Origin of the sequence: Paenibacillus sp. FSL H8-0048, assembly GCF_038002825.1 — a bacterium.
Lineage (GTDB): Bacteria > Bacillota > Bacilli > Paenibacillales > Paenibacillaceae > Paenibacillus_AQ.
In genome coordinates this window covers 4,436,703-4,898,075 of record NZ_JBBODF010000001.1, presented here as the reverse complement: position 1 = coordinate 4,898,075, position 461,373 = coordinate 4,436,703, and the positions used below count along the sequence as shown (strand labels likewise).

The window sequence follows — 461,373 nt, the reverse complement described above, 5'->3', positions numbered from 1 at the left end:
GATGGGCCATTGTTCGCCTTAGGGACACGCATGCCAGCAGCACAAAAAGACCCCCGCCTCCACATCACATGGATTCAGGGATCTTATTTGCGGATTACACTCTCTTACCGGTGCCTGCCTGCTCTCCTGGCCCGGAGGAACGCGAGCTGCTTCAGCATGTCCTGATCGTATAAGCTGCCCGCGATTTCCGGTTGCCCGGTATGTAGATGGGTAATCTCCTGCACTGCTGCCGGTCTTGCGGCGGCAGGAAGAAGAGTGGAGGTGCCGTCCCTGTGAATGATCAGGCTATGGCCGGGCGAGGGGTGCGGCCCGCGCACATACTCGTCAAGATAGCCATATACCCTACGCTGCATCACAGGATCTTTGCTCATCTGCTGCAGAATATTAGGAGCGATTACAAGCTCCCGCTGATCCCTCCGCTCTCCTGCATCCGCCTTCTTCCCCTTGCTGCCTTCTTTGGCTACCGCCATAATGCGGACTGACAGGCCGTACCTTGCCTTGATTCTGCGTGCCTGATCTTCAATTGCCGCTCCCACAGCCGCCATCATCTCCGGGAAGCTGAGCGAAGAGCGCCCGGCGGAAGCGTGCTCCGCCTGTTGCGGTGAGCGGGTCAGCGAAGCGGCGTTGATTCGTGATATGGGAATATACATCGAACGTTCCTCTTCTCGCGCGTAAAGTTCAGGACAACTCTTTATCGGCAAAAAGAGGAAAATTACTTATAAAGGGCTATTCCCTAGCCAATGCGCCCGCAGCCGCATCCTCGCCGCCGAGCCGCCCGGAGGTGAAGGAGTAACCCAGTCCAACGCCGTTGCCTACATAGGTATCATTGAATAACACCCCTTCAGACTCTACACCCACGGCATACAGCCCTTTGACCGGCAGACGCTTATCATTCAGCACCTGGAACTTGGTATTGACCAGCAGACCGCCTACTGAACAGAGGTTGTTAATCTCGGCTATAACGGCGTAATATGGTCCGCTGCTACCCATCGGAACCAGATATTCCTTCGCCTTGCCGAACTCCGTATCGGTGCCTGTCTTCGCTGCTTCCTCATAGAGCTTGAAATCAGCGGTGAACACTTCAGGGTCCATCCCTGCATTCTTCGCCAGCTCTTCCAGCGTATTGCCCTTGAAGCCGTCGCCGCTGGCTACCATGGATTCGAAGACTTTATCCGCATCCTTCCAAGGCTGGTCCAGTGTGAACTTGTCTTTATAGGAGGCATAGAATTCCGGCGGCATACCCGGCAGCTTAGGCGCCTGAAGCCCCTTCATTCCCTTCGTCTTAAGCGCATCCAGCTGCGCCTGCGAGACAATAACCAGATGATATGCTCCGTTAAAAGCACTGGTATTCGCTGCCGCAACCGCTGTAAGCGTCGCCGCCTCATCTCTGAATCTCGCGCCCGAAGGGCCGACATTCATCAGGGTCGGCAGGTAAGACAGCATCATCGGATAGCTCGCTTCAAACGGCTCGTACTCCGTCTTCAGCTTGTCTGTAGCTCTCGCCAGCGTCTGGTGCAGCATCTGCCCGCCGAAGTTGTCCGGCACCTTCGCGCCGATCTCCCAGGACATCTTGAGCCCTTCGCCGATGTTCTGCCCAAGCCCGCCGTTCACGCCTTCGAAGCCAAAAGCTTCCTTAACCATCTCTTTGTTTCCGGCATATCCTCCGGTAGCCATCACAACGCTCGCTCCTGCAATCTCCAGGGTTGTTCCGTCAGACTTCTTGGCCACGACTCCGGTAACCTCTCCATTAGCGCCAGTCATCAGCTTCTGGGCGATGGCCTCCGTGATCACCTGTCCGCCGCCCTTCTCTACGGATGCTGCAAGCATCTTGCGCAGCAGCTCCTGGCGGGTCTCAAAAGGGGGCAGCATATGGAGCTGTTCCCCGGCGAAGTTCAGGAAGGTCGTGGTGTAACCCTTGCCGGTCAGCCAGTCATAGGTCTCGCCCGACTTCGTGACGTACTGGCGGATTGCCGCAGCATCCACGCGCCAGTGATTGTTCACGATCCAGTCAGCAATCTCCTTCTCGACTTCTACTTTCAGCCCGCTGCTTAGCGCGGCAGAGGAGTTGTAGAATTTGCCCGCCCAAGACAGGTTGCTCGCGCCGCCGATCGTCGCTGTTTTCTCGATCAGAATGACCTTCGCGCCCTTATCCGCCGCTGATACCGCTGCTGATACACCCGAAGCACCTGCTCCCACAACGACAACATCTGCCGACAGCTGCTCGGTCTTGCCTTCTCCCGATTTCACTACAGCCTTCGTTTTAAAAGCCTCCACATTGCCGCCCGCCTGCTTAAGCGCATCCTCCACAGCGGTCAGAATCGCCTTGCTGGACTCGGACGCCCCGCTAACAGCATCAATATTCAGGGTCTGGCCGGATAGAATCTCCTCCTTGACCTTGTTGATCGCCTCTACTCCGATTCCGGCGGTTTCATTCTGGCTGACCACATTGATTCCGGTAATGACCGACTTATCGTCAAGAGTGACCTCAACCTGAATCTTGCCGTCCTTGCCTTCAGCCTCTGCTTTATAGGTTCCCGCTTTGAAGCCTGCCGGTACAGCACTTGTATCCGCTGGCTGTGACGCCTGCGGTGAAGCGGACGGCTGCTCTGAAGCTGCCGGTGCGGCGGAATTGTTACCGCTGCAGCCGCTTAGGAGCGACAGGACCAATACCAGACATACAGTGAATAGAAAAACCTGTTTTGTTGCTTGCTTACGCATCCATTTCTCCCCCTGTGCGGTTAATGCAGCCCCTTTTCTCTCTCTAATAGGACTGCTGACTACCGCACAAAGTGTAAACCTTGGTACTGTACCAAGGTCAATGAACATTATGTGAAATTTTTCTCAAAGTGGAGCAGATGCTATTCCGTTTCTACCGGAATATTAATCTCCAGATACGTTTTGCTGCCGTTACCCGTGCGCTCGGTGAACAGAATTTTACCGCTGATGTCCCCGCTAATCTTATAATTCTGCGCCTGCACGTAGTCCAGCATGAACCCGAAGGCATCCCGCTCCAGGTAATCCTCCTGGCCGCTGACAATGACAGCAGAGATGCAGACCGCAGGCTCCAAATACTCCACGCCATCATTCAAGCAGACCCCGAGCTTCACCTGATCCTCCGCAAGCAGGCCAAGTCCCCAGCTATACTCCAGCTGCCCTAATCCACAGACACATTCGCTTGCCTTATTCCCAACCCGGAAGGAGTAGAAGGTGAACGGCAGCAGCTCCATCCACGCCTGGACGGTGTCTTTAAGCTCCTCCTTTTGCAGCAAATGATTCTTGTTCGTCTGCTGAATCCGGTACATGCCCGGCACCTGCTTCATCTTGCATGTATATAGGGATGCGCTGACCTGCGCCAGCTCCGCCTGAATCTCCTGAATCTTGCCGAGCAGCAGTGTGCTGCGCCGGATCTCCTCCTCCAGCTGCATACCCGCAGCGGCAATTGACCCCATCACTTGCTCACACGGCGCGTCCTTAATCAGCCCGGCTACATCCTGAAGCGGAATCTGCATGCTCCGGTACCATCTGCTCGTCAATAGATTCCGTGCATCCAGATCGTTGAAATACCTGTAGTTATTATGATGATCCTTCATCGGCCGGACAATATCATGTTTCTCATATAAGCGCAGTGTATCTGCCGTCACTCCAAGAATAGACGCAAATTCACCGATCGAATACTTCATCAGCAGCCCCCCAGCTTACTTGATCGCATACGCTCATGCCTATGGTTCATGTCGTTAATGATAGAGGGTTTGGCCGGGAGACATTGTGGATTATGTCACACCGCCTTCCGCCGGAGGACCGGGAAGAGCTTTTCCTGTCGCAGGTGGAGGCGGCATGGTCTATACTTGAAGGATACGGAAGAAACTGACGAACGGAGGCGGCTGCCATGTCCGCACAGTTAATAGACAAAGTCGCCGGACTGCCCTTGACGCCTGGCGTATACCTGATGAAGGACGGCCTGGGTCATGTGATTTATGTCGGCAAGGCGAAGCAGCTGAGGAAGCGGGTCCAGTCTTATTTTTATAATAATAAGGGGCATTCGCCCAAGGTGAAGCAGCTGGTTAAGCATATCCGCGATCTGGACTACCGGCTGACCGATACAGAGCTGGAGGCCTTCATGCTGGAATGCCAGCTGATCAAAGAGATCAAGCCGATGTATAACCGCAAAATGAAGAATCCGCTCGCCTACAGCTATATTTCCATCGTGGACAAGGCGCCTTACCGGCAGATTGAGATAGGCTACGAGCCAAGTACAGAGGCGGGCAGCCTCGTGTATGGCCCTTATACCAGCCGGAGTACTGTGGAGAGAGCGGTGCTGGGCATCAAGGAATCACAGCGCATTCTATGCAGCAGTCCCCATGCCCGCAGCTCCCGCTGCCTGAACCATTCGCTGGGCTTATGTATCGGCATGTGCGGAGGCGGGGAGGCAGCTGTGGCGCAGTATGAAGCCGTCATAGACGAGATGATCTGCTTGCTGGAAGGCAAGGGCAGCGGAATTGTAGCCGGACTGGAAGCCCGGATGGAGGACGCTGCGCTGCGGTTCGACTTCGAGACCGCCGCCAAATTCCGCGATTATCTGGGGGCCGTCCATTCGCTGCTGCAGAAGGAGCAGGTGATTGAATTTACCGGAGCGAACAAGAATATTATCGTGCTGGAGCCGGTGGACGAACAGTCCCATAAGCTGATCCTGATTAAGGGCAGCGTGATTCTCTACCGTACTCTGCTGGCAAGAGACGCGCTGAACGAAGGGCAGCTTACCGGGATGATCGCGGCATCCGCCCGGGAGGTCTTCCGCAGCAGCAGCCAGACCGCCGCTACGGAAGAGATAAGCCGCCACAAGATCGATGAGGCACAGATCGTCTACAGCTACCTCAAGAGCAGCTCCAGCCATTATCTGCTCGTCCCGCTGGAGTGGCTGGAGGATGAGGGTGTGACGGGGTTAGAGGAAGGGATAGCGGAACTGGTTCAGTCATCTGTCTTGGATATGTAGCAGTCAGTTTTGCCCCCTTAATACACCGCCTGCGGCGCAAACGGCCCGGTGCCTTTTAACGTATAGTCGTAGAATTCAAGAATCAGCCTGTTCATGGTCTCAATACAGTAATACTTATTGATATCCGCCTGCCCGCGCTGCAGCATATTCGCAAGGATGGGGGAGAACAGCGGCAGATCGGTCAGGCTCAAGTGCTTGGCTCCCTGAAAATGAACGGTATACGCGCCCTTGAAGTTCGGATTCGCTTTGTTATTCGCTGCGTAAGCCGAGTTCTTCCCGAGCTGTCTCCACACATCGTCGGTGTATATGTTCAGCAGCGGTATGCGGTAGGGCTCATTTTTGGCAGCCAGATCATTGATCTTCCGGTCATATACCAGTTCTGTGAAGAACGGGGCATCCAGATTCACGGCAGCATCCACATCGCTGCGCTCCCGGCCAAGCGCGACGCTTGCCGCACCACCCATGGAGTGGCCGATTACACCAATGTGCTCCGTATCAATCCGTTGGTACACGGGGTCCTGGTCACTTGCCGCTTTGTCCAGAATCGTGTCGATTACCAGATTCATATCTCCGGTGCGCAGCTTCATCCATTTACGCGTAAGACCGTATAGCTCTTCTACGTTGTACACTCCGTCCTTATTGGAATCGTTGACCTCCCCCATATACGCTGCATTAATCATAGTGATCTTACCGTCCACACCCTGTGTATAAAAAGAATGGTAAGGATGATCGAGGGATACCACGACATACCCGTGGCTGGCCAGCTCCGTGAAGGTTGAAGCGTTGCTCTCCCTGATCCCGAAGGCTCCATGAGAAAAGATGATCAGCGGATACTTGCCCTCCGCATTACCCGGATACCAGAATTTCACATTCACCCTCCGGCGCTCCCCCGTATCTGTAAACTCCTCCACCCGGGTAGGGTCTGTATAGGTGTAGACAGCCGTTCTGACTTCATATTTCCCGGTCACTTCAGGTGCACGGTACTGCGGGAATAGAACAGGCGGGATAAAATCCAAGTCTTTGTTTCAGTACGGGCACATACTGTCTTGAAATGACTACACGCTCCCCATTATCAAGCAATGCTGTGAACCTGCCGCTGAGGGACGGACGCACGCTCTCGATCTTGGCGATATTCAGAATCGTGGATTTGGAGGCGCGAAAACAGTTCTTGTCCCGGCACAGCTCCTCCAGCTCATACAGCTTCTGCTTTACTTCATATACCTGGTTCTCGCTGTAGACGAATACCTTACCGTCCACGGCTTCGAAGTAATAGACATCACTGAGCTTGATGCGGCTGACCCGCTCTTCCTGTACCCCCAGGAGGACCAGAGTCTCTGCCTTAAGCTTATGTACAATCTGACTGATCTCTTCAGTTGCTTCATAGCATCTGATGATGATTTCCTCTTGCTGCTCCCTGCTGATATGTTCGATGGAAATTCGGATAGGATCACCTGCGATAATTCAGATTTGGATATCTGTTGCCTAATTAGTGTACATGATACGGGAACCGCTCCCATACGACAAATATAACTTACATACAGGTACGCCAAAAGACTGTCCTCCGGTTGGACCGGTCGGACAGTCTCATATGCGATGCAGAGTTTCCAGGAATGTAATGCCCCAATCCTTACTCTAGCGTATTCTCCTGCCTGTTATGATAACGCCCTCTAGGCACGACCAGCGGGGAACCGGAGACCGGATCAGGAATGACCATACTATCCAGTCCGAAGATCTCTTTGACCCGCCCGCTTGTGATGACCTCTGCTGGCGGGCCCTCGGCAACCAGCCTGCCGGAATGCAGCGCAAAGATGTGGTCGGCATACCGGGCGGACAGGTTGATATCATGCAGCACCATGACGATGGTGGTTCCGTGCTTGCGGTTCAGATCGGTGAGCAGGTCCAGGATCTCCACCTGATAGGTGATATCCAGGAAGGTCGTCGGCTCATCCAGGAACAGGATATCGGTCTGCTGGGCCAGGGCCATCGCAATCCAGACCCGCTGCTGCTGGCCGCCGGACAGCTCATCGATATTACGGTTAGCGAATTCGGTGATATTCATAATCTCCATCGCTTCGGCCACGGCCTCGTAATCCTTCCGGGACCAGCCCCCAAGCAAGGACTGGTGCGGGAACCTGCCGCGCCCCACCAGATCGGCAACCGATATCCCTTCCGGGACAATCGGGGATTGCGGCAGCAGCCCGATGACCCGGGCCAATGCTTTGGCCGGAATCTGCGAGATCGGCTTGCCGTCCAGCGTCACCTGGCCTGCTGTATGCTTGATCAGCCTGGCCATGGTTTTGAGCAGGGTGGACTTTCCGCAGCCGTTGGAGCCGATAATCACGCTGATCTGATGATCCGGGATCACCAGGTCTATCCCGTGAATAATCGTCTTATTCTCATAGCCCGCTATCAACTGCTCAGCTCCAAACACATGTGCCTTGTTCATTATAATTCTCCCTTTCGATTCATGCGGATTAACAGGAAGATCAGATAAGGCGCTCCGAGTAATCCGGTAATGATGCCTACAGGGAATCTGTACTCAAAAGCAAATTGTCCAATCAGATCGGACGCCAGGACCAGATTCACGCCGACCAGACCTGCGGGGATGATGCTGGAGGCACCTGTACCCACCAGTCTTTTGGCAATCGGCCCTGACAGGAAAGAGACAAACGCAATCGGTCCGGTAGTAGCCGTAGCCATCGCCACCATGCAGACAGAGCTGACAATCAGTGCAATTCGGGTCCGGTCTGTGCGGACTCCAAGCGAGGTAGCCGACTGCTCCCCCAGCTCCAGAATACTCAGATGCTTGCCCAGCAGGATAATGATTGGCGAACAGATCAGCACGATGATTATCAGCGGCGGAAGCTCGCGCAGCTGTGAGCCGTTGAGACTGCCGGTCAGCCAGCGGACTGCTGAAGGGATGTCCTTCTCGGAGCCGATCAGCAGCAGATAGGAGATCACGGCGTCCAGCATCGCCTGAAGGCCGATCCCAATCAGAATTAACCGCCCGATGGAGAAGGTTCTTCCCCTGGAGAGCACGTAGATCAGCAGCACGGTAGCAAGGCCTGCGATTACCGAAGCAACAGAGACTACAGCTCCACTGGCTTGCAGGATCACGATGCAGTATACCGCCGCCGCACTTGATCCGGAGGTAATGCCAATGACATTCGGGTTCGCCAGCGGATTGCGCAGCATCGTCTGGAAGGTGTACCCGGCCATGCCGAAGGCGAATCCGGCAAACAGGCCCGCCAGCATCCGCGGCAGCCGGATAATATTCACGGCGAAGGAAACACCCTTCAGCTCTTCGCCGGAGAGTGCGCGGAAGACCTCGGCAACCGGATAGATGGTATTCCCGAGCAGAAGCATCGCGCAGCACAGTACACAGGCAAGTACGGCAAGCAGGCTGGTAACGATCAGACCCCTGCGGTGTCTCCGGCGTCTGCCCGCCATAATGAATTCAATCGTTTCATTTCTCATAAGGACCGCACTTTCGATTTCATCGCTAATAGAATCAGGATTGGTGCCCCTACAAAGGCTGTAACCACACCGACCTCAAGCTCTCCGGGGCTGCCAATCAGCCGCCCGCCTACATCGGAGACCGTAAGGATAATAGCCCCGGTGACCGCTGACATCGGAATCACGAACCGCAGATCCGAGCCGAGGATCAGGCGGATCACGTGAGTGGACAAGAGGCCGATAAACCCGATAGGTCCGGCCAATGCTGTCACTGCTCCGCATAATAATACTCCGGCCAGTGCGGCGATAAGCCGCAGTGTTCCTGTGCGGACCCCGAGGCCGGTCGCCACATCATCGCCCAGGGCCAGCGCATTCAGGGCCGGAGCTGTAAGGAAGGCAATCAGCATGCCGATCAGCAGGAACGGAAGGAAGGTTGTAATCCCGCTCCAGGTCCCCGCACCCACGCTGCCCACCTGCCAGAACCGGAACTGGTCCATGACGTAAGCGCGCGGAATCATGATGGCGGTAACCAGAGAGGACAGAGCCGCGCTGATCGCAGCACCCGCCAGAACGAGCTTAATGGGCGTGGCTCCGCCACGCCCCATCGAGCCGATTCCGAATACGAATACCGCTGTAATTGCAGCTCCGGCTAAGGCTAACCATATATATTGGCCCGCAGTGCTTATGTTCAGGAAGGCAATTCCGCAGACCACGAACAAAGAGGCCCCTGTATTCACCCCGAGGATGCTGGGATCGGCAATCGGGTTACGGGTCACCGACTGCATCAAGGCTCCCGATACACCGAGCGCCCCGCCGCACATCAGGCTGAACACCGTCCGGGAGATCCGCTTGCGCACCACGTTTGCCCCATAGCTGTCCACCTCTGGACGGAATAGCCCGTCCATCAGCTCATTCCAGCCTACATGACGGGCTCCCAGTACCAGTGAGGCAATGATGCACAGGACCAGCAGGACCATGCAGCTCACCAGCACCAGGATGAAATTCTTCGGCATATGCAATTTTAGCTTGTTGTCGTCCGAGACCGGTGAACTCATCATTTTACTTTATCAATAGCTCCCCCAATTAAGGCAAGGTATTCATCAATCGTATACGCAATGGACAGCGGGTTCGGTGTTCCGGCAGCAACCAGCGGAGTATCACTGTCGATAAAAGCTACCGATCCCCGTTCAATGGCCGGGATTTTACCGATTAGTGAATCTGCCTGGAGCGTCTTCAGCAATTCGTCATTGCCATAACCTACGATCAGATCTGCATCATACAGGGCTTCCACATTCTCGGAGCTCAGGCTGAGCGAGTAGCTGGTAGGGTCTGTAATCTGTTTGGTAATGCTCTCGGGATACGTCATGCCCAGCTCATACAGGAATGCGACCCGGGAGTCCACAGGTGTATAAATATGCAGTTTCGATAAGTCCTCAGCGGAGAAATTGACCCAGACTACTTTTTTGCCGGCAATCTGCGGGTATTTGCTCAGCTTGTCCTTAACCAGGGCTTCAGTGTCCTTGATGAGCTGCTCGCCTTCAGGCTTCATGCCCATGCCTTCTGCGTTCAGCAGCACCTGCTCACGCCATGTCGTAGCCCAAGCAGCTGTCGGGTAAGCCACCACTGGAGCGATCTTGCTCAGGGTCTCATAGTCTTCCTTCGTTAGGCCCGAGTAAGCGGCCAGAATAACATCCGGGTTAGCATCAGAGATCGCCTCGAAATCAAGACCATCGGTATCCTGGAACACATTCGGATCGGTTACATTCAGCTCCTTGAGCTTATCTGCGGTCCAAGGCAGCAGCCCGCTGCCATCCTGCACGCCAAAGTTCGCAGCCGAGAAGCCTACAGGGACAACGCCCAGAGCCAGAGCCACATCATGGTTAGCCCATTGCACGGTAACTACGCGCTCCGGCTTGCTCTTAATTACAGCTTCACCAAGCGCATGCTTGATGGTAATCGGATAGGTCACAGCATCCTGCGCCGCCGGTGCTTCTGTGCTTGCCGCTTCGCTGGTTGCAGCTGCTGCCGGTGCCGGTGAAGGTGAAGCAGCAGAATTCGACTGGTTGGAGGAGCAGCCTGCCAGCACTAGAGTTAGCGCTAATGGAATGAATAATGTCTTGAACGAGAATTTCTTGGTACTGTACATGTGTGGACCCTTCCTTATCTGAATAGGTTTTTTATGCGATAATGAGAATCATTATCGATAAATATATACGTGTCTGGACAGGTTGTCAATGTAGAATATGGATTTCGCGCGCAACAAAAGCCCGCAAGCGGCACCTGTTACAGTGAGCCGCTTGCGGGTTTGATCTACTTTTGGCCTCGGTTTAACCCTGGCCTAATATAGAGGATTAACCTCTGCACCTTAAATTACATAGTCTTAGTCAGGGTAATGGACTGATCGGTGTTGCCCCATTGTACGTTCCAGCCCAGCAATTCGGTGATGAAACGAAGAGGAACTACGGTTCTGTTGTCGCCGTTCACGAAGACTTTGGCGCCGACGGATTGTCTCATGCCGTTGAGTTCCATGAAGTCTTTGTTCATCCAGAATACAAGGGTGTCGTTGCCTGCTTTGATCGTAACCTGCTGAGCCTGCTTATCCCATTTCACCTCTGCGCCGATGCCTTCACTCAGGTAGCGAAGCGGGATGTAGGTCATTCCGCTCCAGATAAACGGCTTAGTATCCATTTGAGTGACTTGTCCGTTAATGTTCAGGACCTCGCTGCCTACCTTCATCCAGACTTTCACCATAGAAGCAGGATCTGCTGGTGTTGCAGGTGCGGGTGCTGCTGCTGCATCCTGGAACTTGTCGTTGAACTGCGTAACAATCGCATTGCCCAGCGCTTGGCCTACGCCGAACATTGTCTTGTAGCCCTCGCGGTTCGTCTTGTAAGAAGCGTCATAGCTGCCCGCTGCATACTGCGTAAGCACCTGCTGTACCTGATTCTCGTGAGTGGTCAGTGCAGATTGCCCCGCTGACTTCGGCAGGTTGCCTGCTGTAGCCGAATCAAGGAAGGCTGCGAATTCAGTGGTGAAGCTGGCAATACGCGCTTCAACTGCCGCTTTTGCCGCTGCATCATTGTTCTTCACTGCCGCTGTGAAATCAGCCTGGGCATTCACATGATTCGTGACCCAGATTTTCTCGAAGGCCGCTGCCCCGTCTGCACCATAGATAGATGCAATGGCTGCCTTGAAGTCTGCCGTATTCATAGCTTCGGCTGCAATCAGCGCATTGGAAGCGGCTCTTCCGTCATATTGCTCCTGCATTTGCAGGACGGACAAGGCGAAGTGTTCACCCGCTAACTGGTTGAGTGCCGATCTCAGATCAGCAGCCTTGGTATCTGCCTTGGTATGCTCGAATTTGGCAGGCATTTGCGTGGTAATCGCACTGGACAAGGCCTTGCTGATGCCAAACATCTCTGCATACCCCTTACGGTAAGCTTCATACGCGCCCTTGTAATCACCGGCTGCATAATCCTCGAACACTTCCTGGACATGGTTCTCATGACTGCGGATAACCTGCTTCGCGGACGCGGCCGGAAGCTTGCCCTCTGTGGCCGTGCCGAGGAAATTCCCGAATTCGTCTACAAATCCGCTTACTTTATCTTCTGCAGCTTTGACGGCTGCGGCGTCCTTGCTCTTCGTCGCCTTCACCAGATCGTCGGTATACTTGTTATGTGCACGGAAAATCCGTTCAAATTCAGCTGCGCCAGCATCACCGTACAATGAAGCAATGGCGGGCTGCATATCGAGTGCGTTCTGATCAAGCGCCTGGTAAGCCGCTGCCGCATCCTTGGTACCGTCATAGGCCTTCGTCATTGCAGTTACGGCAAGGGTGAAATGCTCGGAGAGCAGATAATCCAGGCCCGCTCTCAGCTCGGCTGCCGGTGTATTCACCGAAGCCTTCATCATCGCGGCTGCCGGGGCTGCCTCCGCACCTGCCAGTGCAGGTATCATCAGGGTCAAGCTTAACATCGGGACGACTAATTTCTTCATCTTCATCTCACTTCACTCCTTAGGTTGGGGTAATATGTGGTGTTCACGTTGCCTGTTTGTCTGTACATACACTGAAACGCAGCGAATTCAGGTTTGGATCACCATCCCGGCCAAAAAAATAAAAACCACCCCCAACAGTCGAGAAATCAGAATTTCTATACACAAAAAAGCCGCCCGCCGGTGTCAAATACCGGAACGGGCAGCCTCTTATAATAAGATAACCTATCAGCAGAATGCAGGTTACGCCAGCAACGCGCTTACCCCTTCACTCAGCGGGGTAAGCGGACGGTTCAGCAGCTTCGCAAGGTCGCCGCTCTCGATATTCAGCGCGCCATCACGGATGGCTGCCTGGATGGCAACCACGATCGGCAGTGCCGCTTCCGGCACGCCTGCTTCGCCCATTACCTTCGCATAGGTGGCATCATCCACCTGCTGCACGGCAACCTCCTGGCCCAGAACCTCGCCGACCACTGCTGCCAGCTCTGCCTGGGTAAGCGGAGTGCCGGACAATTCGTAGATGACACTCTCACGGCTCTCTCCAGCCAGAACAGCCGCTGCCGCTTCAGCATAATCGCCGCGTGTAGCCCAGCCTACCTTGCCGTCTTCGGCTGAGGTCAGCCAAGGAGCGCCGGCCTTCACGGCCTGAATGGAGCCGGCTTCATTCTCCAGGTACCAGTTATTGCGCAGGAAGGCATAGGGAATGCCGGATTCGCGGATGAACTCTTCTGTGGCACGGTGTACCGGGGCCAGGAACAGGGAGCTGTTCTCGGCATCGCCTACACTGGTGTAGACGATGAAGCCTACACCTGCACGGACAGCGGCGTCTACAGCCGCCTTATGCTGGCGGATGCGGGTGTCGTTGTCGCCGTCAGCCGAGACGATCAGCAGGCGCTCCACTCCGGCAAAAGCGGTATCCAGCGTCTCCGGCTGATCGAAATCACCATGACGGACATCGACGCCGCGCGCCTTCAGGGCTTCTGCATTCTCCGGGTTTCTGACACTGGCTACAATATTCTCAGCGGGTACGGTCTTCAGCAGAGTCTCTGCTACAATGGAACCAAACTTACCTGTTGCTCCTGTTAATGCGATTGTCATCTTAATTCCTCCAATTAGGTTCTTGTATTTCAATCTCAGCTCTAAGCTCTCGTTGACATCGGTAATCATCACTCATGTAACCATTGTAGTTACAAGTAGGTCGGATGTCAAATAGATTGTGCAAGATTCACCCAACCGTCTTGAAATAGCGGTAGATCTGCTCCAGCTTCTTGCTATGCTTCCCTTTCTTGCTCTCCATATTACCGAACTCGAAGAACTTCACCTTACGGATGCCCACGTAGTTGAACAGGGCTTTGCGCATCAGTATCTTATGCGAGTTCCCCAGCCACAGCAGCGGGTAGTGGGTCGGCCCCTTCATGCTGGAAATGCAGACCACGCTTTTCCCCTTGAGCAGCCCCTCCGGCAGCAGGCCGCCCTTATCCCGGTAGGCGAAGCCCGATGCGAACATCCGGTCGATGTAGCCCATCAGCATCGCTGGCGGGCGTCCCCACCAGATCGGATAGACCAGAACGATCTGATCGGCCCACAGCAGCTGCTCCCTGTACTCTGCCAGCTCCGGTTCACGGTACATATCCCGTCGACGCCGGTTCTCATTGAACACCAGGACCGGATCGAATCCGGCCGCATACAGATCAAGCACCTTGACCTCCGTAATCTTGGCATTCTCCTTGCTGCCGCGCAGCACTTCCTCCAGGAAGGCGTAGCTCAGGCTCTTATGGTTCGGATGGGTGTAGATCACAAGTGTATTCATCAGTGGCATTCCCCTTTAGTTGTCATTTGATAACCAAAACATAGCACAGCCGTAAATTACTTGTCAAATGATAATTGTTTTTTGATAATTAATCTGGTATCGTGACCTCTGAGGTGATCTTATGGACAACAACCATCTTTTTCAGAAATTTATAGCCTTCACTGCCGCCGTCCATCAAATAACGAACGATATCTCCAAGGACGTGAACTCAGACGGCTTAACGCCGCTGCAATATAAGATTGTGGAATACATCGCCGTCAGCCAGCCTGTTACGCTCAGCGAGATCAGCGACTGCATGAACATGTCGATGCCCAATACGAGCCGGGAGCTGAAGAAGCTTAGCGAAAAAGGGCTATGTACCCGCATCACTGACCCCGCTGACCGCCGCAGACAGGGAATTACGCTCTCCGCCGCAGGCGAGGCGCTCATGAATGAGGCCTTCGGACAGATCGCTGTCCGGTTCGAGCAGCGCATTGCGGCGCTGAGCGCTGAGGAACGCAAAGAGACCGAGCGGGCGCTCGATCTCTTGCAGCAGAAGGTATTTTATTTGAGCTGAGGGTAAGGGCTGCCCTGCATTCTATGAGCGGTTATTTCACAGCAACGCCCTTCGCCGCAACCTCGGCAGGCGCAGGAGCCTCCTTCCGCTTGATGAACAAGGACAGGATCAGCGCAGCCACCGCGGCGCCTGTGGTGACCATAGAAGCCACATTCATTCCGTGAATTAAGCTATGGACATCGCCTGTCTGCTTCAGACCGCCGCCGCTGTAGGTCATTATAGTAACAAGCAGGGCCGTCCCAATGGAACCGGCGACAGTACGCAGTGTAGTGTTAACGGGGATGCCGTGGCGGATCAGGTCAGGCGGCAGAGAATTCATTCCGCTGGTGATGACGGGCAGCAGGGTCAGGCTGACGCCAGCCATCCGCAGAGAGTAGCCGACCATCAGGAACATATAGGACGTGTGCTCCGTCAGATTGGAGAACAACAGTGCAGAGATGACCGTCAGGCTGATTCCGGTAATGACCATCGTTCTGGCACCTATTTTATCGAATATTCTTCCCGCTATCGGGGACATGATACAAATCAGAATCGCACCCGGCAGCAGCATCAGACCTGACTTCAGCGCAGTATAGCCAAGCATGGTCTGCATATACAGCGGCAGCAGGAGCTGCGCGCTCAGCATGATAATCATCAGGATCATACTGATTACCGTAGCCAGGGTAAAAGAGGGGCTGGTGAACACCCGCAGCTCCAGCAGAGGATTCTCCATCTTCAGTTGCCGCCACACGAACAGGCAGAGCGCGATGAACCCGAACGAGAGGGAAATTAGCACCTCGGTGCTTCCCCATCCTTGACTGCCGGAGACACTGAATCCGTACAGCACACCGCCGAAGCCGAGCGAGGATAACGTCATGGAGAGCGCGTCGGCCTTACTTTTCACCTGTGGCGTCACGTTCTTCACCAGAAACACTCCCAGGAGCGTAAGCAGCAGCGAGCAAGGAGCCAGAATATAGAACAACAAGCGCCAGGAATGATCCTCCACAAGCCAGCCGTTCAGCACAGGCCCAATCGCCGGAGCGAAGTTAATCGCCAGCCCGATCAGCCCCATCGTGAACCCGCGCCGGGCAACCGGGATCAGAATGAACGTCAGGGTCTGCACCAGAGGGAGCATAATGCCCACTCCGACCGCCTGGATGATCCGTCCCGTAAGCAACAGACCGAAGCCGGGGGAAACCGCACACAGAAGCGTCCCCGCGCTCAGCATCCCCATCGCAAAGACGAATACCTGCTTCGTCGTGAAGCGCTGAATAAGATAAGCTGTGATCGGAACAACAATACCGGTAACCAGTGCAAAAGCAGTCGTTAACCACTGCACGGTACTCGCAGACAACTGGAACTCACCCATAATGTTCGGCAGTGCCGTATTCAGCGAGGATTGATTCAATAGCCCTGCCATTGTCCCGATAATTAGAATAGCCATGATTAAATTGGTTCCCTTTGGTGTCTTCTCCATCTCTGCTCCTCCTCTATCTCTACTTTTAAAACTAACTAGTTGTTTATATTTGTCTTAAAAAAAACCGCCCTTACAATAAAGACGGCTCCATGACGCCATGGATAATAAATTGCACGATCTGACTGGTGGCCTGCTCTCTATTCTGCGGGGAATCCAGATTGCCGAACACGTGCTCGAACCTTGAAGACGACTGCAGTGTCATAGCAATCATGTTCATGGCCAGCATCGGAAAGAGCGCGGGGTCCAGATCCCGGCGGAGGATTCCGTTCCTCTGGGCGGCCAATGCAACCTTATACATCTGAGGATCATCGTCAAGACGGTAGCTGATCTGATTCAAGGTCTTCCAGCCTTCCGCAGCCTCCCAGAACAGGATTCTCAGGTAAGTCCGGTGCTCCAGCAGGAAGGAGACCGTCTGACGGGTCCAGTAATCCACGAAATTTTTGAATGCGGACGGGTCCTTGAGTTGCTGCTCATCCTTCAGCAATTCGCTGATGAACGAGCCGGTGATCTGTTCACTAACCTGGTCCGCCCGCTTGACCACTTCCGTGTACAACCCTAATTTGTCGCCATAATATTGGTAGATCAGGCTTTTGTTATACCCGGAAGCCTTCGCAATGGCATCAATCCGTGCCGCTGAGAAGCCGTACTCGGCAAAGATCTCCTCGGCTGCATCCAGGATAACGCCCCGGGTCCGGGCGGCATCGTAGATTTTGGCGCTGCGTTTATTCCCAGTTGTGGTTATGGTTGTTACCCCCTATTCTTATTTATAACTAACTGGTTAGATTGTAATCTCCATCCTAGCGGATGTCAAGCTCAGTTCTTACAGCCTTGTCTGCGAAACGTTGCCAACAATTGGCACAAAACCAATTCACACCAATCGCGTCTAACTGGAGAGAGTTAAATCTATCCATAAGGTGATGAATCCATGACAACCAGAACAACTATGCTGCTGTCTCTGCTAGGACTGGCCCTGACCGCTACGGCGGGCGGTAATGCCCATGCAGATGCAGCACCCTCACCCCAGCCCATCTCCATTTACCTGGACGGGCAGCAGCTTCAGCCGGAGACACGGCCGCTAAATATCGGCGGGACTGTACTGGTTCCTATGCGCGGACTGTTTGAAGCCCAGGGAGCTGAGCTCTCCTGGAACAATGCAAGCAAGACCGTAACCGCCGTCAAAAGCGGCACTGCACTTACCTATACCTTAGGCTCGTCCACAGCTCTGCTGAACGGGAAGACAACCCAACTGGCTGTACCGGGACAACTGACGCAAGGCTACAGTATGATTCCCCTGCGCTTCGTCAGTGAAGCCCTGGGCAGCCAGGTGAGCTGGGAGCCGGCTTCGGGCTCCGTCCTTATCTCCTCGGCGTCCGCCTATGAGACCTCGGTCACCTGGGGAGTCAACCTGCGCAGCACCCCGGATGCCGGGAGCAGCGCCTCTAGCCTGGGCCTGCTGCCCGCCGGCAGCAAGGTCCATGTCATCCGTGAGGTTGACGCCCTCTGGCTGGAGGTGCAGACCGCAGATCATAGGAGAGGATATATCTCATCCAAGCCGAAATTTACGGATTACAGAAGCCCTTCCCTGCTGCAGAAGCAAGGGGAAGCCCTGATCGCCTCAGGTAAGAAATACCTGAATACCCCTTATGAATTCGGCGCTTCTCCTGACCAGACGAATACGTTCGACTGTTCTTCTTTTGTGAAGCGTGTATTTGGGGATACGCTGGGGATTGAGCTTCCCCGCGTCTCTTACGATCAGGCACAGGAAGGCCGGAAGGTTAGCCTGGACGAGCTGCGCACCGGAGATCTGCTGTTCTTCACGGCCAGGGGCCTCGATATCGGACATGTAGCCATCTACGCCGGCAATAACCGGATACTGCATACCTACTCCAAGGAGCAGGGTGTACATATGGAGGATTTCAGCAGCAAGTGGAAGCAGCGGTTTGTTACCGCACGGCGGATTCTATAGCGGGGAGAGCAAGCGGAAATTCAGCGGTCCCCTGTAACAATTGGATTTTCTACACTTGCTGCTAAGCAAATGCTCGGTTCAGGAGTAACAGTTGGAAAAAAGGCACTTAATCTGACCAAACACAGCCGATTCCATAAGATTCGGTGAATTAGGTGTACTTTCTCCAACTGCTTCTTCATATGACTCCATTCCGCCAGAAATAAGTGCCTTCTTTCCATCTCTTCCGATCCTGCTTCATGCTATGCCTTGCGCACAAACTCCGATTTCAGCTTCATCGCGCCGAACCCGTCGATTTTGCAATCGATATCATGGTCACCGTCCACCAGCCGGATATTCTTCACCTTGGTGCCGATCTTGAGCACGGACGAGCTGCCTTTGACCTTAAGATCCTTGACCACCGTTACGGTGTCCCCGTCAGCCAGGACATTGCCATTCGCATCCTTCACTACCTTCTCATCCTCGCCGCTTGCGCCCGCTGCATCCAAAGACCACTCATGTGCACACTCCGGGCAGACCAGAAGCGCTCCATCCTCATAGGTATACACAGAGCCACACTTCGGGCAATTCGGTAATTCATTCATTGATTAATAATCTCCATTTCTGCTTCATGCACGTTGTATTGGGATAAGTCTGCTTTATTTTAGCATATTCCTGCGCATGGTAGTTGATAAGATCATGTAATTATATTACTATCTAATTAGATATATAATTAATTATAAGCAGGTGAATATATGATTTGGTTAGAACCCGTACCGGACCCGTTAGTGCCGGAGAGTCTGGATATTCAGGCCTCCATCCTGAACTCTCAGCCTGAATTCAACCAGATGGTCGTGCATAAGACGTATCTGGAACCTCTGGAGCTGGAGGAGGAGAACCGCAACAACCTCGCCATGGGAGAGAAAATGCTATACATCAGAAGCCATGACCGGATTGCCGGTCTGATTACCTACCTGCCTGACTATAGCGCGGATCATTATCCGTGGATCGGCCTGCTGGTGATTCACCGGCAATACAGCCGGCAGGGGATCGGGAAAACCGCCGTACATGAGCTGGAGCAAATGTTCAGGAATCATGGCCTCAGCGCCGTCAGACTAGCCGTTCAGCTGGAGAATAAGGCTGGGGAGGCCTTCTGGACCAGGAACGGATTCGCCCCGGTCAGAAGAGCGACCGATAACCACAATAACGAAGTGGATGTTTACGAGAAGCAGTTTAGATGAATGGCCGGTGTGGTAAGAATTAGGATGTAGATTATTCCATTTCATTGGATATGCGGGAGGGGTATGAGCGTGAATGAGGGCAAAAATGAAGCTGAACTGGACAGACAACTGCCGGCAGGGGAGCAAGCTGGGGCTGAAGGGCTGGCCGCTGAGGCAGTAGACGCGATCGAGAACCTGTCCGGTGTCCATCCCGGATATCGCCGCGCCCATGCGTCGGGTGTCTGCTGCCGCGGCTTCTTCCGGCCGAGCGGGCTGGGGATGGAATTCACGGAGGCGGAACACCTTCAGGAGCAGCAGGTGAATGCCATTATCCGCTTCTCGGGCAGCTCCACCGATCCGGCACTGGCGGATCTGCTCTCTCCTGCCAAGGGAATGGCTGTCCAGTTCATCCTGCCGGATGGCGAGGTTACGAATCTGGTTGGAGTGACCGTGCCTGTCTTTTTTGCGCGGACCCCGGAGTCCTTCATCGACATTGTACATATGGCCCACCGGCTGCGGACCGGGACACTCGGACCGATTGAGCTGATGAAGGAGATTGTCAGCCACTTCAGCGAGAGCAAGGAGGCCCTGCTCGCGGTGCGGCGGCTGATGCCGCCTGCCAGCTACGCGGAATGTCATTACTACTGCATACATGCTTATGTGCTGGTCAATGCAGAGGGCAGGCAGCAGCCAGTCCGGTTCGAGTGGGTTCCCGAGTCGGGTGTGCGCACACTGACGCTGGAAGAGGCTGCGCAGCAGCCGGACCGCTATCTGGAGGAGGAGCTGGAGCTGCGCCTGAAGGACGAACCGGCCATCTTCCAGCTTGTCGCTGTTCTGGGCGAGGAAGGCGATGCGACAGATGATCCGACCCGGGCCTGGCCGGAGAACCGCCGGAGAATCGATCTTGGCCGGCTGCATATTTCCGAGATCTATCCTGATCCGAAATATCTGCTTATGGACCCAACGGTCATCACCACCGGGATGCTGCTCTCGGATGACCCGATTCTGAGGTTCCGCAGCGCAGCCTACGCCGAATCTTATGGACGGCGGATCGAAGGAAGATAGCCGCAGCAGGCAGCGGCAGCTATGCACCGGCCCAGCGCCAAAGGGAAATGCGCCCTTTGGCGCTTTTGATTCAAACGCTATACTTAGTTGGTTAATGGATATTAATCCGGTTACAAGAGAGAGGAGTGCAGTATGCAGCAGGCCATGGTCATCATGAACCCGTCGTCCGGCAAGGCAGAGGCGCGGGATTATATCAGAGCAGCGGAAGAGGTGCTGCAAGATGCAGGATATCAGGTTACCGTCCAGGAGACCGCAGGGGAAGGAGATGCAACCGCCTTCTGCCTCCAGGCCTGCGCCGAGTGCTATGATCTGGTGGTTGCCATCGGAGGAGACGGGACCCTTCACGAGACGATGAACGGCCTCACAGATCAGCAGCACCGCCCCACACTTGGCATTGTGCCAATGGGCACCGTCAATGATTTCGCCCGTGCGCTGCAGATTCCGCTTGTTCCTGAGGAGGCAATTCGCAATCTGGCTTCGCCACGGACCCGAAGAGTCGATATGGGCCGGCTGAATGAGCGGCTGTTCGTCAATGTGGTGGCCGCAGGCTCGCTGGCAGGCTCCCTCTCCTCGGTCAGCTCCGAAGACAAGAACCGGCTCGGGTTCCTTGCCTATCTAAGAGAGGGCATTAAGGAACTGGCCAACAAGACTGCACACACCCTGACGATTACTCACGACGGGGAGACCTGGGAGGGCTCCTCCCCGCTGTTCATCGCGGCCCTGACCAATTCCGTAGGCGGCTTCGAGAAGCTTGCTCCTGCTGCCGCTGTAGATGACGGCCTGCTCCATTGCTTCATCGTTAAGGACCTGCACCTGCTGAATTCCGTTACCGTAAGCATCTCTCTGCTGCTCGGCAATCTGCGCAATCATAAGGATGTCATCTACTTCACAGCCAAGGAGGTCTCCATCCGCTCCACCGAGCCGGTTCAGACGAATGTGGACGGCGAGCAAGGTCCGCCGCTGCCAATCCGCTTAAGCACCATTCCGCGCCACATTCAGGTCGTGGTGCCGGAGGACTGATCAGCCCGGACAACTCAGGCGTTCCAGGCTATAGATTACTGGCATCCGCCAAAAGCCTCTTCTTCAGTTGATTCCCTGCAGCTCTGTGAAGTCCTCATCCAGTGTCCATTCGAGACGTCTGACCCATTCACGCTGCACTTCCTTCGGGGCTATCTGCAGGCGGTGCAGGATATTCCATACCCTGTACAGACTCGCCGCCTTCATCTGTTGCGGCGTGAAGGACAGCGGGTTAACAGACAGATAGCCCTGCAGGAAGGCCGTATTAAGCAGCATGGATTGCACGGGATAATGGTGCTTCGTGAACCAGCAGACCCAGGCTACATCGTTCAGCGGGCTACCCCATTCCGCCCATTCCCAGTCCAGCACATGCAGCAGATCATCGGGTTCACAGAGCAAATTATGTACTCCGTAATCGCCATGGGTCAGGACCCAAGGAAGCTCCCCGGCCTCCGCAGCGGACAGAAAGTGAAGCGACTGCCTGCCAAGAGCGGCGGGGACGAATTCCAGCTTCTGAATCACTTGACTCAGTGCAGACCTGTTGCTGAGCCGGATCTCTGTCTCTTGCGGCTGATAAGGGCGGGAATGAATCTGGGCAGCCAGCAGTTGCCCCATTCTGCTGTAGATCCGCTCGGCTCTTGACCAGTCCCTGGCATCCAGAACGGATTGGGCGTTCCTGCCCTGCATGCAGTCCATAATGATGATGCGCATTCCGTCCATCTCTGCCACCTCATGCACCACCGGGGTATCACAGCTTCCCTGTACCAGCCGCATGACCTCAACCTCATTGAGCGTATCTTCGTTGGACATATTTGTTATTTTGGCTACAAGGGGCGGCTCCGCCCCTGCCATCAGATAGGTGAGATTCGTATACCCCCCTGTCAGCCGTTCCAGCCGGCAGGCATACCTTGCTTCCAGACCTCTGATGATGTTCTCAATCATGATATGAATCCCTCTCTTTTCCCTTCAGTAGACCCTATGCCAAGCGGAAACGACTTTGCCATCCTTTTAGGGACGGCACCGTTTCAGCGAGAAATAGAAGGATAAGTTATCGTATGCAACATATAAATCCTTATATTTCAAGAATATCACATGCTCCAGTTCATTACAGATTAAGCTATTCTGCACAAGCAGATCCAGGCTGCAGCCCGCATTATATGTATGACAAAGAGACCGGCAAGAGAATCCCGTCCAGTCTGCTTGAGCCATGCCTCATAGCGGTTCCCCTGCACAGCCCAGTAACTGCCCTGAACGGGCTTATGCCTGTGGCCCGGCCGGGATGTACAGCTTGCGGATCAACACCATTTGGCCGATATGATAGGCATTATGAGTTGCCGCATTACTGATGATCTCCCACCATGCAGCCGGTACCGGGAACCCGTTCACCTTCCCTTCCAGCCCTTCCTCAGACAGCAGGCTCTGCCAGTTCAAGAGCGTCTGCAGCAGCCTTCCGCGCAGCTCACTGAACACAGTATCTGGCGGAAGCCGGAAGCTGAGGTTATTATCCTTAACCGGAGGCACAGCATCCACATGCCCATCGCGGTACCGTGTCTGCCAGGCTTCATTCCAGTACAGCAAATGCTGGCTAAGCTCAGCAATGCTGCTGACTCCTTCACCAGGCTTCCAGAACGCTTCCTCCTCGGACACGTTCTCTACAGCCTGCATATAGGGCAGATGCCAGCTGGGATCGTTGGCCCCGGCCAGCAATTGATTGGCAAGCACATCCTTTGCGTGAACCATTGCTTCACTCTCCTTTTCACTGAAATATCACACTCCCGGCGGAATAAGCCAGGTAAGCTTCTTGTATAAACAAAGTCACCCTGCGTGTGAAGGACTGTATACTGTTTTTCACATACATTCGGTACGTGTGCCTGCTTGTGAGCATAATGTATGCTGTTTTTCGCATACATTCGGTACGTGTGCCTGCTTGTGAGCACAATGTATGCTGTTTTTCACATACATTCGGTCCGTATGTCGCTGTACCAGCCAATTGCTATTCGGTTACACCTATACAACAACAAAGTCCCCCTCCCCTACCGGGAACGAGACTTCTCTAACTGCTGTCTATCTGCCGGAAGGCTGATAATCGCTCAGCTTGCCGTAATAGACCAGATGCAGCCGGTCGCTCTGCCGGAAGTCATCCGGGGTAACAAGCGCAGGCAGCTTATTCCACAGCTTAATGCCCGAGCGCTCCAGAATCTCGGCAACGAACTGCGAACAGAAATACGAGTTGCTGAACTCCACCGGCTCCTTCAGTGCAATGCCGATGACGCCGAGGATATTGTAAAGATACTTCTGGCGGCTGCGGATGAAGACCTGGAGCACCCGCTTCATTTTCTCAATCTCCCGGTCCGTAACCTGAAGCTCGTAGATGACACAAGTCGTCTCCGGGTATTTGCTGTAGGTGCCTGTGCGGATATCCTCCTTCACGAACCCGCCGTTCAGCGGATTGGCCGGATGCTTCCTTCCGAAGCTATATAGCTCGGACAGCTCCCTGTTAAACGAGATGGAGGCATGATTATACGGCGCTTTGGTATAACCCTGAATGAGCTTCGTGAACAGCGTTCCCGTATTGGTGAGCATGATGTACACCGATGGATCTGCTGACATTTACAATATTTCCCCTTATCAAGTCAGTTGTTTTACTTCATAATAAGCTGGACGCTCTGTCTATTTTAGCATAAAATTCCTATATTGAAATGATACCCGAGACAAGTTGGTGATTGTAATGAACCGTTCTATATTCACACTAGTTCTGATCTTTGCAGCTCTATCGGTGATCCATGTGCTGTATCTTGTGGTGAGCAAATTACAGAAGGACAAGGATTATACCGGAATCGGCTTCCGCATCCGAACCTGGTGGGGCATGCTGTTCATTTTCTGCCTGGCTACCCTGTCCAATTCGGTCGTGTCCCTGCTGTCCCTGATGGTCCTGAGCTTCTTCGCCCTTAAGGAATACTTCTCCATGATCCGCACCCGAAAAGCAGACCGCAGGCTGTTCCTCTGGGCATACCTGTCCATTCCGCTGCAGTTCTACTGGATCTACATTGAGTGGTACGGGATGTTCATTATTTTCATTCCTGTCTATGTGTTCCTGCTGCTGCCGCTTCCCCGGCTGATTAACAAGGGAACGCTCGGCTTCCTGCGCGGTGTCAGCGCGGTGCAGTGGGGACTGATGCTGATGGTCTTCGGACTTAGCCATCTGGCCTATTTCCAGTTCGCCACGCCGGAATACGGTGCAGGGCTGGTTCTCTTCCTGGTGGTGCTGACCCAGCTCAATGATGCCGTGCATTATCTGGCCTCGCTCTACATCGGCAAGCACCGGATCGTCCCGACCGCGAATCCCCATCTGACCTGGGAAGGCTTCGCCTGCGCGTTCGTGGTGACTACAGCAATCTCGTACCTGAGCTATTCTCATCTTACACCGCTGAATCCGGCCTTCGGCTATCTCTCCGGCATGCTGATCAGCCTCAGCGGCTTCTTCGGCAGTCTGACCGTCTCTGTACTCAAGCGGGATCTGCTGATCGGAGATGACGACAAATTCGCAGCGCTGCAAAAAAGCTACCTGAGCCGCGTAGACAGTCTCGCCTATACCGCACCGGTATTCTTCCATGTCATCCGCTACTATTTCGACTTCATGTAGCCGCTGATCACAACCCTTAATGTGCAAAAGAAGAGACTATCCGCTAATGGATAGTCTCTTCTGTGCTGTCCCGCTTAATTCGTGCTTGTATCTGCTCCCTCTGGAGCTGTAGTACCCGCATCTGCCGGCTTCGTAGTGCCCGCATCTGCCGGCTTCGTAGTACCTGCATCTGCCGGCTTCGTAGTACCAGCGTCCGCAGGCGGCGTGCCTCCTGCTCCGCCAGGTCCGCCTCCGGCTCTGTTGCCTCTGCCGCCGCCGAAGCCGCCGCCTCCCGGCCCGCCCATACTGCTGCCGCCTGTGGTTACACCCGATGCATTCACCCAGGTCACCGTACCGGTGATGTCAAAAGCAACGAATTTGCTCCCCCCGCTGTACGTCCCGCCGGTATACAATCCGTCTGTGGCTGTTCCGGTAGAGCTTCCGCCGGTGTAGACGGTATAAGAGCCGTCCGTAAGCTCTGGAGCGCTGACCACTACGGTCTGGAAGCTCTTCGCCGGAGCGAAGGTCAGAATGGCCTTGCCGTCAGCGTCTTCCAGATGAACCATCGTTCCAGCCTGCTGAGTTGCTGCGAATTCCACGCTGACCGAATACTGGCCGGAGTCCTCACCAGGCGCCTGTGCCATTCCTGATGCACCTGCGGCTACCAGGAATCCGCCTGTGATGTTGAAGGCTCCGTCATAATCAAGCGCGCCGTTACCGGAGTTCTCAGGACCATTCACAATGACGGTGCCGCCGGTCATAGTCACTGAGCCGTTGGAGTCCAGGCCATCGCCTGCGGCATCTACGGTCAGGGTGCCGCCGCTGATGGTCAGCAGGTTGCTGCCGGTGCTGTTGAACGAATCCTGAGCCTGCGTTCCTGCTGCCGCATTGGTATCGTTGCCTCCAGCCACATTGACGCCATCGTCTGTGGCGGTCACATGAATCTCACCGCCGGATATGGTGATGTCCGCCCCTTCTATCCCTTCATAGCTCCGCGTAATATTGACGGTGCCGCCCGATATGGAGACCAATGCATCGGCGTGAATTCCGTCATCGCCTGTAGCGATCTGGAATTCCCCATCTGTCACGCTGATGTTTCCGTTACTGTGCAGCGCATCATCTGCGGCATCGACTGTAAAGCTTCCGCCGTTCACCGTCAGGTCGCTGCCTGCCTTAATTCCTTTGGCGCTGACAGATTCCGTCTCTGTCGCCGCCGCGTTGTCTGACTCTGCTGCCGCTGCAGTGTCAGACTGCACAGCCGTGGCCGTCTTGCCGGCAGTCCCGGCAGCATCCATCGCAGGCGGCGTATCTCCAGCTTCTCCCGGAGCAGGGAAGCTGCCGTCCTCCGGCCGCTGGCCGAAGCCGCCGCCGCCCATTCCCGGCCCGCCCTGATCGCCGGTCTTCACTTCGGCATTCACATAGCCGCCGCCAGTCACCAGCGAATAGGTGCCGCCGTCGATGACAGCAGCGGTCTCCGCTTGAAGCCCGTCATTACCGGCCGTAATATCAAAGGTCCCGGCAGCAATAACGATGAAGCCCTTAGCAGCATCCTTATCATTGGTTGATTTGATGCCGTCACCTTCTGCATGGATTGTAATATTACCGTCCTGAATGGCAATCATGTCCTTACCGACAATACCGTCATCCGCTGCCTTCACTTCTAGGGTGCCGGACATGATTTTCAGATCATCCTTGCCGGTGATGCCGTCGTTATAGTTGCCGGTAACCGTCAGCTTGCCGGTGCCGTTGATGGTCAGGTCCGCTTTGCTGAAGAGCGCAGCGCTTGGCCCGTCCTCAGCTCCGTCTGCGAACACATACGCAGTTCCATCTGTCACACTGTTATCCGTGCCTTCCTGCAAGGTGATCACCACTTTACCGGCTTCCTTGATGTAGACCGGAGCATTATCGGTGTCTGTCAGGTGTGCGCCATTCAGCACCAGCCTTACGGTCCCTTTGGCCTGCTCATCTACAACAATCTGTCCGTCATTTAGTGTGCCGCTGAGCACATAAGTGCCTGCCTCCGTGATAGTGACCACACCGCCTTGCGCCTTGGCCCCTGCACCATCAACGGCAGCCGTTGTTCCTGACAGGGCAATCGCGGTTGAATCCGCTGCCGTCCAGGCGGTTGCCGTATCCTCTGCATCCCAAGTGACGAGATCTGCAGCCTTCGCGCTTGCCAGCTGCACGGCAGCAGAGGTAATGTTCGCCGCAGCTGTAATAGCTGTACCGGTACTATTGCTTGTATCTGCTGGCGTAGCGGCCTTAGTGCTGCATGCCGACATGACTGCGGCGCATAAGAGCACCATTCCAATTCTGCTCACTGTATTATATTTTTTCATTATGCTCATTCCTTTCGTATTCACACTTTAATAATCATTCATCGTTGGAGCCATCGTCAGTGAGAGATCCAGGTTCCCGTTACGTGTGCGGATGGCGTCCAGCAGCTCCTTCTGGCTCGTATGCTCATCAATCGTTACTGCATAGACCAGCTCATACAGGCTGCCCAGCTCCGTAGTTCTGATCTTCTTCAGCTCGTAGGCCACATTGAAGGTGTTGAAAACCTCCGCGAAGGCTTCCTCATAACCAAGATTCTCAGGAATCGTTACCTTCAGTGTCTTATGCATCGACTGCTTGCGCCCGAAGCCCATACGGTTAAGCAGGACCATCAACACGCAGAGAATCAGGGTGAAAAATACTGCATACCCGAATGCTCCTACGCCGCAAGCCAGCCCGGAGGCCATAGTGAACAGGACAAAGGTGATGTCCTTCGGATCACCGGGGGCGCTGCGGAACCGGATGATCGAGAAGGCGCCCGCCAGGCTGAAGGCCCGGGCCACATTGCTGCCGATAAGCAGGATGATGATCGCTACAATAACCGGCAGCAGAACCATAGTCAGCGTGAAGCTCTGTGAATATCCGGCAGGGCTCGTCTTCATGTAGGTGAAGCTGATCAGCCCGCCGAGGATAATGGCAATGACGATGGTTAAGGCAGCATTCATGAATGTTAGTTCTGAAGTAGACTCAGCTACGGAAAATATCGAATCAAGCATAGCGGACACGCTCTCTTTCTGATTGGCTGTTTCGCAGCATTTTTTTGTATTCGTTGCCGTACTTGGAGAAGCTGGTGCGGTACATCTGATGCTCCGACAGCATCTTGGCCAGCCAGACCGGAATGGTCTTCTCCGCCTTCACTTCCATCAGCCATTGTCCCGGCTCCAGCAGCTCCTCACCATACACGCCATGCTCCATCTTCAGATCATACCGGCGGCAGCGGATATTGGTGTCGAAGGTGATGCGGAGATCGCGGTTATTTTTGCAGAACATAGCCTTACGGTCATAGGACAAATACAGCTTCGGCTGCAGATCATAGCGGGTCAGCATGTACTTGATCTCTTCAATCACCTGCTTGTTCATATAGCTCTCGAATACAGGCTCCCTGCCGCTCTCGATGAAGGCATAGGCTTCCTCCAGCTTCAGCGGAGTTCTTCTTTTGTTAACCAGGCCCAGCACCTTCTTCTTGATCTCCAGATAGACTCTGGTGTCGCCTTCAGGAATGCCGTAGGCTCTGATGCGCAGCTTCTCCTTGTACTTCGGCTTCGCCAGACTGCTGCGGATCAGGGAATTCTGCGGGGTGTCATAATACAGATTGGTGATGGAATAATATTCGTGCTGCTTGTTGTATGCATCAGGCTCCATATATTCCAGCAGTTCGTGATAGAGCTTCAGATAGGATTCGTGGTCGAACAGATACTTGTTCTCGTAACGGTTGAAGACCTCAATAGCCATGGTGATCAGTTCCTTTCAGGGGAGTAATGGTTGCCGCTTGCTTATGGATGTATCTTAGCCCCCGAACCTTTAACGAATCTTAACGGGTTAAGGTTGATTAAAGGTCCCCTTGATATAATGGCATCAGCAGCAAATCCATTACTTAAGAAGAGGATGAGCCATCCCATGAGAATATTAATCGTAGAAGACGAGATCCATCTGGCGGAGGCCTTAACCCAAATCCTCAAAAAGCACCATTATTCGGTAGACGCAGTCCACGACGGCCGTTCCGGTCTTGATTATGCGCAGAGCGGGATCTATGACCTGCTGCTGCTGGATATTATGATGCCGGAGCTGGATGGAATCAGCGTGCTGAAGGAGTTGCGCAAGGACGGCTTCTCCACACCGGTTATCATGCTTACCGCTAAAGGAGAGATCAACGACATGGTGACCGGACTCGATTATGGAGCTGACGATTATATCGCCAAGCCATTCGCTTCAGAGGAGCTGCTGGCCCGTATCCGGGCTGCTCTGCGGCGTAAGGGCGAGGTGATTCCAGACGATGCCTTGAAATTCGGGGATCTGGAGCTGAATACGGCTAATCCGAAGCTGACGGTGAAGGGCAAGGAGATGAAGCTGAATCTGAAGGAAACGGAGCTGCTGGAGCTGCTGATCCTAAGGAAGCAGGCGGTCACCTCGAAGGAGCAGATCATTGAGAAGCTGTGGGGGTTCGATTCTGATGCGGAGCATAACAACGTGGAGGTCTATATTTCTTTTTTGCGTAAAAAGCTGACCTTCCTGAGCTCGGAGGTGCGCATCAGCACGATTAGGGGCGTAGGGTACGTGCTGGAGGCGAGTGTCTGATGTTCAATAAACTCCGGACCCGGTTCCTGATTGTCAATCTGGTCACCATCTCCATTATCATGCTGGCGGCCTTCGCCGCCATCTACATCTTCACGTACCGCAATGTGCAGGCTGACATCTATATGGCACTCCACCGGATTGCGGACATGCAAGAACGGGGTCCTGGCGACGGACAAGGCCCGCGCGGTTCTGGCGGCGGTGGCGGGGCAATGCCCACAGGCCAGGGGCCGATCGACCCTTACCAGCCGGAGCGTTCCGTCTCCTTCAAGGTGCAGACTGATGCCAGCGGCACGCTGACCGGCAAGGAATCGAAGTTCACCATGGACGATGAGCTCTATACCGCCGCGCTGAAGGAAGCGCTCAGCCAGGGCAAGGACACCGGCCGGTTCACACTGGACGGCAGCCGCTGGATCTTCATGGTGAAGCCTGCAAGCAGCGGACAACAGTTCGTCTTCATGGATATCACCGCCCAGCAGCAGATCCTGACGAACCTGATCTATACCTTCGCGGCTGTCGGCCTGCTGACGCTGGTCATCCTGTACTTCACCAGCCGCTACTTTGCGGGGCGCTCGATTGCGCCGGTAAGGGAAGCTTTTGACAAGCAGAAGCAGTTCATTGCCGACGCCTCCCATGAGCTGAAGACACCGCTGACGATCATTAACACCAATGCGGATGTACTGCTGGCGAACAGTGAGGATACAATCCGCAATCAGGCCAAATGGCTGCAGTACATCAAGTCCGAGACGGAGCGTATGACGCGGCTGACAGGTGATCTGCTGTATCTGACGGAGATGGATGACTCCCGGACCGGGAAGCTCCACAGCAGGTTCAACATGAGCGAAGCGGTAGAAAATATTATTCTGACCATGGAGGCGGTCATCTTCGAGAAGAATCTCTCCTTCGACTATGACATCCAGCCGGATCTTACCGTGCCGGGCAACAGCGAGCAGATCAAGCAGGTAGTGATGATTCTGCTGGATAACGCAGTGAAATATACGAATCCCAAGGGCTCTGTACACATCTCGCTCTATAAGGTGAACACCGGTGTGCTCCTCTCCGTCGCAAATACCGGGGAAGGTATTGCGGCGGAGCATCTGGCACGGATCTTTGACCGCTTTTACCGTACGGATACCTCCAGAGCGCGCAAGCAGGGCGGCTACGGCCTGGGTCTGGCTATCGCGAGGTCGATTGTGGACCAGCATAAAGGGAAGATCTATGCAAAGAGCGTGGCCGGAGAGTCCGTAACATTCTATATGCAGTTGCCTTGAGGGAGCTGCAGCAGCTCCAGGCTCTTGCAGGCCGAGACTGAACGAAAATAAGGGTGCCCCCGTCAGCTATGTGCTATAGCTGGCTGGGGCACCCCCTTCCATATTGTAGCCTCAGTTAATTTCCAGATAATCAAGGTAAGCGTCCCAAGTCCCGTCATCGGCGGTAACCACCAGCTCAATCACCTGATTGCCGGTTCCATGGCTGACGTTACTGATCGTATAGACCGCAGGGCTGCTTCCGCCATAGTAGAAGGTCCCCTTCGTCACCCCGCCGATTTTGAGATCCACCCTGGCCATATTGGCGTTATTGGAGGCTCCGCGCAGGGAGAAATTATGGGTGCCGCTGGTGAAATTCTGGGTGTACTTCACAGAATCATTATTCGCGTACAAGGCAACTCCGGAGAAGGGTGTGCTGATATTAGCAGTATATTGGCCCGCCTTAGTCATACTCTCCGCCTCTACCTTCGTTGCAGCGGGGCCAGGACCATTGCCGCCGCCATCAGGCGCAACCGCCCTGCCGGTGGACGGCGAGATCATGCCTGAACACAGGTTACGGTTCTTGAGATTCTGTGCAATCTGCGGTACCGCCTGGAGTGTGGTCTGGTATTGGTCATGCATCAGGATGACATCCCCATTCTTCATCGTGCCTACGGCGGACACAATCTGGCCGGTGCTGGCTCCGTTCCAGTCCTGGGAATCCACGTTCCAGAGCACTTCGGTAAGGCCGTTCTGGGCCTCAATGGATTTGAGAGTCGCGTTGGTAGCCCCGTACGGCGGACGGAACAGCTTCGGAGCAGTGCCGGTAATGGACTGCAGCGTCTGCTGGGTATTTGTAATCTCCGATGTGATCTGGGAGGTGCCCACCTGGGTCAGATTCGCATGTGACCAGGAATGGTTGCCAATCCACATCCCTGCGTTCTTCTGGGCCAGGACGAGCGAAGGATTATTCTGCGCATTCTGCCCGACATTGAAGAACGTGGCGCGCAGACCATTCTGCTGCAGAGCATTCAGCAGGTTCGTCGTGTTGCTTGGATTCGGCCCGTCATCATACGTTAGAGCTACATAGCCGGCCGAGCAATCGGCGGCGAACACCTTCTCCCCGCCCACCGCCAGCGACCCCACAAATAAAGACACCACCAGCGACCCGATAGCTGCCCATTGTATAGCTTTCATTCTAAACATTCTCCTAATTCCCCTCTCGGCTTGAATAGTTTGCTGACTGTAACCGTTAAGCAGTAAAATCTTAAGGATGAAGCCTTTTAGGCTGTAACTGTATGTATACGCTCCGTTGAAGTCAATCGCTTACATTAGTAATTATAGCAATAATTCCCTTTTTAAGCTAGATGTGATTCTTGTAGCTTCCCTGTTTTATTCAATAATTTTCCATAATTTAGACTCGTCCGGGATGAATAGGTTTTCATTTTACCCGTATGATATAAAGTTCGACTTTATCAAGAACCCTATACGAGGAGGAAGATGAATGACCTTTGGTTTCAGGACACTGGGAAAAATGCTTTTGGCTCTAACACTGCTTGCAGGTACCGCTGCTATTGCCGGACAGCCGGTGAAGGCTGAGGGGGCAGCGAAGCTTTTTTATCACACCTCGGGCAGCCGGATTGTAGATTCGCAGGGGGACCCGGCCGTGTTCAACGGACTGAACTGGTTTGGCTTCGAGACGCCGAACTATTCCCCGCACGGATTATGGTCGCGTTCCATGGATGATGTGCTAGATCAGGTCCGCGCAGAAGGGTACAACCTGATTCGCCTGCCGTTCAGCAGTCAAATGTTCGATCCGGCTTCCCAGGCCAACAGCATCGATTATGCCAAAAACCCGGATCTGGCCGGTCTGACTCCGATCGAAATTATGGATACCTTAATCGAAAAAGCCGGCCAGCGCGGCATTCAAATCTTTCTGGACCGGCACCGTCCCGATTCCGGCGGGCAGTCAACGCTCTGGTATACCGCCGCATATCCTGAATCCCGCTGGATCAGTGACTGGGTGATGCTGGCTGCACGGTATGCGAATAATCCTACGGTAATCGGTGCCGACCTGCATAATGAGCCTCATGGCCCGGCAAGCTGGGGGACCGGTGATCTCAGCACAGACTGGCGGCTCGCGGCCCAGCGGGCAGGGAATGCCATCCTTGCGGTGAATCCGCATTGGCTGATCATCGTTGAAGGTATAGAGCAGAACGTGCAGGGTAACACCAGTAAGTACTGGTGGGGGGGTAACCTCACCGGGGTGCGGAATTATCCGGTAACGCTTACCGTGCCGAATCAAGTGGTGTATTCTCCGCATGATTACGGTCCCGGGGTAGCGGAGCAGCCGTGGTTCAGCGATCCTGCTTTTCCGGCGAACCTGCCTGCGATATGGGATCAGACCTGGGGCTATATCAGCAAAGAGAACATCGCCCCTCTAATCATGGGTGAATTCGGAGGCCGCAGCGTGGACACCCTCTCGGTGGAAGGGAAGTGGCAAAATAAACTAGTCGATTACATCGGTACGAATAACCTCTACTGGACCTACTGGACACTGAACCCCAACAGTGGGGATACCGGCGGTCTGCTGCAGGATGACTGGGCAACCTGGAACCGGCCGAAGCAGCTCATGCTGAACCGGATCATGAAGACGGTCACCTTCCCTCCTATTGAACAGCCTGGAGGCCCAGGAACAGGACCTGTAACCGCCACTCCGCTCTACCGCAGTGATGAGACCGGCAACAATGTGGGCTCCATCCGGGCAAGTCTCCAGCTGAAGAGCACTTCCACCGTCCCCGTCCCGCTCAGCCAATTCACGATCCGTTACTGGTTCACCCAGGACGGCAGCTCTGCGCACACCATGGAGATTGACTACGCCGTCGTCGGCAAAAACAATATCCAGACCACCATCGTTCCGCTCACAGTACCGGTCCCGAACGCCGACGCTTACGCGGAAATCTCCTTCAAGGATGGAGCAGGGACCCTGGCTGCTTCCGGCTCAACCGGAGAGATCCAGTTCCGCATTCACAAGGATAACTATGCGAATTACAGCCAGGCTAACGATTACTCCTTCCGGCCGCTGCTGACCAGCTTCACCGCCAATGATCGGATTACTGTGTACCATAATGGCACGCTCATCTACGGCATAGAGCCATAAAACAAAAACGCACGGGTACAGAGAGATTCGCCCTCTGCCCGTGCGTTTTTGTGATTGTGGGCCCAGGCTACTCTGCCTGTTCCTCCAGCCTCGCCCGCATCTGCGCATAGGCCTCCGGGGTGCCGACATCCTCTATCGTGCCCTCCGTATAGTAGGCCCGCATCTCCTGACGGGAATGCAGCCATTCGGGAAAATAACTCGGCGCATCCGGGTTGCCCCCTTCAGCCAGATAACGGGAGAACAGCGGCAGCGTAGACCGTTTGTAGATGTACAGCGCGAATACGCCAATGTTGGAGCGGGGCGCCTGCGGCTTTTCCTCCAGGGATAAGACCCGATTCTGCGCATCCAGCTCCGCCACACCGATACTGCGCAGCTCTTCTGGATCATCCACCGTCCGCACCAGAATACAGTCGGTATCCACCTTGTGAAAATAGTCCAAATACCCAGCGAGGCCGAAGCCCAGCACATTATCGCCTGCCAGCACCAGCAGATCCTCCTGCGGCTGCACCCGCTCCAGCACAAACTGGATATCGCCAATCGCGCCTAACCGCCCCTCGGGAGAAGAAGTGCCATCGTTCAGGATACGAACCGGCTTGCTCCCCCGGTACTGCCCGGCCCACTGTTCAAAAGCATGGAAAAACCGCTCATTCGTCACCACAAGAATCTCCGAAATCTCCTCCAGCACCTCCAGCCGCGCGGCCAGCAGATCCAGAATCGTCCGGCTTCCCTGCACCGGCAGCAGCGGCTTCGGGGTGTCTAATGTTAAGGGATACAGACGGGTAGCATACCCCGCAGCCAAGATTAATGCGATCATTCGCTTATCGCTCCTCTATCCGGTTCGGCAAACAGGGATTGGGAGAGCATAGCCATCGTCTGTTTGTATACAGCATGGGCGGCTTCGGCATCGCCAAGGAATCCGCCCATATACAGATGAATTACACCGTGCAGTGAGGACCATATGACGGCGACAAGAGCCCCGGTCTCTTCCTTGTCCGAAATAAGCCCCTGCTGCTGGGCGGTAATGATTAGAACCTGTAGTCGGCGTATGGCGGTCAACGTTCCCTGCATACTCTCCGCATCCGGCTTGAACTCGGCAAAAGCCCCTCCGAACATCAGCTTGTAGTAGCTGCTGTAATCCTGTCCGAACTGCCAGAAGGCTTCGCCCAGCTCCAGCAGATGCTGCCGGAGGTCAGCAGACGGCGGCACCTCATCAAACCGCCGGGCCAGCAGTTTGCAGCCCTCCAGATAGAGCTGCTGGGCCAGGCCCTCTTTATTGACAAACAGACTGTAGATAATCTTCGTGGAACAGCCCATTCTTTGCGATACTCTGCGTACAGTAACGGCCTCCGGCCCCTCTTCCTGCAGAATATCTGCGGCTGCATCTACCACTAGCTTACGGAGATTTTCTGTATTTTGCAGGCGGGCTTCCTGATAGGTCTTCAGTGTCCGGCCCGTGGGTGGTGCCGGCTTATCTTCGTTATGAATAGGAATCACCTTCATTCGGTTATCAATGTTATTGACCAGCAACAGGGTTGCCGGGTTCTAACAGGAATTCTAAACATTCGCACCTGGGATGTCAATTGAACCCTTACGCGATAAAATCAGGTTGACACACGTGTGATGTTTTAGTTACTATGATTCACATAGGTAACGTTGTTACCAAAACAAAACATCGGTGCAGAAGGAGTAGTCAAAATGAATATTAAAGGGAAATGGTCTTTAATCACCGGAGCCTCTTCGGGAATCGGTGAACAGTTTGCCAGACAATTAGCCAAGGAGGGCAGTCATCTGGTGCTTGTAGCCCGATCCAAAGGCAAACTGGATGCACTCGCAGCCGAATTGACCCGAAGCCATGGAATTCAGTGCCAGGTGATTCCCCAGGACCTATCGCTCGAAGACGCTGCCGGTGAGCTGTACCAGCAATGCCAGCAGCTTGGCCTGAATATCGAGCTGCTGGTGAACAATGCAGGTTTTGCCACCCATGGCCTGTTCGAGCAGATCTCCGGCAGGCGCCAGCATGAAGAGGTCATGCTCAACGTAGCCGCTGTAGTCGATATGACGCACCTCTTCCTTCCCGGAATGCTCCACAGAGGAGCAGGTGCTGTGATCAATGTCTCGTCTACCGCAGGCTTTCAGCCGCTGCCTTATATGGCCGTCTATGGGGCGACCAAAGCTTTTGTCTTGTCCTTCACCGATGCCCTCTACTGGGAGAATCGGGATCGTGGCGTACAATTCTTCGCCCTGTGCCCAGGCTCGACAGAGACCAATTTCTTCAACGTAGTAGGTACGGAGGATGCCTCTGTCGGCGGCGCAAAGGACTCGCCGGAGCGGGTAGTGGCCCTTACACTGCGTGCCATGGCCAGAGGGAAACAGTACGTTGTTCCCGGATTCCGCAATTACCTGGGTGCCCAGATTACCCGATTCATGACCCGCAGACAGAGTCTGCAGCTGGTTGGGGGTATGCTTCGCCCTGCCTCGAAAGAGCACTAATGGACAGCCGTCATAACCCTGAAGGAACATTGTATGGTGTCACCGCTGCCCTAAATCAAGTATCTCACTGCAACTTTTAAGCAAACAAAAAGCAGCTCATCCGGGCAGGAGGGCTGCTCTTGTGGTTGGAATTACCGCTACGCGCGCGGACGATATGCTACGCCGTCGATCTGGACCTTAAGTCCATCCGGGCCTCCCACATGCGCGAACTCGGTGGAGATCGTTTTGCGGGCAGGGTACTTGCCTTGGAATCTGCGCTTGAATACCTCTTCCATAACTGGAATCTCCCATACATCCCGCAGCAGAATGTCCACTTTCACCACATCTGTAAGTGTAAGTCCCACCCGTCCGAGACGATCACTCATGTCATTCAGCGCACCTTCCACCTGCTCTTCCACCGTTCCGCCCACATTGCCTACACAGAAGCTCAGGAAAACAAAATCCCCCGCCTCTACAAAACCGGAGTACGCATACTCCTCATTCACATCATGTCTGGTGATCCCGCCCATACTGGTTCTTGTCCCCTTATCGCCTGAGATATGATCAGTATAGCGGAATAAACCGAACATTTGTTTGTATTATTTTTTGCAGGGATAGTTCATGAAAAAATCCGAATCTGGACTCCCGCATCCGGAGGTTCATGAAGCCCCAAAACAACCTGCGCCAGACAATCTGCCAGCACCTCATCATACCGTCGGCTCTCTTCTGCCGTCACTTTTCCACGCAATGCTTCAAATGACGCCAGACAACGCTTGAAGTTGCTATCGTGTCTGGACTGGTGGGCCAGTCTTAAAGCTTGCATCATCCAGTCCATCGCCTCCGGGAGTCTGCCTCCCCGCTTGTGATATAGAGCCAAATGATAGCAATAATTCAAATAATAAGAGAGATTCCCTGCATCTTCATAGTCCCCAAACCCGGCACTCTGCTCCGCGAACGTATGCAGCAGATCATCCACATCTAACCCGTAATCCACCGCAGCCTGCAAAATTGTCCCTAACCCCGGCAACAGCTCCTCCGGATGATCCTGCAAGAAACAGCGATATTCCTCCAGAAGTCCATTCTGCCCTGAGAGAATATCCACCATATACAAGTTAGCACGTGCCAAGCCTCTGAACTCCTCGGCAATCGTCTCCCCTTCTACCCCCAAATCCTCCATCCAGCCAAGCTCAGCATAGCGGTATATCATCTCTCTAGCCTCGTCATACTTCTGCTGCTTCTGATAAGCGATGCCCCGCATTAGATGACTGAACCCGAAATAATAGACAAGCGGACGCTGCATGTCCATAAGCGGTACCGGAAGCCCTTTAGCCTTGTGATACTGCCGCTCCTCATAGATGCACTGCGCATAGCTGTGGAGAATACCTGCCGTATTCAGCACCTTATTCCAATCCTCTAAGCGATTTGCCATTTCCAGCATTTCAACGATAATGTCGGGATTGAGTAATTTCAGAATAGAAGGGCGCATGATGGTGCCTCCTTTTTCTTTATCAAATAGTTGAAAAGTAGTACAATAAATTAAATATACTACTATAAAGTAGTATTATCAATTACTTTTACCGCCTTTACGACCCTGCTATTTAAGCACGTACTCTCCTAACCTTTAGGAGAGGTGATTTTCTATGACAGACTTACGAAACACGGTCGGGGACCGAATGCGCGCAATAAGGAAGGCCCAAGGATTAACACAACAGCAATTAGCCGAGCTATCTAACTTGGATGATGCGTACATAGGAGCAGTTGAGCGCGGAGAGCGGAATTTTTCTATAGATACCTTGGAGAAGATCGTAAACGCATTACAAGTTCAACCCGGCGAGTTATTTCTCCATTCTCAGGGTCTTAACGAAACTGAAGCTGCACAGCGGAAAGCCCTTGATGAATATGCGGTTATTGTCAGCGGATTGAGCGTGAAGCAAATAAGCACTTTGCAGAGGATTGTTAGCGAGGTGAAAGGAGCTTTTGAGACATAAGTATTCTGAGGTGATCCAATGAATTTACCAGAAAGTGTAGGAACTCGGATACGCGAGCTTAGAAAAGCAAAAGGATGGACCCAGGAACAGCTGGCGGAAGCTGCGTCACTTCACTACAGCTATATAGGTGGGGTTGAACGCGGAGACCGCAATATTTCTTTGGAGACTCTGGAGAAAATAATAGCTGCTTTCCAAATCCCTGCTGAAGAAATTTTCCGTTTCGAGGATCATACCGACCGCCGCAAGGCGTTAGATGAACATATGACTTTGATAAGTAGCAGGAGTACAAACGAGATAGAAGCTCTTACCAAGATCAATCGGGAAGTGCTGGCTACACTGGATATTCAACCTGAAAAAAGTAACGGGGTACTTTGGAGATGCGCACGGACCATTGTTTAATGCTTGAGTTTTGGTGACGGCACCCTTACATATGAAATCTAACTTAGCTAGAATCTGATTGGAAAGGCGAATAGTATTATCTCTGAGCGCTTTGCTAGAACCTCAAGATAATAAAAACAAAACCATGACTCAATGAGCATGGTTTTGTTGAAGAAGCTTCACTTTCTTTTTCGTCTGCTAAAAAAAATGCTGATATTATGAAGCAGAATAGCGATGCTTATCGCTACCAAAAAATAATAGTTGTCATTTTTATCCGCCAAAAGCAGTGCGGCTGCCAATAAGGTAAAGGTAGTTATAAGACTAAGTGAAACACTTTGAGGACTGCGATCTTTTTTATAAGCTGAGTAAATGCTATAGTAAGCAAGCCAAGCGATACCCATTCCTATAAGTATATTTAGTATCATAGTAGATCAAACCCAACTAATAGATTTTATAGTTTAACCATATAAGTATAAGCTTTCTGCATATCATTCTTGGCAGTATTAAATGAATTAATAGTTATACCTGCAAGAACTGCCACAGGCGCACCAGCAGCAACCCATCCCCATCCAGTCCAAAGAAGTATAGCCCCCGTCCATCCTGATGCAACAGCTTCAGCGTACATTACATATTGAGCCTGTCTAAAGTCTGCGTAAGAATGGCTAAACAAATCCACTGCGTTTTTAGTAGTTGGAAACCAAGTGTTGCTTGGCTTAATACCACTCTTGTACACATGAGCGCCTTCTGGTTCTCCATGTGAGTTATTGTTCCCAATCCAATTATAATTCATTGACTGGTAGCCAGTAAATACATAAGAGGATAAATCGTTTGTACTGTAGTAATGACTAAGCCATGTTATGCCCCCAGTATCTTGTAATGGTGTGATAAGTGGGTTAGTGACGGCATTTAAATCTCCGATATTCAATTCTTCGTCATTGACTAAAATCTTATGATTTAAGTTATCATAAAATATTTCCGATGTAGTTGAGTCATCTTGGAAAATTGTCTAATAACTCTCTACGTTCTCATATTCAGGTAATAGTGTAAAATCTCTTGTCGTTGTAACTGTTGTAGTTAAACCTTCAGTTGCCTCAATTATCTTTACCGTATGTGTTTTAGCTACTGACCCAATTAAATCCCCCTCTTTTGAATAAATGTCGCTAGTTTCCGTAATTACTTCAGTTGTTGGTTTGGTTTCTGCTGCATACACAGAAGGATTAACACCAACGAAGGCAATTGCCAATGACAATCCTAAACTCGCTAAAATTTTCATCTTCTTCAATTCTCAAATCTCCCCTCCAAATAATTTATAATTACAGATATAAGTATGGATGATAACATTTTTGGTTTCATGAGTATTAAATACTAAATTTTATCAATTAAGCGATTTAAATGGTAAGGTGCTTTCGATTCAATTTTGTGTTTTTCTTTACATAGTTCGACTTTTAACAACAAAAATAGAGTTACATAGAGTAACCCTTGAATTTTATTCTACTTATTTTGTATATAAAGACCCACATTTATTAGCCTTCTACAAATTCATAAGCCAAGCGTCTCAGTAACGGTGAATTTGAAAATGATCGAGGTGCCACCAACTACAACTATCCCCCTTCACTTTCCCCACATGCCACAATACTGGGCTGGCACGTAATCAGATAACCTCTCCAATTAGCACCCTTATAAAAATACGGGACTACCCATATACAGGCAGCCCCGTCTGATTCGGCCTAATCCAGCTCCGCGCGCGAGAACAGATCGCGGATGAGCTCATCGTCCTCACAGGCCCGCTTGAAGGCAATGGCGAACTTGACCAGCGCCTCGCCGTCAGAGGAATAGGCGCAGAACATATCCGCTTCCGGGTCAAACCGGATGATCTGGGCCAGCTCAGGCATCCGCTCCTCCAGGAAGACCGCTGCCAGAGAGGCCCAATCGTATCCGCCCCCTTCGAAGCCCTCGTCTTCCCGCGCGGCGAATACTTCTGTCTTATAGCTTCCCGCGTTCAGAATCACGGACTTGCCGCCGTTATCCTGCTCCACGATAATAAAAGGCTTCAGATCTGCTGCTCCCACCGCTTCCTCCTCCTTCAGCTTCTTCAATAATTGTTCCTTCGCCTCATCCTTTAACCGGAGCGTCCCGTTCGTGTTCACGATCATGCCTTGGCGGACCCGGTCGTCCAGCCAGTCCGAGATGAAGCCCGGGGCATATCCGCCTGTGCTGAATTCACCGCCGAACGCGATCATTTTGGAATACACCTCAAGATATTGGTCACGGTTCGTATTCGGATAGGCGCTGGTGTAGAGCCAGAATTGCAGATCATACATCAGAGTGGAGCGTTCATCTGCATGAAGACTGAAATGCCCCTTCTCCTCAACGATGGCGGTGCAGATCCTGCGGATAATGCCCTCTATATCGTCTACTTCCGTAACCTTGCCGCACAGCTCCTGCAGCAGCGGAGAGAACTGCGCAGAGGCCACCTTCTTCAGGTCCGCCTGCTTGTCCTCTTCAGAGGTATCGAACACCTCATCGTTCACCAGCCCGCGGATGAAGGTCTCGAAGTCGGGGGCCAGGAATGTTATCTCGTAATTGCCCTCCTGATCCACATGAATCACCTCAGGCTCCCCCTCCGGCCCGCAGTGGCGGTAATCCAGCATAATGACATCATGTCCGGCAGAAGGACAGTCGCCGAAGACCACGCCAATATCGGGATAACCCCACTCCTCAATCATGAAGCGGCTGCCCAGGTCTCCGCAGAGGGAGTAGCTTTTGTCACGGCCGATTCCGGCTATCCCTGAGATCGCAACATGATCCTCCGCCCAGCACGTAGATTCACTCACCGGAAAACAGGTATTGCGCGGAATCCCCCCGTTATGCCGCTTCATCATGGCGATATAAGAGGCCGGCAGCTTATAGCCAAGCTCTTCCTCGACTGAAGCAATCAGCTCGTCACTGGGCAGCGGAGAGACATACTCCTTCAAGGCATAGTCGCTGTCCTCCCAGAAATCCGCACAGAAATCAAGGAAAGAACCCAGATCCCTGCTTCCGCTCTCTCTTAGCAATTTAGCATTATGTATCGCTTCGGCGCGTCTGGCCTGCTCTCTCGCCTCACGCTGCGCACCCTCCCTGCTATACTCCAGCATCGCCTGAATATCTCCGTCTCCTTGCTGCAATTCATCCGCCCGCGCAAACGCCTGAACGGCCTGCTCATACTGCTTCAGATGATAATAGGAATATCCTATGCGAAAATGCCACAGCGGATCGTCCGCGCCCTCCTCCGCCACACTAAGCAGCAGCTCCAGCGCTTCCCCGTATTGGTCCAGGTTATTGTAGGCCCGGCCTAACCGGCTGGTTAACTCATACCCTCTCTCGTCTACCGGAATCTCCAGAATGCGGTCCACGATCTGCTGGTGTTTATCCTCATCATGCCAACGCTTGAATTGTGCAAGCAATGCTTCATCCATCTCTGTAGCCTCCCTGTTTAGACACTGCAAAGCAAGCCCGTCCCCAAATCCCGCAGGCGCGCTTGCTGTCAGTTCATTTCCTACTACCCATTCACCGGAAATTCAGGAAATTAAACAGGCCCCTGGATCATCCCCTGATCCCTAACGGTGCGGAGTGCTTCTCCGGACTCATACTTCGGGCGGCCGATCAGCTTCGCACAATACAGCTCAGGCACCTGCAAAGGTCAATGTCACGGTTGTCCCCTGCACCGGCGTGCTGTCAATGGCGATGGAGCCGCCATACCGTTCCATGATCGCTCTGGCAATAGCCAGGCCCAGACCCGAGCCTCCCTGCGAGCGGCTCCGCGAATGCTCTGTACGGTAGAAGCGTTCGAAGATATGCGGTAGCTGCTCCGCGCAGATCCCGATTCCGGTATCGGCTGCGGTCAGCACCACCCTGCCATCTTCCAAGCGGGAATGCCTGATCACCACCGTTCCGCCTTCCGGCGTATACTTCAATGCATTCTCGATGATGTTGCGGAGTACCTGATAGCAGGCGCTGCCCGGTATCCTTACCAGTACCTCCTGTCCGCTGGAGCCGCTGTCATAATCAAGCTCTACGCCGGGATTAACATGAACCGTCTGCGGCAGCAGCTCGCTTAGCGTGATCTTCAGACTGCAGACGCCCTCCCCGTCCTCCGGCACGAATGCCTCTGCCTCCGCTTCGGCAAGCAGCAGGAGCTGGGAGATCAGCGCCTTCATCCGCCGGGTCTCATCCATCATGAAGGCCAGCGATTCATCCAGCACCTCCGGCGACTGCTTGCCCCAGCGCTGAATCATATGAGTATGGCCCTCAATAATAGCCAGCGGTGTCTTAAGCTCATGCGAGGCATCCGCGATGAAGCGGCGCTGCTGATCGAAGGAGACCTCCAGCTTATGCAGGAATCCGTTGAAGGTCTCCCCCAGCTGCTGGAGTTCATCCTGAGCGGCGGGAACCTGTACACGCCGTGATAAGCTGTTCGTTCCGATGCTGCGGACTTCGCCGATCATACTGCGGATGGGCTTCAGCGCCGAACGGGAGACCAGGCCCCCGGCGATTACCGCCATTCCTGCAGCCAGCAGCAGGCCCAGCAGCAGCAGCCGGCCTACCTCCTTCTGGGCGGTGGCACTGCGCGACTGTCCGCTGTCTGTAAGCTGAAGCCGGACAAGGCCATACACCGGCAGCGATATCTCCTTCTCCGCCTGATATACATCCGAGCCGGGTTCTGGCTCCCCTTCCCCCGCTTCGGCAAGCACGCGCCCGCGGGCATCCAGCATCTGCAGCACCTGCCCCTTCTCCAGCTCAGGAGCGAACATGGAGAAATCCGGCTTCAAAAAAGCTGCCGCACCGCCCCCCCGGCCCAGTCCGGGCTGAAGCAGGGACGGCAGAAATTCCACTTCGCCGACCCGAAGCTCGAACTGCTTCAGCTTGGCATCCAGCACCCGTGTTTCCTGGCTGTCTGTCCAGTGCTTGAAGGTAATATAGACAAATCCGCTGACCACTGCCGCAACAGCCAGCGCCGTCAGCGCAATCGAAGCACTGACCTTACGGGAGAATGTCCATGGCTTCATTCCCTCACCTCAATCTCTCAGGATATAGCCGCTGCCACGGACGGTATGGATCAGCTTCTCCCCGAAGCCCTCATCCACCTTCATACGCACATACCTTATGTACACATCTACCACATTCGTCTCACCTTCATACGAATAGCCCCATACCAGATTGAGCAGTGCCTCACGGTTCATCAGCCGGTTCTTATGGACCAGCAGACAGTGCAGCAGGTCGAATTCACGCTGCGAGCATTCAATCTCGCGTCCGGCCCGGCTGACCCGGTGGGCGGCCGTATCCAGCATCAGATCCTTAGCGCACAGCACCTCATCCCCTGGTTCAGCCGCATGCAGCCTTCGCTGCAATGAACGCATGCGGGCCAGCAGCTCTTCGATAGCGAACGGCTTCGGCACATAATCGTCAGCCCCGGTATCCAGTCCCCTTACCCGGTCACTGACCGTGTCTCTGGCCGTGAGCATAATAATCGGAGTCTGCTTGACCGCACGTACCCGCTTGCAGACTTCGATTCCGCTGATGCCCGGCAGATTCAAATCCAGCAGAATCATATCATAATGCTCGCCCAGCGCCTTCTCGGCACCTGTAATTCCATCCCCTGCAACCGTGATATCGTAACCCTCATAGAGCAGCTCCAGCTCCAGCAGGCGGATCATGGCCGCCTCATCCTCAATGATCAATACGCGTTCCTTCAACCCTTGTCCACCTCTTTACAAGATCAGTTCTGCATCAGCGATAACCCTGCCATAGCTTTAGCGTGAATCTGATAGGTACCTGCGCCAATCCGTCCATGTGCCTTGTGATTCTTCACAGTCAGCGGGAAGTCCGTTTCAATCTCGTCAAAACCTGACTCCGCATCCACCTCGACTCCCGCTCCTCCCGGCCAGGCCAGCTCCAGGTCTCCTACCGCCGTAGTCACTGTCCAATTGCCCCCGATTTTCCGGCTCTCCACCTCAATATTCCCCGCCACGGTAGACGCACGGACCGCAGCCAGCGCATCCTTCACCGTGAGATTCCCGTTGACCGCCTTCACTGCCAGATCTCCCGAGATCTGCGAAGCCTGCACATTGCCATTGGTCAGCTTAACCTCAACGCTGCTCTTCGCTTCCGAGACCTGAACGTCACCGTTGACCGTATGCAGAACAAGCTCCTCCGGGATGCCGGTAGCGGTGATATTGCCATTCACTGACGATAATTTGATTTTACCTGTACTAGAAACTTTTGACAAAGAAAGATTGCCGTTCTCCGTCCTTGCCTGCAGCTCCGCCTTCATGCCCTGCGGCAGGGTTACCGTCAGCTCCAGGCTCGGCGACTGGTGGTTGCCATAGAATTCGCTGTACGTCTCAATCTCCAGATTAGCTCCTGTGCCCGCCTTCATCCCGGACTTGTTAGCGATTTCCTTTGCCACTTCTGCCGTCGCCTGATGGACAACCACCGTCATCTGGATCTCAAGCTCCTTGACATTGCCCTGCTTGATCTCAATATTACCGTTGGTATTCTTAATAGAGACACTGTCCGTCCCGGCAGGCAGCGGGATGTAAGTAGTACCTTTGTCAAAAGAATACCCGGCATCCCCGGAAAATGAGCCCGCCCCCTCTGCCTGCCACGATTCAATAACCTCAGCAGCAGTAGAGGTCGCCCCGGAAATAGATTCTGGTAGGGACACAGACGCACCCGAGACGGATTCGGTGACCCTATCAGGAGCTGCAGAGACTGTGGCGCCCGCAGGCGCAGAGACGAAACCTTCCTCGCTCAACTGCCTAGCTTCGGCCGCCCCGCCAATCCCCTTGCCTATGTATAAGAATACCGCCGCCAGAGCGACACCCGTAAGCAGCCTTTTCCAAGTAACCTTCATCTTCCCATCTCCTCCATCCTTGTGATTACTCTTAGGTTATACCGGATTAGATGAGAAAGACTTTGCAGGAAGATTAGAGTTTGATGAGAAAAAAAACAGCCGGGAATTCATCCTCCCGGCTGTTCAGCTTCAATTCTATTCCATTCCGTACGCCTGAACGCGGCATTTCCTTGCCCGCTACCCCTGCTTAATCGGCGCTGTGAGAATCATCTTCCCGCGCGGGGTAACACCTGCGCCATCCGGCTCCAGTGTAACGGCTATGGTATCATAGGCCTTCGGGTCAAAAGAATAATATAGTGCCCCGTTTCCGCCCTGTGAGATGAATGTGCCCGCATTGACCGGCGAATCCCCTTTGATTAGCCATACCTGATAGACCTCGGTGCCGGTAAGCTCCGGCAGATCCTCTGCCTGAAGCACAAGGTGGGTGCCGGTAGGGTCCGCGACAATCGTTGCTGTACCCTTGGCGTTAACCCCTTCTCCAGCCGGACTAAGCGCTACCGCCTCATTCACCTTAAGCCCCTGGAGCGGTCCGGTGCCGGAGGCCAGCTGCTCCTTCAGCTCGGACACATTCCCGCGCAGCTGGCCGGTGTAGACGACCAGGAGCAGCACAGCCACAGCCAGTCCAAGGCTCAGGTACCCCCAGAAGCGGGTTCTCTTGGGCTCCGGGATGCTTAATTGGGGCAAGCCCTGCTCTGCCGGAGGAGTCCCCGCTGGCTCATGCTCCGCCGCCCGCTCTGCATCAGGCTGGATATTCAGCAGGCGGGTCTCCGGCCGGGCAGCCGGTGCAGCCGCATTCCCGGACTCCAGCACCCGTGACAAAATGCGCTCCTTCATGCCGGAGGGCGGGTCTGCCGGCTCAGAGGCAAGCGGAAGATGGTCCAGTACCTGCCGGTATTCCTCCACCAGCTCCCTGCATTCCGCGCATTCTGCCGCATGGGCAGCGAATTGCTGCATTTCCTCCGCCGTCAGTGCGCCCAGCGTATATAATTCAGCCAACTCACAGAGTTCCTCATTGTGTTCACTCATGTGCATGATCCCTCCTTCCCCAGTGCCGTAACGATTTGTGAAGCTGCTTCATCGCCAGCCGGACTCTTCCCTTGACCGTTCCCAGCGGGATAGCCGCAAGCTGCGCTACCTCCTGCTGAGTGTAGCCCTGGTAATAGATCATATCCATTACCTGCTGCTGGTCGCGGCTTAATCCCAGCAGCGCCTCTCTGATCTGTTCCCCTGCCATCTGCAGCTCAACGAGATCCTCGGTCAGCACACCATGGTCCTGAACCTGCTCCAGATTCCCGGTATCGGCGGATTGCCGCGGCAGCCTGGCGTCCCGCTTACGGAGGTAATCGATCGCCAGATTGCGGGTCACCGCGAACATCCAGGTGAGCAGCTTGCCTTTGCCGAAGTCAATCTGCCCCGCATTCTTCCACAGTCGCAGGAACAGCTCCTGCATAACCTCCTCGGCAGCCATCGAATCCTTCACGATCTGGTAAGCAAAGCTATAAATGACCCGTTCATACCGGTCATAGAGCAGTTCGAGGGCATTCGAGTCTTTCTGTGCAATAAGCAGAATTAACTGCTTATCGTCAGCTGTGTCATTCAATTGCCATCCCCCATTCAACAGAAAATATAGTAGTGCCAGTGGTTCCATGCTGAAAAACCTGCGTCCACTGAGTATAACCGCTTTGCACAACCGTCTCAACCTGCCGGGCTGACGGCTGATGGCATCCGGCTGCAGTTATTGAAGCCCTGCCCGCTTCCATATATGATAGCTATATCATATCCGCAAAGGGAGGATTATTTCTTGGCCGTACTGATTAATGAACAGATTAAGGCAGCCGAGGTCGAGCTGACCGGGCTGAAGGGCGAGAAGCTTGGCACCGTATCCAGAAGCGAGGCTCTGTCCATGGCCAGAGCCGCAGGGGCCGACCTGGTCTGCACCTCGCTGATGAGCAGCCCGCCGCCCTGCAGCCTGGTCGCCAAGGGCAAGGCGGCAGCGCAAGCGGCCCGCAAGGGCGATACCAGCCGTCCGCAACAAGGCGGCGGAAGCAGCTGGGAGAAGGTGAAGGAGCTGCGCTTCACTGCCCATATCGAAGAGCATGACTACGACACGAAGCTGCGTCAGGCGGACAAGCATCTGCGCTCCGGCAAGCCGGTGCAGCTTGTCGTGAAGTCCTCCGGCGCCAAGGAAGCCGCCGCTGCGAAGGCAGTGCTGGAGCGGCTCGTGGCCGATCTTAAGGAGGCCGGAACCAAGGCCTCCGGGCTGCAGACCAGCGGCAAGGGCGCACAGGTTAGAGTTAATCCGCGTACGTAAGTTTTCTTATAAACGAACACTTACGCCTGAATGATGTGCGGGTTCAGAACTGGCTGGACTCTACTTCTGTTGCACTTTGTACATTAGCCGACCCCGAAATTGGCCTAAAAATTGATTCTATTGCACTCTGTACAGCAGAATCTGGACAAATAAGGGCTTTCGGGCAGAATTCAAGAAAACCATTGTATAAAATACAACAGATGATTATTTAGCTTAGCTAAGCCCGAATTCTATTGCAGAAAATACAATCAGTCTAAAAAACTGCTCCAATGCCGCATGAGACAGCGATAGGGAGTCCTGCTCATACACAACAGGTGCCATCCTATAAGGACGGCACCTGTTACTAAAATACGGCTTAGCAAGCCGTAATCTCTAATCTTCCGGTCTTCTTCCACGCTTCTTCCAATTATACATTCCGCGCATATCCCTCGTCAGTTCATCGCCTGCCCGCTCAGCATATGGTCATTTCCTGCCTTTAAGCCGCTCCACAAACCGCTCCTTCGTCAGCACATGCAGCAGCTCCCCGTTGCAGTCCTCATAATCGCCGGTTAATCCGGCCAGCTCCTGCTCCACCCGGAAGCCCAGCTTCCGGAGCACCCCAAGCGACGCGGTATTGCGCCGATCTGCCTTGGCGTATAGCTGCTCCAGTCCGATCACATCGAAGGCGTAGCCCGCCAGCGCCGCAGCGGCTTCGGTAGCATATCCCCGGCCCCAGTGTTCACGCCCGATCAGATAATACAGCTCCGCATCCGGTGGTCTGAACTCCAGCACACCAGCCCCGCACCAGCCGATCAGCTGGCCGGTCGCCTTATCGCAGATGGCGAACGAATACTTGAACGGCAGCTCAAACGGCGTATGATAGCTGAACATCAGCCAGCGGAACATGCCCTCATACTCATGCCTCGGCATGACCTCCATATGCATGAAGGCCAGCACCTCCGGGTTCTGCATGAGCTCGAACGAAGCCATCAGATCACTTTCCATATAGGGACGGATGATTAACCGCTCTGTTTCGAGCTTCATCCTGGACAATGCCAGATTCATAATACACATAACCTCACCTTCGAGTTCTATCTGCCACCCAGCATAGTTCAGCCGGAGGATAGTCCACAAGGTAAAAGATAGTTTAATCCGTTTGCCCCCTGCCGTTATTCCACAGCGCACGGAAGGACGGGCAGTCGCGGATCAGGGAATCGAAATCGCCTGCCCCCGCCAGCCTGCCCTGCTCCATGACCAGAATCTGGTCCACACCGCTGATGAAATTCAGCCGGTGCGCGATAATAATGACCGTCTTATGCCTGAACTCCGCGAACACCGTCTCCATCAGGCTGCGCTCCGTAATATTATCCAGGGCCGATACCGGCTCATCGAGGATGATCAGATTCCGTTTTTGCAGGATTGCCCGGGCAAAAGCCAGCCGCTGACGCTCCCCGCCCGACAGCTTCAGCCCCCGCTCCCCAACCCGCGTCTCCAGCTTCTCCGGCAGCTCCAGCACCTTCTCCTTCAGGTGAACCTTATCCAGTACCGCGTACAGCTCTTCATCCGGCACCTGCTGCCCGAACACCATGTTGCCCCGGATGGTGGTGTCGAAGATCGGACTGTCCTGCGACAGATAAGAGATGTGATCATAGTAGCTGTCCAGACTCAGCTCGTCGATATCCGTGCCGTCGACCAGCAGCTCACCGCCGCTTTTTTTGAGCAGGCCCGTAATCAGCTTAATAACCGTTGACTTGCCGCTGCCGCTTAAGCCGACCAGAGCCACTGAGGTTCCGGGCGCAACCGTGAAGGACAGCCGGTCCAGCACCTGCACCTCTCCATAGCTGAACGTTACATCCTTGAATTCGATGCTGCCCTGTAGCTGCGCAAGCGTCTTGCCCCGCTCCAGATTCGGGTCCTCCGGGGCATTCAGGAAGTCCTCGAACCGCTGATAGGTGACCCTGTTCAGCTTATAGCCGACGAATAATACGTTGAAGATGGCGATCGGCGTATAGATTTTCTCAATGAACATGAACAGCGCGACCATGACCCCGATTGAAGCCTGCCCGGAGACGACATTCTTCACACCGTACAGCAGAACAACCACCTTAATGACCGTAATGAACAATTCGAACAAGGCGAAGAAGGATTCATGAATCATCTGCAGCTTCGCGCTCTGTCTGATAATCTGCTGTGCCGCCTTGTTCAGTCTGCCGATCTCCTGCGCATACTTCTTGTTGGTACGGAAGACGACCAGCTCCATGAAGCCTCGGACCCCGTACCGGGACATGGCCTCCTGCTGCATAAGCACCGATTCCTTGATCCGGTAGAGAACTTTGAGCAGAACATTCGTTAACCCGAAGATAACCACGTACCCGCCCGCAATCACCAGCATGATTCTGAGGTCATAGTAGCTGATGAACAGCAGACTGAAGAGAATGGTGGGCAGCAGCTCATGCAGCGTCTTCAGGATAAAAGAAAACAGGATACTGTTCCCGGCCGCCGCGCCGTTCTCGATCACCTTGATCATCTGGCCTGTGCCCATGTTCTGGTAGGCGGAATAATCCATTCTGGAGATTTTGGACAAGGCCATAATCTTCAGTCTTTCTGTGATGCTGCCCGATAGATAAGCGCTGGGATATTCATCCGCATAATTCAGCAGGACGTTCAGGCCGAGCAGTATCCCGTAGACGACTACTCCGTAGAGGGTTTCACGGAAGCCCGTGCACGCCACCGCCTGATCCAGAATCCGCTGAAAGACCACAATGCCCAGGCTGCTTAAGAGCTGAATAGCGAAGCCGAGACCTATATACAGTGCGGCCCACCCTCTGAGGTGGACAAGACATTTTTTTAACATGATCACAATCTCCAATCCTATTCATAAGAGTATGGCAAAAAGCCGGGAACTCTCCCCGCCACCCCGCGCCAAAGACTCCTGCCTCAGCAGTATAGTCTTCAAGCGGAATAACGCAGTGTCCCGGCTCACAAAGAATGACCCTCCAGGCACCGTTCAAGAATCCAGTTAATTGACCAAGAGGACAGACCTCCCCCTTGGTGGCTGGTACGCGTTCTACCCAGCCCGATAACTAGTTCCTTGCAACGGTACGGAATGGCATCCATTTCACCTCTTAGATAAGATTGACTCTCATTGTATGCTTCGGCCAGACCGGCCGTCAAGCCCTAGTGCTTAGTCTCTTTTGCCGCATCCGGTTCTGCATCAGGACTGGTATCCGAGCCGGAATCCGCTTCGGAAGCTTCGTCTGCATCCTCGCTATCCTCGTCTGCAGCGGCCAGCGCCGCCTTCTCACTGCGGCTCCATTCCAGGAATTCGATGGTATCCTGATCTTCAGGGTCCAGCTTGTTCGCCTTCTTGAACGCCTTGATCGCCTGGTCGTACTCATCCAGATAATAGTGGGCGTAGCCGACACGGAAATGCCACAGCGGGTCTTTTTTACCCTGATCTGCCGCCTTGTTGAACCATTTAAGCGCTTCCCGGTAGCGGCCCAGATTGTTGAGCGCCCGGCCCAGATGTACTGCCAGCTCTTCATCGATCAGCGGTGTCGGCACCTCTTTGATGCGGGATACGATTTCTTCATATTCGTCCGCCTCATGCCAAGCGTTCAATTGCGCGATTAATTCTTCTCTCATTACCCATAGCCTCCCGGTTAATAGTTCCAACTTCTCTTAGAGATACTTTATCATTTTCACACCAAGTTTCCCACTGTTGCCATGCGCTAGGCCGGGATGATGATCCGGAAGACAGTTCCCTTGCCCTTCTCGCTGGTGACCTCAATACGGCCCTTGAGCTTGTTAATCGTGTTATACGCCATGACCATTCCGAGCCCCGTTCCGTCCGCCTTGGTGGAGTAATACGGCTTGCCCAGGCGCGAGATCTCATCCTTCGTCATTCCGACACCGGTGTCGCTGATGGTAATAATAATACTCTGCCCGCTTGCGAAGACACTAATGGACAGGACGGCATCCTCCACCCCCTCCATCGCTTCAATCGCATTCTTGTACAGATTAATCAGACATTGCTGCATCTCATTACTGTCATAATGGGTGCTGAGCGGGTTGTTGAAGCTGAACTCAACCGCAACCTTGTGGATCGTGGCATACGGCAGGATCACATTCTTGGTGTATTCACATTCTGCCATCAGGTTGGAGTAGACCCGGCTCGCCGACTGCGGCTTGGCAAAAGACAGATAATCGCTGATAATTTTCTCCGCCCGGTTCAGCTCCAGCAGTGACAGCTCAACATACCCCTTCTCTTGCGGGGTGAGGTTCTTGGAGAGATTAAGCAGCTGCAGGAAGCCGCTGGTCACGGTTAACGGATTGCGCATCTCATGGGAGACACTGGCCGCCAGCTCACTGACCACATTCAGCCGCTCCGACTGCATAATCCGCTCACGGTTCCTGAGATTCGCCAGGATCTGCTCCAGCATGATCATTAGGATCGCCATAACCACCACATGCGTAGTTAAGGCATAGAAGGCAAGCGTCCAGAACTGGGTATCCAGCTTATCCATGATCTGGCTCAGGCTGATCAGATAACAGCCCATAGTCAGCACCACAATGGAGGTAGCCCACAAGATCCGTCCCTTGGGCTTAGACCGGAGAAATCTGGCGCTTATGGAGGGCACCAGAATGAAGACTGCTGTCGAAAAAAGTAAGGATTGGACGGTTCCCTCACCGCCTATGTAGAAACGGTACACATTCAGAATCACATATAAGGGCAGGGTATGTTTGTACCCTCCATACAAGGCAGCAATCACAAACGGAACATACCGCAAGTCAAAGATGAACCCGGTCTCCAGCCGGATCGGCTTGGCGATGCACAGGATCATGGTGGCGGCGATGAGCAGTACAAGAATCTTATGATTGTAGGCGTGGGGCCTGTTCTCGAAGAAAATCAGAAATATCAGCACCGGAAACAGCATAAACAAAAAATTGAGCAGCAGCGTCTCAAACAAGGCTAACTTCCTTTCGGTTCTAATGCTGGTGTCAGGAGATACGTTTGTATTCTGAGCACTATACTTAGAACATTACGCTAACCTGATATTAGAAGTAAAGGAATTATTGTATGCGTTTTTTTCTGCCGGAATTCAAGGATACCCGCGAGAAGTGTCGAATACGTATGCTTTGAAGGCATGATGCACAGCATTGCATAACTACAGCTACCGAAGGAGCGGGTATCCATGGCTTTTACCATTAATAACCTAAAGGACAATTCCAACGTTATCATCAAAGAACAGCTTGGCGGCTTCAGCATCATCGAATACAAAGAGGATCTCAGCACCACTACCCGGTATGAAGCAGAGACCAACTTCTTCATGAGCAAGAGTAATATGCGCAACAAACAGCTGATGATTGAGCTGAATAACAATGAGGTGATGCTGAGTGCCGGGGCCATGCAATATATGATCGGCAATATCGAGATGACCTCCGGCATCAAAGGCGTAGGCGGACTGATGCGCAATATGCTGTCCGGGGCGGCCACCGGAACCAGTGCAGTCAAGCCGCTCTACAAGGGAACCGGAACGATTCTGCTGGAGACCACCTACAAATACCTCTGGCTGATCGATGTGGACAACGACCATATCGTGATCGATGACGGCATGTTCCTGGCTTGTGAGACTACGCTCGACATCTCCGTTGCGGCACGCAAGAACATCTCCTCTGCCGTCCTCGGCGGTGAAGGACTGTTCAACCTGAGCGCACGCGGCAAAGGGATTCTTGCCCTCGAAGCTCCCATTCCTTCTGAGGAAGCTGTCGTGGTTGAGCTGCAGAATGATGTATTGAAGGTGGACGGTAACTTCGCTCTCATGTGGTCCAACTCTCTGGACTTCACGGTTGAGAAGTCAGGCAAGACCCGTCTGGGCTCCGCCGCCTCCGGCGAAGGCCTGGTCAACGTGTACCGGGGAACCGGCATGGTCTGGCTCGCCCCGCTCATGAATTACAGAAACAGCCTGCTACAGGGCGGGTCTACTGCTTAATTCCGAAGCGTGGCTCCCGGGTGCTTGATTTCATACCCTATGACATTGAACGAAATGTCTTAGGGTATTTTTCTGCTCTTACGTCTAAGTGCAGAACTTTTCGTGAATAACTAGAGGAAAACAGCAACTATTCTCGAATATCTATCTTAAGCAATTGTGAATGGTGGTGAGTTCATGGACGAGCAGATTTTGATGGAGGCGATGCGAGTTCTAGAGAAACATAATGGTTTTGCCCGAACGAGAGATTTCTTAGAAGCAGGGATATCCCCTTATTACGTAAAAAAACTGGAATCCATCGGTGAAATTGAACGGGTAAAGCAAGGAGTTTATCGGCTTGCGAGCGCGGGAAACGAACCATTAAATGAAATGCTTGAAGTGTCACGACTGGTTCCCAAAGGAGTCATTTGCCTCCTCTCCGCCCTATCCTATTATGAACTGACCACATATCATCCTTGGGAATATCAAATTGCTATTCATCGTGGCGAAAAAAAACCGCGGCTTCCAGACTATCCGCCCATTAAAGTTATGTTCTTTGCGGAAGCTCAGTTTAAAGTAGGAATAGACGATGTTTGTATAGAGGGGGCCACCGTTAAAATCTACAACCGGGAGAAAACAATTTGTGATATTGTACGATACCGTGAAAAGATGGGGATAGATTTGATGAAAGAGGGTTTAAGAAACTATCTTAAATCTCCTTATAAAAATATAACGAAATTAGTTTCCTATGCTGACCAGTTGCGGATAAGGACCGTTTTGCAAAAATATCTCGAGGTGTTGATCTGATGAGTGATATTAAAAATATTCCTGCCTCTGTTGCCGAACGTTTAAAAAATATTGCTAAGACCTCTGGAAAAGCATTCGATACCTTGCTGCTCCTGTACCTTCAAGAGCGCTTCTTATACCGCTTGTCTATATCGGATTATCGGGATAAATTCATCTTAAAGGGCGGGCTGTTTCTATTCTCGCAGACTCAGCTCAAAGCGCGTCCAACAAAAGACGTTGATTTTCTGGCCAGACAGATTGCAAATGAGCTTGAAATTTTAAGAGAGTCGTTTGTGATAATTTGTTCGATTGATGTTCCTGCAGATGGAGTTGAGTTTCAGCTGGACAACATGACAACGGAGAGAATTAAAGAGGATGCCGATTATGAGGGGGTAAGAATCAAGATAACGGCACTTCTGGGGAGAATGAGAAAGAGCCTGCAATTTGATATCGGATTTGGCGATATTGTAGTTCCTAAGCCGCAACTTATTGATTACCCGGTTCTGCTTAATATGGAAGCCCCGCAGGTACAAGCCTACTCGAAGGAATCCGTCATATCTGAAAAGTTTGAAGCCATGATTACATTATCCGTCATGAACAGCCGAATGAAGGATTTTTATGATATTTATACGCTTCTGAGCACCAATAATTTTGATGGGCGTGTACTGTATGAGGCCGTGTATGAAACCTTTCAGCGCCGGAAGACAATATTGGAAAAGGATCATCCTTTGTTTCAGACTACATTTGCTGATGATGACATCCGTTTAAGACAATGGTTGGCATTTATGAATCGCCTTGGTATAGAGGGACCGCTCACATTTCAAGATTTGATGAAATGTCTTGTTGATTTTCTGGAGCCAATATATCAATCATTGATTCATGGCGATGAGTTTTTTGGACAATGGAATTATAACCAAAGGGTTTGGCTTAACCGGCACTAAAATAAATTAGATCCCTTCAGCAATTGAAAGGGATCTTTTGGCAAGGATATAGATGTGAATCCAATCGATTCTAAGACTTCTGCTTACCCGCAAGCTGCTCCTGGGCCAGGCGCACCATCTCACGGACCATGGAGCCTCCGATGCGGCCGCCAATTTGTCCCGCCGATTCGGTGGTCAGCTTGCCGTTATTTCCGGCTTGCAGCGGCATACCCAGCTCCTTCGCCACCTCGTATTTCACATCGTCCGGGTGATTCGGATCTACGTGATATCCTTCCTGCCGCATAACCTCCGCTTTGAACGTCTGCATTCCCTGGGCGGACCCTGGTACCGCATATTTTCTGCTTCTTCTTGCCATTTACGGACACGCTCCCTTGCTGTCTTTCCTATAAGTTGCCCAGGAGCGCGGGTCTTCATTCCCTGCCGCCCTCTAAGACTGCATCCCATCCTCAATCCGCTGCATGAATTCTTCCACCGCACTGTATCCGAGCTGCTTGAGATACCAGTTGTTCGCAGCCGCTTCAATCAGACCGGCTACATCACGGCCCGGCTGAAGCTGGACCTCGATATGCGGGATCTGCACCCCGAGATATTCGGTGAACTGGGGCACCAGCTCCAGCTCGTTGTTGAGCGAATTCTCCTGCCAGGGGGCAAGCTCAATATCGAGTACGATCCGCGTCTCATCCTGGAACGCCCGCCGCCCGTACTGCCGCACGACGTTGATCAGGCCGATGCTGCGCAGCGCCAGGAATTCACGCGTGGTCTCATTATGGGTCCCGAGGAGAGTCGCCGGACCCAGCTTCTTCAGCACCACAATATCATCCGCCACGAAGCGGTGGCCCCTGCGGATCAGCGTATGCGCCGTCTCGCTTTTACCAATCCCTGACTTGCCGCGCAGCAGAATGCCGATCCCCGACACGTTGACGCATACCCCATGAATCGACAGCTCCGGCGCCAGCGTCTTCACCAGGAAGCTGTCCAGCTTGGCGATGAACTCGGTGGTCACCTCCGGCGTCCGCAGCAGCGGAATGCCCTCCTGATCGCAGAACAGCGTCAGATAAGGAATCTCCTGCTGGCCGCTGGTCACGATGAAGCACGGCGGATGATATTTGACGATATTGCCGATATGCAGCATCCGCTCCTCTACACTCAGCGTTAACAGGTAGTTAATCTCTTTACGTCCAAGGACCTGCACCCGCTCCATCGGAAAAAAATCAAAATAACCGACAAACTCCAGACCCGGTCTGTGCGTCCTTGGACGGGTGATATTCCGGTCCATCCAGCCCGCTCCGGCGAGCACCTCCAGATGGAATTTCTCTACAAGACTCTGCACGCTAATAGACTTCATTTGGTCCCCTCCCAATCCAATATTTTCCGATAGATTTATCTAAAAATCTTGTAATCTGCACACGCTAATTATATATTAAAAACAATATATAAGACCTAAGACCCACAAAAATCAATAAATACTATTAAAATCAAGAAGGTGTAACATATTGGCTTTAGCCTCTTGGATTGACCTGATTATGTGCTTCCTTCTGTTCCTGCTGCTCATCTATATTGTGGCTACGGTCACGATTACCAAGCTGCACAAGGTCTATTTAGGGTTCCATTTCGCCATGCTGATCTGGCCCTACTGCCAGTTTGCCATCAGGACCGTCGATGATCCTCTCTATCAGCTCTTTTATGTGAAGCTTGCCTTCGTGGATGCTTCCCTGCTGGGCCTGGGCTGGATCTTCTTCACGATTCTGCTCGCCGGACAATCCCAATTCCTTACTAAAAGAATGGTGTCCGTGCTGGTAATCCCTGCAGTACTGACATCCCTTGGAGTGGTGCTCAATCCTTATGGATGGTTCGTCCGTCCGGTGAACGGCGGATATGTAGAGCGGACCTACGGACCTATTTTCTGGATCAGCATGACCTTTCTTGTCCTTGATGCGCTCATATCCATGTATGTCATATACGTGGCTCTGACCTCTAACCAAGCCGCGCGGATCAAGAATCAGGTTATGTACATGCTCAAAGGCATTACGGCGCTATGCGTCTTCCTTATGATCGACGTGCTTCTCAATGTCCTTCTGGATGACTATCTGCCGGTAATTCCGGGCTTCACTTCGCTGGGTATAGTGGTGTCGGCTACGTTCTTTGTGATTACGATCCACCAGGACAAAGTATTCGATATCGTAACTATCGCCCATCAGGATATTATCAATACCATGGAATACGGGATTCTCGTGCTGGATGACCAGGAGCAGGTGGTAGAGATTAATCATGCCCTGCATCCCTATATCCCGCTTGTGACGGGTGCGGCGTTCAACATGAGCAGCTATCTGCCGGATGGTCCTGCCGAGAAGATTGAACACTTCCTGCAGAAATACCATGAGTACCCGCTGGAGACGGCCGAGCTGGAAATACTGCATCCCGTTATCCAAATGGTTGTCAGTATTCATGCAGCACCGATCATAGTAAGCGGCAGCCGGGTCGGGCGGATTGTCACCTTCCAGAATGTTACCGAGATCCGGCGGCTCATCGATGAGACGAACCAGCAGAACGCCATCCTGAAGGAACGCAACGACTCACTGGTGAAGGTACAGGAGGAGCTGTTCCAGACGAACGGCAAGCTGAGGAAGCTGGCGATCACGGACAGCCTGACCGGCTGCTACAACCGGCATTATCTGATGCAGCAATTGGAGCAGGAGGCGCTTCGGGTCAGCGGTACCCGGACACCTTCGACTATTATACTGATCGACATCGATTTTTTCAAAAAAATCAACGATCAGCACGGCCATCTCGCCGGAGATGTGGTCCTGTGCAGCACGGTGGAGCTGCTGCAGCGCAGCCTGCGGCCCTCCGATATCCTGGCCCGCTACGGCGGAGAGAAATTCATCATCTATTTGCCGGATTCGGATGGAGCCGAGGCCCGGCGTCTGGCCGAGCAGCTCAAATCCGAGGTTGAACATAACACGATCTATATCGATTATATCGATGAGCCCGTGTCGATCACCATCAGCATGGGGCTGCTCAGCATCGCCGAATTCAAGATCCCGCCTGCCATGGATGCGACCACCTACTTGAACGACCTATTCAAGTCTGCTGATAAAGCCCTCTACGCCGCCAAGCATCAGGGCCGGAATCAGATTGTCGCGGCGGAGGTTTAATTATAATCAATCTTTCTCTATACATCTGTGTTTCTCCCCTAGGATAATGAATAGCAGTTGGAGCCATTCATAAAGGGGACGCTGCCAGATGAACCATGATCATCTTATCCGTGAGATTAACCAATCCTACCCGTTACGTATTGAGCAGATCAAGCTTCACCGCGATATGATTGGCTCGGTTTATTTGGCAGAAGGCGGGAATAAGCGTTATGTGCTCAAAATATACCGCAGCTTCAAAACGGCCGATGCCATGCAGTCTCTTCGAATTCTTGACTACTTGCACGCTCATTCCTTTCCGGCTGTAACGGTCCTCCGGACTTCTAGACACAAGAACCACATTCTTCTTGAAGCTCAGGAGGGCTGGCTTACCGCTGTGCTCTACGACTATGCAGAAGGTGACAATCCTGATGGAATTGCCGAAGCGAAGCTTATCGGTTACCAGACAGCCGAGCTTCATAAGCTAATGCAGAATTACCCTGAAGAACAACTGATTAAGCGTACAAAAAATGAATATATTGATGATTATCTCTCTATTATGAGCGAACTGGACTGTGATTCAAACTCCGTGGCTGCTCTTGAACAATATGGAAATCAATTGTGGGGCCGTATGTCCAAGCTTCCACATGGCTTTTGTCACGGCGACCTTCATACAGGCAACATGATTAAGAACCGCCATGGGCAGTATATCTTTATGGATTTTGATGATGCCTCCGGCGACTATCCCGGCATGGACGTGGCCTACATGTCTGACGCTACTCATTTCAATCGATATCACGACTCCATGTATGATGCTACCCAGCGTTTATTTGAACGCTTCTATACCGGGTATTGTAAGGTGCGCACCCTGAGTGACAATGAGATCCGCGCGATTGTCGACTTCATTGCGGTAAGGCATTATCAGATTATCTCCCGCATTGTCCGCTGCCAGGGGCTACAGTCTGTAACGAAAGAATTCTGCGATGAGCAGTATGGATGGCTTATGAGATGGCAGGAGATTTGTATGAGAAAACGGCACTAGCCCTAAGCGGCCAGTGCTTTTTTTATAATTTATTTTTTTATTTTTACTGGAACCTTTTTGACTACGCCGCCGTCTATGATCACAAATAAACTACAAACTACTCACGAGGTGACTGGACATGAAGAAGACATTCAAGATGATCACCCTATCCGCAGCAGCCGCTCTGGCGCTCAGCTTCACAGGGCAACAATTCGCCTCGGCCGCAGGCTTCAAGGATATCCATAACGTGCAGGATAAAGACAAGATTATCGCGCTTCAGAACAGCGGCCTGATTAAAGGCATCAGCGCAGATCTGTTCGGCCCGAACCTCAGCATCACAGCAGCCCAGGGGGTGCAGATGATCGTCAGTGCCCTTGATCTGAATCTGGATACGATTCGGTTCGTGAAGGAGCCGCATGCCACAGACTATTTCAAGAATGCCAATGACTCTGCCTGGTATGCGCAGGCGCTGATTATTGCCGGTGTGCACGGCTTGGACCTGCCTGCCGATCTGAAGCCTGGTGAGAAGCTGACCCGCGAAGCTTTCACCTACCAGCTCATTCATGCGATGGAGAACACGAACCGCCTGCCGATGATTAAGCCAGTGGTGGTAGAGTACGCCGATCAGGATCAGGTGAAGGTAGAATACTCCGGTGCCCTGCAGCGTGCGCTGAATTACGGTGTCCTGAAGCTGGATAACAGCGGCAAGCTTAACCCGAAACAGGAGATCACCCGTGCGGAAGCGGCAGTAGCCATCAGCAATGCACTCGCTTATCTGAAAGCCCATCCGGCGCCGGTGGTGACGGACGAGGTGCTTACAGCAGCACAAGCTGTACAGGTGATAAAAGAGGTTGTCGGACCTGAGGCCAACCTGCAGATCAAGATTGATCCGGCGGCCAGCATGTCCCGTGAAGAATTCACTTATCTGCTGATCCATACTCTGCAGACCAGCGGGCAACTGCCGATGATTAACGTCATTCCGGTAGAGGTGAAGGACGGCGATCAGATCAATATCCTGAACTCGGGTGCCATCCAGGCCGCCATTGCCTTCGGCTTCGTGGAGCTGGATGCTGCAGGTAACTTCAATCCCAAAGTAGGGATTACCCGCCCTGAAGCTGCTTCTATTGCCGGGAATGCGGCGAACTATCTCAAGGCACATCCCGCGCCCGCTGCTATAGGTAAGACAATCACTGCCACCGAGGCCGTACAGTTCATCAAGGATGCTGCCGGACCTGAGGCGAATCTTCAGATCAAAATTGATCCGAACATGAGCGTAACCCGTGAATCGTTCACCTATCTGCTAATTAACACGCTCCAGACCAGCGGCCAACTGCCGATGATCAAGCTGATCCCGGTGGAGATCAAGGATAATGACAAGATCAATATCCTGAACTCGGGAGCCATTCAGACCGCGCTTGCCCTCAAGATCGTGAAGCTGGATCAAGATGGAAGCTTCCGTCCGCAGGACGGTGTCACCAGCGCTGACGCAGCGGCAATGGTCAGCCAGGTGAAGGCGATCCTGAGCGGAAAATCTGCGAAGTAAGCAACCTTCCCTTCATACTTGCCCCTTCTGCCGAAAAGGCGGGAGGGGCTTTGCTGTATTTTACAGCATCAGCACCATCAGATCCTCATCCAGGTACTCGCTGCCAAGCTTCATCGCCTTCGGCTCTGTGCCGTAGCGCACGAATCCCAGAGATTCGTAGAGTCTTTTGGCCGGAACGTTATGGGAGGTTACCGTCAGCATCAGCAGCTCCAGTCCCGGCGCGGCCTTCGCCCGTGCTATCAGCTCAAGCATCAGCGCACGGCCCGTGCCATGTTTACGGGCTCCTGGATCTACATATACTGCATAGACATGAGCTTTGTGCTGAATCTTGGGCCTGCTCTCCCGGAACAAGGTAGCCATTCCCGCCAGCCTTTGCTCCCCATCCAAGAAGGCACCCAGGGTGAAATGCTCATCCGAGGAGTCCAGCTTAATCCGGGTAGTCTCGATAGACAACTTCGCTTCCGCTTTATAGGAGCTTAGAAAAGCTTCCGGGTGCTGCTGCAGCGACTGCAAACGAAGCGCCCGGTATACTTCGGCATCAGACGGGGTTAACGTTCTTATATATATCACTCTTCTTGCCCCCTTACATTCCAATTTTACGATTTGTAGTAAATTGACAAATATCAAAAAGTCCGGTATATTTAAGTTCGTAAAATTATATTTTGCACAATTTAAATGATAGGCTTAATTCGACTCACATCACTTGAAAAGAGGGACTCTTTATGATGACTGTAAGTTCAATTCTTGTTGCCTTAGTAGCACTAGAGCATGTCTACATACTAGTACTGGAGATGTTTCTATGGACCACCCCGAGAGCACAGAAGGCGTTCGGATTGACCCCTGCGTTCTCCCGGGAGACGAAGTCGCTTGCTGCCAACCAGGGCTTGTATAACGGCTTCCTGGCAGCCGGTCTAATCTGGGGCCTGCTGCATCCGAGCGCAGACTTCGGTTACCAGTTGCAGCTGTTCTTCCTGATCTGCGTGGCGGTTGCGGCCATCTACGGCGGACTCACCTCCAAGAGATCCATCCTGCTGATGCAGGGCCTACCAGCCTTCCTGGCGCTGGCGGCTACAATTATCGCACATCTGTAAGATTTGCGGGCTTATCCAGGCAGCTTCCACACTTACCCTCACAGCTTCTGCGCGAACTGATTCAACTGCTCAGACATCGCCCGAATCTCCTCAATGAAGCTGGACATCTCTTGCGTTGAAGCTGCCTGCTCTTGTCCCACTGAGGCAATCTGACCGATGGATTGGCCGATTCCCTTCATCGCTGTCTGGATCTCCCGCAGGGTGTCCCGTATCCGCTGCGCGGATTGCTCGGTCTCCTGTGAGAACTTGCGGATTTCTCTGGCGACAATATCGAAGCCCCGGCCCTTCTCTCCGGCATGGGCAGCCTCAATGGCCGCATTAATTCCAAGCAGATGCGTCTGGTCGGCAACCTTCCTCAGAACAGCCAGCACTTCATCGCTTTTTTGGACACTTGCAGCAGTGGTCTCAGACTGGACCAGCAGCTTCTGAGAGAAGCCGGCCAGCTGGTTAGACCCGCCCGCTACCTGCATGATCCGCGCATTAGCCTGATTCAGGGACAGTGCCATCCGGTCGGCAATTTCCCGCAGCTCGGTCTGTCTGCGCACCTGAATACAGACCGCCCCGCAGACACGTTCATCCTCTCCATGTACCGGAAGGACCGTACCCACAAATTCGTATCCATAATACTCTTTGGGAACGTTGGCCCTTGAGTATTCATCATTTGCCAGTGCGTGATACAGAGGTTCGTCCGCGTGAATAATCTGCCCGGCGCGAATCCCCAGATCAATGGAATCCCCAGGGTAATAGGCGAGAAACTTCTCGGTATCACAGACGGCAATCGAGATATCGTATGGAAAAGCAGCTTTCAGAACGGGCGCGAGATTTATTATATCTTCAAGGGAGCGTACGATGTTTTTCATAGGTGAGGGTCTCCTTTTATTCAGTTAGCTTCAGGGTACAGCGAAATTAAGAGTTAAGTTCGACATGTTGCGACAAACCTCCTTTATTCAAAAATGAATAATTAAAATTTGATCATTGTGATCGCTTTTTCGATTACATTTTGCCCGTGAGCCCTCGACGTGATCAATGTAGCAAAATAGCCGGAGCCCTCAGTTACTACTGACAGGCTTCGGCTTATTGGCGTTCTTCTATTACGCTACACTTGATCCTATGAAATCCTTCAACCGGTTCAGCTGCAGCAAGTGATGGCGGTAGTGCATTTCAATCAGCAGATACCATTCTGCCGCAGACAAGGGGCCGAACCGGGGATGGGGGGCGGTGCTGTGCTCAGGTGCCTGCGCAAGCTTCGGCAGGGTCTCGCGCATACGCTCCATCACTGTGTTCAGGCCTTGGATCAGCTGCTCCTTGCTCTCCGGCTGCACCGGCGTATACTGCGGGGACGGCGGAACATGAACGCGTACAGGCGGGAAGCTGCCCCCGGCAAAAACCGCTTTACCATCCGGAGTCATCTCTGCTTCCTTCCCCGCTGCTTCCCCGTTCCCGGCCAGACAGAGATCGATATTACGGAGCTGCATGTACAGCGCCGATTGTATCAAGTGCTGGACCATCTGCCCAAGGGACCACTCTCCCTCAGCCGGTTGCCGCAGCAGCTCTTCCATACTGAAGGTATCTAATTCCATAAGATAGTGATTCGCAGTCTTTTCAAATTGCTGCAAGGCTTCTGTAGGGTTCATATTCATAATATTCAGGCAACTCCTTTATTCTTAAGGTCTGACCTGAATATACACAAACGCTACTGACAACGTTATGTCAGTAGCGTTCCAGCATTCCCGCCGCTTCCTCCCGCACAAGCTTACGCAAGGCTTCCGGCTCCAGGACAACCGCCCCCGCTCCCCAGCCAAGCACCCATTGCAGCAGGTCCCCGGGCTGGCGCACACGGAAGGTCATAAGCCTGCCGTCTTCCTGGTCCTCCACTGCCTCCAGATAAAAGTTATTCGATTCAGCAGCCTTGTCAGCGATCTCGGGATGCACCAAAATGCACACGCGCACATGGCGGTCATCCTCCGGCTGGTACTCGTGCAGATCGAAACCCACAGGCACTTCGAACCGGTCATCCAGAAGGGTAAGTCCGCTCATTCTGGATAACCGGAAATGACGGATCTCCTCCCGCAGCCAACACCAGGCGACCAGGGTCCAGGCGCCTCTGTTCAGAACAAGTCCATATGGCGAGGCGATTCGGACACTCCGGTGACTTCCGTCAGCTTCCTGTCTGCCCTTCGTATACCCGAAGCTGATCTTTCGCTGCTCCAGAATCGCACGGCGGATCTGCCCGATATAATCCTTCTCCTGTCCTTGCAGTCTGTCTTTAGAGGTATTCAGCAGCAGGACGCTCTGACGGATGCGGGAGGCATTCTCCCGGACATCGACCGGCAGAACCGCTTCAATCTTCCTGCCGGCTGCGGAGGCCCGGTCCCCGTATTCCGTATCGAACCGCTGCTCCACGAAATCCGTTCCGATCAGCAGAGTCACAGCCTCCTCCGCGGTGAAGCTGACCGGGGGCAGGAAATACCCCTTTACCAGCGAATATCCCTGACCTGTAGCTCCTACCACCGGCACTCCGGCTTCACTAAGCGCCTGTATATCGCGGTAGATGGTTCTTACGCTAGTCTCGAAGACAGACGCCAGATCCTCTGCCCGTACGACCCCTTTGCGCTGCAGCTCCAGTACGATGGCTAACATGCGGTCTGTCTTGTTCATACGGCGGCTGCACCCTCTTCATCCTGAAATCAGTTTATGTATTGATTATACTGATTTCCTGTTCACTTTTCTCCTTACGGCTTCTGATGGAGTACAGAACGAACAGCAGGATGAACCAGAGCGGAGTGAACAGCAGCGCCGGACGGGTCTCATCGGCAAAGAGCATGATCACAAGAATGGCGGCGAACAGCGTCAGGACAGCATAGTTAATCACCGGGGTGAATGGCGCTTTGAATTTGGAAGCGGCATGTAAGTCCGGGCGGTTCCTTTTATACTTGATATGGCAGACCAGCACAACGCCCCAGACCCAGATGAAGCAAATGGCACTGATCGTAGTCACGATGCCGAAGGCCTGGCCCGGAATGAGCTTGCTGAGCAGTGCTCCGGCAGAGATCACCAGGGTGGAGAGGAATAAGGAATTCGCGGGCACATGATTCCGGTTCAGCTTGCCCAGCTGCGGGGAAGCCTGATTCCGTCTGCTCAGATTGTAGAGAATCCGGCTGGTCGAGAACATCCCGCTGTTGCAGGCGGAGGCCGCCGAGGTTAAGACTACGAAATTGATAATCCCCGCAGCAATCGGAATCCCGACTAGACTGAAGGTGCGCACGAACGGACTTTCAGACGCGCTAAGCTGGGTCCAGGGATTAATGCACAGCAGCACGAAGAGCGCGCCTACATAGAAGAACAGAATCCGCAGCGGAATTTTGTTGATCGCGGACGGGATGTTTTTCTCCGGATTCGCCGTCTCTGCTGCCGATACCCCCACCAGCTCCACGCCAACATAAGCGAACACTACCATCTGGAAGGAGAACAGAAAGCCCTTCACCCCGTTCGGGAACACGCCCCCGTGCTCCCAGAGATTGCGGACCGACACGGAGCCTGCATCCGTCTTGAACTGGGTCACCAGCAGGACAATGCCCAGGCCGATCAGAGCCAGTATCGTAACTACCTTGATCAGGGCAAACCAGAATTCCAGCTCCCCGAAGCTCTTGACCGTCAGCAGATTCAGCCCGAGCAGAATGATCAGGCAGATGACGGCCGGTACCCACTGCGGAATATCGAACCAGTACTGCACATAGACGCCCACCGCAATCACATCGGCCATCGCCGTCATAATCCAGCAGAACCAGTAGGTCCAGCCTGTAATGAACGCCGCGCGCGGCCCCAGGTAATCCTCAGCAATATCCGTAAAAGATTGATACCCCGCCTTCGAGAGCAGCAGTTCCCCGAGCGCCCGCATCACAAAAAACACGGCAATCCCCACGATCAGATACGTGAGCATGATGGAGGGCCCGGCCTGCTGAATGGCTTTGCCCGATCCCAGGAATAACCCTGTGCCAATCGTTCCCCCGATAGCGATAAGCTGGACGTGACGGTTTGCAAGCTCTCTTTTTAATTCTGTCTGTGCCATTCCTGTTTCCCCCTTAATGTATACAACATTGTACGTAACGCAAAAAAGGAGACTGGATATCATCCAATCTCCCGGTGCATAAAAAGTTCCAAATAAGCTTCTGCAGCAGCGGCTGATCCGCATAGCAAAAACAAATCCGGTACTCTTCTGTCCTTCTGCCTGAGATTGTGAACCCTTCGGCGCTGCGGAACTCCGCAGTCTCTCCAGAAGCTGCTCCAGCTATAGTGTGATCCATAGCCTTCATAGCTCTTGTACTGTATTAAATTGGTGCTGCGTTAATGCATTCCGATATTCTAACATATTACTTGCAATGTGAGCAATCCTCTGTGAAAAAAGTCTCAATGCTTAGCAGGAGTTTTGCACAATGAGGTCATTTTTGAATAAACAGAGTCATTTGCAAGAAAGAATTCCGTTCATCTGCTCTACTATAATAAATTCATCCAGAACAAGTAGAGTGAGGTTAGAACTTATGGCAAATCCCGCACCACAAGCTATGAACACCAAGTCAGCGACACCGCCCCAGGGCCGTTTCGGCCGTCTGCTGCACAATATCGTGCGATACCGGGTGCTGCTGCTGATGCTGCTGCCCACGTCGATTATCTTTTTCATCAACTGCTATATTCCGATGTTCGGATTATTCATTGCCTTCAAGAATATCAACTACATTGACGGCATTATGGGCAGTCCTTGGGCCGGGCTTGACAACTTCCGGTTCCTCTTCGCCACCTCTGACGCCCTGCGGGTGACCATCAACACCGTGGGTTACAATGTAGTCTTCATTATCTCAGGCCTTATTCTCTCCGTCTCGCTGGCGATTGCAATCAATGAGGTGCGTAACAAGCTGGCTTCGAAGTTCTTCCAGACGGTGATGATTATGCCGAACTTTCTGTCCATGGTTGTAGTCAGCTTCATCGTATACGCCTTCCTGCACCCGGAGTATGGCTTCCTGGTCAAGCATATTCTGCCGATGTTCGGCTACTCCTCGGTGAATGCTTATATGCATCCTGAAGCTTGGCCTTACATCCTGTGGATCACCAAGATGTGGCATTCGATCGGTATCGGCAGTGTCATCTATCTGGCGGCCATCACCGGCATCAGCGAAGAGCTGTACGAAGCTGCGGTGATGGACGGGGCCAGCAAATGGCAGCAGATCACCAAGATCACCCTGCCGCTGCTTACGCCGATCATGGTCATTCTCACCATTCTTAACATGGGCGGCATCTTCCGCTCTGACTTCGGGCTGTTCTACCATGTGACTCTGGACTCCGGTGCGCTGCGCTCAACTACGGACGTCATCGACACCTATGTCTACCGGGGCCTGATCCAGCTCAATGACCTGGGGATGTCCTCTGCGGCGAACTTCTATCAATCGGTCGTCGGATTCTTCCTGGTCATCGGCGCGAACGCTCTGGCCCGTAAGCTGAACCGCGATACGGCTCTTTTCTAGAAACGGAGGATTCTAATGACTACTGCATCCCGAAGCAACCCTTATACCAAAGGCTCCACCACCGCCCAGATTATTCTGAATGTGTTCTTCATCGCCTTCAGCCTGGCGTGTATCCTGCCGATTGTGCTCATTGTCGCTATCTCCTTAACGAACGAGAAGGCCTTGACGCTGCAGGGATACAAGTTCTGGCCCGATCATATCGATGCTTCCGCGTACCAATATTTGTTCAAGCATTCGGAGACACTGGTTAAGGCGTATGGCGTCAGCCTGACCGTTACCCTTATCGGAACTGTTCTGGCCGTGCTGCTGATTGCGCTGTATGCGTATCCGCTCTACCGGAAGGATTTTCCTTTTAAAAAGACATTCAACTTCTACCTGCTGATCACCATGCTGTTCTCGGGAGGGCTTGTCCCCTTCTATCTGCTATACGTGAACTATCTCGATCTGAAGGACTCGCTGGTTGCGCTGATTCTGCCCGGCTTGTCCAATGCCTTCTATATCTTCATCACCCGTACCTTCTTCCAGCAGACCATCCCGGAGGAGATGATTGAATCCGGTAAGCTCGACGGAGCTTCGGAATGGCGGATCTTCTTCCAGTTGGTGCTGCCGATCTCCCTGCCTGTGCTGGCGACCATCGGACTGTTCACTACGCTGATGTACTGGAATGACTGGTTCAACTCCATGCTGTTCATTAATGACACCAATAAGTTCTCCCTGCAGTACGTTATGATTCAGATGATCCGCCAGGCCGAGTTCTTCAAAACCCAGCTTGCCGGCACCGGTGTCGCCCTGATGGTACAGGAATCCGTTCCAACCGAAAGTCTGCGGATGGCCATGGTCGTGCTGTCGATTGGTCCGATTCTGTTCATCTATCCGTTCTTCCAGAAGTACTTCACCAAGGGCCTCACGATTGGGGCTATCAAAGGTTAATGGGTCTAGCTCTGGCATAAATGCCGGTTAGAATATATGATCTAATTATCATTGAGGAGGTTCATACAAATGAGAACAACCAGAAGCTCGGGCGCGGTGCTTGCTGCCCTAACCGCCGTGATACTGGGCATTACCGGATGCGGCGGGGGCAATTCAGGTGCATCCGCACCCTCCAAGGCAGAATCGACAGCAGCAGCTACAACAGCAGGCACGGAAGGCAGCACGAATCCTGACACCTCAACGTTCCGCAAGCTGAAAGTGTACACGGTCGGAAATTTCCCGCAAAATGATACCAAGGCGGTTGTAGACGAGATCAACAAGTATCTCAAAGAAAAAATCAACGCCGAGATTGACTTCCAGGGACTCCCTTGGTCCTCCTGGGCCGAGAAGATGGCACTGGCCTATCAATCCGGTGAACAGGTCGATTTGACCTTTGCCCCGAACTGGGCGGATTTCGCCAATAACGTAGCCAAAGGCGCATTCCTGCCGCTGGATGATCTGTTAGCCAAATATGGACAAGGCATCAAGGACACCCTGGACCCCCGCTTCTTTGACGGCGGCAAGGTGGACGGCAAAATCTACGCCATTCCGACCAATAAGGAAATCGGCGAGAGCCATACCATTATGTTCCGCAAGGATCTGGTGGATAAATACGGATTCGATGTGAACTCGATTGAGACGCTGGAGGATCTGGAGCCATGGCTGCAGACGATCAAGGAGAAGGAACCGGCCATCGCGCCAATCTGGCTCTCCGGCAGCGGCTCGGACACCCTGGGCTACTTCGACAAGACCAGAGAGAGCATGAAGGAGAACTTCCGCTATGAGCTGGTGGCAGGCGCTCCTGCCGGAATCGTCCTGGATACCAAGACCGATAAGATGGTGATCAGCTCGATGGAATCTGACACGGCGATCTACCGTATGAAGCTCTACGGCGACTGGTTCGCCAAAGGCTACATCAATAAAGATGCGGCAACGACCAAAACCAGTACTGAAGACGCTTTCAAGGCCGGCAAGACCTGGATGAAATTCGGTTCAGACAAACCGGACTCCGACAAGGAAGATTCCATTGCCACCGGCATTGAACTGGTGAAGCTGAAGGGGAATGAACCCGAGATCAGCACCGCCAGCGTCAGCAACTCCATGATGGCCATCGGACGCACCTCAATTGATCCAGAGCGGACAATGATGCTGCTGAACCTGCTGCATACCGACCCGGTTCTGGTCAATCTGATTGACTTCGGCGTAGAGGGACGGCAGTATGTCAAGGTAGAAGGCAAGGACAACTTCATCAAGCTGCCTGACGGCATTGCTACCCGTGCCGATACCGGCTGGGCACCGGGAATTGAATGGATGTTCGGCAACCAGACCATAACCTATCTGTGGGAAGGTGAAAGTGCCGATAAATGGGAGAAGTTCAAGGCTTATAACGAGAGTGCCCATAAGGTGAAGTCCTTCGGCTTCAACTTCAATACCGACGCTGTCAAAACACAGGTCTCTGTGGTCAGCAATATTATCAAGGAATTCCGTCCGCTGCTGGAAACGGGCAGCCTGGGAGTAGACAAGGTGCTGACGGAATACAATAATAAGCTAAAGGCTAACGGCATTGAAGAGATCCGCGCCGAGGTTCAGAAGCAATACGATGCGTGGAAGGCTAAACAACCAAAATAAACAAGTGGAAACGACTATGCCGTCCTTATTTAAGGACGGCACCCGTTTTAGCGAAAAATATAAGGATATGTTGTCGTGTGGAACATACAAATTCTTATATTTTAAGCAAAGGGGAAGGACGGCAGCCGTCCTTCCCCTTTCCTGCCGCTCAGCGTGTAAATGTACCTAAGGATAAGGGGGATGACTGTGAAACTATCATTGCGATTCAAAGTGAGTGCCCTTGTCCTGCTGCTGGTCACGCCGCTGTTCCTTTTCCTCTCCTACACCAATCTCTATTCCACCAACATTGTCCGGGAGAAGGTTGCGAAGTCTGCTTCAGACACGTTGACCCTGCACTTAGGTACACTCGATGAGCTGCTGGAGCAGACCAGCCATTATCTGCTGCGTACCGCCAATGAAAATATGCTGCTGGAGCTCTATTCGGACAGCGGTCCCGACAGCGTCAATTATTACCTGTCCATCCGTAAGCTGATGGACCAGTGGTACAGCGATGTCAGCTACTACACCATTATCCGCAGTGTCTTCGTCTACCATCAGGACCGGGACGAGTTATTCCTCAGCAGCCAGAGAGAATATTACCAGGAGAAGGAGGTCATTGCCTCCGGGCTGTCCTCGCGCCTGAAGTCGCCTAATCTCCAGGGCTCCCTGAAGTGGGAGACTGTGACCCTCGGCGACGAGCCGGTGTTATTCAAGGTGCTGCCGGACAAGAGCGGACGGCTTCTCATGGGGGTACTGGTCAGTATCGATTCTCTGGCCCAGCCGCTGACCCAGCTGGAGTCTACCGGAGGCAGCGGGCAGGTGGGCATGATCGACAATGACGGTAAATTGCTCTGGGGCCAGTTCGCCAGTGAAGATCTTGCGCTCATTCGCACCCAGCTCGGCCGCCCTGACCGTCCGGTGGATGCAGCGATCCGGCTGAGCAACGGCAATTCTTATCTGCTGATTGACAAGCCTTCGCAGTATTCCAATCTGAATGTCTTCTTCCTGCTTGACGAGAAATCGATTCTGGACGAGCTGCCGATCTTCCAGCGGATCATCAAGGTTATTCCCTTCGCCATTATCCTCGTGATGGTTATCCTGCTGGCTCTGCTCAGCAGGCTGGTGTTCAAGCCTATCCAGCAATTGACCAGCGGGATGCGTATCCTTGGTAAGGGACAGCTGGAATACCGGCTGAAGGATGGCAACAGCAGGGAGTTCCAGATCATTACCATGCAATTCAACCAGATGGCCGAGCAGATCGGCAATCTCAAGATTGATGTGTATGAGGAGCAGATGAAGGTGCAGCAGGCCGAGCTGAAGCATCTTCAGGCGCAGATCAATCCCCATTTTTTCATGAATTCCCTGAATATCGTCTTTCATCTGGTAGAGCTGAAGCAATATGCGCTGATCAAAAAGATGATCGGACATCTGGTCTCCCACTTCCGCTTCATTATGAATACCAATGACGCCTGGATTCCGCTGCGCGGCGAGCTGGGTCATATTCAGAATTATATCGAGATTCAGATGGTTATGTATCCGAACAAGCTGTCTTATGAGGTGCAGCTTCCGCAAGAGCTTGAGTCTACACTGATTCCGCCGCTGCTGATCCAGCCCTTCGTTGAGAATGCCATCAAGCATGGCTTCGTCAACAATTCGAAGCCCTTCAACGTTGGCATAACTGTCCGTGAAGAAGCCGGGGAGAGCGGCAACTCCTGCATTGCCATTCAGATCCGCGATTCCGGGCCGGGCTTCTCCGCGGCTCAGCTCGACATGCTCAATCAAGGCGTGTATGAGCGCAAGCCGACAGACCGCCATCTGGGAATATGGAACGTATACAGACGCATGCTGATGTTCTATAACAACCGGGCACGGCTTACCTTCCATAACGCTCCAGACGGAGGCGCGGTTGTGGAGATCAGACTACCCGTTCAAAAGGAGCTGTGACGTTCAATGTACAGAGTACTAATCGTTGACGACCAATACTTCGCCTTGCTGGGCCTCCAGCAGGGGGTGGATTGGAGCGCGCTTAGCGTGTCGGATGTCTGTCTGGCGGAGAACGTGGATCAGGCGATTGCTATTCTTGAGCAGCAGCCCGTAGATCTGCTGATCTGCGATATCGAAATGCCCGGCAGAAGCGGCCTGGAGCTGCTGGCCTGGGTGAAGCAATCTGCCCCCGGCACGCTGACGATTATGCTGACCTGCCATGCCGATTTCGAGTATGCCCAGCGCGCGATTTATCACGGCGCCTTCCATTATCTGCTCAAGCCGGTAGACTATGAGGAATTGATGAAGATCTCCCGTGAGGCGCTATTCGAGATCAGCAGGCAGAAGGAGCAGCAGCAGTTCGAGACCCTGATCCAGGAGTACCGGAGACAATGGGAGCATCAGCTTCCCCTGCTGGTAGAACGGTTCTGGCAGGATATTCTCAGCCAGCGGGCGGCGCCCGTGCTGGAATCGCTCACCCTTCCGGCGAACACCTACAATCTGGATCTGCAGCCCGGGGACCGCTACTTCCTCGCTCTGCTGGGACTGGAGCAGTGGAAGGAGAATCTTAGCGCACGGGATGAGACGATTATGGAATATGCGCTGCGCAACATGGCCGATGAGCTGCTGCTAAGCGGGCTGGAAGGCACTGTGCTGCAGGATCAGCTCGGCCATAATCTGGCGGTCATCTACGTGCGGGGCGATATGAACGCCGCCCGGCATACGCTGGAGCAGAATGGCCGCACCTTCCTGGATACCTGCGGGCGGCTGCTGCATTGCTCCCTGTCAATCTACATCAGCGCAGGTGTCCCTCTGTCCGGTATCATGAGCGCATACACGGATGTCACGGAGCGGGAACAACGCAACCTGAACCGCTCGCGTCAGGTGTTCGGACCGGAGGATCAGATGTATGGCCGGGATCAGCCGCTTGCGCCCGTGCCTCAGGCAGCACCCATGCATATCTTCGGAGAATGGGCGACCCTTCTGGAGCTTGGCGAGCTGGAGGAGCTGGAGCGCCGAGTGACCCTGTGGTTCTCGAGCATTGAGGCCGGCCGCTGGACAAGTGAGCTGCACCGTCAGCTTATCCACGGCATCCTGTTCATTGTACACACCGTTCTCGCCAAAAAAGGCTTATCCGCACACGCCTCAGCCGAGCTGAAGCCCTTGATGGATAAGGAGAATTATCCGAAGCAGTCCGCTTCGCTCCAGCATTGGGCGGTGGAATGCCTGCGAGCCGTAATGCGCTTACTGCAGACCAGCAATAATGTATCCTCGGCCACGGTCACCAAGATCCGGCAGTATATCCGCTCCCGCCTGAGCGAAGAGATCACCCGGGATGAACTCGCGGCCTATGTCTACCTGAACCCGGCCTACTTGTCCCGGCTGTTCAAGAAGGAGACCGGGCTGTCAATCTCGGATGTGATCATACAGGAGCGGCTGCAGAAGGCCAAGCAACTGCTGGAGGAGACCGAGCTGAAGATCACCGACATCGCAGAGCAGGTCGGATACACCAGCCTCGGCAGCTTCTCCAACCTGTTCAAGCGGATCGTCGGCACCACGCCGCAGCAATACCGTGCGCGGAATAGGAAGTGAGCGGGGCGGGCGGGACGTTAGGGGCACCAGGAGCACCAGGCATACCAGAAGCACCAGCCATATGAACCACTGCGCTAGCGCATTCAGCAGACTGAACGCTGCGGCTGCGCATTGTGATCGGTTTTTCGATTACATTGGAGCCGATTGCCCAGCAGCGACGCATTGTGATCGGTTTTTCGATTACATTGGAGCCGATTGCCTCGCGGCTGCGCATTGTGATCGGTTTTCCGATTACATTGGAGCCGATTGCCCAGCAGCGGCGCATTGTGTTCGGTTTTTCGATTACATTCGAGCCGATTGCCCAGCAGCGACGCATTGTGATCGGTTTTTCGATTACATTGGAGCCGATTGCCTCGCGGCTGCGCATTGTGATCGGTTTTCCGATTACATTGGAGCCGATTGCCTCGCGGCTGCGCATTGTGATCAGTTTTCCGATTACATTGGAGCCGATTGCCCAGCAGCGACGCATTGTGATCGGTTTTTCGATTACATTTGGTCCGCGCGACCAAATCCGCCGCAATGTGTTCGGTTTTTCGCATACATTGGGACGTGTAACCTCGCAGCGGCTAATTGTATTCGGTTTTCCGCATACATCTTTCACACGCTTCCCGGCAGGATTGGCAGATATCTTTTGCATACTGCCGCCGCGCCACCATACCTGCCAAACAAAAAGAGCGAGAGGGCTATACGCCCCTTCGCTCTTCTTAACATGCTTTACTCTAACAAGTAACTCTTATTACTTAATAATCACGTATTCCAGTCCTACCAGCTTGGCGTAGGTAACGATCTGATCAGTAGTGAGGTTCAGCGATACAACGGTATGGTGGCCGCCGCCGTTCTCGATCCAGGCTCTAACGCCGTCCTGGAAGTTAGGCTTTACCTGCCACAGTACGCGAGCTACCGGCAGATTCGGAGCCGGAACGGTTGGCTCGAAGGCGGTAACTTCGTTAATCAGCAGCTTGTAGTGGGTGCCGAAGTCGGCCATCGATACCACGACGCCTTCGCCTGCCTTGCCGTCGAAGACGAGACGGGCCGGATCTTCACGGTCGCCGATGCCCAGCGGGGACACGATGATCTTCGGCTGGTTGCTGGCCAGGCTCGGATCAACCTCCAGCATGTGGGACTGGAGAATCGCTTCCTGTCCGGCTGCCATTTCATAAGTGTAATCTTCCATGAATCCGGTGTTCAGGTTGTGGCTCATCACCTTCATCAGGCGGTCCAGAGCCGCAGTCTTCCAGTCCCCTTCTCCAGCGAAGCCGTAGCCTTGGGCCATCAGGCGCTGAACAGCCAGACCCGGAAGCTGCTTCATGCCGTGCAGATCCTCGAAGTTGGAGGTGAAGGCATTGTAGCCGCCTGCATCCAAGAAGCGCTTAAGGGCAATTTCATAGCTCGCCTGCACCTTCACGCTGGCTTCCCAATCTTCCTTGCTGTACGTGCCGTAATCAACGGCATACAGCTTGGTATATTCTGCGAACAGGGCATCGATCTCTTCCTGCTTCACTTCATTCACATAAGCCACCAGATCGCCGATGCCGAAGTAGTCCACGGTCCAGCCGAACTGGATCTGGGCTTCTACCTTGTCGCCTTCGGTCACGCCAACGTTACGCATGTTGTCGCCGAAGCGGGCAACCTTGATGTTGAAGCCTTCGTTATAAGCTACGGCAACGTCCATCCATTCTGCAATCTGCTTCTGGACTTCCGGGCGTTCCCAGTATCCTACAACGACCTTATTCTGCTTCTTCAGACGGGCATTGATGAAGCCATACTCACGGTCGCCATGGGCAGCCTGGTTCAGGTTCATGAAGTCCATGTCAATGGTCGCCCAAGGAATGCTCTCATTGTACTGGGTTGCCAGATGCAGCAGCGGCTTCTGCAGCAGTTTCGTGCCGCGAATCCACATTTTGGCCGGGGAGAAGGTGTGCATCCAGGTGATTACACCGGCAACCTCGTCACGGTAGTTCACTTCTTTCATGATGGAAGTGATTTTGTCTGCGCTAACGGCCAGATCCTGCAATACCAGCGGATAAGGAAGCACTCCGCTATTGTTGAGCGCATCGGTCATTTCCTGGGCATGAGCCTTCACTTCACCCAGCGCTTCATCTCCGTACAGGTGCTGCGATCCTACGACGAACCAGAATTGCTTGTCACTTACTGTCGACATATCATTCATCCTCTTCTCTATTAGTTTGGTGAAAATTAGTTTGGTAAAAGTCAGTTACTTCTGCCCGTAATACGCGTCCTTGCCGTGCTTGCGCAGATAATGCTTGTCCAGAATCCGTTGCGGCAGCTCCTCGGCGAAGGTGTTCAGCTGGCGGGCGAAGTGGTTCATCTTGGACACTTCCTCCAGCACCACACTGTTCATCACAGCGGCGTGGGCATCCTTGCCCCACGTGAACGGCGCATGGCCCTTCAGCAGAACGCCGGGAATCGCCATGACATCCAGCCCCCGCTGTTCAAAGGTCTCAATGATCACATGCCCGGTCTCTGCTTCATACCCGCGGTCAATCTCTTCCTGGGTCAGGAACCGTGTACACGGTACAGAACCGTAGAAGGTGTCTGCATGTGTCGTCCCCATAACCGGAACATCCAGTCCGGCCTGAGCCCAGATGGTTGCCCACGTAGAATGGGTATGCACGATACCGCCGATCTCGGCATAATGCTTGTAGAGTACAGCATGAGTAGCTGTATCTGAAGAAGGCCGCATCTCTCCTTCCACCACATTGCCGTCAAAGTCCACAACGACCATATCACTCGGCTTCATTTTGTCATAGCTGACACCGCTCGGCTTGATGACGAACAGGCCGCTCGCCCGGTCCACCGCGCTCACATTGCCCCAGGTGTATTTGACCAGCCCGTGCTTAGGCAGCTCCAGATTCGCCTCGCATACCTCTTCCTTCAGTTGCTCCAGCATGTGTTAATTCCCCCCATTCTCTACAAGATGATCTACAGCGGCCTGCTCAATCGCCAGACCCGCCGTGTAGCGTTCCATGAACAATTCAAAGCCCTTCACATCCGCCGTAACCGGATGAATGGTCTCGCCTTCGATATCCTTGAAGACCTTCTGGTCGAGGAAATCATCCAGACGCTCCTGCTGCGCTCTGTTCTTCATATAAGAAGCCAGAATCGCCATCCCCCACGCGCCGCCTTCTCCGGCTGTTGACATCACAGAGACCGGAACATTCATCGCAGCAGCTACGATTCTCTGTCCGACAACAGGCGTCTTGAACAAGCCGCCATGCGCCAGAATGCTGTCGATGGACACCTGCTCCTTCAAGGTCAGAATATCCATACCGATCTTAAGCGCGCCAAAAGCAGAGAATAAATGCGTCCGCATAAAGTTGCCCAGCGTGAACCGGCTCTCCGGCGAACGGACGAACAGCGGCCGTCCCTTCTCCAGCCCGGTGATGTTCTCACCCGAGAAATATCCGTAGCTGAGCAAGCCGCCGCCATCGGCGTCTGCCTCCAGCGCTTTATTGAACAGAACACTGAACAGCTGCGCCGGATCAGCCTTGAAGCCCAACGCCTCCGAGAATTCCCGGAACAAGCCGACCCAGGCGTTGATATCGCTGGAGCAGTTGTTGGCATGTACCATTCCCACCGGACTGCCATCAGGGGTGGTCACCATGTCAATCTCAGGGTATACCGCCGTAAGGTCCTTCTCCAGTACGATCATGGCGAATACGGAGGTGCCTACAGAGATGTTACCAGTCCGTTTGCGGACACTATTCGTAGCGACCATTCCTGTTCCGGCATCGCCTTCCGGCGGACAGAGCGGAATGCCTGCCAGCAAGTCCCCGGACTCATCCAGCAGTCTAGCACCGGCTTCTGTTAACACACCTGCCTGCTCGCCTGCAGCGTAGACCTTGGGCAGAAGATCACTCAGCTTCCAAGGGTAATTCTTGGCGGCAATCAGCTCATCGAACTGGCTGACCATGGCCGGATGGTAATTCTGCGAAGCTTCATCTATAGGGAAGACCCCGGAGGCATCGCCAATCCCGATCGCCTTGCTGCCGGTCAGCAGCCAATGGATGTATCCGCCCAGCGTCGTTACGAACGTTGCCTGCGGAACATGCTCTTCCCCGTTCAGAATAGCCTGATACAGGTGGGCAATGGTCCAGCGCTCCGGAATATTGAACTGGAACAGCTCTGTTAATTCCTTGGCTGCCGCACCGGTTGTAGCATTACGCCAGGTCCGGAACGGAACCAGCAGCTCGCCCGCGCTGTCAAAGGCCATATATCCATGCATCATTGCTGAGAATCCGATCGAACCGACAGTAGTAACCGTAACCCCGTATTTCTGTGCAACCTCCTGCTTCATCTCGCGGTAAGCCGCTTGCAGGCCCTTCATAATATCCGTCAAAGGATACGTCCAATATCCGCCTTCCAGCAGGTTCTCCCACTCGTAGCTTCCGGATGCAACCGTCTCGAATCCATCATTAATCAGGACGGCCTTGATACGTGTGGACCCAAATTCGATACCCAGTGATGTCTCTCCCTTAAGTATCGCTTGCTTGATGTTCTGATCCATGCCCACGTTACTCCTCTCTGAACCAAACTGTGTTACTTACCAATCTAAAGAATGCGCTTCCTTTATGAACAGGTTTAGTATATTTTTTGTTCGTACATTTGTCAACAATAGATATAAGATATACCTACAAATTTACCGGAAAAACACCCCTATTTTATGCAAATCATTAGATATAGTAGACACCGGAGGATATTAAGCTTATATTCAAGCTATAATATGTACGTACAACTACAGAATATTTCTTGTTTTATATAAGAACAACTATGAAAGAAGTGACCCCTGTGCGAACCAAATACCAGATCATATTCGATGAACTCAAAAGCAATATCCTGTCCGGCACCTACAGTGTGGGCGAACAAATCCCTACAGAATCTGCGCTGCAGGAGATGTACGGCGTCAGCCGCCAGACCGTGCGGAAGGCCATTCTGGAGCTGTCCAACGAGGGATTCCTGCGGAGCGAAAAGGGCTCCGGCACCTATGTCAGCCACCAGTTCCGGTCCAAATCCGGGAATGGCGCGGGCAAACGGACCATCGGGGTAATCACCACGTACCTCTCCGATTATATTTTCCCCTCCATTATCCGGGGGATTGAAGGCAGGCTCAACGAGGACAACTATTCCCTGCTGCTCGCCAGCACCAATAATGATGTGGCCCAGGAGAAGAAGGCGCTGGAGATGATGCTGTCCTTCGGAGTAGACGGGCTGATTATTGAGCCTACGAAGAGCAACCTGTACAATCCGAATATCGCCTACTACCTGTCGTTCAAGGAGCAGGATGTCCCGTTCATCATGATTAACGCTTATTATGAGGAGCTGGAGGTGCCGTTCTTCTGTCTGGATGATGTACAGTCGAGCTATCTGGCGACCCGGGAGCTGATCTCGAAGGGGCATACCCAGATTGGAATTATTGCCAAAATGGACGATCTTCAGGGCAAGTACCGTATGAAGGGCTATATCAAAGCACTCGGCGAAGCCAAGCTGCGCTTCCACCCGGAGCAGGTGCTCTCCTTCGATACGGAATCGAAGCAGGCGCTGTCGGCCAATCTGGAGCAATTCCTGACAGATAACAGAGAGGCGCTGACCGCTATCGTCTGCTATAACGATGAAGTGGGGCTGGAAGTGGTCAAGGTGTGCCGCGAGCTTGGGATCTCGATCCCGGAGGATCTGTCGATTATCGGCCAGGACAACTCCTATATCGCCAAGAACGCAGGCATCAAGCTGACGACCTTAACCCACCCGCAGGAGCAGATGGGCCGGGATGCGGCCGAATGGGTCATTAAGAAGCTTCAAGGTAAAAAAGATCTGAAAAGCAGCACCTACTATCTGCCTGAACTGATAGAGGGAGAGACGGTGCGGGTGCTTGCGCCAGCGGAATAGGGTAGTCCGTCCGGAAATAAATACACAGACAAACAGCCCTGACCGCTTCATGACCGTTACAGGCCGTGAAGCGGCAGGGCTGTTCTTAATTCATCCGGCTGAACCGGGGGATAGGCTTAGTCCAGCAGCGTAGAGATGCTTATGCTTTCAATCTTAGCGCCCTTGACATGGAACAGGATATAATCCACATAGTTGCTTGGTGCGAACCGGTAGTCATCCTCTTCCTCAGGTGCCCCGTCTCCGGTCAGCTTGCCTTCGGGATAGGCTTTTTTGAGTGTATCCAGGCTGTCTCCGACCTTGATATTACGGACCGTAGTGTACTTCGGATCAGTAATCTTAATGCTGAAGATGTAGAACTGCTTGCCATCACCCGAATCAATTGTCTTAATCTCAAGGCCCGGGAAGGTATACGTGTTCTCTGTTCTGCCGATCAGGGTATCCATATTCTTACCGTCATCCAAGGAATATGTGTGCGATTTCTTCGCCGTTGCCTTGCCCAGCATACTCTCCAGCTTAGCATCATCCACAATGTCGGAGAGGGCGATGGTGTGATCCTTATGGACAAAAGCCAGCTCCTTCAGAATCACATTTCCTTCCTTCTCAATGGTTCCTTCCTTGATCGCCTCGGAGCTGGCCGCTGTAGCCGCAGGGGTTGGCTCAGCTGTAGCAGCTTCAGTTGCCGCAGGCTCAGCAGCAGGGGTAGCCGAAGCTTCCGGTGCCGGTGTGGACACCGCTTCAGCTGTAGGTTCTGCCGAAGGAGTGGCCGCCGGAGCAGCCGAATTGGACTGGCATCCGGCCAGAAGTGTCATTAACAATACTGCGGACAGCAGCAGCGCTGCCGGTTTTTTAAATGTTCCCATAAGTAATCCCTCCATGAATGTACGCGTTTGGCGCGTTGTTTGTTTGGTATGAGGTTAGTATACGAAAACCATTTATTAGTGTAATAACAGAGTTGTATCATTCTTGTAACGCCTGTTCACAGGAGCGGAAGATGGATGGAGACGGTGGTTCCAGTTCCGAGCTGGCTCTCTATGCTGAGGTGCCCGCCGAACTTCTCGGCGATCTCCTTACAGATGGATAACCCCAGCCCTGTTCCGCCTGCCGCGCTGGCATTCCGTGCCCGGTAGAAGCGTTCCTGGACGCGGGTAAGTTCATCTGCGCTGATTCCGATGCCCTGATCGCTGATCTGCACGACAGCTTCCTGCCCCCGGACCGAAGCTTCAATGCTTACCCGGGTACGGGGACCGGAGTATTTAATGGCATTGTCCAGCACATTAGCGATGGCATGGGACATCAATACCCGGTTGACATAGACGAAGACGGGCGGTCCCTGCCGGATCGTAAGCTCTATCCCCTTACTGTCCGCCTTGGCCCTCAATCCGGCGGCTACCCCTTCGGCCAGCTGTGCCAGGTCTGTCTTCTCGGCATCGATACCATCCTGCCCTGCCTTATCGAAGCGCGACAGCATGAGCAGCTCATTGACCAGCCGGGTCAGGCGGTCCGATTCATTCACCAGATGGAAGTAGATCCGCTGCAGCTCCTCATTCTCGTCCTCACCTTCGTACAAATATTGTGAGAACCCCTTGATCGCAGCGAGCGGCGTCTTCAGCTCATGGGATACGTTCGAGACAAACTGCTTCTGATACTGGATATAGTCACTGAGCTGAATGCCCATCCGGTTCAGGCCCGCAGCCAGCATGCCCAGCTCATCCTTCCTGTTCAGGCGCACCTCCCGGAACTGCTGGTTGGAGAAGCTCTCTGTCGCGCCAAGCAGATATTTGATCGGCTTCGTCGTATTGCGGGCGATGAACAGGCTGGAGAGCGTAATCAGAATAATGAACCCTCCTGCACCGGCGAACAGGATATAGCGGATCTGGTCCATCATTGTATAGAAATAAGAGACATCCTCCACGAACTCGTACACATAGCTGTTCTGATAATATTTGTCTTGAATCGGAACCGCGAAGTACAGCAGGTGATCCTCGGAGACCGTATAGGCATAATTGCCCTTAAGGGCGTTCTGGATATTCCCGGCAAAAATAACGGGGGTCTTGTTATTAATCACAATCCCGTCAACAGCGAGTCCCAGCAGCTTCTGGCTGCTGTCATAGATGCGCACCTCCTTGACGGAGGCTTTTAACGTCTCCAGCGCGCTTCTCGCCACTGCCTCCATCTGCCCGGCATCCACCTCTTGTTCGTGCCTGGAGAGTACCTCCCTGAAGGACATCTCGCCCAGATCCGCCTTCTCCATCATTTGCTTCTCAATCGTTACGAAGCTGAAATAGTCAATTGCCTTATTCACCGAAAGAATGATAACGGCAAAGGACAGCACCGAGAACAGCAAATACATTAGCACCAGCCGGGTCGCGTATTTCAGGCGGAGCCACCTCCCAGCTGATACCCGAATCCATATACGGTACGGATGTATTTCGGATTCTCCGCGTCATCCTCCAGCTTCTTCCGCAGACGCATAATGGTCATATCCACGCTGCGGGTGTCCCCCATGAAATCATAGCCCCAGACGAGCTCCAGCAGCTCATCCCGGGTATAGATTTTGTCCGGGCGTTTCAGCAGCGTCTCCAGAATCCGGAATTCCTTGGCCGTCAGAGCCACCGGAACGCCGCTCTTCTGCACCACCCGGGTCTCCAGATCGAAGGTCAGCTCCTCATGAGTGATCCGGGTATCTTCACCATCTGCGGGCAGACCGCTGTTCTGGGCTCTCCGGAGCACCACCTTAATCCGTGCCAGCAGCTCCCGGTTATCGAACGGCTTGGTCATGTAATCCTCGGCCCCCAGCTCAAGCCCCAGCACCTTATCTATAATCTCATTCTTGGCCGACAGCATAATGACGGGAACCGCCTGCCGTTTGGTGATCTCCTTACACAGGTCATAGCCGGAGCAATCGGGCAGCATCAGATCCAGCACCACCAGATCCGGCTGAAAAGCATCCAGGGCCGTAAGCCCCTCACTTCCGTTCTCTGCCGTCCGCACCTCATAATTCTCTCTGCGGAGCACAAGCTCGATCAGATCTCTAAGGGCCGCTTCGTCATCGATTACGAGAATTTTGTTCATCCGATCCCTCCTCCTATACCTAATATTAACACCGTGGGAGAACGTTAGACTCTCTGTCACCGTTCTAACCCCCGCTTACGACCCATTACGTTCGGTTCTCAGTCCTGTTAGAGCTTGGCAACAAGTGGAAACGGCTTTGCTGTCCTTTTGAAGGACGGTACCGTTTCAGCGAGAAATAGAAGGATAAAGTATAGCGTGAAACATATACATTATCCTATTTAAATAAACCTTCGGCAGATGGTTCACCTTATCCCTATTTCAACATACCTTGAATAAACCAACTAGAAAGGGGACAAATCAATGTATCTGCTCTGGGTAATCATCGTAGGGGGACTAATCGGCTGGCTAAGCGGCAATCTGATCGGACGTGATGTTCCGGGAGGCGTACTCGGCAATGTAATCGCCGGGTTCATCGGCTCCTGGCTGGGTTCCGAGCTGCTTGGTCCAAGGGGCCCTGTAGTAGGTGGCTTCCACATTGTTCCGGCCATTATCGGCTCCATCGTTGCGCTATTGATCTTCTTTGCCCTGGCCCGCGGCGGCGCCTTCCGTCGCCGTTAATTCTTCCCGCCGGCCGCTGTAAAGTCAACACAGAGCCCCTCCTGTTCACCCCAGGCAGGGGGCTCTGCTATGTCATCCTTACAGAATCCTTAGAATCTGCCTTTAGAGTAGAGGGATAGAAAGGATGATATACTATGCAGGATCATATTCTGGAAATACAGGATCTATGTAAAAGCTTCAAGCGCCAGACAGCCGTCAACAACGTATCGTTAACTGTTGCACGCAATTCCGTCTACGGGCTGCTTGGTCCGAACGGTGCAGGCAAATCGACCCTGCTCAAAATGATTACCGGGATGCTGCATCCCGATTCAGGCACGATCCGCTTCCAGGGGCATGAATGGACCCGGCAGGACTTAACCCGGATAGGCGTATTGATTGAAGCACCGCCGCTGTATGAGAATCTGACCGCCAGAGAGAACCTGAAGGTGCGCACACTGGCGCTCGGACTGCCGCAGTCGCGCATTGATGAGGTGCTTGCCGTTGTCGATCTGACCGCAACCGGCAAGAAGCGGGCCGGACAATTCTCCATGGGCATGAAGCAGCGGCTCGGCATCGCTATTGCCCTCTTGAACCAGCCGGAGCTGCTGATTCTGGACGAGCCGACGAACGGGCTGGACCCGATCGGGATTCAGGAGCTGCGGGAGCTGATCCGCTCCTTCCCGGAGCAGGGAATCACCGTCATCCTGTCGAGCCACCTGCTCTCCGAGGTGGAGCAGACCGCCGACCATATCGGCATTATCGCAGGCGGCGTGCTGGGCTATCAGGGAGCGGTCTCCCCGGATCAGGATCTGGAGGCGCTGTTCATGCAGGTCGCCGCAGCCCACCGGAGGGAGGGTGCAGCCCATGCTTAATATCGTTAGGGCGGAACACCTGAAATGGCGGCGTACCTTCATTCCCAAGCTGGTCTGGCTTGCCCCGTCAATTGCGCTTCTGCTCTGTGTGGCGCTTATGGGTGGAATCGATGTCCAGAACGGCTCCTACAACTGGTGGTACACCCTGTTCCTTCCCGGAGCGCTGAGCCTGGTCTGTTCGCTGGCGCTGCAGAAGGATGCGAAGCTGAAATACCGCGGACTGCTGGCCTTACCCTTTACACCGGGTACGCTCTGGACCAGCAAAATCCTTGCCTGCACCGGTTGGCTGCTCACTACTCTAGCTGTATTCCTGATCGGCATTACCGCCGGGGGCCTGCTGTTCGGGCAGACGATTCCACTGATGAGCAGCCTGGCAGGCAGCGCCCTGATCTTCCTTACCTTCCTGTGGCAGATTCCGTTGTGCCTGTTCCTGGCGGCCCGCTTCGGGTTATTCGCAGCGGTCCTGCTGAATATGGCCGGTACTATTGTGGGTGTAGTTCAATTCGACAGGGGCGGCTTATGGGATTACATTCCTTATACGATTACCGCCAGGCTCATGTGTCCGGTGCTGTCCATCCTGCCGAACGGCCTGCCGGTCCCTGCGGACAGCCCGCTGCGCAGCACGGATATGATTCTTCCGGGTACCCTGGTCTCTCTCGGCTGGTTCGCCATTCTGTTCCTGCTGACCACCGTATGGTTCCGTAGACAGGAGGCGAAGTAGCATGAATGCACTTCCCGGTCTGCTCAGAGCCGATCTGCTCAAAATGCGGCGCACCCCGTTTCTCCTGATCCATCTGCTGACCCCGCTGATCGGTGCCGGTCTGTTCATGGCCTATTACTCCATCTCTGCTGCCAGTGAAGCGGGCAAGGTGATGGGGTTCATGCAGGCAGTCGCTTGTGCGTTTCCTACCCTCATCGGGCTGGTCTGTGCGATGGCGGCGGAGCAGGAGGCTAGCACCGGAGGATTCCAGGGAATGCTTGCTCTGCCTGCGGCAAGAAGCACTACCTATACAAGCAAGCTGCTGCTCCTGCTGGGCTTCAGCCTGGGGGCTATCCTGCTGATCTTCGTCCTCTTCAGCGTGGGCTTTGCCGGAATGCTGGGGCAGGACCGGCACGGCATACTCTTTTATCTCACCGGGTCCGTGATCCTGTTCGCAAGCAATATTCTGCTCTATCTGCTTCATTTCGCGCTCAGCCTGCGCTTCGGCCGGGGCGTCTCTATCGGCATAGGAATCACTGGAAGCCTGCTCGCTGCCCTGATGCTGACTGGTCTTGGCGATATCCTGTGGCCGTATATCCCCTTCGCCTGGGGGGGCCGCTTCCTCTCCCTGCTGGAGTTTCAGCATTCGGGAGGGTTGCCGTCTTTTGCCGACACGGGATTGGCCACCGGCGTATCCATCTGCATAGGAGCAACGATAGCTGCGGGCCTCCTAAGTATGTTATGGTTCTACAAGTGGGAGGGCCGTTCTGCGGATAACTAGCCTACTAATCTGTAAATGAGGGAATCCATAACTATGGCCAAAATACTTGTGGTAGACGACGAACCCGCCATCCTGTCCCTGATAGCCAACGCGCTCAGTACCGACCGCCATCTGGTAACCACCTTCTCGGATTCCACGCTGGTGCGCGGGACTGACCTCGGTGCATATGACCTGATTCTGCTGGATGTGATGATGCCCGGCGTGGATGGCTTTACCCTGTGCCGGGAGATCCGCACGGCGGTGGATTGTCCCATTCTTTTCTTGACGGCGAAGACGCTGGAAAGTGACCTGATGTTCGGACTGGGGCTGGGGGCGGATGACTATATTATGAAGCCTTTCGGCATAGGTGCGCTGCGGGCGCGGATCAACGCTCATCTGCGGCGGGAGAGCCGGGAGAAGCGCAACATTCTGTACATGGACCCTGTGCGCTTCAACCTCTCCGGTAAAGAGCTGTACGCCCGGGAGGACAAGGTGCCGCTGACCAAAAGTGAATATGAAATCTGCGAGTTTCTGGCCCGCCACCGCGGTCAGGTCTTCTCCAAGGAGAATATCTATGAAGGGGTCTTCGGATACGACGGGGAGAGTGACAGCAGTGCCATTACGGAGCATATCAAGAACATCCGCGGCAAGCTGGGCCGGTACGGGCTTGAAGCCATTGAAACCATCTGGGGGATCGGATATAAATGGAAGCTGTAAAACAACGCAAAACCGTGCGGCTGCGCACTTTTTTCCTGCACTACCTGCTGCTGTTGAGTCTCGGTACCGTTCTGCTGCTGGGCGTATTGCTTGGCGCATTCACACTGGCGTTCGCCCGGGGAGCGCTGCTGCCTGCCAACTATGACGAGAAGGAGATCGCCCAGTTCAAGCAACAGCTGGCTGCTAGTGGAACAAATGCGGCTCCCCGGGTCCCAGACCGGCTGGAGTACACCGTATTCACCTTAGAAGGGAAGCCGCTGGCCGGCAATCTGAATGCTAAAGAGGCGAAGCAAGCCTGGAAAATTGTCCGGGAGGGGAACAACAGAAGCGCCTACTATTACACCACCGCCGAGCATGGACAGGAGCTGTGGATCTTCCGCTATGTTCTGACACCGCAGTATGCTTCTCCCCTGCTGCGCAGCGCGCTGCCGAATCCCCAGCTCCTGGGGCCCTTGCTCTTCGTGCTCGGGTTCCTGCTGATGGCCGCCCTGCTCGCGGCCCGGTTCGGCCGGAAGCTCTCGGAGCGGATGGCCGGACTGCAGGAAGCGACCGAGAACATCCGGCGCGAGAATCTGGAGTTCACCGTCCAGCCCAGCGGCATCCAGGAGATTGACGAGGTCCTAGGCTCACTGGACCGGATGAAGGATGCCCTGCAGACTTCACTGGAGAATCAGTGGGAGCTGGAACGCTCCCGCAGGGAGCAGATCTCCGCGCTGGCCCACGATATTAAGACGCCGCTGACCATTATCCGGGGCAATGCCGAGCTGCTGCAGGAGATTGTAGAGACGGAGCCGCAGCGTGAATACAGCGGCTATATCCGCCGCAGCGCCGAAGACATCGAAGCCTTCGTGCAGGAGGTCATTGACTTGTCCAGCCTGCAGGCGGGCTCATCCCGCCAGCTGGCGCGGGTCCCGGCGGCAGAGATCGTGGCTGAGCTGGAGCTGCAGATGAAGGCCCTGGCTGCGGGCAGGGATCTCAAGACCTCTGTCCGGCAGGAGAAGCTGCCGGAATTCCTGTACATCCACAAGGAGCTGCTGCTGCGGGGAATCATGAACCTGATATTCAATGCGGCCGAGTACACCCCGCCCGGGGGAAGTATCGCTCTGCTTGTCCAGGGCGAGGCGGCGGCGGTTCAGTTCACGGTTACCGATACCGGCAGCGGCTTCTCGGCGGCCGACCTCCGGGAGGCGACTAACCAGTTCTACCGGGGCGATCCCAGCCGCAGCTCCGGAGATCATCACGGAATGGGGCTCTACATTGCGCGCTCTGTGGCTGAACAGCACGGAGGCACCCTGAGCCTCAGCAACGCCGCCCCCGGAGGGGGCGGGAAGGTCACGATGCGCATTGCATTGCCCGGGCAGCAGCGCAGTCCGGGGATGGAGTAAATCGAATATCAAGGGATTGCCGGTCCAGCCGCAAGGCTGGGGGCCATCCCCTTTTGAATTTGCGCTTAGGCGGCGTCTATTTCCAGCTTTCTTTTCAGCTCCGGGTAGATCCGGCCATACAGCTTCCGCCGAAGTGCCGAATGGTACAAGGCCAGCACCAGTGTCACTACGATCAGCGCGGCGGGTACGATATACAGCACCGGATGATCCACGAAATAGCCGAACACATCATAACCCCGGTTAATATACCTGCCGTAGATTGCAGCGATGGCAACCACCAGCAGCACCGGCAGGGCGAACAGACCGGACAGGATGTTGACCTTCTTCATCTTTTTGTAGGTGGATTGGAACGCGCTTTCACCCTGGGCTTCTTCGAGCAGCATGACCTGCTTATCGAAGGAGTCGCTTTTGCGCACCGGCATCTTGGATTGTGTAATGTAGTTGTGCAGCACATCGAGTTCGTGGCTGAATTCCATTGTTCTTACTATTGCTCTTCCTGCGTTCATGGATGGTTTCCTCCTGTAGTTTATCAGTATGGGATTAGTTCTATCTCCAATATTGGACTTAAGCTTCGCCCCAGTTCCGCTGATATAAGCGGCGGGAGGGGGTGTGTTCCGTATGCTCTGTGTACAGGCTGGTCGCAGTTATACGCGCAGCCATCTTATCCAGGAAGACCGCCTTCGGCAGCTCCTGGCCGACAATCACCTCGTAGACCTGCTGCAGCTCCGCCAGGGTGAATTGCTCAGGCATTAAGAGCAGCGCGATTCCTGTTCTTTCCGTCTCCTGGCGCAGCCGTTCAATGGCATAGGCAATGATCTTGGCGTGATCAAAAGCGAGTCCGTCATTGGACAAGACGGCATATTGCACCGATCTGGCCGCCGGAGTAGCCGTCACCGTCTGTTCGATCACCGCGGTTAGCGCTTGGCCTGCGGCTTCCAGCCGAAGCTCATAGGTACGGGTGCGGATGCAGCCCGGCTCCAGCAGCTCTTTATGCTCCTGCCGGAGCTGGTAGCTTACTTTGAACCAGGCCGCAGCCTCGGCATCATCTCCGGCCTCTAACTGGATATGGCGGCTGTCGACTAGCGCCATATAGCTGCTGCTGATCACCCACGTACGGGGATCGCGCCCGGGGTCAGAGAAGGTGCGAAGCTGCTCCAGATATACACCGGTGACGCCGGTCTCCTCCTCCAGTTCGCGTGCGGCCGCCTGATCCGTGGTCTCGTCCGGCTGGGCGAAGCCGCCCGGCAGCGCCCACTTGCCCAGGCAAGGGTGCCCGCCTCTGCGGATCAGCAGGAGGCGCAGCTCCTTCGCCCCAGCCTCAGATTCCTGGTCCGCCGCTGTATCTGTAACGGTGAAGATCACCATATCCGCCGCCACGGAAGGCCGCTCATAGTCGCCGGCCCGGTACTGATCCAGGAATTCACGCTCTGTAAGTCCGTTACCATCTCTCAATTCCACTCTCTCCGCCTCCTTCTGTCACTGGCTCAATGCTCCAGCTCTCCGAAATAATTCCCGTACGGCTTGAACGCGGCAAGCACCCGGTCCACCTTGGCCATCCGCTCTTCGAGGGTGCCCCGCAGCGGAATATAGGGAATCCGCCGCTCCTTCAGGTCCCCGATAATCTGCTGGTGGAATACATGCCGCTTCTGGTCCCCGCTGCGGTCCCAGGTATCGTCATACGGAATGTCATCCTCGCACAGGAAGAACAGGTCGTAGCGCTGCGCATTCTCCAGGGCCAGCCGGGTTAGCAGTTCGGGAGCCTTCCCGTGGTAATCCAGCGCATACATATACGTGGTGATCGCATTCGTATCGACGAATAAATACCTATTGGCCTCAAGCAGCACCTGCTCCTCCCGCTCCAGATGCCCCACCGCAATCTCGTCAAAAGCCTCCAGCCCAATCCGCCGGTCCACCTGATGGTCCGTCCAGTAATCCCGCCCGTATTCGCTGGCGAAGGACGTGCCGTACTTCCGGGCAAGTGCTTCGGTAATCGTCGACTTACCGGTAGACATCGCCCCTACAAACACGACCTTCGTAATCAAATCACGGTACACACTCCCGCTTACGTAATCACGGTATTTGTAGGGGTCGGAACGGACCATCGTGGCCGATACCGGCACCTGCACCCTCGCTTCATCCACCCGCCGGTCAATAGCGCCCAGTGCCAGACTCATATGCTCTCCATAGAATTCACTCGAATAAAAATGCGTCACCCGCTCGCCCTTCAGCAGCCCGAGAATATACTGCTCCTCCCGGATCTCATGCTCCCTGTCATCGGAGTATCCGTCAGGGCCATCCCAGGCTTCTATTACCCGGACGGCAGGATAGAGCTTGCGAATCCAGTTGGCCCTAACCTGCAGCGGCACCGGAGAGACGGTCGTCTCATAGATCACCACAATCAGCTCGTCAACCTCCCGCAGCGCCGTCTCGAACATGAACTGATGCCCTTTATGTAGCGGAGCGAACTTCCCGAGTGTTAATCCAAGTGTCTTCATGACAGCGCCTCCTTAGCCCCTTTATTCCAGTTGTAGTAGCCGTAGACTGCATTAATCAGATAGGCGCTCCACATGACAATCATCAGCAGACCCTCCCCGCTGCCTTCCAGCGTCCGGATCACCCAGAGCAGCACGGTGAACATATTCAGCACAATATAGACCAGCCACTGCTCCTTGAAACGCCGTACCATCAGGATCGTTGCCACCACCGATAACACGGTAGTCAGGGCATCGATATAAGGTGAATTCTGCGCGGGAATGAACGATAAGCCAAAGCCCAGCAGCAGTGCCCCCGCCACACAGACTGCAATGGTGAGCAGAATGCCCCTCGACTCCATTTGGCGCATGGACAGCTTGCCGCCCTGCATGTTTCTTTTCCACATATAAAAGCCTACAATATTCATGGGCACAAAGAATAGCAGATTCAGCATAACCTCGCCAAATAATCCGTTGATATAGGCCAGATAAGCATAACCAAAAGTATTATACATCCCGAATCCATAGCTTGCCAGCTTCCCCTTCGCCGTCAGCACTACACATAGTACCCCGGTGATGAAGACCGTGAACCCGAAGAGCGAATCCTTGGAGATCACCGTAAAAACAACCGCAATCAGCGTAAATATCACCAGCCAGGCGAGTTCAAACCCGCTCCAGTTGCCGAGTGCCTTCTTCATGCTCATCCCTCCGATTCCTCTGCATCCCCTCAAAACTGATTACTTATTAACTAATTGATAATTACATTTTGTTAATATCAAGATAACAGATTTTATGGCGGGATGCAAGCATTACATTCCACAATTCTGGAAATGGAGCTTACACTCTCCTTATCGACAGGCTCAATGGCTGTACGCTACAATATGAAGAATCTTTGCACAGCAGAATTCAGAACCGCTAAGGGAGGACAATCATGAAGATCAGACAATTGAAGCTGAGAACCAATCACTTGGAGGATATGAAGACATTTTACAGTGAAGTTCTTCAGATGCCAGTAATTGAAGAGAGCGATACATCGTTTGCGGTGAGTGCGGGCGAGAGCGTAATCTCTTTTGAAAATAATTCCCAGCACGTATTCTATCACTATGCCTTCTATGTAGATGAGCTGCATTTCGGCAGAGTCCTGGATACCATCCAGGCTCATGTCCCCCTATTGCAGGATGAAGAGGGGCAGACCGAATTCTTTTCCGGGCTCTGGCAACGCAAGCAGCTCTATTTCCGGGACCCGCAAGGCAACATTCTGGAAATTCTGCCCTCCGGTGAGAGGTCTGCGCTTGAGAACGGCTGGCTGCGGGTGCAGGAAATTGGGCTGCCAGCCGAACATATAGATGAACTGCGCTTCCAGATACACATGATTAAGGACGAAATGGCAAGAGCCTCAGAGACTATAGCGTTCTATGGCGATTCGTATGGCGTATTTGTGCTCGTCCAGGAAGGCCGGGCCTGGTTCCCTACAGAGGAGGCCGCCATCGCTTCGCCCGTGGAAGTTGTTATAGAGCATGACCAACCGCTGGAAACTTTGCATTACAGTTATACTGGTGCTTGCAGGCGCAGGCTCCATCATCGGCTACAATTCCTCCGAGGCGAAATACAAACTATTCCGCGAGCATAGCAGACAGTTTGAGGCCGTGAAGTCGGAGACCCTGCTGCTGATGGACAGCCTGGATGAACGGAGCGATATCGGGAATACGTTCATCTATTCCAATAATGGGAATGCCGCTGCCTCCCAGCTCCATGATAGTATGAATACCGGCCTGCAAGACAAGATCCGGCAGATCGCTGCATGGTCCGGGGACAGCCTGGACTTCGTGCGCTACAGCAAGCAGGACGGGAAGCCGCTCCTCCGGTTCGTATTCGGCTGGGAAAGGGAGCATGGCCCGACCTATCATATTGTGTATTGCGCAAGTCAGAGCATGGTTCAGCAGACCTATGCAGCAGAGCCGGTGAAGTATAAGCTGACTCCGCTGGCCGACGGCTGGTATGGAATTAAGATTGAGTAGGTACAAAACCACCCTAACGGGTGAAGAATACTGGCGCCTTCTCTCACCGGCCGCTTGTAAGGAGAACATTGTTGCACATTTTGCAGGATTTCTTTATAAAAGATACTGGCTGAATTACAATGTTGCATGATTTGCACAAATTTCAGTGGTTAGAGCGAGTTCGCGCTGGATTTGTTGTATTTCGTGCAGGATTTCAGCTTAGAGAGCTTCAATAGGGAGGCATTGTTGCATTTTTTGCAGGATTCCTCTATAAATATTACTCGTATTCGGTTTAATAAAAGAAGGGGTGTCCCACGCCATGTATGGCTGAGACACCCCTTTCTTTTGAACAAACAGGTTGCCCGCTCTGCTCACACCACATATTCGGCCATAATCTGCTCGATGTGGTACGGAGTGACTCCCTGGTCCACCGAGAACACGGTATCCGCCTCTTGCGGTGACGCGGCCAGATCGCCCCGGGCCTTGGCATGAAGCGTGAACAGATCATACAGATCAGGCTTCTTCAAGGAGGTCATTGCTTTCCCGATAATCACCATCCCCTTCTGGTTCGCCTCCACATTATTCGGATAGAACGGGTCTCTGGTCAGAGACAGGTCGGTCCAGATGACGGTGCGCTCCACCAGATCGAGTATGACAGGAATGGCGAGTTGAGTATCCGCTGTGACATCAATCTTGTTCGATACCGTGGCTGGCTCATAAATTTCACCGGACCCCGGCTTCTTCCGCATCATCCACCCCGCGAAGCACTCTGGCAGATTGCAGTACGGCTGGCCTGTAAAAGAATGGAGGGTAGCCACCACATACCTTCCGCCATACTCAACAATAGAAGGAATATGCAGGTCAATGAACTCACTGGCCCCGTAAGGTGCCGTTACAATATCCCCGCTATGGACTGCACGATATTGTGCCGAGCGCAGATTCGTATAAGAGATATGCTCTATATACTTCCAGTTCTGATCGTACATCACCGCAGACAGATCAATATCAACACGGCCTGTAGGGGTACCGTCCATCTTCCCTTCCTTCCACCAGCAGAAGAAACGGACCGTGTTTCCTTCTTCCATCGGAATCCGGCTTCCCCGTACCAGCGTATGCAGCGCTTTGCTGGCCGACCGCTGGGAGAACGGCACCAGATAGTCCTTCAGGCGCTCATCCACATATACCTTTCCCAAAGACGGCTGGGCCGCAAACCGAGCCACCAGCGTCTGCTCGCACAGGTCCACCATATCCCGGCAGTCTTCTTCACTGATCTCCGGCAGGGTGTTCGGGGTAGCCCAGGCTTTGGCGACATTTCCCTTAGGGAAAAACACTCTCAGCTCCGGCAGCTCCCGCTGGTGCGCAAAGTAGTTCTTCACCTGCAGCAGCACCGGGGTGGATACCTGGTCTGCCACTTCTCTGAAGGCCATCACCACGTACTCCGGCTCGCGGGTCATCCGCAGCAGCTTCGCCAAGCGGCGTGCGAATTCGCCCGGGCGCTTCGCCAGCAGGTCCAGTGCCGTCCAGAGCTGCTGGTACTGAAGGGCAAGCTCTACACTTCCGTTATAGGTGGTGAAGGGCTTTTTATTACGCAGCACGGCAAAAGCTTCCTCACAGCGCACATACCGCTGCTTGTATTCCGAAGGGTGCAGGATTTCGCCGAGGCGAATCCAGCGCTCCCGGTACCGCAGCATATCCTCGGTGATTGTCTGGCACCGTTCCAGGAGCCCCAGCAGCAGCCGGCGCTCAAGCCGCTTGAACTTGCGGAAGCGGGTAGGTGCGGCCAGGCTGACATCGCCTTCCGACCAAGCCACCGCCAACCGCAATACATCGGTGGCTGTCTTGAAATAAGGGCTGATCCGGCCCACATCGGCCTTCTCATGCTTAAGCAGCGAAGCGGCTACGAATCCGGCATTCTCCTTGAACGGAATCTCGGGCGGCAGCAGCTCATCCAGCTCTGCTGCGGGTGTATTTGCAATAACGGCATCGATATCCTTCTGATCCTCTGCCGAGATCGAGCCCCTGGCCTCCATCAGCTGGCGGATTAGGGTCCGGAACTCTGTGATGCTCCCCAGGTCAATGACCTTCAGCGTTACCTGCTCCTGAAGCGGTTCTTTCTGTACAGGCTTATCGTATGGCACTTCCCAGGTATAGTAATGGAACATTGCATTGAAATACAGCTCCGCCTCATCCTCCTGCATGACCTGCTCCGGGAAGCCCGGATACATCGGAGCATAATTCACATGTGCCCCAACCATCCGCTTCACATCTGCAATCATTAGATGGTACAGCTGCTCGAAGGCCTCGCGGGACAGCCTCTGGACCGCCCGGAACAAGGCAGGCGACAACGTGTACCCCAGCCCCTGGAGATTGCGGAGGGCTGCGGCCAAGTACCCCTTTGGGAGCTGCTTCGTATCAACAGTGTCAGCGGAATATTTCACCATCATTTTGCCTGCTCTGCGCAGGTAGATTCTATTCATCATCATATTCATAGTACAGTGTCCAGGAGAGCCGTATCCCTACACGGTTTAAGGTTTCCATTGGGTAGAAGGAAGGAATACAATAGCCTCGACGCCTCCTCTCAAGATAAGCATCCTTCAGGAGAGCTGCGGCCCTAATTCATCCAATTTGAGTAGAAGGAAGGACCGCAATAGCCTGAAGATCTCCCGGCGATATTGCAGCCGTTTGATGTTTCCATCTTCGCACACGATCCAGCGGGCCAACAGGGCGAAAGTATTACGACAGAGGGAAATTTTAACTTATGGTATGTCTCGCCTCTTATCGCACCCTGTATTTTAGTTTCTCTTGAGGGTATGTTATCATTCATAGAGTAAGTTAAATTTTAAATGATTAGGAGGGATACCTGATGAAAAAGAGATCGATTCGATATCTGTCTGCCGGAATCGGGTATTCGACTGCTGTTTTCTTTTAGAATTTATGCGGACGGGACAAGTCTGTCTATTTTCTAACAAAAACAGCCCATTTAAAAGGAGACTTACCATCATGAATTTAAATAATAAGGTCGTCCAAAGATATAACCCTGAAAATATAGCAAAACCGGTTGGAAGCTACAGCCATGTGACCAAGATCAGCCGGGATGCTGAAATGTACGTCTTTTCCGGTCAAATCGGAATCGATCAGAACAATAATATCCCCGCAGATTTCAACCAGCAGGTTACGAATACGATGAGCAATATTGTGGACATCCTGTCCTCACAGCAGCTAACCCCGGACCATGTCATCAAAATCAACATCTGGGCCACGGAGGAAATCGATTGGGATCATTTCTATTCCATCTGGAATAATGTATTCGGCCCCACGCCTCCCTCCATGACGGTTGCCTATATCCAAGGATTAGGGCTCCCTGAAATCAAAATCGAGCTGGATGTGTGGGCCGCAGGATAGAGGATAGTGTAATTTAAAACATCCAAAACAAGCCCTAGATTATATTCTAGAGGCTTGTTTTGGGGTATCAGAACCATTCCCTGCTTCATTTGCTTTGCTCAAAAGCTTCTTAAAAGTAAAACATGTCTTCAAACTTGTTATCCAGTGCAATACATAAAATCAAAGCCAATTTTGCGGTGGGATGTATGCTGTTTCCCACATACATTTGGTCCGTGTGCCTGTATGCGAGCACAATGTATGCTGTTTTTCGCATACATTTGGGCCATGCACCTGCGTGTGGGCAGAATGTATGCTGTTTTCCACATACATTTGGGCCATGCACCTGCGTGTGGGCAGAATGTATGCTGTTTTCCACATACATTTGGGCCATGCACCTGCGTGTGGGCAGAATGTATGCTGTTTTCCACATACATTCAGCAACAAAGTCACTGTTTGAATTATTCAAAGAACTCTTATTCACAAATTTACATGCACTTGTCCACAGTAGGAGAAAACTAGAGTTTCCTATACAATATGAAAAGCAGGCCGCCTTCCCTATCACTCCCCTCCTACTTCTTCGCCGCAGGCCGCTCATACACCACAGCATAACTCTCGCTGCCCAGCAGCATCCGCTTGCCCTGGAACTCGTCATAGATGTTCACCCGTACCGTGGCGCCGGTGAGCGCCTTGTATGCCCGATTGTTCAGCGTAAAGGAGACAGTGTCCTGCAATCCTGCACTTGTCAGTTCCTCGCCCAGAGGCAGAACCTTCTCCGAAGGCTGGCCGAACGGATCGATCAGCTCGGCCACCAGCTTATGCTCATTCGTCCCGGCTACGTACAGCCCGCTGCGGGTTAACCGGTAGCTAAGCTTCGCCTCGATAGACTCGCGGTCCTCCGACAGGGTTGCGGTGGACTGGGTCACCGACATGACGAAGGGGAACAGCTCCAGCTTCTGAAGAGACGGCTGCGGTGCAGGATTCGTAGCGTTAAGAGCCAGACCTGCGGTATCAATATAAGCGGTCGGCACTGCCCCGGGTGCTGTCAGCTTGCCTGCGGCGATCCCTTCCCCGAGATAGAGGGTCAGCTCTGAAGCATTAATCTCCGGCGGAAGCTTACTCCAGACGGTGACGAGACTTTTCTCTAGAGGATTTAGGGCCGCCTCCGGCTGGCTGATTACCGCTTCGAAATACTGCTGATCCGCAGTTCTGTAATAACCCACCAGCTGTGACGGCTGGGTCTTGCGTAACTCCTCGTTGGTCAGTATCAGCTCTGTATAGATCAGCTTGGAATCTGTCCCCGGATAGATCCGGGTCTGTCTCTCCAGCACCTCTGCCTTCTTGCCGGTCAGTCCTATATGGAGAGGCTCACCGGCAGCAGCCGTTCTCAGGGTATTGTCCACTTGGCTGGTGAACAGGGTCAGGAAATTCGCTTTGGCCTCTCCCGAAGTATACTGAAGAATGATCTTCAGCTTCGTGAGATTATAGGAATAGGGAAGATTGCCTGCGATATACAATACGGCTGTCTCCCCGGGAACCAGATGAGTATCGGAGCCATTGATTACAAGCTGCGCGCTGCCGCTGATGTCCTTATCCCCCGCTTTCAGCAGCGCTGTAAGCGCCGGGAGCTGCACCGTGGACGCACCAGTATTGCGTAGGCTCACCTTAGTCACCACCTGATCCTGGTCCGACCACGGCAGACGTTCCACCGCTTCGAGCTTAACCACGAAGGTCCCCAGAGGGTTCTGCACAGGGTACTCTGTAGCCAGCAGATGATCCGGCTGCAAGGAATATGGAATCTGGAAAATCGCTGCCGGGAAGGCAATCCGGTCCGCTTCAGCCGGTTCAGTCATCTGCAGCCGGAGCACGCCCTGCTTGAGCTTCAGGGGCAGCTCGGCGCTGAGTTCTACGGTCTGCTCCTCCAGCGGCTTCAAGATAAGGCCCGCCAGGGCTGTATTGCTGACCGGGTAGCTGTACCCCTCGGCTGTGATGAGACTGAACGGGTACGCCGGCAGCGTCACTGCCTGATTGCCAGTGTTCCGTACACGGAATTTCAGGCTCCACTTCGCCAAATTGTCCTCCGAATACACCGCCGCACTGGCTAACTGGGTCTCAATCAGGCTGTTATTGACCTTGAGCCGTTTCATAGCGTTCACAGGTACATTAAAGTTAGGTGATTCCGCCGCAGGCAGCTTATATTCGGCAACCGGCAGCTTCATTTGCAGCGCATCGTCCTCCTGAACGAATTGCAGGGACATATTGTCCAGCTTCGTATAAGAAGGAAGGTCTGCCAGGTAATAGAGGATTCTTTTCTCCTTGGGCTGGATAGGGGTGTCAGCCTTGTCCGCCTTCAGCTCGAACATCGGGCCTCCCGGCGATACAAGGTATCCCTTCAGGCCCGTATCCTTAAGCACCTTGGCTCCCGAGTTGGTGAAGCTGACTCCAACCCTGGCATATACCTTGCCGTCCACCTTATAGATATGCATGCTTTCTGCCTTGCCGGTCACCGGCAGCCCTCCCAGAGTCAGCTTCTTGCTCTGGCCCTTGGGAGTCACTGTAGAGTAGGAGCCGGGAATCGTGAACATTCCCAGCTTCTTCTGGTAATTCGCCTGGCTGAAATCCCAGCCGAATAAGGCGATGCGGACTCCGTTAATTTTGGCAGCTTTTCCTGCATTGACGTAGTACGTCACCGGTTGACTGCTGTTAGCCGGAATAGACTTGACCGCAGCACTGCCTGTTACCGGCTTGCCTTGAATCACAGCACCGCTTGAAGTGGTGACCTTGGAGAAATAATCGATCAGGCTTACATTGCTGCCCGTTCCGTTGTAGTAATTCAAGGTGTACGTGAGTATATTCCCGCTCTCCTGAGGCTGAAGTGCTGCGTTCAGGAGCTTCACACTCACGCCGCTTTTCAAGGAGACCGCCCCCAGTTCCTCGAGAGTAGGTAAGGCGGTGGCCGCCGCTGTTCCCGCTGAAGATTTAGCGGCAGCCGTATAGGCTCCGAAGGCGATGGACTGGCTGAGAACCACCAGGCTTAGCATGGCAGCAGCATATTTTCGCTTGGAATGATACATGATTCTGATTCTCTCCTCCCTTAACTTCGCTTACGCTTGCGGCAGCCGCATCTCGAATCTTGTCCATATCTCGTTACTCTCCACAGACAGAGTTCCCTCATGCTGCTCTACGATGTTCCGCGCAATGAACAGACCCAGACCCGTGCCGCCATCCTGATGAGTCCGCGCCCGGTCCCCGGAATAATACATCTCGAAGATATGCGCCTGCTCCTCCGGCGGAATGGGATTCCCGTAATTGATCACCTCAACCGCTACTGCACCTGAATCAGGACGGCTGTTAATATCCACATATACGCCTTCCTGCCCATAGCGGGCGGCATTGGTCAGCAGATTCCCTAAGACCCGTACCAGCAGATCCCCATCCCCATAGACGTTTAGGCCGGGGCTAATCTTCAGCCGGGAGGTCAGGCCATTCCGCTCAAATACCGGATATAGCTCCTCGTTCAATTGCCGGAGCAGCTCACCGATATCCAGGTGCGTCTTCACCATAGGCAGCGTGCCATAGTTCATCTTGGTGATTTCGAACAGTCCGTCAATCAGCTTCTCCAGCCGCTGGGACTTGGTGAAGGCAATGGTGGCGTAGTGTCTGATCGTCTCCATCGGCAGCTTCTCCTCCTTAAGGATCAGATCCAGATAGCCAAGCACAGAGGTGAGCGGCGTACGCAGATCATGGGCCAGATTGACAACCAGCTGGTCCTTGCTGCTCTCAGCGAAATCCCCCCGTTGCACCGCTGCCAGCAGCTTAGCCCCTGCCGCATTCAGATCCTCTGCAATCGCGCTGAACTCATCCCTTGAGGCAATCTTCACCTGATTCTGAAACTCCCCGTTAGCCAGATGATGAATCCCGCTGGAGATCTCGTTAAGATAACGGATATAAGGCTTGGTGAACTTGAAAAAGAAGATCAGCATCAGCGGAATGAACAGCATCAGCGATACGTTGAAGTCCCCGAGCTTGTAGATGAACCGGCGCACTTCCGCCTCCGGGTCCTCCCACTTCACCCCGGAATAGTAGAGCTGAAGCAGCTTGAAGATCCCATAGGTCAGACCGGCTGAGAGCAGCATGCTTACCCCCAGGAACTGGACTAATCTGGCCCGGAAGCCCCGGGCCCGCTTAGTCATTGAACGTGTACCCGACACCCCAGATGGTCCGGATGAAGCGGTCCTTATTCTGATCCTCGCCCAGCTTCCTGCGCAGCGTACGGATATGCACCATCACGGTATTGCCGGATTCATAGTACGCTTCGCCCCATACCTGCTGAAAAATACTCTCCGCGCTAAACACCTGCTTGGAGTGGCTGGCCAGCAGATAGAGGATATCGAATTCCTTGGGCGTGAGGTCAATGGCCTTCCCGTATAGCGTAACTGTATGCCGGTCAGGGGATATCATAAGCCCGCCCGACTCCAGCACCGGGGCCTGCTGGGCAGCCGGAGGCTGGCTGAACTGCCGGGAACGCCGCAGCTGGGAATTGACACGGGCCAGCAGCTCCATAGGGTTGAAGGGCTTAATCATATAATCATCCGCTCCCATCACAAGGCCGGTAATCTTATCGAAATCTGAAGTCTTGGCGCTTAAAAAGATAATTGGCAGGTTATGCTTCACCCGGACCTGGCGGGTAACCTCGTACCCGTCCAGCTCCGGCATCATAATATCCAGGATCGCCAGATCAATGGACTGTGACTGAATGGCCTGCACCGCGGCCCGGCCGTCAGGCACCTGGATACAGTGATACCCTTCCTTCTGAAGGTGCAGGGCAATCAGGTCGGCAATCTCCATTTCGTCCTCTGCGATTAGAATCGTGGTTCGCTTCATACCGGGACCTCCCAGGCTTTGATCTATTCGTTAAGGTACGTAGTCGCCTTGTTCTGAATCAGCTTGGCCACATCCTCAGCCGTCTTCTGTCCGCTGAAGAACGCGTTTGCTTCCTCGCCGATGATGCTCAGAATCTTCACATCCATCATGGCGAAGTTATCCGCTGTATCCATCATGTCTTGGAACACCTTGAATTGTCCCTCTGGAACACTGGCAAGCTTGCCGTCCGGGAGCTTATACGTTCCGCTCTTCACCTGCTGCTGAAGCTCACTGAACTGCTTGTCATTAAGCGATCTGAGCAGGGAAAAGCCTTCTCTGCTCTGCAGAGACTGAACTTCATCAGAGAGCAGGAATTCCATGAACGTCCAGGCTTGTTCGGCAACCGGCGATTTGGCCTGTATCGCAAACGTATAGTTCGGAATAATTCTCATGGCACCGGAGTTTCCGCTATGCGGCTTATACAGCAGCTTCGGATTGGCGAAATAGGTATACGGAACGTTGATGAAATCCGCCGGGTTGTGTATAACGGCAGAATAGAACAATTGATTCTCGGTCTCCACCGGCTCAGTGGTCATCAATTTCTCCTGATACATCTCGTTAATCTCCCGCATCATAAAGATGAAGGCAGGTGAATCAAACTTGGCCTTGCGCGCAGCTACGTCTACGAACTGGTTATAGCCGTCGAATACCATCTCCTGAAGCAGCATATCCGGCGGATTATTCGGAAGCGCGTATCGGTGTGCGGACCCCTCCTGCTGCTCCGATGCAATCAGCGATTTGGAGATTTTCTTCCAATCCTGCCAGGTCCAGCTCTTATCGTTGATCTCCGCTTGCTTAAGTACATCCCCGTCTCCAAGGAATGCTCTCAGGCTGAACCCGGACGGAATGATATAGGTGCCCCCGTTCACCTTCAGCGCATTCAGCACATTCATTTGCAGGTCCTCCTTCTTCAGCGTCTTCGACTGCTTGAGGTAATCATCCATATCAAGGAATAGCTTCTTGCTCACGTAATCACTGGCGGGCAGGCTGCCCGTTTCATAAATATCGGCTCCTTTGCCTGAGAGCAGTGCCGTACCGGCGGTTTTCTGATACTTCTCATAATCCGGACCCTCCATCTTCTCGCTGATCCCCTTATACGCCTGAATCTGCAAGTCTATATCCGGATAAGCCTGTTCAAACTTCTGCTCTACCGCACGGTAGAACTCACTATCCTGCTGAACCGATAACGTAAGAACCGTCTTTCCTCCTGCGTTTGGAGCTTCTGCACTGTTCCCTGAACTACATGCTGACATCATCGTTGTAAAAGCAAGGCTCATCCCCAGCCAGCCCATTTTGTTAATCCTCTTCATCTTTCACTACCTCCAATAATTGTTCGTATAGTAGACCGTACTCCTACGGCTATTGCAGACGTACGCGGTTCCCGTCCTGCAAGGGCTCACTGCTCTCCAGAATAATCTTCTCATCCCCATACAGGTTATCCGCCATAATCATGCTGTCCGGGCCGTTCGTGATACTGGAGCGGATCTGAACCTCACGGGCGACAAACGTATTGCCTAGTGCCCCCCGCTGCTCCTCGATGGTATAAACGAAACTGCGCCCGCCCGTCTGATGGATGGCCTTAGTCGGTACCACCACTCCCTCCTGAAGGGACGGCTTCTTCATCTGGAACTGAACCTGCTCTCCCCCCTGAAGCGAACCGTCATTCATTACAATGAAGACCGTCTTCTGTGCGATGTCCTCCGCCCTGCTGGTATCCTCACTGGCCGGACTTCCGGCACGCGCCTCAGCGCTCTTGATCTCTGCAATCTGTCCCGGCAATATCCGGGCCGATGGCCCCTCAGCAGAATGAACCTCTACTTCAAGCTTCTCCCCCAAGGTAATTCCCAGGCTGGATAATAGCCCCGCGTCCGCTGTGAAATCGAATTGGAATCCCTCACGGCTGCTCGACAGCACCAGATCCGGCTCGCCTGATGACATTATCCCCGGGAGGGCATTCAGCCGGGTTACAATCCCGTCGAAGGGTGCCTTAAGCTGCTGCTCCGCAGTTAACCGGTCTCTCATCCCGGCAATTTTACGCGCCTGCCTGGCCTGGTCCTGCTTGCCTGCTTCAATCTCGCGCCGGGCCTTGCGAATCTGGAGCTCATCCCCTTCCGCATACGTCTGAATGAATTGATCCTGCAGGGTCTGCTGCCCGAGCTTTTGCTGATCCAGCAGCGCGATTTCATCCTGCAGCCCGGCTTCGGCAGACTGGCTGTCATAGAGAATCAGCCTCTGTCCCTTCTTCACCCGCTCCCCCTCCTGCACAAGCACCTCCCGGGGCTTCCAGCCGCTGCCATTCTGGAGCTTCACTTCATTTACGGGCCGCAGTATTCCGCTGCCCTCCAGTGTGAATTCAAGGCTCTTGCTCTGCGGCGTGACCGTCGTCACCTTAGGCAAGGTCAACGACTGCAGCGTATTGCTGAAGAAGGTGAAGAAGAGTAACACGCCCAGCAGCAGCAGGAAGGCTATTTTAATGTTTTTTTTGCGCCTGCGGTCTGCGGGCACTCCTGTAATCTCCATTTCCCCGTTCTCCTCCTATTTCTCATAAGTCCCTCATATGCAAGCCCTAGCCCTTGATCCCGGATAACTGAATGCCCTCAATGAAATACGTCTCCGCATACAGGAAGAGCAGCACCATCGGAGCCATGTAGATGACAGAAGCAGCAAACGCCAGCCCCTTCTCACTGCTGACATTCGATAAGTAGACGGACAAGGGCTGACGCAGCGGATTATCCAGGAAGATCAGCGGCTGCTCCACCATATTCCAGTAATCGACGAATAAGAGAATCGTAAGCGCGGCCAGACCCGGCTGAACCATGGGAACAATAAGGGTAGCAAAAATCCGTAAATGTCCGGCTCCATCCATCTTGGCCGCTTCGATATAGGCATACGGAATTTCCAGCATGAACTGCCTGAGCATGAACACACCGAAGGCCGCAAAAATACCAGGCAGGATAATGGCACCCGGGCTATTCAGCAGCCCCAAGCGGTCGGCCATGATGTAGTTGGGCACCAGAGTTACCTGAAAGGGCATCAGCATCGTCAGGACATAGACCAGAAACAGGAGCTCCCGGCCCCGGAATCTCAGCTTGGAGAATGCGTACGCAGCCAGGGCAGCAATAAGCGTCTGTCCGGCAATGATCGGCACCACCAGGAACACCGAGTTCCAGAACATCGATAGGTACATTGGGCTCTCCAGCAGCACCTTGCCGTACTGCTCCAGGGAGACCTGATCCGGCAACCATTTGAGGTTCGCGAACGGATCGCTCCTGCCCTCTATGACCGTGTTCATTTGTCCGACGGGACCGTAATTGATCTCAATCTCGCGGCTGCTCATGAACGAATTGATAAGCGTGACCCCAATCGGGAACAGCGTCAGCAGGGCAACCACACCCATAATGAAGGTTAATATTAGCTTGGGTAAGACCTTATCCACTGGCATACCTCTCCACCTCTATTCCATATTTCGACGGTACCGGCGCTCCATGGCGAACAGCCCGAGAACAAGGATAAGAATGCCGCCAACCATCAGGGCAGATGCCGCTGTCATCTTCGGGAGATCCAGGGACAGGAACATATTGTTCATAAAATGCTGCAGCATATAGATGCTGTCATGCGGATACGGTCCGGCCAGCAGATACGTCTCCCGGAATACCTTGAAGGAGTTAATGACCGACATCATGACGACAAAAAACATCGTAGAGGTTAAGTAGACCAGCGTAATGCTCCGGAACTGCCTGAGACGGCCGGCCCCTTCAATCTGGGCGGTTTCATAGTAATCCTTCGGGATCTGCTGCAGTCCGGCCAGGAACAGGATCACGTTGTACCCGATGTTTTTCCACACATACATCATCATAATGACATTCCGCGCGGCCTCCGTCTTCATCCAGTCCACCCGGGCCAGACCGAAGCTGCCCAGCCACGCATTCAGCGCCCCGTTCCAGTCGAACAGGATCTGCCAGACCAGGATGATGGACGCGACAGGCACGACCAGCGGGAGAACATAAGCAGTTCTTAGCCATTTCTGAAAATACAGCTTCTTATGGAGCAGCAGCGCGAGTCCCAGCGACAGCACAATCAGCAGCGGAACACTCACCATACTAAAGTAGAAGGTGTTAGAGGCTGCCTTGCGGAAGGAGTCGCCCGCGATCAGCTCCCGGTACTGCTGCAGGCCCACATACTGCCCGTCCACCGCACGGTCCATGAAGGAATAGAACACGCCCATGCCAAACGGAATCAGATAAAACAAGGCAAACCCGATGAGACTGGGTGCCAGAAATAACCAAGCCGCCGATGAATCCTTACGGGCCCAATTCTTCAAGTTGCTCCCTCCTTGTATTCAAGAATAGGCGCAACTATTTAAGAAGAAGTCGGGTAAAGATTAAAACTTTCTTAAATTCATCACATCACAAAAAAGCCGCGGACGGATGTATGATCCATTCGCAGCTATATTCGTGTAGCAAAAACTCACTACTTCACCGGCTGTATCTCCATGATCTTATCCCTAAACCGGTACGTCACACTAACATTCTCAATAATGGCTGTATCGTCGTAGGCCAGGGAGCCCTCGAACGCTAATGTATCGCTATTGCTCCACACCAGATGGTCCGCATAGCTGTAATTCTCATGATCACTGCGCGTCCAAGTATCCAGCTTACGCTGCGCGCCATGTCTGATTCTCGCCGACTCTACCAGCTCCGGGCTGATCGTCCCCTTCTCCACATTCAGAATTTGCACGAATTCGCTTTTATTGGAGCTCGTAACCACCGCAAGGAGCTTCCGGTCCGGGGACGGGAGGATTTCCTTAATGTACATGGAAGGGGCCGCGAAGCTGAAATACGGTTCCAGCACATCATCTTGTATACGCCAGAGTACATTCTGGGTACCGTAATCCGAATAATTGTTGAATAAGGCAAATACGATGCTCCCGTCAGCCATTTTGTGGAGATACGGACTCTGGTAGCTTTTCGACAGGATATCTGTGGCAAAAGCAGCCGACTCCGCGATCTTCGCGGAATCACTGGTCAAGAAGGGCCGCAGCTTCTGCAGCGCCAGCTCCCGCGCCTTGGGATCGTTGAAGCTCTCCACCAGCCGGTTCACCGCAATATATACCTTGTCATCGTTGCCGCTGGTTAACGCCTTCAGGAATTTGCCGGCCTCATACTGCGCACGGGGGGCCAGCTCCATATCCTCCGCTGTCAGATAACGGATATAAGGCTCCTCCGTTTTATTTCTGGTGTATTCTGTGGCAAGCAGTACGGTAGAAGTCGAGCTGTATACGACTAGACAGGCGACTACGGCGATTTTGGAGAACCTGTGGCCCCTGCTCCTGCCTCTTACTCCGCTGTCTTCAGCTGCTGCAATCAGCTCCTCGTCAATCAGTCCGATCTCCTTATATAAGTCCTCCCGCTTCATAGGTGAACGCCCCCCTGGTCTAAATGAACTCTAAGCTTGTTCCGGGTCCTGAATAGGCTCGACTTCACCTTACTGCTGCTCATACCGAACCTGCCGGCGATGGATTCTATCGAATCCGCATACCAATACCGCCTGATGAATATATTTCGCGTCTCCTCCTCCAGCCCATACAGGAATTCATTGATCAACTGGGCCGTTTCGCCTGCGGCATGCTCCGTTTCTACCGTCTCCGCCGCAGGCAGGCAGTCCTCCAGCTCCTCCAGAATCACCTCGAACTGGCGGCTCCGCTTCTTGGCTGTGTTATACCCATGCTTGTCGAGCGCAATATTGCGGGTGATTCGCCCCAAGAATACCGGTAGCCTCCTGGGCAGGTGAGGCGGAATAGCGTTCCACGCAGCCAGGTATGTATCGTTCTCGCACTCTTCGGTATCGGGATGGTTCGCGACAATGTTCCTGGCGATCGCCCGGCAGTAAGCACCGTATTTGTTCCGGGTCTCCGTGATGGCCTGCTGCGAGCGCTGTAAGTATAGCTGGACTATCCCCTCATCTTCCATCTGCTGTCCTCCTATACGTCCTCTTATGTATATAGTAGAGAATGCTTAGCATCCGTTGCATCCCTCTCACCAAAAATGCGATTAGCCCCCGGTTCATCACCGTTACGCTAATCGCATCCTGATTCCAACCTTAGATTAAAGCGTCGAAATGGCCCTCCGCATCCACCGTCGCCGTCCGGGGATCGGTCTGGCCGATACCCTTCAGACCGCCCTTCCACTCCATCCGCCAGGGCGGAGCCTGAACATTCTGGGCGGCGGCGCTCACATCCGTAACCGCGCTGCTTCCGGCTTTGTGCGCGAGCTGAACCTCAAGGAGACGGATCTGCCGCTGGAGCTGCTCCCGGCGGTAGGACGTCGCCTGCCCGCCCTGCGCCGCATTCACCCGGTCCAGCTCCATCATCAGCCGGTTCCGCTGCTTCTCCAGAGAACTGACATCGCTCTGTGTGCCGCCGTAGGCCATGATGACCTGTACCGGACTGACTCCTGATACACTCTGTCCTAGCATGATCCATCCCTCCAGTCCCCGGCTCCCGCCTCAAATCCAGATATTTGGAAGCTTCTATTCCTATCTATTACCCTGCTGCTCCCGGTATGACAACATTAAGATGCACTGCCGGACCCCCTTATTCTGAGAATCCACGAAAACAATTTACATAATACCCCATTTATGGTATCCTCAATGTGGATGCGCTTACATAATATGTCGGGAGAGGAGGAGGCGGCTCCGTTTCTGTAGAGGGAAGGCAACTCAGCTTAACCAATCGAATTAAGGAGGAGATATGAAATGAAGAAAATAATGACCCGAATTGCAAGTCTCGCTCTGGCGACAGCCCTGCTGTTGCCTGCAATGTCGTATGCATCACCTGTGACAGAGGAGCAGAATCTGAGTCTCTCTGCGGATGCCGCTGCGGCTGTAACCAGCACCATCACTCCCGCTCCTCAAGGCTATGCATCATACCGCAATAATATTCCGCACGGCAACGTACAGCAGATTTCTTATTATTCGACTACCGTAGGCAAGTCAAGAAACGCGATGGTATATACCCCTCCGGGCTATACCCCTTCCAAGACCTACAATGTTCTCTACCTGCTGCACGGCATCGGCGGGGATCAGAACGAATGGCTGAACGGGATGAATCCGCGTAATATCCTGGACAACCTGTACTCTGAGAACAAGCTTGAGCCGATGATCGTGGTGTTCCCGAACGGCCGCGCGATGGCGGATGACCGCCCGATCGGCGATATTTATGCACCGGATAAGGTAGCCGCCTTCGAGCGGTTTGAATTCGATTTGATCAATGACCTCATTCCTTACGTTGACTCTCACTTCCCTGTATACAAAAACAAGCAAAACCGTGCCCTGGCCGGCTTATCCATGGGCGGCGGACAGACGCTGAACTTCGGCCTGAAGCATCTGGACAAGTTCTCCTGGATCGGCGCGTTCTCCTCTGCTCCGAATACGAAGTCAGCCTCACAGCTGATTACTAATCCGGCGCAGACTGCCAGCCAGCTGAAGCTGCTCTGGATCTCCTGCGGCGCTTCGGACGGCCTGCTCTATGTCAGCCAGAATTTCCATAACAGCCTGACCAGCATGAACGTTCCACATCTGTGGTATCTGGATGTAGGCGGACATGAAGGCAAGGTCTGGAGCAGCGGACTGTATCAGTTCTCGCAGCGGATCTTCAAGTAATCCTGATCATAGCCTGCCCTCCCCTGATCCGCTAAGGTAGGGGGAGGGCAGCATTTCAAGATGAGCCCGGCCATACTACAAGGAGGGCAATACGATGGATGCGATAATCGATTATTATGATTCCTATGATGAGGAGGGAAGGCTGTTCAGGGATAACGGGCATCAGATCGAATGGATCACAACGATGTCTTACTTTAAGATGCTGTTTAAGGCGGAAGCCTACATTCTTGACGGCTGTGCAGGAACGGGGAATTACTCCTTTCAGCTTGCAGAATTGGGGCATAAGGTAGTTGCTGGAGATATTGTTCCTCATAATGTAGACATCATCAGAGAGAAGCAGCGCATACGCCCGCTATTGGCTGATATGTATACAGGAAGCATCACAGATTTATCCCGTTTTAACAGCGAAGCCTTTGATGTTGTTTTGAACATGGGAGCCTTTTATCATATCGGCAATGAAGACCGGCAGCTTGCCATGACCGAATGCCTGCGCGTACTGAAGCCGGGCGGATTACTCGCGGTCTCCTATATTAACAATGCCGCCGTTTCGGTATTGAGCATAAGTGATGGACTCAGGAACATGGAAGATGTACTTACCTGGCATACCAGCCAGACGAAGGATGGTCTATTCCTACATATGTCACCTCAGGAAATGGAACACATGGCGTCAGCCTATCATACAGAGATCGTTGCCCATCTTGGAACAGACGGGATCGGCTATCTTCTAGCTAATCATATCAATGGGGCGCGGCCAGAAGATTTCGAACACTGGCTTCAGTTTCATCTGCGGACCTGTGAGGATAAGAGTCTGCTCGGGTATAGTTTGCACGCACTGGTGATTATGCGAAAAGTGTAAACACAGACTCCCCTAACTGATGAATTACGTTCTGCTACGCAACCACACATTTATACATCCGGCCCACTTGCCCACGCAACGCCGAATGTGATCGGTTTTTCGATTACATTCGGCAGACGCACTCCCCATAACATAAAACAAAGCTGCACGCTCATCGCATGCAGCCCTCTCCAAGCCTCTTACAGCGCATCGACACGTAACACCTCTCTGCCGGAATCTTCTTGATGAAATGCCCGATACTCTCCTATTTCGGTTTCTACTCTACCCAAGCTCCGTATAAATCTGGAACGTCACTCCGAACTTGTCCGTCAGATCGCCGAAGCCGGGGCTGAACGGCTCCTCCCGAAACGGCATATTGACTTTACCGCCCTCCTGAAGTGCATCAAAAATTCTCCGCGACTCCTCCACACTATCCGTAGTCACGCAGATGGTTACCCGCTTCCCGCTCTCAACCGGCATACCGCCGGGAGTATCCGAGAACATCAGCTCCGTGCCGCCCACCTGTACCTTGGCATGGGCCACCAGGCTCCGTACCTCATCCGGGAACGTGTCCGGGAGGTCCGGCATATCACCATACGTCAGGATGGAGAGAACTTCAGCACCCATAGTCTGTGCATAGAACTGAATAGCCTCCTGCGTGCGTCCCTCCAGGGTGATGTAGGGAGTAAGTTTGACTGTCATTGATTGTTCCTCCTTAAATTCGGAATGGTGTCGCTTATGCGATTCATTAGTATAGACGTTCCGGCCGCGGCAGAATCATCGGTGCTCCGGCAATCCGAAGCGAATAAATAATTCAGCATCTATAAAATGATGAACATGCGCGATCTTCCCCCCGCTCAGCTCAAGCACATGAATCGCCCACGGGACCAGCAATCCGTCTTCTCCTGAGGGAACATACTGGGCAACGGCAGGCCGGTTCCCGTTCACCCGGACCGGTATCAACCGCGAGCCCACACAGTGACTGCGTGTGATCTGGTAGAAGGCCGCGAGATCCGCGCCGCCTTGCACCCACATCGTAAATGGCGGCATCGACAGGCTGCCGTTCTCCTGGAATAAGGCGAGTAGCGCCGCAATATTGTATTGTTCAAAAGCCTCCACGTACCGGGTAATCAGTCCTTCGTCCACTTCATCATCGTCAGCCTGCAAGGCCTCGGACCGGAGCTGTGCCTTCGCCATGGTTGCCCGTGCCCGCTGCATTGCGCTGTTCACTGCAGCCACGGTCATCTCCAGTGCCCCGGCGGTCTCGGCTGCCGACCACCGGAAGACCTCCTGCAGAATCAGCACGGCACGCTGGCGGGGTGGCAGCAGCTGAAGCAGTGCAATGAAGGACAGCCGCAAGGTCTCTCTGCTGACTAGGATATTACCAGGATCATCCACATGGCCCGGAGCGGGCCAGATCCAGGAATGCTGCGGCAGACTCTCCTTAGGCTCTGCAACCACAGCAGCCGGTTCTGAGAGATCCATCGGCAGCGCCCTTCGTTTGGCGCTTCTCAGCCGGTCCAGACAGACATTGGTGGCAATCCGGTACATCCAGGCCCTCCGAGAAGCCTGCTGCCTCATCTTCTCCTGGTTCTTCCAGGCCCGGATCATGGTATCCTGGACAGCATCCTCCGCCTCGAAGATGGAGCCCATCATCCGGTAACAATACCCGGTTAGCTCGGAGCGCATGTCCTCCAGCCCGTTCAGGGTCTCGGCGGTCTCATAGGTCTCATAATTATGATTCATTTCAGACAGCCTCTCCTTCATGATCCGTCCAGCTCTCCCTCCATGAACTGTATGAGGTAGTGTTCAGGCTGCATAACAAATTCCGGGAAGCTGCACAGATCCGCATATGTCTGATGCTCCAGATCATAACAGCCGAGCCGCCCCTTCTTCTGCGGATTCCAGACCAGCACCAGAGCGGAATAATTGTCGATATCGGCAGACAGGCGCAGCAGCTTGCGCCGGCCAGCCTTCATCTCTATCGTGTCAGTGAAGGTGAAGAAGTCGATGTACCCGATCTCATACTCATTGGGGGCAAGCGTCAGGCGCAGCTCGTCCCCGGTAAGGAATTGGACCAGTTCATCCGGCAGTTTATATTTGGCCAGCTCCGCTTTCTTGTTCGCTACATTATGGGCATCCGGCGGTTCCAGTGATTTCAGGTATTCCGCCATGGCGGTATGCTTGCTGCTGACCGCAATCGTATACGGCCGCTCACCGTCCTTCTCCGTAATCAATATGTCCGCACCGCGCTCAACCAGGAAGCGGACCATGTTCATATTCCCCATCCGGGCAGCCACCGTCAGCGGTGTCGCCCCGTAAGGATAGACCATATCCGGCTTGTTATAGTTAATATCTACTCCTTGTTCCAGCAGATAGGTAAGCGTCTTCAGATCATGGTCCGAGACGGCTTGCCGCAGCACGGCACCAGCATGTTGCCGGATGTCCAGACCCAGCTCATGGATCAGCGGGATATTCTTCTTGTTGCCGTAGTACGCCTGTGAATAGGCACCTGATCCTGTCCGGCTGAGCAGGTCCAGCTTCGCGCCCTGTGCAGCAAGGTAGCGGACGATATCCTCCTTGCCATAACGAATCGCCCGCAGGAAGGCCGGATTCTGGCGGACATTCAGCTTCGCGCCATGCTCCACCAGTAGCTTCACCACCCCGGTCTGCTGCGTAATAATCGCCAGGTCTAGCGGACTGATCGTGGTACGCTTGCTAAGCTCCAGCTCCGCTTCGATATCCCAGCCCGCAGCAATCGCGGCCTGCAAGGCCGGAACATCCCCCTGATAGATCTGCAGCGCCCGCTCCGGCAGTACCTCGAATTTCCCTATGTCCTTCAGGACAATCATCCGCACTCCTCCTTATTCTTCACTCCTATGAATACAATTCGCATCCCTTCGACAGAAGCCACGCTTTCGTCTTGGCGAATACCTGCCCGGCTGTCTGTTCATAGAAAATGGCTACCTCCTGCCCACCCGCCAGATTCAAGCGGATATAGCCCCCCAGCTCCCGATAGAACAGGTAGCAGACGTAAGGATTCGCAATGAAGAGATCCGGCGGATGGTCCGCCCGGTACAGGTCCGCCAGCTCTGTAAGCGTCAGCTGGCCCGCTCCCGGCGGCATCCGCAGGAAGATATGCTCGCGGGTTCCCGTCCAAGGCTCATAATAGACACTCTCCTCCTGGCTACGCCCATACATCCGGCGGTAGATGCCGTCCAGAATCAGGGCATAGCCAACGGCCTCTTCCTCTTCCCCGGCCGGCAGCGGAATCGCTTGAATCTGCTCCGCATGACGTGGCAGCCACAGCAGCCCGTTCACCCCCGGATGGACTGCCAGGAAATCACCGTCCACGGTGGTCCCGATAGCTGTACACTCCCCGATCTGCTGTTCCGTTATAGGACTGTCTTGATCATGCTCCCATAACCCGTATCCGGCAAAAGGCCGCAGCACCTCCGGGTCAGGAGCCTGCACATTCATCCAGCCCCGATACGTCCCTTCGCCGTACTGCTGCAAGAACTGGAGGTACGCTGGCGGATACAGAACGGTGTTCTCTGCTTCGAGCTGCTGCCTGTGATGCTCTGACAACCTCTTGGGCTCAGATACAATATACATTCGTCATTCCCCCGGCTTCCTGCGTGAGTTATTCATCAATAATCTTATTCTGCTGCTTCCGCCAGCCAGGCCTGCATCGCCGGAAATTCTGCCCGGTTCAGCCGCAGGGCAATGTCCGTATTCCCCTCATCCGGCGGCATCACTTCGGCAAGCACGCATACGTCCTCACGCGGCTGATTGAGTGCGAACAGCCCCTCAGCATCCAGTAGCCGCATCGCCAGCTCCATGGCCTCCAGCCGCAGCCCGAACTCATGATTCCCTGCGTCAGCCTCCAACACTGCAATGGACGGACGCGCCTGGAAGGACTGCTTGACCTCATCGAAATGCTCATCCCCGAAGCAGCAATAAGGCGAATCGGCATAAGACCATTTGATTAGCCCGGCGATTTCTGCTGCTGGTATGCTGCTGCCTTCTGCCTGTCTGGCCGCCTCCTGCTCCAGGGCTTCCCGCGACCAGGCGGAGAGGCTTGGCGCGTGTCCCTCGCCCGTTGTATATAACGTACAGTAATAGTAACGCTCCCCATTCGCAAAAAGCTCGCGGAACGCCCTCCGGGCCGCCTCCGCAATCTCCGCCGCCAACCGTTCTATTTCCTGCGCTGTATTCATGGCTGTCCTCCCTCTAACTGGCTGCTCCACTAAGGAATTCTAGGAGAACGCTCATCAATCAGCTGCTCCAGGAATCCGGCGAATGTCGGGGCGTATTCCTCGATCAGATCATTCATCAGGTCATAACGCATGACCGGAAATTCTCCCTGTTCATCGGGGGAAGAGGTGTCGAAGTAATACAGCTCATCGCTATCCGGCACGAACAGATCCATGCGATGCGGAAACCGGGCTACCCACCAATCCTCCGCCAGGTTCAGCCTGTGGATATACAGCAGATCCCAGTCGGTATACTCCCTATCCTCAGGAGCAACCAGCGTCAGAATTTGCCCGTCCCCCAGGCTCCCACCCCCATAACGGGTCAGCCACCAGCGGTAAGACGGCGGCAGCTTGAAGCCTAATTCCTCCTCAGCTTCGGCAATCCAGCTCTCCTCGGCCTCATGACCCGGAAACCACCGGATCGGGGAAGGCTTGCTTAATAACTCGGTCAGACGCTCATACATACGTTGTCTCCTCTCTTCCTGATAAGGGATGATTATAGGTTGTCAGGATGAACAGCAGCTGGCGCATCGTCATTCATGCGCAGCAGGATATACTCAATCTCCTCCAGCGGCAGCTTCAAGGTCCGGCTAACCTCATGGAGTCCCATCTCGCGGGAGAGGAGGAGGCGTGCCTGGTGGATTTTCCCTTCCAGCCAGTTATTGGCCAGCATCCAGCATTTCACCCGTTCCAGCAGCTCAGCTTGGGCAGTCTTACCGGCATGCTTGGTATACTTGGCAAGGGATTCTGCCAGATAGCTGTACAGGTGAATGCCCAAGGCCTCGCGCTGCTCATTCTTGGACATGCGCTGGTACAACTCGTAGCTTAGGCTGAGATCCAGATAGAGGGTATGATCCCCGCTGTCAAAACGTCTGAACGTTCTCCGCCCATAGCTATCAGGCAATACCCGGAACACCACAAAGATAGCATAGGGAAACTCGCATGTATTTGCCAGTTCCTCTAACGGCATCAATTCATCTCTAAGTACACCCACACAGGTTCCATGGGTATCCAGCGTAAAACCCAGTTGCATATTAGCACCCCTCCCCCCGCGCTTAAGACATGCTTGAATTATTTCCCCCTTCTATAGGCGTCTGCCAGTTGGACCAGATACCAGACGGCCGCACCGGTCAGGGCCGCGAACAGCAGATTAATACAGCCGAATACAAGAAATAACTTGGCTTTGCCCGGCCCGATCCGCACAGCAGCAATAAGCTGGAGAATCGCAGGGAGCAGGAACATCAGCCAGGAGACGGTGATCAGCTTTTCGGTCTTGAAGCTCCACCATACCGCACTGCATGATAGAGCCAGCACGCCCCAGGTACACGCCAACTTCAGCGCCATCTGTTCCCCTCCCTTTCATGGATAATCCAATAGATCAGCTAGGCCCTGGCTGCCTATGGATCACGAGTCCGTATTGTCTGACCATCCAGGAGTTGCTTAAATCTTCAGCCGCCGCACGGCTTATGCGTGCAGAGGGCTTCTGTTCCTCCATCGCCTCCGGGTCTTGCGCGGAGAAGCGGAGAGGCTTGGTCATTTTTTGAATAGAGCCGGTAATTAGAAATCCCCTCATTTCTCGCAAAAAAACCAAAGCTCTCCGTATCCGGCAGAACCGGCATCGAATAGATGAAGAAGGGGCGCACCCCGCTCTCTTTTCCCGCAGCTGTATAATATTGATAGAAGGCGCGATACGACTCCACCACCTGATTCTGATCATGCTCTGTATGGGTATAATTGGTTAAATAATACCGCATCTGCGTGGGCTCCAGAAGCTCTACAACTCTCTTAAGCTCCCCGGGTGTGATGAAGAAGCGCAGCTTGTAGAATCCGCTGTTTTTTAGCATCTTCTTCTACCATTCATACGTAACAAAGCGCGCTCTGAGCGTCTCTTCATACGGTAACCATTCCGCATCGCACCATAGAGACATTCCAGTAATTTCAGACAGGCGCTCCACCGCTTGCTCCGGGCCCGTAAGGCTGATGAATGCGCCGAAGCTCTCATCTTCAGTCTGCATCCCGAGCACCCGCTGGATATATTCGTCTGCTATACGCTCTTCCCGCAGCTGTTCAATTTCCTCCCGGGTCCACGGCTCACAGAAGATTCGTTCGGCCTGGATCTCCCCCTGCTCAAAGAACGACAGCTCGAAGATCTCCTCATTCATATATGCCACCGTCATCACCGGCTCCTGTAGCAGCCCGGACAACGTTCTGCCTGCCTTTTTCACCGTACCCCATACGAAATAATCGTGAAGCACGCTGATCCAGCCCTCATTACTTTGGCTTACATAGATAACGGCCTTACGCTCCGGTGTGTCAGGATAACCCAGTACTTTGCCATGCTTCCCGGTCAGCTCCTGTAAGGCTTGAAGCGTCTTCTCCAGGTCACCTGACTTGATATGCAGATTTGCAAACGATCTTCCCACGGATGGATGGCCTCCTTTAATGGCTTGTCTATAGTGACTTGACATACTAACATATAAACTAGATTTCATTTATTTTACCAAATTAATGCAAGGAGGAGCTACCTTGAACAAGAAATTCCTCTTGGCCAGATGGCAGGACGACCAGCTCTCTGAAGTGAACCGCTGTCTAGCTGCGATTTCAGGTAAACATAATCTCCATCAAAAGGACCGTTCCTTTCCCATCTCCCCTTATGGACAGACGCAAACAGGACTCAAGGATTACCGGGGAGTTACTCTGACCGAGAGCATACAGTACCTCACTCTACAGGATATTGATTTCTCTTACTCACGTTTCGAGGATGCGGCAACCTTGAACACCTCAACGCTCACCCGTTGTTGGCTGGATGGTGTAAGACTGGACAACAGATTCGTGACCCATACCTTCAATCACTGTTCCTTCCGGGGAGCGAAGCTGAATGGTGCCAGAATGAGCAAGACGTTCCAGGATTGTGATTTCACAGACTGCAACTTAAGCAAAGTGATCGCAAATGATGTGTCCTTCACCCGCTGCCGCTTTGATGGCGCTAACTTCCGCAGTGCCTTATTGTTGTATTGCCGGTTCGAGGAATGCAGCTTTGAGGGGGCGCTGTTTCAAAACGGGTCGGTCGCCGGAAGCCGCTTTGCGGGAGACGCCCGCTTACTCCCTGAGTGGGGAAATACGATACTGGATCATGTTAAATTTGAGGATTGACCACCCCGTCTCCTTTTCTATCATTGGAATGGTCACTTTTGTCATTTTATCTTCTCTTTAATAATGTCTATCATACTTCTCCCAGTAGCTATAATAGCCTCCTCTGCCGGGCGCGGGTTCCATCCCAGAAGACGTTTGGCCTTCTGATTACTCGTTGACATATCCTGGCCCAGAAGAGTAGCTATCATTCTTAGCTTGGGATTGAACAGCGCCGCGGCGCGGACAAGCAGATTGGGCATTTCCCTCGTAGGCACTTGTTCTGCGTCCTGCCCCAGGTGCTTCCGCAGAATCCGGGCTACCTCCAGCGTAGAGAGATTCTCGGCGCTGGAAGCGATGAACCGTTCCCCGCTGGCTTCGGGACGCACCATAGCCAGAATATGCAGTGCGGCTACGTCCCGGACATCCACATAATCGGAATAGATCTTGGGGACCGACTTCAGCTTGCCCTCCAGCATGTTGCGGACAATCTCATTAGAGTGAGAGTAATCCTTGCCCAGAATGGGTCCCATCACACCGACGGGATTGACTGCAGACAGCTCCAGCCCTCTGCCTTCATGGCGGATGAACTCCCAGGCTGCCTGTTCAGCGAGGGTCTTGGATTTTTGATAGGGATGGATGTTCGCGTCTGTATTGGACCAGTCCTCTTCAGTATAAGAGCCTGCATGCTGCTTATGTCCCACTCCAATGGCTCCGAAGGCAGAGGTTAGGACCACACGTTTGACCCCGGCCTCGCGCGCTGCTCTTAGCACCCGCAGAACCCCCTCACGCGCCGGCTGAATCATTTCATTCTCGTCTTTATATATCCGATTAGGCGTTGGAGAAGCTACATGAATCACATAATCCGCCTCCTTCACCGCCTGATTCCAGTTCTTATCCGAAGTCAGATCAGCCTCTATAAACGACAAGTCCTCTATATTAGCCCCGCCGCCCGCCAACACCATGGCCTTCACTTCATCCTGTCTGCCCATAGACCGCAGAGTAGCCCGAACACGATAATCCTTCTCCAGTAATTGCACAATAATATGCACAGCGATGAATCCTGAGCCTCCGGTCACCAGCACTACAGGCTTGTTATGCTCTCCCATAATCAATATCTCCTCCGGTAGACGTTACACTTGTAACGTGTTTTACCCTATAATAAGGCTGGACCTTATCGCTATCAAGCCGTTAACAGGCATGTGTGACAGAATGGAGGAACTGTAATGGCAGCCACCGATCATGCACAATTGATCAAAAAAGACACCCGGGAATGGATCACGATTGCCCTGCTGGAGCTGCTGCGGACGAAAAAAATGTCAGAGGTGACCATCTCGGAGCTTGTCAAAAAAGCCGGGGTCAGCCGGATGGCCTTCTACCGGAATTATGACAGCCTTGAGCAGGTCGTGACCGGATACTATGAGCCTAAGTTTGCCGATATCTTCTATAAAATCGCCCACAAACCGAATCACGAGCAAAAGATAACGGATCTGACCCGCTTTTTCCAAACCTTCTCCGCTGATTTCCGCCTGGCGATTGAAGGCAATTTCACAGGGCTGCTGTATCAGATCTTCAAGCACCATATTGCACAGTTCTACGATGAGCTGATTCCGTTTCCAGACTGGAACGGGGCAAGGCGAGAGTATTGGATTCATTTCATGAGCGCCGGCGTATTTGAGATCTGGATCATGTGGATCAGGAATGGCCAGCAAGAGACCCTGGAGGAGATATCCGCGCTTATCCGGCTTTTTCACAAATAATTATCATCCATTCTAGCCATAATAATGCAGATTCGCGCATCCCATACAAAGGAGCAGTTGAATGTGAAAAAGCTATGGTTAACGGTGTTTACTCTTGGGCTCGTCTTCAGTCTGGCCCAAGCTGCGGTTCCGGTACAGGCGCTCGCGGCCGCAAAGAAGGAAGCTGCCTGCATAAGCCCGCAAGTGGTGCAGCTGAGAAGCGAGATGCAGCAGGTGTGGATTGACCACACCATTTGGACGCACAACTATATTGTCAGCGCCCTCTACAATAACCCGGACCAGAAGGATGTCCTGGAGCGGCTGCTCAGGAATCAGGAGGACATCGGCAATGTCTTGGGGCGTTATTACGGGGAGGCGAACGGCAGCAAGCTGGCCGGACTGCTGAAGGAGCATATTCAGATCGCCGGACAGATTGTCGCGGCCGCCCAGAAGGGCAATGCGGGAGAGGTACAGAAGCTCCAGGCCGACTGGCACCGGAACGCCGATAAGATTGCCCGCTTCCTGAGCGGATTGAACCCGAACTGGCCCGTGAAACAGGTGCAGGATATGCTGTACGAGCATTTGCAGCTCGTGACGGACATCGTGCTTGATATCCTCAAGGCAGACTATCCCGCTTCCATTGCTGCAACCGACAAGAATGAGGTCCATATGATACATTTTGCCGACCTGTTGACTGAGGGGATTGTGAAGCAGTTCCCGGAGAAATTTTAGGGAAGCAAATAGGCTTTTCACCATCTCGCAAAGGAGGGTGAAAAGCCTTTTTATTGCGGTCAAAAGATCTTTTTCAGCAAACTGATCCTTTCTTAAAGTGTGAAGCCAAAGGAACACTTATATAATAATCATTTAAGTTTTCTTCACTCATTGCTCGACCACGACCCGGTTATCCGAAGATTCTGTAAAGGAAGGAGCCGGCAAATCACGCTCATAGCTTTGCTCGTGCCCTCTGAGCTTCTTAGCCCGGTACTGCAATCTCCAGCCAATGCGATAAATTTCAGTCTTATAGCGGTTGTATTCACTCTGTTCCAAAGTGGTTCTCTCCCTCCGAATTTATATTACATATGTAAGTAGGGAAATTTCGAGAGGAAAACAACAACCAAATAAGAACATTTGTTCCTATATATTATACCATTTTTTTATATTTAGTGAAATGGTTGTGAAACAAGAAGGTCAGTTTCCCTATCCTAAAAGCATAAATTGAGGAAGGAATGAATACATGAAGATTGAAGATGTGGTACCTTTGATAACCAATGTAGGTTTTCCGGTCACACTCTGCTTTATTTTGATTCGTTATGTGCTGGATACCATAGGGGAGAAGTTAGAAAAATTGGATACTTCGTTGCATTTACTCACTCAAGCAATTCAGTCCTTGGAGGAACAAGAAAAAACAGGGGATATCAAAGCGGTACGTAAATAGGCGCATTGGTTCAACAGACTTAGGGAGCTGCGTTAGCCGCAACTCCCCTAAGAAAAAACCATTTTTTAATTATTATTTATATTCACAGACACAGTGCTGTAAATGCTTGATTTTAAATTTATACCACTGCTAGATTTATGGAGAAGTTAGTAATTGTTCGAGCATATCCGAAAATGACTTATAGTCGAGCTTACTTACTATAGAATAATTTTGAATCGTTTCTTTCTTACTTTTATCATAAACGTAAACATATTTTTCATTAAGGAATGCGACACGGAAGAGGAGCTTTTGATTTTCTTTTGAATAGATAAACACATCATACTCAGAGGCAGCATCTACTTTATCAAAATTAGATGTTTTCTTTAATTTGAGATTAGACATTGGTTGAAACACTTTTCGAATCTGATTTTGATCAATGACAGTTACATCTTTACTTGGGACCGAATCTGTTTTAAGAGGTATTCGGATAATTTGAAGAGTAACGTTTGTATCATCAATCTTATTGAGTACCGCTTTATCCATAGTTGTAGATAAGCTCATAAAAAAATAAATCCCATAAATAATAATTCCAATAATTACAATTCCCGCTATTATCCAGTTTGACTTACGCTCCTTCATTACAATTCACTTCCTTTCCTGGTATTAATATACTGCTCCACAATCGCCACTTTCCAATTATATACTAATTCAATGAAAAATAGATGCTTTAAATTCATTTCTAGGCTCAATATAGAAGTTACGATAATACGGGACAAAGAGAACCTGATACAATAAGTATCAGGTTCTCTTTGTTAAATAATCTTATACTATTTCCCAACCACTGCCTGAATGTGCTCTCTCGATAACCCCTTTTCCAGAAACAAAACGAATAATTGTACCATTTTGTAAAGAGAATTCAAGGAATGGGAAACGAATTTGAAAAAGGTCGTACCTAGTCAACGGCTGCAAAGTCCGGGCCATTTCAGTCATTGCGGATACCCCATTCTGAATAACTTTCCCTGTATCATTCCCTACTCCACCAAACAAGCTTGCTACAAGACTTGCCACTCCAACAGCAACTCCGGCAGGCGTACTATATAAGTTGAATCAAAGTTTTTAGCAAACCTCGGCAAGGAAAAACGAACCATTTGTCGAATAAGAAACAGATCTATAAAAACGGACAAGTGGGGAACGTCATGGATAAGCATACCGAACTGGAAAAACTAACAGAGGCTATGAAGCAAGCTAAAGAGCGACGCATGTATGAGCGTTACCAAGCGATCTATTTGCATTTGAAGGGCACATCCATGACGGCGATCGCTGGCATTCTAAATCGAAACCGAATGACGGTGAGCAGCTACATCCACACATACGAAAACGGTGGATTGGCAGCCTTGCAACTGAAGTACTCATCAGGTGCACCTACTCGGCTGACGAAGGAACAGCAGGATCAGTTGAAACAGACGATCGCCTATTCGGTTCCGCATGAGGTTGGCTTTGCGGCTAAACACAACTGGACGCTTGAGCTCATTGCCGCTTATGTGGAACGAGAATGGAGTCACCGCTATTCGCTCCGAGGGATCTCCAAGGTCATGGAACGATTAGGGCTCAGCTACACGAAACCAACCTACACGCTTGCGGCAGCAGATCCAGAAAAGCAACGCCAGTTTGCTGAAACGACCTTTCCTGACTTGAAAAAAAGGTACTGAACGATGAAATCGATCACTTGCTATTTGAAGATGAATCAATGATCCGGGATTATCAAGCGATTCAGAAAACCTGGTTTCTTCGCGGAAAACAGCGAATCATTCCAACCACAGGTAAGCATCGCGGAGTCAAGCTACTCGCCACGGTTGACTATGTGACGGGACAAATCGTTTGGCAAGAAGACGAACACTATACCGCTGAAACGTTTCTTACCTTTCTCCAGAAAATCCTCTTGGCTTATCCAACGGGAAAACTGGTTCTCGTGTTAGATAATGCTCGAATTCATCATGCTAAGCTGCTTCAACCGTTTCTGAAAGAACAAAACAAACGGCTAACGCTTGTGTTTCTGCCACCCTACAGCCCGCAGTTCAATATTGTAGAAGGTCTCTGGAAATGGCTCAAATCCAGTGTAATCAATAACGTCTTCTATTCCAGCGTTTCCGAAATCCGTCTGCGCGTCGGGCAGTTTATGGATGAAATTATGGAAAACCCAGGTGCAATCATTGACCGCCTATGCGTTCGACTTTGATTGCTAGATTCTTTCGTTCAATTTATATAGTAACAAAAATAAGTCCAAGAATTGTAGCTGAAAATCCACCAAGCGCACCGCTCAAGGATACTGTATCAGCCGAGGAATCACCTCAATGCCCATAAACATAGGAGTAGTTTTGTGCGTCACGCATTTGTTGTAGTTGAGAAAGACTAACCGTTACAGAAGCTGCATATTCACGACTTGTTGCCATAAAGAATCTACCTCCAGATTAATATTTTTTTGAGAATCCAAGGCGCCTTGTTTTGTTTCTCACTTATAGGGATATTTTTTATAAAGTTTAACAACTCTTAATCTTTACTTTTTAAGTCTAGAACTCTCTGGAGTCACGCCCAAGCCTCAACGAATTCTTAAAAAACACAGATCCAATAGATCCACGATGCGTGTTCCGTAACACACACAACAAAAAGGCTTTTCTACTCCCCTCAGAAGAGGGAACGCGAAAAGCCTGTTTCTGTGTTTAATGTCTGCGCGCTTCAATAAATCTTCCCCAGCAGTTCGGTAACTTCCTCCAGGGTAAGGCCGAAGGACTTGTAATACTGAATGTCGCTCCCCATCTGCTTCAGGACCATCTCGTTACGAATCCGCAGCATCTCCTCCGGCGTGAATTCGGCGACAAAGCAGCCTTTGCCGGTTACCGTGTTGATCAGCCCGCTCCGCTCCAGCTCCTCCCAGGCCTTCTTCACCGTGATGACACTGACACCAAGTTCCAGCGCGGCCTGGCGGATCGGCGGCAGACAGTAGCCGCTCTCCAGCTCCCCCTGGAGAATCTGCGCGCTGATCTGTTCGTGCAGCTGCTGATAGATCGGCTTCTCGGAGGTGCTGGATATCGTTACATTCATAGAATCTCCACTTTCAGGAATCTCTTCACCGCAATCCGGTAGGCCAGCAGGTTACAGGCAATGAAGATCAGGACGCCGCCGGCCAGAATGGAGAGCTGCAGCCCTGTCCGGTCCAGCCCGGAGCCGTAGAACAGGCTATGCAGCCAAGCATTCTGGATACCAGCCCACTGGACCGCAGCAGCGAACAGGACGGCTGCAACGGTCGATGCCGTGGTCGCTAGACCATACTTATAAGCTGACTTATAGTATATCGGAATGAAGATGAGATTGAAAAGCGCCATCATAATGAAGCACATACCCCAGAAGCCCATATGCGGCGCAAAGAAGAAATATTGCATCTTCGGGTATAGCTGAAATGTAAATATACTGGCAATCATGGCGACCAGCAGATGCATCAGCTCCAGAATGACAAGTACAGTGACTCTGGACTTCACAATATCGCTCTTGGTCACAGGCAGTATGGTGCTGAACATCAGATCATTCTGGCTTTTGAAGCCGCCGAACATGTTCGGTACCGTGATGAAGCAGAAGTACAGCGGGACCAGGAAATAGAGCCAGCCGGGAATCAGCATAAGGCCGCCCATCAGGAAGGGCAAGACGAAGAACCAGGGATTAACGCCTAACTTCAAATCCTTCAGCACCAGATTATACATATACACCCTCCTTTTTGGCAAAGTAGATCATGATGTCATCCAGAGTCGGGATGGCCGTGTTAAGTGTCCAAGCGGAATCAATATCCCGGGTATGGATCAATCCGGTGAAGCCGAAGGAGTTGGTTTTGTAAGAAATCAGGCGGTCCTTCACCCTGCTCAGGTCAGCCTCGCTCCCGCTAATCAGGCGGTAGGATTCCTTGAACTCATTTTTCTCGCTACTTGCCACAATCTGCCCTTGTTCAATGAAGGTGATGTAGTCGGCACAGCGTTCCAGGTCGGAGGTAATATGGGTGGAGAACAGAATGCTAAGCTCCCCGCTGACAATAAGCTCCTGGAAAATATCGAGCAGATCATCCCGGGAGACCGGATCGAGTCCGCTGGTCGGCTCATCCAGAATGAGCAGCTTGGCGCCATGCGACAGAGCGAGAGTCAGGCTGTATTTGACCTTCATCCCGGTAGAGAGCTCGGCAATTTTCTTGTTCTCATCCAGCTTGAACCGCTTCAGATACTTGTAATACGTGTCATCATTCCAGTTCTTATAGAACTTCTTCGTGATTCCCGTCAGCGTCTTTATCCGGCTGCGGGTGTAGAAGTTAATATCGCCGAAGGCGCAGCCGATGTCCTGCTTCAGTTCCATCTCATGCTCCGCAATATTCTTACCCAGAATATGGATCTCGCCGCTGTCCATCTGAATCATATTTAAAATGGATTTGATCGTCGTTGTTTTGCCGGCGCCGTTCACGCCGATGAAGCCCATAATATATCCCTGCTCCAGTTGAAAAGATACGTCTTTGAGCTGAAAATTCGAATATCTCTTATTTAAGTGTCTAACATCCAAAGCCAGCATAACTAACCCCCTCAACAAATTGTGTATTCCGTGTATACACAATGTATCATGGAGATTTCACAAAGTCAACGGTTCAGTGAAGATTAGGCTGCCGCCTCCGCAGGCTTCTCCTTCGGCTTGCGCCGGAAGAACGGCTTGCCCTTGGACCAGTTAATGAACGGCTGCTCGATGAGATAATACGAGAGCGTCGCCGCCGCGTAAGAGATGGCTACAACGGTAAGACTGATGCCCAGCCAGCGCCACACATCCCTGACTCCGGCAAAGTGGTAATCCTGGAGCCCGTACTTCTCGATTAAGGTAATGAACAGATAGTGCCATATGTACAGGCCAAATGACACTTTGGCCGTATACCGGAAAAAGCGGTTATCCAGCACACGTCCGGCGTATCGGCTGAACGGTGCCGAGAACAGCACGATTCCGAACAATATGGCATAGACCGGGAACATATACGGCTGCTGCTGGAGACTGAAGTCGAATTCACCTGCGTGGCGCATCCGCCAGATCAGGAGACCGGCAAGGCCCAGAGCAAGTACTGCGGCAGCATCGAACACGCCGAGCTTGCTGAGCCGTTCCACTCTGGCACGGCGCTGCAGCAAAGCATTCGTTATCCCCGCCGCCAGAATTCCAATGGTGAAATGGCCGAAGAATCCGACAGGATTATATCTCGGCATCCAGAATTTCGCGCCGCCAACCTGGCCGTAGTCCCAGCCCCGGCCCTGCTCGCCCGGCGTGAGCCACTGATGAATGAGCGCATTGGCGGCCAGCACCAGACCGAAGACGGCGACCCAGAACAGGACCGCCTTACCGAAGGAATGCCGCTTGCCGAGCATGAATAACACTGCCATGAAGAGTGGCATCAGCAGATAGCAGATGACCTCGAAGCTGATGGACCAGAGCGGTCCGTTCAAGTCGGAGGGGAAGAACGTGGTGTAGTGGAAGCCCGAGGTGAAGGTGAAGGCTGCTGCAATCCGCCGCCCCAAGTACTCCATCGGAATGTCCAGCCTCCAGGTCAGGAGCAGACACACCAGCAGTGACACGTAGAAGCCTGGCATGATTCTCGCGGCACGGCGCAGAGTGTACGTCCGCAGGCTCGGATACGGCCCGTTACCGAGATACGCACTCCAGAAGGGGAACGACAGCAGGAAACCGCTTAACAGAAAAAACAGACTGACCCCGCTGTTCCCCAGAAGCAGCACGGATTGCAGCTCCTGGAGCCAGGGTTTTTGTGCGGGCATGGTCAGCTTTTGCGACAAGTGATGCAGGATGACTGACAGGCAGGCGATCGCACGAACGCCATCCGCTCCTGTCAGCCGGGTATTGCCCAGACGAATCGTTGACATCAGCTCAAATTCCTCTTTTCATGAGTGAATTCCTGAATATATCGCGCAGACCGGTCTCAGGTACTCTATCTTTCCATATATCAAGGCCAAATCCTTCAACGATTCAAGGCGTCAACGCATAAAATTTTTCAAACCGTGTTTTCTATTCTATTATTGTGAATTATTTGTATTATTGGAGGTTTTAATATAAACAACCGCCGACATTGAGCATAACCGCCTTCGTAAGATAAATGTAGTATAATACACGATAGGTGACGGCATATGTCACCGTTTCATACCCACATCCAGAAAGAGGGAAGCGGATGGACAAGGTCGAACGGCTGATTACCATCATCATGATTCTGCTCAAAAAAGACATTGTGCCCAGCAGTGAATTCGCCCAATTATTCGGCGTGTCCAAACGGACGATTCTCCGCGATATGGAGACGCTCAGTCTGGCGCACATTCCTATATACACTACTCCCGGCGTGCAGGGCGGCTACGGCATTATGGAAGAATACAAGATGGACAAGCGGCTGCTGAGCAGCTCTGACCTGGAGAATATACTGGCTGCACTCGGCGGGCTGGGGCAGATTCTGATCAGCGGGGATGTAGCCATGACGCTCCGCAAAATAGAAGCGATGGTAAGTCCCACCGCTCCTAAAGGGTCCGTTCAGCTCTCCTTCTATGATTGGGCGGGCCGCGCTGAGCTTGCCGGAGCCTTGAAGCTCTGTCAGGAAGCCATCGCCGGGCGCAGGCTGCTGACTTTCGGCTACACCGACAGAGCAGGCACCCCGACGGTACGGACGGTGGAGCCTTACCAGCTTCATTTCAGCGAATCGAGCTGGTATCTGAAGGGCTTTTGCCTGGAGCGGATGGGGCCCCGGATGTTCAAGCTCTCCCGGATGGAGCAGCTTGAGCGGAGTGAACAGACCTTCAGCCCCAGAGCAGACATGCTGGAGTGGACGCGGAAGGCAGAAGTTTCGCCGGAGTTAACCGAAGGCATACCGTGAAGAATTCCGTAAGTATCTGCTGGAAATGATGAGCCGGTATACGTAGAAATTACTGCGCGAAGAGAGCGTGCTCTTAATTCAGCTCCTTCAGGAAGTCCTCAATCTGATTCATATAGCCCGGCACGGTGATGTGCCGCGGGGCGAACAGACTGATCATGAGCGCCCGGAAGCTGGAATCCGCCGTCTTCTTGCTCAGCATGGAATGCTCTGCCTCCGGGAAGACAGCGACGCTCAGCAGCCCCGGCAGGATCATCTTGCGGTACACCTGCTCCGTCTCCTGCCAGTCGACATGAATATCCTGCTGGCCCAGCAGCAAGAGTACCGGCGAGCGGAACTGCTTAAGATCCTGCTCGGCATCCGACAGGTAATTCTTGCTGACAAAGGTCCACCGCTCCCTCGTCATCGGGTCATCCTCCTTCACCGCAGCCAGATAGTCTTCATAGCTCGCCTTCCGTGCCAAAAGCTGCTGAACCTCGTTGTTAGCCGCCTCTTCCGCTGCGATCTCGGCTTCCGATTCCCCTTGCTTCAGCATCTGCTGCCGGGTATGATAGGCACCCTGGCGCAGCCAGTTAATGGCCGGGGAGACCAGAATGCTGAAGGCAAGCGGTTCCTTGTCCGCCAGCTTGGGAATCACCCAGCCGGCCTGACTGGCGCCCCACACCCCGATCCGGTCCGGGTCAATGCCCGGCTGCTTCCGGGCCCAGGCAATCGCTGCACGCGCCTCCTCCACCCGGTCGTCGATGCTCTGGTCCAGCCAATGGCCTGCGGAACCGCCGATTCCCCTTTTATCCAGGGACAAGGAGGCATAACCCAGGCTGGCTAACCGCTCCCATAGCGGTTTGTAGCCGTCATCATGCGAGGCATTAATCGGCCCGTCCCCATGGATGAAGAGGACCAGTCCCAGCTTGCCGGAAGACACGGAAGACCCCTTGGGCAACACCAGCTTACCCGTCAGCTCGCCCTCGGGAGACGCAATCCGGATGGCCTGTTCCATCATCTCAAAGCGGTTCTGCTGCACAATGTACACCCCTGCCCCGCCTACCAGCAAAAGCACTGCCACACATAAATAAATCCAAATTTCCCTGGTTCTCATCATTGCTTTCTCAGTCCCCCTTTTTGAACCAGCACCATGTATTCCCATGCCCGCTCGCCCAATAATATGTCCAGGAGCTGCCTGTTCTGACGGGCACTTGTCTGGAAGGACATCCGCTCATAGAGCTGTCTGGCCCGCGGATTGCTAGCTGCAACATGCAGGCTGAGGCGGTCCAGGCCCGGATCGGCAGCCACAACCTCACCGGCCCAGCCAATCAGCATCCGGCCTACCCCCTTGCTGTGGTGGGCCGGACGGACCGCAAGATCGGTAATATAGCACTCGCCGGCCTCGGGGGAATGTTCAAGTACAGCCAGACCGGTCAGCATTCGGACCATGCCCCTTCTGCACAGCAGACTGGATATAGCGGGTAACGGGGGCAGCCGCTTGCCCCTTACCTCCTGGTTCGCCGCAGACTTATACTTTATCCCAATGCTGCCAACCACCTCGCCTTGCTGCAGGGCCACGCTTCTGGGGGAGAACGGTCCAGCCGGAGCATATTCGAGCAGCGCCTCCAGACCTTCAGCCAGCACAGCCTCATTCAGATGCAGCCGTCTGTGGAATTTGATCCGGAACGCCTGGGCCAGCAGCTGGCTTACCGGCCGGTTATACTCCGGCCGCATCGGCTCTATCGTAATCGGGGCTGCGCTCATAAGGAAACCGTTCCTTGCGCAGGTGCTCCCGGCTGAATCAGCGCCTTCAGCTCATAATGCAGCTTACCCGGAGCGAACAGCGACAGATACGACCGTTCAATCACCACCAGGGGTCCAACCAGCTTGATGGCTTGTGCAACCGCATAGGTCAAGAAATGATTACACTGTTCTTCAAGCTCCTCCTCCTGAATCACACATTGGCAGATCAGATACTCCCCGCCCGGAAGCGTCAGGTCGCCTGGGGCCAGCACCTCCAGATATAAGGTCACGGTATCCTGCTCATCTGCCACATAATAAATATCCGATTCGAACAGATCCGGTATCCCTGCCGCCTGCTCCGCCAACAGCGCCGCACTGAGCTGACTGTGCGCATCCAGCTTCATCATCTCGGTGAGATAGACCTCAGACTGCTGCACCCGCTGGAAGAGCTCCGCCTGCGAGCTGTAGCTCTGCTCCTCCTCCAGCATCTTGCGGATGAACTGCCGCAGCTCCCGAAGACGCGCCAGCTCCTGTTCAATCCCTTCGAGAGAGTGCTCCAGCAGCCCGCGATGCTGCTCCGGACTATAGCTCATACATTCGTTAATCGACTGAACAGGCACCTCAAGCTTGCGGAGCAGCAGGATATGCGCGAGCTGATACACTTGATCCATACTGTACATTCTGTACTGATTCTCACCGGTATACGCAGGTTGCAGAACACCCTTCTCTTCAAAATACCGGATTTGGTGGACCGACACATTCATGAGCTTGGCCAGTTCACTAATCGTTATTTCATTTCTCATCCTAATCACTCCCCGGACTGCGGCTTGGAATATCTCTACGATACACCCTAGGTCTGACCTAAGGTCAAGGGGAGGACTCGAGCTCCCGGGCCAGATGGATAAAAGCTTCAATAGCCGGAGAGAGCCACTTCTCCTCATGCCAGAACATCTGAGTTGCAAAAGATACTGCGGTCAAATCCCATGGCAGGGAGATCAGCTCCCCCCGCTTCAATTCTTCGCTTACGGCCATTTCAGGCAGGATGGCGATGCCCATCCCCAGCTTCGCGCATTGTTTGATAGCTTCTGCGCTGTGAAACTCAAGCTCCGTAATGCCCGCCATCCCCTTCTGCGACAGGCTGCGCTCGAAGAAGGTACGGTAGGAGCAGCCCTGCTCCGTCAGCAGAAAGGTCTCCCCGTGGAAATCCTGGATTGTAAGCACATGACGCGACGCCAGCGGATGATTGGGGGCGGCCAGGAGGCAGAAGCGTTCCTCCCTTATTTTTTCTCCGCAAAATCCGCTCTCGCCCTTCACTTCATCCAGCATGAAGATGACATCGACATCCCCGTCCCGCAGGCTCTGCCTGAGGCTCGGACTCACCAGCGGCAGGAAGATCAGCCGGACTCCGGGATGAAACTGGCGGAACCGGTGCAGCACAGCGGGAAGCCTATAGGTGCATAACGTCTCATCTGCGCTGATTACAATGGTGCCGGTCAGCTCACCAGGCTGCTTGAGGGCGTGCTGCGCCTCCTCCACCATACACAGGATGTTGTCTGCATAACGCAGGAACGTTTTGCCGGTATCGGTTAACGTCACATTTTTACCGAGCCGGTCCACCAGCTTCACTCCCAATTCTTCCTCCAGGGCCTTCATCTGCATTGTAACCGTTGAGGGAACATAGTTCTGCGCTTCGGCGGCGCGGGCGAAATTAAGCGTGGAAGCCAGCGTATAGAAGGTTTTAAGTTGGCGTAATTCCATTCAATGTCACTCCTTCATTCAAAAAAAATGAACGTTTCATTCAGAAACGTTTCTTTGACTTAACCTTAGCAGCATCGTAGAGTGATGACAAGAACGGCGGCCGATTCCGTGATGAATGTACAAGGAGTGGAAGAAATTGCATAACCGATTGACGATCTATATTCTGGCACTTGCCGTTTTTCTGATCGGGACGATTGAATACATTATTACAGGTGTGATTGAGATGATTGCCGCAGATCTTGGCGTATCCACCTCCGAAGTGGGGCTGCTGGTGACCGTATTTGCGTTGTCCGCAGCCATTATTGCACCGGTGCTCATTGCATTGACCATTAATATGGACCGCAAAAAGCTGCTGCTGACCGCCCTCGGCGTATTCATTGCCAGCAATGGTCTGATGCTGCTGAAGCTGCCTTATGAAGCTATGCTGGGGATACGGATTATTCAAGGGGCAAGCGGGGGCATAGCGACTGTAGTCGCCATGGCTGTAGCTACACGGCTCGTGGAGAAGGAGCGCAGAGGCAATGCGATTGGCATTATTCTGATGGGACTGAGCAGCTCGCTGGTTCTGGGTGTTCCTGCCGGTACCTTTTTCAGCGAATACTTTGGGTGGAGGGCTCTATTCATCATCGTCGGGGGGCTTAGCCTTGTTCCGCTGTTCATCATCTCAGCCAAGGTCCCTGCCATAAAAGAAAAAGAAGCCGTCACCCTGAGGATGCAGCTGTCTGTGCTTAAGGATTCCAGAATTGTTACCGCTCTGGCGATCAGCTTATTGTATGTAGGGGGTTACGCTACACTCTTCACTTATATTACCCCCTACCTTCAGGCCGCATCCTCCCTGTCCGTCACCGAAATCAGCGGGGTGCTCTTCCTCGCGGGGGTATGCAGCTTCATGGGCTCCAAGTTAGGCGGGCAATTGGCTGATTCCAAGGGATCGAAGTTCACCATAATGACAGGACTTCTGTTACAGGCAACCACGCTCCTCCTGTTCTCACTAACGGGCGTTCCTGTGATCATCCTCCTCCTGATCCTGATGCTCTTCATGCTGGGCACCTGGAGTATCTCCCCTGCGCAGCAGCTTCTGCTGGTCACCCTGGTTCCCAAGAACCCGGATATGGCCCTGAGCGTAAATACTTCCTTCATCCAGTTCGGATTCGCGCTGGGATCGGGCTTAGGGGGCTATGTGATCAGCCGTACCTCTGTGCTCCACCTGAACTGGTCGGGCCTCGCCGCTGTAGCGGTGGCTCTGATTCTGGCCATCCGGCTGTTCAAGACTCAGAAGGCTTGATCGCACTTGAAGTACTCAGCCGGGGAGATGACACAGCAAGACAAAGGGGCTGTCCCAAAAGTAAATATTCTATAGGTGGAAACAAAACCTGCAACTTTTTCAAAGCTTACCAAGTAAAAAAAGGAGCGATTCTCCGTTATTGGAGGACCGCTTCTTTGCGTTTCTGGTCGTTCGCTGCTTGCTTCAGCAGGTTGTGGGCGAGCGAAAGCCAACCGACCTCCAGCGTCACTTTTTCCAAGCCGCGAAGCAGAAAGCGCCGGAAGCCCCGGTTATTCTTTAATTGTCCAAATACACTTTCCGGCTCCGTCATTCGACGTACGGCCAATAGATAGCCTTCCTCGCTTCGGAGGATTTCTTTCGCCTGTTTCTGGTATCTAAGCCGCTCCAAACTGACTGCGATTTCCCGGTTTCCGCTTCCCTTCGTGCAGTTTTCTTTTAGCGGACAACCTCCGCAGCTTTGACTTTGGTAGTGACGCTTCTTAATTTCGTATCCACTCTCTGTGGTTTCCTTGCTTTCTCGTTGGAAATACAGCGGGTGTCCAGCTAAACACGTCCAACGATCCTCGGATCCGTCGTAGGTCCAGTTCTCGATTTTTCCGACGTCGGCTTTCCAGGCTTTGCTCTTTTCTTTGTGGTAGGTGCTGTATTTCACGACGGCCTGTATCTCGCTCTTTTCCAGATAGGCGTAGTTTTCTTCACTTCCATAGCCGGCATCTGCAATGATCGTCTTTGGAAGTTTCCCGAGGAATTGCTTTGTTTTTTCCAGATGTGGTTCTAAACAGCGGGTGTCACCCGGTCTTTGATGGAGACTGTAGGCCAAAATAAACTGGTTTTCGGTCCCGATCTGTAGATTATAACCTGGCTTCAGTTGGCCATTTCGCATGTGATCTTCTTTCATCCGCATAAACGTTGCCTCTGGATCGGTCTTGCTGAAACTGTTACGGTCCCCAAGCAGCTTTTGATATTGTTCGTACTTCTGCAGTCGAGGGAGCAAATCCTTACGCAACTTCCGAACCGTCTTTTTTAGGGGCGTGTCTTTCGGTTTTTCGGCAAGCTGAGCTTCAAGCTTTTGTACGGCTTGTTCGAGTTTCTCACTGTCCATTTCTGAACCCGTGCGGAGTTCAGCCAGATCTTTGCCCTGGTTCTTTTGTTCTTCCTGCTCTTCCGCTACGTCAATGTCAGCGAATAGGGCCTGTACCTTATCTTGCAGTTTCGCTTTGTGTTTGCTGACCGCTTTGCTCCAGACAAAGGTGTAGCGATTGGCATTCGCCTCAATCTTAGTGCCGTCCACAAAATAATGCTCCAGAGACACGTATTTTTCGTTAGCCAGAAACTGAAGCACGGCGGTAAATACCGTTTCGAGGACATTTCTCATCCGCTGGGAACGGAAGCGATTCAGCGTGCGGAAGTCGGGTCGCTGCCGTCCGGCCAGCCACATGAAGGGAATGTTCTCCCGGACCGCTTTGGCGATTTGGCGAGACGAATAGATTCGCTGAGTGTATGCGTAGATGATGACTTTGGTAAGCATTTTAGGATGGTAGCTGTCACGGCCGCCGCCGGGATAGGCCGCGTCAAAAATGGCGTTGTCCAGCCGGTTGACGGCAGCATTCACGACGCGAACGAGGTGATTTTTCGGGATATCTTCTTCCAGATCCATTGGCAAGCAAAGTTGGTCCATGGTATATTGAATGTACAAAGAAACCTCTCCTTTGAAATGGTTGTGTGGTAACTCCATTTTAACAAAAGAGAGGTTTCTTTGTGTGATTTTAGAAAGATTTGAAGAACCTTTTCCCGCTTAAACAGCGGAGAGGACGGAACGATTGTGGAAAAGCGGCAGCGGTCGCCTTGGTCTCCGGATTTTCACCGTTAAGGGGAATGAAAAAAATCTGGAGAGCACAGCGATTGGAACAACGGTCCGTTCGCGCAGCGTTCACCCAAGTGCTCACGTTGATCCTACTACAAAATAAAGAGCTGTCCCAAGCAGCCACTTCATGGCTTTTGGGACAGCCCCTTTGCATGTATATAAGAGCTGGCAGGCTGGTGGTCAGCTGCACGCCCTCTATTGCTATTGCTACAGATGGTTGACTGCGGCTGGCGGCTCATGTCCATCTGTTCCATTCGTCAGGCCCAGCGTGTGCGCTGCGGAAGCATGAATGTCGTTCAATAGCTGCGGGTTAGCGGACAAGGACATGCCGTAGGCAGGAATCATCTGCCTGATCTTCGGCTCCCACGCCTTGATCTGCTGCGGGAAGCACTTGGTGATGACCTCCAGCATGACAGAGACAGCCGTTGACGCCCCTGGCGAGGCTCCCAGCAATGCGGCGATGGAGCCGTCCGCGCTGCTGATGACTTCCGTTCCGAATTGAAGCATGCCTTTGCCGGCTGCTGTATCCTTAATAATCTGTACCCGCTGGCCCGCCACCACCAGCTCCCAGTCCTCGCTTTTCGCATCCGGGATGAATTCCCGCAGCGCTTCCATGCGCTGTTCTTTGGATAGCATGACCTGCCCGATCAGATACTTGGTCAATGACAGGTTCTTCGCTCCTGCTGCAAGCATCGTAACCAGATTATCCGGCTTGACCGAGGTAATCAGATCGAACATGGAGCCGTATTTCAGGAACTTAGGCGAGAAGCCGGCAAACGGCCCGAAGAACAGGGATTCCTGCTTATCGATCACCCGGGTATCCAGATGCGGAACAGACATCGGAGGCGCACCCACCGCAGCCTTACCGTACACCTTGGCATGATGCTGAGCCACAATCTCCGGCTTCTTGCAGACCATGAACAGTCCGCTTACCGGGAATCCGCCAATCTTTTTGCCTTCCGGGATACCGGATTTCTGTAGCAGGTGCAGGCTTCCTCCCCCGCCGCCGATGAAGACGAACTTGGCGTTATGACGCTCTGTTACGCCGCTGGCGAGATTCTTCACCTTCAGCTCCCAGGAGCCGTCCTGTGCGCGCTTCAGATCATCCACCTGATGATTATATCTAATATCGGTGTTATTGCTCTGCAAGTGGTTGAACAGCATACGGGTCAGGGCGCCAAAGTTGACATCCGTTCCCGAATCGATTTTGGTGGCCGCTATCGGCTGGTCCAGCTTCCGGTTCTTCATCATCAGCGGAATCCATTCCATCAGCCGCCTTGGGTCATCGGAGAATTCCATGCCTTGAAATAGCGGGCTATTTGAAAGCGCTTCAAATCGTTTTTGTAAAAATGCAACGTCCTTCTGTCCTTCCACAAAGCTCATATGCGGCACAGGAACAATGAAATCCTGCGGATTGTGTATTCGTTTCTGGCTTACCAGATAGGACCAGAATTGCTTGGAGAACTGAAATTCCTCGTTCACCTTAATCGCCTTGCTGATGTCGATCGATCCGTCCGGCTGCTCTGTAGTATAGTTAAGCTCGCAGAGTGAGGAATGCCCCGTTCCCGCATTGTTCCATTCCCCTGAGCTTTCCTCCCCGGCACCCGCACGCCGCTCAAACACGGTTATTTGCCAATCCGGTACTAATTCCTTTAACAGTGAACCAAGTGTTGCACTCATGATTCCAGCACCAATTAAAATAACGTCTGTTTTTGTTTGTTGGTTGCTCATATTATACCGTCCTTCTACCCTACGATTTGCAGGAAGGATGCAGGCACTCCTGCTTAGGCGCCATAGCAAGCCAGCGCGGACCAAGTCACACACCGTTTGGATCAATCCTGATCCTAGTTTATCACTAATGAAACTAAATTTTAAGATTTATCTTAATTTTTATAAACTTTTTAATTAATAATCACGGGCCGCATCGAACCAGCCCTGCGCCACTTCCTCTGTTATAGGCTGCCCGATCTGGTGCTCTGACTGGCTGAGCTGCCATACAGCTTCGCCCAGGTCTTCCCTCTCGGTAGTCTCGATGCCCTTCAGTGAATTGAAGCGCAGGGTGAAGGCGGTAATGGCTGCTTCCGCCTCTTCTAGATTGCGGGCCTCCGCCATAGCTGCTTGCGCAGTATCATAGGCTTCGTTCGCCAGCTTGGCCAGACGCTTCGGCCAGGCCGCGAACGGGCGGCCGTATTCGCTCTGCCACCACTCCGGCTTCCTGAGCTGGCTTATGGAGGCATAATCATCCCAAGGGCGGACCTTGGCGCGCGCCTTCATCTGCTGCCGCAGACGTTTGCCTATGGCCTCCTCGACATTGTAGGCGATGAACCGGTCCAGCAGCGGCCATGTATCCAGGGGAGGCAGGCCTTCCAGCTCCGGCATGAAACGGAGCTCCAGGCTGGTCAGCCCGGTAAGGCGGACTAGTGCGTCAAGATCACAGAAGCTGCCCCACAGGCTGAGCGACTCCAGGTTCGGGAATTGCTCCAGACCGTCCAGCGAGATGGGCTGGCCTAAGGGCGGGCTATTCAGCGCCAGGTGAGTCACACCCTGCAGCTCCCCCAGATCCGGCAGCCGGTACGGCGCATCGCTCTTGCGCCGGCTCGTATTCGGTACTAAGGCCAGAGTAGTGGGCAGATGACCGAAAGCTGAGAAGCGGGTCAGATCGCCGGACAAGCTCAGGTTGTACAGCTTCTCCGGCAGGACCAGGCTCAGCTGTCCATTTGCCAGAGGGCCCAGTTTGATGCCCAGGGTATAGATATTCGCCCGGCTACCGTCCAGCGAAGCAGCCTCCGGCAGCACCGGGGTCCAGCTTATATTCTCAATAGGCCGCCGTTCCGCCCATTCCAGGAACCCCGCATCACCGCCGGTATAGCTTATATAACGCGGCCATGGCGAGCCGGCCGGGGTGGCGAAGGGCTCGAAGACGGACCAGTTGATGCGCTCATCCGCAGCGACCAGCACCTCTGCCGGCGGCTTCGACTCCCGGGGGCCGATTGATAAGCTGCCCATACCGGGCTTGCGTTCAAGCGTGTGGCTGCCGGGCCCCGTCAGATCAAGGACATACCGTCCGGGTTCTGTAATCGGAGCCGGGGGAAGAGCTTGGTTATCTGTGGACATTTGCTTCATCCTTTCTACTCGAACCTACCTGTATTCTTAATACTACTAATATTCTCTATACTACCTTTGTTTGCTATTCTAACTCAACCATACGACATCGTGGGGTTCACAGCAAATTTGCCGGCCTCTATCCTTGCTTACATGTGGTCCACAAGCCCCCCTCGCGGCCCATTGTAATCGGTTTTTCGATTACATTTCCATTCGCGCCCCCCTCGCGGCGCATTGTGGTCGGTTTTCCGATTACATTTGCTCCACACGCCTCCACCGAGCGCATTGTAATCGGTTTTTCGATTACATTTCCGTCCGCGCCCCTCTCGCGACGCATTGTAATCGGTTTTTCGATTACATTTCCATTCGCGCCTCCCTCGCGGCGCATTGTGGTCGGTTTTCCGATTACATTTGCTCCACACGCCTCCACCGAGCGCATTGTAATCGGTTTTTCGATTACATTTCCGTCCGCGCCCCCCTCGCGGCGCATTGTGGTTCGTTTTTCGATTACATCCGCCCCAGCAAATCCCCCGCCCCGCACATTGTGTTCCGTTTTTCGCATACATTCGCCCATGCCGCAACGCGAACAAGCCCGGGCCGTTACCGGCCCAAGCGTTCATTCTCTATTCAGTTTGGAGTGCAGCTATCACACACTCTGCCCTTCATTCGTCCCTGGCTTGTACATACTCGCTGCTTCAACCGGATTCTCCTTGGCTGTCAGATGCTGCGGAGTGATCCGGCATACCTGCACCGGCCCGCCGTACACAGCCGAACGGTATTTATCGACATGCTGCTTGGACAACGGCCGATCATAGTAACCGGGCACATATTTGTTCATCATCTCCTGCAATACCTGCGTAGCCTCATCCAGATCCGTCACCGGCTCAGCCTGCCCGAAGACCATCACGCTCATATAGGCGGTATCCGTCTTGGCGGGCACGGGATTCGTAATCGTTCCATACTCCTCACATACTGTGAAGCATACCTCTGAATTCTCACTCATTACCTGATTGCGTCTTCCATCCCCGGCCCCGTGAAAATACAGTTTTCCGTCCATCCATACATAATTCAGCGGCACAACATAGGGACGATCTCCATCCGCTAATCCCAGAAACCCAATTCTCGCCTGCATTAAAAACTGCTCAATCCTCGCCTCATCCTTACATTCCCTGACCTTGTAACGAACCGGATTCATATCAAACCCTCTCCTCCCCGCGTCCTCCGCGTATACGTTATTCGGTAGTATATCAGCTATTGGACTGTGCTAAAATATCCAAAGAGGACGGTTCCGAGCAATCCATAATGAAGATATGGAACCGAAGCTACGACTAGGAGGGATGCCTTATGATGTTCGTCAACCGCAACGATACAAGCCCGATCTGGCAACAACTGCTGAATCAGGCCATTCATAATATTACACAAGGTATCTGGGCGCCGGGCGAGCTGCTGCTCCCTTCCCGTGAACTCGCCGAGCAGCTTGGAGTCTCCCGCTCCACGGTACAGCTCGTCTACGAGGAGCTACTGAGCAGAGGGTATACCGTAACCTCCCGGCGGGGCGGAACACGGGTCAGCCATTTGAAACCGTTCACTGAAGCGGTACAGGAGGAGCCGATGCCGGATGGACCTGTTCCCCCTTCAATTCCCTTGCTTAACTCAGCGGTAGATCAGCTGCAGGATTGGTTCGGAGGCCAGCAGCCTCAGAAGGTAGAGATTGATTTCACCCCCCACGAGCCTTACGTGGATAGAACCTTCCAGAACCACTGGCGGCAATCGCTGCTTCACGCCTCCGCCGCAATGGACGTAGCCGATTGGTCCTATGGCAATCCCTATGGTCTGCTGCCGCTTAGGGAACAGATTCAACGTTACTTGCTGCTTGAGCGGGGCATACGCATTGAGACCGATCAGATTCTGTTGACCTCAGGCGCCCAGCATAGCCTTGACCTGATTGCCCAATCCCTGCTTACGGAGGGGGATACCGTCTCTGTGGAAGATCCCGGCTTCCCTGCGGCCTGGATGGCGATGAATTACCGGCGGATGCAAGTAGCCCCTGTCCCGGTAGACGGGCATGGTCTTGTGGTTGACCAGATCCATCCGGAATCCAGACTGGTGTTCGTTACCCCATCGCACCAGTGCGCTATAGGCTCCGTGATGTCAGAGCCGCGCAGGCAGCAAATGCTGCATCAGGCTGTGCAGGAGCAGCTATGGATTATAGAAGACGGCTATGACAGTGAATTCCGCTACCGCGGCGACCCGCTGCCCACGCTCTATAGCCAAGCGCCGAATAATACCCTGTATCTGATGAGCTTCTCCAAAATGATCGCCCCGGCCATCCGCATCTCGGCGATTGTCGGCCCGGCCCGGGCCATTGCCCAGTTGGCGCGTGTACAGGAGCTAACCTACCGCCACCTTCCGGTGATGGACCAGCTCACCTTGACCCATTTCATCCAGAAGGGGCATTTCATGCGCCATATGCGCAGAGTCCGCAATGTCTACCGCCGCAGACATGAGGCCATCACCAAAGCGATAACCGCAAGCGGTCTTGGCGAGCGGTTCACCCTGAGCGGAGCAGAGACGGGGCTGCATGTATTCCTTGAGGCGGAGCCAGACTACAATGAGGAAGCCATGACCCGGTTAGCGCTGGAGCAGGGGATTCGGGTATACCCGCTTGCCCATTACTGTCTTCAGAGCCGCAGGAAGGGATGGGTGCTGGGATTCGCCAAGGTGGATGAGACCTTGATCGGGCAGGGGATTCACCGGCTGGCCCGGCTGCTCTTATAAGCGTGCTAAGTTAGGGCTTGTCCTAGCTGAACAGTGAAGTAATGCCCAGTCCAGCGAACAGAAGCAGTCCGATTCCAAGCAAAATGCCGCCTATCAGCGAATACCGTACCTCCCGCTGGAACGATGCTGTGCCGGGTCCCCCCGGTGCCGGCCGACCCGGCTGGGCCATACTCTCCAGACGGGTACGCCGGCCTGTGCGCCGCCGCTGATAACCAATAATCAGTAACACTACCCCGAGCAGACTTAAGAAGCTGCCGGGGTAGACGAATGCCATCCACAGGTTGCCCATAGTACACCTCCCTGTTCGTGATCTTGTTGTATACTTAACCAAGTCACGGTACGCCAAACAGGGAGATGCAGCCAGGCTAGAAGCAGGTGAACGAGCTGACCCGGTTCAAATCAACGCCGTAGTATCCCCAGAAGAAGCCGTTCCATCTGAAGCCTGCGACCGAACTTCTGCCCACGAATACCGGGTAGAACCAGAACTGCTCACCATTATTCAGCCAGATATAGGTGTTGCGGAACAGGCAGCCTCTGATGCCTCCGGGGTCAACCGCATAAGCCGTGACCGCCGGTGCTTGCGGTACGAATTGCGGCGGTGGCGCAGTCGGTGCAGCTACTCCTCCCGGTGCACCTCCTGGCGTCCCCGGAAATCCTCCGGGCCCTCCGCCCGGAATCCCCGGCAAACCTGGTATCCCCGGAGTCCCCGGCCCTCCCGGCAAGCCTGGTCCACCCGGAAATCCCGGTATCCCCGGAAATCCTCCGCCGCCTCCCGGCACTGGTATAAATCCCATATCTATCGCTCCTCTCTCGCTTCATTAGGCATAATCATCATATGCATTCGCGGAGAAGATGCCTGGGCGGATGCCCAGCTGCTATGGGCTTTTAACTGCCTCCTGCTTAGCCGAGGGTAATCGGCACTACAGCTGCAGCTCCATTTTGACGCGGCCATAATAATCCGATAACCCGAACTCCTTGAGCGGAATATACCCCTGCCCTGTAAGGACGTCCTTCTCCCCATGAATCATCAGACTATATCGTAAGGGCGAAACTCATCAATGAACTCCTCCAGCCAATCTTCCGTATAGTCCAGCGCACCGCTGGTGCTTCAGCTGTGTCAGCAGGGACAATTCATGGCCTTCGGTTTATGATACATTTCGCTCTCCCCTAGCTTGCTGCTCCAGCCGGACAACGGTCTCCTCGAACGTTTTGACCGGGCTGTAGCCCAGCTCGTTTTTTATTTTGCCGCAATTATACGCTGTTCTTATAGGGTCTCCGCCCGGTATAATGAACTTCTTGTTCAGGGCATGCCCGATACGCATCGTAAAATCTTTTTCCGGATAATTTCCGTCAATTGCGTTATAGCACTGATTCACAGCCGCAGGCTGCGTCGCTGCCAGTACACACATCTCAGCCAGGTTGTCTGCATGCACCCAAGGCGTCAAGTCCTCCGGATGAATCCAGTCCACTTCCCCGGAATCAGCAAGCTTAGCGACCAGTCTGTCGCCCCAGTGCGAGTTGGATTCGGAGCAGATCACTCCAGGACGCAGGATCACACTTGGCAGTCCGTCAGCCATTGCAGCCTGTACAATCCGTTCCGATTCACACTTGGTTGAAATGTAGACCTCCCCGTGGCCGAAGGCAAGACTGCTGGCCTCATCCAGCTCCACCTCTCCATCAAAATGACCATAGACCGATACCGTAGAAATATGCACGAAGCGCTCCACTCCCGCAGATACAGCACCGTGCGCCAGACTCTGGACTCCCTGAATATTGGACGCCTCGGCAATCGCCCGGTCCTCCCCCAGATACGCCGCAGCGTGAATGATAACGTTCACATTTCGAAGCGCGTTCTTGATGGCGGCTCTATCAGTCAAGTCTCCGATGACGGGTGTAATGCCTAGCTTTTCACATAGCGCGATCTGATCTGTACTTCGGATAAGTCCCTTGACCCCCGCTCCCTCGCTAACACATCTTCTGGCAATTTTATCTCCTGCCGTGCCCGTAACGCCTGTAACGAGAACGACTTTATCTCGAAGTCTCATGGAGAACCTCCTTTTAGTAAATACTATCTTTTATCGTCTTCTTATCTATTTTGCCTACGGATGCCCTGGCAAGTGAGTGAGTAATCACTAAGCGGGTAGTCAGCTTATATTCGGCTATCGTTTGGCCGCTCTCATTAACCGGGGCAACTTCTCAGCCGAAATAATCCTCCGGCAAATGCAGCGCCCGCAAGCAAGCGGCGAACTTTTCCCTGAAATTAGGGTTCCTTTTGTATTCGGGCCAGACCGCCTTATAGTAAGGCAGCAGCTTCTCGTGCGGAATAACATCCCAATATGAAATGGTGCTGCGCACCACCTCTGTACCACCACTGCGGAACATTTGTTCAATAATCTCCCAATTCTCCTGCTTGTTCCGGCAATCTCTCACGGCATAGACCGCAGCCGTCTGCATATCCAGGCTGGCATGGCACAGGAAGGGTGCGAAGTCACTGAAGCTCACAGCATCGCAGTCTTTGAGGATATAACCTGCATAACGCAGGGTTTCTGCGTCGTCAACGTGCTCAAGCCTCTGCCGGATCAGCGGAATAAATTCGGTCCGGTCCTGATTCTTGCCGTGAGTATTCAGAATGGTTAAGGCGTGCAGCGCTCCCTCCGCGTCATCCGACTGCAACAGCTTCAGCAGATAGGGCCTGCCCGCCGCAAAGGTTGTTTTGCAGAGCAGCGAGATGGCTGTCTTGGAATCCCGGGGGCTTTGCTCAGCCACATTGTTAAGGAATTCCAGGGTGGTCGGGGCGATTCGCTTGAACTTGAACATGGCCTCTAACGCCTTGACCTGCAGCTTCCCGTCAGGGGTGGTCCGATATAGCTGAATGAGCGTATTCTCGTCACCCGGCAGCCGGCTGCCAAACCATGGGTTGTGATAATCCAGAATAATCTCATCCAGCCAACGCTCGTACCAGTCCAGGAAGTTATCTTCATAGACAAAGAAGAACGGGTGGTCGGGATAAAACTCCGAAGTATACACAATCCTTCCCCGATGCTTCCCTTCCAGCACCAGATACATCTCATAATCGCAGCCCTGGGTGCCGATACACAGCATTCCGCCAAGCGCCTTGTTTCTGGCCTTCTCGTATTCTTCATCCGGGATGTCCCGCTCGCCCGTCAGCGGCTCCGTCAGGAGATTCCATTCCTCTGCGGTCATCTCCGGATGAAGCACCGCCCGCCCCTGGAGTGCCGGAAGCTCGGTATAGGAGGTTGCCTGTCCAAGCGTATAGATCCCGTAATACGGTCCCGCCCCGCCGTTCCCGATCTCTGTCAGGAACCCGGCAAAAGGCTCAGGAAGCTTAATCCCGTATCGGGCCTCCCAATCCGCCAGCTTGCCTGCTGTAAGCTTTTTTTTCAGCTTATATTGATGCGAAGAGGCACCGAATTCCGCAAACTCCGCATCCTTGCGACGGGCTTGTCCCAGCTTCACCTTGATCCGCTCAAGCTGCGCTGTCTGCTGCTCTAACTCCATGATGATCCCTCCTGTAAATTCTAAGAATATCACATAATGATCAGGTCAATTATCTTCCATCATATCACACCCAGCATATATCCCAGGCTCCTCGTTTACTCCCACAACAAATAAGCCCGCCGTCACGATGAAGTGACAGGCGGGCTTATACCCAGGCAACACTTACTGGACAGCGTTAGACAGCTCTGTGAAAATGACCCCCAGAGCAAATGCGCCCGCATCCGGGTAGCCGATGCTGCGCTCGCCTACCGTCCCGGCCCGGCCCATCCGCGCAACGATGGATTTCGTACGTTCCGCCCCAGTGACAGCCGCTTCGGCCGCCTTGGCGAAAGCCTCCTTCAAGGACAGCTTCTGCTCCGCACTGCTCTTCCAGGCTTCGGCACAAGGAATCAGCGCATCGATCAGCGTCTTATCTCCCACGACTGCCCCCCGTCCGAAGGAGCGTTCACCTGTCGCCTGGATGCCCTGAACCGCTGCTTCCAGCATTCCGGCCATCTCCAGTGTATTCAGCGAGGTCCGGCCTGTGGCATATTTGCCTGCTGAGCGGAAGGCCGAGCCCCAGATTGGACCGGAAGCTCCGCCGCAATGCTCCATAATAATCAGCGAGCAGGCCTGAAGGAAGCTGCCGATATCCGAAGCGTGATGCTGCACAAGCTCCTGCCATTCCCGCTTCAATTGCTTGAAGCCCTTGGCGACACTCATCCCGAAATCTCCATCACCGGCATGGGCATCCAGCTCACAGAAGGGAGCCTCATTCACGATAATAATCTCGCTCATCTTATCCACCAGATAGATGATGTTCGTAAGCTGCAGCCGTTCATCACGGAGGACAGCGAAGCCCGGATCAGTCTCTGCCGTCAGGCTCACCTCCGCCTGAGACTCCTGCTGCGGAAGAGGGCTGACGTATTGCACCGGCCCAAGCTCACCCGTTAACCGCAGCGCCGGAGTATCGCAAGGCTCAGCAAGCCATCTGCGCAGCTCATCATCCAGCTTCATCAGGCTGATAGAAGCGCCCGCCATATCTATGCTGGTCATATAGTTGCCGACAAGCGATTGGCGGATGATGATTTCCCGTTCGCCCAGGCTACGGATTACGGAGTGATTGAGCAGGTACAGCTCCTGCAGAGGCGTTGCGCCGAAGCCGTTGACCAGCACCACTACCTCTCCGCCGTCCGGCTGATCCAGGTGCAGACTGGACAGCAAGGCAGAGATCATCCGTTCCGCAAGCTCATCGGCGCTGAGCAGCTTTTCTCTGCGGATACCCGGCTCCCCATGGATGCCGACCCCATACTCCATCTCATCCTCCTGAAGCTGGAAGGTAGGCGTGCCCTTGGCTGGAACTGTGCATGAGGTAAAAGCAAAACCAAGACTGCGCACATGCTCTGCCGCATGCTGCGCGGCCTGCTTCACCTCTGAGAGCGGCAGTCCGGCCTCGGCTGCCGCACCGGCAACCTTATGCACCAGAATCGTGCCTGCAACCCCTCTGCGCCCCACCGTATACAGGCTGTCTTCTACTGCAATATCATCATCAACCTTGACATAGTCCACAGCGAGGCCGTCCTCAGCCGCCAGATAAGCCGCATTCTGGAAGTTCATCATATCGCCGCTGTAATTCTTGATAATCAGCAGCGCGCCCTTATGGCCGGTATGGTTGCGGATCGCCTGATAGACCTGAATCTGTGAGGGGGAAGCGAAGACATCCCCGCAGACTGCGGCATCCAGCATTCCCGGTCCGACCAGCCCGGCATGGGCCGGCTCATGGCCGCTGCCTCCGCCGCTGATCAGCGTTACCTTGTCAGGATTCGGCGCAGACCTGGAGATAATTTTGTATTTGCTGTCGAAGGTCAGCTGCGGATAAGCCATCACCAGTCCGCTGCACATCTCACGGACGAGGTTAGCCGGATCGTTGATTATCTTTTTCATACGCGCTGCTCCTTGCTCTTCTTGAAGGCTTCGCCCAACTTGTCAGCAACAGCTATGGCAGCGGCGACCGCTTCAGCGGTAACCGGGAACGGCATCGAATGAATCGACTCCTCCGGGATACACGCCTTGCGGGCCACTTCCATCAGCTCGTCATGGGAGATGGATGCGACACCAATATCGGCCAGGCATACGGGAAGGCCCACAGCGTGGCAGAAGGACAACACCTGATTGATCTCAGCCTGCTGCGCATTCTCCAGAACGAGCTGGGCAATCGTGCTGAAGGCCACCTTCTCGCCATGGTAATAATGATGGGTGCCTTCAAGCGCCGTCAGACCGTTATGGATAGCATGTGCGGCAGCCAGGCCGCTGCTCTCGAACCCGAGTCCCGACAGCAGGATGTTCGTCTCAATAATATTCTCCAGTGCCGGTGTCACCACGTTCTGATCGCAAGCCAGCTTGGCCTTGGCGCCATCCTCCAGCAGTGTATCGTAGCATAAGCGGGCAAGGGCCAGCGCGGCTTTGGTGCCTTTGGCCTCCGTAATCACGCCTGCATGCACTCCGCAAGGAAGCCCCGCATTGACATTGGAATAGGAAGCCGCAGTAGCTCTGGCCTCGAAGTAGGTGGAGAGGGCATCGCCCATCCCGGATACCAGGAAGCGGGTAGGCGCCTGCGCAATAACAGTTGTATCAATCAGCACCACCGAAGGGCTGGCTTTGAAGTAAGCATAATCCTCGAAAGCGCCTTCAGAAGTGTAAATAACAGCGGAATGACTGGTGGGTGCATCAGTAGCCGCAATGGTAGGAACGATAATCAGCGCCTCGCCTTCTGCCACACATTTAGCCGTGTCGATGGCCTTGCCGCCGCCAAGACCGATAGTGCAAGCACACTTGTGCTCACGGGCCAGCTCCTGTAGTCTGGAAATCTCCTGCCGGGAGCATTCGCCCTGGAAATCCCCCTTCACAAGGGTAATGCCGAATTGACGGCTGGTGGCATCAAGCTTGGCCTGCACACGCTTCACATCATCCGGGTGCGCAATCAGCAGAGCCGATGTACCGAAAGTACTGACGAAGTATCCCAATTGAAGCAGCTCATCCTCACCTTGTGTGTACTTAGCCGGGCTGATAAAGGTTCTTCTCATTCTTTCATTCCTCCTCGGGTCGTATGTCCTCATTATAGACAAGTGGATAGAGGCGCGCATGGGACAAAGCAAACGAATTAATATGCTGCAAAATAGTATTATTATGTTGTCAGCATCTGAATTATAATTATCTTGTTCTCATTGTCACTGTAGATGGAAAGGGTGAGCCGGATGCAATCCAAATTCGACTTGAAGTATATCATTGATATGGACGAATGGGGCAAGCTTCAGGAATCGTTGTCCCTTGTGACACTCATGGCTATCATTATGGTCGATTATAAAGGCGTGCCGGTTACCGCACATAGCCGCTGTCAGGCCTTCTGCCAGACCGTGCGCAGCGACAAGGAATTCTCAGCCTATTGTCAAAAATGTGACGCGCGCGGAGGTCTGGAGGCTGTGCGGCTGAGCCGGCCCTATATCTACCGCTGCCACTTCGATATTCTCGACATTGCTATACCTATCATTGTCGATAATCAGTACATCGGTGCGCTGATGGCCGGACAGATCCGGCTGGCCGAGGGAAGCGGCCCGAATCTGGAGCAGATTGTATCCCGTCCGCAGCAGGACGCCATGACGGAGGAACGGGCACGCAAGTATGAGCTGCTGCCCGTCATGACCTATGAGGAGGTTGTGGCTACCGCCGACATGCTCTATCATTTGTGCAACTATGTGGTCAAGGAATCGATCCTGAAGCATGAGCTGCTGGAGCGAAGCAGGCAAGTTGAGGCCATGAACCCCCAGGAGTCTAAGCTCCAGCTTGAGCTGCCGCCTTTGCCCGTAGAGCCGCCCTCGGCTCCTAAGACTCCGGCCTCTTTGGGAAGCGCATACAAGACGGAATGCATAAGTCCTACGCTACAGCCTGCCTTGGACTATATGCTTAGCCACCGGGAAGAGAATTTCTCGCTGAAATCGCTGGCACAGCTATGCCATATCAGCCCCAGCTACTTCAGCCGCCTGTTCACCAGGGAGATGGGCGAGCATTTCTCCCTATATGTCGCCCGTATGAAGATCGGGCGGGCGAAGGAGCTGCTGGCAACAACGGATTGGTCAGTCAACGAGATCAGCAATCACTTGAATTTTTGCGATGCCGGTTATTTCATTAAGATCTTCAAGAGATACGAGTCGGCAACTCCCCTGTCCTACCGTGCTTCTCTCCTAACAAATCGAATATAATAGATGTACACTATTCGAGCAGGAGGCTATCTTATGAAGCTGAACGAACAAGGTGTGCTCATCATAGAAGAGGATGATATCCACGACATGTACTTTTTTCTGGCCCATGACGGGTTGACATTCAAGGATTCTTTCGAGATTGGGCTGGAAAAGCATAAGATTGAGCTGTACCCCGGCAGCGTATCTGCTATTGTTCCCCCGCAGGCCATGCCCGAGGACTATGGCTACCCGGAAGAAGACCTTCCCCGTATAGTGGAAGGAATTTATTCAGCCGTCCGGGAGTATGATCCGGGCTTTGGGGTGTGGTAACATCCCTGCTGCCCGGCTATAGCATCAAGGAATAACCAGGCCGTTCTTGAAGGCCAGCTTCACATCATTCTCACGGTAATAGGCGGAATAGTTCCAGGCTTCTCCCTCACTTAGCTTCTGGTAGGTCTGATGAATATTCCGGCGCCAAGGCGACGGCCGACTGTTGAAGTAATGGGCGAAGAAACGCTGCGCCTGCTCCCCTGTGCCGAAGCACAGCAGGTAGGCCAGCGGACTGGATTCAGCATCGCAGATGCCGGGGAATCCTGCTCCGCAAGCGGCAAGCTGCTCAAGTGCACGGGGACGGTCTGCGAACAGCGCGAACAGCGGCAGCACACGTTCCCCGATCATCTGACCGATCTCGCGCAGGGAGGAGTCCAGCTGTGAGCCTGCAATCTGGAAGACAATGGCGCTTGACGATTTCTGCAGCCTGCACAGTGAGCCGAACAGAACGGTATCGTCCCCTCTGCCAGCCTGCCCGGCAGTCCATTTTTTGAGCTGCTTGCTGGTAATCCGCAGGTTCAACGTCATCCGCACATCGGTGCGGGTATTGTAAGATTCCGGGTGGAAGGATAACTCGAACACGGTGTCCTTGTCAGCCGCTGTTTTTTTCCATACTGTACCCGCCTTATTGGATTTGAAGCCCTCTGCCTGGAGGAACTGCTGTCCGGTCTGCTGGCAGGCCTGAAGGAATTGCACTTTGGGATCGAGCTTACGGTGGGACGGGTCCTCAGACCAAACTTCCCACTGGGCATAACGTTCGTCCAGCAAGGGCTGCAGGCGGTCATAATTCTCCCAGGTGTTCTCCACATGATAGATGCTTGGGTATTGGTTGAAGACCTCACAATAATCATTAAGATAGCTTTCATACTGAGCAGCGAACGCCGATTGATCGTCATAATAATCGGCGGCGAAGGCATTGCCGCGCTCGTCCAGATCCTCATCCCAGAACTTCCCGTCACAATACTCCACCAGGTATTCCAGCCCCGTGAGCTCACGCTGCTTCAGCCGCTTCAGCGCCTCCGCCGACTCCTCAAGGTGAAATTCGCCCGCCATCCCGTGGCCTAAGGCCCAGGCCAGAAACATGCCGATGTGAATTCCGCCATTCTCTTCCGGCAGATCCGCCGGATAATCTCCCCCGGAATGCCAATCGATCCGGTCATAAGCCATATGAGTCTCCTTTCGGCCAGCAGCTCTAGCTCCCGGCTTCCCTTCTTAATAAGTATTGGTACACCTCATCATTCAGCAGATCCCACTCTACTTTGCTTTCTGGAATCTGAGCAAGCGGGGTGGTCAGCAGGGGATGGTCTACTGTAGCGGCGGTTAGTCCCTGATTCTGTCTTATTTTTTGGATGAGCCGGACCTCATAAGGGATGTAATTCAGACATAGAATTTCTGCGAATTTATGGGGAAGATCCAGGGAGCTGTAGATATGGTAATCGCAGATTTCACCCATTAGGCTACGCAGCAGCTCTTCATCCGTGGTAGACCAATAATCGAGAAATCTCCGGTACACATGCTGCTCCGGCAGCATCGGATACAGCTCCTGATTGATCTGCTCCGTGACGAATAAGTCATGTAACAACGCCATGAACAAATGATGCGTCTCCTTGTGGGCATAGCGCTGCGTATCTTGTTCAAATATCATCTGGAAATAATCTCTGGCCAATTGTGCCAGCTCCTTCATATCCCATAGCAAGGCTAATCCTATGATACAGCCTATCGTTCTTGAAGAGACCTCTTTATACTTGAACAGTCTCCGCAGAATATACTCCTCCCAATACAGAAACCGGGTAACATACTTCCACCCTTCCGTGTCCCCGTTCAGAATCAGATTTTTGGGATAATCTCCGCCATGTACACCAATTCCAAGCGTTAGGTTTCTGGCAATGGTTTCTTTGTATCCGTCTTTGATGTCGTTCTGGATGCTATCTTTAATTAACGTGTACCATTCTTTGAGTTCTTCTTCAGATACGGTTTTCTTCTGGAGGGTACGAATCTCTTTGTTGAATGCATTCATTATTTTGCGGTGCTCCATCTGCTCACTCCCTGTAAGAGATCGTTAATCCAAGCGGCCCTTTCGGGTGCCGGATTTGTCATCAAGGATAGAATTCAGTACAATGATCAGCATCGGAAGGTACTACCCTAGATTATGATATACAGAAGGTGACACCGCAATGGAAAGTGGAGATTTGAGGATTTTTCAGGCTGTGGCCCGTGAGGGTACGATTACGAAGGCTGCGCAAGCCTTGAACTATGTACAGTCGAATGTGACCAGCCGGATTCAGTTCCTGGAGGCCGAGCTGAAGGTCCCGCTATTTCACCGGTCTAACCGTGGGATGACATTAACGCCTGCGGGCGAGAACCTGCTGGAATACGCGAATGCCATACTCATGCTTATGGACGAGGCTGTACAATCAACACAATACTCCGAGCACCCGGCCGGCCCGTTGCGGATTGGCTCCATTGAGACGACCGCGGTTACTCATCTGACGACGTTGATCGCCGATTACCACTCCCGCTACCCCGATGTTCATCTGTCGCTCATCACGGGTGAGACGCATGACCTTCTGCACAAGGTGCTTGATCACAAGCTGGATGGTGCCTTCGTCTATGGACCCATAGACCAGCCGGATATCGGGCATGTTGCGGCTTACGAGGAGGAGCTGGTGCTCATTGCTGAACCGGGGACTAGTGAGTTGCATGAGTTGCTGCACAAGCCCATGCTGTTCTTCGACGTTGGCTGCACGCACCGGGTTAAAGCGGAGCGCTTCCTGCGTGAGAGCGGGCTGCATTCAGTTCAGATCCGGGAGTTCGGCACACTGGAAATGATTCTAAACGGGGTGTCCGCCGGAATCGGCGTCTCCCTGCTGCCGAAGTCCTCGATCCGCAAGGCAGAAGAGGCCGGACGAATCACTTCCCACCGCCTCCCCGAAGAATACCAGAAGCTGGAGGTATGGTTGATCTACCACAGCAACGCCGTACTCTCCAGCGCAATGTCTCGGTTTGTGGAGATGGTGGGCAGGTATAGATAATGATAAAAGGAGTATTTTCCTTGAACGATACACCCAGCACACTTAAACAAATTATCGGAAAAACCGTTAAAGCGATACGACTCAAACAAGGCCTGAGCCAAGAGGACCTTGCTCACGAATGCAACGTAGATCGCTCCTATATCTCTATGATCGAGGTCGGCCGCAACGAGCCGTCCATCACCAAAATATTTGAGCTTTGCAGAAGTTTAAAAGTCGCCCCCTCCGATCTTATTAAAATGGTTGAAATAGAATATAACCGAGGCCGGGAGCAGGATTAAAAGAACACAATCCAACTGAGGATAGAGATGGCCCGCAACCACGACCGCTAACAAGTGGAAAAATGCTGCTTAATTCTTCAACATCTGACGCTAACGGGAAATTAAGTGGAAAACCAGCATCTGCTGCCACCGGTTTTGGCACTTCTAGTGAGAATTTGAACATTTAGGTGTTATTTTTTCAACTATTTCTGGAGTATCAGCCATTCGTTCGTTAGCAAGTGTACAAAATCCATCTATTCCCCTTATGCATTCCGATTGCCTACACTCCACCCTCATCCAATGAAAAAGATCAGAACCTAATCTTTCAGGTTCTGATCTTTTCCATCTTTCCGTCATATAGTGCCGATCCGGGAGTCAGCCCTTCATCCTTGCTTCGAATTCGCCATCAGCCAGGCCAGGAATTCCCCGAACGAATCGGCTACCTGCTCAACCTCTTCAAATTCAGGCTCACATCCATGAACAATAGCCCCGCTATCCGTTGCAATGGCATAGAAGGAATAACCATCCTCCACAGACATTACAATCGGCAAGTGATGATCCCACCAGGCCGTGATCTCTGACTGCCAAGTTGAATCACCCGCTGCGGCCTCCAAACTTAGCAGTTCAAATTCGTTCCACCGGAATTCGCTTCCCGCACTATGATTGAACTCAGCCTCACCAATAAACCAGGTTTGCTCATCCGGTGCAACGCACACCTCAACTACTTTTAGAAATTCTAAATACTCTTCGGGTAGTCCTTTATATCGGGAAGTAATGCCGCTATCTAAATGTAGCTGAGAACCGGACTTCCTCCTTATCTCCCAGCCCTGCTCCTCTGCCCAAGTCATAAATTCAACAACATGAGCTTTTCCTTTTCCATTATTCATGTCCAAATGTTACACCTGCCCATCCGATTAAGAAATGGAAACTCCTAGATTAATATACCATTTCCGCAGCTCTGCTTACATCAGCAGGTCATTCCGTTACCTTAATCTGCTCCGTCGCATTCTTTCCCTTCCATCTATTACCATTAGCCAAATGGTATTCTCTTTCTACCGACCCGTCTGTTTTGGTATAGCTGATAGCAAATACCTGTCCTTCTTCAATCAGCATCGGATATTCATCATACGGAAGAACACTACCCAGCAGCGGCAGCTTGCTGGCATCTTGATAAGCCCCCTCCAATCGCCAAAACTCCCGGAAGGCGTAATCCTTAAATCCGCTCAAATCACTCTTTCCAAAATAAGATGCCTCATACTTTTTGCCCTGCATGGTGATTTCATCCACTCTGAGCGGTTCAATATCCTTCACCATCCAGCTCAAATCCTCCGTATGCAGGTTGCCACCATAGTACTTATGTAATTGATTCGCCATACAGGGGACCGATTTGGTAGAAAGCTCCATTTCATTGACTCCGGTATGCGCTGCGCCGTAAATGCCCATGATGCTCTCGCTGCCCAGCTTTTCAAATTCGCGGATGAAATTCTCGGTCATCTTGTTCTCCCGATATACCTCATCGTGACTACTGTAATACCTCTCGCCCTGCTGGATCGCTTCGGTAGTCAAGGTATACATCTCTGATCCGGTGAGGTTGTTGTCCTCAAGATAAGACATGAACCGCTTACCGGTTATGTCCCATTGATGCCCAACATCTGTTCCGTGGAAAATAGTATCCGGGCATCCGCTTTTTATTTTCCGAAAATAAGTCTTCGTATAGGGCACGTGACCCGGAGTCCCCTCCCAATCCTGATAAAGCTCCTCCAGAATGTCGTCATTGTCCGACTGCATCCACAGGTTCAAGTATTCGGCAGCGTAATAGGACTGCTCCACGAATAGGTGTCTCATCCCCTTGTTGTGGTAATAATCGGACCAAGCCTCATATTCCTTGTCCATAATCTTGGCAATCCCATGAGATTCGCCATACAGATAAATCTGGCCGGTCGCTTTGGTCGTTAGCGGGGTGGCTGCAGGCGTTGCCTGGGCAAGTCGGGCAGGAAGTGCCGATGGCCTGGCTGGTTGTGCAGACGGATTTGCTTCCTCGCCCCCTAAGGAGTATCCGCTGCAGGCTGTCAAACTGCTGATTAGAAGGATAGCCATTAGGACAAGCAGCAGAGGGCGGTTACACCTTAATCCAGATTCAACCCTAAACATGAATTTTTTCACATTGTTCATTCATAACAACGCATCCACCTTTCACAATAATTTCTAAATATTGAATAATCTTAATATCGTTTCATCATAAAATACACCTTTCACTTTCCGCTACAGCAAAACGCACAAGCCCTTTGGCTTGTGCGCTCTTGTGCTTTGCTTTTTGCAGGCTCATTTGTACCTTCATTTGCCCTGCGATGCTCTGTACTTCTGCCGCTCCTCCTCATTCTTATCCGCAAAACGGTCATTATGCGAGGAGACCCCGGCCATCTTGGACCCGGTGGGATCGATATATAATTTGGCGCTGTTGACGGCAAGCACCGCGTCATTGAAGGCACCGGCGATCAGCCTTACCTTCCCGGCATGGGTTACAATATCACCTGCGCCGAAGATGCCTGGCATGCTCGTGTGCATGACGGGGCTCACCGAGATGCCGAACTCTTCATGCTCCAGCCCCCATTCGAGGATGGCCCCGCCGAAGTTCCGCTCGAACCCGTGATTCACCAGTACCTCATCCACCTCGAGCTGAACCGTTTCTTGGGAATCCGCATGCTGCAGCGTCACCGATCCGATTCTGCCTTCATGACCGTGCAGCCGGGCTACCGTATAAGGAACATATACAGTAGCCAGAGACTTCATCTCGGTTACCGAGGATTCGAAGGCGCTGAAGTCATCTCTCCGGTGAACGACATATACCTCTTTGGCAAGGGGAGCCATAGCCACCGCCCAATCGACGGCTGAATCGCCCCCGCCGGAGATCAGCACCCTCTTATCCTTGAACTTATTGATGCTCGTCACGGTATAGTGAAGGTTACTCAGCTCAAAGCGGTCAGCGCCTTCCACCGCAAGCTTTTGAATGCTGGTAATCCCGCGCCCCGTAGCCAGAATGATGGTTCTGGTATAATGCTTCTCTCCTGAATCCGCTGTGAGTATGAATATACCGTCATCACGCTTCTCCATCTGGACGATTTCCTGCCCATATACGATGCTTGGATCAAAAGTGGCGGCTTGCCGGATCAACGAGTGGATAATCTCCTCGCACCGGACAGGTCCGATCCCTCCAACATCCCATACCAGCTTCTCAGGATAGGTGCGCATGAATCCGCCCAGCTCCTGCTTGGCTTCGATGATTTTCGTCTTCATCTCCCGCATTCCGCTATAGAAGGCTGCGTACATCCCCGCAGGACCGCCCCCGATAATAATGACGTCATAGATAACCTGTTCCATTAGGGCACCAACTTGTCTGCCAGATAATCCAGGAGCAGCGGCGTGCCGATCAGTCCTTCACCCACTACAAAATCCGCTGTCTCCAAGCGGTACACATGCCCTTTTTTCACAGCCTCCATACCCTTCCAGATTGGAGAATTCTCCAAGTCCTTCATAGACTGCTCACTGCTGTAATTCTGCATCATGCGTTGTTCCACGAAGATATGATCCGCTTTTAGCTTGGGAAAAATCTCCATAGACATCGGCGTGAACCAATCTTTATAGTCTTTTAACTGCTCTGGAATATGTAGTCCCAGCTCGTTATACAAAATGCCGCTTCCGGGGCTTCCAGCTTCCTGGCCCAACACCCGATATTGATTTTGCTCCACACGCAAGACGAGAATGGTCTGATCCCCTAAAGCCTGCTGCAATTTCTCTTTGGTGTTTTTTATCTTGTCATTATATTTACTTAGGGCCAGCTCAGCCTCCTTCTCTTTATGGAACAGCTTGCCGAGGGCGGCAACACTCTCTCTGACAGTACCGCCGGCCTCCACAGCCACCGTAGGGGCAATTTGGCTCAAGGCTTCATACCTTTTGGTATCAATTGTACCATTATCGACAATAATCAGATCCGGTGCTGCGGCAAGAATAAGTTCAAGATTCTCTTCATATTGCTGAACCTCAATCATTGTCACCTTATTGTCATTGAATAACTTCGGCCGATACTCGGGTTCAATCTCCTGTACAAGTGTAACCATATCAGGGATCACGCCGAGCTCGATCAGATTCTCGGCATAATTCGAGTTAAGAATCAGCATGTTCTTCGGCTTCACAGGAATCGTAATGTCACCGAAGGCACTACTGACGACTCGTGTGGCAGACTCACTTGGGCCTTCTGTAGCCTTCGCCGTGCTGCTGCTTTCCGCTGTGGTGGTTGAACAAGCGACTAAAGTCAGCATTACTAGCATAGACAGTATATAGAGCATAGGTTTTCTCATTACATCATAGCCTCTCTTCTCTGATAATGATTATCACTATCAAATTATAAGGAATAATAAATGAACCTACTATAGCCTAAAATGTCGTAAACATTGGATTATTGTGTCTCAGGAGCCCCGCTGTCCAGCATAGCCTGTTCCATCTGCTGCAGGATTACCCTTTTGCCATACGCGCTGCAGTTATTAATCCATAGCCCGGTATCCACATAGATCACCCGGTTATTCTTCACCGCGTCTAAGGCAGCCCATTGCTCACTGGCCTGTAGCTTAGACAGGCTTAAATCTGCATTGTAGTACTCCATAATACGCTTCTCAATGAATAGATACGTAGGATTGGCCTCCGCTAATTGCTGCAATGAGCATGGATTGAAGCTGTTCTCGTGGGCACGGATAATCTCAGGCATGGTTAACCCCAGCTCCTTGTACAGCAGGGTAGCTGCATCGCTGGAAGCTTCACCAATATAACGGTAGCCGAGCTCTTCAACACGAAGGTACAGAACGGTGGAGCCTTCCGGGAGCTGCCTTTGCAGCTTGTTTCGCAGGAGATCGGCCTGCACAGTAAGCCCGGCAATGAGCTGTGCTGCCTGGGCCTCCCGGTTGAACAAGGTGCCGAAATAGCTGATCCGTGCATTCAGATCGTCCGGCAGCCTCGTTAGGATGGGAGCTATGGCCCGGAAATATTGTTTCAACTCTTCTGATAAATGCTCACCGATAATCAGATCGGGCTCTTGCTCTGCAATGAGGTCCGGCAGAGTGATATACTGCGGCATGGCCAGTAAGGTCACGCCGTGCATATGGAACATGGGTTGTTGATAGTCCGGGGTTAAAGCACTGACAATTACAACAGATTGGGGGATTACCCCTAAGGCTATTGCTATTTCTGCATGTGCCGCGGAGAGAAAGCATATCCGGCTGTCTGCAACCGATGATTTGAACTGCATGGGCGGAAGCCCGGCTACCTGTCTAAACTGCCGGCTGAAATAATGCGCATCCTCAAAGCCTGTCTTCCTCGCCACCTGTCTGGAGGAGTCGCCCGTAAGCAGCAGCCACTCCTGAGCACGATACATCCGGTAACGGATCAGATACTCCACCGGCGTCTTATGATAGAGCTGGGTGAATTTCCTGGAGTAATAGGATGGGCTGTATCCGGCGATTGCCGCCAGTTCATCTCTTGTGATCATTTGATGATAATTCTGCTGCATGTAAATCACCGTGCGCGCCAATCTTTGCTCAAGTGTGCTTTCAGCGGTTGGCTGTTCATGCTGCAATTCTTTTAACAAATGGTATAGAATGTATTGCTTCATGGTGATGCCAAGCGGCCCGGTGCTCCTGGTGAGGGATGAACGGATCTCTGCAACCACCGCTTCAGGCACACTCTGAACATAATAGCCAGCCGCCCGGTCTACTTGCCAGTGGTAAGGAGATTGCATTTCTGTGTCATAAGTATTGAAGCTAATCAAATAGCCCGAGAAATCAAAATGATTGGCAGAGGCCAGCCGGATGACCGAACCCTTCTCAAGAGCAATTAACTGGCCGAAAAGAAGCTGCTCTTCATGCCCGTTGATCGATAGCGTGGCTTGGCCATCACTTACCAACAGGAGGGCAGCCTGATCCAGACGTATTGTGGAGGGGACCGGTAACAAATCTGCTACATCTATAATTTCTGTGCAATGGGCAAGCCAGCCTGGATTAGCGTCATACATAGATATACTCCTTAGGTTCATTATTGATATATAGTAAAGCACCCGCCCTATGAAAGCAGCAGGCGCTTGAAGCAATTTATGACTTCCGCACAGGCCGGACATACTTGAAGTACCGCTCCGGGTTGAAATAGAAGTAGATGATCCGGCCGGGGGCAGGGTCGAAGCAATAGCCAGTGCCTGTATAGTCAAAAGCGGCCATCGCCTGCTCCATCCGTTTCTCGACACTGCGGTTCTCCTGCTCGTAATCAAACGGCCCGTGCTCGAACACAATGTACTCGGCCTCTGGAATATCCGCCATCAGCATCTGCGCGGGGACCTCGCCATCATAATCATAGGGGAGACGTACCCCATAGCACTCTGTACGCGGAAATCCCCAATCGCAGAGCCTGCCGTCCGGGTCATTCATATAGGCCATGATCTGGCCGTTGCCGCTGTTCGTATCGCTTCCGCCGTCATCATCCAGCTTCCCCTTGATACTGTCCAGCAAGCCGCTGATGGTCTCGCAGTCCTGCCCTGGAATCAGGCTCTGCTTCTGCCAGAAATCCCAATACCCGTTGCTCTCGTAGTTCTTAATGTGCAGGAATTTGTGCGCGGGAATGGTTACGAAATAGATTTTAACCTCTTCTGTAGATTTTACCATGCCAACCTCTCCTAGTCCGAAAAAGTAGCGGTCAAACGGGTTGATTTTGGTCCGAAGGACGACAGGATACGGGTGTCTCCGGTACTCGCTTGGGGCCACACCATAGGTCATCTTGAACGCACGCGTAAAAGCTTCATGGGAGGAGAATCCATAGTCGAGCGCAATATCTAGAATGCTTTTTCCGCTATCCCGTACCTCCTTCAGTGCAAAAGCCAGCTTCCGGTGGCGAAGGTACTCCCTAAGCTGCATCCCGGATATCTCTTTGAATTTCCTCGTCGTATGAAACTCCGAATAGCCCAGCTTGTCAGCGAGAGATTGCAGCGTTATGGCCTCACTGTTATGCTGCTTGATGCTGTGGTCCATATCATCGACAATGGTCTGGATCTGCCTGTGCCACTCGTACACCGTCCGCTCACCCCCTCGTTCCAACCGCTCTATAGTCATTCTAGAATACTGGAAAAAGCATTTCTTGATTCTACTTGCGGCATGGGATCAGCTTCATCTCTGTAAGATTGTCCAGATTGATCTCGATCCTCAGCTCATCATGCTCATTCACCGCGATTAATGTCCGGTCTTCGATGCTTAATTGCTTGATCGGATTCGTGGCATCCGAGAAAAAAGCCCAAACTAAAACACCACCTGTATCGGTGCAGGCAATGAAGCCCTCATTTCCCATTTGCCCGTCCCCGCCGTAGATTGTTCCGCCCTCATACTTCAGGCTCGTCCAAGCATCCACGATGGTCCAAGGATCATTATTATACTTCACAATACTCTCAATTGTTGTGTCACACAGGGGGTGGCAGCTCATTGTATGCTCATGGGTATTCGGGTCGTAGCAGGTCTCGATATTCAGAATCGTAATGCTGCCATCTGCGTAAGCCATACAATTAATCCCAGGAAGCTCATGCTCCTCCGTCCAGTGCTTCAGAATTAAGTTACTCATGGCCTTATCCTTTCATTTCGCTGGTTTCCTGTCCATATATCATTTCTGTTAACCGCCCCGTTTTCCCTTCAAAAGAGTAAAGGCCATCCTTCGCAGGACGGCCTTAGTATGTGTCTGAATTAACCCTTCGCTTGCACGGCTATGGGGTAATAAAGATCGAGCTGGAACGCTTCGTTAACAAACATCTCCCCGTTGAACAGGAAGTGCTCCTCCAGCCATTGACCCGGACCCGGCTGATATTTACTGCTCTGCACCCATTCATTTAAGCGGTTCCAGGCTTCGGGGATATCGAGACCGTATAAGCTGGAGACGGCATAGAGACCGCCGCTCACCTGCTTGATCCGTACCTCGCCCGAGGGTTCGGTGTCCTCACCGACCGTAGCCCACATCTCATAACCATGCTCATTCTGCGCGCCGGGCTGATTAAAGCCAAAATAACGGGTAGCTGGAAGCTGGTCTAACCCTTTTTTCTTCACCCATGCATACAGCACATTCCACGCCTCATCCTCCGGCTGATTCCCTGCAGTAGTCTGATAGTACGCCACCTTCACCGGCTTCAATTCAATAAACCGGACCTGATGATCCTCCAGCTTCACTAATTGATGTTCCATTCTTCCTGATTCCTCCGTCTCTATATTCAATTCTCCTTCACGAAACATGGCAGCAACGTCCAGATTAATCCGCTTCGACTGCTCCAATAACAGACCGATGGCATTGCCTTTGGCGACCCCCTGTTCCTGCAATAATGCCACATACCGTTCGAGCAGCTCCCTGAGTACCAGCATATTGCTGATCTCCCGCTGAACCTCCCCCAGTTTATTGCAGAAAACACCGACCGCCCTTGACAGTTCAGATGCTAACAGCACCGCTGAAATGTCCTTCACGGAGAAGCTTAACTGCTTCAGCAGCAGAATCAGTTCAAGCCTCCTGAGCATCTCCTGGCTGTACAGGCGTTTTGCACTGTTAGGTTCCCTGATGCTGGCGATCAGTCCAATCTCCTCGTAGTACCTAAGCGTGCGGCTGGAGATACCGTACCGGACCGACACCTCTCCGATTTTACTCAGCTGAGTGGTAATCATGAATTCTCCTTTCCTATGGCTATGAAGTACTTCATGGCTCTATCCTACAAGTTTACGTGCACGTCAAGTCAATACCTATATTGTAAGGAATTTCTATAAAAGAAACCTGAAGGAATAGTTTCCCGTAGTAAATATGAATTAACCGACATGGGATGTGATTGATTTGACTGGATTTTTGGGTGCTGTAATCATAGCTATTGGATTGGTTATAGCCATTTGGCCTAAGATAGCGTGGTATCTACGGCTGGGCTGGAGGTTCAAAAATGCGGAGCCCAGCGGGCTGGCCTTAGGGGCGGAACGGGTAACAGGGGTGGTCCTGGTAATCGCCGGTTTCATCCTGATGGTATCCAGCTGCTCCTCAGGAAACGCAGAGCGCCGCTGGTCCGAGCAGTTCAAAGAGAAGCTGAACTCGGGGCAGGTACAGGAAATCAGCATCGGCATGATTAACCCCACCTTATTAAGCGAAGAAGAAACGGATAGAATGATCCAAATGATACAGGAGGCTGAGCTTAGACCTTTTGATGCAGGGAATTCATTCGGAGCGAGCAACACAGGGACCATAACCTTTAAAGACCAGACCCGTGTAGACATGGTGATTCTGGGCCCGTCCGGGGGAATCGAGCTGCATCCTGGTGATGCACAGAGCGAATATGAGATTATGAGTGAATCACTGAAGTCGTGGCTGAAGAGTTACGGGAACTAGGTATGGTTTTATACACCAAGAAGCTGGAGGCTCACAAGAGGTCTTCCAGCTTTTTATTTTCTATTTGGTTTCTGCTTCAAGGGTCTCCAGCATCTGCTGCAGGGTCACATGCTCAAATTCCATCTCGCCGATCCGGGGATCGTATCTCCGTCTATGAGCTGCTTATACCTCGCATCCTCAGGGAAGCGGGCGTAATCCGCCCGGAACTGGGCAATCAGAACGTTGGCCCCGGTCCCTGAGCCCTCTATGCCCGACCCCAGCCCTGTCAAAAGATACCTGATCCAGTTCATTCTCTCCCGCTCCATATCCGCATACGAAGGTAAACGGAACACAAGCTCAGCCGCCTTGTTCCGCATCAGCACATCCCAATATCTCCCCAGCACGAATGCCGGATGTGGATCTAACGCCAGTATGGTCCGTTCAATCCCTATTGAAATGTGCTGATCCGCTTCCCGGTCCTGCTGTACCGGTCTGGCCAGCAGATGCAGATGCTGGCGTTCATCGTCTGTCAGCCGCAGGGCTCTGGCTATGTTATTACCTGCCTGCAAACCGTTCCACCGCCTCCTCCGTCACCGGCTGAAAGAGGTTCACCAGGTTGCCGTCGGGATCACGGAACAGCAGCGAACGGTTCCCCCACGGCATCGTCGTCGGCTCCTGTACCCAGTCCCCGACAAGTGGCTTAAGGCGCGCATATTCCGCATCGACATCATCGACGCGGAACTCCATAATGACCGTGCGGTTACTGGCCGCTGCTACAGAATCAGCACCGAATAGCTGCGCTGTCTTGGAGTGGCCGATGGCCAGGGTACATGCGGGCATAACGAATTCGGCAAATACCGGTGCGGGCCGCTGTGCTGTCACCCCTGTCACTTGCTGGTAGAAGTCGACCAGACGATCAATGTCGTCAGTAATGATACGTATCGAAGCGAAATTCATCAGCGTTCATCCTCTCTTGAATGTTTACATGTCCAATGATAAAAAAACGCTACTGACAACGTTATGTCAGTAGCGTTTATTTATTAGGCGGCGCGTTTATAGAACCCTGTGCTGTATGCTGTTTTTCACATACATTCGGTCCGTGTGCCGCGTATCTCCTATCCCTCTACCCTCAGCCTATCCTCAGCGCAATATTCCCGAGCTGCTCCGCGCGCTCCAGCCGCTGAAGAGCAAGCGGAGTCTCCGCTAAGGAATACACGCTATCCATGATAGGGTGTAGCTGATGCTGTTCCATGAACTCAAGCATCGCGGTGAATTCTTCATGGCTGCCCATGGAAGTTCCAAGCACCTGAAGCTGCGGGAAGAATATTGCTCTGGCGGGAATGGTGAGATCATCGCCTGAGCTTGCACCGAACATGACGATTTTACCGCCCGGCTTAATGACCTCGAAGTATTGCCCGAATATCGCTGGGCCCACGCTATCTAAGATCAGATCTACAGGCTGATGCTGAAGCTTCTCCCGCCAACGGCTATTACTGTCTATAACCTGCGTAACCGGTAATTGCAGGGCCTCTGCACGCTTCGCTTCACTTCTGGACGTAACTGTGACCTGCGCTCCAGCTGCTGCCGCCATTAGAGCAGCAAACGTAGCCACTCCGCCTCCAATGCCCGGAATCAGCACATGGTCGCCCCGCTTCAGATTCCCTCTGGTAAATAACGCCCGGTACGCAGTGAGTGCCGCTAAAGGTAACACACCAGCCTCTTCCCAAGACAGGTACGCCGGCTTAGGCACAACATTCTGCTCCGGCACAATGACATATTCAGCAAAAGTCCCGTCTGCAGGGTACCCCAATATGTCAGGCACCACAGGCACCTCATCCGCCCGATCCCAGCCAAGACATGGATTAATGATGACCTCCATCCCCTGAGCCAGGCCGTTTACCCCTTCCCCCGTCTCTTCGATAACGCCAGCTCCGTCTGAACCCAGCACGCAAGGATGAACCGGACCCGGCGTACCTTCTGTAGCAGAAGCAGCAGCTATAATGAACAAATCCCGGTGATTGAGTCCGGCTGTCTTTAGCCTAACCTTGACCTGCCCCTGTTCAGGACGCTTGTCAGGATGCTCCGTATATTGCAGACCTTGCGGTCCAAGTGTAATTGCCTTCATCTTCATATCCTCCTGTTACGCTGTAGTGGCTTCATACAAAGTGTAGGCTGTTACAGCGGTCAGGTAAAATGATTAGAAGAGAAGGTGAGTATCATTAATAATGATATTGCTCTTCTGCGGGGTGAGCTGGAAGCTAACCAGCAACGCAAAAAGCACCCAAGCGGGTGCCTTTTCTTTTTCGGGCGAACTCATTATCCTTAGACTATAAGCTCTGCCCGTTGGAGGCGATAACCTCCTTGTACCAGTCGAAGCTCTTCTTCTTGATTCTGCGCAGTGTGCCGTTCCCCTCATTATCCTTGTCGACATAGATGTACCCGTACCGCTTCTTCATCTCACCTGTTGAGGCACTTACAATATCAATCGGCCCCCAGCTCAGGAAGCCCAGCAGTTCGACGCCGTCTTCCACCGCTTTGCCCGCTTCAATTATATGGTCCCGCAGGTAGGAGATCCGGTAATCATCATGGATGCTCTGGTCTTCTTCAACTGTGTCTACAGCGCCGAATCCGTTCTCGACAATGAACAGCGGCTTCTGATACCGGTCGTAGAGCTGGTTCAGCGTGAATCTCAGACCCGTGGGATCAATCTGCCAGCCCCACTCGGACGCTTTCAGATAAGGATTCTTGACCCCCATTGCCAGGTTGCCCGATACCATCTCCAGCCCAGTCGGATTAGCACTGGCACACCGGCTCTTGTAATAGCTGAAGCTGATGTAATCGACAGTATGCTGCTTCAGCAGCTGTTCATCCTCTGCCGTCAGATCCAGCTTGATGTCATACTCCTTGAACCACCGTTTCACGTAAGTAGGGTAGTAGCCTCTAGCCATAACATCGGTGAAAAAGTAGACCTGTCTGTCCATCTCCATGGCTGTGAGAATATCATCCGGGTGACAGGTATGCGGGTAGTACGGCCCTGCGGCAATCATACAGCCCATCTGCGAGCCCGGAATAATCTCGTGGCAGGCCTTCGCCGCCAGCGCGCTGGCTACATGCTGGTAATGCGCCATCTGGTAGATAATCTGCTTCTTGTTCTCACCTTCCTCGATGACCGTTCCTCCGCCGACGAAGGGAATATGGAGCAGCACATTAATCTCGTTGAAGGCAATCCAGTATTTCACCTTGTCCTTGTAACGTTTGAATACGGCAATCGCATATCGCTCAAAGAACTCAATCAGCTTGCGGTTTCTCCACCCACCGTAATTGTTAACAAGTCCGAGCGGCATCTCATAATGGGATAGCGTCACAACCGGTTCAATATTATATTTTCGCATACAATCGAATAACTGATCATAAAACTGCAGGCCCGCTTCGTTAGGAGTCTCTTCGTCCCCGTTCGGGAATATTCTCGTCCAGGCAATGGAGGTACGCAGCGCCTTGAAGCCCATTTCAGCAAATAAAGCAATGTCCTCTTCGTATCTGTGGTAAAAATCTATAGCCTCATGGTAAGGGTTCTTCTTATCCGGATGCTCATAGGGCGGGTTAAAGATCCCGTTGGCCAGAATATCAGCAATCGATAACCCTTTACCGTTCTCCTGATAAGCGCCTTCCACCTGATTAGCCGCAATCGCGCCCCCCCATAAGAAGCCTTCCGGGAATTGCATATCTGTCTGTTTCATTCTATCTTCTTCCCTTCTATTGGTTTAGACATTAAGTTTCAGCAAAATATCCTTTTCTTTCACAGTGGACGGGCTGACCGCAGTAATGTCTGTGTAGTCACCCGTATTAGAGATAATTACCGGAGTGATGATATCGAAGCCCTCTTGAATAATGCTGTCCCTATCGAATTCAAGAATCAGATCGCCGACATTTACCCGGTCCCCTTGATTTACATGGAGCGTGAAGTGTTTGCCGCCCAGCTTGACCGTATCAATCCCGACATGAATCAGAACCTCTGCCCCGTCGTCACTGGTAAGGAGAACAGCATGTTTCTTTTTGAAGGCCACCGACACCACACCGTTAATTGGAGAGACCACTCGGCCCTCACTAGGCAGGATAGCAATCCCTTTCCCCATCGTCTCCTGCGAAAAGGCAGGGTCGCTGACTTCGTTTAAGCTTTTAACTTCGCCGGCAATGGGCGCATAGATTTGTTCATTTTGCAGCTTTTTAGCAGATACAGGTTCATTAACAGACGGCTCGGGAAGGTCCGCACCGTTCTCTTCTACTGGCGCCTCTGTAACATCCTTGAAGCCCAGAACATAAGCGACAACAGCTGCCACGACAAAGCTGACACACACTGCCAGAATCATCAGCGAAAATTTATGTCCGATATACAGCGGCAAGGACGGCAAGCCGACTTTCCCCAGGGCATAGGCTGCCACCTGGAAGATACTTAAGATGAAGGCACCTGCCGCACTGCCGATGAGCCCGGCAATAAACGGCTTTTTCAGCTTGAGGTTCACACCATAAATTGCGGGTTCAGAGATTCCCATCAGCGCACTGATCGTTGAGGCTCCAGACAAGGATTTCATACTGCTGTTCTTGGTTCTCAGGAATACGGCAAATACAGCACCGGCCTGCGCGATATTAGCAACGGTCATAATTGGCATAATGTAGTCGAAGCCGTTCTGGGCAATCGCCTGGAAGACAAGCGGAATGAGGCCGTAGTGTAGTCCGGTGATTACCATTAGCGAGAAGGTGGCTCCAAGCAGCGTTCCGGCGATTACACCGAAGTGCTCATAGAAGTACATGTAGCCATCGGCAATGGCATTACCCGCATAAATTCCTACCGGGCCAATCACGATTAAGGCGATAGGTGCCACAATTAACAGGATCAGCATCGGCTCCAGGATGGTCTTCAGTACATTCGGTACAATTTTGCGGACAAAACGTTCTACATAAGACATGATCCATACGGTTGCAATAATAGGAATAACAGAGGATGAGTAGGACACCAGCTTGACCGGCAATCCCAAGAAGCTCATAGACGTTATACCGTCAGCCATAAATTTGGCAAAGTTAGGATGGAGCAGCACGCCCCCGATCACAACCGCCAGATACGGATTAACATTGAATTTCTTCGCAGAGCTGAAGGCGAGCAGCATCGGCAGGAAATAGAATACAGCATCTGAAATAATATTCAGAATTTTGTAGAGATCCGTACTCGCCGCTGTGGCATTGAACATGACGATTATAGCCAGCAGCGCCTTGATCATCCCTGCTCCCGCTATGGCCGGAACAAGAGGGTTAAATATCCCTGGCAGTATATCTGCAAAAAACTTGCCGACCGAAGCCTTAATGCCGAGCTTCTTCCCTTTATTGTTACCTTGTTGTTCAGTGTTCTCCTTGGCAGAGCCAGCATTATTTTTGGCAATCTTGCTTAACTCCCCATACACCTTGGATACATCGTTCCCGATAATCACCTGAAATTGCCCGCCGTTAATGTTAACATCCATCACTCCAGGCAGTTCCTTCAGCTTTATTCGGTCTGCAGCCCCATTATCCCGCAGATTGAAGCGAAGTCTGGTCATACAATGGGTATAATCCTGTATGTTGTCTTCCCCGCCTACTAATTTTAGTATTTCTTTCGCCAGCTTTTGTTGATCCATGGTACAGCTCACTCCTCTTCATTTATAAGAAAAATATAAGAAAAACCTAAACCGGTGAAAGAATACCCCTAGCAAAATATAGGGATAGTCCTTTCCCAGTTTAGGTTTTGCCTGCTCCGCAGTAGCAACCCCAAACAAGGGTTATTTTAGATGTACAACTCTTTCAATATGAATCGTTAAATACATGACTTCTTCATTGGTCAGTGTACAATTGTATGTTTTACGGATATAATCCTGAATCTTCCGTCCACACAAGAAGGACTCCTTATACTGCTGCTTGACCATCTCATATAACTCACTGTCGGTATTCTCAATATGTGTGTCATTTAATATTCTTCGGGCGAAGAATTTGAGATGGGTGACGAACCTGTAATACGTTAGCGACTCTTCGTCGTAATCGATTTTGAAGTGATACTTCACGATATTGAGAATTTCATGCACAATCTTGGTGATTTTCACTACATTCGGGATCTCTTCATTCATATGCGCATTTACCAGATGGAGCGCAATATGAGCGGCCTCGTCTTCCGGGAACCGGATTCCCAGCTCCTCATGAATCAGTAACAGCGCTTTCTCACCAATCTCGAATTCATCCTTGTAGAATTTCTTGACCTCCCACAGCAATACATTCTTGATATGGTGTCCCTGCTTGGAGCGTTCGATCGCCGAATGGATGTGGTCGGTCAGGCTAACATAGATGCTGTCATGCAGCCTCTTCCCCAGATTCATTTTGGCGAGATTAATAATACGCTCCGAAATCTCCATATGCGCAAGCGGGATCTCGGATAGAAGCGTCTTCATTTGGTCGGATATACTCTCATTATCCATGAAGACCTTCTCAATTTTGTCTTCCTCAATGAGGTCGCCCGGCTTCTTCTTGAACGCAATCCCCCTGCCTATTACCACCACTTCTTTGTTCTGGTCATTCATAGTAATGATGGCATTATTATTCAACACTTTTGCAATTCTCATAATAACCACCTTTATCGCAAAATAAAAAAAGGCAACACCACAAACTTCACCATATATAAATATAGCTCTGTTAATGGTATTGCCTACATACGTAGTAACAATCCGTTGTCTATTTAATTATGGACCGATTATATCATGGATCAATAGGTTCAACAAGACTTTCTTGCAACCCTTTTCATGGAAAAGATTGCACTCCGCTGTTGCCTTTCAGCCGCCGGCGGTCAATGAAACCCCATCCCCCGTGTATGGTACCACCACAGGATACGGATGACCTCGTCTCCAATCTGAACCTCCTCCAGCTCCTCACTTTCCTCCATCAGCTTCCCCCGCAGGGGTGCAGGGAGGGGCCGGTAGGCCGGCGTAGGCCGGCTCTCATTCATTAGTCTGGGTATCGGAGAATCTGGGGCAGCCTCCAGATGGTAGGCGATAAGCTCGCACAGGTAGGCAAAAATTCGCTCCAGCGTCTCACCGCCTAAATCCCCGGGCATAGCCATTACCCATTCTGTACCCACCGCTTGTCTACTGAACAGGTGAGCCGCAGATAACCCGACTGTCGCGAATCTGGCCACCCCCTTCTCCTCTGCCGCCGGAAAAAAATAAATCTCGATCTGCACTCTCTCGGGCTTCATAAGGGTGATCCAGTATTCCGGTATTTTCCACACTCTGGTATATGCATCTAAGATGACCGTCTTTCGGATATCGAAGGAAAGCTCATTAGCTTTGCTGAATTCATTGGCTATGGCAAACACCCCCCCGTTGACTTGGCACTACACGATGGACTCCAGCCTTGCTACAGATAACCTCCCGTCTTCCATCCGGTACACCTTATCGCAATATTCAAGCATACGTTCATCGTGTGTAACCATAATCGCCGCCTTACGGCGTGTTCTCACCTCATGAGCAATCAGGGAGACCACTTCATGCGCACGCTTGGTGTCCAGGCTTGCCGTAGGCTCATCCGCCAGGATGATACCGGGATTGTTGATGAGCGCACGGGCAATTGCTGTCCGCTGCTTCTCACCGCCTGACAGCTCCTCCGGGAAGCTGTTCAGCTTCGAGCCCAGGCCCAGCTCTTCCAGCAGTTTAATGGCGAACGCTTTATCCTCTTTGTTCACCTTCCCTGACATCTTTTTTACGATGAGCAATTGGTCCAGCACACTTAGATAAGGAACCAGATTCGAAGATTGCATAATGAATCCGACTTCTTGCAGCCTTAGATCCGCCAGTTCCTGTGCCGTAAGCTTAGCAATAGCATGTCCATTCAGCTCAGCCTCCCCTTCTGAAGCCTTCAGCAGTGCTCCGGCAATAGACAAGAATGTGCTTTTCCCTGAACCCGACGGTCCGACGACAGCAACGAACTCACCAGGCTCCACGGATATAGACACATGATCGAGTGCTGCGATCCGGTTGCTTCCTTCGGCATAATATTTGGTGACTTCACTCATGTGTAATCCCTTAGTCATTGTCATTATTCAGCCCTCCCGAGCGCCTTGAGCGGATCAATCTTAGTAATCTTTCGAACCGATACCAGCGAACTTAACATATCGATAACCAGCAGAATCACAGAATACGTCACGACAAGAGTAGTCTCCAGCTTGAACGGCATCCCCTTCGGCATAATGGCTGCTGTTCCATAAGTAAGACTCCGGCTACAATGCTGGTCAGCGATAGCACCAATACTTGCGATACAATCGCTTTGCTTAAGAATCTGTTACTGGCACCTATAGCTTTCATAATGCCGAATTGATTGGTTTTCTGCATCGTCATTACGTAAAAGAATACCCCAAGCACGAAGGCGGCGATTGCAAGCAGAAAAGCCAGCATCATTAGAATCGTTCCGTTCTCTTCTTTGTACCCTGGCATTCCCTGTACTGCTGCCGACCGGGTAACCGTGTCTATACTCGCGAGCTTGCTGTTCACGACGCCCGGATCGATATCCTTGCCTTGCAGCATAATCGCATTAACAGGCCCGGCAACGCCTTTATCGGAACCAGGAGCTGCGAAGGCAATCTTCCGCCATTCGGCCATTGGAGTGAATACGGAGGCCACGTGGTTATAAGTCTGATTCTCCACGAATCCTATAATCGTTAGTGACTCAGTCGTGCCGTCTATTTGAAAAGTATCACCTATGCCATAGCCCTCATCCTTCATGGTTGAATTCACTATGACACCCGTATGGTTCTCAGCAGATAGGCGTTCCCCTTCCACGACAGACGGTTCCAGGAAGCTTCCCGGGTTAATTCCTATAATCGCGATATCCAGCTTGTCTTCATTCTTGGTGCTGTTTGCCTTCATCGCTGTTGCCATGCTAGTTCCCATAGGGGCAGCGCCACTCACGTTAGGCAGCAGCTCGACTTCCGCCAATAGTTGATCAGACAGCAGCGATTTGCTCATTGAAGACTGTGATCCTTCCTCGAAAATGACATAGTCTGCCTTCATCGTCTTAAAGGTTGACGCAGCCAGCGTAGATAGACCATTCCCTAAGCCTGATAAGATAAATACCAGCCAGGCCAGGAGCACAAAAATAATGATGATCATTAAAAATTTCATTTTGCTATGCAGCAGTTCTTTTACAGCTAGAAACATTCCCTTCCAACTCCTTATTTATATTATCGACACATGTGTCAATTTTAACCTGCCAATATAACCGACATCTGACACATTAAATTAAACACCATATTCGACACTTGTGTCAAATTGGATTCAACGCGGCAGTCAGCTCTTGGCCCCTCCGATCCACATTTGAAACAGCAGCTTACCCCAAGCGGGAGTAGGGATATTCAGCATATTAGGCGTATCAATCAGGTTAAAGAACACACCAATAAGTACAGGAAGTGGGATATCCTGCCTCAGGTCTTGATTCTGCTGGGCGCGTTCGAATAAGCGGGATAGTTGAATTTTGAGTGTCTGATGTCCTGCCTCAATATATTCAAGATCTCTCGCCGCTGCTGAAGAATTGGCCGTATTGATCTTATTCGCATTGCCCAGAAGCTGATGTAACGCAGACTCCTCCACGTAAATGAGCAGCAGCTGTTCAAGGGCATCCATCGGGTCAGCCTCATCAATGGCTAATGCCTTGTCTACTACTGCTGCCATTACGCGCTTCATACAAGCCGCCACAATCTCTTCCTTATTCGCATAATACTGATAGATAGTGCTTCTGGCCCCTGACAGATGCTGTGAAAGCAGCTTGAGATGAAACCCGTCATATCCATGCTCAAGCACCAATTGTTTGGTTGTGTCCAGCAGCTCTGTCTCTGTAAAAGACTGTTTTCTTCCCATTGCATCTCTTCCGTCCTGTCCTTGGTGATAGATATCATTAGTTTAGCATGGTTAGTGAACATTTCCCAACGGCCGCCGCGGATCAATAATGGAATGCTCGATCTCTTCGATGTAGGAATCAAAGGCCTCCACGCCTTCATTTAAAATTAATTCAGCCTCCTGCGCCGTGACTGGTAGCGCCCATAGGATCTGGGCCCTCTCGCTCCCGACCTGAATCTCCTCCAGCTCTTCACTTTCCCCCCTCAGCTCATCCAGCAGAAAAGCAGTGGTTGTCCAGTTAGCCGGGGCAAGCGGACTCTCCTCCATCACTCTAGGTATCCGCGAATCACCTGCGCTCTCTATATGATGGGCGATAAGGTCACAGAGATAGGTAAATATCCGGTCCACAGCCTCCCCGCCTAAGTCAGAGGCCAGAGCCATCACCCACTCTGTACCCACAGCTTGTCCATTCGGGCGGCGAGTTGCGGCTAACCCGACTGTTGCGAACCTCGCCACCATAGTCTCGTCCGTAGCCGGAAAATAGTAAACCTCAACATGGACGGCTGTAGCGGGCTTGCTTAAGATAATCCGGTATTCCGGCATCTTCCACTCCCGGATATAAGCCCCTAAGATTACTGTTCTGCGGATATCGAAGGAGAGCTCCCTCTCTTTGCTTGATTCCATATAGATAGCAATCACCTTCCCTCTTTTTGATTAAGCTATAGCTACTAAAGTAAGGATCTGTTTCACAAAGTTATCCGTGACTACCCTGTCCGGACGGGACTTCAGGAACACCGTGAGTCCTATTAACGAAATGACCAGTGTCTGCGCCAGATTCTTGGCGTTAATCCCGGGATCAAGCTCCCCTGACTGCATGCCCCGTTCAATCGTTTCCTGGAAGATCACCGAGAGGTACATCTGATGTTCTCTGGTCAGAATCTCAAACTTTTCATCATGGGGAGCCAGCTCCACCATTGAATTAATGCAGAAGCACCCCGTGCTCGGGCTTTTCTCATATTCTTTGGACACCACATCTTCAAAAAAGCTACGGAATGCCTCTTTCACCGAAGAATGCTTGTGCAGACTGCCCCGGACATAGGCTGCATGGGAGCTCGTATATTTTCGCAAGGCAGCTTCAAACAATCCTTTCTTATCTCCAAAGGCAGAGTATAGGCTTGGACGCTGAATGCCCATTCTTGCGGTTAGGTCGCTTAAGGAGGCCGCTTCGAACCCTTTTTCCCAAAACACATGCATCGCTTCCTCAAGCGCCTTATCCTGATCAAATTCGCGCGGCCGGGCCATAGCACTCCCTCATTTCATATCGAATGGTATATTACAATTGTATTTGGCGAAGATTCTCCTGTCAATCAGACCTTTCTATATATCTTCCACCCCCGTTCCCTATTGACAGTTAATTTTCCTTAGCGTTATATTTAGCAAGAATCATTACATACCTATCGGTATATTATTATCGGTATGAAGGAGGCGTTAGGTTTGGCGGGTTTTGTGAAAGAACCGAAATTTAATGACTTAGCAGCAGAACCAATACCTGTATCTTTAATGAACCGCAAGGTTGCGATGTTATTTGCCATAACCTGCGGACTGGCGGTCGCCAACATCTATTACGCCCAGCCTCTGCTGGACGCAATCTCTAGTGAATTCGGGATTACCCATTCTTCCGTCGGCATCGTGATTACAGTGACTCAGATTTGTTACGCCATTGGACTACTGCTGCTGGTGCCGCTGGGCGATCTGCTGGGTCGGCGCTGGCTGATTACCAGGCAGATGCTGGTCTCCGTGCTGGCATTGGTTGTCGTGGGTACTTCCCCTACCAGCATGGTGTTATTCATAGGCATTGCTACGGTCGGACTGCTTGCGGTAGTGACACAGACGCTTGTTGCGTTCGCAGCCACCCTGGCTGCCCCGGCTGAACGCGGACGAACGGTGGGTGTGGTGACCAGCGGAATTGTCATTGGGATTCTGCTGGCGCGGACGTTCGCCGGCGTGTTAACGGATCTGGCCGGTTGGCGTTCAGTCTACCTTGTCTCGGCGGGACTCACGTTAATCATGGCAGGTGTATTGTTCAGGGTGCTGCCGCAATCTGAGCCCCGGAGAGAATCCTTATCCTACCCGCAGCTTCTCCGTTCGCTGTTCATGCTGTTCGCAGAGGAACGGCTGCTGCGAATCCGTGCTGTGCTATGCCTGCTGATTTTCGCCGCCTTCAGTATCTTGTGGACTTCCCTGGTGCTGCCTCTCAGCGCTCCTCCGCTGTCCCTGTCACATACTGCGATTGGAGCGTTTGGACTCGCCGGAGTCACCGGGGCATTAGCAGCAGCACGGGCAGGCCGTCTGGCCGATCAGGGGCTGGGGCAAAAGACTACCGGCGTAGCATTGATTCTGTTACTCATCTCCTGGCTGCCGATCAGTTATACTCCTCATTCGCTGCTCGCGTTAGTCATCGGGATTATCCTTCTTGACCTGGCCGTGCAAGCCGTACACGTCACCAACCAGAGCATGATCCTTAATCTGCGCCCGGAAGCCCGCAGCCGAATTACTGCCGGTTACATGGTCTTCTATTCCATTGGTAGCGCCACCGGATCAATCGCATCTACCAGTATGTATGCTTACTGGGGCTGGAATGGAGTGTGCCTGCTCGGTGCAACGTTTAGTGCTGTGGCTATGATCTTCTGGGCGTTGACCCGCCGCGTAAAATGATGGATACAACGGTGTTACGTCCACCGGGCCGCTGCCCAAACACCTAGCCGACCAAGCCTGTAATTGTATATCTGTCTGGTATGAAATATCATACAATTAGGCAGATGGATGATTAGAAGGGCAGATGAGCAAGAATGAGCGAATTCCTGAAATTAATGAAGGATGCAAGGTTCAGAAGAACCATGCGGATGATTTTCAAGTTCGCCTGGGATTTCTGGTGGCTGGGCAAGCTGAAGTACTTGATGTCACGGCGGCGCTTTGCAGCCAAGCAACAGGCCTTATACCGCAAGCAGGCAGCATACTTCACGACAACCGCTATGGACATGGGCGGGCTAATTATCAAGCTTGGGCAGCATGTTAGTGCGCAGGTGGATATGCTGCCGAAGGAAGTTATTGAAGAATTGTCCAAGCTGCAGGATTCTGTAGAATTCGTAGATTTCTCCGAGATCCGGCAGAAGGTAGAGCGTGAACTCGGGGTATCCATCAGCAAGATGTATGCTGAGTTCAGTACGACTCCTATTGCAGCGGCTTCCTTCGGACAGGTCCACCGGGCAACCTTACGGACAGGTGAGCAAGTCGCCGTGAAGGTGATGCGTCCCGGGGTTGAAGACATTATCGCGATTGATTGGAAATCCATTCAGGTCGCAATTTCGTTATTGAAGCGCCAGAAGATGATTACAGACTTCATGGATCTTGATGCCGTATATGATGAGTTTCATGACACGATTATGGAAGAACTCGACTATCAGCAAGAAGGGCGCAATGCCGAAGAGTTCAAGCAGCAGCTAGCCCACCGGAAGGATGTCGTGATTCCGCACATTCATTGGTCCTGTACTACCCCGCAGGTGCTGACCATGGAGTTTATGGAAGGTGTCAAAATTAATGATTTCGCCAAGCTGGAGGCTTGGGGGGTAGACCGGACAAGACTTGCGACGTCGCTGATTGAAATGTTCGTGGAACAGATTTTATTGAATGGCTTGTTTCACGCTGACCCCCACCCGGGCAATGTGCTCGTGCAGCCTGACGGCACCATCGCCTTGATCGATTTTGGAATGGTCGGGCGGATTCCGAAGGATATGAAGACCCAGATGGTTGCCCTTCTGCTGGCCGTATATCTGAAAGACGCCCACGGCGCCATCGATGCCCTGAACAAGTTGAGATTTTTAAGACGGAATGTAGATCTGGAGGTCTTCTCCAGGAATCTTACCTTATTATTCGAACAAATCAACGGGGATACGTTCGATCTGAGTTTTGTGACCTCAGGCGACAATGTGGAGGAATTGCGCAATTTCCTCTACTCCCAGCCTTTTCAATTACCTGCCAATACCACATTCCTGGGCAAAGCCATAGGCACCGTGTACGGGCTCTGTACCGGACTGGACCCTGAGCTTGATCTGGTCGGGACGGTTAAGCCTTATGTGGAACAGGTGGTGCGGAGGGATCTGCGGGGAAGTGTCATCTCCAAGGTTGTAGAGGATGGCAAAAATATGCTCAAAGACATCCTTCCAACGACCAAGAAGTTCATGTCGGCCATCGATAAAATGGATACCGGCGGCTTAAGGGTTAAGCTGGCCAGCTCCCTCGAGCAAAAATTAATCGAGACGCAGAACAAAAATACACAGCGGTTAATCGCCACCATCATTGGCGCGGTATTACTTCTGGCCGGGGTCAACCTGTGGAATGAAGTGAAGCCCATCGTCTCTTATGTATTCGGCACCTTGGGCCTGCTCGTTATGCTCAGCCAGCTCCGGACGAGACAAGGCCGCCGGGATGAAAGACATGCAAGGCAAATCAACGCAATGCGTGAACGTAGCCGATTGGAGAAGCCGAAATCAAAATCGCGTGGATAACGAAATGTGGATAACATTAAGGCTGCGTACGAAACTAAACTGTACAAGTGGAAACGATACCGTCCTTTTAAAGGACGGTACCGTTTCAGCGAGAAATAGAAGGAAAATTCATCATGTGAAACATATAAATTCTATATTTTAAATAAAGCTCCTGCAAGTTTTGGATCATAATGCCCCCGTTAGTTGAGCAACAAACTCTCGAAATGTATTATCAATGAATCCAACGGATTCCCGATTTTCACATTTAACTCTTGCTCAACTTTAACGGCTGATTCCACCATAGATAATTGAGCAACAGAAATTTTCTTGTTTTTTTCTGAGGCATGTATCCCCTTTAGATACTTTGATAATTCTTCAACGTATTGCTCATTTTTACCTTGCATGATTAGCTCAAATGTATTCTCTATGACACGTGCCTCAATATGAATTGGCTTATCCTGTATAGAAGCAAATTCATTAAGCCTTCTCATTGTCCCCTCGACAGTTGCTGGATTAGTGAATAATAGAACTTGTGGTTCTGTAATATTGCAGACAGAACTAAAGAAAGGCTCATCGATTTTTATTATAGGAATAGATGTATTAAGCCGGTTTTCTTCAAGAAGAGCTATGTAATTAGTACATGTGATAAGAATAACCTCAACATTTGCTTGTGATATCCATTCTATTTGTTCGATGACTTTATTTTTGGCTTGTCCTTCATCGAAATTATTATCTGATGTAATTCTACTCATCAAACCAGGATCCACAAAATGAACCAATTCCAACTCATCAGAGGTAAGAGCATTTTGAATATACTGGATATTTGAATAGTGGGCGTGTAAACAAGCAATCTTTTTCTTCATGATTTTATCTCCTTAAACCCGTATTTTGAGCAGTCCCGATCCTTAATGATATCATGTTTCCCCACAAAACTGCCCGTTTTCGATACCCTCTCATTTCAATGCCTTCCATCTTTATTTCTACCGGGTAACTCACTCTAGTTGCCAACGCAAAAAACACCTCCAAGGATCTCTCTATCTTACGACAGAGTTCATTCTCTTGAAGGTGTTGATATTCTTTTCTTTTTCACTCTGGAATATAAGGAAGATCCAGCACCTTCGGAACATTGATTACATGCTGCTCTGTATATGTGCGTATGCCTTCAGCGCCATATTCACGGCCGATGCCGGACTGCTTGAAGCCGCCGAACGGGAACCGGACATCGAGCCCCTGCACCGCAGCGGTATTGATCATGGTTGTTCCCGCTTCGAGCTGACGTGCAACGGAGATGGCGTCCGCTTCCCGTCCCCACACCGAGCTCGTCAATCCATAGATGCTCTCATTATGCAGACGAATCACCTGCTCTACATCGTCGAATGGCAGAATCGGAACGGTAGGACCGAACTGCTCCTCCACGACAATCGGATCTTGATAATCGCAATTCAGAACAAGCGTTGGTTGTAGGTAGTACCCTTGTTCAAACTGTTGCTGATCCAGAATCTGACCGAGCGGAATGACCTTGGCCCCGCGCTTCTGCGCATCCTCAATCAGACCCTGCACGTAATTCTTCTGCTTCAGGTTATTCACCGGACCTACTGTCGTATGGGCATCGAAGGGATCACCAATGCGAATCCAGCGGTTGGCCGCCTCGATGTATTTCTCAACAAAAGCATCATAGATAGAGCGGTGGACATATACACGCTTGGCGATCATACAAATCTGGCCTGTAGTCAGGAAGTTGGAGATGACAATCCGGCGCATCGCCCGCTCATCCTGAACATCGAAGCTATCCAGGAAGATCGCCGCATCATTGCCGCCCAGCTCCAGCGTCATGTCCTTAATCGTATCCGCCGCCGCTTTGATGATGTGCTTGGCGGTTGCAGTTCCGCCTGTGAAGGCGATTTTGGCGATAAGAGGATTACTGGTTAGTTCAACGCCCACATCGGCAGCCCCATGAACGACATTGATGACACCTGCCGGGAACTCACCCGCGATCAGCTCTGCCACCTTCGCGGCCGCCAGCGGTGCAAATGGACTCGGTTTCAGCACAATCGTATTACCTGCAAGTAAGGCTGGGGCGATTTTTATCGTAGATAACGCAATCGGATAATTCCATGGACTGATCGCTGCCACCACCCCCATTGGATCATAGGACAGGATAGTTGTACCATGGTCATGCTCCTGGATCTCTTCCTGCAGAACAGATGCAGCTTCATTGCAAGCGAACTCCATCCACATTAACGAGACATAAATCTCACCATGGGCATCATACAGGGGCTTGCCATGCTCTCTGGACAGCAGGTGGACAATTTCGTTCTCAGCGGCTCTAATCTTCTCTATTGCCTTACGCATCCGGGTAATACGATCCTCAATAGAGGTCTTCTTCCATGTTGTAAAAGCTTCCGCCGCCGCTTCAATCGCCTCCACCGCTTGCTCCTTCGTAGTGACAGGGAAATAGCCTACGATTTCAGCCGGGTTAGCCGGATTCTCTTTGACTGACTGCGAGAGGGACGGCACATGGTGACCGTTAATGAAGGCTTCCACGATAACGGCATCTTGTTCAGCCTTCCAGACTTCGTCTGCAATCTCCTTCACATAACGAAGCTTACGCCATTGCTGTTCTTCCGTTAGGATATTGCCTTCTTCTGTAGAGGAGAATCCGCATTGCGGGCTCAAGCACAGCTGGTCAAGGGGCACATAGGTTGCTGCTTCGGCAATCCGGGCTTTAATGTGCTCTTTATCTTCCAGTTCGCCAGTTTTGGAGGTGAGCAGACCCAGTACGATTTTCAAATCCGGCCGGTTCACATATTTCAAGGGCTCGAAGCTGCCTGAACGCTCATCGTCAAATTCCAGGAATAAGCCATCTACGTCCAAGCCGCCAAAAATGACCTCAGAAGCGTAATCATAACCGCCGGTTGAGAAGTAGTTGGATTTATAGTTCCCCCGGCAAATGTGCATTGTTACCACTAGGTCTGCCGGTTTATGGGCCAAGGTTTCGTTAATCATGCGCTGCATCGTTAACAGCTCTTCCGCCGGTTCCAGACCCTTTGCCCGCAGCTTATCGTGACCCGCTTCTGAGAACAGGTCTGCCCAGGCGGTATCATCCAGTTGCAGGTACCGGCATCCAGCATCATAGAAGGCTTGAATGGCTTTTTGATACGCTGCAATCGTATCCTGAAGGAATTGCTCCCGGTCGCTATAACTATTGGCCCCCGGCTCCAGCCGGTAGATCAGCATGTTGGGACTTGGAATGGTTTGTTTCGCTACGGCGTCACCTGCATGCTTCTTGACGAATTCAAAATGCTCCACAAAGGGATGATTCGAGAAATCAACCTTACCCACCACACGGATGCCACCCTTGCGGGTCTGCATATTATGGAACTTAGGTCCGTCGATTTCCTCATACAGTTCAACGCCGTCCAGACCGCCCAGGAAATCAAAATGCCACCAGCTTCTGCGGAATTCCCCATCCGTCACGGCGAACACACCATTCTCCTTCTGCTGTTCAATAATCCGGATAATCTCTTGATCTTCCACCGCTCTTAAAGCTTCATATGTGATGTCGCCTGCTTTATATTGTTCACGCGCCTGGCTTAAGTTCGCAGGACGCAGGAAGCTGCCTACATGATCATTACGGAAGGGTATCATCGCTACATCTCCTTACAACTTTTTAGTGTACTGAGTATAGCATGAAGGCAAGAAATCCAGGTTATATGAAAAAAGCATGATTGGTCATAGCTTTTCGCGATAGCAGAAGGGGACCCCTCATGATTTCTGAACAGGAATGAAAATCCGGGGATGCAGCGTGATATCGCTTTTTCCAATGGGGCCAGTGTCACGTAAAATAGTCTTCAGATTCATTAGGAATAAGAAAGGGAGATCTGTATGAATAGCGTGGACAAAATCAGTTTTTCACTCTTTTTCGGGGAAGAGCCCGAGGCAGCTTGTTACGGGTATATAGAGCGGAATCGGGACGGCCATATGATTGCGCTCTATAACAGTTATGGTGAGGAGATCGACATGAATGGCGGACATAAATTCACCAGGGTACAATCGCTTGGCAAATTTGATGATGAAGACCGCGATAATTTCTACTCCCTACTAGAAGGCGATGGTGTAGGATAACCCGCGCATCAGACAGATGAAGATTTGGTAATGAATATTCTCTGGAGGTGGAACCGTATTCCGGTATCCCGCCTTTTCTTTGGTAGCCGTATTAATCGTAGTGCAATCAGAGTCATATAATACTAAACTCCGAGAACTACGAATTAATTGAGCTCCTCAGCCAGGAGTGAGAATATGAAAGTATCGGTAAACAAGGTGCCAAAAGAGTATGCTCTTAACAAACCTTCCTTTTTAAAATTACATTTTTCCAATAGATTTATTGATGCATGATTCTCAGGCATTACCATTGCTTGAATACGATGCAATCCTAAATTTCTAAACCCAAAAGGAATTATGGCGCCTAATGATTCTAACATAAAGCCCTTTTTCCAATGTTCTTGTGACAGGTTATAACTGATATTGGCCATTGACCCTCTTACAAAGTTACTCAATATACACGTGCCAATAATCTTGTCAGTCCCCTTTTCAGCTATTCCCCAAACAATCATTTCTTTTCTCTTAAACGCATTACTAAAGCGAACAAAGGTGTTAGCAACTGTCTTTACATCCTTTGGACAATCATATCCCCAAAACATTGTTACTTCATTGTTAGAGAAATAATTAAAGTAAGCTTCTGCATCCTCGGATTGAAGTTGGCGCAATAATAAACGTTCTGTTTCGATAAGAGGAAATTCTTGAAAGGATTCATTAAAACTCATTTTTTATCCCCACTCTCCATATGTATTTGTCTAAGCAACAGAAATAAGGGAAGACCCATTGAAGGACCTACCAGTAGCGTACCTGCAATCGGCAGCCATAGATACTTCATTCTCTTTCTGGTGCCTTCTAACCAAATGAATCCCAGAAGGACAATCACGGTAACTAAAACATCCATCCATGCAAAAGCTCCGATACGCGTACTGGTTATGGCTTCCCATAGGAGAGGCACATCGAGACCATTGTGCGTGATCCAAGGGATGAATTGCGAATAGGGCAAGACGAGCCCCAAAATAGATAATACTCCGTAAAAGTACTTCACTTATACTAACTCCTTCAGCACATTTTTAGCTACACGTAGCATACGCTCTGCTGCGACTCTGCCACCTCCTTAGCAAAGTGTTTTATTATTTTGTACGTGTTAATATATTATAAATAATAGAAAATAATTGAAAACAGTACAAGATGTTTAATTAGAATAGGCCTCTGGAGGATGGAAATGAAAGTAATCAATACATTCGTGGTTATTGTTGTTATAATGGCTGTTGCGATTCCGGCATATCTATGGAACGAAGCAAAAAGCTCTATCACGCACAAAAGTCAATATGAGCATAATTGGCAACTACAATTGCCTTCCACATTCAAAGAACTTGATCAATATACTAATCAAGGGGGATTTCGTGGCGATGGAGTGCGTTATACTATTTTTAGAACGAAAGAAAAACAACTGTCTTCAATAGTACAGCCATACGGCGGAAGAAAGAGGATTGAACAATATTCCGGGGATAATCTTCATGATAATGATAGAGATATTCAAAAATATGTGGAAAACACATTACAGCCTTTAGATGTTCCTGAAGATAAAACGCCAGATTTCAATGGAGTTTACTCGTGGCAAGACTTCAATTACGAATCTGACCGATTAGTTGTTCTGTATTATCCGAATAAGAACATTTGTTATTTTGTGGAGGATATGAGGTAAATCGTAAACCACCGTGGACTTCACCGGTTCTGTGCTCCCCACTCACATAGCTGCTCCAATACAGGCAGCAGAGTCTGCCCTTTCGGTGTCAGCGAATACTCCACTTTGGGCGGAATCTGCGGATACTCCACGCGCTTCACCAGCCCGTCAGCCTCTAATTCCTTAAGCTGCGCGCTGAGAACCTTGTACGTCACCGCTCCGAGCTGTCTCTGCATTTCGTTGAATCGGATCGACGGCTTGGCGGATAGCAGATACAGAATCGCCATCTTCCACTTCCCGCCGATCACCGACATCGTATAACCAAACGGCGTGTCTTGGATTACCGTTTCCTTGCCCTTCAGATCAGAAATACCCATGTTCACGCTATCCTTTCGGATAGTAGCCCACTTGTTTGTGCGTACTATCCCTTTATTTCTGCTCAGTCTATAATAGCTTTACTTTGAAGTAAAGGGGCTAAAGCAATGACCACCATTCGAACGTACAACCATACCCTCTGGGATCACGGAATCTCGCAGGGGTACCTTGTCGACAACACGCTGTATATCTCGGGACAGTTCTCCCATGATGCGGAGGGCAACTTCGTCGGAGCAGGCGATATTCAGGCACAAATGACGCAGACACTGAAGAATCTGGATACCGTGTTACAAGAGTTCGGAGCGACCAAGGATAATCTGGCTTACGTGGAGCTGTATCTGACGAATGCGCAGGAGCACGGGGAAACCGCGATCGAACTGTTCAAAAAGTATGTCGGAGAGCATCGGCCGGCAGGAAGCATGATCGGGGTGACTTACCTGGCATTTCCGGAACAGTGGGTAGAGGTGCGGGCTGTGGCGCACTTATGAATCCGTGCGGCTGGATAGCCTGGAAATAACCTATTCATATAAAACAGGGAGAATCAGAACCGTCAAAGGCCTGACTCTCCCTGTTTTCCACCAATGACATCGACCCTAGCTCCTCAAAGCTTCTATGGCAGCAGCCCCATATACATAAGCTCGGACGGATTCGCCGGGTTGTGGCCCAAGCCGACCCGGTCTCCGGCGCGCGGAATTTGAATTTTCGATACGAGCGTTTCTAATGTCTTCTGATACGTGCTCCCATCGTTCTCTGTCACGTTCAACACGAGGACGAGGATCGGATCGAAGTTAATGAGCTTTCCTGTATCCGTCACGGATAAGACGACAACGGTTGCGCTAAGCGGCACGGTGCCGCTTGCTGCCAATTGCGCCCGCTTCGCGGTATCCAGGCCTTGGTTAATGAGATTCCTGTGTTCTTTGGAGACCATAGTTTTCATAACCAGCCCCGACATCCCTTTGTTCATGGCCTGTGTTGCCTTCTCCAGACGATCCTGCGGTTCCTTCTTTTTGCCGAATAATCCCCACATATGCTTCACGCCTCTCTTCGTTTGATTTGTCGTTGTATCTTAACTGTATACGATTGCCATTAACCCGGACAATAGTATCGGCGACTTACAAACAAGTGAGCGGTAACGCGGGTTTTCCTTCCGATTCAAGCTTCTTTTTTTCCCAAATGGGGCTTTCTTGCAAAACTAAGGGCCTTAGACGTTATTCAATGCTCCACCGGCTCTAAAATTTTGTATTTAAACCTGACGGGAGGGCCCTCCCCCGCCATTATTCCTTAATAGATAGACCAGCTTCCGGTAGTACATGGACGATTCCTTATAGCGGCGGCCCTCCTCACACACGACTGCCAATGCTTCGTACAGCTGCTCAAGACGCATCTCGTGATGATTGGATTCGAAATAAGGCAAGCATTCCAGCGCAAGGCTTTGGAATCTCTCCGTGTCTCCTTGGGACAACGCCAGCTGGCTTTCATAGAAGGTTAGCGCCATCTCCTGATCCGTATTGGTTTGGGAAATTCGCAGCCTCTCAATTCCGTGACTAAGCAATCCCCAATTTTTCTGGGCAAAAGCGGCTTCACACCGGTAAATGATCGTAACTGGCTCAAGCTTCTTCCGGGTCTCCTCCGGCTCATTGGCGATTATTGCCTCGAAACGGACGATTTCATCCAGCGCTCTATCCAGCTCCCCAGTCATCGTGAGCATAACAATCCGGTTGTTCATAATGGTCGTGATTACATCGCCTGGCTGCTGCAAATAGACGAGGTTGGCTTCGGCCATCGACAGAGAACGCAATGCTTCCTGCACAAGGCCCATTGCAAAACAATAGCCGCTGTATGCCACATACAGGCCGGATAAACGGTGAAATAGCCGATCATCCACGATTTGCTGCATGGTTTGCTCGAATACCTGTTTTGCCTGCTCGAACTGCTTCAGCAGAATGCATGATTCCATTCTGATGTTCTGCGCCATGAGCCATACTTCCGTCCCCGGTTCTACCAGCCCGATTAAGCGGTTCACATCATCCAGCACGTTGTAAAACAGGTTTTTGGAACGGAAATACTGGATTTTGTACAGCAGGAGCGCTTTTTTTAAGGGTAATGGCAGCTCGACTTCGTCAGGCTTTCCGTACTTCTCCAAATAATGATTCAGGTAGGATTGATGCAAGTAGTCGTAAGCGGTCTGATCGTTGATCTGCTGATAGTAAACAGCTTTCATAAGGGCAGTCGTTAACTCTACGACGAGTGCATCATCCCGGTCGTCCAGAGCATCCACGTAGCTTTCGGACACGGCCCCCTCGGACATCGTCTGGAAAATGTGCTCCGCCCGCTTCAGCGTCTGCTCATCCGAAGTAGCTGCGGCGGTTAAATAACTGACGGGGACGCCTAGACGGCCCGCAATATGCTCCGCCAAATCGTCAGCCAACGGATACCTGCCTGCCAATATATTGGCAAAATGAGCCTGTGTAACAAGTCCCTCCACGAGGTCTTTCCTCGATATTTGCTTCTTCTTGCACAGAAGCTCGATACGTTCCTTGAGCATAAGACACCCCTCTGCCTTCTTGAACCTATATATCACTCCATTCTATCAAATGATCCTTCCCCCTGCCTGATGCGGCCAACGTTCCGGTTCATCAGATGCCGGACCACCCTGGTGTAGACGATTTTCTTGATCGGGCTGAGCCCTTGCGGATGAGCCTTGAAGAAGGCATCGGGGCTGTCGTAAATGCCGAAATCCTGAACGATGCCTTCTTTTTGCACGTAGGTGTCATTCTCGTTCCAATAGATATCCGGCTTTTGAAAATTATCAGTCGCAACGCCATACCCGCAAAAGGAACCCGTACACTGCTCAAATTTTTGCTGAAGCTTGGTTAAATAAGGAACGTCCAGTATAAATCCCTCAATATTCAACCACTTCTCTTCATATAGCACTTCAACCCAGCTATGAATGATCTCCCGGGGGGACAACCAGTAATACCACCCTTTCATGGCCCCCTTTTGCAGCTTCTTATCAATAGCAAATCCATGCATACGGCATGGTACGCCCACTGCCCTTAGCAACGCCATAAACAGCACACCCTTTGTATTACACTGGCCGTAGCCATCCTGCAATACGTCCGAGGCCGGAATATCGTCCGCCCGGTTGTAGCCAAATCGGATTTCGTCACGAACGTAGTTATAGATGCCGAGAATCTGTTCCTTCCTGGACATCGAATCCCACCGGCGGCTGTGAACAATTTGCTGGATCAACAGGTGAGAATGGTTCAGCAATTCCGATTCCTTCAAGTATGCACTCATGGAACACACCTCCTGCACCCATTGTAAGTTTAATGCAGGCTGGAAACTTTTAAAAAGACGCTATCTTTACGGATATCCTTCGCCGTCATGCCCAGCAACTGCCTGCTGGTAGCAGCTAAGTGGGACGGACTGTCAAAGCCTGCAGCCATCGCCGCATCCGTAATGCTGAGCCCCGCAAAAATCAAATAGACGGCCTTCTGCAGCTTGTGCAGCACCATGTACCCACTAAGCGACATACCTGTATTCTCTTTGAAGAGATGCGACAATCTGCTGTTGGACAAGCCTAACTGCCGGGCGTATTGGCTGACAGAGTGTTCGGAGTCGGTGCAATCTTTGATGAGCTGAATAAACTCTCTGATTCTCGGATCAGCAATAGCGGTGTTCACCTGCTCTACGCCCATTAGCATCAGGAGTTGCCCCAGAAAAGAACGATAGCTGTCCGGGTCCTTAACGCCAGCATATTTCTCTTGCACAAATTCGCGAATGCTGTTCATCATTCCTTGCGGAAATACATAAAATTGCTGCCCCTCCAGAATCCGCTTGAAGCTTGCCGCCAGCTCAGAGGTGCTGTCGATCAGAAGGAGCATCAGCGGGTGTCCTGCCTCTTTTAAGCGATGAACGGCGTTCGAATTGATAATGATACCTGGACAACGCAAGCCTTGCCCCGCCACCTCAATGTCAAATTCGCCCGTTAATGAGATCGTCACCTGTAAAAAAGAATGCCGGTGCTCTTCCGCATCAATTGAATCGGACACCACCATCAAATGATGCTCCGCTCCATATAAATTCATCATGTTTGAATCACTCCATTCGTGAACCAGGGCCATAACCCTTTTAAAGCTACCTTAACCCATTACTGAATACCCATGAATAAAATTCTTCCTTTTCAGGCTTAATATATTCATACTCTAGTGAAATCGTAGCACTATCTATAAGTTCAATCGCCTCTTGCATGACTTGTTTTGGTGTTTTTTCTTTAACATCAATCTCATATTCATTAATCAGTAACCGTCTTGACGGAATCGTTAAATACATTTTTTCAAGTAATTCAGTATCTACTAAACCTCCACTCTCACGATTAATCATTTGCTTTAGGTTCTGCTGGTAATCACTACAAATAAGCTTTAAAGTTATGTAGTTGAATCCTTTAAATACTTCTGGAATATCTCTTGTCCTGAGGTCATCAAAATCTAATCCGATAATATTCCCATACCCCAGCTTATTGAAATTCTTCAGAAGAACGACTGTATTTGACCATAGAGTTTCTTCTTCCAATTCTCCAGTAATCTCATAATTCCCATCAAGAGTAAGAAATTCAGGAATCATATTTTGTTCTATATACACACTCCTGTAATGTTGAAAAAGCTGTTTTGCTAATGTTGTTTTCCCTACACCACTTGGACCTATGATAAATATAAAATCTCTCATTTTGATTTATCCACCTTCTATATTTAGATTTCAGTTATTCGAGTTTTTCTTGCCGTTTGGGTATTAAAAGTTAAGGAAAATCCAGCTCCAATCTACAATGACGCTGTATGCAAAGCTTTTCTCTTCCCACAATCATAGCAAGAATCAGGTAAAAATTCTCCTACCTGATCAATCTGAACCGGTAGACCAAGTTCACTAAATATAATCGCTGTCAATTTGAAGGTATTTACAGCGGATAACCTTATAGTGTTAAAATATCGGTATGAAGTATTGAGGGTGAAGTTAGGCATGACTGAGTACAAAAATAACATCTTCTTCGGGAGGGCGATGTCGATGAGGGATGCTTCGGAGGGTCAGCAAAAACACGGGCAGCAAGAGCACAGTGTGATGCTGCCATTGTTCTCCACCACGGACAAGAACGGACGGATGACTACGCTTCAGCCTGGACATCGTATAGGACGGGGGGGCTCCATTGCTGCCGTGGTTGCTCGCATCCGCTGTACTATGGGCACTAACAGGCTCCGTGCCGTTCGGCGCTCTGCTCGGCCTGGCACCGACACCGGCGATCAGCATTTTCCTCGGTCATCCGGTCACTGTGATCGTCGCCGTGGTGCTGCTCTTCATCTCGATCAATGCGACCAGCAGTTTGTATTCAAGTGCGATTCAGCAGTTTGGACAGACCAGGATAGCTGGTCTGTTCGGGACGCTAGGAGTCACAGGAGGACTCACCGTAATCGCGGGAGCCCTCCTGCTCTGGACGCTAGCCAGCAATCCGTCGAGCCCCTTCAATCTCGAGGCAATAGCAACGTCGCCGACGATCCCCAAAGAGCTCGGCGCCGTCGTCGGAGCTGCCTTCGCCCTCTGGACCGCCATCACACTCCTGCGGTTGCCCGGCTCTATCTCCCACGCCCGGCGGCGTCAGGCGGACATCGAGCGACTCCGCACGGAGGGTTCGTCGTACACCGGAACGCTGACCGCCGTGAATTTTACTAACAGTTGGCTCTTTCATTTCCCAATATTCACGGTTGAGGTAAATTATATCGTTGACGGTGCTCCACGTGTTGTCTCAGCACACATGCGCACCAGCGCCGACCGCGTTCCTGTCGTCGGGTCGCGAATGAACGTGCTGACCGATGAACGCGGAACCACCCACGTGGAGCTGGACGAGAGTGGAGCAGTGTTCGAGCCGGACGCGAGTAAGTATGTCCCGTCGGATGGTTGATTTTACGGCCCAACTTTTTCTATGTCTAACCCCTTCCCGCCAACGGGACGGAGCCGAACCTGTTCCGCGCCTGCGATTAAAGGACGTGCGCGTTGAATGACGGCCAGCACTTCTTCGTTCTTGAGAGAGCCGGCATGAGCCTCTGCATCGCTCCACAGCTCAGTGACCCAGATCGTATCGGGGTCATCTGCGGATTCATTGATAATATAGAGCTCACAGCCCGCCATATCCTTCAAGCTACGCGAAGCTTCCAGCAATATTAGAATAAGTTCATCCCGTTTCCCGGGGCTGGCTGTCAATTTTCCGTACATCGCAAATTTGTTCATATCCACTCTTCATCCCTTCTGATCCTCTGATTTTATTTGCATCGCTTCGTAGTGTTTATACATTTCGAGGCTGACCTCAGCCATTCGGTTGATTAGCATTTGCGGCTCAAGTATCTTGAGAGACTTCCCATACGGAAGAAGAAAGTATGGTACATAGGTTTGCAGCGACAGTTCTCCCAGCTTAAAAAGAGCTTCGCCGGGCTGCCTGCGTTCGATCAGCGCATGACCAAACAGCCAATGCTTGCACAGTTCGTTAAGCGCGTGTTCGTGTCCCTGAAGCCTTACGATGACCAGCGTCTCGGCTTCGAGCGAATCCGGAAGTAAAGAATGCAAGAGGAAATCCCTCGCCGAAAAGGCAGCCGGACGTTCGAAGCGGGTATCCGCCGCCGCCAAACGGACGATGCGATCCACCCGGAAGCTTCGGATCTCTTGCCGCAACCGGCAAAACCCTGTTACGTACCATATCCCTTTCCAATGCACGATGCCGTAGGGGTCGAGGACCCGCTGGCTTGGCGTAAGCTCCGGTCCTTTGGCATAGTCCATGTTCAGCGACTCCCCTCGGGCTGCGGCCTCCTCTAACCGTTTCAGCAATTCAAGCTCTCTCGCGTCCGTTGGTGTCTGGATAACGGCAAGCCCGCTGCTATGTCTGTTAATCCGCTCAAGCTGCTCTTCATTCGTGTATCGCTTCAGCTTATCGACCGCCCGGGAGAGCGCATCCGTGAACGGATAGCCCGCTTCCCGTGCGAAGACGGATGCATGTACGAGCGCCTTCTGCTCTTCGGCATCGAAGAGCAGCGGAGAATCGACGAATTCACCGAGAAGCCGGTAACCGCCATTCGGACCGGCATCGGCAATAATCGGGGCGCCGCTCGCGCACAGTGAATCAATGCACCGGTATACGGTGCGGACATGAATCTCCAAATCGTCCGCAAGCTGCTGCGCCGTCACCCGCTTCCCCGAACGAAGCAACCATAGTATGGACAGCATATTATCCGCTTTTGACAAACGTTTCTTCACTCCCTAGACCGTTTGTTTCATTGTAAAGGAACTTAGATTAAAGGTGTTATCCCTTTCTCGACCCAAGTATCGTAAGTCGGACCGTAAACATCAGGCACTCGAAGTCCGGCTTGACGCATGAGCACGGTCATCTGTCCGCGATGATGCGCTTGGTGCATGATCGTATAACGAAGGGAACCTCCGTTCAGCCAAGCTTCCTCTTGAATCATGACCGACTCGCGCAAGGATTCGTCATTCCACTGCGTTTGAACCGCATTCAGCAGATTCTTGCTGATCCGCCGATACTCCGAAGCTATAAATGCAGCAGAATCCGGAGCTTCTTCGCCGCCAGAGGGAGCTTCGAACGCGAGCCCCAAAGCTGTCATGAAGTGCAGCGACCGAACCAGATGCCAGGCGATTTGTCCAAGCATCCGCCGGCCTTCGATAACCTCCTGTCCAAGAGAATCATCCGTAAGTGCATCCATTACGGCAGCAGTTAATTCCGCCTCGTTAGTCCATTCCGCAGCAAAGTCTTCAATCTTTGTAAACATCTTTTGTTCCTCCAATTCATTATTGGCTAACACACGACAAGCATACAAAAAAAACACTGACAGTTACGGTCAGTGTTTTGGACTCAACCTAAAAAATTTATTTGTTTGCTAAAGTTACGGAAAATCCAGCTCCTCATCGATGACACGGAATATCTCCCCACTCCGCACCGGATACCGGGCATCCAGCTCTTCCCACTGCCGTTTCGGTAAAATCAAAAATTCGTGTGTATCCGAAAAATATGAGGCCTCAAACAGCCGGATTTCATATTTGTCCCGAATCAGCTCCTGAAAGCCGCGAATCGTGATGTAGCGGTCTTGTCCGGTAAAGGTAAGCGCAATCGAATGCACTTGTCCATTGTAGGTAATATCCAGTCCTTTGTCCGTAGACGTCACCTCAACCGTTTCATCTGGGAGCCGTTTACCGAACAACCGGATGATCTCCTCGTCCTCCTCCCTCCAATCTACAATGACGCTGTACGCAATAGAAAATTGCTCAAGCTGTTGCTCATCTCCTTCAAATAGCAATGTCAGCTCACTGTCGCTTGGCATGCTCATCCCGGTATCCTCCTTGTGTTGACTCAAATAATATACTATATAAATAGAGAATAACCTTGTTGATCAGGCCCAAACCAAATGCTCTACAACTTGGTAGAATTTTATTTTTGCATAATCGATTTCTGATACTCCATAGGATGAAAAAAATAACTTGACCCATTGCTCGCCGAAGTTTCTGATAATGCTCTTCTCAGCTACTGCCAAATCATAATAACGGTCCGCAATCCCGCAATCCCGCAATTCCCCAGATCAATAAATCCACTTATAGAATTATTAGCAATGATGATGTTCGGCAAGCTGTAATCACCGTGTGTGAATACTAAATCTTCTTTGAGTTCCCGAGAATAATTGTTGACTTCAAGCAGCAACTTTTCAACATTATCCTCACCAAATTTTCTGTGCAGCTCCGTCGAATCAAATTTAATCCCTCTACTCAACTTGTACTGAATAGTGCTCATCAGCTGTTCAAATGAATGATCAAATGGACAATCTTCAATTGAAACTTCATGAATTCTCCGAAGACCTTGTGCCAATAAAGAGATTATCTCTTCTGTATTTGAAGAATACTGCTTATCGGAAGCTTGAACGCCGGGCAATTCAAGTGTTAATAAATACTCATAATTCCCGATCATACCGAAATCAATAACCTCCGGAACAGGTAACTTATTGTATAACCACAATAACCTTTGGGCTTGTCTTTCTAAAGATTCAGCATGGCCTGCTTCCTGGATTTTCAAATATTTATTTACTCCACTTTTACCCTGAATATAATAAGTCTTCGCTGTATTCACCCAAATCAATGAAGCCTCGTCATCTCCAACCAACTCAAGGAATTCAAAGGGTACTGTATCTTTTTCTCCAAAACTCATAATTTTCACCTCTATGACTCAATCAATATCTAATGTCCGGGAATGTAAAAGAGCATCTCTATCATAACCTGACATCGTGATTGTCTGGTACCCTTTTTCGTTCAAAACAGGAACTGTAGAGTTTCCGGTCGTCTCATCGGTTGTTTTGAACAAGCATACTGTTAAAGAGCCAGCGAAAGTTCCATTTGAAATACTGGGGCAGATGCCAATCCTCATACCCATTTAATGCACCTTGCTCCAGCCAGTAAGTCTCTGATTGTCCGCTTTTTACAGCGCCTGCAACATAAGCGATCATTTTCTCTAAAAAGCGTATGACATCTGTGATTCGATCTGAATTAGAGATATCTCCGTGCCCCGGAACAAAAGTATCGATCTTGAGATCTTGTTGCATCCGTTTAAGGATACGTATCCAGGCGTACGGATTACCGTAAGGGATGACCGGAATGGTCTTAGCCGACACCAAATCACCTGCAATCAAAGTTCGCTCCTCTGGAACATACACCACGGCATCACTTAATGAATGACCGCCTCCGTAAGACAACACTTCGATGGTTCGCTTTGTTCCCCGAATCACGAGTTTGTCGTCAAAGGTTATCGCGGGGACCACCCTGCGAAGGGAAGGGATCGTATCATACAGCGCATGCTGCACGGAAAGATCATAGTCGATTTCAGTGAGCATATGAGGATCTCTTTCCTGTGAACGCATGTTATTTAGGCTAGTTATTAACTTGCGAATGTTTTGTTGCATGGCATCAATATTCACTTCACCCATATCAGCAAGCAAATCTCTTGTCCACACAGTAGATATCAATTCGCTGTTCATAAATTCCTGATTGCCGTTGACATGATCTCCATGGAAATGTGTATTCACTACGTATTTGACCGGTTTGTTCGTTAATTGTTCAGCAGTATGACGTAACAAAGCAGCAGAATTCGGCAGATTAGTGGTATCCACTACCACGGTTAAATCCCCAAGATCAATAATGGCTGCATTCCCCAGAGAGCCGCTGCCGGGAACCGAAATAGCCCCCCAGACCCCCTCCGATGCTTGCTGAATCGTGAAATACTCGTTGTTCATTGTGACACCCCTTTAGTGTTTGTTCCTGTATTCGAATGAGTAACGTTAACTTACAAGTTAGAGTCAACTGGAAGTCAAGAGTTTATTCAGTACAAGGCTGGGGCGAATGTACACATTGGCTTTGAGCTAGCTAAAAGCTGTATAATATCTTTCAATATCAGCTTTCATAAAGGAGGAACAGAAATCCGATGCTCACCATCAGTCAAGTGTCAGAACAAACAGGACTAACTCCTTATACAATCCGTTATTATGAAAAAATCGGGGTGCTACATGAACCCATGCGCAGTAATGGAGGGGCTCGTGTCTACCAAGAAAGCGAGGTTTCCTACATTCAATGTCTAAATAAACTTAAAAAATTGGGTTTATCGCTTGAGGAGATTACAGAATTTACTCGTGAGGGCTGTGTCATGGATAAAATTCAACAAGGGGAGAAACCTTCTACTTATAGTCCAACTTTAAAAAAGCGGATTGAAATCCTTGAGCAGCATCTGATGGTGCTGGAATCCAAGCGGCAAGAAATTGATTACATGATTTCTCTCGCCGCAGAGAAACTTACCCTATACCAAGGACTTACGAAGGAATAAACACAGCTACAAACATATGAGCTTCATCCTGGTTTAAAAAGAGGGTGAGTCATATATTCTCTTGCTTTAATGCATCAATAATATTCTCCTTTTTTATTTTAGCTCCGGAATAAACTACCGCAGAGCTGACAATGACAAATACACACACAATGACATACAGAATGCTTATCCAGGGCAGGGTGAACCCATAGCTGAATTTGTTCGCAAATGCTTTATAGATCAGAACCATCACGGCGAAACTGACAGGAAGCCCATACAAGAGCGACTTGACCCCATAAAAAACACTCTCATAGTTCAGCATTTTTGCAAACCCCTTTGGCGTCGCGCCTACGGATTTCAGCATGGCAAATTCCCGTTTGCGAAGAGCCAGCCCTGTTGAGATCGTATTAAAGATGTTCGCAACGGAAATCGCAGAGATTAATACGATATAACCGTAAGAAAAGACGTTCATCAGCAGAATCCGTTGTTCTTCTTTTACTCTGGATTGATATACATTGTAGACATTCAGATTGGTCTCATTCATCGCTTCAATTTCCTGCTGCGTTTTCACCGGGTCCGTGCTTTTCAAATGGAGGTACATCGGAGCGTTAGCCAGCTCCTCGCCGTCTGCCAGCCGCTTCATGACGCGTTCCGACACGATCATATTTAACCCGCCTACGCCTACCGGGCTCATCCCCATCGGTGCCTTATCCGTCAATGCAGCAATTATCACTTGATTTGTCTTCGTTTCTTCCCCGCTCGCTTTAAAAAAACTAGTTAGCTCGATAGGTTGTCCGATATTCGCATATATGGACTTCGTCTGAATATATTTCCCCGTATCTATATCCTTGTAATGAATCCTATCCATCACGATTGCGGCAGGATGATCCAGATCCGTAAGCTGTTCGTAATCTGCGCCTACCGCTCTGGCATAGGCTTGCAGGCTCGAATCATTCAGTGCATAGAGCTTAATGTCGTAAGGGTATTTCCCGTCTTGCAGCATACTCTTATCCTGCTTAACCTTCTCCTGCAACTCGTCGGCGATGCTTGCTGCATCGACCCAAGCGTTCCTGACTAACTCATGACTCACGTTGTATTCCGTGATGCCATCCAGAGATACAAGCGATTGTATCAAGCGGTCATCTAGTTTTTCGCCATTACTGGACGACACTTCAATATCGTAATCGATGCCTTCCAGCGACAATGCCAGAGATTGTGTCAGGCCAGTCGTAAAAAACGATATCGTCAAAAACAAAACGATGCTGATGACAAGCGAAAAAAGAATAACATGATATCTTCGTTTGTTCCTTTTTAAGTTTTTCAGCCCGATTTCCGCTTCGATTCCGAAGAGCTTACGAATGATCTCGGGCGTCTTCACGGCTTTGGCCGTAAGCATTACGTCCGTGGTTTGGCGAATCGCATCCATGGGAGATACCCTGGATGCTTTAACCGCCGGGAGATACACCGAAACGAAAATCGTCAGCATCGAAACAAGACAAGTCATCAAGAGCAATAACGGCGTGACGATCAGCCTCAGCTTTTCACTGGTCCATAATGCCCCTTCAATCATTGTGTTCAGGAACGAAAAGGTGATTCCGATTCCGGCAAGACCGCATAAGATGCCAATGGGAACGCTGATCAAACCAATGACGATCCCTTCAAAAAATACTGAATTTCGCTTCTGCCTTTTCGTCGCCCCCACGCTCGCCAGCATCCCTAAATAGCGGGAACGTTCCGAGACGGATATCGCAAAGGCGTTATAGATGAGTCCAACCGAACCAATGATAATGATCCCAATAATGATTGCCGATAATGAGAACATCATGCCGGAGGAGGCTCCGCTGCTGGACAAGCCATAATAATGAAGCAAATCATTATTATATTGGACAGTGTTAATTTGGTTTTTCTCAGCCAGCTTCTCCGCATGTGCGAACAAGAACGGACTGACCTGCTGCAAGACCACCGACGCATCAACCCGGTCGTCCCCCCCGATGATTTGATCATCGACATAGCTAATGATCGTATACGCCGGGGCCCAAGCCGTTTCCGACACCGGACGTTTAATGAAACCTACCACCGTATAATCCCTAATTACGCTATGCTGTAATGTCTCGGTCAATGTGCCGTCTTTCCTGCGAAGCGGTGCCGTCTGATCCAGGGGATGATCGCCCCCTTGTTCGAATCGGTCGCCGACGCGAAGCGTTAGACGGTCGCCGATTTCGTACTTCACTTTGCCATTTGTTGCAACAGACTCGGAGATTACAACCTCCTTATCCGTGTGCGGAAGACGTCCTTTGCTTATTTCAATCTGAAATTGTGTGAACCCTTGCACATCATATTCCTTAACGAACAAGTACGGCTTATTGGGATTTTGTCCTCCTTCTAACGGGGCATACCCAAGGTCTCTTGTGATGGCAACCGTTTTGGTTGCATCATCGCCTTTTATCGCCGCAAGCTGTTTCTTGGTTATATCCTGATACTGAACATGCCACTCCCCTGTATCTGAGACCGTTTGTCTGATCATTAAATCCGCAAAGGAAAAAATAAGCGTAATGACAGCGGTCATCATGGATACCGAAATAATTACGCCAAAAATAGTCATAAGTGTTCTTCTCTTGTTCTGCTTCAGATGCCGGATGGTTAATGTATTGACAATATTCATCGCCTGATCACCTCGTTTTTGGCAATCCTCCCATCTTCAATCGAAATGATTCTGTCGGCTTGCAGGGCGATCCGTTCATCATGCGTGATTACGATCAGTGTCTGATGATAGGTCTTATTCAGCATTTTCAATAAAACGATGATCTCGCTGCTATTCCTGCTGTCCAGATTTCCGGTGGGTTCGTCGGCCAGCATGATCGCAGGATTGCCGATGATCGCCCTGCCAATCGAGACACGCTGCTGCTGTCCACCGGATAGCTGATTCGGCAGATGGTTTAACCGATGCTGCAAACTCAGCGTATTCACAAGATCAGCCAATTGCTTTTGATCTACCTTTTGTTGATCCAGCAAGAGCGGCAACGTAATATTCTCTTCCACCGTCAGGACGGGAATCAGATTGAAGAACTGGTAGATCAGCCCGATTTGTCTGCGTCTGAAGATGGCCAGCTGCGTTTCGTCCAAGGTATACATATCCGTATCCTGAACATACACTTTCCCGCCAGTCGGCCGATCTACACCGCCCAGCATATGAAGGAGTGTCGATTTCCCCGATCCGGAAGGTCCGATAATTGCGACGAATTCACCTTTTTGGACCGAAAAGGAAACATTATCCAGCGCCTTCACCGCCGATTCACCCGTGCCGTATATTTTGGACAAATTTTCAATGGTTAAAATCTCCATTTCCATCCCTCCTTCCCCAGATGCTCAATTCCAGGAATAGACCATCTCTCTATATCCAACATCCCACAGGGTTTCATTCCCCTCAATGGTTATCTTAAGCTCATTAGCCCCGGTGAGATAAAAGATCCTATTATCCGGCTCATGGAGCTGATCTTTTGCAGATACAGACAGGAGCTCATTCCCGTCAACGGTAACCTTAAGGCTGCCCTGAAAATCCTTATGATCAGGAATTCCATAATTCAAGTTAAGATACAGATCGCCCTTATTGCTTAGCGAATAGGTATAGGTTTCCATATTTTTACCTTCGATGCCATACACATTATACTCGGGTGTCACGTCTTGACCGCCAATCTTAAGGCTGCCCTTTTGGGTTCCCGTTATTCGATTTCCGGTACTATCTTCCCATTCGTTTATCGCTACAAAAGGAGCCAACTCTTTGGTGAACACTTGACCAACTACTCCGAAGACCCCCCACACGCCGAGCATTAATACAGCACTGGCAATTCCCGTAACAGTGATATTTCTCCAGTAGTTTTTTGTACGGAAGCCAATCTTGTAGCCCCCGAATCCAATAGCAGCGCCCACTGCGTTCGTTATGACGTCGTTCGTGTCAAAGCTGCCGAGGAATGTTAGGGCCTGGATGGTCTCCAGCACAAGAATGGACAGAATAAACCCTGTCATGAAGCGAACAAAGCTGGTGCGGTATAACAACGGAAACAGTATGCCAAAAGGTATGAAGGCTGCAATGTTCCCAATACCTACCAAGTCCATCACGGTCGGATGTAGAAGATCGGACAGACCCGGCACTCTAAAAAAATCGTCCGGCAAAAAAATAAAGGTGTACTGACTGGATTGATCTACAGTATCCGCTCTGCCGAAAGCAAAAAACATAAAAAAAAGAATAATCAGGGTGTAGCCTATCGTGATCATAAAAGTAATCTTGCGCTGCTGCTTCATTTGCATGGTTGTACCTCCATCGTTCATCTGATAAATATCATTTTATCTGTCTAAAATGACTTTACAGTGACGATGGAGGTGACAGTTCAGTCACTTACGGAGTGCTGTTAAATCACATGCTTATAAAATTTGATCCGAAACTCTGTACCCTTCCCGCTGTCGCTCGTTACATCAATCACGCCGTTCTGGCTTGCAATGATGCTGTGAGCCATCGCAAGCCCTATACCGATGCTTCCTTCATTAGCATTCTTTCCTTTATAAAAACGTTTGAATATATAAGGCAAATCCTCTTTCGGAATGCCCTCTCCGTTGTCAGCAATAACGATTTCCGTAAATAGCACATTGCCGGAAAAGGTGATGGTAATCGCACCGCCCTCAGGGGTATGCTCCACTCCATTCTTCAAAATATTGATAACCGCTTCAGCAGTCCAATGGAAATCGCCGTCAAAAGAGACGTTGTCATCCCCTGTGATGGAAACGGTCTGTCCCTTAATATCCATCGGAATCATAACCGGCTCCAGTGCCTTTTGGATTAGGGTTTTTATGTGTATTCGATCTTTTTTGAACGGGATCGTTCCCGCATCCATTTTCGCCAGCTTTAATAAGGATGAAACAAGCCAATCGATCCGTTCAAGCTGAATGCGGATATGATGGGTGAACTCCGTTCTTTTGAGTGGAGGCAGATCAGGGGCGCTTAACAGATCTGCCATGACTGTCATAGAGGTGATCGGTGTTTTGAGTTGATGTGAAATATCGGAGATGGCATCGGTCAGTTGAAGCTTATCCTGCTGCAATAGCGAACGATGCTCGGAGAGCATGCGTGTCACCTTGTAAATATCATTCTTTAAGATGCTAAGCTCACCTTCTTGATTATCGCGGGGGTCAAGGGAGGCCTGCCCGCTGCTAATCTCCCGCAAATAGACGGACAGCTTCTCTAGCTCGTAATACCTCCGTTTTGTGAATAATACAGCTGTGCCGGTAAGCAGCACGGATACAATAATAACCAGGGCAGCGGCGGCAGACGAAATGAAAGCAGCAATGACGATCGCCAATAAGCTGATCGAACCCATGACGAGTAATAATAGTAGATTTTCCCGATTACGCAGCATCTAATCACCAACCTTATAGCCTAAACCGCGTACCGTTTTGATCAGAGCCGGCTGCTCCGGGTGATCCTCCAGCTTTTCCCTTAGCCTTTTGATATAGACCGTTAACGTGTTGTCATTCACGAAGTCGCCGGCCACGTCCCAGATTTGCTCCAAGAGCTGATTCCTGGTGAGGACCTGTCCAACGTGGTTGCCAAAGATCAGCAATAAGCGGTATTCCAAGGCGGTTAGCGAAATTTCGGCACCGTTTTTATATACTTTGCCTTCCAGCGTATGGATGCGCACATTGTCAATGTCGATGACCGCTCCGGGTTGGGACAGCTTCTGGTATCTCCGCAAGACGGATTTGATCCTGGAGAGAAGCTCGCGGACCCGAAATGGCTTGGTAATGTAATCATCGGCTCCCATATCGAGTCCCATCACGACATTGACCTCGTCATCAATCACCGTTAAGAAAATGACCGGAATATCCCGCCGTTCCTTCACCATCTTGCATAATTCGTAGCCTGTTCCGTCTGGAAGCTGTAAATCGAACAGGCACAAAGTGAACTGATCGATGTCTTCGGCGAGCACCTTTCGGGCTGAAGCGGCATTATGGCAGAGAACAGCCCGATAACCCTCTTGCTGCAGGGAATATTCCAGTCCCGACGCGATCGTCTTATCATCTTCAACTAATAATATTTTCATCTGGAGGTCATCCTTTACACAATCTCTTTATTGAAATGTCCTCTCGTATCCGTTTCCGGATTAAAGACAGCATGATGCATGGAGCCATTTAATTTGCCTGAGGCGATACGAATGACCTCTACAACCTGCTCTTTAGATTCAACGGTGAAGTTTAACCGGAGCGCCTCGATTCCTTTGAGGTCTGGCAGCTCATCCAGCAGATTAAGCGTCTTCCCATTAAGGATAGTCGCTGTACAATCCTCATGGGATAGGATAGGGAACGTTCCTTGCTCATCTTTTAACTCATAGCTCTTCGTTCTGCATACTTTGCATTGATTCATTTTTCTCATCGGACAATATTTGGTGAACATCAACGGAGCTCTGCCATACACAATCATTTCCAGCGCAGGAGAACCGTCATTTTCTTCAACATAAGCATTCATTAAATCTTCAATCTGGCTCTTATTCATTTCATAAGATAAAGTGACCCGCTTGGCACCTAATTTATATAGTTCATAGCAGCTAGTAGCATTAATAACATTTAGAGAATAGTCCGTAACGAACGGATTGGTTCCTCTGTAGTGATGAATTCCGCCATATCCTCCGATCAGCAGCTGCCCTTCTTGTTCCTGATAATCATTCTGGTTTCTTCTAACCACATTGTCAAAATAAATTTCCGTAATTCCACAGCTCACGCAAGCATCATACTGTTCCTTAGTCGTTACAAAAGCCGTGAGGTATGGTTGTACAGGGGCAAAGCTTATTTTTTCTTTGGCTTCTACAGCCTTGGTTCTTTTCTGCTGGCTGTTAAGCTTTAAATCATATAAGCCCAGGACAATCTCTCTTCTTGCTGCATTTAACAGTTTAGCTGGAATAAACGCATTGCCTTCCTCATAATCGACCTGATTGAGTTCGAATATCGTATCGTTTAATCTGGAGAATTGCTTGATAACCTGGTCTTTGGTGGTTGGATTAGTAATGGCTTCGCCTAGTATTTCCTCACTTTCATAGGAATAATTAAAGCCTAAGCCCTCCGCCTCTATGAACAGCTTTGAATCTGGATATGCATATACTCTAAGATCCAGGTCAAACCGCTTAAATTCTTTTTCCAGTGAGGCTTCTAATTCTTTATTGTAGAAATAATCCTTCGTTTTATAGACCACATCTCCCGCAGACATCTTTTCTTTGACTTTGATATAGCAGACACCATCTGCTGTGTTGATTAAGTCGCCGTCTTTGTTGTATAGCTTGGCAACCGTCAAATTAACATCTTCATTGTTATGGCTTATCCGAATGGTATCGTTTTGATTTAAAGTACGTGTAAGTGTGATTTCATACCTGTCCTTCTCAATCCTGCTAATGGTTCCAATCTCATAACCAAAGTGATTAGGTCTTGTAATGTTTGTAATATTTCTCCGGTCTTCGTGAAACAAATAGCCCTTGGTAAAGGTCCGATTGAATGTTTTTTTCAGATTTTCTTTGTCTGCTTCGGTGATTTTATGATCTAAGGCCATACGATATTTGGATACCACATTAGCCACATACGTAGGCACTTTCATCCGGCCTTCTATTTTCAGAGAATCGATTTCTTTTAGATCATGAATGTAATCGATGGTGTTCAAGTCCTTAGTGGATAAAATATAGCTATTGCCTAAAGATGTACCTGTTGTCTGATCCATCAGATCGTATTCCTTACGGCAGGAACCCACACATCTTCCGCGATTTGCGCACCGAAAGCCGCTTAATCCTGACATTAGACAGTTTCCCGAATACGATACACATAAAGCACCGTGAACGAAAATCTCTAAAGGGATGTCCGCTACTCTTTTGATCTCTTTGACTGTTTCAATCTTAACCTCACGGGATAGAACCACTCTTTTCGCACCAAGCTCTTTGAATAATAAAGTTCCGTCTAGATCGTCTATTCCCATCTGAGTGGAACAATGTGCTTCCATATCATGAAAGTTTTTAACGATATAATCGAAAGCCGTCAGGTCCTGGACGATAATGCCATCCACACCGATTTCATTTAATCCGCGGATCTGCTCTTTCATCTCTTCCACTTCGTTTTCGAACACGATGGTATTCATGGCAACATAGATTTTAACATCCCTCAGGTGTGCATACGTAACAGCCTCTTTTAACGTTTCCAAGTCAAAATTAGATGAGTATGCGCGTGCACCAAATTTTTGCATGCCTAAGTATACTGCATCACAACCATTGGAGATTGCAGCTTTCAAAGCTTCCATATTGCCTGCCGGCGCTAATAATTCAGTCATAAATGATCCTTACCTCCTGCTTCTTTAACACTATAGCCCTAATCCCTGTAGTACAGACACAACAACTACTCAAACTTAGCACCATTGATCATAAAATAAGAACTACACCTTAAGCTACGGCAAAAAGCACAAGCGAGTGGCTTGTGCATGATTCTTGCGGGCTTATTTATTGAGCTGCCTGGTTAAGGGCGCTTAAGAATGTCTCAACGGGTTGTGCGCCAGAAACTGCATATTTTCTGTCAATGACAAAGAAAGGGGCTCCTGTTATTCCTAACTGTTTGGCTGTAGCTTCATCTGAACGCACTTCGTTGGCATATTTGGATGAATCCTGGAGAACGGACATTGATTCTTCCCTGTTCATTCCAACGGATTCTGCAATATCTGCTAATGTAGCATAATCGCTAATCAGCTTGCCTTCCGTGTAATAGGAATAGAACAGCTTCTCGGATAATTCCTTGTCTTTACCAACCGATTTGGCATATTGGGTAAGACGATGAGCATCAAACGTATTGGTGGGCTTCATTTCGTCTAATTTATACACCAGATCCATCTTCGCCGCTTGTTGTCCAAGCTTAGCATTTGTTTCTTTTGCTTGCTCTATACTCATACCATGCTTCTCCGAAAGGACTTGATGTATATTTTTTCCTGAGTACAAGGATGCTTGCGGATTAAGCTCAAAGCTTCTATATTCAATCACCACTTCATTCTGATGAGCGAATTGCTCCAGTGCAGATTCTAACCGCCGTTTACCAATATAACAGAATGGACAAGCATAATCCGACCATATCTCGATTTTCATTTCGAAGCCTCCTTTTTTTGAGCTTATTTGTTATAGACGATAGGCATTTTTCTAATCAATTGGTTGTCGCGGGTGGCAGCGTACATGATTTTAGCAACATTTTCTCTGGAAACCGATAATTTTGCCGGTTTATCACCAAATGAATAGTCATAAGATTGTCCTTTGTATTTAATATTGGGGTTAATAATTCGGACAACTGTCCAATCCAGGTTCGATGGTTTAATGATTCCTTCCATTTTCTTCATCTCTGCATAACCGTTTGGAAGGAAAACTTTGGCCATTACACCTGGAAGTATCGTCGAAAGGTTTTTCTTATCGTCACCCGATTGCAAAGCCGGCGTCGCAAGTGTAATTAACCTTGTTTTGTTATGTTTCTTCGTAGCCCTAATCATCAGTTCGTGTCCCTCCGCAATCGGCGTCCCTTTAAGCTTTCGTGACATATCGGATGCCGGGCCTAGTGTGCTGATTACGACATCTGATTTAGCAACAGCCTCTTCAATGGTTGAAGCATTCGAAAGCTCCCCTTGTACAAAGCTCAAATTGGGATGTTTGAGGCTAATTTTGTGGGGGTTTCTAACATATGCCGTAACGAAATCTCCGTGATCTAGAGCTAATCGTGTCAGCAGTTGTCCGATTGCACCACTTGCACCAAAAATGGTGATATTCATATTCACACGCGATCCTCAGTTATAAATTCTTCTACTCTGTCTCTCTTGGTATACATGTCGTACCAAATATCAGCGATTTTGTCTTGAACTCCTGAGTTCGGCTGCATCCAGATTCCGATCGAAAGGTGACCCGCATACACACCTTTGTCCGCTAATTCGCTGTTCAAATTAAAGATATAATTACGAAGCCCTGATACTGCAATTCCAACATTGCCCATCATCGGTACCGGGTGGATTGCAGCGCCTCCAGTAGTAAATAATAAGGCACCGCTTTGCTTAGCCAGCATTTCCGGCAGCACTTGCCGAACACTCGATAGCGCACCTAAAACATTAAATTGAAATTGGTATAACGCATTTTCTTCGGTTACCTCTAATGTTGGCGCTACGGTATTGAAGCTCGGCGTTGGACTGTATTCAAGAACATCAATAAATCCGTATTTCTCTTTAATTGCGGCGAAGGCGCCCTCGATTTCTTCTTTATTTAATATATCCGCTTGAAATGGAGCGGCTTCAATTCCCAATTGTTCTAATTCACTAATCAGCTGGTTCAGCTTATCTCCATTTCGGGCAATAAGAGCTACGCGAAAGCCGTTTTGTCCGAATTTCTTCGCAATGGACATTCCTAAACCTGCTCCTGCTCCAACAATAGCTATAGTTTTCATTTCATATCTCCCTTTCAATTTAAATTAATGGTCAATAAGATAAATAATGGTCAATGTGTTGTATATTTATCTTGTGTTTATTATGATTAATATAAGGTCAGCATTCAATATTTAATATTTCTGATTTTGAGAGATAACATGCAATTTCAGCTCAAATGTCGTATATCTAACAAAAAATTTAAGGGAATGAGTCCTAATGAATAAAAAAACTGATTTGCGTATCATTCGCTCCAAACATTCGATCAAAAAAGCGTTTATAGAGCTTCTTACGGAAAAGGGATACGAAGGAATTACGATTCAAGATATTGCCGATAAAGCGATGATTAACCGGAATACCTTTTACCTTCATTATCAGAACAAACCCGATTTGTTAAATGCATCTATGGACGAATTAATCGAAGAACTAAAGAGTACACTCAAGCAATGCTCAAGCAGCAAAACTCCGTTAAGCGGTTCTATGCTTGAACAACTAATGCAAACCATCCTGGAGAAAATCCAGGACAATATCCCTTTTTACAAAGCCTTGTTAGTGGATGAGAATAGAATTTATGGTTTTCAGTCAAAAATGGAGGAAATTATAAAAAATACAGTGGAGGATGGCTTGGATGATGCCCCATTGAAGATTTCAAAGGAATTATTACTCCAATATACTGCATCTACTTTTATGGGCATTGTGGTGTGGTGGGTTAAACATGATTTTCCCTATACTCCAAAGGAGCTCGCATCTCAATTTGGTAAAATTCTGACTCAAGGACATTTCAAAGCCGCAGGTATTCCAATCAATGATTAAGTGAAAAAATTTGATGTCGGTATATAAAAAATGGCCTTCGGTTGGAAGACCATCTCCTAGATTAAGTTATTGTTTGTTCGATAGTACGTTATCAAGAAATTGATCAGCGTCGCTATTAAACTTCCAATTCACACCGAATTTATCAATTAGCGTTCCAAAGCACGAAGACCACGGATAATTGGTTAACGGCATGGTGACTTGCCCACCAAGGGACAAACCATTAAAGTATTGCTCCAGTTTTTGCTTATCCTCGATGACTAGACTGATCAGAATATTATTCCCTTTCACCAGCTCGCCCGTCACCGCCTTCATGGAAGGCAAAATGTCGGACATCATAATTTTCCCGCCTGCGAATTCGATGGAAGACTCCATGATCATATTTAACTCATTTTCTGGCATTGGGTAGTTTGGATCTTGCGGGATATCCCCAAATCTTACTTTTTTGACTTCAGTTGCGCTTAAAGCCTCCGAATAAAATTCAATCACTTGTTCTGTATTTCCATCAAAGTTTAAATATGCAATAGCTGACATAAAACATAACCTCCCTCTTGTTATAAACGTAGTATAGTTCATAAGAGGTGACAGCAGTATGTCACCGTTTCATGCTAAAGTCAACTAGACTATAATCGTTAGGTAAAGGAGTGAAGATTAAATGATAAAATCATTTTTAATGTTGGGTCAATCTAATATGGCAGGCCGTGGATTCTTGTATGAAGTCGACCCTATATATAATGACAAAATAAAAATGCTGCGTAATGGACAGTGGCAGATGATGACAGAGCCGATTAATTATGACCGTCCGGTTTCCGGTGTAAGCCTGGCGGCATCTTTCGCCGATGCCTGGTCAAATGCCCATTCGGATGACGAAATTGGTTTGATTCCTTGTGCAGAAGGTGGCAGCTCTTTGAAGGACTGGCATCCCGAGGGCATCCTTTTTCAGCATGCTTTGTCCGAAGCCCGCTTCGCCTTGCGGTCCAGTCAGATCTGCGGAATTCTGTGGCACCAGGGTGAGAGCGACAGTTATCAATCGCTGCATAAAACGTATTACGACAAATTAACCTATATCATCGAGACCCTAAGAAACGAATTGAATCTTCATGAGGTGCCGCTCATCATTGGCGGACTTGGTGATTTCCTTGGGAAGACGGGTTTTGGACAGCAAGCGACAGAGTATAGACAGGTCAATGAACAATTGCAGCGCTTCGCTGACGAACAGGCAAATTGTTATTTTGTAACGGCAGCAGAGTTGACCGCGAATCCTGATGGCATTCATATAAACGCAGTCTCGCAACGCAAATTCGGCTACCGCTATTTCGAAGCTTTTTCGAACAAGTGTCATGTCCTAGATCCCCTTCCGGGGGAAGGGCAATCGCTGAAAATGGAGCGCAACTATTCGAAAACAGAACAGATCTACCTTCATAGCATGGATTTGGCTTTGGGTAAAATCACTTACGCGGAATTCGAGGCGCAGATGGTGAAGGTTATGCAGCCTTGATCCCGTTAGCTTAACGGGTCTACTGATCAGTTGACTTGAAGTATGCTCCAAGTTATAGAATCAGTTGTGTTAAGAAAGCCAACTCATTCTAATGTGAAAAGAGGGGTCCATATGGAACGTGTAAAGACAGTCTTAATTACAGGGGCAAACAAAGGCATTGGTTACGAAACGGCAAGACAATTGGGAGCCATGGGCTTTACGATCCTGCTTGGTGCGCGAGACGGCGAGAAAGGAAGAGAAGCGGCAGCAAGCTTAAACAAAGCGGGTGTGAGTGCCCGACATCTTCCGCTGGATGTAACCAACCAACAGACGCTTGATGCTGCGTTCAAGAGCATTAAAGAGGAGTTTGGATCGCTGAACGTTCTGATTAATAATGCTGGAATATCCAAGGACGGGGGCGTCTCCCCCAGTCAACTGGAGATGTCTGTATTGAAGGAAACCTTTGAGACCAACTTCTTCGGCATGTTTGCAGTGACGAGAACCTTGCTTCCCTTATTAAGAGAACGGCCAAACGGCAGAATCGTCAACCTTTCGAGTGGCCTGGGTTCACTAACTATAAATAACGACCCCAAATCGGAATGGTCCCGTTTTAATTTACTGGCCTATAATAGCTCCAAAACAGCCGTTAATGCTTTAACCGTTATGCTCGCCAAAGAATTCAAGGATACTTCCCTTAAGATCAATGCTGCTGATCCTGGTTATACGGCCACCGATCTCAATCGTCATACCGGTTATCGATCGGTCCAGCAAGCCTCAGAAATTGTAGTACGCCTTGCGACACTTCCCGAGGATGGGCCGACAGGAGGCTTCTTTGACGACAATGGCGAAGTTCCATGGTAACCAAAGAATAAGGAGATGATCGCGATTAACTCCATCGAACAAGCTGCGCACGTAACAAGTTTAACGAAAGATACGATCCGATACTATGAGAAAATCGGCTTGCTGGGTATCCTATTTTTAACCAGACTGAAGGCCACGGGAATGACGATAGAAGAAATGAAGCGATATCGGGAGCTTTCAAGCCACGGTAACGATGCCATTCCTGAAAAAATGTCTATGCTAGAAATGCATAAGCAAAATATCCAAAACGAAATCTCTAGATTAATGGAGGTTCAGAAGATCATCGAATATAAATTAGATCACTATCATGAAATCATACAGGATCCGGATTTTAACGATACGGGTTGTACGCCTACTCTTTAATAGAGGACAAGGACACGGTGAGAGTGATGAGGCGGGCGGGTGAGGTTTTGGAGGAGTTGTGTTGGAGGGTGGGGATATAAATAGAAGCCATCATGGCAATAAATTTACCTTTTGACGCTATTGTGCTCGTCTCTGTTACACAGCCCCTTTTAAAGGGTTAATCTTTATCCGACAGATTGTTGTCCAAAACCTAAGATAGTGTGACCGACCTCGTCTTGGGTCTTCAACATAAGATCAAATTAAGACTGGGTCTTATCTCTACTATTTCATAAACACTAACATACTGCTCGGTCATAACATGTGTAAAACCGGCCTTTTCAAGCACTCTGCGAGAAGGCAAGTTTTCATGCTCCGCTTTCCCCACAATTTTGGGCTCCACTCCAAGATTATGAAGTTGGACCAAGCCCCATTCCACCGCCGCAGTAGCTGCTTCAGTAGCATATCCGTTGCCTTGATAGGCCTCGCCAATGTGATACCCGATTTCTACGTAATCAAGCTCATCTTCAGGCCCATGAAATTTTGAAAGACTGACAGATCCAATCAATTGGCCGTTTTTCTTCAAAACAATGGCCACGCCGCATCCTGCTGTTTCTGTTAGCAAATTGATTTTTCGAGACCATACCGCAATATTATTCTCAATTTCTTTTGTCCAAAAAGAGGCCTCCAAGCAATGCGGCTCCTGAAAATAAAACCATCGTCTTCGGGAAGGTTTATTGCATAGGGATACGTAAGTTTGCAGATCTCCCATTTCAAAGGAGCGGTAGGTCAACCGCTCGCTCGTAAAAATATCATTTACGGTCATATTGAGAAGCCCTCCATTCGCCTTATTCCGGCAGCCATTTGTTGTACAGAAAGTCATAAGCACCTTCCAATGCCGAGTTGGTGAGTGTCTCACGGTTTCTTGCTTGAAAAGTGACTCGCGCGTAAAGCCCCGCAGGAAGAGTAAAGCTGCGCATGCCTTCAGGAACTTAACGGCTGAGGCGGAGGGAGCTTTTGCTTTCTGTAAGCAGAAGCTCCCCGCCGAGTTCACCGTTGTTGTGTGAACACCTGTACCAGAGCAGTATTTTGAACCGAAGTTAGGACATTAGCCCTCTGACAGATTTGACGATTCTGACACAAGTAATTTTCAGTTCGGTCCCTTCCACGGAAGGGCTCTCAGTGGGATGCTAACCCAACGTGAAAAAATAATTTCCAAATGTATGAATCTTAGCCGTTATTTATGATACGGTTCAGCTTAACGGGGCTATCGGCGAAAAATGCGTAACGATTTGGCCGCTGTGCATATTGCCCAAACTTCCAAGGAGGCATTATCAAACCTATAGAGATGCACGAAAGCCACCGAAAAAATCGGTGGTCCGAACGAACTTGATTTAACTGTAGTTCTTATGTTAGTTTTCTACCAAAGCATTAATATGTTTTATAGGATGATGGGACTTACTTTAATCACTTACAAAGTGATTTTGTTCTTGCTCTTAATAAAGATCAACTTTTGCCTTTAGCAAGCCGTTTTCACAATGAGCTTTTTTCATGATTAACGGAATCTATATTCCATTCATGCAGGAAAGATAGAACGTGAGGACACTGTTTTATTCTGGACGATTGGAGCACGGTTATTAACACTTAGCTATGCTTATAAAAACATTATTGAATAAATACTAATTCACACTCTCTTTACTTTAAGCTTAGATTTTACAGTCAAAGATATAAATCCTTATCATTAAATGATGATTTTGTTGGTATTTTCGCTCTCAGCAATAATCAAGCTTTCCCCTTGTGACAATGTATGCATCGCTGTGATTAATCCACTAACCAGGAACTCTTTATGAGAGAGAATCTTACCGTTAAAATCTTTGCTCCCTCATCCCTAAGTTTTAAAAGCCATTCATAGATATCATTGATTAATCGTTGTGGAATGCCAAAATGCTTTGGTTTCTTAATTACCCTTGTATATTTCAGATAATCAGCCGTATCAATTTCGTACTTTTCGTACAAGTTGTAGAGGATATCTAGGCACTTTTCATGACTATGAATATCATCACCATGTTTTTGAACAGGATTACGTCTTCATTCTGTAACTCCCAGTGCCTAAAGATATCTAAAAGTTTTAAGGGCTCTTATTGTTGAATCTAAATATACTTTTCTCTCCAAATTAATATCTTTGTTTATAATTATCAAACAATCACTAATAATGGTATTTCCAACACCTGTGAATTCTTTAATAATATCTGTTGTTATCCCCTTTTTCATCATTTCAATTATTACAAATCTTATGATTCCCTGTATATCTGTCCTCGATGTCAAACTTCCCAAAAAGGTTGCTGTAAATCCAGTAGTCTCCGCCAACTGCTCACCATTCGATTTGATGAAAAGTATGTTCGATTCAGTCTTTTTATTTCTTAACGACAGATAGAGCTCAAATTGATCTCGGAGCATGTGTGGCAGATGTATTTCATAATTGTTAATTGTCAATGTACCATATCGTAGGTTCACATGATTTATTTCTAACTTGGGGATAAGCTTGTACTTAATTCCAGTCAAAAGTATTGTTTTAATAATCAAAGCTGGAACATATATCCTATCAAAGTAGTCATCATCTATAGAATCTATTTTTAGTGCATCGTTACACAGACCAATCAACTCTTGTATTTCTAATTCGCTAAAAACTCTTGTGTGATCCTTATCTTTTAAATTTTTTGAAATCCAAGTATTAATCCTTGCTCGGTATGATCTGTCGCTATACGCGGGTGCATGTATTTCTTCATACAATTCTTTATTAGAAAAATGCTTATTTTCATATGCATATTGAAAGTATTCGGTAAATGCAGATATGAAACGTTTTGCGGCGGACATAGAGGTTACCTTACTATGATTTACATAATATTTGAGGCTCTTGATTATTAAATCTGTGTTAGCACCACCCAAAACGTGTCTCCAAGTTGATTCGCTTACTTTCTCTGTCTCAAGAAATTTCCAAAATATATATAAATCCTTTTCGTAGCCTTGGACTTGTGCAGAAGCACTTTGCTTTGCTGAAATGAATTCCGTCACTGATTCATTAAAGTTCATTTTCATTTCCTTTCATTAAGAATTTCGATAACGCGAATAAGCGAGTACGCAATCGATAACTACTTTGGTATGATTAAATAAAAAAGGGGGATTGGTATTATAAATAATTTTAAGGAGCTTTCTACGAAAATACTTGAACGGACTCCTTACAACGATTCAATTGATGAGATTGAAAGATTAGAAAAGCAACTGAAGATGCTGTCGATGCACGGATTGGGTAAGTTAAATGATATTCTATACAATAACACTAAAAACAGTATTAGGAATTATACGGACTTTATAGCAGAACATAACTTCGGAGCGGAACTCATCCGTTATAATAGAAGTATTGCTTCATCTATTGCTTATGAACCGGCCAGTTTTAAACGTCCTCCAGACTTTGTAATTAACAAGAACGATGTCTTCTTCTACATTCAGATGAAAAAATTGTCCGAGAGTGAACGGGAAAACAAACAAAGAAAACTCATTGATAGCATAAAAAGATCTTTCAAGAATATAACCATAGGAAAATTCGTAAGTCTTAGCTTGTCCGAGGATTTTAATTCCAAAGATGCAAATTTATTTTCATCATTCTTGAGAGAATCAGTTGAAACACTTCCAGATAATACTGATCTACAATTCCCTCCTACGGGCAGCCCAAAAATAGTTTATTCACTTTATCCGCCTAATAAAATTGAGTTACAGCATCTTACAGTCGGGACTTCTGGAAACTTAGAATGGATTGAAACCACTGGGGAGGCTGAACAACAAGTCAAAAACAGCCTTTCTAAGGCAATCGGTGCTTTTTTGTGGGACAGTGACGAGAAAAATATCAATATTATTGCAATGGAAGCAGATCGTTACGATGACATTGATATTTCACAAGCAGTCTTCGGAACTGAAAAATTCTTATTTTATAGAAATGGTTCTAGAGCATGGACTCGTCACAATGACGGTTTCTTTAATAATCCGAATCATTCCCAAAAAATTTGCGCCGTTCTTGCACTTAGAAGAATCAGTCATACATTGATAAGCAGATATAAGAAGACATTGTTTATTAACGAAAGGCATTTAGAGATGATTGATCAAGTCAAGTCAGTAATCGATATTGATAAAATTCTCACTATAAAAGATTTGCCTACCAAAAGATGACATCTTCATCGCCCACTCCCTGCTAGGCATGGAAATTTGCCCTTCCACTCTTCTTCTCGGAGCAAATTTCCATGCCTGACGGTCAGCTAACACCAAAACTTTTAGCCGTCACTTATGGTATATGGTATTTTTACCCGGTTGATTTTACAAACCCGATACATCTGCTCCAGCAGAGCACATACATCAGTTGGTGCGAATAAGTCATGTGCCCTAACATAGCTTCTTCTCGGCGGTCGCGGTGCGGTTAGTCAGTGCAGTGTGTCCGCCTTAATCCGCTCTCCTCAAAATTCCTTAGGCGGACTGAAGGCTCTATTGTCCGAAGCGCCGACACGTTATTATCAGAAAGGCAGTTCCTCAATGAATAGCTCAAAAATCAATTTGCCTGTAATAAATTACTTTCATTGTTTAGTAAAGCAAATACATCGATCGAATTATTAAGTAGGTTTCGAATTGTCATATTAACATCTATTTCTGTTTGTGCATAAAATCCTTGATGAACAATTTTATTTCTTAAGGTTGAGATAGCTTCCCACCAAAATAAATAATCAGTAAACCCGTTGTTATTTAGCAGTTCTTTCATTTTAAGTCCAGATAACTTGTTAAATAGGGCAATTCGTTTTTGCCTGCCTTGATAAGAATCCAATAATGCTTCTACAGCAGTATCCGAATTGCAATGTTTGTATGCTAACTTTGTTACTGTTTCCTCAAGCAACATTTCAAGCAATGTTGCAACGAATACAATTGCAACCTTTCTTTCTTTAAAGTCATCCAAATTCTGCTTTTCTACTAAACCAATTAGGATTAATACATCTAATGTTGGCCAATGGTGTCTACTTTCATTTGTAGCCCCACAGCAAGGAGAGGGATTATTAAGTTTTGCTGTATTATGATTTGCGTCTTTGAAAATCTCTCCACAATGTTGACATTTGTTGTATCCTGTTAACTTCATAAACACACCCCCTCTAAGTAATTTAACTGACCTTCTGTTAGCGTCATTCACGAACGTCCAACTTCATGAACATCCTGATACCCTAATTCCTGTTCATAAGCCTATTAGCTATATCGTTATGTTAATTATCTTTCATTTCAACGGCCAGGAACAGGGCAAATGTATGGCGAGACAAAATTTTCCACTTATTTTTTGCCGTCACGAATGGAAATACTATTCTCCTGCTAATCTAATCCCCCAATACACTTACCCCAGCAAGAGTATGCGCATCAGTTGTTGCGGCAGGGTTATGCTGTCTAAAGAGAGTTTCTCGTCGGCAAGCGAAAAAAACGATATTTTGTTGCCTGATTAACAGCTAATCCGTTGCACGTATCTGAGAACGAACAAGTCCAATTCACTTCAGCCCTTGCCGAAACGAGGGTCGAGTGGCAGGGTACCGTTATTTCTTCCATGGAAGTCTAAATGTAAGAGAGATGTCGATAGGATTAATTCTGCTATTAACCGTCACTTCCTTTAATTCAGTAGTCACCTCTCTTATAACTAGATCTTTCATCGGACATTTAAATAATGGTTTCTCTTTAGGAAATTCATCAAGGAAAAACCGTGCTTTCACAACTTGCCCTGGATTTATATGGGCTAAATGAATTGTACATTCCTCAGCATCTGTTCGCTCTAATTCCCATAAATATTCATAACCTGGTGGTATATCTTCGATATACCCAGGAATTACATATGTTGCTCCAACCGCCTCAATTGTTATAGGTGGATTTTCAATAGAACAATTTCCAGTATTAATAATATCTACTGCCAGCAAAGTTGGTTCAGGTAACAATTCATCTTTGTAAGTAATACGTAATTCACTTGTCGTATTTTTCAAGAACTCTCTGGATATGATTGGGAAAATTTGAATTTCATACGTTAGTTTTTGTGTTCGTATGCTCCTTCTTGTTAAATGTGCAGAAATGAACCATGAAGTGACACCTATGATTACTGTGATAAAAATAGAAACTATTGCAATGAGTTCTGGCGCCTGCAAATATAATACTTCCTTCCTAAGTAAATTTAGGGAAATATTACACCAACAATTTATCGGTGTAAACAGTTTTGTTCATTTCTGATAACGTCTTATTTGCAAAGTTCGCAAATAGTACATATCGTAAGTGTTTCCGAATTCATATTTTCCATAATCATACCATGCATTTGAAAACCTTTTTCCAATCTACATGCACAAAAATGCCCCCTAAAATCCATCTTTAGGGGGATAACCATTACAGCCCTCTTACCTCTTCCAATACCCATTTTTCGCCGTCACTTATGGTACGGTTCCCCCCTATTTATCTTCACCGCCCGGTAAACCTGCTCCACCAGCACCAGCCGCATGAGCTGGTGGGGCAGCGTCATGCGGCCGAAGCTCATGCGCTGCTGGGCGCGGCGCATCACCTCATCGGAGAGGCCGTGGCTGCCTCCGATGACGAAGACGACATGGCTCGTCCCGTAGGTGCCGAGCCGGTCGATCTCGGCGGCAAGCTCCTCGGAGCTCCAGAGCTTGCCGTCAATCGCGAGCGCAATGACATGCGCCTCGCTCTTAATCTGCGCGAGGATACGCTCGCCCTCGCGCACCTTCACCTGAATAACCTCTGCTTCGCTGAGGTTATCAGGGGCCTTCTCATCCGCCACCTCTATCATCTGGAACTTGAGGTAGGGCGTGAGCCGCTTGGCATATTCCGCGATGCCGAGTGTCAGATATTTTTCCTTCAATTTGCCTACGCTTATCAGTTGAATTAACATAATGCCTCCATCGGTCTGATCTTGTTATGTCCCTGTATTTTATCACATCCCTGCACACCCTATCCCGACAAAAGAAGAGCCATCCTTCACGGATGGCCCTAAGATACTTCAGATGCCTTGCAATTATTGCTTAGGCAAATCAACAACTAGCTGCTGCGTAGCCTTATTCTCCTTCAGGTTCATAAAGTCCAGGCGAAGCGATTGCGGTTTGTCCAACAGGAAGTAGTTTTCCGATACGATGGTCAGTGTATTATCCGAATACTTATAAGTAGAACCGCCCTCTTGCGGTTTGTACTCACCGTTCCCGCTCTTAACCAATAGTGACGGGTAGTAATTATTGTTAAATTTCTCCTTAAATGCCTTATCCGTAAACACAGCTTCATCTGAGGATAAAGTCGTGATGGTTGTTAATGGCGTCAGCTCCATGTTCACTTTAATCTGATGTCCAGCCATATCCACGGTCTCTTCCGGTGTCAGGGTCAGAGATTCCTGCTCCGAGACCTTAGGGTCAATCTCAAAGACTGCCTTCAGCGGCGGACTCTTCTTCACCTTGGCCTTCAGCGCGTTATACTTCTTCAGCAGCTCAGGACTGGTTTTGGAGGTTTTGTCCTTGGGATTCGCCTGAAAGGCTTTTTTAGCCTCTGCCATCATCTGTGCTTCCATCGCCTCTAACTGTTTCAGCTCACTGCCAGTTAGCGATGTTAGCCGAAACTCAGCAGCTACTTTTTGGGGAGCCGTGGTTAATGGGGGCGTTAGACGGATGACAGCCGTGCCGTGCATGATATGGTTTTGCTTAGCCGGGCTTACGCCATACACTCCAGCATCATTCATTTTCTTGCCGCTGATGACCTTCCCCGTAATGGCATCCGTCAATTGCAGCTCATGCACTTGCGGCGCCTGAGACGTGAATGCACGGTTACTGTCAGCCTGGGCGGTGAAAAGAATAATCAGCTCATATTTGTCGGTGATAACGCCGTTCAACGTCAACTTGTAGCCGTCTTTTGTAACAACGGTGTTCAAGGGCTGGACCAGATTATGCTTGATGGCATATTCGATCTGCTTATAATTCTGAATTCCTAGCTTAACAAAAGGGGCCAGTGCTGCCGATGGCTTCACCGCTGCCGCTGGAGCAGCCAACGCTTGACCCGTTACAGCAAAAGGACTGAGCACCAGCGCTGCGGCTGTCATGACTGCGACGATTGCGGTAGATAACCGGGTTCTGGAAGACCGCCGTTGATCTGGCGCTGACCCTTGCTTTGGCTCCTGTACAGGCTGCGTCTGCGCTGCTTCTGAGATCTCCATACCATTCCGCTTCATTTTAATCATAGTTACACTCTCCTTCATACAAATTATTAGTTTTATCCGAAACGAATCAGCTCTGATTCAGCGCCGTAAGATCAAAATTCATTTGATATGAACTCTCAGGCTCTTTCGTTCCCCTCAGTACCGGTGCCTTCTTGACGAAATCCAGCCGCAGCGATTGCGGTTTATCCATCAGGAAATAGGTCTCTGCAAGCATGTTCATCTCATAATCTGTATAGGTAATAGATGTACTGCGTGTTTGCTGCGTATGTTCTCCCGTTTCTGTCTTGCTCCACCACAGCATTGGAGAACCATATTTCTCATTGAAAGCTTTTTTGAATTCAGTGTTTTTAAAAACCGGTTTATCCGAATAAAATGTGACTATCGTTGTGAGCGGTGTCAATTGTAGTTTCACTCTGATCTTGTGTCCGCCTACATCAAGCGTTTCCTTCGATTGGATCGTATGTTCCTCTTGCTTCCAGTAATTTGCCCCCAAATCTAAGGTGGTCTGAAGTACCGGGGACTCCTGTGTCTTGGTTCCATTTGCTTCCACTGAACGCAACCGGAATTGAACCTTGATCTTTGAGGAAGGGTTCATCAAAGGCGGATCGAACTGAATTTTGGCAGCCGTATATTCAATATTCTTCTCCGGATGTTTAGTAGTGTTCCGCGGATCAGTCTGTCCATTAATTCGCTTGCCAGTCACAGCATCCCTAATGATCCATTCTACAAAATGAGAATTATGAGAGTCTAATGACCTGCCGGCGTCCACGCTCGCAGTATAGAAGATAAACAATTGATTCCTGTCCGCCATGAAGCCTGTCACCGTAACCTGGTAACCGTCTTTAGCAACCTTTATATTCATTGGTTTAAGCAGATGATGGCGAGTCACATACTCCGTCTGCTCCACATCCATGTGCAATAACGGCCCCAGGGACTCCCCTTGCTCCATTGCCGGTTCTGCACGTTCCTCCCCCGGAACGCTTCCAGTCAGCGTACCAGCGGGATTGGCCTTAGTACTCATGGCAACAGACTCACCCGGCTCCCTTGAGGCACCCGTTAGCGTCACGATGCTGAGTAGCGCGACCAGAATTACAGCTGCTGCGGAGATGCGGTAGGAGCCTTTGTGGAAAGACTGAATCATACGGATTCTTCTCTTAATCTGTTGCCGCTGCTGCGGGTTAGAGAAATAGAGATGACCCCTCCGCTCCCGGACCCGTGAGAGGTGCTTCAGGAATTCCACCAGCGTAAGCCCGTAATCGATGGCCTCCTCTTCCCCTAATACCTCCAACACATAGGCGTCGCACGCAACCTCTCTATCGAGCTTCATCCGCCGGATCGCCAGCCACATCAGAGGATTGAACCAATGTATCGTGGCGGCTAGGCTCCCTAGCAGGTTCCATAGCATATCCCTCCGCTTGCAGTGGGCAAGCTCATGCGCGAGGATGTGCCGCAGCCGGGAGGCATCCAGTTCCTGTAGAGCTTGCTCCGGGACAAAGATCCATGGACGCATTAATCCTGATAGATATGGGTTGTTAGCAGAACCCCCAGTATATATAGGTATCGCTCTCCTTATTCCAAACTGGCGTCTGGTGGCAAGAACCACCTTAAGAATCTCCGGGGCATTCACCCGTCTAAGCCGTCTGCGCTCACGCTGCATCCTCCGTATGTACAACAATCCATTCAGCAGCATAAGCATGACGCCCAGCAGCCAGATCACTGTGCCTATCTTCATCCAGAGCGGATAGCCCACGGCCCACGCAGAGCTGCGGTTATCCGCTACAGCACCTTCCTCTGCCCGGAGGATGTCTGTCTGCCCCTGTACATTCAAAACGGTGTTATTAGCCGGATATGTAACCTGATCTCCCTCTCCCGGCGGAAGCTCCTGATACTCACCCTTAGAAGCTCCAGTGTCCGGTCCCTTATCCAGGATAGCCGTTAAGAAATGCTTACTATTGCCGAGAATATGCAACATACTGACAGGGCTGTCCGGTACGGCAGGCAATAACAGCCGAGCGATAACAAGCAGCCATAGGAGGTAGCGCACCCGGGCGTTGATGAATCTCCGCAGAACATATTGCAGGAATAACACGGCCAGAATCACCATACTTGCCGCCAGTGTCTGTTCTGCGATACCGGCAAACCATCCGTAGATCATATTCATTCCTGCTTACCTGAGTTTCCGCTGGTGCCTTGCGACTTCTTCTCCCGGAGCAGCTGTTCCAGTTGTTCAATCTCCTGCTTGGACAGCTCCACATCCTCCAGGAAGCTGGTCACCATTAACTGGGTAGCTCCGCCAAAAACACGCTTCAGGAAGGAGCGGCTCTCGGCCCGGACACACTCATTCTCTGGCACCAGCGGATAGTAGAGATAGCTTCGGCCGACTTTCTCATACGCTATCGCGCTCTTCTTAAGCAGCCGGGTGACGAAGGTGCGCACCGTCTGCTCGCTCCATTCCACAGATGCAGGCAGGAGCCGGGTGATTTGTTCCGAGGTGAGCGGATGATGCTCCCAGATAATCTTCATAATCTCCCATTCAGCTTCTGAAATCTTCGGGGTTGTACTCATCATAACAGCTCCATTTCTTGGCGGCAGAATTAAATCTACAAGTGTAAATACAAGCTTTGTTCTATATATTACACTTGTAGATTTAATTTGTCAAATATGCCCACATTGTGATGAAAGCACGCGGAACGAAACCCTAAGTGACTGTAACATAGCAAAAAGCACAAGCCAGCGGCTTGTACTTCCTGCTTTCTATCCATAAAAATTCTATCCATAAGAACTTACTTACTCCTGTCACTCAGTTCCAGCTTACAACCCTGCAATCAGAGCTTTAACGGAGCTGTCGCTCTCCAGCGCCCGGATAATCACGGCCACCGCTTCAGCGCGGGTAGCCTGATTCTTTGGCGCGAATGCTGAGGCAGAGATGCCCTTCACCAGATTAGCCGAAGCCGCCTGGCGGATGGCGTCAGCTGCCCAGTAGCTGCTGCTGACATCCTTGAAGCTTGCCGGAGTGCCCGTCTGGAGCACGCCGAGATCAAGCACACGGCCGATGATTGTAACCATCTCAGCGCGGGTAATGGTCGCTCCCGGCTTGAAGCTGCCGTCTGAGTAGCCGGTTACGATGCCTTTATCGGCCAAAGCACCGATATAGCCTGCCGCCCAGTTGGACGCTGTATCACCAAATTTAGGGGCAGCAGAAGTGGTGCCCAGCCCGAAGGAGCGGGCGATCATCGCTGAGAATTCAGCTCGGGTCACCGGTGCATCCGGACGGAAGGAGCCGTCCACATAGCCGCTGATGATCTGCAGCTTCACGGCTGTAGCGATGGTGCTGCTGCTCCAGTGTCCTGCGGTATCCTTGAAGCTGATGCTCTGATTCTTCGTGGCTGCAATGGCTTCAGTTACGGTCTTGTATACAGCTTCTCTGCTGACCACTCCGGATTGGAACGGATTAACGCCGTTCTGTGGCTGTTTCTCCGGTTCAGCAGGAGTAGTGCTGCCATTCCCAGGTGTGGTGCCGTTGGTCCCTGGTACCGTTCCGGTATTTCCAGCCGGAGTCCCCGGCGTTCCGCCCGGATTGCCGCCGCCCGTTCCGCCGCTTGCCGTATCTGTGATACTAAGCGCAATCTGATCGCTCAGGTACATGACGTGGGTGTTATATTTGCTTGGCAATCCTTCAACCTCCACGGAGGTAAACTGCCCGCTGCGCTGGCTGACACCATGCGTAATGAGCGGAATCAGGCTGTTGCCTGGAACATAGCTGTTCGCGAAGTTCACCTTCAGCTTCCCGTCAGCCTTCACCTCACCCGTAACCTCAAGGATATCGTCTGCTCCAGTAAGGTCCAGTACAAGCGTACCCTCGGAGGCCTGAGTGAAGCTTCCTTCGATCAGTATTTTACCGTAGACGTTATCAACTACAGAACCGCCGGTATTCGTCACATTTCCTTTACCGAAGGCCGTTGCCGACTCTCCCTCCAGGACACCTGCGTTCACCTCTGTGCCACCGGAATACGTATTCCTGCCGGCCAGCTTAAGCGTGCCAGTCCCCTCCTTGGTCAGTCCGCCCGTCCCGGTGATATCATTGCGCCAGCGGTCTGCGGCGTGGAAGCCGCCCTTCGCAGCGTCCATCGCTACCGTTACGGGCTCAGCAAATGCACCGTACCCGTCAGCAGCGGCGAACAGGTTCAATCGTCCCCAGCCTTCGGGATCATTAAGCAGTGGATAACCGGAGGGGAGTGCCGTTGTTACGAGAACTGCTCTACGCTGATCCGCACTCATGTAAGGCAGGCGGGTCTCCAGCAACACCTCTGCTCCCTTAGGAGCAACAGCAGGCTCAGTCGTGGAGTAAATCTGCGGGAAGCCGTAGGTCAGCCGCTGGGTATACTGGGCCTTATTCTTCGCATAATCCGTGAACCGGTCTTCTGCGGTACCTGTCTGTGTGAGCAGCACTTCATGGGCCTGCGTGTAAGCCGCCTGCTTCAATGCCGCATTATCCGGGTCATTCAGCGCTCCCGCTGCGAAGGCCATGGCTGTTACCCGACCGCCCATAACGTCCAGCGGTGAGTGCATCCCGGCGACAACCCGGTTGTTGCCCATCTCCGAGGCCCGGGCCATCAGCTCCTGGAAGCGCTCAGGTACGGAGTACGCCAGAGCCAGGGCTGCCAGATAGGAAGCGTTGGTATGTCCGCTTGGGAAGCCGCCGTCTGTGGCAGGCGTACTGCTTCTCGCCGGCACCAGGGTCGGCACAATCACAGAGGTATCCTTCCAGCGGAACGGACGCTTGTAGCTGTAGAAATTCTTGGCCTGGCTCGTTGAAGCGTAATTGCCGCGGATGATTCCGATCAGGTCTACCATTTTACCCAAGCTTGAACTGGAATCTCCGGCCTTATTACTGTCATTACCATCATTGTATTTCACGGTAGTCGCATCATCTGGAATGCTGTTAATGGTCGTGAAGGTTCCTGACATCGAACGGTACACCTCAGACAACGGTCCAAGGCCGTCAGCCGCACCATAGGTCTGGTTCCGCCGGTCATCGTAATACGCTGCCTCCTCCTCTGCCGGAGTACGGGTCTTTGCCAGATCCGCTACATATTGAATGTTGTAATTAAGCACATCGGGATTCTTCATCTTCCCGGTATCCCAGGTGGCGCCCGGTGTCCAGAGATCCAGGAAGCCGGAGAGAACACCGATCGAGGGGTTGGAATACACCGCCATATTCACAGGTGTGTTATTCTTATAAGTATCTACGAAATGTCCCCATGCCGGAGCAGCCGGCAGCCCGGTTAATGAATGATCCGTGGCCGCCTCTGCAGGATGTACCGCGATAGAATTCGTGAGGAGTACCAGACCTGCCGTAACAGACAACAGCTTTCTTTTCGACTTCAAGTTCAATGTGTCAGCCCCTATCTTGTTATTTTGATTGCCTGAATCGGACTCAATATAGCACCTGCCTCCACCGCCGCTCAATAACACAATTTCGCAATTCTATGATTTTGGGAACAATTCAACCATTTCCGGCCATTTTACATTGATTTAACATGAATCCCGAACAGATTTGTGAGGGGCTAGTGTATAATCCGCCTGGGAGGAGAATACATCTTGCGAAAATGGAACTCTGCCTTTGCCGCCCTAGCGGCTTCATACATCTCTGTTGTGTTAGTCATTGTCCTCTTACTCTGTTCTGCCTTCTATCTCTATTTCTCGAACCATTATAAGGAAGAGCTTCAGGGACGCAACCGGCTCATCCTTGACAATACCGCCCGTACCCTGGAAGCTTCCGTGCTTCAGCGGGTCCAGCAGATCTATCTGGAAGTCTCTCTGAACCAGCGGGCGGCGCTCCGTATGCTGCCAGATGCTTCACTTCCAGCGAATCTCAGCAAGGTGAGCAGTCTCCAGGATTCGCTGAACCTGCAGGTATCCAATCATTCGGACCTGATTCAAGCCGTTCATCTGTATGCTCCCAGGCAGCATCTCCTGCTGTCCTCGCTGTATGGGCTGAAATTCCGCGCGGACCAGCAGGCAGGGGCCGCCTACTGGATGGACTGGGTGAACGGCATGAACCTTAATTCCCGTAACAGCCTTTGGACAGAGGCCCGGTTCGTGCCGGACGATATCGTCTCCAGCATCCCCGGCGGCAGCGGCAGCCAGCTGATCACCTATGTGCACAGCTATCCGTTCCAGTCCCCCGGGGCAGCCAGTGAGCTGCTGATTGCCATTGATCTGAAGGAGAGCGCGCTGCGCGCCATTCTGCAGAATATGATGCCTGCCCGCTATCAGAGCAGCTTCATTGCTACGCCCTCCGGCGGAATCGTGGCCGGCTCGAATCCAGATGCTGCCGCACAGGCCGACACCTATGCGGCCAGTATCTCGAATGCGCTAGCCTCTCCTGAGACCTCCGGGAACATGAGCCAGGACATCGGGGGCAGCACCTACGTCATTTCCTATCAGGACCTGCCGACCACCGGGTGGAAGCTCTTCAGTGCGGCTCCGGCGAACCTGTTCTATGAGAAATGGCTCGTTGTCCAGAGGGTCATCCTCTCCCTGTGTCTGCTTGCTCTATTGGTAGGAATCGGTCTGTCCGGCATTCTGGCCAAATTGAATTACAGTCCGCTTAAGCGGCTGCTTCGGACGATTAAGGACCTCTACGGCCCTGGGCCTGAGTTGCCAGGGGTGCGGGGACCCGCCCTTAACGAATTCGGAATTATTGACTCCGCCTTCAACCGCCTGAACGACAAAGTCACCACACTGGAGGGGACGCTTGAGGCCAGCAGTCCGCATATCCGGCAGAACATGATCCTGAATCTCCTTCAGGACAGCCCTGCCCAAGGCAGTGTAACCGCAGATCCGCAATTCCTGGGACTCTCTCCCGAGCACCGTTATTACTGCTGCCTGCTCCTCAACACCCGTGGAGCCTATGCCCGCATGAGTCTTAGCGGCTTGCAGGCAGCCATGAGCGGGATGACCGGAGAGCTTGAAGCGATCCGGCTTCACGGAATCCGTATTCTGGCTGAGGAGCTGCCGGACAAGCAGACGGTTGTCATTATCAGCGCGCGCGAAGCCTCCGGGACGCTGCTCGAACAGCTCTCGGACCGGATTACAGCAGCGGCGGAGCAGCAGTTCCAGCTGAATATTCAGCTCTCGCAGGGCTGCTGGGTGGATGCCATCAGCCTTCTCCACACGAGCTACGCTGAAGCGCAGACCTTGATGAAGTATGCTTATTTTCTGCCGGAGAGCAGGGTCTTGAAGGACCGGGAGCTGCTGAAGAAGGAGCAGAGTCTGGACGAAATTCCGCAGCCTGTACTAATGAGATTCAAGGATAAGCTGCAGACCCGGCAGCTGGATGAGACTCTGGCCGCGCTGGAGCAGCTGATAGCCGTCATGCGGGAAGGCAGCTACCCGGCGGATTATTGCCACTTCGTTCTGGCGAACACCGTATTTATGTACTCAGATTATCTGAAAAGCATCCGCTACACCCCTTCCGCGCACGGGCCTTTGGATCTGTATAACGAATATATTGCCCTGCCGGATATCCGGCATTTGCAGGAGTGGTTCGCCGCCTCCATCGGTAGCTTCATTATGGAGACACAGAAACGGAACAGTGACCGCGCACTCTGGGCCATTGAAGCGGCTAAGGCCTATATCGGGGAGCATCTGTCCGGGGATTTATCGCTGGATGCTGTATCCGCCAAGGTGTTCATCAGTCCTAAGTATCTAAGCAAGCTGTTCAAGGAAGAGCTGGGGGTCACCTACACCGACTATATTACCGGCATACGGATGGAAGAGGCCCGGCGGCTGATTGAGAACAACAACATGTCGATCGAACAAATCGCCGGCACGGTCGGTTATGGAACGACTCCATACTTCATCAAGCGCTTCAAGGAGATCTACGGCTGTACGCCGGGGAATTATCTGCGAACCGTGAATACACTGCCGCCGCAGGCGGAGATTAGCATGGGATAAGGAGGGTGCCATATGTATATGTATAAAAGATTAGTGCTCTTGCCCCTCCTGGGGCTGATCTGCGGCTGTAGCGGGCAGCCCGCTTTCCTCTCATCTGCGCCAGGACAAGAGCTGCCGGATACATCCGTTTCCGCTTCTGACTCTGCTGATTCTGCTGACTCTGCTGATTCTGCTGTTCTTGCTGCCTCTGCCCCGAAGCTCAAAATCTCCTGGACCATGCATCAGAATCTGCCGGTTGCGGAGGATGCCGTAATGGTACGGGAGCTGGAGCAGAAGTTCAACGTAGATCTGGACTTCTGGAATCTGCCGAACAACAAATACGAATCCCTGCTTGACCAGAGGCTGGTGCAAGGCAGCATTCCCGACCTGTTCCGGGTCCGGCAGACCCAGGATCTGTTGAAGTACCAGCAGCAGGACGTGCTCGCGCCAATTCCTGAGGAATTGCTGAACACCTACGCTCCCAATATTCTTAAGGCCATCCGCGAGAATGCACCGGCCTATCAGCAATATGGCCGCATTAACGGGACCTATTATGGCATACCGGTCATTAATCCTACCAACATCTATCGGGTCCCTGTGGTCTACCGGCAGGATTGGCTGGACAAGCTCGGCCTTAAGGTGCCGGACACCTTGGCCGACTTCGAGAAATTCATCTATGCTGCTGCGAACGAAGACCCGGACGGCAACGGGATCCGGGACACCTACGGCTTGTCGCAGGAGGGCATGAATGTGGTCTTCGGCGCGTTCGGGCAGATGGTCTTCACGGATCAGCTCTACTTCAGCCGGAAGGATCAGGGGCTGGTCATTGGCGCTCTGGAGCCGGATATGCAGGAAGCGCTGCGTTATCTCCGTAAATGGTACAAGGACGGAGTCATTGATCCCGAGTTCATCACCGGGGAGAATAGCGGAGGCTACAAGCATCTGTCGCACGCCTTCATTAACGGGCGGATCGGCATGACCTCCATGGGCAATTATTATCACTGGACACAGGCAGGAGCTTATACGGACTGGAGACTGGATGACCAGAAGGCAGCTAGGCTGGTTCCGGTAGAAGCCATGTTTAACGTCAAGGAGTTAACCGCCAAGCATCCGCAGGCCAAGATCGCTTTCGGGCGGCCGGTTAGCGGTCCGGACGGCAGGCGCGGCTCCAAAGCCTACGATATGCTGATGAGCTTCACTGCCATTGGCGCAGAAGCCACCCGGGAGCCGGGCAAGCTGGAGAGGATCCTCCGGCTGCTGGACTACGTCAGCGCAAATCCTGACCCCGATAAGGCGGCATCTCTGCAGTACGGTATTCAGGGGACACACTGGGACTGGGCCGGAACGGACAGGAAGGAGATCATCCTGCTGCCGCCGTATAACCATATGTTCAGCTACCAGAATACGATCGGTGCGGGGATCGGCATGACCCTGCCTATCCTTCCTGCCGGCCGGAGTGAGCAATGGGCGGCAACCCTGGGGCTGGATCACGACGGCATCTATAATGCCCTGGAGGTGGCTACTCCTTCTCTGATCAGGAACGGCCCTGGACTTATTAAGCTAAGAGACCAGGCGTACATTGCCTTCATCACCGGGGAGCGTCCGCTGGAGGAATTCGGGGAGTTCGTGGAGGAGTTCCTGGCGGCGGGCGGTGCGGAGGTACTGGCGGAAGCAAATGCTTCCTATAAGAAGCTTGATCCATAAGTGGAAAAGGTATCGCCCTTTCCGTCCTTTTAAAGAACGGTACCTTAGGAGATTACCTGCGCGACAGCCAGTTACATTCGGGCCACACGCCTGCGGCGCCAGCCAATGTATGCTGTTTTTCGCATACATTCGGGCCACACGCCTGCGGCGCCAGCTAATGTATGCTGTTTTTTGCATACATTCAGGCCATGCACCTGCGCGACAGCAAATGTATGCTGTTTTTCGCATACATTCGGGCCACACGCCTGCGGCGCCAGCCAATGTATGCTGTTTTTCGCATACATTCGGGCCATGCGCCTGCGCGACAGCAAATGTATGCTGTTTTTCGCATACATTCGAGCCACACGCCTGCATTGTGGGACTTTAGCTTCGATGATGACTCAGATACTTTGCGGCATTATTGTACAGCGTCCCCGGGCAGCTCCCTGTGCCGGTTCCGCGGATGCTCCGCAAGCATGGAATCGAGCATGCTGCGAACCGCAGGATTAGAGGACTGCAGGAACTGCTCCTTACTGTCGTTATATTCCACGATCTTGCCCTGATCCATGACAGCCAGTGCGTCTGAGATCATACAGGCGGCCTTAATATCATGGGTGATGAACAGATAGGACAGGCCGAACGCAGACCGAAGCTCCCCAAGCAGCCGCAAAATATTCGCCCCATTAATCATATCCAGACTACTAACCGCCTCATCCAACACGATGAGCTTAGGCTTCAGCGCAATCGCCCTGGCGATATTGATCCGCTGCAGCTGTCCTCCGCTGAATTGGTAGGGCTGCTTCTGCATGTCCGCCGCGCTTAGCCCGACACACTCCAGCAGCTCGCCTACCGCCCGCTTCTGCTCCTGAACGCTCAAGGACTCGTAATTGGACAGCGGCTCGCCAATAATCTGCTCTGCTGTCATCCGGGGATTCACGGCAGAATAACAATCCTGGAAGACCACCTGCAGATCGCGGCGGATGGTCCTGCGCGCCTGCGGGCTCAGCTTATACAGATCCTGTCCCTGAATTAGCACTTGGCCCGCGCGGGGCGGCTCCAGCCCGAGAATAACCCGGCCCAGGGTGCTTTTACCGGCTCCGCTTGATCCCAGCAGCCCCAGGCAGGTTCCCTCTTCTATATGAAGAGACACGCCGGACAGCACATATTCCTGCTTCTCCGAACGTCTCCACCGGCGGGATGCAGCATAGGTATGGGTAACTTCCCTGACCTCAAGCATGTATTCTGCCGCCATTCCGGTCATAGCTGGCCCCCTAACTGCGGACTAAGCTGGAGCAGCGGCCTTGCTGCCAGCAGCTCCCGGGTATATTCATGCCGGGGATGGTCGAACAACTCGAATACATCAGCGGTCTCAACAATCCGCCCGTGCTGCATGACCGCAACTTCATCAGCCAGCTCCGCAATGACGCCGAGGTCATGGGAGATCAGCAGAATAGCAGTTCCATGCTCCTGGCGGATCCGGTCCAGCAGCCGCAGCACCTGAAGCTGATTAGACACATCCAGAGCCGTAGTAGGTTCATCGGCAATGATCACGGAGGGCTTCAGACACAGGGTGAGCGCCAGCATCACCCGCTGGAGCATCCCCCCGCTCAGCTCATACGGATACTTTCCCAGCAGCGCTTCGGGATCGGGCAGATTCACATCGGCCAGGGAACGGATCATGCAGGCTTTGGCTTCTTTTTTCCCCAGCTTCATATGTGTACGTATCGACTCCACGAATTGCGCACCAATGGTATACACCGGAGAGAAGGCCGTCATCGGATTCTGCATAATCAGCGCAAGACTACTGCCGCGAAGCCTGCGCATGTCCTTCTCCGGGAGTCCGTTCAGCTCACGGGTATGCAGCCGGATACTGCCTTCGATCACACTCGTCTGCCGGTCCAGCATCTGGAGGAGCGCCAGTGACGTAACGGTTTTTCCGCTGCCGCTGCCTCCCACAAGACCCAGCACACGCCCCGGCTTCAGCTCCAGGTTAACGTCCTCTATGAGGGGCAGAACTCCTGAAGCTGTCTCCACTGATACCTTCAGATTCTTCACCTGCAGCACATATTCCGCTTGTTCCATGATTCGCTCATTCCTTCTTTCAGGAGCCTCGTTTGATCCCGTACCGTTCAGACAGCGCCTCGCCAAGCAGATTAAACGAAGCAACAACTATAATAATCATCAATCCCGGATAGAGCATCAGCTCGGGATGATTGCGGATGAAGGATTTCCCTTCGTTCAGCATCGCCCCCCATTCCGGTGTAGGCGCCTGGACGCCCAGGCCCAGGAAGGACATCGCGGAGATATCCATAATCGCCCAGCCCATCTCAAGCGTCCCAATCACCACAATCGACGGCAGAATGTTGGGAATCAGGTGTCTGCTCATGATCTGCCAGGGGGAGGAGCCGCTGATCCGCGCTGCCGTGATGAAATTCCGCTCCTTCAGGCTGACAATCATATTCCGGAACATCCGGGCGAAGTACACCCACTGCACCAGCATCAGCGCAATAACCAATTGTGACAGGCCCGGCCCCAGAATCCCGATCAGACCGAAGACCAGAATCATACTGGGAAAAGACATAATGCCATCGCACAACCGCATCAGCACAGCATCCAGCCACCCGCCGATGTACCCCGAAACCACTCCTGCGAGGAGTCCCACCCCTAAAGAAGCGGCAAAAATAAGTGAAGCAAAGCCCAGCGAGATCCGTGTTCCATACAGCAGCCTGGATAGATTGTCCCGCCCCAGCTGATCTGTCCCCAGAAGATATTCCCACGAGGGCGGACTGAGCTTCGCTGCCAGGTTCACCCGTATCGGGTCATGCGGTGAGATCCACGGAGCTAACAGGCCAGCAAGACCGAACAGGATCAGCAGGCTGCCGCAGAGCATGATCACTCTCTTGCCTTTGAAGCGGCTGCTTAAGTTATTCATCCTTGGCTGGCCCTCCCTTTACGCGCAATTCGCGGGTCCAGGAAGAGCTGGAGCAGATCGGCGAGCAGATTGCTCCCGGCAATCACACAGACCGAGAGCATGACATAGCATTGAATCACCGGAATGTCACGGTTAATGATCGCTTCAATGAAGTACCGGCCGAAGCCCGGCCAGGAGAATACCTGCTCTACGATAATCGCTCCTGTCAGCAGCTTCCCCAGATTGATGCCCAGTCCTGTAATAAGCGGTGCTATGGCAATTCTCAGCACGTATTTATACAGAATCACATGTTCCTTAATCCCTCTAGCCCGGGCATAACGGACATAAGCCTCCTTCAGCTCCTCCAGGACGGTCGTCCGCAGCAGGCGCGCGTAGATGGCAATCAGCCAGAGCGCCAAGGTAATCGACGGAAGAATCAGGTGCTGCACAGACCCTCTGCCCTCCACAGGCAGCCATTCCAGCTTGACCGAGATGAAGAACATCAGCAGATAGCCGATCCAGAAGACCGGAATGCAGGCACCGATATAGGCGAACACCCGGATGATGTGGTCCACCTGCCGGTTTTTGTAAATCGCCGCTAACACCCCGAGCGGGATGCTAACCACCAGTGCCAGCACGATGCTGGCAGATGCAAGCTGAAGCGTTGCGGGCAGCTTCTGGGCAACCTCTCCCCATACGGGCATATTGGACAGGTAGGAATGGCCGAAATCCAGCCGGAGCAGCCGGCCAACTGATTGAACATATTGCGTCAGCAGCGGCTGGTCCAGCCCGAATTCATGCCGCTTGGCCGCCAGCACTTCATCATCCGGCTGGATATGGGCCGCTGCCAGATAGGCCTCAGCCAGGTCGACCGGCCCCACCCGGATCATCACGAACATCAGTAGTGAGGAGAACAGAAGGATGGGGATGATCGCCAGCACTCTTTTTCCGATATATACGCCCACTTAGAACCCTCCTGCGTGACTACTACTTCTTCTCAATTCCATGAAGCGGGTATTCATCCCGGTTGGACGGGAACTTGAATTCAGCCACATTGTCCCGGTACACTGCCATCTGCTTGATGTAGGATATCGGAAGGATTGAAGACTGTTCCTGCAGCGTAGTGAGCACAGAGCCGAACAGCTCAGTACGGACCTTATCGTCTGTTGTTGCCATGGCTGCTTTGATTTTCTTATCAATCTCAGCCTTCATTGGCAGAGCCGCCAGGGTATCCGAGACCCCATAGCCCGGCTGAACCACAGCCGTCATGAAGGAATGCGGGTCATATGGCGCACCAAAGGTCGAATAGAAATTCATATCGAACTCATTGGCCTTTCTGCGCTGGATGTAGACGGTCAGCTCGACGCCGGTGATTTTCAGATTCACACCGATTCCCGCCCATTCCGCTTGCAGGGTCTCCGCCATCGCCTTCATCGTCTGATCCGCCTTGTCATACATCAGCTCCAGCTCAAGCTTCTGTCCATCCTTCTCCCGCACGCCCCCACCTGAAGGCAGCTTCCAGCCCGCTTCATCAAGCAGAGCATTCGCCTGCTCCACATCATATTTCACCGGAGTTACCTTGAGATTGGCATAAGGCAGATTCGGCGGCAGGATATTGTCTGCCTTCTCCTCCAGCCCCAGCGTCACTCCTTCGACCATCGCTTCCTTATTGAAGCCCATGCCAAGTGCCTGACGGACCTTAAGATCAGCAAGCTTCGCGTTCATGGTATTCAACACCAGATTGCGGGTTGCAATCGGCTCAGACAGCTTAGTGACGTACTTCCCGGTGCTCTCAAGCTCCTTGTAGGCGTCATAGCTGATGAGACCTTCGCCGTAGATCAGATCCAGATCCCCTTTTTCAAAAGACAGCACACGCGTCTCCGCATCCGGGATCACCTTCACCACCACCTTGTCCACCTTCGGCTTATCGCCCCAATAGTACGGATTCGGTGTAAAGGTTGCCGATTCATCCTTCTTATACTCGCTTAGCACCCAAGGTCCGGTTCCAATCGGGCTGCGAATGCCCTTGGACGTATCGCCATCCTCGGGGAAGCCCGCCTCGCCAAGGAAGCGTACCGGCCGCACTACTGCAAGATCATACAGTGCCGGATAATACGACTCTGTCAGCGTAAGCCGGAACGTAGTGTCATCCACCGCTTCTGTCTTCTCAATCAGCGGGATCATGCCCAGCCACGTGTGCAGCTTCTTATTATGTAAGACCGCATCCATATTCTTCTTCACCAACTGTGCGGTAAAAGCCGTTCCGTCCGAGAACTTGACGTTGCTGCGGATCTTGAATGTGTATACCTTGCCATCCTGTGACAGCGTCCAGGATTCGGCCAGAGCGGGAACAAGCTTCCCGTCCTGATAACTGACAAGCGGCTCATAGATCATAGATTGGGCCAGCAGCTGGGACGGATTATATAAATGCGGATTCATCGGTCCAATATCCCGGGGCCATGCCATTGTAAGGGTCTTCGTGGCTTGCGAGTCTCCGGCAGCCGATGATTTCTCCGTAGTATTCGATGAACAGCCTGCAGCGGCCATGGATATAACCAATAATACGAGCAGGCCTTGCAGCAGTCTTTTACCTTTAGATGCGAACATAGCGTTGACTTCCTCTTTTCTAATCGAGAATGATTATCAATACAATTTAAAATATTACTGTACCCGATACAATTCTGTCAATGGTAACGGTTGTATGCTCTGTACATACCAAAAAACCACCCCAGAACCTGGAGTGGCGATGATCTCATACGGTATATGTCATGCGTTATATAATTAATTATCCCTGTTCTTGCCCTTCTTCTTCCGGCTCCCCGAATCCCTCGTCTGGGCCAGGACTGACGTAAGCCTGCAATACGGAATCCAGCAGCCCGGGGAACCGCTCGTCCAAATCTTCCGTCCGCAGGGACAGAATGCGCTGGGTACCCTGCACCCGGGTATGAATGACACCCGCTTCGCGCAGCGTCCGGGCATGGTGGGTCAGCGTGGACTTGGCAATCGGCACCTTGAAGCTGTTGCAGGCCTTGGGGCCGTGGTTACAGATCTCCGACACTACATATAGGCGGATCGGGTCGCTGAGTGCATACAACACTGAGGCGAGTTGAATGTCCTTGCGGTCGGGATGATGGAGCTGCTTCATGAATAAGACTCCTTCAGAGTATATAATAGTAATTCTTTTCACGATGATTTCCTAATTGCATTTTACATTAGTGCATGCTATATTTCAATAGTTCGTAAGTAATCGAACAATACAATAACTTAATGAAGGAGTGGCTTTCTCATGACCTCATCACCTGCTTCTGAGGGCGATCAAGAGCATTCAATGGCTGCTCCGCAAGCAGCTCTTCCACGAGAAGGATTGCTAACTCTGCTATTCAGCATTGCTGTCGTGCTCGTGATTATGAACACAGCGATGTTCAATCTGGCCCTGCCCGATGTAACCGAGACCTTCGGCATCACCGCAGCGTCCGCCTCCTGGATTGTAACCGGGTATTCCATCATGTTCTCTATTGCCTCAATCACATACAGCCGGCTCTCGGACTTCCTGCCGATCCGCCGGTTGCTGATTATCGGGCTGCTGACCCTAGGGCTTGCTGCTGTGGCCGGATTCTTCAGCACCAGCTTCATCTTCCTGCTGATTGTTCGTATTCTGCAAGCCTCAGGTGCAGGCGCCGTGATGTCGCTGTCTCTTGTCCTGTTCACCCGCTACATTCCGCAGGCTAGGCGCGGCAAAGCCATGGCGACGATCATGTCGGCCGTCTCCCTGGGACTCGGTCTGGGCCCGGTAGCCGGCGGCTCCATTGTTGAATACCTCGGCTGGACCTGGCTGTTCGCAGTCACTGCCGCCATTCTGTTGCTGGTGCCGCTATTCCTGATCCTGCTGCCCAAGGAAGTTCCGGCTAGCGGCTCATTCGATGTTCTGGGCGGAATCTTCCTCGGCGTAGGTACCACAGGTCTTCTGCTGTTCCTGACCAGCGGACTGTGGATCGCGCTGATCGCCGGCATCGCCGCGATTGCCCTATTCGTAGGGCGTATCCGCACGACCCCTGATCCATTCGTGCTGCCCGCGCTGTTCAGCAACCGGTCCTATCTGGTACTGGCACTGATCGGGGTTGCCTCTTACCTGTGCAGCTTCGCTACCCTGTTCCTGCTGCCGCAGATTCTGACTCACCGCTTCGGCTTCAGCGCCAGCCATGCCGGCCTGGTCATCTTCCCGGGCTCATTGCTGGCCATCTTCGTCTCCCGCCTGGTCGGGCGGATGATTGACCGCTACGGCAACACCGGAATTCTGCGCTTCGCACCTCTGCTCGTTCTGGCCGCCACCGTATTGTTCGCCCTATTCGCCGGACAATCATGGATCGCCGTCATGCTCGTCTACATGATCATGAGCCTGTCCTTCACTGTACTGTCGAGCAGTGTGTCGAATGAAATCTCGCGCATCCTGCCTGCTTCGCAGATCGGCTCCGGGATGGGGCTCTTCCAGCTGCTGCAGTTCTTCAGCGGTGCCTTCAGCGTAGCAATGGCCGCCAGCGCCCTGGAATGGCAGCGCAGCCTGCCGCTTCAGGCCGCTTACTCCAACATCTACTGGGGCTTGTCCGTTGCAGCAATCGTGGCGATTGGCTCCGCCTTTATCTACCTGCGGGGCAGTCAGCGCAGCCCGCTGTCCGAGATGGCGAAAGCCGCAGACTGCTAGATAACAATACTTTTAATGTAATGCTATATCCGCAACTATACCTTTCACACATACGCCCGCACGCCAAAACACCCTGCAGCCTTCACGGCCACAGGGTGTTTGTTATTCCGGCCGCCCTCAGACGACCAGATATTCTGCATTTCGTTCACATTCCGCACATTTCGCCGGCGGGTCCCAGTCCGAGAACTCCGTCTCCTTCAGATCGACTACATCTGGTGCATCCTCGTACTCGTCCACAAATTTGTCGATGGCCAGCTCTACGTGTTCCTTACAGACTACATACATTCAATCAAGCATCCCTTTCTGTGCCGCTGCGGCGTAGACTTATACTACTGTTCTACCACACTTCCCTGCAAAAAGGAACCTCCCGCAGCGCAAAACCCGGGCCTTATTCCCTCCCCGTAAACTTCTGGATATCCCCGGCAATGAATCCGAGCGCCTCCTGCCAGAAATCCTGGGAATGCACATCAATATCCATCAGCATGGCAGCGTCTGCGATGCTCCGGGTACTGGTTGCTGAGAGGAACTGTTCATAGCGGCTCACGAACGCCTGGCCCTGCTTTTGGTACTGGGCATACAGCCCCTTGGAGAACAGCAGCCCGAAGGAATACGGGAAGTTCAGGAACTCATTGCCTGCCATATAATACCCTGCCTTGCTAATCCACTGGTAGGGATGGATGGACCCGGGCAGTACACTATCCCCGTAAGCGGCAGCCATCGACTCCAGCATCAATGCGTTCAGCTCCTCTAATGGAAGGGGACCGGATAACCGGCGGGCATAGAGCGCGCGCTCGAAGCAGTATCTCGCATAGAAATCGACAATATAATACCCCGCATCCGAGAGACTACGTTCCAGGATCGCATCCGCTTCCTCCGCAGGCAGCGAGTTCAAGAGTTCAACATGAATCAGACTCTCGCAAAAAATCGACGCGGTCTCCGCAATCGGCACCGGATAATCCATGTTGACCATCGTATGTCCTGCAAGGCGGCTGGTATGATACGCGTGCCCAATCTCGTGGGCCAGCACACTCACATCTATATATTGGCCGTGGAAGCTTGTTATGATCCGGCTCTCTCCAATCGGGACGATATCGACACACATCCCGAAATTGCCCTTCCCGCTGCGAGGCTCGGCATCAACCCAGCGTTCCCTGAACACCTTGCGGGCGAACCCGCCCAGCTCGGGGCTGAACCTGCTGAACCCCGCGATAATCATCGCCTGGGCCTCAGCATAGGTTACGCGGACTGAAGACTCCGTACCCATGGGCGCAAAAACATCCCAGAACGGCAGCTGTCCCCCCGCATGCCCCAGCCGCACAGCCTTCCCGGCATAATATTGCCGGAAGACCGGCAGGCTCTCCTGGATGGCCTGAAGCATCACCTCCAGCGTCTCCTGATCCATCCGCGCTGCTTCCAGCACCTTATGCAGCGGGGAGACATAACCCCTCAGCTCATAGACGGCAGCCGCCTCACCGGACACAGCATTAATACAAGCAGCACTCTGCTCCGCAACACTGCGGCAAGCCTTATGCTCTGCTTCTGCCGCTGCCTGCCGTACCACAGGATCAGGGTCGTAGACCAGATTCCGCAGCTCCGCCAGTGTCACACTGCGGGTAACTCCACCCAGTTCCAGATCGGTGCGCAGTGTGGATAGCGTCTGCATGTACAGCCGCTCCCACGCCTTCGAGCCGGTGTTCTGCATCCGGGCAATGACCGCTTCGCCTTCCGCGCTAAGCATATGCTGCGATTTGCCCTGTAATCCGCGCAGATAGAAGCCATGCTGCTCCAGATAAGCGCTGGAACGGAGACTCCGCTCCAGTTCACCCGCGCTTACCCCCGCCAGCCACTTGCTGAAGCGGACCAAAGCTTCACCCGCCCCGCTGGTCACCTCTTCCAGCTCGTCCATCAGATTCACAGCTTCCTCACACTGGCTATCCGCACTGAACCGCAGCTCCGCATAGCTGAACAGACGCAAAAATAGCTGTTGATACGCATTATATTGTTTAAGGAACTCTTCCATCAGGTCTGCAGCGTCCTGCCCGCTAACGGGCTGCGAGGCCGACCATGTATTCAGCTCCCCGGCAAGGCTCTCCACCTGCCTGCGGTCCTGCTGAAATCCCTCCGACTCGAACGAGGGATAGATCCGGTCCAGATTCCATGTTAATTCGCATGTTGTTGATTCCATTGATTAATCTCTCCTTATTTATAATCGCAGGAGCCCTCCGTTATCACATGCTTCCACCCCGTTCTAATTGATATATTTCCAGGATCGACCAGTTAAGTGTACCTTAATTTCCCGGGTTTGTCCTATCCACCGGACATGTACAGGATTATATCCGGCCCACACACCCCTGCACCCGCCCAATGTGGCCGGTTTTCCGATTACATCCGGCCCGCATACCCCAACTCCCCCATTGTGGCCGGTTTTCCGAGCATCCGGCCCGCATACCCCAGCACTCGCCCAATATGGTCGGTTTTCCGATTACATCCGGCCCGCATACCCCTGCACCCGCCCAATGTGGCCGGTTTTCCGAGCATCCGGCCCGCATACCCCAGCACTCGCCCAATATGGTCGGTTTTCCGATTACATCCGGCCCGCATACCCATGCACTCGCCCAATGTGGCCGGTTTTCCGATTACATCCGGCCCACATGCAAAAAAGCTCTTCCTGCCCCCAGCGGGACAGGAAGAGCTTTTCAGTTGCAATCACACACTTACCTCGGCTCTAATCCTAGCCTCTACACACCATCTGCCCCATTCAGATATTGGCCCGGCCGGTCCAGCTCATAGAGCTTGCGGTAACGCGGCTGCTGCTTCATCAGCTCGGCATGAGTGCCGCGCATTTCCACTTGGCCATTCTCCATGAAGATGACCTCGTCCATCTGCTCGGCGCCCACCAGATGATGCGTGACCCAGATCAGCGTCTTGCCGGCCATCGCCTCGAACATCGTGGCCAGCAGCTCGCGCTCCGTGCGCGGGTCGAGGCCAACGGTGGGCTCGTCCAGCACAACCATCGGCGTATTCTGCAGCAGAATACGGGCCAGGGCCATCCGCTGGCGCTCTCCGCCGGAGAAGCGCTGCCCCGCCTCGCGTACCGGAGTATCATAGCCCTCCGGCAGCGAGGAGATCAGCTTATCCAGCTTCGCCAGGGCTGCCGCCTGCTGGACCGCTGCCTCCGAAGCCCCCGGGTCCCCGAGCCGGATATTGTTCGCCACCGTGGTGTCGAACAAATGCGGGCTCTGGTTCAGCACCGCGATGAGCTGCGGAATCCGCTCACCGTAAGCCGCAGCATCGATCCCGTTAATCGTCACGGAGCCGACGGTGGGCGCAATCACGCCCTGCACCATCTTGAGCAGTGTCGATTTACCGGCTCCGCTGCGGCCGATTACGGCAATCTTCCGCCCCTGCGGCAGCGCAAGGTCAAGCTCCTGAACGGAGAAGTCGTCACCTGCCGCATAGCGGTAGCCTGCCGACTTCAGTTCAATATGAACCTGTCCGCTGGCCTTGGCAGCCTTGGCAGCCTCGGCAGCAGCAACGGCCTGAGCCGCAGCTTCGGCATTCCTGCCTTTCTCCGCCTCAGAGAGTACACCCTCCGCCGGGGGCTCCACACCCTCCAGCCGCTCCAGTGAATTCCGGTATTGCGGAATTTTCTCCACAGCCTCGGATACGGGCAGGAAGGCATCCGCCACCGGGAAGACCACCAGCACGAACGCTGCGATCAGCGTTCCGGCAATCGCCCCCTCAGCATACTGTCCAGCCGCCCAGTATAATAGAGACAACACGGCCAGTCCGACCACCGCCTGCCCGATGAACATACGCAGCCGTGCCCAGCGCCGCAGCGAACCGTCTATGCGGGCAACCGCCTGCTCGTCCGCTTCATACGTATCGACGAACTGGCTCTGCCGTCCGCTGATGACCCAGTCACCTAGTCCGAGCACAGCATCTGTCAGCTTTTGATACAGCCGGTTACGCTCCTGCTTCACCTGACGCTGACGCTTCTGGGTAAGCAGGAGGGAGATCAGCGGTAATACGACAACCAGCACCAGCATATAGAGTCCCATAAGCAGAGCAAAAGCCACATCGAACGTCCCAAGCGCAATCATCGCCGCTGCATAGATCAATAGCGCGATAATACCCGGAAAGACTGTACGCAGATACACATTCTGCAAATATTCGATATCATCGGCCAGCATACCGAGAATATCCCCGGTACGGAAGCGCGAGGACAAGAACAGCGCCTGCGGCTCCAGCATATGGTACAGCCGGACCCGCATCTTCGACAGAATGCGCAGAATCGTGTCATGTCCCACGAGCCGCTCGACATAGTGGATAACAGCCCGGCTGGTCCCGAAGGTGCGCACACCGACAATAGGGACATAGATCATCAGTATATTTTCCGGCGGAATCGAGGCCTTCGAGATCAGGAAGCCTGAGGTGTACATCAGCGAAGACGCTGAGAAGATGGTCAGTGCGCCCAGCAGGATGATCAACACGAACCGCCAGAAGTAGGCAGAGTAATAGGGAGCAAACCATCCTTCACGTTTCAATGGATTCCCTCCAATTGACTTTGAATAAGCTCATAATAAGCACCCCGCCGCGCAGTCAGCTCGTCGTGTGTGCCTATCTCAGCTACCCGTCCCTGCTGCATAACGACAATCAGATCCATGTCGATCATCCAGTGCAGGCGGTGTGTAGCCAGGAATACCAGCTTGCCCTCGAACAGCGGCAGCATCGTCTCCTTCAGCTCATATTCCGTCTCAATGTCCAGATGGGCCGTCGGCTCATCCAGCAGCATAATCGGGCGGCTGCTCAGCAGAGCGCGGGCCAGAGCCACGCGCTGCTCCTGCCCGCCGCTGAGCGAACGGCCGCCGCCCCCGATCATCTCGTTCAGACCTTCCGGCAGTGAGGACACCAGCTTCGATAAACCTGCTGACTCCAGCGCAGCAGCTACAGCCTCCTGCGAAGCCTCCGGATAATAGAACCGGACATTGTCAGCCAGCGTGCCGCTGAAGATGTAAGGGCGCTGCGGAATATAGGCCGTCTGCTTCCGCCAGCCCTCATCGGTCAGCGCACTGACCAGGCTTCCATTGATCGTAAGGGTTCCGGAGGTTGGATGAAGGAAGCCGCCCAGAATGTCTACCAGTGTAGACTTGCCTGCGCCGCTCTCTCCGATAATACCAATCTTGCGGTACCCGCTGAATTCAAGATGAACAGCTTCGAGCGACGACACTCCGTCCGCTTCATAGGTCACGCCTACCCCGTCAAGCTTCAGGTGGCTGTTATTGTTCCACGTGAAAAAGTCGCCTGACCAAGCTCCGCCAAGGCCCGCCATCTCCTTCTGCCCACCCGGCTCCAGCAGCTTCGCCTGGACTGTCTCACGGTCAATAATGCTCTTCATCGCTTCACCGGCTTCCTTACCATCCAGTGTGGCATGGAAGTCTGCACCCACCAGCCGTACCGGCAGGAAATACTCCGGCGCGAGAATCAGAATCGTCAGTCCGGTAACCAGCGTCATCTGCTCATTGACCAGACGCAGACCCAGGCTTACCGCTACCGAAGCAACAGACAGCATGGTGAAGAAATCCAGTGCGAACGAGGACAGAAAGGCGACTCGCAGCGTACGCATAGTTGCTGAACGGTAGCGGTCACTGACTTTGGCGATACTCTCACTGTGACTGCGGCTTCGTCCAAGGAATTTCAGCGTCTCCAGACCGCGTAGCGAATCCACAAAGTGATTCGATAAGGTACGGTAAGACTTCAGCTGACGGTCCATCTGCTTGCGGGCCGTCATCCCGATCAGGATCATGAATACAATAATGATCGGCATCGTTAAGGTAAGAATGACACCGCTGGACGTATCCAGGGTGAACACATAGACAAGCAGCAGAGCGGGTGTTACCGCCATACCGACCATCCGTGGAATAATCAGCTCCAGGTACGCGCGGAACTTCGTTACTCCTTCAAGCACTAATGTGACCATATTTCCGGTCCCCCGGTCGCCAGCCAGCCTTGGTCCCAGCTGGAACAGCTTGTCCATCATCTGTCTCCGCATGCTGCTGCCGGTCGCTTCCGCGAAGCGGTACGCCGCCCGGCTCATCAGCATAGCACAGGCATGACGCACAAGAAACGCAAGAAGGAACAAGAGCGCTCTAGCCCCTTGTTCCTTCAGCGGTTCTCCCGCAAACAGCGCAGAGACAGCTTCTGCCAGCGACTTCGCCAGCAGAAGAATGGAGAAGCTTTGCACCAGGGTCAGGAAGCCAACCAGCAGAAAGACAGGCTTAACTCCTTTATACCCAAGCAAATTTTTATCCATTAGTATTCAAGATGCTCCTTCTCATGAACCCGTTTGTGGAAGATGAAATAACTCCAGATCTGATAACCCAGCACGAACGGCAGCAGAGTCAGCGCTACAATCGTCATCACCTTCAGCGAGTATTGGCCGGAGGCTGCATTCGTAATCGTCAGGTTGAACGCCTGATCCAGCGAACTGATCATAACCCGCGGGAACAGTCCAATGAAGATCGAAGCAACAGACAGCGCCATCACAGCACCAGTCATTCCGAAGGCATAGCCGTCCTTCTTCTTAGTCATGAAATATCCTGCCAGCAGATAAGCGGCTGCACCCAGAACAACTACAATCCATAGCAGCGTTCCGCGTTTATCGAAGATATCTGTCATAGTATACGTCATTACAACGAAGGCTACCAGCAGCGCCGCCAGTGGAATCAGCAGCTTCTGGGCCAGCTTACGCGCCCGTTCCTGCAAATCTCCGAGCGTACGAAGCGTAGTGAACATCAGGCCGTGTACCAGACACAGCAGAACAACCGTAATGCCTGCAACTACCGTATACGCATTAACGATATCGAAGAATCCGGCATACATCTGCATATCCTTGTCAATCGGCAAGCCCTTGATGAAGCTGGCGAATACCACGGCGAGCAGGAACGGCGGCAGGAAGCTGCCGAAGAAGATGCAGACATCCCATGTTTTCTGCCAAGCCTTGGAATCGCGCTTACCTCTGAACTCGAAGGCAACACCACGGGCAATCAACGCCAGCAGGGCAAATACAAACGGTATATAGAAACCGCTGAACAGCGTAGCATACCAATGCGGGAAGGCCGCGAACATTGCACCGGCACCCGTAATCAGCCATACCTCATTCGCATCCCAGAACGGCCCGATCGAATTGATCAATATCCGGCGTTCCGTGTCATTCTTGGCCAGAATCTGCGTCTCCATCCCTACACCGAAGTCGAAGCCTTCCAGGAAGAAGAACCCGACGAACAGCACCGCAATCAGCAGAAACCATAATTCATTAAGTGACATTGGTTAGCCCTCCTTGTTATACGGATCGTGGGATTCACCGTGTTCGTTATCCATAGCATAAGGACCTTTTTTGATCACTTTGACGAACAGGCCAACCAGCACTGCACCCAATATGGCATAGATCGCGGTAAAAGAAATCACCGAGAACAGTACCTGTCCGCTGGTAATATTAGGCGATACACTGTCTTCTGTAGTCATAAGTCCGAATACAGTCCATGGCTGACGCCCGATCTCTGTCATAATCCAGCCGGCCGTGTTGGCAATCGGCGGAAGCAGCAGTCCCCAGAACATGAAGCGCATGAACCAGGTATTGGGTCTGTCCATCTTTTTGCGCCACATGAGGTAGATAGCATATACCCCAAACAGCATCATCAACGTGCCGGCAGCAACCATGATCCGGAAGCTCCAGAAGGTTGTTTTGACCGGCGGAATATAATCTCCCGGTCCGTAGGCTGCTTCATACTCCTTCTGCAGCTCCAGCATCCCCTTCACATCACCGGAGAATTTGCTGTAGGACAGGAAGCTCAGCAGATACGGAACCTGAACTTCATTGCTGTTGGTCTGGTTCTTCACATCGATATTGGCAAATACCGTCCAAGGTGCCGGGTCGCCGCTCTCACCCCACAGCGCTTCGGATGCGGCCATCTTCATGGGCTGTGTCTCTACCAGATATTGAGCCTGTGCATGTCCGGCAACCGCAACGCCGAAGGAAGAGATAACCCCTACAATGGCTGCAATCTCGAATGATTTCCGGAAAAAGGCGACGTCCTGCTTCTTAAGCAATTTGTAAGCACTGATCCCTGTTACCAGGAAGGCGCCTGTAGCGTAAGCGGCAAGCACTGTATGCGGAAATTCCACCAGCAGCTGGCCGTTCGTAATCAGTGCGAAGATGTCATTCATCTCAGCACGGCCATTGCTAATCTGGAAGCCCACCGGATGCTGCATGAACGAGTTAGCCAGCAGAATCCAGAATGCCGACAGCATTGTCCCGAAGGCTACCAGCCAGATGGATAATAGGTGAATCCGCTTGGACACCTTATCCCAGCCGAAGATCCAGATTCCGATGAACGTGGACTCCAGGAAGAAAGCCAACAAGGCTTCAATCGCAAGCGGAGCCCCGAACACATCACCGACGAAGCGCGAATAATCGGACCAGTTCATTCCGAACTGGAATTCCTGCAAGATTCCTGTTACTACACCTACTGCGAAGTTAATCAGGAACAGCTTCCCCCAGAATTGCGCCATTCTTTTGTACTCTTCATTGCCCTTTCTTACGTACATGGTCTCCATAATGGCAATTATGAGCGCAAGTCCGATCGATACTGGCACAAAGAAATAATGAAAAATTGTCGTCGACGCAAATTGTATACGTGACAGCAGTACTGTATCCATATTTCTCCCCTTCCTTCTCCCCATTTCGTTATGTCTATTTTGTCAAATTTCTATCACTCAAAGTGTGATGATTATCACATTATACGCCCCGTTTAGGCATAAAAAACAATAAATTTGTGACAAATATCACAATATTGCGCTTAAAAGCAAAAAAAATAAGACGGATTCACCGTCTTGAATGTGTCTCTCATATATAAGTTGTCTTGACTCATAAAGGTATTGGTCTAGGTAATGGAAATACCTTTCTTAAGCGATTTGAGATCGCCATTTGAATTAAGCAATTGCGGCAGCATCTTCATGCTACGAACCATTGGGGAATGACAGAGACGGCAGGAAGGTGCATGTTCAAATGCGAAATTATCCCTCATCCATCCATTACAATCCTCATTGGTGCAGGCCCAAATTGCGGTATTTTCTTCCGGTACTTCCTCCAAAGGCTTTTTCCGGTAGTTCATTGCCGTTCCTCCTTCCTTTATGTTGCAAGCAAGTAATGATAAAAAAAGACCGTCCCAACTTTCACAAGCGGGGACGGTATCTTCTATTAATTACAGTTTTACAACGTTTTCGGCTTGTGGTCCACGGTTGCCTTGAACAACGTTGAATTCAACGCGTTGGCCTTCGTCCAAAGTTTTGAAGCCGTCGCCAGTGATTGCGCTGAAGTGAACGAATACGTCGCTTCCGCCTTCAACTTCGATGAAACCGAATCCTTTTTCTGCGTTGAACCATTTAACTGTACCTGTTTGCATGTGTGTTACCTCCACAAATTTAAATTAATATGTTCTTTTTATCTTCAGACAAAGAAAAAATTCACACATTGAGAAAGGTTGTAGCTTTGGTTGACAGCCCTTTTCAATGCGAGAATAAGGTATCAATGTAAGAATAATTTCATGTTACCACACCTTAATAACAAAGGCAAGCTGTTCTATCCTAATTTCTCCGTTTTTTCCCTTATAAGGACTACTTCCCAATGTAAGGGCTACCAGTCGCATTAAGTCGTAATATTTATACCCATTACTACCATTTACCCCATTTATTTATTCTTGAAACAGCCCCGCCCTTTTCTTTTTTATGAAAAGGACGGCTTGAACTATTTCCGTAATCGTGACTGCCTCATTATTATATACGGCCATTTCCAATTTTATTCCTCTGGCTTTTCAAGAAGCTGGACTGTTGTCTGTTTCACTTCACCATCACGGTAGAAGGTGATTTTCAGCTTATCTCCGATCTTGGTATGATCGTACAGATATTTGCGCAGCGACAGCGTGGAAGTAATCGGCTTATCGTTGAACTTCGTAATCACATCGTTAAGCTGCAGGCCTGCATCCTTCGCCGGTCCCACAGCATCCAGAACCACAACCCCATCCGTTACTGTAGACGGAAGATTAAGCTCCTTGCGCTGATCATCGGCCAACGGCACATACGGATTATTCAGATCCACTGAATAGACGCCCAGGTATGACCGGGCTATACGGCCTTTGGAAGTAAGCTCATTGGCTGTCTCCACTACACGATTGGCGGGAATCGCAAAGCCCAACCCCTCTACCCCCGTATCGGAGATCTTCATCGTATTGATACCAATCACCTTACCGTCCAGATCCACCAGTGCGCCCCCGCTGTTGCCCTCATTAATGGCCGCATCCGTCTGGATCACTTCCTGCTCCCAATCGTACACGCCGTCCTGGTTCAGTGATACCGGTATCGTCCGCTCTGTGTAGCTGACAATACCGGAAGTTAATGTATCCCCGAGCCCTAGCGGGTTACCGATGGCAATGACTGTCTCACCCAGACGCAGCTTGGAGGAATCCCCGATCTCAGCAATCCGGTCGATCCCCTTGCCGTCAATGGAGAGCACAGCAATATCACTCACCTTGTCGGCGCCCACCAGCTCCGCCTTGTGTGTCACGCCGTCTACTGTAACCACTTCCAGCTTGCCGGCACCCTCAATGACATGGTTATTGGTAATGATAAAGGCCTTATTGTCGTCCTTCTTATAGATAACTCCCGAGCCTAGAGCGGATTCATCGAGAATATTAAGTTCCTTATTGTCTTTTTTATGATTAATGATGCTCACTACCGCAGGGCGGATATGTGCAGCAGCCTGAATAATCCGGTCATACGGATCAGCGCTGCTCGCAGCCACCTTATCAATAACCACCGGGGCCTGAATTCTCTCCGTGGTGAACTGTCCCGTTACCAGACTGAACAGCAGCACAGCCGCTACAGCACTGCAGACAGAGCTGATCAGCGAGATCTGCCAGGTTGCCAGCGACCGCTTCGATTTGCGGACAGCCCACTTGCCGTCAGCATATCCGCCGGTTGATTTAGATTTGCCGCTTTTGCGCCGTGACACCTTGGTTGAATAGAAATCATCATCGAATAATCCCATGTTACACTCTCTCCCCTCTATTGCCACCGCATTCACGACCTGAACGCCAAGCAACCACGCCCGAGCTTAACCGCTATATCTCTTAGACTTCACGAAGTACTAAAAGGTTTCACTTGATTTATTCACCACATTCCAGTGGGTTCTAAGCGCAAGGGATGTCTATTATTCTAATAAGCTACTAAAAAGTTAACAGCTTGTATCCGGAATATTTTGCAACTTAAAAGACTACAATAGAATTAGAACGCTCTATATGATTGTATCACAGGCAGCCGCGCTGCCCACATGTTTTCTATGTTAAATAAATGTAAATTATTCACAGCCTCACTATAACCTATTTCACAAGGAGGTCCGGACTATGGAGTCTTTTTCAACAAGTAAGGATCTGGTTCAGTTCATTGGCAAGCTGGGGGACCTTAAGGATGAACATTATCAGCTGATTCTTGTCCAGCATGCAATGATTGAGCTGTTAATTGATAAAGGCCTATTCTCCCGCCAGGAGCTGGAGCACAAGATTACCGAGGTTGACCGCCTTATGACTGACTCACCTTATCCCATGGCGTAGGCCGGTCATAGTAGGTATCACAGAGCCTGAACTCACTGTCTTTGTAAAAGCAGCCCCGGTCCTCCATCGCCCCGCGCACGGACATCTTCGCCAGATCCATCATATTATGGTCTCTGCTCAGATGGGCCAGATAGGCGCGCTTGGTCCGCCCGCTCAGAATCTCGCTGAGCGCTGCGCCTGCCGCCTCATTGGACAGATGCCCCAGATCGCCGAGAATCCGCCGCTTCGTATTCCAGGGATAACGCCCCATCCGCAGCATTTCAATATCATGATTTGACTCCAGCACAAGCACATCGGCATCCGATATAGCCGTTCTCACCTTGTCGCTGACATACCCGAGGTCTGTCGCTACACACAGCTTCTCCTTGCCGTCATAGAAATTGTAAGCTACCGGCTCCGCAGCATCGTGGGAGATGGCGAAGGATTCCACCCGCATACTGCCGAAATCCCGGTGCTGCCCGGTCTCCATAATGACCCGGTTATGCTCCTCAATCTTGCCAATCCCCTTCTCTATGGCTCCCCAGGTGTTCGAATTCGCATAGATCGGAAGATTATACTTGCGGGCCATCGCGCCCAGCCCCTTAATATGATCCGAATGCTCGTGCGTCACAAGAATCCCGTCCAGCTCCGCTCCCGTCAGCTCACGCATAGCCAGCAGCTCGTCAATCCGCTTCGCGCTTAAGCCCGCGTCGATCATAAGTGTGGTCTCGCCGTTACGCACCACTGTCACATTCCCGGTAGAACCGCTGGACAGTACTGTAAATGAAATCCCCATATCTCTCCTGCTCCTTCTACTCTGTTGTCTTCGGACTGATAATGTCCGCACTGATCGCATCCATATAGTAGGCGCTGCCGTCCTCCAAGATGAACCGCCACATCGGCGAAGCCACCTGGCTCTCGGAGTTGAACAGCTCACCGTAATAACCCAGCTCAATCTCCTTCACTGCGGCATCTGCAGGGAAATACTTCTCGATCAGACTGCTAAGCGCCTGTGAAGCCGGGAGCACCTTCTGCAGATCCTCGCTCCGGCTTGCTGCAATCTCAATCTTCGGCCAGCGGTAGGCCACAATCTTTTGATCACTGTTAATCAGCTCCAGCCGCACTCTGAACAGGGACCACTTGTTATCCACCAGCGGATGCAGGACGAACTTGCCCACCTCGCTCTCCTGTGAATCGAACCGGTAATTGGCAATGTCGGGAATCTGGCTCTTCAGCAGATTGCTCAGCTCCGAGAACGAGGAGTACATCAGCTTGCTGTCGATCGGCTCCTTAAGCTTCACAGGCAGTTCATTCTGCTCTTCGGCCGAATAACGGTACGTGATATCAGGCAGCTGTGGAGTACCAGCCGGAATCGGGCACAGCAGCCGGATGTTCTTCTCTTCCATCACCGCCTGAGTCTCAGCAGACAGGGAAGTGAAGTCAAGTCCGGCGCTGACCTGATCACGCACATCAATCCATAGCTGATAGCACAGCAGCAGATTCAGCACCAGAAAAGCATATATCAATACACTCTTGGCCCTTCCCCAGTCCATAACGTTCCTCCTCGAATCGGTAATCTGTCCGCGCGGCTTAATCTCCGCCCTAATTCAATGTAAGCTCACTGCCATCGCTGAGCGTAACCCGCCAGACCGGATGAAGCTGCAGCTTCTCCCCGGCCAGCGCAGGCATATAGGCAGGTGTAAGCTCAATAATCCGCAAGGAGCTGCCGATCTGCGCCAGCCGCTGCTTCAGCAATTCGCCGCCGGGCAGCTCGACAATAGTCTTCTCGGACTTCTCCTCATTCGTATACATCAGGGAGCGCTCATAGGAAGAGACCGTTCCCTGCTGGAGCTCCAGATGGATTACGCCATACTGAAGCTGCGGATTACTCATTATCGGATAGGAGCCGGACGGATAAGCGCCATAATATTGCTGAAAAGAAACCTTGCGGTCCTGCCGGCCCTCCTCCGTAGCAGCCAGCCTGTAGGTTCCGTTCCAGCCGCCATGCCGGTTCACGAAATCCACCGCCTCCAGCGCATCCTTTGCCGGCGTACTGTCACCATCCGGCAGTGCAGCCGGGTCGCTATAGCTCATCCAATTCTGCTCCTGGTCTACCTGCAAACTGCGCTTGCTGTCCGTATAGATTTTGGAGCCATCCTTCTCCGGAATATATCTGGTGCTGCCCGCATCGAAGAACAGATTGCTTTGCATTTGCTCAATGGTATACATACCCGCAGGCATTACGACCTTAACCAGCGGCACATCCGCCTCAGGGACATAATACTCACCATTCACGGCTGTATATAGAGTCAGATTCTTGCCGAAGTCCACATGCTGCTGCACATCCTGAACCGTAAGATCGGCCTTAGCCGCCTCGTACACAATATCCCCGCGTGTGCTGAAGAAGATGGCATGGGCTTTGGAGTCATTTTTGATATTATAGATCCAGATCCGGTCAATGCTCTCCCCCTCGAACAGTGAATCCGGCGAGATCTGCATGACCCGCTGCAGCAGCGTTACCGGAATGCCTGCCCCGAACGACAGCTCAATGCCCGGATTCTCGCTGCGGATCTTGTCCCAGTCGAAATCCTGTACGGACCGCCGCTGGAAGCTCTCGAAGCTGCGGCCCTTCAGGCGGTTCATAATCAGATTATAGAAGGTGGAGCTCGGGTAGAACAGCGTATGCTTGTCTCCGCCCATATGAATAATCATTTTATCGGGATAGAGCAGGTTCTCCACCTTCTCCTCCGGCCCCATATTATCCGTCTTCACATATAAGGTCTTCGACAACACCGCCGAGTCGCTGCCCGGCAGCCTGTAGATCAGATAATAGCTCTCCACGAGGCTTCCGAATATAAGCAGAACCAGCATCCATGATTTGATTCTCTCCTTCACGCCTCACTCCCCCTTTGCTTCATCAAAGGCAGCGTGAACGTGACCAATGAGCCCTCATTCAGCTCCGATTGCAGGGAAATGGAGCCGCCGTGGGCTTTGACAATTTCCCGGGCAATGGACAGCCCCAGACCTGTTCCGCCCATGTTCCGCGAACGCGCCTTATCGACCCGGTAGAAGCGTTCAAAGATGCGTTCAATATCCTTCTTCGGAATCCCTATACCGGAGTCGCGGACAGACACGGCCAGCATTCCGTCCTCGTTCTTATGTGCCTCCAGCCGGATCGTCCCGCCCTCAGGCGTATACTTGAGGGCATTGGAGACCAGATTGCCCAACACTTGATCAATCTGATCGCGGTCCAGCCAGGCTGTAGCGACATCCCTCTGCACCCTGGTGCTGATGTGAATCCGCTTCTGGCGGATCTGGAAGGAGAAGCGGTCGGCCACATCCTCCAGCATCTCAGAGATATCCGTCTGCTGAATGCGCAGGCTGGATTCCTTGGAATCCAGCCGCGACAGATGCAACAGATCCGTAACCAGCCGGATCATGCGCTCCGTCTCATTGCGGATAACTCCGACGAACCGCACGGCAAGCTGCGGATCTTCCAGCGCACCGTCATCCAGCGCCTCCGCATAGCTCTTGATCGTCGTTAGCGGGGTCCGCAGCTCATGCGACACATTCGCCACGAACTCCCGGCGGGACTCCTCCAAATTTTCCTGCTCCGTAACATCCTGCAGCACCGCAATCGTACCGGCGATCCGTCCGCCTTCACGGCGGTGAATCGGGGTGAAGGTCACCCGCACAATATTGGGGTCCTCTCCGCCCATGGGAGACAGATGGAGCATAGCCGACTGAGGCACGCCCTGGGTTACCGAGACAGACTGCTCAGGCTCCAGACCCAGCAGACCGCCGAGCGAGGCCCCCGCAGGAAGCGGTCCTTCCGCGCCCAGCATCAGGGCGGCGCGTGTATTCATCAGAATGACCGCGCCGCTCTCGTCCGTGGCTACGACACCGTCACTCATATTGGCGAGAATGGACGACAACTTCTCCTTCTCCTCTTCGTTCTGCAGCAGCGCCTCACGCAGCCTGTCCGTCATATAGTTGAAGGCCTGGCTCAGCTGCCCAATCTCATCATTGCCGAACACAGGAACCTTACGGTTGAAGCGTCCTTCCGCCACAGCCGTAGCATGCTTGGTCATCTCCTTAATCGGATGCGTGATTGTATGGGCCAGAATGACCCCCAGAACGGCCGTTAATGCCAGCGCCAGCAGCAGCCCCGAGAGGAATACACTGTTAATCCGGCTCATGGTGGCATATAAGTCTTTCATATCAGCAGCGATATAGATGGCGCCTACTACCTTATCACCGGAAATTACCGGCTTCGCCACTACCTTCTTGCGCACATTATCATCAGCGATGATATATTCCTCATTATCGCTGATGCCCTGCAAGGCGCGGCTGACCACGGTCTGCGTGTTCCGCTGGCCGACATAGTCATTCTGCGAAGGGATCGAGGTGGTAATAATCTTGCCGCTCGCATCCAGCACCTGAATTTCTGCACCATTGATATACAGATTGTTCACCATGCCGCGCAGGCTCTCCACCGCCGATTCCTCATCGGCCGTGCCCGTCTCGCTGCCGAATTTGTCAGCGGTGAGGATCGAGAGCATCTCGGCCCGGGCCTTCAGGTCCTTGGTGAAGTTATCCGTCAGCGAGTTCTTCATCGAGCTGACAAAGTACACGCCGATCAGCTGCATTGCAATCAGAATCAGCAGCACATAGATTACGATAAGCCTGGCCTGGATCGTCCGGAAAAAGGACAGTGCCTTCATTACAACCCTCCGTTTTTGGGGCTATGCATCAAATAACCGAGTCCGCGCCGGGTATGAATATACTCCGGCTTGCTGGGATTCTCCTCAATTTTTTCTCTGAGCCGGCGTATTGTCACATCCACCGTCCGCACATCGCCGAAATATTCGAAGCCCCACACAGCCTGCAGCAGATGCTCCCGGGTCATTACCTTGCCCGCATGGCGGATCATATAATAGAGCAGCTCATATTCACGATGCGTCAGATCCAGCGGCTCACTATCCTTGTAGACCATATACATATCCGTATCAATGAATAATCCGAAATGATAGACTCCCTGCTTGCTCTCCGCTGCCTCACTCGGCGCTTCCGACGGAGATGGCTTATGCTGGCGCCGCATTTGGGCTTTAACTCTGGCCAGCAGCTCGCGTGTACTGAACGGCTTGGTCACATAATCATCTGCACCAAGCTCAAGACCCAGCACTTTATCGATCTCCCCATCCTTCGCGGTAAGCATAATGATAGGAATATCCAGATGGGCAGAGCGTACCTCACGGCAGACATCCATTCCGTCCTTACCGGGCAGCATGAGATCCAGCAGCATCAGATCGGGGCGTTTGGACAGAGCCAGCTCCACTGCACTGTTGCCGTCGAAGGCGCAGATAACCTCGTAGCCCTCTTTTTCCAGATTGAATTTCAATATATCAGCAATAGGTTGTTCATCATCCACTACCAGAATCGTTCCCATTTGCATATGCTCAGCTTCACCTTTCTAACGGTACTCGAAACCCTGATTCCTTTATTTTAACATACCTGGCTTGGCGTCACATCTATATAAGGTACCGTTACAACGGAAAATAAAAACCGCCCGAAATCATCCGGACGGCAGGGAATTATAGAATGGAAGCCTATCTGTCATTCATTACTTTAGGTATTTCATCGGATTGATGGCCGTCCCGTTCTTGCGGATCTCAAAATGCAGGTGCGTCCCCGTCGAGCGCCCGGTGCTGCCCATAATGCCGATGGAACTGCCCTGTCCCAGCTTCTGTCCGGTTGAGACTGAGATACTGCTTAAATGCCCGTAGTACGTAACGTATCCGTTGTTATGGTCAACGATCACCACGTTGCCATAACCGTTCTGCACACCGGCGAAGCTGACCGTCCCTGCATCCGCAGCCTTGATCGTGCGGTTACCCGATACCAGATCGACTCCCTTGTGTGTGCGTCCCCAGCGCTCGCCGTAGCTGCTGGAGATCATTGCTCCGCTGACCGGCCAGGCGAACATTCCTGTCCCTTCACCTACAACCTTGGTACCGGAGTAGACCACTTCAGGCAGAGAGGCCTTCACTACGCTCTGGCCCAGCCACTCCTCCTGAACCACCTGTCCGTTCTCTTTGGTCACCCTGTATTTCATCGTTTTGAGCCCGGTTTGTCCGGGACGGACGACCTTGCGCTTGCCTGCGGGCAGCTGGTCGCTCTTGCGGATAATCACCTCAGGCTCCGTGACCACCTCTTCGGTTACCTGTTCTACGGTCACTACCGTAAGATCAGGCTGCGGCACCGTTAGCTGCAATTCATCCCCAATCTGCAGACTAAGCTCCTTCACCTCAGGATTATTGCGGAAAATCTCCGCCTGGGTAATGTTGAACCGGGAAGCAATAGCAGAGACTGTGTCGCCTTCCTGAACTGCATAGCGCAGCGGCGCCTCCCTGCCTTCGGTAAGTACCTTCACTGCTTCTTCTACACTAAGCACCTTATTGGGATCTGCCTTCACCGGAACGAGGTTGACTTCCTCCCGGATCTTGACTGACTCCACCTGATCACTCACGGCTGAACCAGCCGCTCCCGCCTTGGCCGCCGTCTTCTTCAGCTGTGCACCCGAAGCGGCCGCATTCTGCGGAGCGTAATGCGTCTTTACGGCCTGAAGCACTGCCGCCGCCGTCTCCTGATCCTTCACAATTCCCAGCGGTTCCCCGTCCACAGCCAATTGTACGCCTACGGCATAAGCCTTGAGCATACCATCCAGCTTGTCCAGTGTAGCCTCGCTGTTAACCTCCGGCTTGTAAGCCCGCTCGGCCTCGGTAGTAATACCGCCAGTCTGCAGTACCATCACAGAGTCAGGATACTTGAGCTGATATTCCCGTCTCTTCTCCTCGAACAGCTTGTTTAACTCCGCCTGCTGGTTCAGCGCACCAATCTCCTCGCCGTTCACCAGCACCTTGTAGTAGGTTACTGTATTCGCTGTTACCTGCTTCTTCTGCGCCCCCACCAGGAAGGTGGTCAGCAGAACCAGACCGGCAGAAGCCAGTATCCATGAACGCCGGCGGCGGGATTTCATTTCCGGCTTAAAGACACGGGATTCACCCGAAGTCATTGCATCTGTACCTTGTTCACCTGCTGCACCAGATCCTGCGGATGCTTCTGCACGGCTCCGCAGGTTCCCCATCCGGCGCATAAACTTAAATCCTTTCATGAAACTCTCCCTTTCGGCTGTAAAAACAAGAATGTATATGCTTAGCGCACCCGTTTTGCATGAATACGAATATGACTGTGTGACGCCATCGAAAAAGGTTACAAAATATTAACCCTTATTAGTCCTTTTTTACTGTACCATAGCCTGAAGAAAAATTTCAACTTTGCTCTCATGGCAAAACCCGCGAAATTCGCGGGTTTTTTCCCAAAATATGCGTTTTAAACGGCGGTCACGTGTCCAAAAAGTGACAATTATTAATTCTCATTCTTCTCTCCACTATCTGGTGTAAGCATTTTCATCAGCTCCTTATATTCATCCTCATTGACGTACTTCGCAATGATACCCTGCAGTTCCGTAACTTCGCTCTCTGTCAACCCGCCTTCGAGGGCAGCGGAGATCTTGATCATCTCCTCCTGGGGAAGCTTGTTCATCAGAATATTGAAGATATTGGATTTGGCATTAGCGGGCAGATTCTCCTTCAGGTCATTCATAGCCTCCGGCGTCATCACCAGATTCTGGTCCAGCCCCTGCTCACCTTGTTCTTCTCCCGCCGCTGCTTGTCCCATCACAGGCAGCGCATTATCCGGCACCGTCTCGTCCACCGATTTTTCTTGAAGATTCCCGGCTTTTCCGCCACTGCTATCCTTCTTCTCCCCGTCCGTCTTGCCAGAATCAGCCTCCTTGGCAGAGTTCTTAGTCTCGCTTGAGGCCGCTTTGGAATTCTCCTTGGCGGCAGCCCCGCTGCCGCCCATACCCGTCAGACTCTTCACGAAGCCGCCGATTCCCGGCTCTGGCCCGTCCAGCTTGATATCGAAGCTGGCCAGCACCGACTGGATATACGTGTTCACCACATAGGCCGTTGTCAGCATGGACAGGCCGCTCGCCAGCACCACAATCAGGCAGACGCTCAGCGCACGCTTCACTATTTTCACCAATCTCACTCCCTTACACCCTGCTCTATTCAACCTCTGAAGAATCAGTTCGCTATTGATCCCATTCTCACAGTATTGACTAGAACAACGTCCGGGAAACGTCCCCGAAGCACAGAAAGGCTGATTCACCTGCTGAAAAATCATCTGGACATACAAAAACAGGAGCCTCACCGAGGCCCCTGCTCCTATACGTATCTATTTAGTTCTGCTTCAGTCTAGATATAGATTGGCAGCACTTGATTGGTCTGTTCACGGTTGCGGCCTACAGAGAAGATCGAGATCGGAATTCCTGTCAGCTCCGATACACGTTCCACATATTTGCGTGTGTTGGCCGGCAGATCCTCCAGCGTCTTCGCCCCGGTGATGTCCTCACTCCAGCCTGGAAGCTCCTCGTAGACCGCTTCACATTCTGCCAGCATTTTCAGGCTTGCCGGGTAATGTGTGATAATATCTCCACGGTACTTGTAGCCGGTGCAGATCTTCACAGTCTCAAGTCCGCTCAGAACGTCCAGCGAGTTCAGCGACAGGCCGGTGATTCCGCTGACGCGGCGGGCATGACGCACCACCACACTGTCGAACCAGCCTACGCGGCGGGCGCGTCCGGTTACTGTTCCGTACTCATGCCCGGTCTCGCGGATATAATCACCAGTCACATCGTTCAGCTCTGTAGGGAACGGACCGTCGCCGACACGGGTAGTATAAGACTTCGCCACACCGATAACCTGCTTGATCTTGGACGGGCCCACGCCCGAGCCGATGCAGACGCCGCCAGCCGAAGGATTCGATGAAGTAACGAACGGATAAGTTCCCTGGTCGATATCGAGCATCACGCCCTGCGCACCTTCGAACAGCACCCGGGAATCCGCATCAATCGCATCATTCAGGACCACCGAGGTGTCGGTTACATAGCCGCGCAGCACTTCTGCATACTCCAGATATTTGGCCAGAATCTCTTCCACGTTCAGCGGCTCTGCACCGTATACCTGAGTGATCACCTGATTCTTCTCTTCCATCAATGGACGAAGTCTCAGCTCGAATTCCTCAGCATCCATCAGATCGGCAATCCGGATGCCGTTACGGGCAGCCTTATCCATGTAGCACGGGCCAATCCCCTTGCGTGTGGTACCGATTTTGTTCGGTCCTTTGCGGTCTTCCTCAAGTGCATCCAGCACCATATGATAAGGCATAATGACATGCGCACGATCACTGATTACCAGGTTCTTCGTATCGAAGCCATTGTCATGAATATAATTAATTTCTTGGATCAGCGCTTCCGGGTTGATCACCATTCCGTTGCCGATAACACAAGTCTTCTCTTTATAAAATACACCAGATGGAATCAAGCTCAGCTTGAACTTCTTTCCGTCAATCAGAATCGTGTGACCGGCATTGTTACCCCCTTGATACCGGGCGACCACATCTGCACTTTCCGCCAGAAAATCCGTGATCTTGCCTTTGCCTTCGTCTCCCCATTGTGTTCCCACGACGACTACCGTTGACATGTACATTCCTCCGTAGGTGCTAGCAAGCACCATTATTTTTCCGCTTATCATAGGGGCTCTGTACGCGCTTCATCTTGTACGCAGCCCTCCGGACACCAGGCGGGCAGGCCGCCAAAGCACAATAATCAGTGTAACAGCGGCACTTTTTAAAGTCAAATAAAAACGAACGATCACAGACTGGAATGTGCGATCGTTCGTGTATTGTGCGAAATTTGTCTAACCTGCAAATGGTTCTGCATGAGCACGCTCGTAGTTGACGAACTTGTTGAAGTTCTTGAGGAACACAAGCTCCACCGTCCCTACGGGACCGTTACGCTGCTTGGCGATAATAATTTCGATAATATTCTTCTTCTCGGTATCCTGATTGTAATAATCATCACGGTACAGGAACGCTACGATATCCGCATCCTGCTCGATAGAGCCTGATTCACGAAGGTCACTCATCATCGGCCGTTTGTCCTGGCGCTGTTCCACACCGCGGCTGAGCTGGGACAGGGCAATGACCGGAACGTCAAGCTCACGGGCGATCTGCTTCAGAGTACGGGAGATTTCCGATACCTCCTGCTGGCGGTTCTCCCCGGCCTTGCCCCGGCCCTGGATCAGCTGCAGGTAGTCGATGACAATCATTCCGAGTCCCTTTTCCTTCTTCAGCCGGCGGCATTTCGCCCGGATATCGGTAACCGTGATGCCCGGGGTATCGTCGATGTAGATTTCGGACTCGGACAGCGACTGGATGCCCATCGTCAGCTTGGACCAGTCATCATCGCTCTTGAAATCACCGGTACGCATAATATTGGCGTCCAGATTGGCCTCTGCGCAGATCATACGCTGAACCAGCTGGGGCGCCGACATTTCGAGACTGAAGATGGCTACCGTCTCCTTCGCCCGCACTGCCACATTCTGCGCGATATTCAGGGCGAACGCCGTCTTCCCGACGGAAGGACGGGCCGCCACAATAATTAAGTCATTACGCTGGAAGCCGTTCGTCATATGGTCCAGGTCCACGAACCCGGTGGGAATCCCCGAGGTTCCGCCTTTATTCTGATGCAGCAGCTCCACCCGGTCGAATACCTGCATGAGCACATCGCGGATGGCAATGAACCCGCTGCCGCTGCGGCGGTTCGAGATCTCCAGGATTCGCCGCTCAGCGTCACTCAGCATAATGCCTACATCTTCGCCGCCGGTATAGCCTTCGCTGACAATCTGCGTGGCTGTGCGGATCAGCCGCCGCAGCATTGCCTTCTCTTCAATAATCTGCGCGTAATAATCGACGTTGGCCGCAGTCGGCACCGCATGTGCCAGCTTCGCCAGATAGCTGACCCCGCCGATATCCTCAAGCTCCCCCTTATCCTGGAGCCGGGATGTCAATGTAATCAGGTCAATCGGCTGGCTCTCTTCTCCGAGCTGCACCATCGCCTCAAATATCATCTGATGCGGTTTGTCGTAGAAGTCTTCGGTATTCACCCGCTCCATCGCGGTAATTAGCGCTTCATCCGATAGTAGAACGGCACCCAGTACGGCCTGTTCTGCCTCCAGATTCTGCGGGGGAACCCGATCGAAAAAGAGATCTCCACCCATCCTACTCCTCCGTTACCTGAACCGTGAGGTTAGCCTTTACTTCAGTGTGCAGCTTGACTGTTACCTGGAACGTGCCTACATGGCGGATCGTATCGCTCAGCTCAATTTTGCGCTTATCGATGACGATCCCTTGAGTAGCTGCCAGGGCCTCGCCGATCTGCTTGCTGGTGATAGCGCCGAAGAGTCGGCCGCCTTCACCTGCTTTGGCCTTCAGGGTAAGGGTCAGCTCATCCAGCTTCTTGCCCAGCTGTATCGCTTCCTCCTTCTCCTGGTCCTTGCGGCGCTGTTCGGCTGCTGCCTGGTTCTCCAGTGTCTTCACATTGCCGTCTGTAGCCGGACGAACCAGCCCGCGCGGCAGCAGGAAATTGGCTGCATAGCCCTCCGATACCTCTTTAACCTGTCCCTTCTTGCCTTGACCCTTAACATCCTTCAAGAATATGACCTTCATTCAAATAACCCCTCTTTCGCTTCAATTTCGGCCAGCACTGCGAGCAGTCTGGCTTCCGCTTCTTTTGTTGTTCCTTCAAGCTGTACAGCCGCGTTGGACAGATGTCCGCCGCCGCCCAGCTTCTCCATGACTACCTGAACATTCATCCGTCCCAGAGAACGGGCGCTGATGCCAATCAGGCCGTCAGGACGCTCACTGATGACGAAGGAGGCAACCACGTTCGTCATCCCCAGCAGCGTATCCGCCGTCTGGGCGATCAGCAGCTGCGGGATCTTCATCCCGGGCTGTGTGACCACCAGCGCGATCTGTTCATACACCATTCGCGCATGCTTGATGATCTCCGCCTTCGAGATGTACTCCTGCAGATCCTCCTTCAGCATACGCTGAATAAGAATCGTATCCGCACCGACCCGGCGCAGGAACCCGGCTGCCTCGAAGGTCCGCGACCCTGTATGCAGTGCGAAATGCTTCGTATCGACCGTGATCCCGGCCAGCAGCATCGTGGCCTCCAGCGGGCTGAGCTTAATCTTGTCATGAATGTACTGCAGCAGCTCCGTCACCAGCTCACAGGTCGATGACGCATACGGCTCCAGATACACGAGCACAGCGTCATTAATGAACTCCTCACCCCGGCGGTGATGGTCCACCACCACAATCCGGCTGGCGTATTGCACCAGCCGCGGCTCCATAGTCATGGAAGCCTTGTGGGTATCCACAACAATGAGCAGCGTATGCTCCGTCATCATCTGGAGAGCCTGCTCTGGCGTGATGAAGGTCTTATAGAGCGCCTCATCCTTGCGGATCTCCTCCATCATCCGGGTGATTGAAGGATTCGGCGTCTCCATCACAATGCTGGCTTCCACATTGTACATCTGTGCTGCCTTAAGCAGGCCAATCGCCGCACCCACAGCATCAATATCCGGTATCCGGTGCCCCATAATCAGCACCCGGTCGCTCTCCTGCATCAGATCCCGCAAGGCATGGGCGATCACCCGCGCCCGGACGCGTGTGCGTTTCTCGGCGGCATTGGTCTTGCCGCCATAGAAGGAGAGCCGCTGGCCTGCCTTCACAGCGGCCTGGTCCCCGCCTCTGCCAAGCGCCATGTCCAGACTCGATTGGGCAAGCGCTCCCAGCTCACTGGCCGATTCCGAGCCGTAGGCAAGGCCTATGCTCAGCGTCATCGGCACCTTGAGGTCCGCTGTCATCTCACGCACCTCATCCAGCACCACGAACCTGCTTTCCTCCAGGGCCTGAAGGCTGCGGTGATTCAGCAGCATCAGGTACCGCTCGGAAGACAACCGGCGCAGATATACCTCGAATTGCTTGCTCCACTCGGTAATCTCACTGGCTACCTTGGCGATCAGCGAAGTACGCTGCTGATCATCCATCCCCTGGGCGGCTTCATCCAGATTATCCATCATGACAATTCCAATCGCCAGCTTCTCTTCCTCATACCGCTCACGCAGCACAACAAGCTCGGTGATATCGAATAAATACAGCAGCCGTTCGCTTGGAATCACCACGACCTCATAATAACGGTCATCGACCGTAAGCTCATGGCGTTGCTCCTTCAGTACCCCGTCCTTAACCGGTTCCCGCTTGGAGGGCAGGTTCTGCAGAGAAGCCATAACCTCCGGCATCAGCTCCTGCATATCTTCACCAACAAGCGACTTGCGGGAGAAGATCTGGCCGGCATTCCGGTTATGCCATTCCACCGCCCGGCTCTCACTGTACAGGATAATTCCTAGCGGAAGCATGCTTACCGCCTCCCCCTCCACCCGCTTGATGCGGAAGGACAGGCCGTTGATATAATCTACAAGGTTGCGGCGGAACGACAGCTCGGCCTGCAGCATGGTGAAACACAATGTGCCGGCCAGGAAGAGACTGGCAACACCGAGGACCCAGTTATAGATACTGACTACTATAATCAGGACCAGCAGCAGTAAGAACGCCCACACGGTATGATAGCCGTGCCAGCGTCTTTGCAGAAATTTTGGCATGAGCCCTCACCCTATCGTTTCGATTTCTTCACAAGCTCCCGCAGCGGAAATGCCAGGTCCACCACACCAATAATCCAGAATCCCGGCAGAGCAATAACAGGGATTGCCAGCAGAAGAGCGATGATCTTGCTCCACTTCCGTTCATGCACCAGGAAGAAGAGGAAGCCGACGGTCTGAATCTTGAACGCAATCTGCAGCAGAGGCAGCAGATTGGCCGAGACCATTAGCATGAAGCCGCTGTCGGCACCGCCGAACAGCAGGCTGATGACCACGCCAAGCAGATAATACCAGATGAATGATCTGGCCAGTCTCCATTCCCGCGCCGGCTTCAGCTTAGGCACCGCATATTCCATACTGTTCAGAATAGGGCGGACAATGGAATGGGTAATGACCGCAATCACGAACGCACTGAGGATCAGCGTCATCGGAATGGCCTGGATCGTCAGCCAGCTCATCTGGCCAATCTGATCAGATGAGATGGATATCTCGGACAGCAGCGGATTGCTTGCCCCCATACTTGCCAGCCAGTCCGCATAGGTCTTCAGAACATCATACACATAGTCGTATAAATTGAACTTAAGGAACGTCGTACTGATCAGCAGGATCAGCAGGAATTCAGCTAGTATAGCGACCATACCGGCAATCAGAGTAGAAATCGCTGAAGCACGCTTCTTGTACCATCGTCCCATCACAAGGGCCGGGATCAGGAAATAAGCTGCAATCAGGATGTACATCGGGGTAATCAGGCCCACAATCAGCAGCACCGGTAACAGATGCAGAATGAACTGCTTGGTGTTAAGGGTCGTAAAGAGCACTATGGCCGGAATAATCATAAAGAATGTTGTAATAAGTAGTAGCGGGGTTGACAGGGATAACAGCAGCAATAGATAAGCTACACTCCAAGCCACAGATGTCCAGCGAAATTTCAACAGTATTCACCTCTTACGCATATGTTCTTCTAATGCAGATATATCCTGGTACCATTCTTCGAGCTGATGGCCCTCCTGCCTGTGCTTTCGCAGCTTCTCCAGCAGTAGATCATCCAGCTCGCGATAAGGAATACCGAGTCTGCGCCCCAAGATGTACGAGCTCATAATCAGGCTGGCCAGACTGTCGCCGACACGCGCGGTACTGCCTTCCCACAGCGCCTTGAATAACCTTGAGACTTGATCAATTACTTCTGTCTTTAACCACTCAATTACCTTGGCACGTTTGGCCACATCCAGATCCTTCGGCACATTGGGCACTGTCTCTCTACCTCCGGCAAAAAGCATTATTCTCCATTATAGCATAAAAATATCCGAGCCACACGGACGCCTGCCGCCCCTGAATATAGCTATCCATCTTTCAAAAAAGGCCCGCATTCCGCTTCGCCGGAAATACAGGCCTTGGTTCCTTATAACGATTCGAGCGATTGCCGTGAGACAAATTTCTCGCAATATTCAATGATCTGGCTCCGGCGTACAATGCCGATAAACCGCTTCATGTCGTCGACCACCGGTACAAAATTCTGCACCTTGGCCAAATTAATCAGATCCTCCATATCCGCATCAATCGAGACCGCCAGATTGTTCATCCGCAGCGGGACATCCTTAAGCAGAAATTTGGAAGCATTCTCAAAAGTGACCGCGCCGCCCGACTCCTTCATATACCAGAGTAAATCCCCTTCTGTAACCGTGCCGGCATATTCCCCGTTGCGGTTCAGGATCGGCACTGCTGTATAGCGGTGAAACTCCATCCGTTCGAGGGTCTGCCGCAGCGTCGAATCCATAGTAACACATGCGACTTCCTGCTTCGGAAGTAAAAAAAACGCAATATTCATCTCTTGATCCTCCTCAAAGAATTCCGAAGGAATGCTACTTTACCTTCCTTGCACTAAAGCCCACCGTAGTTATACGTCTGCCCTCAGCAATTAGTTCCATTCCATTATAGCATGAAGACAGTAAACAGCAGCCATTAACCTTGCGGGAATGGCTGCTGTTTTTTATAACGGGTCAAGAATATCCGATCTGATCCTTACTGTATTGCGGGTGTGGCCGAAGGCTCAAGCGCATTGCCGGCCTTGCCTGGTTCAATCAGCTGGTCAACCGGTGTACTGGGATTCATCCAGTTGTCGATCAGGGCCTTGGCTTTGGTGAGATCCTCTTCGTTCACTATGTCGTAATAGATCCCGTCCATCCGTTTACCTTCCCCCATCACCGTGAAGCTGGAGATATCCATATCCTTGCCGCCCATGAACTTCTTAGCCAGACTGATGATCATGGAAGGCTCAATATCGGTTTTGAAATTGTCGCCCATGATATCCAGCAGTTCAGGGATATTGCCGATCTGGCTGATCGATAACATTTTATTCGCGACCACGTCTAGAAAGACCTGTTGGCGTTTGGTCCGGTTGAAGTCGCTATCCTCACGGTAACGGGTATAGTTAAGCGCCTCTTCACCGTTGTAATTCGACTTATTGGCCTTAATTGTGAATTTCTCATGGTCTTTGCCCTTGTTAACAATATCCTTCTTGATCGGGAGCGGCACACCGCCAATGGCATCGACAGCATCCTTCAGCCCCTGAAAGTTGATGGTAGCATAATATTGAATATCATGGCCGAGGAGCGCTTCCAGCGTGTCCTTGGACATTTGCTGCCCGCCAAACGCATAAGCATGTGTAATTTTATCCTTCTTGTTGTCCTTGTATCCGATAATTTCCGTGTAGGTATCCCGGGGAACGGAGATCAGCAGAATCTTATAATCCTCCGGCCGGATCACCGCATACATCATGGTATCTGAGCGTGCGGTTTCATTCTTCCGCTGATCGGTACCCAGCAGCATCAGAGAGAACGGGTCGCTTTTGAGTGCTACAGGTTCAGCCTTAACGGAAGTCGGTGTCTTGGTGGTGTTATTCTCCAGAGGCACATAGGATTCCTTCGCCAGCTTGTTTTCTACCTGATCTGACAAAAAGAGGTCAAAGGCAAGCACAGCAAGCGGCTTCTGGAACAGAAACCCTCCGGCTACAATCACCAGTACCAAAATGAGCGCAATGTATCTTTTCTTTATTTTTTTAAGCTTATTCATCATTTTTGATTCCTTCTTTATGGTGGAATGTACATATTATGAACGTAATCTATTTACAATGGCCGCCTGGGCTTCCAGGGCAGTCATGAGTGGGCTGTTCTAGCTGCTGTGCGCCGCCCTGCTTCAAATGGTATTATTCCCCCTTTCCGGGATTCGGGTCGTTCTAATTGTAGAATAAACCTGGAAAACGGCTTTGACACATAAACAATATTTCTATTGTAATCACTTCACCACTAAAAAGAAACAACAAATAACGACAACATTGACATATATGCCGCTTATATTCCATAAAGTATATGACGCAGCAAACGGCGTTTTGATTCTTTTTCAGGGAAAAAAATAAAAAAAGACAGTCTGTTCAGCCACATAACGCAGCAGATCAGACCGTCCTCCTCAGCCTATTGAGTATCCTTAATCCACCAGCTCTGCGGATCGATAATATTGCTTAATGCGTTCATTGTTACTCCTTGCAGGCGCTTATTCACCGCAGTAATGTCCGAGCGTTCAGCGAAAAAGATCATCGGAACCTCATCATTGATCAGCTTCTGCCAATCATAATAGATTTCCTTCCGATAGTCCTTATCGTACGCCTTCAGGCTGACTCCCTCCCGGATCAGGTCTTCACTGCGCTTCGACGTCCACCGGGGATAATTCCACGAATCGGTAGCGCGCCATAAGCCCGAAGGATCAGGGTCGCTGGCCAGTCCCCACACGCCGTTGAACAGCTCCATTGCCGGATCATCCGACTCCACCGCTTCATAAAAGGCGTTCAGCTCCTTCAGGCTTCCTCCGCTGAGCCGTACATCCAGCCCGACATCACGCCAATTCTGGAGAATGGCGGCCGTCCGCGCTTCAGCCGTTTTGCTGCCGCTCATCGCATCATAGTGAATAATGAGCTTCTTACCGCCGGGATCTTCGCGGAGTCCATCCCCGTCCATATCCAGATAACCGGCCTCATCCAGCAGCTGCCCGGCCTTTTCCGGCGAATAAGGATAGGTGTCAATCTCCTCGTCTGCGATCTTGGCCCAGCTGGAACTTGGTATAGGCGTCTCAATAAGCGTCCCCAGGCCATAGGAATATTTATCCAGAATCCCTTGCCGGTCAAGTGCATAATACATTGCCTTACGCAGGCTTTTATCCTGGAATTTGGGATTATCCATCACCACCTGACCGTCTGTCTCATCCCAGTGTCCGAACTTGAACCCGATATATTCAAACGTCATTCCCGGTGTGACCCTAATCTCTACATTATCCAATTGTCCTGCAGCCTCATAGGCATCACGCGGCAATGCCGCCATATCGACATTTCCTGCTTTAAGCAGAGAGGTAATATCTTTGCTGTCGATCACCTTATAAGTAATCCCATCCAAAAGCGCGCCGCCCTTGTAATAATTATCGAACCGTTTCATTTCCACCGTCTGGCCCGGCACAATGCTGGTTACCATGAACGGACCCGTGCCAATGGGCTGCTTACGCACCTGATCGCTATCCGCCATGTCCTTAACTGCGACTCCCTCGAAATACCGCTTGTTCATCGGGTAGGCCCACAGATTATCAATCACGTTCACCCGTGCTGAATTCATTGTAATGCGCAGTGTATACGGGTCCATCACCTTGAGCCCTGTAATTTCCTTCGCCTGGCCTTGGTGGTACGCTTCTGCTCCCTTGATCATCTCAACGCTATAGTATCTGGAACCCGTATACTCCGGGCTGGCGATAGTCTCCAGGGCAAATTTCCAATCCTCTACCGTCAGTTCATCCCCGTTATGCCAGCGGACTCCGGGCTTAATGGTGAATGTAAACACCGTATGATCCTCCGACTCCTGCCAGCTGGCAATATTAGGAGCGGTGGACAAATCATCCTTCACGGTAAACATAGCCTCAGTGGTGAACTCCAGCACATTGGAATCATCTTCTCCTTCAAAGAATGCCGGTTCAAAAATACCTTGAAAAGCTGACGGGTAGCCGAAGGTTACGGTCCCGCCTGTAATGGGTTCATCGGCTGTTTGGCTAAGGCGCGCCACAACATTCTTGACGGCCGGGCTTGGCCCATTGCATGCCGACAATGCCACCAAGAGCGCAAGCGGTAGCATCAGTCTGCCGATGAGTCGGTTTGACATATATTTCTTCCCTCCCGGGTTGGATCACACAGTAATGTAAGCGATTTCTACACTGGATTTTACTGTAATGCCTATTATGCAGATTATGGACAATTATTTATTCCACATTATAGAGGATATACAATATTCGCTGTGAAGTGAAGTCTTTAATTTATTTCGGTGCAGCCAAGAACCCTTCCGATATTGAAAAAAGCCTGCCCTGACGGGCAGACTTCAGCTACAGTAACGCCTTAATTTTCCTCTCCCGGATGGATGATGCTCAGGCCCTCCACATGCTTTTTACGCATCAGCTTACGCTTCTTCCGGGTCTCCTTACTCTCAAAAATAATATCAAAATCATAATCCTCGGGATACAGCTCCTCTTTGGACAGATAAGGCTTCAGCCGCTTATGGTTAATGCTCAGCTTCTGCTTCTGAATCATCACTCCGACCCTGCCCCGGCTGTCCTTCTTCTCATAGACAATTCCCGTTCGCCCCAGAGAGCTGACATAAACAGCATCCCCCACAGCAAATTCAGGTGCCGGAGCATTCGCCTGCTGTGATGGACTGTCTCCCTGCTCTCCGTCAGCCGTTCTATCCGCTATGGCGGTTATCTCAGCTTCGGCTGCTTTAGCCCTCTGTGCCGCTCTGATAGCGTCTTTCCACAGGCTGTCGCCGCCTCTGTGCCCCTGCTGCTCTGTCACAAGCTCTTTAGCCCGCTCAATGACGGAATGGAGAATCCCCAGCTTCTCGGCGATCTGCAGCGCGTAGCTCTCGCCAGCCTCGCCAATCGTTAGCTTATAGAGCGGCTGCAGCGTGTTCTTATCGAATTCCATCCGTGCGTTCTCAAAGCCTGCCGTTGCCGCCGCGAAGGCCTTCAGCTCATTGAAGTGGGTCGTTACCACAATATTAGCCCCCTTCCGGTTCAGCTCCTCCAGAATCGCGATCGACAGTGCGAACCCTTCACCGGGGTCTGTGCCGGCAGCCAGCTCATCAATCAGCAGCAGCACGCCTCTGCTGGCATCATAGAGCATTCCCTCAATGCTCTTCATCTGTGCCGAGAAGGTGCTCAGGGACTGTGTCAGGCTCTGTCCGTCTCCGATAACGCTTATTACATTGGTGAAGACAGCGAAGTCACTGCCGGGATCAGCCGGTACCAGCAGGCCGGACTGTGCCATTAATACGAGCAGACCCAGGGTTTTGAGCACAACCGTCTTACCGCCAGTATTCGGCCCGGTTACAATCAGCGATTTATATCCCTGGCCCAGCTCCAGACTGACCGGCACCATGTCTTTCAGCAGCGGGTGACGGCCTCCATTCATTCTCACATAACCCCGTTCGTTCAGCGCGACTGGCCCCGCATCCATTACCCTGGCAACCTTCCCTTTAGCGAAAATAAAGTCATACATGCCCGTTACCTCAATATTCAGCCGGATAGCGGCCTGCTCCTGCTCTAACAGCCCTGTCAGCATACTCAGGATTATTCCTTCCTCACGGGCCTCGTCAGCAGTCAGCAGCTCGATTTCCCCCTGTAATGAGGCCACCTCATCCGGCTCCACGAATACCGTCTGCCCGCTGGTGGACTGGTCCAGCACCGAGCCCTTGATTTGCTTGTGATACTCCCGTTTCACCGGAATGACATACCTTCCGCCGCGCATACTGACCAGACTATCCTGCAAAATGGATTTGTGACGGTTCATGATGCTCTCCAGCTTCCGTTGCAGGCGCTCCTTGGCAACCGCCAGCCGTTTGCGGACCCGTTCCAGCCCTTTGCTGGCCTGGTCATCAATGACCCCCAGCCGGATACACCGTTCTATCTCGTCCCGGACCCCATTCAGCTCCTGAAGCGATGCACCGTATGCGGCGATGCGCGGCGCGATCTGCTCCTTGGCGGCCATGTATTTCCTGAGCTGCCCGCAGCTGTTCAGAAACAGCGAGACTGCGGTGAAATCCTGCTCATTGTACATATAGCCGGTCCCCAGCAGTGACAGCACCCATTCAATGCCCTCCAGCGAGGGAATCGGCACACTGGCTCCGCGCTCCAGCAGCTCTTTCGCTTCTTGCGCCTCCTCAAGCGCACGGTGTATCGCCGGCAGATAGATCATCGGCTGAAGCTCTCTGATGTACCTTCTACCCTCATACGAAACCGCATGACGCATCAATTCCTGCTTAATGGTCTCATACTCCAATGTGTGCAGACTTTGCAGATTCAACTTGAGTTCCTCCTTGTATACAAGTATATTTCTTATCCCAATCAACTGCGCATACCACAAAAAAGAGGGCAAAGAACCGCCACCACGGCAGTCTTCGCCCTCTTTTTGCTGCTATTTGCTCTCTTTGGCCCCAGAGTCCCACCCCCTTCGGGAGGAGCCCTGAAAACAGAAAAAACCGTGCTGCAAGAGCACGGTTAATCACAAAGAGAACAATAGCCGGATCAAGAGGCCATCATGACGCTTCGCGTGTGTTCTTAACTAAATCATTCATTCCAGCAGCCCGCGGTCTACTCAGTCAGAGATGCCGCCAAGACAGACTCTAACAAGACATGCCCCTGACAAAATCAGAGCATGCGGCGGTTAACAGCCGGAACGATATGAAATTGCTTAGTTAAGAACGCTCACCAACATCAAAATTTCCCCTTTAGGTATAGGATACCTGTAATTTACTACATCTGGAATCTGTTTGTCAATTATGCGTGAGGCAGTTCATCACCCGGATAACCCGTTTTACCGTCATATAAATTTAAATTAAAAGAAAAAAAAGCAGCCGGCTTAGCCGGCTGCTTCATAAAACGTCCTATTCTGTTGTGTAAGGCAGCAGCGCGATTTGACGCGAGCGCTTTACAGCAATAGTCAGAGCGCGTTGGTATTTTGCACTTGTACCAGTTACACGACGCGGCAAGATCTTTCCGCGTTCGCTGATGAACTTCTTAAGAAGCTCAGTGTCTTTATAATCAATGTGAGTAATCTTGTTCACAGTGAAATAGCACACTTTTTTACGCTTGTTGCGTCCACCACGACGTGCCGGTCTTTTGTCGTTGTCCGCACCTTCTCTTGGTTTGAAAGCCATGTTCAGTTCAGTCCTTCCTTATTAAAATGGCAAATCATCGTCCGATATATCGATCGGTTTTCCATCGCCCGAAAAAGGATCTTGGGTATTGTTGTTACGCGAGAAATTATTGTTACTTCCATTTCCGCGAGCACTGTTCCCACCGTTACCGCCGCCACCGAAGGCTGGCTCTTCAGGCATACTTCCACCACTTGATGCATTTCCGCCTTCACGGCTCTGCGCGGATTCCAGGAAACGGACATTATCGGCAATAACTTCAGTAACGTATACACGTTTGCCTTCGTTATTCTCATAATTCCGTACTTGGATGCGTCCTTCCACGGCTGCCAGTCTTCCTTTGCGCAAGTAATTGGCACAGGTCTCAGCCAGCTGTCTCCAGGTTACTACCGGGATAAAGTCCGCTTCGCGTTCACCGTTCTGGCCCGTAAAGTTACGGTCTACGGCAAGCGTAAACTGTGTTACGGCAACACCAGCAGGAGTATAACGAAGTTCCGGGTCACGGGTCAACCGACCGATCAGAATGATACGGTTCAACAATTAGGTCCCCTCCTTAATAGCGCGATTCGTTACAAAGCTTGTCAATATCTTAGGCAACGTCGTTCGTAATGAGATAACGAATTACTTCGTCAGAAATCTTCATGATACGCTCAAGTTCAGTAACTACTGCAGGTTCTGCACTGAAGTTAACCAAAACAAAAACGCCATCACGATGTTTCTTGATCTCATACGCAAGACGGCGTTTACCTTGCACGTCGTGCTTTGTAATTTCTCCGCCGTTGGAGATGATGCCTTGGAATTTTTCGACTGCTGCTTGAACAGCTTCTTGTTCAATGTCAGGACGAATAATGTACATGACTTCATATTTGCGCATAATTTTCACCTCCTTATGGTCTGCGGCCCCTGATCAGGTCAGGAGCAAGGAACGAGCACAAACATAGACTCGCACCAAATCAATATACCAAATCCAGCAGAGGATTGCAAGTTTTATTAATACGTACCAGATGCTGGTCTCCAAGAAAAAACTGTAGCCGGTTCCGTAAGAACGCCCGAGTAATCCCCCGTCTTCAGGGCCACAATATAACAGCTTCATCATTCTATAACAGGAGGTTATCCACCAATGGGCGAACAGACTGAGTATGAAAAGGGCGACAAAGCCCCCAACCCGGGCGTATACACCGAGGTAGGCGAAGCGCGGAGCTTCCACACCGAGATTCAGAATCCGAAACGGATTACCATGGAGAAAGGCGACACCTTCCCTGAGACCACCAACCAGAACCGCAAGTGGAAAAAGGTCGAGAAAGCACGCGTCCATTAATTTCAGCAGCCAGGTATAAAACCCTCAAGGCTGCACATACTAGACCCAGGCAGTACAAAAGAGAGGTGTGGTTCCGTTGAACGTCGCAGACGAACACGATCACAGGGATTCTGAATTCAGCAGCTATCGTACCCGGGGAGAGTAGAGCTGGCTCTGTAAAAAGGAGTAACAGCTTTGGCAATACCCATTCACAGTAGTAGCTATAGACAGAGATTTCCGAACGTCATTGATGTACTGCCTCTGAAAGAGAGACCTGCGAAGGTCTCTCTTTTTGCATTGAAGATCAACAAATGTAGTCAGTTTTTCGATTACAACAATACAAAAAAGCCTCCGTATCATAACGGAGGTCTCATCATTTAAGAATATAATTGCTGAAGTGGCGGAGAGGGTGGGATTCGAACCCACGCACGCTGTGACACGCCTAACTGATTTCGAGTCAGCCCCCTTGGGCCTCTTGGGTACCTCTCCGCAGCAAGAATTATCATATCATGCCAAACGCACAAATGCAAGCATTATTCATCTACTCTTCGCTTCCTGAATCAGCTTAATTATTCTCCGCTCCGCCATCCGCTGAATGCAGGACCTTCTTGAGATTCTTTTCGAATTTGGCTCGTGGAATGAGGACGCTGTGCTGACATCCGGTGCACTTAATCCGGATATCCATCCCCATGCGGATGATCTCCATCTCATTCGTTCCGCACGGATGCTGCTTCTTCATCTGCACAATATCACCCAGCCCGAATACCTTGCGTTCCATTAGTCCTCCCCCTCCTCTGCCTCTTGCGCAGCTGCCACCTGCCTTCTTGGGCTGGCCTCCTGCTCCTCATGGGCTCTGCGGGCTGCCTCTTCGCGTTCCCGCTCACGGGCTGCCTCAGCCTCTCTTTCCTCTCTCTCCGCCTGCTCACGGGCCTCCTGCTCGGCCTTAGCGGCCTCCAGGGCACTCTGCTTCTCCAGAGCCTGCTTGATATCATTCTGAATCTGCCGCTCGGCGGCGTCTCTGGCGTTAGGCAGGCAATTCGCCGCTATGCGGATGACATACTCAGAGGTGCTCATCGACTGGATTCCCAGAATATTAGGATAGGCAATGACACTGGAGCTGCGTTCCTCAATGCCTTGAAGCGCCTCCCCGATCAGTGCCAGAGTGGCTTCGAGCCCGCGCTCGATTTTGACCGGAACATCAACCACAGCCAGTGCATTCGCCAGCGAATAATTCGTCACATTCACAATCGTGCCGTTAGGAATGATGTGGACCTCGCCCGTTGTACTTAACAGTCTGGTCGTTCTCAGGCCAATCATCTCTACCGTTCCTTTATAGGTTCCGCTCTGGATGACATCCCCGACTGCGAATTGATCCTCGAATATAATGAAGAATCCGGTAATCACATCTTTGACCAAACTTTGTGCACCGAAACCTATCGCCAGCCCTACCACACCTGCTCCAGCAAGCAGCGGCTTCAAATCGAAATTGAACTCCGACAGAACCAGCAGAATCATAGTGAAGTTACAGAAGAAGGTAACCACATTCTTCATCAGTCCGCCGACGGTAGAGAAGCGCCGGTTATTGACTAACGCCCTCCCCCTCGTCTCCCGCTCAAGAGACCGGTCAATCACATTGGAGACCACTTTGATAATCACCCGGGTCAGAATGAAAATCAGCAGAATCCGTATCCCCGAAAACAGCACAGTGGCCCACATATCTGCATTGCTTAGCCAGTCCCATACCTTATCCTTGAAGCGCACAGCATCCTTGAGGGCATCTCCGCCTGTTGTCTCGAGCAGCCAGTTATTCATCTAGTCCCACCTTCTTCCCCTACCTCTATATACCCGTCACCCTGAGCAGCTTTGGCATAGATTCCGCGGATCTCTATACTTTGCTCTTCTACAATGACCCGCACCTCTTCCAGTGCACTCCGTGAGAATTGAATCGACATCGCACAGCCGGCGGTGATTTCCTTGGGCGTAGGGAAGATATCGATTTCAATTTCCGCATATTCAAGCAGCATTTCGGCGCGCAGCGCCTGCTGGGTCGAATCAAACGCTATCAGCAGTTCCTCCTCCACACTCACGCCTCCCCTGGGCTTTTGGTCCTATCTATTGCTGCCATAGTATAAAAAACCACTTCCATCCATATACTAGGATCATCAGCACACGCTCCCGCGGACGTAAGCCTTGCATAATCAGCAGTCTGGCAGCCTGACCGCTTATTCAGCTGATCTTCCCGTGATTTGCAGTCGCCGCCTCAGAAAGGACGATTATATGAATTTCTCTTCCAAAGCAACACCACTGCAAGAACCATCCTGTTTAAAAATATCACATGCTGACCCCAATATCTATTCTGCCATTACCCACCGTCTGCTGTTCCACTTTTCGCGCACACGTCCGGATACACCCATTGTCATTATCTGCGTGGGCACGGACCGTTCGACCGGCGATTCCCTTGGACCTTTGGTCGGCACGACACTGGCCCGCTTTCACAGCCCGCTGTTTCATCTCTACGGAACGCTGGAGGAGCCGGTACATGCCATTAACCTGGAAGAGACAGTGGGCCTTGTATACCAAAAGCATGCCAACCCGTTCATCATCGCCATCGATGCCTGCCTCGGCCAGTCCACCAGCGTCGGCTGCATCCAGGTGGTTGAAGGTCCGCTGCGTCCCGGTGCAGGGGTCAACAAGCAGCTTCCCCCAGTTGGCGATATCCATTTGACCGGTATCGTTAATGTGGGAGGATTCATGGAATACTTCGTATTGCAGAACACCAGATTAAGCCTGGTGATGCGATTGTCGGATATTATTTCATCCAGCCTCTACTCTGCCTTGAAGCAGTGGAACCTGCATGCTAGATCTGCTGCAACGCGAGAGCAATAACTTCCTTCTCCTCCGGTGACAGAGCATACGTTGATTCTCCCTGTTCAACCGGTTTAGCATAGATATATGAGTTCTCGCGGTTGTGCAGACTGCTCAGCACAATCCCGCTGTGGTTGTCATCCAGAATGGCAAGCGAGAAGCTCAGGTCGTTACCGCGTTCTCCAAAAGCATTATAGCGCTTCATGGCCACCTTCGACTTCATGCCGCGCATTTTGGTATGTGCTGCCTCAAGCAGCGCCTTTTGCTCCTGCTGGGCCTCCTCCAGCATATCCCCCTGATTCTTCAGGTTGACCAGCAGATTCTCCAAATCCTCGATGCCATTCCCGCTCATCATAGCTTCATACCGGCTGCGCATTCTGCGAAGCTTGGCCCCTTGGACGATCATCAGAATAGCCATCAATATGATTACCCCTGCAAAGCCCATGATGAACGCCGATAAATACTCATTTATTACTTCATTTAACTCCGACATGTTGAATCATCCTTTATACAAAAATAAGAATTCCTACGCTGCAACAACACCGACCTGTATTATCCACCTGAATCCTTATCCACTTATTAGCTTGAACGCGATGCGCCGTACATTTCCTCCATGGCTAACAGCAGCCGCTGAACATCTGCTTCCGTGGAGCTTACTCCCACACTCGCCCGTACCGCTCCGCTATCCAAAGTGTCTGCTGCCTGATGAGCCAGCGGTGTGCAGTGCATGCCCGCACGCACAGCGATCTGGTATTCGCGGTCCAGCCGGTGGGCAATATGCGCCGATTCCTGCCCCTCTACGACAAAAGCCACAATTCCGCTACGCGGAGCGCCTGGCGCCGGACCCAAAATCCGCATGCCCGGAATAACAGCCAAGCCCTCCATCAAGAGCTGTGTCAGCTTCCATTCCTGCATATGAATCTGTTCTATTCCCAGCGCCTTAACCGTCTTCAAGCCTGCCAGCAGACCGGCTATGCCGACAGCATTTTGTGTCCCTGCCTCATAACGGTCCGGACGAACATTGGGCTGTTCACTATTCTCCGACTGACTGCCAGTCCCTCCATGCAGTAGCGGCTCCAGGTCCAGCCCAGGGGAGATGTACAGCCCCCCTGTTCCTTGCGGACCGAGCAGCCCTTTATGTCCCGGAAATGCCAGCAGATCAATATTCATGGCCGCCACATCAATATTCAGTGCTCCTGCACTTTGAGCTGCATCAACCAGGAAGACAGCTCCATGTGATTTCACCATGTCACCGATATCCCCAATCGGCAGAATACTTCCCAGCAGATTCGAGCTATGATTGCAGATCACCATACGGGTGTTAGGACGCAAAGAGCGCTGAAGCTCCTGAAGATTGATTTGGCCCTCGCGGTCCGCCTGTATATAATCCACTTCAACGCCAATGCTCCGGCGCAAATACTCCAAGGGTCTGCGCACCGAATTATGCTCCGTCATCGTTGACACGACATGATCCCCTGGTTGAAGTGTACCCTTAATGGCCATATTTAGCCCCATAGTAGTGTTATGAGTAAACGCAATATCCTGGGCATTCGCTACACCAAACAACTCTGCCAGCAGCAGCCGTGCACGGACCAATACCCGCCCCGTCCCCATCGCGAGCGAGTAGTTCCCCCGCCCGGCATTGGCACCTGACTGTTCTAAGGCCTCCACCATAGCTACGGCCACCTCTGGCGGCTTGGGCCACGAAGTAGCAGCGTGATCGAGATAGACCAATCTCTCCATCTTTCACCCTCCCTCTTTTCGATTTAAAAAACATACCCCTCCATATCCGTATTAAGGATATCTCAGGATATGTTTTCGGCACAAATATCCAAATCAGTTCCCCAGTAACTCCAGCAATCTTTCCAGGTCTTGGGCACTGTAATAGTTTAATTCGATTTTCCCTTTTTCCTTACCTTGTTTGATTTTGACGGTTGTCTTGAACCGTTCGCGTAGTACTTCCTCGACATTATCAATATAAGGATCGCGTTTTACAACTTTAGCTTTAATCCCGTTAGCAGGCTTGCGGTCGAGATTCTTCACTACCTCTTCCAGTTCTCTAACGCTCCACTGAAGCTCCACACACTGTGCAGCCAATTGCTTAATTACCTCCGAATCTTTCAAGGCAACAATTGCCCGGGCATGCCCCATCGAAATTGTTCCACGTGAAACATAATCTTTCACTTCCTCCGGTAAACTAAGCAACCGCAAAAAGTTAGCGATATGAGATCTGGACTTTCCAACTTTAAGAGAAAGCTCTTCCTGGGTCAGGGAGAATTGATCCATCAGTCCTTGATAAGCAACTGCTATTTCCATCGCGTTAAGATTCTCACGCTGCAGGTTCTCGATCAGGGCAATCTCCATCACCTGCTGATCACTAAGGCTGCGGATCACCGCAGGAATCGTAGCTTTGCCGCAGTATTGCGAGGCCCTGAATCTGCGTTCCCCGGCAATAATCTCATACCCTTTCAACACACTGCGAACAATGATCGGCTGGATCACTCCATGCTGTCTTATGGATTCTGCAAGCTCCTGGATAGCCTCTTCATTGAAATCCTTGCGTGGCTGATAAGGATTGGCTCTGAGCTGCGTTAATGGAATCTCTACCACCTTATCGTCCTCATTGATCGACAGAGAAGGTATTAATGCATCTAAGCCTTTCCCTAAGCGCTTACTCATAAGAGATCACTTCCTTTGCCAACTCTAAATATACTTCCGCTCCCTTGGAACGGGAGTCATAGGTAATAATTGACTGTCCATGTGAAGGGGCTTCACTTAAGCGTACATTTCGCGGAATAATCGTTTTATATACCTTTTCCTGGAAGTATTTCTTCACTTCTTCAATCACCTGAATTCCCAGATTAGTCCTGGCATCCAGCATCGTGAGTAATACTCCCTCTATTTTGAGATGCGGATTAAGATTCTTTTGAACCAGTCTTACAGTATTGAGCAACTGGCTTAATCCTTCAAGCGCATAATATTCACATTGTATAGGGATGATCACTGAGTCAGCAGCTGTTAGAGAGTTAATGGTAAGAATCCCTAATGATGGCGGACAATCTATGATGATGTAATCATAATTTGCCTTCACTGCATTCAGTGCCTTCTTCAGCTTCAGTTCCCGCGATATCGTAGAGACCAACTCGATCTCTGCTCCTGCCAGCTGAATCGTTGCCGGAATAATATGAAGGCCCTCAATCCGGGTTTCCTGGATCGTTTCCTGCGGATTTGCTTCATTAATAAGAATATCATAAATGCAATTCTCTACATCTGCTTTGTTGACGCCAACGCCGCTCGTAGTGTTGCCTTGCGGATCAATATCAACAAGCAGCACTCTCTTTCCCAGAGTAGCCATGCTGGCACCCAGGTTCACAGAGGTTGTTGTTTTACCTACCCCGCCTTTTTGATTTGCTATGGCAATAATCTTGGACACTTATTTCACCTCGAATTGTTTAGAAAGAATCATCTTGTAGTTCTTAGCTGTTAACGGCATAATAATCTGGTTCTACGGCATCACGTTTGCGGAGATGTAGACAAATACAAATAGACAATAACTTATCCTTAGAGTGTATATGTGATAACGTTCGGAGCTAGTCATACAAAAGGCGGCCAACACCTCAGGGCCGCCTTCAGCTTTTGTTGCCATTATCGTTTTGGAATTTGAATTACAATCTCATAATGATCTCCACGGTCGTTCTCGGAGGTCTTAATCTCCATTCCTGAGCCGGTCACCATGTCTATAGATTGGCGGATTGTATTAAGAGCGAGACGGACATCTTTGGTATAGGAGGTCCGTTTTGATTTTTTGGTCTGGGTAACGGCCTTGTAGAAGGCGATACGTGCTTCCGTTTGTTTTACATTCAATTCCTTAGCAATAACCTCAGCGAGTACCTTAAGCTGCATCTCCTCACTGTCCAGCGACAAGAGCGAGCGTGCATGGCGCTCAGTGATTTTTCTTTCCATTAATGCCGTCTTGACCTGTTCGGGCAAATTCAGCAAGCGAATTTTGTTGGCTATCGTGGATTGGCTTTTGCCTAGCCGCTGAGCCAGACTCTCCTGGGTCAATTGATGCAAGTCAATCAGCTTCTGATACGCGATCGCCTCTTCAATAGAGGTTAAGCCCTCACGCTGCAAGTTCTCGATCAGTGCAATCGATGCAGCCTGTGAATCATTGAATTCGCGGACAAGTGCCGGAATAGTGTCCATGCCCAGCTTTTTAACTGCCCGCCAGCGTCTTTCGCCTGCAATAATCTCATACTGGGAATCACGCATACGCACAACGATCGGCTGGATCACGCCATGAGTTTTGATAGTCTGACACAACTCGTCGATCTTCTCATCATCGAAAATTGTCCGTGGCTGATACGGACTGCTGATGACCTCATGAACCGGGATTTGTTTGATCTCTTCTCCGCTGCTCCGCTCGGTAAATCCAAAAAGCTTGGTGAATTGTTCTTTCATTCCGTTCATAACCACCTAATTTCGTTATAGTACGATCCTCTTAACCTTTCATGCGAAAAGCTTATCGTACAGCGTAAGAAAAGTATCCGTAAGCCATTCATAGCTACTTCTCTTAAAAGACGGCCTGGCATTCATTCTGATCACATCTATTAAAAGTCTTACTATATTATTCTATCACTTTTCTACTAATAATCCTATTCTCCATAATGACCTATTTTTCCTGCAAACCAGCCTCAACTGACCCAGCATTCCGCAAGTGGAAGCTGCTTTGCCGTCCTTTTGAAGGACAGCTCCGTTTCAGCGAGAAATATAATGATAAGTTTTGGAATGAAACACATATAAATTCTTATTAATCAAAAAAAGATCAAGCTCACATTCGCATGAGCTTGATCCAGTAAAACAGAAGACTGTCAAATGTTGTTTCACGTGAAACAATTAGATGAGCGGCGACTTCGCAGGTACGCCAGGCTTGCGCGGATACTTCGACGGAGTGGCCCCAGTCTTGCGTACAAGAATGATATGCCGGGAAGATTCTTCCACTGGAAGACTGAAGGATTCTACCTTGTACAATTCAGCACGCAGTTCCTTGAAGCTGCGCTTGGCTTCTTGCAGTTCCTCCGTCGGATCACTCCCCTTCATGGCAGCGAAGATGCCGTCCTTGCGGGTGAAGGGCAGACAGAATTCATTCAGAAGCGATAAGCGGGCCACCGCGCGAGCAGTGACTACATCATAAGCATCCCGGTGAACAAACTGTCTGGCGACATCCTCTGCCCGGCCGTGAATGAGCTTTACACCCTTCACCCCCAGAGTGTCACAGACATGCTGCAGGAAAGTGATCCGTTTGCTAAGTGAATCCACAATCGTCAGCTTAAGATCAGGGAAGCATATTTTTAGCGGAATTCCAGGGAACCCTGCCCCCGAGCCGATATCAGCTAGACTCTTCGTCTCCTCCATATTCACATAAAAGGCTAAAGATAAAGAATCATAGAAGTGCTTGGTATATACCTGGCTCCGCTCTGTAATCCCCGTCAGATTCATCTTCTCATTCCAGGAGACCAGCTCCTGATAATAGAGTTCAAATTGTTCAAGCTGCTTCATTGAAAGTTCCAGCCCATGCTCCTTGAGCAGGGAAGTGAATTCGGCTACCGTTGTATCCATAGATTATCCTTTCGCCGCTGTTACACGGTTGTAGTGCTCCAGATAGACCAGCAGAATTGAAATATCTGCCGGGGTAACGCCTCCTATACGCGAAGCCTGCCCAATTGAAATGGGAGCGATTTGGGTCAGCTTTTGCCGCGCCTCCATGGCCAACCCATGAATCTCATTATAGTTGATATCGTCAGGAATCTTCTTCTGCTCCATCTTCTGCAGCTTCTCTACATGCTGGAGCTGTTTCTCAATATAACCGGCATACTTAATCTGAATCTCCACCTGCTCCTTCATTTCTTCATCAAGCTCTTCCGGAGCAGGTGAAATGATATCCACGAAGCTGTAGGCTATCTCAGGGCGGCGCATTAAGGTCAACAGGTTGCTTCCGTCAACAATTGGTGCAGAACCATAACTGGCTAGGGCTTCATTCACTTGAATCGGCTTAACCTTTGTCTCCTGCAGACGGATAATCTCACGGTCGACCCGTTCCTTCTTATCAAGGAAGGCTTCATAGCGCTGCTCTGTAATCAGACCAATATCATAACCGATTGGTGTCAGCCGGAGATCCGCATTATCATGACGGAGCAGCAGACGGTATTCCGCACGGGAAGTCAACAGGCGATAAGGTTCATTCGTTCCCTTGGTGACAAGATCATCGATCAGCACGCCAATATAACCCTGCGAACGGTCCAGCACCACTGGCTCTTTCTCCTGTACTTTACGCGCAGCATTGATACCGGCAATAACCCCCTGCCCTGCCGCTTCTTCATAACCGGAGGTCCCGTTGATTTGTCCTGCAGTGAATAGTCCAGGCAGACGTTTGGTTTCCAGCGACGGCCAGAGCTGCGTGGGAACCATAGCATCATATTCAATGGCATAGCCGTTGCGCATCATCTCTACCTTTTCCATACCGGGAATAGACCGCAGGACTGCCAGCTGCACATCCTCAGGAAGGCTTGTCGACAGACCTTGTACATAGTATTCCGATGTGTTTTTACCTTCCGGCTCCAGGAAGATCTGATGCTGTGATTTATCACTGAACCGGACGACCTTATCTTCAATAGAAGGACAGTAACGCGGACCCGTTCCTTCAATAATACCGGTAAACATCGGTGCCCGGTGCAGATTGTCATTAATGATCTGGTGGGTAACCGGAGAGGTGTAGGTCAACCAGCAAGGCAGCTGCTCATTATCTGAGGATTTGGTTTCATAAGAGAAGAATTTCAGCTTCTCATCACCCGGCTGGATTTCTGTCTTGGAGAAATCAATTGAATCCTTGTGGACACGCGGCGGTGTTCCTGTCTTGAAACGGACCAGATCGAACCCCAGTTCGCGCAAATTCTCGGACAGCCGTACGGACGGCTGCTGATTATTTGGTCCGCTCTCATACGTCAGCTCACCCATAATCACTTTGCCGCGCAGATAGGTCCCGGTTGTCAGAATAACGGTCTTGCTGTGATATACCGTCCCGGTCTTCGTCACCACTCCGGCGCAGCGTCCATCCTCCACGATCAGCTCCTCCACCATCCCCTGGCGCAGAGTCAGGTTAGGAGTCTTCTCCATCGTTTCTTTCATCGCATGCTGATAGAGGAACTTGTCTGCTTGAGCACGCAAAGCATGAACCGCAGGCCCCTTGCCTGTATTAAGCATTCTCAGTTGGATGAACGTCTTATCTATATTGCGGCCCATTTCTCCGCCGAGTGCATCAATTTCACGCACCACATGGCCCTTGGCGGGTCCGCCAATCGATGGATTACATGGCATGAAAGCCACCATATCCAGGTTAATTGTGATCATCAGTGTGCGGCAGCCCATCCGTGCAGCAGCCAGGGCTGCTTCGCAGCCGGCATGACCGGCACCGATGACGATAACGTCATAGCTGCCTCCATCATAATTCATAACGCTTCCTCCTTCTTATTTGCCGAGGCAGAATTGCGAGAAGATCTGGTCCAGCAGCGAATCAGCTGCCGTATCTCCAATGATCTCCCCCAGCTGCTCCCAGGCCAGACGTACATCAATCTGTATCATATCTATAGGAATCAGCATCTCCGCTGCTTCATAGGCATCCTGTAGTGATTTATATGCCTTCTTAAGCAAGGCTATATGCCTAACATTGCTTACATAGGTCAGATCGCCCGATTCCAGCTTACCCCCGAAGAACAGTTCAGAGATCGCCTCTTCCAGTGTGTCTAGTCCTTCCTCTTCCAGCACAGACATCGGTACAATACTCGCTTCATCGAAAAAGGAGCGCAGCCTCCCCGTGTCCAGACGGGACGGTAAGTCCATTTTATTCATGATGACCAGCGCTTGTCTACCGTGGATTTGTTCCATCAGTGCCAGCTCATCCTCATGAAGCTCCTCATTGGCATTCAGCACGAGCAGAATCAAATCTGCATCGCCGAAAGCCGCCTTCGAGCGCTCCACACCGATTCTCTCCACCACATCCATTGTTTCACGGATACCGGCAGTATCCAGCAGCTTCAGCGGGATATTATTAATCGTTACATACTCTTCTATCACATCACGCGTTGTTCCCGGAATATCGGTCACAATCGCCTTGTTGTCACGGGCAAGCGCGTTCAGCAGTGAGGACTTCCCAACATTGGGCCGGCCCACAATAGCCGTGGTAATCCCTTCGCGCAGAATCTTTCCTTCATTGGCTGTCCGAAGCAGCTTATCTATGCCTTGCATAACCTCTTGACTCTTATCCTTGATGAAATCGGCAGTTAAGGATTCCACATCATGCTCAGGGTAATCAATATTCACTTCAATATGGGCCAGTGTCTCAATAAGGGTGTGCCGAAGCTCATGAATACGTGCGGACAACGAGCCGCTAACCTGCTTGAGCGCAACTGAGAAGGCCCGGTCCGACTTGGAACGAATCAGATCAATCACGGCCTCGGCCTGCGACAGATCAATCCGCCCGCCCAGGAAGGCACGTTTCGTGAACTCTCCCGGCTCAGCCAACCGGATATCCTGCTGCAGCAGCAGGTCCATCACTCTTCTTACAGAGATTACACCGCCATGGGCGCTAATCTCCACCACATCCTCCGTGGTAAAAGAGCGCGGTCCCTTCATGACGGTTACCAGTACCTCTTCCAGCTGTTCCCCGTCCTGCGGACTGACGATATGTCCATAATGCACGGTATGAGAATCGGCTTCCGTAAGGGGAATGCGGCTTTTGAACAAGGGGGCCACTTGGGGGATTGCCTGCGGTCCGCTAACCCGGATGATGGCGATACCCCCCTCGCCCAGGGCTGTCGATACAGCGGCAATAGTGTCACTAAGCATGTTGTAATTCACCTCAGGATTTGGTATTTAAAAAAACAATGACTCCTCGCATAGGTCAAGGAGTCATTGCGGCATATGATTCTACTTCAATGTTATAACGACGCGGCGGTTCGGTTCTTCACCCTTGCTGAGAGTGTTCACCTGCTTGTGATCCTGTAATCTGGAATGAATGATCTTGCGTTCCTGCGGGGACATGGGCTCCAGAACCACCTCTTTGCGGGTCCTCACCACACGCCCGGCCAGACGGTCAGCCAGCTCCTCCAGTGTCTTCTTGCGGCGCTCCCGGAAATTCTCCGCATCCAGCACGAGCCGGATGAAGCTGTCAGAATACCGGTTGGCCACAATATTAGCCAAATACTGCAAAGCATCGAGAGTTTGTCCTCTTCTGCCAATCAGCAGCCCAAGCTCAGGACCGGAAATTTGCAGAACAGTTGATTCCTTGGCATGAACGATTTCAACTTCCACCTCAAGCCCCATGCTCTTGGCGACATCTACAATGAAATGAACGGCCTGACCGTATGCTTCTTCTGCCGGGTGTCCGGAATCCTGGCGCGGTACACCGCTGATCGCCTCTGTATTGCTCTCTCTTGTTGTCTGCTGAGACAGTAGCGGAGCACTCGCCGCTGATGCCGGTGCGGCTTCCGGGATTAAGGTCAATTCCACCTTGGCACCCTTCGCACCGATCAATCCAAGGAATCCTTTTGACGGCTGTTCAAGTACGTTGACCGTTACCCGGTCCTTGTGAACTCCAAGCTGATTAAGTCCCCGTTCTACAGCTTCTTCAATGGTTTTCCCTGTCGCGACGACTTTGCTCATTTTGACTTTTTGACCCCCTTCTTCCCATTGCTTCCGTTTCCTTTAGCATTAGGAGTTACATCTTTGCGGGCGTTAGAGTTGCTGTTCTTGCTCTTCGTCAGGTTGACATCCTTAGTCTTGCTGTTGCCTGCACCAGCCGTAGCGCTGGCAGCGGTAAGTGCAGCTTTGTGCTTATCATTGTTGCGGTACAGGAAGTAGTTCTGAACAATGGTGTAAATATTGCTGTATACCCAGTACAGAGGCAGAGCAGCCGGGAAGTTGTAGGACATGATGAAGATCAGAACCGGATAGACCATCATCATGAACTGCATTGGACCCTGCTGTTGGACCGGGTTCATCTTGGTCATCATGCGGGTCTGAATGAAGGTAGTTGCGGCAGCAAGAACCGGCAGGATGAACAGGTGATCGGGTTTGCCAAGCTGCAGCCACAGGAAGTCATGTAATCTAAGATCCGGATTGTAGTAGATCGAGTTGTATAGGGCGATAAAGATTGGCATTTGCACAATCAGCGGCAGACAGCCCGCCATTGGATTGACCTTATTCTCCTGGAACAGGCGCATCGTTTCCTGCTGTACCTTTTCAGGCTCATCTTTATATTTTTTCTTAATCTTCTCAAGTTCCGGTTGAATTGCCTGCATGGCACGTGAGCTCTTCACCTGCTTAATCGTAAGCGGAAGAATCAGTGTGCGAACAATGATAACCATTACAAGAACGGCTAGGCCATACTGGCCGTTGAACCACTTCGCGAAAGTATCCAGGGCAATGGCGAAATAATACACAACATTACTCTGCCAGAAGCCTCCATTTTTCAAATCCTCCGTAGTGTGCGTCACTGTTGTCGCAGACGGAGAGCATCCCGACAGAACAGCGATCATTAGAACCATTAACCCGAGGAGAAGAAACATTTTTCCTCGCTTAGTCTTCATTAGAGACACTTCAAAACCCCTCTCATAAACATTCCTTTGCACCGTAAATCATAACATAATTATGGATACAAATAAACAAGCCCTCTTCAGGCTCTTTTACTTGCGTAAAGCCTTGAGCAGCTTGGCTTTGCGCAGCACATGCAGCACGCTTTTCTCCAGCTCGGCGTAATCCTTGGAGAGCGCTCCTTTTCTGACAATGAAAACGATATCCAGATTGCCGGCAATTTCCGCCTCGTGATGACGGACAATCTCCTTGACCAGCCTTCTCATCCGGTTGCGGACTACGGCATTCCCGACCTTCTTGCTGACGGATATGCCCACGCGGAATCGTTCCACTTCTCTTCTGGGGAACCAATACACCACATACTGATGATTCGCAAATGACTTCCCATGGCGGTATACGCGGCTGAAGTCGGCACGGTTTCGTAATCGTAAGCTTTTGTGCACGGGAATCTCCTATTCAAATACCGGAATTGCTCCAGGCTCCGGAATTTCATCTTCTAATTAGTATTGTCATTCAAGGGAGACCATAAACACTTACCGGGGCGGCCCTGGAGATCCCCTGCCGACAATCATAGACAGCTTGTGAAAGCTACAATCAAGTGAATTTGAATTCTTATATCTTCAAGTGGAAACGGCTTTGCCGTCCTTTTAAAGGACGGTACCGTTTCAGCGAGAAATAGAAGGATAAGTTATCGTGGGCAACATATAAATTCTTATATTTTAAAAAAAGCCCCGCAGTAGCGTTAACATCCCCTGCAGAGCCTATCATTTATTGTTGCCGCAGCAGAAGTAATGCGTGGGTTATCCGCTCGCTGAGCGTCATCCCATTCTGCGCTATATATAGAAGAGAAATAAAAACAGCTGATGCATTCTGCAAATAAAGCGTAAAAAAGGACCACAGCAGTGGTCCCAAAGTGGCCTATCTTACGCACTCAAAACTTTTCTGCCTTTCAAGCGGCGGGCTGCCAGCACTTTGCGGCCGTTTTTCGTGCTCATTCTTTTGCGGAAACCATGCACCTTTTTGCGTTTGCTCACATTTGGTCTGAATGTCGGTCTCATGTATTGCACCTCCCTTACAGGAACATAATTACTGTCATATTAAGCAGAAACGGACTAAGCCGCCCTTAAAGTAGGGACAGTATCTACAAGTATTATCAATTTAATTTGGAGACATATCCTCACAGAAAACACCTTTATATATTTAAACATATTTTTGCTCCAAAAGTCAACCATTTCTCTTTCTCCCTCTTTTTCAGGTTGCTCCCCTTCAACCCCCGTTTTTTGAGACCAGCCTGGAAGCCGGAAACTTATGCCCAGCGTGCCCGTCTCTTCACTGCTCCTAACTCTAACCGCTTATCCACAAAGGAACACATCCAAAATAATAATCCACAGGCTTGTCCAGTTATCCACCTGTTATTAATTCCGGGCGGATTTTGCTCACAGGTGAGCACAACCTGTGTATAAAAAAAATGGCGCAGTCGCGGAAACTGTCGAACGGTAAACAAATTATCAACAATATGTAGTGGTGTGCCTAAAAATTATACACAAGTGATTGAATTTGTGGATAAAATAGCGTCGCTCATTGAAAAATAAGGGGCGTTTTGCTATGATGGTATTACTTTTGAATGTGAATAGATTTGTTTGTTCAATAAATTATCAACAAGCTGTGGATAAAGTTGTGAACAATTCAAATTTATCCATATTTTTTTGTCTCTTGAAGTTGCATACTGGGGATAAGATTCAGCACCAACCCATTTTCTTCGACATTTCCACTTCATGGCTGATGCCACATTTGGAAGATTTAAAGGAGTGACAGTCTGTGGACAGCCATACTTCCGAATTATGGCAGCAAATATTATCGATTATTCAAACCAAACTAAGCAAGCCGAGCTTCGATACCTGGTTCAAGGCCACCAAGGCCATGACATTCAATTCCCAGGCACTTATCATCTCGGCGCCTACAACTTTTGCCGTAGAATGGCTGGAAAGTCGCTATACCAAACTGGTAGGAGCAACGGTTTATGAAGTTACCGGACAACAGGTGGAAGTCAAATTTGTCATTGAGGAGAACAAACCCTCTGAGCCTGTGGTTCAGCAAAGTGCGCCTACTCCCGTTGTGTCGCGCGAAGAGGCGCAGACACATTTGCTCAATCCCAAATACACCTTCGACACGTTCGTGATCGGTTCAGGCAACCGTTTTGCGCATGCAGCCTCCCTTGCTGTAGCCGAAGCGCCGGCCAAAGCCTATAACCCTCTGTTTCTGTATGGAGGCGTTGGTCTCGGAAAAACTCACCTGATGCATGCGATCGGCCATTATGTGCTGGAGCATAACCCCAACAACAAGGTGATTTACATCTCCTCCGAGAAGTTCACGAATGAATTCATCAACTCCATCCGTGATAACCGCGGCGAAAGCTTCCGCAACAAGTACCGCAATGTTGACATTTTGCTGATTGACGACATCCAATTCCTGGCCGGCAAGGAATCCACGCAGGAGGAATTTTTCCATACGTTCAATGCTCTTCACGAAGAACGCAAGCAAATTATCATCTCAAGCGACCGGCCTCCGAAGGAAATCCCTACACTGGAAGAACGGCTGCGCTCACGGTTTGAATGGGGACTGATTACAGATATTCAGCCTCCCGATCTGGAGACGCGGATTGCCATTCTGCGCAAGAAGGCGAAGGCGGAGAACCTGGATATCCCAAACGAAGCCATGATGTACATCGCCAACCAGATCGACACGAATATCCGGGAGCTTGAAGGCGCGCTGATTCGTGTAGTGGCTTATTCTTCCCTGACGAACCAGGATGTAACGACACATCTGGCTGCTGAAGCGCTGAAGGATATCATCCCTTCGAGCCGTCCGAAGATGATTACCATTAACGATATTCAGCAAAAAGTCGGTGAATACTACAATTTGCGTATGGAGGACTTCAAAGCGCGGAAACGCACGAAGGCTGTGGCTTTTCCAAGGCAGATTGCCATGTATCTCTCCCGCGAGCTGACGGATTATTCGCTTCCTAAGATCGGCGAGGCCTTCGGAGGACGCGACCATACGACAGTTATCCATGCCCATGAGAAGATTACGCAGCAATTAAAGGTAGACCAGGAGCTCTATAAAGTGGTAAATAATCTTTCGGAGAAAATTAAAAATCCTTCCTAAGAGGAACAAAGAGCCTATACACAATCTATACACATGTGGGTAGGCTTAATTTTATGCTGTTTAGCGACTTATCCACATAAACGGAGCCCCTACTACTAATACTATTAAATAACTATAATAATTCATCTTCTAAGAGCAGGTTTCAAAGAGCATTTCCGTACACCCATTTCCCAATTTTTCAGCTAGGAGTGAAATCATGAAAATCAGCATTCTCAAAAATGAACTTAACGAATCCATCGGCCATGTCTCCAAAGCAATCTCCAGCAGAACAACAATCCCTATTCTGACCGGTATTAAGTTTGAGGTTAGCCATCAGGGTGTTACGCTGACTGCAAGTGATACGGATATTTCCATTCAGTCCTTCATCCCAGCCGAGAATGACAGCCAGACAATCGTCAAGGTAGAGCAACCAGGCAGCGTAGTGCTTCCCGCCAAATTTTTCGTTGAGATTATCAAGAAGCTTCCCTCCAAAGAAATTCACATGGAAGTCAAGGAAGGCTTCCAGACCTACATCTCCTCCGGCTCTACGGAGATTCAGATTGTAGGGCTCGATCCTGAAGAATTCCCTGTTCTGCCAAGCATTGAGGAGAATGAGACCATCTCCATGCCCGGTGATTTGCTGAAGAATATGATTAAACAGACCGCCTTCTCCATCTCCACCCAAGAGACAACACCGATCCTGACAGGCATTCTGTGGAATCTGGCCGACAATGAATTCAAATTCACGGCTACCGACCGCCACCGGCTCGCAACCAGAGCTGCACACCTGGAAGGCACAGAGAATATCCAGTTCGCGAATATTGTTATTGCCGGCAAAACGCTGAATGAGCTGAGCAAAATTATCCCTGATCAGAATATGCTGGTGGATATTGTCGTCGCCGATAACCAGGTGCTGTTCAAAATCGACAAAGTGCTGTTCTATTCGCGGATTCTGGATGGCATTTATCCGGATACTTCTAGAATTATTCCAACTACCTACAAAACAGAACTAACCTTGGACACAAAAAAATTAAGCGAATCGATAGACCGCGCTTATTTGCTGTCCCGTGAGGAGAAAACGAACATCGTCCGGATGCAGACCCTGGAGAACGGCGATGTGGAAATCTCCTCCAGCTCCTCCGAGCTAGGGAAGGTTCGTGAAGAGCTGGAAGTCATCGATTTCAAAGGTGAGCCGCTGCGCATCTCCTTCAACTCCAAATATATGCTTGATGTGCTGAAGGTTGTGGAGAGCGAGCAGCTCGTGATCGCCTTCACCGGGATGATGAGTCCGATTATTCTCAGACCGCTCGATGAGAGCCGCAGCCTGTATGTAATTTTGCCATACCGGACAACTAATTAACGCCCTGTTCATGAACATGTGGATAAGTGGCCGAAAGGATCAAAAACATGAAAAAAATAGTTATCCACAGTGGATATATTAAGCTTGACCAGTTCCTGAAGCTCTCCGATTGTGTATCCACAGGGGGGATGGCTAAGGCGCTGCTGCAGGAAGGACATGTGCAGGTGAACGGTGAGGTGGAAGAACGGCGTGGCCGGAAGCTCTACCCGGGTGATACAATCGAGGTACAGGATAACGGCGTGTTTGAAGTTGAGGGCGGCGGAGTCAAGGAGGAGTAACCCTAAGGAGGAACAGGCTCTTGTTTGTCAAAAATATCGGACTGCAGGATTACCGCAACTATGGGCTGCTGCGTCTTGAGCATCTGGGCGATGTGAATCTCATTCTCGGACAGAATGCCCAGGGCAAAACCAATCTCATGGAGGCTTTGTTTGTCCTCGCGATGACCAAAAGCCACCGGACCTCCAAGGACAAGGAGCTGATCTCCTTCGATGCTCCGGCGGGCTCCGCCCAGATTGTTGCTGAAGTAGAGCGCAAATACGGGGATCTTAAGCTGGAGCTGACCCTGTCCCCGCAGGGGAAGAAGGCCAGAATTAACGGACTCGAGCAGCGCCGGCTCAGTGAATTCGTAGGCTCGCTGAACGTGGTGATGTTTGCCCCGGAGGATTTGGAGATTGTCAAAGGTACCCCGGGCATCCGGCGCCGGTTCCTTGATATGGAGATTGGCCAGGTTCAGCCGAGCTATCTGTTTCATCTGCAGCAGTATCAAAAAATCCTTCTCCAACGGGGCAATCTGCTGAAGCAGCTATGGGGCAAGGAGGCTGGCGGCCGGGAGCTTCTGGACATCTGGGATGCCCAACTTGTAGAGCATGGTGTTAAAATCGTCAAAAAAAGGAAACAATTCATAAAGAAGCTGCAGATATGGGCAGAAAGCATCCACCGTGGCATCACAAACGGCGGAGAAGAGCTCAAACTGCTCTATGTCCCCTCGTTTGGTGAGCGTGAAGAGGAAGATGAAGCTGTCTTATTGGACAAATTTATGTTAAAGTTATCACAAACAAGAGATCAGGAAATCAGGCGCGGCATGACGCTGACGGGTCCCCATCGGGATGACCTGTCCTTTTTTATCAACGGAAGAGAAGCTCAGGTCTACGGTTCCCAAGGGCAGCAACGTACGGCAGCTTTATCGCTCAAGCTGGCGGAAATTGAACTGATCCATGAGGAGATCGGAGAATATCCTGTGCTGCTTCTTGATGATGTTTTGTCCGAACTTGATCCCTATCGTCAGACCCAGCTTATCGAAACTTTTCAGAGCAAGGTGCAGACCTTCATCACTGCCACCGGTGTTGAGGGACTGAATGCTGATAAATTAAAGGGTGCAATCCTGTATCATGTTCATGGCGGCAAAGTGGGGCTATAAAGAGCGGAGGAAGACCATGTATATTCATTTGGGCGGAGAAAAAATTATTCGATCCTCAGAGCTGATTGCTATATTTGATATATCGATTGAGAAATCCTCCAAGGTATCGAAGCAGTTTATGACTCATTCCCAGCAGGATAAGAAGCTGGAACGCATTGGTGAAGAGGAAGCGAAGTCTATAGTCGTGACCAGGAATACTGTCTACTACTCCCCGATCTCCTCCTCTACTCTCAAAAAAAGAGCCAAGATCTTGTTAGAAATATAGGTTTCGTAAGCTACAGGAGATAATCTGAAAGAAGTAGGTGAAGGCATGTCAATGAATCAACCGACATATGATGAGAGCCAGATTCAGGTACTGGAAGGGCTGGAAGCGGTTCGGAAACGTCCCGGCATGTATATTGGCTCCACCAGCTCCAAAGGTCTGCATCATTTGGTCTGGGAGGTTGTCGATAATAGTATCGACGAGGCGCTGGCAGGTTTTTGCGACCGGATTCAAGTCAAAATTCACGAGGATAACAGCATCACTGTTGTTGACAACGGACGGGGAATTCCAGTCGGTGAGAACGTCAAGCTGAAGAAGTCCACGCTTGAGGTAGTCATGACAGTCCTGCATGCCGGCGGTAAGTTTGGCGGCGGGGGCTATAAGGTATCCGGCGGTCTGCACGGTGTCGGGATCTCTGTTGTTAACGCACTGTCTGAGAAGGTAGTGGTTACCGTCAAGCGTGACGGTCATGTCTATCAGCAGGAATACAACCGCGGCGTGCCGCAATACGACATCAGAGTTATCGGAGACTCCGAAGAGACAGGGACCACGACTACTTTTCATCCGGACCCTGACATTTTTACTGAAACAACTACGTTTGAATACAATACGCTTCTTACCCGTATCCGTGAGCTGGCCTTCCTCAACAAGGGCATTGAGCTGTCCCTGCTGGATGAGCGGACCGGCGTCGACAATACGTTCAGGTATGACGGCGGTATTGTGGAATATGTGAAATACCTCAACGAGAAAAAAGAAGCGCTTCATGAGGAACCGATCTACGTGGAAGGCTCACGGGATATGATTGCAGTTGAAGTGGCTCTCCAATATAACGATTCATACACAGAGAATATCTATTCGTTCGCTAATAATATCAATACCCATGAGGGCGGAACACATGAATCCGGCTTCAAGAGCGCCTTGACGCGGATCATCAATGACTACGCGCGTAAGGCCGGCGTAATCAAGGACAGCAGCCAGAATCTGACCGGGGATGATGTCCGTGAAGGTCTGACGGCGATTATCTCCGTCAAGATTCCTGAGCCGCAGTTCGAAGGCCAGACCAAGACCAAGCTCGGCAACAGTGAAGTCCGCGGGATTGTAGAATCGCTGTTCGGAGAGAAGCTGCAGGAGTTCCTGGAAGAGAATCCTGCCGTGTCGCGCAAGGTGCTGGAGAAGTCCCTGCAGGCTTCCCGTGCCCGTGAAGCAGCCCGCAAGGCCCGTGAGCTGACCCGCCGCAAGAGCGCGCTTGAAGTCAGCGCCCTGCCGGGTAAGCTGGCAGACTGCTCCTCTAAAGATGCGTCCATCAGTGAGCTGTACATCGTCGAAGGTGACTCCGCAGGCGGATCTGCCAAGCAGGGCCGGGACCGCCACTTCCAGGCCATCCTGCCGCTGCGCGGCAAGATCCTGAACGTGGAAAAGGCCCGGCTGGACCGGATCTTGTCCAATGCGGAAATCCGGGCGATTATTACCGCACTCGGAACCGGGATCAGTGATGATTTCGACCTCACGAAGGCACGTTACCACAAGGTTGTCATCATGACCGATGCGGACGTCGACGGCGCCCATATCCGAACACTGCTGCTGACCTTCTTCTACCGCTACATGCGGAAGATTGTTGACGCAGGATATATCTATATCGCCCAGCCGCCGCTCTTCAAGATCGAGCGCAACAAGGTGGTGCGCTATGCACAGACCGAGAAGGAGCGCGATGAGATCATTGCTGCCTTCGGCGAGAATGTAAAGGTTAACGTTCAGCGTTACAAGGGTCTGGGTGAGATGAATGCTGCTCAGCTATGGGACACCACGATGGACCCTGAGAGCCGCACCATGCTGCAGGTGACCATTGAGGACGCCATGCTGGCGGACAGCATTTTTGATACGCTGATGGGTGACAATGTCGAACCGCGCCGCGAATTCATTCAGGAGCATGCCCAAACGGTTAAGAACCTGGATATTTAAAGAGCACATAGCGAACCTCCGGATTATCCCTTGCGGATGAAACCGGAGGTTTTTTGTTAATACAGAGGGTATATGGCTTGCCGCTTGAATAAATAGAGCTAGATCTTCGATATTCGCTTGCGGCGGCTGGTTACCGGCTTTCGGTTAGGCTTCAACCGGCCATAGGCCACAGCATAACGGTGGATTTTGCGGTAAATTGCTTTGTTTGGGAACAATTTGAAGACAATGATGGAGGGTAAGGTGTTTACTTCGAGCAGCCATAGATCGTGATGCTGGTCCATGGCAACATCAAGCCCCAGCTCCTTAAGACCCGGATAAGCCGTTTCCAGCTGAGCTCCGACCCGGACGCCCAGAGATTTGAGCTGCTGGGTCGTCGCAGACAGTTCGTCACTGGTCATATGCTCCTTGAACAGGGTATCTACCGGAAAAACACTGCCCCCGCTGTGATAATTCGTGATCACCTTCTGCGGTGCGGCGACCCGGCCAAGCATGCCTGTAGTCTCCCAACTGCCCTGGGGATTCTTTTGGGTAAGCACCCGCAGATCGAAGGGGCGCTCCTGATGCTGCAGCAGATCAATGCCCTGCTGGACCAGATAGCTGCGGTCTTTAATCCGGGGCACAAGTGCGGTATGAAGTTCTTCGGGGCTATTAAATACCTCGACGTCCTTCGCATACCTGAGAATATACATCAGCTTTGGCTCTGCCGGTACCTCTGCTTCACTGTCCGCAGCTGTTGTCTCTGGTTCACGGCTCTCTGCCTGTTGCCCGCTGGGACTTAAGTGTACGATCCTCTGCTCGGCTCTCATTACTCCGCTGCCATAGGTGCCGCGGTCGGGCTTTATATATACCGTGCCGTGTAGATGAAGCATTTCTATCAGATCCTCCAGGCCGTATTTGCGCGTTTCCGGAATGTAGACCGAGAGCTGACGGTTTTGCAGAATGACTTTCGTTTTTGCCCATTTGCTGGACACGCGTTGAATCTTCATGTTCTGCCTCCGTTTCTTTACGCATAGCGAATTTTCAGGACAAGAAAGCAAAATAATGTTATAATATAAGGATATGAGATTATGCTTTTTTGGACGAAAACAGGGGCATGAAGCCTATCCTCTTGTCTCTACAGTCTATGTACTGAAGACACCAGCGGAGAGGGCGTATACCCTTATCCGTACTAAAAGAAAATCAATATAGACGATAACAGGCTATCATGTTTAATTGTGCTGGTTTTGTGAAAGTAATATAATATAGGGTAGCGGTTTTTAACTGAAGGAGGTCCACCAACTCATGGCTGAACAAAATAACCCGCAAATCAAAGATCGGGACATTGGCGTTGAAATGCGCGAATCCTTTATGGATTACGCAATGAGCATCATTGTAAGCCGGGCTTTGCCGGATGTGCGGGATGGACTTAAGCCTGTTCACCGACGCATTTTGTTTGCGATGTCGGAACTTGGAATGTCCTCGGATAAGCCACACAAGAAATCAGCTAGAATCGTCGGTGAGGTTATCGGTAAGTATCACCCTCACGGTGACTCGGCGGTCTATGAAACAATGGTACGTATGGCACAGGATTTCTCCATGCGCTATATGCTTGTAGACGGTCATGGTAACTTCGGTTCGATTGACGGAGACATGGCGGCTGCAATGCGTTATACAGAAGCACGGTTGTCCAAAATTGCCGGGGAAATGCTCCGTGACCTGAACAAGGAGACCGTTGACTTTGCGCCCAACTATGACGGTGAAGAGAACGAGCCTGTAGTCCTGCCGGCACGTTACCCCAATTTGCTGGTCAATGGTGTAGGCGGGATTGCGGTGGGGATGGCAACCAATATTCCTCCGCATAATCTCGGTGAGGTCATTGACGGTGTGCAGGCGATGATCAAGAATCCTGATATTACGCCTATGGAGCTTATGGAATATATTCAAGGCCCGGATTTCCCGACGGCCGGATATATTCTGGGCCGTGAAGGCATCCGTCAGGCTTACCGTACTGGACGCGGATCGGTTACTATGCGTGCCAAAGCGGTTATTGAAGAGAATAACGGCAAGGCCCGGATTATTGTGCATGAGCTTCCTTACCAGGTCAATAAAGCCCGGCTCGTGGAGAAGATTGCGGAACTGGTGCGTGAGAAGCGCATCGAGGGCATTACGGATCTGCGTGATGAGTCTGACCGTAACGGAATGCGCGTAGTGGTTGAAATGAGACGGGATGTGAATCCGAGCGTTGTACTCAACAATCTCTACAAGCACACTTCCATGCAGTCCACCTTCGGGATCAACATGCTGGCTATTGTCAACAATGAACCGAAGATTCTGAATCTGCGCGACGTGCTGTATCACTATCTGCAGCATCAGATTGATGTCATCCGCCGCCGGACAATATTCGACCTTAAGAAAGCGGAAGCACGGGCGCATATTCTGGAAGGGCTGCGTATTGCCCTGGATCATCTGGATGAAGTCATTGCCCTGATCCGTGCCTCACGCACAACCGACATTGCCCGGGAAGGTCTGATGGAGACCTTCAGTCTAAGCGTAGAGCAGGCCCAGGCGATTCTCGATATGCGGATGCAGCGCCTGACCGGTCTGGAACGCGAGAAGATCGAGAACGAATATAACGAGCTGTTGGCCAAAATTGCTGAATACCGTGAGATTCTGGCCAATGAGCATCTCGTGCTGGATATTATCAGCAATGAGCTGCAGGAGATCCGGGATAAGTACTCCGATGACCGCCGTACAGAAATTACCGTTGGGGAAGAAAGCATCCTCGACGAGGATCTGATTCCGCGTGAAGAGGTTGTTATCACGATTACCCACACCGGCTACATCAAACGTCTTCCGGTCAACACCTACCGCAGCCAGAAGCGCGGCGGACGCGGTGTCATCGGGATGGACACCAAGGACCAGGACTTTGTGGAGCATCTCTTCGTGAGTAACTCCCATAACTACCTGATGTTCTTCACTGATAAGGGTAAGGTGTACCGGATTAAGGCTTATGAGATTCCGGAGCTTGGGCGGACTGCCCGGGGAACGCCGATCATCAACCTGATTCAAATCGAGCAGGGCGAGAAGATCAGCGCGGTCATCCAGGTGGAGGAAGCGGACAGTGACAAGTATCTGTTCTTCGCTACCCGTGAGGGAATTGTGAAGAAGACGCCTCTGGAGGATTACAACAACATCCGTAAGGGTGGTCTGATTGCAATCAATCTCCGTGAGGAGGATTCACTGATTGAGGTGAAGCTGACGGATGGCGAGCAGAATCTGATTATCGGTACTGCACGTGGAATGTCGATTACCTTCTCGGAGAACGATGTGCGTTCCATGGGCCGAAGCGCTACCGGGGTTAAGGGGATCACGCTTGATTCCAATGACCATGTTATTGGTATGGATTGTGTAGACCAGGAGCTTGAGGTGCTGATCGTAACCACCAAGGGCTATGGTAAGCGGACACCTGCTGCTGACTACCGGTCCCAGACCCGCGGCGGTAAAGGTATCAAGACCATTAATCTTACGGATAAGAACGGACCGGTTGTCGGGCTGAAGGTTGTCAAGCAGGACGAGGACCTGATGATTATTACGACCAGTGGTACCCTGATCCGTACCAGTATGGACGGAATATCCACTATGGGCCGTTATGCGCAGGGTGTTAAGCTGATTAACATCCGTGAGGATGATGCTGTAGCTACACTGTGCAGAGCGGACAAAGAGGATGAAGAGCTGTCTGAGCATGAGGACGGCGAGGACATTCAAGGAGCTCCGGTAGAAGGCGAAGGCGATATTGAAGCCAGCCAGCCTGAAGCGGATGTCTTGAACGAAGAAGACAACCTCGAATAAGGATTGCAGGAGAGCATGGATTTCTGATTGTATAGAAATCCGTGCTCTTTTTTATACCCTATCAAGAGATGAACGGGGAATTCTCTATCTAGCCGCTTCCCGGGTTCCATACTATAATTAGAGAATTACAGGTGTCACCGACATAAAGGGGCTTAGGCTAATGCCAAACATATCCGTTGGAGAAATTAAAGCGGGTTCAAAGATTATAAAGGATGTAATTACTCCTTTAGGAGGAGTATTATTTGGGAAGGGTAAGATCATTCTCCCCCGGGATATTGAGATTTTACAGGCTTTTTTAATTGGACAGGTTGAGATTGAAGGGGCGCAAGGGGAAGACAAACCGGCAGAGAGCGCTAAACCGGCAGTGAAGCAGCAAGCGGCCAAGGCAGGTGCTCTGATTAATGAATCGGTGCTGGCCAAGAGTAATTCTCCGCTTCACGATGAGTATGAGAAAATGCTGGTGCTTATCAAGCAAAGCTACCGTGCAGCGGCCGCTGCGGCTCTTCCGATCTTTGAACTGCGGAGTCAGCTCGAGCTGCTGATTACCCATTTGAAGGATTACCATGTCTTAAAGTTTGCGCCGCGTGTGCTATTTGACCAGGAATATAACTATCATAATGCTGTTTTGTCTGCCCTAACCTCCTATCGTATTGCCCAGTGGTGCGGGTATCCGCAGAAGGACTGGATGCAGGCTGCTTTTGCCGGCTTGCTGCACGATATAGGTAACATTAAGGTAGATGAAGCGCTGCTGCTGAAGCCAACCCCTCTAAGCAGCGCAGAGATTGACGAGGTACGCAGGCACACTACATACGGTTATCAGTTGCTGCGCAATGTGACAGCCATTAACGAAGGGGTTAGACTCGCCGCCTTGCAGCACCATGAGAAGATAGACGGTTCAGGGTATCCGCTTAGGCTGGACGGCAGCCAGATTCATTTCTACGCCAAGATTGTGGCAGTCGCCGATATCTTCCATGCCATGACGCTGGGAAAAGCCTACAGAAAGGCACAGTCGCCTTATCTCGTATTGGAGCAGCTGCAAAAGGAGAGCTTTGGGAAGCTTGATCCGGTAATCGTACAGACCTTCATTCAAAAGACAACAGACCTGTATAACGGTACACGGATACGGCTCAGCGACGGACGTCACGGGGAAATCATCTTTACCGACCGTAACAACCCGACGAGGCCCATGGTTCAAGTTGAAGGAAACATCGTTAATCTGATCAATGAACGGGAGCTGCACATTCAGGAGATTATTGCTTAAGTACGCGGACAGCGGAGTAGAGCTATGCTAACTTGTTTGCCTGGCTATGGCTGGTTAGGGAAGGCGTAGCTTTAGTTAATGATTTTGAAATAATGCTTGCAATGAATTCTTATCCGTGATATATTCTATTTCTGGCCGCGAAACATCAACGCCGGGCTCGAAAAGAAGTTAAAAAAAGAGCTTGCATTGATCGGCTGAATGTGATATATTATAAGAGTTGCTGGTGACGCGGTGAGCGGCGCTGACAACGAGCTTGATCTTTGAAAACTGAACAACGAGTGAGTATCTGGAGATCACTTCGGTGAGATCCAAAATTAGAGAATGTAACAATTCTCGTCAGATGTTTCAAAATGAGCAATCGCTCTTTCTAAATACCAATTTGGAGAGTTTGATCCTGGCTCAGGACGAACGCTGGCGGCGTGCCTAATACATGCAAGTCGAGCGGAGTCTGAGAGGAAGCTTGCTTCCTTTCAGACTTAGCGGCGGACGGGTGAGTAACACGTAGGCAACCTGCCCTCAAGGCTGGGATAACTACCGGAAACGGTAGCTAATACCGGATAATTTCTTTCTTCTCCTGAGGAGAGAATGAAAGGCGGAGCAATCTGCTGCTTGGGGATGGGCCTGCGGCGCATTAGCTAGTTGGTGGGGTAACGGCCCACCAAGGCGACGATGCGTAGCCGACCTGAGAGGGTGAACGGCCACACTGGGACTGAGACACGGCCCAGACTCCTACGGGAGGCAGCAGTAGGGAATCTTCCGCAATGGGCGCAAGCCTGACGGAGCAACGCCGCGTGAGTGATGAAGGTTTTCGGATCGTAAAGCTCTGTTGCCAGGGAAGAACGTCCGGTAGAGTAACTGCTGCCGGAGTGACGGTACCTGAGAAGAAAGCCCCGGCTAACTACGTGCCAGCAGCCGCGGTAATACGTAGGGGGCAAGCGTTGTCCGGAATTATTGGGCGTAAAGCGCGCGCAGGCGGTTATTTAAGTCTGGTGTTTAAACCTTGGGCTCAACCTGAGGTCGCACTGGAAACTGGGTGACTTGAGTACAGAAGAGGAAAGTGGAATTCCACGTGTAGCGGTGAAATGCGTAGATATGTGGAGGAACACCAGTGGCGAAGGCGACTTTCTGGGCTGTAACTGACGCTGAGGCGCGAAAGCGTGGGGAGCAAACAGGATTAGATACCCTGGTAGTCCACGCCGTAAACGATGAGTGCTAGGTGTTAGGGGTTTCGATACCCTTGGTGCCGAAGTTAACACAGTAAGCACTCCGCCTGGGGAGTACGGTCGCAAGACTGAAACTCAAAGGAATTGACGGGGACCCGCACAAGCAGTGGAGTATGTGGTTTAATTCGAAGCAACGCGAAGAACCTTACCAGGTCTTGACATCCAACTAACGAAGCAGAGATGCATCAGGTGCCCTTCGGGGAAAGTTGAGACAGGTGGTGCATGGTTGTCGTCAGCTCGTGTCGTGAGATGTTGGGTTAAGTCCCGCAACGAGCGCAACCCTTGACTTTAGTTGCCAGCAGGTTGAGCTGGGCACTCTAGAGTGACTGCCGGTGACAAACCGGAGGAAGGTGGGGATGACGTCAAATCATCATGCCCCTTATGACCTGGGCTACACACGTACTACAATGGCCGGTACAACGGGAAGCGAAGCCGCGAGGTGGAGCCAATCCCAGCAAAGCCGGTCTCAGTTCGGATTGCAGGCTGCAACTCGCCTGCATGAAGTCGGAATTGCTAGTAATCGCGGATCAGCATGCCGCGGTGAATACGTTCCCGGGTCTTGTACACACCGCCCGTCACACCACGAGAGTTTACAACACCCGAAGTCGGTGGGGTAACCCGCAAGGGAGCCAGCCGCCGAAGGTGGGGTAGATGATTGGGGTGAAGTCGTAACAAGGTAGCCGTATCGGAAGGTGCGGCTGGATCACCTCCTTTCTATGGAGAATCGTTTCCTGCAACGGAAACATTCAAATCTTAAATCTAGCCGGTCGGCTAGTTACTCACTCGTTGGTCAGTTTTGAGAGCTCAAACTCTCACGCAAGAAACTTGATCCTTGAAAACTGGATACCGAAACGAATTTGCGTTTTAGAACATTCCTTTAAGCTGAACTTGTGTAAACAAGTTTTGAAGTTTTTAGCGATACTGAGCGATGGTTTTGGATTATGAGGGACTTTTGGCTTTGAATATTCTAGCAGGCGGAGTAATCCGGTTGCGCTATTCAAAACAAGATGAGCGAATAAGCCAATACCGGAGCGATTTGGTTAAGCTACTAAGAGCACACGGAGGATGCCTAGGCGCCAGGAGCCGACGAAGGACGTGGCGAACAACGAAACTGCCTCGGGGAGCTGTAAGCAAGCTTTGATCCGGGGGTGTCCGAATGGGGAAACCCAGCTGTGGTAATTCGCAGTTACTCGTATCTGAATACATAGGATACGCAGAGGCAGACCAGGGGAACTGAAACATCTAAGTACCCTGAGGAAGAGAAAACAATAGTGATTCCGTCAGTAGCGGCGAGCGAACGCGGAACAGCCTAAACCAAGGGGCTTGCCCCTTGGGGTTGTGGGACGTCTCACATGGAGTTACAAAGGAATACGGTAGGCGAAGAGGTCTGGAAAGGCCCGCGATAGAGGTAAAAGCCCTGTAGCCGAAATGGTATTCTCTCCGAGACGGATCCCGAGTAGTGCGGGGCACGTGAAACCCCGTATGAATCCAGCAGGACCATCTGCTAAGGCTAAATACTACCTGGCGACCGATAGTGAAACAGTACCGTGAGGGAAAGGTGAAAAGCACCCCGGAAGGGGAGTGAAATAGAACCTGAAACCGTGTGCTTACAAAAAGTCAGAGTCCTCTTTATGGATGATGGCGTGCCTTTTGTAGAATGAACCGGCGAGTTACGTTTAACATGCAAGGTTAAGGTGAGAAGCCGGAGCCGCAGCGAAAGCGAGTCTGAATAGGGCGACTAAGTATGTGGACGTAGACCCGAAACCGTGTGATCTACCCCTGTCCAGGGTGAAGGTGCGGTAACACGCACTGGAGGCCCGAACCCACGCATGTTGAAAAATGCGGGGATGAGGTGGGGGTAGCGGAGAAATTCCAATCGAACTCGGAGATAGCTGGTTCTCCCCGAAATAGCTTTAGGGCTAGCCTCGGTGAATGGAGTGGTGGAGGTAGAGCACTGATTGGGTGCGGGGCCCGCAAGGGTTACCAAGCTCAGTCAAACTCCGAATGCCATTTACTTCTTGCCGGGAGTCAGACAGTGAGTGCTAAGATCCATTGTCAAAAGGGAAACAGCCCAGACCATCAGCTAAGGTCCCCAAGTGTGTGTTAAGTGGGAAAGGATGTGGAGTTGCACAGACAACCAGGATGTTGGCTTAGAAGCAGCCACCATTGAAAGAGTGCGTAATAGCTCACTGGTCGAGTGACTCTGCGCCGAAAATGTAACGGGGCTAAACACACCACCGAAGCTATGGCTAGATGCTTTGCATCTGGGGTAGGGGAGCGTTGTGTAGGGGTTGAAGGTGTACCGTAAGGAGCGCTGGACACTACACAAGTGAGAATGCCGGTATGAGTAACGAAAAGATCAGTGAGAATCTGATCCGCCGAAAGCCCAAGGTTTCCTGAGGAAGGCTCGTCCGCTCAGGGTAAGTCGGGACCTAAGGCGAGGCCGACAGGCGTAGTCGAAGGACAACAGTTTGAAATTACTGTACCACCGTAATCCGCTATGAGCGATGGGGTGACGCAGGAGGGTAGTGACGCGGACTGATGGATGTCCGTCTAAGCAGTGAGGCTGGTGTGTAGGCAAATCCGCACACCGTAAGGCTGGGCTGTGATGGGGAGCGAAAATTACAGTAGCGAAGGTCATGATCTCACACTGCCAAGAAAAGCCTCTAGTCAGGAGAAGGTGCCCGTACCGCAAACCGACACAGGTAGGCGAGAAGAGAATTCTAAGGCGCGCGGAAGAACTCTCGTTAAGGAACTCGGCAAAATGACCCCGTAACTTCGGGAGAAGGGGTGCCTCGGTAGGGTGAATAGCCCGAGGGGGCCGCAGTGAAAAGGCCCAAGCGACTGTTTAGCAAAAACACAGGTCTGTGCGAAGCCGTAAGGCGAAGTATACGGGCTGACGCCTGCCCGGTGCTGGAAGGTTAAGGGGAGCGGTTAGGACGCAAGTCCGAAGCTGTGAACCGAAGCCCCAGTAAACGGCGGCCGTAACTATAACGGTCCTAAGGTAGCGAAATTCCTTGTCAGGTAAATTCTGACCCGCACGAATGGCGTAACGACTTGGGCGCTGTCTCAACGAGAGATCCGGTGAAATTTTAATACCTGTGAAGATGCAGGTTACCCGCGACAAGACGGAAAGACCCCATGGAGCTTTACTGCAGCTTGATATTGAATTTGGGTACGATCTGTACAGGATAGGTGGGAGCCGTTGAAGCAGGAGCGCAAGCTTCTGTGGAGGCGCCGTTGGGATACCACCCTGATCGTATCTAGGTTCTAACCTAGTACCGTAACCCGGTACGGGGACCGTGTCAGGCGGGCAGTTTGACTGGGGCGGTCGCCTCCTAAAGAGTAACGGAGGCGTTCAAAGGTTCCCTCAGAATGGTTGGAAATCATTCGCAGAGTGCAAAGGCATAAGGGAGCTTGACTGCGAGACCTACAAGTCGAGCAGGGACGAAAGTCGGACTTAGTGATCCGGTGGTACCGCATGGAAGGGCCATCGCTCAACGGATAAAAGCTACCCTGGGGATAACAGGCTTATCTCCCCCAAGAGTCCACATCGACGGGGAGGTTTGGCACCTCGATGTCGGCTCATCGCATCCTGGGGCTGAAGTAGGTCCCAAGGGTTGGGCTGTTCGCCCATTAAAGCGGTACGCGAGCTGGGTTCAGAACGTCGTGAGACAGTTCGGTCCCTATCTGTCGTGGGCGCAGGAAATTTGAGAGGAGCTGTCCTTAGTACGAGAGGACCGGGATGGACGTACCGCTGGTGCATCAGTTGTTCCGCCAGGAGCATGGCTGAGTAGCTACGTACGGACGGGATAAGCGCTGAAAGCATCTAAGCGTGAAGCCCCCCTCAAGATGAGATTTCCCAACATGTAAGACCCCTTGAAGACGACGAGGTAGATAGGTTGGAGGTGGAAGTGCAGCAATGCATGGAGCTGACCAATACTAATCGGTCGAGGGCTTATCCAAATTTCGATCACGCAGATTCGTTTCGGATTCAGTTTTCAGGAATTAAATTCCTGAAGCATTTACGCTGTAAATGCCCGTTTGGTGGCGATAGCGGAGGGGTTCCACACGTACCCATCCCGAACACGACCGTTAAGCCCTCCAGCGCCGATGGTACTTGGACCGAAGGGTCCTGGGAGAGTAGGACGTTGCCAAGCACTTAAGAGCCATTGTCGATAATTCGACAATGGTTTTTTTGTATGCCCGCATATTTAGAAAGGCGGGAAGAGATAAGGGATTTCAGTATAAAAACGCTTACAAACGAGTGACATTTTTGTTACCGACGAGGCGATGGTTCCAAGTATAATGGAAAAGTGCAATAAATAAGCAAAAACCTTAATACGAATGAACTACGTATAAATTCTATCTTGGAGTTTTCTTGCGTCTTTAGATGCATGGTAGAGGTAAGGAGGATTTAAGGTATGAAGAGAACTCAACCTTTGTGGATATTAGTTATTCTTTGTATAGTCGGAGCAATGCTGGCGGGTTGCAGCACGAAGGAGCCGGCATGGGAGACTTTTAACGGTGCACTTAATGAGGAAGAATTTCCCGTTCCCAAAGAGGCAAGCTCACCCGATAGAACAACTACAAACGTAGCCATGGACTATGTACGGTACTCCCTGCCGGGGTTAAAGGAGAAGAATGGCGTCCCGGAGCCTTATCTTGCAGCCATTAAGGCGTGGGGCTGGGAAGAGCAGGAACAGAAAGCAGACGATTCCAGGAGCTCCCGTGTTTTTCAGAAAGAAGGACTTATTGTACACCTGACCGTGTATGATGACTATTTCATCGTGATGATTCCGAAGGAAAAGAAGGTCACCACCAAAGGCTTGAAGAACAGATAAACAATCGCCGTCCGGTTATGGATGGCGATTGTTTTGCGTGCCGGCCGCTTAAATATAGCGCTATGTATATCTGGTTGGATTACTGGGCGTAATAGGAGGCGTCTGCCGCACCCAACTTGAGCATCCCGTCTTTGGCTACACTTCTTAACCGCAGCAGCGCATACAGACGGGGGAGCAGCAGCCACAGGTGGCATACCGCCAGCGAAGCCGTGAAGGCGGGCGGAGCCCAGACGATGAAGAGTGCGGCTATACAGAGACCGATCCAGAGATTATGCAGCTGTACGGTGCGGAAGATGCCGTAGTTGATATATTGATCAGGCATGTAACCGGGCCAGGGCAGGCGCAGGGACAACCTCCAGCGTTTGGCGATAGGGTGTCCGCTAATCAGCAGTACGGAGCGTGAGATGACATACTGAATCCACAGCATGACAGGTCCGGCTATAATCATGAACAGGATACTCAGCCAGGAGAGAAAGACACTTTCGAGCACAAGGCATATAAAGGGCAGGGTGATATAGACCCGCAGCAGAAAGGCTGTAATAGTAATTTTTTTGATAAGCTTGTATTGATAGAATGTAGCGGCACCTTTGGTGTTTGGTTCCATACCTGGAATTCGGACCTCCTCGCAAGTTCTCTTGTTATTATTATCGGCCTGCTCCTGCGTTTTATTAAACAACGGGCTTAGATTCACCGAATGGGTAGCAGGCGAATATATATATTTCAGGCTATGAAGGATTAGGAAAAAACTATGAAAAGGTTTAAAATGATAGAAGGTGTACCATACTGTTCTTAAAAGAGTCAAGGTGGGATGAAAATGGAACAGCAAACCGGGCAGGCCTGCATTATCTGCGGGCAGGAAAAGGAAGAAGGCATTGTGATTGTCTCGCATTTCATCTGTGAGGATTGTGAGAGTGAGATGGTGCGTACAGAGGCTGAGGATGTGAAATACAACTTTTTCATTAGCCGGATGAAGAAGATCAACCTGCGTATGCATGCTTAATGCGCGAATTGCAGTACCTGTAAAAAGCAACATATAAAGAGCGGGCGGTGAATCTGTGTCGCGTTGGCTGCAAATACAAAGTTCCTCTTAACGGCTTCTCCGCCCTGACCGGGTGAGGGGAGCCGTTTTATTGCTTGTGCGTCCCTTTGCGGAAGTGATAGGCGTTTGGGTGTATTTGCGTTAAAATAGAAGGTAACCCCCAGGGAAGGAAGAATCTATGGACAAGCTACAGCCTGGCAGGGCACCTGTATACGAAATGCTGGAACAATATAGACTTAAGGGTAATATATCTTATCATGTGCCGGGTCACAAGAACGGGGAGGCTTACCGGAGTACTGTCAGTGCAAAAAGTGCGGGATATCTCGCGGAAGTGATGCGTTACGATGTGACGGAGATTACCGGAACGGATGACCTTCATCATCCGGAAGGGGTAATAAGAGAAGCACAGGAGCTGGCCGCAGACTGTTATGGAGCAGAGGAGAGCTATATGCTGGTGGGCGGCAGCACCGCGGGTAATCTGGCTCTGATCCTGACGGTCTGTGCTGAGCCCGGAAGCCTGCTTCTATTGCAGCGCAACGTCCACAAGTCCGTAATCCATGGACTGATGCTGGCAGGAGCGCGTGCAGTCTTCCTGGAGCCGCAGATTGATCCGGGCAGCGGACTCGCCGTAGCGCCGTCGGCTGAGACGGTGCAGGAGGCGCTGAACGCCTATCCGGAGGCAGCCGGCGTCCTGGTCACTATGCCGAACTACTACGGCATGGGCATTGACCTTGCGCCCCTCGCGAAGGCCTGTCACCAGAGCGGCGTGCCGCTGCTGGTGGATGAGGCGCACGGTGCTCATTACGGGCAGCACCCGGCGCTTCCGGCCGGGGCGCTTGCAGGGGGCGCGGACGGCGTGGTGCAGTCCACGCATAAGATGCTGACGGCGCTGACGATGGGCGCCATGCTGCATGTACAAGGGCCATGGCTTGACCGTGCGCTGCTGCGGCAGCGCCTGGCCATGGTGCAGAGCTCCAGCCCATCCTACCCCGTGATGGCTTCGCTCGATCTGGCCCGGCGCCTGCTGCACAGCCAGGGCGCCGGTGCCTTCACGGCGGGGCTCGCCGCCGTGGATGTCCTGCGGCGCGGCCTGGCGGAGCTGCCGCGCTTCGGGCTGCTGCAGCCGGCTTCGCTGCTGCAGCCTGTCTGCGGCGATGCGGGCGCCGCAGGAGTGAATACGCCGCCGTTGCGCGGGGCGGCGTACGTGACCCAGGACCCCTTTAAGGCGGTCATTTATGACGCCGCAGGGGTCCTGGGGGGCTTCGAGCTGCAGCGCAGGCTCGAAGAGAGGGGGATCGTGCCGGAGATGAGCGACGACCGGCACGTGGTGCTGGCCTTCAGCCTCGGCTCGAAGGCTGAAGAGGCAGCGCAGCTGCTGACAGCGCTGCAGGACATTGCAGCGCAGACCTCCTTGGCAGCGCCGCAGAAAGGCGGGGCCGCGGCCTCCTCAGACCTTGATCTTACCGCTGGTGCAGAAGCAGTCACTGACCTTGATCTTACCGCTGGCTCCGGCCAGTCTACTTACACGTACACCGCAGCTCATGCTTCCCAAGGCGGAGAATCCATCTCCAGCACACGGACCGCAGCCCAGGCAGCGTCATATAATAGCAGAGAAGGAGATTCATCTTGCCCAGCGGATATTTCCACGTGGAACAATTTCGACATTCCGGCAGTATCAGCTCCGGTAGCGTTCTCTACCCGGCCAGTGGCTGAGGGGGAGACAGAGACTATAGCACTTGAGACAAGTGCGGGCAGGATTGCGGCGGAGATGGTTATTCCCTATCCGCCAGGCATTCCGCTTTTATATCCCGGAGAGAGCATTACTGCGTCCGTCTGTGACAGGCTGATCCGCCTGCGAACAGGCGGGGCGAAATTCCAGGCCTGTGCTGATCCGGCCTTACAGCATATTAAGGTATACAACATTCAGAAGGGCGGAGAAGTATAAGTGAAGCGAGAAGGATTCTTCATTACACTGGAGGGAGGCGACGGCTCCGGCAAAACAACCGTACTGGGCAGGGTGGCAGCTTATCTGCAGAACCATTCCATGCCCTACTTAATCACCCGTGAACCGGGAGGCATTGAGATTGCCGAGAAGATCCGCTCTATTATCCTCGACCCGGCGCATACGGCGATGGATGCCCGGACAGAGGCACTCCTGTATGCGGCAGCAAGAAGCCAGCATCTGGCGGAGGTGGTAGAGCCTGCTCTGCGGGAGGGGATTACTGTGCTCTGCGACCGTTTTGTAGACAGCAGCCTGGTCTACCAGGGGTACGCCCGAGGGCTGGGCATCGAAGAGGTGCGGGAAATTAACCGGTTCGCGACTGGCGGGAGAATGCCCGATCTTACCTTTTACCTGGATGTAGATCCCGAGGTGGGCCTGTCCCGGATTGCCGCCAACCAGAACCGGGAAGTGAACCGGCTGGATCTGGAGAGCCTTGAGTTCCATCAGAAGGTAAAAGCGGGTTATGAGCTGGTAACCAGCTCCGATCCGCAGCGGATTGTGGTGCTTGATGCGAATCGTCCCATCCATATGGTGGAGCAGGATATTGTACGTGTACTGAAGGACAGGATATTAAAGGATTTCTAAGGTGTTTTGTCAAATAAACAATAGAGGTATAATGATTGAACAGGGCTTCTCTCCAGATTGAATCAATACTGTGCGGAAAGCCTGTGAACATAACTAATAGGAGGGGATACGAAGATGAATTTGATCATTGCAATTATCCAGGATAAAGACAGCAACCGGCTATCCAGTGAACTGGTGAAGGCGAACTTCCGTGCCACCAAGCTGGCCAGTACTGGCGGATTTCTCCGTGCGGGTAACACTACCTTTTTGATTGGGGTAGATGATATTCAGGTGGATGCCGTACTCACTGTAATCCGTAACAGCTGCAAAGTGCGCGAGCAACTGGTCACTCCGGTTACGCCGATGAGCGGCACGACAGATTCCTATTTGCCGCTTCCTGTTGAAGTGCAGGTGGGCGGAGCTACCGTATTCGTACTTCCCGTCGATCGTTTCGAGCATTATTGAGCATAATGAAGATCAACCCGGGCTACAGGCCCTTAAAAAGCGAAATGCTGACCACGGAGGCTGAGAGGCGTCCGGTCCAGCAAAAAAACTTCAACGATGTATTTCAACAGCAAAGCCAGCAGAAAACTATAGATGAGTTGAACCGTCAGATTAAAGATATCCAGCTGCAAGGCGACCGGCTCTCCAAATCCATGACTGTACGTGAGCTGTCGATCTACCGGAACCTGATCAAACGGTTTCTGGAGGAGACGGCCCGCCGCGGTGTGATCCTGAAGGACACCAAGGGCTGGGACCGGCGGGGCCGCGGCAAACGCTACAAGCTGCTTGAGGAGGTTGATGCGGCTCTGCTGAATATGGCAGATGATCTGCTGGACAGTGAGCAGGGCCGGATCGATCTCCTGGGACGGGTTGGCGAGATTCGCGGACTGCTGATTAACCTTTCTTTCTGACAACTTGGAGGAGCCTATGTCTTTTCATGAACTATTAGGCCAGGAGGATGCCAAGCGGCTGCTTCAGAATGCCTTACGTAAGGATGCTGTCAGCCATGCCTATCTGTTCACGGGTCCGGCAGGCAGCGGGCAGGTGAAGATGGCACTGACGTTCGCCCAGGCGATATTCTGTACCGCCAGCAAGGACGATGCCTGCGGAGAGTGCCTGGAATGCCGCAAGGTGGAGCATGGCAATCATCCTGATCTAACCCTGCTGCGTCCCGACGGGTCCAGTATTAAGATCGACCAGATTCGTGAGCTTCAGCGTGTTTTTTCCTACCGCTCGGAAGGGATTAACCCGAAGGTCTATATTATAGAAGGAGCGGACAAAATGACGGTGCAAGCCGCCAATAGTCTGCTGAAATTTCTGGAGGAGCCGCCAGCCCCGGCGGTTGGTATTCTGATTTCGGATAACAGCAGTTCCCTGCTTCCGACGATCCAGTCCAGAACCCAGCGTATTCCGTTTAGCCCGCTGCACCCGGATATTATGCTGCAGGCGTTGTCCGGTGAAGGGGTTCCGGTGCCGCTGGCGCGATGCGCGGTATCACTGACGGCCGGTCTTGACGGCTGCAGGGAACTTTTGGCACAGAATTGGTTTGCAGAAATGAGAAATCTAGTGTTACAATTAGCGAAGGAGTCTCTGGGCAAGGGCAGCACTGCAGTGGCAACTGCGGGTTCGAAGCTGTTCAAGACCGGACTTGGTGAACATTTGGATACTCTATTCAGCATGTTCCACTTATGGTTCAAAGATATGCTCTACTTCCTGTACCGAAAGCACGAAAGTATCGTTTTCATAGATCAGTTAGACTTTATTTCGAGGGCTGCCCGTCAGAGGAGTACGCAGCAGTGGGTGGCTTATATGGAATATGCGGCGGAGAGCAAGCGGAAGCTGCGTTCCAATGCCAATGCCCAGCTGTGTCTGGAGCAGTTTTTAATCCGGCTGGAAAGCTAGAGGTTCGGGTTATTTATAATAGATCCTCCGGGATATAATCCTCAGCCCTGGAAAGACCGGGTATAGCGGACGAGGAAGGACAAGCATGGATCATCAGGGAAGCAGTCTTGCTTAAGGGTTCCTTTACCGTCAAACAAGGGGGTTAATTTTTGTACAGCGTAGTAGGTGTCCGCTTCAAAAAAGCGGGTAAAATATATTATTTCGATCCGCTTGATTTCCCGATTGAACGCGATCAATGCGTGATTGTAGAGACAGCAAGAGGAGTCGAATACGGTAAGGTTGTCGTAGGCAAAAAAGAGGTGCAGGAAGCTGACGTTGTACTGCCGCTCAAGAAAGTCATGCGTATTGCCGGCGAGACCGACGCGCGCGTGGTGGAAGAGAACAAGGGTGCAGCGAAGGATGCTTTTACCACCTGTTTAAATAAAATCCGCGATCATGGCCTCAAAATGAAGCTGGTGGATGTGGAGTTTACGTTTGACCGCAACAAGATTATTTTCTATTTCACGGCCGAGGGCCGCGTGGATTTCCGCGAGCTGGTGAAGGACCTGGCCAGTATTTTCCGTACCCGAATTGAGCTCCGGCAGATTGGTGTACGTGATGAAGCCAAGATGCTGGGCGGACTAGGCCCATGCGGACGGGTGCTCTGCTGCTCCTCCTGGCTTGGTGATTTCGAGCCGGTGTCCATCAAGATGGCGAAGGATCAGAATCTGTCGCTTAACCCGACCAAGATCTCGGGATTATGCGGACGGCTGATGTGTTGTCTGAAGTTTGAGCATGATAATTATGAGAGCACGAAGGAAGAAATGCCGGCTGTAGGCAAAATGGTCGTTACTTCACTGGGGGACGGCAAGGTAGTCGGTATCAATGCCGGCAGCCGTACAGTTCATGTGCAGCTGTTTGAAGTGGGTAAAGTTAAAGAACTTCCAATGGATGATGTTGTCGTCAAGTAAACCATTATAAGGTTACTTTCGGGGTGGAAACTTGGAGAAGAAAAATATATTTACACACATGCAGGAGATGGAAGCGCAGATGGATGAAATGCGCACCACTCTGGGCGATTGGAAGCAGACGGTCAAAGAGCTGATGGAAGCAAATCAGAAGCTGAGTCTGGAGAACGAGCAACTTCGTATCATATTGAAAAGGGAAGCGCCTGTAGATAAGGCCGCACTGTCTGCGGAGGCGGAGGCTATACTTGCTGCCGAAGGGAAAGAGGAGGTTGTCGGGGAAGGCTATGATAACCTGGCCCGGCTGTATCACGAAGGCTTCCACATCTGTAATGTCTACTTTGGGCATTTGCGGACGGAAGGCGATTGTCTGTTCTGCCTTTCTTTTCTTAATAAATGAGGATATCCAGCCGTAGGAGATTGTCGCCTACGGTTTTTTTGAATGTAAGGCTATGCTTCCGGAGCATATGCTCAACAAAAACTTTTAGGAGATTACATTACAATGACCCATTCAATAAACAATATACCAGTACCCTTGCATGAAGCAGAACGGATCGATGACCTGCTCACCCATGATCTGAGAATTATCCAGAGTGATGAAGTATTCAGCTTCTCGATGGACGCCGTGCTGCTTGCACGGTTCGCGGGTGTACCGCCGCGCGGACGGGTGCTTGACCTGTGTACGGGTAACGGAGTAATTCCTATGCTGCTGACTACACGGACGAAGGCCTCGATTGAAGGAATCGAGCTTCAGCCCCGTCTGGCAGACATGGCCCGGCGCAGTGTATCGCTTAACGGTCTGGAGGAGCGGGTGAAGATTCATGAGGGCGATTTGCGGGAGCTTCATCTTACAGCGGGCTATGGCGTATACGATGCGATCACGGTGAATCCCCCTTATATGCCGCTGAATGGGAGCGATCTGAAGCTGAATTCTCATCAGGCGATGGCCCGCCATGAAATCGGTTGTACCCTGGAGGAGGTCATTCAAGCCTGTGTCCGGCTGGTCCGTACCGGAGGCAAAGTTAGCATGGTGCATAAGCCGCAGCGTCTCGCGGACATTATCAGTCTGATGCGGAAGCACCGGCTGGAGCCGAAGCTGATCCGCTTCGTACATCCCCGCGCCCATCTGGAAGCAAATATGGTTCTGATTGAGGCTGCGCGTGACGGGAGGCCGGAGGTGCGTTTACAACCGCCTTTAATCGTATATAATGAGGACAATCAATATTGCCCTGAGATTATGGATATTTATTACGGGAACAAAGAGGATACGAGCCAATGACCATACAATGCCAAAGCAGCTTTCAAAATAATAATGACGGAGTGAAGCCCGAAGGATGCGGAAGTCTGTATCTGGTGGCTACGCCGATTGGCAATCTGGAAGATATGACATATCGTGCAGTACGCATGCTGAAGGAATGCGATATTATCGCCGCTGAGGATACTAGGCAGACGCGTAAGCTGCTGAGCCATTTTGAAATTACACCGTCCATGCTGTTCAGTTACCATGAGCATAACAAGGCTGCCAGTGGACCGGAGCTGATACGCTATATAATAGAAGGTAAAAATTTGGCACTCGTCAGCGATGCCGGTCTGCCGGCGATTTCCGACCCTGGTGCTGATCTGGTAGCTCTGGCTGTCAGCCAGAAGATTCCGGTGATTCCGGTGCCTGGGGCGAATGCAGCATTGTCGGCTTTGATTGCCTCAGGACTGCCTACGGCCAGCTTTACATTCATCGGCTTCTTACCTAGGGAGCGCAAGGATATCCGTGCCGTTCTGACACCTCTGCGTTCTGCCCAAGGGACACTCCTCTTCTATGAGTCCCCGCACCGCGTTGCCAAGACCCTTGTTCATTTGCAGGAGGCCTTCGGCAACCGCCGGATCACACTAGCGCGTGAGCTGACTAAGCGGTATGAGGAGTTCCTGCGCGGAAGCATTGAGGAATGTCTGGCCTGGCTGGAGGAGCATCCCCCGCTTGGCGAATACGTGATCGTGCTGGAGGGAGAGAGTAAAGAGGAGGCCGAGCTGGCCGAGTCTTCCTGGTGGCGCCAGCTTAGTACCGGGGAACATGTGGCTCACTATGAAACCTTAGGCTTAACGCGTAAGGATGCTATGAAAAAGGCAGCGTCCGACCGTGGTTTGTCCAAGCGTGATATTTATAATGAACTGCTGGAGCGGAGTTAGAACACTGCGGTCTGTAGTTATTCCAATTCCAGAAAAAACCTAAAAATGGGTTTAATCATCTGAACATCCAATGAAATAAATGTATTACGTACACTTATATGGATTGTTTTGTCCCTTTTATTGGTTTTTAGTGTAGTTTATTACAACTGTTCCAATCGGGGGGTTGTTCTTTATGAGCGTTTGGCTTAGCGTAACGGACTGAGGTGCTTTTATCCGGGAAGAAAGTCGTCACTTGGGCGATTAACGGACCCCAAGGACCTTATCCCCTGCCATTCAGCTCCAAAACGACTCGTAGAAGGACGATAAGGTCGTCTGAGTCCGTTACGCTGCAAAAGGTGGCGTTCTCGTGGGAATAAGGTCTTTTCGGTCCGTTAGATTTTTTTTAAAAAAAGGGGTATCCGGGGAAAGTCCCCAAAAAGCACATAAAAAAAATACCTCCCGCGCGAACGGGAGGCCAAGGAGATATAAAAAGGTTAGAATTAACAATTGGATTAGTTCCTATTATACCCTATTTATTTTAGTTTGTCACAGGGGTAGGGATAGCCGAAATGCATTCATGGCAAACAATTTTACCCTTGAAGTAAGTTACATTCTCAGCATTGCCGCAGAAAATGCAAGCAGGCTCGTATTTCTTAAGCATGATCCGCTCACCGTCCACGTAAATCTCGAGCGCATCTTTTTCTCCAATGCCCAGGGTGCGACGCAATTCAATTGGAATAACGACCCGTCCAAGCTCATCTACCTTACGTACAATTCCTGTTGATTTCATCATTACAATCGTTGCTCCTCTCAATGTTCAAAAGCGTCATTATTCGACATTCTTCACTGTTTTATGATATTTATAATACCAACCATTCCCAAAACAGTCAACCTTTTTTCAGGCTAATTTTAAGGAATCTTTTGAGACTACATTTATTCCGCGTTTGACCGGGGAAATCACTCTAAAATAGCTTATGAAGATGTTGTCGATTTGGCAGTGTATAAATCGCTATTATTCGACAAATAGCGACAATATAGTATATAAAACAAGAAAAGGAGATGATTTCATGAAGCAACCGCTGTCAGAAGAGAAGGTATTTAAGGACCCGGTTCACAATTATATCCACGTACAGGACACTATTATCTGGAGACTGATCAATACTATGGAGTTCCAGCGTCTGCGGCGCATCCGGCAGCTGGGCACCTCCTATTTGACCTTTCATGGGGCGGAACACAGCCGGTTCTCCCATTCTTTGGGGGTATATGAGATTACGCGGAGGATTATCTCCCAGTTTGAACGGAGCGGCTACAAGGACTGGATGCCGGAGGAGAGACTGCTTACCCTATGTGCGGCACTGCTGCATGATTTGGGGCATGGCCCCTTTTCACATTCTATAGAAGAAGCTTTCGAAATGGATCATGAAGACTGGACCTGCCGTATCATTCTGGAGGATACAGAGATCACTGCTATTCTGCGTGATGTGGCTGAAGATTTCCCCGGTAAAGTGGCCTCGGTCATCTCTAAAACCTATGAGCATGAAATTGTTGTCAATTTGGTGTCGGGACCGCTTGATGCTGACCGGATGGATTATCTGCTGCGGGATGCCTATTATACAGGGGTGAATTATGGAACCATCGACATCGACCGGATTCTGCGGATGCTGCGTCCTTATGACGGCCGGGTGGTTGTGAAGGAATCGGGGATGCATGCGATTGAGGATTACCTGATGTCGCGGTATCAGATGTACTGGCAGGTCTATTTCCATCCGGTAACCCGCAGCTCAGAGATTATTCTCAGACAGATTCTCCGCCGGGCCAAGGAACTGGTGCAGCAGCAGCATGCCTTCCGTTTCATGATCGAGCCTTTAAGTGATCTGTTCAGCGGAGAGGTAACGGTCGGGCAGTATTTGCTGCTGGATGAAGCCTTGATGCAGACTGCCTTCATGCAGTGGACGCTGGAGGAGGATGAGATCCTGAGCGACTTGTGCAGCCGGTTTATCCATCGTAAACTGTATAAATATGTAGAGATGGAGCATCTCGATGCAGACACAATTGGCGAAATCCGCCGCAGCTTTGCCGGTGCGGGACTCCGGCCCGATTATGACCTGGAAATTGATTATCCCACCGATCTTCCTTATGACGTATTCCGTCCGGGAGACGGCTTTGACAGCAAGCAGATCCTGCTTCTGGACAAGCATGAGCGGCTGAGGGAAATCTCCGAGGTCTCGGATATTGTCCGCTCCATCAGCGGTATTCACCGCGGCAGACACCATCTGTATTTTCCGCAGGATAGGCTGCAGAAAGCCCTTCCACAGCTGCCGGCGTCCATCGCAGAGATTTTTGCCAAATAACCGATCAAGCTTGGAATTATAGATACAATAACAGGCCGAAAGGATGTAATGTAATGCAGTTATTCGACACCCATACCCATCTGGACGCTCCACAATTCGACGAAGACCGCGAAGAGGTCATTGCCAGGGCACTGGAAGCTGGCGTCAGTAAGATGATCAACATCGGCTTTAACCGGGACACGATACCGACGACCATGCAGCTTGCCGAGAAATATGATTATATTTATGCAGCTGTTGGCTGGCATCCTCAGGATGCCATCACGATGAAGGACGGAGATCTGGAATGGATCGCCTCCCTGTGCACTCATCCCAAGGTGGTTGCCATCGGTGAGATTGGACTGGATTACTATTGGGACACCTCCCCTAAGGATGTGCAGCATGAAGTATTCCGCAAGCAGATCGGGCTGGCCCGTGAGCTGAAGATGCCAATCTGTATTCATAACCGCGATGCTCATGAAGATGTGATCCGCATCCTACGAGAGGAGAAGGCAGGCGAGGTTGGCGGCGTAATGCACTCCTTCTCCGGCAGCTGGGAAAGTGCCAAAATGTGTCTTGATTTGGGCTTCCATCTTTCTTTTGGAGGACCGATTACGTTCAAGAATGCACGTGTGCCCAAAGAGGTGCTTGCCCAGACTCCGCTGGACCGGCTGCTGATCGAAACCGACTCCCCATATCTGACTCCGCACCCCTTCCGGGGCAAGCGAAATGAGACTGCTCATGTGAGACTGGTAGCGGAGGCGGCCGCGGCAATAAAAGGGATTGAATTACAGGAATTGGCGGAAATTACGTATGCGAACGCACTGGAACGATTTGGAATACTATGAAAACGGGAGTAAAAGCGGTGAAAAATGAAGTATAGCGGATATATTAAACTTTTATAACGGAAAAACGGCCGATTATTACAATATTTTAATCATTTTTTTACGTAAACGTGGTTGAATCGTCCTTTACAACATGTATCAAAACAGGATATCATCTTTTCAGTGCAGTGAGCTGTTGTAACTGTGACAGTCACTAATTTCATGGATCGTCTCGCTGAGTCTCCGGAAGTGGAGAATGGGGGAACCAATAATGCTCTGCCGCATGAACGTACAAGAGTACTAACGCAGAATTGCCGCAGGCATTATTTGATTTCTTTACGTGGTCTTGGGGTGAATTTGAGGGCAACCGCCGTGAGCGGGTGACCTGAGATAGGGCGTCTCTCTTATGTCCGAACCCGACAGCTAACCCCGTAAGCGCAAGTAAGAGAGGAAACCTCGTGCATAAGCATTCCGACGTATTCGACACCGGGAAGCCACGAAAGAGTCCTCTATGAACTCTTTTTTAGGCTTCTTTTGTTTTGAATAATGAGGATGCTCCCGGCATACTGTTATATAACAGATCTCCGGAGTACCTATGCCGAGCAGGCGATCCATGAGCAGGAAACGCTGAAGCAAGTGCGGGCGTATCCTGTTGCAAACTCAAACCTAGTTTCGTCAGAAATGATACAGTCTACCTTGATATAACTTGGACGACGGGGCTATGTAAGGAGGATGGAAAGAGTGGGCGTATTCCAACCAGAGGTATCCCATGATTCGCAATCATCCAGCAGGTCTTTCGCATTACGGTTGAAGCAAGTAAATCCCCGCGTAGTTTTACTTGCCGGTGTGGCATCGATTGTTATCGCACTGTTAATACTGCTGTACGTACACGGTCTGAGCAAAAAAGAAATTACCCTAGTAATAGACGGACAGGTACAGACACTGGAGACGCGGGAAACGCTGTTCAGTGATGTGCTGGCTAAGGAACAGATTACGCTGCAGGCGCATGATGAATTATCTATTGGCCTTAGTGATGAAATAAAAGACGGCGACCGTATCGTGATTAACACTGCGCAAAAGTTCGCTCTTACCGTAGACGGAAAGACCGAGACGTTATTTACGACCGAGGATACCATTGGTCAGGCCATCGGCAAGCTGGGCTACAGCCTGGAAGGCTTAGACAAGATTTACCCTTCGCTAGACACCGCAGTATCTGCAGACATGGAAATCAAAATTGTCCGGATTAACAAGCATGTGGTCCAACGGACAACTAATTTGCCTTTCCGGGTCATTAAGACAGCAGACCCCTCATTGACCAAGGGAACCGTAAGAGTGGCACAGGCAGGTAAGCCTGGCGTAATGATTCAGCACATCGAGAAGATCTATCAAGATGGCGAGCTGGCATCCATGCGCATGATCGGCAAGGAAGTACAGACGGTTACCAAGGACAAAGTCATTGCCATTGGTACCAAGCCGCTTCCTAAGCCCGTCGTAGTTACTGCCAAAGTCTCCAAACCTGTAACAACCTCCAAGTCATCTAAAGCCAGCGCAAAGGCCAGCAATGTTACCAGTAAGGCTGGTGTGGATTTCGAGTATAAAAGAATGATCAAAAACGTATCCATGACCGCGTATTCGTCGCAGGAACCGGGTATTGGAACACGTACTGCCTCCGGTACACGCGTAACGGAAGGCCGCACGATAGCTGTAGATCCCAGTGTTATACCAATTGGCTGGTGGGTGTACATTGAAGGATTAGGGTTTCGCCGAGCAGAGGATACCGGCGGTGCCATCAAAGGCAACAAGGTGGATGTCTATTACGATTCGCTGAGCCATGCCCGTAATTTCGGCCGCAAGTCGCGCACACTTTATGTGATCGGACCTGTGAAGCCGGAGCTGAACTAAACGTAATGTCTTTTGCAAATTAGCGGTTAATACGATATAGTGAGGGAAGCACTTACGAAATTTTAGAGAGCTGCCGCTCATCACTTATACATTCTTTAGCCAAAAAGAAGGGGAGCGAATCCTCTTCTTTTTGCGTTCTGGAGTAAGGAGTAAAATTATTTATGATTAAAGAGCTAATTGTGGTTGAAGGGAAAAGTGATACCGTTGCCGTTAAGCGGGCGGTTGAGGCCGATACGATTGAAACCGGGGGTTCGGCAGTGGATAGCAGGGTCATTGCCAAGATCAGGCTGGCCATGGAGCGCCGGGGTGTTATCATTCTTACCGACCCGGATCATGCCGGAGAGCGAATCCGCAAAATCGTCGCGGCCAAGGTGCCGGGCTGCAAGCATGCCTTCATCCCGGAGAAGGATGCTACCCGCAAGGGGGATATCGGAATAGAGAATGCTTCGCCTGAGGCTATCCGCCATGCGCTGGAGCATGTACATACCTCCTTCGAGGGGGCACCGGCTATCATCGGGCTGGATGAACTCATGGACGCAGGGCTGATGGTGCATCCCCGGGCGGCTGAGCGCAGAATGCAGCTTGGCAATCTGCTCGGTATCGGTTATTGCAATGGCAAGCAGCTGTACAAACGTCTGGCGATGTTCGGCATTACCCGCGAAGAATTCGCGCAGGCCCTCGCCCAAATTGATCAGGGAGGCATTACTTCATGAGCGGTATCGAGAATATCTCGTCCCCAACAAGAACCAAAGCGATAATTCAGCGTTACGGATTCTCCTTCAAAAAAAGCCTGGGCCAGAACTTTCTGATTGATCAGAATATTCTGGATAAAATCGTGGATGCCGCCGGACTGGACAGCACAGCCGGTGCGCTTGAGATTGGGCCGGGGATCGGAGCACTGACGGAACGGCTGGCGATGACAGCCGGGGCTGTCACTGCGGTAGAGATTGACCGCAGGCTGATTCCGATTCTTAGAGATGTCCTGTCGCCATATTCCCATGTGAAGATCCGTAACGACGATGTGCTGAAGGTGAATCTGCAGGAGCTGTTCGCTGAGGATTTCGCGGGCAGGGACCGGGTTAGCGTCGTAGCTAACCTGCCGTATTATGTGACTACTCCCATCCTGATGAAGCTGCTGGAGGAGAAGCTGCCGCTGGATAATATCGTAGTCATGATCCAGAAGGAGGTTGCTGAGCGTATGGCGGCGTCTCCAGGCGGCAAGGAGTACGGCAGCCTGAGTATTGCCGTCCAGTATTACAGCGAGCCTGAGCTGGTCTGCATGGTGCCGCGTACGGTCTTCATCCCGCAGCCGAATGTGGAATCGGCTGTGATCCGGCTGAAGGTCAGAGAACGTCCACCGGTAGAGGTAGCGGACGAGAAGCATTTCTTTGATGTGGTTCAGGCCTCCTTCACCCAGCGGCGCAAGACGATTGCAAATAATCTTAAGGCCCGCTACTTTCCGGAAGAAGGGAGGGAGCGCCTGGAGGCGCTGCTCTCCGAAGCCGGAATTGAACCGTCGCGGCGCGGCGAGACGCTTAGCATTGAAGAGTATGCGCGGCTCAGTGCGGTTCTTCTGGCCGCAGGTATCGCATAGAATACAGAAAACCCTCCCGGTGGATGAACCAACCGGGGCCTTTGCCCATAACATGGGGTAGAGGTGGTGTTGTAATGAATCTAGGAGACTTGGTCATTCGTAAATCCTATGGCGGCGATGTGACCTTCCGGGTAGACAATATATTGCAGAATAGAGCAGTCATTAAAGGCACGGAGTTTCGTCTTCTGGCGGATTCCCCGCTGGAGGATCTGGTTCAGGTGCCTCCTACACGGGTTACCGAGCGGGGAGCGCGTGCGCAGATCAAGGCAACAGAATCACTAAGCTGGCTTCGTAAAGACCGGCAGATCCAGAGCCAGCGGAGCGGTGAGAGCGTATCGGGGTCTACGGGGACCTGGGGCCCATCTCCGAAGGAGGCGGCTTACTTTGAAGTGCCGGGCAAGGTCCTGCATTTGGACGGGGATGCGCTCTATCTGAAGAAGAGCCTGAGCCTCTACGAGCAGCTGCGTATACCGGCGGAGGGACATCACGTCAACGAATCCAAAATGGCGGAGACGCTGTACCGTCTGCTGCCCCGAGTGCGTCCTGATATCGTAGTGATTACCGGCCATGATGGAGTACTTAAGCAACAGCAGAATTATGATCTGTACAGTCTGAGCAGTTATAAGAATTCACAGAATTTTGTGGCAGCGATCCGGGTGGCCCGTGAATATGAGCGAAATTTCGATGCCTTGACGATCGTAGCCGGAGCCTGCCAGTCGCACTTTGAGGCTCTTCTGGGCAATGGTGCCAATTTCGCCAGCTCCCCGGGCAGAATACTCATTCATGCTCTGGACCCGGTGTATATCGCGGCCAAGGCCTCTTTTACCTCCATCCGGGATACGGTGAACTTAAGCGATGTACTGAGCCATACGATCAGCGGCAATCAGGGGATGGGCGGAATAGAGACGCGGGGCAGCTTCCGGATCGGAATGCCCCAGCTCCAGAACCTGGCTACGCTGAAGGTTGCACCTTCCGTGCTGTAACCGGGCAAGCGATAACTGAACAGGTCGAAGGAATAGGGTAAGCATTCGTGCTTATCCTATTTTTGCTGTTAAGGAAGCAGCTTCTGACACAAGATGACCAAGGGAGCAACCAGTCATCATTACAGATAACAAGGTGTTTAGATCAGGACTTTCTTCGCCTAAAAAAATTCCGTTGACAACTTTTTTGTCATCATCTATAATTATTTATTTAATTTGACAAGTGGTTATAGAAGTTGTATAATGGACAAGGAAAGAGGTGGTCGTCAGGCAATGGCTAATAACGCGCTGTTGGAAATTAAACGCAGTCTTGAAGCTCACGTCGGTCATAAGATCACGTTGCGGGCTAACGGTGGCCGTCGGAAGACCGTTGAACGCACCGGTGTCCTGGAAGAAACGTACCCTTCTGTATTTATTGTCAAACTCGATCAGGAGCAGCAGACATTCAAGCGTGTCTCCTATAGCTATGCCGATATACTTACTGAATCTGTGGAAATCACAGTTACCGAAGACGATGGGCAGATGCGGATTATGTATATCAAAGCTTAGCGTCATGACAGTCTCCCTTGCAGGGGGGCTGTTTTTTGCATGTTGGGGTCTTCCTGAATTCTGCTGAATGACACTGGCCTTCTGGCTGCATACTATACAGGCAGTACGTTCATCATAGAGCAGCATACAAGGGAGGAATTCGTAATGAGCCGCAGAAGACGGAGCATGATGTCGGAGGAATTGAAGACGGAGCTGGCGAAGGAGCTTGGGTTCTACGAAACGGTTGAGCAGGAGGGCTGGGGCGGGATCAGGGCAGTGGACGCCGGGAATATGGTGAAGCGGGCGATTCAGCTGGCAGAGCAGGCTGCTGCGCGGAAATTGTAAGTTGTTATAGCGGTGTCGTGCCGCACCGGGTATCGCCTGCGGGCGGTACCTTTTCTGCTTCTTAGAACCGGATGTATATTTAATGGACTTCATTGTCAGTTTCTCATATAATATGTTAAGTTGTTTTGTACGGGAAAAGCTGAGGGTGGGTGAACGCCTTGAAAATGTATGAGAAGGCACCGGCAAAAATTAATCTGATGCTGGATGTGCTGCATAAGCGGGCTGACGGATTTCATGAAGTGGAAATGATAATGACAATGGTCGATCTGGCGGACCGTCTGGAGCTTTCGGAGCTGAAGCGGGATTCGATTATTATCTCAAGCCAGGCCGGATATATTCCGCTGGATGAGAAGAATCTGGCCTTCCAGGCGGCAAGGCTGATCAAGGACCGGTATAACGTCAGAAGCGGAGTACATATCCATCTGGACAAAAGAATTCCGGTCGCTGCCGGCCTCGCCGGCGGCAGCAGCGATGCCGCGGCTACGCTGCGCGGCCTGAACCGTCTCTGGCGCCTGGGCATCCCGGTGCACGAGCTGCAGGAACTGGGCGCTGAGCTGGGCTCAGACGTCCCGTTCTGCGTCACGGGAGGTACTGCCCTGGCTACGGGCAGGGGCGAACGGCTGACTCCAATCGCGAATCCGCCGCAAATGTGGGTCATCCTGGCGAAGCCGCCGATCAATGTATCGACGGCAGAGGTATACGGACGCGTGCGCGCCGGCAATATAGCGGTGCATCCGTCCGCACTGCGCATGCAGCAGGCTCTGGAGGCCGGTGACTTCTCAGCCGTCTGTGAGGGTCTTGGCAACGTGCTGGAGGAAGTGACGCTGAAGCTCCACCCTGAGGTGCAGCAGCTCAAGGAAGCGATGCTGAAGCTGGGTGCAGACGGCGTGCTGATGTCGGGGAGCGGTCCGACCGTATTTGGTCTTGTCTCCAAGCACTCCAAGGTGGCCAGAATTTATAACGGGCTGCGCGGATTCTGTAAGGAAGTCTATGCAGTGCGTTCACTTAGCTAAGCGGAACGGGACCCTGCTCTGATAACGGCGGCAAAGCGGTTTTCGCTTGTGTAAATCCGTACAATAATGATATTATTCATAGTAATATTCGGTTTTGGCGAGGAGCATTCCGTGAAAAAACTTAAACGAAGCCAACGGTTAGTTGATATGACCCAATTTTTACTGGAGAAGCCGCATGATCTGCTGCCGCTGTCTACTTTTGCAGAGCGGTACGGCGCGGCGAAGTCATCGGTCAGCGAGGACCTGGCTATTATAAAAGAGGTATTTGAAGGCGAAGGAATGGGCGAGCTGCAGACACTGGCCGGGGCAGCAGGCGGAGTGCGGTATATTCCGCGCATGCCCATGGACATGGCGCTTGCCTTCGTGAACCGTCTGTGCGGGCAGCTTGAGCAGAGTGACCGGATTCTGCCCGGCGGTTATCTGTATATGTCGGATTTGCTCGGCCTCCCGTCCCTGATGGAGCAGGCCGGCAAGATCATTGCTACAGCCTTCTACGGTGTGGAGATTGACGTCGTCATGACGGTGGAGACCAAAGGGATTCCGCTGGCGTATGCAACGGCTGCTCAGCTGGGACTACCGGTTGTGCTGGTCCGCCGTGACCATCAGGTGACGGAGGGCTCAGCTGTAAGCATCAACTATGTGTCGGGCTCCCATAAGAGCATCCATACAATGTCTCTGTCCAGACGGGCGCTGCGCGAGAAATCCCGGGTGCTGATTGTCGATGATTTCATGAAGGCGGGCGGTACTGTACGCGGCATGGTTGATCTGCTGGGTGAGTTCAATGCAGAGGTCGCAGGCGTAGGTGTGCTGGTAGAGTCCGGCGATGTGGAGAATGAAGAGCGTCTGCTGCATGACTACGTGTCACTGGTGAAGCTGACAGAGGTGGACTCCAAGGTGCGGCGTATTTCGGCGTTTCCGGGCAATTATTTCTCCTCCTGAACGAGTGATGAGGCCGGTTCTGAAAAGTAGGGCATAATGTCGAAACTGTGAGGATTCATAAGATAACTGCACGAAATCTGTCGAAATTGACGGTTCTGCAAAAATAATCTTCTTAATCAGGCATTATTTGGAATGAAAAAGAAGGAATTCGCTTTGCTGTGTGGAATTATACACCAAGTCTCTGATGGAAAAAGGTGGTGAACACACACATGCAAATTACGGATGTCAGACTCCGCCGCGTTAACTCTGAGGGGAGAATGAAAGCAATCGCATCCATTACAATCGATAACGAGTTTGTTGTTCATGACATTCGCGTCATCGACGGGAATAACGGGATGTTTGTTGCAATGCCCAGCAAGCGTACACCTGACGGAGAATTCCGCGATATCGCACACCCGATTTCTTCGGGAACGCGCGAAAAGATTCAATCTGCGGTTCTGGCCGAGTACGAACGTGCCGCTACGGAAGAAGAGGAAGTTATTGAAGAGGGAGCTTAAGCGGTGAACCGCTGACTCTCCGGGAGTTGCTGCCTCCCCAAGGGCGGCACAGCCCACACCGCATTATATGTTTCGGGGTTCCCGCAAAGTACCCGGGTCAGCCTTGGAGCCAAAGCCTCACTTTGTGGGGTGATTTTATTGGGGTTCGAAGAAAAGGGAACCATGCCTGCATGGTTCTCTTTTCTTTTTGCCCGGAATGAGATATATTCAGTAGTGAGTTCAAGAAGTAGGAGGTTGGCATTCTTGAAGAGAATGGCTGTTGTACTTGCTGCAGGTCAAGGCAAGCGCATGAAATCTAAATTATACAAGGTACTGCACCCTGTCTGCGGCAAACCCATGGTAGGGCATGTGCTTGATACAGTGAAGGCGACCGGATGCCAGCGTAATGTAGTTGTCGTAGGGCACGGCGCCGAAAAGGTTAAGGCATATTTAGGCGGGGATGCCGAATATGTGCTGCAGGATGTCCAGCTGGGAACCGGCCATGCCGTCAAGCAGGCCAAGGATCTTCTGGGCAGTGAAGAAGGAACCACCATTGTTATCTGCGGCGATACGCCGCTTGTCATGAGCGAGACACTTGAAGGCATGATGGCTTTGCATGAAGCACAGAATGCCGCTGCAACAGTCCTTACTGCTGTTATGGAGCAGCCTGCCGGATATGGCCGGATTATCCGCGGCGAAGACGGCGGAGTGCTGAAGATTGTGGAACAGAAGGACTGCACAGAGAGTGAAGCTGCGGTTCACGAGATCAATACAGGGACGTATTGTTTTGATAATGCTAAGCTCTTTGCCGCTCTGGAGAAGGTTACGAACACCAACAACCAGCAGGAGTATTATTTGACGGATGTTATCGGCATACTCCGGGCGCAGGGCGATATCGTTCTGGGTTATCAGGCCCACGATGCAGCGGAGTCCATTGGTGTAAATGACCGCCTGGCTTTGTCTGAGGCCGAAGGCTATATGCGTCAGCGCATCAACCGGGGGCATATGCTCGGCGGAGTCACTATCATCGATCCGGCTTCCACCTACATCGGGGCAGAGGTTGAGATTGGAGCAGATACGGTGCTGTATCCAGGCACGGTACTCAAGGGCAAGACAGTGATCGGCGAAGATTGTGTGATCGGTCCGGCAAGCGAAATTGAAGACTGCGTGATTATGGACGGAGCGGCTGTGAAGCATTCCGTGCTGAATCAGGCTCAGGTCGGCACACGGGCTTCCGTTGGGCCTTTTGCGTATTTACGTCCCGGCACCGTTCTGGGTGAGGGTGTTAAGGTCGGCGACTTCGTGGAGATCAAGAATGCTACAATCGGCGACGGCTCCAAGGTATCTCATTTAAGCTACGTCGGTGATGCTGAGGTCGGCAAGAATGTCAATATAGGCTGCGGCGCGATCACCGTTAATTATGACGGCTATAATAAGTTCAGAACTGAGATTGGCGATGATGCCTTCATCGGCAGCAATGTGAATCTTGTTGCTCCGGTTACAGTGGGCAAGGGCGCATTCATTGTCGCCGGTTCCACTATCACGCGTCCGGTTTCGGAGAACGATCTGGCGATTGCCAGAGCAAGGCAGGAGAATAAGCCGGGTTATGCAGAGAAGATCCGCTCCCGGGCCAAGGCGAAGAAAGACCAGCATAGTCCATTGTAAAGCGTGTAAGCAGAAAGCAGCTGTAGGCTTAGAGCGCCGGACGGACTTCTTGCACTTCCGCGCCGGTGCTTTGGCCAGTTAAATTCCGTCACGGAGGGTTTATATTTTATGACTTATTGTGATTCCAAACTCAAGATTTTCACCTGCAACTCCAATCCTAAGCTGGCCAGCCAGATTGCTGATTATATCGGCATTCCGATGGGCGAGTCCCATACAACCAGCTTCAGTGACGGAGAGATTCAGGTTAAGCTGTCGGAGAGTGTCCGGGGCTGTCATGTCTATATTGTACAGTCCACCTGCGGACCGGTGAACGACAACCTGATGGAGCTTCTCGTGATGGTAGATGCGCTTAAGCGTGCTTCCGCGAAGAGCATCAATGTCGTGATTCCTTACTACGGGTATGCCCGTCAAGACCGTAAGGCCCGTTCCCGTGATCCGATTACGGCCAAGCTGGTAGCGAACCTGATTGAGAAGGCGGGTGCACACCGCGTCATTACTATGGACCTTCATGCGATGCAGATTCAAGGCTTCTTCGATATTCCTGTGGATCATCTGCTGGGTGTTCCGATTCTGGCCCAATACTTCCGTTCGAAGCAAATTCAGAATCCGGTGGTCGTCTCTCCTGACCATGGCGGTGTGGTGCGGGCCAGAAAGCTGGCAGACTTCCTTAACGCTCCGCTGGCGATTATCGACAAGCGCCGTCCTGAACCGAACGTCAGTGAGGTCATGAACATTATTGGTAATATTGAAGGCAAAACGGCGATCCTGATCGATGATATCATCGACACGGCAGGAACAATTGTTCTGGGAGCCAATGCTCTGATGGAAGGCGGCGTGAAAGAAGTCTACGCCTGCTGTACGCATCCTGTATTATCCGGTCCGGCGCATGAACGTCTGGAAAACTCTCCGATCAAAGAAATCATCGTGACGGATACCATTCCAATTCGCAGCAGCAACCCGACCTCGAAGCTCAAGGTGCTGTCCGTAGCCCCGCTTATGGGCGAAGCTATCATTCGCGTGCATGAAGAGCTGTCGATCAGTAAGCTGTTCGAAATCGAATAGACCGCAGGCAGATCAGCAGAAAAAGGGTTACACCTTTCGTCAAGCGGAAGATGTAACCCTTATCGGCGTGATGCAGCGGCTGGGACCGAGGCCCTTATAAGCCTCAATATCCCGGACGGGAGATGAAGGTGAAGAGACTGCGGTTGTACAGCGTACCCTGCAGCTCTACGAAGCCTTCGTCTACCGCTGTAATTACACCGATGTCTACGTGCACGTTCCCCCTATAGACTTCAACAGGCACAGCATATTGAATATGGTACTGGAAATGGCGCTGCAGTGTTAAGATATCGCCCTGATGTGGCATGTTCATCACCTGTCTCCGGAGTATAAACTTATTGTACCAAAAACGGAACTCTTCTGCTGAGAGTACCGGGTGGAAAGGAAAAACCTTAAATATGAAATGGATTGTTGGACTCGGGAATCCCGGAACGCAATACGCGAAGACCAAACATAATGTCGGCTTCATGGCCCTCGATGAGCTTGCTTCCAGACATGGAATTGCCTTTAACCAGAATAAGTGCAAATCGGTAATCGGTGAAGGGATGATCGGCGGTGTGAAGACGGTGCTGATCAAGCCGATGACCTTCATGAATCTGTCCGGGGAAGCGGTACGGGCTTATATGGATTATTATAAGGTCCAGCTGGAAGATATGATTGTGGTCTATGATGACCTGGATACGGAGCTGGGAAAGATCAGGCTGCGTTATCAGGGCAGCGCCGGCGGGCACAATGGCATCAAATCCATCATTCAGCATACGGGCACCCAGAGCTTCAACCGGGTGCGGATGGGCATATCCCGTCCGGAGCCGGGTTTTGCTATAGTGGACTACGTACTCTCTACCTTCGCCAAGAAGGATGGAGCAAAGCTTGAGAGCATGATAAGTGATACTTGCGATGCTGTGGAATTTAGCCTGCAGCATACCTTTGAACAGACCATGGCCAAATTCAACGGATGAAATACAAGGCATAGAGTTCAGGACCCTGCGGCTAAAGCCTTCCCGGGCGGGGCATACTGGAGGTATATACTACCTTCAGGAGGCATATAGATGGCAATACACTATGTATGCAGGCACTGCCGGACGTTCTTGGGAAGCATTGGCAGGAGCGATATGACAGAGATGCAGCTGGGGCTGCAATCCTTGACCCCTGCGGAGCGCAGAGATATAATAGCGTATGATTCAGAAGGCGAGATTACGGTGAAGGTGACCTGCGATTACTGCAAGCAGGCGCTGGATAACAACCCTGAGCTCAGCCTGCTGGCCAGTCCGCTTCAGTAAGGTGGAAGCGCCTGTCTCTATCGTCATCCGCAAGCCTTGGCCTTATCCGCTGAGGCTTGTTTTCGATTCCAATTATAATAGGTGACAGCGGCTTGCCGCTGTTAGCCTGTTTAGTAAGAGAGGTGCACCTGTTGTTACAAGGTCTTATAGAAGATTTTTCCAAGGATACTGATTTCCAGTCTGTCACCCGTGGCATCGCAGCAGGGATGAAGGAACAGCTGATCTCCGGTCTATCCGGCTCGGCCAGACAAATCATGCTGGCTGCCCTGCATGAGGAGACGCAGCGTCCGCTGCTGGTTGTGACCCATAATATGTTCTCAGCCCAGAAGATGGCTGATGATTTACAGGAAGCGCTTTCCCCGGAGCGTGTGCTGCTCTACCCGGCGAATGAGCTGGTTGCGGCTGAGGCCGCTGTCTCAAGCCCGGAGACGCTGGCCCAGCGGATTGATGTGCTGACGCGCTGCGCCCAGGGCTTCCGGGGAATTGTAGTTGTTCCATACTCCGGCGTTCGTAGACTGTTACCCGCTCCGCATGTCATGGCTGAAGCGCAGCTTACGGTTTCGCAGGACGGAACCTTGCCACTGGATGACTTCCTCATGTCTATGATTGAGATGGGTTATGAGCGGGTGGAGCGTGTAGAGAACCGCGGTGAGCTTAGTGTACGCGGCGGTATTCTCGACTTCTATCCCATGACCTCTCCACTGGCTTACCGGGTGGAGCTGTTTGATGATGAAGTAGATTCCATCCGTACCTTCGATCCTATGGATCAGCGCTCCATCGATAAGGTCCGCAGTGTGAAGATTACACCGGCGAAGGAGATTATATTCGATCAGCTCCGCCAGGATGCGGCTTCTACCGCTGCGTCTGCGATGCTGGAGCGGCAGCTTGAGAAGATGAGTGACCGTCAGGCCAAGCTGCGCCTGCGTGAGGAGATGGGCCGGGAGCTGGAGATGCTGCGGCAGGGCACCTATTTCCCGGAAGTCTATAAATATATCAGTCTGCTCTACCCTGAACGCATTCATCTGTACGATTACATGGCTCAGGATACTTTGCTTGTCCTGGATGAGCCGGCCAGACTTCTGGAGACGGCCAAGCAGCTGGAGCGGGATGAGTCGGAATGGAATATGCACTTGCTGCAGAACGGCAAGACGCTGCCTGAGCTGCAGCTCTCTGTCGACAGCGATGTTATTATGTACCAGCGTCCGTTCCAGAGCCTGTTCATGTCGATATTTCTGCGTCAGGTTCCGCATATTCAGCCACAGAATATCTTAGGCTTCATCAGCCGCGGAATGCAGGACTTCCATGGCCAGATGAATGTGCTGAAATCCGAGATGGAGCGCTGGCACAAGTCCGGCGTGAAGGTGATCATGCTGGCGAACGGCGAGGAGCGGATGGAGCGTATCCGCCGGGTACTGGATGACTATGGAATTGAGGAGCCAACGATCCTGCAGGGCAACCTGGGCTCCGGCTTCGAGCTTCCTTCGATTCATCTCGCGGTGATCACTGAAGGTGAGATGTTCTCGCAGAAGCAGCGCAAGGCGCGGAAGGTCTCCAAGGGCATGGATAATGCCGAACGGATTAAGAGCTATACCGAGCTGAAGATCGGCGATTATGTGGTTCACCAGAATCACGGGATCGGTAAATATATGGGCATCGGGACGCTTGAGGTCAGCGGCATCCACCGCGACTATATGCATATCCTCTATGCCGGAGGCGACAAGCTCTCTGTTCCGATTGAACAAATTGACCTGATTCAGAAATATGTGGGCTCGGAAGACAAGGAGCCGAAGGTATACAAGCTGGGCGGCAATGAATGGACCCGGGTTACCAGCAAGGTGCGGAGCTCGGTTCAGGATATTGCCGATGATCTGATCAAGCTGTACGCAGAGCGCCAGAGCGCACTTGGCTATGGCTTCGAGAAGGATACGCAGGAGCAGCGCGAATTCGAGGAGATGTTCCCGTATGAGGAGACCCGTGACCAGCTGCGGGCGATCGAAGAGATCAAGAAGGATATGGAGCAGAACCGTCCGATGGACCGGCTGCTCTGCGGCGATGTTGGCTATGGCAAGACAGAGGTGGCGATCCGGGCTGCTTTTAAATCTGCGATAGAGGGCAAGCAGGTGGCGGTGCTCGTGCCGACGACGATTCTGGCGCAGCAGCATTACGAGACCTTCCGCGAGCGCTTTGCCAATTATCCGCTGAATATTCAGGTGCTGAGCCGGTTCCGCAGCCGCAAGGAGCAGAATGACACGATCAAGGGAGTACGCCAGGGGACAGTGGATGTCATTATCGGTACACACCGCCTGCTGTCACAGGATCTGGTCTTCAAGGACCTCGGCCTTCTGATTGTCGATGAGGAGCAGCGTTTCGGCGTGACCCACAAGGAGAAGCTGAAGCGGCTGAAGACCAATGTCGATGTATTGACACTGACAGCAACGCCGATTCCCCGCACGCTGCATATGTCGATGCTCGGGGTGCGTGACTTGTCAGTTATTGAGACACCACCGGAGAACCGCTTTCCCGTACAGACGTATGTGGTGGAGCATAGCCAGACGCTGACCCGGGAAGCTGTGGAGCGTGAGCTGGCCCGTGGCGGTCAGGTCTACTATCTGTACAACCGTGTACAGGGTATTCAGGAAATGGCGGCGCAGATCTCCATGCTGGTGCCGGAGGCAAGAGTGGGTATCGGGCATGGACAGATGTCGGAATCGGAGCTGGAGAAGACGATTCTCGACTTCCTGGACGGAGAGTATGATGTGCTGGTCAGCACCAGTATTATAGAGACCGGTGTCGATATTCCTAATGTAAATACACTGATTGTTCATGATGCTGACAAAATGGGCCTGTCCCAGCTCTATCAGCTGCGCGGACGTGTCGGCCGTTCCAACCGGATTGCTTATGCCTACTTCACCTACCAGCGCGACAAAGTGCTGACAGAGGTGGCTGAGAAGCGCCTGCAGTCCATCAAGGAATTCACAGAGCTAGGGTCCGGCTTCAAAATTGCTATGCGCGATCTCTCCATCCGGGGAGCAGGCAATCTGCTGGGGGCGGAGCAGCATGGCTTCATCGCCTCGGTCGGCTTCGACCTGTATTCGCAGATGCTGGCGGAGGAAATCCGCAAACGCAAGGTGAGCGTGCTGGGCGAGGAGGATACTTCGCTGAAGCAGGGGAATACGGTCATTGATTTGTCGATTGACGCTTATCTTCCTTCCGAGTATATTTACGACAGTATCCAAAAAATAGAAATCTATAAAAAAGTGGCTGCAGTAGCCTCCTTCGAGGATGCCTCGGAGCTTGAGGATGAGCTGCTGGACCGGTTCGGCGAATTGCCGGAGTCCGTTATTAATCTGCTCTCTGTGGCCCGGCTGAAGGTGTACGGCAAGCTGTACGGCATGGAATCCATGGTCCGGCGCGGGGATGAGGTCCTGCTTAATTTCCACGAGGGCAGCCTCGGGGCCTTTGATACGGCAAAGCTCGCCAAAGTTGGTAATAGCTTTGAAAGGCGTGTACAATTTGATAAGGATGCCAAGGCAACTATCCGTATCAAAGCGAAGGATTTAGGTGACAAGGAGCTGCTGGATGTGCTGGAGCAATTCCTGGCGGCAGCCAAACAGTCTTTAAAATCGAAGGGAGAATTACACAATGTCGTTAAATAAAAAATCCTGGAAGGTACTGGTGGTCTCACTGACCGCAGCCCTGTCCTTCTCCATGCTTGCTGCCTGCAGCAATAAAAGTGATGATACTGCGGTGGCAACGTATAAGGGCGGCACCATTACCCAGAAGGAATTCAATCTGGATACCCGCGTAATGAAATTCTTATCCCCCGAGCAGGCGCAGTATCTGGAGATTGATATGTTCAAGGAGTCCATTCTGAAGCAGGAGGTCGCATTCGAATACTTGGCGGACAAGGCCTCGGATGAAGCGAAGAAGGCTGCGGAGAAAGAAGTCGATACACAGATCGGCTCGATCAAGACTGCGCTGGGCGACAAATACAAAAGCACGCTGAAGGAACAGGATCTGAGCGAGTCGGACCTGCGTTCCTATATGCAGCGCGTACTTACCGTATATCAGGACATGCTGCTGAAATTAACGGACGAGCAGGTCAAGACCCATTATGAAGCCACCAAGGCTGATTATAGTGTGGCTACTCTGCGTCATGTCCTGGTTGGCCTGACGGATAGCGCCGGCAAGGAGCGGACGGATGCCGACGCGCTGAAGCGCGCCCAGGAAGTGAAGGCGAAGCTGGATAGCGGTGCGGACTTTGCAGCCGTTGCCAAGGAATACTCGGATGATACCAGCACGAAGGAAACCGGCGGCGAATATAAGGACAAGGCTCTGGTAGATTATGTAGCAGAGTTCAAAGCCGCGGCCCACAGTCTTCCGTTGAATACGATCAGTGAGCCGGTCAAGACTACTTACGGATATCACATTATCAAGGTGGAAGCCCGCAAGGACACTACCTTCGATACGCTGACTGCCGACCAGCTCAAAGCCGTGAAGAACGCTGCGGCTTCTGCCAGCCTGGAGACCTTCCTGGAGAAGGACCTGGATAGTCTGGAGATTAAAATCAACCTGCCGAAGAGCTCTGCTCCTGCAGGTGAACCGGCAGCGACAGCTACACCGGCTGCGGGTAGTGACACGCCAGCCGCTACAGATGCACCGGCTGCTACGGAAGCCGCTAAATAAAGTTAGGCTGGACAAGCCGCCTGATGCGCCATGCATCCGGGCGGTTTTTTTTCGGCACAAAAGGAAATGCGGAGAATGGTGCGGTGGTATAGAAACCCCAATTAGTGATCATAACTGGAAAGATGCCAGGTCAGGGCGTTCTCATTCTCCATGAACAATTATATGCGGGCTGACCGATGTATAAGGAACTGGGAAGAGATGAATACTATGGTCAGATATTACGATAAATCACCGGGATTAACCATTCCCATAATGGACAGTAGTTGGACCATACTTCTTAAGAAAGCGGGGCAACATGTGAAATGAAAGCTACTGGTATTGTAAGACGTATTGATGACCTCGGACGAGTTGTTATTCCTAAAGAGATCAGACGCACCTTGCGGATTCGTGAGGGCGATCCTCTGGAAATTTTTGTTGACCGCGATGGTGAGGTTATCCTGAAGAAATATTCGCCGATTGGTGAGTTGGGTGATTTCGCCAAAGAATATGCAGAGTCGCTGTATGAAGGAACAGGGCATATTACCATGATTACGGACCGGGACACGTTCATCGCGCTCGCCGGCGGCTCCAAGAAGGATTATCTGGAGAAGCAAGTGGGCGTGCTGCTGGAAAAGGTAATGGAAAGCCGTAAAACGATGCTTGAGACCAATGCAGGCAGCTATGACATCAGCAAGGACCACTCGGAGCTGTTATCCACGTATGTGGCAGCGCCTATTATCTCCGGAGGAGATCCCATCGGCTGCGTAGTGCTGCTGAATAAGGATGATTCAGTCAAAATGGCCCAGATGGAAGTGAAAATGGCAGAGACAGCCGCAGCCTTCCTGGGCAAGCAAATGGAGCAGTAATCAGCTGGTGCTGAAGAGCCCCGCTTTTCCTTTGGTTATATAACCGTAGGGAATGGCGGGTTTTTGCTGTGAAGGAGACCGGATTGGGAACCTAAGCAGGGTCACTTACACTTCTAGGCTTGGATAAGTTATAATATAGAAATTCATTTGCTTAGGTATAAAGCAAGGAAGCTCTATATTATGGCAGTTATGGCTGTAGAAGCAGGTAAACGATGACATCCAATTCGCAAGGCTCGAAGCTGCTGCAGGGCGCTTTTATTCTTAGCGCGGCAGCTATTTTCTCGAAATTGATCGGTACGCTACAGAAGATACCGCTGCAGAATCTGGGCGGTGACGCCGCGTTCGGCATTTACAATACGGTCTATCCGCTGTATACAATTCTTGTGACGGTGGCCATGCTCGGGCTGCCTTCCGCTATCTCACGGTTCGTGGCCGAGGCTTCGGCGGCACAGGACGTGCAGCAGGGGCGGAGGGTGCTGCTGCTCTCAGCCGGAATTACGGCGGCCAGCGGCCTGCTGCTCGGGATACTCGTCTACGCCGGGGCTCCGCTGATTGCGGTATGGGTCGGCAGCTCCCATATTGTCCCGGCTCTGCGCAGCAGCGCCTGGGGGCTGGCGGTGGTGCCGCTGATGGCGGCGCTGCGCGGCTACTTCCAGGGACTGCACAATATGATGCCGACCGCCGTGTCACAGGTGGTCGAGCAGTCGGTACGCGTCGCGGTCATGATCGCGCTGCTGCTGTATCTGACGGGTGCTGGCGCAGATGCGGCAGGCATTGCTGCCGGTGCGATGCTGGGGCCCGCTGGAGGCGGGATTGCGGGTCTTGGCGTAATGCTGCTGTATTGGCGCAGCCACCGCCGGGGCTTGCCGGACAGGCAGCTCCAAGCTCCGCTCAAGGACAGAACGGCATCGGCTGTACGAAGTGCCAAGCAGGGCGTTCCTGCCCGCGAGCTGCTGGCCTACGGCCTCCCGGTGATGCTTGGCGCGCTGGCGGTTCCGTTAATCGGACTGGTTGATGTCTTCACGGTTCCCCGCTTGCTTACGGGGAGCGGGAGCAGCGAGACGGCTGCGATGGCCCAGTTCGGCATCTATAACCGCGGGCTGCCGCTCGTGCAGATTGTAACGATGCTGGCGACCTCACTCTCGGTGGTCTTCATCCCGGCGCTGGCCGAAGCGAAGTACCAGCGGGATGAGGCTTTGATCCGCACGCGCATCACGCTGTCGCTGCGCTGGTTCTGGCTGCTGGGCTTAGCCGCCTCCGTAGGCCTGGCCGTGCTTGCAGAGCCGGTGAACACGGCTCTGTACGGAGATGCTGCCGGCAGCGGCGCAATGACCTGGCTGGCCTTCACCGCCGCGGGCGGTACGGTCAGCATCATCTCCGCCGCGCTGCTGCAAGGCCTGGGCGCCGTGCGCGCGCCGGCGCTGCACCTCCTGGCCGCAGCAGCGCTTAAGGCGGCCCTCAACCTGCTGCTGGTCCCGCAGCAGGGCATTACCGGTGCGGCCATCGCCGGCGTGGCCGCACATCTCTTCGCAGCAGCGCTGAACGTGCTGCTGCTCTACCGGCAGGGACATCTGCGGCTGCGCGCCGCAGATGTCCTGCTGAAGCCCGCGGCGCTGCTCGCGGGCCTGGGGCTGGCCGCCGCAGCCGTGAGCCGCGGCGCAGCCTGGGCGGCAGACGCCGCCGGCTTCGGCGGCGGGCGGACCGCGGCCCTGGCGCAGAGCCTGCTCGGCGTGCTCGCAGGCTGCGCCGTCTTCGCACTCGGCGCAGTGGCGCTGCGGCTGCTCAGCGAGAGCGAGCTGCGCCAGCTTCCGGGCGTCGGCCCCCGCTTAGCGGACAAGCTAAAAAAGCTGCGCCTGTTCCCTTAAGGCGCTGAACATACATAGCGCAGCCGCCTTCGCGAATAGCAGCAGGCGGCTGCCTGGAAGGAGTAGACTGGCATGAGCGCAACATTAACGATCGTCGGCCTGGGCTCCGGGAACCCGGACCGGCTGACACTCGGCATTATCAAGAAGCTGAAGGCGGCCTCGGCCGTATACGTGCGGACCGCAGAGCATCCTGTCATGGCTGCACTGGCGGAGATGGAGATCGCCTGGGAGTCCTTCGACGGGCTGTATGAGTCGCTGTCGTCCTTCCCGGAGGTCTATGAAGCCATTACGGCAACGCTGATCGAGAAGGCTGCGGCCGCTCCGCAGGGCACGGAGATCGTCTATGCCGTGCCGGGGCATCCCATGGTGGCCGAATCCGCCGTCTCCCTGCTGCGCGGGCGCTGCCCGGAGGCGGGCATTGAGCTGAATATCCTCGGCGGCGAGAGCTTCCTGGATGAAGCATTCGTCCGTCTGGGCTTTGATCCGATTGATGGCTTCCAGCTGCTGGATGCCTCCGGTATCCGCAGCTCCCAGCTCCACCCGGAGCTGCATACCCTGATCGGGCAGGTCTATGACAGCTTCACCGCGTCTGAGACTAAGCTCTGCCTGATGGAGCTCTACCCGCCCGAGTATGAGGTGATTGCCGCACATGCGCTTGGGGTGGAGGGCGAGGAGCAGATACTCCGCGTGCCGCTGTACGAGCTGGACCGGCTGGACGGCTATGGTAATCTGTCGCTGGTATATGTTCCGGCGAGCCGTGCGGATGAAGCGCGTAATCGCACCTTTGCCCGGCTGCATGAAATTGTCGATATTCTGCGGAGCCCCGAGGGCTGCCCCTGGGATCGTGAGCAGACGCATGAATCCTTGCGCAAAAATCTGATCGAAGAGACCTATGAGGTGCTGGAGACGATTGACGAGGATGATCCGGATCATATGAAGGAAGAGCTGGGTGATCTGCTGCTCCAGATTATGCTGCACTCCCAGATGGAAGAGGAGCTGGGAACCTTCAGTGTCTACGATGTCATAGAGGGGCTGAATGAGAAGCTGTTGTTCCGCCACCCGCATGTCTTCGGGGATCAGGCGGCCGGCAATGCCGAGGAAGCGCTGCAGAACTGGGAAGGGATGAAGGCTGAGGAGAAGCGGCGTAAAGGCGTGGAGCCCGAAGCCCTGTCCGCACTTAGCGGGGTCCCAAGGGATCTGCCGGCACTAATGAAGGCGTACAAGCTGCAGAAGAAGGCCTCCAAAGTCGGATTCGACTGGGACAACACCGGCGATGTGCTGGCTAAGATCCGCGAGGAGATTGACGAGCTCCAGGAGGCGATTGAGACGGGACAGTCCGCCGAGGAGCAGATGCTGGAGCTGGGCGACCTGCTGTTCGCAGCCACCAATGCGGCCCACTTCATCGGAGCCGATCCGGAAGAAGCCCTGACCCGTACCAACCGCAAGTTCGTAGCCCGGTTCGAGTATATTGAGCGGCGTCTGCGCGATCAGGGAGTCCGGCTGGAGGACAGCCCGCTTGAAGAGATGGAAGGCCTCTGGCAGGAAGCCAAGGCGGAAGAGCGGAAGCAATAGATTCTAGAATTATAGTCTTCTGCGGTATATCCCGTGCGTTTCAAGGCAATGCTGTGACTATTGGCGCGAATCTCTGATTTAAAGTGCATTGAGAGGTTTATAATGTTATAGTGCTAAAAGCCCCATATCCTACGCATGATGTTACTTTTTCAAAAAAAACGGCGGATCGTGGCAGGAATTGAGGGCGGAGTCCAGAATATCATAAAGACGAAATGACGATTTGCCGTGATTTTCCGGTAAACCTGATTTTCATTTATTTTTTGTATCCTAGGAGGAACTTCAAATTATGAACAAGACAGATCTGGTAAACAACATTTCCGAGAAAAGCGGACTATCCAAAAAAGACGTAGAAACCGTACTTAACGGAATGCTGGGCGAAATTACAGAAGCTCTCGCAAGCGGAGATAAAGTACAGCTGATCGGCTTCGGTACTTTTGAAACGCGCAAACGTTCCGGCCGTACCGGCCGTAACCCGCAATCGGGCACACCTATCGAAATTCCTGAATCCACAGTGCCGGCCTTCAAGGCAGGCAACAAGCTCAAAGAAGCCGTTAACTAATGCGTCTGGACAAGTTCCTGAAGGTCTCCCGTCTGATCAAGCGCCGCACCGTGGCCAAGGATGTGTCCGAACAGGGCCGGGTGTTGATCAATGGACGGGAGTCCAAACCGAGTAGCACGGTAAAGATCGGTGACGAGATTACCGTGCAGTTCGGCCAAAAGCTTGTGACGGTCAAAGTGGAAAAGCTGGTGGAAACCACCCGCAAGGACGAGGCCGCCGGAATGTATACCCTGCTCCGTGAAGAACCTGTTGCCAAAAGCACGGGACTCGACTGGTAGCAGATCATCGCAGCATAAGGTTAAGAGGTATCCCTGAAGCCGGAAGACGGCGGAGCGGGATGCCTCTTTTTTAAAAGATAAGAATTTATATGTTTTGGGGTCCCCGCAAAGTACCTGAGTCATCATCTAAGCTAAAGCCCCACTTTGTGGGGTTATTTTCTTGTTTCCACCTGTTCTATACCCTGTCCTTCCTTCATAGATTAGAACCAAGAAGGAGGGGTACATGCTATGATCGAGCCAGCCAAAGTCAACAAACAGCATGATCTGCACATGCGCAGCCGCAAGCAGATTGAGCTTACCGGTGTGCAGAATGTGGAGAGCTTTGACAGCGAAGAGTTTCTGCTGAGTACAGAACTTGGTCAGCTGACTATTCGGGGGACTCATTTACATATCAAGAATCTAAGTCTGGAGAATGGAATGCTGTCCCTTGAAGGCAATGTTCATTCCCTGATTTATCTGGACCCCGGGGCGCAAGGCAAAAATAAAGGGATTCTCCGCAAGCTGTTTAAATGAATCCCTCCGTTCAATGGATCACCCTGCTCTATATGATTCTGTCCGGCATTGCCATGGGACTGGCCTATGACAGCTACCGGGTGCTGTCGCAGAAGCTGAGATTTCCCAATTGGCTGAATGCGCTGCTGGATTTGCTGTATTGGATAGGGGCGGCCCTGCTGGTCTTTCGCATGCTTTATGCCGGAAACCAGGGACAATTGAGGTTTTATGTCGTTCTTGGCCTCTTTCTAGGTGTATGGATCTATTTTTTGATCTTCAGTATTACGGTGCAGCGTTTTGTGGTAAGGTTAATTCAGTCGGTTCAGTATGTATGCAGGATGCTATGGCGGTTCGTTACCATAGTCATCGGAGGTCCGATTCTCTGGCTGTGGCGCCTGGTTAAGGGAACAGTGCTGCTGATCGGCCGGGTCCTTCTTTATATTTTTAAGCTGCTGCTGCGTCTAACCAAGCCAATCTGGGTACTTCCTGTAAGGTGGGCCTCTCCGTATGCATCCCGGTTCGTTCATAGCGCCCGGATCGTGAGGATCACCGAGTGGATATCAGGGTGGCGGAAGCGCTGACCTTGAAACCCTGGAACTGGAGGTAAGCTGAATGAACAGATTCTCTGCGGAAGAGAAGAATACGAACCAGAATGCTTCGGCCGCAGGCGCGAAGAGAAGAAAGTTTATATGGATTCTTGTGATGGCTATTTTCTTCGGCTGGGCCGGATTCACTTTCTTTGCCCAGAGCGCAGCAATCGCCGACAAGAGCGAACAGCTCGCCCGTAAGAAAGAGAACAGTGAGAGTGTAACAGCCACGCTGAATCAATTGAAATATGAGGTCTCGCGGCTGAATGACGATGAGTATATCGGACAATTAGCACGTAAATGGTACAATATGTATCCTGCAGGGGAATTACCCATCCGTACCGAGCAATCCGGGCAATAAAAGCAGGAGAAAAGAGGCTTACGCTGTGTTGCCTTGCTTTGCTCTTTACTGTATAATCAAATCACCGCAGACAGGATGGACATTATATTCGTCTGTATATTTTTAAGGGAGGATCATTTTATTCTATGGCAATTGAAGTGGGCACCAAGTTAGAGGGCAAGGTGACAGGCATCACGCATTTCGGAGCATTTGTGGATCTGTCAGGAGGTGTCACAGGTCTCGTTCACATCTCGGAGATCGCCGATAACTACGTCAAGGATGTTAACGATCATTTGAAGATTGCGGATGTAGTAACCGTTAAGGTGATCAATGTTGACAAGGACGGCAAGATCGGACTTTCCATTAAGCAAGCCGTTGATAAGCCGGCATCGGAAGTACGTCCCCCCAGAGCTCCAAGACCTGAACGTCCAAGCGGTGGAGACCGTTTCGGCGGCGGAGGCGGCAGTGGCGGAGGCGGCGGTGGATTCAATCGTGAACGGGGTGGGCGTCCATTCAAGCCTGCAGCCGGTAAACCTTCATTCGAGGATAAAATGTCACGCTTCCTGAAAGACAGCGAAGAACGGATATCTTCGATCAAGAAGAACACAGAAGGAAAGCGCGGCGGCCGTGGAGCCAAGCGCGTATAATCTGAGTCTTGCACATCATAAATAAACCGCTGGGGCGTCCTTTGCCCTTCGCGGTTTTTTTGTGTTTGTGCCCGCGGGCCGAATGTAATCGGAAAACCGACTACATTCGGTAGCGTGGAGGTGCGTGAATCAAATGTAATCGGAAAACCGATTACAATCAGCAAAGTGGGGGCGCATTGACCAAATGTAACCGGAAAACCGATTACAATTTGCTCGCAACGCAGAGTATGAGCAGCCCAGCCCGCCCCAGCTCTATACCGCGCGCCCGAGCTTCCGGCTATTTTTGTCGGGCTTTGAACAAATTGCCGACAGCATCCATGCCATTCTCACATAACTCTAGGGCAATCGCTGACGAATGTCCGCGCGGGCATTACCTGCAACCGGCAGTGCGACTGCGGCAGTCCGCAGCCAATCTTTTACCCCGTACGGGATTGAAAGGCTTTTCCACAGAATGTCGGGACAGGCTTTTTTGTCGGAAATTTTTTACAGATTGCTCTCTGTTTCTGACAAACTTTCTTAAGACCTCCGCTATATAATGAGAACCATAAAATTCATAAACGGGTGGTGCATGGAATGAGTAAAAGCAATGTGGTGAATTTGCCGGAGTGGACAAGAGCAGGAAGCAAAGACAAAAATCAGAAAGAAGCCTTTGGTACGCGCCTTACGGCGTGGGGCACCAGGCTGCCGATGGTCCAGTTCATCGCGGTTAAGAAGTGGGCGCTGCTCCTTAGCCTAATGGGCTTTTTGCTGGGACGGGCTATGATCCTGGATGAGCTTACCCCGTTTGCTGCTGCTTATTTTGCCGTCATTGTATTTATGCGCAGGGATTCCATGCTCCCTGTGGCTGCAGCCATCGTGCTCGGCAGTCTCTTCACACCGTTTCCGGGTGCCCTCGTGGTTGCGGCAGAGCTGATTATTTTTTATCTGATCTACAAAGGGCTGGAGAACTTCCAGCGGGTGGATCTGTCTTATGCCCCATTGATGGTGTTCGTAGCTTCTTTTATGGTGGGACTGTTCCAGGTCGTTATGGGTCCTTCACTCACGTGGTATCCGCTGATGATGGCGGCCATTGATGCCATACTCGGGTTCGTGCTGACGCTTGTATTCCTGCAGGCGCTTCCTTTATTCACCTATAAGCAGAAAAGCAGGGCACTCCGCAATGAGGAGGTACTCTGTTTGATCATCCTGCTGGCTTCCGTTATGACTGGCCTTGTCGGATGGACTATTAACGGGCTCTCACTGGAGCATGTGTTATCGCGGTTTCTGATTCTGATCTTTGCCCTGGCCGGGGGAGCGCCGCTTGGTGCTGCGGTTGGCGTAGTGACCGGGCTGATCCTCAGTCTGGCCGATATCGGAGCCATCTATCAAATGAGCCTGCTGGCCTTTTCCGGGATGCTGGCAGGGATGATGCAGTCCGGACGCAAAGGGGCGGTCTCCATCGGGATGCTGCTGGGATCAACGATTCTATCGGTCTATTTCATGGGACCGGGCGATGTCATGAATTCCACCTGGGAGACCTGTGCAGCCGTAGTATTGTTTCTTCTAACACCTAAGGGGCTGATTACTGCCATAGCCAAATATGTACCAGGCACGGCCGATCACAGCCGTTCCCAGCATGAATATGCCCGGAGGGTCCGGGATATTACAGCAGACCGGGTGACCCAGTTCTCACAGGTATTCCAGCAGCTCTCCAGCAGCTTCGGGCAGATTCCCCGGGCCGCAGAGGCGGGCAAAAGCGACCGTGAGATGGAGGACTTTATGAATACGGTAACAGAAGGAGCCTGCGCCGGGTGCATCCGGCGGACCCACTGCTGGGACGCCAAGTTCTATCAGACCTACAGATATATGACGGACATGATGACCACGGTTGAGGAGTGCCCGGACATTACCGCTGCCCAGCTGCCGCCGGAGTGGAGCCGGATCTGCGGCAGGACGGGGGAGGTGCTTGAGGTGATGAAGGGGCAATATGAGCTATACCAGCATGATATGCGCTGGAAGCGGCAAATATACGACAGCCGCCAATTTGTGGCCGAGCAATTATCCGGTGTCTCGCAGGTCATGGAGGATCTGGCGAAGGAGATTAAGCGGGAAGGGCAGGCGATGTACCGTCAGGAGAGCCAGATCCGGGAGGCGCTGGAGAAGCTGGGCCTCTCCATTCACAGCATTGAGATTCTGAGTCTCGATCCCGGCCGGGTGGAGATTGAGGTCGTGCATGCCTACACCCGGGGCTTCGATGAATGCCGCAAAATGATCGCCCCGCTGCTCTCGGATATTCTGGAGGAGAATATCGCAGTGGTCAGTGAGACCGCCGTCCATCCTCGCGAGGGCTTGTCGATGGTGACCTTTGGCTCGGCCAAGGCTTACGAGATATGCTCCGGCGTAGCTGCCGCTGCGATGGGAGGCGATATGCTGTCGGGAGACAGCTTCAGTACGGTGGAGCTGGGCAACGGCACCTTTGCCGTCTCTATCAGTGACGGAATGGGGAACGGGGAGCGAGCCCGGATGGAGAGCAGCGCTGCGTTATCCATGCTGGAAAAGCTGCTGCAATCGGGGATGGATGAGAAGCTGGCGGTGAAATCCGTCAATTCCATTCTGCTGCTGCGCTCCCCGGATGAATTCTATGCGACAGTAGATATGGCGCTGATCGACCAGTATTCGGCGCAGACCATCTTCATGAAGATTGCTTCCGCTCCGAGCTTCATCCGGCGGGGCAGCGAGGTAATTCCTGTAACGGCCAGCAATCTGCCAATCGGCATCATCAAAGACATTGAGGTGGATCTGGTCACCATGCAGCTGCGTCCCGGTGATATCCTCATCATGATGACCGATGGTATTTATGATGCGCCCGGATATGCCGTTAATAAGGAGATATGGATGAAACGTCTGATTCAGGAGCTGGAGGGCGATGACCCGCAGGATATGGCGGATGAGCTGCTGGATAAGGTAATCCGCTATCAGGGGAATGAGGTCCATGATGATATGACGATTGTGGTCAGCCGTGTCGATCATTATCACCCGGAATGGTCCAGTCTGCATATGCCCGGCGTCGGCCGGATGGAGCGCCCTCGTACGGTTAGCTAACCAGTTAGCCGTTGACCTGAAAACTAATTAGTCTATTGGGTGAGTAAGCGGGAAATGTTGCACATATTGCAGCTTGGCGCTGAAGATACCCCGGTGTTTTAGTGGATTGTTGCATAAATTGCAATATTCTTTCGGCTAATTGACTTACGGGGGTAGGAATCCTGCCTTTTGTGCAACATTTTCCATACCAGGAGGGATTAATGAGAGGAATGTTGCATTTTAGGCAGGATTATGGGATTTGGAGCAAGAGCATGAATATAAGCCCGGGTATGGGTAAAAGTATGAGTAAAAGTAACATTTAAGGGCCGAAAGCACGGTCAGTGCTGAAAGGCCGGGTCTTGTCTTCAAATCATTCGGCGAGTGCATTCCAGTCACTCGCCAGCCCCTGCTCCGCTCCGTTTCAACCGCTGCTGGTTAGCGGCCGGAAGTTGGGGTTGAAGGTTTATCGTAAAATAAATGGAATGGAGAGAATTTTGGAGCCGCAGAAGCGAAGCATTCGCCTTTGTCTTCCGATTTCAACCGCTAAATGGTTTATCAAATCAGAAACTCGGAAGACAACAGCGATCGGAGGCCCAAAAGTCTCGCAGAGACTCATTTTTACGTAGTATTTTCAATTCAACTTCCAGCGTAAAGCGGCGTTTGAAATCTCTCAACCTTGGCAATGCTAGTAACTAGACAAGGAAGGGAGGAACGGTCATGAAGCAAATTCTGCTGATCACGGACGGTTGTTCAAATGTGGGGGAGAGTCCGGTGCTGGCGGCTGCGCACGCCCGTCAGGAAGGAATCACGGTCAATGTTGTAGGGGTCATAGATTATGGAACCATCGGTGAGCTGGGCAGCCGGGAGATTGCCGATATTGCCAAGGCAGGGGGCGGGATCAGCCGGATCGTGGGAACCCCGCAGCTGGCCCAGACCATTCAGATGATGACACGCAAGACGGTGGTTCAGACCATTCAGCAGGCGGTTAATAAAGAGGTGCAAAAAATTCTCGGCGACGGCTCGCTGGCGGAGCTGCCTCCGCAGCAGCGGTCACAGGTGGTTACCGTGGTGGATGAGCTGACCGAGACCTCGCCGCTGCGCATAGCGCTTTTAATTGACGCAAGCGCCAGCATGAAGCCGAAGCTTGGCGCGGTGGAGGACGCCATCCGTGATCTGGCGCTTAGTCTGGAGGCCCGGGAAGGGCGCAGCGAGATTGCCGTATTCCATTTTCCCGGGCGCTCCAGCAGTGAGGATGCCATGCTGGATATTGACTGGACCCGGAATGTGTCTGAGGTCCGCTCCCTCTTTTCCAGACTGAAGATGCGGGGGGCTACGCCGACCGGACCGGCTATTTTCAAGGTGCTGGAACATTATCGGTATGATAAACTGGAGGAACATCGTAATTATCTTCCAGGGGAAGATGACGGGGCAAGAGAAGGGATGATTGATGGGTATGTCGTCTAATCCATCCTATCCGGCAGGCACAGTGATTACCGGCAGATGGCGGGGGAACCGTTATGTCGTGGAGCGTGTGCTGGGGAAGGGGGCAAACGGAACCGTATATCTTGTGCAGCGGGAAGGCAGACGGGAGCGGTATGCGCTTAAGATCGGATACGATACGCTGGAGCTGCAGTCTGAGATTAACGTGCTGACCTCCCTGCAGTCCTGCCGTAAGCGCAGCGAGCACCGGGCCCGCAAGGAGTCGCCGCTATCCTCCTATTTGCTGGAATCGGATGATTTCAAGGACCGGGACCATACGCCCTTTTATGTGATGCGTTATGTGGAGGGAAGGCCGCTGCATCATTTCCTGTCCAGGAACGGCGCCTCCTGGCTGGGGCTAGTCGGAATGACGATTCTGGAGAAGCTGCAGACGCTGCATGAGTGCGGCTTCGTATTCGGAGACCTCAAGCCGGAGAATGTCATGGTATCCAGCTACGGGGAAGCCGAACTGATTGATTACGGGGGAGCAAGCCCTATCGGACGCAGTGTGAAGCAGTTCACCGAATGGCATGACCGTGGATTCTGGAATGCCGGAAGCCGGACAGGCGACCAGAGCTATGACCTGTTTGCTTTTGCCGTCCTGTGCCTGCGTCTGCTTAATGAAGAAGGGCTGAAGTCTGCAGCCCAGCAGCTGCCGCAGACAAGGAGCGTAGAGGAGCTGATGAAGCTGGCCCGCGAACTGCCGGACAAGAAGCTGTCCTCCTGGCTATGCCTCGCGCTCAAAGGCGGTTTCCCCGGTTCCGCGCAGGCTGCGGAAATCTGGCGAAGCCACATCTACAGAGGACGGAAGACCGGACATGAGACGATGGCGACCCCGCGCTGGCTCAAAAATGCGTTCGCGCTGTCTTTATTTCTGCTGGCATTCACGCTATACTGGGTTTTCCGTTTCTGATATCTGTAATAAGCAATCGTACATAATCACCAAGATGCTGACCGCCGGAGCAGGCCGTGTAAGGGATGGCAGGAAAGGAAGCCCCTATGGAGCACAGGAAGGAACTTGTGGAATCCGTAATGGAGGCCGCAGCTGAATATGAGCTGTGGGCGCCTCGTGACACCATTGTAGTCGCAGTTTCCGGAGGGCCGGACTCTGTGGCTCTTTTGCGTATTCTGCATGAGATCTCCCTGACCCGGATGCCGCTGACGCTGATATGCGCCCATGTCAATCACGGCTTCAGAGCCGAATCGGCAGAGGAAGCAGAGCTGGTGCGGGCCCTCGCGGGAGAGCTGGGCATTCCCTTCGAGCTGGGCGAATTCGATATTCCGTCCATTATTAAGGAGAGCGGTCTCGGCCCTGAAGGTGCTGCGCGGGAGAAGCGTTACCAGTTCCTGATCGCTACCGCACACCATTATCAGGCGCGCTCGGTGGCGCTGGCCCATCATGCAGATGACCAGGCCGAGACGGTGCTTATGCGGCTGCTGCGGGGGAGCGGGCCATCGGGCCTTGCCGGCATGCGCTGGAAACGGACCGAGAAAAAGGTGGAACTCATCCGCCCCTTCCTGCGTATTAACAAAACGGCTCTTGTCGGCTTTTGCCAGGAGGAGGGCCTGGCTTATGCGGAGGATGCGACTAACCTCCTGACGCAGTACAAGCGGAATGCAGTCAGGCTGGAGGTGCTGCCTATGCTGGAGCACCATAATCCGCGAGTGAGACAATCGCTTCTGCAGCTGGCTGAAATTGCCTCGGCGGAAGATGAATATATGGAGGCGAATGCGGCAAAATGCTTTGATGAGCTGGTTTTCACCGAGCATGGAAAATACACCTTGAAAAGAGCTGCCTTTGCGACCATACCCTCCGCTTTACAACGGCGTTTGATTAAACTAATATTAAATTATCTGTCGGCGGATTCATCATTCATGGATTTTTCCAAGATTGAAGCAGTACGCCGGGGAACGCTGCAGGAATACCCTACCGTCTGGACGCTGGATATGGGTGGCGGTTATGTCTGCGTGCGGCAATATGATACCATTGTGTTCTCGTTAAGGCCCTTGAACCGGCAGGTAAGCTATACATACCGGCTGTCTTTGACTCATCCCCGGATTAAGCTGATGGAGATAGGAAAGGTTATGACGATGAGGGGGCTTGCGGGGGAAGTTTTTTGTGCACAGGAGGAGGATTACGGGAAGAACTCGGCTTGGTTTGACGGGGATGATCTTGTCCTGCCGCTCACCATTCGTTCCCGGTTGCCTGGAGATACCATAAGGGTTATGGGATTAAACGGAAGCAAAAAGGTAAAAGATATTTACATTGATGATAAAATACCTTCTTCCGAACGGCCTGCAATTCCCCTTGTATGTGATGCACTCGGCAATATCGTCTGGATTCCGGGCGTTAGGCGCTCGGTGCATGCCGCAGTTGGGCGGCACACGGCCTCGGTTCTGCTCCTGACCCTGGAAGACATGGAACAGGGCGAACAATCGTAATGGCCGAAGTAAGTCTTTCATAAGTATATCTTAGGAGGTTCGCAAGTTGCAGAATGATATTCAGGAAATCTTGATCAGCGAAGAAGAAATTCAACAAAGAATCAGGGAGCTTGGCGCCCAGCTGAGCAAGGAATATGCAGACCGCACACCTTTAGTGATTTGTGTACTCAAAGGTGCGTTTATTTTTATGGCGGATCTGGTTAAAGTGATTACAGTACCCGTTGAAATGGACTTCATGGCGGTATCCAGCTACGGCGGTACAACCAAATCATCCGGCGTAGTCAAAATCATCAAGGATTTGGATACATCGGTTGAAGGCCGTGATGTTCTGATTGTCGAGGATATTATCGACAGTGGCCTTACACTCAGCTATCTGATTGACATGCTGCAGGGGCGCAATGCCGCTTCTGTCAATGTAGTCACTCTGTTCGACAAGCCGTCAGGCCGCGCAGTGAATCTTGAAGCCCAATATACCGGCTTTGTGATTCCTGATGCATTCCTCGTAGGCTATGGACTGGACTATGCCGAGCTGTACCGGAACCTCCCTTACGTCGGTGTACTGAAGCCTGAGATTTATACCAAATGAACTACCCGACAGCCTTAGATCTACGGATCACTTTTCTGGATTTCCTGACAATTTGAGGAGTCCGGTCAGGCTATGGTACAATAACTTGAGCGTTGCGAGAGGAGGTAGGGGATGAATCGGTTCATCCGGAATTCTGGTTTTTATTTGATTTTATTTTTAGTCGTGGTGGGCATAGTCCAGTTTGTAAGCAATGGAAATGAATCCGCCGATCTCCCTAGATATGACGAGTTGCGGCAGGAGATCTCGAAGAATAATGTGAAGAGCATGACGGTTCAGTTTGAGGGGAATGCCTTTCTGGTAACTGGCGAATATAAAGAGCTGCCACCCGAGGCTAAATCGAAGAATTTCTCCACTTATGTTCCTCCTACAGACCGGGCCCTTGATGAACTTGTGGCAGCAAGCGATCAGAACGGCATAGAACTGAGCCAGAAGAAAATGGAAGGTGACAGCATCTGGCTGACATTCCTTTCTTCCATGATTCCACTGGTCATCATGTTCATCCTGTTCTTCTTCCTGTTCAATAATGCACAGGGCGGCGGCGGCAAGGTGATGAACTTCGGCAAGAGCAAAGCCCGGTTATATAATGAAGAGAAGAAGAAGATCAGCTTCGAGGATGTTGCAGGGGCTGACGAAGAGAAGCAAGAGCTGGTTGAGGTTGTTGAATTCCTTAAGGACCCCCGCAAATTCGCAGCGGTGGGTGCCCGGATTCCGAAAGGGGTACTCCTTGTAGGTCCTCCGGGAACAGGTAAAACCTTGCTAGCCCGTGCAGTTGCAGGGGAAGCAGGCGTACCGTTCTTCAGCATCTCCGGTTCCGACTTCGTGGAAATGTTCGTCGGTGTCGGCGCATCCCGCGTACGTGACTTGTTCGAGAACGCGAAGAAGAACGCACCTTGTATTATCTTTATCGATGAGATCGATGCAGTGGGACGTCAGCGCGGCGCAGGACTTGGCGGCGGACATGACGAACGGGAACAGACCCTTAACCAGTTGCTCGTTGAAATGGACGGCTTTGGCGGCAACGAAGGCATTATCATTGTCGCGGCTACCAACCGCGCAGATATACTTGACCCGGCGCTGCTCCGTCCGGGCCGTTTCGACCGTCAAATTACGGTTGACCGTCCAGATGTGAAGGGCCGTGAAGCTGTACTGAAGGTTCACTCCCGCAATAAACCGCTGACCAAGGATGTAAGACTTGACGTCATCGCCAAGCGTACTACCGGCTTCACCGGTGCGGATCTGGAGAACCTGCTGAACGAAGCGGCATTGCTTGCTGCACGCCGTAACCGTAAGGACATTACGATGCGTGAAGTGGATGAAGCGATTGACCGTGTCATCGTGGGTACCGAGAAGCGCAGCCGCGTCATCAGTGACCGCGAGAAACGGATTGTCGCTTATCACGAAGCAGGCCATACCATTGCCGGCTACTTCCTTGAGCATGCTGATGTGGTTCACAAGGTCACTATTATCCCGCGCGGCCGTGCCGGCGGATATGTCATTATGCTTCCTAAGGAAGACCGGATGATCGTTACCAAGCAGGAGCTGCTTGATAAGGTAACCGGACTCCTGGGCGGACGTGTTGCCGAAGAATTATTCATTGGTGAAATCGGCACAGGCGCTTATAGCGACTTCCAGCAGGCTACGCGCATTGTGCGTGCGATGATTATGGAATACGGGATGAGTGATAAGCTTGGGCCCTTGCAGTTCGGTGCAACCCAAGGCCAAGTCTTCCTGGGCCGTGATATCGGACATGAACAGAATTACAGCGACTCCATTGCTTATGAAATTGATCAGGAAATGCAGAACCTTATCCGCAGCAGCTATGAGCGCGCAAGAGAACTGCTGACCAAGCACTCCAAAGAAATGCATCTGATTGCCAACACCCTGATTGAGAAGGAGACGCTGGAACTTGATCAGATCACAGAATTGATTGAGCAAGGCTACCTGAGTGAGGATGGCAAGCCGGAAGAAGGAGACGCCGTTACCAATGAAGCGGGCGAGCCGATTATTGATTCCATCGGTGATGTACGTGTCCGGATTCAAGGTAAGAATGACGAAGAATCCCCGTTAGACCTATCCAAGGATATTCCGAACAAGCCGGACCCTGAAGAGGGCAACGGACCGGATGACGGGAATAAGGGCGGCGGAAGTCTAGTCTAAGCTGTATTGAAGCAAATTGTGTAGTCTAGCCCGGAGAACCACTGGTTCTCCGGGCTTTTCTTTTAAATTATAAGAATGTATAGGTTTCACACGGTAACTTGTCCTCCGGTTTCTCTCAGAAACAGAGCGTCCGCTTAGATTGACAGGGGGTGGAACGTTGTGTACATTAGTGAATAAACATCAAATTTATCATTTATAAGAAATGTACTGGCGGCAAGCCATGAAGACATAAGGGGGAGACTGACCGTGGAAGCTCTGGCGCTTGAGCGCAAGCAGGAACAGAATCGAGAACTTCGTGTGCGCCTTGAACAGCTTAAGAAGGAACGGAATGCTATTATTCTGGCTCATTATTATCAGCGTGATGAAATTCAGGAGGTTGCCGATTTCCGGGGAGACTCTTTTTTGCTGGCCCAGAAGGCGGCGGAGACAGAGGCAGATGTAATCGTATTCTGCGGCGTTCATTTCATGGGGGAAAGTGCCAAGATTCTGGCGCCGAACAAGACGGTCCTGATTCCTGACGAACGTGCAGGCTGCCCGATGGCTGACATGGTCAATGTGGATGGGTTGCGGAAATTGAAGGCGCAGCATCCGGGTGCCAAGGTAGTAACCTATATCAATTCCTCGGCAGAGATTAAGGCGGAGACAGATATTTGCTGCACCTCAGCGAATGCGGTGAAGGTTATCGAATCGCTTGATGCCGAAGAAATTATCTGGGTGCCCGACAAGAATCTGGGTCAATATGTGCAGGATCAGACCGGCAAGAAGCTGATTATCTGGGAGGGCTATTGCAATACTCATGACATGCTTACTGTCAAAGATGTGATGGAGATGAGAGCCAAATACCCTGAAGCTGAATTTGTTGTACATCCCGAATGCCGCCCGGAAGTCGTAGCAATGGGGGATTATGTTGGCAGCACTACCTCAATTCTGGAATATTGCCGGAAATCGGACCGCCGGCAGTTTATTGTAGGCACTGAGGATGGAACTGGGTATCAGCTGCGGCTGGACAGCCCGGATAAGGAGTTTCATTTTGCCACCAAATTCCTGGTGTGTCCTAATATGAAGGTTAACAATCTGAAGAAGCTGGTCAAATGCCTGGAGACAATGAAGCCGCAGATCTATGTACCGCCTGCAGTCGCCGACAAAGCCAGAACATCCCTAGAGCGCATGCTACAAGTCCGGTAGCATGCGCTACTCTTTCGTTGAAACAGGTGAAAAGCGGTCATGATTCCACAATATTTGGTTGATTTTGATCTTCAGGGACTTCCTGTAGTTAAGACGGACTGCCTGGTTATTGGGTCCGGTATTGCCGGGTTATTCACAGCGATTAAGGCCAGCGAAGACCGGAAGGTTATTATGATTACGAAGAAGACCGTAATGGAGAGCAACACACGGTATGCCCAGGGCGGAATTGCGGCCGTCATTTCGGAGGATGATTCGCCCGCGTATCACCGTCAGGATACCCTGATGGCCGGCGCGGGGCTGAACTCCTCTGCGGCTGTGGATGTGCTGGTCAATGAAGGCCCCGAAGGCGTCCGCGAGCTGATCCGGCTTGGCACTATTTTCGATAAGGAGAATGGTGTCTTGGCCTTAACCCAGGAGGGGGCACATAGCCACCGCCGTATTTTACATGCAAATGGGGATGCTACAGGATATGAGATTGTCCGCGCACTCGCTGAACAGGCTGCCCGGCATGAGAATATTGAGACCTGGGATGACCATTATGTCATTGACCTGATTACGGAGGGCGGAGAGTGTCTGGGAGCGCTTGTACAGCAGCCTGACGGCGGAAGGTTGTTCCTTCAGGCAGATGCAACCATCCTATGCTCCGGCGGAGCAGGACAGCTATACCGTTACACGACCAATCCTGAGGTGGCCACCGGAGATGGAGTAGCTATTGCTTACCGTGCCGGTGCCCATATCCGTGATATGGAGTTCATCCAGTTTCATCCGACAGCACTCAGCTATCCTGGCGCTCCGCGCTTCCTGATCTCAGAAGCTGTGCGGGGAGAAGGGGCGGTCCTGCGGAACATTAACGGTGAGCGGTTCATGGAACGTTATCATGAGCTGCAGGAGCTGGCCCCGCGGGATATTGTTGCCCGTGCCATTGTAAGCGAGATGGAATTGACCAAATCAACCTTTGTCTATCTGGATATTACGCATGAACCGTCGGATATGGTTAAACACCGCTTTCCGACCATTTATGCGACCTGCATGAGCTACGGGCTGGATATTACAAGTGACTGGATTCCGGTGGCTCCTGCTGCGCATTATATGATGGGGGGCGTGAAGACCGACCTGAGCGGAGAGAGCACGGTTGCCCGCCTGTTTGCCTGTGGTGAGGTATCCTCTACTGGTGTGCAGGGAGCCAACCGGTTGGCCAGCAACTCTTTGTCGGAAGCCGTAGTGTTCGGCCGCCGGATCATTGAACGCATCCGTCAGCTGCCGCCGCTTGACCGGGATAACCTACCCTCAGCCTATCATCAGGCAAGGGTGGAAGCTCCTGCACAGGCGATTGTAGAACGGCGGCTCAAGCTGCAAAAGGCTATGGTGCGTTATGCCGGACTGCGGCGGAACCGGGAAATGCTGAATAAAGGCTTGGATGAAATCAAGCGCCAGCTGCCGATTTTTAGGACCAAACTGACAACACGGGAAGAATACGAGTTCGCCAATATGCTTACATGCTGTCTGCTGATCACCGAATCGGCACTGGCACGGGAGGAGAGCCGCGGTGCACATTATCGTGAGGATTATCCGCTGCGCAGTGACGCACAGTGGCAGAAGCATCTGCTCCAGATTCGCGAACTTGGAATAGTGGAGGAATTAAGTGATGATGTTTAACGGATATAATGAAGACCTGCTTAAGGCTATTAAGGGATGGCTGCAGGAAGATGTCGGCTCAGGGGATATTACCACCCGTACAACCATACCCGCAGGGCATGAGTCCAAGGGAATTATCCATGCTAAGGAGGACGGGATTATTTGTGGAATCCCCGTGGCCGAGCTGGTGTTCGAGGTCGTTGATCCTGGGCTCGTATTCACAGCAATGGTCCAGGAAGGACAAGCTGTCTCCAAGGGTACTGTGATTGCCGAGGTAGAAGGCAGCACCCATGCCATCCTGACCGGTGAACGGCTTGCCCTCAACTTGATGCAGCGGCTATCGGGTGTGGCTTCGCGCACGGCTTCTTTTGTAGAAAAGCTTCAAGGACTGCCGACCCGCCTGGTGGATACCCGCAAGACCACGCCGGGCCACCGGATGCTGGAGAAATATGCAGTCCGCATAGGCGGCGGAGCCAACCACCGTTACGGTCTGTATGATGCGGTAATGATTAAGGATAATCATATCAAGGGGGCCGGCGGCATCCGTCAGGCAGTAGGGCGTGCCCGTGCCAATATCCCGCATACCATGACCATTGAAGTAGAGACGGAGAGTCTGGAGCAGGTGGAGGAAGCGCTCGCGGCCGGAGCGGATATTATTATGCTCGATAACATGTCTCCTGAGCAGATGGCTGAAGCCGTGAGAAGAATCCGGACCAAGGCGAAGCATGTCACCATTGAGGCATCGGGCAACGTATCTCTGGAGACGGTCCGGGGCATTGCTGAATCGGGTGTGGATGTCATTTCGGTAGGCCGACTGACGTATTCCTTCGCCAGTCTCGATATCAGTCTGGACCTGAACGCGAAGAAGGAGGGAACCCTCTGATGATACTTGTCGTTGATATCGGCAATACGAACATCGTGCTGGGTGTCTACCGGGGCAGTGAGCTGCTGCACCATTTCCGGCTGAGCACTGCCCGCGGGTCCACTGTCGATGAATATGGTGTGATGATTCATAATTTGTTCAGCATGTCGAATCTGTCGTTCAGGGATGTCGAGGGGGTCATCATTTCTTCGGTGGTTCCGCCGCTCGTGCAGGTCATTGTGGAGATGTGTGTCAAATTCATCGGCAAGGACCCGCTGCTGGTGGGACCCGGTATCAAAACCGGGCTTAATCTGCGTTATGAGAACCCGCGCGAAGTGGGGGCGGACCGGATTGTGAACGCGGTTGCGGCGATTGAGCAGTATCAATGTCCGCTTGTTGTCGTTGATTTTGGTACGGCAACCACCTTCGACTGCATTGATGCCGGGGCCAACTACCTGGGCGGTGCTATCGTGCCGGGTCTGGTCATTTCTACGGAGGCCCTCTATCTGCGGGCATCCAAGCTGCCCCGGATCGAGCTGGAGAAGCCCAAGAAGGTAATCGGACGCAATACCGTACATGCGATGCAGGCCGGGATCATTTTTGGCTATGCCGGTCAGGTAGAGGGTATCGTCAGACGCATCAAGCAGGAGATGAACGCTCCCGTTCTCAAGGTTATTGCTACAGGGGGGCTGGCCTCACTGATTGCCAGTGAGACAGAGTGTATCGACGAGGTTAATCCGATGCTGACACTTGAAGGATTGCGCATTATTTACAACCGTAACAAATAATCTTAAAGATGAACCTATACAGAACAGACAGATAGGAGGAGTATGCACCCGATGGATAATAAGAAGGACCGCCTGGTCCGGGGGACGGCGATGAACGGAAGAGTCAGAGCGTTCGCTGTCCGTACCACAGAGCTAGTCGATGAATTGCGGCGCAGACATGATACGTATCCGACGGCTACGGCAGCGCTTGGACGTACGGTTACGGCCGCAGCTATAATGGGGGCCATGCTCAAGGGGCAAGAGAAACTGGCAATTATGGTCAAAGGAAACGGCCCACTCGGACAGATTACGGCTGAATCCAATGCCCTGGGAGAAGTTCGCGGTTATGTGAATAATCCGCATGTTCATCTGCCAAGCAACAGCATGGGTAAGCTGGATGTCGCAGGGGCGGTAGGAACGGAAGGCTTCATTGATGTCAGCAAAGATTTGGGCATGAAGGAGCCGTACCGGGGCAGTGTGCCTATCGTTTCAGGAGAGCTGGGTGACGATTTCACCTATTATTTTGCCCTCTCGGAGCAAACGCCTGCTGCTGTAGGACTTGGAGTGCTGGTGGAGACCGATAATTCAGTTAGAGTTGCCGGAGGCTTTATCATTCAACTGCTGCCCGGCCTGACCGATGAGCAAATTACCGAGGTTGAGCAAGCGGTTGGAGCCATGCCTTCGGTTACGTCCGTGCTGGATCAGGGGCTTGAGCCTGAGGAAATGCTGCGGATGCTGCTGCCGGATGCTGTGATCCTGGATGAGCTGGAGATCAGCTTTGTATGCCAGTGCTCACGGGAACGGATTGAGCAGACTCTGGTCAGTCTGGGTGAGCATGAGCTGGAACGGCTGATTGAAGAAGATGATACGGCAGAAGTCGTCTGCCATTATTGCAATGAGAGCTATGTATTTAACAAGGATGAACTGCAGGTAATCCTCGATCAAGCGAAGTCTTAGGGCTATGAGATGGTGACAAGACAGGAGCGCGCGCTGCGCAATGCCGTTATATTACTTGCCGTGGCAACGCTGGTACTGGGAGGGCTATTATTCTGGAGCCTGCGTGCTATGGCGCTGCTGAAGGCAGAGACGGCTGAAGGGGAAGCCTCGGATGTCGCTGCTGCCGGAGGCCAGCCGGTCACGGAACAGGAATGGATAGAGGAGCTTCAGAAGAAGCACGGGGAAGAAGTGCTGCTGAGCATGCTGAATCATATCGTGGTAGGCAAGGAAGCCGCAGCGCTGGGAATTACGGTCACGGATGAAGAGATTGAGCAGGAGCTGCTGCGCGGCATCTCCGGTTATAGCTCAGAAGAGCAGTACTATCAGCAGATGGAGTCTGAGCTTGGACTATCCCGTCAGGAGCTGCGTGAGGAGACGGCATACCGGTTGACGCTCCAGGCAATAGCTACGGCCGGCATTACGGTCAGTGAAGCGGAAATTGATGAATATCTGAAGCAAAATAGCGAGAGATTCATGCCCCGCAAGCAAATGCAGCTCTCTATCATCCAGACCTCCACCTACAACGAGGCTAGTACAGTGATGGACCGCCTGGAGCAGGGGGAGGATTTTGCAGAGCTGGCCCGGGAGGTCTCGATCGATGAGGAAAGCCGCCAGCACGGCGGCAGTATCGGAACGGTCGAGGAGAAGGACCCGTTCTGGCCTCAGGAGCTGCTGGAGACAGCAGCCGGGCTTGAGAATGGGAATATCGCAGGGCCGCTGCAGGTTGACGGGGGGTACGCTGTAATCCGTCTGGAGAAGCTGATTGATCCTGTCAAGCCGGATCAGGAGGAGCTGCGCCGGATGATCGGCCAGCAGCTGAGACTGGAGCAGGCAGCGCCCTTGCAGCAGGTAGAGCGTGAATTACGGGCCAAATACGATACAGCAATATATATTGACAACAGCCTGCAAGATTGATAATATGAGATTAAATATAAAACCTACTGATTTAGTCGGGAATATTAAGCGGTACAATTTCAACTGTTAGTTACCCAGGCATTGTGAGCCGGGAGCTACGGTAATATATGCTGATAGCATCTGTCATAAGTTCCGCACCCTAATTCATTTATCATTCCAAGGAGGTTTTTACTCATGGCTAAAGTCGTCAACAGTGTAACAGATTTGATCGGTGGCACACCGCTCGTACGCTTGAACCGGATTGTTCCGGAAGGTTCGGCAGAGATCTTCCTGAAGCTGGAATACCAGAATCCAGGCTCCAGTGTGAAAGACCGTATTGCCATCAGCATTGTAGAAGAGGCAGAGAAAGAGGGCCTGCTGAAGCCGGGTGGCACGATTGTAGAAGCGACCAGCGGTAATACCGGGATCGGGCTGGCGCTTGTGGCAGCGGCCAAAGGCTACAAGGCCATTATTGTTATGCCGGAAACGATGAGCCTTGAGCGCCGCAATTTGCTGCGCGCTTACGGCGCTGAGCTGGTATTGACTCCGGGATCGGAAGGAATGAACGGTGCGGTTAAGAAGGCTGAGCAGATTCTGAGCGAGAATCCGGATTATTTCCTTGCGGAGCAGTTCAAGAACAAGGCTAACGTGAAGATTCACCGCGAGACCACTGGACCTGAAATCGTTGAAGCGATCGAATCCGTAGGCGGCCCGCTGGATGCATTCATTGCCGGTGTCGGCACAGGCGGAACGATCAGCGGTGCCGGTGAAGTGCTGAAGAATCAATATCCGGGCGTGAAGATCTATGCGGTAGAACCTGCCGCTTCACCGATTCTGGCTGGAGGCAAACCGGGCCCGCACAAGATTCAGGGTATCGGCGCTAACTTCGTGCCAGAAATTCTGAATCAGGATATCTATGATGAGATTATTCATGTTGAGAATGATGAAGCGTTCGAAACTGCCCGCCGCGTAGCCAAGGAAGAAGGCGTGCTGTCCGGTATTTCCTCCGGTGCGGCTGTATTTGCTGCCCTGAAGGTGGCGAAGGAACTGGGCGCAGGCAAGAAGATTGTTGTCATCATCCCAAGCAACGGCGAACGTTACCTGAGCACTCCGCTTTATAACTTTGAAGTATAATTGCTGAGCATTCAGCTCGTTAGAAGAGCCTGCCCTATCCGCTTTCACAGGGATACTGCAGGCTCTTTTTTGAATAATAACTAATATAAGTCGTTTGGGCTTTTCAAAGTAACCCTATGTACAGTATACTGACAGGCAATAAACTATCGATGAGACGGGAGAATGGTTGTGGAGATCTTAACGGCTTGGCAGGACTGGGAGCAATGGGCAGAAGCAGATGAAGCCTGGAGCATCTTGCCCCTGATCCTGAGGAAACGGCAGGACAATCAGGGCTTGCCCCGCAGCTGGAAGCAGGCCTGGGAACAGGCTTCCCCCTATTCGGTTGTTCTGGAGAGCGGCAAGGGCGGGCGCTACACCTATCTGGGACTAAGCCCTGTCTCGATCATTGAAGGCCGGAGAGCCGTTGCACAGAGCTATACTCCCGGAGCTAAGGCTACGGGGCATATAGAATCTGCCGTAACAGAAGGCCAGCCGCTGCAAGTGCTTCAGGCATGGATGAAGGAATATACGTCTCCCCGCCTGACACTCGATGGTCTGCCGCCATTCACCGGAGGCTGTATCGGATTTCTTGGCTATGATGTGGCCCGTTCCCTGGAGAAGCTGCCGTCGCTTGCCAGGAACAACCCAGAATTTCCGGATTATCTGTTCATGAGACTGGAAGAAGTGTGGATCTACGATGAGCAGGAGCAGCAGCTCTACTGTGCAGTTCATGTTCCTGTGCCGGATACGGTATCCGGTGACCTGGACGGGCTAAGGAGACTATATGAGGCTGCTGTGCACCGTGCGGAGCGCATGGAGGAGCAGTGGGGCCTTCTCTACGCACCGGCAGAGCCGGAAGAAGCCGCTGCTGCAAGGTATGCCGGGCTTACCCGCAGGGTGGAGAGCGAGACCGAGAATACCGGTGAGTGGCCCGGTATGAACTCGGATTTCTCTGCCGCGCACTTTCAGCAGGCTGTGCTGAAGGTCCAGGAATACATCCGTGCGGGGGATGTCTTCCAGGTGAACCTCTCGCTGCGCCAGCAGGCGCAGCTCAAATCCACACCCGAGGACGTCTACGAATGGCTCCGTAGACTCAACCCGTCCCCGTACATGGGGCTGCTCCGCACGCCCGGCTTCGCGCTCTCCAGCGCATCGCCGGAGCTGCTCGTCAAGCTGCACGGGGACAAGGTCAGCGCCCGCCCCATTGCCGGCACCCGGCGGCGGGGCCACACTCCCGCGGAGGACGCCGCCATGGAGGCGGAGCTGCGCGGGAGCGAGAAGGAGATCGCCGAGCATATCATGCTTGTCGATCTGGAGCGCAGCGACATCGGCCGTGTCGCTGCCTACGGAACGGTCAGCGTGCCGGAGCTGCTGACCGTGGAGCGATACTCGCATGTGATGCATCTCGTCTCGCAGGTCGAGGGAATCGTCGCTCCCGGCAGGGATGCGTACGATGTCATTGCCGCCTTGTTCCCCGGCGGCACCATCACGGGCGCGCCCAAGGTGCGCACCATGGAGATCATTGAAGAGCTGGAGCCGGTCCGCCGGGGGCCATATACTGGATCTATGGGCTGGATTGACTATAACGGCAATATGGAATTAAATATAATCATACGCACGCTCGCCGTGAAGGACGGAATCGGCTACATTCAGACAGGTGCTGGAATTGTAATTGATTCAGATCCTTACCGTGAGTACCGGGAATGCCACAACAAAGCCAAAGCGGTAGTAAAAGCCATTCTCTGCAGTGAACGCGAGCAGGAAGAGCGGGCTGCCCTCGGCGCCGAAGGAGGAAGCGCATTATGATCTTGGTCATCGATAATTATGATTCCTTTACGTATAACCTGGTGCAGTATCTGGGTGAGCTGGGGGAAGAGGTTAAGGTAGCGCGCAACGATGAGATCAGCCTTGAGGAGATAGAAGCATTAGCCCCGGATCATATTCTGATCTCTCCGGGACCCTGCACACCGAATGAGGCAGGCATCAGCCTTGCGCTGCTGCAGCATTTCAAAGGGATCATCCCCATATTCGGCGTATGTCTCGGACACCAGGCGATCGGACAGGCTTTTGGCGGTAATGTCATCCGTGCAGAACGTCTTATGCATGGTAAAACCTCGCCGATCCACCATAACGGTACCTCCGTATTTGAAGGGCTGGAGTCTCCATTCACAGCCACACGCTACCATTCACTGATCGTGGAACGTGAGAGTCTGCCGGATTGTCTGGAGATTACCGCCGAGACCGCTGAAGGCGAGATCATGGCCCTGCGGCATAAGGAATACCCGATTGAAGGGGTGCAGTTCCATCCCGAGTCAATCATTACGAATCACGGGCATACCATGCTGCGCAATTTCCTGAAACGGAGAGCCGGAGAACCGGCATGAAATATATAGGAATTAATAACAAAGCAGTCGACGCCAAAGACGCCGTGGTCTCCGCTCTGGATCACGGCTTTTTGTACGGCATGGGCCTGTTCGAGACCTTCCGTACGTATGGGGGACAGCCTTTCCTGCTGGAGCGCCATCTGAGCAGAATGGCAGCGGGCTGCCGCCAGCTGGGCATTCCTTTTGAGCCGGATATACAGGGGCTGCGGGAATGGATTCAGCTTGTAATGGACAAGAATGAGCTTAGTGAGGCGTATATCCGCTACACCGTTACGGCCGGTGAGGATATTCTGGGTCTGCCATCTGCAGCCTATAAGCAGCCTAATCAGCTGCTCTATATCAAAGCTTTGCCGGTCACACCAACCGGCTTATACACGGAAGGCAAAGAACTTCAGCTTTTGAACCACCGGCGTAATACCCCGGAGGGACCGGTAAGACTCAAATCGCTGCACTATATGAACAACATTCTGGCAAAACGTGAATTGGCCGGATATCCGTCCGCAGAGCATGGGGCCGAGGGACTTATGCTGACCGCACAGGGAGAGCTCGCCGAGGGCATTGTGAGCAATATTTTTTTCATCTCCAATAAAAGGCTCTATACCCCCGATATAGCCACCGGAATTCTACCGGGAATTACCCGGGAAATGGTGCTTGAGCTGGCAGCGGCCAGCCTTCAGCCGGAACAGGGCTTGTACCGCTGGGAGCAGCTTGCGGATGCGGATGAAATCTTCCTCACCAATTCGGTGCAGGAGATTGTACCGGTAAGTACATTATGGAATGGAGACCGGCGGGTAACCATAGGCAGCGGGCGCTGTGGAGAGCAGACGGCTGCACTTATGAGGCTGTACAGAGAAAGGACGGATATGCTGATATGAAGCCGATCATCTATGAACGGACTTACCGCTGCGGAAGCAGCGAGCTGAAATTGGGCAAGCGCACGCTGATTATGGGGATACTCAATGTGACGCCGGACTCCTTTTCGGATGGGGGTCTGTGGGCGGAGCGGGATAGAGCGGTAGAGCATGCGCTGCAAATGGCGGCAGAGGGTGCCGATATTATCGATATAGGCGGAGAATCCACGCGTCCGGGTCACCAGCCGGTGAGTGCTGAAGAGGAATTGGCCCGTGTCCTTCCTGTCATTGAGCGTATCCATCATGCCGCTCCGCATCTCCCCCTCTCTATAGATACTTACAAGGCGGAAGTCGCCCGTCAGGCGATTCAGGCCGGTGCGCATATTATCAACGATGTATGGGGTGCCAAGGCCGATCCGCAGATGGCGGCGGTTGCTGCGCAGGCAGACTGTCCGATCATTCTGATGCATAACCGTCATGACCGTGATTATAAGGACTTGATCAACGACATGACGAATGACTTGAGTGTGAGTATTGACCTGGCGCTGGCAGCGGGAGTGAAGCCGGAGAATATTATTTTGGACCCGGGAATCGGTTTTGCCAAGGACTATGCAGAGAATCTTCAGGTCATGACGGGGCTAAGCGCACTGACGAAGCTGGGGTACCCGGTGCTGCTGGCCACTTCGCGCAAAAAATTCATCCGCACCGCCCTCGGTCTGCCCGCAGATGATGTCTTGGAGGGGACCGCGGCTACTGTTGCCTTCGGGATTGCTCAGGGCTGTCAGCTTGTGCGGGTTCATGATATTGCGGCAATGAAACGTACCGTAGAGATGTGTGACGCCATGTTCTATGCAGGGTCCCCTGTGCTCAGCATATAGATTATATTTTTCAAGAGAAGGCAGGTACCCTTAATGGATAAAATGAAGCTGCACCGCATGGAATATTACGGTTACCACGGAGTGTTTGAAGAGGAACGGAAGCTCGGCCAACGTTATTATATCGACCTTGAGCTGGAGCTTGATCTGCAGGGCGCGGGGCTCAGCGATGATCTGGAGCAGACCGTCAATTATGCTGAAGTTCATGTTCTGGTCAAAAAAATTGTCGAAACCCAGTCCTTTAAGCTGATAGAAGCTTTGGCGGAACGTATTGCATCCGGGTTACTGGACACTTATACTGTTATCAATGCAGTAACGGTCCAGGTGACCAAGCCGCATCCTCCTTTTGATATTCATTTTCAGGGAGTCACTGTAGAATTGCGCCGGACGAGAAAGTGAGACAGACTGATGAACATACCTTCCACCTCTGAGGCATCAGAGGCTTATATTGCTTTAGGGGCTAACCTGGGTGACCGTCAAGGCACCTTGAGAGAAGCCCTGAACCGGCTGGAGCATCACGACAAGATTGAAGTTGTGCGCACCTCCCGGGTCTACGAGACGGAGCCTGTCGGTTATCTGGATCAGCCTCAGTTTCTTAACATGGCGGCTGTTCTGCGCACCACACTGGCACCGGAGGATCTGCTTCATGTGATGCTGGACACGGAGAACCAGCTCGGCCGGGTCCGGGATGTGCGGTATGGACCGAGAACGGTAGATTTGGATTTGCTGTGGGTAGAGGGGCTGACCCTGGACACACCGGATCTGACACTGCCCCATCCGAGGATGCTGGAGCGGGCGTTTGTCCTTCTGCCGCTAAGCGATATTCTATCGCAGAACGAAGAGACTTCCGGATTCCGCAGACTCATTACAACAGCGCTGCAAGACATAGACGGAAAGGCAGGAATTCGCCTGTGGACAACAAACGTATGGGAATGCGGGTCAGAGCGTTCCGGAAGCTAAAGGGCTACACGCAGCAGGAACTGGCGGATTCTGTCGGAATATCACTTGCTGTGCTTGGCGCAGTGGAGCGGGGCAACCGACGTTTGGAAGATCAAATTTTAAATAAAATTGCGGATTTTCTGGAAGTGACCGTAGAGGAATTGGCCCATCCGGCACCATAAGACCGGGCTGAACGTTACAAATTGAGGTAGGGAAGTGATTGGGCCATGCTGAAGATTGGTGATATTGAATTGAAGAATCAGGTCGTGCTGGCGCCGATGGCTGGCGTATGTAACCCGGCATTTCGTCTGATTGCCAAGGAATTCGGGACTGGCCTGGTCTGTGCGGAGATGGTCAGCGGCAAGGCGATCGTACATGGCAACCAGCGTACGCGTGAGATGCTGTTTGTCGATGAGCGCGAGAAACCGCTGAGTCTGCAGATTTTTGGCGGGGACCGGGAATCGCTGGTGGATGCGGCGAGAATTGTCGACAAAGAAACCAATGCCGATATCATCGACATTAATATGGGCTGTCCGGTGCCGAAGGTGACCAAATGCGATGCCGGAGCACGCTGGCTGCTGAATCCGGACAAAATCTATGAGATGGTATCTGCCGTAGTCGAGGCCGTGGACAAACCGGTCACTGTGAAGATGCGGATCGGCTGGGACAGCGAGCATATCTTTGTGGAAGAAAATGCGCGTGCGGTGGAACGGGCCGGCGGAGCGGCCGTCAGTGTACATGGGCGAACCCGCGAGCAGCTCTATACCGGGCGCGCCGACTGGAATTATATCCGTATGGCTAAAGAGGCTGTATCGATTCCGGTGATCGGCAACGGTGATGTGAATACGCCGGAGGATGCACGGGCGATGCTGGACCAGACCGGCTGCGACGGTGTAATGATCGGGCGTGGCGCACTGGGCAATCCGTGGATGCTGTACCGGACGATTCAATATTTGGATACGGGTGTACTGATGTCTGAGCCTGGCGCTGAAGAGAAGATCAAGGTAGCCATTCTTCATATGGACCGCCTGATTGCCCTTAAGGGTGAAGCGGTGGCTGTCCGCGAGATGCGCAAGCATCTGGCCTGGTATTTGAAGGGCTTTAAGGCAGCGGCCCGCGTGAAGGACGTTATTATGGAAGAAACGAAACGTGACGAGATGGTGCGGATTTTGAATGATTTTGTCGGTCAGCTTAAGCAGGATGAGGAGCAGAGTAGCGCGGATAGTGCGCTTTTTGCCGTATGAGCCTCAGATAATCCTGGGACTAAGCCCCGTTCCTGTGCGCTTTATTGAGTATCGCTAAACATTATATGGGGCGTCATTGACATTTTGTAGCGGTTCCAATATAATTTCACAGTATAAAATCGCCGTTACAGCAGGAGCAATGGTGAAGGAGGGTTCTGATCCCTCCGGATTCGCATATAGTATGGTGTTTTCAATAAATGTATACGACAGGAGAATCGGTTGAGATGAGCGATAAAGAAGTCATCCTTACACCGGACGGACTTAAGCGTCTGGAAGAAGAACTGGAGACCCTCAAATCCGTGAAACGCCGCGAGGTAGCGGAACGTATCAAAGTGGCCATCGGCTACGGAGATATCAGTGAGAACTCGGAGTATGAAGACGCAAAGAATGAACAGGCTTTTATTGAAGGACGGGTTCTTACTTTGGAGAAGATGCTCCGCAATGCCCGTATTATTAATAGCGATGAGATCGTGACAGATGTGGTAAGCATCGGGGTCACAGTGAACGTTGAGGATATGGAGTATGGAGACATTATGGAGTACACTATCGTGGGTACTGCCGAATCCGATCCGCTGAACAACAAAATTTCCAATGAGAGCCCTGTAGGCAGAGCGATCATCGGCAAGAAGATTGGTACGATTGTAGATGTTAGTGTCCCTGCAGGCGTCATTCAATATAAAATTCTTGATATCAAAATGAAGTAAGACGGTTCCGAAGCTTCCTTAGGGAAGCTTTTTTCAAAATAAATACCAGCCGTAAAATATGGGTGAACACATACAGCTTATATTTTGTACCGGAACGGACTGTCCTCAAGATCGGGGCGGAGCCGTTTCTTCTTTTGTATAGTGAGTAAGAGAGGATGAAGAACATGACGGAAGAAATCAACAACGTCGAAACTACAGAGAATGAATTAAGTGAATTGCTGAAGATCCGCAGGGGCAAGCTGGACGAGCTCCGCGCACTCGGGATCGATCCCTTCGGCAAGAAATATGAGCGTACCGCTGCTGCTGGCGATCTTCTGGCCAAATACGACGGGCAAACCAAGGAAGAGCTGGACGAACTGGCGCTGGAGGTCAGTGTGGCCGGGCGCATCATGGCGAAACGGGTCATGGGCAAGGCAAGCTTTTCTCACATTCAGGATCTCAGCGGCAAAATCCAGATCTATGTGCGCCAGGACAGTATCCCTGAGTCGCAATACGCAGCCTTCACTATTCTTGATCTGGGCGATATCGTCGGTATCCGGGGAACCTTGTTCAAGACAAAAACCGGCGAAACCTCTATTAAAGTAGATAATCTTGAGGTGCTGTCCAAATCCCTGCTTCCGCTTCCTGAGAAGTATCATGGTCTGAAGGATGTAGAACTCCGCTACCGTCAGCGTTATGTGGATCTGATCATTAACCCTGAGGTACAGCAGACCTTCATCATGCGTTCACGGATTATCCAGTCGATGCGCCGTTATCTGGACTCACTGGGCTATTTAGAGGTGGAGACGCCAACCCTGCATGCCATCGCAGGCGGAGCAGCGGCCCGACCGTTCATTACCCACCACAATACGCTGGACATGCAGCTGTATATGCGGATTGCCATTGAATTGCACCTGAAGCGTCTAATCGTCGGCGGTCTGGAGAAAGTCTATGAGATTGGCCGTGTATACCGTAATGAAGGTATTTCAACACGCCATAATCCGGAATTCACAATGATCGAGCTGTATGAAGCGTATGCGGATTACAAGGACATTATGCATCTGACAGAGAGTCTGATCGCTCATATTGCCAGTGAGGTGCTGGGCTCCCAGGTCATTAATTATCAAGGACAGGAAGTGGATCTGTCTCCAGGCTGGCGCCGTGTGACTATGGTGGATGCTGTTAAGGAAGTAACCGGAGTGGACTTCGGTGTTCAGATGACGGATGAAGAAGCACAGGCCCTGGCTAAGGAACACCGGGTTCCGGTGGAGAAGCATATGACCTTTGGACATATCCTCAATGCGTTCTTCGAGCAGTTTGTGGAAGAGACGCTGATTCAGCCGACCTTCGTAATGGGACATCCTGTAGAGATCTCACCGCTTGCCAAAAAGAATGAAGAGGACCCGCGCTTCACCGACCGGTTCGAGCTGTTCATTGTAGCCCGTGAGCATGCCAATGCGTTCAGCGAGCTGAATGATCCGATTGACCAGCGCCAGCGCTTCGAAGCACAGATTCACGAGAAAGAGCAGGGCAATGATGAAGCCCATGGGATGGATGATGATTTCATCCGTGCTCTGGAGTATGGCATGCCGCCAACAGGGGGCCTTGGAATCGGTGTAGACCGTCTGATCATGCTGCTGACCAATTCGGCATCTATCCGTGACGTACTGCTGTTCCCGCATATGCGTAATAAAGACTGAGGATTTCTCATAGTCGGGACCCGGATAACCAAGGGAGCTGCTTTGGCAGTTCTCTTGGGATCAGGGATTGAATGCACCGGTCAAATGATTTTGAAATAATGCTTGCAATGAAACTCTATCCGTGATATATTCTATTTCTGGCCGCGAAACATCAACGCCGGGCTCGAAAAAGAAGTTAAAAAAAGAGCTTGCATTGATCGGCTGAATGTGATATATTATAAGAGTTGCTGGTGACGCGGTAATCGTCGCTGACAACGAGCTTGATCTTTGAAAACTGAACAACGAGTGAGTATCTGGAGATCACTTCGGTGAGATCCAAAAATGAGAATGTAAATTCTCGTCAGATGTTTCAAAATGAGCAATCGCTCTTTCTAAATACCAATTTGGAGAGTTTGATCCTGGCTCAGGACGAACGCTGGCGGCGTGCCTAATACATGCAAGTCGAGCGGAGTTTGAGAGGAAGCTTGCTTCCTTTCAAACTTAGCGGCGGACGGGTGAGTAACACGTAGGCAACCTGCCCTCAAGACTGGGATAACTACCGGAAACGGTAGCTAATACCGGATAATTTCTTTCTTCTCCTGAGGAGAGAATGAAAGGCGGAGCAATCTGCTGCTTGGGGATGGGCCTGCGGCGCATTAGCTAGTTGGTGGGGTAACGGCCCACCAAGGCGACGATGCGTAGCCGACCTGAGAGGGTGAACGGCCACACTGGGACTGAGACACGGCCCAGACTCCTACGGGAGGCAGCAGTAGGGAATCTTCCGCAATGGGCGCAAGCCTGACGGAGCAACGCCGCGTGAGTGATGAAGGTTTTCGGATCGTAAAGCTCTGTTGCCAGGGAAGAACGTCCGGTAGAGTAACTGCTGCCGGAGTGACGGTACCTGAGAAGAAAGCCCCGGCTAACTACGTGCCAGCAGCCGCGGTAATACGTAGGGGGCAAGCGTTGTCCGGAATTATTGGGCGTAAAGCGCGCGCAGGCGGTTATTTAAGTCTGGTGTTTAAACCTTGGGCTCAACCTGAGGTCGCACTGGAAACTGGGTGACTTGAGTACAGAAGAGGAAAGTGGAATTCCACGTGTAGCGGTGAAATGCGTAGATATGTGGAGGAACACCAGTGGCGAAGGCGACTTTCTGGGCTGTAACTGACGCTGAGGCGCGAAAGCGTGGGGAGCAAACAGGATTAGATACCCTGGTAGTCCACGCCGTAAACGATGAGTGCTAGGTGTTAGGGGTTTCGATACCCTTGGTGCCGAAGTTAACACAGTAAGCACTCCGCCTGGGGAGTACGGTCGCAAGACTGAAACTCAAAGGAATTGACGGGGACCCGCACAAGCAGTGGAGTATGTGGTTTAATTCGAAGCAACGCGAAGAACCTTACCAGGTCTTGACATCCAACTAACGAAGCAGAGATGCATCAGGTGCCCTTCGGGGAAAGTTGAGACAGGTGGTGCATGGTTGTCGTCAGCTCGTGTCGTGAGATGTTGGGTTAAGTCCCGCAACGAGCGCAACCCTTGACTTTAGTTGCCAGCAGGTGAAGCTGGGCACTCTAGAGTGACTGCCGGTGACAAACCGGAGGAAGGTGGGGATGACGTCAAATCATCATGCCCCTTATGACCTGGGCTACACACGTACTACAATGGCCGGTACAACGGGAAGCGAAGCCGCGAGGTGGAGCCAATCCCAGCAAAGCCGGTCTCAGTTCGGATTGCAGGCTGCAACTCGCCTGCATGAAGTCGGAATTGCTAGTAATCGCGGATCAGCATGCCGCGGTGAATACGTTCCCGGGTCTTGTACACACCGCCCGTCACACCACGAGAGTTTACAACACCCGAAGTCGGTGGGGTAACCCGCAAGGGAGCCAGCCGCCGAAGGTGGGGTAGATGATTGGGGTGAAGTCGTAACAAGGTAGCCGTATCGGAAGGTGCGGCTGGATCACCTCCTTTCTATGGAGAATCGTTTCCTGCAACGGAAACATTCAAATCTTAAATCTAGCCGGTCGGCTAGTTACTCACTCGTTGGTCAGTTTTGAGAGCTCAAACTCTCACGCAAGAAACTTGATCCTTGAAAACTGGATACCGAAACGAATTTGCGTTTTAGAACATTCCTTTAAGCTGAACTTGTGTAAACAAGTTTCAATATTTTAGTGATGCTAAGTGATTTTCCTAACGGAAAACACATTGGTTAAGCTACTAAGAGCACACGGAGGATGCCTAGGCGCCAGGAGCCGACGAAGGACGTGGCGAACAACGAAACTGCCTCGGGGAGCTGTAAGCAAGCTTTGATCCGGGGGTGTCCGAATGGGGAAACCCAGCTGTGGTAATTCGCAGTTACTCGTATCTGAATACATAGGATACGCAGAGGCAGACCAGGGGAACTGAAACATCTAAGTACCCTGAGGAAGAGAAAACAATAGTGATTCCGTCAGTAGCGGCGAGCGAACGCGGAACAGCCTAAACCAAGGGGCTTGCCTCTTGGGGTTGTGGGACGTCTCACATGGAGTTACAAAGGAATAGGGTAGGCGAAGAGGTCTGGAAAGGCCCGCGATAGAGGTAAAAGCCCTGTAGCCGAAATGGTATTCTCTCCGAGACGGATCCCGAGTAGTGCGGGGCACGTGAAACCCCGTATGAATCCAGCAGGACCATCTGCTAAGGCTAAATACTACCTGGCGACCGATAGTGAAACAGTACCGTGAGGGAAAGGTGAAAAGCACCCCGGAAGGGGAGTGAAATAGAACCTGAAACCGTGTGCTTACAAAAAGTCAGAGTCCTCTTTATGGATGATGGCGTGCCTTTTGTAGAATGAACCGGCGAGTTACGTTTAACATGCAAGGTTAAGGTGAGAAGCCGGAGCCGCAGCGAAAGCGAGTCTGAATAGGGCGACTAAGTATGTGGACGTAGACCCGAAACCGTGTGATCTACCCCTGTCCAGGGTGAAGGTGCGGTAACACGCACTGGAGGCCCGAACCCACGCATGTTGAAAAATGCGGGGATGAGGTGGGGGTAGCGGAGAAATTCCAATCGAACTCGGAGATAGCTGGTTCTCCCCGAAATAGCTTTAGGGCTAGCCTCGGTGAATGGAGTGGTGGAGGTAGAGCACTGATTGGGTGCGGGGCCCGCAAGGGTTACCAAGCTCAGTCAAACTCCGAATGCCATTTACTTCTTGCCGGGAGTCAGACAGTGAGTGCTAAGATCCATTGTCAAAAGGGAAACAGCCCAGACCATCAGCTAAGGTCCCCAAGTGTGTGTTAAGTGGGAAAGGATGTGGAGTTGCACAGACAACCAGGATGTTGGCTTAGAAGCAGCCACCATTGAAAGAGTGCGTAATAGCTCACTGGTCGAGTGACTCTGCGCCGAAAATGTAACGGGGCTAAACACACCACCGAAGCTATGGCTAGGATCGACTTCACTGCGCCTTTGAGGCGTGTTTATCCGGAATCATGAATGCCAATGAATTATCTGAAAGGATGGTTGGCTAAATGACTCCAGGGGATAAACACAGACTTCGAAGCTGGAGTGAAGTCGATCCTGGGGTAGGGGAGCGTTGTATGTGGGTTGAAGGTGTACCGTAAGGAGCGCTGGACAGCATACAAGTGAGAATGCCGGTATGAGTAACGAAAAGATCAGTGAGAATCTGATCCGCCGAAAGCCCAAGGTTTCCTGAGGAAGGCTCGTCCGCTCAGGGTAAGTCGGGACCTAAGGCGAGGCCGACAGGCGTAGTCGAAGGACAACAGTTTGAAATTACTGTACCACCGTAATCCGCTATGAGCGATGGGGTGACGCAGGAGGGTAGTGACGCGGACTGATGGATGTCCGTCTAAGCAGTGAGGCTGGTGTGTAGGCAAATCCGCACACCGTAAGGCTGGGCTGTGATGGGGAGCGAAAATTACAGTAGCGAAGGTCATGATCTCACACTGCCAAGAAAAGCCTCTAGTCAGGAGAAGGTGCCCGTACCGCAAACCGACACAGGTAGGCGAGAAGAGAATTCTAAGGCGCGCGGAAGAACTCTCGTTAAGGAACTCGGCAAAATGACCCCGTAACTTCGGGAGAAGGGGTGCCTCGGTAGGGTGAATAGCCCGAGGGGGCCGCAGTGAAAAGGCCCAAGCGACTGTTTAGCAAAAACACAGGTCTGTGCGAAGCCGTAAGGCGAAGTATACGGGCTGACGCCTGCCCGGTGCTGGAAGGTTAAGGGGAGCGGTTAGGAGCAATCCGAAGCTGTGAACCGAAGCCCCAGTAAACGGCGGCCGTAACTATAACGGTCCTAAGGTAGCGAAATTCCTTGTCAGGTAAATTCTGACCCGCACGAATGGCGTAACGACTTGGGCGCTGTCTCAACGAGAGATCCGGTGAAATTTTAATACCTGTGAAGATGCAGGTTACCCGCGACAAGACGGAAAGACCCCATGGAGCTTTACTGCAGCTTGATATTGAATTTGGGTACGATCTGTACAGGATAGGTGGGAGCCGTTGAAGCAGGAGCGCAAGCTTCTGTGGAGGCGCCGTTGGGATACCACCCTGATCGTATCTAGGTTCTAACCTGGTACCGTAACCCGGTACGGGGACCGTGTCAGGCGGGCAGTTTGACTGGGGCGGTCGCCTCCTAAAGAGTAACGGAGGCGTTCAAAGGTTCCCTCAGAATGGTTGGAAATCATTCGCAGAGTGCAAAGGCATAAGGGAGCTTGACTGCGAGACCTACAAGTCGAGCAGGGACGAAAGTCGGACTTAGTGATCCGGTGGTACCGCATGGAAGGGCCATCGCTCAACGGATAAAAGCTACCCTGGGGATAACAGGCTTATCTCCCCCAAGAGTCCACATCGACGGGGAGGTTTGGCACCTCGATGTCGGCTCATCGCATCCTGGGGCTGAAGTAGGTCCCAAGGGTTGGGCTGTTCGCCCATTAAAGCGGTACGCGAGCTGGGTTCAGAACGTCGTGAGACAGTTCGGTCCCTATCTGTCGTGGGCGCAGGAAATTTGAGAGGAGCTGTCCTTAGTACGAGAGGACCGGGATGGACGTACCGCTGGTGCATCAGTTGTTCCGCCAGGAGCATGGCTGAGTAGCTACGTACGGACGGGATAAGCGCTGAAAGCATCTAAGCGTGAAGCCCCCCTCAAGATGAGATTTCCCAACATGTAAGACCCCTTGAAGACGACGAGGTAGATAGGTTGGAGGTGGAAGTGCAGCAATGCATGGAGCTGACCAATACTAATCGGTCGAGGGCTTATCCAAAAAACTACCCCAAAAAGTGAAGATGACGCTGACGAAGCGGATTTCGAGTACTTTCCGGGGGCCCCGTAAGAAGGGCGAGCGCAGATTCGTTTCGGATTCAGTTTTCAGGAATCAAATTCCTGAACGATTTTAAGTTGCATGTCCTTTCTAAGGATTGATATTTTGCGGGAGTGATCTCACAGATGTCCACGCAGCGCAAAAATCATGTTTGGTGGCGATAGCGGAGGGGTTCCACACGTACCCATCCCGAACACGACCGTTAAGCCCTCCAGCGCCGATGGTACTTGGACCGAAGGGTCCTGGGAGAGTAGGACGTTGCCAAGCACTTAAGACCACTGTTGATAATTCGACAGTGGTCTTTTTGTATGAACGGACCGACATCGACATATCATGCCGTGGGCGATGACTGAAGGCGTGCCGGATGCGCAGCGATCTAAGGTTTACGGGAAGCAGTTGGATTTTATCCACTTCTTGATGAGCAAATGGTCGATGCACAGCCAAGAGTTGGATAAACAACACTTAATAGATTCAATTTTAGCCAAAATAGCGTTCGCAGGCAGGAATAGTTGCTGTTTATCCACTTGCTTCAGCTGATGCCATTGATATTAACTAATTAAGATACGTTTCTCCAATTGTTTGTTCCAGAAGGATTATAGTGAACCGATTAATTTAGATTTTAGCTACAGGTATAAAGGCGTCAAACGCGGCTGAAGCTGCTACGTTGTCCACTGTAGACGGACTTTAGTCCAAGAATTCGCTTACCGGAGGGCGTATTGCCTAATCCCTTCACAGAGCGGTGTAATATTCTTGACAGGCCAAATGCCCTTTGCTAAGATGGACAATAATATATTTTTGGACAAGCCTCTCAAACCTTAACAGAAGACACAATTATGTATAACTCCCAGGCCTCTACCGCTGTCTATCGGGTATGGACTTGACGCAGGAGTTTCTTTATTCATAAGTTGGCGGGCGGGTAGAGAAAAGAATTTAGAGGAGGAATGACCCAGGTGTGGGAAGATAAGTTTGGTAAAGAGGGATTCACTTTCGATGATGTGCTGCTGGTTCCGCGTAAATCCGAGGTATTACCTAAGGAAGTGGACCTAACCACTGTACTCAGCAAGAATGTGAAGCTGAATATCCCTTTGATGAGTGCAGGTATGGACACAGTCACAGAAGCCGCTATGGCGATTGCTATCGCCCGTGAGGGCGGGATCGGCATTATTCATAAGAATATGTCCGTAGAGCAGCAGGCAGAAGAGGTGGACCGTGTGAAGCGCTCAGAGAGCGGGGTTATTACCAATCCATTCTCACTTACGCCGGACCACTGGGTATCCGATGCTGAAGTCCTGATGGGCAAATACCGTATCTCGGGTGTGCCTATCGTAGATGAAGAGGGTAAGCTTGTCGGTATTCTGACGAACCGCGACCTGCGTTTCATCCATGATTTCAATATTCAGATCAAAGAAGTGATGACTCATGAGAATCTCGTTACAGCTGCTGTAGGAACTACACTTCAGGAAGCGAAAGGTATTCTGCAGCGCCACAAGATTGAGAAGCTGCCGCTGGTAGACGAGCATAATATTCTCAAAGGTCTCATTACTATTAAAGATATAGAGAAAGCTATCCAGTTCCCCAATGGTGCCAAGGATGCCCACGGACGTCTGCTGGTTGGAGCGGCAATCGGAATCTCCAAGGATACGCTGGAACGGACAGAAGCATTGGTAAAAGCCGGTGTGGACCTGATTACCGTGGATTCTGCACATGGCCATCACATTAACATTATCGATGCAGTGCGCAAGCTGCGTGAGACTTATCCTGATCTAACAATTGTAGCTGGTAATGTAGCTACAGGCGAAGCTACCCGCGAATTGATTGAAGCAGGAGCCTCCGTAATCAAGGTGGGTATTGGCCCGGGATCTATCTGTACTACCCGCGTAATTGCCGGAATCGGTGTTCCGCAGGTTACTGCGATCTACGATTGTGCGACAGTAGCCCGTGAATATGGCATTCCGGTGATTGCAGACGGAGGAATCAAGTACTCCGGTGAGATTACCAAGGCCATCGCCGCCGGTGCCGCTGCAGTCATGATGGGCAGCCTGTTCGCTGGTACAGAAGAAAGTCCCGGAGAGTCGGAAATCTATCAGGGACGTAAATATAAGGTATACCGCGGCATGGGCAGCATGAGCGCCATGAAGCAAGGCAGTAAAGACCGTTACTTCCAGGATGATGATAAGAAGCTGGTACCGGAAGGCATAGAGGGCCGTGTAGCCTTTAAAGGGCCATTGTCCGACACGGTTCACCAATTGATTGGCGGACTGCGCTCCGGTATGGGTTATTGCGGAACGAAGACGTTAGAAGAGCTGCGCAATGATACCTCGTTCATCCGGATCACTGGAGCGGGCCTGCGTGAGAGTCATCCTCATGATGTACAGATCACCAAGGAAGCTCCGAACTATTCCCTGTAAGCCGGGAAGAATCACCTATTTTGTTGACAGGCAGGACTAATTTAGTCCTGTCTGTCTTTTTTTGCAGATACCCCTGTGTTAGAATAGAACAAGCACTGATTTGAGGATTAAAGGAGAGTTAATCATTGAAGGCCAAGCGAAAACTAAGCAGTAAGCAAATTGTGATTAAAACAGCGACAGTAGGTCTGCTTTTAAATATGTTAGCATTTCCTGCGGCTTCTGCGATGGCAGAGGCAGTAACTAAATCGGCTACAACAGAGGCTGGAACGAAGGCGGCGGCTACCCCTGCCAAGACAGCAGTAGCCAAGATCCCAACCGTAGAATCGCTCGGACTGAATGTGAAATCTGCAGTGCTGATTGAGCCTACTACAGGGGAGATTCTGCTCTCGTATAATGCCGATCAGCCTATGCCTCCAGCAAGTATGACGAAGATGATGACTGAATATCTGGTGACGGAAGCTGTGAATAGCGGCAAGATCTCCTGGGACCAAAAAGTCACCATACAGGAGAATGCGTCCAAGCAGATCGGTTCACGGATTTTTCTGGCAGCGGGTGATGAACATACAGTTAAAGAACTCTACATAGCGATGGCAGTAGGCTCAGCCAATGATGCTACGGTTGCCCTGGCCGAACTGGTCGCGGGTTCAGAGCAGCAATTCGTCACTATGATGAATGAAACAGCGAAGAAGATGGGGATGAAGACGGCCCATTTCATTAATCCCACTGGGCTTGACCGTAAGGACATGCCCAAGAAATTCCGCCCGGAGGGTGAAGGCGAAACGGTAATGTCTGCGATGGATGCAGCGATTCTTGCCAAGTATATTGTAACGGATCATCCGGATTTCACCGATTTCACCACAATCCAATCCTATAAGTTCCGTGAGCGCGATTCGAAGCCGATGGTTAACTACAACTGGATGCTGGAGGCCAACAAGGATATTCCGAACTTCAAGGCTTATGCGTATCCTGGCCTGGACGGGCTGAAGACTGGACATACATCCAAGGCGGGGAACTGCTTCACCGGTACTGCGGTGCGTGACGGCATGCGTCTCATCAGCGTTGTTATGGGAGCGGACTCTGAAGCCCACCGTTTCACCGAAACCAAGAAGGTACTGGATTTCGGCTTTAATAATTTTGAGATTAAGCAGGTTGTTGCGCCTAAAGCTGTGATTGCCGGCACTGAAACTGTGCCTGTGCTGAAGGGTAAGAATAAAGAGGTATCCGTAGTGACGGATGCTGGTGTAACGTTCATGGTTCCGAAGGGCACTGTATCTCCGCAGATCAAAACTACAGTGGTCACGAATGATCCGGCTACGCTGGTCGCACCGATTGCTGGAGCCAGCAAGGTAGGTAAGGTCACTTACTCCTATAAGATAGAGGGAATGTCTCAGACGCAGGAGAAGACGGTGAACCTGATTACTACCGAGGAAGCGGAGAAGGCGGGCTGGTTCAAGCTACTGCTGAGAGCCATTGGTGATTTTTTCGGTGATCTGTTCAAAGGAATTAAAAACCTGTTCTAGCCTAACAGGGCACTGGCCTCGGCTTCACGACAAAATCCCAGTAAATAGGTTGTATATATTACTGCCTTACGGTAGAATTACATGTTAGATTAGGTTAGATCTAACGGGAGGCGTAGATATGGAAACAGGAACTTCGCGAGTCAAAAGAGGCATGGCGGAAATGCAAAAAGGCGGCGTCATTATGGACGTCATGAATGCAGAGCAGGCGAAAATTGCTGAGGCCGCGGGCGCAGTTGCCGTTATGGCCCTGGAGCGTGTACCTTCCGATATCCGCGCAGCGGGTGGTGTCGCACGTATGGCTGATCCTACTATTGTAGAAGAGGTCATCAAGGCAGTAAGTATTCCTGTGATGGCCAAAGCGCGGATCGGCCACTATGTGGAAGCCAAGGTTCTCGAATCTCTGGGTGTAGACTATCTCGATGAGAGTGAAGTGCTTACGCCTGCCGATGAAGTGTTCCATATCAACAAACGCGAATTCACGGTTCCTTTTGTATGCGGAGCCAAGGATCTTGGGGAAGCGCTGCGACGCATTAGCGAAGGTGCCTCCATGATCCGCACCAAGGGTGAGCCGGGAACCGGCAACATCGTGGAAGCGGTCCGCCATATGCGCCACATTAACAGCCAGATCCGCAAGGTGGCTGGTCTCTCGCCTGATGAGCTATATCATGAGGCTAAGACGCTGGGTGTTCCGTATGAGCTGCTACTGGAGGTTCACGAGCTGGGTAAGCTGCCTGTCGTTAACTTTGCTGCCGGTGGTGTAGCAACGCCTGCCGATGCCGCGCTCATGATGCATCTGGGTGCTGACGGGGTGTTTGTCGGCTCGGGAATTTTCAAATCGGACAATCCTGAGAAGTTCGCCCGTGCCATCGTCGAAGCGACAACCCACTTTACGGACTACAAGCTGATTGCTGAGGTGTCTAAAAATCTGGGCACTCCGATGAAGGGAATTGATATCGCCACGTTATCCCCGGCTGAACGCATGTCGGAACGCGGCCGTTAATAGAGAGAAGGCTTCCGGATGAGAATTGGAGTGTTGGCGCTTCAAGGCGCTGTTACAGAGCATATTGTCAGCATTGAGAAGACCGGCGCGCAGGGCCTGCCTATTAAGCGTATAGAGGAGCTAGACGGAGTAGAGGGTCTAATCATTCCCGGCGGTGAGAGTACGACGATTGGCAAATTGATGCGAAAATATGGCTTTATTGAAGCGATCCGCGACTTCGCGGGTCAAGGTAAGCCTATTTTTGGTACATGCGCCGGGATGATCGTGCTGGCGAAGCGGATTGCCGGAGATGAGGCCGGTCATCTGGAGCTGATGGATATTACCGTGGCCAGGAATGCCTTTGGCCGCCAGCGGGAAAGCTTTGAATGTGATCTCCAGGTTAAGGGGATTGCTGAGCCGGTGCGGGCGGTATTTATCCGCGCTCCGCTTATCGAAGAGGTGGGTCCTGATGTTGAGGTGCTTACGCTCTATAAGGATGAGATTGTAACCGCGCGCCAGGGCAATCTGCTGGCCTGCTCGTTTCACCCGGAATTGACCGATGATTACAGGCTGCACCAATATTTTGCCGGCATGGTAGAGGACAGGATTGCAGCCAATCTATAGAACCGCATATAAGGACACTTTGACTCTTTCAAAGCTGCAAACAAAACAGCATTTTGAAAGAGTTTGGGCTGTTTTCAGGAGGGAAACTTTGTGTTAGATGTTAAAGTATTGCGCAGCGATTATGCAAGAGTAGAAGAGGCACTGAATAAAAGAGGAAAGTCGCTGGATTTGATTGCCGGCTTCCCGGCGCTGGATCAGCGCCGCCGTGAGCTGCTTCAGGAGACAGAAGGGCTCAAGAACCGCCGGAACACTGTATCCGGAGACGTAGCCAAGAAGAAGAAGAATGGTGAACCGGCCGATGATCTGATCGCAGAGATGCGTACGGTATCTGACCGGATTAAGGAATTGGATGATGAGGTGCGTGAGCTTGAGGTCAAGATTGATGAGCTGACAATGAGCATCCCGAATATTCCGCATGAATCGGTGCCTGTGGGCACCTCCGAGGCAGACAATGTTGAAGTGCGCCGCTGGTCAGAGCCTACAGAGCTTGGATTCACTCCGAAATCCCACTGGGAGCTGGCGCAGCAGTTGGATATCATTGATTTTGAGGCAGCGGCGAAGGTTACGGGTTCCCGGTTTGTCTTCTATAAGGGACTCGGTGCCAGACTGGAGCGTGCCCTGATTAATTTCATGATGGACCTGCACAGCGGAGAACATAACTATGAAGAGATGCTGCCGCCTTATATTGTTAATAAGGACAGCCTCTATGGAACGGGACAGCTGCCCAAATTCGAAGAGGACCTGTTCAAGCTGCGGGATACAGAGTATTATCTGATTCCTACAGCAGAAGTGCCTGTGACGAACTATTACCGTGAAGAGATTATGACGGCTGGCGATCTGCCAAAGTATCATGTGGCCTACAGCTCTTGCTTCCGTTCGGAGGCGGGTTCTGCGGGACGCGATACCCGCGGTCTGATCCGCCAGCATCAGTTCAACAAGGTGGAGCTGGTGAAGCTGGCCAGCCCGGAGAGCTCCTATGAGGAGCTGGAGAAGATGACAGCCGACGCTGAGCGTGTGCTGCAGCTTCTGGGGCTGCCTTACCGCGTTCTGCTGCTCTGTACGGCGGATATGGGCTTCACCTCTGCCAAAACGTATGACCTTGAGGTGTGGCTGCCTGAGAGCGGCATGTACCGCGAGATCTCCTCATGCTCCAACACCGAGGACTTCCAGGCACGCCGGGCCAATATCCGTTACCGCAAGGACCCGAAGGCGAAGCCTGAATTCGTGCATACGCTGAATGGCTCTGCGCTGGCTGTAGGACGTACCGTAGCAGCTATTCTGGAGAACTACCAGCAGGAGGACGGAAGTGTGCTGATTCCGGAATGTCTGCAGCCGTATATGCGTAATGTGAAATCCATTTCTGCAAAAACAGCTCAATAATAATAGTTGCATATTATTTGCTGGGCGTGGTATAATTCCTAATGCATGTGAAATTTCAATGCATTGGAGAGGTACCGAAGCGGTCATAACGGGGCGGTCTTGAAAACCGTTAGGGTGCAAGCCCACATGGGTTCGAATCCCATCCTCTCCGCCATTCCTTTACAGCTAAATAAGTGCAGATAGAAGCCGTTCTCTTAGGAGGGCGGTTTTTTTGTTTTTTAAGAAATTATGATTTTCTTCTGATGTGATTCTAGAGAAATCCTGCAAATTGCGCAGCAATGCCTGACACTAGCACCCTTCACCCGTTAAGGTGAGTTTGTTCTTAGCTAAGGCCTCTTTTTCACAGAAGCTGTTCCGGCGGGAATAAAAAACCGGCTTTCTCCGCAATGTATTAGAGAAGGAGGCTGATGATAAAGATGGACCGACAATTGCAAGTAGATCAGCAGAGTCTGGTGTCTGCCTGGCAGGAGCGGCTGCCGGAGCTGATGGACAATGGAGACAGCTTCAGTGTGCAGGGGGATGCGGCCAACGAGAACAGTCTGCTCATCCATTTCAATGCAGCAGGACGGCAGGGGTATTCTCTGGATTTCCGCTGCACCTATGTGGATAGCCGCGAGGTTGCCGTAGACTTGCTTGACGCCGAGCAGGCCGGGGTACACGCAGATGAGCAGCTAGATGCTGTTCAGCTGTTGGCGCAGCAGTATACGAGACAGATTCATGAGTGCGCACAGGCCCTTCAAGGCTTAACTAATCCATAGGAGGTAATCGTAGTGAGCAAACCCAAGAGCATGCCTGTACCCGGCGTACAGCAGGACAATCAGGGGCCCCGCAAGGAGCACCATTCTTCAGGTCCGGCACCGTTATCCGGGTCTAAAAAGGTGAAGCAGGCCAACCATGTGGACCATAACAATCCCCAGGGTTAAAGGAAATATGGAACGAAATTAGTAAATGATGTTTCTCATATTTGCCAAATGGTTTATCATTAGGGAGGGGAAAGAATTTTTTTACATGGGAGAGGAGAAAAATAATGAACAAAAAATGGGGGTTATCCGCTGCCGCTTTACTGTTAACTGCTGCAGTAATTCTGCCGGGATGTGCAAAGAAAGAGGAGCCTAAGGCAGCTCTGACTTCAGCTGCAGCCAAAGCTACAGCTATGACATCTTACGAAATGAAGACCAAATTAGTTATTAATGATCTGTCGATAGACACAGGCACCAATGAAGCAGATGCTTCAACGGGCCAGATGCTCAGCATGCTTAAGAACGCCGAGCTTACCATCGATGGAGTCTACCAGGCAGAGCCGATGCAGACAGAAATGACAACCGTTCTGAATCTGAAGGGGGACATGGCCATGTCCTTCACGGTTCCAATGGTAATGACCGGACAGAAGCTGTATGTCAAAGTACCTTCGATTCCGTTCCTGCCGATTCCTGAGACGATCGTGAACAAATTCGTAGAGCTGGATCTGAAGCAGCTGGCTGAAGAACAGGGCGCTGAATTCAATCCTGCACAGATGGATGCACAGAAGGTGCAGAAGCTGTCGAATGAAGTGATGAATACCTTGCTTGGCGAATACGATCAAGCCAAGTATTTCAATGATATCAAACCGAAGGATGCAGGCCTGCCTGAAGGCGTAGAAGCCAAGCAGGTCGTTCAATTCCAGGTTACCAACGATAACGTCAAAGAGGCGCTTACCATTCTGGTGAACAACGCTATGCCGAAGATTATTGATATTCTGGGCAAAGAAGAATACAAGGATCTGCTGCAGGTTGAGCCAGCCAAGCTGGCCGAAGCCAAGGAGCAGCTTCAATCCAGTGAAGCCCGTGCAGAGTTCGACAAGAGCCTGGCTGATCTAAACAAGTATCTCACTATTAACCAATTCCACCTGAATACCGCTGTCAACAAAGATGATTATCCGGTATACCAGGATATGCTCATGGACATCAAGGTTAATGATCCTGACAAGGGTGAGAATGTTACCTTATCTATGAATGCAAGCAACCAATACAGCAAGATCAATGAGAAGCAGACCTTCAAGATTGGCATTCCGCAAGGCGATGATGTCATCACTCTGGAGGAGCTGCAGCAGCAGTTCGGAAACACAGGTACGAGTACTTATTAATACCATAGTTGCGCACGCTAAAAACCCGTATGAGCGAATTCCACTCATACGGGTTTTTGTGTGGACATATGAAGGTTAAGGGGACTGCTGTTCCTCTGGCAGGAACTCCTCAGCCAGAATGGCATAGGTACGATGATCCTGCCATTCGCCGTTGATCCGGATGAAGCGGCGTGCGAGTCCTTCAGCCTGGAAGCCGTTCTTCTCCAGCACTCGGCGTGAACCGGTATTATGAGGCAGAATGGCAGCCTGTACCCTGTGAAGCCCCAGAGAGCGGAAGGTGTACCCGAGGATCAGGTGTACAGCGGCACTGGTATGTCCTTGCCCTTGCTTCTCATGATCGATGAGATATCCGATATCGCAGAATTGTCCGACTCCCCTCACTACGTTAGAGATCGTAATCTGGCCGATCAGCTCCCCGCTGAGCAGATAAATGCCGAACATATACGCCCGGTCCAGCCGGGCTTCCAGGATACGCTGGTTAATGAGCTGATGCTGGCTCTCCAGGGTGAAGTAATCTTCATCGCGCAGGGGTTCGAATTGCTGGTGCGCGGTACGGTTGCGCAGACGAAGGCTTAGCAGCTCCTCAGCATCTTTAAGCTCCAGCAGCGAGAGATAGATCCCCTGTGCGTTGTTATACAGCTTGTAGGACATCTGGTATTCTCCTTATATATGCATAATATGTTAATGGGCGTTCTAGAGCTTCGCAGGCCGCTTCCGCAGCTTGCGGAAGAAGGAGGTCAGCAGCTCCGCACATTCCTCCTGCAGAACGCCCTGGATGACCTCTGTGCGATGGTTAAAGCGTGACTCCTCCAGCAGGTTCATGAGGGTCCCTGCACAGCCCGCCTTGGGGTCTGGAGTGCCATACACGGTAAGTGGCAGCCTGGACTGCACCATCGCCCCTGCACACATGGGACAAGGCTCCAGGGTAACATAGAGCCGGCAATCAAGCAAACGCCAGGAGCCCAGGACTCTACTGGCTTCCCGAATCGCCACCATCTCTGCATGGGCAGTGGAGTCGAGCGTTGTCTCACGCAGATTATATCCGCGGCCTATAATTTGGCCTCCGTGGACGACCACGGCACCAATTGGTACTTCGCCCAAGGCTTCAGCCTTGCGGGCCTCTCCTATCGCTTCTGTCATCCAATGTTCATGAATGGCCCGCTCCTCCGCCGGCAGTTCTTCAAGCCTGGTAATCAAATGCATCTTCCCTTCTTCTATGCCCATTGTCCAACGAACAAATATTCGTTCTTAACAAATTGTGTACAACTCTGTGGATAACGACCGACTTATACACAAAATTGTGCACATCGCGATTTGGCAAAATGTTTATATGTGCATAACCTGTGGATGGTTTCTTACCTATTGTAGAGAAACTGTCCCGATAATTCAATATCTGCCAGCGCCCGGCTGTAGGGAAAGGCCTTTTCAAATGGAAGGGCAAAAGGTATGATTATGTTGAATGCCCGCTAGGATTTACCAGCGGATAAGAGGTGAACAATACGCTTGTCCATAAAAACGAAACTATCAGCGATTATTTTTGGCTCGGTGCTCTTAATCTTGATGCTTAATCTTACACTCAATCTTTATGCTGCCCGGAATAATCTGCGTAATGAGAGTGTGAGCAACATGAAGATCACTGCGAAGCAGGTGGCCGTATCGGTGGAGCAGAGCGGCTATAGCTCGAATTACGTGCAGGATAAAATTGCCCAGAACCTGCGGTTGACTGCCATTCTGGCGTCCTATGAGCTGGACCCGGATATCAGGAATATTACCAATCAACAATTGAAGGCGCTGTCCACCAAGCTGGGGGTGTCGAATATCTCGCTGCTGGTGAAGACTGCGGATGATATTATCGTAGCCAAATCTTCAGATCCTGCAGAGATTGGACTTTCGACCAAGGGCATGGGTTTTTGGTATGTGGCTTTTCTGGAGCTGTTTGCAGGCCAGCGCGTATCTGTTGATCAGGGGCAGTCCCTGGAGAATTTCTGGTCCGGGCCATTTGAATATTCAACCTCCAATCCGGAGTATATTGATAAATGGGGCTATTATTATGACGGGGCCCGTAATTATATCATAGATCCGTTCGTCCGGAGTACAGCGGTAAGCGATTATGTCAAAATTATGAGTCCTGATGAGATCATCCAGGAATCCAAAGCTGTAAATCCCGGGATTCTGGAAATTACGGGAATTAATCCGAAGACCTTCGGGGCCTCAAGCATGCTGCCTGACGGCACAGATCCCAAGAATACGAAGCTGCGGAACCGCCCTATTCAGTACGGCACCTATTCATACGGCAATATAGCAGAGGACAAGGCGGCAATCCGTGAAGCATTGAATAAGAGCGAGCCGGTAACACTGGATACGAAGGCATTGGGTAAAAGAGTGCTCAAAAGCTTCATTCCGATTGAGCGCCCGGGAGCCGCGGATTATGTGATCAGTGTAGTCATGGACTACCAGGCGATCTCCTCCGTCATCCGGGAGCAGCTGTTCAATAATATCACTACCTCGGTGCTGCTGCTGATTATCTTCCTTCTAGTGAGTTATGTCCTGGCCGGTGTTGTTACCCGCCCGATTCAGGATATACTGGCTAAGGTCAATGATGTGGCCAAGGGCAAGTTCGAGCCCCCGCTTAATGTATCCAGCCGTGATGAGCTTGGACAGCTGGCCCAGCGCATCAATGCGATGACCTCACATCTGCTGCAGCATACGAACCGATTGGGGCAGACGCTGGAGGAGAACCGTGCGGTGAAGGAGCATCTGGAGTCGGTGATTAACGGAACTTCAGATGCCATCCACACCGTGGATATGGAGGGGCGGATCATCAGTACGAACAGAGCCTTCGAGGACCTCTATGGATGGGGTGCTGCAGACGCGCTGATCAAGCCGCCTTATCTGGTTCCTGCCACCGTGCAGCAACAGGAGAGTATACGATTGCAGCAGCTTAAGGACGGAGCCTCTTTACCGCCTGTTGAGACTGTCAGGCTGAAGCGTGACGGCTCCCTGGTAGAGGTCAGCGTCAGCAGCTCGGTTATCCGGGATGAAGAGGGCAACCCGCAGTCGGTTGTACATGTATCCCGTGACATGACAGAGCGCAACCGGATTGAGGAGCTGCTCAGACGCTCAGAGAAGCTGACTACAGTCGGCCAGCTTGCGGCAGGCGTTGCCCATGAGATCCGCAATCCTCTGACCACTCTGCGGGGCTTCCTGCAGCTTCAGCAGGAGAAGAAGGTTCTCGTTCCGCTGCATATTGATCTGATGCTCTCGGAGCTGGACCGGATCAATATGATTGTCAGTGAGTTCCTGATTCTGGCGAAGCCGCAGGCGGTTCATTTCCAGCAGAGGGATCTGCGGCATATTGTCGGCGATGTCATCTCGCTGCTGGACAGTCAGGCCCACCTGTTCGGTATTGAATTCACCACGGATTTCTCGGGAGTACCCGCCATGGTACATTGTGAAGAGAATCAGCTGAAGCAGGTATTTATCAATGTGATCAAAAATGCAATAGAAGCGATGCCAGACGGGGGAACGATTACCGTGGAGCAGCAGGAGCAGGCGGATTCTGTCGTTATTGTGATTACGGATGAGGGCGGAGGCGTCCCTGAGGATATGCTGCCCAAGCTGGGGGAGCCGTTCTTCACGAATAAAGAGTCAGGAACCGGGCTTGGCCTCATGGTCAGCCAACGGATCATTCAGGCCCATAAGGGCAGCCTGGAGATTAGAAGCGAGTATGGCCGGGGGGCACAGGTAATCATCAAGCTGCCTGAAGCAAAGGAGCAAGCACCTCCGGCCGGTATGAATATAGAACGGAGTGAAGACGAGCATGAGAATCAATAAATTCATCAGTGAGACAGGCTATTGTTCACGCCGAGAAGCAGATAAGCTGGTTGAGGGAGGACGGGTCACCATCAACGGTGAGCCCGCAATGCTGGGCAGCCAGGCAGAAGCCGGGGATATTGTGCTGATCGACGGCAAGCCGCTTCAGACGGGCAGCAGGATCGTGTATATCGCGCTTCATAAGCCGGTGGGCATTACCTCTACCACAGAAGCGCATATTCAAGGCAATATTGTCGATTTCATAGGGCATGAGGAGCGGATATTCCCGATCGGGCGGCTCGACAAGGATTCAGAGGGATTGATTCTGCTCACCAATGACGGTGACATCGTTAATAAAATATTGCGCGCTGAAGGCAAACATGAGAAGGAATATGTGGTCACTGTAGATCGACCTGTTACGCCTTCTTTCCTGACCGGTATGTCCACCGGCGTAAGAATTCTGGGCAGCAAGACGCTGCCTTGTGAGATTACGCGGATTAGTGAGCGGGTATTTCGTATCGTGCTGACCGAAGGCAAGAACCGGCAAATCCGCCGCATGTGCAGCGCCTTCGGTTATGAAGTGCGGCGGCTGCAGCGCATCCGGGTAATGAATATCCGCCTTGGCGCGCTGAAGACCGGAGAATGGCGGGAGCTGTCTCAAGAGGAGAAGCAAGAGCTGGGAGCTATGCTGAACTATCAGCTGCAATAAGATTATATTGACCCTACCTATAATAAGAGCTGCTCCGATGGACCCTGGCAGGGGTCGTTCGAAGCAGCTCTTATTGGTTTCATTTCGATTCAGGGAGCTGTTACATTAGAGACATCCGTTGTCTCTGTAGCAGCGTCCTTATATTTACGAAGGATGGATACTTCTACCCGGCGGTTCTTGGCCCGCCCGGCAGCCGTAGCATTACTGGCGATGGGATGATATTCGCCAGAACCGGTGGGGCTGAACTTCGTCGGGTCCAGGTTGGGATTCAGCAGCAGAATCTTCATGAACTCAAGGGCACGGTCTACGCTAAGATCCCAGTTCGAGGAGTACGTGCTGTTGGAGATCGGAACATTATCGGTATGCCCCTGTACCAATACTTCATAATCAGGGAATTGCTGCAGCATAGTTGAGATCGACTTGGCCAACTGGCGGGATTCATCCTTCACTACAGCCTGTCCCGAAGCAAACAGGGCATTGTCGCTAATCGTGATCATCAGCTGAGACTGATTCAGCTTCGTGCTAAGCAAGTCGGTCATTCCATTGTTCTTGATGTACTGGTCAAACTGCTTCTTCAGCTTCTCCAGATCCTCCTGCTCCTTGGCACGGAGCTTAGAGAGATCGGAGGTTCCAGTGTTCTTGGCAATCACATTGTTCATTTTATCCTGCTTTCCCTGGTCCAGCTGGGTGCTGGTCGGGGAATCCGACCGGTACTCCAGAACGCCGCCGCCGCCGCTGAGCGCTGAATTGAAGGCTTCAGCCATTTGCTGAAATTTAACGGCGTCTGTTGCGCTCATGGCGTACATAACAAGGAACAGAGCAACCAGCAGGGTCATCAGATCGGAATAGGGAAGCAGCCAGGATTCATCTGCATGCTCTTCATGTTCCTCATGCCTAGTCTTTTTGCTCACTGGAAGCCCCCTCCTTCTCGCTCAGCTTGGCACGCTCGGACGGAGTCAGGAAGACGGACAGCTTCTGGTTAATGGCAATGGTAGACACCCCGGACTGAATGGAGAGCAGGCCCTCCACCATCATCAGGCGGACTTCAATCTCGCGTTTGGATATCCGCTTCAGCTTGTTGGACATAGGGTGCCACATGACATAACCGGTGAATATCCCGAGCAGGGTTGCAATGAAGGCACCGGCAATCGCGTGGGCCAGAACGTCCATATTACTCATATCGCCCAAGGCGGCAATCAGCCCGATAACAGCACCGAGGACCCCCAGCGTAGGAGCGTACATCCCGGCCTGGGAGAAGATCAGGGCCCCGGCTTTATGTCTGTCCTCAGTGGCATGAATATCTTCCATTAATACATCCCGGACGAACTCCTGATCGTTGCCGTCAATAATCATCCGCATGCCGTTTCGGAGGAAGGCATCTTCAATCTCATCGACATTGGACTCCAGGGCAAGCAGCCCTTCGCGGCGGGTAATGGACGCCCATTCCATGAACATGGTAATCAGTTCGGGCTTGCCGACCATTTTTTTCTTCGTAAACAGGATCTTTAGCAGCTTAGGGAAATTCTTGACTTCCGACATCGGAAAGGCCATGAAGATAGAGGCAGCCGTGCCAAGAAAAATAATGACATAGGCAGCGGGGTTGTTCAAGCTTGCAAGCGGAGCATGCTTGAGTATCATCCCCCAGACTACTGCGATCAGACCAAAAACCAGGCCTAGAATTGTTGAGATTTCCATTTATGCACCTCGTCCATGAGAATTAAGAAGTGATCGACTAACCGCGTAATTCGTCCTTGAACCGCGGGAGAACACTCTGTTCGTAACCAAATCACGTATATTCTTCTTTATCGACATCATTCCCTTTTTTGTGAAGTGATTTTTTCGGCTATAATAGATAAGGTAGGTTATTATTCATCAGCGAAGAAAACGGAGTGATTGATGTGGGAGTTAAGCATGGCAGAGATTACGGTGAAATTCTGGTTGAACTGACAGGAGCCGTTGGACGGATTTCAGACGGGTACATTTTTTTTGAAATGGAGCCTGAAGAGTGGACGAATCTGCCGGAGGAATCGAGGCAGGAGGTCTGGGAGGCGCTTGCGGAAGACCTGTTCTACGCGCTGGGCAATGAGCCGGTCATTCAGGTGGGCAGCGGAGTTGTAATGTACGATAAAGAAACACACCGCATTAACATTCTGCTGGGCGATGAAGATTTGGCTTCGGTCGTTCTTGTATAAAGCAGGGGCAAAATGCGGCAGCTGGTTTGTCCCGGGCATCCGGCCATGTTAAGATTGGAAGTGGAGTACTAATTGCCGGGATGTCAGAATACATTTAATCAAAAATCTTTGGCCTGGCACATCCCTTGGACTTTCTGAAGCTGAGGGATGTTTTATTTGGAGGAAAGAGCAGGCTTAAGAAACCGTTAACTTAGCAAGGGAGGAAACGAATTGCAATTAACTGAGGAACAACTGCAGGAGCAGATCGGCAAGCTTGAGGGTTGGAAGCTGGAGAGGGATAGGCTGGTGCGCAAATATATGTTCAGTGAATATATGAAGGGAATTGCTTTTGTAGATGAGGTAGCGGCAATTTCGGAGGCCTTTGAGCATCACCCGCATATCACCATTGATTACAAGACGGTCGTTCTGCGGCTGGCTGCAGATGTGGAGAAGCTCGATCTCCGCCAGGCGCATGAATTTAATGAGGCATTCGAGAAGACCCGCTAGAGGACAAGGCCCCTAAGAAGACAACAGGAATATCTGGTCAATAGAAATGCCCGTGCAAGGATCATTCGTTATCCTCGTCACGGGCATTATACATTTATTTCTTCTCAGCCAGCCATAAGGCTACATTCGCAATCTCTTCAGGGGCCAGCCTGTCTTTGAAGGGAGGCATCTGTCCGCGGCCCTTGGTGACTATGCTGTAAATCTGAGCTGCGTCATGCGAAGCGCCTTCCTGCTGCAGGCTGGGTCCCGCCCCGCCCTGAAGCTGGTCACCGTGGCAGGAGATACAATTGGCCTTCACTGTGGCTTCTGCGCCCGCAGCGTCCAGCACAACCTCCGGCATGGTCGGCTTGTTCTGTTCGGCTACCTCAGATTTACCGGGTAAGGTAAACATTAAGATTACTGCAAAGGCACAGGCGGCAAAAAACAAACCGCTCATGATCCATTTCTGCATCTGCATCCGTCCCTCCATGTAAGCTGCTGACTCCATTATAGCGGAAGGTGAAGCGTTATCATAGTATGTGTGTCAAAAAAATGAACACAAATGATCCATTTTTTGAAAATCAATCTATTTCTGGTGCTATTCCTCATAGACCATGCAATAAAAAGGCTTATTACCGGTCGGAGTGCGGCGTTCATAGGTATCCGTTATAGTGAACCCGCATTTCTGATAAGCGCGGATGGCGCGCTGGTTCCAGGTCAGCACCTCCAGGTCGATCTCACGCTCCGGGTAACGCGCCTGTGCTGCCTGCACAATAGCCTTCATGAACAGATGCCCCATCCCATGGCCGCACAGCTCGGGCCGCATTCCGACACCAAGCCGGACTACCCCCTCCATCGGAAAGAGCTGGGCAAAGCCGCACAGATCCCCCTGCCCGTTCACGACAGATACATATTGCTCACTTCGCAGCTGCGGATCTCCGAACTCCACCCCCAGCGCCTGCATCTGCTCCCAGGACATCCAGCCGTAAATATTATACGGAGGCTTGTAGCTCCACTCACAGATCTCAGCGGCATGCTGCGGCTCCATAGGCACCACGTAAAAGGTTAACGGGGAGCTTATCATTAGGGGAGACCTCCTTCCAGCCGAAACGGTATCATCCTTTAAAGGGACGGCAAGGCCGTTTCCACTTGTTCTTAATATTAATTATATACAAAAACGGCCAGTTTCGACGCAAATTCCTTGCGGAAATGCAGAAACTTGACAAACGCCAATAATTATTTTCCGAAAGTATAGAATCGGTGTTTTACAAATATAGAGGCGGGTAAGTAATTTTATAGACAAAAAAAGCCCTTCTCCAAGATTTCGGGAAAAATCTCGGAAAAGAGCGTTTGGTTGCAAAAAATTATTGTACATCATCATTGTCTTGGGAATCCGAAGCTACATTCTTGTAAGCATCTGTACTCATGATTCGTTTGGCGCCAACGTAGCGGTTGACGTAATAGCTGTCACTCAGCGAACTGATGGTTACACCACGTGAGGAAGAGGCATGGGCGAATTCGCCGTCACCGACATAAACACCGACATGAGACACGCCTTTACCATTGGTATTAAAGAATACCAGATCGCCCGGTCTTATCTCGTCACGGGACACGGCAGTGCCCATCTGATACTGGGAGCCGGATTGATGGGGCAGGTTAATGCCGATCTTATCAAAAACATACATTGTAAATCCGGAGCAATCAAACCCGTTAGTTGATGTACCGCCGGACACGTATTTGGTTCCGATGGCTTTGTCGATCACTTTATCCATTTTGGAATCCGCGAAAGCGCTTCCTGCTCCGATGGTGAAGATAATGGACAAGCTTAGTACTGCGGCTGCTAGCTTCTTCTTCAAAAGTAAATACCCCTTCCAATGCCTACGAGGTTAGCTTAAGGGTTCGGTTGAAGGTCCCCTATGACCCCTCTTAGAATAGGAGGTCAATTCACCCAAAGTGGTTCCCCCGTTTCCCTAATTCATTAGGGAACTCGGCACGACTGTTGATTAGGATTAGCGGTTCATTCAATACATGACAAAACCTTTGTTAAAAGCGATTCAATAATTACAAAAATGTTACTAAAAGCTCACTGCGATAATTGTAACAAAGACTAAAGCGCTTGGCAATCACTTATAACATATTAATGCATCTTTTTTGCTGTTTTTTAGAGTTATAGCCCTTTCGGAAGACTCATAACTATGCGCAGGCATTATTTTATATGATTTTTTCTTTGTTTTTGCAAGAAAATGCTGTTTCAAGGCTGTAGATTCGGGTAAAAGGTAGAATAAGGAAAAGGAAAAACCCGGAAATGATTACGGCAATAATCATCCCGGGCTCGTATAAGTTACATTTAGTTGTTAGAGGCTGAAATATTCGGGGTATGCTTCAAAAGGTTCAATCGTAAGCGACAGCTTGGTAGGCTGTTGTGCTCATTACTCGTTTGGCGCCAACGTAGCGGTTGGCCCAGTAGGACTGGCTCATCGAACTGATGGTTACACCACGTGAACTTGAGGACTGTGCGAACTTCCCGTTTCCAACATAAATACCGACATGGGACACTCCGTTACCCAGGGTATTGAAGAACACGAGATCACCGGAACGCAGATTGCTCTTAGATACACTTGTTCCAACTTTGTACTGTGCTTTCGAGGTGCGGGGCAAGGAAAGTCCTACATTCTTGAACACATACTTGGTAAATCCGGAACAGTCGAAGCCGCTGGTGGTTGTGCCCCCGGTTTTATACGACGTCCCAATGGTTTTTGAAATCACAGTATCCATTTTGGAATCTGCGAAGGCACTGCCTGCTCCGAGTGTGAATACCATCACAAGACCCAGCGCTGCTGCGGTGCATTTTTTCTTGAAATTCTGACTAATCAAAAGATGTACTCCTTCCAGGGCCTGCGAGGTTAGCTTAAGGATTCGGTAGAAGGTTCCCCTATGACCCCTCTAAAGCGAGATCAATTCACCCAAAATATGGTTCCCCCACTTCCCGGTGCAGGGAATTCGGCGTTTTATGCACCAGAACAGTGACTTATCGGCATTGATTAAATTGCAATAGTTACGGAAGATTTTGCTTTAAATATTACAAGTTTGTTACTACTAGTACAGCCATCATTGTATCAGAGGATTTACTCTTTTGCAAATGCTTTTGTCCTCCGGTTCATGCAAAAAAGAGTCCTGCTCCCTGATAAGGGGCTGTGACTCTCTTTAGTATGCCGCTTCAGCAGCTTATTATTGTGGAAATGATTTACTGGACCAGAGATGGTACTGGGCAGCGATTCCCCACATGTTGAACAGCGTGGAGGGCAGCGGAGCGGCCTGGCGGAGCATAATAGCCGGCAATCCGGGATAGAACAGAGCAGAGGCGCTGCAGAGCAGAATTACGGCCAGGCTTCCCGCTCCCAGAATGACGGATATACCGATCGAAGGCATCAGCATCTTCAGACAGATCAGCAGCGAGGAGAACATGCCGTTACCTGCGGTATAGCCGAACTGCATATAGAGCAGAAGCTTGCGGACAAGGAAGAGATAGAGCAGCCAGCCTAGCACATAAGGCACCAGCTTGAGCAGGAGCTGTACATCGAGAACGCCGCTAAGCAGATGACGGTACATACGCGGAAGCAGCCAATAGAGCGGCAGGAGGGTTAGCGCCCATTCGGCTATGCCGAACACCAGCATCGGTAGCCCATATTTTCTCATTCCGGGAAAAAAGAACAGTCCCCGCGCTCCGGCGCGCTCCTGGTGAAGCTCATGCAGCAGCCCTGCACGGATAAAGGGAGTCACCAGCAGCCTTAGCACTGTCAGCGCCAGCAGCATCCACAGCCAGTGCTGCACGGCAGGGTCGGTGCGCAGCGCGGTCTGACCTTCGATATAGTACAGCAGCCTGCCTATTCCGCTGCCGCCGGCATTCGCATCCGGGTAGCGGAGCAGGACGGGGACAACCGCGCTTTTAATGAATTTGTACAGGAAATATCCCCAGAACAGCCGGTAGATAAATAGCAGAATCAATATATAGAACTGCTCTTTCATACTGATCCAACCGCGGGCAATTGAACTTTTCACCATTCCTTCACCTCACCAGACAAGAGTTCCGAGCAGGGTTTCAAGCAGAGTAGATGCGCTAAGCGTCCAGCGGGAGAGTGTACGCGGCTCAAGCTCCGCCATTCTGAAATTATTTAGATGCCTGCTCTCCAGCAGAATGGAATGCCCCGGATCGATCTCTGCGGAGACCAGCGGCGCTTTATACGCTAACTCGAAGGAAGTAGACTTACCCTCGCCATTCCAGTATTGCTGCACAGTGTACCCGTCTGCGAAGGTGAATTTCACGGGAACATCGGGGTACAGGCTGCCTTTATTGCTTACATCGACCACAGCGCTATAGCGGCTGTCCCCGCCATCGCTGTTGTCCCGTCTGACCGTGAGCCTGATATCATCAACTGCGAAGTCGGGTGCCCCCCCGCCATAGACATACCGTTCAAAATAAGTCTGCCAGGATTGCTTGGTCACTTTCTCCACAACCTTCTGGAAGTCGGCGGTGGTCGGGTGCTGGAAGCGGTATTTGCGGGCATAGGCGGCGAGGATGGCATCCATATTCTTGGTCCCGGCGATGCGTTCGATATCCTTCAGCACCAGCTTGCCACGGATATATACATTGCGCGTGTAGGCATCATCACCGGTGTATTTCCAGGTCTCCAGCTTAAGCGGCTGTGAAGAGGAGACCAGGCTGGACTGCAGCGGGAGGCTTGAGACCACGCCGTATTCCTGCTCCATCAGCCGGTCTTCGGCATACGAGGTGAAGCTCTCATCAAGCCAGGCTTCTTCGAATTCATTACTGGCCACCAGGCCGTAGAAATACTGGTGCCCGATCTCGTGGATAATTGTGCGCTCCAGGGAAGTGCCCGGTGAAGAGTCGGTGGCGCCGAAGGCGGTAATCAGGGTCGGATACTCCATTCCTCCGGCCCCGTTGCCGGACTCCGGCGGGACAACGATCGATAAGGTGGAATACGGATAAGGGCCGTACCACTTGCTGAATGCCATCAGTGCAGCCTCAGCCGCCTGAAAGTAGCGCTCCTGGAGATGCTTGTGCAGCGGGTCCAGATAGAGCTTGATTTTCACCCCGGGCACCTGCGGCGCAGAGAAGGCCTTCTCGGCAACCACGAAATCAGGCGATGCGGCCCAGGCGAAGTCATGGACGTCATCTGCATAGAACTGATAGATCTTGCGCCCCTTTACAACCTTGGCGTCCCTCACCGGAAACCCGGTTGCGGCGACCTTATACTCGGGCGGGACAGAAATCGATACATTGTAGATTCCAAAATCACTATAAAACTCGGAGTTGCCGTGATACTGGTGCAGGTTCCAGCCTTCTTCCTTGAGTCCTCTTCTGCCGGCCGGCTCATAGACGCTAAGCTTCGGAAACCACTGTCCGGCCATCACGAAGTCGTCAGCGGTTCCCATCCGGGCGAAAATTTTGGGCAGCTTGACCTCGAATTTAAGCCTTACCGTCACGCTCTCACCGCCGTTCACCGGCTGCGGCAGATGGACCTTGAGCAGTGTTCTGTCATTGACATTGCCGTCGTCTGGCTGCACATATTGTGTGCGCTGCATTAGCGAGACGCCCTCGGAGGTCCGTAAATCTGTCAGGGTAATGCTCCCGTAACCCCCTGCAGGCATGGTGTCACCGCGAAGCGTACCCCCGGACTCCTTCATGAAGGTGGTGCTGGCGGATGCGAATGCATTGGGATACAGATGAAAGTAGAGCTCCTGGACCGGCTTTACGCCCGGATGGGTCCAGGTCAGCGTCTCGGAGGCGGCCAGGGTCTCCTTATCGGGCAGGAGCTCCACATCCATGTGGTATTCAACCACGCGCTGGCTTAAAGCCTCTGTCTCCGATGTGTAGATCGTATCGGAAAGATCGGACTGCACGGGCTGCTGCCGGGGGATAATGGCGGGGGACTTGGCCTCTTTTGGAACAGAGGCAGTCCATACGGCAGGGCTATGCCCTGACAGAAACCATATTCCGCCTCCAAGCAAGGTGAGGACAGCCAGGGCTGCGAAGATGAGGGTATACCTTAATGAATGTGGCTTCATACTATGATTCCTCCCGTGACAAGCATCTACGGGATGTATATGTTTGCAATCGCCGCATTATTAGCTAAAATTAAATAATTAGTGAATGGAAAGGATGTGCACATGTGGATAACGTACAACCGGAGGGCAAAAAACAAATTGCCTTGAATATTGTGAACGCCAGAGCCAAGCATAAAGGCTTCGGTGCAGGCTCGATTGATCTGAACAATGTATCGCCTGTCATTATTGATCAGGGCATCGCCGTTATCGATATCGGTGCCATGCATGCCAAGAGCAAAGTGGAGAAGGGGATTAAATTCTCTATGAACCGTGAGGATGTTCCGGCGGGAAGACAGGTATGGGTCGTATGGGTCGCCGTTGACCGTACCCCGGAGGGGCAGTTCTACGGCGGAATTACCGCCTGTGAGATGTGGATTGACACCGAAGCGCGCCGCGGCTGGAAGATTCTTGCGGATCATGTCAATAAGCTGGATGCGGCCTTGAAGCGAAAGCTTATTCTGGATGGACTTGGAAGTACCGAGCGGGCAGCGCTGAAATCCCTGCTGATGGCCCATAATGAAGAGTGGTGGGCCGCTTCCCCTGAGGAGCTGAAGGCCGCGCTGTCGGACTAGAAGATCATGTATAGGCTTGTCCCAAAAATTAAGGCTTGGCCCCGCCGGGGCCAAGCCTTATCTGATGTCTAAGCAGGGATGAATGAATAACGTTACTGCGGATCTGTTCTGCCGGAAGTGTTCAGCTTGCGCTTGAGCTGGCTGACTCTGGCTTGACTGATGCCAAGAACCTCGGCAAGCTCCTTCTGGTTGGCATAAGGATGATCTTCGATCGCTTTCATAAGACGCAGACTCATTTCTTCGGTCTTGCTTCTCCGTCCTCCGCGTGCCGGCTCGGGATGCTCTTCTGCTGAACTTGGGGAGGCATGGATGGGTTCTGATCCGCGATCGGGGTCACTTAGCTCCTTCAGACAGGTATTGCAAATGAACTGATCCTTATAGTAGGTCACATGATCAAGACTTCTGCAAAAGGTGCATTCTGTGGAGGTGTACTTTCGGAGGACAATGATATCCTCATCCAGTATAAAAAATTCGATAGGATCCCCAATGTCAATATTACGTGTCATGCGGATTTCTACGGGAACCACAATTCTTCCGAGACTGTCTAAGCTTCGGATCATGCCTGTATCTTTCATCCCATGTCCCTCATTTACATCTTTATATTTTTTGTAGATATATATGATTATAGCAGTAATTGTAAGTTAAGAGAACGGGGGAAGCGTATACAAATAGGGGGATTTATTGTCATTTTATAGGAGTGTTTATCATTTTTTGGCGTCTGAGGGTGCGGAAATCAAAAATCGAAGAAAAACCTCTCCGCCTGGGAAGTCCCAAGAGAGAGGCTGATTAGGGTTCTCTTATTAATACCCAATATACCACAGCCGAAACAGGGGTATAGGTCTTTAGAACAGCTTATGGGGCTGTGCCTGCGGATCGCTGACCGAGACATAAGGATTGCCCCGCAGATAGAAGCGCCAGGGGCGCCCGGCATACTCTTCTGCATAAGGAATATTGATGCGCGGGGCCTGGACAATATCCAGGGACTCCGGGTCTTCCCCCTGCTCGATGCTCAGCGGGCCTTCCGGCAGATCGAATCTGGAATGGTTAAGACTCTTGTCAATCCGCAGCGCCCGGCACAGCTTGCCCGGCCCGCCGGAGAGGTCCGAGGGCTTCCTGACGGCAACACCCCTGTATGCCGTCATAAGCACGGCATCCCTTTCCGTAAGCGGCTCTACTGCCCGGATCAGAACGGCATGCGGCTCATCACGGGCAGCAGTTACGACATTCAGGCAATGGTACATGCCGTAGATCAGGTATACATACACTGCACCTCCGGCGCTGAACATGACCTCCGTCCGGGCGGTCCGGCGGCTGCCATACGCATGGCTGCCTTTATCCTCGGCACCTCCGTAGCTTTCTGTCTCCACAATGCGGCAGCGGATGTCCCCGTCTTCCGTGCGGCGGACCAGATGCTGGCCAAGAAGGCGCGGCGCGGCTTCAACTGCCGCGAGCTTGTAGAGCTCAGGCTGCAGCAGCTGTGGCGCGTCCGGCTCAAGGCCCGCTGAATAATTCGGCTTCATGGATGAATGACACACCTTCCTGCGGCGGAGTTAGGCGCGCGTACGCCTCTGCCGGTCTCCCCATCGTAACGCAGGGCAGCGGGAAGCGGCAATCCCCGGTTAGTTCATCCACCAGCGCTTGATATTATTCCATAGCGAATGTTCTTCCTTAACCGGATCAGCAGGACCGGAAGGCGTAGGGCTGTCGGAAGCACCGGGTTCACCGGAGCTGTGCTGGTCACAATATCCGGTAGGCTCTGTGCCGGTGATGAAGGTCTCCAGCTTTTTCTCAGGACAGTCAGCTGTAGCCAGCATGCCGGACAGCGGATCGATATATACGCTGACTACGCCATCGGGAATGGGGAAAATCTTCGGCGGCACATTCTCCAGCGCTTTCTCTGTAAATCCGGCGAAGATTGGCGCTGCCCGTCTGCCGTCGGCGGTTGCTATATCGCGGCCCTTATCGTATCCGACCCACACGGCGGTTGAGAGCTCGGGCGTGAAGCCTACCATCCATCCGTCTGTATCTGTAGTGCCGGTCTTGCCGGCAACCGGACGCTTGATCATCGAGGCCACCCGGTTCCCGGTGCCTCCGCTCTCGAAGACCCCCTCCATCAGCCGGGTTAACACATAAGCTGCTGCCGGCTCAACCACGGGCTGACCCTCAGGCTGCGGAGCTTCATATAGAAGATGTCCGCCCGCATCCGTAATCTTCAGGACTGCAGTGACCGGCTGCTTCACTCCGCCATTCGCAATCACTGCGAAGGCTGCGGCCATCTCCAGCGGGCTGACAGGCGAGGTTCCGAGCGCCAGAGAGGGAACGCTCTGCAGCGGGCTGTTAATCCCCATGGCGGCCGCCATAGCGGCGACCTTATCTGCCCCGATCTTCATAATGGTATTCACTGCATAGATATTGTCGGATGCGGCAATGGCTTGCCGCATATTAATCTCTCCCAGATATTTATCCCCGAAGTTCCGGGGCTGGTATGTCTTGCGGTTGTTATCATAATGGAACAGCGTCGGCTGGCTGTTGAAGACGGACAAGCCGGTCATTTCTTTGGTCGACAGCGCCGCCAAATACATAATCGGTTTAAAGGAAGAGCCGGGCTGGCGCGTCTTCGCCAGCGCATGGTTGAAGGAGCTCGTCCGGTAATTCGTACCCCCGACCATAGCCTTCACATAGCCGGTGCGGGGATCAACAGAGACGAGGGCTGTCTCCAGCTCGCTGCTGTGGTCCATGCCCTGATCCACGGCCGCTTCAGCAGCCTGCTGCATATCCGGGTCAAGTGTCGTATAGACATTTAGCCCGCCCCGGTCCAGCTCGTCACTGCTGATATGCAGGCTGTCGATCACAAGACTGCGCACATAATCACGGAAATAGGGTGCAGCCACCGCGGTGTCCTTTTGACCCTGCGGGCTCAGCTTAAGCTGCTCCTTAGCTGCCTCCTGTGCCTGCGATTCCGTAATATCCCCCGTATCAACCATAGCGGCCAGGATGATGCCTTGACGCTTCAAGGCGCTGTCCAGATGATTATATGGAGAATAATAGGTGGGTCCCTTGGGCACTCCGGCCAGCAGGGCGCTCTCCGCCAGATCCAGATCTGCAGCAGCTTTGCCGAAATACATCCGGGCCGCAGCTTCAATTCCATAAGCGCCGTGCCCGTAGTAGATCTCATTTAAGTACATATTCAGAATTTCATCCTTAGAGTATTTCATTTCCAGCTGCAGGGTATATAGCGCTTCTTTGGCCTTGCGGGTCCAGGTCTTCTCGTGGGTCAGGTACAGATTACGCGCGAGCTGCTGGGTTAAGGTGCTGGCCCCTTGCGTGCGTCTGCCCGCCTCCAGATTGGCGAGTACCGCTCTTCCCATGCCTTTCAGATCAAAGCCGATATGATTATAGAATTTCCGGTCCTCCACAGCCAGCGTGGCCTTGATAAGCAGCGGGGAGATCCGGTTAAGCTCAACAGGCTCGCGGCTGCGGCCGTCTGTAGTGAAGGTGGTCATTACATTGCCCCTGGCGTCAAGCAGTCTGGAGCGGACATCATCCCCGAGTGGGGGAAGCGGCTTCTGATATAGGTATCCAAGCAGAGCGCCGGCGGCCAGCAGGAACAGCAGGGCGGAGACAACCAGCAGCCGAAAGAGCAGGCGGAAGCGGCGTTTGCGGACTTTGGGTGTGGCGGAATCGCGCGTCATGGCATCAGGCTCCTTCGAATTCAAGCAGTTACACAGGCTGGGTCCATAAGGGCTACCGCTGCTTGTATTCCTCATTATGGGAAAGGTTGTGAAGAGATATTCACCATTGGCAGAGAAAGCGGTTCTTGCCGAACATGGCGGAGAACCGGGAGCATACGCTCTCTGCGCAATATGTGATTTTATGAACGGTTATGGTAAAATTTTAGATACTTATGAGAATGCATGTAACTATCATGCCCGGGAGGACTGCCGCCATGGCTTTTCGCGTATCTGCTGTACAATATCATTTGCACACCATCTCTTCCTTCGAAGAGTTCGCTGCCGAGTGTGAGCACTATATCAAGACGGCCGGAGAGTACGGCGCTGAATTTATCCTCTTCCCTGAATTTCTTACGACACAGCTGATGTCGATCGGAGGCGGGAACGGGGAAGCGATGGGGATAGAGGATCTGCCGCAGTTCACCGACCGTTACCTGGAGATGTTCTCCGGGTACGCCAAGAAGTATGCCGTACATATTATTGGGGGGACTCATGTGCTGCGGCGCAGCGGCAAGCTGTATAATGTAGCCCATCTTTTTTATCCGGACGGAAGAATTGCCGAGCAGGCCAAGCTGCATATTACCCCTGCCGAGGTAGAGGGCTGGAATATGGGCGCGGGTGAGGAGCTTCAGGTATTCCAGACAGATCATGGAACCATTGCCATGCTGACCTGTTACGATATTGAATTCCCTGAGATTGTGCGCATGGCCCGGGCTAAGGGCGCAGATGTGATCTTCTGCCCGTCCTGCACGGATGACCGCCACGGCTTCCACCGGGTACGGTATACGAGCCATGCCCGGGCTATCGAGAATCAAGTCTACGTGGTGCTGACCGGGACGGTAGGCTCGCTGCCTACCGTTGACCTGATGCGGTCCAACTTCGGCCAGGCAGCGATAATTACACCCAATGACATTCCGTTCCCTCCGCAGGGTCTGCTGGCCGAAGGAGAGATCAACAATGATATGATCATCACCGCCGATCTGGATCTGGAGCTGCTGTACCGCGTCCGGGAACACGGGTCTGTAACCACCTGGCGTGACCGCCGCACTGACCTGTACACCGACTGGAAGTAAGGGGGGAACTAGCGGATGTATTATAAGAAGTTCTACGCTCTGGACGGCCAGACACCGGTGCCTGCGGTGATCCGTTCCTATACGGAAGCTGACTTCACCGAGCTGATTACGATCCAGTCTGAGGCGTTCCCGCCGCCTTATCCTGCGGAGCTGTGGTGGAACCGGGAGCAGCTGCTGAATCATGTGACACTTTTTCCGGAAGGGGCTTTATGTGTGGAGGTGGCCGGGGAGCTGGCCGGATCGGTTACCGGATTCCTGATGAATTTCGACCCGGAGGCGCCGATGCATCATCATACGTGGTCAGAGGTTACGGCAGACGGTTACCTTACTTCGCATCAGCCGGACGGGAATACGTTGTACATAGCGGATTTGTGTGTCCGTCCCAAATACCGCAAGCTGGGTCTGGGCAAGGAACTGGTCCAGTCGTTATACCATGTCGTCGTGGAACTGAAGCTGGAGCGGCTGCTCGGAGCGGGCCGGATGCCGGGCTATCACAGGGTGGCCGGTCAGATGACAGCGGAAGAGTATCTGGCCGGGGTGGTCGCCGGAAGCTGGTCTGATCCGGTGATTACTTTTCTGCTGCGGTGCGGCCGGTCTCCGGTTAGTGTAGTCGCAGGTTATCTGGAGGACGAGGAATCAGGGAATTACGCAGCGCTGATGGAATGGCGGAATCCTTTTAAATAAATGAATACAGCCTATCACTTGGAGGAGATCCCTTGACTATGGAATATAGAAGAATTACAGATATTGCCGACCCGTTGTTCAGAGAGGTGCACCAGCTGCTGTCGGATGTATTTCCGCCTGAGGAAGTGCTGGAATACAGCCTGTGGAAGGAGCCGCTTGCCGATCCGGGAATACGCGTGTTCGCTGCGGTGCATGAAGGGAAGGTTGTAGGTACTACGGAATACCGGTATTATGCCGACTGGAATGTGGCGATGACCGATTTCACCATCATTGGCCGGGAAGGGCTGGGCATTGGCCGTTTTCTGGCGCGTCAACGCTTGAAGGACCTGGAGAAGCTGGCGGCTGAGAATCACACGGAACTGCTGGGGATGTTCGCTGAGATCTATGATCCGTACCGTGTGGGGTATGATTTTGGCGGAATTAAGCCGATGGACCCGTACGTCCGCCGTGAAGTTCTGTCACATTTAGGCTATAAAAGAATAGACATTCCCTATGTCCACCCTTCCTGGCAGGGGGATGGTGAGGCGGTGTCCGGTCTGGACCTTTGCTTCATGCCCGGAGATGAGGAGCTGGAGAGCATCGCGGCGCCGCTGGTGGCCGATTTCCTGACCCGTTATTACGCTGTGCTTGCGGACAAGCCGGAGACCTGGACATCGATGGTCAGCCAGCTTCGCGGCAGGGAGAGTGTGGCGTTATTGCCGCTGTGAGGGCCGGGGCAGATGAAAAAGCGATTGAATTGCCCTCCTGATCTGAATATAGTGTACAATGGGAAAGCGAATATGACCTCTATGATTACAAGTACGAATAAGCGGGGAACGTGTGATGACTGAAGGACCGCAAGGCAAATACGGCGTTTTGGTAACGCTGGAGAGTGTGCAGGGCACAGAGCGCAGTGTGGTGCATGCAGCAGGAGAGGCTATTGCCAAGGGGCAGTCGCTGTACATCATTTATGAAGAGCAGCAGACCGGACCCGAAGGCGCAGCGGCTGTGGTACGCAACACGCTGAAGATTTCAGAGGGCAGAATCAAGCTGATCCGCCATGGCGCTGTCCAGTCGGAGCAGTCCTTTGAGCCGGGGCAACCGCTGCCGGGATTCTATCGTTCGCCTTATACACAGTTCAATCTCACCACAGACACGAAGACACTGGACATCAAGCGCGAAGGAAGATCGCTTGCCGTTTCATGGGAATATGATCTCTACGTATACGGAGAAGTAACAGGACAGTTCGCTATAAGTTTGAATATACAGGAGGAACCACAATCATGACACAATCTTTAAATCCGCTCCAGCTTGCCCATGAACGGGTGAAGGAGGCCATCGCCGATGCGGTTGTAGCCGCAGGTCTGGTGTCCCGCGAAGAGCTGCCGGCCATTGTGCTGGAAGTGCCGAAGGACAAGGCCCATGGAGATATGGCTACGAATGCTGCTATGCAGCTGACCAAGATCGCTAAGCGTAACCCCCGGCAGATCGCCGAGGCTATTATCGGGCACCTGGATACAGGCCGCGCTTCTATTGAGAAGGCGGAGATTGCCGGACCGGGCTTCATCAACTTTACTTTGTCCAAAAGCTATCTCTACCCTGTGATTGCACTTGTGGCCGAGCAGGGTGACGGTTATGGCCGTGTGAACATAGGCCAGGGCAAGCGTGTAGAGATGGAGTTCGTCAGCGCGAACCCTACCGGCAGCCTTCATCTGGGACATGCCCGCGGCGCGGCCGTCGGCGATGCCCTGTGCAACGTGCTGGATTACGCCGGCTACAACGTGACCCGCGAGTACTACATTAACGATGCCGGGAACCAGGTCGCCAATCTGTGCAAATCCATCGAGACCCGTTACCTGCAGGAGCTGGGCCAGCCGGCCGAGATGCCGGAGGACGGTTATCATGGAGAGGATATCAAGGGCTTCGCCAAGGAGCTGGTGGCGGAGAAGGGAGATTCCCTGCTGGCTATGACACCGGGCGACCGGGCGGCATTCTTCCGTACCTACGGGCTTGCCAAGGAGCTCGACAAAATCAAACGCGACCTCAGCCGGTTCCGGGTCAACTTCGATATCTGGTTCAGTGAAACCTCCCTCTATGAGAACGGAGAAGTGCTGCGTTCGCTGGATGAGCTCCGCGAGCGCGGAGAAGTCTATGAGAAGGAAGGCGCAACCTGGCTTGCGACTACCAAATACGGTGATGATAAAGACCGCGTGCTGATCAAGAACGATGGTACGTATACGTACCTCACACCGGATATCGCCTATCACAGCGATAAATACGGCCGCGGCTACGATACGATGATCAACATCTGGGGAGCCGACCACCACGGCTATATTCCACGGATGAAGGCGGCGATGGCGGCGCTCGGGAATGATCCCGAGAAGCTCGTGGTGCTGATCGCCCAGATGGTCAGCCTGTTCCAGGACGGCGAGAAGGTCAAGATGTCCAAGCGTACCGGCAAGGCCGTGACGATGGAAGACCTGATGGAGGAAGTCGGAATCGACGCGATCCGTTACTTCTTCACTATGCGCAGCATGGATTCGCACCTGGACTTTGACATGGATCTGGCGATTTCGACATCCAATGAGAATCCTGTATTCTATGTACAGTACGCACATGCGCGGATTTGCAGCATATTCCGCCAAGCGGAGGAGCAAGGGATTGTAATGCCGGATGCTGACAAGATTGATTACAGCAAGCTGACTGCCGCACATGAATATGATCTTCTCCGCAAAATCGGTGAGCTGCCTGCGGAGATTACCGTTGCGGCCGAGGGCTATGCGCCGCACCGCCTGGTACGCTATGTATACGATCTGGCTTCGCTGTTCCACAGCTACTACAAGGCAGAGCGTGTAATCACTGAGGATGCCGCTCAGACGGTTGCCCGCCTTGCCCTGCTGGGCGCTGCACGGACGGCCATTGCCAACGTCCTGCGGCTGGTCGGTGTTACCGCACCGGACCGGATGTAACTATACTTGGAAAGCGCCGCCCCTCTATTATGGGGGCGGCGTCTTTCTATTTCCCGCTGAAACGGTACCGTCGTTTAGAAGGACGGCAAAGCCGTTTGCACAGGCGGCATAACAGGTTGACCGGAGATAGGTGGATTTTGTCCACCTGCTGATGAATGGATAAACCCTGCGGCAACAGCAGTTGGATAAATTACACCTATTACAGTACGTTTTACCCACCTTAGTGAATTCGAACAAAATTAGATGTCGATTATCCACTTGCTTGCCTCTATTACTCGAAAAGTAGCGAATTAAGATACATTATTCCATTTGTTTGTTTGAAGGAGCCGGTACCGTGCCTTACGCTCATGCCGCCGAGCTTACGCTGGCCCTTAAGCCTTCACCATAGCCGCGGCCTTCGCCTCGCTGCTGCTTCCGCCGCTGCCACCGGCTCCGCTGCCGCCTGCGGCGCTGCTGGCGCTGCCGTTGCCGCGCCGGGCCCGGATGCCTACGCGCAGCAGCCGCAGCGCATCGACCGCGCCGCCGCCCAGCGACGAGCGGCGCTGGCCCTTGCGCAGCCGCACCGGCGAAGCTGTGCGGCGCAAGAGCAGCTTCAGCTCGCGGGGCGACAGCCCCGGCCGCAGCGCGAGCAGCAGGGCCGCGGCACCGGTGACATGGGAGGTCGCCATGGAGGTGCCGCTCATTTCCTTGTATCCCTCCCGCAGCCAGCAGGAGGGGATACCCTCGCCCGGGCCGTACACATCGATGTACGGTCCGCGGTTGCTGAAGGCTGCGACGCGCTGCCTTCTGTCAAGGGCGCCTACGGCAATAGTCTCCGGATAGCGCGCGGGGTAATCCCCGCCGCGCTTGCCGTCGTTGCCGGAGGAGGCGATGATGGCGATCCCGGCCCGGTAGGCCTTGATCACCACATCATGCAGGGCCTTGCTCCGGTTCCTCATCCCGAAGCTCATATTAATGATATCGATTTTGTTCTGTACGCACCAATCGATGCCAAGGACAATATCCGACACATAGGCGGAGCCGTTGTGGTCGAAGGCTTTGACCGGATAGAGCAGCGCCCGGGGGGCTACGCCCATCATGTTGCGTGCGCCCCCGGCTGCCGCCAGGGTGCCGGCAATATGCGTGCCGTGGCCGTTGTCATCGAGCGGCATCATGCCGCGGTTCAGCAGATTGACCCCGGAGGCCAGGGAATGCCTGAGATCAGGGTGGCGGAAATCAACGCCCGTATCGATGACGCCGATCTTCACATGCACGCCAGTAGATCTGGACCAGGCCTGCGGAGCGCGGATGGCTTTGATTCCCCAAGGCATCAGAGAGGAACCGCTTTTGTCCGCCAGGGGCGAGTGGACTTTAATCCGGTGGTCTTCTTCTATACAGAGGGAGTCCGCATAACGGTTCATCAGCCGCTCTGCTCCTGCGGCGGGCACGAAGAAAGCCCGGATCAGCGTAGAGACCTGAACCTGCCGCAGGCCGGGCTTCTTACTCTTCAGAGCTTTCCACTGTGATAATGCGCCGGCATACATGCGGGGATCGTTGAAGGTCACAATGTGCCGTGGTGCACTTTTGGAGGCAGCCTTCATTTCTTCAAGCAGCATCTGCCAAAATCCGTAATAATCCATAGGTTACGCCGTCCCCTCCTCGGTGCCGTGCTGCCATATTGTATGAAAGGGGGATGGCGTCCGAATGGGAACTTGCCCTTTTTTAACGAAATGGGCTGCCCATCGTGTCAAAAGGCTGGAGTTTACATAAAATAAACAGAGGGAACCGCAAGGCGCCCTGCAACATCCCGTAAGGAGCCGATCCTTGGCGTGGATACAGTCATGCGCGGAGGGGCAACCCCTCCGCCTTTTTGCAATGAAAAGTCCGTCTATGCTATCCCATGTATTGCCCAGTCCAGGCGGACAAGCCTTCTTCCTGCGGAAGGGCCGCGGATTCTGTTTCCCCGATCTTGCTGCAATAGACTTGCAATTTACCCGCAAATAGGTTTTACTTAGTTTTGTTAATGGATATCATGAACGAAGCATGATTTAATGTGAACAATGCGTGAGAGGAAGTGTCCTTTAGTGAGTACGCCACTCAATTTAAAGCTGGACCCTGAGAAAGTAAAAGAAATGCCGATGGTAGACCTGGCCTTCCTGGTGCTTAAGGCAGCCAATACGCCTTATTACTACCGTGATCTGATGGTGGAGGTTGCCAAGCTGCGCGGGTTGACCGATCAAGAGAGCCAAGATACGATCGCCCAGTTATATACCGAGATTAATATTGACGGACGTTTTGCCTGTGTCGGAACCAACCTGTGGGGCCTGAAGCGCTGGTACCCGCTTGAACGCTCCGATGACCCTGTCGGCAACACCAAGCGTGTGCGGATCATCAACGATGAAGACGACGATCTGGAAGATGACGACTTTACCGATGAAGAAGAGAATTATGCTGCTGAGGAAGAGGATTTCGATGCGATTGATGAAGATCGCGACGACCTCTATTCTGACGACGACAGCGAAGAGGAAGTTGACGAAGATGTGGTCATCGATGAAGACGACATTGACGAAGACGAATCCGATGATGAAGATTCCGAAGACGGCGAAGAAGACGATGCCGACGATGAGGACGACGAAGATAAATATTAGAACAGTCTTTGCAATGGCGCAATTCCTCCCTTGACAGGGGCGGGACGCTCAGAGTAAACTATTGCATGGGCTTATAATGAAAGTTAATATTGTTTTCTAAAATAAAAAGTGCCCCGGGTCTACGGGTGTCACTTTTTTGTTTTTTTACAAGATAAGAAGGAATAAGCTTCGCTTCATTTGTATGCCAAGAAGCTGCGGTTTTCCGCGATTTCCAGGCTGCCGGCCTTGAATTTTGGCGAGTGGAAGCAACTTTCGGGTTCCCCGGTTGGATGATGGAAAAAAGGGATACGATAAGAGGCATGCGTCCCCTGAATTTCTGGACTTTATTTAGGAGGGTTTTACAGTGACAAAGTATATTTTCGTAACGGGTGGCGTTGTGTCTTCCCTTGGCAAAGGCATTACCGCTGCTTCGCTGGGCAGACTGCTCAAGAACAGAGGTCTCAAGGTAACGATCCAGAAATTCGATCCTTACATTAACGTGGACCCGGGGACAATGAGTCCTTATCAGCACGGGGAAGTATTCGTAACCGATGACGGCGCGGAGACCGACCTCGACCTTGGGCATTACGAGCGCTTTATTGACATTAACCTGTCCAAGAACAGCAACGTAACCACAGGCAAAATCTATTCCTCGGTCATCAGCAAAGAACGCCGCGGGGAATATTTGGGAGGAACCGTGCAGGTTATCCCGCATATTACGAACGAAATCAAGGAACGTGTATTCCGTGCAGGCCGTGAGACCGGCTCCGATGTAGTCATTACCGAAATCGGCGGCACCGTGGGCGACATTGAGAGTCTGCCGTTCATGGAAGCTATCCGTCAGATCAAGAGCGACATTGGCCGGGAGAATGTTATGTACATTCACGTGACCCTGATCCCTTATATCAAAGCGGCCGGAGAAGTGAAAACAAAGCCGACCCAGCACAGTGTCAAGGAGCTGCGCAGCATCGGGATTCAGCCTAATGTGATCGTATGCCGTACCGAATATCCGCTTACCGACGATATGAAAGCCAAGCTGGCTCTGTTCTGTGATATCGATGCGAACGCTGTTGTGGAATGCCGCGATGCCTCGACGTTGTATGAGGTGCCGCTGAATCTGCGCGACGAAGGTCTGGATGAGATTGTCGTCAACCACTTGAAGCTGACTACCCCTGCGCCGGATATGCGTGAATGGGAGAGCATGCTGGAGCGGATTCAGAAGCTGGAGCGTACTGTTGAGATTGCTATCGTCGGCAAGTACGTGGCGCTGCATGATGCTTATCTGAGTGTGGTTGAATCGCTGTCCCATGCCGGATTTGCCTCCAATGCCGAAGTGAAGCTCCGGTGGGTCGATGCAGAGCTGGTGACCGATGAGAATGTGGACGAGCTGCTGGGCGGTATCGGCGGCATTCTGGTTCCAGGCGGCTTCGGCGACCGGGGAATCGAGGGTAAGATCTCGGCCATCCGCTATGCGCGGGAGCAGTCCATTCCGTTCTTCGGCATTTGCCTGGGCATGCAGGTGTCTGTCATCGAGTACGGCCGTTCCATGCTGGGACTGGCAGGAGCGAACAGCTCCGAGATTGATCCTGCGACTCCGCATCCGCTGATTGACCTTCTGCCAGAGCAGAAGGATGTCGAAGATATGGGCGGCACGATGCGCCTCGGCCTGTATCCTTGCAAGCTTTTGCCGGATTCCCTGGCTATGTCCTGCTATGACGATGAGCTGGTCTATGAGCGTCACCGTCACCGGTATGAGTTCAACAATGCTTACCGTGATGAGATGGAGAAGGCAGGTCTGGTTATTTCCGGAACCTCCCCTGACGGACGTCTGGTGGAGATTGTCGAGCTGCCGGGTCACCCGTGGTTCCTGTCCGTGCAATTCCACCCGGAATTCACCTCCCGTCCGAACCGTCCGCAGCCGCTGTTCCGTGAATTTGTCAAAGCCTCGCTTACACATTCCGAGCAAATGTAACTATAGAATGATTAGGCCAGACAGGCCTGTGGGAGCTCCCGGTAAGGGAGCTTCTTTTTTGAAAATACCTCCTTTGCACAATAGCTCCCGGAATGCAAGGGGACTGTATTCCCGCTTTTTCACCGAAATTCCTCCTTTATATGGCATAGATTTACGCATTTTAGCCAATTAGCAGGATTTTGGCTGCAAAGCACGAATAATAGGTTTCGTATAGACTAAGTTGAAGCGGGGCCGTTAGCTGTTGAGAGGGCGCGGTATGGACAATCTGCCTTAAACTCTGGGAGGGTATCGTATGGAAAAGAAGAAAGTGTTAATCGTCGACGATCAGAATGGAATCCGGATTCTTCTCATGGAAGTATTCAATAGTGAAGGTTATGCCACCTTTCAGGCAGCTAACGGGAAATTGGCGCTGGACATTGTCAGGAACGAATCGCCGGATATGGTTTTGCTGGATATGAAAATTCCGGGGATGGACGGACTCGAGATTCTCAAGCATCTGAAGGAGCTTAATCCGGCGATCAAGGTCATTATGATGACGGCCTACGGAGAACTGGACATGATTAAGGAAGCGACCAAGCTGGGAGCCCTGATGCATTTTACCAAGCCGTTCGATATTGATGAGATGCGCGTTGCCGTCAATATGCACCTGCACAACAAATCAGTAGACCAATGCAGCTAGCTTAGAAAAATAGAGTTTGGGGACATCCTGTTATGGATACGCTAAAAGAGAAAATGATCCGCCGATAAAGGGTTGGCTGAATATCGTCCCACCGGGACATTTTTTTGTGTATCCTATTTAGTATTTAACACAGGATGTGCTATAATAGGCCTGTATGTGATGTCGGCTTATATAAGCAACCCAATATTTTAGGAGGATTGAAACCATGCCATTAGTATCTATGACAGACATGTTGACCAAAGCACTTGAAGGAAAATATGCAGTTGGCCAGTTCAACATCAATAACCTGGAGTGGACACAAGCGATTCTTGGTGCAGCAGAAGAAGAGAAGTCACCGGTAATCCTTGGCGTATCCGAAGGCGCAGCCCGTCACATGGGCGGCTTTACCACAGTAGTTAAGATGGTTGAAGGTCTTATTCATGACATGAAAATCACCGTTCCTGTAGCCATCCACTTGGACCACGGTTCAAGCTTTGACAAATGTAAAGATGCTATCGATGCCGGCTTCACTTCCGTAATGATCGACGGCTCCCACCACCCAATCGACGAGAACATTGAAATGACTAAAAAAGTCGTTGACTATGCTCACGCTAAAGGTGTTTCTGTAGAAGCAGAAGTTGGTACTGTAGGCGGACAGGAAGATGACGTTATCGGCGGCATCCAATACGCTGACCTTAACGAATGCGTACGCATCGTAAAAGAAACAGGCATCGACACTCTGGCTCCTGCACTGGGTTCCGTACACGGTCCTTACCTGGGCGAGCCAAATCTTGGATTCAAGGAAATGGAAGAAATCCGCGATGCAGTTAACCTTCCGCTGGTACTTCACGGCGGTACTGGTATCCCGGTACATGACATTCAGAAGTCTATCTCCCTGGGTACTTCCAAGATCAACGTTAACACCGAGAACCAAATCGCGTTCGCTAAGGTTGTCCGCGAAGTTCTTGCTGCTAAGCCGGATGCTTACGATCCGCGTACATTCATCGCACCAGGCCGCGATGCTATCAAGCAGACTGTTATCGGCAAAATCCGCGAATTCGGATCCAACAACAAAGCCTAAGTATTACCCTGCCGCATAACGTTTTTCCGCACAAGCTATTTCGTTTTCCTCAGAAACGGGTGCCGTCCTTCAGGTAAGGACGGCGCAGCCGTTTCTTCTTCTAATCACCATTCACAAGCAGTCCTTATGTCACCTTAAGCCACAACTGGTATTGCCACAACATGCTGCAATACACGTAGGGGGAACCAGATAAATTTATGGAAAAATTAATGATTGGCGGCGGACGTCCGCTAGAGGGCGTTGTTACCATCAGCGGAGCAAAGAATAGCGCCATTGCGCTTATTCCTGCAGCAATTTTGGCGGAGTCTGAAGTTGTGCTGGATAATTTGCCTGCGCTTAGTGATGTTGCCGTTTACTCCGAAATTCTGGAGGAGCTTGGCGCGAGCGTGTCTTGGACAGGCAGCCAAATGAGAATTAATCCCTCCCGTATCGTATCCATTCCCATGCCTAACGGACCGGTGAAGAAGCTCCGGGCCTCTTATTATATGATGGGCGCACTCTTGGGCCGGTTTAAGGAAGCGACCATTGGATTACCCGGCGGCTGTAATTTTGAGCCCCGTCCGATTGACCAGCATATCAAAGGCTTTGAGGCGCTTGGTGCGACTGTTACCAATGACCATGGCTCGATTCACCTGTATGCCAAAGAACTGCGCGGTGCCAAGATCTATCTGGATGTATCCAGTGTAGGTGCCACCATTAACATTATGCTCGCGGCCTCTCGTGCCAAAGGCTCTACAATTATTGAAAATGCGGCTAAAGAGCCTGAGATTATAGATGTAGCTACCCTGCTCAACTCCATGGGCGCTGTTATTAAGGGCGCCGGTACCGAAACGATCCGGATTGAAGGCGTAAGTGAAATGCACGGCTGCCGCCATTCAATCATTCCTGACCGTATTCAGGCGGGAACGTACATGATTGCCGCTGCGGCTACGCGGGGCAATGTCTTAATTGATAACGTGATTCCCAAGCATCTGGAGGCGCTCACTGCCAAGCTGCTGGAAATGGGAGTAGACATAGAAGAACTGGATGAGAGCATCCGGGTGATCGGCAAGGCCAAGTACCAGCATGCGGATGTTAAGGCACTGATCTATCCCGGTTTCGCAACGGATCTGCAATCTCCAATGACGAGTATGCTGACTCAGGCTGAAGGCGTTAGCGTCCTGAGCGATTTTGTCTACAGCAACCGGTTCAAGCATGTTCCTGAATTGGTCCGCATGGGCGCTAAGATTCGTGTAGAAGGACGTTCCGCAATCATTGAAGGCGGTCCGCTGAATGCGGCCAAGGTGAAGGCTGCTGATCTCCGCGCAGGCGCAGCCTTGGTGATTGCCGGTCTTACTGTTGAAGAAGGTGTCACTGAAGTGACAGGTGTAGAGTATATTGACCGCGGTTATGACAACCTCGTAAGTAATCTTCGCAGTTTGGGAGCCGATGTCTGGCGCGAGAACGAATAAGGAAGAATACCCGGATTGGCAAGAGCAGAAATTGGCTGACTGAGTGCATATCTCCTTCCAATTCGGGTAATCCTATCCTAATAAGCATTTTCATAGACTCATAGTTTAGAACTCATCATACACAAATTGAATAGGTGGTTATAGCACATGGATCTTCAAATTTCCGATCTGGAAGAAATGAAGCTTACCGATCTGTATAAGCTGGCCAAGAAATACCAGATCCCTTATTACGGAACGCTTAAGAAGCGGGAGTTAATCTTCGCTATTCTTAGAGCACAGGCAGAGCAGAGCGGCTTAATGTTTATGGAAGGCGTGCTTGAGATCCTGCCGGAAGGCTATGGCTTTCTTCGGCCGATTAACTACTTGCCGAGTGCAGAGGATATTTATATCTCCGCATCGCAGATCCGCAAGTTTGACCTTAGAAGCGGGGACCTGGTCTCCGGGAAATGCCGGACGCCCAAAGAGAACGAACGCTATTTCGGACTCTTGCAGGTGAATGCCGTCAACGGCGAGAACCCGGCAACTGCAGCTGAACGGTTACATTTTCCGGCGCTTACGCCGCTTTATCCGCAAGATAAGCTGCCGCTCGAAACATCCCCAACCCATTTATCGACCCGTATCATGGATTTGCTTGCTCCTGTAGGTCTGGGGCAGCGCGGTTTGATTGTAGCACCTCCCAAAGCAGGGAAGACGCTCCTCCTCAAAGAAATTGCCAACAGTATCTCTACTAACAATCCCGAGATTGCACTGTTTGTTCTGCTGATCGATGAACGTCCCGAGGAAGTAACAGATATGCAGCGTTCGGTTAAAGGTGAGGTAGTGGCTTCGACATTTGACGAGCTGCCGGAGAATCATATCAAAGTTGCAGAGCTTGTACTCCAGCGTGCGCTGCGCCTCGTAGAGCACAAGAAGGATGTTGTCATTCTGCTGGACAGCATTACCCGTCTTGCCCGTGCCTATAATCTCGTGGTTCCGCCTTCCGGCCGCACACTTAGCGGAGGGATTGATCCTGCCGCGTTCCATCGTCCTAAGCGTTTCTTCGGCTCCGCACGTAACGTGGAGGAGGGCGGCAGCTTAACTATTCTTGCTACCGCACTGATTGATACCGGATCACGGATGGATGATATTATTTATGAGGAATTCAAGGGTACAGGGAACATGGAGCTCCATCTGGACCGTAAGCTGGCTGAACGCCGGATCTTCCCGGCAATTGATATCCGCCGTTCGGGTACGCGCCGTGAAGAAGTATTGCTTAGCAAGGAAGAGCTGGATACAATCTGGTCGATCCGTAAAAATATGAATGAATCCTATGACTTCGTAGAAGGATTCCTGAAGAAGCTGCGTGACAGCAAGACGAATGCTGAATTCCTGGCCTCCTTCGATGCTGCTGGAGGCAAGGATTCCCCGTCAGCAAGCGGTACGGCCAGCAAAGGCGGTACCTCGAACAGCGGCTCGTCCGCCCGCCGCACCACGCGTCCCAAAGCGCCTACTGTGCCGACTACCTGAGAATAGATAACAAGAGGAGAATAACATGTATTTGGTATATGCCGACGAACAAGGAAACGTATATGATCATCCCGAGCTGTATGGCCTGGCCCGCAGTGGCGATATGATCGTTGAGATACTGGAGGAAGAGCTGGTTCCGCTGCCTGAGGGGGCTACGCTGGTCGGGCTCCCGAGCACGCGGGCGATTGGGATGAATCCGGAGACCGGTGAGATGCTGCCCCTGCCGGCAGGTTCGCAGGCTGTCGGAGCCTTGCTGCCGCAGGGATACACCCGTCTGTGCCTTCCCGGCTACGTCAAGACAGACAAGACCTACAAGCTTCCGCTCTTCGGATATTCCGCTGTAGTATGGAAGGACGGCGGTTTCTATGTGGCGGCTGATCTTACTGATGATCCGGAGCAATGGAATCCGCTTAACTGCGACCGGGACGATGTGAAGACCGGTGTGGTTGAACTGACTGCCAAGTACCCGGAGAACCGTCTGTATAATCACTTGTCCAACTGCGCGCTGGAATATGAATGCTTAACCTCGTCCAACACCTTCCTCGGCCGCTGGGAAGGCGCTGTTCCGGTCTCATACTCCTGCAACGCCGGTTGCTTCGGTTGTATCTCTGAACAGCCCGATGACAGCGGGTTTGTGTCCCCGCAGACCCGGATGAACTTCCGTCCGGCCGTGAACGAAGTATCGCAAGTGATGCTGGAGCACCTGAAGACGCCGGAATCCATTGTCAGCTTTGGACAGGGCTGTGAAGGTGAGCCGTCTACGCAGGCGAAGCTGATTATTGAATCTATCCGTGAAGTCCGGTCCATTACCGATATGGGCTATATCAATATCAACACCAATGCCGGCTTAAGCGATCATATCCGCGGCATTGTCGATGCCGGTCTTGATCTGATGCGGGTTAGTACCATCAGCGCGCTGGATGACCATTATAACGCCTACTACAAGCCTCGCGGGTATACGCTGGCTAACGTAGAGAAGTCGCTGAAGTACGCTGCTTCACAAGGCGTATATACCTCCATTAACTATTTAATTTTCCCGGGGGTTACTGACCGCGAGGAAGAGATTGAAGCGATGGTGGAGTTTGTCAGACGTACAGATCTTAAGCTCATTCAGATGCGTAATCTCAATATTGACCCGGAGAGCTATCTGGAGCTTATTCCTCCTGCACGGGGCGAGATTCTTGGCATGAAGACCATGCTGGAGATCTTCCGTGAGGAGCTTCCGGAGGTTGTCATTGGTTCCTTCACCCATGTTCCCCCTGCTGAGTTAGCCCGTGCCAAACAACGCAGAGTACAGCTTTAGGCCTTAAATTTTTAAGAGAGGCTGGCCTATTGCAGAGCCTGGGCTTCACATGCTAGAATGTAGCTTGCGTAATCATATAACTCTAGGCCCGCATGAGGCTTAGGGCGTGAGAGGTGAGATTTTATATGCAAACAACCATTCAACCCAAGTACAATGTAACGAAGGTAACCTGCGCTTGCGGCAACACTTTTGAAGCCGGTTCGACAGTACAGGAGCTTCGTGTCGAAATTTGCTCAAGCTGTCACCCGTTCTTCACCGGTAAGCAGAAGTTCCTGGATGCCGGCGGACGTGTGGACAGATTCAAGAAGAAATACGGAGTCTAATATTGCATAGTTGATTTTTGCCTGTCCGTAAGCTATACTTATCTTCGCCGTGCTAGACGGGGAGGTAGCGGTGCCCTGTAACTCGCAATCCGCTGTAGCGAGGTTGAATTCCTGTTAGAGGTGCTGTCGATGTGAGGCCTTGGTTCCTATGGGCTGTGTTGACGGTTGGGTCCTCCGCAATGAGTGCTTGTGAACCTGGTCAGGTCCGGAAGGAAGCAGCCATAAGCGAGTTTGCTCTTGTGCCGGAGGGTGGCCTAGCCCGAGCAGTTTTGTAGGGTTACCGCTTGGATCGCAGCCATCAATAACAGGTGCACGGTTTAAATAAGGATGATGATAGCGTCTTTGCTACAAGCAAAGACGCTTTTTGTTTTTCTAGGTATGTTAGGTAATAAGATATTATTCCCGCTCTGGCTGTTATCCTTCCTTATCGGATGGTGAGTCGCTTCTGCTTGGTCAAAGACTTGGGAATATAGTATAATAAATTAGCGACAAATGCCGGAAAGCGGCAGCCTGAGAGAGGGTAATGCATAGTGGAACATATCGCGCTGTACCGTGCCTGGCGGCCGCAGTCGTTTCAAGATATGGTAGGACAGCAGCATATTATCCAGACGCTGCAGAATGCGATCCGTGAACAACGGGTTTCGCATGCCTATCTGTTCAGCGGACCGCGGGGGACCGGTAAGACGAGTGCGGCCAAGGTATTGGCCAAGGCAGTCAATTGCGAGCGGGGGCCGGGTCCTGAGCCCTGCAATGAGTGCCCGTCCTGTCTGCGAATTACAGCAGGCAACATCATGGATGTCCAGGAGATAGATGCGGCATCCAACCGGGGCGTTGAAGAGATTCGCGATCTGCGGGATAAGGTGAAATATGCACCTACCGAAGTACGCCGTAAAGTGTATATTATTGATGAAGTGCATATGCTGACAACAGAGGCATTTAATGCCCTGCTGAAGACGCTCGAAGAGCCTCCGCAGCATGTGATGTTTATACTGGCGACCACCGAGCCGCACAAGCTGCCGGCTACGATCATCTCGCGTTGCCAGCGGTTTGACTTCCGCCGGGTCTCGCTGGAGGAACAGACGGGCCGCCTGACTGAGATTTGCCGGAAGGAAGGCATTACAGCAGATGCAGATGCTCTCCAGTATATCGCCCGCCTGTCTGACGGCGGGATGCGGGATGCGCTTAGCATTCTGGATCAGATCTCTTCCTTCACTGACGGGAATGTGACCTATCAGCAGGTGCTGGGTATGACAGGCGGCATCCCCTCCGAGCAGTTCGCACGTCTGGCGAACGCTATTCTTGAGAGTGACATGGGGCAGCTGCTGGAGCTTGTGGAGCAGATGATGCATGAGGGTAAGAGCGCAGATAAATGCCTGGAGAATCTTCTGTATTATTTCCGTGACTTATTGATGATCAAGATGGTGCCTGGAGCAGATCAGCTAACTGACCGCGTGCTGAATCCGGCCGATTTCCGCGATATGGCTAAGGCCTTTACCCGCGACCGGTTATTCCTGATTGTGGAGACGCTCAGCCGTTATCTGGGAGAGATGAAGTATGCTACACATCCGCAGACTATATTCGAGGTAGCGCTGATGAAGCTGTGCAGCGGTCTGCAGGATGCTGGTCCGTCTGCAGGCGATCCGGCAGCGAGTTCGGCCGCACCTGCAGCCGTGAGTGGTTCTCCGCAGGTACAGTCCGGCGAGCTGGATCAGCTCAGACAGCAGATTGCCGCGCTGGAGAAGAAGCTGGAACAGGCTATTCAAGCCGGCGGGGTTGCCGGGGGCGGGCGTGAGCAGGCACCGCAGCGTACTGCCGCGCCAAGCGCTCCGCGCGTATCCTCAGCCTCTAAGCTTCCTCCGCAGCTGGATAAGTTTATTGCGGGTAAGGACAGTCCTGATTTTAGTACGGTCTTCAAGCAGTGGAGTCTTGTTCTTCAGGGTGTGAAGGAAGAGAAGGTCACGGTACATGCGTGGTTTGTGGACGGTGAGCCGGTGGCGGTGATGGAAGATGCCGTACTGGTTGCCTTCAAGAATACCATTCACCGGGATACCACAGAGAAGCCTGCGAACCGTCAGGTCATCGAGAATGTAATGAATGCCAAGCTGGGTAAGCCGTACCGGCTGGTTACTATGATGATGCGCGACTGGAATGAAGCGGCGACCAAATCTGCGGCTTCGGCCGGAACAGAGGAGCTGCGTCTGGAGCATGAGCACGAGAGCGGCGAAGGCAAGTCCGAACCATGGATTGATGAGGCGATCCAGCTCTTTGGAGAAGACCTTGTTGTCATAAAAGAATAAGGATTCAGTTATCAGCGCAGAAGTGCGCATCCCAAAGGAGAGATGAAGTATGAATAATATGAACCAAATGATGAAGCAGGTTAAGAAGATGCAGGAGCAGATGCTCAAAGCCCAGGAAGAGCTGGGCAGCAAGACAATTGAAGGTTCTTCCGGCGGCGGTGTGGTTACCGTTCAGGTGAACGGACACAAGAAATTGCTGTCCATTCAGATCAAACCGGAGGTAGTTGATCCGGAGGATATCGAAATGCTGCAGGATCTGGTGATCACTGCTGTTAATGATGCTCTTACCCAGGCAGAAGAGTTGGCGAACAACGATATGGGTAAATTCACAGGCGGAATGAAGATTCCTGGCTTGTTCTAGGCTTACTCCACTCCCTGCCAAAGGAGAACCGATACTTTGTATTATCCAGAACCGCTAGCCAAGCTGATAGAAGCTTTTACACGTTTGCCCGGGATTGGCCCGAAGACAGCTGCCCGGCTGGCCTTTCATGTGCTTAACATGAAGGAGGATGAGGTGATTGATTTCGCCAAAGCCCTTGTCAGCGTCAAGCGTAATCTTCATTACTGCTCGGTTTGCTGTAACATAACGGATACCGACCCGTGCCGGATCTGTCAGGACAAAACCCGCGATGCCTCGGTAATCTGTGTGGTTCAGGACTCGAAGGATCTGGTGGCTATCGAACGAACCAAGGAATTTGACGGCTATTATCATGTGCTCCAGGGTGCAATCTCGCCGATGGAAGGCATAGGGCCGGACGATATAAGGCTGAAGGAGCTGCTGACCAGACTCAGCGATGAGCGGGTGAAGGAGCTGATTATGGCGACCAACCCCAACATTGAAGGGGAAGCCACCGCCATGTATATCTCGCGTCTTGTCCGTCCCTTTGAGATCAAGATCACCAGGATAGCCCATGGCTTGCCTGTAGGCGGCGATCTTGAGTATGCGGACGAGGTAACCCTGTCGAAGGCGCTGGAAGGCCGTCGTGAGCTGTTCTGAGTGTTGTGCTGTTGTATTATAAGTGTAGGGAGCCCTCGGGCTCCTTTTTTAATTTCGGAAGAACCACTGATACGCTGCTAAAAGTTCTGCTAAGACCCCTCTCCCGGTTCTAAGTTTGTCCCTATTCCGATATGTATGAGATTAACGGGTGTGAATCACCGCGGTTGTACCTGCAATTATTCATATAACATAGGAGGGATTGCAATGGGATGGTGGAGTACCAAGTGGCTGAGCGGGAATGCGGATAAGGCAAAGGCGGTGGAGACGGAAGAGGAATGGGGCACGGTGTACCAGGAGGTGCGCAAAGCGCAGTCTGAGTGGGAGCGTGCTTACCTGATGTTTGATGAGGCTCTGGGCCAGGATCAGATTGACTATGCGATCTATATCCTGGAGGCGGCTGAGCGTAAATATCAGATACATCTTAAGGATGCCAAGCGGCTGGGGCTTAACCGGAGCCAACTGCAAGTATGAACAGACTGAGTAAGCGAGGAGGAGAACAATGCTAAGAACTGTTGCAATGGGTGTGCTGATTATTTCTGCAGCGCTGCTGGTACTGATTGTATTTAGGAAGAGATTGGGGTGGGCCTGGCTGAGTGTATTTGGAACCCATCTTATATTGGCGGCGCTTGGAATTTATATCATTAATTTCTCAGGAGTTGTAAGTGATTTGCACATTCCGCTTAATCCTACAACCATAGGTGCTGTAACCATTCTTGGGCTGCCGGGAGTGGCGCTGTTATTAGGTTTAAAATTAACTTTGTTTTAGAGGTTGACGAAGGCTCCTGATTCATGATACATTAAGTCTCGGCCCTTTGGACAGGAGATCTTCGGATCACTTGCTGGAAGCTAAAGCGAAAAAAGAAATTAAAAAAACGCTTGACTGAAACAAGGGTGCTGTGATATATTATAAAGGTCGCTGCTGAGACAAACATCAACGACAAAAGATGAGACATTGATCTTTGAAAACTGAACAACGAGTGAGTGGGAGATCACTTCGGTGATATCCAAAATTAGAGAATGTAACAATTCTCGTCAGATGTTTCAAAATGAGCAATCGCTCTTTCTAAATACCAATTTGGAGAGTTTGATCCTGGCTCAGGACGAACGCTGGCGGCGTGCCTAATACATGCAAGTCGAGCGGAGTCTGAGAGGAAGCTTGCTTCCTTTCAGACTTAGCGGCGGACGGGTGAGTAACACGTAGGCAACCTGCCCTCAAGGCTGGGATAACTACCGGAAACGGTAGCTAATACCGGATAATTTCTTTCTTCTCCTGAGGAGAGAATGAAAGGCGGAGCAATCTGCTGCTTGGGGATGGGCCTGCGGCGCATTAGCTAGTTGGTGGGGTAACGGCCCACCAAGGCGACGATGCGTAGCCGACCTGAGAGGGTGAACGGCCACACTGGGACTGAGACACGGCCCAGACTCCTACGGGAGGCAGCAGTAGGGAATCTTCCGCAATGGGCGCAAGCCTGACGGAGCAACGCCGCGTGAGTGATGAAGGTTTTCGGATCGTAAAGCTCTGTTGCCAGGGAAGAACGTCCGGTAGAGTAACTGCTGCCGGAGTGACGGTACCTGAGAAGAAAGCCCCGGCTAACTACGTGCCAGCAGCCGCGGTAATACGTAGGGGGCAAGCGTTGTCCGGAATTATTGGGCGTAAAGCGCGCGCAGGCGGTTATTTAAGTCTGGTGTTTAAACCTTGGGCTCAACCTGAGGTCGCACTGGAAACTGGGTGACTTGAGTACAGAAGAGGAAAGTGGAATTCCACGTGTAGCGGTGAAATGCGTAGATATGTGGAGGAACACCAGTGGCGAAGGCGACTTTCTGGGCTGTAACTGACGCTGAGGCGCGAAAGCGTGGGGAGCAAACAGGATTAGATACCCTGGTAGTCCACGCCGTAAACGATGAGTGCTAGGTGTTAGGGGTTTCGATACCCTTGGTGCCGAAGTTAACACAGTAAGCACTCCGCCTGGGGAGTACGGTCGCAAGACTGAAACTCAAAGGAATTGACGGGGACCCGCACAAGCAGTGGAGTATGTGGTTTAATTCGAAGCAACGCGAAGAACCTTACCAGGTCTTGACATCCAACTAACGAAGCAGAGATGCATCAGGTGCCCTTCGGGGAAAGTTGAGACAGGTGGTGCATGGTTGTCGTCAGCTCGTGTCGTGAGATGTTGGGTTAAGTCCCGCAACGAGCGCAACCCTTGACTTTAGTTGCCAGCAGGTTGAGCTGGGCACTCTAGAGTGACTGCCGGTGACAAACCGGAGGAAGGTGGGGATGACGTCAAATCATCATGCCCCTTATGACCTGGGCTACACACGTACTACAATGGCCGGTACAACGGGAAGCGAAGCCGCGAGGTGGAGCCAATCCCAGCAAAGCCGGTCTCAGTTCGGATTGCAGGCTGCAACTCGCCTGCATGAAGTCGGAATTGCTAGTAATCGCGGATCAGCATGCCGCGGTGAATACGTTCCCGGGTCTTGTACACACCGCCCGTCACACCACGAGAGTTTACAACACCCGAAGTCGGTGGGGTAACCCGCAAGGGAGCCAGCCGCCGAAGGTGGGGTAGATGATTGGGGTGAAGTCGTAACAAGGTAGCCGTATCGGAAGGTGCGGCTGGATCACCTCCTTTCTATGGAGAATCGTTTCCTGCAACGGAAACATTCAAATCGGAAGCTCAGCTTCCACAATAGAACCTTCGGGTTCGGACACTCACTCGTGTTCAGTTTTGAAAGAGCAAGTCTCTTTCGTATGCGTTTGGTGGCGATAGCGGAGGGGTTCCACACGTACCCATCCCGAACACGACCGTTAAGCCCTCCAGCGCCGATGGTACTTGGACCGAAGGGTCCTGGGAGAGTAGGACGCCGCCAAGCGAACAATCAATTCATTGATTGCTTCACTACTGTAAGTTTTGTTATATGGGCTTTTAGCTCAGTTGGTTAGAGCGCACCTCTGATAAGGGTGAGGTCGGTGGTTCGAGTCCACCAAGGCCCACCATATAACAATTTGGAATTGAATAGCAAGTACCGGGGTCCCCGAAAAGTAATCGGAATTAACCTCGAAGCTGCACCTCACTTTTTGGGGTATTATATGGGGCCATAGCTCAGCTGGGAGAGCGCCTGCCTTGCAAGCAGGAGGTCAGCGGTTCGATCCCGCTTGGCTCCACCAAAACTTCTTTACAAAAGTATATGCACATTGTCTGTTATTCCGAACATCACAGTCGTGAATGTTTCATAATAACAGCATCTTGATCCTTGAAAACTGGATACCGAAACGAATTTGCGTTTTAGAACATCTTTTAGCTGAAACTTGTGGAAGCAAGTTGAAATAGTTATTAGTTGCTACCGTGATTTTCCTAACGGAAAACGCATTGGTTAAGCTACTAAGAGCACACGGAGGATGCCTAGGCGCCAGGAGCCGACGAAGGACGTGGCGAACAACGAAACTGCCTCGGGGAGCTGTAAGCAAGCTTTGATCCGGGGGTGTCCGAATGGGGAAACCCAGCTGTGGTAATTCGCAGTTACTCGTATCTGAATACATAGGATACGCAGAGGCAGACCAGGGGAACTGAAACATCTAAGTACCCTGAGGAAGAGAAAACAATAGTGATTCCGTCAGTAGCGGCGAGCGAACGCGGAACAGCCTAAACCAAGGGGCTTGCCTCTTGGGGTTGTGGGACGTCTCACATGGAGTTACAAAGGAATAGGGTAGGCGAAGAGGTCTGGAAAGGCCCGCGATAGAGGTAAAAGCCCTGTAGCCGAAATGGTATTCTCTCCGAGACGGATCCCGAGTAGTGCGGGGCACGTGAAACCCCGTATGAATCCAGCAGGACCATCTGCTAAGGCTAAATACTACCTGGCGACCGATAGTGAAACAGTACCGTGAGGGAAAGGTGAAAAGCACCCCGGAAGGGGAGTGAAATAGAACCTGAAACCGTGTGCTTACAAAAAGTCAGAGTCCTCTTTATGGATGATGGCGTGCCTTTTGTAGAATGAACCGGCGAGTTACGTTTAACATGCAAGGTTAAGGTGAGAAGCCGGAGCCGCAGCGAAAGCGAGTCTGAATAGGGCGACTAAGTATGTGGACGTAGACCCGAAACCGTGTGATCTACCCCTGTCCAGGGTGAAGGTGCGGTAACACGCACTGGAGGCCCGAACCCACGCATGTTGAAAAATGCGGGGATGAGGTGGGGGTAGCGGAGAAATTCCAATCGAACTCGGAGATAGCTGGTTCTCCCCGAAATAGCTTTAGGGCTAGCCTCGGTGAATGGAGTGGTGGAGGTAGAGCACTGATTGGGTGCGGGGCCCGCAAGGGTTACCAAGCTCAGTCAAACTCCGAATGCCATTTACTTCTTGCCGGGAGTCAGACAGTGAGTGCTAAGATCCATTGTCAAAAGGGAAACAGCCCAGACCATCAGCTAAGGTCCCCAAGTGTGTGTTAAGTGGGAAAGGATGTGGAGTTGCACAGACAACCAGGATGTTGGCTTAGAAGCAGCCACCATTGAAAGAGTGCGTAATAGCTCACTGGTCGAGTGACTCTGCGCCGAAAATGTAACGGGGCTAAACACACCACCGAAGCTATGGCTAGATGCTTTGCATCTGGGGTAGGGGAGCGTTGTATGTGGGTTGAAGGTGTACCGTAAGGAGCGCTGGACAGCATACAAGTGAGAATGCCGGTATGAGTAACGAAAAGATCAGTGAGAATCTGATCCGCCGAAAGCCCAAGGTTTCCTGAGGAAGGCTCGTCCGCTCAGGGTAAGTCGGGACCTAAGGCGAGGCCGACAGGCGTAGTCGAAGGACAACAGTTTGAAATTACTGTACCACCGTAATCCGCTATGAGCGATGGGGTGACGCAGGAGGGTAGTGACGCGGACTGATGGATGTCCGTCTAAGCAGTGAGGCTGGTGTGCAGGCAAATCCGCACACCGTGAAGGCTGGGCTGTGATGGGGAGCGAAAATTACAGTAGCGAAGGTCATGATCTCACACTGCCAAGAAAAGCCTCTAGTCAGGAGAAGGTGCCCGTACCGCAAACCGACACAGGTAGGCGAGAAGAGAATTCTAAGGCGCGCGGAAGAACTCTCGTTAAGGAACTCGGCAAAATGACCCCGTAACTTCGGGAGAAGGGGTGCCTCGGTAGGGTGAATAGCCCGAGGGGGCCGCAGTGAAAAGGCCCAAGCGACTGTTTAGCAAAAACACAGGTCTGTGCGAAGCCGTAAGGCGAAGTATACGGGCTGACGCCTGCCCGGTGCTGGAAGGTTAAGGGGAGCGGTTAGGAGCAATCCGAAGCTGTGAACCGAAGCCCCAGTAAACGGCGGCCGTAACTATAACGGTCCTAAGGTAGCGAAATTCCTTGTCAGGTAAATTCTGACCCGCACGAATGGCGTAACGACTTGGGCGCTGTCTCAACGAGAGATCCGGTGAAATTTTAATACCTGTGAAGATGCAGGTTACCCGCGACAAGACGGAAAGACCCCATGGAGCTTTACTGCAGCTTGATATTGAATTTGGGTACGATCTGTACAGGATAGGTGGGAGCCGTTGAAGCAGGAGCGCAAGCTTCTGTGGAGGCGCCGTTGGGATACCACCCTGATCGTATCTAGGTTCTAACCTGGTACCCTTAGCGGGTACGGGGACCGTGTCAGGCGGGCAGTTTGACTGGGGCGGTCGCCTCCTAAAGAGTAACGGAGGCGTTCAAAGGTTCCCTCAGAATGGTTGGAAATCATTCGCAGAGTGCAAAGGCATAAGGGAGCTTGACTGCGAGACCTACAAGTCGAGCAGGGACGAAAGTCGGACTTAGTGATCCGGTGGTACCGCATGGAAGGGCCATCGCTCAACGGATAAAAGCTACCCTGGGGATAACAGGCTTATCTCCCCCAAGAGTCCACATCGACGGGGAGGTTTGGCACCTCGATGTCGGCTCATCGCATCCTGGGGCTGAAGTAGGTCCCAAGGGTTGGGCTGTTCGCCCATTAAAGCGGTACGCGAGCTGGGTTCAGAACGTCGTGAGACAGTTCGGTCCCTATCTGTCGTGGGCGCAGGAAATTTGAGAGGAGCTGTCCTTAGTACGAGAGGACCGGGATGGACGTACCGCTGGTGCATCAGTTGTTCCGCCAGGAGCATGGCTGAGTAGCTACGTACGGACGGGATAAGCGCTGAAAGCATCTAAGCGTGAAGCCCCCCTCAAGATGAGATTTCCCAACATGTAAGACCCCTTGAAGACGACGAGGTAGATAGGTTGGAGGTGGAAGTGCAGCAATGCATGGAGCTGACCAATACTAATCGGTCGAGGGCTTATCCAAAAAACTACCCCAAAAAGTGAAGATGACGCTGACGAAGCGGATTTCGAGTACTTTCCGGGGGCCCCGTAAGAAGGGCGAGCGCAGATTCGTTTCGGATTCAGTTTTCAGGAATTAATTTCCTGTGCGGATTTACATGGCTACCATTAATTTGGAGAGATACCCAAGTGGCTATAAGGGGACCCTCTGCTAAGGGGTTAGACTGCGTAAGCGGTGCGAGGGTTCGAATCCCTCTCTCTCCGCCATTATAAATCCAATACTTGTAGTGTGGCGGCGTAGCTCAGCTGGCTAGAGCGTACGGTTCATACCCGTGAGGTCGGGGGTTCGATCCCCTCTGCCGCTACCATACATACCCGGAGGCTTAGCTCAGCTGGGAGAGCATCTGCCTTACAAGCAGAGGGTCGGGGGTTCGAACCCCTCAGCCTCCACCATTTTTATTTTTTGAAGTTCAAATACCTTACACCGTGCCGGTGTAGCTCAACTGGTAGAGCAACTGACTTGTAATCAGTAGGTTGGGGGTTCAAGTCCTCTCGCCGGCACCATTTTTACAACTAATTGTGGAACCGTGGTGTAGTTGGCCTAACATGCCTGCCTGTCACGCAGGAGATCGCGGGTTCGAATCCCGTCGGTTCCGCCATTTTTTTGTTTTTAGGCTTTTTCATGGCTCGGTAGCTCAGTCGGTAGAGCAAAGGACTGAAAATCCTTGTGTCGGGGGTTCGATTCCCTCCCGCGCCACCATACATGGAGGCTTAGCGAAGTGGCCAAACGCATCAGACTGTAAATCTGCTCACGTACGTGTTCGGTGGTTCGAATCCATCAGCCTCCATCCCTTTTTAGGAGCCATTAGCTCAGTTGGTAGAGCACCTGACTTTTAATCAGGGTGTCGAAGGTTCGAGTCCTTCATGGCTCATCTTAAGCCAAACGGTCATCACTTTAGAGTGGTGGCCTTTTTTATATTTTGATACATGATTCAAGCATGCTCATAAGCGCAAATTCCGCATTTTACAGCAAAATATGATAAAATAAGCGAAAAAAGCAAAAGTGGTGGAGAATGGTGATGATGGATAGTGAGGGTTTGCGTCAAAAATTGGAGCAACTCACCGGAAAGAGGACCGGAATCAAGCAGCTGGGGAGGCAGCATTCCGCTTCACTTTTTGGCATAGGTACGGATAAGGATCAGGAACTTCCGGTCATTCATGAGGGTTATCTATGGCTTCCCTTGTATGAGAATGATGGCCGTGTTACAGCAGTGTGGGTGGAGACAGAGGGGCTGTCGCCGCTGGAGCTGCAGCTGGTGAATTATGCCGGGCGCAATTTTGCGGTAGCACTGAAGGCAACCGGATTCAAGGAAGAAGGAGAGATGGAGGCGCGGCAGCTTAGCAGCTGGCTGAATGCCCAACTGGAGCAGGAGAAGGACGATGCGGAGATCCCGGATGAAATTTCACTGAAGGGCCGGCTGTTCGGGGATATGATTCCCTTCATGCTGGTAAGTGAGAGTGTTCATAATCCGCAAATGACGTATCGCTCCTTAATGAAGCTGCTGCGCAGTTATTTCGAGCATGATGTATTGCTGGTTCCTCTTCAGGATAAGGAATGGTTAATTTTAGCCCGTAAGGAACTCCTCACAGGCGGAGATGATAAAGAGGATGAGGAAGAGAGTGCTGAGGATTTGCTGTCACAGACTTCTATGGGATTGCATGAACTGATAGCCAGCGAGTGGGTTGGCGTCTTTCATCTCGCGGTCTCTCCGGCCATTATCCCGGTTAAAGGTCTGACTGGAGCAGTAGCTTTGCTGCGGGAGACTATTATTCTTGGACGCATCTTCCAGGTAGGGGATTATATTCATCTTCCGTGGGAGCTGCATATGGAGCGGTTGGTCAACAGTATTCCGGATGACCGGCGGAGACAGCTGCTGGGCCAGATCGGTGATTACACAACTGTACTGGCGGATAAGGAAATGCTGCTGACGCTGGAGACTTTTTTTGAAATGGACTGCAATGTTAGTGAAACCGCCAAAAAACTGTACATTCACCGTAACACGCTGCTCTACAGGCTGGACAAGATCAAACAGGAGACGGGGGCCGATGTCCGCAGCTTCGGAGATGCCGCTATTGTGAAGCTTGCCATGTTATTGTATAAAGTGACGAAAAGAAAATAGGTTTTTTGTGAACCTTGCAAATAGCCATGAGGCCGGCTCTGGGGTAAGATAAGTGTACAAGAAAGCGTTTGATTTTCTATTCCAATAATAGACTCGAGGGGGAAATACAATGGCAGGCGTACGTTTAGAGCATATTTTCAAAAAATACCCGGGTTCCGATAAAGCAACAGTAATCGATATCAATCTTGATATTAAAGATAAGGAATTCCTCGTACTGGTTGGTCCTTCCGGTTGCGGTAAATCCACAACCCTGCGTATGATCGCTGGTCTGGAAGAAATCTCTGAAGGTAAAATGTACATTGGTGACCGTGTAGTGAATGACGTTGCTCCTAAAGACCGTGATATCGCGATGGTATTCCAATCCTACGCCTTGTACCCGCACATGAGTGTATATCAGAACATGGCATTCGGTCTGAAACTGCGCAAAGTGAAGAAAGAAGAAATCGACAAGAAAGTACGCGAAGCAGCGAAAATCCTGGATATCGAGCACTTGCTGGATCGTAAACCTAAGGCACTGTCCGGTGGTCAACGTCAACGTGTCGCTCTAGGCCGCGCTATCGTCCGTGATCCACAAGTCTTCTTGATGGATGAGCCTCTTTCTAACTTGGATGCTAAACTTCGTGGTCAAATGCGTGCTGAAATCACTAAGCTGGTTAAGCGTCTTGAAACCACTTGTATCTATGTAACGCATGACCAGACAGAAGCCATGACGATGGGTGACCGTATCGTAGTTATGTACGATGGTATCATCCAGCAGGCTGCTTCCCCTGAAGAATTGTATAATGAGCCTACGAACCTGTTCGTAGCCGGATTTATCGGTTCCCCTACCATGAACTTTATCAACGGTACTCTTTCCGAATTGAACGGCGCTGTCCGTTTCCGTGCAGAGAACCTTGATGTTGAAGTTCCAGGCGGCAAAGCTACAATCCTGCGTAACAAAGGCTTCATCGGTAAAGATGTAATCATGGGCGTTCGTCCAGAAGACATTCATGAAGAGCCAGTATTCCTGGAAGCTTCCCCTAACACAATTTTCACTTCGATGGTTGATGTTACGGAAAACCTTGGTCATGAAATGCTCCTTTACTTGAGCGGTCTTGGCAATAACACTGTAATTGCGCGTGTAGATGGACGTTCCACTACCCGTGAAGGCAGCAAGCCTAGATTGGCCATTGACATGAACAAAGTCCACATCTTCGATAAAGAATCCGAACTTAACGTTCTGCTGGGATAAGATCTCTGCAGGGTGAACATAGTTTATAATGAAGAAAGCCGCCTGGTTAGGCGGCTTTTTCTTGTAATGATCATGGTGGAATGGAATGATAACCGCTGGGGTTAAGATTGCATTCACTGGCATAATCCATTAAGATAGCAGGAGAATTACCTGTAGCTGGAATGGATAAAGATGTAACCGGTATGCGGGGAAGCGGCATAGCCGCGGGTGACGAAAGGACGGACATATATGGCTAAGAAGGTAAAAGTATCAGAATTGGTGCAGCATTTTCAATTAGAGGTAGTATCCGGACATGAAGGTCTGAAGAGACCGATTACAGTGGATGATTTGAACCGTCCCGGGCTGGAAATGGCCGGTTATTTCGAATATTATCCGGAAGAACGTGTGCAGCTACTAGGCAAAACAGAGCTGGCTTTTTTCTCTATGCTCTCAGAGGAAGAACGGAAAAGCCGGGTACGCGGTATCTGTAACGACAATACCCCGTGTATCGTCATTACCCGTGCGCTGGATGTTCCCCAGGAGCTTGTAGACATCAGCAACGAGAAGGGACTTCCTGTGCTGCGCAGCTCGATGGCGACGACGATTTTCTCAAGCAGACTGACCAGCTTTCTTGAGGGCAGACTGGCACCAACAGCAACAATTCATGGTGTTCTCTGTGATGTGTATGGGGTAGGGATGCTGATTACAGGTACCAGCGGCATTGGTAAAAGTGAAACCGCGCTGGAACTGGTTAAACGCGGTCATCGTCTGATTGCCGATGATGCGGTGGAAATTCGCCAGACTTCGGATAATCAGCTTCATGGTACCGCACCGGAATTGATCCGTCACCTGCTGGAGATCCGCGGCGTCGGGATTATTAATGTTATGACGCTGTTTGGGGCAGGCGCTATCCGTAATCATAAGCGGATTACCCTGGTGGTCAGACTGGAAGCCTGGCAGCAGGACAAGCAGTATGACCGTCTGGGACTGGATGAGGAGACTACACGGATTATTGATACCGATGTGCCGCTGGTTACTATCCCTGTCCGTCCGGGACGTAACCTCGCTGTCATTATCGAGGTGGCAGCGATGAATTACCGGCTCAAGCAAATGGGCTTCAATGCCGCGCTGCAATTTACGAATAAACTTACCGCCACCATCTCAGAAGATATGGATGATCTGGATTAGGAGTGTGAGAGCATGTTTTATTCACTAGCGATTGACCCGATTGTCTTCTCGATTGGTTCTCTGCCAGTTCACTGGTATGGCCTGATTCTGGGTCTTGGAGCGCTTACCGGACTGTTCTTGTGTATTCAAGAAGGCAAACGCTTCAACATTCCACAGGAGTTCTTCATGGATATGCTGCTGCTGGGCTTGCCATCGGCTATTATTGGGGCGCGTCTATATTTCGTAGCTTTCAAGTGGGAAGACTATAAGGATAACCTGCTCGATATCTTCAAGGTCTGGAATGGCGGTATTGCGATTTATGGCGCCTTAATCGGTGCGATTATCTGTGCGATTATTTACTTCCGCTATAAGGGCTATCCGTTCTGGCGTATCGTCGATATCTGTGCTCCCGGACTGCTTGCCGGCCAGATGATCGGCCGCTGGGGGAATTTCATCAACCAGGAAGCCTATGGCGGAGTGGTTGAGGAATCGTTTTTACGGGATAAGCTGCATTTGCCGGACTTTATCGTTAATCAAATGTACATAGGGGATGCTTTTCACCATCCAACCTTCCTGTACGAATCACTCTGGAGTCTGCTTGGCATTCTGCTCCTCTTGGTGCTGCGCCGCCAGAAGTTCGTACGTGCCGGAGAAATCTTCATGTCATACTTCATCTGGTACTCCGTCGGCCGCTTCTTCATTGAAGCTCTGCGTACGGATAGTCTTGCCTTTGAAGGCAGCAGCGGTGTGGCATCCTTCATTAACGGGCTATGGAGTCCGATGAAGTGGATGGGCTTCGAACAAGGCTATCTTGATCCGGCTTACGGGAATATCCGTATTTCTCAACTGCTCGCGCTGTTCATTATTGTTGCTGCCATTGCGCTGATTATTGTACGGCGGGTAAGCGGTCAGCCGAAGGATCATTACCTGGACCCGATCATCAGCACCAAACCGGCGGCAGCGGATGCTGTAGTTCCAGAGAGTGCAGCTAATACGCCTCAGAAGCCTTCTCAGCCTGTTCAGCCGGTGGAAGATCCCTCTGAAGATAAGGAAACAAAGGAGTAATACTATCAATGATAGAATGCGTGTTATTTGATCTGGACGGAACGATTGTGAATACGAATGAGCTGATTCTTAATTCATTCATGCATGCGCTGAAGGAGAATCATCTGCCGGTTCTGACCCGTGAACAGATCATCCCCATGATGGGGACTACACTTCAGCAGCAGCTAGGCGCGTTCTCCGGCCTGGAGTCGAAGGATATAGAAGTGCTGGAACGGTCCTACCGTTCGTACAACAATGCGCATCATGATGAGCTGGTCCGCGCTTTTCCTCAAGTGAATGAGACGATGGAGGAGCTGCAGCGCCGGGGAATCAAGCTTGGGGTGGTGACGACCAAGATCCGGCCTAACACATTGAAGTCGCTGGAGATGTTCGATCTGCTGAAATATATGGAGACGATTGTTACGGTGAATGATGTGACTCATCCGAAGCCGCATCCGGAGCCGGTGCTCACGGCAGTTGCCAATCTGGGTGTTGATCCGGCCAAGACACTGATGGTAGGCGACAGTGCTGTTGATATTCAGTCTGCGAAGGCAGCAGGGGTTCGTGTAGCCGCTGTGGCGTGGTCGCTTAAGGGTGAGGCTGTGCTGAGCACCTATGAGCCGGATTACATCATCCAGGAGATGAAGGACTTGTACTCTATTGTAGAGCAGGAGACTATGCAGCCGTGAGAAAGATAACCCGTTATCCCGTGGAGGGGCATAATGCGCTCTGGCATATTTACCGTACGGTCAGCCCATGGAAGGGTGTGCGCAATTTTATTTTTATCCAGATTGCCCGTTATTGCCCGATTCTGCCGCTCAAGAACTGGATTTACCGCCGGGTGCTCGGGATGAAGATAGGTAAGCATACTGCGTTTGGGCTTATGGCGATGGTGGATGTTTTTTTTCCGGAGAAGATCTCTATCGGGGAGAACACGGTTATCGGCTATAACACTACGATCCTGGCCCATGAGTATCTCATCAAGGAGTACCGGCTGGGTGAAGTTATTATCGGAGAGAATGTAATGATCGGGGCTAACACGACTATTCTCCCTGGGGTTACGATTGGGGATGGGGCTACGGTTGCGGCGGGATCGGTGGTTCACAAGGATGTTGCTGCCGGTTCGTTCGTCGGGGGAAATCCGCTCCGTGAGCTGCGTAAACAGGAGGAATCATAATGGCTCAAAAGGAAAGAATACCACAGCTTGATATTTTTCGGGCAATCGCTATATTTGCAGTGATCGCCATTCATGCCACCTCACGCACGTTGGCTGAGACACTGGGCACTTCCATGTTCGCTCCGTTTCTGTTCATAAATAAGTTCAGCCAGTTTGCGGTACCGTCCTTTATATTCTTAAGCGGGTTCGTCCTGTTCTACAATTACATTGACCGTCCGCTGGGCGGGAAGGTGCTGGCCAAATTCTACAGCCGCAGGCTGATCTATATTATTGTGCCTTATCTTGTGTTTACGGTGCTGTATTTTGGACTCAAAATGACGGCCGGCCATACCTGGGGGATGCCACTTCAGGAGATGGGCGGGAAGTTCTTCAAGTACCTATGGACGGGTACGGCGTATACGCATCTGTACTATATCATCATCATTATCCAGTTCTACCTGCTGTTCCCCCTGATCCTCTGGTGTCTGCAGAAAGTCCGGCATCTCGCGGCCTGGGCACCGGTGATTGGGCTTGCATTACAGTGGGGCTTCGTGCTACTGAACAAATATATGGTGAACCACGGGTATTGGCAGCTGTCGAAGGGTAGTCTGGCCATTACGTATTTCTCGTATTTCCTGCTGGGTGCGGCGATTGCGATCTACTACAGTGCTCTGAAAAAGTGGCTGGTTCCCTCCCGCGAAGGCTGGCGCTCAGGTAAAGGTATGGGCTGGATGGTACTATGGATCTTATGGGCGGCTGCCGGGGCTTACCATGTGGTATTGTGGTATAACAACTATACGAAGAAAGCAGTAATCAACAGTCTGTGGTATGAAGGGTTCTCGAACCTGCATGCCTTGCTCTCTTGTCTGGTCCTGTTCCAGCTGTCCTTCCTGCTGTATGGGGCAGGACGCAGCGTGCTGACGAGACTGCTGCTCTCGGCCGGGGCGTGCTCCTTCGGTATCTATCTGCTCCATCCGCTGCTGCTGTTCATGTACCGGAAGCTGCCGTTCCACGGCGGATCGCTGGCCTATACGGCGGCAATAGCGGGCGGCTGGCTGGTGGCCCTTCTGGGTTCTTGGCTAGTGGTTGCACTTGCCTTCCGTTATGTGAAGCCGGCGTGGATGGTGTTCGGCTCCTCACCGCAGAAGCCGGCAGCAGCGCCAAAGGCGACAGTGTAGATTTAGGCTTAGTATTAAAAGCGCCGGCTGGCCGCAGATGCGGCTGTCCGGCGCTTTGCTGTAAGCAGGCGGTTCTGGAGAGCAGGTTAGCCGGGCTGTTCCCCGGCCTGTTCGCGCTGGAAGTCGGCAATCGCCTGATACTGATCCGCCAGACTGCGGGATACCGAGATGAAGATGGGCAGCAGCTGTTTGTAGGCTTTGGCGTGGGCAGTAACCGGCTCATGCCGGTGAGTGGAGCCAATCATGCTGAAGACAGCATCCAGAGAGTCGATCCGGCCAATGGCGTATAATCCCAGGACGACTGCGCCGAGGCAAGAGCTCTCGAAGCTCTCCGGGACAACCACCTCCTGATCGAAAATATCCGCCATCATCTGCCGCCATAGCGCCGAGCGGGCGAAGCCGCCGGTAGCCAGGATTCGAACGGGCTCGCCGATGCATTCTTCCATGGCCAGCAACACGGTGTACATATTGAAGATGACACCTTCCAGCACTGCGCGGATCATATGCTCCTTACGGTGATTCATGCTCAGCCCGAAGAAGGAGCCGCGGGCATCGGGATTCCACAGCGGTGCGCGTTCTCCGGTAAGGTACGGATGGAAGAGCAGTCCGTTGCTGCCGGGCGGCACTTGCTCAGCGATTCTTGTTAATACTTCGTAGGGATCAATCCCCAGGCGTTTTGCAGTCTCCACTTCAGAGGCGGCGAACTCATCACGCACCCAGCGGAAGAGCATTCCTCCGTTATTCACAGGGCCGCCGATTACCCAATGCTTGTCTGTCAGGGCGTAGCAGAATATCCGTCCTTTGGGATCGGTCAGCGGATGGTCAACTACAGTACGGATGGCACCGCTTGTGCCTATCGTTGCAGCGATTACCCCCGGCTCCATGGCTCCTACGCCCAGGTTAGACAGAACGCCGTCACTGGCGCCTACTATAAATGGAGTGTCTGTGAGCAGACCGAGCTTTCCGGTAAGCTCTGGGAGCAGTCCCTGCAGGATATGGGTGGTCGGGACCGGACGGGACAGGCGCTCCGGAGTAACACCGGCAATCTGGAGCGCCTCCTCGTCCCAATCGAGCTTCTCCAGATTGAACATGCCGGTGGCAGAGGCGATGGAATGGTCAATCACATATTCGCCGAACAGCCGGAAGAAGATATATTCTTTGATCGAGATGAACTTGTAGGTCTGACGGAACAGCTCGGGCTGCTCCTCGCCCAGCCACATCAGCTTGGTGATTGGAGACATAGGGTGTATGGGCGTTCCTGTCCGCAGGTACAGCTCATGTCCGTTCAGTTCGTCCTTCAACCGCCGGGCGCAGCGGCTGCTCCGGTTATCGGCCCAGGTAATGCAGGCGGTCAGCGGCTTACCCGCAGGATCTACAGCAATGACGCTATGCATAGCGGAGCTGAACGAGACCAGCAGAATGTCTTCAGGTGCGGCAAGGCTCTCCTGCATGACCGCTGCTATGGTATGAATTACGGCTTCCAGAATCTGCTCCGGGTCCTGTTCTGCGACAGAGGGGGAGGGCTGATGCAGCGGATAGCCCTGATTGCTCTGAGCGACAATCGTTCCGTTCTCCTTAAAGAGGACAGCCTTCGTGCTGGTGGTTCCAATATCAACGCCAATCATATAGGATGTACTCAAGCCGTCAGTCCTTCTTTCTGCTTCTGAATTAGATACCGGGAATACTTCATGGAGGAAATAAAGTACAATCATATTAACCTATTATATTCGCCGCTTATCCCGGTGGCAAAAGGAACTCTGGAATTCAAGCGAATTGTTGACGCAAAAGGATAGTCCGTGATACGATATTGCCACTACTTTACTTTGCTACCACTTTACCATGATAAAGCATTTAATGATACCCTTCAACATATCCGATGAGGTGAACAATGAAGATGGCCAAACCAAAGGGATTTGAAAAGCCTGCCGGCGTAAGGGATTATCTCCCGCGTGCGGTAACGAAGCTGCGCAAGATCGAGAAGGATGTACTTCACTGTATGAGCCGCTGGGGCTACCGGCAGATGATTACGCCTACTCTTGAATATTACGATACAGTCGGTGTAGCCAGCTCTACCTCCGATCAGAAGCTGTATAAATTGCTTAACAACCGCGGGCAGGCGCTGGTGCTGCGTTCAGAGATGACGGCACCTGTAGCGCGCGTAGTCTCCTCTCTATTGAAGGATGAGCCGCTGCCGCTGCGTCTGTCCTACCATGCCAACGTCTTTCGGGCGATTGAAGAAGAGGCCGGACGGGAGGCGGAATTCTTTCAGACCGGTGTGGAGCTTGTCGGTGATGATTCACCCGAAGCTGACGCAGAGGTAGTCGCGCTGGCGATTGCTTCCCTCCAGGCGGCAGGCGTAAAGTCTTTCAAAATCGCTATTGGACATGTCGGCTTCCTGGACGGCCTCTTCCAGGAGGCGGTATCCGGTCTGCCGCAGGCTCAGGAGGAGCTGAAGAGCCATCTGCTCAGCCGCGATTATGTAGCCTTCCGCGAGACGCTGCGGCGTCTTGAGCTATCCGCTGCCCAGAAGCAGGAGCTGGACGGACTGCTGCGGCTGCGCGGCGGAAAGGAGATCTGCGGCCAGGCGCTGGAGCTGAGCAGTCATCCGGTGGCGCGCGCATCGATCGAGCATCTGTGCAAGGTATGGGAGGTGCTGGTGGCTTACGGTGTCTCGCAGCATGTGCTGATTGATCTGACGATGATCGGTGATTTCTCTTACTATACAGGCATGACCTTCGAGGGGTATGCTTCCGAGCTGGGCTTCCCGGTATGCAGCGGCGGCCGGTATGACAACCTGCTGCAGCAATTCGGGCGTCCGATTCCCTCCACCGGCTTCTCTCTGAAGACCAACCGTATTTTAGATGGAGTCTCGGGGCTGCCGGAAGAGGAAGAGCTGCCGATTCTGGTCCAGTACGATGCACTGCGGCGCCAGGAGGGTCTTGCCGAAGCAGCGAGGCTGCGGTTGGAAGGGCATGCTGTGGTCACGCGGCTGGCAACCGGTCCGGAGGAGCTAAAGACTGTGAAGCGGCTGGATGCGGATACTATTCAGGCAGAGGGCGAGCTGTACGGCGAGATCTACACATTCGTGTCGTTTGTCAGCGAGCATGGGTGAGCGGAGCAAGATTAAGGAATGGAACCATGATGTCATATAGAAGCAGATGTTAAAGAAGCGGAAATACGAAACGGGGGCGGGTATTGATGGCACAGATTCTTAAGGTAGCCATGCCGAAAGGCCGGATTTACAATAAAGCGGCAGAGCTGTTCCGCCAGGCGGGACTGCCGATTCCTCCGGATGGAGAAGAGTCGCGCAAGCTGGTGATTTCATTGCCGGAGGCCGGAATGGAGTTCATTCTGGCCAAGCCGGTAGATGTGCCGACTTATGTAGAGTATGGAGTGGCGGATATCGGTATTGTCGGCAAAGATGTACTGCTGGAGGAGAGCCGCGATGTGTACGAGCTGCTGGATCTCGGGATTGCCCGCTGCCGGATGTCGATCATCGGGCTTCCGAACTGGCAGCCGGGCATTCAGCAGCGCGTAGCCACCAAATACCCGAACGTGGCTTCGCGGTATTTCCGTGAGCAAGGCCAGCAGGTGGAGGTTGTGAAGCTGAACGGCTCCATTGAGCTGGCACCGCTGATCGGGCTGGCTGACCGGATCGTGGATATGGTTGAGACCGGCCAGACACTGAAGGATAACGGTCTGGTGGAGATGAAGAGCATCTTCGAGATCACCAGCCGCCTGGTGGCGAACCGGGTAAGCTACCGGATGAAGAATGCGGAGATTCAGCAGCTGTGCGACCGGCTGCAGGCTGTTATTGCAGAACCGGGATTGCAGATAAAATAATATAAGCAAAACTATAGAGCTCAAGGGGGAAGCGGCGGTGAAGATCCAGTCCAGTAAGGAATTTAAGCTGCAGCGTGAGGTGGAATACGGCACGCCGGAGCAGAACAAGGCCGTACGTGAAATCGTGGCCGATATCAAGCGGGAAGGCGACGCGGCGCTGCTCCGGTATACGGAGCGCTTCGACGGCGCTGCACTGACGCCAGCACAGCTGCGCGTAACGCCGGAGGAGCTTGAGGCCGCCTATGGCCGGGTAGAGGAGTCCTTCGTGACGGCTATCCGTGCAGCAGCCGTGAATATCCGTGCGTTCCATGCGCGGCAGAAACGCAATTCCTGGATGGATCTGCAGCCGGACGGCACGATCCTCGGCCAGATCATCCGCCCGCTGAAGCGCGTAGGCGTCTATGTTCCCGGCGGCAAGGCGGCGTACCCGTCCTCGGTGCTGATGAACGTGATACCGGCACAGATCGCCGGGGTGCCGGAGATCGTGATGGTGACGCCGCCCTCGACGGGCGGTTCGGAAGGCATTGATCCTTATATTCTCGTGGCCGCCGCTGAGGCGGGCGTACACGAGATCTACCGCGTAGGCGGCGCGCAGGCGATTGCCGCCCTCGCCTTCGGCACGGAATCCATCGTGCCGGTCGACAAGATCTGCGGGCCAGGGAACATCTTCGTGGCCCTGGCCAAGCGCGAGGTCTACGGCGCTGTCGACATCGACAGCATCGCCGGACCGAGCGAGATCGTCGTGCTCGCCGACGATACCGCCGAGGCCGCCTACATCGCGGCCGACCTGCTCTCGCAGGCCGAGCACGACGAGATGGCGTCGGCGATCCTTGTGACGCCGTCGCAGCGTCTCGCGGAGGCGGTGGCTGCCGAGGTCGAGCGGCAGCTGCAGGCATTGCCGCGCGAGGCCATCGCGCGGGCCTCGGTAGAGAACTACGGCGCGATTATCGTCGTAGACTCGCTGGCGGAGGGCATCTCCGTGGTGAACCGGCTCGCGCCGGAGCATCTGGAGATTGTGGTGAACGACCCGATGGGGCTGACCGGCGCAATTGAGAACGCCGGGGCGATCTTCCTCGGGCCGTACAGCTCTGAGCCGGTCGGCGACTACTTCGCCGGACCGAACCATATTATACCGACGAACGGCACAGCGCGGTTCTCCTCGCCTGTAGATGTGGACGACTTCATCAAGAAGTCCAGCCTGATCTATTACAGCAAGGAAGCGCTGCTGCGGGACGGGGCGGCGATTATGGAGCTTGCCCGGCGCGAGGGGCTTGAAGGCCATGCACGCGCCATCGAAATCCGGCTTACGAACGAAGCGAAAGGTGGAGACACAAATGGAGAATAATAACAACGAACTGGCGCTGCGTAAGGCCGGACTTAGCCGTACAACCAATGAAACGGACATCAAGCTAACCTTTGCCGTGGACGGCAGCGGGGTCTCCGAACTGGAGACCGATGTGCCGTTCCTGAATCATATGCTGGATCTGTTCACGAAGCATGGACAGTTTGACCTCTCTGTACAGGCGCGGGGAGATATCGAGATTGATGATCACCATACAGTAGAGGATATCGGGATCTGTCTCGGACAGGCTCTACGGGAAGCGCTAGGCGATAAAAAAGGCATCAAGCGGTACGCCAGTGTCTTCGTCCCTATGGATGAGGCGCTTGCCCAGGTAGTGATCGATATCAGCAACCGGCCGCATTTCGAATATCGGGCAGCGTATCCTTCCCAGCAGGTCGGCAGCTTCTCAACAGAGCTGGTACATGAATTCCTGTGGAAGTTCGCGCTGGAGGCGAGAATTACGCTGCATGTCATTGTTCATTACGGCTCCAATACCCATCACATGATTGAAGCGGTCTTCAAGGCGCTGGGACGGGCACTGGACGAAGCAACGATCGTAGACCCCCGGGTGAAGGGCGTGCCTTCAACGAAGGGAGTGCTGTAGTTATGGCCGTTGCAATCGTCGATTACGGCATGGGCAACCTGCACAGTGTCAGTAAGGCCGTAGAGCGTCTGGGGTATACGAGTCTTGTAACCTCGGATGCCGCCGAGATTCTGGCGGCAGACAGTGTCATTCTGCCGGGAGTCGGTGCCTTTGGCGATGCGATGGAGCACTTACGGGAGAGCGGAATGGACGACGTCGTCCGGGCTGCGGCGTCAGCGGGCCAGCCGGTGCTGGGCATCTGCCTCGGCATGCAGCTGCTGTTCAGCAGCAGCGAGGAGCACGGCGAGCATAAGGGACTGGGGCTGCTGCCCGGCGCAGTAGTGCGCTTCGCCCCCCGGGACGGCTACAAGGTGCCGCATATGGGCTGGAACAAGCTGAGCTTCAGCCAGCCAGAGAGTCCGCTGCTGGCAGGTCTGACGGAGGGGCATGTGTACTTCGTGCACTCCTATCACGCACTCGCGGCGGACAGCGATCTGCTGGCCGTCACAGACTATGGACATCCGGTAACGGCTATTGTGGGCCGCAGCAATGTCTACGGTATGCAGTTCCACCCGGAGAAGAGCGGGGAGCTAGGCATGAAGCTGCTGGGTAATTTCTTAAGACTCCAGGCACAGCAGGCGTAGCCTGCCTGAATCACTAATTTGCAATGAAAGCGGGGAGTATTCATGTCTTCTTTTATCCTATATCCGGCGATTGATATCCGGGACGGCAAGTGTGTCCGGCTGCAGCAGGGTGATTATGCCCAAGAGACGATCTATAACGACAGTCCGGTAGAGGTGGCTAAGTCGTGGGAAGAGCAAGGCGGGCAATATATCCATCTGGTGGATCTGGACGGAGCCAAAGCAGGCTGTCCTGTGAATGATGTTATCATTGGAGCCATTGCTAAGCATGCGAATGTTCCTCTACAGGTCGGCGGCGGTCTCCGTACTCTTGCTGATGTTGAGAAGCTGCTGGGCCTTGGCGTCAGCCGGGTGATTATCGGAACGGCAGCCATTAATGATCAGACTTTTACAGAAGCGGTTCTTGCCAAATACGGCGACAAAGTTGCCATCGGGATCGATGCGCGTAACGGCTACGTGGCAACCCACGGCTGGCTTAATACCTCAGAGGTGCGCGCGGAAGACCTGGCCAGAGAGCTGGCTGCCAAGGGTGCTGAGACTTTCATCTATACCGATATTTCCCGCGACGGGATGATGCAGGGGCCGAACGTGGAAGGTATTCTGTCTATGGCCAAGGCAAGCGGACGCAGCGTAATCGCCTCCGGCGGCGTGACCAGCCTTAATGATCTGCTGCGCCTGAACGTACATAGCGGCAGCGGGATCGGCGGGGCGATAGTGGGCAAGGCGCTGTATACCGGCAATATTAATCTGGCTGAAGCGCTGCAGACCCTGGGCCAATCCTCCGGATTGCGGTAAGTCTATACTAAGGAGGGTCTTGGCATGTTGGCGAAACGGATTATTCCCTGTCTGGATGTGAAGGACGGGCGTGTGGTAAAAGGCGTGAATTTCGTGAATCTGCGCGATGCCGGAGATCCGGTGGAGCTTGCGGCGCTGTACGACCGCGAGGGAGCAGATGAGCTGGTATTCCTCGATATTTCCGCTTCTGTGGAAGGCAGGGCGACCATGATTGAAGTGGTGCGGCAGACGGCGGGTGAGATCGCTATTCCCTTCACGGTGGGCGGGGGCATCTCAACCCCTGATGATATGAAGCGGATTCTGCGTGCCGGAGCGGACAAGATCGGCATCAACACCGCCGCTGTAAATAACCCCCAGCTGATTCTGGAAGGGGCCCGTCACTTCGGCTCCCAATGCATTGTTGTGGCGATGGATGCCAAATATAATGAGGCTTGGGGCGAATGGGAAGTGTATACGCACGGCGGACGTACGCCTACGGGTATCCGTGCCTTGAACTGGGCCAAGGAAGCGGAGCGGCTGGGGGCCGGCGAGATTCTGCTCACCAGTATGGACGCGGACGGGACCAAGGACGGCTTCGACCTGAAGCTGACGGCGGCGGTCAGCGGCCTGCTGAGTATTCCTGTCATTGCTTCCGGCGGGGCCGGGAGAATTGAGCATTTCTATGATGTATTTACGGAAGGCCGGGCAGATGCCGGACTTGCGGCAACCATTTTCCACTATAAAGAGATTGCTATTCATGATCTGAAGGCTGATCTGAAGCAAAGAGGAGTAGAGATCCGATGAGCGAGGACAAGAAGGATATCGCACTAAGCCAGCAGGAGGCAGTGTCGGGCATACGCTGGAATGAATCGGGCCTGCTGCCTGCTGTTATTCAGGATGCGCGCACCCTGGAGGTATTAATGTTCGCCTATATGAATCCTGAGTCGCTGCAGCGCTCCCTTGAGAGCGGCCAGACCTGGTTCTGGAGCCGTTCACGCAGCGAGCTGTGGCATAAGGGGGGGACGTCCGGCAATACGCAGGCGATCACCTCGATCCATTACGATTGTGACAGCGATACGCTGCTGGTGAAGGTAGTGCCGGAGGGTCCGGCCTGCCATACCGGGGAGAATAGCTGCTTTTACCGCGAGATTCCGCTCGATTCACCGGCAACCGTAACTGAGACTGCCGGGGCAGCAGTAAATGCTGCTGATGAAGTAGAGAGCGGCCGGTTTGCGGTACTCGGTGAGCTGGAGCGTGTCATTGCTGAGCGTGAGGTGAACCGTCCTGAGGGAGCGTATACCACCTATCTCTTCGACAAGGGCGTGGACAAGATCCTGAAGAAGGTCGGTGAGGAAGCCTCCGAGACGATCATTGCCGCCAAAAACAAAGATAATGCCGAGCTGCGCCTGGAGGTCAGCGATCTGATCTATCACCTGCTCGTGCTGCTGCAGGAGCGCAAGCTTCCGCTGGATGAGATTCTGGAAGAGCTAAGCGCCCGCCATGAACGGCCGCGGCGCGATTAGGAGGAACTTTCAGCATGCACATCGATTATCATACCCATCATGAACGCTGCGGCCATGCGGTCGGGAAGCTGGAGGAGTATGTGCAGCGGGGCATCGCGCTGGGGCTTGAGCAGCTCGGGCTGTCGGATCATCTGCCGCTAATCCATGTCGATCCGGACCAATACTATCCTGAGATGGCTATGCCTCTTGCGGAGCTTCCGCGATATGTGGAGGAATGCCTGACGCTGAAGGAGCGCTACCGGGGCACGATTGAGCTGCGGGTCGGGCTGGAGGCGGATTATATTGAGGGATATGAGGAGCAGATCCGCGAGCTTTTGGCACCCTATCCGTGGGATTATCTGATTGGTTCGGTGCATTTCCTGGGAGAATGGGATATTACCGACCACCGGCAGACCCATGGCTGGGAAGGCCAGGATGTAATGGCGGTCTACCGCCGTTATTATGATGCTGTACAGAAGTCGGCGTTATCGGGATTATATGATATTATAGGACATATGGACGTCATCAAAAGGTTCGGTTACGGCCCCCGGACGCCGGAGGACCTGGCGGAAGCCAGAGCGCTTGAGCTGGATACGCTGAAGATCATCGCCCGCAGCGGAATCGCCATGGAGCTGAATGCTTCCGGGCTGACCAAGCCTTGCGCCGAGATGTTCCCGGCAGAGCATGTGCTCGTTCAGGCGCTTACGCTGGGCATTCCGCTCACGGTTGGCTCTGATGCGCATGATCCCCTGAAGCTGGGAGACGGCTTACCAGAGGCCCGGGACATGCTCTGGCGCACCGGCTTCCGCGAACTGGCTGTCTTTGAAGAACGCCGCCGTACCAATGTACCGTTTGCATTATAAATTATAATCCCAGGAGGGTACTATGCATCATCAATTACGGATTTTTTCCGGTTCGTCGAATCCGAAGCTTGCCGCTGATATTGCGGAGCGCCTTGGTGCGCCGCTTGGCCAGATCAAGCTGACCCGTTTCAAAAGCGGCGAGATTTATGTGCATTATGAAGAGAGCATCCGGAACTGCGACGTATTTTTGGTGCAATCCCTGGCTCATCCGATTAACGAGCTGTTTGTAGAGCTGCTGGTCATGATTGATGCCGCCAAGCGCGCGTCGGCCAGAACGGTGAACATTATTGTTCCCTATTACGGGTACGCCCGGCAGGAGCGTAAATCGGCACCGCGTGAACCGATCTCGGCCAAAATGGTCGCCGATGTGCTGACCACCGCCGGTGCAACGCGCGTAATTACCATTGACCTGCATGCCGCAGCCATACAGGGATTCTTCAATATTCCGGTCGATCATCTGACAGCGCTTGATCTGATCAGCGGGTATCTGAAGGTGAAGGGGCTTACCGATCTGGTCGTGGTCTCCCCGGATGCGGGACGCGCATCCATGGCGGAGAAGCTGGCCAGCCGGCTGGATTCGCCGTTCGCCATCATGATCAAGAAGCGTCCGGCTCATAATGAATCGGTGATCACCCATGTCATTGGCGATGTGGAGGGCAGGACGCCGATCATTATCGAGGATCTTATTGATACCGGAACGACTATCGTCAATGTGGTGGAGGGCCTGAAGGAGCGGGGTGCGCGGAACAGCATCGTCTGTGCTACACACGGACTGTTCTCCGGAGATGCGCTTGCGCGGATGGACCATCCCAATATTGACGAGATTGTCATTACCGATTCCATTGCCCTGCCGGACAAGCATTCCAGCAGATTCGCAGTGCTCTCGGTAGCCCCCATGCTGGCTGAGGCCACGCGCATTATCATCGAGGGCGGTTCCATAGATAAGCTGTTCAGAGACGCGGGGATTTAACTCCCGCGTCTTTTTTTGTGAATGAGATGTGAGCAGGCCCTAAGGCTGCATTATTCCAAGCTTTTTCCTCCCGTCAGCACTCTCTTGAGATTGAGAATCTCGTTGCCACATGTGGTATACTGTGTGAAGAAGACAGCCGAGACCATAAATGGAAACGATCAGGTAAGGTGTAAGGCTAGGGAAGCTGACAAAAGGGAGGTGCCTTGCTTCCATGATTGAGAGAACTTCAGAGAATGTCGCGGAGAACAGTAATGTCATTCCGGTCACTCTGGATGCCAATTTTTTCTTTGAAAGAGCCGTTCGGTCGCTGGACCGCTTTCAATATGATAAGGCATTAAGAAATTTTCGCAAAGCTGTTGAATATGAGCCGGACAATCCGGTGAATCATTGCAATATGGCGGGTATATTATCTGAGATGGGCAATTATACCGCATCTAACGAGATTCTTATCCATGTTCTGGAGAAGATCGACCCCGCTATGACGGAATGCCATTTCTACATGGCTAATAACTTCGCTAATATGGAAAGCTTTGAAGAGGCGGAGCGTTCGCTGGTCACTTACTTGGAAGAGGATGCTAACGGCGAGTTCATGACCGAATCCGAAGAACTGATGGAGCTGCTGCAATATGAGCTGAACCGGCCTGCTCCGCTGGTGCGTATCCGCAGCCGTGAGGGAGTCGTAGAGCATGACCGGGCGCGCAGTCTGCTGGAGGAGGGCAAGTTTCCTCAGGCTGTAGAGCTGCTGGAGGAGATCACTGCGGGCACCCCGGATTTTTTGGCTGCGCACAATAATTTGGCACTCGCCCATTTCTATATGGGCCGGTTCGCCAAGGCGAAGGAATGTCTCAACGAGGTATTGAAGCAGGACCCCGGCAATCTGCATGCTCTGTGCAATATGGCCATCTTCCTGCAGTATGCAGGGGACAAGGAGCAGCTTGAGACGCTGCTGGGGACGCTTGAAGCAACGGTGCCGTTCCATCAGGAGCATGTATTCAAAATGGCTACAACTATGGGTATCCTGGGCCGGCATACCGCTGCTTACAGCCATTTCCGCCGTCTGCTGAAGGACGAGGAGGTCGCCGCAGACGCCGGCCTGTATCATTACTGCGCGGCAGCGGCATGCAATAGCGGAAGACATGATGAGGCGCTGCGCTGCTGGAGACAGGCAGCCAAGCTGGACCCTGCTTCCGCTGTCCCGGCGTTCTTCCTGTCCCAGCTCCAGCAGGCCCGGGCAGAAGGACACCCTATGCCTTCTGTCAGCTATAATTATCAGCTGCCCTTCCAGGAGCAGCTGAAGCAGTGGAAGGGGAATACGGGCAGGTTCACTGAAGAAGTGCGGAATAATCCGCTGCTGCGGGCCTCGTTCTTCTGGGCACTGCGCTACGGCGATTCCGCTACGAAGCTTCAGGTGACCGAGGCGCTCCGCTGGATTGAGGACGAAGAGATGTCCGAGGTGCTGCGCGGGGTTCTGGAGCAGGAGCCGCTGCAGGAGGACCGACTGCAGGAGGCGGCGTTATTCAGCCTTCAGCGGCTGATCGGGGAGAACCTGAATGAAGCCGGCGGTTCGCCCGGCGAAGAGCAGGAGCCTGCGGCTGCTCCCGGACCCAAGGGGATACTGCCCGGAACCGGCGGCTTCTCGCCGTCCACTACCCGTATTTGAAGCTACTTTTGTTCTAAGACACACACCTACTTGTAAGGAGGCCAATGTAATGTACAAAACGATTGTAATCGGAACAGGCCCGGCAGGGCTGACTGCCGCGATTTATCTGGCGCGTGCGAATCTGAGCCCGCTGGTAATTGAAGGCTTGCAGCCTGGGGGACAACTGACAACGACGACAGAAGTGGAGAACTTTCCAGGCTTCCCTGAAGGGATTCTGGGTCCTGACCTGATGGACAATATGCGCAAGCAGGCGGAACGCTTTGGCGCTGAATTCAAGAACGGCTGGGTGGAGTCGGTGGACTTCTCACAGCGCCCGTTCAAGGTAACCGTGGACGGGATGGGTGTACTGGAAGCAGAGTCCGTTATTATTTCAACCGGGGCTTCTGCAAGATATCTGGGCATCCCGGGCGAGCAGGAGAATGTGGGACGCGGGGTCAGCACCTGTGCGACCTGTGACGGCTTCTTTTTCCGTAATAAAAAGATTGTCGTCGTCGGCGGCGGAGACTCCGCCATGGAGGAAGCCAGCTTCCTGACCCGCTTTGCGTCCAGCGTAACGCTGGTTCACCGCCGTCCTGAGCTGCGTGCCTCGAAGATCATGCAGGACAGGGCCCGTGACAACAGCAAGGTAGCCTGGGCCTTGAACCGCACACCTGTTGAGGTAACAGTAGGAGAGACCGGAGTGAAGGGCCTTACAGTGCTTAATAATGAGACAGGTCAGACAGAGCTGGTAGAGGCAGACGGTGTGTTCGTAGCCATTGGACACACGCCGAACACAGCCTTCTTGGGCGGGCAGATCAATACGGATGCTAACGGCTATATCGTGGTGAACCCGGGTACCACCGAGACCAATATCCCTGGTGTATTCGCCTGCGGTGATGTGCAGGATACCCGTTACCGTCAAGCGATATCGGCAGCGGGAACCGGCTGTATGGCCGCCATGGATGCCGAGAAGTTCCTGGAAGGCACGATGGTGCACGACTGGAGCGAATCGCTGGACAAATAACGGGTTTACAAGAATTACCCGCACAGGTAAAATGTATTTAATTAGATAAGATACCCACTAGGGGAGCCTGAATAGGCTGAGACGGGAAAATTGAATTTCCGGACCCTTGAACCTGATCTGGATTATACCAGCGTAGGAAAGTGGAGTCGGACCTTTTTTGAATACAGTCTTATTTGGCTGTTCCTTTAATAAAGCCGCTCCAGGTGGAGCGGCTTTTTGATTTGTAAGAATCTATAGATTCTTCAGCTCAATCTGCTGCGTAACCTCTTATCTGATGATTGTACAGAACGAAGAGGAGGAGATTGAAATGACAGGAACGGGTAAGAACGAAGAGGTGGATCTGTCCGGATTCCCCGCAAGCCGTAAAGTGTATGTGGAGGGCTCACGCCCGGATATCCGGGTTCCGATGCGGGAGATCAGCCTTAGCAGAACCGAAGGCGTTGCCGGGGAAGAGGAGAATGCTCCGCTGCGTGTCTATGACACAAGCGGTATTTACACGGATGCCGCAGAGGAGACAGATATTAGGAGGGGGCTGCCGCCGCACCGTTCAAGCTGGATCGCGGAGCGCGGTGATTCGGAGGAATACACCGGAAGGGCGGTCCGGCCGGAGGATAATGGAATCCGCAGAGACGGGACTGCCGCTGAAGCTTGTCCAGGACTGAGCAGGAATCCCCGGCGGGCCTATACAGGCTGTAATGTGACCCAGCTGCATTATGCAAGGCAAGGGATCATCACGCCGGAAATGGAGTATATTGCGATCCGGGAGAATATCCGGCCGGAGTTCGTAAGGGATGAAGTGGCTGCGGGCCGTGCTATTATTCCGGCCAATATCAATCACCCGGAGAGTGAGCCGATGATTATCGGCCGTAGCTTCCTGGTGAAGATCAATGCGAACATCGGAAATTCTGCGGTCACTTCTTCTATAGAAGAGGAAGTGGAGAAGATGCGCTGGGCAACCCGCTGGGGGGCTGACACCATTATGGATCTCTCCACCGGCTCCAAGATCCATACTACCCGGGAGTGGATTATCCGCAATTCTCCTGTGCCGGTCGGTACAGTGCCCTTATACCAGGCGCTGGAGAAGGTGAACGGCATAGCCGAGAACTTAACCTGGGAGCTCTACCGTGACACCCTGATTGAACAGGCGGAGCAGGGGGTGGATTACTTCACTATTCATGCAGGGGTGCTGCGGCGCTATATTCCGCTTACTGCCCGGAGAATGACCGGCATCGTATCCCGGGGCGGTTCGATTATGGCCGCCTGGTGCCTGGCCCATCAGCAGGAGAACTTTCTGTACACACACTTCGAAGATATATGTGAGATTATGAAGACGTATGATGTGGCCTTCTCTCTGGGGGATGGCCTGCGTCCCGGCTCTATCGCCGATGCCAATGACGAAGCTCAGTTCGCCGAGCTGGAGACGCTGGGAGAGCTGACGCTGCTAGCCTGGAAGCACGATGTTCAGGTCATGGTCGAAGGTCCGGGGCATGTGCCGCTGCACAAGATTAAGGAGAATATGGACAAGCAGCTTGAGATTTGCCGGGAAGCTCCTTTCTATACGCTTGGGCCGCTGACTACGGATATTGCACCCGGCTATGATCACATCACATCGGCCATCGGAGCAGCGATGATCGGGGGGCTCGGAACGGCGATGCTGTGCTATGTCACTCCTAAGGAGCATTTAGGCCTGCCTGACAAGAATGATGTGCGCGAAGGAGTCATTACCTATAAAATTGCTGCACATGCCGCAGACCTCGCCAAGGGGCATCCGGGAGCGCAGGACCGGGACAATGCCCTGTCCAAGGCGCGGTTCGAGTTCCGCTGGCGCGACCAGTTCCATCTCTCCCTCGACCCGGAAAGGGCGCTCGCGTATCATGATGAGACCCTTCCTTCGGAGGGGGCCAAGCAAGCGCATTTCTGCTCGATGTGCGGCCCTAAATTCTGCAGCATGCGGATTTCGCATGATATCCGTAATTTCCATAGGGTGGAGCAAATTACTGTAACTTAGCTGCTAATACAGCGGAATCATAACATTCTTAGGCTATCCCCCAAGCTGAGTGGCTTGCGGGGATAGTCTTTTTGTAGTTAGTGATTACAATCACAATCCACCCCTGTACCCTATGCTAAGCTGAAGTTGAGAAGAATTCTCATTAGTGAGGTGTGCAAAAGGATGAGCATAGCGTTGAAGCTGGATGAATCGGTCTTTGAGCTGGTAACCAGGCACCCGGAAATTGTTGAGATCATGGTGGAGCTGGGTTTTCGTGATATTGCGAAGCCTGGAATGCTGCAGACTGCAGGACGATTCATGACCCTGTCCAAAGGAATGAAATTAAAGAAAATAGAGCTGGAAACCGTTCGGCTGGCCTTTCAGCGGCATGGTTTCGAGATTATAGAATAGAAGGGGAGATTACGATGAGCGAACTGATTAATAACCGCGAGGTCGATATTCCGGAACAGACGCGCCGCCAGGCTATGCTGAGAGAGATCATCAAGGAGCTGCATGCAGGCAAAAGCGTGGAGGAGGTTAAGGCGCGTTTTGAAGAGGCGGTAGGCGATGTTACGGTGGAGGAAATCTCCGCCATGGAGCACTCCCTGATGACCGAGGAAGGCATTCCGGTAGAGGAAGTACAGCGCCTCTGCTCCGTGCATACGGCCATTTTCAAAGGCTCAATTGAACAGATTCACCGTTCTTCTAAGCCTGAGGAGCAGCCCGGTCATCCCGTGCATACGTTCAAGCTGGAGAACCGCGAGATCGAGCGTCTGGTCAACTTCCGGCTGGAGCTGCATGCGGATAAGTTCAAGAAAAACGCCAGCGATGAGATTATTTTCAAGCTGCTGGAGGACCTGAGTCTGCTGCTCGATCTCGACAAGCATTACAGCCGCAAGGAGAATCTCCTGTTCCCTTACCTGGAGAAGTACGGCATTTACGGTCCTACGAAGGTAATGTGGGGAGTCGATGACGGAATCCGCAATATGATCAAGGAAGCCAAGAAGGCGCTTAGCGCCTATAACGGGGACAGCGGGCAAATTATAGCCGCACTTGAAGAGATTATTAAGGAAGTCAATGAGATGATCTTCAAGGAAGAGAATATTCTGCTCCCGATGGCGCTGGATAAGCTGACTGAGGATGAGTGGGTCAAAATTGCCCGTGAAAGCGATGAAATCGGCTTCTGCCTGACTGCGCCTGAACGGGAATGGATACCGGAACGTGCAGCGGAGCCAGAGGGCGCCGATGTTCCGGCGGGAGAAGGGGAAGGCCTGTCTCCGCAGGGCTTCATCCGGTTCGAGACCGGACTACTGTCGCTCCACCAGCTGGAGACGCTGATGAATCATCTGCCGGTGGATCTCACCTTTATCGATGAGAACGATGTCGTCCGCTATTTCTCGCATGGCAAGGAACGGATCTTCGCCCGGACGAAGGCTGTCATCGGCCGCACCGTGCAGAACTGCCATCCGCCGCAAAGCGTGCATGTTGTTGAGAAGCTGCTGGCGGACTTCAAGGCTGGAGTGAAGGATGCCGAGGATTTCTGGATTAACATTAAGGATAAATTCATCTATATCCGTTATTTCGCCGTGCGGGATGCAGACGGCCGTTATATGGGGACGCTGGAATTCACCCAGAATATCGCACCGATCCGTGCCCTTGAGGGCCAGAAGCGAATTTTGTCGGAATAGCATATTTATTATAGAAGAAACATTTGGACTTTCACGCGAGCAGCGGCGCCTGAGAGTCTTTTTGCTACGCCGTGACCCGGGTGTATCGCCTTTCCTTGACCGCAGGGGAGCCTTCTATTATAGTGGGTACGTAGGATTAACTATTTTAGCATAGAAAAAGGTGGCTTGTTACATGTCTGAACATATCTACGTTGGCGTGGATTTAGGTGGTACCACGATTAAGGTTGGAATCTGTAATGCCGAGGGAAGCCTGCTGCACACTTACGAAGGTCCGACAGGGACTGCGGATGGCGTCGATGCTGTCATCGATAATATCGAGAAGTATGTACGCCAGATTGTGGAGGACTCTCCGTATTCCTGGGACCAACTGGCTGGTGTAGGTGCGGGACTGGCCGGATTTACGAATATTCGTGAAGGAATCATCATCCTTGCGCCTAACATAGGATTTAGAGATGTGCCGATCCGCTCCATTCTGGAGGGTCGTCTGAACAAGCCAGTCAAAATAGACAATGATGCCAACGTGGCAGCACTGGGTGAAGCCTGGAGCGGGGCAGGCCGCGGTATTGAGAACTGTGTCTGCTATACGCTCGGTACGGGTGTCGGCGGCGGTATTATTATTAATGGTAAAGTGTATCAGGGCTTTGCCGGCCTGGCCGGTGAGCTGGGACATATCTCCGTAGTGCCTGATCTGGAAGCGATCCAGTGCGGCTGCGGGAACATGGGCTGTTTGGAAACCGTTTCCTCAGCGACAGGCATTATCCGTATGGCGAACGATGCTGTAGCACGTGGAGATCGGACCTCCTTGTCCACCGTTGAAAAAATCGCTGCGAAGGAAGTATTCGATGCCGCCAAGACAGGCGATGAGGTTGCGCTGCGGATTGTGAACCGGGCAGCCTTCTATCTGGGCAAATCGATGGCTTCCGTTGCTGCGGTGCTGAACCCTGAAGTATTCATCGTCGGGGGCGGGGTCTCCAAGGCAGGCGACATCCTGTTCGATGAAGTCCGCCGGGTGTTCGCTAAGCTGGCACCTGCCCCACTGCAGACCGGTGTTACGATTGTACCTGCAGCACTTGGCAATGACGCCGGTATTATTGGTGCGGCAGGTCTGCTCCTGCGTTCTTAAAAGACCGGAATTATTCATATACTAAACATAGGGAGGGATGCTGTAATGACCGACCTCGAGCAAACCCTGCCCGCCCATGCCACCCTGATTATCATTACAGGCATGTCGGGTGCGGGCAAGACGATTGCCGTGCAGAGCCTGGAGGATCTGGGATTCTTCTGCGTCGATAATCTTCCGCCTGTGCTAATCCCGAAATTCGCAGAGCTGATTGAACAGTCCAAGGGTAAAATCGCAAAGGTGGCGCTGGTCATCGACCTCAGGGGGCGTGAATTCTTCACCGCCCTGTCGGAGTCCTTGGCCTATATCAAGGACGAGTCAACGATCGGGTGTGAGATCCTTTTCCTGGATGCCACAGACTCGGTGCTTGTACAGCGTTACAAGGAGAGCCGGAGGCATCATCCGCTTGCTCCCAAGGGCATGCCGCTGGACGGCATCCGCATGGAGCGCCAGATGCTGGAGGAGCTGAAGAATTCGGCTACCCTGTGTCTGGATACCAGCAGCATGAAGCCAGTGCAGCTCAAAGAAAAAATAGTGTCACGCTTCTCCCACCTCGGGAAAAGCACCCTCTCGGTTAACATTACTTCTTTTGGATTCAAGTATGGGATTCCGATCGATGCTGACTTGGTGTTCGACGTCCGCTTCTTGCCTAATCCGCATTATGTGGACCAGCTGCGGCCCAAGACAGGCCAAGACAACGAGGTGTACGACTACGTAATGAAATGGCCTGAAACGCAAGAATTCCTGACCAAGCTGCTGGATATGCTTCAATTCCTTATTCCGCAATACCGCAAGGAAGGCAAATCCCAGATTATTATCGGCATCGGTTGTACCGGCGGCAAGCACCGTTCGGTAGCCATCGCCGAATACCTGGGCAAAATGCTGGGGGTTAGCGAGACGGAAACGGTAGCAGTCAGCCATCGGGATTCCGAACGCGACCGGCATTGATGAGAGAAGGGATGAATAGTGGCTGAAGAACAAGGACAGCGTCCGAAGATCGTCGTGATGGGCGGCGGGACCGGACTCTCCGTGATGCTCCGGGGGTTGAAAGAGAAGCCGCTGGATATCACGGCGATCGTAACTGTCGCAGATGACGGGGGAAGCTCCGGGATTCTGCGCAGTGAGCTGCAGATGCCGCCGCCAGGAGATATCCGCAACGTACTTACAGCTATGGCTGACGTTGAGCCTCTGATGGCGCAGATTATGAAGTACCGCTTCAGCAGCGGAGAAGGTTTAGCCGGACACAGCCTAGGCAATCTGATTCTGGCTGCACTTACCGATATCTCGGGGGACTTCGTTACAGCAGTCCGGGAGCTGAGCCGTCTGTTCGCCGTTCGCGGCCGGGTGCTGCCTGCAGCCGGAGAAGCAGTAATCCTGCATGCCGAGATGGCGGACGGGACGCTGATTACCGGCGAATCCAAAATCCCGGAGGCAGGCGGCGTTATTAAGCGCGTGTTCCTGGAGCCTGTGGATGTGGAGCCGCTGCCGGAGGCGCTGGAGGCTATCCGCAACGCAGATGCTATTCTGCTTGGTCCGGGCAGTCTGTATACCAGCATTTTGCCGAATCTGCTGGTACCTAAACTGGCGGAAGCCGTGGTGGCATCAGAGGCCATTAAGATTTTTGTATGCAATGTAATGACTCAGCCGGGTGAGACAGATAATTACACGGTGAATGACCATCTACAGGCCGTATATGACCATATCGGGCTGCATCTGTTCGATTATGTGATCGTGAATGACGGGGAGATCCCGGAGCAGGTGCAGATCAAATACGCCGAGAAGGGCGCCCGTCCGGTACAGCTTGACCGTGAGGCTGTAGACGGTAACGGGTATAAGGTGATTGCCGACAAGCTGGTATTATTTAAAACCTATTTGCGGCATGATACAGATAAGCTCAGTCACCATATTTTCCAGCTGGTGAAGGATTGGATTGACAGAAAGAGTTAAATGAAAGAGGTGAGCCCCTTGTCTTTTGCGGCCCTTACCAAAAAAGAGCTGACGATGGTCGAGAGTCCGCCCTGCTGCGAGAAAGCGGAAATGTCAGCGCTGATCCGAATGAACGGTTCGGTGCAGCTTTCGAGCAAAAAGGTGGTTCTCGACATTTCGACGGAGAACGCCGCGATTGCAAGGCGGGTATATTCTTTGCTTAAGAAATATTACCAGGTCCATATCGAGCTGCTCGTGCGTAAAAAAATGCGTTTGAAGAAGAATAACGTCTATATTGTAAGAATCCCGAACCAGGTCCAGGAGATCCTGAAGGATCTGCGGATTGTCTCTGAGGGCTTTATTTTCACGGATGGGATTGATGAGGAGATTGTCGGCAAGAATTGCTGCAAGCGCGCCTATCTGCGCGGGGCCTTCATGGCAGGCGGTTCGGTCAATAATCCGGAGGGCTCTTCGTACCACTTGGAAATCGCTTCCATGTATGAGGAGCACTGCAAGGCGCTCGTTGAGCTGGCTGGTGAATTTCACCTGAACGCCCGCTGCATAGAACGCAAAAAAGGCTTCATCCTATACATCAAGGAAGGCGAGAAGATTATCGAGTTCCTCAGTCTGATCGGCGCTCATCAGGCGCTGTTCAAGTTCGAGGATGTGCGGATCATGCGTGATATGCGTAACTCGGTCAACCGGATTGTGAACTGCGAAACGGCCAATCTGAACAAGACGATCAGTGCGGCGGTACGCCAGATTGAGAACATCAAGCTGCTGCAGCGCGAGGTGGGTCTGGAAAGTTTGCCGGATAAGCTGCGGGAGGTTGCCGAGATCAGACTGGCTCACCCGGATATTAACCTCAAGGAAGTCGGGGATATGCTGGGCGGGACGGTCAGTAAATCGGGTGTGAACCACCGTTTGCGCAAAATTGATGAGCTGGCGGACAAGGTCCGCGGCGGCTGATTATTTTTTTTCTAGTGCGGTATGCGTTATAATGATATAATATTATAAAATTAATGTGAAATTTTTTGGCAGATCTCAAATAGGGGGTAAGCGTTTCATGACAAAGCACCCGGTAGTTGTTCGGTTGAAGACGGGGCTCCATGCTCGGCCGGCAGCATTGTTTGTGCAAGAAGCTAATAAGTTTTCGTCGGAGATTTTCGTGGAAAAAGACGATAAAAAAGTGAACGCCAAGAGTATCATGGGCATTATGAGCCTTGCGATCAGTTCCGGTACGGAGATTCATATCAGCGCAGACGGTGCAGACGCGGAACAGGCTGTAACCGCTTTGACCAGTCTGGTAAGCAAGGAAGAGCTCGAGAATCAATAAATGCAATATGGTCTTACCAAAAGCCCTTAGGGGCTTTTTTTCATACCGGAATAAAAATAAATATTGTACATTGCTGATGCAACTTTTACCATGCTGTCCCGTCTAGAGGGTACTAACACTTAAACGAATCGAAAGGGGATGGCAAGCATGAGAAGATGGGGTAAATCGATTGGAGCAGTATTGCTGGCAGGGAGCTTGATGATTGGAGGAATGGGGTTGAGCGGAGTGCTGAGTGGACCTGAAAAGGCTTACGCTGACGAGGTGCAGAAGAACATTGTGAGCGTGGTGGGCAAAGGTGAGCTGTCGATTAAGCCGGATATCGCTTATCTCTCTATCGGGGTGAGCACTACAGCGGATACTGCACAGGAGGCACAGAAGGGTACAGCGGCGAAAATCTCCAAGCTGACGGCATTGTTCAAAACCACTTGGGGTATAGCCGACAAAGACATCCAGAGCAGCCAGTTCAACGTACAGCCTAATTACACCTACACGGAGAAGGACGGCCAGAAGGTCAAAGGCTATAATGCCCAGCACACTCTGGAGGTATCGTACCGTGATCTGACGAAGGTTGGGCAACTTTTGGACGCAGCCTCTACGGCCGGGGCGAACAACATCGGCAATGTGCGGTTTGCCATTGAAGATCCCTCTGCCTTCGAAGCACAGGTGATCGAGAAGGCTATGCAGAATGCAGACGTCAAAGCAGCAGCCATAGCCAAAGCGGCGAAACGGGGAGTGGGCCAGGTGGTTACGGTGATTCAGAGCGATGACGGCAATCATCCGGTTGTCTACGCTGAAGCAGCAATGATGCAGAAATCGTCAATGGATAACAATGCCGGCAGCTCTGTTGAACCCGGTCAGGTCAAAGTCACTACCCAATTAAATGTAACGTATGAACTGAAATAAACGTTTCGCATGAGGCGCTTGCTCTGCTGATTTGGCAGGGCGGGCGTTTTTTAAAATATAAGAATTTATATGCTTTACGCTATAAATTATCCTTCTATTTCTCGCTGAAACGGTACCGCCCTTTCAAAGGACGGCTAAGCCGTTTCCACTTGTATCGTTTCCACTTGGCGGTGAATTATTATTGAAATCTCTCAATTTGTTTATATAGTGGTAACAATATCTTTAGATAGAACCTTCAAAATTAAAGAAACTGTAAAGCGGATTGTAACAACCCCGGCGTCCATTCTCCCTATAATAGGAAGAGTGGAAATGAGGAACACAACTAGACCAGACACAGAACCGGATGAGAGGAGAAGCAATAATGACTAAGAACTCGACTTCAAAAAACAACGCCCGCCGATGGGGTGCAGGAATACTTGCCGCAGGGTTGCTCCTTGGGGGAACAGGAATCTTCCCGTCAGGGACGACGGAGGCTGCAGCTGCTGCTGCCCAGACGAAGGCTGACACTTCTCAGGTGGTGCTGAAGGTAAACGGTAAGATTACTTCACAAACGGGGCTGTTCAAAGAGGGAAAGGTATGGGTTCCGGTAACCTTCATGCGTGATTCGCTTGGCATGCCGCTGTCCTATGACAAGGCAGAGAAGGCGTATACCATTGGAACAGGCACTGCCCAGACGAAGCTAACTACTACAGACTATGGCATTACGATCAGCGTCAATAACTATTACATCGGAGACTATGAAGCGAAGCAGTGGAATAACAAGCTGTTCGTTCCGATGGATCTGCTGAATGATTACCTGGGCTATAAAAGCGACTGGAGCGCGGTCTCAGGACGGCTGAACTTGATGAAGAGAACGCAGAATGCAGTTACGATTAAGACCGCCAGCTATGTGAAGGATCATAAGGATGCCCCGATCCGCCTGGACTATCCGCAGGTTAGCGGCCTGGCCAGCCCGGAAGCTGAGAAGGCTATCAATGACGCGATCAAACAGACGGTGTTGAAGTTCGCAGCCGATGCCGAGGATCAAATTACTAAGCGGGCAAAAGATGACCGGCCCTATGAATTCGATGGCGGATATGTAGTCACTTACAATCAGAATGGCGTGCTCAGTCTGATTACGAATCAATATGAGTATACCGGGGGCGCACATGGTATGACCTACCGCAATGCGTTCACCTTCTCGCTCAAGGACGGGAAGCGCCTGCTGCTGGGCGATCTGTTCGGAGCGAATCCGAATTACAAGAAGCAGATGAATGCCGAAATTACCAAGGAATTCAAGAACTTCAGCGGAGGTTATCTCGGCGGATTCACCGGCTTGAACACCGAGAAATACTTCTATCTGAGAGACGGCAAGGTAGTGCTCTTCTTCCAGCTGTATGATTACACGGTATATGCCGCAGGCTTCCCGGAATTCAACTTCAGCTTCAAGGAACTCCTGCCGGACGGAAGCAGTCCGTTCACAGCGCTGAAATAATAGACCTTCATAAGAATACCCTAGAATGCCCTTGTACCTTCTCCGGGAGATGCAGGGGCATTCTTCATGTGCAGGGCCTAATCAGCTTGCCCTGCCGTTACCACTTCACCCGGATAGTCATAAGCTATAGAAGGCAAGCAGCTTATAACGGGGAGGGGAAGGTTATGGTCTATGCGTATACAGCGATCGGGGATTCACTAACAACCGGCTTCGGGGCGCTGCCCGGGAACGGCTTCGTCCCCGTCTACCGGCGGATGGCGGAAGGGAGGCTGGACACGCCGGTGGTGCCGGCGAATCTTGGTGTCAACGGTCTGACCACCGGGGGGCTTAGGCAACGGCTGAGGAGCTCCAATACCTACCGGGCGGCGGTGAAGGATGCACAGATCATTACGTTGTCCATTGGCGGCAATGACTTGATTAAAGCAGCCCGGGCAGCCGGGCCCCGGCCCGGTGAATTCCAGGGCTTGCTGCAGCAAGCGCTTAGGGACTGCAAGCGTAACTACAGCGACATCATGGGTAGCCTGACACAGCTCAAGGCAGGTTCCCGCAGCCCCTACATCCTCCGGATGGTCGGCCTCTATAACCCATATCCGCAGATAGATGAGGCAACAGAGTGGGTGCGGGATTTCAACCGCTATGCCGCAGGTTACAGCAGTAATAACGTAGGGTTTGCTTCGATATATCATGAATTTGCCGGCCATGAGCGGGGGCTGCTGTTCCTGGACCATATTCACCCGAACGGCAGAGGCTACCGTGTAATTGCAGGCAAGCTCGATGCCCTGGGGTACGGAGGCTTGAGGTAGGCATGAAGAAAGAGGCTGTAACATGACCGGACCGGTCTGTTACAGCCTCTTCGTGTATTCATTTGGATAGATTACTTATACGCCTGTCGGCAGAGTCTTCTCAATTACCTTGTCCACGATACCGTATTCAGCAGCGTCTGCAGCGCTCATGAAGTAGTCGCGGTCAGTATCCTTCTCGATCTTCTCCAGCGGCTGGCCTGTACGCTCGGACAGGATGCGGTTCAGCTTCTCACGCAGCTTGATGATGCGGCGGGCACGGATCTCGATATCCGAAGCCTGGCCCTGGGCACCGCCTAGCGGCTGGTGAATCATGATTTCACTGTTCGGCAGGGCAAAGCGCTTGCCCTTGGCACCGGCGTTCAGCAGGAACGCTCCCATGGAAGCGGCCATACCTACACAGATGGTGGATACATCCGGCTTAATGTATTGCATTGTATCGAAGATTGCCATACCCGCTGTGATGGAACCGCCTGGGCTGTTCACATACAGGTGAATATCCTTATCCGGGTCCTCGGCAGCCAGGAAGAGCATTTGTGCGATGATGGAATTGGCTACCACGTCATTAACCTCCGTTCCAAGGAAAATGATGCGGTCCTTCAGCAGGCGGGAATAGATGTCATAAGCGCGCTCACCGCGGTTGCTCTGTTCTACTACCATAGGAATATAACTCACGTGGAAAACCTCCTTGAAATTGGTGCTTCGAATGTGTTCATTTTTTACTGTTACCGTATTAACCACATGATAAACAAATTCAAACAAAAAGTCAAAGAAAGTCAAACTTACTTTCAAAAAAAAGAGCCCTCAAGCGGCTCATTGGTTAAATATAATATATCCGGCACTAAATTATGTACAAGCTTGAAAATAATGGCGCGCCCGCCAAGAATCGAACTTGGATCTCAGGCTTCGGAGGCCTACGTCATATCCATTGGACCACGGGCGCAACAGAAATTATTATAATACACATCTCAGATAAAAGCAATGTGTATTAAGCATGCTGCTCAAAAATTGTTTTGTCCCCCTCTATTAAGAGAGCCGGAGATGTGCCTCCTGCCTGCTGCGTGCCGGACAAGCCCATGCATAAGATGAAAGCGGGCTGAGAATTATAGTCTCGGAACACTTGCACTCGACGTCAGTTTTGGGTAGAATATGGGTGGGACTTAAAAAGTTAACCCGGGACATTTTGAGACCACGAACAGGGGATAAGAGAAAGACGAAGTTGCAGGAGTGAAAGCATGCGTAATCTATTGGAAATCCAAAAGCAGCTTCTGCCTGATCTCATGGAAACCCTTAAGAGACGGTATACGATTCTACATCAGATCATGCTGTCCGATATTATTGGGCGCAGGACGCTAGCCGCTTCGCTTGATATGACCGAGCGGGTACTGCGCGCCGAGACGGATCTTCTGAAATCGCAGGGGCTCATTGAGATCGAGAGCGTCGGTATGCGCATTAGCGATGCCGGTCGCAGACTGCTTGACCTGCTGGAGCCGGTCGCCAAGAGCCTATTCGGCCTGGATGATCTGGAAGAGAAAATTCGTACTACGTACGGTCTCACCAAAGTAATTGTGGTACCTGGCGATTGTGAGACATCGCCGTTCACCAAGCGTGAACTGGGGCGCGCAGGCTCCAAGGCACTGCTCAGCGTACTGCGCAGTGACGACACGGTTGCCGTCACAGGCGGATCAACCCTGGCCGAGATGGCCGATCAGCTGACCCCGCCGCTATCCCTTTCCTATAAGAACGCCTGGGTTGTTCCGGCGCGCGGAGGACTGGGAGAGAGTATGGAGATACAGGCCAACACCATTGCTTCAACCATGGCCAAACGGATTGGCGCCAATTACCGTCTGCTGCATGTGCCCGATCTGCTTAGCGGAGACGCTTATCAGTCGCTTGCGCAGGACTCCAACATTGGAGAGATTGTACAAATTATCCGCAGATCGCGTATTATTGTACATGGAATAGGTGATGCCATTGAAATGACCCACCGCCGCAAGCTGGACTCCGGGACAATCTCAGAGATTCAGGGTGAGGGTGCTGTAGCCGAATCCTTCGGATACTACTTTAATGAGGACGGCGAAGTGGTTCACACTATGCTGACCATGGGGCTGCGCCTGGAAGACATTATCCGCACAGAAGTCGTTATCGGTATTGCCGGCGGCAAACGTAAGGCGAAGGCCATTCATGCGATGCTGCGGTTCGGGCAAGAGGATATTCTCGTCATCGACGAGGCGGCGGCTGTCGAAATCGGCAAGGAAATCGACACACAGCTACAAAAGGTCCTATAGATTCCATTAAATGGGGCGCGCACAAAGGGTTTATGCATTATACTTAACATTGTTGTCTTGACGAGCCTCACGGCCTGTCTTGAATAAATAAAACGAACTCTAGGAGGAACTATTCAATGAGTGTAAAAGTTGGTATTAACGGTTTTGGACGTATTGGACGCCTTGCATTCCGCCGTATTCAAAATGTAGAAGGTATCGAAGTGGTAGCAATCAATGACTTGACTGACGCTAAGATGCTTGCTCATTTGCTTAAATATGATACAACTCAAGGTAAATTCCAAGGCGATGTTGAAGTGCATGACGGCTTCTTCAAAGTTAACGGTAAAGATGTTAAGGTTCTGGCGAACCGCAACCCTGAAGAGCTTCCTTGGGGAGAGCTTGGCGTTGATATCGTTCTGGAATGTACTGGTTTCTTCACAACTAAAGAAGCCGCTGAGAAGCACCTGAAAGGCGGAGCTAAAAAAGTAGTTATTTCCGCTCCAGCTACAGGCGACATGAAAACTGTTGTGTACAACGTTAACGATGACATCCTTGACGGTTCCGAAACAGTAATCTCCGGTGCATCTTGCACAACGAACTGCTTGGCTCCTATGGCCAAAGTTCTGAACGACAAGTTCGGTATCATCGAAGGTCTGATGACTACTATCCACGCTTACACAGGTGACCAGAATACTCTTGATGCTCCACACGCAAAAGGCGACTTCAGACGTGCCCGCGCTGCTGCTGAGAACATCATCCCTAACACTACCGGTGCTGCTAAAGCCATCGGCCTGGTTATTCCAGAACTGAAGGGCAAACTTGACGGTGCAGCACAACGTGTGCCTGTAGCTACAGGTTCCCTGACTGAGCTGGTTACTGTTCTGGATAAGAGCGTAACCGTTGAAGAAATCAATGCAGCCATGAAAGAAGCTTCTGACCCAGAAACTTACGGCTACACTGAAGATGAAATCGTATCTTCCGACATCAAGGGTATGACTTTCGGTTCCCTGTTCGATGCAACTCAGACTAAAGTACTGACTGTTGGCGACAAACAGCTGGTTAAAACTGTTGCTTGGTACGACAATGAAATGTCCTACACTGCACAGCTGGTTCGTACTTTGGAGAAATTCGCTAAGCTTGCAAAATAAGACAGTTTTCATATAAGCACTACAATAGAGCGGAAACAAGGAAAGTCTGTTTCCGCTCTTTCTAAATGAACTGAAATGGATTCGTTTGAAAATGGCTTCGTGAAGGAACCAATTTTGGGTGTGGAGGAAATGTTAATCATGAACAAAAAAAGTGTCCGTGATGTAGAAGTAAAAGGCAAACGCGTATTTGTGCGCGTGGATTTCAATGTGCCAGTGGAAGACGGCAAGATCACTGATGATACCCGTATCCGCGAAACCCTTCCAACAATTAAATACCTGATTGAGAACGGTGCAAAGGTCATTCTGGCCAGCCATATGGGCCGTCCTAAAGGTGAATTCGTTGATTCCATGCGGTTGACTTCCGCTGCAGTCCGTTTGTCTGAATTGCTCGGCAAACCGGTAGCCAAGGCGGATGAGGCCATTGGCGAAGCGGTAAAAGCGAAAATCGCTGAACTGAACGATGGCGATGTGCTTGTGCTTGAGAATGTCCGTTTCTACAAAGGCGAAGAGAAGAATGATCCTGAACTGGCTAAGCAGTTCGCTGAACTGGCTGACCTGTTCGTCAATGACGCATTTGGCGCAGCTCACCGTGCCCATGCTTCGACAGAAGGAATCGCTCACTTCCTGCCTGCAGTATCCGGTCTGCTAATGGAGAAAGAATTGTCCGTTCTCGGTAAGGCACTTTCTAACCCGGAACGTCCTTTCACGGCCATCATCGGCGGCTCCAAGGTTAAAGACAAGATTGACGTTATCGATAACCTGCTGAATCTGGCTGACAATGTACTGATTGGCGGCGGCCTCTCTTACACGTTCACCAAGGCTCAAGGCTTCGAAATCGGTAAATCCCTGGTAGACAACGACAAGATTGATGCAGCGCTTGGATTCATCGAGAAGGCCAAGAAGCTGGGCAAGAACTTCGTGCTTCCTGTTGACGTTGTAGTCGCTGACAAGTTCGGTGCAGATGCCAACACCAAGATTGTAGATGCAACCGAGATTCCTGCTGACTGGGAAGGTCTGGACATCGGTCCTAAGACTCGTGAAATCTATGCCGATATTATCAAAAACTCCAAGCTGGTTGTATGGAATGGACCGATGGGTGTATTTGAAATTGACATCTTCGCTGAAGGTACAAAGGCTGTAGCTCAGGCTTGCGCTACTACCGAAGGCTACACTGTTATTGGCGGCGGCGATTCCGCTGCAGCTGCTGAGAAATTCCACCTCGCAGACCAGATGGATCACATCTCCACTGGCGGCGGCGCATCGCTCGAGTTCATGGAAGGCAAGGCTCTTCCAGGTGTAGAGGCACTGAACGACAAGTAATACCGAAGAGGGAGGCAATACATCACTATGAGTAGAACACCTATTATTGCAGGCAACTGGAAAATGTTCAAAACCGTTCCGGAAGCCGAAGGCTTCATCGCTGAAATCAAAGGCCAGGCGGAAGTAGCAGGCGTAGAGACTGTTATCTGCGCGCCATTCACTAACCTGCCTGCACTGGTTGCAGCAGTACAAGGCACCACCATCAAGATTGGTGCACAGAACCTGCACTTCGAAGATAACGGCGCTTATACAGGTGAGATCAGCGGCGTAATGCTGAAGGATCTTGGTGTAGAGTATGTTATTATCGGTCACTCCGAACGCCGTGCTTATTTCGGTGAGACGGACGAAATCGTCAACAAAAAAATGCATGCGGCATTCCGTCACGGCATTACTCCAATTGTCTGCGTAGGCGAAAAGCTTGAAGAGCGTGAAGCTGACCAGACTAAGGACGTATGTAAGGTTCAGACTGAAGCTGCATTTGCCGGTCTTAGCGCAGAGCAGGCAGCAAGCGTAGTTATCGCTTACGAGCCAATTTGGGCGATCGGCACAGGTAAATCCTCCACTTCCCAGGATGCCAACGAAGTTATTGCTTATATCCGTACCCTTGTTAAAGGCCTGTACGATGAAGCAACAGCTGAAGCGGTACGTATCCAATACGGCGGCAGCGTGAAGCCTGAGAATGTAACGGAGTACATGAGTCAAAGCGACATCGACGGCGCTCTAGTCGGCGGTGCCAGCCTGCAGCCTGCTTCCTTCGTTTCACTCGTTGAGGGGGCGAAGTAAGAATGTCAGCTCCAAGACCTGTAGCACTGATTATCATGGACGGCTTCGGACTGCGGAACACGGATGAAGGCAATGCGGTTGCCCAAGCCAACAAGCCGAACTACGACCGTTACCTGAAGCAATATCCGAATACCACGCTTACCGCTTGCGGCGAAGCTGTAGGTCTGCCGGAAGGCCAAATGGGTAACTCTGAAGTAGGTCACCTTAACATCGGTGCCGGCCGTATTGTATACCAGGACCTCACCCGTATCGATAAGTCGATCCGCGACGGTGAATTCTTTGAGAACGAAACGCTGGTGGCTGCCGTAAGAAGCGCCAAATCAAATGGCAAAAAGCTTCACCTCTATGCCCTGGTATCCGATGGCGGCGTACACAGCCACATCAATCACCTGTTCGCCATGCTCGATTTGGCCAAAAAAGAAGATCTGCATGAAGTTTATATTCATGCCTTCATGGATGGCCGTGACGTACCACCCGACAGTGGACAGAAGTTCATTCAGGATCTGGTCGCCAAGATTGAAGAGGTTGGCGTAGGAACGATTGCTACGGTATCCGGACGTTACTTCGCGATGGACCGTGACAAACGTTGGGATCGTGTAGAGAAGGCTTACCGTGCAATGGTATATGGCGAAGGCCCTAAATATACCGATGCCCTTCAAGCCATCACTGCATCCTACCAGAATTCTGTGTTCGATGAATTCGTGGAACCAAGTGTAATTGTGGACAGCCAGAACAACCCGGTAGCGACAGTGGAGAGCGGCGATTCCGTCATTTTCCTTAACTTCCGTCCTGACCGCGCGATTCAGCTGTCGCAAGTGTTCACGAACTCGGATTTCCGCGGCTTTGACCGTGGACCTAAGTTCCCGCAAGGCCTGCACTTCGTATGCCTGACTACCTTCAGTGAGACGGTTCAAGGCTTCGTGGCTTACTCCCCGAAGAACCTCGACAACACGCTCGGTGAAGTGCTGGTTCAGCAGAACAAGAAGCAGCTGCGTATTGCGGAGACGGAGAAGTATCCGCATGTGACCTTCTTCTTCAGCGGCGGACGCGATGAGGAGCTTCCGGGCGAGACCCGTATCCTGATTAACTCGCCGAAAGTGGCAACCTATGATATGAAGCCTGAGATGAGCGCTTACGAAGTGGCGGCGGCCTGCGTAGCGGAGATTGAAGCGGATAGACAGGATGCCATTATCCTGAACTTTGCCAACCCTGATATGGTAGGACACTCCGGCATGCTGGAGCCTACAATCAAGGCGGTTGAAGTAACGGACGAATGCGTAGGTATGGTTGTGGATGCTGTAGTTGCCAAGGGCGGCGTTGCTATTATCATTGCCGACCACGGAAATGCTGATATGGTATTCGATGAGAACGGACGCCCGTTCACAGCCCATACCACTAACCCGGTTCCGTTCATCGTTACCACTGAAGATGTAGTACTGCGTGAAGCTGGTATTCTCGCAGATGTGGCACCGACGATCCTGGATCTGATGGGACTTCCGCAGCCTGCGGAAATGACCGGACAATCCATGATTGCCAGCCGCAAATAAGCAAGACATCTGTTTGTGTAAACCCAAAACCATTGTATAAAAGGAGATTAACTTACATGACTATTATTTCTGATGTGTATGCACGCGAAGTCCTTGACTCCCGTGGTAACCCTACTGTAGAGGTTGACGTATATCTGGAGTCCGGCGCAAAAGGCCGCGCTATCGTTCCTTCCGGCGCTTCCACTGGCGCTCATGAAGCTGTAGAGCTTCGTGACGGCGACAAATCCCGTTACATGGGTAAAGGCGTTCTGAAAGCTGTTGAGAACGTAAACGAAATTATCGCTCCGGAAGTAATCGGTATGGACGCTCTTGACCAAGTGGGCATTGACAAGCTGATGATCACTTTGGACGGAACTCACAACAAAGGCAAGCTGGGCGCTAACGCTATCCTGGCAGTATCCATGGCTGTAGCACGCGCTGCTGCAACTGCTCTGGACATTCCTTTGTATGTATACCTGGGCGGATTCAACTCCAAGACTCTTCCAGTACCGATGATGAACATCATCAACGGTGGTGAGCATGCCGATAACAACATCGACGTTCAAGAGTTCATGGTTCTTCCAGTAGGCGCTCCAAGCTTCAAGGAAGCACTGCGTACTGGTGCAGAAATCTTCCACAACCTGAAATCCGTACTGCAATCCAAAGGCCTGAACACAGCTGTTGGCGACGAAGGCGGCTTCGCACCGAACCTAGGCTCCAATGAAGAAGCGATCACTACAATCATCGAAGCGATCGAAAAAGCCGGCTACAAACCAGGCGTTGACGTATTCCTTGGTATGGACGTTGCTTCCACTGAGTTCTACAAAGATGGTAAATACACACTTGCAGGCGAAGGTAAATCTTACACTTCCGCTGAGTATGTTGACCTGCTGGCTTCATGGGTTGAGAAGTACCCAATCATCACGATCGAAGACGGTATGTCTGAAGATGACTGGGATGGCTGGAAATTGCTGACTGAAAAATTGGGCGACAAAGTCCAATTGGTGGGTGATGACCTGTTCGTTACAAACACTGAGCGTCTGGCAACAGGTATCGAAAAAGGCATCGGTAACTCCATCCTGGTTAAGGTTAACCAGATTGGTACACTGACTGAAACCTTCGATGCGATTGAAATGGCGAAACGTGCCGGCTACACAGCTGTAATCTCCCACCGTTCCGGTGAGTCCGAAGACAGCACTATCGCTGACATCGCTGTAGCAACCAACGCTGGTCAGATCAAGACTGGTGCTCCTTCCCGTACTGACCGTGTGGCTAAATACAACCAACTGCTTCGCATCGAAGACGAGCTGGGCGAATTGGCTCAATACAATGGTCTGAAATCCTTCTACAACCTCAAAAGATAATTTCTTTTGAATCTATAGGTACAATGAGCCTGCCGGTTTCCGGCAGGTTTTTTGCTGCAGCCTGCTCGGTATAGAGGGAAAGGTAAGATTTTCATAGAGAGATAGGCGGGAATGCAGTCTGGAAGGTTGTATTCATTCCGGGGCTATGATAAAATAAAAATGCTGTTTATGAAACGGAAATTCTAATTTAGCATAGATAGTGATGCTTGGACGTAGGAGGTGGAAGTGAATGGATATCTTTTTGAAAGTGGTGCTTCTGATTTTTGCCGTAGGTCTGATTGCGGTCGTTCTTCTGCAAAAAGGGAAAAGTGCAGGTCTTTCCGGTGCCATCTCCGGCGGTGCTGAGCATCTCTTCGGTAAAACAAAGGCACGCGGTATGGAGCTTGTGCTGCAGCGTGTAACAGTTGGTCTGGCGGCTGGATTTTTCATCATGTCAATTGTTGTAGCCATTGTTATTGACTAGTTGGTTAACAGTAAGCCTTCGCTCTGTTCTGAATGGAATAGACGGGGGCTTTTTTGTATGCAGATTTAATATTGTGAACATCATAACAGGGATGCCCGGGATTGATTTCGTGTATACTAGGGTATGAAGTATATAAAGGTAAATTTTACTTGAAATGATTACTGTGCAGTAGGACAAGGCATACAGTATGCCAATGCATAGGAATGCAGCAGGAGGCTGAGGTGACGAACATGATAACACAGGAAATCTTACTTGATTTCATGCGGGAGACCGCTTATAAACCACTAACTTATGAAGAACTGGTGAGCCATTTCGCCGTGGAGGATAGTGCCGATTTCAAAGCCTTTGAGGCTCTGTTGATTGAACTGGAAAAGGACGGACGGATCATACTGACCCGGGGCAGCCGCTATGGTGTGCCTGAGCGGATGGATTTGCTGCGCGGACGGCTGCAGGTTCATGCGAAGGGCTTTGCTTTTCTGATTCCCGATAACCGGGAGCACCCGGATGTGTATATCCACGCGAACGATCTGAAGGGTGCAATGAACGGCGATACCGTCTTGATCCGTATTACCTCGAAGAGCCCGTCCGGCGGGCGTATGGAAGGCGAAGTGGAACGGATTCTGATCAGAGGCGTGTCGCAGACGGTAGGTGTCTTCCAGAGCCTGGAGACGTATGGCTTCGTGCTGCCTGACGATAAGCGGATTAACCGGGATATTTTCATCCCCAGGGAGTCTTTCAAGGGTGCGGTTGACGGGGAAAAGGTGGTTGTCCGCATCGTGAACTATCCGGAGGGCCGTGCTGCGGCTGAGGGTGAGATCATTGAGATCCTTGGCCATAAGGATGATCCGGGCGTGGATATTCTGTCGGTCATCCGTAAGCATCAGCTTCCGGAGGCTTTTCCGGCTGAGGTAATGACGGAAGCGGAGCAGGCGCCGGATTCGATCACAGATGAAGAGATTATCGAGCAGGGGCGGCGTGATCTGCGCGGGCTCAATATCGTAACGATTGACGGCGCTGATGCCAAGGATCTGGATGATGCGGTCAACGTACAGCGTCTGGAGAATGGTCATTATAAGCTGGGCGTTCATATTGCTGACGTAGGCTATTATGTGCGTGAAGGCTCTGAGCTGGACAAGGAAGCCTATGACCGCGGGTGCAGTGTGTACCTGGTGGACCGTGTCATTCCGATGCTTCCGCACCGGTTGTCGAACGGTATCTGCAGCTTGAATCCGCAGGTTGACCGTCTGACGATGTCCTGTGAAATGGAATTCGATGAGCAGATGAAGGTCGTGAAGCACGACGTCTTCACCAGTGTCATCCGCACGAAGGAGAGAATGACTTACTCTGACGTACGGAAGATTGTCGAGGATGAAGATCCTGAGCTGCTGGAGCGTTATGCTCCGCTGATCGGGGATTTCCGGCTGATGAAGGAGCTGGCGATGAAGCTGCGCGCTGCCCGGATGCGGCGCGGGGCGGTGGATTTCGATTTTGAAGAGAGCAAGATTATTGTAGATGAGGCCGGTAAGGCTATTGATATTGTAAAACGTGAGCGTTCTGTGGCGGAGCAGATTATTGAAGAGTTCATGCTGGTCGCTAATGAGACGGTGGCCGAACATTTCCACTGGCTGAAGGTTCCGTTCCTGTACCGGATTCATGAGGACCCGGACCCGGAGAAGCTGCAGAACTTTATGGCTTTTGCGGCTAACTTCGGTTACCACGTGAAGGGCCGGGGGAATTCGGTTCACCCGCGTGCGCTCCAGGATCTGCTGGAGCAGATTCAGGGAACGAAGGAGCAGACGGTTATCAGCACGATGATGCTGCGCTCCATGAAGCAGGCGAAGTACGATGCCGAGAGCACCGGGCACTTCGGGCTGGCAGCGGAGTTCTATTCCCACTTCACCTCACCGATCCGCCGTTATCCCGATCTGGTAATTCACCGCGTTATGCGTGAGGTTCTTGAGAATGGCGGAGCGCTAAGCGAGAAGCGTCACGAATACCTGGCCTCCCGGATGCCGGATATTGCGCAGCAGTCTTCGGAGCGCGAGCGTGTGGCTGTGGAAGCCGAGCGCGATACCGAGCAGCTGAAGAAAGCGGAGTTCATGCAGGACAAGGTTGGCGAGGAATTCGAAGCCATGATCAGCAGCATGACCAGCTTCGGAATGTTCATTGAGCTCGACAATACGGTCGAAGGTCTCATTCGCCTCAGTGCGCTTACGGATGATTACTACCACTTCGATGAAGCTCATATGGCGCTGATCGGCGAACGTACCTCCAAGGTGTTCCGCATCGGCGATGAAGTGAAGATCCGTGTCGCTAAGGTCAACATGGATGACCACACCATTGACTTCGAGCTGGTCGATATGAAGCCGCGTGCGGCAGGAGATCACCGGAGCTACGGTGGCCGTGGGGGCAAGGGCGGCCGTCCGGGCGCCGGAGGCTTCAGCAAGCCGTTCGCCGGTAAGGCCGGAGGCGGCAAAGGCCGTGGCGGTAAAGGCAAGCCCGGCAGTGTGGCCGCCGGAGGCAAGAACGGTGCCGGTAAGAAGAAGGGCGGCGCGGGTTCGGGCGGTAGCTTCGGCGCGGCCGGGAAGAACGGTGCCCCTGCCGCAGCAGGCGGGGGCGGAAGCCTTGGCGCCGCTCCTGCAGGCGCCGGAAACGGGCCGCGCGCAGACGGAGCGGCGGCGTGGGACACCGCCGGCGCAGCAGGCAGCGGCCGCAAGCGCGGCCGTGGGCCGGAAGCGGCAGCGCGGCGCGGTCTGGCCGCCGCCGCAGGCGCAGCGGGCGGCGCGAAGGCGGACCGCCGGGGCGAAGCCGGCGGGTCTGGCGCTCCGCGCGAGGGCGGCAGAGGCCGCGGCGCGGAGGGTGGTGGCGGTGCCGGGGGCCGCGGCATCGCATTCAGCTTTGGCTCGGGCAAGGGCGGCTACGGCGCGCCGAGCGGTGGCGGGTCTGAGCAGGCGGGCGGTGAGCTGCGCGGCGT

432 protein-coding genes, 13 tRNA genes, 9 rRNA genes, 1 other RNA gene, 2 pseudogenes and 5 riboswitches (1 of these 462 cut by a window edge) are annotated in these 461,373 nt (G+C 52.0%); of the genes and pseudogenes, 228 read left to right on the top strand and 229 right to left on the bottom strand.

What is annotated here, in order from left to right; translation table 11 throughout:
* Nucleotides 1–104: 104 nt before the first annotated feature.
* From NSU18_RS21070 to NSU18_RS21060, 3 genes are all read right to left on the bottom strand, one after another.
* Complete coding sequence (locus NSU18_RS21070; RefSeq protein WP_341015892.1) at nucleotides 105–650, bottom strand: hypothetical protein; 546 nt, start codon at nucleotides 648–650, stop codon at nucleotides 105–107.
* 76 nt (nucleotides 651–726) lie between these two features.
* Nucleotides 727–2,718, bottom strand: coding sequence for an FAD-dependent oxidoreductase (locus tag NSU18_RS21065; RefSeq protein WP_341149969.1), 1,992 nt, complete (start codon nucleotides 2,716–2,718; stop codon nucleotides 727–729).
* 140 nt (nucleotides 2,719–2,858) lie between these two features.
* Entirely contained in the window at nucleotides 2,859–3,680 is an 822-nt protein-coding gene (locus NSU18_RS21060; RefSeq protein WP_341015890.1) for a MerR family transcriptional regulator, read from the bottom strand.
* Nucleotides 3,681–3,886: 206 nt separating this feature from the next.
* Between NSU18_RS21060 and NSU18_RS21055 the strand changes: the two genes are divergently transcribed.
* On the top strand, nucleotides 3,887–4,990 hold the full coding sequence (locus NSU18_RS21055; RefSeq protein WP_341149968.1) for a GIY-YIG nuclease family protein: 1,104 nt from the start codon (nucleotides 3,887–3,889) through the stop codon (nucleotides 4,988–4,990).
* 17 nt (nucleotides 4,991–5,007) lie between these two features.
* On the opposite strand, the gene NSU18_RS21050 is transcribed toward NSU18_RS21055, so the two are convergent.
* From NSU18_RS21050 to NSU18_RS21010, 9 genes are all read right to left on the bottom strand, one after another.
* Nucleotides 5,008–6,006, bottom strand: a complete 999-nt coding sequence (locus NSU18_RS21050; protein ID WP_341149967.1) for an alpha/beta hydrolase family protein — start codon at nucleotides 6,004–6,006, stop codon at nucleotides 5,008–5,010.
* Entirely contained in the window at nucleotides 5,960–6,247 is a 288-nt protein-coding gene (locus tag NSU18_RS21045) for a LytTR family DNA-binding domain-containing protein (RefSeq protein ID WP_341149966.1), read from the bottom strand. The genes NSU18_RS21050 and NSU18_RS21045 overlap by 47 nt, the downstream gene beginning before the upstream one ends.
* Before the next feature lie 370 nt (nucleotides 6,248–6,617).
* Nucleotides 6,618–7,436, bottom strand: coding sequence for an ABC transporter ATP-binding protein (locus NSU18_RS21040; RefSeq protein WP_341149965.1), 819 nt, complete (start codon nucleotides 7,434–7,436; stop codon nucleotides 6,618–6,620).
* On the bottom strand, nucleotides 7,436–8,467 hold the full coding sequence (locus tag NSU18_RS21035) for a FecCD family ABC transporter permease (RefSeq protein ID WP_341149964.1): 1,032 nt from the start codon (nucleotides 8,465–8,467) through the stop codon (nucleotides 7,436–7,438). The genes NSU18_RS21040 and NSU18_RS21035 overlap by 1 nt, the downstream gene beginning before the upstream one ends.
* The gene (locus NSU18_RS21030) at nucleotides 8,464–9,504 is read right to left on the bottom strand and encodes a FecCD family ABC transporter permease (protein WP_341015884.1); all 1,041 of its coding nucleotides are present in this window, start codon (nucleotides 9,502–9,504) and stop codon (nucleotides 8,464–8,466) included. Before NSU18_RS21030 ends, NSU18_RS21035 begins: the two co-directional genes overlap by 4 nt.
* On the bottom strand, nucleotides 9,501–10,592 hold the full coding sequence (locus NSU18_RS21025; RefSeq protein ID WP_341149963.1) for an iron-siderophore ABC transporter substrate-binding protein: 1,092 nt from the start codon (nucleotides 10,590–10,592) through the stop codon (nucleotides 9,501–9,503). The genes NSU18_RS21030 and NSU18_RS21025 overlap by 4 nt, the downstream gene beginning before the upstream one ends.
* Before the next feature lie 224 nt (nucleotides 10,593–10,816).
* The gene (locus NSU18_RS21020; RefSeq protein WP_341149962.1) at nucleotides 10,817–12,448 is read right to left on the bottom strand and encodes a copper amine oxidase N-terminal domain-containing protein; all 1,632 of its coding nucleotides are present in this window, start codon (nucleotides 12,446–12,448) and stop codon (nucleotides 10,817–10,819) included.
* Between the two features lie 234 nt (nucleotides 12,449–12,682).
* On the bottom strand, nucleotides 12,683–13,537 hold the full coding sequence (locus NSU18_RS21015; RefSeq protein WP_341015881.1) for an SDR family oxidoreductase: 855 nt from the start codon (nucleotides 13,535–13,537) through the stop codon (nucleotides 12,683–12,685).
* A 127-nt stretch (nucleotides 13,538–13,664) separates the two neighbouring features.
* Nucleotides 13,665–14,249 (bottom strand): NAD(P)H-dependent oxidoreductase, encoded by a 585-nt coding sequence (locus NSU18_RS21010; protein WP_341015880.1) that lies wholly within the window; start codon nucleotides 14,247–14,249, stop codon nucleotides 13,665–13,667.
* 121 nt (nucleotides 14,250–14,370) lie between these two features.
* Here NSU18_RS21010 and NSU18_RS21005 point away from each other — a divergent pair, with 121 nt between their 5' ends.
* Nucleotides 14,371–14,805, top strand: coding sequence for a MarR family winged helix-turn-helix transcriptional regulator (locus NSU18_RS21005; RefSeq protein WP_036722792.1), 435 nt, complete (start codon nucleotides 14,371–14,373; stop codon nucleotides 14,803–14,805).
* Nucleotides 14,806–14,836: 31 nt separating this feature from the next.
* Here NSU18_RS21005 and NSU18_RS21000 read toward each other — a convergent pair whose 3' ends face one another.
* Complete coding sequence (locus NSU18_RS21000) at nucleotides 14,837–16,261, bottom strand: DHA2 family efflux MFS transporter permease subunit (protein ID WP_341149961.1); 1,425 nt, start codon at nucleotides 16,259–16,261, stop codon at nucleotides 14,837–14,839.
* A gap of 70 nt (nucleotides 16,262–16,331) precedes the next feature.
* Complete coding sequence (locus NSU18_RS20995; RefSeq protein ID WP_341018532.1) at nucleotides 16,332–16,937, bottom strand: TetR/AcrR family transcriptional regulator; 606 nt, start codon at nucleotides 16,935–16,937, stop codon at nucleotides 16,332–16,334.
* A 249-nt stretch (nucleotides 16,938–17,186) separates the two neighbouring features.
* Between NSU18_RS20995 and NSU18_RS20990 the strand changes: the two genes are divergently transcribed.
* Nucleotides 17,187–18,227, top strand: coding sequence for a C40 family peptidase (locus tag NSU18_RS20990; RefSeq protein WP_341149960.1), 1,041 nt, complete (start codon nucleotides 17,187–17,189; stop codon nucleotides 18,225–18,227).
* A 239-nt stretch (nucleotides 18,228–18,466) separates the two neighbouring features.
* Here the strand turns inward: NSU18_RS20990 and NSU18_RS20985 are convergent, their stop codons facing one another.
* Complete coding sequence (locus NSU18_RS20985) at nucleotides 18,467–18,808, bottom strand: zinc ribbon domain-containing protein YjdM (RefSeq protein ID WP_341015877.1); 342 nt, start codon at nucleotides 18,806–18,808, stop codon at nucleotides 18,467–18,469.
* A 150-nt stretch (nucleotides 18,809–18,958) separates the two neighbouring features.
* Here NSU18_RS20985 and NSU18_RS20980 point away from each other — a divergent pair, with 150 nt between their 5' ends.
* The 3 genes from NSU18_RS20980 to NSU18_RS20970 all read left to right on the top strand — a co-directional run bounded on the left by NSU18_RS20980 (nucleotide 18,959) and on the right by NSU18_RS20970 (nucleotide 21,508).
* On the top strand, nucleotides 18,959–19,444 hold the full coding sequence (locus NSU18_RS20980) for a GNAT family N-acetyltransferase (RefSeq protein ID WP_341015876.1): 486 nt from the start codon (nucleotides 18,959–18,961) through the stop codon (nucleotides 19,442–19,444).
* A gap of 69 nt (nucleotides 19,445–19,513) precedes the next feature.
* Complete coding sequence (locus NSU18_RS20975) at nucleotides 19,514–20,488, top strand: catalase family peroxidase (protein ID WP_341149959.1); 975 nt, start codon at nucleotides 19,514–19,516, stop codon at nucleotides 20,486–20,488.
* A 132-nt stretch (nucleotides 20,489–20,620) separates the two neighbouring features.
* Complete coding sequence (locus NSU18_RS20970; RefSeq protein WP_341149958.1) at nucleotides 20,621–21,508, top strand: diacylglycerol/lipid kinase family protein; 888 nt, start codon at nucleotides 20,621–20,623, stop codon at nucleotides 21,506–21,508.
* Nucleotides 21,509–21,571: 63 nt separating this feature from the next.
* Here NSU18_RS20970 and NSU18_RS20965 read toward each other — a convergent pair whose 3' ends face one another.
* The 3 genes from NSU18_RS20965 to NSU18_RS20955 all read right to left on the bottom strand — a co-directional run bounded on the left by NSU18_RS20965 (nucleotide 21,572) and on the right by NSU18_RS20955 (nucleotide 24,115).
* Complete coding sequence (locus NSU18_RS20965; RefSeq protein WP_341149957.1) at nucleotides 21,572–22,447, bottom strand: phosphotransferase family protein; 876 nt, start codon at nucleotides 22,445–22,447, stop codon at nucleotides 21,572–21,574.
* A gap of 315 nt (nucleotides 22,448–22,762) precedes the next feature.
* On the bottom strand, nucleotides 22,763–23,245 hold the full coding sequence (locus tag NSU18_RS20960; protein WP_341149956.1) for a DinB family protein: 483 nt from the start codon (nucleotides 23,243–23,245) through the stop codon (nucleotides 22,763–22,765).
* Nucleotides 23,246–23,569: 324 nt separating this feature from the next.
* Entirely contained in the window at nucleotides 23,570–24,115 is a 546-nt protein-coding gene (locus tag NSU18_RS20955) for a hypothetical protein (RefSeq protein ID WP_341015867.1), read from the bottom strand.
* A 118-nt stretch (nucleotides 24,116–24,233) separates the two neighbouring features.
* Here NSU18_RS20955 and NSU18_RS20950 point away from each other — a divergent pair, with 118 nt between their 5' ends.
* Nucleotides 24,234–25,148 (top strand): phosphatidate cytidylyltransferase, encoded by a 915-nt coding sequence (locus NSU18_RS20950; RefSeq protein WP_341015866.1) that lies wholly within the window; start codon nucleotides 24,234–24,236, stop codon nucleotides 25,146–25,148.
* 74 nt (nucleotides 25,149–25,222) lie between these two features.
* On the opposite strand, the gene NSU18_RS20945 is transcribed toward NSU18_RS20950, so the two are convergent.
* Genes NSU18_RS20945 through NSU18_RS20935 form a run of 3 tightly spaced genes read right to left on the bottom strand, consistent with a single transcriptional unit; the run spans nucleotide 25,223 to nucleotide 28,913 of the window.
* A complete protein-coding gene (locus tag NSU18_RS20945; protein WP_341149955.1) occupies nucleotides 25,223–27,475 on the bottom strand; it encodes a carbohydrate-binding domain-containing protein in 2,253 nt (750 codons plus the stop codon).
* Between the two features lie 18 nt (nucleotides 27,476–27,493).
* Nucleotides 27,494–28,177, bottom strand: coding sequence for a DUF4956 domain-containing protein (locus NSU18_RS20940; protein WP_341149954.1), 684 nt, complete (start codon nucleotides 28,175–28,177; stop codon nucleotides 27,494–27,496).
* Nucleotides 28,170–28,913 (bottom strand): polyphosphate polymerase domain-containing protein, encoded by a 744-nt coding sequence (locus NSU18_RS20935; protein ID WP_341149953.1) that lies wholly within the window; start codon nucleotides 28,911–28,913, stop codon nucleotides 28,170–28,172. The genes NSU18_RS20940 and NSU18_RS20935 overlap by 8 nt, the downstream gene beginning before the upstream one ends.
* 165 nt (nucleotides 28,914–29,078) lie before the next feature.
* Here NSU18_RS20935 and NSU18_RS20930 point away from each other — a divergent pair, with 165 nt between their 5' ends.
* A complete protein-coding gene (locus NSU18_RS20930; RefSeq protein ID WP_341015861.1) occupies nucleotides 29,079–29,756 on the top strand; it encodes a response regulator transcription factor in 678 nt (225 codons plus the stop codon).
* Complete coding sequence (locus NSU18_RS20925) at nucleotides 29,756–31,024, top strand: sensor histidine kinase (RefSeq protein WP_341149952.1); 1,269 nt, start codon at nucleotides 29,756–29,758, stop codon at nucleotides 31,022–31,024. The genes NSU18_RS20930 and NSU18_RS20925 overlap by 1 nt, the downstream gene beginning before the upstream one ends.
* A 111-nt stretch (nucleotides 31,025–31,135) precedes the next feature.
* Here the strand turns inward: NSU18_RS20925 and NSU18_RS20920 are convergent, their stop codons facing one another.
* Nucleotides 31,136–32,206, bottom strand: coding sequence for a polysaccharide deacetylase family protein (locus NSU18_RS20920; protein WP_341149951.1), 1,071 nt, complete (start codon nucleotides 32,204–32,206; stop codon nucleotides 31,136–31,138).
* Between the two features lie 298 nt (nucleotides 32,207–32,504).
* Between NSU18_RS20920 and NSU18_RS20915 the strand changes: the two genes are divergently transcribed.
* The gene (locus NSU18_RS20915; protein WP_341149950.1) at nucleotides 32,505–34,160 is read left to right on the top strand and encodes a cellulase family glycosylhydrolase; all 1,656 of its coding nucleotides are present in this window, start codon (nucleotides 32,505–32,507) and stop codon (nucleotides 34,158–34,160) included.
* A gap of 67 nt (nucleotides 34,161–34,227) precedes the next feature.
* Here NSU18_RS20915 and NSU18_RS20910 read toward each other — a convergent pair whose 3' ends face one another.
* On the bottom strand, nucleotides 34,228–34,974 hold the full coding sequence (locus tag NSU18_RS20910; protein WP_341149949.1) for a nucleotidyltransferase family protein: 747 nt from the start codon (nucleotides 34,972–34,974) through the stop codon (nucleotides 34,228–34,230).
* Nucleotides 34,971–35,660, bottom strand: coding sequence for a TetR/AcrR family transcriptional regulator (locus NSU18_RS20905; protein WP_341149948.1), 690 nt, complete (start codon nucleotides 35,658–35,660; stop codon nucleotides 34,971–34,973). Before NSU18_RS20905 ends, NSU18_RS20910 begins: the two co-directional genes overlap by 4 nt.
* A gap of 195 nt (nucleotides 35,661–35,855) precedes the next feature.
* Between NSU18_RS20905 and NSU18_RS20900 the strand changes: the two genes are divergently transcribed.
* Nucleotides 35,856–36,650: an SDR family NAD(P)-dependent oxidoreductase gene (locus tag NSU18_RS20900; RefSeq protein ID WP_341149947.1), complete on the top strand. Its 795-nt coding sequence runs from the start codon at nucleotides 35,856–35,858 to the stop codon at nucleotides 36,648–36,650.
* A 137-nt stretch (nucleotides 36,651–36,787) separates the two neighbouring features.
* Here NSU18_RS20900 and NSU18_RS20895 read toward each other — a convergent pair whose 3' ends face one another.
* Both NSU18_RS20895 and NSU18_RS20890 read right to left on the bottom strand, forming a co-directional pair.
* Nucleotides 36,788–37,219 (bottom strand): RidA family protein, encoded by a 432-nt coding sequence (locus NSU18_RS20895; RefSeq protein WP_341015850.1) that lies wholly within the window; start codon nucleotides 37,217–37,219, stop codon nucleotides 36,788–36,790.
* A gap of 29 nt (nucleotides 37,220–37,248) precedes the next feature.
* A complete protein-coding gene (locus tag NSU18_RS20890) occupies nucleotides 37,249–38,115 on the bottom strand; it encodes a DNA-binding protein (RefSeq protein WP_341149946.1) in 867 nt (288 codons plus the stop codon).
* 154 nt (nucleotides 38,116–38,269) lie between these two features.
* On the opposite strand from NSU18_RS20890, the gene NSU18_RS20885 reads away from it, so the two are divergent.
* Together NSU18_RS20885 and NSU18_RS20880 are read left to right on the top strand one after the other, a co-directional pair.
* Nucleotides 38,270–38,617 (top strand): helix-turn-helix domain-containing protein, encoded by a 348-nt coding sequence (locus NSU18_RS20885; protein ID WP_341149945.1) that lies wholly within the window; start codon nucleotides 38,270–38,272, stop codon nucleotides 38,615–38,617.
* 18 nt (nucleotides 38,618–38,635) lie between these two features.
* Nucleotides 38,636–39,016, top strand: a complete 381-nt coding sequence (locus tag NSU18_RS20880; RefSeq protein WP_341149944.1) for a helix-turn-helix domain-containing protein — start codon at nucleotides 38,636–38,638, stop codon at nucleotides 39,014–39,016.
* A 430-nt stretch (nucleotides 39,017–39,446) separates the two neighbouring features.
* Here the strand turns inward: NSU18_RS20880 and NSU18_RS20875 are convergent, their stop codons facing one another.
* From NSU18_RS20875 to NSU18_RS20840, 8 genes are all read right to left on the bottom strand, one after another.
* Nucleotides 39,447–39,920 carry a hypothetical protein gene (locus tag NSU18_RS20875; protein WP_341149943.1) on the bottom strand — a complete coding sequence of 158 codons (474 nt, stop codon included), beginning with the start codon at nucleotides 39,918–39,920 and terminating at the stop codon, nucleotides 39,447–39,449.
* 81 nt (nucleotides 39,921–40,001) lie between these two features.
* Nucleotides 40,002–40,277: a hypothetical protein gene (locus NSU18_RS20870; protein ID WP_341149942.1), complete on the bottom strand. Its 276-nt coding sequence runs from the start codon at nucleotides 40,275–40,277 to the stop codon at nucleotides 40,002–40,004.
* A gap of 445 nt (nucleotides 40,278–40,722) precedes the next feature.
* Nucleotides 40,723–42,453: an Imm51 family immunity protein gene (locus NSU18_RS20865; RefSeq protein WP_341149941.1), complete on the bottom strand. Its 1,731-nt coding sequence runs from the start codon at nucleotides 42,451–42,453 to the stop codon at nucleotides 40,723–40,725.
* Nucleotides 42,454–42,660: 207 nt separating this feature from the next.
* Nucleotides 42,661–44,043, bottom strand: a complete 1,383-nt coding sequence (locus NSU18_RS20860) for a sensor histidine kinase (RefSeq protein ID WP_341149940.1) — start codon at nucleotides 44,041–44,043, stop codon at nucleotides 42,661–42,663.
* A gap of 9 nt (nucleotides 44,044–44,052) precedes the next feature.
* Nucleotides 44,053–44,730, bottom strand: a complete 678-nt coding sequence (locus NSU18_RS20855) for a response regulator transcription factor (protein ID WP_341015842.1) — start codon at nucleotides 44,728–44,730, stop codon at nucleotides 44,053–44,055.
* Between the two features lie 23 nt (nucleotides 44,731–44,753).
* A complete protein-coding gene (locus NSU18_RS20850; RefSeq protein ID WP_341149939.1) occupies nucleotides 44,754–45,890 on the bottom strand; it encodes a DUF4097 family beta strand repeat-containing protein in 1,137 nt (378 codons plus the stop codon).
* Between the two features lie 177 nt (nucleotides 45,891–46,067).
* The gene (locus tag NSU18_RS20845) at nucleotides 46,068–46,916 is read right to left on the bottom strand and encodes an anti-sigma factor domain-containing protein (protein WP_341149938.1); all 849 of its coding nucleotides are present in this window, start codon (nucleotides 46,914–46,916) and stop codon (nucleotides 46,068–46,070) included.
* Nucleotides 46,909–47,490 (bottom strand): RNA polymerase sigma factor, encoded by a 582-nt coding sequence (locus NSU18_RS20840; protein WP_341015839.1) that lies wholly within the window; start codon nucleotides 47,488–47,490, stop codon nucleotides 46,909–46,911. Before NSU18_RS20840 ends, NSU18_RS20845 begins: the two co-directional genes overlap by 8 nt.
* 201 nt (nucleotides 47,491–47,691) lie before the next feature.
* On the opposite strand from NSU18_RS20840, the gene infC reads away from it, so the two are divergent.
* Nucleotides 47,692–48,201 (top strand): translation initiation factor IF-3, encoded by a 510-nt coding sequence (gene infC / locus NSU18_RS20835; RefSeq protein ID WP_341149937.1) that lies wholly within the window; start codon nucleotides 47,692–47,694, stop codon nucleotides 48,199–48,201.
* 462 nt (nucleotides 48,202–48,663) lie between these two features.
* On the opposite strand, the gene NSU18_RS20830 is transcribed toward infC, so the two are convergent.
* The 4 genes from NSU18_RS20830 to NSU18_RS20815 all read right to left on the bottom strand — a co-directional run bounded on the left by NSU18_RS20830 (nucleotide 48,664) and on the right by NSU18_RS20815 (nucleotide 53,150).
* Nucleotides 48,664–49,224 carry a GNAT family N-acetyltransferase gene (locus NSU18_RS20830; protein ID WP_341149936.1) on the bottom strand — a complete coding sequence of 187 codons (561 nt, stop codon included), beginning with the start codon at nucleotides 49,222–49,224 and terminating at the stop codon, nucleotides 48,664–48,666.
* Nucleotides 49,225–49,327: 103 nt separating this feature from the next.
* A complete protein-coding gene (locus tag NSU18_RS20825; protein ID WP_341149935.1) occupies nucleotides 49,328–51,034 on the bottom strand; it encodes an ABC transporter ATP-binding protein in 1,707 nt (568 codons plus the stop codon).
* Between the two features lie 323 nt (nucleotides 51,035–51,357).
* Complete coding sequence (locus NSU18_RS20820) at nucleotides 51,358–51,825, bottom strand: tetratricopeptide repeat protein (protein WP_341149934.1); 468 nt, start codon at nucleotides 51,823–51,825, stop codon at nucleotides 51,358–51,360.
* Nucleotides 51,826–51,911: 86 nt separating this feature from the next.
* The gene (locus tag NSU18_RS20815) at nucleotides 51,912–53,150 is read right to left on the bottom strand and encodes an ATP-binding protein (protein ID WP_341149933.1); all 1,239 of its coding nucleotides are present in this window, start codon (nucleotides 53,148–53,150) and stop codon (nucleotides 51,912–51,914) included.
* A gap of 225 nt (nucleotides 53,151–53,375) precedes the next feature.
* Here NSU18_RS20815 and NSU18_RS20810 point away from each other — a divergent pair, with 225 nt between their 5' ends.
* The 3 genes from NSU18_RS20810 (at nucleotide 53,376) to NSU18_RS20800 (ending at nucleotide 55,876) form a co-directional block, all read left to right on the top strand.
* Entirely contained in the window at nucleotides 53,376–54,173 is a 798-nt protein-coding gene (locus tag NSU18_RS20810) for an AIM24 family protein (protein ID WP_341015832.1), read from the top strand.
* 174 nt (nucleotides 54,174–54,347) lie between these two features.
* Nucleotides 54,348–54,956, top strand: coding sequence for a type IV toxin-antitoxin system AbiEi family antitoxin domain-containing protein (locus NSU18_RS20805; RefSeq protein ID WP_341015831.1), 609 nt, complete (start codon nucleotides 54,348–54,350; stop codon nucleotides 54,954–54,956).
* Complete coding sequence (locus tag NSU18_RS20800) at nucleotides 54,956–55,876, top strand: nucleotidyl transferase AbiEii/AbiGii toxin family protein (RefSeq protein ID WP_341149932.1); 921 nt, start codon at nucleotides 54,956–54,958, stop codon at nucleotides 55,874–55,876. The genes NSU18_RS20805 and NSU18_RS20800 overlap by 1 nt, the downstream gene beginning before the upstream one ends.
* A gap of 70 nt (nucleotides 55,877–55,946) precedes the next feature.
* On the opposite strand, the gene NSU18_RS20795 is transcribed toward NSU18_RS20800, so the two are convergent.
* Nucleotides 55,947–56,231 carry an alpha/beta-type small acid-soluble spore protein gene (locus tag NSU18_RS20795; protein ID WP_341015828.1) on the bottom strand — a complete coding sequence of 95 codons (285 nt, stop codon included), beginning with the start codon at nucleotides 56,229–56,231 and terminating at the stop codon, nucleotides 55,947–55,949.
* A 72-nt stretch (nucleotides 56,232–56,303) separates the two neighbouring features.
* Entirely contained in the window at nucleotides 56,304–57,221 is a 918-nt protein-coding gene (gene hprK / locus NSU18_RS20790; protein WP_341015827.1) for an HPr(Ser) kinase/phosphatase, read from the bottom strand.
* Between the two features lie 148 nt (nucleotides 57,222–57,369).
* Here hprK (NSU18_RS20790) and NSU18_RS20785 point away from each other — a divergent pair, with 148 nt between their 5' ends.
* The 3 genes from NSU18_RS20785 (at nucleotide 57,370) to NSU18_RS20775 (ending at nucleotide 61,571) form a co-directional block, all read left to right on the top strand.
* A complete protein-coding gene (locus NSU18_RS20785; protein WP_341015824.1) occupies nucleotides 57,370–59,031 on the top strand; it encodes a histidine kinase N-terminal 7TM domain-containing diguanylate cyclase in 1,662 nt (553 codons plus the stop codon).
* 88 nt (nucleotides 59,032–59,119) lie between these two features.
* Nucleotides 59,120–60,049, top strand: coding sequence for a phosphotransferase enzyme family protein (locus NSU18_RS20780; RefSeq protein ID WP_341015823.1), 930 nt, complete (start codon nucleotides 59,120–59,122; stop codon nucleotides 60,047–60,049).
* 118 nt (nucleotides 60,050–60,167) lie between these two features.
* Nucleotides 60,168–61,571, top strand: coding sequence for an S-layer homology domain-containing protein (locus NSU18_RS20775; protein ID WP_341015821.1), 1,404 nt, complete (start codon nucleotides 60,168–60,170; stop codon nucleotides 61,569–61,571).
* A gap of 60 nt (nucleotides 61,572–61,631) precedes the next feature.
* Here the strand turns inward: NSU18_RS20775 and NSU18_RS20770 are convergent, their stop codons facing one another.
* Entirely contained in the window at nucleotides 61,632–62,141 is a 510-nt protein-coding gene (locus tag NSU18_RS20770) for a GNAT family N-acetyltransferase (protein WP_341015820.1), read from the bottom strand.
* Nucleotides 62,142–62,293: 152 nt separating this feature from the next.
* Here NSU18_RS20770 and NSU18_RS20765 point away from each other — a divergent pair, with 152 nt between their 5' ends.
* A complete protein-coding gene (locus NSU18_RS20765) occupies nucleotides 62,294–62,662 on the top strand; it encodes a DUF1304 domain-containing protein (RefSeq protein WP_341015819.1) in 369 nt (122 codons plus the stop codon).
* Between the two features lie 38 nt (nucleotides 62,663–62,700).
* Here NSU18_RS20765 and NSU18_RS20760 read toward each other — a convergent pair whose 3' ends face one another.
* The 4 genes from NSU18_RS20760 to NSU18_RS20745 all read right to left on the bottom strand — a co-directional run bounded on the left by NSU18_RS20760 (nucleotide 62,701) and on the right by NSU18_RS20745 (nucleotide 66,731).
* On the bottom strand, nucleotides 62,701–63,522 hold the full coding sequence (locus tag NSU18_RS20760; RefSeq protein WP_341015818.1) for a methyl-accepting chemotaxis protein: 822 nt from the start codon (nucleotides 63,520–63,522) through the stop codon (nucleotides 62,701–62,703).
* Nucleotides 63,523–63,753: 231 nt separating this feature from the next.
* The gene (locus NSU18_RS20755; RefSeq protein WP_341018530.1) at nucleotides 63,754–64,296 is read right to left on the bottom strand and encodes a DinB family protein; all 543 of its coding nucleotides are present in this window, start codon (nucleotides 64,294–64,296) and stop codon (nucleotides 63,754–63,756) included.
* Nucleotides 64,297–64,372: 76 nt separating this feature from the next.
* Nucleotides 64,373–65,320: a helix-turn-helix transcriptional regulator gene (locus NSU18_RS20750; protein ID WP_341015816.1), complete on the bottom strand. Its 948-nt coding sequence runs from the start codon at nucleotides 65,318–65,320 to the stop codon at nucleotides 64,373–64,375.
* Nucleotides 65,321–65,354: 34 nt separating this feature from the next.
* A complete protein-coding gene (locus NSU18_RS20745; protein ID WP_341015815.1) occupies nucleotides 65,355–66,731 on the bottom strand; it encodes an amino acid permease in 1,377 nt (458 codons plus the stop codon).
* A gap of 137 nt (nucleotides 66,732–66,868) precedes the next feature.
* Nucleotides 66,869–66,948, bottom strand: a riboswitch (glycine riboswitch).
* 276 nt (nucleotides 66,949–67,224) lie between these two features.
* Here NSU18_RS20745 and NSU18_RS20740 point away from each other — a divergent pair.
* The 6 genes from NSU18_RS20740 (at nucleotide 67,225) to NSU18_RS20715 (ending at nucleotide 75,110) form a co-directional block, all read left to right on the top strand.
* Nucleotides 67,225–68,178, top strand: a complete 954-nt coding sequence (locus tag NSU18_RS20740; protein WP_341015814.1) for an ABC transporter permease — start codon at nucleotides 67,225–67,227, stop codon at nucleotides 68,176–68,178.
* A gap of 15 nt (nucleotides 68,179–68,193) precedes the next feature.
* On the top strand, nucleotides 68,194–69,108 hold the full coding sequence (locus NSU18_RS20735) for a carbohydrate ABC transporter permease (RefSeq protein ID WP_341015813.1): 915 nt from the start codon (nucleotides 68,194–68,196) through the stop codon (nucleotides 69,106–69,108).
* Between the two features lie 69 nt (nucleotides 69,109–69,177).
* On the top strand, nucleotides 69,178–70,776 hold the full coding sequence (locus NSU18_RS20730) for an ABC transporter substrate-binding protein (RefSeq protein ID WP_341015812.1): 1,599 nt from the start codon (nucleotides 69,178–69,180) through the stop codon (nucleotides 70,774–70,776).
* Between the two features lie 186 nt (nucleotides 70,777–70,962).
* Entirely contained in the window at nucleotides 70,963–72,699 is a 1,737-nt protein-coding gene (locus tag NSU18_RS20725; protein WP_341015811.1) for a sensor histidine kinase, read from the top strand.
* Nucleotides 72,700–72,705: 6 nt separating this feature from the next.
* Entirely contained in the window at nucleotides 72,706–74,331 is a 1,626-nt protein-coding gene (locus NSU18_RS20720; protein ID WP_341149931.1) for a response regulator, read from the top strand.
* A 113-nt stretch (nucleotides 74,332–74,444) separates the two neighbouring features.
* Nucleotides 74,445–75,110, top strand: coding sequence for a hypothetical protein (locus NSU18_RS20715; protein ID WP_341149930.1), 666 nt, complete (start codon nucleotides 74,445–74,447; stop codon nucleotides 75,108–75,110).
* Here NSU18_RS20715 and araA read toward each other — a convergent pair.
* The 3 genes from araA to NSU18_RS20700 are packed head-to-tail and all read right to left on the bottom strand — an operon-like array spanning nucleotide 75,068 to nucleotide 78,859.
* The gene (gene araA, locus NSU18_RS20710; RefSeq protein WP_341149929.1) at nucleotides 75,068–76,492 is read right to left on the bottom strand and encodes an L-arabinose isomerase; all 1,425 of its coding nucleotides are present in this window, start codon (nucleotides 76,490–76,492) and stop codon (nucleotides 75,068–75,070) included. The genes NSU18_RS20715 and araA overlap by 43 nt on opposite strands.
* 54 nt (nucleotides 76,493–76,546) lie before the next feature.
* Entirely contained in the window at nucleotides 76,547–77,242 is a 696-nt protein-coding gene (locus NSU18_RS20705) for an L-ribulose-5-phosphate 4-epimerase (protein ID WP_341015808.1), read from the bottom strand.
* Between the two features lie 3 nt (nucleotides 77,243–77,245).
* Nucleotides 77,246–78,859, bottom strand: coding sequence for a xylulokinase (locus NSU18_RS20700; protein WP_341149928.1), 1,614 nt, complete (start codon nucleotides 78,857–78,859; stop codon nucleotides 77,246–77,248).
* Between the two features lie 281 nt (nucleotides 78,860–79,140).
* On the opposite strand from NSU18_RS20700, the gene NSU18_RS20695 reads away from it, so the two are divergent.
* Nucleotides 79,141–80,235 carry a GntR family transcriptional regulator gene (locus tag NSU18_RS20695; protein ID WP_341018528.1) on the top strand — a complete coding sequence of 365 codons (1,095 nt, stop codon included), beginning with the start codon at nucleotides 79,141–79,143 and terminating at the stop codon, nucleotides 80,233–80,235.
* A gap of 116 nt (nucleotides 80,236–80,351) precedes the next feature.
* On the opposite strand, the gene NSU18_RS20690 is transcribed toward NSU18_RS20695, so the two are convergent.
* From NSU18_RS20690 to NSU18_RS20680, 3 genes are all read right to left on the bottom strand, one after another.
* Nucleotides 80,352–81,095, bottom strand: a complete 744-nt coding sequence (locus NSU18_RS20690; protein WP_341015806.1) for a hypothetical protein — start codon at nucleotides 81,093–81,095, stop codon at nucleotides 80,352–80,354.
* Between the two features lie 116 nt (nucleotides 81,096–81,211).
* A complete protein-coding gene (locus NSU18_RS20685) occupies nucleotides 81,212–82,585 on the bottom strand; it encodes a sensor histidine kinase (protein ID WP_341151078.1) in 1,374 nt (457 codons plus the stop codon).
* A 23-nt stretch (nucleotides 82,586–82,608) separates the two neighbouring features.
* Entirely contained in the window at nucleotides 82,609–83,307 is a 699-nt protein-coding gene (locus tag NSU18_RS20680) for a response regulator transcription factor (RefSeq protein ID WP_341015804.1), read from the bottom strand.
* Nucleotides 83,308–83,607: 300 nt separating this feature from the next.
* On the opposite strand from NSU18_RS20680, the gene NSU18_RS20675 reads away from it, so the two are divergent.
* The 6 genes from NSU18_RS20675 to NSU18_RS20650 all read left to right on the top strand — a co-directional run bounded on the left by NSU18_RS20675 (nucleotide 83,608) and on the right by NSU18_RS20650 (nucleotide 88,278).
* Nucleotides 83,608–83,865 carry a GlsB/YeaQ/YmgE family stress response membrane protein gene (locus NSU18_RS20675; protein ID WP_036722871.1) on the top strand — a complete coding sequence of 86 codons (258 nt, stop codon included), beginning with the start codon at nucleotides 83,608–83,610 and terminating at the stop codon, nucleotides 83,863–83,865.
* 134 nt (nucleotides 83,866–83,999) lie between these two features.
* Nucleotides 84,000–84,716 carry a lantibiotic protection ABC transporter ATP-binding protein gene (locus NSU18_RS20670; RefSeq protein WP_341015803.1) on the top strand — a complete coding sequence of 239 codons (717 nt, stop codon included), beginning with the start codon at nucleotides 84,000–84,002 and terminating at the stop codon, nucleotides 84,714–84,716.
* On the top strand, nucleotides 84,709–85,437 hold the full coding sequence (locus NSU18_RS20665) for a lantibiotic immunity ABC transporter MutE/EpiE family permease subunit (protein WP_341149927.1): 729 nt from the start codon (nucleotides 84,709–84,711) through the stop codon (nucleotides 85,435–85,437). The genes NSU18_RS20670 and NSU18_RS20665 overlap by 8 nt, the downstream gene beginning before the upstream one ends.
* A 1-nt stretch (nucleotide 85,438) precedes the next feature.
* On the top strand, nucleotides 85,439–86,197 hold the full coding sequence (locus NSU18_RS20660) for a lantibiotic immunity ABC transporter MutG family permease subunit (RefSeq protein ID WP_341149926.1): 759 nt from the start codon (nucleotides 85,439–85,441) through the stop codon (nucleotides 86,195–86,197).
* Between the two features lie 33 nt (nucleotides 86,198–86,230).
* Nucleotides 86,231–86,893: a response regulator transcription factor gene (locus tag NSU18_RS20655; protein ID WP_341015799.1), complete on the top strand. Its 663-nt coding sequence runs from the start codon at nucleotides 86,231–86,233 to the stop codon at nucleotides 86,891–86,893.
* A complete protein-coding gene (locus tag NSU18_RS20650) occupies nucleotides 86,881–88,278 on the top strand; it encodes a HAMP domain-containing sensor histidine kinase (protein ID WP_341149925.1) in 1,398 nt (465 codons plus the stop codon). The genes NSU18_RS20655 and NSU18_RS20650 overlap by 13 nt, the downstream gene beginning before the upstream one ends.
* Nucleotides 88,279–88,343: 65 nt before the next feature.
* Here the strand turns inward: NSU18_RS20650 and NSU18_RS20645 are convergent, their stop codons facing one another.
* From NSU18_RS20645 to pnuC, 4 genes are read right to left on the bottom strand one after another with little or no spacing between them, the layout of a single operon-like run.
* Nucleotides 88,344–88,784: a DUF6097 family protein gene (locus NSU18_RS20645; RefSeq protein WP_341015796.1), complete on the bottom strand. Its 441-nt coding sequence runs from the start codon at nucleotides 88,782–88,784 to the stop codon at nucleotides 88,344–88,346.
* A gap of 58 nt (nucleotides 88,785–88,842) precedes the next feature.
* Nucleotides 88,843–89,736, bottom strand: coding sequence for an NUDIX hydrolase (locus NSU18_RS20640; RefSeq protein WP_341015794.1), 894 nt, complete (start codon nucleotides 89,734–89,736; stop codon nucleotides 88,843–88,845).
* Nucleotides 89,737–89,762: 26 nt separating this feature from the next.
* The gene (locus tag NSU18_RS20635) at nucleotides 89,763–90,773 is read right to left on the bottom strand and encodes an AAA family ATPase (RefSeq protein WP_341015793.1); all 1,011 of its coding nucleotides are present in this window, start codon (nucleotides 90,771–90,773) and stop codon (nucleotides 89,763–89,765) included.
* Nucleotides 90,770–91,447 (bottom strand): nicotinamide riboside transporter PnuC, encoded by a 678-nt coding sequence (gene pnuC, locus NSU18_RS20630; RefSeq protein ID WP_341015790.1) that lies wholly within the window; start codon nucleotides 91,445–91,447, stop codon nucleotides 90,770–90,772. The genes NSU18_RS20635 and pnuC overlap by 4 nt, the downstream gene beginning before the upstream one ends.
* Nucleotides 91,448–91,680: 233 nt before the next feature.
* On the opposite strand from pnuC, the gene NSU18_RS20625 reads away from it, so the two are divergent.
* A complete protein-coding gene (locus NSU18_RS20625) occupies nucleotides 91,681–92,379 on the top strand; it encodes a VOC family protein (protein WP_341015788.1) in 699 nt (232 codons plus the stop codon).
* Nucleotides 92,306–92,767: a hypothetical protein gene (locus tag NSU18_RS20620; RefSeq protein ID WP_341151125.1), complete on the top strand. Its 462-nt coding sequence runs from the start codon at nucleotides 92,306–92,308 to the stop codon at nucleotides 92,765–92,767. The genes NSU18_RS20625 and NSU18_RS20620 overlap by 74 nt, the downstream gene beginning before the upstream one ends.
* 350 nt (nucleotides 92,768–93,117) lie before the next feature.
* Here NSU18_RS20620 and NSU18_RS20615 read toward each other — a convergent pair whose 3' ends face one another.
* Nucleotides 93,118–95,229, bottom strand: coding sequence for a TerD family protein (locus NSU18_RS20615; protein ID WP_341151077.1), 2,112 nt, complete (start codon nucleotides 95,227–95,229; stop codon nucleotides 93,118–93,120).
* Between the two features lie 517 nt (nucleotides 95,230–95,746).
* On the opposite strand from NSU18_RS20615, the gene NSU18_RS20610 reads away from it, so the two are divergent.
* On the top strand, nucleotides 95,747–96,148 hold the full coding sequence (locus tag NSU18_RS20610; protein WP_341149924.1) for a RidA family protein: 402 nt from the start codon (nucleotides 95,747–95,749) through the stop codon (nucleotides 96,146–96,148).
* A gap of 548 nt (nucleotides 96,149–96,696) precedes the next feature.
* Here NSU18_RS20610 and NSU18_RS20600 read toward each other — a convergent pair.
* The 10 genes from NSU18_RS20600 to NSU18_RS20555 form a co-directional block, all read right to left on the bottom strand.
* On the bottom strand, nucleotides 96,697–99,198 hold the full coding sequence (locus NSU18_RS20600) for a hypothetical protein (protein WP_341149923.1): 2,502 nt from the start codon (nucleotides 99,196–99,198) through the stop codon (nucleotides 96,697–96,699).
* 30 nt (nucleotides 99,199–99,228) lie between these two features.
* Complete coding sequence (locus NSU18_RS20595) at nucleotides 99,229–100,317, bottom strand: HAMP domain-containing sensor histidine kinase (protein ID WP_341149922.1); 1,089 nt, start codon at nucleotides 100,315–100,317, stop codon at nucleotides 99,229–99,231.
* The gene (locus NSU18_RS20590; protein ID WP_341149921.1) at nucleotides 100,310–101,008 is read right to left on the bottom strand and encodes a response regulator transcription factor; all 699 of its coding nucleotides are present in this window, start codon (nucleotides 101,006–101,008) and stop codon (nucleotides 100,310–100,312) included. Before NSU18_RS20590 ends, NSU18_RS20595 begins: the two co-directional genes overlap by 8 nt.
* A 23-nt stretch (nucleotides 101,009–101,031) precedes the next feature.
* The gene (locus NSU18_RS20585) at nucleotides 101,032–102,357 is read right to left on the bottom strand and encodes an ABC transporter substrate-binding protein (protein ID WP_341149920.1); all 1,326 of its coding nucleotides are present in this window, start codon (nucleotides 102,355–102,357) and stop codon (nucleotides 101,032–101,034) included.
* Nucleotides 102,358–102,406: 49 nt separating this feature from the next.
* Nucleotides 102,407–103,567, bottom strand: a complete 1,161-nt coding sequence (locus tag NSU18_RS20580) for an efflux RND transporter periplasmic adaptor subunit (RefSeq protein ID WP_341015774.1) — start codon at nucleotides 103,565–103,567, stop codon at nucleotides 102,407–102,409.
* Between the two features lie 46 nt (nucleotides 103,568–103,613).
* Complete coding sequence (locus tag NSU18_RS20575; protein WP_341149919.1) at nucleotides 103,614–104,489, bottom strand: carbohydrate ABC transporter permease; 876 nt, start codon at nucleotides 104,487–104,489, stop codon at nucleotides 103,614–103,616.
* A gap of 12 nt (nucleotides 104,490–104,501) precedes the next feature.
* Nucleotides 104,502–105,368 carry a carbohydrate ABC transporter permease gene (locus tag NSU18_RS20570; protein WP_341149918.1) on the bottom strand — a complete coding sequence of 289 codons (867 nt, stop codon included), beginning with the start codon at nucleotides 105,366–105,368 and terminating at the stop codon, nucleotides 104,502–104,504.
* 149 nt (nucleotides 105,369–105,517) lie between these two features.
* Nucleotides 105,518–106,462, bottom strand: coding sequence for a hypothetical protein (locus tag NSU18_RS20565; protein WP_341149917.1), 945 nt, complete (start codon nucleotides 106,460–106,462; stop codon nucleotides 105,518–105,520).
* A complete protein-coding gene (locus NSU18_RS20560; RefSeq protein WP_341149916.1) occupies nucleotides 106,459–107,016 on the bottom strand; it encodes an RNA polymerase sigma factor in 558 nt (185 codons plus the stop codon). The genes NSU18_RS20565 and NSU18_RS20560 overlap by 4 nt, the downstream gene beginning before the upstream one ends.
* Before the next feature lie 130 nt (nucleotides 107,017–107,146).
* Nucleotides 107,147–107,521 carry a hypothetical protein gene (locus NSU18_RS20555; RefSeq protein ID WP_341015764.1) on the bottom strand — a complete coding sequence of 125 codons (375 nt, stop codon included), beginning with the start codon at nucleotides 107,519–107,521 and terminating at the stop codon, nucleotides 107,147–107,149.
* Between the two features lie 279 nt (nucleotides 107,522–107,800).
* Between NSU18_RS20555 and NSU18_RS20550 the strand changes: the two genes are divergently transcribed.
* Together NSU18_RS20550 and NSU18_RS20545 are read left to right on the top strand one after the other, a co-directional pair.
* Complete coding sequence (locus NSU18_RS20550) at nucleotides 107,801–108,706, top strand: alpha/beta hydrolase (protein WP_341015763.1); 906 nt, start codon at nucleotides 107,801–107,803, stop codon at nucleotides 108,704–108,706.
* Nucleotides 108,707–108,800: 94 nt separating this feature from the next.
* Nucleotides 108,801–109,562, top strand: a complete 762-nt coding sequence (locus tag NSU18_RS20545; RefSeq protein WP_341149915.1) for a class I SAM-dependent methyltransferase — start codon at nucleotides 108,801–108,803, stop codon at nucleotides 109,560–109,562.
* 261 nt (nucleotides 109,563–109,823) lie between these two features.
* Here NSU18_RS20545 and NSU18_RS20540 read toward each other — a convergent pair whose 3' ends face one another.
* The 10 genes from NSU18_RS20540 to NSU18_RS20495 all read right to left on the bottom strand — a co-directional run bounded on the left by NSU18_RS20540 (nucleotide 109,824) and on the right by NSU18_RS20495 (nucleotide 116,220).
* The gene (locus NSU18_RS20540; protein WP_341015761.1) at nucleotides 109,824–110,243 is read right to left on the bottom strand and encodes a VOC family protein; all 420 of its coding nucleotides are present in this window, start codon (nucleotides 110,241–110,243) and stop codon (nucleotides 109,824–109,826) included.
* Between the two features lie 75 nt (nucleotides 110,244–110,318).
* Nucleotides 110,319–111,287 carry a sigma-70 family RNA polymerase sigma factor gene (locus NSU18_RS20535; protein ID WP_341149914.1) on the bottom strand — a complete coding sequence of 323 codons (969 nt, stop codon included), beginning with the start codon at nucleotides 111,285–111,287 and terminating at the stop codon, nucleotides 110,319–110,321.
* Nucleotides 111,288–111,304: 17 nt separating this feature from the next.
* Nucleotides 111,305–112,393, bottom strand: coding sequence for an ankyrin repeat domain-containing protein (locus NSU18_RS20530; protein ID WP_341149913.1), 1,089 nt, complete (start codon nucleotides 112,391–112,393; stop codon nucleotides 111,305–111,307).
* A 25-nt stretch (nucleotides 112,394–112,418) separates the two neighbouring features.
* Nucleotides 112,419–113,156 carry a hypothetical protein gene (locus NSU18_RS20525; RefSeq protein ID WP_341149912.1) on the bottom strand — a complete coding sequence of 246 codons (738 nt, stop codon included), beginning with the start codon at nucleotides 113,154–113,156 and terminating at the stop codon, nucleotides 112,419–112,421.
* A gap of 44 nt (nucleotides 113,157–113,200) precedes the next feature.
* A complete protein-coding gene (locus tag NSU18_RS20520) occupies nucleotides 113,201–113,761 on the bottom strand; it encodes a DUF4303 domain-containing protein (protein ID WP_341015757.1) in 561 nt (186 codons plus the stop codon).
* Nucleotides 113,762–113,790: 29 nt separating this feature from the next.
* A complete protein-coding gene (locus NSU18_RS20515) occupies nucleotides 113,791–114,261 on the bottom strand; it encodes an SMI1/KNR4 family protein (protein WP_341015756.1) in 471 nt (156 codons plus the stop codon).
* Between the two features lie 32 nt (nucleotides 114,262–114,293).
* Nucleotides 114,294–114,830: a hypothetical protein gene (locus tag NSU18_RS20510; protein WP_341015755.1), complete on the bottom strand. Its 537-nt coding sequence runs from the start codon at nucleotides 114,828–114,830 to the stop codon at nucleotides 114,294–114,296.
* Nucleotides 114,831–114,868: 38 nt separating this feature from the next.
* The gene (locus NSU18_RS20505) at nucleotides 114,869–115,141 is read right to left on the bottom strand and encodes a hypothetical protein (protein ID WP_341015752.1); all 273 of its coding nucleotides are present in this window, start codon (nucleotides 115,139–115,141) and stop codon (nucleotides 114,869–114,871) included.
* Nucleotides 115,142–115,245: 104 nt separating this feature from the next.
* Nucleotides 115,246–115,641 (bottom strand): hypothetical protein, encoded by a 396-nt coding sequence (locus tag NSU18_RS20500; protein ID WP_341015749.1) that lies wholly within the window; start codon nucleotides 115,639–115,641, stop codon nucleotides 115,246–115,248.
* A 6-nt stretch (nucleotides 115,642–115,647) separates the two neighbouring features.
* Nucleotides 115,648–116,220 carry a hypothetical protein gene (locus tag NSU18_RS20495; protein WP_341015747.1) on the bottom strand — a complete coding sequence of 191 codons (573 nt, stop codon included), beginning with the start codon at nucleotides 116,218–116,220 and terminating at the stop codon, nucleotides 115,648–115,650.
* Between the two features lie 103 nt (nucleotides 116,221–116,323).
* Here NSU18_RS20495 and NSU18_RS20490 point away from each other — a divergent pair, with 103 nt between their 5' ends.
* Nucleotides 116,324–116,950 (top strand): pentapeptide repeat-containing protein, encoded by a 627-nt coding sequence (locus NSU18_RS20490; protein ID WP_341015745.1) that lies wholly within the window; start codon nucleotides 116,324–116,326, stop codon nucleotides 116,948–116,950.
* Nucleotides 116,951–116,991: 41 nt separating this feature from the next.
* Here NSU18_RS20490 and NSU18_RS20485 read toward each other — a convergent pair whose 3' ends face one another.
* The gene (locus tag NSU18_RS20485; RefSeq protein WP_341015744.1) at nucleotides 116,992–118,035 is read right to left on the bottom strand and encodes an SDR family oxidoreductase; all 1,044 of its coding nucleotides are present in this window, start codon (nucleotides 118,033–118,035) and stop codon (nucleotides 116,992–116,994) included.
* 117 nt (nucleotides 118,036–118,152) lie between these two features.
* Between NSU18_RS20485 and NSU18_RS20480 the strand changes: the two genes are divergently transcribed.
* Both NSU18_RS20480 and NSU18_RS20475 read left to right on the top strand, forming a co-directional pair.
* Nucleotides 118,153–118,686: a TetR/AcrR family transcriptional regulator gene (locus NSU18_RS20480; protein ID WP_341015742.1), complete on the top strand. Its 534-nt coding sequence runs from the start codon at nucleotides 118,153–118,155 to the stop codon at nucleotides 118,684–118,686.
* Nucleotides 118,687–118,749: 63 nt separating this feature from the next.
* Complete coding sequence (locus tag NSU18_RS20475; RefSeq protein WP_341015741.1) at nucleotides 118,750–119,397, top strand: glycosyltransferase; 648 nt, start codon at nucleotides 118,750–118,752, stop codon at nucleotides 119,395–119,397.
* A 147-nt stretch (nucleotides 119,398–119,544) separates the two neighbouring features.
* On the opposite strand, the gene NSU18_RS20470 is transcribed toward NSU18_RS20475, so the two are convergent.
* A complete protein-coding gene (locus NSU18_RS20470; RefSeq protein WP_341015739.1) occupies nucleotides 119,545–119,712 on the bottom strand; it encodes a hypothetical protein in 168 nt (55 codons plus the stop codon).
* Between the two features lie 187 nt (nucleotides 119,713–119,899).
* Here NSU18_RS20470 and NSU18_RS20465 point away from each other — a divergent pair, with 187 nt between their 5' ends.
* Nucleotides 119,900–120,100, top strand: coding sequence for a hypothetical protein (locus NSU18_RS20465; protein ID WP_341015737.1), 201 nt, complete (start codon nucleotides 119,900–119,902; stop codon nucleotides 120,098–120,100).
* Between the two features lie 135 nt (nucleotides 120,101–120,235).
* Here the strand turns inward: NSU18_RS20465 and NSU18_RS20460 are convergent, their stop codons facing one another.
* A complete protein-coding gene (locus NSU18_RS20460; protein WP_341015736.1) occupies nucleotides 120,236–120,718 on the bottom strand; it encodes a hypothetical protein in 483 nt (160 codons plus the stop codon).
* A gap of 183 nt (nucleotides 120,719–120,901) precedes the next feature.
* Complete coding sequence (locus tag NSU18_RS20455; RefSeq protein ID WP_341149911.1) at nucleotides 120,902–121,147, bottom strand: hypothetical protein; 246 nt, start codon at nucleotides 121,145–121,147, stop codon at nucleotides 120,902–120,904.
* 128 nt (nucleotides 121,148–121,275) lie between these two features.
* Between NSU18_RS20455 and NSU18_RS20450 the strand changes: the two genes are divergently transcribed.
* A protein-coding gene (locus NSU18_RS20450) for an IS630 family transposase (RefSeq protein ID WP_341149910.1) occupies nucleotides 121,276–122,315 on the top strand; the annotation gives its coding sequence in 2 pieces (ribosomal slippage) (nucleotides 121,276–121,773 and nucleotides 121,776–122,315; 1,038 coding nt in all).
* A 497-nt stretch (nucleotides 122,316–122,812) separates the two neighbouring features.
* On the opposite strand, the gene NSU18_RS20445 is transcribed toward NSU18_RS20450, so the two are convergent.
* The 4 genes from NSU18_RS20445 to NSU18_RS20430 all read right to left on the bottom strand — a co-directional run bounded on the left by NSU18_RS20445 (nucleotide 122,813) and on the right by NSU18_RS20430 (nucleotide 126,018).
* Nucleotides 122,813–123,178, bottom strand: a complete 366-nt coding sequence (locus tag NSU18_RS20445) for a GntR family transcriptional regulator (protein WP_341015733.1) — start codon at nucleotides 123,176–123,178, stop codon at nucleotides 122,813–122,815.
* Nucleotides 123,175–123,831: an ABC-2 transporter permease gene (locus NSU18_RS20440; RefSeq protein WP_341149909.1), complete on the bottom strand. Its 657-nt coding sequence runs from the start codon at nucleotides 123,829–123,831 to the stop codon at nucleotides 123,175–123,177. The genes NSU18_RS20445 and NSU18_RS20440 overlap by 4 nt, the downstream gene beginning before the upstream one ends.
* On the bottom strand, nucleotides 123,824–124,678 hold the full coding sequence (locus NSU18_RS20435) for an ABC transporter ATP-binding protein (protein WP_341149908.1): 855 nt from the start codon (nucleotides 124,676–124,678) through the stop codon (nucleotides 123,824–123,826). The genes NSU18_RS20440 and NSU18_RS20435 overlap by 8 nt, the downstream gene beginning before the upstream one ends.
* Before the next feature lie 83 nt (nucleotides 124,679–124,761).
* Nucleotides 124,762–126,018 carry an acyltransferase family protein gene (locus NSU18_RS20430; RefSeq protein ID WP_341149907.1) on the bottom strand — a complete coding sequence of 419 codons (1,257 nt, stop codon included), beginning with the start codon at nucleotides 126,016–126,018 and terminating at the stop codon, nucleotides 124,762–124,764.
* 302 nt (nucleotides 126,019–126,320) lie between these two features.
* Between NSU18_RS20430 and NSU18_RS20425 the strand changes: the two are divergent.
* Nucleotides 126,321–126,992, top strand: a pseudogene (locus tag NSU18_RS20425) (helix-turn-helix transcriptional regulator); the annotation flags it as partial.
* Nucleotides 126,993–127,083: 91 nt separating this feature from the next.
* Here NSU18_RS20425 and NSU18_RS20420 read toward each other — a convergent pair.
* From NSU18_RS20420 to NSU18_RS20405, 4 genes are all read right to left on the bottom strand, one after another.
* Nucleotides 127,084–128,106: an alpha/beta hydrolase family protein gene (locus tag NSU18_RS20420; RefSeq protein ID WP_445321816.1), complete on the bottom strand. Its 1,023-nt coding sequence runs from the start codon at nucleotides 128,104–128,106 to the stop codon at nucleotides 127,084–127,086.
* The gene (locus NSU18_RS20415) at nucleotides 128,103–128,753 is read right to left on the bottom strand and encodes a GNAT family N-acetyltransferase (protein WP_341015727.1); all 651 of its coding nucleotides are present in this window, start codon (nucleotides 128,751–128,753) and stop codon (nucleotides 128,103–128,105) included. Before NSU18_RS20415 ends, NSU18_RS20420 begins: the two co-directional genes overlap by 4 nt.
* Nucleotides 128,750–129,535, bottom strand: a complete 786-nt coding sequence (locus tag NSU18_RS20410; protein ID WP_341015725.1) for a MerR family transcriptional regulator — start codon at nucleotides 129,533–129,535, stop codon at nucleotides 128,750–128,752. The genes NSU18_RS20415 and NSU18_RS20410 overlap by 4 nt, the downstream gene beginning before the upstream one ends.
* A gap of 64 nt (nucleotides 129,536–129,599) precedes the next feature.
* Nucleotides 129,600–130,490, bottom strand: coding sequence for a LysR family transcriptional regulator (locus NSU18_RS20405; protein WP_341015723.1), 891 nt, complete (start codon nucleotides 130,488–130,490; stop codon nucleotides 129,600–129,602).
* Between the two features lie 136 nt (nucleotides 130,491–130,626).
* On the opposite strand from NSU18_RS20405, the gene NSU18_RS20400 reads away from it, so the two are divergent.
* Nucleotides 130,627–131,775: an MFS transporter gene (locus tag NSU18_RS20400; protein WP_341149905.1), complete on the top strand. Its 1,149-nt coding sequence runs from the start codon at nucleotides 130,627–130,629 to the stop codon at nucleotides 131,773–131,775.
* A 136-nt stretch (nucleotides 131,776–131,911) separates the two neighbouring features.
* Here NSU18_RS20400 and NSU18_RS20395 read toward each other — a convergent pair whose 3' ends face one another.
* The 5 genes from NSU18_RS20395 to NSU18_RS20375 form a co-directional block, all read right to left on the bottom strand.
* Entirely contained in the window at nucleotides 131,912–133,471 is a 1,560-nt protein-coding gene (locus tag NSU18_RS20395) for an IS1182 family transposase (protein WP_341149625.1), read from the bottom strand.
* Nucleotides 133,472–133,846: 375 nt separating this feature from the next.
* Nucleotides 133,847–135,370, bottom strand: a complete 1,524-nt coding sequence (locus tag NSU18_RS20390; protein WP_341149904.1) for a malate:quinone oxidoreductase — start codon at nucleotides 135,368–135,370, stop codon at nucleotides 133,847–133,849.
* Nucleotides 135,371–135,544: 174 nt separating this feature from the next.
* Entirely contained in the window at nucleotides 135,545–136,753 is a 1,209-nt protein-coding gene (locus NSU18_RS20385; protein WP_341149903.1) for a hypothetical protein, read from the bottom strand.
* 127 nt (nucleotides 136,754–136,880) lie between these two features.
* Nucleotides 136,881–137,303, bottom strand: a complete 423-nt coding sequence (locus NSU18_RS20380; protein ID WP_341149902.1) for a hypothetical protein — start codon at nucleotides 137,301–137,303, stop codon at nucleotides 136,881–136,883.
* Nucleotides 137,304–137,387: 84 nt separating this feature from the next.
* Nucleotides 137,388–137,936, bottom strand: coding sequence for a pyridoxamine 5'-phosphate oxidase family protein (locus NSU18_RS20375; protein ID WP_341015717.1), 549 nt, complete (start codon nucleotides 137,934–137,936; stop codon nucleotides 137,388–137,390).
* A gap of 149 nt (nucleotides 137,937–138,085) precedes the next feature.
* Here NSU18_RS20375 and pdxR point away from each other — a divergent pair, with 149 nt between their 5' ends.
* Entirely contained in the window at nucleotides 138,086–139,519 is a 1,434-nt protein-coding gene (pdxR, locus tag NSU18_RS20370) for a MocR-like pyridoxine biosynthesis transcription factor PdxR (protein WP_341015716.1), read from the top strand.
* Nucleotides 139,520–139,541: 22 nt separating this feature from the next.
* Here pdxR and NSU18_RS20365 read toward each other — a convergent pair whose 3' ends face one another.
* The 6 genes from NSU18_RS20365 to NSU18_RS20340 form a co-directional block, all read right to left on the bottom strand.
* Entirely contained in the window at nucleotides 139,542–139,808 is a 267-nt protein-coding gene (locus NSU18_RS20365; RefSeq protein ID WP_341015715.1) for a hypothetical protein, read from the bottom strand.
* Nucleotides 139,809–139,884: 76 nt separating this feature from the next.
* Nucleotides 139,885–140,313 (bottom strand): collagen-like protein, encoded by a 429-nt coding sequence (locus NSU18_RS20360; RefSeq protein WP_339221218.1) that lies wholly within the window; start codon nucleotides 140,311–140,313, stop codon nucleotides 139,885–139,887.
* Nucleotides 140,314–140,664: 351 nt separating this feature from the next.
* Nucleotides 140,665–141,564, bottom strand: a complete 900-nt coding sequence (locus tag NSU18_RS20355) for an NAD-dependent epimerase/dehydratase family protein (protein WP_341149901.1) — start codon at nucleotides 141,562–141,564, stop codon at nucleotides 140,665–140,667.
* A gap of 151 nt (nucleotides 141,565–141,715) precedes the next feature.
* Nucleotides 141,716–143,038 (bottom strand): SMI1/KNR4 family protein, encoded by a 1,323-nt coding sequence (locus tag NSU18_RS20350; protein ID WP_341149900.1) that lies wholly within the window; start codon nucleotides 143,036–143,038, stop codon nucleotides 141,716–141,718.
* Between the two features lie 162 nt (nucleotides 143,039–143,200).
* Nucleotides 143,201–144,961, bottom strand: a complete 1,761-nt coding sequence (gene dhaK, locus NSU18_RS20345; protein ID WP_341149899.1) for a dihydroxyacetone kinase subunit DhaK — start codon at nucleotides 144,959–144,961, stop codon at nucleotides 143,201–143,203.
* Entirely contained in the window at nucleotides 144,958–146,100 is a 1,143-nt protein-coding gene (locus NSU18_RS20340) for a glycerol dehydrogenase (protein WP_341149898.1), read from the bottom strand. Before NSU18_RS20340 ends, dhaK begins: the two co-directional genes overlap by 4 nt.
* Nucleotides 146,101–146,271: 171 nt before the next feature.
* On the opposite strand from NSU18_RS20340, the gene NSU18_RS20335 reads away from it, so the two are divergent.
* Nucleotides 146,272–147,273, top strand: coding sequence for a PocR ligand-binding domain-containing protein (locus NSU18_RS20335; RefSeq protein WP_341149897.1), 1,002 nt, complete (start codon nucleotides 146,272–146,274; stop codon nucleotides 147,271–147,273).
* A 33-nt stretch (nucleotides 147,274–147,306) separates the two neighbouring features.
* On the top strand, nucleotides 147,307–147,582 hold the full coding sequence (locus tag NSU18_RS20330) for a hypothetical protein (protein WP_340026514.1): 276 nt from the start codon (nucleotides 147,307–147,309) through the stop codon (nucleotides 147,580–147,582).
* Nucleotides 147,583–147,606: 24 nt separating this feature from the next.
* Here NSU18_RS20330 and NSU18_RS20325 read toward each other — a convergent pair whose 3' ends face one another.
* Both NSU18_RS20325 and NSU18_RS20320 read right to left on the bottom strand, forming a co-directional pair.
* Nucleotides 147,607–148,749 (bottom strand): DUF7832 domain-containing protein, encoded by a 1,143-nt coding sequence (locus tag NSU18_RS20325; RefSeq protein ID WP_341149896.1) that lies wholly within the window; start codon nucleotides 148,747–148,749, stop codon nucleotides 147,607–147,609.
* Nucleotides 148,750–148,774: 25 nt separating this feature from the next.
* The gene (locus tag NSU18_RS20320; RefSeq protein ID WP_341149895.1) at nucleotides 148,775–149,599 is read right to left on the bottom strand and encodes a hypothetical protein; all 825 of its coding nucleotides are present in this window, start codon (nucleotides 149,597–149,599) and stop codon (nucleotides 148,775–148,777) included.
* A gap of 157 nt (nucleotides 149,600–149,756) precedes the next feature.
* On the opposite strand from NSU18_RS20320, the gene NSU18_RS20315 reads away from it, so the two are divergent.
* Together NSU18_RS20315 and NSU18_RS20310 are read left to right on the top strand one after the other, a co-directional pair.
* The gene (locus tag NSU18_RS20315; protein WP_341149894.1) at nucleotides 149,757–150,614 is read left to right on the top strand and encodes a LysR family transcriptional regulator; all 858 of its coding nucleotides are present in this window, start codon (nucleotides 149,757–149,759) and stop codon (nucleotides 150,612–150,614) included.
* 20 nt (nucleotides 150,615–150,634) lie between these two features.
* Nucleotides 150,635–150,892 (top strand): helix-turn-helix domain-containing protein, encoded by a 258-nt coding sequence (locus NSU18_RS20310; RefSeq protein WP_341149893.1) that lies wholly within the window; start codon nucleotides 150,635–150,637, stop codon nucleotides 150,890–150,892.
* 362 nt (nucleotides 150,893–151,254) lie between these two features.
* On the opposite strand, the gene NSU18_RS20305 is transcribed toward NSU18_RS20310, so the two are convergent.
* The 8 genes from NSU18_RS20305 to NSU18_RS20270 form a co-directional block, all read right to left on the bottom strand.
* Nucleotides 151,255–151,758 (bottom strand): SMI1/KNR4 family protein, encoded by a 504-nt coding sequence (locus NSU18_RS20305; RefSeq protein ID WP_341149892.1) that lies wholly within the window; start codon nucleotides 151,756–151,758, stop codon nucleotides 151,255–151,257.
* A gap of 88 nt (nucleotides 151,759–151,846) precedes the next feature.
* On the bottom strand, nucleotides 151,847–152,968 hold the full coding sequence (locus NSU18_RS20300; protein ID WP_341149891.1) for a hypothetical protein: 1,122 nt from the start codon (nucleotides 152,966–152,968) through the stop codon (nucleotides 151,847–151,849).
* Between the two features lie 237 nt (nucleotides 152,969–153,205).
* On the bottom strand, nucleotides 153,206–154,249 hold the full coding sequence (locus NSU18_RS20295) for an NAD(P)/FAD-dependent oxidoreductase (protein ID WP_341149890.1): 1,044 nt from the start codon (nucleotides 154,247–154,249) through the stop codon (nucleotides 153,206–153,208).
* Nucleotides 154,249–155,196 (bottom strand): ABC transporter substrate-binding protein, encoded by a 948-nt coding sequence (locus tag NSU18_RS20290; RefSeq protein WP_341149889.1) that lies wholly within the window; start codon nucleotides 155,194–155,196, stop codon nucleotides 154,249–154,251. Before NSU18_RS20290 ends, NSU18_RS20295 begins: the two co-directional genes overlap by 1 nt.
* A 128-nt stretch (nucleotides 155,197–155,324) precedes the next feature.
* Complete coding sequence (locus NSU18_RS20285; RefSeq protein ID WP_341015698.1) at nucleotides 155,325–156,929, bottom strand: AraC family transcriptional regulator; 1,605 nt, start codon at nucleotides 156,927–156,929, stop codon at nucleotides 155,325–155,327.
* 76 nt (nucleotides 156,930–157,005) lie between these two features.
* Nucleotides 157,006–157,974, bottom strand: coding sequence for a helix-turn-helix transcriptional regulator (locus tag NSU18_RS20280; RefSeq protein ID WP_341015697.1), 969 nt, complete (start codon nucleotides 157,972–157,974; stop codon nucleotides 157,006–157,008).
* Between the two features lie 70 nt (nucleotides 157,975–158,044).
* Nucleotides 158,045–158,512 (bottom strand): hypothetical protein, encoded by a 468-nt coding sequence (locus tag NSU18_RS20275; protein WP_341015696.1) that lies wholly within the window; start codon nucleotides 158,510–158,512, stop codon nucleotides 158,045–158,047.
* 119 nt (nucleotides 158,513–158,631) lie between these two features.
* Nucleotides 158,632–159,591, bottom strand: coding sequence for an effector binding domain-containing protein (locus NSU18_RS20270; protein ID WP_341149888.1), 960 nt, complete (start codon nucleotides 159,589–159,591; stop codon nucleotides 158,632–158,634).
* Between the two features lie 163 nt (nucleotides 159,592–159,754).
* On the opposite strand from NSU18_RS20270, the gene NSU18_RS20265 reads away from it, so the two are divergent.
* Nucleotides 159,755–160,294 (top strand): DUF6199 family natural product biosynthesis protein, encoded by a 540-nt coding sequence (locus tag NSU18_RS20265; RefSeq protein ID WP_341015693.1) that lies wholly within the window; start codon nucleotides 159,755–159,757, stop codon nucleotides 160,292–160,294.
* Between the two features lie 104 nt (nucleotides 160,295–160,398).
* Here NSU18_RS20265 and NSU18_RS20260 read toward each other — a convergent pair whose 3' ends face one another.
* The 12 genes from NSU18_RS20260 to NSU18_RS20205 all read right to left on the bottom strand — a co-directional run bounded on the left by NSU18_RS20260 (nucleotide 160,399) and on the right by NSU18_RS20205 (nucleotide 171,474).
* The gene (locus NSU18_RS20260; RefSeq protein ID WP_341015691.1) at nucleotides 160,399–160,842 is read right to left on the bottom strand and encodes an MmyB family transcriptional regulator; all 444 of its coding nucleotides are present in this window, start codon (nucleotides 160,840–160,842) and stop codon (nucleotides 160,399–160,401) included.
* Nucleotides 160,829–161,230: a VOC family protein gene (locus tag NSU18_RS20255; protein WP_341015690.1), complete on the bottom strand. Its 402-nt coding sequence runs from the start codon at nucleotides 161,228–161,230 to the stop codon at nucleotides 160,829–160,831. Before NSU18_RS20255 ends, NSU18_RS20260 begins: the two co-directional genes overlap by 14 nt.
* Nucleotides 161,231–161,402: 172 nt before the next feature.
* Complete coding sequence (locus NSU18_RS20250) at nucleotides 161,403–162,398, bottom strand: zinc-binding dehydrogenase (RefSeq protein WP_341015688.1); 996 nt, start codon at nucleotides 162,396–162,398, stop codon at nucleotides 161,403–161,405.
* Nucleotides 162,399–162,600: 202 nt separating this feature from the next.
* A complete protein-coding gene (locus NSU18_RS20245; protein WP_341015686.1) occupies nucleotides 162,601–164,010 on the bottom strand; it encodes a 6-phospho-beta-glucosidase in 1,410 nt (469 codons plus the stop codon).
* Between the two features lie 24 nt (nucleotides 164,011–164,034).
* On the bottom strand, nucleotides 164,035–165,939 hold the full coding sequence (locus NSU18_RS20240) for a beta-glucoside-specific PTS transporter subunit IIABC (RefSeq protein ID WP_341015685.1): 1,905 nt from the start codon (nucleotides 165,937–165,939) through the stop codon (nucleotides 164,035–164,037).
* 141 nt (nucleotides 165,940–166,080) lie between these two features.
* Nucleotides 166,081–166,911 (bottom strand): BglG family transcription antiterminator LicT, encoded by an 831-nt coding sequence (gene licT / locus NSU18_RS20235; protein ID WP_341015684.1) that lies wholly within the window; start codon nucleotides 166,909–166,911, stop codon nucleotides 166,081–166,083.
* A gap of 221 nt (nucleotides 166,912–167,132) precedes the next feature.
* Nucleotides 167,133–167,540, bottom strand: a complete 408-nt coding sequence (locus NSU18_RS20230; RefSeq protein ID WP_341149887.1) for a hypothetical protein — start codon at nucleotides 167,538–167,540, stop codon at nucleotides 167,133–167,135.
* Nucleotides 167,541–167,678: 138 nt separating this feature from the next.
* On the bottom strand, nucleotides 167,679–168,374 hold the full coding sequence (locus NSU18_RS20225) for an ABC transporter ATP-binding protein (RefSeq protein WP_341018522.1): 696 nt from the start codon (nucleotides 168,372–168,374) through the stop codon (nucleotides 167,679–167,681).
* A 109-nt stretch (nucleotides 168,375–168,483) separates the two neighbouring features.
* Nucleotides 168,484–169,497: an ABC transporter permease gene (locus NSU18_RS20220; RefSeq protein ID WP_341149886.1), complete on the bottom strand. Its 1,014-nt coding sequence runs from the start codon at nucleotides 169,495–169,497 to the stop codon at nucleotides 168,484–168,486.
* 129 nt (nucleotides 169,498–169,626) lie between these two features.
* Complete coding sequence (locus tag NSU18_RS20215) at nucleotides 169,627–170,193, bottom strand: TetR/AcrR family transcriptional regulator (protein ID WP_341015680.1); 567 nt, start codon at nucleotides 170,191–170,193, stop codon at nucleotides 169,627–169,629.
* 51 nt (nucleotides 170,194–170,244) lie between these two features.
* The gene (locus tag NSU18_RS20210) at nucleotides 170,245–170,856 is read right to left on the bottom strand and encodes a suppressor of fused domain protein (protein WP_341015678.1); all 612 of its coding nucleotides are present in this window, start codon (nucleotides 170,854–170,856) and stop codon (nucleotides 170,245–170,247) included.
* A gap of 30 nt (nucleotides 170,857–170,886) precedes the next feature.
* Nucleotides 170,887–171,474 carry a TetR/AcrR family transcriptional regulator gene (locus NSU18_RS20205; protein ID WP_341149885.1) on the bottom strand — a complete coding sequence of 196 codons (588 nt, stop codon included), beginning with the start codon at nucleotides 171,472–171,474 and terminating at the stop codon, nucleotides 170,887–170,889.
* A gap of 258 nt (nucleotides 171,475–171,732) precedes the next feature.
* Here NSU18_RS20205 and NSU18_RS20200 point away from each other — a divergent pair, with 258 nt between their 5' ends.
* Together NSU18_RS20200 and NSU18_RS20195 are read left to right on the top strand one after the other, a co-directional pair.
* Nucleotides 171,733–172,887, top strand: a complete 1,155-nt coding sequence (locus NSU18_RS20200; RefSeq protein WP_341149884.1) for an MFS transporter — start codon at nucleotides 171,733–171,735, stop codon at nucleotides 172,885–172,887.
* Between the two features lie 134 nt (nucleotides 172,888–173,021).
* The gene (locus NSU18_RS20195; RefSeq protein WP_341149883.1) at nucleotides 173,022–174,737 is read left to right on the top strand and encodes an ABC1 kinase family protein; all 1,716 of its coding nucleotides are present in this window, start codon (nucleotides 173,022–173,024) and stop codon (nucleotides 174,735–174,737) included.
* A gap of 179 nt (nucleotides 174,738–174,916) precedes the next feature.
* Here the strand turns inward: NSU18_RS20195 and NSU18_RS20190 are convergent, their stop codons facing one another.
* The 3 genes and pseudogenes from NSU18_RS20190 to NSU18_RS20180 form a co-directional block, all read right to left on the bottom strand.
* Entirely contained in the window at nucleotides 174,917–175,579 is a 663-nt protein-coding gene (locus tag NSU18_RS20190) for a hypothetical protein (protein WP_341149882.1), read from the bottom strand.
* 223 nt (nucleotides 175,580–175,802) lie between these two features.
* Entirely contained in the window at nucleotides 175,803–177,311 is a 1,509-nt protein-coding gene (locus NSU18_RS20185; RefSeq protein WP_341151075.1) for an aldehyde dehydrogenase family protein, read from the bottom strand.
* Nucleotides 177,285–178,364: pseudogene (locus tag NSU18_RS20180) on the bottom strand (5-methyltetrahydropteroyltriglutamate--homocysteine S-methyltransferase); the annotation flags it as partial. The pseudogene NSU18_RS20180 and the gene NSU18_RS20185, both read right to left, overlap by 27 nt.
* 237 nt (nucleotides 178,365–178,601) lie before the next feature.
* Here NSU18_RS20180 and NSU18_RS20175 point away from each other — a divergent pair.
* A complete protein-coding gene (locus tag NSU18_RS20175) occupies nucleotides 178,602–178,841 on the top strand; it encodes a hypothetical protein (RefSeq protein WP_341149881.1) in 240 nt (79 codons plus the stop codon).
* Between the two features lie 143 nt (nucleotides 178,842–178,984).
* Here NSU18_RS20175 and NSU18_RS20170 read toward each other — a convergent pair whose 3' ends face one another.
* The gene (locus NSU18_RS20170; RefSeq protein WP_341149880.1) at nucleotides 178,985–179,539 is read right to left on the bottom strand and encodes a GNAT family N-acetyltransferase; all 555 of its coding nucleotides are present in this window, start codon (nucleotides 179,537–179,539) and stop codon (nucleotides 178,985–178,987) included.
* A complete protein-coding gene (locus NSU18_RS20165) occupies nucleotides 179,536–179,859 on the bottom strand; it encodes a DUF2834 domain-containing protein (RefSeq protein ID WP_341149879.1) in 324 nt (107 codons plus the stop codon). Before NSU18_RS20165 ends, NSU18_RS20170 begins: the two co-directional genes overlap by 4 nt.
* 177 nt (nucleotides 179,860–180,036) lie before the next feature.
* Here NSU18_RS20165 and NSU18_RS20160 point away from each other — a divergent pair, with 177 nt between their 5' ends.
* Nucleotides 180,037–180,519 carry a hypothetical protein gene (locus tag NSU18_RS20160; RefSeq protein WP_341149878.1) on the top strand — a complete coding sequence of 161 codons (483 nt, stop codon included), beginning with the start codon at nucleotides 180,037–180,039 and terminating at the stop codon, nucleotides 180,517–180,519.
* A gap of 20 nt (nucleotides 180,520–180,539) precedes the next feature.
* Here NSU18_RS20160 and NSU18_RS20155 read toward each other — a convergent pair whose 3' ends face one another.
* A complete protein-coding gene (locus NSU18_RS20155; RefSeq protein ID WP_076085712.1) occupies nucleotides 180,540–180,875 on the bottom strand; it encodes a winged helix-turn-helix transcriptional regulator in 336 nt (111 codons plus the stop codon).
* Between the two features lie 105 nt (nucleotides 180,876–180,980).
* Here NSU18_RS20155 and NSU18_RS20150 point away from each other — a divergent pair, with 105 nt between their 5' ends.
* Nucleotides 180,981–181,361 (top strand): RidA family protein, encoded by a 381-nt coding sequence (locus tag NSU18_RS20150; protein WP_341149877.1) that lies wholly within the window; start codon nucleotides 180,981–180,983, stop codon nucleotides 181,359–181,361.
* Nucleotides 181,362–181,483: 122 nt separating this feature from the next.
* On the opposite strand, the gene NSU18_RS20145 is transcribed toward NSU18_RS20150, so the two are convergent.
* The 5 genes from NSU18_RS20145 to NSU18_RS20125 form a co-directional block, all read right to left on the bottom strand.
* Nucleotides 181,484–181,900, bottom strand: coding sequence for a hypothetical protein (locus NSU18_RS20145; RefSeq protein WP_341151074.1), 417 nt, complete (start codon nucleotides 181,898–181,900; stop codon nucleotides 181,484–181,486).
* A gap of 216 nt (nucleotides 181,901–182,116) precedes the next feature.
* Nucleotides 182,117–183,418, bottom strand: coding sequence for a helix-turn-helix domain-containing protein (locus NSU18_RS20140; RefSeq protein ID WP_341149876.1), 1,302 nt, complete (start codon nucleotides 183,416–183,418; stop codon nucleotides 182,117–182,119).
* Nucleotides 183,419–183,450: 32 nt separating this feature from the next.
* Nucleotides 183,451–184,173: a transglutaminase-like domain-containing protein gene (locus NSU18_RS20135; RefSeq protein ID WP_341149875.1), complete on the bottom strand. Its 723-nt coding sequence runs from the start codon at nucleotides 184,171–184,173 to the stop codon at nucleotides 183,451–183,453.
* A gap of 29 nt (nucleotides 184,174–184,202) precedes the next feature.
* On the bottom strand, nucleotides 184,203–184,967 hold the full coding sequence (locus NSU18_RS20130; protein ID WP_341149874.1) for an AraC family transcriptional regulator: 765 nt from the start codon (nucleotides 184,965–184,967) through the stop codon (nucleotides 184,203–184,205).
* A gap of 46 nt (nucleotides 184,968–185,013) precedes the next feature.
* Nucleotides 185,014–185,601: a hypothetical protein gene (locus NSU18_RS20125; RefSeq protein ID WP_341015651.1), complete on the bottom strand. Its 588-nt coding sequence runs from the start codon at nucleotides 185,599–185,601 to the stop codon at nucleotides 185,014–185,016.
* A gap of 472 nt (nucleotides 185,602–186,073) precedes the next feature.
* Between NSU18_RS20125 and NSU18_RS20120 the strand changes: the two genes are divergently transcribed.
* On the top strand, nucleotides 186,074–186,823 hold the full coding sequence (locus NSU18_RS20120; protein WP_341149873.1) for a hypothetical protein: 750 nt from the start codon (nucleotides 186,074–186,076) through the stop codon (nucleotides 186,821–186,823).
* A 2-nt stretch (nucleotides 186,824–186,825) separates the two neighbouring features.
* Here NSU18_RS20120 and NSU18_RS20115 read toward each other — a convergent pair whose 3' ends face one another.
* The 6 genes from NSU18_RS20115 to NSU18_RS20090 all read right to left on the bottom strand — a co-directional run bounded on the left by NSU18_RS20115 (nucleotide 186,826) and on the right by NSU18_RS20090 (nucleotide 191,198).
* On the bottom strand, nucleotides 186,826–187,149 hold the full coding sequence (locus NSU18_RS20115) for a putative quinol monooxygenase (RefSeq protein WP_341151073.1): 324 nt from the start codon (nucleotides 187,147–187,149) through the stop codon (nucleotides 186,826–186,828).
* A 9-nt stretch (nucleotides 187,150–187,158) separates the two neighbouring features.
* Nucleotides 187,159–188,154: a helix-turn-helix transcriptional regulator gene (locus NSU18_RS20110; RefSeq protein ID WP_341149872.1), complete on the bottom strand. Its 996-nt coding sequence runs from the start codon at nucleotides 188,152–188,154 to the stop codon at nucleotides 187,159–187,161.
* Nucleotides 188,155–188,198: 44 nt separating this feature from the next.
* Nucleotides 188,199–188,696, bottom strand: coding sequence for a DinB family protein (locus NSU18_RS20105; RefSeq protein ID WP_341149871.1), 498 nt, complete (start codon nucleotides 188,694–188,696; stop codon nucleotides 188,199–188,201).
* Between the two features lie 114 nt (nucleotides 188,697–188,810).
* The gene (locus NSU18_RS20100) at nucleotides 188,811–189,251 is read right to left on the bottom strand and encodes a hypothetical protein (protein WP_341015643.1); all 441 of its coding nucleotides are present in this window, start codon (nucleotides 189,249–189,251) and stop codon (nucleotides 188,811–188,813) included.
* 194 nt (nucleotides 189,252–189,445) lie between these two features.
* Nucleotides 189,446–190,120 (bottom strand): phosphotransferase, encoded by a 675-nt coding sequence (locus tag NSU18_RS20095; RefSeq protein ID WP_341149870.1) that lies wholly within the window; start codon nucleotides 190,118–190,120, stop codon nucleotides 189,446–189,448.
* A gap of 133 nt (nucleotides 190,121–190,253) precedes the next feature.
* Nucleotides 190,254–191,198: an MBL fold metallo-hydrolase gene (locus NSU18_RS20090; protein ID WP_341149869.1), complete on the bottom strand. Its 945-nt coding sequence runs from the start codon at nucleotides 191,196–191,198 to the stop codon at nucleotides 190,254–190,256.
* A gap of 188 nt (nucleotides 191,199–191,386) precedes the next feature.
* Here NSU18_RS20090 and NSU18_RS20085 point away from each other — a divergent pair, with 188 nt between their 5' ends.
* Nucleotides 191,387–191,782, top strand: coding sequence for a MerR family transcriptional regulator (locus NSU18_RS20085; RefSeq protein WP_341015638.1), 396 nt, complete (start codon nucleotides 191,387–191,389; stop codon nucleotides 191,780–191,782).
* Between the two features lie 49 nt (nucleotides 191,783–191,831).
* Here the strand turns inward: NSU18_RS20085 and NSU18_RS20080 are convergent, their stop codons facing one another.
* The 9 genes from NSU18_RS20080 to NSU18_RS20040 form a co-directional block, all read right to left on the bottom strand.
* Entirely contained in the window at nucleotides 191,832–194,423 is a 2,592-nt protein-coding gene (locus NSU18_RS20080; protein ID WP_341149868.1) for an FtsX-like permease family protein, read from the bottom strand.
* Entirely contained in the window at nucleotides 194,420–195,103 is a 684-nt protein-coding gene (locus tag NSU18_RS20075) for an ABC transporter ATP-binding protein (protein ID WP_341149867.1), read from the bottom strand. The genes NSU18_RS20080 and NSU18_RS20075 overlap by 4 nt, the downstream gene beginning before the upstream one ends.
* A 24-nt stretch (nucleotides 195,104–195,127) precedes the next feature.
* Complete coding sequence (locus NSU18_RS20070; protein WP_341149866.1) at nucleotides 195,128–196,066, bottom strand: VanZ family protein; 939 nt, start codon at nucleotides 196,064–196,066, stop codon at nucleotides 195,128–195,130.
* A gap of 101 nt (nucleotides 196,067–196,167) precedes the next feature.
* Nucleotides 196,168–197,169: a sensor histidine kinase gene (locus tag NSU18_RS20065; protein WP_341149865.1), complete on the bottom strand. Its 1,002-nt coding sequence runs from the start codon at nucleotides 197,167–197,169 to the stop codon at nucleotides 196,168–196,170.
* Nucleotides 197,170–197,853, bottom strand: a complete 684-nt coding sequence (locus tag NSU18_RS20060; RefSeq protein ID WP_341149864.1) for a response regulator transcription factor — start codon at nucleotides 197,851–197,853, stop codon at nucleotides 197,170–197,172.
* 14 nt (nucleotides 197,854–197,867) lie between these two features.
* Nucleotides 197,868–200,111 carry a U32 family peptidase gene (locus tag NSU18_RS20055; RefSeq protein ID WP_341149863.1) on the bottom strand — a complete coding sequence of 748 codons (2,244 nt, stop codon included), beginning with the start codon at nucleotides 200,109–200,111 and terminating at the stop codon, nucleotides 197,868–197,870.
* A 166-nt stretch (nucleotides 200,112–200,277) separates the two neighbouring features.
* Nucleotides 200,278–200,910: a DsbA family oxidoreductase gene (locus tag NSU18_RS20050; RefSeq protein ID WP_341015631.1), complete on the bottom strand. Its 633-nt coding sequence runs from the start codon at nucleotides 200,908–200,910 to the stop codon at nucleotides 200,278–200,280.
* Nucleotides 200,911–200,933: 23 nt separating this feature from the next.
* Nucleotides 200,934–201,578 carry an NAD(P)-dependent oxidoreductase gene (locus NSU18_RS20045; RefSeq protein WP_341149862.1) on the bottom strand — a complete coding sequence of 215 codons (645 nt, stop codon included), beginning with the start codon at nucleotides 201,576–201,578 and terminating at the stop codon, nucleotides 200,934–200,936.
* A gap of 2 nt (nucleotides 201,579–201,580) precedes the next feature.
* On the bottom strand, nucleotides 201,581–202,240 hold the full coding sequence (locus NSU18_RS20040; RefSeq protein ID WP_341015627.1) for an SDR family NAD(P)-dependent oxidoreductase: 660 nt from the start codon (nucleotides 202,238–202,240) through the stop codon (nucleotides 201,581–201,583).
* A 196-nt stretch (nucleotides 202,241–202,436) separates the two neighbouring features.
* Here NSU18_RS20040 and NSU18_RS20035 point away from each other — a divergent pair, with 196 nt between their 5' ends.
* The gene (locus tag NSU18_RS20035; protein ID WP_341149861.1) at nucleotides 202,437–203,030 is read left to right on the top strand and encodes a TetR/AcrR family transcriptional regulator; all 594 of its coding nucleotides are present in this window, start codon (nucleotides 202,437–202,439) and stop codon (nucleotides 203,028–203,030) included.
* A gap of 66 nt (nucleotides 203,031–203,096) precedes the next feature.
* Here the strand turns inward: NSU18_RS20035 and NSU18_RS20030 are convergent, their stop codons facing one another.
* Entirely contained in the window at nucleotides 203,097–203,561 is a 465-nt protein-coding gene (locus NSU18_RS20030; RefSeq protein ID WP_341015622.1) for a VOC family protein, read from the bottom strand.
* A gap of 121 nt (nucleotides 203,562–203,682) precedes the next feature.
* Between NSU18_RS20030 and NSU18_RS20025 the strand changes: the two genes are divergently transcribed.
* From NSU18_RS20025 to NSU18_RS20015, 3 genes are all read left to right on the top strand, one after another.
* A complete protein-coding gene (locus NSU18_RS20025) occupies nucleotides 203,683–204,525 on the top strand; it encodes a sialate O-acetylesterase (RefSeq protein WP_341149860.1) in 843 nt (280 codons plus the stop codon).
* A 111-nt stretch (nucleotides 204,526–204,636) separates the two neighbouring features.
* Nucleotides 204,637–205,365, top strand: a complete 729-nt coding sequence (locus NSU18_RS20020; protein ID WP_341149859.1) for an SDR family oxidoreductase — start codon at nucleotides 204,637–204,639, stop codon at nucleotides 205,363–205,365.
* Between the two features lie 15 nt (nucleotides 205,366–205,380).
* A complete protein-coding gene (locus NSU18_RS20015; protein ID WP_341149858.1) occupies nucleotides 205,381–205,728 on the top strand; it encodes a MerR family DNA-binding transcriptional regulator in 348 nt (115 codons plus the stop codon).
* 223 nt (nucleotides 205,729–205,951) lie between these two features.
* Here the strand turns inward: NSU18_RS20015 and NSU18_RS20010 are convergent, their stop codons facing one another.
* Together NSU18_RS20010 and NSU18_RS20005 are read right to left on the bottom strand one after the other, a co-directional pair.
* Nucleotides 205,952–206,530, bottom strand: a complete 579-nt coding sequence (locus NSU18_RS20010) for a GNAT family N-acetyltransferase (RefSeq protein ID WP_341149857.1) — start codon at nucleotides 206,528–206,530, stop codon at nucleotides 205,952–205,954.
* Nucleotides 206,531–207,813: 1,283 nt separating this feature from the next.
* Nucleotides 207,814–208,776: a hypothetical protein gene (locus tag NSU18_RS20005; protein WP_341149856.1), complete on the bottom strand. Its 963-nt coding sequence runs from the start codon at nucleotides 208,774–208,776 to the stop codon at nucleotides 207,814–207,816.
* 213 nt (nucleotides 208,777–208,989) lie between these two features.
* On the opposite strand from NSU18_RS20005, the gene NSU18_RS20000 reads away from it, so the two are divergent.
* Nucleotides 208,990–209,925 (top strand): hypothetical protein, encoded by a 936-nt coding sequence (locus tag NSU18_RS20000; protein ID WP_341149855.1) that lies wholly within the window; start codon nucleotides 208,990–208,992, stop codon nucleotides 209,923–209,925.
* 373 nt (nucleotides 209,926–210,298) lie between these two features.
* Here the strand turns inward: NSU18_RS20000 and NSU18_RS19995 are convergent, their stop codons facing one another.
* From NSU18_RS19995 to NSU18_RS19965, 7 genes are all read right to left on the bottom strand, one after another.
* The gene (locus tag NSU18_RS19995) at nucleotides 210,299–210,874 is read right to left on the bottom strand and encodes a hypothetical protein (protein ID WP_341149854.1); all 576 of its coding nucleotides are present in this window, start codon (nucleotides 210,872–210,874) and stop codon (nucleotides 210,299–210,301) included.
* A 439-nt stretch (nucleotides 210,875–211,313) separates the two neighbouring features.
* Entirely contained in the window at nucleotides 211,314–211,910 is a 597-nt protein-coding gene (locus tag NSU18_RS19990; protein ID WP_341149853.1) for a hypothetical protein, read from the bottom strand.
* 272 nt (nucleotides 211,911–212,182) lie between these two features.
* Nucleotides 212,183–212,662, bottom strand: coding sequence for a 23S rRNA (pseudouridine(1915)-N(3))-methyltransferase RlmH (rlmH, locus tag NSU18_RS19985; protein ID WP_341015579.1), 480 nt, complete (start codon nucleotides 212,660–212,662; stop codon nucleotides 212,183–212,185).
* Between the two features lie 123 nt (nucleotides 212,663–212,785).
* Nucleotides 212,786–213,988, bottom strand: a complete 1,203-nt coding sequence (locus NSU18_RS19980; RefSeq protein WP_341149852.1) for a DUF4179 domain-containing protein — start codon at nucleotides 213,986–213,988, stop codon at nucleotides 212,786–212,788.
* Between the two features lie 46 nt (nucleotides 213,989–214,034).
* Nucleotides 214,035–216,122 carry a M56 family metallopeptidase gene (locus tag NSU18_RS19975; protein ID WP_341149851.1) on the bottom strand — a complete coding sequence of 696 codons (2,088 nt, stop codon included), beginning with the start codon at nucleotides 216,120–216,122 and terminating at the stop codon, nucleotides 214,035–214,037.
* Nucleotides 216,123–216,124: 2 nt separating this feature from the next.
* Nucleotides 216,125–216,532, bottom strand: coding sequence for a BlaI/MecI/CopY family transcriptional regulator (locus NSU18_RS19970; RefSeq protein WP_341015572.1), 408 nt, complete (start codon nucleotides 216,530–216,532; stop codon nucleotides 216,125–216,127).
* A gap of 246 nt (nucleotides 216,533–216,778) precedes the next feature.
* Entirely contained in the window at nucleotides 216,779–219,361 is a 2,583-nt protein-coding gene (locus tag NSU18_RS19965; protein ID WP_445321815.1) for an S-layer homology domain-containing protein, read from the bottom strand.
* A gap of 207 nt (nucleotides 219,362–219,568) precedes the next feature.
* Between NSU18_RS19965 and NSU18_RS19960 the strand changes: the two genes are divergently transcribed.
* Both NSU18_RS19960 and NSU18_RS19955 read left to right on the top strand, forming a co-directional pair.
* Complete coding sequence (locus tag NSU18_RS19960) at nucleotides 219,569–221,929, top strand: AraC family transcriptional regulator (RefSeq protein WP_341149850.1); 2,361 nt, start codon at nucleotides 219,569–219,571, stop codon at nucleotides 221,927–221,929.
* Between the two features lie 18 nt (nucleotides 221,930–221,947).
* Nucleotides 221,948–223,612, top strand: a complete 1,665-nt coding sequence (locus NSU18_RS19955; RefSeq protein WP_341149849.1) for an extracellular solute-binding protein — start codon at nucleotides 221,948–221,950, stop codon at nucleotides 223,610–223,612.
* Nucleotides 223,613–224,009: 397 nt separating this feature from the next.
* Here the strand turns inward: NSU18_RS19955 and nikE are convergent, their stop codons facing one another.
* The 6 genes from nikE to NSU18_RS19925 form a co-directional block, all read right to left on the bottom strand.
* On the bottom strand, nucleotides 224,010–224,828 hold the full coding sequence (gene nikE / locus NSU18_RS19950; RefSeq protein ID WP_341151071.1) for a nickel import ATP-binding protein NikE: 819 nt from the start codon (nucleotides 224,826–224,828) through the stop codon (nucleotides 224,010–224,012).
* Nucleotides 224,829–224,848: 20 nt separating this feature from the next.
* On the bottom strand, nucleotides 224,849–225,673 hold the full coding sequence (locus tag NSU18_RS19945; RefSeq protein WP_341015568.1) for an ABC transporter ATP-binding protein: 825 nt from the start codon (nucleotides 225,671–225,673) through the stop codon (nucleotides 224,849–224,851).
* A 19-nt stretch (nucleotides 225,674–225,692) separates the two neighbouring features.
* Nucleotides 225,693–226,523, bottom strand: coding sequence for a nickel ABC transporter permease subunit NikC (nikC, locus tag NSU18_RS19940; protein ID WP_341015566.1), 831 nt, complete (start codon nucleotides 226,521–226,523; stop codon nucleotides 225,693–225,695).
* Nucleotides 226,520–227,467, bottom strand: a complete 948-nt coding sequence (locus tag NSU18_RS19935; RefSeq protein WP_341149848.1) for an ABC transporter permease subunit — start codon at nucleotides 227,465–227,467, stop codon at nucleotides 226,520–226,522. The genes nikC and NSU18_RS19935 overlap by 4 nt, the downstream gene beginning before the upstream one ends.
* Nucleotides 227,468–227,489: 22 nt before the next feature.
* Nucleotides 227,490–229,109 (bottom strand): nickel ABC transporter substrate-binding protein, encoded by a 1,620-nt coding sequence (nikA, locus tag NSU18_RS19930; protein ID WP_341149847.1) that lies wholly within the window; start codon nucleotides 229,107–229,109, stop codon nucleotides 227,490–227,492.
* Between the two features lie 178 nt (nucleotides 229,110–229,287).
* A complete protein-coding gene (locus NSU18_RS19925; RefSeq protein WP_341015560.1) occupies nucleotides 229,288–229,647 on the bottom strand; it encodes an ArsR/SmtB family transcription factor in 360 nt (119 codons plus the stop codon).
* Nucleotides 229,648–229,788: 141 nt separating this feature from the next.
* On the opposite strand from NSU18_RS19925, the gene NSU18_RS19920 reads away from it, so the two are divergent.
* Nucleotides 229,789–231,201, top strand: coding sequence for an MFS transporter (locus NSU18_RS19920; RefSeq protein WP_341149846.1), 1,413 nt, complete (start codon nucleotides 229,789–229,791; stop codon nucleotides 231,199–231,201).
* A 117-nt stretch (nucleotides 231,202–231,318) separates the two neighbouring features.
* On the opposite strand, the gene NSU18_RS19915 is transcribed toward NSU18_RS19920, so the two are convergent.
* The 9 genes from NSU18_RS19915 to NSU18_RS19875 form a co-directional block, all read right to left on the bottom strand.
* Nucleotides 231,319–231,486: a CxxH/CxxC protein gene (locus NSU18_RS19915; RefSeq protein WP_063829067.1), complete on the bottom strand. Its 168-nt coding sequence runs from the start codon at nucleotides 231,484–231,486 to the stop codon at nucleotides 231,319–231,321.
* A 103-nt stretch (nucleotides 231,487–231,589) separates the two neighbouring features.
* On the bottom strand, nucleotides 231,590–233,386 hold the full coding sequence (locus tag NSU18_RS19910; protein ID WP_341149845.1) for a M3 family oligoendopeptidase: 1,797 nt from the start codon (nucleotides 233,384–233,386) through the stop codon (nucleotides 231,590–231,592).
* 553 nt (nucleotides 233,387–233,939) lie between these two features.
* Nucleotides 233,940–235,748: a thiol reductant ABC exporter subunit CydC gene (gene cydC, locus NSU18_RS19905; RefSeq protein ID WP_341149844.1), complete on the bottom strand. Its 1,809-nt coding sequence runs from the start codon at nucleotides 235,746–235,748 to the stop codon at nucleotides 233,940–233,942.
* Nucleotides 235,745–237,514, bottom strand: a complete 1,770-nt coding sequence (cydD, locus tag NSU18_RS19900; protein WP_341149843.1) for a thiol reductant ABC exporter subunit CydD — start codon at nucleotides 237,512–237,514, stop codon at nucleotides 235,745–235,747. The genes cydC and cydD overlap by 4 nt, the downstream gene beginning before the upstream one ends.
* Nucleotides 237,514–238,527: a cytochrome d ubiquinol oxidase subunit II gene (gene cydB, locus NSU18_RS19895; RefSeq protein ID WP_341015550.1), complete on the bottom strand. Its 1,014-nt coding sequence runs from the start codon at nucleotides 238,525–238,527 to the stop codon at nucleotides 237,514–237,516. Before cydB ends, cydD begins: the two co-directional genes overlap by 1 nt.
* 3 nt (nucleotides 238,528–238,530) lie before the next feature.
* Entirely contained in the window at nucleotides 238,531–239,919 is a 1,389-nt protein-coding gene (locus NSU18_RS19890; RefSeq protein WP_341149842.1) for a cytochrome ubiquinol oxidase subunit I, read from the bottom strand.
* Nucleotides 239,920–240,143: 224 nt separating this feature from the next.
* Nucleotides 240,144–240,374, bottom strand: a complete 231-nt coding sequence (locus tag NSU18_RS19885) for a cold-shock protein (RefSeq protein ID WP_036699797.1) — start codon at nucleotides 240,372–240,374, stop codon at nucleotides 240,144–240,146.
* Nucleotides 240,375–240,464: 90 nt separating this feature from the next.
* A complete protein-coding gene (locus NSU18_RS19880; protein ID WP_019914582.1) occupies nucleotides 240,465–240,665 on the bottom strand; it encodes a cold-shock protein in 201 nt (66 codons plus the stop codon).
* Nucleotides 240,666–241,057: 392 nt separating this feature from the next.
* Nucleotides 241,058–242,305 (bottom strand): S1C family serine protease, encoded by a 1,248-nt coding sequence (locus tag NSU18_RS19875; protein WP_341015546.1) that lies wholly within the window; start codon nucleotides 242,303–242,305, stop codon nucleotides 241,058–241,060.
* 355 nt (nucleotides 242,306–242,660) lie between these two features.
* On the opposite strand from NSU18_RS19875, the gene NSU18_RS19870 reads away from it, so the two are divergent.
* A complete protein-coding gene (locus NSU18_RS19870) occupies nucleotides 242,661–242,867 on the top strand; it encodes a hypothetical protein (protein WP_341015545.1) in 207 nt (68 codons plus the stop codon).
* Here the strand turns inward: NSU18_RS19870 and NSU18_RS19865 are convergent.
* From NSU18_RS19865 to rpsF, 20 genes are all read right to left on the bottom strand, one after another.
* On the bottom strand, nucleotides 242,836–243,642 hold the full coding sequence (locus NSU18_RS19865) for an MBL fold metallo-hydrolase (RefSeq protein ID WP_036699804.1): 807 nt from the start codon (nucleotides 243,640–243,642) through the stop codon (nucleotides 242,836–242,838). The genes NSU18_RS19870 and NSU18_RS19865 overlap by 32 nt on opposite strands.
* Nucleotides 243,643–243,658: 16 nt before the next feature.
* Nucleotides 243,659–244,399, bottom strand: coding sequence for a two-component system regulatory protein YycI (gene yycI / locus NSU18_RS19860; protein ID WP_340750554.1), 741 nt, complete (start codon nucleotides 244,397–244,399; stop codon nucleotides 243,659–243,661).
* A gap of 49 nt (nucleotides 244,400–244,448) precedes the next feature.
* Nucleotides 244,449–245,741 carry a YycH family regulatory protein gene (locus tag NSU18_RS19855; protein WP_341149841.1) on the bottom strand — a complete coding sequence of 431 codons (1,293 nt, stop codon included), beginning with the start codon at nucleotides 245,739–245,741 and terminating at the stop codon, nucleotides 244,449–244,451.
* A complete protein-coding gene (walK, locus tag NSU18_RS19850) occupies nucleotides 245,738–247,570 on the bottom strand; it encodes a cell wall metabolism sensor histidine kinase WalK (RefSeq protein WP_341015541.1) in 1,833 nt (610 codons plus the stop codon). The genes NSU18_RS19855 and walK overlap by 4 nt, the downstream gene beginning before the upstream one ends.
* Nucleotides 247,570–248,301 carry a response regulator YycF gene (gene yycF / locus NSU18_RS19845; RefSeq protein WP_341015539.1) on the bottom strand — a complete coding sequence of 244 codons (732 nt, stop codon included), beginning with the start codon at nucleotides 248,299–248,301 and terminating at the stop codon, nucleotides 247,570–247,572. The genes walK and yycF overlap by 1 nt, the downstream gene beginning before the upstream one ends.
* A 168-nt stretch (nucleotides 248,302–248,469) precedes the next feature.
* Nucleotides 248,470–250,020 (bottom strand): M23 family metallopeptidase, encoded by a 1,551-nt coding sequence (locus NSU18_RS19840; protein ID WP_341149840.1) that lies wholly within the window; start codon nucleotides 250,018–250,020, stop codon nucleotides 248,470–248,472.
* Between the two features lie 254 nt (nucleotides 250,021–250,274).
* Nucleotides 250,275–250,952, bottom strand: a complete 678-nt coding sequence (locus NSU18_RS19835) for a hypothetical protein (protein ID WP_341149839.1) — start codon at nucleotides 250,950–250,952, stop codon at nucleotides 250,275–250,277.
* Nucleotides 250,953–251,167: 215 nt separating this feature from the next.
* Nucleotides 251,168–252,454, bottom strand: coding sequence for an adenylosuccinate synthase (locus NSU18_RS19830; RefSeq protein WP_341149838.1), 1,287 nt, complete (start codon nucleotides 252,452–252,454; stop codon nucleotides 251,168–251,170).
* Between the two features lie 216 nt (nucleotides 252,455–252,670).
* Nucleotides 252,671–254,032 (bottom strand): replicative DNA helicase, encoded by a 1,362-nt coding sequence (gene dnaB, locus NSU18_RS19825; RefSeq protein WP_036699821.1) that lies wholly within the window; start codon nucleotides 254,030–254,032, stop codon nucleotides 252,671–252,673.
* A 1-nt stretch (nucleotide 254,033) separates the two neighbouring features.
* Complete coding sequence (gene rplI, locus NSU18_RS19820) at nucleotides 254,034–254,480, bottom strand: 50S ribosomal protein L9 (protein WP_341149837.1); 447 nt, start codon at nucleotides 254,478–254,480, stop codon at nucleotides 254,034–254,036.
* Nucleotides 254,477–256,480: a DHH family phosphoesterase gene (locus NSU18_RS19815; protein ID WP_341149836.1), complete on the bottom strand. Its 2,004-nt coding sequence runs from the start codon at nucleotides 256,478–256,480 to the stop codon at nucleotides 254,477–254,479. The genes rplI and NSU18_RS19815 overlap by 4 nt, the downstream gene beginning before the upstream one ends.
* Nucleotides 256,481–256,491: 11 nt before the next feature.
* Nucleotides 256,492–257,409, bottom strand: a complete 918-nt coding sequence (locus tag NSU18_RS19810; RefSeq protein WP_341015530.1) for a DUF2232 domain-containing protein — start codon at nucleotides 257,407–257,409, stop codon at nucleotides 256,492–256,494.
* A gap of 6 nt (nucleotides 257,410–257,415) precedes the next feature.
* Nucleotides 257,416–257,718, bottom strand: a complete 303-nt coding sequence (locus NSU18_RS19805) for a MazG-like family protein (protein WP_206105356.1) — start codon at nucleotides 257,716–257,718, stop codon at nucleotides 257,416–257,418.
* 158 nt (nucleotides 257,719–257,876) lie between these two features.
* Nucleotides 257,877–258,302 carry a CBS domain-containing protein gene (locus NSU18_RS19800; RefSeq protein WP_036728036.1) on the bottom strand — a complete coding sequence of 142 codons (426 nt, stop codon included), beginning with the start codon at nucleotides 258,300–258,302 and terminating at the stop codon, nucleotides 257,877–257,879.
* 194 nt (nucleotides 258,303–258,496) lie between these two features.
* On the bottom strand, nucleotides 258,497–259,549 hold the full coding sequence (locus tag NSU18_RS19795) for an LCP family protein (RefSeq protein ID WP_341015529.1): 1,053 nt from the start codon (nucleotides 259,547–259,549) through the stop codon (nucleotides 258,497–258,499).
* Nucleotides 259,550–259,944: 395 nt separating this feature from the next.
* Nucleotides 259,945–261,666, bottom strand: a complete 1,722-nt coding sequence (opp4A, locus tag NSU18_RS19790) for an oligopeptide ABC transporter substrate-binding protein (RefSeq protein ID WP_341015527.1) — start codon at nucleotides 261,664–261,666, stop codon at nucleotides 259,945–259,947.
* 230 nt (nucleotides 261,667–261,896) lie between these two features.
* Nucleotides 261,897–263,858: an endonuclease MutS2 gene (locus NSU18_RS19785; protein WP_341149835.1), complete on the bottom strand. Its 1,962-nt coding sequence runs from the start codon at nucleotides 263,856–263,858 to the stop codon at nucleotides 261,897–261,899.
* 580 nt (nucleotides 263,859–264,438) lie between these two features.
* Entirely contained in the window at nucleotides 264,439–264,711 is a 273-nt protein-coding gene (rpsR, locus tag NSU18_RS19780) for a 30S ribosomal protein S18 (RefSeq protein ID WP_036699837.1), read from the bottom strand.
* Nucleotides 264,712–264,732: 21 nt separating this feature from the next.
* The gene (gene ssb, locus NSU18_RS19775) at nucleotides 264,733–265,248 is read right to left on the bottom strand and encodes a single-stranded DNA-binding protein (RefSeq protein WP_036699840.1); all 516 of its coding nucleotides are present in this window, start codon (nucleotides 265,246–265,248) and stop codon (nucleotides 264,733–264,735) included.
* A gap of 49 nt (nucleotides 265,249–265,297) precedes the next feature.
* On the bottom strand, nucleotides 265,298–265,582 hold the full coding sequence (gene rpsF, locus NSU18_RS19770) for a 30S ribosomal protein S6 (RefSeq protein WP_036699842.1): 285 nt from the start codon (nucleotides 265,580–265,582) through the stop codon (nucleotides 265,298–265,300).
* A gap of 246 nt (nucleotides 265,583–265,828) precedes the next feature.
* Between rpsF and NSU18_RS19765 the strand changes: the two genes are divergently transcribed.
* The gene (locus NSU18_RS19765) at nucleotides 265,829–266,026 is read left to right on the top strand and encodes a YjzC family protein (RefSeq protein WP_036699845.1); all 198 of its coding nucleotides are present in this window, start codon (nucleotides 265,829–265,831) and stop codon (nucleotides 266,024–266,026) included.
* A gap of 377 nt (nucleotides 266,027–266,403) precedes the next feature.
* Here NSU18_RS19765 and NSU18_RS19760 read toward each other — a convergent pair.
* From NSU18_RS19760 to NSU18_RS19745, 4 genes are all read right to left on the bottom strand, one after another.
* Nucleotides 266,404–266,494 (bottom strand) — tRNA-Ser (locus NSU18_RS19760).
* A 76-nt stretch (nucleotides 266,495–266,570) separates the two neighbouring features.
* Entirely contained in the window at nucleotides 266,571–266,783 is a 213-nt protein-coding gene (locus NSU18_RS19755) for a DUF951 domain-containing protein (RefSeq protein WP_341015514.1), read from the bottom strand.
* Nucleotides 266,783–267,817, bottom strand: coding sequence for a mechanosensitive ion channel family protein (locus tag NSU18_RS19750; RefSeq protein ID WP_341015512.1), 1,035 nt, complete (start codon nucleotides 267,815–267,817; stop codon nucleotides 266,783–266,785). Before NSU18_RS19750 ends, NSU18_RS19755 begins: the two co-directional genes overlap by 1 nt.
* The gene (locus NSU18_RS19745; protein WP_341015510.1) at nucleotides 267,814–268,086 is read right to left on the bottom strand and encodes a DUF3343 domain-containing protein; all 273 of its coding nucleotides are present in this window, start codon (nucleotides 268,084–268,086) and stop codon (nucleotides 267,814–267,816) included. The genes NSU18_RS19750 and NSU18_RS19745 overlap by 4 nt, the downstream gene beginning before the upstream one ends.
* 196 nt (nucleotides 268,087–268,282) lie before the next feature.
* On the opposite strand from NSU18_RS19745, the gene yyaC reads away from it, so the two are divergent.
* Entirely contained in the window at nucleotides 268,283–268,891 is a 609-nt protein-coding gene (gene yyaC / locus NSU18_RS19740) for a spore protease YyaC (protein WP_341015509.1), read from the top strand.
* On the opposite strand, the gene NSU18_RS19735 is transcribed toward yyaC, so the two are convergent.
* The 12 genes from NSU18_RS19735 to rpmH form a co-directional block, all read right to left on the bottom strand.
* Nucleotides 268,863–269,363: a DUF4446 family protein gene (locus NSU18_RS19735; protein ID WP_341015507.1), complete on the bottom strand. Its 501-nt coding sequence runs from the start codon at nucleotides 269,361–269,363 to the stop codon at nucleotides 268,863–268,865. The genes yyaC and NSU18_RS19735 overlap by 29 nt on opposite strands.
* Nucleotides 269,364–269,449: 86 nt before the next feature.
* A complete protein-coding gene (locus NSU18_RS19730; protein ID WP_341015506.1) occupies nucleotides 269,450–270,613 on the bottom strand; it encodes an aminotransferase class V-fold PLP-dependent enzyme in 1,164 nt (387 codons plus the stop codon).
* Between the two features lie 93 nt (nucleotides 270,614–270,706).
* Nucleotides 270,707–271,549 carry a ParB/RepB/Spo0J family partition protein gene (locus NSU18_RS19725; protein ID WP_341015504.1) on the bottom strand — a complete coding sequence of 281 codons (843 nt, stop codon included), beginning with the start codon at nucleotides 271,547–271,549 and terminating at the stop codon, nucleotides 270,707–270,709.
* Nucleotides 271,542–272,303 carry a ParA family protein gene (locus NSU18_RS19720; protein WP_341015503.1) on the bottom strand — a complete coding sequence of 254 codons (762 nt, stop codon included), beginning with the start codon at nucleotides 272,301–272,303 and terminating at the stop codon, nucleotides 271,542–271,544. The genes NSU18_RS19725 and NSU18_RS19720 overlap by 8 nt, the downstream gene beginning before the upstream one ends.
* Nucleotides 272,304–272,515: 212 nt before the next feature.
* Nucleotides 272,516–273,331 carry a nucleoid occlusion protein gene (noc, locus tag NSU18_RS19715; protein ID WP_341015501.1) on the bottom strand — a complete coding sequence of 272 codons (816 nt, stop codon included), beginning with the start codon at nucleotides 273,329–273,331 and terminating at the stop codon, nucleotides 272,516–272,518.
* 435 nt (nucleotides 273,332–273,766) lie between these two features.
* Nucleotides 273,767–274,489, bottom strand: a complete 723-nt coding sequence (rsmG, locus tag NSU18_RS19710) for a 16S rRNA (guanine(527)-N(7))-methyltransferase RsmG (RefSeq protein ID WP_341149834.1) — start codon at nucleotides 274,487–274,489, stop codon at nucleotides 273,767–273,769.
* A 3-nt stretch (nucleotides 274,490–274,492) separates the two neighbouring features.
* The gene (gene mnmG / locus NSU18_RS19705; protein ID WP_341149833.1) at nucleotides 274,493–276,379 is read right to left on the bottom strand and encodes a tRNA uridine-5-carboxymethylaminomethyl(34) synthesis enzyme MnmG; all 1,887 of its coding nucleotides are present in this window, start codon (nucleotides 276,377–276,379) and stop codon (nucleotides 274,493–274,495) included.
* A gap of 15 nt (nucleotides 276,380–276,394) precedes the next feature.
* Complete coding sequence (gene mnmE / locus NSU18_RS19700; protein ID WP_341015497.1) at nucleotides 276,395–277,771, bottom strand: tRNA uridine-5-carboxymethylaminomethyl(34) synthesis GTPase MnmE; 1,377 nt, start codon at nucleotides 277,769–277,771, stop codon at nucleotides 276,395–276,397.
* 81 nt (nucleotides 277,772–277,852) lie between these two features.
* Nucleotides 277,853–278,587: an RNA-binding cell elongation regulator Jag/EloR gene (jag, locus tag NSU18_RS19695; RefSeq protein WP_341015496.1), complete on the bottom strand. Its 735-nt coding sequence runs from the start codon at nucleotides 278,585–278,587 to the stop codon at nucleotides 277,853–277,855.
* Nucleotides 278,584–279,522 carry a YidC/Oxa1 family membrane protein insertase gene (locus tag NSU18_RS19690; protein ID WP_341015495.1) on the bottom strand — a complete coding sequence of 313 codons (939 nt, stop codon included), beginning with the start codon at nucleotides 279,520–279,522 and terminating at the stop codon, nucleotides 278,584–278,586. The genes jag and NSU18_RS19690 overlap by 4 nt, the downstream gene beginning before the upstream one ends.
* An 87-nt stretch (nucleotides 279,523–279,609) precedes the next feature.
* Entirely contained in the window at nucleotides 279,610–279,960 is a 351-nt protein-coding gene (gene rnpA, locus NSU18_RS19685) for a ribonuclease P protein component (protein ID WP_036699878.1), read from the bottom strand.
* Nucleotides 279,961–280,440: 480 nt separating this feature from the next.
* Entirely contained in the window at nucleotides 280,441–280,575 is a 135-nt protein-coding gene (gene rpmH / locus NSU18_RS19680; RefSeq protein WP_039295761.1) for a 50S ribosomal protein L34, read from the bottom strand.
* A gap of 760 nt (nucleotides 280,576–281,335) precedes the next feature.
* Between rpmH and dnaA the strand changes: the two genes are divergently transcribed.
* The 6 genes from dnaA (at nucleotide 281,336) to gyrB (ending at nucleotide 287,659) form a co-directional block, all read left to right on the top strand.
* A complete protein-coding gene (dnaA, locus tag NSU18_RS19675; RefSeq protein ID WP_036699882.1) occupies nucleotides 281,336–282,682 on the top strand; it encodes a chromosomal replication initiator protein DnaA in 1,347 nt (448 codons plus the stop codon).
* A gap of 196 nt (nucleotides 282,683–282,878) precedes the next feature.
* On the top strand, nucleotides 282,879–284,021 hold the full coding sequence (gene dnaN, locus NSU18_RS19670) for a DNA polymerase III subunit beta (RefSeq protein WP_036728067.1): 1,143 nt from the start codon (nucleotides 282,879–282,881) through the stop codon (nucleotides 284,019–284,021).
* Nucleotides 284,022–284,068: 47 nt separating this feature from the next.
* Complete coding sequence (gene yaaA / locus NSU18_RS19665) at nucleotides 284,069–284,299, top strand: S4 domain-containing protein YaaA (protein ID WP_036699885.1); 231 nt, start codon at nucleotides 284,069–284,071, stop codon at nucleotides 284,297–284,299.
* Between the two features lie 20 nt (nucleotides 284,300–284,319).
* Entirely contained in the window at nucleotides 284,320–285,438 is a 1,119-nt protein-coding gene (gene recF / locus NSU18_RS19660; RefSeq protein ID WP_036728069.1) for a DNA replication/repair protein RecF, read from the top strand.
* Between the two features lie 16 nt (nucleotides 285,439–285,454).
* Nucleotides 285,455–285,703, top strand: coding sequence for an extracellular matrix regulator RemB (remB, locus tag NSU18_RS19655; protein WP_036728071.1), 249 nt, complete (start codon nucleotides 285,455–285,457; stop codon nucleotides 285,701–285,703).
* A gap of 45 nt (nucleotides 285,704–285,748) precedes the next feature.
* Nucleotides 285,749–287,659, top strand: a complete 1,911-nt coding sequence (gene gyrB / locus NSU18_RS19650; protein WP_341015494.1) for a DNA topoisomerase (ATP-hydrolyzing) subunit B — start codon at nucleotides 285,749–285,751, stop codon at nucleotides 287,657–287,659.
* A 98-nt stretch (nucleotides 287,660–287,757) separates the two neighbouring features.
* Here gyrB and NSU18_RS19645 read toward each other — a convergent pair whose 3' ends face one another.
* Nucleotides 287,758–288,645, bottom strand: coding sequence for a YheC/YheD family protein (locus NSU18_RS19645; protein WP_341149832.1), 888 nt, complete (start codon nucleotides 288,643–288,645; stop codon nucleotides 287,758–287,760).
* A 295-nt stretch (nucleotides 288,646–288,940) separates the two neighbouring features.
* Here NSU18_RS19645 and gyrA point away from each other — a divergent pair, with 295 nt between their 5' ends.
* The 6 genes from gyrA to NSU18_RS19615 all read left to right on the top strand — a co-directional run bounded on the left by gyrA (nucleotide 288,941) and on the right by NSU18_RS19615 (nucleotide 298,815).
* On the top strand, nucleotides 288,941–291,487 hold the full coding sequence (gene gyrA / locus NSU18_RS19640; protein ID WP_341149831.1) for a DNA gyrase subunit A: 2,547 nt from the start codon (nucleotides 288,941–288,943) through the stop codon (nucleotides 291,485–291,487).
* 160 nt (nucleotides 291,488–291,647) lie between these two features.
* Nucleotides 291,648–292,748 carry an HD-GYP domain-containing protein gene (locus NSU18_RS19635; protein WP_341015490.1) on the top strand — a complete coding sequence of 367 codons (1,101 nt, stop codon included), beginning with the start codon at nucleotides 291,648–291,650 and terminating at the stop codon, nucleotides 292,746–292,748.
* A 376-nt stretch (nucleotides 292,749–293,124) separates the two neighbouring features.
* Nucleotides 293,125–294,685, top strand: a 16S ribosomal RNA gene (locus NSU18_RS19630).
* Between the two features lie 324 nt (nucleotides 294,686–295,009).
* Nucleotides 295,010–297,937, top strand: a 23S ribosomal RNA gene (locus tag NSU18_RS19625).
* Nucleotides 297,938–298,014: 77 nt separating this feature from the next.
* Nucleotides 298,015–298,131: ribosomal RNA gene (gene rrf / locus NSU18_RS19620) — 5S ribosomal RNA — on the top strand.
* Together the 16S, 23S and 5S rRNA genes form the textbook arrangement of a ribosomal RNA operon.
* 264 nt (nucleotides 298,132–298,395) lie before the next feature.
* Nucleotides 298,396–298,815: a hypothetical protein gene (locus NSU18_RS19615; RefSeq protein WP_341149830.1), complete on the top strand. Its 420-nt coding sequence runs from the start codon at nucleotides 298,396–298,398 to the stop codon at nucleotides 298,813–298,815.
* A gap of 79 nt (nucleotides 298,816–298,894) precedes the next feature.
* On the opposite strand, the gene NSU18_RS19610 is transcribed toward NSU18_RS19615, so the two are convergent.
* Complete coding sequence (locus tag NSU18_RS19610) at nucleotides 298,895–299,419, bottom strand: hypothetical protein (RefSeq protein ID WP_341015488.1); 525 nt, start codon at nucleotides 299,417–299,419, stop codon at nucleotides 298,895–298,897.
* A 210-nt stretch (nucleotides 299,420–299,629) separates the two neighbouring features.
* On the opposite strand from NSU18_RS19610, the gene NSU18_RS19605 reads away from it, so the two are divergent.
* From NSU18_RS19605 to rsmI, 10 genes are all read left to right on the top strand, one after another.
* Complete coding sequence (locus tag NSU18_RS19605; RefSeq protein ID WP_036696352.1) at nucleotides 299,630–299,815, top strand: sigma factor G inhibitor Gin; 186 nt, start codon at nucleotides 299,630–299,632, stop codon at nucleotides 299,813–299,815.
* Nucleotides 299,816–300,032: 217 nt separating this feature from the next.
* Nucleotides 300,033–301,799, top strand: a complete 1,767-nt coding sequence (locus tag NSU18_RS19600; protein ID WP_341149829.1) for an aminotransferase class I/II-fold pyridoxal phosphate-dependent enzyme — start codon at nucleotides 300,033–300,035, stop codon at nucleotides 301,797–301,799.
* Entirely contained in the window at nucleotides 301,800–302,441 is a 642-nt protein-coding gene (tmk, locus tag NSU18_RS19595) for a dTMP kinase (protein WP_341015482.1), read from the top strand.
* 114 nt (nucleotides 302,442–302,555) lie between these two features.
* Nucleotides 302,556–302,885 carry a cyclic-di-AMP receptor gene (locus NSU18_RS19590; RefSeq protein WP_340020653.1) on the top strand — a complete coding sequence of 110 codons (330 nt, stop codon included), beginning with the start codon at nucleotides 302,556–302,558 and terminating at the stop codon, nucleotides 302,883–302,885.
* A 5-nt stretch (nucleotides 302,886–302,890) separates the two neighbouring features.
* The gene (locus NSU18_RS19585) at nucleotides 302,891–303,334 is read left to right on the top strand and encodes a YaaR family protein (protein ID WP_036723982.1); all 444 of its coding nucleotides are present in this window, start codon (nucleotides 302,891–302,893) and stop codon (nucleotides 303,332–303,334) included.
* 16 nt (nucleotides 303,335–303,350) lie between these two features.
* Nucleotides 303,351–304,325: a DNA polymerase III subunit delta' gene (gene holB, locus NSU18_RS19580; protein WP_341149828.1), complete on the top strand. Its 975-nt coding sequence runs from the start codon at nucleotides 303,351–303,353 to the stop codon at nucleotides 304,323–304,325.
* Between the two features lie 149 nt (nucleotides 304,326–304,474).
* A complete protein-coding gene (locus NSU18_RS19575) occupies nucleotides 304,475–305,275 on the top strand; it encodes a PSP1 domain-containing protein (RefSeq protein ID WP_036696365.1) in 801 nt (266 codons plus the stop codon).
* A gap of 31 nt (nucleotides 305,276–305,306) precedes the next feature.
* Entirely contained in the window at nucleotides 305,307–305,669 is a 363-nt protein-coding gene (gene yabA / locus NSU18_RS19570) for a DNA replication initiation control protein YabA (protein WP_209994356.1), read from the top strand.
* A 102-nt stretch (nucleotides 305,670–305,771) separates the two neighbouring features.
* Nucleotides 305,772–306,548 (top strand): tRNA1(Val) (adenine(37)-N6)-methyltransferase, encoded by a 777-nt coding sequence (locus NSU18_RS19565; protein WP_341149827.1) that lies wholly within the window; start codon nucleotides 305,772–305,774, stop codon nucleotides 306,546–306,548.
* Complete coding sequence (gene rsmI, locus NSU18_RS19560) at nucleotides 306,545–307,450, top strand: 16S rRNA (cytidine(1402)-2'-O)-methyltransferase (protein ID WP_341149826.1); 906 nt, start codon at nucleotides 306,545–306,547, stop codon at nucleotides 307,448–307,450. The genes NSU18_RS19565 and rsmI overlap by 4 nt, the downstream gene beginning before the upstream one ends.
* A gap of 517 nt (nucleotides 307,451–307,967) precedes the next feature.
* Here the strand turns inward: rsmI and NSU18_RS19555 are convergent.
* Entirely contained in the window at nucleotides 307,968–308,222 is a 255-nt protein-coding gene (locus tag NSU18_RS19555) for an AbrB/MazE/SpoVT family DNA-binding domain-containing protein (protein ID WP_019914502.1), read from the bottom strand.
* Between the two features lie 274 nt (nucleotides 308,223–308,496).
* On the opposite strand from NSU18_RS19555, the gene NSU18_RS19550 reads away from it, so the two are divergent.
* From NSU18_RS19550 to NSU18_RS19490, 13 genes are all read left to right on the top strand, one after another.
* Nucleotides 308,497–309,780, top strand: coding sequence for an HD domain-containing protein (locus tag NSU18_RS19550; protein ID WP_341149825.1), 1,284 nt, complete (start codon nucleotides 308,497–308,499; stop codon nucleotides 309,778–309,780).
* Between the two features lie 53 nt (nucleotides 309,781–309,833).
* A complete protein-coding gene (locus tag NSU18_RS19545) occupies nucleotides 309,834–310,604 on the top strand; it encodes a TatD family hydrolase (protein WP_341015471.1) in 771 nt (256 codons plus the stop codon).
* Nucleotides 310,605–310,803: 199 nt separating this feature from the next.
* Nucleotides 310,804–311,033: riboswitch (cyclic di-AMP (ydaO/yuaA leader) on the top strand.
* 288 nt (nucleotides 311,034–311,321) lie between these two features.
* The gene (locus NSU18_RS19540; protein WP_341149824.1) at nucleotides 311,322–312,482 is read left to right on the top strand and encodes a 3D domain-containing protein; all 1,161 of its coding nucleotides are present in this window, start codon (nucleotides 311,322–311,324) and stop codon (nucleotides 312,480–312,482) included.
* Nucleotides 312,483–312,643: 161 nt separating this feature from the next.
* Entirely contained in the window at nucleotides 312,644–313,195 is a 552-nt protein-coding gene (gene rnmV, locus NSU18_RS19535) for a ribonuclease M5 (RefSeq protein ID WP_341149823.1), read from the top strand.
* Entirely contained in the window at nucleotides 313,192–314,076 is an 885-nt protein-coding gene (gene rsmA, locus NSU18_RS19530; RefSeq protein ID WP_341015468.1) for a 16S rRNA (adenine(1518)-N(6)/adenine(1519)-N(6))-dimethyltransferase RsmA, read from the top strand. The genes rnmV and rsmA overlap by 4 nt, the downstream gene beginning before the upstream one ends.
* A 74-nt stretch (nucleotides 314,077–314,150) precedes the next feature.
* Nucleotides 314,151–315,059, top strand: coding sequence for a sporulation peptidase YabG (gene yabG, locus NSU18_RS19525; protein ID WP_341015467.1), 909 nt, complete (start codon nucleotides 314,151–314,153; stop codon nucleotides 315,057–315,059).
* A 270-nt stretch (nucleotides 315,060–315,329) separates the two neighbouring features.
* Nucleotides 315,330–315,605 (top strand): biofilm formation stimulator Veg, encoded by a 276-nt coding sequence (gene veg, locus NSU18_RS19520; RefSeq protein ID WP_036696386.1) that lies wholly within the window; start codon nucleotides 315,330–315,332, stop codon nucleotides 315,603–315,605.
* A 144-nt stretch (nucleotides 315,606–315,749) separates the two neighbouring features.
* Nucleotides 315,750–315,929 (top strand): small, acid-soluble spore protein, alpha/beta type, encoded by a 180-nt coding sequence (locus tag NSU18_RS19515; RefSeq protein ID WP_036723967.1) that lies wholly within the window; start codon nucleotides 315,750–315,752, stop codon nucleotides 315,927–315,929.
* A 158-nt stretch (nucleotides 315,930–316,087) separates the two neighbouring features.
* Complete coding sequence (gene ispE / locus NSU18_RS19510; RefSeq protein ID WP_341015465.1) at nucleotides 316,088–316,942, top strand: 4-(cytidine 5'-diphospho)-2-C-methyl-D-erythritol kinase; 855 nt, start codon at nucleotides 316,088–316,090, stop codon at nucleotides 316,940–316,942.
* A 111-nt stretch (nucleotides 316,943–317,053) separates the two neighbouring features.
* The gene (gene purR, locus NSU18_RS19505; RefSeq protein WP_036723965.1) at nucleotides 317,054–317,881 is read left to right on the top strand and encodes a pur operon repressor; all 828 of its coding nucleotides are present in this window, start codon (nucleotides 317,054–317,056) and stop codon (nucleotides 317,879–317,881) included.
* 209 nt (nucleotides 317,882–318,090) lie between these two features.
* Entirely contained in the window at nucleotides 318,091–318,378 is a 288-nt protein-coding gene (spoVG, locus tag NSU18_RS19500) for a septation regulator SpoVG (protein WP_036696395.1), read from the top strand.
* Between the two features lie 243 nt (nucleotides 318,379–318,621).
* Nucleotides 318,622–320,022, top strand: a complete 1,401-nt coding sequence (gene glmU, locus NSU18_RS19495) for a bifunctional UDP-N-acetylglucosamine diphosphorylase/glucosamine-1-phosphate N-acetyltransferase GlmU (RefSeq protein WP_341015464.1) — start codon at nucleotides 318,622–318,624, stop codon at nucleotides 320,020–320,022.
* Nucleotides 320,023–320,130: 108 nt separating this feature from the next.
* Nucleotides 320,131–321,084: a ribose-phosphate diphosphokinase gene (locus NSU18_RS19490; protein ID WP_019914487.1), complete on the top strand. Its 954-nt coding sequence runs from the start codon at nucleotides 320,131–320,133 to the stop codon at nucleotides 321,082–321,084.
* A gap of 103 nt (nucleotides 321,085–321,187) precedes the next feature.
* Here the strand turns inward: NSU18_RS19490 and NSU18_RS19485 are convergent, their stop codons facing one another.
* Nucleotides 321,188–321,394: a hypothetical protein gene (locus NSU18_RS19485; RefSeq protein ID WP_445321814.1), complete on the bottom strand. Its 207-nt coding sequence runs from the start codon at nucleotides 321,392–321,394 to the stop codon at nucleotides 321,188–321,190.
* Nucleotides 321,395–321,479: 85 nt separating this feature from the next.
* Between NSU18_RS19485 and pth the strand changes: the two genes are divergently transcribed.
* From pth to NSU18_RS19245, 48 genes are all read left to right on the top strand, one after another.
* Complete coding sequence (gene pth / locus NSU18_RS19480; RefSeq protein ID WP_341149822.1) at nucleotides 321,480–322,040, top strand: aminoacyl-tRNA hydrolase; 561 nt, start codon at nucleotides 321,480–321,482, stop codon at nucleotides 322,038–322,040.
* A 90-nt stretch (nucleotides 322,041–322,130) separates the two neighbouring features.
* On the top strand, nucleotides 322,131–322,361 hold the full coding sequence (locus tag NSU18_RS19475) for an anti-sigma-F factor Fin family protein (RefSeq protein ID WP_340750471.1): 231 nt from the start codon (nucleotides 322,131–322,133) through the stop codon (nucleotides 322,359–322,361).
* A 131-nt stretch (nucleotides 322,362–322,492) separates the two neighbouring features.
* Nucleotides 322,493–326,017: a transcription-repair coupling factor gene (gene mfd / locus NSU18_RS19470; RefSeq protein ID WP_341149821.1), complete on the top strand. Its 3,525-nt coding sequence runs from the start codon at nucleotides 322,493–322,495 to the stop codon at nucleotides 326,015–326,017.
* Entirely contained in the window at nucleotides 326,004–327,047 is a 1,044-nt protein-coding gene (locus tag NSU18_RS19465; protein ID WP_341149820.1) for a peptidylprolyl isomerase, read from the top strand. The genes mfd and NSU18_RS19465 overlap by 14 nt, the downstream gene beginning before the upstream one ends.
* A 302-nt stretch (nucleotides 327,048–327,349) precedes the next feature.
* Nucleotides 327,350–327,892, top strand: coding sequence for a stage V sporulation protein T (gene spoVT / locus NSU18_RS19460; RefSeq protein ID WP_209879194.1), 543 nt, complete (start codon nucleotides 327,350–327,352; stop codon nucleotides 327,890–327,892).
* 212 nt (nucleotides 327,893–328,104) lie between these two features.
* A complete protein-coding gene (locus NSU18_RS19455) occupies nucleotides 328,105–329,757 on the top strand; it encodes a putative polysaccharide biosynthesis protein (RefSeq protein ID WP_341149819.1) in 1,653 nt (550 codons plus the stop codon).
* Between the two features lie 72 nt (nucleotides 329,758–329,829).
* Nucleotides 329,830–331,329, top strand: coding sequence for a nucleoside triphosphate pyrophosphohydrolase (gene mazG / locus NSU18_RS19450; RefSeq protein WP_341149818.1), 1,500 nt, complete (start codon nucleotides 329,830–329,832; stop codon nucleotides 331,327–331,329).
* 286 nt (nucleotides 331,330–331,615) lie between these two features.
* On the top strand, nucleotides 331,616–331,888 hold the full coding sequence (locus NSU18_RS19445; RefSeq protein ID WP_076082787.1) for an HU family DNA-binding protein: 273 nt from the start codon (nucleotides 331,616–331,618) through the stop codon (nucleotides 331,886–331,888).
* Nucleotides 331,888–332,166, top strand: coding sequence for an RNA-binding S4 domain-containing protein (locus tag NSU18_RS19440; protein WP_036723951.1), 279 nt, complete (start codon nucleotides 331,888–331,890; stop codon nucleotides 332,164–332,166). Before NSU18_RS19445 ends, NSU18_RS19440 begins: the two co-directional genes overlap by 1 nt.
* 228 nt (nucleotides 332,167–332,394) lie before the next feature.
* Complete coding sequence (gene yabP, locus NSU18_RS19435; protein ID WP_341015453.1) at nucleotides 332,395–332,679, top strand: sporulation protein YabP; 285 nt, start codon at nucleotides 332,395–332,397, stop codon at nucleotides 332,677–332,679.
* Nucleotides 332,676–333,239 (top strand): spore cortex biosynthesis protein YabQ, encoded by a 564-nt coding sequence (gene yabQ, locus NSU18_RS19430; RefSeq protein WP_341015451.1) that lies wholly within the window; start codon nucleotides 332,676–332,678, stop codon nucleotides 333,237–333,239. The genes yabP and yabQ overlap by 4 nt, the downstream gene beginning before the upstream one ends.
* Nucleotides 333,240–333,270: 31 nt before the next feature.
* Nucleotides 333,271–333,606: an FtsB family cell division protein gene (locus NSU18_RS19425; RefSeq protein WP_341149817.1), complete on the top strand. Its 336-nt coding sequence runs from the start codon at nucleotides 333,271–333,273 to the stop codon at nucleotides 333,604–333,606.
* A 125-nt stretch (nucleotides 333,607–333,731) separates the two neighbouring features.
* Nucleotides 333,732–334,232 carry a S1 domain-containing RNA-binding protein gene (locus NSU18_RS19420; RefSeq protein ID WP_036696437.1) on the top strand — a complete coding sequence of 167 codons (501 nt, stop codon included), beginning with the start codon at nucleotides 333,732–333,734 and terminating at the stop codon, nucleotides 334,230–334,232.
* A 573-nt stretch (nucleotides 334,233–334,805) separates the two neighbouring features.
* Entirely contained in the window at nucleotides 334,806–337,313 is a 2,508-nt protein-coding gene (gene spoIIE, locus NSU18_RS19415) for a stage II sporulation protein E (protein ID WP_341015445.1), read from the top strand.
* A 696-nt stretch (nucleotides 337,314–338,009) separates the two neighbouring features.
* The gene (locus NSU18_RS19410; protein ID WP_341015443.1) at nucleotides 338,010–338,756 is read left to right on the top strand and encodes a hypothetical protein; all 747 of its coding nucleotides are present in this window, start codon (nucleotides 338,010–338,012) and stop codon (nucleotides 338,754–338,756) included.
* Nucleotides 338,746–339,684 (top strand): serine/threonine protein kinase, encoded by a 939-nt coding sequence (locus NSU18_RS19405; RefSeq protein ID WP_445321868.1) that lies wholly within the window; start codon nucleotides 338,746–338,748, stop codon nucleotides 339,682–339,684. Before NSU18_RS19410 ends, NSU18_RS19405 begins: the two co-directional genes overlap by 11 nt.
* Before the next feature lie 86 nt (nucleotides 339,685–339,770).
* Nucleotides 339,771–341,213: a tRNA lysidine(34) synthetase TilS gene (gene tilS, locus NSU18_RS19400; protein WP_341149816.1), complete on the top strand. Its 1,443-nt coding sequence runs from the start codon at nucleotides 339,771–339,773 to the stop codon at nucleotides 341,211–341,213.
* A 46-nt stretch (nucleotides 341,214–341,259) separates the two neighbouring features.
* Entirely contained in the window at nucleotides 341,260–341,799 is a 540-nt protein-coding gene (gene hpt, locus NSU18_RS19395; RefSeq protein ID WP_036696450.1) for a hypoxanthine phosphoribosyltransferase, read from the top strand.
* A 111-nt stretch (nucleotides 341,800–341,910) separates the two neighbouring features.
* Entirely contained in the window at nucleotides 341,911–343,956 is a 2,046-nt protein-coding gene (gene ftsH / locus NSU18_RS19390; RefSeq protein ID WP_341015437.1) for an ATP-dependent zinc metalloprotease FtsH, read from the top strand.
* 246 nt (nucleotides 343,957–344,202) lie between these two features.
* Nucleotides 344,203–345,141 carry a quinolinate synthase NadA gene (gene nadA, locus NSU18_RS19385; protein WP_036696456.1) on the top strand — a complete coding sequence of 313 codons (939 nt, stop codon included), beginning with the start codon at nucleotides 344,203–344,205 and terminating at the stop codon, nucleotides 345,139–345,141.
* A gap of 39 nt (nucleotides 345,142–345,180) precedes the next feature.
* On the top strand, nucleotides 345,181–346,797 hold the full coding sequence (gene nadB, locus NSU18_RS19380; protein WP_341015435.1) for an L-aspartate oxidase: 1,617 nt from the start codon (nucleotides 345,181–345,183) through the stop codon (nucleotides 346,795–346,797).
* A complete protein-coding gene (nadC, locus tag NSU18_RS19375) occupies nucleotides 346,787–347,659 on the top strand; it encodes a carboxylating nicotinate-nucleotide diphosphorylase (RefSeq protein WP_341015431.1) in 873 nt (290 codons plus the stop codon). Before nadB ends, nadC begins: the two co-directional genes overlap by 11 nt.
* Complete coding sequence (locus tag NSU18_RS19370; RefSeq protein ID WP_341015430.1) at nucleotides 347,659–348,426, top strand: type III pantothenate kinase; 768 nt, start codon at nucleotides 347,659–347,661, stop codon at nucleotides 348,424–348,426. Before nadC ends, NSU18_RS19370 begins: the two co-directional genes overlap by 1 nt.
* 51 nt (nucleotides 348,427–348,477) lie before the next feature.
* The gene (gene hslO, locus NSU18_RS19365; RefSeq protein ID WP_341015427.1) at nucleotides 348,478–349,362 is read left to right on the top strand and encodes an Hsp33 family molecular chaperone HslO; all 885 of its coding nucleotides are present in this window, start codon (nucleotides 348,478–348,480) and stop codon (nucleotides 349,360–349,362) included.
* A gap of 9 nt (nucleotides 349,363–349,371) precedes the next feature.
* Complete coding sequence (locus NSU18_RS19360; protein ID WP_341015425.1) at nucleotides 349,372–350,316, top strand: peptidylprolyl isomerase; 945 nt, start codon at nucleotides 349,372–349,374, stop codon at nucleotides 350,314–350,316.
* A 174-nt stretch (nucleotides 350,317–350,490) separates the two neighbouring features.
* On the top strand, nucleotides 350,491–351,429 hold the full coding sequence (cysK, locus tag NSU18_RS19355; protein ID WP_339252702.1) for a cysteine synthase A: 939 nt from the start codon (nucleotides 350,491–350,493) through the stop codon (nucleotides 351,427–351,429).
* 162 nt (nucleotides 351,430–351,591) lie between these two features.
* Nucleotides 351,592–353,214 (top strand): anthranilate synthase component I family protein, encoded by a 1,623-nt coding sequence (locus NSU18_RS19350; protein ID WP_341149815.1) that lies wholly within the window; start codon nucleotides 351,592–351,594, stop codon nucleotides 353,212–353,214.
* Nucleotides 353,211–353,792: an aminodeoxychorismate/anthranilate synthase component II gene (pabA, locus tag NSU18_RS19345; RefSeq protein ID WP_341149814.1), complete on the top strand. Its 582-nt coding sequence runs from the start codon at nucleotides 353,211–353,213 to the stop codon at nucleotides 353,790–353,792. The genes NSU18_RS19350 and pabA overlap by 4 nt, the downstream gene beginning before the upstream one ends.
* Complete coding sequence (locus tag NSU18_RS19340) at nucleotides 353,789–354,667, top strand: aminotransferase class IV (RefSeq protein ID WP_341015419.1); 879 nt, start codon at nucleotides 353,789–353,791, stop codon at nucleotides 354,665–354,667. The genes pabA and NSU18_RS19340 overlap by 4 nt, the downstream gene beginning before the upstream one ends.
* The gene (gene folP / locus NSU18_RS19335) at nucleotides 354,664–355,521 is read left to right on the top strand and encodes a dihydropteroate synthase (protein ID WP_341151070.1); all 858 of its coding nucleotides are present in this window, start codon (nucleotides 354,664–354,666) and stop codon (nucleotides 355,519–355,521) included. The genes NSU18_RS19340 and folP overlap by 4 nt, the downstream gene beginning before the upstream one ends.
* Nucleotides 355,522–355,554: 33 nt before the next feature.
* Nucleotides 355,555–355,917, top strand: coding sequence for a dihydroneopterin aldolase (gene folB, locus NSU18_RS19330; RefSeq protein ID WP_341015417.1), 363 nt, complete (start codon nucleotides 355,555–355,557; stop codon nucleotides 355,915–355,917).
* Nucleotides 355,918–355,926: 9 nt separating this feature from the next.
* The gene (gene folK / locus NSU18_RS19325; protein ID WP_341015414.1) at nucleotides 355,927–356,478 is read left to right on the top strand and encodes a 2-amino-4-hydroxy-6-hydroxymethyldihydropteridine diphosphokinase; all 552 of its coding nucleotides are present in this window, start codon (nucleotides 355,927–355,929) and stop codon (nucleotides 356,476–356,478) included.
* Entirely contained in the window at nucleotides 356,430–356,639 is a 210-nt protein-coding gene (locus tag NSU18_RS19320) for a helix-turn-helix domain-containing protein (protein WP_036696484.1), read from the top strand. The genes folK and NSU18_RS19320 overlap by 49 nt, the downstream gene beginning before the upstream one ends.
* Before the next feature lie 45 nt (nucleotides 356,640–356,684).
* The gene (gene dusB, locus NSU18_RS19315) at nucleotides 356,685–357,701 is read left to right on the top strand and encodes a tRNA dihydrouridine synthase DusB (RefSeq protein WP_341015413.1); all 1,017 of its coding nucleotides are present in this window, start codon (nucleotides 356,685–356,687) and stop codon (nucleotides 357,699–357,701) included.
* A 224-nt stretch (nucleotides 357,702–357,925) separates the two neighbouring features.
* Nucleotides 357,926–358,405, top strand: a complete 480-nt coding sequence (gene greA, locus NSU18_RS19310) for a transcription elongation factor GreA (RefSeq protein ID WP_341015412.1) — start codon at nucleotides 357,926–357,928, stop codon at nucleotides 358,403–358,405.
* 164 nt (nucleotides 358,406–358,569) lie between these two features.
* Nucleotides 358,570–360,084 carry a lysine--tRNA ligase gene (lysS, locus tag NSU18_RS19305; protein ID WP_341149813.1) on the top strand — a complete coding sequence of 505 codons (1,515 nt, stop codon included), beginning with the start codon at nucleotides 358,570–358,572 and terminating at the stop codon, nucleotides 360,082–360,084.
* Between the two features lie 380 nt (nucleotides 360,085–360,464).
* Nucleotides 360,465–362,025, top strand: a 16S ribosomal RNA gene (locus tag NSU18_RS19300).
* A gap of 236 nt (nucleotides 362,026–362,261) precedes the next feature.
* Nucleotides 362,262–365,306, top strand: a 23S ribosomal RNA gene (locus NSU18_RS19295).
* A gap of 207 nt (nucleotides 365,307–365,513) precedes the next feature.
* A 5S ribosomal RNA gene (rrf, locus tag NSU18_RS19290) occupies nucleotides 365,514–365,630 on the top strand.
* 683 nt (nucleotides 365,631–366,313) lie between these two features.
* On the top strand, nucleotides 366,314–367,771 hold the full coding sequence (gene guaB, locus NSU18_RS19285; RefSeq protein ID WP_076084859.1) for an IMP dehydrogenase: 1,458 nt from the start codon (nucleotides 366,314–366,316) through the stop codon (nucleotides 367,769–367,771).
* 125 nt (nucleotides 367,772–367,896) lie between these two features.
* Nucleotides 367,897–369,291, top strand: a complete 1,395-nt coding sequence (locus NSU18_RS19280; RefSeq protein ID WP_341015409.1) for a D-alanyl-D-alanine carboxypeptidase family protein — start codon at nucleotides 367,897–367,899, stop codon at nucleotides 369,289–369,291.
* 118 nt (nucleotides 369,292–369,409) lie between these two features.
* Nucleotides 369,410–370,291, top strand: a complete 882-nt coding sequence (gene pdxS / locus NSU18_RS19275; RefSeq protein WP_341015407.1) for a pyridoxal 5'-phosphate synthase lyase subunit PdxS — start codon at nucleotides 369,410–369,412, stop codon at nucleotides 370,289–370,291.
* A gap of 18 nt (nucleotides 370,292–370,309) precedes the next feature.
* Nucleotides 370,310–370,894, top strand: a complete 585-nt coding sequence (pdxT, locus tag NSU18_RS19270; RefSeq protein ID WP_341149812.1) for a pyridoxal 5'-phosphate synthase glutaminase subunit PdxT — start codon at nucleotides 370,310–370,312, stop codon at nucleotides 370,892–370,894.
* Nucleotides 370,895–370,984: 90 nt separating this feature from the next.
* Entirely contained in the window at nucleotides 370,985–372,274 is a 1,290-nt protein-coding gene (serS, locus tag NSU18_RS19265) for a serine--tRNA ligase (protein WP_341015405.1), read from the top strand.
* Between the two features lie 65 nt (nucleotides 372,275–372,339).
* Nucleotides 372,340–372,428: transfer RNA gene (locus NSU18_RS19260), tRNA-Ser, on the top strand.
* Nucleotides 372,429–372,690: 262 nt separating this feature from the next.
* The gene (locus NSU18_RS19255; RefSeq protein ID WP_341015402.1) at nucleotides 372,691–373,032 is read left to right on the top strand and encodes a hypothetical protein; all 342 of its coding nucleotides are present in this window, start codon (nucleotides 372,691–372,693) and stop codon (nucleotides 373,030–373,032) included.
* 12 nt (nucleotides 373,033–373,044) lie between these two features.
* A complete protein-coding gene (locus tag NSU18_RS19250; RefSeq protein WP_036698929.1) occupies nucleotides 373,045–373,197 on the top strand; it encodes a small acid-soluble spore protein P in 153 nt (50 codons plus the stop codon).
* A gap of 104 nt (nucleotides 373,198–373,301) precedes the next feature.
* A complete protein-coding gene (locus tag NSU18_RS19245) occupies nucleotides 373,302–374,396 on the top strand; it encodes a DUF6612 family protein (protein WP_341015400.1) in 1,095 nt (364 codons plus the stop codon).
* Between the two features lie 75 nt (nucleotides 374,397–374,471).
* Here the strand turns inward: NSU18_RS19245 and NSU18_RS19240 are convergent, their stop codons facing one another.
* Both NSU18_RS19240 and tadA read right to left on the bottom strand, forming a co-directional pair.
* Nucleotides 374,472–375,047: a GNAT family N-acetyltransferase gene (locus NSU18_RS19240; protein ID WP_341015399.1), complete on the bottom strand. Its 576-nt coding sequence runs from the start codon at nucleotides 375,045–375,047 to the stop codon at nucleotides 374,472–374,474.
* Between the two features lie 42 nt (nucleotides 375,048–375,089).
* Entirely contained in the window at nucleotides 375,090–375,593 is a 504-nt protein-coding gene (tadA, locus tag NSU18_RS19235) for a tRNA adenosine(34) deaminase TadA (RefSeq protein ID WP_445321813.1), read from the bottom strand.
* 429 nt (nucleotides 375,594–376,022) lie between these two features.
* Here tadA and NSU18_RS19230 point away from each other — a divergent pair, with 429 nt between their 5' ends.
* Both NSU18_RS19230 and NSU18_RS19225 read left to right on the top strand, forming a co-directional pair.
* A complete protein-coding gene (locus tag NSU18_RS19230) occupies nucleotides 376,023–378,230 on the top strand; it encodes an ATP-binding protein (protein WP_341149811.1) in 2,208 nt (735 codons plus the stop codon).
* On the top strand, nucleotides 378,217–378,918 hold the full coding sequence (locus tag NSU18_RS19225; protein WP_341015395.1) for a pseudouridine synthase: 702 nt from the start codon (nucleotides 378,217–378,219) through the stop codon (nucleotides 378,916–378,918). The genes NSU18_RS19230 and NSU18_RS19225 overlap by 14 nt, the downstream gene beginning before the upstream one ends.
* Nucleotides 378,919–379,007: 89 nt before the next feature.
* On the opposite strand, the gene motB is transcribed toward NSU18_RS19225, so the two are convergent.
* On the bottom strand, nucleotides 379,008–379,829 hold the full coding sequence (gene motB / locus NSU18_RS19220) for a flagellar motor protein MotB (protein WP_341015394.1): 822 nt from the start codon (nucleotides 379,827–379,829) through the stop codon (nucleotides 379,008–379,010).
* Complete coding sequence (motA, locus tag NSU18_RS19215; RefSeq protein WP_341015393.1) at nucleotides 379,813–380,613, bottom strand: flagellar motor stator protein MotA; 801 nt, start codon at nucleotides 380,611–380,613, stop codon at nucleotides 379,813–379,815. The genes motB and motA overlap by 17 nt, the downstream gene beginning before the upstream one ends.
* Before the next feature lie 203 nt (nucleotides 380,614–380,816).
* Here motA and NSU18_RS19210 point away from each other — a divergent pair, with 203 nt between their 5' ends.
* Together NSU18_RS19210 and NSU18_RS19205 are read left to right on the top strand one after the other, a co-directional pair.
* On the top strand, nucleotides 380,817–381,110 hold the full coding sequence (locus NSU18_RS19210) for a hypothetical protein (protein WP_341015392.1): 294 nt from the start codon (nucleotides 380,817–380,819) through the stop codon (nucleotides 381,108–381,110).
* A gap of 210 nt (nucleotides 381,111–381,320) precedes the next feature.
* Complete coding sequence (locus tag NSU18_RS19205) at nucleotides 381,321–381,596, top strand: 4a-hydroxytetrahydrobiopterin dehydratase (RefSeq protein ID WP_341015390.1); 276 nt, start codon at nucleotides 381,321–381,323, stop codon at nucleotides 381,594–381,596.
* A 94-nt stretch (nucleotides 381,597–381,690) separates the two neighbouring features.
* Here NSU18_RS19205 and NSU18_RS19200 read toward each other — a convergent pair whose 3' ends face one another.
* The 6 genes from NSU18_RS19200 to NSU18_RS19175 all read right to left on the bottom strand — a co-directional run bounded on the left by NSU18_RS19200 (nucleotide 381,691) and on the right by NSU18_RS19175 (nucleotide 387,662).
* Complete coding sequence (locus NSU18_RS19200; protein WP_076084861.1) at nucleotides 381,691–382,047, bottom strand: c-type cytochrome; 357 nt, start codon at nucleotides 382,045–382,047, stop codon at nucleotides 381,691–381,693.
* 126 nt (nucleotides 382,048–382,173) lie between these two features.
* Nucleotides 382,174–382,659 carry a GNAT family N-acetyltransferase gene (locus NSU18_RS19195; RefSeq protein WP_341015388.1) on the bottom strand — a complete coding sequence of 162 codons (486 nt, stop codon included), beginning with the start codon at nucleotides 382,657–382,659 and terminating at the stop codon, nucleotides 382,174–382,176.
* 280 nt (nucleotides 382,660–382,939) lie between these two features.
* A complete protein-coding gene (locus NSU18_RS19190) occupies nucleotides 382,940–383,431 on the bottom strand; it encodes a C40 family peptidase (RefSeq protein WP_341015387.1) in 492 nt (163 codons plus the stop codon).
* Nucleotides 383,432–383,435: 4 nt separating this feature from the next.
* Nucleotides 383,436–383,578, bottom strand: a riboswitch (cyclic di-AMP (ydaO/yuaA leader).
* A gap of 388 nt (nucleotides 383,579–383,966) precedes the next feature.
* Nucleotides 383,967–384,395 carry a C40 family peptidase gene (locus tag NSU18_RS19185; protein ID WP_341018508.1) on the bottom strand — a complete coding sequence of 143 codons (429 nt, stop codon included), beginning with the start codon at nucleotides 384,393–384,395 and terminating at the stop codon, nucleotides 383,967–383,969.
* A 57-nt stretch (nucleotides 384,396–384,452) separates the two neighbouring features.
* Nucleotides 384,453–384,591: riboswitch (cyclic di-AMP (ydaO/yuaA leader) on the bottom strand.
* 212 nt (nucleotides 384,592–384,803) lie between these two features.
* Nucleotides 384,804–385,637, bottom strand: a complete 834-nt coding sequence (locus tag NSU18_RS19180; protein ID WP_341015381.1) for a hypothetical protein — start codon at nucleotides 385,635–385,637, stop codon at nucleotides 384,804–384,806.
* A gap of 9 nt (nucleotides 385,638–385,646) precedes the next feature.
* On the bottom strand, nucleotides 385,647–387,662 hold the full coding sequence (locus NSU18_RS19175) for a M1 family metallopeptidase (protein ID WP_341149810.1): 2,016 nt from the start codon (nucleotides 387,660–387,662) through the stop codon (nucleotides 385,647–385,649).
* A gap of 104 nt (nucleotides 387,663–387,766) precedes the next feature.
* Between NSU18_RS19175 and NSU18_RS19170 the strand changes: the two genes are divergently transcribed.
* The gene (locus NSU18_RS19170; RefSeq protein WP_341015377.1) at nucleotides 387,767–388,273 is read left to right on the top strand and encodes a YwhD family protein; all 507 of its coding nucleotides are present in this window, start codon (nucleotides 387,767–387,769) and stop codon (nucleotides 388,271–388,273) included.
* A 92-nt stretch (nucleotides 388,274–388,365) separates the two neighbouring features.
* Here NSU18_RS19170 and NSU18_RS19165 read toward each other — a convergent pair whose 3' ends face one another.
* The 3 genes from NSU18_RS19165 to NSU18_RS19155 form a co-directional block, all read right to left on the bottom strand.
* Entirely contained in the window at nucleotides 388,366–388,848 is a 483-nt protein-coding gene (locus NSU18_RS19165) for an AbrB/MazE/SpoVT family DNA-binding domain-containing protein (RefSeq protein WP_340750394.1), read from the bottom strand.
* Nucleotides 388,849–389,115: 267 nt separating this feature from the next.
* Nucleotides 389,116–389,793 carry a DNA-3-methyladenine glycosylase gene (locus NSU18_RS19160; protein WP_341015376.1) on the bottom strand — a complete coding sequence of 226 codons (678 nt, stop codon included), beginning with the start codon at nucleotides 389,791–389,793 and terminating at the stop codon, nucleotides 389,116–389,118.
* Nucleotides 389,794–389,892: 99 nt separating this feature from the next.
* Nucleotides 389,893–391,965, bottom strand: a complete 2,073-nt coding sequence (locus tag NSU18_RS19155; protein ID WP_341015374.1) for a transglycosylase domain-containing protein — start codon at nucleotides 391,963–391,965, stop codon at nucleotides 389,893–389,895.
* Nucleotides 391,966–392,219: 254 nt separating this feature from the next.
* On the opposite strand from NSU18_RS19155, the gene NSU18_RS19150 reads away from it, so the two are divergent.
* The 5 genes from NSU18_RS19150 to argS all read left to right on the top strand — a co-directional run bounded on the left by NSU18_RS19150 (nucleotide 392,220) and on the right by argS (nucleotide 396,709).
* Nucleotides 392,220–393,077 carry a carbon-nitrogen hydrolase family protein gene (locus NSU18_RS19150; RefSeq protein WP_341015371.1) on the top strand — a complete coding sequence of 286 codons (858 nt, stop codon included), beginning with the start codon at nucleotides 392,220–392,222 and terminating at the stop codon, nucleotides 393,075–393,077.
* A gap of 15 nt (nucleotides 393,078–393,092) precedes the next feature.
* A complete protein-coding gene (locus NSU18_RS19145) occupies nucleotides 393,093–393,761 on the top strand; it encodes a GNAT family N-acetyltransferase (RefSeq protein WP_341149809.1) in 669 nt (222 codons plus the stop codon).
* Nucleotides 393,762–393,799: 38 nt separating this feature from the next.
* A complete protein-coding gene (locus NSU18_RS19140) occupies nucleotides 393,800–394,468 on the top strand; it encodes a GNAT family N-acetyltransferase (protein ID WP_341015368.1) in 669 nt (222 codons plus the stop codon).
* Between the two features lie 115 nt (nucleotides 394,469–394,583).
* The gene (locus NSU18_RS19135) at nucleotides 394,584–395,027 is read left to right on the top strand and encodes a DUF1934 domain-containing protein (RefSeq protein ID WP_341149808.1); all 444 of its coding nucleotides are present in this window, start codon (nucleotides 394,584–394,586) and stop codon (nucleotides 395,025–395,027) included.
* On the top strand, nucleotides 395,024–396,709 hold the full coding sequence (argS, locus tag NSU18_RS19130) for an arginine--tRNA ligase (protein WP_341015365.1): 1,686 nt from the start codon (nucleotides 395,024–395,026) through the stop codon (nucleotides 396,707–396,709). Before NSU18_RS19135 ends, argS begins: the two co-directional genes overlap by 4 nt.
* Before the next feature lie 371 nt (nucleotides 396,710–397,080).
* Here the strand turns inward: argS and NSU18_RS19125 are convergent, their stop codons facing one another.
* Nucleotides 397,081–398,328: a S8 family peptidase gene (locus tag NSU18_RS19125; RefSeq protein WP_341149807.1), complete on the bottom strand. Its 1,248-nt coding sequence runs from the start codon at nucleotides 398,326–398,328 to the stop codon at nucleotides 397,081–397,083.
* A 444-nt stretch (nucleotides 398,329–398,772) separates the two neighbouring features.
* Between NSU18_RS19125 and rpoE the strand changes: the two genes are divergently transcribed.
* The 34 genes from rpoE (at nucleotide 398,773) to NSU18_RS18955 (ending at nucleotide 425,113) form a co-directional block, all read left to right on the top strand.
* Nucleotides 398,773–399,336, top strand: a complete 564-nt coding sequence (gene rpoE / locus NSU18_RS19120; RefSeq protein ID WP_341015362.1) for a DNA-directed RNA polymerase subunit delta — start codon at nucleotides 398,773–398,775, stop codon at nucleotides 399,334–399,336.
* Between the two features lie 343 nt (nucleotides 399,337–399,679).
* Nucleotides 399,680–401,287 (top strand): CTP synthase, encoded by a 1,608-nt coding sequence (locus NSU18_RS19115; RefSeq protein ID WP_341149806.1) that lies wholly within the window; start codon nucleotides 399,680–399,682, stop codon nucleotides 401,285–401,287.
* 292 nt (nucleotides 401,288–401,579) lie between these two features.
* Nucleotides 401,580–401,966 (top strand): response regulator, encoded by a 387-nt coding sequence (locus NSU18_RS19110; protein ID WP_036698896.1) that lies wholly within the window; start codon nucleotides 401,580–401,582, stop codon nucleotides 401,964–401,966.
* Between the two features lie 205 nt (nucleotides 401,967–402,171).
* On the top strand, nucleotides 402,172–403,026 hold the full coding sequence (gene fba, locus NSU18_RS19105) for a class II fructose-1,6-bisphosphate aldolase (RefSeq protein ID WP_341015360.1): 855 nt from the start codon (nucleotides 402,172–402,174) through the stop codon (nucleotides 403,024–403,026).
* A gap of 197 nt (nucleotides 403,027–403,223) precedes the next feature.
* Nucleotides 403,224–404,477: a UDP-N-acetylglucosamine 1-carboxyvinyltransferase gene (locus NSU18_RS19100; RefSeq protein WP_341015358.1), complete on the top strand. Its 1,254-nt coding sequence runs from the start codon at nucleotides 403,224–403,226 to the stop codon at nucleotides 404,475–404,477.
* A gap of 147 nt (nucleotides 404,478–404,624) precedes the next feature.
* Nucleotides 404,625–405,983, top strand: coding sequence for a transcription termination factor Rho (gene rho / locus NSU18_RS19095; protein ID WP_341015357.1), 1,359 nt, complete (start codon nucleotides 404,625–404,627; stop codon nucleotides 405,981–405,983).
* Between the two features lie 25 nt (nucleotides 405,984–406,008).
* Nucleotides 406,009–407,286 (top strand): radical SAM protein, encoded by a 1,278-nt coding sequence (locus NSU18_RS19090; RefSeq protein ID WP_341015354.1) that lies wholly within the window; start codon nucleotides 406,009–406,011, stop codon nucleotides 407,284–407,286.
* A 125-nt stretch (nucleotides 407,287–407,411) separates the two neighbouring features.
* Nucleotides 407,412–407,609: a 50S ribosomal protein L31 gene (rpmE, locus tag NSU18_RS19085; RefSeq protein WP_036724459.1), complete on the top strand. Its 198-nt coding sequence runs from the start codon at nucleotides 407,412–407,414 to the stop codon at nucleotides 407,607–407,609.
* Between the two features lie 47 nt (nucleotides 407,610–407,656).
* Nucleotides 407,657–407,925: signal recognition particle sRNA large type (ffs, locus tag NSU18_RS19080), an RNA gene on the top strand.
* Nucleotides 407,926–408,139: 214 nt separating this feature from the next.
* Complete coding sequence (gene dnaX, locus NSU18_RS19075) at nucleotides 408,140–409,906, top strand: DNA polymerase III subunit gamma/tau (RefSeq protein WP_341149805.1); 1,767 nt, start codon at nucleotides 408,140–408,142, stop codon at nucleotides 409,904–409,906.
* A 49-nt stretch (nucleotides 409,907–409,955) separates the two neighbouring features.
* Nucleotides 409,956–410,267 carry a YbaB/EbfC family nucleoid-associated protein gene (locus tag NSU18_RS19070; RefSeq protein ID WP_036698884.1) on the top strand — a complete coding sequence of 104 codons (312 nt, stop codon included), beginning with the start codon at nucleotides 409,956–409,958 and terminating at the stop codon, nucleotides 410,265–410,267.
* Between the two features lie 36 nt (nucleotides 410,268–410,303).
* Nucleotides 410,304–410,903: a recombination mediator RecR gene (gene recR / locus NSU18_RS19065; protein ID WP_036698882.1), complete on the top strand. Its 600-nt coding sequence runs from the start codon at nucleotides 410,304–410,306 to the stop codon at nucleotides 410,901–410,903.
* Between the two features lie 204 nt (nucleotides 410,904–411,107).
* Entirely contained in the window at nucleotides 411,108–411,374 is a 267-nt protein-coding gene (locus NSU18_RS19060; protein ID WP_341015350.1) for a DUF2508 family protein, read from the top strand.
* 28 nt (nucleotides 411,375–411,402) lie between these two features.
* The gene (locus NSU18_RS19055) at nucleotides 411,403–411,669 is read left to right on the top strand and encodes a pro-sigmaK processing inhibitor BofA family protein (protein ID WP_341015349.1); all 267 of its coding nucleotides are present in this window, start codon (nucleotides 411,403–411,405) and stop codon (nucleotides 411,667–411,669) included.
* 306 nt (nucleotides 411,670–411,975) lie between these two features.
* A 16S ribosomal RNA gene (locus tag NSU18_RS19050) occupies nucleotides 411,976–413,536 on the top strand.
* A gap of 124 nt (nucleotides 413,537–413,660) precedes the next feature.
* Nucleotides 413,661–413,777, top strand: a 5S ribosomal RNA gene (gene rrf / locus NSU18_RS19045).
* 47 nt (nucleotides 413,778–413,824) lie between these two features.
* Nucleotides 413,825–413,901 (top strand) — tRNA-Ile (locus NSU18_RS19040).
* A 95-nt stretch (nucleotides 413,902–413,996) separates the two neighbouring features.
* Nucleotides 413,997–414,072 (top strand) — tRNA-Ala (locus tag NSU18_RS19035).
* A gap of 204 nt (nucleotides 414,073–414,276) precedes the next feature.
* Nucleotides 414,277–417,203: ribosomal RNA gene (locus NSU18_RS19030) — 23S ribosomal RNA — on the top strand.
* Between the two features lie 150 nt (nucleotides 417,204–417,353).
* Nucleotides 417,354–417,445, top strand: a tRNA-Ser gene (locus NSU18_RS19025).
* 24 nt (nucleotides 417,446–417,469) lie between these two features.
* Nucleotides 417,470–417,546: transfer RNA gene (locus NSU18_RS19020), tRNA-Met, on the top strand.
* Between the two features lie 9 nt (nucleotides 417,547–417,555).
* Nucleotides 417,556–417,631: transfer RNA gene (locus NSU18_RS19015), tRNA-Val, on the top strand.
* A gap of 35 nt (nucleotides 417,632–417,666) precedes the next feature.
* Nucleotides 417,667–417,742, top strand: a tRNA-Thr gene (locus NSU18_RS19010).
* Between the two features lie 17 nt (nucleotides 417,743–417,759).
* Nucleotides 417,760–417,837, top strand: a tRNA-Asp gene (locus tag NSU18_RS19005).
* 25 nt (nucleotides 417,838–417,862) lie between these two features.
* Nucleotides 417,863–417,938 (top strand) — tRNA-Phe (locus tag NSU18_RS19000).
* Nucleotides 417,939–417,943: 5 nt separating this feature from the next.
* Nucleotides 417,944–418,026: transfer RNA gene (locus NSU18_RS18995), tRNA-Tyr, on the top strand.
* Nucleotides 418,027–418,037: 11 nt separating this feature from the next.
* Nucleotides 418,038–418,110 (top strand) — tRNA-Lys (locus NSU18_RS18990).
* Between the two features lie 165 nt (nucleotides 418,111–418,275).
* The gene (locus NSU18_RS18985; RefSeq protein WP_341149804.1) at nucleotides 418,276–419,358 is read left to right on the top strand and encodes a PucR family transcriptional regulator; all 1,083 of its coding nucleotides are present in this window, start codon (nucleotides 418,276–418,278) and stop codon (nucleotides 419,356–419,358) included.
* Between the two features lie 109 nt (nucleotides 419,359–419,467).
* Nucleotides 419,468–420,589, top strand: coding sequence for an ABC transporter ATP-binding protein (locus NSU18_RS18980; protein WP_340750364.1), 1,122 nt, complete (start codon nucleotides 419,468–419,470; stop codon nucleotides 420,587–420,589).
* A gap of 228 nt (nucleotides 420,590–420,817) precedes the next feature.
* Nucleotides 420,818–421,756 carry an HPr(Ser) kinase/phosphatase gene (gene hprK / locus NSU18_RS18975; protein WP_036726232.1) on the top strand — a complete coding sequence of 313 codons (939 nt, stop codon included), beginning with the start codon at nucleotides 420,818–420,820 and terminating at the stop codon, nucleotides 421,754–421,756.
* 12 nt (nucleotides 421,757–421,768) lie between these two features.
* Nucleotides 421,769–422,800: a prolipoprotein diacylglyceryl transferase gene (gene lgt, locus NSU18_RS18970; RefSeq protein WP_341015344.1), complete on the top strand. Its 1,032-nt coding sequence runs from the start codon at nucleotides 421,769–421,771 to the stop codon at nucleotides 422,798–422,800.
* Nucleotides 422,801–422,808: 8 nt separating this feature from the next.
* Entirely contained in the window at nucleotides 422,809–423,468 is a 660-nt protein-coding gene (gene ppaX / locus NSU18_RS18965; protein WP_341015343.1) for a pyrophosphatase PpaX, read from the top strand.
* Nucleotides 423,465–423,956 (top strand): acyltransferase, encoded by a 492-nt coding sequence (locus NSU18_RS18960; RefSeq protein WP_341015342.1) that lies wholly within the window; start codon nucleotides 423,465–423,467, stop codon nucleotides 423,954–423,956. Before ppaX ends, NSU18_RS18960 begins: the two co-directional genes overlap by 4 nt.
* The gene (locus tag NSU18_RS18955; protein WP_341015340.1) at nucleotides 423,956–425,113 is read left to right on the top strand and encodes an acyltransferase; all 1,158 of its coding nucleotides are present in this window, start codon (nucleotides 423,956–423,958) and stop codon (nucleotides 425,111–425,113) included. The genes NSU18_RS18960 and NSU18_RS18955 overlap by 1 nt, the downstream gene beginning before the upstream one ends.
* Before the next feature lie 86 nt (nucleotides 425,114–425,199).
* Here the strand turns inward: NSU18_RS18955 and gntK are convergent, their stop codons facing one another.
* Nucleotides 425,200–426,738, bottom strand: a complete 1,539-nt coding sequence (gene gntK, locus NSU18_RS18950; protein WP_445321867.1) for a gluconokinase — start codon at nucleotides 426,736–426,738, stop codon at nucleotides 425,200–425,202.
* A 269-nt stretch (nucleotides 426,739–427,007) separates the two neighbouring features.
* Here gntK and NSU18_RS18945 point away from each other — a divergent pair, with 269 nt between their 5' ends.
* The 23 genes from NSU18_RS18945 to NSU18_RS18835 all read left to right on the top strand — a co-directional run bounded on the left by NSU18_RS18945 (nucleotide 427,008) and on the right by NSU18_RS18835 (nucleotide 449,531).
* Nucleotides 427,008–428,225: an ATP phosphoribosyltransferase regulatory subunit gene (locus NSU18_RS18945; protein ID WP_341015336.1), complete on the top strand. Its 1,218-nt coding sequence runs from the start codon at nucleotides 427,008–427,010 to the stop codon at nucleotides 428,223–428,225.
* Nucleotides 428,226–428,311: 86 nt separating this feature from the next.
* Complete coding sequence (hisG, locus tag NSU18_RS18940; RefSeq protein WP_341015335.1) at nucleotides 428,312–428,956, top strand: ATP phosphoribosyltransferase; 645 nt, start codon at nucleotides 428,312–428,314, stop codon at nucleotides 428,954–428,956.
* Nucleotides 428,957–428,993: 37 nt separating this feature from the next.
* Nucleotides 428,994–430,301 (top strand): histidinol dehydrogenase, encoded by a 1,308-nt coding sequence (hisD, locus tag NSU18_RS18935; RefSeq protein ID WP_341015333.1) that lies wholly within the window; start codon nucleotides 428,994–428,996, stop codon nucleotides 430,299–430,301.
* Nucleotides 430,291–430,902 carry an imidazoleglycerol-phosphate dehydratase HisB gene (gene hisB, locus NSU18_RS18930; protein ID WP_341015331.1) on the top strand — a complete coding sequence of 204 codons (612 nt, stop codon included), beginning with the start codon at nucleotides 430,291–430,293 and terminating at the stop codon, nucleotides 430,900–430,902. Before hisD ends, hisB begins: the two co-directional genes overlap by 11 nt.
* 2 nt (nucleotides 430,903–430,904) lie before the next feature.
* Nucleotides 430,905–431,525 carry an imidazole glycerol phosphate synthase subunit HisH gene (hisH, locus tag NSU18_RS18925; protein WP_341015329.1) on the top strand — a complete coding sequence of 207 codons (621 nt, stop codon included), beginning with the start codon at nucleotides 430,905–430,907 and terminating at the stop codon, nucleotides 431,523–431,525.
* A gap of 42 nt (nucleotides 431,526–431,567) precedes the next feature.
* Nucleotides 431,568–432,317: a 1-(5-phosphoribosyl)-5-[(5-phosphoribosylamino)methylideneamino]imidazole-4-carboxamide isomerase gene (hisA, locus tag NSU18_RS18920; protein WP_341149802.1), complete on the top strand. Its 750-nt coding sequence runs from the start codon at nucleotides 431,568–431,570 to the stop codon at nucleotides 432,315–432,317.
* A gap of 24 nt (nucleotides 432,318–432,341) precedes the next feature.
* Nucleotides 432,342–433,100, top strand: coding sequence for an imidazole glycerol phosphate synthase subunit HisF (hisF, locus tag NSU18_RS18915; RefSeq protein WP_341149801.1), 759 nt, complete (start codon nucleotides 432,342–432,344; stop codon nucleotides 433,098–433,100).
* Nucleotides 433,097–433,819 (top strand): bifunctional phosphoribosyl-AMP cyclohydrolase/phosphoribosyl-ATP diphosphatase HisIE, encoded by a 723-nt coding sequence (hisIE, locus tag NSU18_RS18910; RefSeq protein WP_341149800.1) that lies wholly within the window; start codon nucleotides 433,097–433,099, stop codon nucleotides 433,817–433,819. The genes hisF and hisIE overlap by 4 nt, the downstream gene beginning before the upstream one ends.
* Nucleotides 433,820–433,833: 14 nt before the next feature.
* On the top strand, nucleotides 433,834–434,661 hold the full coding sequence (hisJ, locus tag NSU18_RS18905; protein WP_341149799.1) for a histidinol-phosphatase HisJ: 828 nt from the start codon (nucleotides 433,834–433,836) through the stop codon (nucleotides 434,659–434,661).
* A gap of 22 nt (nucleotides 434,662–434,683) precedes the next feature.
* The gene (locus NSU18_RS18900) at nucleotides 434,684–435,631 is read left to right on the top strand and encodes a ribose-phosphate diphosphokinase (protein WP_341149798.1); all 948 of its coding nucleotides are present in this window, start codon (nucleotides 434,684–434,686) and stop codon (nucleotides 435,629–435,631) included.
* A gap of 211 nt (nucleotides 435,632–435,842) precedes the next feature.
* Nucleotides 435,843–437,291, top strand: a complete 1,449-nt coding sequence (locus NSU18_RS18895) for a tetratricopeptide repeat protein (RefSeq protein WP_341015320.1) — start codon at nucleotides 435,843–435,845, stop codon at nucleotides 437,289–437,291.
* A 49-nt stretch (nucleotides 437,292–437,340) separates the two neighbouring features.
* Nucleotides 437,341–438,294: a thioredoxin-disulfide reductase gene (gene trxB / locus NSU18_RS18890; RefSeq protein ID WP_341015318.1), complete on the top strand. Its 954-nt coding sequence runs from the start codon at nucleotides 437,341–437,343 to the stop codon at nucleotides 438,292–438,294.
* Nucleotides 438,295–438,343: 49 nt separating this feature from the next.
* A riboswitch (TPP riboswitch) is annotated at nucleotides 438,344–438,450 on the top strand.
* Between the two features lie 151 nt (nucleotides 438,451–438,601).
* Nucleotides 438,602–440,302 carry a phosphomethylpyrimidine synthase ThiC gene (gene thiC / locus NSU18_RS18885; RefSeq protein WP_341149797.1) on the top strand — a complete coding sequence of 567 codons (1,701 nt, stop codon included), beginning with the start codon at nucleotides 438,602–438,604 and terminating at the stop codon, nucleotides 440,300–440,302.
* A gap of 162 nt (nucleotides 440,303–440,464) precedes the next feature.
* Nucleotides 440,465–440,692, top strand: coding sequence for a DUF1858 domain-containing protein (locus tag NSU18_RS18880; RefSeq protein ID WP_341149796.1), 228 nt, complete (start codon nucleotides 440,465–440,467; stop codon nucleotides 440,690–440,692).
* A gap of 14 nt (nucleotides 440,693–440,706) precedes the next feature.
* Nucleotides 440,707–441,969 (top strand): DUF438 domain-containing protein, encoded by a 1,263-nt coding sequence (locus NSU18_RS18875; RefSeq protein WP_341149795.1) that lies wholly within the window; start codon nucleotides 440,707–440,709, stop codon nucleotides 441,967–441,969.
* Nucleotides 441,970–442,141: 172 nt separating this feature from the next.
* On the top strand, nucleotides 442,142–443,092 hold the full coding sequence (locus tag NSU18_RS18870; protein WP_341015313.1) for an ROK family glucokinase: 951 nt from the start codon (nucleotides 442,142–442,144) through the stop codon (nucleotides 443,090–443,092).
* Nucleotides 443,093–443,137: 45 nt separating this feature from the next.
* Nucleotides 443,138–444,037 carry an RNase adapter RapZ gene (gene rapZ, locus NSU18_RS18865; RefSeq protein WP_341015311.1) on the top strand — a complete coding sequence of 300 codons (900 nt, stop codon included), beginning with the start codon at nucleotides 443,138–443,140 and terminating at the stop codon, nucleotides 444,035–444,037.
* Between the two features lie 57 nt (nucleotides 444,038–444,094).
* Nucleotides 444,095–445,036 carry a gluconeogenesis factor YvcK family protein gene (locus tag NSU18_RS18860; protein WP_200869550.1) on the top strand — a complete coding sequence of 314 codons (942 nt, stop codon included), beginning with the start codon at nucleotides 444,095–444,097 and terminating at the stop codon, nucleotides 445,034–445,036.
* A gap of 18 nt (nucleotides 445,037–445,054) precedes the next feature.
* Nucleotides 445,055–445,984 carry a DNA-binding protein WhiA gene (gene whiA / locus NSU18_RS18855; RefSeq protein ID WP_036690073.1) on the top strand — a complete coding sequence of 310 codons (930 nt, stop codon included), beginning with the start codon at nucleotides 445,055–445,057 and terminating at the stop codon, nucleotides 445,982–445,984.
* Nucleotides 445,985–446,081: 97 nt separating this feature from the next.
* The gene (locus NSU18_RS18850) at nucleotides 446,082–446,351 is read left to right on the top strand and encodes an HPr family phosphocarrier protein (RefSeq protein ID WP_036690075.1); all 270 of its coding nucleotides are present in this window, start codon (nucleotides 446,082–446,084) and stop codon (nucleotides 446,349–446,351) included.
* 147 nt (nucleotides 446,352–446,498) lie between these two features.
* Complete coding sequence (locus NSU18_RS18845) at nucleotides 446,499–447,254, top strand: SIMPL domain-containing protein (RefSeq protein WP_341149794.1); 756 nt, start codon at nucleotides 446,499–446,501, stop codon at nucleotides 447,252–447,254.
* Between the two features lie 361 nt (nucleotides 447,255–447,615).
* Nucleotides 447,616–448,728: a PdaC/SigV domain-containing protein gene (locus tag NSU18_RS18840; RefSeq protein WP_341149793.1), complete on the top strand. Its 1,113-nt coding sequence runs from the start codon at nucleotides 447,616–447,618 to the stop codon at nucleotides 448,726–448,728.
* 164 nt (nucleotides 448,729–448,892) lie between these two features.
* Nucleotides 448,893–449,531, top strand: coding sequence for a GDSL-type esterase/lipase family protein (locus tag NSU18_RS18835; protein WP_341149792.1), 639 nt, complete (start codon nucleotides 448,893–448,895; stop codon nucleotides 449,529–449,531).
* Between the two features lie 75 nt (nucleotides 449,532–449,606).
* Here NSU18_RS18835 and clpP read toward each other — a convergent pair whose 3' ends face one another.
* Nucleotides 449,607–450,203 (bottom strand): ATP-dependent Clp endopeptidase proteolytic subunit ClpP, encoded by a 597-nt coding sequence (gene clpP / locus NSU18_RS18830; RefSeq protein WP_036690083.1) that lies wholly within the window; start codon nucleotides 450,201–450,203, stop codon nucleotides 449,607–449,609.
* Between the two features lie 193 nt (nucleotides 450,204–450,396).
* A tRNA-Arg gene (locus tag NSU18_RS18825) sits at nucleotides 450,397–450,471 on the bottom strand.
* A 292-nt stretch (nucleotides 450,472–450,763) separates the two neighbouring features.
* Here NSU18_RS18825 and NSU18_RS18820 point away from each other — a divergent pair.
* The 8 genes from NSU18_RS18820 to rnr all read left to right on the top strand — a co-directional run.
* Nucleotides 450,764–451,816: a sugar-binding transcriptional regulator gene (locus NSU18_RS18820; protein WP_341015305.1), complete on the top strand. Its 1,053-nt coding sequence runs from the start codon at nucleotides 450,764–450,766 to the stop codon at nucleotides 451,814–451,816.
* A 116-nt stretch (nucleotides 451,817–451,932) separates the two neighbouring features.
* Complete coding sequence (gene gap, locus NSU18_RS18815) at nucleotides 451,933–452,943, top strand: type I glyceraldehyde-3-phosphate dehydrogenase (RefSeq protein ID WP_036690087.1); 1,011 nt, start codon at nucleotides 451,933–451,935, stop codon at nucleotides 452,941–452,943.
* 138 nt (nucleotides 452,944–453,081) lie between these two features.
* Nucleotides 453,082–454,263, top strand: coding sequence for a phosphoglycerate kinase (locus NSU18_RS18810; RefSeq protein ID WP_341015303.1), 1,182 nt, complete (start codon nucleotides 453,082–453,084; stop codon nucleotides 454,261–454,263).
* A gap of 27 nt (nucleotides 454,264–454,290) precedes the next feature.
* Nucleotides 454,291–455,046 (top strand): triose-phosphate isomerase, encoded by a 756-nt coding sequence (tpiA, locus tag NSU18_RS18805; RefSeq protein WP_036690091.1) that lies wholly within the window; start codon nucleotides 454,291–454,293, stop codon nucleotides 455,044–455,046.
* A gap of 2 nt (nucleotides 455,047–455,048) precedes the next feature.
* The gene (gene gpmI / locus NSU18_RS18800) at nucleotides 455,049–456,593 is read left to right on the top strand and encodes a 2,3-bisphosphoglycerate-independent phosphoglycerate mutase (RefSeq protein WP_341015301.1); all 1,545 of its coding nucleotides are present in this window, start codon (nucleotides 455,049–455,051) and stop codon (nucleotides 456,591–456,593) included.
* 56 nt (nucleotides 456,594–456,649) lie between these two features.
* The gene (eno, locus tag NSU18_RS18795; protein ID WP_315412961.1) at nucleotides 456,650–457,936 is read left to right on the top strand and encodes a phosphopyruvate hydratase; all 1,287 of its coding nucleotides are present in this window, start codon (nucleotides 456,650–456,652) and stop codon (nucleotides 457,934–457,936) included.
* 229 nt (nucleotides 457,937–458,165) lie between these two features.
* A complete protein-coding gene (gene secG, locus NSU18_RS18790; RefSeq protein WP_042132758.1) occupies nucleotides 458,166–458,399 on the top strand; it encodes a preprotein translocase subunit SecG in 234 nt (77 codons plus the stop codon).
* A 230-nt stretch (nucleotides 458,400–458,629) separates the two neighbouring features.
* On the top strand, nucleotides 458,630–461,373 hold the 5' portion of the coding sequence (gene rnr / locus NSU18_RS18785; protein ID WP_341151068.1) for a ribonuclease R. The gene runs 193 nt beyond the window's last position; 2,744 of the gene's 2,937 nt are visible here — the first part of the coding sequence; the start codon lies at nucleotides 458,630–458,632; its stop codon lies beyond the right edge, outside the window.

Excerpts from the sequence above, each read along its gene's own strand:
- NSU18_RS21070 (WP_341015892.1), bottom strand. The coding sequence starts at position 650 with ATGTATATTCCCATATCACGAATCAACGCCGCTTCGCTGACCCGCTCA.
- NSU18_RS21065 (WP_341149969.1), bottom strand. The coding sequence starts at position 2,718 with ATGCGTAAGCAAGCAACAAAACAGGTTTTTCTATTCACTGTATGTCTG.
- NSU18_RS21060 (WP_341015890.1), bottom strand. The coding sequence starts at position 3,680 with ATGAAGTATTCGATCGGTGAATTTGCGTCTATTCTTGGAGTGACGGCA.
- NSU18_RS21055 (WP_341149968.1), top strand. The coding sequence starts at position 3,887 with ATGTCCGCACAGTTAATAGACAAAGTCGCCGGACTGCCCTTGACGCCT.
- NSU18_RS21040 (WP_341149965.1), bottom strand. The coding sequence starts at position 7,436 with ATGAACAAGGCACATGTGTTTGGAGCTGAGCAGTTGATAGCGGGCTAT.
- NSU18_RS21035 (WP_341149964.1), bottom strand. The coding sequence starts at position 8,467 with ATGAGAAATGAAACGATTGAATTCATTATGGCGGGCAGACGCCGGAGA.
- NSU18_RS21030 (WP_341015884.1), bottom strand. The coding sequence starts at position 9,504 with ATGATGAGTTCACCGGTCTCGGACGACAACAAGCTAAAATTGCATATG.
- NSU18_RS21025 (WP_341149963.1), bottom strand. The coding sequence starts at position 10,592 with ATGTACAGTACCAAGAAATTCTCGTTCAAGACATTATTCATTCCATTA.
- NSU18_RS21020 (WP_341149962.1), bottom strand. The coding sequence starts at position 12,448 with ATGAAGATGAAGAAATTAGTCGTCCCGATGTTAAGCTTGACCCTGATG.
- NSU18_RS21015 (WP_341015881.1), bottom strand. The coding sequence starts at position 13,537 with ATGACAATCGCATTAACAGGAGCAACAGGTAAGTTTGGTTCCATTGTA.
- NSU18_RS21010 (WP_341015880.1), bottom strand. The coding sequence starts at position 14,249 with ATGAATACACTTGTGATCTACACCCATCCGAACCATAAGAGCCTGAGC.
- NSU18_RS21005 (WP_036722792.1), top strand. The coding sequence starts at position 14,371 with ATGGACAACAACCATCTTTTTCAGAAATTTATAGCCTTCACTGCCGCC.
- NSU18_RS21000 (WP_341149961.1), bottom strand. The coding sequence starts at position 16,261 with ATGGAGAAGACACCAAAGGGAACCAATTTAATCATGGCTATTCTAATT.
- NSU18_RS20990 (WP_341149960.1), top strand. The coding sequence starts at position 17,187 with ATGACAACCAGAACAACTATGCTGCTGTCTCTGCTAGGACTGGCCCTG.
- NSU18_RS20985 (WP_341015877.1), bottom strand. The coding sequence starts at position 18,808 with ATGAATGAATTACCGAATTGCCCGAAGTGTGGCTCTGTGTATACCTAT.
- NSU18_RS20980 (WP_341015876.1), top strand. The coding sequence starts at position 18,959 with ATGATTTGGTTAGAACCCGTACCGGACCCGTTAGTGCCGGAGAGTCTG.
- NSU18_RS20970 (WP_341149958.1), top strand. The coding sequence starts at position 20,621 with ATGCAGCAGGCCATGGTCATCATGAACCCGTCGTCCGGCAAGGCAGAG.
- NSU18_RS20965 (WP_341149957.1), bottom strand. The coding sequence starts at position 22,447 with ATGATTGAGAACATCATCAGAGGTCTGGAAGCAAGGTATGCCTGCCGG.
- NSU18_RS20960 (WP_341149956.1), bottom strand. The coding sequence starts at position 23,245 with ATGGTTCACGCAAAGGATGTGCTTGCCAATCAATTGCTGGCCGGGGCC.
- NSU18_RS20955 (WP_341015867.1), bottom strand. The coding sequence starts at position 24,115 with ATGTCAGCAGATCCATCGGTGTACATCATGCTCACCAATACGGGAACG.
- NSU18_RS20950 (WP_341015866.1), top strand. The coding sequence starts at position 24,234 with ATGAACCGTTCTATATTCACACTAGTTCTGATCTTTGCAGCTCTATCG.
- NSU18_RS20945 (WP_341149955.1), bottom strand. The coding sequence starts at position 27,475 with ATGAGCATAATGAAAAAATATAATACAGTGAGCAGAATTGGAATGGTG.
- NSU18_RS20940 (WP_341149954.1), bottom strand. The coding sequence starts at position 28,177 with ATGCTTGATTCGATATTTTCCGTAGCTGAGTCTACTTCAGAACTAACA.
- NSU18_RS20935 (WP_341149953.1), bottom strand. The coding sequence starts at position 28,913 with ATGGCTATTGAGGTCTTCAACCGTTACGAGAACAAGTATCTGTTCGAC.
- NSU18_RS20930 (WP_341015861.1), top strand. The coding sequence starts at position 29,079 with ATGAGAATATTAATCGTAGAAGACGAGATCCATCTGGCGGAGGCCTTA.
- NSU18_RS20925 (WP_341149952.1), top strand. The coding sequence starts at position 29,756 with ATGTTCAATAAACTCCGGACCCGGTTCCTGATTGTCAATCTGGTCACC.
- NSU18_RS20920 (WP_341149951.1), bottom strand. The coding sequence starts at position 32,206 with ATGTTTAGAATGAAAGCTATACAATGGGCAGCTATCGGGTCGCTGGTG.
- NSU18_RS20915 (WP_341149950.1), top strand. The coding sequence starts at position 32,505 with ATGACCTTTGGTTTCAGGACACTGGGAAAAATGCTTTTGGCTCTAACA.
- NSU18_RS20910 (WP_341149949.1), bottom strand. The coding sequence starts at position 34,974 with ATGATCGCATTAATCTTGGCTGCGGGGTATGCTACCCGTCTGTATCCC.
- NSU18_RS20905 (WP_341149948.1), bottom strand. The coding sequence starts at position 35,660 with ATGAAGGTGATTCCTATTCATAACGAAGATAAGCCGGCACCACCCACG.
- NSU18_RS20900 (WP_341149947.1), top strand. The coding sequence starts at position 35,856 with ATGAATATTAAAGGGAAATGGTCTTTAATCACCGGAGCCTCTTCGGGA.
- NSU18_RS20895 (WP_341015850.1), bottom strand. The coding sequence starts at position 37,219 with ATGTTCGGTTTATTCCGCTATACTGATCATATCTCAGGCGATAAGGGG.
- NSU18_RS20890 (WP_341149946.1), bottom strand. The coding sequence starts at position 38,115 with ATGCGCCCTTCTATTCTGAAATTACTCAATCCCGACATTATCGTTGAA.
- NSU18_RS20885 (WP_341149945.1), top strand. The coding sequence starts at position 38,270 with ATGACAGACTTACGAAACACGGTCGGGGACCGAATGCGCGCAATAAGG.
- NSU18_RS20880 (WP_341149944.1), top strand. The coding sequence starts at position 38,636 with ATGAATTTACCAGAAAGTGTAGGAACTCGGATACGCGAGCTTAGAAAA.
- NSU18_RS20865 (WP_341149941.1), bottom strand. The coding sequence starts at position 42,453 with ATGGATGAAGCATTGCTTGCACAATTCAAGCGTTGGCATGATGAGGAT.
- NSU18_RS20860 (WP_341149940.1), bottom strand. The coding sequence starts at position 44,043 with ATGAAGCCATGGACATTCTCCCGTAAGGTCAGTGCTTCGATTGCGCTG.
- NSU18_RS20850 (WP_341149939.1), bottom strand. The coding sequence starts at position 45,890 with ATGAAGGTTACTTGGAAAAGGCTGCTTACGGGTGTCGCTCTGGCGGCG.
- NSU18_RS20845 (WP_341149938.1), bottom strand. The coding sequence starts at position 46,916 with ATGAGTGAACACAATGAGGAACTCTGTGAGTTGGCTGAATTATATACG.
- NSU18_RS20830 (WP_341149936.1), bottom strand. The coding sequence starts at position 49,224 with ATGAAGCTCGAAACAGAGCGGTTAATCATCCGTCCCTATATGGAAAGT.
- NSU18_RS20825 (WP_341149935.1), bottom strand. The coding sequence starts at position 51,034 with ATGTTAAAAAAATGTCTTGTCCACCTCAGAGGGTGGGCCGCACTGTAT.
- NSU18_RS20820 (WP_341149934.1), bottom strand. The coding sequence starts at position 51,825 with ATGAGAGAAGAATTAATCGCGCAATTGAACGCTTGGCATGAGGCGGAC.
- NSU18_RS20810 (WP_341015832.1), top strand. The coding sequence starts at position 53,376 with ATGGCTTTTACCATTAATAACCTAAAGGACAATTCCAACGTTATCATC.
- NSU18_RS20805 (WP_341015831.1), top strand. The coding sequence starts at position 54,348 with ATGGACGAGCAGATTTTGATGGAGGCGATGCGAGTTCTAGAGAAACAT.
- NSU18_RS20800 (WP_341149932.1), top strand. The coding sequence starts at position 54,956 with ATGAGTGATATTAAAAATATTCCTGCCTCTGTTGCCGAACGTTTAAAA.
- NSU18_RS20795 (WP_341015828.1), bottom strand. The coding sequence starts at position 56,231 with ATGGCAAGAAGAAGCAGAAAATATGCGGTACCAGGGTCCGCCCAGGGA.
- hprK (WP_341015827.1), bottom strand. The coding sequence starts at position 57,221 with ATGAAGTCTATTAGCGTGCAGAGTCTTGTAGAGAAATTCCATCTGGAG.
- NSU18_RS20780 (WP_341015823.1), top strand. The coding sequence starts at position 59,120 with ATGAACCATGATCATCTTATCCGTGAGATTAACCAATCCTACCCGTTA.
- NSU18_RS20775 (WP_341015821.1), top strand. The coding sequence starts at position 60,168 with ATGAAGAAGACATTCAAGATGATCACCCTATCCGCAGCAGCCGCTCTG.
- NSU18_RS20765 (WP_341015819.1), top strand. The coding sequence starts at position 62,294 with ATGATGACTGTAAGTTCAATTCTTGTTGCCTTAGTAGCACTAGAGCAT.
- NSU18_RS20760 (WP_341015818.1), bottom strand. The coding sequence starts at position 63,522 with ATGAAAAACATCGTACGCTCCCTTGAAGATATAATAAATCTCGCGCCC.
- NSU18_RS20755 (WP_341018530.1), bottom strand. The coding sequence starts at position 64,296 with ATGAACCCTACAGAAGCCTTGCAGCAATTTGAAAAGACTGCGAATCAC.
- NSU18_RS20750 (WP_341015816.1), bottom strand. The coding sequence starts at position 65,320 with ATGAACAAGACAGACCGCATGTTAGCCATCGTACTGGAGCTGCAGCGC.
- NSU18_RS20745 (WP_341015815.1), bottom strand. The coding sequence starts at position 66,731 with ATGGCACAGACAGAATTAAAAAGAGAGCTTGCAAACCGTCACGTCCAG.
- NSU18_RS20740 (WP_341015814.1), top strand. The coding sequence starts at position 67,225 with ATGAACACCAAGTCAGCGACACCGCCCCAGGGCCGTTTCGGCCGTCTG.
- NSU18_RS20735 (WP_341015813.1), top strand. The coding sequence starts at position 68,194 with ATGACTACTGCATCCCGAAGCAACCCTTATACCAAAGGCTCCACCACC.
- NSU18_RS20730 (WP_341015812.1), top strand. The coding sequence starts at position 69,178 with ATGAGAACAACCAGAAGCTCGGGCGCGGTGCTTGCTGCCCTAACCGCC.
- NSU18_RS20720 (WP_341149931.1), top strand. The coding sequence starts at position 72,706 with ATGTACAGAGTACTAATCGTTGACGACCAATACTTCGCCTTGCTGGGC.
- araA (WP_341149929.1), bottom strand. The coding sequence starts at position 76,492 with ATGTCGACAGTAAGTGACAAGCAATTCTGGTTCGTCGTAGGATCGCAG.
- NSU18_RS20705 (WP_341015808.1), bottom strand. The coding sequence starts at position 77,242 with ATGCTGGAGCAACTGAAGGAAGAGGTATGCGAGGCGAATCTGGAGCTG.
- NSU18_RS20700 (WP_341149928.1), bottom strand. The coding sequence starts at position 78,859 with ATGGATCAGAACATCAAGCAAGCGATACTTAAGGGAGAGACATCACTG.
- NSU18_RS20690 (WP_341015806.1), bottom strand. The coding sequence starts at position 81,095 with ATGGGAACATTTAAAAAACCGGCAGCGCTGCTGCTGTCCGCAGTATTG.
- NSU18_RS20685 (WP_341151078.1), bottom strand. The coding sequence starts at position 82,585 with ATGTATTTGCTGTTCTCGGTGCTGTCCTTTGCCGTTATCATTCTTTCG.
- NSU18_RS20680 (WP_341015804.1), bottom strand. The coding sequence starts at position 83,307 with ATGAACAAAATTCTCGTAATCGATGACGAAGCGGCCCTTAGAGATCTG.
- NSU18_RS20675 (WP_036722871.1), top strand. The coding sequence starts at position 83,608 with ATGTATCTGCTCTGGGTAATCATCGTAGGGGGACTAATCGGCTGGCTA.
- NSU18_RS20670 (WP_341015803.1), top strand. The coding sequence starts at position 84,000 with ATGCAGGATCATATTCTGGAAATACAGGATCTATGTAAAAGCTTCAAG.
- NSU18_RS20665 (WP_341149927.1), top strand. The coding sequence starts at position 84,709 with ATGCTTAATATCGTTAGGGCGGAACACCTGAAATGGCGGCGTACCTTC.
- NSU18_RS20660 (WP_341149926.1), top strand. The coding sequence starts at position 85,439 with ATGAATGCACTTCCCGGTCTGCTCAGAGCCGATCTGCTCAAAATGCGG.
- NSU18_RS20655 (WP_341015799.1), top strand. The coding sequence starts at position 86,231 with ATGGCCAAAATACTTGTGGTAGACGACGAACCCGCCATCCTGTCCCTG.
- NSU18_RS20650 (WP_341149925.1), top strand. The coding sequence starts at position 86,881 with ATGGAAGCTGTAAAACAACGCAAAACCGTGCGGCTGCGCACTTTTTTC.
- NSU18_RS20645 (WP_341015796.1), bottom strand. The coding sequence starts at position 88,784 with ATGAACGCAGGAAGAGCAATAGTAAGAACAATGGAATTCAGCCACGAA.
- NSU18_RS20635 (WP_341015793.1), bottom strand. The coding sequence starts at position 90,773 with ATGAAGACACTTGGATTAACACTCGGGAAGTTCGCTCCGCTACATAAA.
- pnuC (WP_341015790.1), bottom strand. The coding sequence starts at position 91,447 with ATGAAGAAGGCACTCGGCAACTGGAGCGGGTTTGAACTCGCCTGGCTG.
- NSU18_RS20625 (WP_341015788.1), top strand. The coding sequence starts at position 91,681 with ATGAAGATCAGACAATTGAAGCTGAGAACCAATCACTTGGAGGATATG.
- NSU18_RS20615 (WP_341151077.1), bottom strand. The coding sequence starts at position 95,229 with ATGATGATGAATAGAATCTACCTGCGCAGAGCAGGCAAAATGATGGTG.
- NSU18_RS20610 (WP_341149924.1), top strand. The coding sequence starts at position 95,747 with ATGAATTTAAATAATAAGGTCGTCCAAAGATATAACCCTGAAAATATA.
- NSU18_RS20600 (WP_341149923.1), bottom strand. The coding sequence starts at position 99,198 with ATGTATCATTCCAAGCGAAAATATGCTGCTGCCATGCTAAGCCTGGTG.
- NSU18_RS20595 (WP_341149922.1), bottom strand. The coding sequence starts at position 100,317 with ATGACTAAGCGGGCCCGGGGCTTCCGGGCCAGATTAGTCCAGTTCCTG.
- NSU18_RS20590 (WP_341149921.1), bottom strand. The coding sequence starts at position 101,008 with ATGAAGCGAACCACGATTCTAATCGCAGAGGACGAAATGGAGATTGCC.
- NSU18_RS20585 (WP_341149920.1), bottom strand. The coding sequence starts at position 102,357 with ATGAAGAGGATTAACAAAATGGGCTGGCTGGGGATGAGCCTTGCTTTT.
- NSU18_RS20580 (WP_341015774.1), bottom strand. The coding sequence starts at position 103,567 with ATGGAGATTACAGGAGTGCCCGCAGACCGCAGGCGCAAAAAAAACATT.
- NSU18_RS20575 (WP_341149919.1), bottom strand. The coding sequence starts at position 104,489 with ATGCCAGTGGATAAGGTCTTACCCAAGCTAATATTAACCTTCATTATG.
- NSU18_RS20565 (WP_341149917.1), bottom strand. The coding sequence starts at position 106,462 with ATGAAGCGGGAGGACTTATATAAGGAGATCGGACTGATTGACGAGGAG.
- NSU18_RS20560 (WP_341149916.1), bottom strand. The coding sequence starts at position 107,016 with ATGGAAGATGAGGGGATAGTCCAGCTATACTTACAGCGCTCGCAGCAG.
- NSU18_RS20555 (WP_341015764.1), bottom strand. The coding sequence starts at position 107,521 with ATGCTAGGACAGAGTGTATCAGGAGTCAGTCCGGTACAGGTCATCATG.
- NSU18_RS20550 (WP_341015763.1), top strand. The coding sequence starts at position 107,801 with ATGAAGAAAATAATGACCCGAATTGCAAGTCTCGCTCTGGCGACAGCC.
- NSU18_RS20545 (WP_341149915.1), top strand. The coding sequence starts at position 108,801 with ATGGATGCGATAATCGATTATTATGATTCCTATGATGAGGAGGGAAGG.
- NSU18_RS20540 (WP_341015761.1), bottom strand. The coding sequence starts at position 110,243 with ATGACAGTCAAACTTACTCCCTACATCACCCTGGAGGGACGCACGCAG.
- NSU18_RS20535 (WP_341149914.1), bottom strand. The coding sequence starts at position 111,287 with ATGAATCATAATTATGAGACCTATGAGACCGCCGAGACCCTGAACGGG.
- NSU18_RS20530 (WP_341149913.1), bottom strand. The coding sequence starts at position 112,393 with ATGATTGTCCTGAAGGACATAGGGAAATTCGAGGTACTGCCGGAGCGG.
- NSU18_RS20525 (WP_341149912.1), bottom strand. The coding sequence starts at position 113,156 with ATGTATATTGTATCTGAGCCCAAGAGGTTGTCAGAGCATCACAGGCAG.
- NSU18_RS20520 (WP_341015757.1), bottom strand. The coding sequence starts at position 113,761 with ATGAATACAGCGCAGGAAATAGAACGGTTGGCGGCGGAGATTGCGGAG.
- NSU18_RS20515 (WP_341015756.1), bottom strand. The coding sequence starts at position 114,261 with ATGTATGAGCGTCTGACCGAGTTATTAAGCAAGCCTTCCCCGATCCGG.
- NSU18_RS20510 (WP_341015755.1), bottom strand. The coding sequence starts at position 114,830 with ATGCAACTGGGTTTTACGCTGGATACCCATGGAACCTGTGTGGGTGTA.
- NSU18_RS20505 (WP_341015752.1), bottom strand. The coding sequence starts at position 115,141 with ATGGCGCTGAAGTTGGCGTGTACCTGGGGCGTGCTGGCTCTATCATGC.
- NSU18_RS20500 (WP_341015749.1), bottom strand. The coding sequence starts at position 115,641 with ATGCTAAAAAACAGCGGATTCTACAAGCTGCGCTTCTTCATCACACCC.
- NSU18_RS20485 (WP_341015744.1), bottom strand. The coding sequence starts at position 118,035 with ATGGGAGAGCATAACAAGCCTGTAGTGCTGGTGACCGGAGGCTCAGGA.
- NSU18_RS20480 (WP_341015742.1), top strand. The coding sequence starts at position 118,153 with ATGGCAGCCACCGATCATGCACAATTGATCAAAAAAGACACCCGGGAA.
- NSU18_RS20465 (WP_341015737.1), top strand. The coding sequence starts at position 119,900 with ATGAAGATTGAAGATGTGGTACCTTTGATAACCAATGTAGGTTTTCCG.
- NSU18_RS20460 (WP_341015736.1), bottom strand. The coding sequence starts at position 120,718 with ATGAAGGAGCGTAAGTCAAACTGGATAATAGCGGGAATTGTAATTATT.
- NSU18_RS20445 (WP_341015733.1), bottom strand. The coding sequence starts at position 123,178 with ATGAATGTAACGATATCCAGCACCTCCGAGAAGCCGATCTATCAGCAG.
- NSU18_RS20440 (WP_341149909.1), bottom strand. The coding sequence starts at position 123,831 with ATGTATAATCTGGTGCTGAAGGATTTGAAGTTAGGCGTTAATCCCTGG.
- NSU18_RS20435 (WP_341149908.1), bottom strand. The coding sequence starts at position 124,678 with ATGCTGGCTTTGGATGTTAGACACTTAAATAAGAGATATTCGAATTTT.
- NSU18_RS20430 (WP_341149907.1), bottom strand. The coding sequence starts at position 126,018 with ATGTCAACGATTCGTCTGGGCAATACCCGGCTGACAGGAGCGGATGGC.
- NSU18_RS20420 (WP_445321816.1), bottom strand. The coding sequence starts at position 128,106 with ATGATGAGAACCAGGGAAATTTGGATTTATTTATGTGTGGCAGTGCTT.
- NSU18_RS20415 (WP_341015727.1), bottom strand. The coding sequence starts at position 128,753 with ATGAGCGCAGCCCCGATTACGATAGAGCCGATGCGGCCGGAGTATAAC.
- NSU18_RS20410 (WP_341015725.1), bottom strand. The coding sequence starts at position 129,535 with ATGAGAAATGAAATAACGATTAGTGAACTGGCCAAGCTCATGAATGTG.
- NSU18_RS20405 (WP_341015723.1), bottom strand. The coding sequence starts at position 130,490 with ATGGAATTACGCCAACTTAAAACCTTCTATACGCTGGCTTCCACGCTT.
- NSU18_RS20390 (WP_341149904.1), bottom strand. The coding sequence starts at position 135,370 with ATGAGCAACCAACAAACAAAAACAGACGTTATTTTAATTGGTGCTGGA.
- NSU18_RS20385 (WP_341149903.1), bottom strand. The coding sequence starts at position 136,753 with ATGTCCACAGATAACCAAGCTCTTCCCCCGGCTCCGATTACAGAACCC.
- NSU18_RS20380 (WP_341149902.1), bottom strand. The coding sequence starts at position 137,303 with ATGCGAAAAACGGAACACAATGTGCGGGGCGGGGGATTTGCTGGGGCG.
- NSU18_RS20375 (WP_341015717.1), bottom strand. The coding sequence starts at position 137,936 with ATGAATCCGGTTCGTTACAAGGTCAGGGAATGTAAGGATGAGGCGAGG.
- pdxR (WP_341015716.1), top strand. The coding sequence starts at position 138,086 with ATGATGTTCGTCAACCGCAACGATACAAGCCCGATCTGGCAACAACTG.
- NSU18_RS20365 (WP_341015715.1), bottom strand. The coding sequence starts at position 139,808 with ATGGGCAACCTGTGGATGGCATTCGTCTACCCCGGCAGCTTCTTAAGT.
- NSU18_RS20360 (WP_339221218.1), bottom strand. The coding sequence starts at position 140,313 with ATGGGATTTATACCAGTGCCGGGAGGCGGCGGAGGATTTCCGGGGATA.
- NSU18_RS20355 (WP_341149901.1), bottom strand. The coding sequence starts at position 141,564 with ATGAGACTTCGAGATAAAGTCGTTCTCGTTACAGGCGTTACGGGCACG.
- NSU18_RS20350 (WP_341149900.1), bottom strand. The coding sequence starts at position 143,038 with ATGGAGTTAGAGCAGCAGACAGCGCAGCTTGAGCGGATCAAGGTGAAG.
- dhaK (WP_341149899.1), bottom strand. The coding sequence starts at position 144,961 with ATGAAAAAGATAATCAACGATCCGGCTAACCTCGTCCGTGAGATGTGC.
- NSU18_RS20340 (WP_341149898.1), bottom strand. The coding sequence starts at position 146,100 with ATGAGAAGAACCTTTATCAGCCCGGCTAAGTACACACAAGGTGAGGAT.
- NSU18_RS20335 (WP_341149897.1), top strand. The coding sequence starts at position 146,272 with ATGCAATCCAAATTCGACTTGAAGTATATCATTGATATGGACGAATGG.
- NSU18_RS20330 (WP_340026514.1), top strand. The coding sequence starts at position 147,307 with ATGAAGCTGAACGAACAAGGTGTGCTCATCATAGAAGAGGATGATATC.
- NSU18_RS20325 (WP_341149896.1), bottom strand. The coding sequence starts at position 148,749 with ATGGCTTATGACCGGATCGATTGGCATTCCGGGGGAGATTATCCGGCG.
- NSU18_RS20320 (WP_341149895.1), bottom strand. The coding sequence starts at position 149,599 with ATGAATGCATTCAACAAAGAGATTCGTACCCTCCAGAAGAAAACCGTA.
- NSU18_RS20315 (WP_341149894.1), top strand. The coding sequence starts at position 149,757 with ATGGAAAGTGGAGATTTGAGGATTTTTCAGGCTGTGGCCCGTGAGGGT.
- NSU18_RS20305 (WP_341149892.1), bottom strand. The coding sequence starts at position 151,758 with ATGAATAATGGAAAAGGAAAAGCTCATGTTGTTGAATTTATGACTTGG.
- NSU18_RS20300 (WP_341149891.1), bottom strand. The coding sequence starts at position 152,968 with ATGGCTATCCTTCTAATCAGCAGTTTGACAGCCTGCAGCGGATACTCC.
- NSU18_RS20295 (WP_341149890.1), bottom strand. The coding sequence starts at position 154,249 with ATGGAACAGGTTATCTATGACGTCATTATTATCGGGGGCGGTCCTGCG.
- NSU18_RS20290 (WP_341149889.1), bottom strand. The coding sequence starts at position 155,196 with ATGCTAGTAATGCTGACTTTAGTCGCTTGTTCAACCACCACAGCGGAA.
- NSU18_RS20285 (WP_341015698.1), bottom strand. The coding sequence starts at position 156,929 with ATGTATGACGCTAATCCAGGCTGGCTTGCCCATTGCACAGAAATTATA.
- NSU18_RS20275 (WP_341015696.1), bottom strand. The coding sequence starts at position 158,512 with ATGAGTAACTTAATTCTGAAGCACTGGACGGAGGAGCATGAGCTTCCT.
- NSU18_RS20270 (WP_341149888.1), bottom strand. The coding sequence starts at position 159,591 with ATGATTACCACTCAGCTGAGTAAAATCGGAGAGGTGTCGGTCCGGTAC.
- NSU18_RS20255 (WP_341015690.1), bottom strand. The coding sequence starts at position 161,230 with ATGAATTTCGCTTCGATACGTATCATTACTGACGACATTGATCGTCTG.
- NSU18_RS20250 (WP_341015688.1), bottom strand. The coding sequence starts at position 162,398 with ATGAAGGCAATTACACTTGGACCGCAAGGTCTGCAATATACGGAGCAT.
- NSU18_RS20245 (WP_341015686.1), bottom strand. The coding sequence starts at position 164,010 with ATGAAACAGACAGATATGCAATTCCCGGAAGGCTTCTTATGGGGGGGC.
- NSU18_RS20240 (WP_341015685.1), bottom strand. The coding sequence starts at position 165,939 with ATGGATCAACAAAAGCTGGCGAAAGAAATACTAAAATTAGTAGGCGGG.
- licT (WP_341015684.1), bottom strand. The coding sequence starts at position 166,911 with ATGAGAATTGCAAAAGTGTTGAATAATAATGCCATCATTACTATGAAT.
- NSU18_RS20230 (WP_341149887.1), bottom strand. The coding sequence starts at position 167,540 with ATGAAGCCCGAGAGAGTGCAGATCGAGATTTATTTTTTTCCGGCGGCA.
- NSU18_RS20225 (WP_341018522.1), bottom strand. The coding sequence starts at position 168,374 with ATGACTAAGGGATTACACATGAGTGAAGTCACCAAATATTATGCCGAA.
- NSU18_RS20220 (WP_341149886.1), bottom strand. The coding sequence starts at position 169,497 with ATGTTTCTAGCTGTAAAAGAACTGCTGCATAGCAAAATGAAATTTTTA.
- NSU18_RS20215 (WP_341015680.1), bottom strand. The coding sequence starts at position 170,193 with ATGGGAAGAAAACAGTCTTTTACAGAGACAGAGCTGCTGGACACAACC.
- NSU18_RS20210 (WP_341015678.1), bottom strand. The coding sequence starts at position 170,856 with ATGGAATCAAGCAAAGAGAGGGAGCTCTCCTTCGATATCCGCAGAACA.
- NSU18_RS20205 (WP_341149885.1), bottom strand. The coding sequence starts at position 171,474 with ATGGCCCGGCCGCGCGAATTTGATCAGGATAAGGCGCTTGAGGAAGCG.
- NSU18_RS20200 (WP_341149884.1), top strand. The coding sequence starts at position 171,733 with ATGAACCGCAAGGTTGCGATGTTATTTGCCATAACCTGCGGACTGGCG.
- NSU18_RS20195 (WP_341149883.1), top strand. The coding sequence starts at position 173,022 with ATGAGCGAATTCCTGAAATTAATGAAGGATGCAAGGTTCAGAAGAACC.
- NSU18_RS20190 (WP_341149882.1), bottom strand. The coding sequence starts at position 175,579 with ATGAAGAAAAAGATTGCTTGTTTACACGCCCACTATTCAAATATCCAG.
- NSU18_RS20175 (WP_341149881.1), top strand. The coding sequence starts at position 178,602 with ATGAATAGCGTGGACAAAATCAGTTTTTCACTCTTTTTCGGGGAAGAG.
- NSU18_RS20170 (WP_341149880.1), bottom strand. The coding sequence starts at position 179,539 with ATGAGTTTTAATGAATCCTTTCAAGAATTTCCTCTTATCGAAACAGAA.
- NSU18_RS20160 (WP_341149878.1), top strand. The coding sequence starts at position 180,037 with ATGAAAGTAATCAATACATTCGTGGTTATTGTTGTTATAATGGCTGTT.
- NSU18_RS20155 (WP_076085712.1), bottom strand. The coding sequence starts at position 180,875 with ATGGGTATTTCTGATCTGAAGGGCAAGGAAACGGTAATCCAAGACACG.
- NSU18_RS20150 (WP_341149877.1), top strand. The coding sequence starts at position 180,981 with ATGACCACCATTCGAACGTACAACCATACCCTCTGGGATCACGGAATC.
- NSU18_RS20145 (WP_341151074.1), bottom strand. The coding sequence starts at position 181,900 with ATGTGGGGATTATTCGGCAAAAAGAAGGAACCGCAGGATCGTCTGGAG.
- NSU18_RS20140 (WP_341149876.1), bottom strand. The coding sequence starts at position 183,418 with ATGCTCAAGGAACGTATCGAGCTTCTGTGCAAGAAGAAGCAAATATCG.
- NSU18_RS20135 (WP_341149875.1), bottom strand. The coding sequence starts at position 184,173 with ATGAGTGCATACTTGAAGGAATCGGAATTGCTGAACCATTCTCACCTG.
- NSU18_RS20130 (WP_341149874.1), bottom strand. The coding sequence starts at position 184,967 with ATGATGAATTTATATGGAGCGGAGCATCATTTGATGGTGGTGTCCGAT.
- NSU18_RS20125 (WP_341015651.1), bottom strand. The coding sequence starts at position 185,601 with ATGAGAGATTTTATATTTATCATAGGTCCAAGTGGTGTAGGGAAAACA.
- NSU18_RS20115 (WP_341151073.1), bottom strand. The coding sequence starts at position 187,149 with ATGAACAAATTTGCGATGTACGGAAAATTGACAGCCAGCCCCGGGAAA.
- NSU18_RS20105 (WP_341149871.1), bottom strand. The coding sequence starts at position 188,696 with ATGTTTACAAAGATTGAAGACTTTGCTGCGGAATGGACTAACGAGGCG.
- NSU18_RS20100 (WP_341015643.1), bottom strand. The coding sequence starts at position 189,251 with ATGAGCATGCCAAGCGACAGTGAGCTGACATTGCTATTTGAAGGAGAT.
- NSU18_RS20095 (WP_341149870.1), bottom strand. The coding sequence starts at position 190,120 with ATGAGTTTTGGAGAAAAAGATACAGTACCCTTTGAATTCCTTGAGTTG.
- NSU18_RS20090 (WP_341149869.1), bottom strand. The coding sequence starts at position 191,198 with ATGAACAACGAGTATTTCACGATTCAGCAAGCATCGGAGGGGGTCTGG.
- NSU18_RS20085 (WP_341015638.1), top strand. The coding sequence starts at position 191,387 with ATGCTCACCATCAGTCAAGTGTCAGAACAAACAGGACTAACTCCTTAT.
- NSU18_RS20080 (WP_341149868.1), bottom strand. The coding sequence starts at position 194,423 with ATGAATATTGTCAATACATTAACCATCCGGCATCTGAAGCAGAACAAG.
- NSU18_RS20075 (WP_341149867.1), bottom strand. The coding sequence starts at position 195,103 with ATGGAGATTTTAACCATTGAAAATTTGTCCAAAATATACGGCACGGGT.
- NSU18_RS20070 (WP_341149866.1), bottom strand. The coding sequence starts at position 196,066 with ATGCAAATGAAGCAGCAGCGCAAGATTACTTTTATGATCACGATAGGC.
- NSU18_RS20065 (WP_341149865.1), bottom strand. The coding sequence starts at position 197,169 with ATGCTGCGTAATCGGGAAAATCTACTATTATTACTCGTCATGGGTTCG.
- NSU18_RS20060 (WP_341149864.1), bottom strand. The coding sequence starts at position 197,853 with ATGAAAATATTATTAGTTGAAGATGATAAGACGATCGCGTCGGGACTG.
- NSU18_RS20055 (WP_341149863.1), bottom strand. The coding sequence starts at position 200,111 with ATGACTGAATTATTAGCGCCGGCAGGCAATATGGAAGCTTTGAAAGCT.
- NSU18_RS20050 (WP_341015631.1), bottom strand. The coding sequence starts at position 200,910 with ATGAAAATCGAGATATGGTCGGATTATGCTTGTCCATTCTGTTATATT.
- NSU18_RS20045 (WP_341149862.1), bottom strand. The coding sequence starts at position 201,578 with ATGAATATCACCATTTTTGGTGCAAGTGGTGCAATCGGACAACTGCTG.
- NSU18_RS20040 (WP_341015627.1), bottom strand. The coding sequence starts at position 202,240 with ATGAAAACTATAGCTATTGTTGGAGCAGGAGCAGGTTTAGGAATGTCC.
- NSU18_RS20035 (WP_341149861.1), top strand. The coding sequence starts at position 202,437 with ATGAATAAAAAAACTGATTTGCGTATCATTCGCTCCAAACATTCGATC.
- NSU18_RS20030 (WP_341015622.1), bottom strand. The coding sequence starts at position 203,561 with ATGTCAGCTATTGCATATTTAAACTTTGATGGAAATACAGAACAAGTG.
- NSU18_RS20025 (WP_341149860.1), top strand. The coding sequence starts at position 203,683 with ATGATAAAATCATTTTTAATGTTGGGTCAATCTAATATGGCAGGCCGT.
- NSU18_RS20020 (WP_341149859.1), top strand. The coding sequence starts at position 204,637 with ATGGAACGTGTAAAGACAGTCTTAATTACAGGGGCAAACAAAGGCATT.
- NSU18_RS20015 (WP_341149858.1), top strand. The coding sequence starts at position 205,381 with ATGATCGCGATTAACTCCATCGAACAAGCTGCGCACGTAACAAGTTTA.
- NSU18_RS20010 (WP_341149857.1), bottom strand. The coding sequence starts at position 206,530 with ATGACCGTAAATGATATTTTTACGAGCGAGCGGTTGACCTACCGCTCC.
- NSU18_RS20000 (WP_341149855.1), top strand. The coding sequence starts at position 208,990 with ATGCTGTCGATGCACGGATTGGGTAAGTTAAATGATATTCTATACAAT.
- NSU18_RS19995 (WP_341149854.1), bottom strand. The coding sequence starts at position 210,874 with ATGAAGTTAACAGGATACAACAAATGTCAACATTGTGGAGAGATTTTC.
- rlmH (WP_341015579.1), bottom strand. The coding sequence starts at position 212,662 with ATGTTAATTCAACTGATAAGCGTAGGCAAATTGAAGGAAAAATATCTG.
- NSU18_RS19980 (WP_341149852.1), bottom strand. The coding sequence starts at position 213,988 with ATGATTAAAATGAAGCGGAATGGTATGGAGATCTCAGAAGCAGCGCAG.
- NSU18_RS19975 (WP_341149851.1), bottom strand. The coding sequence starts at position 216,122 with ATGATCTACGGATGGTTTGCCGGTATCGCAGAACAGACACTGGCGGCA.
- NSU18_RS19970 (WP_341015572.1), bottom strand. The coding sequence starts at position 216,532 with ATGAGTACAACCCCGAAGATTTCAGAAGCTGAATGGGAGATTATGAAG.
- NSU18_RS19955 (WP_341149849.1), top strand. The coding sequence starts at position 221,948 with ATGTATAAAAGATTAGTGCTCTTGCCCCTCCTGGGGCTGATCTGCGGC.
- nikE (WP_341151071.1), bottom strand. The coding sequence starts at position 224,828 with ATGCTTGAGGTCAGGGAAGTTACCCATACCTATGCTGCATCCCGCCGG.
- NSU18_RS19945 (WP_341015568.1), bottom strand. The coding sequence starts at position 225,673 with ATGGAACAAGCGGAATATGTGCTGCAGGTGAAGAATCTGAAGGTATCA.
- nikC (WP_341015566.1), bottom strand. The coding sequence starts at position 226,523 with ATGAATAACTTAAGCAGCCGCTTCAAAGGCAAGAGAGTGATCATGCTC.
- nikA (WP_341149847.1), bottom strand. The coding sequence starts at position 229,109 with ATGTTCGCATCTAAAGGTAAAAGACTGCTGCAAGGCCTGCTCGTATTA.
- NSU18_RS19925 (WP_341015560.1), bottom strand. The coding sequence starts at position 229,647 with ATGAAGCAGCTCCATCATCCCGACCGCAAGGACATTCAACTCGCCTCA.
- NSU18_RS19920 (WP_341149846.1), top strand. The coding sequence starts at position 229,789 with ATGACCTCATCACCTGCTTCTGAGGGCGATCAAGAGCATTCAATGGCT.
- NSU18_RS19915 (WP_063829067.1), bottom strand. The coding sequence starts at position 231,486 with ATGTATGTAGTCTGTAAGGAACACGTAGAGCTGGCCATCGACAAATTT.
- NSU18_RS19910 (WP_341149845.1), bottom strand. The coding sequence starts at position 233,386 with ATGGAATCAACAACATGCGAATTAACATGGAATCTGGACCGGATCTAT.
- cydD (WP_341149843.1), bottom strand. The coding sequence starts at position 237,514 with ATGGATAAAAATTTGCTTGGGTATAAAGGAGTTAAGCCTGTCTTTCTG.
- cydB (WP_341015550.1), bottom strand. The coding sequence starts at position 238,527 with ATGTCACTTAATGAATTATGGTTTCTGCTGATTGCGGTGCTGTTCGTC.
- NSU18_RS19890 (WP_341149842.1), bottom strand. The coding sequence starts at position 239,919 with ATGGATACAGTACTGCTGTCACGTATACAATTTGCGTCGACGACAATT.
- NSU18_RS19885 (WP_036699797.1), bottom strand. The coding sequence starts at position 240,374 with ATGAACTACCGGAAAAAGCCTTTGGAGGAAGTACCGGAAGAAAATACC.
- NSU18_RS19880 (WP_019914582.1), bottom strand. The coding sequence starts at position 240,665 with ATGCAAACAGGTACAGTTAAATGGTTCAACGCAGAAAAAGGATTCGGT.
- NSU18_RS19875 (WP_341015546.1), bottom strand. The coding sequence starts at position 242,305 with ATGGGATTATTCGATGATGATTTCTATTCAACCAAGGTGTCACGGCGC.
- NSU18_RS19870 (WP_341015545.1), top strand. The coding sequence starts at position 242,661 with ATGGAGTCTTTTTCAACAAGTAAGGATCTGGTTCAGTTCATTGGCAAG.
- NSU18_RS19865 (WP_036699804.1), bottom strand. The coding sequence starts at position 243,642 with ATGGGGATTTCATTTACAGTACTGTCCAGCGGTTCTACCGGGAATGTG.
- yycI (WP_340750554.1), bottom strand. The coding sequence starts at position 244,399 with ATGGACTGGGGAAGGGCCAAGAGTGTATTGATATATGCTTTTCTGGTG.
- walK (WP_341015541.1), bottom strand. The coding sequence starts at position 247,570 with ATGAAGGCACTGTCCTTTTTCCGGACGATCCAGGCCAGGCTTATCGTA.
- yycF (WP_341015539.1), bottom strand. The coding sequence starts at position 248,301 with ATGCAAATGGGAACGATTCTGGTAGTGGATGATGAACAACCTATTGCT.
- NSU18_RS19840 (WP_341149840.1), bottom strand. The coding sequence starts at position 250,020 with ATGAAAGGATTTAAGTTTATGCGCCGGATGGGGAACCTGCGGAGCCGT.
- NSU18_RS19830 (WP_341149838.1), bottom strand. The coding sequence starts at position 252,454 with ATGTCAACGGTAGTCGTCGTGGGAACACAATGGGGAGACGAAGGCAAA.
- dnaB (WP_036699821.1), bottom strand. The coding sequence starts at position 254,032 with ATGGGTGGAGATCTCTTTTTCGATCGGGTTCCCCCGCAGAATCTGGAG.
- rplI (WP_341149837.1), bottom strand. The coding sequence starts at position 254,480 with ATGAAGGTCATATTCTTGAAGGATGTTAAGGGTCAAGGCAAGAAGGGA.
- NSU18_RS19815 (WP_341149836.1), bottom strand. The coding sequence starts at position 256,480 with ATGCCAAAATTTCTGCAAAGACGCTGGCACGGCTATCATACCGTGTGG.
- NSU18_RS19800 (WP_036728036.1), bottom strand. The coding sequence starts at position 258,302 with ATGAATATTGCGTTTTTTTTACTTCCGAAGCAGGAAGTCGCATGTGTT.
- NSU18_RS19795 (WP_341015529.1), bottom strand. The coding sequence starts at position 259,549 with ATGATGAATAAGCTTAAAAAAATAAAGAAAAGATACATTGCGCTCATT.
- opp4A (WP_341015527.1), bottom strand. The coding sequence starts at position 261,666 with ATGTCAAACCGACTCATCGGCAGACTGATGCTACCGCTTGCGCTCTTG.
- rpsR (WP_036699837.1), bottom strand. The coding sequence starts at position 264,711 with ATGGCTTTCAAACCAAGAGAAGGTGCGGACAACGACAAAAGACCGGCA.
- rpsF (WP_036699842.1), bottom strand. The coding sequence starts at position 265,582 with ATGCGCAAATATGAAGTCATGTACATTATTCGTCCTGACATTGAACAA.
- NSU18_RS19765 (WP_036699845.1), top strand. The coding sequence starts at position 265,829 with ATGGGCGAACAGACTGAGTATGAAAAGGGCGACAAAGCCCCCAACCCG.
- NSU18_RS19755 (WP_341015514.1), bottom strand. The coding sequence starts at position 266,783 with ATGGAACGCAAGGTATTCGGGCTGGGTGATATTGTGCAGATGAAGAAG.
- NSU18_RS19750 (WP_341015512.1), bottom strand. The coding sequence starts at position 267,817 with ATGAATAACTGGCTGCTCGAGACAACAGGCGGAGATGCCCTCAAGGAT.
- yyaC (WP_341015509.1), top strand. The coding sequence starts at position 268,283 with ATGAATTTCTCTTCCAAAGCAACACCACTGCAAGAACCATCCTGTTTA.
- NSU18_RS19735 (WP_341015507.1), bottom strand. The coding sequence starts at position 269,363 with ATGTCGGAGTTAAATGAAGTAATAAATGAGTATTTATCGGCGTTCATC.
- NSU18_RS19730 (WP_341015506.1), bottom strand. The coding sequence starts at position 270,613 with ATGGAGAGATTGGTCTATCTCGATCACGCTGCTACTTCGTGGCCCAAG.
- NSU18_RS19725 (WP_341015504.1), bottom strand. The coding sequence starts at position 271,549 with ATGAGTAAGCGCTTAGGGAAAGGCTTAGATGCATTAATACCTTCTCTG.
- noc (WP_341015501.1), bottom strand. The coding sequence starts at position 273,331 with ATGAAAGAACAATTCACCAAGCTTTTTGGATTTACCGAGCGGAGCAGC.
- rsmG (WP_341149834.1), bottom strand. The coding sequence starts at position 274,489 with ATGGATACAACGGTAGCCGAATTCACTTCCCTGCTCAAGGAGCATGGG.
- mnmG (WP_341149833.1), bottom strand. The coding sequence starts at position 276,379 with ATGAATTATGATGGAGGCAGCTATGACGTTATCGTCATCGGTGCCGGT.
- mnmE (WP_341015497.1), bottom strand. The coding sequence starts at position 277,771 with ATGCTTAGTGACACTATTGCCGCTGTATCGACAGCCCTGGGCGAGGGG.
- jag (WP_341015496.1), bottom strand. The coding sequence starts at position 278,587 with ATGAGCAAAGTCGTCGCGACAGGGAAAACCATTGAAGAAGCTGTAGAA.
- rpmH (WP_039295761.1), bottom strand. The coding sequence starts at position 280,575 with ATGAGACCGACATTCAGACCAAATGTGAGCAAACGCAAAAAGGTGCAT.
- dnaN (WP_036728067.1), top strand. The coding sequence starts at position 282,879 with ATGAAAATCAGCATTCTCAAAAATGAACTTAACGAATCCATCGGCCAT.
- yaaA (WP_036699885.1), top strand. The coding sequence starts at position 284,069 with ATGAAAAAAATAGTTATCCACAGTGGATATATTAAGCTTGACCAGTTC.
- remB (WP_036728071.1), top strand. The coding sequence starts at position 285,455 with ATGTATATTCATTTGGGCGGAGAAAAAATTATTCGATCCTCAGAGCTG.
- gyrB (WP_341015494.1), top strand. The coding sequence starts at position 285,749 with ATGTCAATGAATCAACCGACATATGATGAGAGCCAGATTCAGGTACTG.
- NSU18_RS19645 (WP_341149832.1), bottom strand. The coding sequence starts at position 288,645 with ATGAAGATTCAACGCGTGTCCAGCAAATGGGCAAAAACGAAAGTCATT.
- gyrA (WP_341149831.1), top strand. The coding sequence starts at position 288,941 with ATGGCTGAACAAAATAACCCGCAAATCAAAGATCGGGACATTGGCGTT.
- NSU18_RS19635 (WP_341015490.1), top strand. The coding sequence starts at position 291,648 with ATGCCAAACATATCCGTTGGAGAAATTAAAGCGGGTTCAAAGATTATA.
- NSU18_RS19615 (WP_341149830.1), top strand. The coding sequence starts at position 298,396 with ATGAAGAGAACTCAACCTTTGTGGATATTAGTTATTCTTTGTATAGTC.
- NSU18_RS19610 (WP_341015488.1), bottom strand. The coding sequence starts at position 299,419 with ATGGAACCAAACACCAAAGGTGCCGCTACATTCTATCAATACAAGCTT.
- NSU18_RS19605 (WP_036696352.1), top strand. The coding sequence starts at position 299,630 with ATGGAACAGCAAACCGGGCAGGCCTGCATTATCTGCGGGCAGGAAAAG.
- NSU18_RS19600 (WP_341149829.1), top strand. The coding sequence starts at position 300,033 with ATGGACAAGCTACAGCCTGGCAGGGCACCTGTATACGAAATGCTGGAA.
- NSU18_RS19590 (WP_340020653.1), top strand. The coding sequence starts at position 302,556 with ATGAATTTGATCATTGCAATTATCCAGGATAAAGACAGCAACCGGCTA.
- NSU18_RS19585 (WP_036723982.1), top strand. The coding sequence starts at position 302,891 with ATGAAGATCAACCCGGGCTACAGGCCCTTAAAAAGCGAAATGCTGACC.
- holB (WP_341149828.1), top strand. The coding sequence starts at position 303,351 with ATGTCTTTTCATGAACTATTAGGCCAGGAGGATGCCAAGCGGCTGCTT.
- NSU18_RS19565 (WP_341149827.1), top strand. The coding sequence starts at position 305,772 with ATGACCCATTCAATAAACAATATACCAGTACCCTTGCATGAAGCAGAA.
- rsmI (WP_341149826.1), top strand. The coding sequence starts at position 306,545 with ATGACCATACAATGCCAAAGCAGCTTTCAAAATAATAATGACGGAGTG.
- NSU18_RS19555 (WP_019914502.1), bottom strand. The coding sequence starts at position 308,222 with ATGATGAAATCAACAGGAATTGTACGTAAGGTAGATGAGCTTGGACGG.
- NSU18_RS19550 (WP_341149825.1), top strand. The coding sequence starts at position 308,497 with ATGAAGCAACCGCTGTCAGAAGAGAAGGTATTTAAGGACCCGGTTCAC.
- NSU18_RS19545 (WP_341015471.1), top strand. The coding sequence starts at position 309,834 with ATGCAGTTATTCGACACCCATACCCATCTGGACGCTCCACAATTCGAC.
- rnmV (WP_341149823.1), top strand. The coding sequence starts at position 312,644 with ATGATTAAAGAGCTAATTGTGGTTGAAGGGAAAAGTGATACCGTTGCC.
- rsmA (WP_341015468.1), top strand. The coding sequence starts at position 313,192 with ATGAGCGGTATCGAGAATATCTCGTCCCCAACAAGAACCAAAGCGATA.
- yabG (WP_341015467.1), top strand. The coding sequence starts at position 314,151 with ATGAATCTAGGAGACTTGGTCATTCGTAAATCCTATGGCGGCGATGTG.
- veg (WP_036696386.1), top strand. The coding sequence starts at position 315,330 with ATGGCTAATAACGCGCTGTTGGAAATTAAACGCAGTCTTGAAGCTCAC.
- NSU18_RS19515 (WP_036723967.1), top strand. The coding sequence starts at position 315,750 with ATGAGCCGCAGAAGACGGAGCATGATGTCGGAGGAATTGAAGACGGAG.
- spoVG (WP_036696395.1), top strand. The coding sequence starts at position 318,091 with ATGCAAATTACGGATGTCAGACTCCGCCGCGTTAACTCTGAGGGGAGA.
- NSU18_RS19490 (WP_019914487.1), top strand. The coding sequence starts at position 320,131 with ATGACTTATTGTGATTCCAAACTCAAGATTTTCACCTGCAACTCCAAT.
- NSU18_RS19485 (WP_445321814.1), bottom strand. The coding sequence starts at position 321,394 with ATGAACATGCCACATCAGGGCGATATCTTAACACTGCAGCGCCATTTC.
- pth (WP_341149822.1), top strand. The coding sequence starts at position 321,480 with ATGAAATGGATTGTTGGACTCGGGAATCCCGGAACGCAATACGCGAAG.
- NSU18_RS19475 (WP_340750471.1), top strand. The coding sequence starts at position 322,131 with ATGGCAATACACTATGTATGCAGGCACTGCCGGACGTTCTTGGGAAGC.
- NSU18_RS19465 (WP_341149820.1), top strand. The coding sequence starts at position 326,004 with ATGTCGTTAAATAAAAAATCCTGGAAGGTACTGGTGGTCTCACTGACC.
- spoVT (WP_209879194.1), top strand. The coding sequence starts at position 327,350 with ATGAAAGCTACTGGTATTGTAAGACGTATTGATGACCTCGGACGAGTT.
- NSU18_RS19455 (WP_341149819.1), top strand. The coding sequence starts at position 328,105 with ATGACATCCAATTCGCAAGGCTCGAAGCTGCTGCAGGGCGCTTTTATT.
- mazG (WP_341149818.1), top strand. The coding sequence starts at position 329,830 with ATGAGCGCAACATTAACGATCGTCGGCCTGGGCTCCGGGAACCCGGAC.
- NSU18_RS19445 (WP_076082787.1), top strand. The coding sequence starts at position 331,616 with ATGAACAAGACAGATCTGGTAAACAACATTTCCGAGAAAAGCGGACTA.
- NSU18_RS19440 (WP_036723951.1), top strand. The coding sequence starts at position 331,888 with ATGCGTCTGGACAAGTTCCTGAAGGTCTCCCGTCTGATCAAGCGCCGC.
- yabP (WP_341015453.1), top strand. The coding sequence starts at position 332,395 with ATGATCGAGCCAGCCAAAGTCAACAAACAGCATGATCTGCACATGCGC.
- yabQ (WP_341015451.1), top strand. The coding sequence starts at position 332,676 with ATGAATCCCTCCGTTCAATGGATCACCCTGCTCTATATGATTCTGTCC.
- NSU18_RS19425 (WP_341149817.1), top strand. The coding sequence starts at position 333,271 with ATGAACAGATTCTCTGCGGAAGAGAAGAATACGAACCAGAATGCTTCG.
- NSU18_RS19420 (WP_036696437.1), top strand. The coding sequence starts at position 333,732 with ATGGCAATTGAAGTGGGCACCAAGTTAGAGGGCAAGGTGACAGGCATC.
- spoIIE (WP_341015445.1), top strand. The coding sequence starts at position 334,806 with ATGAGTAAAAGCAATGTGGTGAATTTGCCGGAGTGGACAAGAGCAGGA.
- NSU18_RS19410 (WP_341015443.1), top strand. The coding sequence starts at position 338,010 with ATGAAGCAAATTCTGCTGATCACGGACGGTTGTTCAAATGTGGGGGAG.
- NSU18_RS19405 (WP_445321868.1), top strand. The coding sequence starts at position 338,746 with ATGTCGTCTAATCCATCCTATCCGGCAGGCACAGTGATTACCGGCAGA.
- tilS (WP_341149816.1), top strand. The coding sequence starts at position 339,771 with ATGGAGCACAGGAAGGAACTTGTGGAATCCGTAATGGAGGCCGCAGCT.
- ftsH (WP_341015437.1), top strand. The coding sequence starts at position 341,911 with ATGAATCGGTTCATCCGGAATTCTGGTTTTTATTTGATTTTATTTTTA.
- nadB (WP_341015435.1), top strand. The coding sequence starts at position 345,181 with ATGATTCCACAATATTTGGTTGATTTTGATCTTCAGGGACTTCCTGTA.
- nadC (WP_341015431.1), top strand. The coding sequence starts at position 346,787 with ATGATGTTTAACGGATATAATGAAGACCTGCTTAAGGCTATTAAGGGA.
- NSU18_RS19370 (WP_341015430.1), top strand. The coding sequence starts at position 347,659 with ATGATACTTGTCGTTGATATCGGCAATACGAACATCGTGCTGGGTGTC.
- hslO (WP_341015427.1), top strand. The coding sequence starts at position 348,478 with ATGGATAATAAGAAGGACCGCCTGGTCCGGGGGACGGCGATGAACGGA.
- NSU18_RS19360 (WP_341015425.1), top strand. The coding sequence starts at position 349,372 with ATGGTGACAAGACAGGAGCGCGCGCTGCGCAATGCCGTTATATTACTT.
- cysK (WP_339252702.1), top strand. The coding sequence starts at position 350,491 with ATGGCTAAAGTCGTCAACAGTGTAACAGATTTGATCGGTGGCACACCG.
- NSU18_RS19350 (WP_341149815.1), top strand. The coding sequence starts at position 351,592 with ATGGTTGTGGAGATCTTAACGGCTTGGCAGGACTGGGAGCAATGGGCA.
- pabA (WP_341149814.1), top strand. The coding sequence starts at position 353,211 with ATGATCTTGGTCATCGATAATTATGATTCCTTTACGTATAACCTGGTG.
- NSU18_RS19340 (WP_341015419.1), top strand. The coding sequence starts at position 353,789 with ATGAAATATATAGGAATTAATAACAAAGCAGTCGACGCCAAAGACGCC.
- folP (WP_341151070.1), top strand. The coding sequence starts at position 354,664 with ATGAAGCCGATCATCTATGAACGGACTTACCGCTGCGGAAGCAGCGAG.
- folB (WP_341015417.1), top strand. The coding sequence starts at position 355,555 with ATGGATAAAATGAAGCTGCACCGCATGGAATATTACGGTTACCACGGA.
- folK (WP_341015414.1), top strand. The coding sequence starts at position 355,927 with ATGAACATACCTTCCACCTCTGAGGCATCAGAGGCTTATATTGCTTTA.
- dusB (WP_341015413.1), top strand. The coding sequence starts at position 356,685 with ATGCTGAAGATTGGTGATATTGAATTGAAGAATCAGGTCGTGCTGGCG.
- greA (WP_341015412.1), top strand. The coding sequence starts at position 357,926 with ATGAGCGATAAAGAAGTCATCCTTACACCGGACGGACTTAAGCGTCTG.
- lysS (WP_341149813.1), top strand. The coding sequence starts at position 358,570 with ATGACGGAAGAAATCAACAACGTCGAAACTACAGAGAATGAATTAAGT.
- pdxS (WP_341015407.1), top strand. The coding sequence starts at position 369,410 with ATGGAAACAGGAACTTCGCGAGTCAAAAGAGGCATGGCGGAAATGCAA.
- pdxT (WP_341149812.1), top strand. The coding sequence starts at position 370,310 with ATGAGAATTGGAGTGTTGGCGCTTCAAGGCGCTGTTACAGAGCATATT.
- NSU18_RS19255 (WP_341015402.1), top strand. The coding sequence starts at position 372,691 with ATGGACCGACAATTGCAAGTAGATCAGCAGAGTCTGGTGTCTGCCTGG.
- NSU18_RS19245 (WP_341015400.1), top strand. The coding sequence starts at position 373,302 with ATGAACAAAAAATGGGGGTTATCCGCTGCCGCTTTACTGTTAACTGCT.
- NSU18_RS19240 (WP_341015399.1), bottom strand. The coding sequence starts at position 375,047 with ATGTCCTACAAGCTGTATAACAACGCACAGGGGATCTATCTCTCGCTG.
- NSU18_RS19230 (WP_341149811.1), top strand. The coding sequence starts at position 376,023 with ATGAAGATCACTGCGAAGCAGGTGGCCGTATCGGTGGAGCAGAGCGGC.
- NSU18_RS19225 (WP_341015395.1), top strand. The coding sequence starts at position 378,217 with ATGAGAATCAATAAATTCATCAGTGAGACAGGCTATTGTTCACGCCGA.
- motA (WP_341015393.1), bottom strand. The coding sequence starts at position 380,613 with ATGGAAATCTCAACAATTCTAGGCCTGGTTTTTGGTCTGATCGCAGTA.
- NSU18_RS19200 (WP_076084861.1), bottom strand. The coding sequence starts at position 382,047 with ATGCAGAAATGGATCATGAGCGGTTTGTTTTTTGCCGCCTGTGCCTTT.
- NSU18_RS19195 (WP_341015388.1), bottom strand. The coding sequence starts at position 382,659 with ATGATAAGCTCCCCGTTAACCTTTTACGTGGTGCCTATGGAGCCGCAG.
- NSU18_RS19185 (WP_341018508.1), bottom strand. The coding sequence starts at position 384,395 with ATGGTATTCACACTCGGAGCAGGCAGTGCCTTCGCAGATTCCAAAATG.
- NSU18_RS19180 (WP_341015381.1), bottom strand. The coding sequence starts at position 385,637 with ATGGTGAAAAGTTCAATTGCCCGCGGTTGGATCAGTATGAAAGAGCAG.
- NSU18_RS19175 (WP_341149810.1), bottom strand. The coding sequence starts at position 387,662 with ATGAAGCCACATTCATTAAGGTATACCCTCATCTTCGCAGCCCTGGCT.
- NSU18_RS19165 (WP_340750394.1), bottom strand. The coding sequence starts at position 388,848 with ATGAAAGATACAGGCATGATCCGAAGCTTAGACAGTCTCGGAAGAATT.
- NSU18_RS19160 (WP_341015376.1), bottom strand. The coding sequence starts at position 389,793 with ATGAAGCCGAATTATTCAGCGGGCCTTGAGCCGGACGCGCCACAGCTG.
- NSU18_RS19155 (WP_341015374.1), bottom strand. The coding sequence starts at position 391,965 with ATGACGCGCGATTCCGCCACACCCAAAGTCCGCAAACGCCGCTTCCGC.
- NSU18_RS19150 (WP_341015371.1), top strand. The coding sequence starts at position 392,220 with ATGGCTTTTCGCGTATCTGCTGTACAATATCATTTGCACACCATCTCT.
- NSU18_RS19145 (WP_341149809.1), top strand. The coding sequence starts at position 393,093 with ATGTATTATAAGAAGTTCTACGCTCTGGACGGCCAGACACCGGTGCCT.
- NSU18_RS19140 (WP_341015368.1), top strand. The coding sequence starts at position 393,800 with ATGGAATATAGAAGAATTACAGATATTGCCGACCCGTTGTTCAGAGAG.
- NSU18_RS19135 (WP_341149808.1), top strand. The coding sequence starts at position 394,584 with ATGACTGAAGGACCGCAAGGCAAATACGGCGTTTTGGTAACGCTGGAG.
- argS (WP_341015365.1), top strand. The coding sequence starts at position 395,024 with ATGACACAATCTTTAAATCCGCTCCAGCTTGCCCATGAACGGGTGAAG.
- NSU18_RS19125 (WP_341149807.1), bottom strand. The coding sequence starts at position 398,328 with ATGGATTATTACGGATTTTGGCAGATGCTGCTTGAAGAAATGAAGGCT.
- NSU18_RS19110 (WP_036698896.1), top strand. The coding sequence starts at position 401,580 with ATGGAAAAGAAGAAAGTGTTAATCGTCGACGATCAGAATGGAATCCGG.
- fba (WP_341015360.1), top strand. The coding sequence starts at position 402,172 with ATGCCATTAGTATCTATGACAGACATGTTGACCAAAGCACTTGAAGGA.
- NSU18_RS19100 (WP_341015358.1), top strand. The coding sequence starts at position 403,224 with ATGGAAAAATTAATGATTGGCGGCGGACGTCCGCTAGAGGGCGTTGTT.
- rho (WP_341015357.1), top strand. The coding sequence starts at position 404,625 with ATGGATCTTCAAATTTCCGATCTGGAAGAAATGAAGCTTACCGATCTG.
- NSU18_RS19090 (WP_341015354.1), top strand. The coding sequence starts at position 406,009 with ATGTATTTGGTATATGCCGACGAACAAGGAAACGTATATGATCATCCC.
- rpmE (WP_036724459.1), top strand. The coding sequence starts at position 407,412 with ATGCAAACAACCATTCAACCCAAGTACAATGTAACGAAGGTAACCTGC.
- NSU18_RS19070 (WP_036698884.1), top strand. The coding sequence starts at position 409,956 with ATGAATAATATGAACCAAATGATGAAGCAGGTTAAGAAGATGCAGGAG.
- NSU18_RS19060 (WP_341015350.1), top strand. The coding sequence starts at position 411,108 with ATGGGATGGTGGAGTACCAAGTGGCTGAGCGGGAATGCGGATAAGGCA.
- NSU18_RS19055 (WP_341015349.1), top strand. The coding sequence starts at position 411,403 with ATGCTAAGAACTGTTGCAATGGGTGTGCTGATTATTTCTGCAGCGCTG.
- NSU18_RS18980 (WP_340750364.1), top strand. The coding sequence starts at position 419,468 with ATGGCAGGCGTACGTTTAGAGCATATTTTCAAAAAATACCCGGGTTCC.
- hprK (WP_036726232.1), top strand. The coding sequence starts at position 420,818 with ATGGCTAAGAAGGTAAAAGTATCAGAATTGGTGCAGCATTTTCAATTA.
- lgt (WP_341015344.1), top strand. The coding sequence starts at position 421,769 with ATGTTTTATTCACTAGCGATTGACCCGATTGTCTTCTCGATTGGTTCT.
- ppaX (WP_341015343.1), top strand. The coding sequence starts at position 422,809 with ATGATAGAATGCGTGTTATTTGATCTGGACGGAACGATTGTGAATACG.
- NSU18_RS18955 (WP_341015340.1), top strand. The coding sequence starts at position 423,956 with ATGGCTCAAAAGGAAAGAATACCACAGCTTGATATTTTTCGGGCAATC.
- gntK (WP_445321867.1), bottom strand. The coding sequence starts at position 426,738 with ATGATTGGCGTTGATATTGGAACCACCAGCACGAAGGCTGTCCTCTTT.
- NSU18_RS18945 (WP_341015336.1), top strand. The coding sequence starts at position 427,008 with ATGGCCAAACCAAAGGGATTTGAAAAGCCTGCCGGCGTAAGGGATTAT.
- hisG (WP_341015335.1), top strand. The coding sequence starts at position 428,312 with ATGGCACAGATTCTTAAGGTAGCCATGCCGAAAGGCCGGATTTACAAT.
- hisB (WP_341015331.1), top strand. The coding sequence starts at position 430,291 with ATGGAGAATAATAACAACGAACTGGCGCTGCGTAAGGCCGGACTTAGC.
- hisH (WP_341015329.1), top strand. The coding sequence starts at position 430,905 with ATGGCCGTTGCAATCGTCGATTACGGCATGGGCAACCTGCACAGTGTC.
- hisA (WP_341149802.1), top strand. The coding sequence starts at position 431,568 with ATGTCTTCTTTTATCCTATATCCGGCGATTGATATCCGGGACGGCAAG.
- hisF (WP_341149801.1), top strand. The coding sequence starts at position 432,342 with ATGTTGGCGAAACGGATTATTCCCTGTCTGGATGTGAAGGACGGGCGT.
- hisIE (WP_341149800.1), top strand. The coding sequence starts at position 433,097 with ATGAGCGAGGACAAGAAGGATATCGCACTAAGCCAGCAGGAGGCAGTG.
- hisJ (WP_341149799.1), top strand. The coding sequence starts at position 433,834 with ATGCACATCGATTATCATACCCATCATGAACGCTGCGGCCATGCGGTC.
- NSU18_RS18900 (WP_341149798.1), top strand. The coding sequence starts at position 434,684 with ATGCATCATCAATTACGGATTTTTTCCGGTTCGTCGAATCCGAAGCTT.
- NSU18_RS18895 (WP_341015320.1), top strand. The coding sequence starts at position 435,843 with ATGATTGAGAGAACTTCAGAGAATGTCGCGGAGAACAGTAATGTCATT.
- trxB (WP_341015318.1), top strand. The coding sequence starts at position 437,341 with ATGTACAAAACGATTGTAATCGGAACAGGCCCGGCAGGGCTGACTGCC.
- thiC (WP_341149797.1), top strand. The coding sequence starts at position 438,602 with ATGACAGGAACGGGTAAGAACGAAGAGGTGGATCTGTCCGGATTCCCC.
- NSU18_RS18880 (WP_341149796.1), top strand. The coding sequence starts at position 440,465 with ATGAGCATAGCGTTGAAGCTGGATGAATCGGTCTTTGAGCTGGTAACC.
- NSU18_RS18875 (WP_341149795.1), top strand. The coding sequence starts at position 440,707 with ATGAGCGAACTGATTAATAACCGCGAGGTCGATATTCCGGAACAGACG.
- NSU18_RS18870 (WP_341015313.1), top strand. The coding sequence starts at position 442,142 with ATGTCTGAACATATCTACGTTGGCGTGGATTTAGGTGGTACCACGATT.
- rapZ (WP_341015311.1), top strand. The coding sequence starts at position 443,138 with ATGACCGACCTCGAGCAAACCCTGCCCGCCCATGCCACCCTGATTATC.
- NSU18_RS18860 (WP_200869550.1), top strand. The coding sequence starts at position 444,095 with ATGGGCGGCGGGACCGGACTCTCCGTGATGCTCCGGGGGTTGAAAGAG.
- NSU18_RS18850 (WP_036690075.1), top strand. The coding sequence starts at position 446,082 with ATGACAAAGCACCCGGTAGTTGTTCGGTTGAAGACGGGGCTCCATGCT.
- NSU18_RS18845 (WP_341149794.1), top strand. The coding sequence starts at position 446,499 with ATGAGAAGATGGGGTAAATCGATTGGAGCAGTATTGCTGGCAGGGAGC.
- NSU18_RS18840 (WP_341149793.1), top strand. The coding sequence starts at position 447,616 with ATGACTAAGAACTCGACTTCAAAAAACAACGCCCGCCGATGGGGTGCA.
- NSU18_RS18835 (WP_341149792.1), top strand. The coding sequence starts at position 448,893 with ATGGTCTATGCGTATACAGCGATCGGGGATTCACTAACAACCGGCTTC.
- NSU18_RS18820 (WP_341015305.1), top strand. The coding sequence starts at position 450,764 with ATGCGTAATCTATTGGAAATCCAAAAGCAGCTTCTGCCTGATCTCATG.
- gap (WP_036690087.1), top strand. The coding sequence starts at position 451,933 with ATGAGTGTAAAAGTTGGTATTAACGGTTTTGGACGTATTGGACGCCTT.
- NSU18_RS18810 (WP_341015303.1), top strand. The coding sequence starts at position 453,082 with ATGAACAAAAAAAGTGTCCGTGATGTAGAAGTAAAAGGCAAACGCGTA.
- tpiA (WP_036690091.1), top strand. The coding sequence starts at position 454,291 with ATGAGTAGAACACCTATTATTGCAGGCAACTGGAAAATGTTCAAAACC.
- gpmI (WP_341015301.1), top strand. The coding sequence starts at position 455,049 with ATGTCAGCTCCAAGACCTGTAGCACTGATTATCATGGACGGCTTCGGA.
- eno (WP_315412961.1), top strand. The coding sequence starts at position 456,650 with ATGACTATTATTTCTGATGTGTATGCACGCGAAGTCCTTGACTCCCGT.
- secG (WP_042132758.1), top strand. The coding sequence starts at position 458,166 with ATGGATATCTTTTTGAAAGTGGTGCTTCTGATTTTTGCCGTAGGTCTG.